General features: G+C 70.9%; 424 protein-coding genes, 8 tRNA genes, 1 other RNA gene and 2 pseudogenes (1 of these 435 cut by a window edge). 153 read left to right on the top strand and 282 right to left on the bottom strand.

Annotated elements, in window-relative coordinates; translation table 11 throughout:
* Positions 1-432 precede the first annotated feature (432 nt).
* Complete coding sequence (gene mfd / locus ACIPVB_RS08435; RefSeq protein ID WP_400368222.1) at positions 433-4020, bottom strand: transcription-repair coupling factor; 3588 nt, start codon at positions 4018-4020, stop codon at positions 433-435.
* 82 nt (positions 4021-4102) lie between these two features.
* On the opposite strand from mfd, the gene ACIPVB_RS08440 reads away from it, so the two are divergent.
* Both ACIPVB_RS08440 and ACIPVB_RS08445 read left to right on the top strand, forming a co-directional pair.
* Positions 4103-4582 carry a hypothetical protein gene (locus tag ACIPVB_RS08440; RefSeq protein ID WP_400368223.1) on the top strand — a complete coding sequence of 160 codons (480 nt, stop codon included), beginning with the start codon at positions 4103-4105 and terminating at the stop codon, positions 4580-4582.
* A 110-nt stretch (positions 4583-4692) separates the two neighbouring features.
* On the top strand, positions 4693-5199 hold the full coding sequence (locus tag ACIPVB_RS08445; RefSeq protein ID WP_400368225.1) for a DUF4064 domain-containing protein: 507 nt from the start codon (positions 4693-4695) through the stop codon (positions 5197-5199).
* Positions 5200-5259: 60 nt separating this feature from the next.
* Here ACIPVB_RS08445 and pth read toward each other — a convergent pair whose 3' ends face one another.
* Together pth and ACIPVB_RS08455 are read right to left on the bottom strand one after the other, a co-directional pair.
* Positions 5260-5844, bottom strand: a complete 585-nt coding sequence (gene pth / locus ACIPVB_RS08450; RefSeq protein ID WP_400368227.1) for an aminoacyl-tRNA hydrolase — start codon at positions 5842-5844, stop codon at positions 5260-5262.
* 136 nt (positions 5845-5980) lie between these two features.
* Entirely contained in the window at positions 5981-6625 is a 645-nt protein-coding gene (locus ACIPVB_RS08455; protein WP_400368228.1) for a 50S ribosomal protein L25/general stress protein Ctc, read from the bottom strand.
* A gap of 294 nt (positions 6626-6919) precedes the next feature.
* On the opposite strand from ACIPVB_RS08455, the gene ACIPVB_RS08460 reads away from it, so the two are divergent.
* Positions 6920-7045 carry a hypothetical protein gene (locus tag ACIPVB_RS08460; RefSeq protein WP_258222603.1) on the top strand — a complete coding sequence of 42 codons (126 nt, stop codon included), beginning with the start codon at positions 6920-6922 and terminating at the stop codon, positions 7043-7045.
* A gap of 103 nt (positions 7046-7148) precedes the next feature.
* Here ACIPVB_RS08460 and ACIPVB_RS08465 read toward each other — a convergent pair whose 3' ends face one another.
* Genes ACIPVB_RS08465 through ACIPVB_RS08475 form a run of 3 tightly spaced genes read right to left on the bottom strand, consistent with a single transcriptional unit; the run spans position 7149 to position 10332 of the window.
* On the bottom strand, positions 7149-8150 hold the full coding sequence (locus ACIPVB_RS08465) for a zinc-binding dehydrogenase (protein WP_400368229.1): 1002 nt from the start codon (positions 8148-8150) through the stop codon (positions 7149-7151).
* Between the two features lie 17 nt (positions 8151-8167).
* Positions 8168-8947 (bottom strand): SDR family oxidoreductase, encoded by a 780-nt coding sequence (locus tag ACIPVB_RS08470; RefSeq protein ID WP_400368230.1) that lies wholly within the window; start codon positions 8945-8947, stop codon positions 8168-8170.
* On the bottom strand, positions 8944-10332 hold the full coding sequence (locus ACIPVB_RS08475; RefSeq protein WP_400368231.1) for a GntP family permease: 1389 nt from the start codon (positions 10330-10332) through the stop codon (positions 8944-8946). The genes ACIPVB_RS08470 and ACIPVB_RS08475 overlap by 4 nt, the downstream gene beginning before the upstream one ends.
* Positions 10333-10476: 144 nt before the next feature.
* On the opposite strand from ACIPVB_RS08475, the gene ACIPVB_RS08480 reads away from it, so the two are divergent.
* The 6 genes from ACIPVB_RS08480 (at position 10477) to ACIPVB_RS08505 (ending at position 16192) form a co-directional block, all read left to right on the top strand.
* Positions 10477-11172: a FadR/GntR family transcriptional regulator gene (locus ACIPVB_RS08480; RefSeq protein WP_400368233.1), complete on the top strand. Its 696-nt coding sequence runs from the start codon at positions 10477-10479 to the stop codon at positions 11170-11172.
* A 26-nt stretch (positions 11173-11198) separates the two neighbouring features.
* Entirely contained in the window at positions 11199-11717 is a 519-nt protein-coding gene (locus tag ACIPVB_RS08485) for a gluconokinase (protein WP_400368234.1), read from the top strand.
* Between the two features lie 89 nt (positions 11718-11806).
* Complete coding sequence (gene gndA / locus ACIPVB_RS08490; RefSeq protein ID WP_400368236.1) at positions 11807-13402, top strand: NADP-dependent phosphogluconate dehydrogenase; 1596 nt, start codon at positions 11807-11809, stop codon at positions 13400-13402.
* A gap of 8 nt (positions 13403-13410) precedes the next feature.
* Entirely contained in the window at positions 13411-13878 is a 468-nt protein-coding gene (locus ACIPVB_RS08495) for a VanZ family protein (RefSeq protein ID WP_400368237.1), read from the top strand.
* Positions 13879-13883: 5 nt separating this feature from the next.
* Positions 13884-14618 (top strand): response regulator transcription factor, encoded by a 735-nt coding sequence (locus ACIPVB_RS08500; RefSeq protein ID WP_295782950.1) that lies wholly within the window; start codon positions 13884-13886, stop codon positions 14616-14618.
* Between the two features lie 134 nt (positions 14619-14752).
* Positions 14753-16192, top strand: a complete 1440-nt coding sequence (locus tag ACIPVB_RS08505; protein ID WP_400368955.1) for a sensor histidine kinase — start codon at positions 14753-14755, stop codon at positions 16190-16192.
* Positions 16193-16211: 19 nt separating this feature from the next.
* Here ACIPVB_RS08505 and ACIPVB_RS08510 read toward each other — a convergent pair whose 3' ends face one another.
* The 8 genes from ACIPVB_RS08510 to ACIPVB_RS08545 form a co-directional block, all read right to left on the bottom strand.
* Positions 16212-17168, bottom strand: coding sequence for a S41 family peptidase (locus ACIPVB_RS08510; RefSeq protein WP_400368239.1), 957 nt, complete (start codon positions 17166-17168; stop codon positions 16212-16214).
* The gene (locus ACIPVB_RS08515; RefSeq protein WP_400368241.1) at positions 17165-17791 is read right to left on the bottom strand and encodes a hypothetical protein; all 627 of its coding nucleotides are present in this window, start codon (positions 17789-17791) and stop codon (positions 17165-17167) included. Before ACIPVB_RS08515 ends, ACIPVB_RS08510 begins: the two co-directional genes overlap by 4 nt.
* 73 nt (positions 17792-17864) lie before the next feature.
* The gene (locus ACIPVB_RS08520) at positions 17865-19418 is read right to left on the bottom strand and encodes an FAD-dependent oxidoreductase (RefSeq protein WP_400368243.1); all 1554 of its coding nucleotides are present in this window, start codon (positions 19416-19418) and stop codon (positions 17865-17867) included.
* Complete coding sequence (locus tag ACIPVB_RS08525) at positions 19415-20290, bottom strand: FAD:protein FMN transferase (protein WP_400368244.1); 876 nt, start codon at positions 20288-20290, stop codon at positions 19415-19417. Before ACIPVB_RS08525 ends, ACIPVB_RS08520 begins: the two co-directional genes overlap by 4 nt.
* 5 nt (positions 20291-20295) lie before the next feature.
* Complete coding sequence (locus ACIPVB_RS08530; RefSeq protein ID WP_400368245.1) at positions 20296-20784, bottom strand: hypothetical protein; 489 nt, start codon at positions 20782-20784, stop codon at positions 20296-20298.
* Between the two features lie 310 nt (positions 20785-21094).
* Positions 21095-22129 carry a ribose-phosphate diphosphokinase gene (locus ACIPVB_RS08535; RefSeq protein WP_400368247.1) on the bottom strand — a complete coding sequence of 345 codons (1035 nt, stop codon included), beginning with the start codon at positions 22127-22129 and terminating at the stop codon, positions 21095-21097.
* Positions 22119-23567 (bottom strand): bifunctional UDP-N-acetylglucosamine diphosphorylase/glucosamine-1-phosphate N-acetyltransferase GlmU, encoded by a 1449-nt coding sequence (gene glmU / locus ACIPVB_RS08540; protein ID WP_400368248.1) that lies wholly within the window; start codon positions 23565-23567, stop codon positions 22119-22121. The genes ACIPVB_RS08535 and glmU overlap by 11 nt, the downstream gene beginning before the upstream one ends.
* A gap of 1 nt (position 23568) precedes the next feature.
* Positions 23569-23640, bottom strand: a tRNA-Gln gene (locus ACIPVB_RS08545).
* 107 nt (positions 23641-23747) lie between these two features.
* Between ACIPVB_RS08545 and ACIPVB_RS08550 the strand changes: the two genes are divergently transcribed.
* Positions 23748-24245 (top strand): MarR family winged helix-turn-helix transcriptional regulator, encoded by a 498-nt coding sequence (locus ACIPVB_RS08550; protein WP_400368249.1) that lies wholly within the window; start codon positions 23748-23750, stop codon positions 24243-24245.
* Positions 24242-24754, top strand: coding sequence for a hypothetical protein (locus ACIPVB_RS08555; RefSeq protein WP_400368251.1), 513 nt, complete (start codon positions 24242-24244; stop codon positions 24752-24754). The genes ACIPVB_RS08550 and ACIPVB_RS08555 overlap by 4 nt, the downstream gene beginning before the upstream one ends.
* A gap of 32 nt (positions 24755-24786) precedes the next feature.
* Here the strand turns inward: ACIPVB_RS08555 and ACIPVB_RS08560 are convergent, their stop codons facing one another.
* From ACIPVB_RS08560 to ACIPVB_RS08590, 7 genes are all read right to left on the bottom strand, one after another.
* Positions 24787-26577, bottom strand: coding sequence for an ABC-F family ATP-binding cassette domain-containing protein (locus tag ACIPVB_RS08560; protein WP_400368252.1), 1791 nt, complete (start codon positions 26575-26577; stop codon positions 24787-24789).
* 520 nt (positions 26578-27097) lie between these two features.
* Positions 27098-28015: an ABC transporter substrate-binding protein gene (locus ACIPVB_RS08565; protein WP_400368253.1), complete on the bottom strand. Its 918-nt coding sequence runs from the start codon at positions 28013-28015 to the stop codon at positions 27098-27100.
* Positions 28016-28053: 38 nt separating this feature from the next.
* Positions 28054-28812 carry an ABC transporter permease gene (locus ACIPVB_RS08570; protein ID WP_400368254.1) on the bottom strand — a complete coding sequence of 253 codons (759 nt, stop codon included), beginning with the start codon at positions 28810-28812 and terminating at the stop codon, positions 28054-28056.
* A complete protein-coding gene (locus tag ACIPVB_RS08575) occupies positions 28809-29489 on the bottom strand; it encodes an ABC transporter permease (RefSeq protein WP_400368255.1) in 681 nt (226 codons plus the stop codon). The genes ACIPVB_RS08570 and ACIPVB_RS08575 overlap by 4 nt, the downstream gene beginning before the upstream one ends.
* The gene (locus ACIPVB_RS08580; RefSeq protein WP_400368256.1) at positions 29486-30310 is read right to left on the bottom strand and encodes an ABC transporter ATP-binding protein; all 825 of its coding nucleotides are present in this window, start codon (positions 30308-30310) and stop codon (positions 29486-29488) included. Before ACIPVB_RS08580 ends, ACIPVB_RS08575 begins: the two co-directional genes overlap by 4 nt.
* A 14-nt stretch (positions 30311-30324) precedes the next feature.
* A complete protein-coding gene (locus ACIPVB_RS08585) occupies positions 30325-30627 on the bottom strand; it encodes a DUF427 domain-containing protein (protein ID WP_400368257.1) in 303 nt (100 codons plus the stop codon).
* Positions 30628-30761: 134 nt separating this feature from the next.
* The gene (locus ACIPVB_RS08590; protein ID WP_400368258.1) at positions 30762-31694 is read right to left on the bottom strand and encodes a 4-(cytidine 5'-diphospho)-2-C-methyl-D-erythritol kinase; all 933 of its coding nucleotides are present in this window, start codon (positions 31692-31694) and stop codon (positions 30762-30764) included.
* 240 nt (positions 31695-31934) lie between these two features.
* Between ACIPVB_RS08590 and ACIPVB_RS08595 the strand changes: the two genes are divergently transcribed.
* Positions 31935-33515, top strand: coding sequence for a stealth family protein (locus ACIPVB_RS08595; protein ID WP_400368260.1), 1581 nt, complete (start codon positions 31935-31937; stop codon positions 33513-33515).
* Here ACIPVB_RS08595 and ACIPVB_RS08600 read toward each other — a convergent pair.
* Positions 33466-34401 carry a phosphodiesterase gene (locus tag ACIPVB_RS08600; RefSeq protein WP_400368261.1) on the bottom strand — a complete coding sequence of 312 codons (936 nt, stop codon included), beginning with the start codon at positions 34399-34401 and terminating at the stop codon, positions 33466-33468. The two genes, ACIPVB_RS08595 and ACIPVB_RS08600, sit on opposite strands and share 50 nt — an antisense overlap.
* 449 nt (positions 34402-34850) lie before the next feature.
* Positions 34851-35693 (bottom strand): 16S rRNA (adenine(1518)-N(6)/adenine(1519)-N(6))-dimethyltransferase RsmA, encoded by an 843-nt coding sequence (rsmA, locus tag ACIPVB_RS08605; protein WP_400368263.1) that lies wholly within the window; start codon positions 35691-35693, stop codon positions 34851-34853.
* A 67-nt stretch (positions 35694-35760) separates the two neighbouring features.
* Here rsmA and ACIPVB_RS08610 point away from each other — a divergent pair, with 67 nt between their 5' ends.
* The gene (locus ACIPVB_RS08610) at positions 35761-37215 is read left to right on the top strand and encodes a sugar porter family MFS transporter (protein WP_400368264.1); all 1455 of its coding nucleotides are present in this window, start codon (positions 35761-35763) and stop codon (positions 37213-37215) included.
* Positions 37216-37641: 426 nt separating this feature from the next.
* On the opposite strand, the gene ACIPVB_RS08615 is transcribed toward ACIPVB_RS08610, so the two are convergent.
* From ACIPVB_RS08615 to ACIPVB_RS08625, 3 genes are all read right to left on the bottom strand, one after another.
* Positions 37642-38532 carry a TatD family hydrolase gene (locus ACIPVB_RS08615; RefSeq protein WP_400368956.1) on the bottom strand — a complete coding sequence of 297 codons (891 nt, stop codon included), beginning with the start codon at positions 38530-38532 and terminating at the stop codon, positions 37642-37644.
* Positions 38533-38651: 119 nt separating this feature from the next.
* Positions 38652-40226 (bottom strand): methionine--tRNA ligase, encoded by a 1575-nt coding sequence (metG, locus tag ACIPVB_RS08620; RefSeq protein ID WP_400368266.1) that lies wholly within the window; start codon positions 40224-40226, stop codon positions 38652-38654.
* Positions 40227-40281: 55 nt separating this feature from the next.
* The gene (locus ACIPVB_RS08625; protein ID WP_400368267.1) at positions 40282-41298 is read right to left on the bottom strand and encodes a LacI family DNA-binding transcriptional regulator; all 1017 of its coding nucleotides are present in this window, start codon (positions 41296-41298) and stop codon (positions 40282-40284) included.
* A gap of 170 nt (positions 41299-41468) precedes the next feature.
* On the opposite strand from ACIPVB_RS08625, the gene ACIPVB_RS08630 reads away from it, so the two are divergent.
* From ACIPVB_RS08630 to ACIPVB_RS08650, 5 genes are all read left to right on the top strand, one after another.
* On the top strand, positions 41469-43493 hold the full coding sequence (locus tag ACIPVB_RS08630; RefSeq protein WP_400368269.1) for a beta-galactosidase: 2025 nt from the start codon (positions 41469-41471) through the stop codon (positions 43491-43493).
* A gap of 151 nt (positions 43494-43644) precedes the next feature.
* The gene (locus ACIPVB_RS08635) at positions 43645-44880 is read left to right on the top strand and encodes an extracellular solute-binding protein (RefSeq protein ID WP_400368270.1); all 1236 of its coding nucleotides are present in this window, start codon (positions 43645-43647) and stop codon (positions 44878-44880) included.
* A gap of 72 nt (positions 44881-44952) precedes the next feature.
* Positions 44953-46587, top strand: a complete 1635-nt coding sequence (locus ACIPVB_RS08640; protein WP_400368271.1) for an ABC transporter permease subunit — start codon at positions 44953-44955, stop codon at positions 46585-46587.
* Entirely contained in the window at positions 46584-47483 is a 900-nt protein-coding gene (locus ACIPVB_RS08645) for a sugar ABC transporter permease (RefSeq protein ID WP_400368272.1), read from the top strand. The genes ACIPVB_RS08640 and ACIPVB_RS08645 overlap by 4 nt, the downstream gene beginning before the upstream one ends.
* A 37-nt stretch (positions 47484-47520) precedes the next feature.
* On the top strand, positions 47521-49731 hold the full coding sequence (locus ACIPVB_RS08650; protein ID WP_400368273.1) for a glycosyl hydrolase 53 family protein: 2211 nt from the start codon (positions 47521-47523) through the stop codon (positions 49729-49731).
* A 38-nt stretch (positions 49732-49769) separates the two neighbouring features.
* On the opposite strand, the gene rsmI is transcribed toward ACIPVB_RS08650, so the two are convergent.
* Positions 49770-50588: a 16S rRNA (cytidine(1402)-2'-O)-methyltransferase gene (rsmI, locus tag ACIPVB_RS08655; protein WP_400368275.1), complete on the bottom strand. Its 819-nt coding sequence runs from the start codon at positions 50586-50588 to the stop codon at positions 49770-49772.
* 23 nt (positions 50589-50611) lie between these two features.
* On the opposite strand from rsmI, the gene ACIPVB_RS08660 reads away from it, so the two are divergent.
* Positions 50612-52183: a dolichyl-phosphate-mannose--protein mannosyltransferase gene (locus tag ACIPVB_RS08660; protein WP_400368276.1), complete on the top strand. Its 1572-nt coding sequence runs from the start codon at positions 50612-50614 to the stop codon at positions 52181-52183.
* Positions 52184-52195: 12 nt separating this feature from the next.
* Here ACIPVB_RS08660 and ACIPVB_RS08665 read toward each other — a convergent pair whose 3' ends face one another.
* A complete protein-coding gene (locus tag ACIPVB_RS08665) occupies positions 52196-54013 on the bottom strand; it encodes a thioredoxin domain-containing protein (RefSeq protein WP_400368277.1) in 1818 nt (605 codons plus the stop codon).
* A 15-nt stretch (positions 54014-54028) separates the two neighbouring features.
* A complete protein-coding gene (locus ACIPVB_RS08670) occupies positions 54029-54865 on the bottom strand; it encodes an aldo/keto reductase (protein WP_400368278.1) in 837 nt (278 codons plus the stop codon).
* A gap of 174 nt (positions 54866-55039) precedes the next feature.
* On the opposite strand from ACIPVB_RS08670, the gene ACIPVB_RS08675 reads away from it, so the two are divergent.
* From ACIPVB_RS08675 to ACIPVB_RS08700, 6 genes are all read left to right on the top strand, one after another.
* Positions 55040-55888, top strand: coding sequence for a nitrilase-related carbon-nitrogen hydrolase (locus tag ACIPVB_RS08675; protein WP_400368280.1), 849 nt, complete (start codon positions 55040-55042; stop codon positions 55886-55888).
* A 1-nt stretch (position 55889) separates the two neighbouring features.
* Entirely contained in the window at positions 55890-57326 is a 1437-nt protein-coding gene (hydA, locus tag ACIPVB_RS08680) for a dihydropyrimidinase (RefSeq protein ID WP_400368281.1), read from the top strand.
* Between the two features lie 11 nt (positions 57327-57337).
* On the top strand, positions 57338-58366 hold the full coding sequence (locus ACIPVB_RS08685) for a TIGR03842 family LLM class F420-dependent oxidoreductase (protein ID WP_400368283.1): 1029 nt from the start codon (positions 57338-57340) through the stop codon (positions 58364-58366).
* A gap of 70 nt (positions 58367-58436) precedes the next feature.
* On the top strand, positions 58437-59690 hold the full coding sequence (locus ACIPVB_RS08690; protein WP_400368284.1) for an LCP family protein: 1254 nt from the start codon (positions 58437-58439) through the stop codon (positions 59688-59690).
* Between the two features lie 114 nt (positions 59691-59804).
* On the top strand, positions 59805-60965 hold the full coding sequence (locus ACIPVB_RS08695; RefSeq protein ID WP_400368285.1) for a glycoside hydrolase family 3 N-terminal domain-containing protein: 1161 nt from the start codon (positions 59805-59807) through the stop codon (positions 60963-60965).
* Between the two features lie 207 nt (positions 60966-61172).
* Positions 61173-65387, top strand: coding sequence for a DUF3418 domain-containing protein (locus tag ACIPVB_RS08700; protein ID WP_400368286.1), 4215 nt, complete (start codon positions 61173-61175; stop codon positions 65385-65387).
* An 87-nt stretch (positions 65388-65474) separates the two neighbouring features.
* Here the strand turns inward: ACIPVB_RS08700 and ACIPVB_RS08705 are convergent, their stop codons facing one another.
* The 8 genes from ACIPVB_RS08705 to ACIPVB_RS08740 all read right to left on the bottom strand — a co-directional run bounded on the left by ACIPVB_RS08705 (position 65475) and on the right by ACIPVB_RS08740 (position 75375).
* The gene (locus ACIPVB_RS08705) at positions 65475-66296 is read right to left on the bottom strand and encodes a hypothetical protein (protein ID WP_400368287.1); all 822 of its coding nucleotides are present in this window, start codon (positions 66294-66296) and stop codon (positions 65475-65477) included.
* Positions 66293-66958, bottom strand: a complete 666-nt coding sequence (locus ACIPVB_RS08710) for a LuxR C-terminal-related transcriptional regulator (RefSeq protein ID WP_400368288.1) — start codon at positions 66956-66958, stop codon at positions 66293-66295. The genes ACIPVB_RS08705 and ACIPVB_RS08710 overlap by 4 nt, the downstream gene beginning before the upstream one ends.
* The gene (locus ACIPVB_RS08715; protein ID WP_400368290.1) at positions 66946-68268 is read right to left on the bottom strand and encodes a histidine kinase; all 1323 of its coding nucleotides are present in this window, start codon (positions 68266-68268) and stop codon (positions 66946-66948) included. Before ACIPVB_RS08715 ends, ACIPVB_RS08710 begins: the two co-directional genes overlap by 13 nt.
* A gap of 226 nt (positions 68269-68494) precedes the next feature.
* Entirely contained in the window at positions 68495-69760 is a 1266-nt protein-coding gene (gene mmsB / locus ACIPVB_RS08720; RefSeq protein WP_400368291.1) for a multiple monosaccharide ABC transporter permease, read from the bottom strand.
* Positions 69747-71273: a multiple monosaccharide ABC transporter ATP-binding protein gene (mmsA, locus tag ACIPVB_RS08725; protein ID WP_400368958.1), complete on the bottom strand. Its 1527-nt coding sequence runs from the start codon at positions 71271-71273 to the stop codon at positions 69747-69749. The genes mmsB and mmsA overlap by 14 nt, the downstream gene beginning before the upstream one ends.
* 159 nt (positions 71274-71432) lie before the next feature.
* Entirely contained in the window at positions 71433-72536 is a 1104-nt protein-coding gene (chvE, locus tag ACIPVB_RS08730; RefSeq protein WP_400368960.1) for a multiple monosaccharide ABC transporter substrate-binding protein, read from the bottom strand.
* A gap of 325 nt (positions 72537-72861) precedes the next feature.
* Positions 72862-73887, bottom strand: coding sequence for a LacI family DNA-binding transcriptional regulator (locus ACIPVB_RS08735; RefSeq protein WP_400368292.1), 1026 nt, complete (start codon positions 73885-73887; stop codon positions 72862-72864).
* A 165-nt stretch (positions 73888-74052) separates the two neighbouring features.
* Positions 74053-75375: a M20/M25/M40 family metallo-hydrolase gene (locus ACIPVB_RS08740; protein ID WP_400368293.1), complete on the bottom strand. Its 1323-nt coding sequence runs from the start codon at positions 75373-75375 to the stop codon at positions 74053-74055.
* A gap of 99 nt (positions 75376-75474) precedes the next feature.
* Here ACIPVB_RS08740 and ACIPVB_RS08745 point away from each other — a divergent pair, with 99 nt between their 5' ends.
* Both ACIPVB_RS08745 and ACIPVB_RS08750 read left to right on the top strand, forming a co-directional pair.
* Positions 75475-76458, top strand: coding sequence for a Gfo/Idh/MocA family protein (locus tag ACIPVB_RS08745; protein WP_400368294.1), 984 nt, complete (start codon positions 75475-75477; stop codon positions 76456-76458).
* A gap of 46 nt (positions 76459-76504) precedes the next feature.
* Positions 76505-77371: an NYN domain-containing protein gene (locus ACIPVB_RS08750; protein WP_400368295.1), complete on the top strand. Its 867-nt coding sequence runs from the start codon at positions 76505-76507 to the stop codon at positions 77369-77371.
* A 155-nt stretch (positions 77372-77526) separates the two neighbouring features.
* On the opposite strand, the gene ACIPVB_RS08755 is transcribed toward ACIPVB_RS08750, so the two are convergent.
* Positions 77527-78153: a hypothetical protein gene (locus tag ACIPVB_RS08755; RefSeq protein ID WP_400368296.1), complete on the bottom strand. Its 627-nt coding sequence runs from the start codon at positions 78151-78153 to the stop codon at positions 77527-77529.
* A 4-nt stretch (positions 78154-78157) separates the two neighbouring features.
* Positions 78158-79699 carry an ATP-dependent DNA ligase gene (locus ACIPVB_RS08760; protein WP_400368961.1) on the bottom strand — a complete coding sequence of 514 codons (1542 nt, stop codon included), beginning with the start codon at positions 79697-79699 and terminating at the stop codon, positions 78158-78160.
* Positions 79700-79868: 169 nt separating this feature from the next.
* Between ACIPVB_RS08760 and ACIPVB_RS08765 the strand changes: the two genes are divergently transcribed.
* A complete protein-coding gene (locus tag ACIPVB_RS08765; protein ID WP_400368297.1) occupies positions 79869-81536 on the top strand; it encodes a RecQ family ATP-dependent DNA helicase in 1668 nt (555 codons plus the stop codon).
* 105 nt (positions 81537-81641) lie between these two features.
* Here the strand turns inward: ACIPVB_RS08765 and ACIPVB_RS08770 are convergent, their stop codons facing one another.
* The gene (locus tag ACIPVB_RS08770) at positions 81642-82049 is read right to left on the bottom strand and encodes a hypothetical protein (protein ID WP_400368298.1); all 408 of its coding nucleotides are present in this window, start codon (positions 82047-82049) and stop codon (positions 81642-81644) included.
* Positions 82050-82105: 56 nt separating this feature from the next.
* Here ACIPVB_RS08770 and ACIPVB_RS08775 point away from each other — a divergent pair, with 56 nt between their 5' ends.
* Positions 82106-82597, top strand: a complete 492-nt coding sequence (locus ACIPVB_RS08775) for a GNAT family N-acetyltransferase (protein ID WP_400368299.1) — start codon at positions 82106-82108, stop codon at positions 82595-82597.
* Between the two features lie 210 nt (positions 82598-82807).
* Here ACIPVB_RS08775 and ACIPVB_RS08780 read toward each other — a convergent pair whose 3' ends face one another.
* The 4 genes from ACIPVB_RS08780 to ACIPVB_RS08795 form a co-directional block, all read right to left on the bottom strand.
* On the bottom strand, positions 82808-83584 hold the full coding sequence (locus ACIPVB_RS08780) for an LLM class flavin-dependent oxidoreductase (protein ID WP_400368300.1): 777 nt from the start codon (positions 83582-83584) through the stop codon (positions 82808-82810).
* Positions 83581-84462: an LLM class flavin-dependent oxidoreductase gene (locus ACIPVB_RS08785; protein WP_400368302.1), complete on the bottom strand. Its 882-nt coding sequence runs from the start codon at positions 84460-84462 to the stop codon at positions 83581-83583. The genes ACIPVB_RS08780 and ACIPVB_RS08785 overlap by 4 nt, the downstream gene beginning before the upstream one ends.
* 338 nt (positions 84463-84800) lie before the next feature.
* On the bottom strand, positions 84801-87320 hold the full coding sequence (locus ACIPVB_RS08790; protein ID WP_400368303.1) for an ATP-dependent Clp protease ATP-binding subunit: 2520 nt from the start codon (positions 87318-87320) through the stop codon (positions 84801-84803).
* A gap of 67 nt (positions 87321-87387) precedes the next feature.
* Positions 87388-88248, bottom strand: coding sequence for a hypothetical protein (locus ACIPVB_RS08795; RefSeq protein ID WP_400368304.1), 861 nt, complete (start codon positions 88246-88248; stop codon positions 87388-87390).
* A 93-nt stretch (positions 88249-88341) separates the two neighbouring features.
* Between ACIPVB_RS08795 and ACIPVB_RS08800 the strand changes: the two genes are divergently transcribed.
* The 4 genes from ACIPVB_RS08800 to ACIPVB_RS08815 all read left to right on the top strand — a co-directional run bounded on the left by ACIPVB_RS08800 (position 88342) and on the right by ACIPVB_RS08815 (position 91092).
* A complete protein-coding gene (locus ACIPVB_RS08800) occupies positions 88342-89139 on the top strand; it encodes an EI24 domain-containing protein (protein WP_400368305.1) in 798 nt (265 codons plus the stop codon).
* Between the two features lie 24 nt (positions 89140-89163).
* A complete protein-coding gene (locus ACIPVB_RS08805; RefSeq protein ID WP_013585971.1) occupies positions 89164-89313 on the top strand; it encodes a hypothetical protein in 150 nt (49 codons plus the stop codon).
* 50 nt (positions 89314-89363) lie between these two features.
* The gene (locus tag ACIPVB_RS08810) at positions 89364-90467 is read left to right on the top strand and encodes a class I SAM-dependent methyltransferase (RefSeq protein ID WP_400368307.1); all 1104 of its coding nucleotides are present in this window, start codon (positions 89364-89366) and stop codon (positions 90465-90467) included.
* Between the two features lie 70 nt (positions 90468-90537).
* Positions 90538-91092, top strand: a complete 555-nt coding sequence (locus tag ACIPVB_RS08815) for a hypothetical protein (protein ID WP_400368309.1) — start codon at positions 90538-90540, stop codon at positions 91090-91092.
* Positions 91093-91098: 6 nt separating this feature from the next.
* Here the strand turns inward: ACIPVB_RS08815 and ACIPVB_RS08820 are convergent, their stop codons facing one another.
* Positions 91099-91563 carry a DUF3817 domain-containing protein gene (locus ACIPVB_RS08820; RefSeq protein ID WP_400368310.1) on the bottom strand — a complete coding sequence of 155 codons (465 nt, stop codon included), beginning with the start codon at positions 91561-91563 and terminating at the stop codon, positions 91099-91101.
* A gap of 214 nt (positions 91564-91777) precedes the next feature.
* On the opposite strand from ACIPVB_RS08820, the gene ACIPVB_RS08825 reads away from it, so the two are divergent.
* From ACIPVB_RS08825 to ACIPVB_RS08835, 3 genes are read left to right on the top strand one after another with little or no spacing between them, the layout of a single operon-like run.
* Positions 91778-92797 (top strand): FUSC family protein, encoded by a 1020-nt coding sequence (locus ACIPVB_RS08825; protein WP_400368311.1) that lies wholly within the window; start codon positions 91778-91780, stop codon positions 92795-92797.
* A 16-nt stretch (positions 92798-92813) separates the two neighbouring features.
* Entirely contained in the window at positions 92814-93650 is an 837-nt protein-coding gene (locus ACIPVB_RS08830; RefSeq protein ID WP_400368963.1) for a PfkB family carbohydrate kinase, read from the top strand.
* Complete coding sequence (locus tag ACIPVB_RS08835; RefSeq protein ID WP_400368313.1) at positions 93647-94573, top strand: nucleoside hydrolase; 927 nt, start codon at positions 93647-93649, stop codon at positions 94571-94573. Before ACIPVB_RS08830 ends, ACIPVB_RS08835 begins: the two co-directional genes overlap by 4 nt.
* 121 nt (positions 94574-94694) lie before the next feature.
* Here ACIPVB_RS08835 and ACIPVB_RS08840 read toward each other — a convergent pair whose 3' ends face one another.
* Positions 94695-95843 (bottom strand): SGNH/GDSL hydrolase family protein, encoded by a 1149-nt coding sequence (locus ACIPVB_RS08840; RefSeq protein WP_400368314.1) that lies wholly within the window; start codon positions 95841-95843, stop codon positions 94695-94697.
* Positions 95840-96418 (bottom strand): TetR/AcrR family transcriptional regulator, encoded by a 579-nt coding sequence (locus tag ACIPVB_RS08845; RefSeq protein ID WP_400368315.1) that lies wholly within the window; start codon positions 96416-96418, stop codon positions 95840-95842. The genes ACIPVB_RS08840 and ACIPVB_RS08845 overlap by 4 nt, the downstream gene beginning before the upstream one ends.
* 121 nt (positions 96419-96539) lie before the next feature.
* On the opposite strand from ACIPVB_RS08845, the gene ACIPVB_RS08850 reads away from it, so the two are divergent.
* Positions 96540-97031, top strand: coding sequence for a DNA modification methylase (locus ACIPVB_RS08850; protein ID WP_400368316.1), 492 nt, complete (start codon positions 96540-96542; stop codon positions 97029-97031).
* Positions 97032-97689: 658 nt separating this feature from the next.
* Here ACIPVB_RS08850 and ACIPVB_RS08855 read toward each other — a convergent pair.
* Positions 97690-97929 (bottom strand): DUF3263 domain-containing protein, encoded by a 240-nt coding sequence (locus ACIPVB_RS08855; RefSeq protein ID WP_400368317.1) that lies wholly within the window; start codon positions 97927-97929, stop codon positions 97690-97692.
* An 89-nt stretch (positions 97930-98018) separates the two neighbouring features.
* Here ACIPVB_RS08855 and ACIPVB_RS08860 point away from each other — a divergent pair, with 89 nt between their 5' ends.
* Positions 98019-98372: a hypothetical protein gene (locus ACIPVB_RS08860; RefSeq protein ID WP_400368318.1), complete on the top strand. Its 354-nt coding sequence runs from the start codon at positions 98019-98021 to the stop codon at positions 98370-98372.
* Between the two features lie 59 nt (positions 98373-98431).
* On the top strand, positions 98432-98713 hold the full coding sequence (locus ACIPVB_RS08865; protein ID WP_400368319.1) for a hypothetical protein: 282 nt from the start codon (positions 98432-98434) through the stop codon (positions 98711-98713).
* A gap of 58 nt (positions 98714-98771) precedes the next feature.
* Here the strand turns inward: ACIPVB_RS08865 and ACIPVB_RS08870 are convergent, their stop codons facing one another.
* Positions 98772-99026: a hypothetical protein gene (locus ACIPVB_RS08870; protein ID WP_400368321.1), complete on the bottom strand. Its 255-nt coding sequence runs from the start codon at positions 99024-99026 to the stop codon at positions 98772-98774.
* A 184-nt stretch (positions 99027-99210) separates the two neighbouring features.
* Here ACIPVB_RS08870 and ACIPVB_RS08875 point away from each other — a divergent pair, with 184 nt between their 5' ends.
* Entirely contained in the window at positions 99211-99405 is a 195-nt protein-coding gene (locus ACIPVB_RS08875; protein ID WP_400368322.1) for a hypothetical protein, read from the top strand.
* Positions 99406-99423: 18 nt separating this feature from the next.
* Positions 99424-100770 carry an O-antigen ligase family protein gene (locus tag ACIPVB_RS08880; protein WP_400368323.1) on the top strand — a complete coding sequence of 449 codons (1347 nt, stop codon included), beginning with the start codon at positions 99424-99426 and terminating at the stop codon, positions 100768-100770.
* On the opposite strand, the gene ACIPVB_RS08885 is transcribed toward ACIPVB_RS08880, so the two are convergent.
* From ACIPVB_RS08885 to ACIPVB_RS09145, 53 genes and pseudogenes are all read right to left on the bottom strand, one after another.
* Positions 100716-102521: a polysaccharide deacetylase family protein gene (locus ACIPVB_RS08885; protein WP_400368324.1), complete on the bottom strand. Its 1806-nt coding sequence runs from the start codon at positions 102519-102521 to the stop codon at positions 100716-100718. The genes ACIPVB_RS08880 and ACIPVB_RS08885 overlap by 55 nt on opposite strands.
* A gap of 62 nt (positions 102522-102583) precedes the next feature.
* Positions 102584-102709, bottom strand: coding sequence for a hypothetical protein (locus ACIPVB_RS08890; RefSeq protein WP_400368325.1), 126 nt, complete (start codon positions 102707-102709; stop codon positions 102584-102586).
* Positions 102710-102715: 6 nt separating this feature from the next.
* On the bottom strand, positions 102716-102988 hold the full coding sequence (locus ACIPVB_RS08895; RefSeq protein WP_400368326.1) for a hypothetical protein: 273 nt from the start codon (positions 102986-102988) through the stop codon (positions 102716-102718).
* A gap of 44 nt (positions 102989-103032) precedes the next feature.
* Complete coding sequence (locus ACIPVB_RS08900; RefSeq protein WP_400368327.1) at positions 103033-103473, bottom strand: hypothetical protein; 441 nt, start codon at positions 103471-103473, stop codon at positions 103033-103035.
* A gap of 4 nt (positions 103474-103477) precedes the next feature.
* Entirely contained in the window at positions 103478-103918 is a 441-nt protein-coding gene (locus tag ACIPVB_RS08905) for a hypothetical protein (RefSeq protein WP_400368329.1), read from the bottom strand.
* Complete coding sequence (locus ACIPVB_RS08910; protein ID WP_400368330.1) at positions 103918-104814, bottom strand: hypothetical protein; 897 nt, start codon at positions 104812-104814, stop codon at positions 103918-103920. Before ACIPVB_RS08910 ends, ACIPVB_RS08905 begins: the two co-directional genes overlap by 1 nt.
* A 94-nt stretch (positions 104815-104908) precedes the next feature.
* Positions 104909-105925: a hypothetical protein gene (locus ACIPVB_RS08915; RefSeq protein ID WP_400368332.1), complete on the bottom strand. Its 1017-nt coding sequence runs from the start codon at positions 105923-105925 to the stop codon at positions 104909-104911.
* A gap of 2 nt (positions 105926-105927) precedes the next feature.
* Positions 105928-107022, bottom strand: a complete 1095-nt coding sequence (locus tag ACIPVB_RS08920) for a hypothetical protein (RefSeq protein ID WP_400368333.1) — start codon at positions 107020-107022, stop codon at positions 105928-105930.
* A 16-nt stretch (positions 107023-107038) separates the two neighbouring features.
* On the bottom strand, positions 107039-107956 hold the full coding sequence (locus ACIPVB_RS08925) for a hypothetical protein (RefSeq protein ID WP_400368335.1): 918 nt from the start codon (positions 107954-107956) through the stop codon (positions 107039-107041).
* Positions 107956-110154: a hypothetical protein gene (locus ACIPVB_RS08930; protein WP_400368336.1), complete on the bottom strand. Its 2199-nt coding sequence runs from the start codon at positions 110152-110154 to the stop codon at positions 107956-107958. The genes ACIPVB_RS08925 and ACIPVB_RS08930 overlap by 1 nt, the downstream gene beginning before the upstream one ends.
* A gap of 331 nt (positions 110155-110485) precedes the next feature.
* Positions 110486-110833 (bottom strand): hypothetical protein, encoded by a 348-nt coding sequence (locus ACIPVB_RS08935; RefSeq protein WP_400368337.1) that lies wholly within the window; start codon positions 110831-110833, stop codon positions 110486-110488.
* Between the two features lie 113 nt (positions 110834-110946).
* A complete protein-coding gene (locus tag ACIPVB_RS08940; protein ID WP_400368338.1) occupies positions 110947-111522 on the bottom strand; it encodes a hypothetical protein in 576 nt (191 codons plus the stop codon).
* A 72-nt stretch (positions 111523-111594) separates the two neighbouring features.
* Positions 111595-112041 carry a hypothetical protein gene (locus tag ACIPVB_RS08945; protein WP_400368340.1) on the bottom strand — a complete coding sequence of 149 codons (447 nt, stop codon included), beginning with the start codon at positions 112039-112041 and terminating at the stop codon, positions 111595-111597.
* An 8-nt stretch (positions 112042-112049) separates the two neighbouring features.
* The gene (locus ACIPVB_RS08950) at positions 112050-112334 is read right to left on the bottom strand and encodes an HK97 gp10 family phage protein (RefSeq protein WP_400368341.1); all 285 of its coding nucleotides are present in this window, start codon (positions 112332-112334) and stop codon (positions 112050-112052) included.
* Between the two features lie 14 nt (positions 112335-112348).
* The gene (locus ACIPVB_RS08955) at positions 112349-112711 is read right to left on the bottom strand and encodes a hypothetical protein (protein ID WP_400368342.1); all 363 of its coding nucleotides are present in this window, start codon (positions 112709-112711) and stop codon (positions 112349-112351) included.
* Complete coding sequence (locus ACIPVB_RS08960; protein ID WP_400368344.1) at positions 112711-113172, bottom strand: hypothetical protein; 462 nt, start codon at positions 113170-113172, stop codon at positions 112711-112713. Before ACIPVB_RS08960 ends, ACIPVB_RS08955 begins: the two co-directional genes overlap by 1 nt.
* Before the next feature lie 17 nt (positions 113173-113189).
* Complete coding sequence (locus ACIPVB_RS08965) at positions 113190-113435, bottom strand: hypothetical protein (protein ID WP_400368345.1); 246 nt, start codon at positions 113433-113435, stop codon at positions 113190-113192.
* Positions 113436-113437: 2 nt separating this feature from the next.
* A pseudogene (locus ACIPVB_RS08970) lies at positions 113438-114394 on the bottom strand (phage major capsid protein); the annotation flags it as partial.
* Positions 114395-114420: 26 nt separating this feature from the next.
* On the bottom strand, positions 114421-115002 hold the full coding sequence (locus tag ACIPVB_RS08975) for a hypothetical protein (protein WP_400368347.1): 582 nt from the start codon (positions 115000-115002) through the stop codon (positions 114421-114423).
* A 79-nt stretch (positions 115003-115081) separates the two neighbouring features.
* Positions 115082-116428 (bottom strand): hypothetical protein, encoded by a 1347-nt coding sequence (locus ACIPVB_RS08980; protein ID WP_400368348.1) that lies wholly within the window; start codon positions 116426-116428, stop codon positions 115082-115084.
* A gap of 12 nt (positions 116429-116440) precedes the next feature.
* Positions 116441-117976: a hypothetical protein gene (locus tag ACIPVB_RS08985; protein WP_400368349.1), complete on the bottom strand. Its 1536-nt coding sequence runs from the start codon at positions 117974-117976 to the stop codon at positions 116441-116443.
* Positions 117918-118373, bottom strand: coding sequence for a hypothetical protein (locus tag ACIPVB_RS08990; RefSeq protein ID WP_400368350.1), 456 nt, complete (start codon positions 118371-118373; stop codon positions 117918-117920). The genes ACIPVB_RS08985 and ACIPVB_RS08990 overlap by 59 nt, the downstream gene beginning before the upstream one ends.
* A gap of 327 nt (positions 118374-118700) precedes the next feature.
* Entirely contained in the window at positions 118701-119333 is a 633-nt protein-coding gene (locus ACIPVB_RS08995) for a hypothetical protein (RefSeq protein ID WP_400368351.1), read from the bottom strand.
* Positions 119330-119632 (bottom strand): hypothetical protein, encoded by a 303-nt coding sequence (locus tag ACIPVB_RS09000; protein ID WP_400368353.1) that lies wholly within the window; start codon positions 119630-119632, stop codon positions 119330-119332. Before ACIPVB_RS09000 ends, ACIPVB_RS08995 begins: the two co-directional genes overlap by 4 nt.
* Before the next feature lie 15 nt (positions 119633-119647).
* Positions 119648-119953 (bottom strand): hypothetical protein, encoded by a 306-nt coding sequence (locus ACIPVB_RS09005; RefSeq protein ID WP_400368355.1) that lies wholly within the window; start codon positions 119951-119953, stop codon positions 119648-119650.
* 379 nt (positions 119954-120332) lie between these two features.
* Positions 120333-120623 carry a hypothetical protein gene (locus tag ACIPVB_RS09010; RefSeq protein ID WP_400368356.1) on the bottom strand — a complete coding sequence of 97 codons (291 nt, stop codon included), beginning with the start codon at positions 120621-120623 and terminating at the stop codon, positions 120333-120335.
* A gap of 335 nt (positions 120624-120958) precedes the next feature.
* Entirely contained in the window at positions 120959-121609 is a 651-nt protein-coding gene (locus ACIPVB_RS09015; RefSeq protein ID WP_400368357.1) for a hypothetical protein, read from the bottom strand.
* Positions 121606-122157 (bottom strand): NUMOD4 motif-containing HNH endonuclease, encoded by a 552-nt coding sequence (locus ACIPVB_RS09020; protein WP_400368358.1) that lies wholly within the window; start codon positions 122155-122157, stop codon positions 121606-121608. Before ACIPVB_RS09020 ends, ACIPVB_RS09015 begins: the two co-directional genes overlap by 4 nt.
* A complete protein-coding gene (locus ACIPVB_RS09025; protein WP_400368360.1) occupies positions 122154-122447 on the bottom strand; it encodes a WhiB family transcriptional regulator in 294 nt (97 codons plus the stop codon). The genes ACIPVB_RS09020 and ACIPVB_RS09025 overlap by 4 nt, the downstream gene beginning before the upstream one ends.
* Before the next feature lie 196 nt (positions 122448-122643).
* Positions 122644-122949, bottom strand: coding sequence for a hypothetical protein (locus ACIPVB_RS09030; RefSeq protein WP_400368362.1), 306 nt, complete (start codon positions 122947-122949; stop codon positions 122644-122646).
* Positions 122946-123233 (bottom strand): hypothetical protein, encoded by a 288-nt coding sequence (locus tag ACIPVB_RS09035; protein WP_400368364.1) that lies wholly within the window; start codon positions 123231-123233, stop codon positions 122946-122948. The genes ACIPVB_RS09030 and ACIPVB_RS09035 overlap by 4 nt, the downstream gene beginning before the upstream one ends.
* Complete coding sequence (locus ACIPVB_RS09040) at positions 123230-123442, bottom strand: hypothetical protein (RefSeq protein WP_400368366.1); 213 nt, start codon at positions 123440-123442, stop codon at positions 123230-123232. The genes ACIPVB_RS09035 and ACIPVB_RS09040 overlap by 4 nt, the downstream gene beginning before the upstream one ends.
* A complete protein-coding gene (locus ACIPVB_RS09045; RefSeq protein WP_400368367.1) occupies positions 123442-123888 on the bottom strand; it encodes a single-stranded DNA-binding protein in 447 nt (148 codons plus the stop codon). The genes ACIPVB_RS09040 and ACIPVB_RS09045 overlap by 1 nt, the downstream gene beginning before the upstream one ends.
* Positions 123888-124214 (bottom strand): hypothetical protein, encoded by a 327-nt coding sequence (locus tag ACIPVB_RS09050; protein WP_400368368.1) that lies wholly within the window; start codon positions 124212-124214, stop codon positions 123888-123890. Before ACIPVB_RS09050 ends, ACIPVB_RS09045 begins: the two co-directional genes overlap by 1 nt.
* 11 nt (positions 124215-124225) lie before the next feature.
* Positions 124226-124762, bottom strand: coding sequence for an NUMOD4 motif-containing HNH endonuclease (locus tag ACIPVB_RS09055; RefSeq protein WP_400368370.1), 537 nt, complete (start codon positions 124760-124762; stop codon positions 124226-124228).
* Positions 124759-126060 carry a replicative DNA helicase gene (locus tag ACIPVB_RS09060; RefSeq protein WP_400368371.1) on the bottom strand — a complete coding sequence of 434 codons (1302 nt, stop codon included), beginning with the start codon at positions 126058-126060 and terminating at the stop codon, positions 124759-124761. Before ACIPVB_RS09060 ends, ACIPVB_RS09055 begins: the two co-directional genes overlap by 4 nt.
* Positions 126057-126263: a hypothetical protein gene (locus ACIPVB_RS09065; RefSeq protein WP_400368372.1), complete on the bottom strand. Its 207-nt coding sequence runs from the start codon at positions 126261-126263 to the stop codon at positions 126057-126059. The genes ACIPVB_RS09060 and ACIPVB_RS09065 overlap by 4 nt, the downstream gene beginning before the upstream one ends.
* Positions 126260-126550, bottom strand: a complete 291-nt coding sequence (locus ACIPVB_RS09070) for a hypothetical protein (RefSeq protein WP_400368374.1) — start codon at positions 126548-126550, stop codon at positions 126260-126262. The genes ACIPVB_RS09065 and ACIPVB_RS09070 overlap by 4 nt, the downstream gene beginning before the upstream one ends.
* Positions 126547-127284, bottom strand: coding sequence for a DNA-methyltransferase (locus ACIPVB_RS09075; RefSeq protein WP_400368376.1), 738 nt, complete (start codon positions 127282-127284; stop codon positions 126547-126549). The genes ACIPVB_RS09070 and ACIPVB_RS09075 overlap by 4 nt, the downstream gene beginning before the upstream one ends.
* A complete protein-coding gene (locus ACIPVB_RS09080) occupies positions 127281-128030 on the bottom strand; it encodes a helix-turn-helix domain-containing protein (protein ID WP_400368378.1) in 750 nt (249 codons plus the stop codon). Before ACIPVB_RS09080 ends, ACIPVB_RS09075 begins: the two co-directional genes overlap by 4 nt.
* A complete protein-coding gene (locus ACIPVB_RS09085) occupies positions 128027-128434 on the bottom strand; it encodes a hypothetical protein (RefSeq protein WP_400368380.1) in 408 nt (135 codons plus the stop codon). Before ACIPVB_RS09085 ends, ACIPVB_RS09080 begins: the two co-directional genes overlap by 4 nt.
* On the bottom strand, positions 128434-128814 hold the full coding sequence (locus ACIPVB_RS09090; RefSeq protein ID WP_400368382.1) for a hypothetical protein: 381 nt from the start codon (positions 128812-128814) through the stop codon (positions 128434-128436). Before ACIPVB_RS09090 ends, ACIPVB_RS09085 begins: the two co-directional genes overlap by 1 nt.
* A gap of 89 nt (positions 128815-128903) precedes the next feature.
* Positions 128904-129347 carry a hypothetical protein gene (locus ACIPVB_RS09095; RefSeq protein WP_400368384.1) on the bottom strand — a complete coding sequence of 148 codons (444 nt, stop codon included), beginning with the start codon at positions 129345-129347 and terminating at the stop codon, positions 128904-128906.
* Positions 129344-129664 (bottom strand): hypothetical protein, encoded by a 321-nt coding sequence (locus tag ACIPVB_RS09100; RefSeq protein ID WP_400368385.1) that lies wholly within the window; start codon positions 129662-129664, stop codon positions 129344-129346. Before ACIPVB_RS09100 ends, ACIPVB_RS09095 begins: the two co-directional genes overlap by 4 nt.
* Complete coding sequence (locus ACIPVB_RS09105) at positions 129661-130029, bottom strand: hypothetical protein (RefSeq protein ID WP_400368387.1); 369 nt, start codon at positions 130027-130029, stop codon at positions 129661-129663. The genes ACIPVB_RS09100 and ACIPVB_RS09105 overlap by 4 nt, the downstream gene beginning before the upstream one ends.
* Positions 130026-130580 (bottom strand): hypothetical protein, encoded by a 555-nt coding sequence (locus ACIPVB_RS09110; protein ID WP_400368388.1) that lies wholly within the window; start codon positions 130578-130580, stop codon positions 130026-130028. The genes ACIPVB_RS09105 and ACIPVB_RS09110 overlap by 4 nt, the downstream gene beginning before the upstream one ends.
* A complete protein-coding gene (locus tag ACIPVB_RS09115) occupies positions 130577-131602 on the bottom strand; it encodes an AAA family ATPase (RefSeq protein ID WP_400368390.1) in 1026 nt (341 codons plus the stop codon). The genes ACIPVB_RS09110 and ACIPVB_RS09115 overlap by 4 nt, the downstream gene beginning before the upstream one ends.
* Before the next feature lies 1 nt (position 131603).
* Positions 131604-131963, bottom strand: a complete 360-nt coding sequence (locus tag ACIPVB_RS09120) for a hypothetical protein (RefSeq protein WP_400368392.1) — start codon at positions 131961-131963, stop codon at positions 131604-131606.
* A 20-nt stretch (positions 131964-131983) separates the two neighbouring features.
* Entirely contained in the window at positions 131984-132505 is a 522-nt protein-coding gene (locus tag ACIPVB_RS09125) for a crossover junction endodeoxyribonuclease RuvC (protein ID WP_400368394.1), read from the bottom strand.
* On the bottom strand, positions 132502-133131 hold the full coding sequence (locus tag ACIPVB_RS09130; protein WP_400368395.1) for a hypothetical protein: 630 nt from the start codon (positions 133129-133131) through the stop codon (positions 132502-132504). Before ACIPVB_RS09130 ends, ACIPVB_RS09125 begins: the two co-directional genes overlap by 4 nt.
* Before the next feature lie 272 nt (positions 133132-133403).
* Positions 133404-133685: a hypothetical protein gene (locus ACIPVB_RS09135; RefSeq protein WP_400368396.1), complete on the bottom strand. Its 282-nt coding sequence runs from the start codon at positions 133683-133685 to the stop codon at positions 133404-133406.
* Entirely contained in the window at positions 133682-133834 is a 153-nt protein-coding gene (locus ACIPVB_RS09140) for a helix-turn-helix transcriptional regulator (RefSeq protein WP_400368397.1), read from the bottom strand. The genes ACIPVB_RS09135 and ACIPVB_RS09140 overlap by 4 nt, the downstream gene beginning before the upstream one ends.
* 86 nt (positions 133835-133920) lie before the next feature.
* Positions 133921-134196, bottom strand: a complete 276-nt coding sequence (locus ACIPVB_RS09145; RefSeq protein ID WP_400368399.1) for a helix-turn-helix domain-containing protein — start codon at positions 134194-134196, stop codon at positions 133921-133923.
* Positions 134197-134338: 142 nt separating this feature from the next.
* Between ACIPVB_RS09145 and ACIPVB_RS09150 the strand changes: the two genes are divergently transcribed.
* Genes ACIPVB_RS09150 through ACIPVB_RS09160 form a run of 3 tightly spaced genes read left to right on the top strand, consistent with a single transcriptional unit; the run spans position 134339 to position 136527 of the window.
* The gene (locus ACIPVB_RS09150; RefSeq protein ID WP_400368401.1) at positions 134339-134980 is read left to right on the top strand and encodes a hypothetical protein; all 642 of its coding nucleotides are present in this window, start codon (positions 134339-134341) and stop codon (positions 134978-134980) included.
* Positions 134964-135431, top strand: a complete 468-nt coding sequence (locus tag ACIPVB_RS09155; RefSeq protein WP_400368402.1) for an ImmA/IrrE family metallo-endopeptidase — start codon at positions 134964-134966, stop codon at positions 135429-135431. The genes ACIPVB_RS09150 and ACIPVB_RS09155 overlap by 17 nt, the downstream gene beginning before the upstream one ends.
* Before the next feature lies 1 nt (position 135432).
* Positions 135433-136527 (top strand): tyrosine-type recombinase/integrase, encoded by a 1095-nt coding sequence (locus ACIPVB_RS09160; RefSeq protein WP_400368403.1) that lies wholly within the window; start codon positions 135433-135435, stop codon positions 136525-136527.
* Between the two features lie 112 nt (positions 136528-136639).
* Here ACIPVB_RS09160 and nrdF read toward each other — a convergent pair whose 3' ends face one another.
* The 4 genes from nrdF to nrdH are packed head-to-tail and all read right to left on the bottom strand — an operon-like array spanning position 136640 to position 140493.
* The gene (nrdF, locus tag ACIPVB_RS09165) at positions 136640-137614 is read right to left on the bottom strand and encodes a class 1b ribonucleoside-diphosphate reductase subunit beta (RefSeq protein ID WP_400368405.1); all 975 of its coding nucleotides are present in this window, start codon (positions 137612-137614) and stop codon (positions 136640-136642) included.
* A gap of 38 nt (positions 137615-137652) precedes the next feature.
* Positions 137653-139809, bottom strand: a complete 2157-nt coding sequence (gene nrdE / locus ACIPVB_RS09170) for a class 1b ribonucleoside-diphosphate reductase subunit alpha (RefSeq protein ID WP_400368407.1) — start codon at positions 139807-139809, stop codon at positions 137653-137655.
* Entirely contained in the window at positions 139791-140231 is a 441-nt protein-coding gene (gene nrdI, locus ACIPVB_RS09175; RefSeq protein WP_400368409.1) for a class Ib ribonucleoside-diphosphate reductase assembly flavoprotein NrdI, read from the bottom strand. Before nrdI ends, nrdE begins: the two co-directional genes overlap by 19 nt.
* A 28-nt stretch (positions 140232-140259) precedes the next feature.
* A complete protein-coding gene (gene nrdH / locus ACIPVB_RS09180; RefSeq protein WP_349851647.1) occupies positions 140260-140493 on the bottom strand; it encodes a glutaredoxin-like protein NrdH in 234 nt (77 codons plus the stop codon).
* A gap of 388 nt (positions 140494-140881) precedes the next feature.
* On the opposite strand from nrdH, the gene ACIPVB_RS09185 reads away from it, so the two are divergent.
* Positions 140882-142087 (top strand): MFS transporter, encoded by a 1206-nt coding sequence (locus ACIPVB_RS09185; protein ID WP_400368411.1) that lies wholly within the window; start codon positions 140882-140884, stop codon positions 142085-142087.
* A gap of 51 nt (positions 142088-142138) precedes the next feature.
* Here ACIPVB_RS09185 and ACIPVB_RS09190 read toward each other — a convergent pair whose 3' ends face one another.
* Positions 142139-142543, bottom strand: coding sequence for a pilus assembly protein CpaE (locus ACIPVB_RS09190; RefSeq protein WP_400368412.1), 405 nt, complete (start codon positions 142541-142543; stop codon positions 142139-142141).
* Between the two features lie 82 nt (positions 142544-142625).
* Between ACIPVB_RS09190 and ACIPVB_RS09195 the strand changes: the two genes are divergently transcribed.
* The 6 genes from ACIPVB_RS09195 (at position 142626) to ACIPVB_RS09220 (ending at position 147773) form a co-directional block, all read left to right on the top strand.
* Positions 142626-143378 carry an alpha/beta fold hydrolase gene (locus ACIPVB_RS09195; protein WP_400368413.1) on the top strand — a complete coding sequence of 251 codons (753 nt, stop codon included), beginning with the start codon at positions 142626-142628 and terminating at the stop codon, positions 143376-143378.
* A 91-nt stretch (positions 143379-143469) separates the two neighbouring features.
* A complete protein-coding gene (locus ACIPVB_RS09200; protein WP_400368414.1) occupies positions 143470-144630 on the top strand; it encodes an acyl-CoA dehydrogenase family protein in 1161 nt (386 codons plus the stop codon).
* The gene (locus ACIPVB_RS09205; RefSeq protein WP_400368415.1) at positions 144630-145904 is read left to right on the top strand and encodes a DUF445 domain-containing protein; all 1275 of its coding nucleotides are present in this window, start codon (positions 144630-144632) and stop codon (positions 145902-145904) included. Before ACIPVB_RS09200 ends, ACIPVB_RS09205 begins: the two co-directional genes overlap by 1 nt.
* Positions 145901-146416 carry a gamma-glutamylcyclotransferase family protein gene (locus ACIPVB_RS09210; RefSeq protein WP_400368416.1) on the top strand — a complete coding sequence of 172 codons (516 nt, stop codon included), beginning with the start codon at positions 145901-145903 and terminating at the stop codon, positions 146414-146416. The genes ACIPVB_RS09205 and ACIPVB_RS09210 overlap by 4 nt, the downstream gene beginning before the upstream one ends.
* Complete coding sequence (locus ACIPVB_RS09215) at positions 146413-147312, top strand: agmatinase family protein (protein ID WP_400368418.1); 900 nt, start codon at positions 146413-146415, stop codon at positions 147310-147312. The genes ACIPVB_RS09210 and ACIPVB_RS09215 overlap by 4 nt, the downstream gene beginning before the upstream one ends.
* Entirely contained in the window at positions 147309-147773 is a 465-nt protein-coding gene (locus ACIPVB_RS09220) for a SixA phosphatase family protein (RefSeq protein WP_400368419.1), read from the top strand. The genes ACIPVB_RS09215 and ACIPVB_RS09220 overlap by 4 nt, the downstream gene beginning before the upstream one ends.
* Positions 147774-147808: 35 nt before the next feature.
* On the opposite strand, the gene hutI is transcribed toward ACIPVB_RS09220, so the two are convergent.
* Genes hutI through hutH form a run of 3 tightly spaced genes read right to left on the bottom strand, consistent with a single transcriptional unit; the run spans position 147809 to position 152545 of the window.
* Positions 147809-149011 (bottom strand): imidazolonepropionase, encoded by a 1203-nt coding sequence (gene hutI / locus ACIPVB_RS09225; protein ID WP_400368420.1) that lies wholly within the window; start codon positions 149009-149011, stop codon positions 147809-147811.
* The gene (locus ACIPVB_RS09230; RefSeq protein ID WP_400368421.1) at positions 149008-150957 is read right to left on the bottom strand and encodes a urocanate hydratase; all 1950 of its coding nucleotides are present in this window, start codon (positions 150955-150957) and stop codon (positions 149008-149010) included. The genes hutI and ACIPVB_RS09230 overlap by 4 nt, the downstream gene beginning before the upstream one ends.
* A gap of 34 nt (positions 150958-150991) precedes the next feature.
* Complete coding sequence (hutH, locus tag ACIPVB_RS09235; protein WP_400368422.1) at positions 150992-152545, bottom strand: histidine ammonia-lyase; 1554 nt, start codon at positions 152543-152545, stop codon at positions 150992-150994.
* A 61-nt stretch (positions 152546-152606) separates the two neighbouring features.
* Here hutH and ACIPVB_RS09240 point away from each other — a divergent pair, with 61 nt between their 5' ends.
* A complete protein-coding gene (locus ACIPVB_RS09240) occupies positions 152607-153377 on the top strand; it encodes an IclR family transcriptional regulator (protein WP_400368424.1) in 771 nt (256 codons plus the stop codon).
* Positions 153378-153468: 91 nt separating this feature from the next.
* Here ACIPVB_RS09240 and ACIPVB_RS09245 read toward each other — a convergent pair whose 3' ends face one another.
* Positions 153469-154473: a LacI family DNA-binding transcriptional regulator gene (locus tag ACIPVB_RS09245; RefSeq protein WP_400368426.1), complete on the bottom strand. Its 1005-nt coding sequence runs from the start codon at positions 154471-154473 to the stop codon at positions 153469-153471.
* 230 nt (positions 154474-154703) lie between these two features.
* On the opposite strand from ACIPVB_RS09245, the gene ACIPVB_RS09250 reads away from it, so the two are divergent.
* From ACIPVB_RS09250 to ACIPVB_RS09265, 4 genes are all read left to right on the top strand, one after another.
* Positions 154704-155954 (top strand): extracellular solute-binding protein, encoded by a 1251-nt coding sequence (locus tag ACIPVB_RS09250; protein WP_400368428.1) that lies wholly within the window; start codon positions 154704-154706, stop codon positions 155952-155954.
* A 2-nt stretch (positions 155955-155956) separates the two neighbouring features.
* A complete protein-coding gene (locus ACIPVB_RS09255) occupies positions 155957-157072 on the top strand; it encodes a carbohydrate ABC transporter permease (protein ID WP_400368429.1) in 1116 nt (371 codons plus the stop codon).
* A 77-nt stretch (positions 157073-157149) separates the two neighbouring features.
* Positions 157150-157983: a carbohydrate ABC transporter permease gene (locus tag ACIPVB_RS09260; RefSeq protein ID WP_400368964.1), complete on the top strand. Its 834-nt coding sequence runs from the start codon at positions 157150-157152 to the stop codon at positions 157981-157983.
* Entirely contained in the window at positions 157980-159932 is a 1953-nt protein-coding gene (locus ACIPVB_RS09265; protein WP_400368430.1) for a glycogen debranching N-terminal domain-containing protein, read from the top strand. The genes ACIPVB_RS09260 and ACIPVB_RS09265 overlap by 4 nt, the downstream gene beginning before the upstream one ends.
* A 172-nt stretch (positions 159933-160104) precedes the next feature.
* On the opposite strand, the gene ACIPVB_RS09270 is transcribed toward ACIPVB_RS09265, so the two are convergent.
* Entirely contained in the window at positions 160105-160581 is a 477-nt protein-coding gene (locus ACIPVB_RS09270) for a YbaK/EbsC family protein (protein WP_400368431.1), read from the bottom strand.
* Positions 160582-160983: 402 nt separating this feature from the next.
* Here ACIPVB_RS09270 and ACIPVB_RS09275 point away from each other — a divergent pair, with 402 nt between their 5' ends.
* On the top strand, positions 160984-162057 hold the full coding sequence (locus tag ACIPVB_RS09275) for a Glu/Leu/Phe/Val dehydrogenase dimerization domain-containing protein (RefSeq protein ID WP_400368432.1): 1074 nt from the start codon (positions 160984-160986) through the stop codon (positions 162055-162057).
* A 75-nt stretch (positions 162058-162132) separates the two neighbouring features.
* Here the strand turns inward: ACIPVB_RS09275 and ACIPVB_RS09280 are convergent, their stop codons facing one another.
* From ACIPVB_RS09280 to ACIPVB_RS09290, 3 genes are all read right to left on the bottom strand, one after another.
* Complete coding sequence (locus ACIPVB_RS09280; protein ID WP_400368433.1) at positions 162133-162471, bottom strand: Lsr2 family protein; 339 nt, start codon at positions 162469-162471, stop codon at positions 162133-162135.
* A 96-nt stretch (positions 162472-162567) separates the two neighbouring features.
* The gene (locus ACIPVB_RS09285; RefSeq protein ID WP_400368434.1) at positions 162568-163281 is read right to left on the bottom strand and encodes an acetolactate decarboxylase; all 714 of its coding nucleotides are present in this window, start codon (positions 163279-163281) and stop codon (positions 162568-162570) included.
* Between the two features lie 55 nt (positions 163282-163336).
* Positions 163337-163699, bottom strand: a complete 363-nt coding sequence (locus tag ACIPVB_RS09290; RefSeq protein ID WP_400368435.1) for an Lsr2 family protein — start codon at positions 163697-163699, stop codon at positions 163337-163339.
* A 156-nt stretch (positions 163700-163855) separates the two neighbouring features.
* Between ACIPVB_RS09290 and ACIPVB_RS09295 the strand changes: the two genes are divergently transcribed.
* Positions 163856-165355, top strand: coding sequence for an amino acid permease (locus ACIPVB_RS09295; RefSeq protein ID WP_400368436.1), 1500 nt, complete (start codon positions 163856-163858; stop codon positions 165353-165355).
* A 370-nt stretch (positions 165356-165725) separates the two neighbouring features.
* Here the strand turns inward: ACIPVB_RS09295 and ACIPVB_RS09300 are convergent.
* From ACIPVB_RS09300 to galU, 4 genes are all read right to left on the bottom strand, one after another.
* A tRNA-Ala gene (locus ACIPVB_RS09300) sits at positions 165726-165801 on the bottom strand.
* A 633-nt stretch (positions 165802-166434) separates the two neighbouring features.
* On the bottom strand, positions 166435-167490 hold the full coding sequence (locus tag ACIPVB_RS09305; protein WP_400368437.1) for a large exoprotein: 1056 nt from the start codon (positions 167488-167490) through the stop codon (positions 166435-166437).
* A gap of 65 nt (positions 167491-167555) precedes the next feature.
* Positions 167556-168179, bottom strand: coding sequence for a GNAT family N-acetyltransferase (locus ACIPVB_RS09310; protein ID WP_400368438.1), 624 nt, complete (start codon positions 168177-168179; stop codon positions 167556-167558).
* A 13-nt stretch (positions 168180-168192) separates the two neighbouring features.
* On the bottom strand, positions 168193-169083 hold the full coding sequence (gene galU / locus ACIPVB_RS09315; protein WP_400368440.1) for a UTP--glucose-1-phosphate uridylyltransferase GalU: 891 nt from the start codon (positions 169081-169083) through the stop codon (positions 168193-168195).
* Positions 169084-169145: 62 nt separating this feature from the next.
* Here galU and ACIPVB_RS09320 point away from each other — a divergent pair, with 62 nt between their 5' ends.
* From ACIPVB_RS09320 to mscL, 3 genes are read left to right on the top strand one after another with little or no spacing between them, the layout of a single operon-like run.
* Complete coding sequence (locus ACIPVB_RS09320; protein ID WP_400368441.1) at positions 169146-169742, top strand: 5-formyltetrahydrofolate cyclo-ligase; 597 nt, start codon at positions 169146-169148, stop codon at positions 169740-169742.
* Between the two features lie 17 nt (positions 169743-169759).
* Positions 169760-170026, top strand: a complete 267-nt coding sequence (locus ACIPVB_RS09325; protein WP_400368443.1) for an FmdB family zinc ribbon protein — start codon at positions 169760-169762, stop codon at positions 170024-170026.
* A 34-nt stretch (positions 170027-170060) separates the two neighbouring features.
* The gene (gene mscL, locus ACIPVB_RS09330) at positions 170061-170483 is read left to right on the top strand and encodes a large conductance mechanosensitive channel protein MscL (protein ID WP_400368444.1); all 423 of its coding nucleotides are present in this window, start codon (positions 170061-170063) and stop codon (positions 170481-170483) included.
* Between the two features lie 65 nt (positions 170484-170548).
* Here mscL and ACIPVB_RS09335 read toward each other — a convergent pair whose 3' ends face one another.
* The gene (locus tag ACIPVB_RS09335; RefSeq protein ID WP_400368446.1) at positions 170549-170860 is read right to left on the bottom strand and encodes a hypothetical protein; all 312 of its coding nucleotides are present in this window, start codon (positions 170858-170860) and stop codon (positions 170549-170551) included.
* A 7-nt stretch (positions 170861-170867) separates the two neighbouring features.
* Positions 170868-174575: an AAA family ATPase gene (locus ACIPVB_RS09340; protein WP_400368448.1), complete on the bottom strand. Its 3708-nt coding sequence runs from the start codon at positions 174573-174575 to the stop codon at positions 170868-170870.
* A gap of 199 nt (positions 174576-174774) precedes the next feature.
* On the opposite strand from ACIPVB_RS09340, the gene ACIPVB_RS09345 reads away from it, so the two are divergent.
* Positions 174775-175308: a methylated-DNA--[protein]-cysteine S-methyltransferase gene (locus tag ACIPVB_RS09345; protein ID WP_400368449.1), complete on the top strand. Its 534-nt coding sequence runs from the start codon at positions 174775-174777 to the stop codon at positions 175306-175308.
* A 64-nt stretch (positions 175309-175372) separates the two neighbouring features.
* Here the strand turns inward: ACIPVB_RS09345 and ACIPVB_RS09350 are convergent, their stop codons facing one another.
* The gene (locus ACIPVB_RS09350) at positions 175373-176989 is read right to left on the bottom strand and encodes a cation acetate symporter (RefSeq protein ID WP_400368450.1); all 1617 of its coding nucleotides are present in this window, start codon (positions 176987-176989) and stop codon (positions 175373-175375) included.
* Positions 176986-177339, bottom strand: a complete 354-nt coding sequence (locus ACIPVB_RS09355; protein ID WP_400368452.1) for a DUF485 domain-containing protein — start codon at positions 177337-177339, stop codon at positions 176986-176988. The genes ACIPVB_RS09350 and ACIPVB_RS09355 overlap by 4 nt, the downstream gene beginning before the upstream one ends.
* 141 nt (positions 177340-177480) lie before the next feature.
* Between ACIPVB_RS09355 and ACIPVB_RS09360 the strand changes: the two genes are divergently transcribed.
* Entirely contained in the window at positions 177481-178332 is an 852-nt protein-coding gene (locus tag ACIPVB_RS09360; RefSeq protein WP_400368453.1) for a response regulator transcription factor, read from the top strand.
* Positions 178333-178445: 113 nt separating this feature from the next.
* Positions 178446-178733: a Fe-S cluster assembly protein HesB gene (locus tag ACIPVB_RS09365; protein ID WP_400368454.1), complete on the top strand. Its 288-nt coding sequence runs from the start codon at positions 178446-178448 to the stop codon at positions 178731-178733.
* 222 nt (positions 178734-178955) lie between these two features.
* On the opposite strand, the gene ACIPVB_RS09370 is transcribed toward ACIPVB_RS09365, so the two are convergent.
* The 14 genes from ACIPVB_RS09370 to ACIPVB_RS09435 form a co-directional block, all read right to left on the bottom strand.
* On the bottom strand, positions 178956-179726 hold the full coding sequence (locus ACIPVB_RS09370) for an enoyl-CoA hydratase/isomerase family protein (RefSeq protein WP_400368966.1): 771 nt from the start codon (positions 179724-179726) through the stop codon (positions 178956-178958).
* 5 nt (positions 179727-179731) lie between these two features.
* Positions 179732-180856 (bottom strand): 1,2-phenylacetyl-CoA epoxidase subunit PaaE, encoded by a 1125-nt coding sequence (gene paaE / locus ACIPVB_RS09375; protein WP_400368456.1) that lies wholly within the window; start codon positions 180854-180856, stop codon positions 179732-179734.
* Complete coding sequence (gene paaD / locus ACIPVB_RS09380; RefSeq protein WP_400368458.1) at positions 180856-181344, bottom strand: 1,2-phenylacetyl-CoA epoxidase subunit PaaD; 489 nt, start codon at positions 181342-181344, stop codon at positions 180856-180858. Before paaD ends, paaE begins: the two co-directional genes overlap by 1 nt.
* Positions 181341-182240, bottom strand: a complete 900-nt coding sequence (gene paaC / locus ACIPVB_RS09385; protein ID WP_400368459.1) for a 1,2-phenylacetyl-CoA epoxidase subunit PaaC — start codon at positions 182238-182240, stop codon at positions 181341-181343. The genes paaD and paaC overlap by 4 nt, the downstream gene beginning before the upstream one ends.
* Positions 182237-182542: a 1,2-phenylacetyl-CoA epoxidase subunit PaaB gene (paaB, locus tag ACIPVB_RS09390; RefSeq protein WP_315994742.1), complete on the bottom strand. Its 306-nt coding sequence runs from the start codon at positions 182540-182542 to the stop codon at positions 182237-182239. The genes paaC and paaB overlap by 4 nt, the downstream gene beginning before the upstream one ends.
* The gene (gene paaA / locus ACIPVB_RS09395; RefSeq protein ID WP_400368460.1) at positions 182542-183513 is read right to left on the bottom strand and encodes a 1,2-phenylacetyl-CoA epoxidase subunit PaaA; all 972 of its coding nucleotides are present in this window, start codon (positions 183511-183513) and stop codon (positions 182542-182544) included. Before paaA ends, paaB begins: the two co-directional genes overlap by 1 nt.
* Positions 183514-183591: 78 nt before the next feature.
* On the bottom strand, positions 183592-184902 hold the full coding sequence (paaK, locus tag ACIPVB_RS09400; RefSeq protein ID WP_400368462.1) for a phenylacetate--CoA ligase PaaK: 1311 nt from the start codon (positions 184900-184902) through the stop codon (positions 183592-183594).
* Complete coding sequence (gene paaI / locus ACIPVB_RS09405; RefSeq protein ID WP_400368464.1) at positions 184899-185360, bottom strand: hydroxyphenylacetyl-CoA thioesterase PaaI; 462 nt, start codon at positions 185358-185360, stop codon at positions 184899-184901. Before paaI ends, paaK begins: the two co-directional genes overlap by 4 nt.
* An 11-nt stretch (positions 185361-185371) precedes the next feature.
* Positions 185372-187432 (bottom strand): phenylacetic acid degradation bifunctional protein PaaZ, encoded by a 2061-nt coding sequence (gene paaZ / locus ACIPVB_RS09410; protein ID WP_400368465.1) that lies wholly within the window; start codon positions 187430-187432, stop codon positions 185372-185374.
* Entirely contained in the window at positions 187429-188304 is an 876-nt protein-coding gene (locus tag ACIPVB_RS09415; protein ID WP_400368467.1) for a 3-hydroxyacyl-CoA dehydrogenase family protein, read from the bottom strand. Before ACIPVB_RS09415 ends, paaZ begins: the two co-directional genes overlap by 4 nt.
* Positions 188301-189041, bottom strand: a complete 741-nt coding sequence (locus ACIPVB_RS09420; protein ID WP_400368468.1) for an enoyl-CoA hydratase/isomerase family protein — start codon at positions 189039-189041, stop codon at positions 188301-188303. The genes ACIPVB_RS09415 and ACIPVB_RS09420 overlap by 4 nt, the downstream gene beginning before the upstream one ends.
* Entirely contained in the window at positions 189034-190224 is a 1191-nt protein-coding gene (locus tag ACIPVB_RS09425; RefSeq protein WP_400368469.1) for a thiolase family protein, read from the bottom strand. The genes ACIPVB_RS09420 and ACIPVB_RS09425 overlap by 8 nt, the downstream gene beginning before the upstream one ends.
* Positions 190225-190501: 277 nt before the next feature.
* Positions 190502-190574: transfer RNA gene (locus ACIPVB_RS09430), tRNA-Arg, on the bottom strand.
* Positions 190575-190589: 15 nt separating this feature from the next.
* Positions 190590-191387 carry an NRDE family protein gene (locus tag ACIPVB_RS09435; protein ID WP_400368470.1) on the bottom strand — a complete coding sequence of 266 codons (798 nt, stop codon included), beginning with the start codon at positions 191385-191387 and terminating at the stop codon, positions 190590-190592.
* Positions 191388-192039: 652 nt separating this feature from the next.
* Here ACIPVB_RS09435 and coaBC point away from each other — a divergent pair.
* A complete protein-coding gene (coaBC, locus tag ACIPVB_RS09440; RefSeq protein WP_400368472.1) occupies positions 192040-193251 on the top strand; it encodes a bifunctional phosphopantothenoylcysteine decarboxylase/phosphopantothenate--cysteine ligase CoaBC in 1212 nt (403 codons plus the stop codon).
* Between the two features lie 32 nt (positions 193252-193283).
* On the opposite strand, the gene ACIPVB_RS09445 is transcribed toward coaBC, so the two are convergent.
* The 9 genes from ACIPVB_RS09445 to ACIPVB_RS09485 form a co-directional block, all read right to left on the bottom strand.
* Positions 193284-193943: a peroxiredoxin-like family protein gene (locus tag ACIPVB_RS09445; RefSeq protein WP_400368473.1), complete on the bottom strand. Its 660-nt coding sequence runs from the start codon at positions 193941-193943 to the stop codon at positions 193284-193286.
* 166 nt (positions 193944-194109) lie between these two features.
* Complete coding sequence (locus ACIPVB_RS09450; protein WP_400368474.1) at positions 194110-195438, bottom strand: DUF2510 domain-containing protein; 1329 nt, start codon at positions 195436-195438, stop codon at positions 194110-194112.
* Between the two features lie 63 nt (positions 195439-195501).
* Positions 195502-198960 (bottom strand): error-prone DNA polymerase, encoded by a 3459-nt coding sequence (locus tag ACIPVB_RS09455; protein WP_400368475.1) that lies wholly within the window; start codon positions 198958-198960, stop codon positions 195502-195504.
* Between the two features lie 54 nt (positions 198961-199014).
* Positions 199015-200559 carry a DNA polymerase Y family protein gene (locus ACIPVB_RS09460; protein WP_400368477.1) on the bottom strand — a complete coding sequence of 515 codons (1545 nt, stop codon included), beginning with the start codon at positions 200557-200559 and terminating at the stop codon, positions 199015-199017.
* Positions 200559-201275 carry a hypothetical protein gene (locus ACIPVB_RS09465; protein ID WP_400368968.1) on the bottom strand — a complete coding sequence of 239 codons (717 nt, stop codon included), beginning with the start codon at positions 201273-201275 and terminating at the stop codon, positions 200559-200561. The genes ACIPVB_RS09460 and ACIPVB_RS09465 overlap by 1 nt, the downstream gene beginning before the upstream one ends.
* Positions 201276-201432: 157 nt before the next feature.
* The gene (locus ACIPVB_RS09470; RefSeq protein WP_400368478.1) at positions 201433-201930 is read right to left on the bottom strand and encodes an HNH endonuclease; all 498 of its coding nucleotides are present in this window, start codon (positions 201928-201930) and stop codon (positions 201433-201435) included.
* Positions 201931-201985: 55 nt separating this feature from the next.
* Positions 201986-202132 (bottom strand): hypothetical protein, encoded by a 147-nt coding sequence (locus ACIPVB_RS09475; protein ID WP_400368479.1) that lies wholly within the window; start codon positions 202130-202132, stop codon positions 201986-201988.
* 134 nt (positions 202133-202266) lie between these two features.
* The gene (locus ACIPVB_RS09480) at positions 202267-203082 is read right to left on the bottom strand and encodes a M23 family metallopeptidase (protein WP_400368480.1); all 816 of its coding nucleotides are present in this window, start codon (positions 203080-203082) and stop codon (positions 202267-202269) included.
* A 324-nt stretch (positions 203083-203406) separates the two neighbouring features.
* The gene (locus ACIPVB_RS09485) at positions 203407-204105 is read right to left on the bottom strand and encodes a metal-dependent transcriptional regulator (protein ID WP_400368481.1); all 699 of its coding nucleotides are present in this window, start codon (positions 204103-204105) and stop codon (positions 203407-203409) included.
* 98 nt (positions 204106-204203) lie between these two features.
* Here ACIPVB_RS09485 and serC point away from each other — a divergent pair, with 98 nt between their 5' ends.
* Entirely contained in the window at positions 204204-205325 is a 1122-nt protein-coding gene (gene serC, locus ACIPVB_RS09490; protein ID WP_400368483.1) for a phosphoserine transaminase, read from the top strand.
* 68 nt (positions 205326-205393) lie between these two features.
* Here serC and ACIPVB_RS09495 read toward each other — a convergent pair whose 3' ends face one another.
* Together ACIPVB_RS09495 and ACIPVB_RS09500 are read right to left on the bottom strand one after the other, a co-directional pair.
* Positions 205394-206062: a DUF3027 domain-containing protein gene (locus ACIPVB_RS09495; protein WP_400368484.1), complete on the bottom strand. Its 669-nt coding sequence runs from the start codon at positions 206060-206062 to the stop codon at positions 205394-205396.
* Positions 206046-206429, bottom strand: coding sequence for a cold-shock protein (locus ACIPVB_RS09500; RefSeq protein WP_295781691.1), 384 nt, complete (start codon positions 206427-206429; stop codon positions 206046-206048). The genes ACIPVB_RS09495 and ACIPVB_RS09500 overlap by 17 nt, the downstream gene beginning before the upstream one ends.
* A 106-nt stretch (positions 206430-206535) precedes the next feature.
* Between ACIPVB_RS09500 and ACIPVB_RS09505 the strand changes: the two genes are divergently transcribed.
* From ACIPVB_RS09505 to ACIPVB_RS09530, 6 genes are all read left to right on the top strand, one after another.
* Positions 206536-206820: a multidrug ABC transporter ATPase gene (locus ACIPVB_RS09505; protein WP_400368485.1), complete on the top strand. Its 285-nt coding sequence runs from the start codon at positions 206536-206538 to the stop codon at positions 206818-206820.
* 1 nt (position 206821) lies between these two features.
* On the top strand, positions 206822-208552 hold the full coding sequence (locus ACIPVB_RS09510) for a helicase-associated domain-containing protein (RefSeq protein WP_400368486.1): 1731 nt from the start codon (positions 206822-206824) through the stop codon (positions 208550-208552).
* Positions 208553-208617: 65 nt separating this feature from the next.
* Entirely contained in the window at positions 208618-210267 is a 1650-nt protein-coding gene (locus ACIPVB_RS09515; RefSeq protein WP_400368487.1) for a DNA repair helicase XPB, read from the top strand.
* A 69-nt stretch (positions 210268-210336) separates the two neighbouring features.
* The gene (locus ACIPVB_RS09520; protein WP_108318117.1) at positions 210337-211029 is read left to right on the top strand and encodes a response regulator transcription factor; all 693 of its coding nucleotides are present in this window, start codon (positions 210337-210339) and stop codon (positions 211027-211029) included.
* A gap of 133 nt (positions 211030-211162) precedes the next feature.
* Positions 211163-212836 carry a sensor histidine kinase gene (locus ACIPVB_RS09525; RefSeq protein ID WP_400368969.1) on the top strand — a complete coding sequence of 558 codons (1674 nt, stop codon included), beginning with the start codon at positions 211163-211165 and terminating at the stop codon, positions 212834-212836.
* Positions 212837-213012: 176 nt separating this feature from the next.
* Positions 213013-213168 (top strand): hypothetical protein, encoded by a 156-nt coding sequence (locus tag ACIPVB_RS09530; RefSeq protein WP_400368489.1) that lies wholly within the window; start codon positions 213013-213015, stop codon positions 213166-213168.
* Between the two features lie 142 nt (positions 213169-213310).
* On the opposite strand, the gene groL is transcribed toward ACIPVB_RS09530, so the two are convergent.
* From groL to ACIPVB_RS09555, 5 genes are all read right to left on the bottom strand, one after another.
* Positions 213311-214930 (bottom strand): chaperonin GroEL, encoded by a 1620-nt coding sequence (groL, locus tag ACIPVB_RS09535; protein ID WP_400368490.1) that lies wholly within the window; start codon positions 214928-214930, stop codon positions 213311-213313.
* A 170-nt stretch (positions 214931-215100) separates the two neighbouring features.
* Positions 215101-215301, bottom strand: coding sequence for a cold-shock protein (locus ACIPVB_RS09540; protein WP_076676782.1), 201 nt, complete (start codon positions 215299-215301; stop codon positions 215101-215103).
* A 131-nt stretch (positions 215302-215432) separates the two neighbouring features.
* On the bottom strand, positions 215433-216035 hold the full coding sequence (locus tag ACIPVB_RS09545; protein ID WP_400368491.1) for a LytR C-terminal domain-containing protein: 603 nt from the start codon (positions 216033-216035) through the stop codon (positions 215433-215435).
* A 35-nt stretch (positions 216036-216070) separates the two neighbouring features.
* Positions 216071-216325 carry a DUF3263 domain-containing protein gene (locus ACIPVB_RS09550; protein ID WP_400368492.1) on the bottom strand — a complete coding sequence of 85 codons (255 nt, stop codon included), beginning with the start codon at positions 216323-216325 and terminating at the stop codon, positions 216071-216073.
* Between the two features lie 9 nt (positions 216326-216334).
* Positions 216335-217324, bottom strand: a complete 990-nt coding sequence (locus ACIPVB_RS09555) for a DUF2332 family protein (protein WP_400368493.1) — start codon at positions 217322-217324, stop codon at positions 216335-216337.
* 71 nt (positions 217325-217395) lie between these two features.
* Between ACIPVB_RS09555 and msrB the strand changes: the two genes are divergently transcribed.
* On the top strand, positions 217396-217803 hold the full coding sequence (msrB, locus tag ACIPVB_RS09560) for a peptide-methionine (R)-S-oxide reductase MsrB (protein ID WP_400368494.1): 408 nt from the start codon (positions 217396-217398) through the stop codon (positions 217801-217803).
* Positions 217804-217817: 14 nt separating this feature from the next.
* Positions 217818-218369: a nitroreductase family protein gene (locus ACIPVB_RS09565; RefSeq protein ID WP_400368971.1), complete on the top strand. Its 552-nt coding sequence runs from the start codon at positions 217818-217820 to the stop codon at positions 218367-218369.
* 135 nt (positions 218370-218504) lie between these two features.
* Here the strand turns inward: ACIPVB_RS09565 and ACIPVB_RS09570 are convergent, their stop codons facing one another.
* Both ACIPVB_RS09570 and ACIPVB_RS09575 read right to left on the bottom strand, forming a co-directional pair.
* Entirely contained in the window at positions 218505-219446 is a 942-nt protein-coding gene (locus tag ACIPVB_RS09570; RefSeq protein WP_400368495.1) for a DMT family transporter, read from the bottom strand.
* An 85-nt stretch (positions 219447-219531) separates the two neighbouring features.
* Entirely contained in the window at positions 219532-220044 is a 513-nt protein-coding gene (locus tag ACIPVB_RS09575; RefSeq protein WP_400368496.1) for a hypothetical protein, read from the bottom strand.
* A 73-nt stretch (positions 220045-220117) separates the two neighbouring features.
* On the opposite strand from ACIPVB_RS09575, the gene ACIPVB_RS09580 reads away from it, so the two are divergent.
* The 3 genes from ACIPVB_RS09580 (at position 220118) to ACIPVB_RS09590 (ending at position 222864) form a co-directional block, all read left to right on the top strand.
* On the top strand, positions 220118-222025 hold the full coding sequence (locus ACIPVB_RS09580) for an alpha-amylase family protein (RefSeq protein ID WP_400368973.1): 1908 nt from the start codon (positions 220118-220120) through the stop codon (positions 222023-222025).
* Between the two features lie 14 nt (positions 222026-222039).
* A complete protein-coding gene (locus ACIPVB_RS09585; RefSeq protein ID WP_400368497.1) occupies positions 222040-222318 on the top strand; it encodes a hypothetical protein in 279 nt (92 codons plus the stop codon).
* Between the two features lie 72 nt (positions 222319-222390).
* On the top strand, positions 222391-222864 hold the full coding sequence (locus tag ACIPVB_RS09590) for a nucleoside deaminase (RefSeq protein ID WP_400368499.1): 474 nt from the start codon (positions 222391-222393) through the stop codon (positions 222862-222864).
* A gap of 36 nt (positions 222865-222900) precedes the next feature.
* Here the strand turns inward: ACIPVB_RS09590 and ACIPVB_RS09595 are convergent.
* The 3 genes from ACIPVB_RS09595 to ACIPVB_RS09605 form a co-directional block, all read right to left on the bottom strand.
* Positions 222901-222973 (bottom strand) — tRNA-Thr (locus tag ACIPVB_RS09595).
* Between the two features lie 57 nt (positions 222974-223030).
* Positions 223031-223408, bottom strand: a complete 378-nt coding sequence (locus ACIPVB_RS09600) for a hypothetical protein (protein ID WP_400368500.1) — start codon at positions 223406-223408, stop codon at positions 223031-223033.
* Between the two features lie 43 nt (positions 223409-223451).
* Positions 223452-224402, bottom strand: coding sequence for a DsbA family protein (locus tag ACIPVB_RS09605; protein WP_400368501.1), 951 nt, complete (start codon positions 224400-224402; stop codon positions 223452-223454).
* Between the two features lie 213 nt (positions 224403-224615).
* On the opposite strand from ACIPVB_RS09605, the gene ACIPVB_RS09610 reads away from it, so the two are divergent.
* Positions 224616-225719: an ABC transporter ATP-binding protein gene (locus tag ACIPVB_RS09610; RefSeq protein ID WP_400368502.1), complete on the top strand. Its 1104-nt coding sequence runs from the start codon at positions 224616-224618 to the stop codon at positions 225717-225719.
* Between the two features lie 82 nt (positions 225720-225801).
* Entirely contained in the window at positions 225802-227124 is a 1323-nt protein-coding gene (locus ACIPVB_RS09615) for a DUF4032 domain-containing protein (protein WP_400368503.1), read from the top strand.
* Between the two features lie 177 nt (positions 227125-227301).
* Here ACIPVB_RS09615 and ACIPVB_RS09620 read toward each other — a convergent pair whose 3' ends face one another.
* From ACIPVB_RS09620 to cysS, 3 genes are read right to left on the bottom strand one after another with little or no spacing between them, the layout of a single operon-like run.
* A complete protein-coding gene (locus tag ACIPVB_RS09620; RefSeq protein ID WP_400368504.1) occupies positions 227302-227943 on the bottom strand; it encodes an NAD(P)-dependent oxidoreductase in 642 nt (213 codons plus the stop codon).
* Positions 227944-227969: 26 nt separating this feature from the next.
* Positions 227970-228965: a 23S rRNA (guanosine(2251)-2'-O)-methyltransferase RlmB gene (rlmB, locus tag ACIPVB_RS09625; RefSeq protein ID WP_400368505.1), complete on the bottom strand. Its 996-nt coding sequence runs from the start codon at positions 228963-228965 to the stop codon at positions 227970-227972.
* Entirely contained in the window at positions 228958-230358 is a 1401-nt protein-coding gene (gene cysS / locus ACIPVB_RS09630; RefSeq protein WP_400368506.1) for a cysteine--tRNA ligase, read from the bottom strand. The genes rlmB and cysS overlap by 8 nt, the downstream gene beginning before the upstream one ends.
* Before the next feature lie 68 nt (positions 230359-230426).
* Here cysS and ACIPVB_RS09635 point away from each other — a divergent pair, with 68 nt between their 5' ends.
* Complete coding sequence (locus ACIPVB_RS09635) at positions 230427-230888, top strand: GNAT family N-acetyltransferase (protein ID WP_400368507.1); 462 nt, start codon at positions 230427-230429, stop codon at positions 230886-230888.
* Here the strand turns inward: ACIPVB_RS09635 and ispD are convergent.
* The gene (gene ispD, locus ACIPVB_RS09640; RefSeq protein ID WP_400368509.1) at positions 230843-232120 is read right to left on the bottom strand and encodes a 2-C-methyl-D-erythritol 4-phosphate cytidylyltransferase; all 1278 of its coding nucleotides are present in this window, start codon (positions 232118-232120) and stop codon (positions 230843-230845) included. The genes ACIPVB_RS09635 and ispD overlap by 46 nt on opposite strands.
* A 67-nt stretch (positions 232121-232187) precedes the next feature.
* The gene (locus tag ACIPVB_RS09645) at positions 232188-232670 is read right to left on the bottom strand and encodes a CarD family transcriptional regulator (RefSeq protein WP_056229249.1); all 483 of its coding nucleotides are present in this window, start codon (positions 232668-232670) and stop codon (positions 232188-232190) included.
* 155 nt (positions 232671-232825) lie between these two features.
* Between ACIPVB_RS09645 and ACIPVB_RS09650 the strand changes: the two genes are divergently transcribed.
* Positions 232826-233419 (top strand): DNA modification methylase, encoded by a 594-nt coding sequence (locus ACIPVB_RS09650; protein WP_400368510.1) that lies wholly within the window; start codon positions 232826-232828, stop codon positions 233417-233419.
* 57 nt (positions 233420-233476) lie between these two features.
* Here ACIPVB_RS09650 and ACIPVB_RS09655 read toward each other — a convergent pair whose 3' ends face one another.
* The gene (locus tag ACIPVB_RS09655; RefSeq protein ID WP_400368511.1) at positions 233477-234160 is read right to left on the bottom strand and encodes a response regulator; all 684 of its coding nucleotides are present in this window, start codon (positions 234158-234160) and stop codon (positions 233477-233479) included.
* Complete coding sequence (locus ACIPVB_RS09660) at positions 234157-235371, bottom strand: sensor histidine kinase (protein ID WP_400368513.1); 1215 nt, start codon at positions 235369-235371, stop codon at positions 234157-234159. The genes ACIPVB_RS09655 and ACIPVB_RS09660 overlap by 4 nt, the downstream gene beginning before the upstream one ends.
* 171 nt (positions 235372-235542) lie before the next feature.
* Here ACIPVB_RS09660 and phoU point away from each other — a divergent pair, with 171 nt between their 5' ends.
* Positions 235543-236226, top strand: a complete 684-nt coding sequence (phoU, locus tag ACIPVB_RS09665; protein WP_400368514.1) for a phosphate signaling complex protein PhoU — start codon at positions 235543-235545, stop codon at positions 236224-236226.
* A gap of 66 nt (positions 236227-236292) precedes the next feature.
* On the opposite strand, the gene ACIPVB_RS09670 is transcribed toward phoU, so the two are convergent.
* Positions 236293-237039 carry a phosphoglyceromutase gene (locus ACIPVB_RS09670; RefSeq protein ID WP_400368515.1) on the bottom strand — a complete coding sequence of 249 codons (747 nt, stop codon included), beginning with the start codon at positions 237037-237039 and terminating at the stop codon, positions 236293-236295.
* Positions 237040-237098: 59 nt separating this feature from the next.
* Here ACIPVB_RS09670 and ACIPVB_RS09675 point away from each other — a divergent pair, with 59 nt between their 5' ends.
* Complete coding sequence (locus tag ACIPVB_RS09675; RefSeq protein ID WP_400368516.1) at positions 237099-237887, top strand: class I SAM-dependent methyltransferase; 789 nt, start codon at positions 237099-237101, stop codon at positions 237885-237887.
* A gap of 12 nt (positions 237888-237899) precedes the next feature.
* Here ACIPVB_RS09675 and ACIPVB_RS09680 read toward each other — a convergent pair whose 3' ends face one another.
* From ACIPVB_RS09680 to ACIPVB_RS09695, 4 genes are all read right to left on the bottom strand, one after another.
* Complete coding sequence (locus ACIPVB_RS09680) at positions 237900-239009, bottom strand: aromatic acid exporter family protein (RefSeq protein WP_400368518.1); 1110 nt, start codon at positions 239007-239009, stop codon at positions 237900-237902.
* Complete coding sequence (locus tag ACIPVB_RS09685; protein WP_400368519.1) at positions 239006-240094, bottom strand: YgfZ/GcvT domain-containing protein; 1089 nt, start codon at positions 240092-240094, stop codon at positions 239006-239008. Before ACIPVB_RS09685 ends, ACIPVB_RS09680 begins: the two co-directional genes overlap by 4 nt.
* 2 nt (positions 240095-240096) lie before the next feature.
* The gene (locus tag ACIPVB_RS09690; protein ID WP_400368521.1) at positions 240097-240696 is read right to left on the bottom strand and encodes an FABP family protein; all 600 of its coding nucleotides are present in this window, start codon (positions 240694-240696) and stop codon (positions 240097-240099) included.
* A 130-nt stretch (positions 240697-240826) separates the two neighbouring features.
* Complete coding sequence (locus ACIPVB_RS09695) at positions 240827-241117, bottom strand: hypothetical protein (protein WP_400368522.1); 291 nt, start codon at positions 241115-241117, stop codon at positions 240827-240829.
* Between the two features lie 118 nt (positions 241118-241235).
* On the opposite strand from ACIPVB_RS09695, the gene ACIPVB_RS09700 reads away from it, so the two are divergent.
* Genes ACIPVB_RS09700 through ACIPVB_RS09715 form a run of 4 tightly spaced genes read left to right on the top strand, consistent with a single transcriptional unit; the run spans position 241236 to position 245609 of the window.
* Positions 241236-241928 (top strand): DNA-binding response regulator, encoded by a 693-nt coding sequence (locus tag ACIPVB_RS09700; protein ID WP_400368524.1) that lies wholly within the window; start codon positions 241236-241238, stop codon positions 241926-241928.
* A 56-nt stretch (positions 241929-241984) separates the two neighbouring features.
* Positions 241985-244153, top strand: coding sequence for an RNA degradosome polyphosphate kinase (locus tag ACIPVB_RS09705; protein ID WP_400368525.1), 2169 nt, complete (start codon positions 241985-241987; stop codon positions 244151-244153).
* Positions 244150-245088: an NUDIX domain-containing protein gene (locus ACIPVB_RS09710; protein ID WP_400368527.1), complete on the top strand. Its 939-nt coding sequence runs from the start codon at positions 244150-244152 to the stop codon at positions 245086-245088. Before ACIPVB_RS09705 ends, ACIPVB_RS09710 begins: the two co-directional genes overlap by 4 nt.
* Positions 245085-245609, top strand: coding sequence for a 4-phosphopantetheinyl transferase (locus tag ACIPVB_RS09715; RefSeq protein ID WP_400368529.1), 525 nt, complete (start codon positions 245085-245087; stop codon positions 245607-245609). Before ACIPVB_RS09710 ends, ACIPVB_RS09715 begins: the two co-directional genes overlap by 4 nt.
* Before the next feature lie 18 nt (positions 245610-245627).
* Here the strand turns inward: ACIPVB_RS09715 and ACIPVB_RS09720 are convergent, their stop codons facing one another.
* Positions 245628-246926 (bottom strand): M1 family metallopeptidase, encoded by a 1299-nt coding sequence (locus ACIPVB_RS09720; RefSeq protein ID WP_400368530.1) that lies wholly within the window; start codon positions 246924-246926, stop codon positions 245628-245630.
* Entirely contained in the window at positions 246923-250867 is a 3945-nt protein-coding gene (locus ACIPVB_RS09725; protein ID WP_400368532.1) for a Pls/PosA family non-ribosomal peptide synthetase, read from the bottom strand. The genes ACIPVB_RS09720 and ACIPVB_RS09725 overlap by 4 nt, the downstream gene beginning before the upstream one ends.
* 166 nt (positions 250868-251033) lie before the next feature.
* Between ACIPVB_RS09725 and pstS (ACIPVB_RS09730) the strand changes: the two genes are divergently transcribed.
* From pstS (ACIPVB_RS09730) to pstB, 4 genes are all read left to right on the top strand, one after another.
* Positions 251034-252146: a phosphate ABC transporter substrate-binding protein PstS gene (gene pstS / locus ACIPVB_RS09730; RefSeq protein WP_400368533.1), complete on the top strand. Its 1113-nt coding sequence runs from the start codon at positions 251034-251036 to the stop codon at positions 252144-252146.
* 76 nt (positions 252147-252222) lie between these two features.
* Positions 252223-253167: a phosphate ABC transporter permease subunit PstC gene (pstC, locus tag ACIPVB_RS09735; RefSeq protein WP_400368535.1), complete on the top strand. Its 945-nt coding sequence runs from the start codon at positions 252223-252225 to the stop codon at positions 253165-253167.
* Position 253168: 1 nt separating this feature from the next.
* On the top strand, positions 253169-254278 hold the full coding sequence (pstA, locus tag ACIPVB_RS09740) for a phosphate ABC transporter permease PstA (RefSeq protein ID WP_400368536.1): 1110 nt from the start codon (positions 253169-253171) through the stop codon (positions 254276-254278).
* A 37-nt stretch (positions 254279-254315) separates the two neighbouring features.
* The gene (pstB, locus tag ACIPVB_RS09745) at positions 254316-255095 is read left to right on the top strand and encodes a phosphate ABC transporter ATP-binding protein PstB (protein WP_400368537.1); all 780 of its coding nucleotides are present in this window, start codon (positions 254316-254318) and stop codon (positions 255093-255095) included.
* A gap of 60 nt (positions 255096-255155) precedes the next feature.
* Here pstB and ACIPVB_RS09750 read toward each other — a convergent pair whose 3' ends face one another.
* The 4 genes from ACIPVB_RS09750 to sigK form a co-directional block, all read right to left on the bottom strand.
* Positions 255156-256040: an aminotransferase class IV gene (locus ACIPVB_RS09750; RefSeq protein ID WP_400368538.1), complete on the bottom strand. Its 885-nt coding sequence runs from the start codon at positions 256038-256040 to the stop codon at positions 255156-255158.
* A gap of 209 nt (positions 256041-256249) precedes the next feature.
* The gene (locus ACIPVB_RS09755; protein ID WP_400368540.1) at positions 256250-256888 is read right to left on the bottom strand and encodes a DNA-directed RNA polymerase subunit beta; all 639 of its coding nucleotides are present in this window, start codon (positions 256886-256888) and stop codon (positions 256250-256252) included.
* A gap of 57 nt (positions 256889-256945) precedes the next feature.
* A complete protein-coding gene (locus ACIPVB_RS09760; RefSeq protein WP_400368541.1) occupies positions 256946-257749 on the bottom strand; it encodes an anti-sigma factor domain-containing protein in 804 nt (267 codons plus the stop codon).
* Positions 257746-258336, bottom strand: a complete 591-nt coding sequence (gene sigK / locus ACIPVB_RS09765; RefSeq protein ID WP_400368543.1) for an ECF RNA polymerase sigma factor SigK — start codon at positions 258334-258336, stop codon at positions 257746-257748. Before sigK ends, ACIPVB_RS09760 begins: the two co-directional genes overlap by 4 nt.
* Positions 258337-258670: 334 nt before the next feature.
* On the opposite strand from sigK, the gene ACIPVB_RS09770 reads away from it, so the two are divergent.
* Complete coding sequence (locus tag ACIPVB_RS09770; RefSeq protein WP_400368544.1) at positions 258671-259339, top strand: fasciclin domain-containing protein; 669 nt, start codon at positions 258671-258673, stop codon at positions 259337-259339.
* A 319-nt stretch (positions 259340-259658) separates the two neighbouring features.
* Positions 259659-259734 (top strand) — tRNA-Lys (locus tag ACIPVB_RS09775).
* Between the two features lie 104 nt (positions 259735-259838).
* Here the strand turns inward: ACIPVB_RS09775 and ACIPVB_RS09780 are convergent.
* Positions 259839-261032, bottom strand: a complete 1194-nt coding sequence (locus tag ACIPVB_RS09780) for a low temperature requirement protein A (RefSeq protein ID WP_400368545.1) — start codon at positions 261030-261032, stop codon at positions 259839-259841.
* A 38-nt stretch (positions 261033-261070) separates the two neighbouring features.
* Entirely contained in the window at positions 261071-262012 is a 942-nt protein-coding gene (locus ACIPVB_RS09785) for a LysR family transcriptional regulator (RefSeq protein WP_400368546.1), read from the bottom strand.
* Positions 262013-262132: 120 nt separating this feature from the next.
* Here ACIPVB_RS09785 and ACIPVB_RS09790 point away from each other — a divergent pair, with 120 nt between their 5' ends.
* The 4 genes from ACIPVB_RS09790 (at position 262133) to ACIPVB_RS09805 (ending at position 265552) form a co-directional block, all read left to right on the top strand.
* On the top strand, positions 262133-263122 hold the full coding sequence (locus ACIPVB_RS09790; protein ID WP_400368548.1) for a putative oxygenase MesX: 990 nt from the start codon (positions 262133-262135) through the stop codon (positions 263120-263122).
* Positions 263123-263142: 20 nt separating this feature from the next.
* Positions 263143-264168 carry a methionine synthase gene (locus ACIPVB_RS09795; RefSeq protein ID WP_400368549.1) on the top strand — a complete coding sequence of 342 codons (1026 nt, stop codon included), beginning with the start codon at positions 263143-263145 and terminating at the stop codon, positions 264166-264168.
* A 57-nt stretch (positions 264169-264225) separates the two neighbouring features.
* Positions 264226-265266, top strand: coding sequence for an aldo/keto reductase (locus ACIPVB_RS09800; RefSeq protein WP_400368551.1), 1041 nt, complete (start codon positions 264226-264228; stop codon positions 265264-265266).
* A gap of 100 nt (positions 265267-265366) precedes the next feature.
* Positions 265367-265552, top strand: coding sequence for a hypothetical protein (locus ACIPVB_RS09805; protein WP_400368552.1), 186 nt, complete (start codon positions 265367-265369; stop codon positions 265550-265552).
* A 44-nt stretch (positions 265553-265596) separates the two neighbouring features.
* Here ACIPVB_RS09805 and ACIPVB_RS09810 read toward each other — a convergent pair whose 3' ends face one another.
* Positions 265597-266076 carry an Lrp/AsnC family transcriptional regulator gene (locus ACIPVB_RS09810; RefSeq protein WP_400368553.1) on the bottom strand — a complete coding sequence of 160 codons (480 nt, stop codon included), beginning with the start codon at positions 266074-266076 and terminating at the stop codon, positions 265597-265599.
* 80 nt (positions 266077-266156) lie between these two features.
* On the opposite strand from ACIPVB_RS09810, the gene ACIPVB_RS09815 reads away from it, so the two are divergent.
* The 3 genes from ACIPVB_RS09815 to ACIPVB_RS09825 all read left to right on the top strand — a co-directional run bounded on the left by ACIPVB_RS09815 (position 266157) and on the right by ACIPVB_RS09825 (position 270058).
* On the top strand, positions 266157-267092 hold the full coding sequence (locus tag ACIPVB_RS09815) for a DMT family transporter (RefSeq protein WP_400368554.1): 936 nt from the start codon (positions 266157-266159) through the stop codon (positions 267090-267092).
* A 79-nt stretch (positions 267093-267171) separates the two neighbouring features.
* Positions 267172-268761, top strand: coding sequence for a molybdopterin-dependent oxidoreductase (locus tag ACIPVB_RS09820; RefSeq protein ID WP_400368555.1), 1590 nt, complete (start codon positions 267172-267174; stop codon positions 268759-268761).
* Positions 268762-269002: 241 nt separating this feature from the next.
* A complete protein-coding gene (locus ACIPVB_RS09825; protein ID WP_400368556.1) occupies positions 269003-270058 on the top strand; it encodes an ATP-binding protein in 1056 nt (351 codons plus the stop codon).
* Positions 270059-270060: 2 nt separating this feature from the next.
* Here ACIPVB_RS09825 and ACIPVB_RS09830 read toward each other — a convergent pair whose 3' ends face one another.
* The 13 genes from ACIPVB_RS09830 to ACIPVB_RS09890 form a co-directional block, all read right to left on the bottom strand.
* Positions 270061-270639, bottom strand: coding sequence for an isochorismatase family protein (locus tag ACIPVB_RS09830; RefSeq protein WP_400368558.1), 579 nt, complete (start codon positions 270637-270639; stop codon positions 270061-270063).
* Positions 270640-270667: 28 nt separating this feature from the next.
* Complete coding sequence (locus ACIPVB_RS09835; protein ID WP_400368559.1) at positions 270668-271063, bottom strand: hypothetical protein; 396 nt, start codon at positions 271061-271063, stop codon at positions 270668-270670.
* A 204-nt stretch (positions 271064-271267) separates the two neighbouring features.
* A tRNA-Thr gene (locus ACIPVB_RS09840) sits at positions 271268-271340 on the bottom strand.
* A 65-nt stretch (positions 271341-271405) separates the two neighbouring features.
* Complete coding sequence (gene deoC / locus ACIPVB_RS09845) at positions 271406-272077, bottom strand: deoxyribose-phosphate aldolase (RefSeq protein ID WP_400368560.1); 672 nt, start codon at positions 272075-272077, stop codon at positions 271406-271408.
* 46 nt (positions 272078-272123) lie between these two features.
* Entirely contained in the window at positions 272124-273665 is a 1542-nt protein-coding gene (locus ACIPVB_RS09850) for an alpha/beta hydrolase (RefSeq protein ID WP_400368561.1), read from the bottom strand.
* Positions 273662-274840, bottom strand: coding sequence for a DNA polymerase III subunit delta' (locus ACIPVB_RS09855; protein WP_400368562.1), 1179 nt, complete (start codon positions 274838-274840; stop codon positions 273662-273664). The genes ACIPVB_RS09850 and ACIPVB_RS09855 overlap by 4 nt, the downstream gene beginning before the upstream one ends.
* An 86-nt stretch (positions 274841-274926) precedes the next feature.
* Positions 274927-275601, bottom strand: coding sequence for a dTMP kinase (tmk, locus tag ACIPVB_RS09860; protein WP_400368564.1), 675 nt, complete (start codon positions 275599-275601; stop codon positions 274927-274929).
* Positions 275598-278510 (bottom strand): type I DNA topoisomerase, encoded by a 2913-nt coding sequence (gene topA / locus ACIPVB_RS09865; protein WP_400368565.1) that lies wholly within the window; start codon positions 278508-278510, stop codon positions 275598-275600. Before topA ends, tmk begins: the two co-directional genes overlap by 4 nt.
* 60 nt (positions 278511-278570) lie before the next feature.
* Positions 278571-278924, bottom strand: a complete 354-nt coding sequence (locus ACIPVB_RS09870; RefSeq protein ID WP_400368566.1) for a helicase — start codon at positions 278922-278924, stop codon at positions 278571-278573.
* Positions 278900-279229, bottom strand: coding sequence for a TadE family type IV pilus minor pilin (locus tag ACIPVB_RS09875; RefSeq protein WP_400368568.1), 330 nt, complete (start codon positions 279227-279229; stop codon positions 278900-278902). Before ACIPVB_RS09875 ends, ACIPVB_RS09870 begins: the two co-directional genes overlap by 25 nt.
* Positions 279226-279447: a DUF4244 domain-containing protein gene (locus ACIPVB_RS09880; protein WP_400368570.1), complete on the bottom strand. Its 222-nt coding sequence runs from the start codon at positions 279445-279447 to the stop codon at positions 279226-279228. Before ACIPVB_RS09880 ends, ACIPVB_RS09875 begins: the two co-directional genes overlap by 4 nt.
* A gap of 47 nt (positions 279448-279494) precedes the next feature.
* On the bottom strand, positions 279495-280379 hold the full coding sequence (locus ACIPVB_RS09885; protein ID WP_400368572.1) for a type II secretion system F family protein: 885 nt from the start codon (positions 280377-280379) through the stop codon (positions 279495-279497).
* Positions 280376-281356 (bottom strand): TadA family conjugal transfer-associated ATPase, encoded by a 981-nt coding sequence (locus tag ACIPVB_RS09890; protein WP_400368573.1) that lies wholly within the window; start codon positions 281354-281356, stop codon positions 280376-280378. Before ACIPVB_RS09890 ends, ACIPVB_RS09885 begins: the two co-directional genes overlap by 4 nt.
* A 411-nt stretch (positions 281357-281767) precedes the next feature.
* On the opposite strand from ACIPVB_RS09890, the gene acs reads away from it, so the two are divergent.
* The 6 genes from acs (at position 281768) to ACIPVB_RS09920 (ending at position 290207) form a co-directional block, all read left to right on the top strand.
* Complete coding sequence (acs, locus tag ACIPVB_RS09895) at positions 281768-283735, top strand: acetate--CoA ligase (RefSeq protein WP_400368574.1); 1968 nt, start codon at positions 281768-281770, stop codon at positions 283733-283735.
* 171 nt (positions 283736-283906) lie between these two features.
* Positions 283907-285340, top strand: coding sequence for a hypothetical protein (locus ACIPVB_RS09900; RefSeq protein ID WP_400368575.1), 1434 nt, complete (start codon positions 283907-283909; stop codon positions 285338-285340).
* A gap of 44 nt (positions 285341-285384) precedes the next feature.
* The gene (locus ACIPVB_RS09905; RefSeq protein ID WP_400368577.1) at positions 285385-286833 is read left to right on the top strand and encodes a lipopolysaccharide biosynthesis protein; all 1449 of its coding nucleotides are present in this window, start codon (positions 285385-285387) and stop codon (positions 286831-286833) included.
* A 23-nt stretch (positions 286834-286856) separates the two neighbouring features.
* The gene (locus ACIPVB_RS09910) at positions 286857-288134 is read left to right on the top strand and encodes a polysaccharide pyruvyl transferase family protein (RefSeq protein ID WP_400368578.1); all 1278 of its coding nucleotides are present in this window, start codon (positions 286857-286859) and stop codon (positions 288132-288134) included.
* On the top strand, positions 288112-289200 hold the full coding sequence (locus ACIPVB_RS09915) for an acyltransferase family protein (protein ID WP_400368579.1): 1089 nt from the start codon (positions 288112-288114) through the stop codon (positions 289198-289200). Before ACIPVB_RS09910 ends, ACIPVB_RS09915 begins: the two co-directional genes overlap by 23 nt.
* Entirely contained in the window at positions 289197-290207 is a 1011-nt protein-coding gene (locus ACIPVB_RS09920) for an acyltransferase family protein (protein ID WP_400368580.1), read from the top strand. Before ACIPVB_RS09915 ends, ACIPVB_RS09920 begins: the two co-directional genes overlap by 4 nt.
* Before the next feature lie 65 nt (positions 290208-290272).
* Here the strand turns inward: ACIPVB_RS09920 and ACIPVB_RS09925 are convergent.
* Together ACIPVB_RS09925 and ACIPVB_RS09930 are read right to left on the bottom strand one after the other, a co-directional pair.
* Positions 290273-292342: pseudogene (locus tag ACIPVB_RS09925) on the bottom strand (glycosyltransferase); the annotation flags it as partial.
* Positions 292339-293304 (bottom strand): glycosyltransferase, encoded by a 966-nt coding sequence (locus tag ACIPVB_RS09930; protein ID WP_400368581.1) that lies wholly within the window; start codon positions 293302-293304, stop codon positions 292339-292341. The gene ACIPVB_RS09930 and the pseudogene ACIPVB_RS09925, both read right to left, overlap by 4 nt.
* Positions 293305-293675: 371 nt before the next feature.
* Here ACIPVB_RS09930 and ACIPVB_RS09935 point away from each other — a divergent pair, with 371 nt between their 5' ends.
* A complete protein-coding gene (locus ACIPVB_RS09935) occupies positions 293676-294905 on the top strand; it encodes an Ig-like domain-containing protein (RefSeq protein ID WP_400368582.1) in 1230 nt (409 codons plus the stop codon).
* Positions 294906-294917: 12 nt separating this feature from the next.
* Here the strand turns inward: ACIPVB_RS09935 and ACIPVB_RS09940 are convergent, their stop codons facing one another.
* The 8 genes from ACIPVB_RS09940 to ACIPVB_RS09975 all read right to left on the bottom strand — a co-directional run bounded on the left by ACIPVB_RS09940 (position 294918) and on the right by ACIPVB_RS09975 (position 305173).
* Entirely contained in the window at positions 294918-296072 is a 1155-nt protein-coding gene (locus ACIPVB_RS09940; RefSeq protein WP_400368583.1) for a glycoside hydrolase family 5 protein, read from the bottom strand.
* Positions 296069-297154: a glycosyltransferase gene (locus tag ACIPVB_RS09945; protein ID WP_400368584.1), complete on the bottom strand. Its 1086-nt coding sequence runs from the start codon at positions 297152-297154 to the stop codon at positions 296069-296071. The genes ACIPVB_RS09940 and ACIPVB_RS09945 overlap by 4 nt, the downstream gene beginning before the upstream one ends.
* Complete coding sequence (locus ACIPVB_RS09950; protein WP_400368586.1) at positions 297135-298556, bottom strand: NosD domain-containing protein; 1422 nt, start codon at positions 298554-298556, stop codon at positions 297135-297137. Before ACIPVB_RS09950 ends, ACIPVB_RS09945 begins: the two co-directional genes overlap by 20 nt.
* Before the next feature lie 38 nt (positions 298557-298594).
* Entirely contained in the window at positions 298595-299566 is a 972-nt protein-coding gene (locus ACIPVB_RS09955) for a glycosyltransferase family 2 protein (RefSeq protein WP_400368587.1), read from the bottom strand.
* The gene (locus ACIPVB_RS09960) at positions 299563-301725 is read right to left on the bottom strand and encodes a glycosyltransferase (RefSeq protein WP_400368589.1); all 2163 of its coding nucleotides are present in this window, start codon (positions 301723-301725) and stop codon (positions 299563-299565) included. The genes ACIPVB_RS09955 and ACIPVB_RS09960 overlap by 4 nt, the downstream gene beginning before the upstream one ends.
* 14 nt (positions 301726-301739) lie before the next feature.
* Positions 301740-303089, bottom strand: coding sequence for a Wzz/FepE/Etk N-terminal domain-containing protein (locus ACIPVB_RS09965; RefSeq protein WP_400368591.1), 1350 nt, complete (start codon positions 303087-303089; stop codon positions 301740-301742).
* Between the two features lie 207 nt (positions 303090-303296).
* On the bottom strand, positions 303297-304160 hold the full coding sequence (locus ACIPVB_RS09970) for an alpha/beta hydrolase (protein WP_400368592.1): 864 nt from the start codon (positions 304158-304160) through the stop codon (positions 303297-303299).
* Positions 304157-305173 (bottom strand): glycosyltransferase, encoded by a 1017-nt coding sequence (locus ACIPVB_RS09975; protein WP_400368593.1) that lies wholly within the window; start codon positions 305171-305173, stop codon positions 304157-304159. The genes ACIPVB_RS09970 and ACIPVB_RS09975 overlap by 4 nt, the downstream gene beginning before the upstream one ends.
* Before the next feature lie 238 nt (positions 305174-305411).
* On the opposite strand from ACIPVB_RS09975, the gene ACIPVB_RS09980 reads away from it, so the two are divergent.
* Positions 305412-306899: a sugar transferase gene (locus ACIPVB_RS09980; RefSeq protein ID WP_400368594.1), complete on the top strand. Its 1488-nt coding sequence runs from the start codon at positions 305412-305414 to the stop codon at positions 306897-306899.
* Between the two features lie 473 nt (positions 306900-307372).
* Here ACIPVB_RS09980 and ACIPVB_RS09985 read toward each other — a convergent pair whose 3' ends face one another.
* A complete protein-coding gene (locus ACIPVB_RS09985; RefSeq protein WP_400368596.1) occupies positions 307373-307840 on the bottom strand; it encodes a RidA family protein in 468 nt (155 codons plus the stop codon).
* Entirely contained in the window at positions 307837-308055 is a 219-nt protein-coding gene (locus ACIPVB_RS09990) for a hypothetical protein (protein ID WP_400368597.1), read from the bottom strand. Before ACIPVB_RS09990 ends, ACIPVB_RS09985 begins: the two co-directional genes overlap by 4 nt.
* A gap of 121 nt (positions 308056-308176) precedes the next feature.
* On the opposite strand from ACIPVB_RS09990, the gene ACIPVB_RS09995 reads away from it, so the two are divergent.
* The 5 genes from ACIPVB_RS09995 to ACIPVB_RS10015 all read left to right on the top strand — a co-directional run bounded on the left by ACIPVB_RS09995 (position 308177) and on the right by ACIPVB_RS10015 (position 314684).
* A complete protein-coding gene (locus tag ACIPVB_RS09995) occupies positions 308177-310876 on the top strand; it encodes a transglycosylase domain-containing protein (RefSeq protein WP_400368598.1) in 2700 nt (899 codons plus the stop codon).
* Positions 310873-311799, top strand: a complete 927-nt coding sequence (locus ACIPVB_RS10000) for a metallophosphoesterase (protein ID WP_400368599.1) — start codon at positions 310873-310875, stop codon at positions 311797-311799. Before ACIPVB_RS09995 ends, ACIPVB_RS10000 begins: the two co-directional genes overlap by 4 nt.
* Before the next feature lie 115 nt (positions 311800-311914).
* Positions 311915-313399: a hypothetical protein gene (locus ACIPVB_RS10005; RefSeq protein ID WP_400368600.1), complete on the top strand. Its 1485-nt coding sequence runs from the start codon at positions 311915-311917 to the stop codon at positions 313397-313399.
* A gap of 171 nt (positions 313400-313570) precedes the next feature.
* Positions 313571-313647 (top strand) — tRNA-Pro (locus ACIPVB_RS10010).
* A gap of 257 nt (positions 313648-313904) precedes the next feature.
* On the top strand, positions 313905-314684 hold the full coding sequence (locus ACIPVB_RS10015) for an HAD-IIB family hydrolase (protein WP_400368601.1): 780 nt from the start codon (positions 313905-313907) through the stop codon (positions 314682-314684).
* 52 nt (positions 314685-314736) lie between these two features.
* Here the strand turns inward: ACIPVB_RS10015 and ACIPVB_RS10020 are convergent, their stop codons facing one another.
* The 8 genes from ACIPVB_RS10020 to ACIPVB_RS10055 all read right to left on the bottom strand — a co-directional run bounded on the left by ACIPVB_RS10020 (position 314737) and on the right by ACIPVB_RS10055 (position 323247).
* Complete coding sequence (locus ACIPVB_RS10020; protein ID WP_400368602.1) at positions 314737-315558, bottom strand: siderophore-interacting protein; 822 nt, start codon at positions 315556-315558, stop codon at positions 314737-314739.
* Positions 315555-316340, bottom strand: a complete 786-nt coding sequence (locus ACIPVB_RS10025; protein WP_400368603.1) for a FadR/GntR family transcriptional regulator — start codon at positions 316338-316340, stop codon at positions 315555-315557. Before ACIPVB_RS10025 ends, ACIPVB_RS10020 begins: the two co-directional genes overlap by 4 nt.
* A gap of 59 nt (positions 316341-316399) precedes the next feature.
* Positions 316400-317428 (bottom strand): UDP-glucose 4-epimerase GalE, encoded by a 1029-nt coding sequence (gene galE / locus ACIPVB_RS10030; protein WP_400368604.1) that lies wholly within the window; start codon positions 317426-317428, stop codon positions 316400-316402.
* 413 nt (positions 317429-317841) lie between these two features.
* The gene (locus ACIPVB_RS10035; protein WP_400368605.1) at positions 317842-318447 is read right to left on the bottom strand and encodes a thymidine kinase; all 606 of its coding nucleotides are present in this window, start codon (positions 318445-318447) and stop codon (positions 317842-317844) included.
* A 7-nt stretch (positions 318448-318454) separates the two neighbouring features.
* Complete coding sequence (locus ACIPVB_RS10040) at positions 318455-319927, bottom strand: malate:quinone oxidoreductase (RefSeq protein WP_400368606.1); 1473 nt, start codon at positions 319925-319927, stop codon at positions 318455-318457.
* Positions 319928-320026: 99 nt separating this feature from the next.
* The gene (locus ACIPVB_RS10045; protein WP_400368607.1) at positions 320027-321097 is read right to left on the bottom strand and encodes an aspartate-semialdehyde dehydrogenase; all 1071 of its coding nucleotides are present in this window, start codon (positions 321095-321097) and stop codon (positions 320027-320029) included.
* A 196-nt stretch (positions 321098-321293) separates the two neighbouring features.
* The gene (locus ACIPVB_RS10050; protein WP_400368608.1) at positions 321294-321851 is read right to left on the bottom strand and encodes a DM13 domain-containing protein; all 558 of its coding nucleotides are present in this window, start codon (positions 321849-321851) and stop codon (positions 321294-321296) included.
* Positions 321852-321960: 109 nt separating this feature from the next.
* The gene (locus ACIPVB_RS10055; protein ID WP_400368610.1) at positions 321961-323247 is read right to left on the bottom strand and encodes an aspartate kinase; all 1287 of its coding nucleotides are present in this window, start codon (positions 323245-323247) and stop codon (positions 321961-321963) included.
* Positions 323248-323428: 181 nt separating this feature from the next.
* On the opposite strand from ACIPVB_RS10055, the gene ACIPVB_RS10060 reads away from it, so the two are divergent.
* Entirely contained in the window at positions 323429-324829 is a 1401-nt protein-coding gene (locus ACIPVB_RS10060; RefSeq protein WP_400368612.1) for a threonine/serine exporter ThrE family protein, read from the top strand.
* A 168-nt stretch (positions 324830-324997) separates the two neighbouring features.
* Here the strand turns inward: ACIPVB_RS10060 and ACIPVB_RS10065 are convergent, their stop codons facing one another.
* From ACIPVB_RS10065 to ACIPVB_RS10160, 20 genes are all read right to left on the bottom strand, one after another.
* The gene (locus tag ACIPVB_RS10065) at positions 324998-325936 is read right to left on the bottom strand and encodes a phosphate ABC transporter ATP-binding protein (protein WP_400368613.1); all 939 of its coding nucleotides are present in this window, start codon (positions 325934-325936) and stop codon (positions 324998-325000) included.
* Between the two features lie 17 nt (positions 325937-325953).
* Positions 325954-326919, bottom strand: a complete 966-nt coding sequence (locus ACIPVB_RS10070; protein ID WP_400368614.1) for a sortase — start codon at positions 326917-326919, stop codon at positions 325954-325956.
* Positions 326916-327749 carry a hypothetical protein gene (locus ACIPVB_RS10075; RefSeq protein WP_400368616.1) on the bottom strand — a complete coding sequence of 278 codons (834 nt, stop codon included), beginning with the start codon at positions 327747-327749 and terminating at the stop codon, positions 326916-326918. Before ACIPVB_RS10075 ends, ACIPVB_RS10070 begins: the two co-directional genes overlap by 4 nt.
* A 20-nt stretch (positions 327750-327769) precedes the next feature.
* A complete protein-coding gene (locus tag ACIPVB_RS10080; protein ID WP_400368617.1) occupies positions 327770-328882 on the bottom strand; it encodes a hypothetical protein in 1113 nt (370 codons plus the stop codon).
* A 122-nt stretch (positions 328883-329004) separates the two neighbouring features.
* Positions 329005-330063 (bottom strand): hypothetical protein, encoded by a 1059-nt coding sequence (locus tag ACIPVB_RS10085; protein WP_400368618.1) that lies wholly within the window; start codon positions 330061-330063, stop codon positions 329005-329007.
* A gap of 29 nt (positions 330064-330092) precedes the next feature.
* A complete protein-coding gene (locus tag ACIPVB_RS10090) occupies positions 330093-331214 on the bottom strand; it encodes a substrate-binding domain-containing protein (protein ID WP_400368619.1) in 1122 nt (373 codons plus the stop codon).
* 72 nt (positions 331215-331286) lie between these two features.
* Positions 331287-333839, bottom strand: coding sequence for a hypothetical protein (locus tag ACIPVB_RS10095; RefSeq protein ID WP_400368621.1), 2553 nt, complete (start codon positions 333837-333839; stop codon positions 331287-331289).
* A gap of 193 nt (positions 333840-334032) precedes the next feature.
* Entirely contained in the window at positions 334033-335652 is a 1620-nt protein-coding gene (gene pstS, locus ACIPVB_RS10100; RefSeq protein WP_400368622.1) for a phosphate ABC transporter substrate-binding protein PstS, read from the bottom strand.
* On the bottom strand, positions 335649-337079 hold the full coding sequence (gene pstA / locus ACIPVB_RS10105; protein WP_400368623.1) for a phosphate ABC transporter permease PstA: 1431 nt from the start codon (positions 337077-337079) through the stop codon (positions 335649-335651). The genes pstS (ACIPVB_RS10100) and pstA (ACIPVB_RS10105) overlap by 4 nt, the downstream gene beginning before the upstream one ends.
* Before the next feature lies 1 nt (position 337080).
* A complete protein-coding gene (gene pstC / locus ACIPVB_RS10110) occupies positions 337081-338130 on the bottom strand; it encodes a phosphate ABC transporter permease subunit PstC (RefSeq protein ID WP_400368625.1) in 1050 nt (349 codons plus the stop codon).
* A 179-nt stretch (positions 338131-338309) separates the two neighbouring features.
* A complete protein-coding gene (locus tag ACIPVB_RS10115) occupies positions 338310-339992 on the bottom strand; it encodes a PASTA domain-containing protein (RefSeq protein WP_400368626.1) in 1683 nt (560 codons plus the stop codon).
* 36 nt (positions 339993-340028) lie between these two features.
* The gene (locus ACIPVB_RS10120) at positions 340029-340562 is read right to left on the bottom strand and encodes a hypothetical protein (RefSeq protein WP_400368628.1); all 534 of its coding nucleotides are present in this window, start codon (positions 340560-340562) and stop codon (positions 340029-340031) included.
* A 593-nt stretch (positions 340563-341155) separates the two neighbouring features.
* Positions 341156-341749, bottom strand: a complete 594-nt coding sequence (recR, locus tag ACIPVB_RS10125; protein ID WP_056229546.1) for a recombination mediator RecR — start codon at positions 341747-341749, stop codon at positions 341156-341158.
* Complete coding sequence (locus ACIPVB_RS10130) at positions 341749-344607, bottom strand: DNA polymerase III subunit gamma and tau (protein ID WP_400368629.1); 2859 nt, start codon at positions 344605-344607, stop codon at positions 341749-341751. Before ACIPVB_RS10130 ends, recR begins: the two co-directional genes overlap by 1 nt.
* Positions 344608-345117: 510 nt before the next feature.
* On the bottom strand, positions 345118-347649 hold the full coding sequence (locus tag ACIPVB_RS10135; RefSeq protein ID WP_400368631.1) for a glycoside hydrolase family 65 protein: 2532 nt from the start codon (positions 347647-347649) through the stop codon (positions 345118-345120).
* A 119-nt stretch (positions 347650-347768) separates the two neighbouring features.
* On the bottom strand, positions 347769-348503 hold the full coding sequence (locus ACIPVB_RS10140) for an HAD family hydrolase (RefSeq protein WP_400368633.1): 735 nt from the start codon (positions 348501-348503) through the stop codon (positions 347769-347771).
* Between the two features lie 83 nt (positions 348504-348586).
* Entirely contained in the window at positions 348587-349744 is a 1158-nt protein-coding gene (locus ACIPVB_RS10145; RefSeq protein WP_400368635.1) for an N-acetylglucosamine-6-phosphate deacetylase, read from the bottom strand.
* Complete coding sequence (nagB, locus tag ACIPVB_RS10150; protein WP_400368636.1) at positions 349744-350529, bottom strand: glucosamine-6-phosphate deaminase; 786 nt, start codon at positions 350527-350529, stop codon at positions 349744-349746. Before nagB ends, ACIPVB_RS10145 begins: the two co-directional genes overlap by 1 nt.
* Positions 350529-352094 carry a PTS transporter subunit EIIC gene (locus ACIPVB_RS10155; protein ID WP_400368638.1) on the bottom strand — a complete coding sequence of 522 codons (1566 nt, stop codon included), beginning with the start codon at positions 352092-352094 and terminating at the stop codon, positions 350529-350531. The genes nagB and ACIPVB_RS10155 overlap by 1 nt, the downstream gene beginning before the upstream one ends.
* 31 nt (positions 352095-352125) lie before the next feature.
* Positions 352126-352575 (bottom strand): PTS glucose transporter subunit IIA, encoded by a 450-nt coding sequence (locus ACIPVB_RS10160; protein WP_400368639.1) that lies wholly within the window; start codon positions 352573-352575, stop codon positions 352126-352128.
* 168 nt (positions 352576-352743) lie between these two features.
* On the opposite strand from ACIPVB_RS10160, the gene ACIPVB_RS10165 reads away from it, so the two are divergent.
* Entirely contained in the window at positions 352744-353490 is a 747-nt protein-coding gene (locus ACIPVB_RS10165) for a GntR family transcriptional regulator (RefSeq protein ID WP_400368640.1), read from the top strand.
* A gap of 27 nt (positions 353491-353517) precedes the next feature.
* On the opposite strand, the gene ACIPVB_RS10170 is transcribed toward ACIPVB_RS10165, so the two are convergent.
* Together ACIPVB_RS10170 and pta are read right to left on the bottom strand one after the other, a co-directional pair.
* Positions 353518-354765 carry an acetate/propionate family kinase gene (locus tag ACIPVB_RS10170; RefSeq protein ID WP_400368641.1) on the bottom strand — a complete coding sequence of 416 codons (1248 nt, stop codon included), beginning with the start codon at positions 354763-354765 and terminating at the stop codon, positions 353518-353520.
* A complete protein-coding gene (gene pta, locus ACIPVB_RS10175) occupies positions 354762-356903 on the bottom strand; it encodes a phosphate acetyltransferase (protein WP_400368642.1) in 2142 nt (713 codons plus the stop codon). Before pta ends, ACIPVB_RS10170 begins: the two co-directional genes overlap by 4 nt.
* 88 nt (positions 356904-356991) lie before the next feature.
* Here pta and ACIPVB_RS10180 point away from each other — a divergent pair, with 88 nt between their 5' ends.
* Positions 356992-357660 carry an NUDIX domain-containing protein gene (locus ACIPVB_RS10180; protein ID WP_400368643.1) on the top strand — a complete coding sequence of 223 codons (669 nt, stop codon included), beginning with the start codon at positions 356992-356994 and terminating at the stop codon, positions 357658-357660.
* A gap of 27 nt (positions 357661-357687) precedes the next feature.
* On the opposite strand, the gene ffs is transcribed toward ACIPVB_RS10180, so the two are convergent.
* The 7 genes from ffs to ACIPVB_RS10215 form a co-directional block, all read right to left on the bottom strand.
* Positions 357688-357784, bottom strand: an RNA gene (gene ffs, locus ACIPVB_RS10185) — signal recognition particle sRNA small type.
* A 470-nt stretch (positions 357785-358254) separates the two neighbouring features.
* Positions 358255-361281, bottom strand: coding sequence for an alpha-mannosidase (locus tag ACIPVB_RS10190; RefSeq protein ID WP_400368644.1), 3027 nt, complete (start codon positions 361279-361281; stop codon positions 358255-358257).
* Positions 361282-361308: 27 nt separating this feature from the next.
* A complete protein-coding gene (locus ACIPVB_RS10195; RefSeq protein WP_400368646.1) occupies positions 361309-362220 on the bottom strand; it encodes a carbohydrate ABC transporter permease in 912 nt (303 codons plus the stop codon).
* A complete protein-coding gene (locus tag ACIPVB_RS10200; protein ID WP_400368975.1) occupies positions 362217-363149 on the bottom strand; it encodes a carbohydrate ABC transporter permease in 933 nt (310 codons plus the stop codon). Before ACIPVB_RS10200 ends, ACIPVB_RS10195 begins: the two co-directional genes overlap by 4 nt.
* Before the next feature lie 2 nt (positions 363150-363151).
* Positions 363152-364510: an extracellular solute-binding protein gene (locus ACIPVB_RS10205; protein WP_400368647.1), complete on the bottom strand. Its 1359-nt coding sequence runs from the start codon at positions 364508-364510 to the stop codon at positions 363152-363154.
* Between the two features lie 137 nt (positions 364511-364647).
* On the bottom strand, positions 364648-365844 hold the full coding sequence (locus tag ACIPVB_RS10210; protein WP_400368648.1) for an ROK family protein: 1197 nt from the start codon (positions 365842-365844) through the stop codon (positions 364648-364650).
* A 64-nt stretch (positions 365845-365908) separates the two neighbouring features.
* Positions 365909-366841 (bottom strand): ROK family protein, encoded by a 933-nt coding sequence (locus ACIPVB_RS10215; protein ID WP_400368650.1) that lies wholly within the window; start codon positions 366839-366841, stop codon positions 365909-365911.
* 167 nt (positions 366842-367008) lie between these two features.
* Here ACIPVB_RS10215 and ACIPVB_RS10220 point away from each other — a divergent pair, with 167 nt between their 5' ends.
* From ACIPVB_RS10220 to ACIPVB_RS10230, 3 genes are read left to right on the top strand one after another with little or no spacing between them, the layout of a single operon-like run.
* Positions 367009-368055, top strand: coding sequence for an AAA family ATPase (locus ACIPVB_RS10220; RefSeq protein ID WP_400368652.1), 1047 nt, complete (start codon positions 367009-367011; stop codon positions 368053-368055).
* A complete protein-coding gene (locus ACIPVB_RS10225; RefSeq protein WP_400368653.1) occupies positions 368052-369308 on the top strand; it encodes a DUF58 domain-containing protein in 1257 nt (418 codons plus the stop codon). The genes ACIPVB_RS10220 and ACIPVB_RS10225 overlap by 4 nt, the downstream gene beginning before the upstream one ends.
* A complete protein-coding gene (locus ACIPVB_RS10230) occupies positions 369295-371592 on the top strand; it encodes a DUF3488 and DUF4129 domain-containing transglutaminase family protein (protein WP_400368654.1) in 2298 nt (765 codons plus the stop codon). Before ACIPVB_RS10225 ends, ACIPVB_RS10230 begins: the two co-directional genes overlap by 14 nt.
* Before the next feature lie 40 nt (positions 371593-371632).
* Here ACIPVB_RS10230 and ACIPVB_RS10235 read toward each other — a convergent pair.
* From ACIPVB_RS10235 to ACIPVB_RS10245, 3 genes are all read right to left on the bottom strand, one after another.
* Positions 371633-371724: transfer RNA gene (locus ACIPVB_RS10235), tRNA-Ser, on the bottom strand.
* Positions 371725-372204: 480 nt separating this feature from the next.
* Positions 372205-372804 carry a GNAT family N-acetyltransferase gene (locus ACIPVB_RS10240; protein WP_400368655.1) on the bottom strand — a complete coding sequence of 200 codons (600 nt, stop codon included), beginning with the start codon at positions 372802-372804 and terminating at the stop codon, positions 372205-372207.
* Positions 372801-373172 carry a MerR family transcriptional regulator gene (locus ACIPVB_RS10245; protein ID WP_400368656.1) on the bottom strand — a complete coding sequence of 124 codons (372 nt, stop codon included), beginning with the start codon at positions 373170-373172 and terminating at the stop codon, positions 372801-372803. Before ACIPVB_RS10245 ends, ACIPVB_RS10240 begins: the two co-directional genes overlap by 4 nt.
* Positions 373173-373287: 115 nt before the next feature.
* Between ACIPVB_RS10245 and ACIPVB_RS10250 the strand changes: the two genes are divergently transcribed.
* On the top strand, positions 373288-374757 hold the full coding sequence (locus ACIPVB_RS10250; RefSeq protein ID WP_400368657.1) for a SulP family inorganic anion transporter: 1470 nt from the start codon (positions 373288-373290) through the stop codon (positions 374755-374757).
* Between the two features lie 142 nt (positions 374758-374899).
* Here ACIPVB_RS10250 and ACIPVB_RS10255 read toward each other — a convergent pair whose 3' ends face one another.
* Together ACIPVB_RS10255 and ACIPVB_RS10260 are read right to left on the bottom strand one after the other, a co-directional pair.
* Positions 374900-375835, bottom strand: a complete 936-nt coding sequence (locus ACIPVB_RS10255) for a helix-turn-helix transcriptional regulator (protein ID WP_400368659.1) — start codon at positions 375833-375835, stop codon at positions 374900-374902.
* 314 nt (positions 375836-376149) lie between these two features.
* The gene (locus ACIPVB_RS10260; protein WP_400368660.1) at positions 376150-376572 is read right to left on the bottom strand and encodes a MarR family transcriptional regulator; all 423 of its coding nucleotides are present in this window, start codon (positions 376570-376572) and stop codon (positions 376150-376152) included.
* Positions 376573-376809: 237 nt separating this feature from the next.
* On the opposite strand from ACIPVB_RS10260, the gene ACIPVB_RS10265 reads away from it, so the two are divergent.
* The 5 genes from ACIPVB_RS10265 (at position 376810) to ACIPVB_RS10285 (ending at position 381404) form a co-directional block, all read left to right on the top strand.
* Positions 376810-376995, top strand: a complete 186-nt coding sequence (locus tag ACIPVB_RS10265; protein WP_400368661.1) for a hypothetical protein — start codon at positions 376810-376812, stop codon at positions 376993-376995.
* Between the two features lie 194 nt (positions 376996-377189).
* A complete protein-coding gene (locus tag ACIPVB_RS10270; RefSeq protein WP_400368663.1) occupies positions 377190-378386 on the top strand; it encodes a glycosyltransferase in 1197 nt (398 codons plus the stop codon).
* 86 nt (positions 378387-378472) lie between these two features.
* Positions 378473-379567, top strand: coding sequence for a type III polyketide synthase (locus ACIPVB_RS10275; protein ID WP_400368665.1), 1095 nt, complete (start codon positions 378473-378475; stop codon positions 379565-379567).
* 41 nt (positions 379568-379608) lie between these two features.
* Positions 379609-380295, top strand: coding sequence for a methyltransferase domain-containing protein (locus ACIPVB_RS10280; RefSeq protein WP_400368977.1), 687 nt, complete (start codon positions 379609-379611; stop codon positions 380293-380295).
* On the top strand, positions 380292-381404 hold the full coding sequence (locus ACIPVB_RS10285; RefSeq protein WP_400368667.1) for an FAD-dependent oxidoreductase: 1113 nt from the start codon (positions 380292-380294) through the stop codon (positions 381402-381404). The genes ACIPVB_RS10280 and ACIPVB_RS10285 overlap by 4 nt, the downstream gene beginning before the upstream one ends.
* Positions 381405-381586: 182 nt before the next feature.
* Here ACIPVB_RS10285 and ACIPVB_RS10290 read toward each other — a convergent pair whose 3' ends face one another.
* A complete protein-coding gene (locus ACIPVB_RS10290) occupies positions 381587-382405 on the bottom strand; it encodes a UbiA family prenyltransferase (RefSeq protein WP_400368668.1) in 819 nt (272 codons plus the stop codon).
* Between the two features lie 155 nt (positions 382406-382560).
* Here ACIPVB_RS10290 and ACIPVB_RS10295 point away from each other — a divergent pair, with 155 nt between their 5' ends.
* The gene (locus tag ACIPVB_RS10295) at positions 382561-383016 is read left to right on the top strand and encodes an Hsp20/alpha crystallin family protein (RefSeq protein ID WP_400368669.1); all 456 of its coding nucleotides are present in this window, start codon (positions 382561-382563) and stop codon (positions 383014-383016) included.
* Between the two features lie 90 nt (positions 383017-383106).
* Here ACIPVB_RS10295 and ACIPVB_RS10300 read toward each other — a convergent pair whose 3' ends face one another.
* Positions 383107-383466, bottom strand: coding sequence for a sugar ABC transporter ATPase (locus tag ACIPVB_RS10300; protein WP_400368670.1), 360 nt, complete (start codon positions 383464-383466; stop codon positions 383107-383109).
* A gap of 220 nt (positions 383467-383686) precedes the next feature.
* Here ACIPVB_RS10300 and ACIPVB_RS10305 point away from each other — a divergent pair, with 220 nt between their 5' ends.
* Positions 383687-384907, top strand: a complete 1221-nt coding sequence (locus ACIPVB_RS10305; RefSeq protein WP_400368671.1) for an NAD(P)/FAD-dependent oxidoreductase — start codon at positions 383687-383689, stop codon at positions 384905-384907.
* Positions 384908-385041: 134 nt separating this feature from the next.
* Complete coding sequence (locus ACIPVB_RS10310; protein ID WP_400368673.1) at positions 385042-385494, top strand: SRPBCC family protein; 453 nt, start codon at positions 385042-385044, stop codon at positions 385492-385494.
* An 86-nt stretch (positions 385495-385580) separates the two neighbouring features.
* Here ACIPVB_RS10310 and ACIPVB_RS10315 read toward each other — a convergent pair whose 3' ends face one another.
* Positions 385581-386573, bottom strand: a complete 993-nt coding sequence (locus ACIPVB_RS10315) for an aldo/keto reductase (protein WP_400368674.1) — start codon at positions 386571-386573, stop codon at positions 385581-385583.
* A 168-nt stretch (positions 386574-386741) separates the two neighbouring features.
* Between ACIPVB_RS10315 and ACIPVB_RS10320 the strand changes: the two genes are divergently transcribed.
* Positions 386742-387200, top strand: a complete 459-nt coding sequence (locus ACIPVB_RS10320; RefSeq protein WP_400368677.1) for a hypothetical protein — start codon at positions 386742-386744, stop codon at positions 387198-387200.
* 107 nt (positions 387201-387307) lie between these two features.
* Positions 387308-387721 carry a GNAT family N-acetyltransferase gene (locus ACIPVB_RS10325; RefSeq protein WP_400368679.1) on the top strand — a complete coding sequence of 138 codons (414 nt, stop codon included), beginning with the start codon at positions 387308-387310 and terminating at the stop codon, positions 387719-387721.
* A gap of 87 nt (positions 387722-387808) precedes the next feature.
* Here the strand turns inward: ACIPVB_RS10325 and ACIPVB_RS10330 are convergent, their stop codons facing one another.
* From ACIPVB_RS10330 to ACIPVB_RS10350, 5 genes are all read right to left on the bottom strand, one after another.
* Positions 387809-389269 (bottom strand): PepSY-associated TM helix domain-containing protein, encoded by a 1461-nt coding sequence (locus ACIPVB_RS10330; RefSeq protein ID WP_400368681.1) that lies wholly within the window; start codon positions 389267-389269, stop codon positions 387809-387811.
* Positions 389266-390489, bottom strand: a complete 1224-nt coding sequence (locus ACIPVB_RS10335) for a Dyp-type peroxidase (RefSeq protein ID WP_400368683.1) — start codon at positions 390487-390489, stop codon at positions 389266-389268. Before ACIPVB_RS10335 ends, ACIPVB_RS10330 begins: the two co-directional genes overlap by 4 nt.
* Positions 390489-391019 (bottom strand): copper chaperone PCu(A)C, encoded by a 531-nt coding sequence (locus ACIPVB_RS10340; RefSeq protein WP_400368684.1) that lies wholly within the window; start codon positions 391017-391019, stop codon positions 390489-390491. The genes ACIPVB_RS10335 and ACIPVB_RS10340 overlap by 1 nt, the downstream gene beginning before the upstream one ends.
* A 10-nt stretch (positions 391020-391029) precedes the next feature.
* Positions 391030-391590 (bottom strand): copper resistance protein CopC, encoded by a 561-nt coding sequence (locus tag ACIPVB_RS10345; protein ID WP_400368685.1) that lies wholly within the window; start codon positions 391588-391590, stop codon positions 391030-391032.
* Between the two features lie 213 nt (positions 391591-391803).
* Positions 391804-392409, bottom strand: a complete 606-nt coding sequence (locus ACIPVB_RS10350; protein ID WP_400368686.1) for a hypothetical protein — start codon at positions 392407-392409, stop codon at positions 391804-391806.
* Between the two features lie 103 nt (positions 392410-392512).
* Here ACIPVB_RS10350 and ACIPVB_RS10355 point away from each other — a divergent pair, with 103 nt between their 5' ends.
* Positions 392513-393517: an epimerase gene (locus tag ACIPVB_RS10355; RefSeq protein WP_400368687.1), complete on the top strand. Its 1005-nt coding sequence runs from the start codon at positions 392513-392515 to the stop codon at positions 393515-393517.
* A 94-nt stretch (positions 393518-393611) separates the two neighbouring features.
* On the top strand, positions 393612-393884 hold the full coding sequence (locus ACIPVB_RS10360) for a hypothetical protein (protein WP_400368688.1): 273 nt from the start codon (positions 393612-393614) through the stop codon (positions 393882-393884).
* Between the two features lie 4 nt (positions 393885-393888).
* On the opposite strand, the gene ACIPVB_RS10365 is transcribed toward ACIPVB_RS10360, so the two are convergent.
* A complete protein-coding gene (locus ACIPVB_RS10365; RefSeq protein WP_400368689.1) occupies positions 393889-394818 on the bottom strand; it encodes a helix-turn-helix domain-containing protein in 930 nt (309 codons plus the stop codon).
* A gap of 87 nt (positions 394819-394905) precedes the next feature.
* On the opposite strand from ACIPVB_RS10365, the gene ACIPVB_RS10370 reads away from it, so the two are divergent.
* The gene (locus tag ACIPVB_RS10370) at positions 394906-395370 is read left to right on the top strand and encodes a GNAT family N-acetyltransferase (protein WP_400368690.1); all 465 of its coding nucleotides are present in this window, start codon (positions 394906-394908) and stop codon (positions 395368-395370) included.
* A 614-nt stretch (positions 395371-395984) separates the two neighbouring features.
* On the opposite strand, the gene ACIPVB_RS10375 is transcribed toward ACIPVB_RS10370, so the two are convergent.
* The 4 genes from ACIPVB_RS10375 to ACIPVB_RS10390 form a co-directional block, all read right to left on the bottom strand.
* On the bottom strand, positions 395985-396878 hold the full coding sequence (locus ACIPVB_RS10375; RefSeq protein ID WP_400368691.1) for an SDR family oxidoreductase: 894 nt from the start codon (positions 396876-396878) through the stop codon (positions 395985-395987).
* Positions 396879-396925: 47 nt separating this feature from the next.
* The gene (locus ACIPVB_RS10380) at positions 396926-398734 is read right to left on the bottom strand and encodes a glycoside hydrolase family 15 protein (protein WP_400368693.1); all 1809 of its coding nucleotides are present in this window, start codon (positions 398732-398734) and stop codon (positions 396926-396928) included.
* Positions 398735-400329: 1595 nt separating this feature from the next.
* The gene (locus tag ACIPVB_RS10385; protein ID WP_400368694.1) at positions 400330-406653 is read right to left on the bottom strand and encodes an RHS repeat-associated core domain-containing protein; all 6324 of its coding nucleotides are present in this window, start codon (positions 406651-406653) and stop codon (positions 400330-400332) included.
* Positions 406653-407270: a hypothetical protein gene (locus ACIPVB_RS10390; RefSeq protein WP_400368696.1), complete on the bottom strand. Its 618-nt coding sequence runs from the start codon at positions 407268-407270 to the stop codon at positions 406653-406655. Before ACIPVB_RS10390 ends, ACIPVB_RS10385 begins: the two co-directional genes overlap by 1 nt.
* A gap of 215 nt (positions 407271-407485) precedes the next feature.
* Here ACIPVB_RS10390 and ACIPVB_RS10395 point away from each other — a divergent pair, with 215 nt between their 5' ends.
* A complete protein-coding gene (locus ACIPVB_RS10395) occupies positions 407486-408046 on the top strand; it encodes a Dps family protein (protein WP_400368698.1) in 561 nt (186 codons plus the stop codon).
* Positions 408047-408378: 332 nt separating this feature from the next.
* On the opposite strand, the gene ACIPVB_RS10400 is transcribed toward ACIPVB_RS10395, so the two are convergent.
* Together ACIPVB_RS10400 and ACIPVB_RS10405 are read right to left on the bottom strand one after the other, a co-directional pair.
* The gene (locus tag ACIPVB_RS10400) at positions 408379-410970 is read right to left on the bottom strand and encodes a DEAD/DEAH box helicase (RefSeq protein WP_400368700.1); all 2592 of its coding nucleotides are present in this window, start codon (positions 410968-410970) and stop codon (positions 408379-408381) included.
* Between the two features lie 87 nt (positions 410971-411057).
* On the bottom strand, positions 411058-411804 hold the full coding sequence (locus ACIPVB_RS10405) for a hypothetical protein (RefSeq protein ID WP_400368702.1): 747 nt from the start codon (positions 411802-411804) through the stop codon (positions 411058-411060).
* Between the two features lie 89 nt (positions 411805-411893).
* Here ACIPVB_RS10405 and ACIPVB_RS10410 point away from each other — a divergent pair, with 89 nt between their 5' ends.
* Positions 411894-412928: an LLM class flavin-dependent oxidoreductase gene (locus ACIPVB_RS10410; RefSeq protein ID WP_400368703.1), complete on the top strand. Its 1035-nt coding sequence runs from the start codon at positions 411894-411896 to the stop codon at positions 412926-412928.
* A 51-nt stretch (positions 412929-412979) separates the two neighbouring features.
* Here the strand turns inward: ACIPVB_RS10410 and ACIPVB_RS10415 are convergent, their stop codons facing one another.
* Positions 412980-413312 carry a hypothetical protein gene (locus tag ACIPVB_RS10415; RefSeq protein ID WP_270354189.1) on the bottom strand — a complete coding sequence of 111 codons (333 nt, stop codon included), beginning with the start codon at positions 413310-413312 and terminating at the stop codon, positions 412980-412982.
* Positions 413313-413411: 99 nt separating this feature from the next.
* Between ACIPVB_RS10415 and ACIPVB_RS10420 the strand changes: the two genes are divergently transcribed.
* Positions 413412-414575 carry a GNAT family N-acetyltransferase gene (locus tag ACIPVB_RS10420; RefSeq protein ID WP_400368705.1) on the top strand — a complete coding sequence of 388 codons (1164 nt, stop codon included), beginning with the start codon at positions 413412-413414 and terminating at the stop codon, positions 414573-414575.
* A 4-nt stretch (positions 414576-414579) separates the two neighbouring features.
* Here ACIPVB_RS10420 and yiaA read toward each other — a convergent pair whose 3' ends face one another.
* Positions 414580-415047, bottom strand: coding sequence for an inner membrane protein YiaA (gene yiaA / locus ACIPVB_RS10425; RefSeq protein WP_108320686.1), 468 nt, complete (start codon positions 415045-415047; stop codon positions 414580-414582).
* A 231-nt stretch (positions 415048-415278) separates the two neighbouring features.
* Here yiaA and ACIPVB_RS10430 point away from each other — a divergent pair, with 231 nt between their 5' ends.
* Entirely contained in the window at positions 415279-416235 is a 957-nt protein-coding gene (locus ACIPVB_RS10430; protein ID WP_400368707.1) for an NAD-dependent epimerase/dehydratase family protein, read from the top strand.
* Here ACIPVB_RS10430 and ACIPVB_RS10435 read toward each other — a convergent pair.
* From ACIPVB_RS10435 to ACIPVB_RS10450, 4 genes are all read right to left on the bottom strand, one after another.
* Positions 416232-416798, bottom strand: a complete 567-nt coding sequence (locus tag ACIPVB_RS10435; RefSeq protein WP_400368708.1) for a ribonuclease H — start codon at positions 416796-416798, stop codon at positions 416232-416234. The two genes, ACIPVB_RS10430 and ACIPVB_RS10435, sit on opposite strands and share 4 nt — an antisense overlap.
* Positions 416799-416884: 86 nt before the next feature.
* The gene (gene gnd, locus ACIPVB_RS10440; protein WP_400368710.1) at positions 416885-417946 is read right to left on the bottom strand and encodes a phosphogluconate dehydrogenase (NAD(+)-dependent, decarboxylating); all 1062 of its coding nucleotides are present in this window, start codon (positions 417944-417946) and stop codon (positions 416885-416887) included.
* Positions 417947-418027: 81 nt separating this feature from the next.
* Positions 418028-418561 carry a bifunctional nuclease family protein gene (locus tag ACIPVB_RS10445; protein ID WP_400368712.1) on the bottom strand — a complete coding sequence of 178 codons (534 nt, stop codon included), beginning with the start codon at positions 418559-418561 and terminating at the stop codon, positions 418028-418030.
* Between the two features lie 171 nt (positions 418562-418732).
* Positions 418733-419095 (bottom strand): hypothetical protein, encoded by a 363-nt coding sequence (locus ACIPVB_RS10450; RefSeq protein ID WP_400368713.1) that lies wholly within the window; start codon positions 419093-419095, stop codon positions 418733-418735.
* A gap of 230 nt (positions 419096-419325) precedes the next feature.
* Between ACIPVB_RS10450 and ACIPVB_RS10455 the strand changes: the two genes are divergently transcribed.
* Both ACIPVB_RS10455 and ACIPVB_RS10460 read left to right on the top strand, forming a co-directional pair.
* Complete coding sequence (locus ACIPVB_RS10455; protein WP_400368715.1) at positions 419326-419607, top strand: metal-sensitive transcriptional regulator; 282 nt, start codon at positions 419326-419328, stop codon at positions 419605-419607.
* A 9-nt stretch (positions 419608-419616) separates the two neighbouring features.
* Positions 419617-419946 carry a heavy-metal-associated domain-containing protein gene (locus ACIPVB_RS10460; RefSeq protein ID WP_400368717.1) on the top strand — a complete coding sequence of 110 codons (330 nt, stop codon included), beginning with the start codon at positions 419617-419619 and terminating at the stop codon, positions 419944-419946.
* Between the two features lie 13 nt (positions 419947-419959).
* Here the strand turns inward: ACIPVB_RS10460 and ACIPVB_RS10465 are convergent, their stop codons facing one another.
* Positions 419960-420232, bottom strand: coding sequence for a hypothetical protein (locus tag ACIPVB_RS10465; protein ID WP_400368719.1), 273 nt, complete (start codon positions 420230-420232; stop codon positions 419960-419962).
* 100 nt (positions 420233-420332) lie between these two features.
* A complete protein-coding gene (locus ACIPVB_RS10470; RefSeq protein ID WP_400368721.1) occupies positions 420333-420878 on the bottom strand; it encodes a PadR family transcriptional regulator in 546 nt (181 codons plus the stop codon).
* A 155-nt stretch (positions 420879-421033) separates the two neighbouring features.
* On the opposite strand from ACIPVB_RS10470, the gene ACIPVB_RS10475 reads away from it, so the two are divergent.
* Genes ACIPVB_RS10475 through cydC form a run of 4 tightly spaced genes read left to right on the top strand, consistent with a single transcriptional unit; the run spans position 421034 to position 426923 of the window.
* On the top strand, positions 421034-422473 hold the full coding sequence (locus tag ACIPVB_RS10475; protein WP_400368723.1) for a cytochrome ubiquinol oxidase subunit I: 1440 nt from the start codon (positions 421034-421036) through the stop codon (positions 422471-422473).
* Between the two features lie 9 nt (positions 422474-422482).
* Positions 422483-423514, top strand: a complete 1032-nt coding sequence (gene cydB / locus ACIPVB_RS10480) for a cytochrome d ubiquinol oxidase subunit II (protein WP_400368725.1) — start codon at positions 422483-422485, stop codon at positions 423512-423514.
* Between the two features lie 5 nt (positions 423515-423519).
* A complete protein-coding gene (cydD, locus tag ACIPVB_RS10485; protein WP_400368727.1) occupies positions 423520-425244 on the top strand; it encodes a thiol reductant ABC exporter subunit CydD in 1725 nt (574 codons plus the stop codon).
* Positions 425241-426923 (top strand): thiol reductant ABC exporter subunit CydC, encoded by a 1683-nt coding sequence (gene cydC, locus ACIPVB_RS10490; protein WP_400368729.1) that lies wholly within the window; start codon positions 425241-425243, stop codon positions 426921-426923. Before cydD ends, cydC begins: the two co-directional genes overlap by 4 nt.
* Before the next feature lie 115 nt (positions 426924-427038).
* Here cydC and ACIPVB_RS10495 read toward each other — a convergent pair whose 3' ends face one another.
* The 4 genes from ACIPVB_RS10495 to ACIPVB_RS10510 form a co-directional block, all read right to left on the bottom strand.
* Positions 427039-428043 carry a sulfate/molybdate ABC transporter ATP-binding protein gene (locus ACIPVB_RS10495; protein ID WP_400368731.1) on the bottom strand — a complete coding sequence of 335 codons (1005 nt, stop codon included), beginning with the start codon at positions 428041-428043 and terminating at the stop codon, positions 427039-427041.
* Between the two features lie 113 nt (positions 428044-428156).
* Positions 428157-428963 (bottom strand): molybdate ABC transporter permease subunit, encoded by an 807-nt coding sequence (gene modB, locus ACIPVB_RS10500; protein ID WP_400368733.1) that lies wholly within the window; start codon positions 428961-428963, stop codon positions 428157-428159.
* 50 nt (positions 428964-429013) lie between these two features.
* Positions 429014-429808: a molybdate ABC transporter substrate-binding protein gene (modA, locus tag ACIPVB_RS10505; RefSeq protein ID WP_400368735.1), complete on the bottom strand. Its 795-nt coding sequence runs from the start codon at positions 429806-429808 to the stop codon at positions 429014-429016.
* Positions 429809-430040: 232 nt separating this feature from the next.
* Entirely contained in the window at positions 430041-430436 is a 396-nt protein-coding gene (locus ACIPVB_RS10510; RefSeq protein ID WP_400368737.1) for a molybdopterin-binding protein, read from the bottom strand.
* Between the two features lie 88 nt (positions 430437-430524).
* Here ACIPVB_RS10510 and moaA point away from each other — a divergent pair, with 88 nt between their 5' ends.
* From moaA to ACIPVB_RS10535, 5 genes are read left to right on the top strand one after another with little or no spacing between them, the layout of a single operon-like run.
* Positions 430525-431694, top strand: a complete 1170-nt coding sequence (gene moaA, locus ACIPVB_RS10515; protein WP_400368739.1) for a GTP 3',8-cyclase MoaA — start codon at positions 430525-430527, stop codon at positions 431692-431694.
* A complete protein-coding gene (locus ACIPVB_RS10520) occupies positions 431691-432467 on the top strand; it encodes a HesA/MoeB/ThiF family protein (protein ID WP_400368741.1) in 777 nt (258 codons plus the stop codon). Before moaA ends, ACIPVB_RS10520 begins: the two co-directional genes overlap by 4 nt.
* Complete coding sequence (gene glp, locus ACIPVB_RS10525; protein WP_400368743.1) at positions 432464-433687, top strand: gephyrin-like molybdotransferase Glp; 1224 nt, start codon at positions 432464-432466, stop codon at positions 433685-433687. Before ACIPVB_RS10520 ends, glp begins: the two co-directional genes overlap by 4 nt.
* Positions 433684-434214, top strand: coding sequence for a cyclic pyranopterin monophosphate synthase MoaC (gene moaC / locus ACIPVB_RS10530; protein WP_400368745.1), 531 nt, complete (start codon positions 433684-433686; stop codon positions 434212-434214). Before glp ends, moaC begins: the two co-directional genes overlap by 4 nt.
* Positions 434211-434447 (top strand): MoaD/ThiS family protein, encoded by a 237-nt coding sequence (locus tag ACIPVB_RS10535; protein ID WP_400368747.1) that lies wholly within the window; start codon positions 434211-434213, stop codon positions 434445-434447. The genes moaC and ACIPVB_RS10535 overlap by 4 nt, the downstream gene beginning before the upstream one ends.
* A 137-nt stretch (positions 434448-434584) precedes the next feature.
* On the opposite strand, the gene ACIPVB_RS10540 is transcribed toward ACIPVB_RS10535, so the two are convergent.
* From ACIPVB_RS10540 to ACIPVB_RS10550, 3 genes are all read right to left on the bottom strand, one after another.
* Complete coding sequence (locus tag ACIPVB_RS10540) at positions 434585-435013, bottom strand: molybdenum cofactor biosynthesis protein MoaE (RefSeq protein WP_400368749.1); 429 nt, start codon at positions 435011-435013, stop codon at positions 434585-434587.
* On the bottom strand, positions 435010-435492 hold the full coding sequence (locus ACIPVB_RS10545) for a molybdenum cofactor biosynthesis protein B (RefSeq protein WP_400368751.1): 483 nt from the start codon (positions 435490-435492) through the stop codon (positions 435010-435012). The genes ACIPVB_RS10540 and ACIPVB_RS10545 overlap by 4 nt, the downstream gene beginning before the upstream one ends.
* A 150-nt stretch (positions 435493-435642) precedes the next feature.
* Positions 435643-437256 carry an SDR family oxidoreductase gene (locus ACIPVB_RS10550; RefSeq protein WP_400368752.1) on the bottom strand — a complete coding sequence of 538 codons (1614 nt, stop codon included), beginning with the start codon at positions 437254-437256 and terminating at the stop codon, positions 435643-435645.
* Positions 437257-437320: 64 nt separating this feature from the next.
* On the opposite strand from ACIPVB_RS10550, the gene ACIPVB_RS10555 reads away from it, so the two are divergent.
* Together ACIPVB_RS10555 and ACIPVB_RS10560 are read left to right on the top strand one after the other, a co-directional pair.
* The gene (locus tag ACIPVB_RS10555; protein WP_400368754.1) at positions 437321-438874 is read left to right on the top strand and encodes a carboxylesterase/lipase family protein; all 1554 of its coding nucleotides are present in this window, start codon (positions 437321-437323) and stop codon (positions 438872-438874) included.
* A 62-nt stretch (positions 438875-438936) separates the two neighbouring features.
* Complete coding sequence (locus ACIPVB_RS10560; protein WP_400368755.1) at positions 438937-440406, top strand: MFS transporter; 1470 nt, start codon at positions 438937-438939, stop codon at positions 440404-440406.
* 44 nt (positions 440407-440450) lie between these two features.
* Here ACIPVB_RS10560 and ACIPVB_RS10565 read toward each other — a convergent pair whose 3' ends face one another.
* From ACIPVB_RS10565 to ACIPVB_RS10575, 3 genes are all read right to left on the bottom strand, one after another.
* On the bottom strand, positions 440451-442340 hold the full coding sequence (locus tag ACIPVB_RS10565; RefSeq protein ID WP_400368757.1) for a helicase HerA-like domain-containing protein: 1890 nt from the start codon (positions 442338-442340) through the stop codon (positions 440451-440453).
* Positions 442341-442350: 10 nt separating this feature from the next.
* On the bottom strand, positions 442351-443049 hold the full coding sequence (locus ACIPVB_RS10570) for a phosphatase PAP2 family protein (RefSeq protein ID WP_400368759.1): 699 nt from the start codon (positions 443047-443049) through the stop codon (positions 442351-442353).
* Between the two features lie 116 nt (positions 443050-443165).
* Positions 443166-444572, bottom strand: a complete 1407-nt coding sequence (locus ACIPVB_RS10575; RefSeq protein ID WP_400368760.1) for a multidrug effflux MFS transporter — start codon at positions 444570-444572, stop codon at positions 443166-443168.
* Positions 444573-444803: 231 nt separating this feature from the next.
* Here ACIPVB_RS10575 and ACIPVB_RS10580 point away from each other — a divergent pair, with 231 nt between their 5' ends.
* Entirely contained in the window at positions 444804-445511 is a 708-nt protein-coding gene (locus ACIPVB_RS10580) for a DUF3105 domain-containing protein (protein WP_400368762.1), read from the top strand.
* 1 nt (position 445512) lies between these two features.
* On the top strand, positions 445513-446184 hold the full coding sequence (locus ACIPVB_RS10585; protein ID WP_400368764.1) for a DUF305 domain-containing protein: 672 nt from the start codon (positions 445513-445515) through the stop codon (positions 446182-446184).
* A 360-nt stretch (positions 446185-446544) separates the two neighbouring features.
* Here the strand turns inward: ACIPVB_RS10585 and ACIPVB_RS10590 are convergent, their stop codons facing one another.
* The 3 genes from ACIPVB_RS10590 to ACIPVB_RS10600 form a co-directional block, all read right to left on the bottom strand.
* Positions 446545-447522, bottom strand: coding sequence for a carbohydrate ABC transporter permease (locus ACIPVB_RS10590; RefSeq protein WP_400368765.1), 978 nt, complete (start codon positions 447520-447522; stop codon positions 446545-446547).
* Positions 447519-448874 (bottom strand): carbohydrate ABC transporter permease, encoded by a 1356-nt coding sequence (locus ACIPVB_RS10595; protein ID WP_400368766.1) that lies wholly within the window; start codon positions 448872-448874, stop codon positions 447519-447521. Before ACIPVB_RS10595 ends, ACIPVB_RS10590 begins: the two co-directional genes overlap by 4 nt.
* Positions 448875-448999: 125 nt before the next feature.
* Entirely contained in the window at positions 449000-450331 is a 1332-nt protein-coding gene (locus ACIPVB_RS10600; RefSeq protein ID WP_400368767.1) for an ABC transporter substrate-binding protein, read from the bottom strand.
* Between the two features lie 238 nt (positions 450332-450569).
* On the opposite strand from ACIPVB_RS10600, the gene ACIPVB_RS10605 reads away from it, so the two are divergent.
* Positions 450570-451579, top strand: partial view of a LacI family DNA-binding transcriptional regulator gene (locus tag ACIPVB_RS10605; protein WP_400368769.1) — the 5' portion only. It continues 4 nt past the right edge of the window; only the first 1010 of its 1014 coding nucleotides appear in the window; the start codon lies at positions 450570-450572; its stop codon lies off the right edge, out of view.

Genomic DNA, 451579 nt, shown 5'->3' on the forward strand with positions numbered 1-451579 from the left:
GACAAGTGCACGCTGTTGAGTTCTCAAGGAACGGACGCACCCACAGGCCACAGTCATCTCGACCAACCCATGAGGCAGTTCACTACCTACAACCACCCGACACAAACCCCCGTACAGCCCCGAAAGGACCAGAAAACGAGAGAGAAGCGCCGAACGGCAGACCCCAACAATAGACCAGAAAGCCGAAACTCTCAAGACCATCAATGGGGGGTGGTTCACCACTTGAGGGGACGCGGGGCCTTTCGGCCGCTCCGCTCTCCCCTGTGGGGCGAACAGGTAATAAGTTACGCGGGATCCCCTGACCCGTCGAATCGACACCACCCCCCGGGCGTGTCGTCCCCGAAAATCCGCGGAAACATCAGGAGAACGGGGAAGGGGGCTCCTCACGACCGTCTGGTCGAAGGAACCCCCTCTTCATGCCGCCTCGGGCGCTCAGGCCGACGCCGTCTGAGCCGTCTGGCCTGCCGGCAGTGGCCACAGCGCATCGAGCAGCTGGCGAACCCACGCGATGAGGGCCGCGTCGTCGGCATCCTGCGGAAGCGGCACGACCATGGCATCCCCTCCCGCGACCAGCTTCGCCTTCGGGTACAGGCGCTGCAGGCGCACGCGCATCGACTCCGCCAAGTCGGCCGGGGCGACCCGCAGGTTCGACCCCATGGCGACCACGTCGGCCAGTCCCGCCTGCGCCGCGCGACGACGCAGGCGCGCGACGGCGATAAGACCCTCGACCTCGGAAGGGGGCTCGCCGTACCGATCGCGCAACTCATCGACGACGAGATCGATCGCGTCGTCCTTCGCCGTCGCCGATGCCGCGGCCGAGAGCTTCTGGTACGCCTCCAGCCGCAGCCGTTCGCTGTCGATGTAGAACTCGGGCAGGCGCGCGTCGACGGGCAGTTCGAGACGGAGCTCGGTGGGGCCGTCGACGTCCTCGCCGCGGAAGGTCGACACGGCCTCGCCGATCATGCGCAGGTAGAGGTCGAAGCCGACGCCGGCGATGTGCCCCGCCTGCTCCGCGCCCAGCAGATTGCCCGCCCCCCGCAATTCGAGGTCTTTCAACGCCACCTGCATACCGCTGCCGAGGTCGTTGTTCACGGCGATCGTCTCGAGGCGGTCGGCTGCCGTCTCGGACAGGGGCTTCATGTCGTCGTACAGGAAGTACGCGTACGCGCGATCACGGCCGCGACCCACGCGACCCCGCAACTGGTGCAGCTGCGAGAGACCGTACTTGTCGGCGCGGTCGATGATGATCGTGTTGGCGTTCGAGATGTCGAGACCGGTCTCGATGATGGTCGTGGACACAAGGACGTCGGCGCGGCGTTCCCAGAAGTCGTCGACGACCTGCTCGAGCGCGTGCTCGCCCATCTGGCCGTGCGCGACGACGACGCGCGCCTCGGGAACCAGTTCGCTCAGGTGCGCCGCGACCCGCTGGATGGACGACACCCGGTTGTGCACGTAGAACACCTGGCCTTCGCGCAGCAGTTCCCGACGGATGGCCGCGGCGATCTGCTTGTCGTTGCGCGGGCCCACGTACGACAGGATCGGATGCCGATCCTCGGGCGGCGTGGCCAGCGTGGACATCTCGCGGATACCCGTGACCGCCATCTCGAGGGTGCGCGGAATGGGTGTGGCGCTCATCGCGAGGATGTCGACGTTCGTCTTGAGCTTCTTCAGGGCGTCCTTGTGCTCGACGCCGAAGCGCTGCTCCTCGTCGATGATCATCAGGCCCAGATCCTTGAAGACCACCTTCTCGGTGAGGATGCGGTGGGTGCCGATCACCATGTCGACGGTGCCGTCGGTGAGGCCGGCGAGGGTCGCCTTCGCCTCTTTGTCGGATTGGAAACGCGAGAGGGGGCGCACCGTCACCGGGAACCCGGCGAAACGCTCGGCGAAGGTCTCGAGATGCTGCTTGACCAGCAGCGTCGTCGGTACCAGCATCGCCACCTGCTTGCCGTCCTGGATGGCCTTGAAGGCGGCGCGGACGGCCACCTCGGTCTTGCCGAACCCGACATCGCCCGAGAGCAGACGGTCCATCGGGATCGGCTTCTCCATGTCGGCTTTGATCTCGTCGATCGTCTGCAGCTGATCCTGCGTCTCGGCGAAGGGGAAGGCCTCTTCGAGCTCGCGCTGCCACGGGGTGTCGGGGCCGAAGGCGTAGCCCTTGGACGCCATGCGCGCCGAGTAGAGCTTCACGAGTTCGACGGCGATGTCGCGGACCGCCTTGCGTGCGCGTCCCTTCGCCGCCGCCCAGTCGCTGCCGCCCATCTTGGACAGCGTGGGCGCTTCTCCCCCGACGTACTTGGAGAGCAGGTCGAGCTGGTCGGTGGGGACGAAGAGCTTGTCGCCGGGGTACCCCCGTTTCGCGGGCGCGTACTCGAGGACCAGGTACTCCTTGGTGGTCTTGACGGCGTTGCGTCCACCGCTGGACACCTCGCGCTGGGTGAGCTCGATGAACCGTCCGATGCCGTGCGTCGCGTGCACGACGACGTCACCCGGCTTGAGCTGCAATGGATCGACCACATTGCGCCGGCGCGACGCCAGCTTCTTGACGCCGCGGTTGTCGCCCGTGACCGACCGGCCGTAGAACTCGGTCTCGGTGAGCACCGCGAATCGCGCCTCGGTCAGCTCGAATCCGCGCTCCAGCGGAGCGCACACGACATGAGCGACTCCCGGCTCGGGAGGCGTGCGCAGATCGTCGACCCGTCGCGCAGCGATGCCGCGCTCGGACAGCACGTCTCGGGCGCGATCCACCATTCCGGGTCCGGATGCCGTGACCACCACCGACCAGCCCTCGGCCAGGAGGGTCCCGACGTGGGCGGTCGCCCCGTCGACGTTGCCCTGGAAGGAGGGGATCGGATCGGCCTTCACCCGATGGGCGGAATCGTCGCCGACGACGAGGCCCTCGTCCTCGGCATCCGCCGCCCCCGAATCGAAGGCGCTGAGCTGCCACCAGACGCCCCCGCGGCCGCCGGCGATCTCGTGCAGGTCGTCGAGCGTGACGAAGTCACCCGAGTCGAGGTCGACGGGCGTGTCGGCTCCCGCCGTCGCCGCCGACCACGCGGCCTCGAGGAACTCTCGATTGGTGTCGCCGAGCGTGGTCGCGCGGGCGCGGGAGCGCTCGGGGTCCACGAGGGCGACGGCGCTGCCGCCGGGCAGGTAGTCGACCAGGGTGACCAGATCGTCGACGAGCACCGGTATGAGGGACTCCATGCCCTCGGCGGGGATGCCCTCGGCCATCTTCTCGAGCAGCTGGCGGAGTCCCGGATAGCCGTCGCGCAGCGCCGCGGCGCGAGCGCGGACCCCGGCGGTCAGCAGCAGCTCGCGGCTCGGGTTGAGCGAGACCGCCGAGACGTCGCCGGGCAGGGACCGCTGGTCGGCGACCGAGAAGGCGCGGATCTGGTCCACCTCGTCGCCGAAGAACTCCACGCGATAAGGGTGGTCGGCCACCGGGGCGAAGACGTCGAGGATGCCGCCGCGCACGGCGAATTCGCCGCGCCGCGAGACCATGTCGACGCGGTGGTAGGCCAACTCGATGAGACGCGTCGTCACGGTCTCGAGCTCGTGCCCCCGCCCGCCGACGACGAGTTCGATCGGCTCGACGTCGCCGAGACCGGGGGCGAGCGGCTGCAACGCGCTGCGCACGGACGCCGTGACGACCAGCGGCGCCTCGCCATCCCACGCGGCGATGCGGCGCAGCACGTCGAGACGACGCCCCACCGTCTCGGGGCTGGGACTGAGACGCTCGTGGGGCAGGGTCTCCCACGCGGGGAAGTGCAGGACGTGCGCGCCGGGCAGGACGGCATCCAAAGCGGGCCCGAGCGACTCGGCTCGACGGCCGGTCGGAGCGATGACGAGCACGGCACCCGGATCGCCGGCCGCACGCCTTCGTTCGATGAGGCCCGCGATGACGGGGGCGTCGAGGCCGTCGACGAGGGAGAGCGAGAGGTCGGCGGATGCCGCGGAGGCGGCCTCACGGTACGACTCAGCCTGCTCGAGGGCGCGCACGATCCCGGGAACTGTCACTCGGGAAAGTCTACGCGGGGGCTCCGACATCGGGTCCGGGCGAGGCGGGGGTTGCGCCCTCGCCGTCTTCTACAGTGGCGTCATGACCACGCCGAGCGCTCCGAACGGACCCGTCTTCGCCGCGCCGCACGTCGCGCCCCCGACCGGGTCGCTGACGGGGCCGCCGACCGCCCGCCGTCGTGGGCGTCCGGTCGGAACCTGGGCGCTGCTCCTGGCGATCGTCGCCACGGTGCTGGCGTCGGCGGTCGGCGGGTTCGCGGCCTACCGGGTCGCGCGGGGAGCAGCCCCGGGTGTGACCGAGACGACGACGTTCGACTGGCGCATCCTCTCGCCGGTGCGCGACCTGGTGCTCGTCGGCGAGGTGTCGTTCTGGTCGGGCACGGTGATCGGCATCGCCGCCCTGGTGCTCGGGATCGTCGCGATCGCCCGCCGCGCGGGTCGCGGTGCCGGGATCGCCGCCGTCGTCGTCTCGGCGCTCGGGCCGGCGGTCTTCGCGCTGCTCATCGTCATCGCCGCCGTCGCGGGCCTGTCCGGGTCGGGCGATCCCGGCTCGCCGATCTGACCGGCGATACCCTGCGCGTCGCGGCGTCGTCCACCCCCGCGACCGGCGGTCCGCGCGCGCGTACGGTGGCCGAAAGGGCGCATCGCGCCCGCCGACCAGAGGAGTACCCCGTGAGCACAGCACCCCCGCCCCCGGAGCCGTACGGCCAGCCCGACCGCTCCGACGCCTCCCCCGCGCCCGCCGGACAGAGCGCCTACGGGGCTCCCGCGCCGCAGTACGCCGCGGCATCCCGCCCCGTCGTGTCCAAGAAGCTCGGCGTCATCGCCTTCGTCGCGTCGCTGATCGCGGTCGTCCTGGGCGCGATCCTCGCCGTGGTCGCGGGCCTGCAGAGCGCCGGGCTCGCGCAGTACGCGGACGGCACCGGACAGATCGACCCCGAGAACATCCCGCCCGGGGCCGCTCAAGCCGCCGCCGCGTTCGCGGGGCTCTCGCTCGCCGCCTTCGTCGTCTACGGCCTCTTCGGCCTGTGGGGCTTCATCCAGGGCATCGTCGCCGCCGTGAAGAACCGCGGCCGCGGATGGGGCATCGCGGCGATCATCGTGGCCGTGCTCGGCGGCATCGTCGTGGTCAGTGCGCTCGGCATCGGAGCATCGATCGGCATCGGCTCCACGCTCTGAGCAGCCGAATGGCCCCGGTCCCCTGGACCGGGGCCATTCGCCTATCCGGGCCCGGAAGAATCAGGCGCGTGGAGCGTGAAAACGCTGCTGCGCGGCCACCAGCCCCTCGTCGACCAGCATCTCGACCGCGTCGGCGGCATCCGAGACCAGGATCGGCAGGGTCGTGCGTTCGGTCGCACCGAACGGGTCGAGCACCCAATCCGCGGGATCCTGACGACCCGCAGGACGGCCGATCCCCACCCGCACACGAGGGAAATCGGGCGTACCGAGGGCTTTCGCGATGTCGCGCACGCCGTTGTGACCGCCGTGTCCGCCACCCACTTTGAGCTTGATGGTGTCGAAGGGGATGTCGAGCTCGTCGTGCACGACGACGACGCGCTCGGGGTCGGTGCCGTAGAAGCGCGCGAGTGCGGAGGCGGGGCCTCCCGAGACGTTCATGAAGCTGTTCGGCTTCGCCAGGACGAGCTTGGCGGCGCCGGGACGCAGCCACGTCTCGACCACGCGGGCGTTCGCCCTGTGCGCCTTGAACGACTCGCGGCGGCGGGCGGCGAGCTCGTCGATCACCATCTGCCCGATGTTGTGCCGCGTCGCCTCGTAGCGGGGCCCGGGATTGCCGAGTCCCACGATCAGCCAGGTGTCCGCCATGGCATCCATCCTTCCGGATCCCGCGGGACCCGCGCCGTCCGGGGCGATGCGTCGTCACCGCGTCCGGGTCGAGAAAAAACGAGGGGGCGCGAAACGCGCCCCCTCGCCTGCCGCGGACCGTGGGGTCCGCGCGCGATCAGTTGTCGTCGCCCTCGGTGCCCTCGGCGGCCTCGGACTCCTCGGACTGCTCCTCGGCGACCTCGGCGTCGGCCTCGGCGATCTCTTCGTCGGCGGCGATCGTGTCGAGCGGGATCGAGACACCGACGATCAGGGTCTCGGGCTCGGTGACGAGGGTCGCGCCCTGGGGCAGCGTCAGGTCGGCCGCGGTGATCTGCGTGCCGTCCTCGGCGCCCTCGACGTCGACCTCGATGTTCTGCGGGATGTGCGTGGCCTCGACCTCGAGCGACACCGAGGCGGTGTCGAGCATGGCGACCGTGCCGGGGAAGGGCTCACCGGTCAGGACGACGGGCACGTCGACGTTGACCTTCTCGCCCTTCTTGACCACGAGCAGGTCGATGTGCTCGATGATCTGGCGCACCGGGTCCTTCTGCACGTCCTTCACCAGGACGAGCTGACCCTTGCCCGCGATGTCGAGGTCGAGCAGCGCGTTGGCACGGCGGATGAGCAGTGCGACCTGGTGGCCGGGCAGGGCGACGTGCTGGGGCTCGGTGCCGTGGCCGTAGATGACGGCCGGGATCTTGCCCGCGGCGCGGAGGCGACGGGCGAAGCCTTTGCCGAAGTTCTCGCGGAGCTCCGCGACGACCTTGTTGTCTTCCGACATGATGTTCTCCTCGCGGGCGCGTGGTCCCGCAGATCGTGAGCGGACGGGGTCCGCACCTGTGTGGTCTGGATTCGACTCGAACGCGAGCGCGTGAGGAAAGCCGGGAGCCTGCATCACCGCGTCGATCACGGACATCCGTGCGTGGCGACACGCACGTGGGGACGTCCCTCGCCGAAGTTCCCCAGAAGTCTACCAGCGCGACGCCGGCACGACGACCCGACGGGTTCGGGGCGGACGGGGTGGCCGACGACGGCCGGTTAGGATCGAGGGGCCACACCGACCCGGAGGATCAACATGGACAGCGGCTTCTTCTCTCACGTCGTGCTCGGGGTCATCGCCACCCTCACCGCCATCGGCGGTGTCGCCGCGATCGGCGCCCTGTTCTCGCTCGGCCGGAACGCCTCGTACAAGAAGCACTGACGCGCAGAGCGCGCGTCCGGGCGGCGCCCGGCCGCACGCGAACGCCCCCGTGCACGACGAAGCGGAGCGACCCCGAGGGCCGCTCCGCTTCGTCGTGTCGGCTTCAGAGCGCGAAGACGACCTTGCCCGACTGCTGCGAGTCGCGCGCGACGGCGAAGGCCTCGGCGGCATCCGACACCGCGAACTCGTGGGTGAGGGCCGCCTCGATCGCGGGGGTGCGGGCGAGCAGCTCGACGGCCTCGTCGATCTCGTCGCGGAAGCGGAACGCACCGAGGTAGCGCACCTCCTTCGCGATGAAGGGGGCGAGGTTCACGGGCCGCGGCTCATCGGGCAGCATGCCGACCTGCACGACCGTGCCGCCGGCGCGAACGGCCCGCAGCGCGGTCGAGATCGACACGGGAACGCCCGAGCACTCCAGGACGACCGCATAGGCGTTCTCCTCGATCGCGTCAGCGGAGACATCGATGGTCGTCGACGCCCCCAGCGCCGCGGCCCGCTCGAGCGGTCCCGCCAGCACGTCGGTCGCCGTGACGCGGGCACCGGCGGCGACCGCCGCGGCCACGGCCATGAGACCGATCGGCCCGGAGCCGGTGACGAGGACGTCGAGCCCCTCGACCGGACCGGCCTTGCCGAGCGCGTGCAGGGCCACCGCGAGCGGTTCGGCCAGGACGGCCCGCCGCACCGGCAGGTCCGCGGGCAGGACCCGCACCATATCGGCCTCGACGACCAGGAATTCGGATGCCGCGCCCTGGGTGTGCGGCCAGGTCGAGGCGCTGCCGAGGTAGGACCCTCCGGGCCACAGGTGCGGGGCGTCCTCGATGCCCTCGCGCGGGGTTCCGAAGCGCGCGGGGTGCACCGTGACGGGGGTGCCCGCCGCGAGGGCGCCCGACGGGTCGAGGTCGACCGTGCCCGACATCTCGTGGCCGGGCACGAGCGGCTCGCGCACGACGAACGCCCCGTTGGCGCCGTCGTAGAAGTAGTGCAGGTCGCTCCCGCAGATGCCGACGTAGGCGACCCGCAGGCGCACCTGCCCCTCCCCCGGTTCGGGAACGGCGATCTCGCGCACCGCGGCGGTGCGCGCCGACTCGATCAGCAGAGACGTCATGGTCTGCTCGTCCACGCTCACACCACCGCCGTCATTCCGCCGTCGACGAAGATGTTCTGTCCCGACACGAAGCTCGAGGCGTCGGATGCCAGGAACAGCAGCGCCCCGCGCAGCTCGTCGACCGCGCCCCAGCGGGCGGCCGGCGTGCGCTGCGTCAACCACCGCGTGAACTCGGGGTCGTCGACGAGGTCGCGGTTCATCTCGGTCGCGAAGTAGCCCGGGCTGAGGGCATTGACCTGGATGCCGTGACGAGCGAGGTCGGCCGCCATCCCGGCGGTCAGCTGGGCGACACCGCCCTTGGTCGCCGAGTACGGTGCGATCGTCTGGCGCGCCAGGCGCGACTGCACCGAAGCGACGTTGACGATCTTGCCCGAGCCGCGCGCCACCATCGCGGGGGTGACGAAACGCGAGACGTAGAAGACGCCCGAAAGGTTGGCCGCCACGATGTCGTCCCAGTCCGAGACCGCGAACTCGTGGATCGGCGCGCGGCGTTGGACGCCGGCGTTGTTCACGAGGATGTCCGGGACTCCGACCTCGTCCATGACGCCGCCGATCGCGGCCTCGACGGCCGCGGCGTCGGTGACGTCGAAGACCACGGCGTGGGCGGGGCGGCCCGACAGTTCCTCGGCCTCGGCGCGGGTCCGCTCCACGGCATCCGCGTCTCGGCCGTGCATGATGAGGCGGGCCCCGCCACGAGCGAGGGCGAGCGCCAACGCGCGGCCGAGGCCCCGCGACGACCCCGTGACCAGCGCGAGCCGGTCCGAGACGTCGAAGAGGCCGGCGTTCGCGCCCGTCACAGCAGGGCCCCGACGCCGAAGACGAGGAGGGCGGCGATGAAGCCGAGCACCGACTCGATCGCCTGCTGCACCGTCCACGTCTTCAGGGTGGTCTTCACGTCCATCCCCATGAGGCGCCCGACCAGCCAGAAGCCGGAGTCGTTGACGTGACCGGCGAAGACCGAACCCGCGGCGGTGGCGAGGGTGATCGCGACGACCTGGAGCGGCGAGAAGTCGCCCGCCATGACGGCCGGAGCCGCGAGGCCCGCGGCGGTGACGAGCGCGACGGTGGCCGAGCCCTGCGCGAGACGCAGGATCACGGCGATCACGTACGCGGCGACGATCACCGGCAGGCCGAGGTCGCTCAGGCTCTCCGAGAGCGCGTCGCCGATGCCGGACGCGCGAAGGACCGCACCGAACATGCCACCGGCACCGGTGATGAGGATGACGGAGCACACCGGGCCGAGCGCGGAGTCGACGACCTTCTCGAGCGCGGTGCCGTTCTCGCCGCGGCGGAACCCGAACACGACGGTGGCCACCAGCACCGTGATCAGCAGTGCGACGGGCGAGTTGCCGAGCAGCACGAGCACCTGCACGACGATGTTGGCGGGATCGACGATCCCCGCCGCGCCGAGGGTGGTCAGGCCGGTGTTGAGGAAGATCAGCAGCATCGGCAGCAGCAGCACCGCGATCACGGTCGCCGGCTTGGGCGGGTTGGTGGGCTGGTCGGCGTCGACGTCACCGAACAGGGCCGGGACCGGCAGGACGATGCGGCGGGCGATGAACTTCCCCCAGAGGTAACCCGAGAGGTACCAGATGGGGAAGGCGATGATGAGGCCGACGATCAGGACGAGGCCGAGGTTCGCGCCGTACAGTCCGCTCGCGGTGACGGGACCGGGGTGCGGGGGCAAGAAGACGTGCATGACCGAGAACGCGGCGGCGGCCGGCAGACCGAAGAGCAGCACGTTGTTGCCCGACACCCGGCGCGCGATGGCGAAGATGATCGGGAGCATCATGACGAGCCCCGCGTCGAAGAACATCGGGAATCCGAGGATGAGCGAGACGATACCGAGGGCGAACGGTGCGCGCTTCTCGCCGAAGACGCGCACGAAGGTCTCGGCGAGCGATTGCGCCCCGCCGGAGTGCTCGATCAACCGTCCGAGCATGGCGCCGAGGGCCACGAGCAGCGCGACCGTCCCGAGGGTGCCTCCGAAACCTCCGGTCAGGGTCGTGACGATGGCCGACACCGGGATGCCGGCGACGAACGCCGTCACGAGCGACACGATGATGAGCGCAAGGAAGGCGTGCACCTTGAGCCAGATGATGAGTACGAGGATGAGCGCGATCGCGCCCGCGGCGATGGCGAGCAGAGGCGCCGTGCCGAGTGTCTGGGTCCAGTCGTCCAAGAGATCTCCGTTGATTCAGCCGGTCGGACGCGTGTTCGGGCATGCTGTGAACGCCGTGCGTCCGCCGAGGCGGTCACGGCATCTTCACACAATGATCATATTTTTGACAAGATAAGGTCGTACCAAACGGCCTGAGGAGGGGTCATGGCCCGAGCGTCCCACGGTCCGCTGGTGGACGCCGTCGGCATGCGCATCGTCGACGGCGACCTCGCAGCCGGCCGGGTGCTGACCATCGCCGACCTCGAAGCGGAATACGAGGTCTCGCGCACGGTGGTCCGCGAGGCCGTGCGCGTCCTCGAGGCCATGGGCATGCTCGAACAGCGTCGACGCGTGGGCATCACCGTGCGTCCCGCTGCGCACTGGAGCGCTCTGGACACCCGACTCATCGGTTGGCAGCTCGCCGGCCGACGACGGGACCAGCTCATCGTGAACACCACCGAGCTCCGCGCCGCGATCGAACCGGTGGCAGCGCGCCTCAGCGCACGTCGCGCCACCGACCTGCAGCGCGGCGAGATCCTGCGTCTCGCCGACGAGCTCGCGCGCCTCGGTGCCGCCGGCCTCGGCAACTCACCGGAGTACCTCGCGGCCGACATCGCGTTCCACGACCTGATCCTCATGTCCAGCGGCAACCTGATGCTCGCCGCCGCGCGCGCGCCGATCGCCGCCGCGATCGAGGGCCGCGCGATGCACGGCCTGACCCCCGGCATCCCGAACCCCGACGCCCTGGACAACCACGTCGAGACCGCCGCCGCCATCGGCCGCGCTGACGCCGACGCGGCGGAGGAGCACACGCGACGGTACGTCGCCGCAGTCCTCTCCGAAGTGCGCCGCACCATCTGACCCCTCCCCCGACGAAGAGAGAAGCTATGTCCACGCCTGTTCCCGTCCTGGTGTTCATGGGCCCCGCCGGCACCGGCAAGTCCACCGTCGCGGGCATGCTCGCGGGTCGCCTGGGCTGGGACTTCCAGGAGGGCGACGACCTGCACCCGACGGAGAACGTCGCCAAGATGGCGTCCGGGCACGCCTTGAACGACGACGACCGGTGGCCCTGGTTGGATCGGGTCGCCGGATGGATCGACGGACAGGTCGCCGCGGGCCGGCCGGGGGTCATCACGTGCTCGGCTCTCAAGCGCAGCTACCGCGACGTGCTGCGTCGCGGGAACGTCACCTTCGTGCTGCTGATGGGCGACCCGAAGCTCGTGCTCGAACGTCTGCTGCGTCGCCAGGGCCACTACATGCCCCCGTCGCTGCTGACGTCCCAGTTCGAGACGCTCGAGATGCCGGATGCCGATGAGCAGGCGATCCGCGTCGACCTCGACCTCACCCCGGGAGAGCAGGTGCAGGAGGTCGTCGACCGGCTCGAGCTGACCCCTTCACCCTCCTGAAACACCCCCGGGCCGAGCCGATACAGTGGCGGAGGCGGCCCGCGTGCGTCCGCACAACCCCTTCCTCGCACCCGAATACGGAGCAACGAATGACGTCGACCCCCTCCCCGACCGGCCCCTCGAACGACCAGGACCAGGCCCCGCACCAGGCCGCGCAGGTGCACGAGGGCGCCCCCGGAATCGAAGAGGTGGACCGCCCCACCGCCGAGGCCGACTCGCGACCCGCCGGCGACGGCGACGGCCGCGCCAACATCGGCGTGGTCGGCCTGGCCGTCATGGGCTCCAACCTCGCTCGCAACCTCGCGAGCCGCGAGGGCAACACCGTCGCGATCTTCAACCGCAGCCAGGACAAGACCGAGCACGTGCTCGAGAACCACCCCGAGGCGAACTTCGTCGCGTCGTTCTCGTACGAGGACTTCGCCGCGTCGCTGTCGAAGCCGCGCACGGCGATCATCATGGTCAAGGCCGGCCGGCCCACCGACTTCGTCATCGACGAGCTCGTCAAGGTCTTCGAACCGGGCGACATCATCGTCGACGGCGGCAACGCGCTGTTCACCGACACCATCCGCCGCGAGAAGGCCGTGCGCGACACGGGCATCAACTTCGTCGGCATGGGCGTCTCGGGCGGAGAAGAGGGCGCCCTGCGCGGCCCCTCGATCATGCCCGGCGGCTCGGACGAGGCCTGGGCCACGCTCGGCCCCATCCTCACGTCCATCGCCGCGGTCGCCGAGGGCGAGCCCTGTGTGACCCACGTCGGTCACGACGGCGCCGGTCACTTCGTCAAGATGGTGCACAACGGCATCGAGTACGCCGACATGCAGCTCATCGCCGAGGCGTACGACCTCATCCGCCGGGCGACCGGCAAGAGCCCGGCCGAGATCGCCGACGTGTTCGCCGAGTGGAACCGCGGAGAGCTCGAGTCCTACCTGATCGAGATCACCGCCGAGGTGCTGCGTCAGAACGATGCCGACACCGGCAAGCCGCTCGTGGACGTCATCCTCGACCAGGCCGGCGCCAAGGGCACCGGCGCGTGGACCGTGCAGACCGCCCTCGACCTGGGCGTTCCCGTGTCGGGCATCGCCGAGGCCACCTTCGCCCGATCGCTGTCGAGCCACCCCGAGCAGCGCGAGGTCTCTCGCGAACTCCCCGGCCCCTCGGGCACCGACGTTCTCTCGGGACAGGATGCGGACGCGTTCATCGAGCAGGTGCGCCTGGCGCTCTACGCCTCGAAGATCGTCGCCTACTCGCAGGGCTTCGACGAGATCCGCGCCGGCGCCGCCCAGTACGACTGGAACATCGACCTGGGAGCGGTGTCGAAGATCTGGCGCGGCGGCTGCATCATCCGCGCGCAGTTCCTCAACCGCATCGCCGACGCCTACGACGCCGAGGCCGAGCTGCCCGTGCTGCTGACCGCCCCGTACTTCGTCGAGGCGCTCGGCCGCGCGCAGGACGCGTGGCGTCACATCGTCTCGCTGTCGGCGGCCAGCGGCATCCCCGCCCCCGCCTTCAGCTCGTCCCTGGCGTACTACGACGGCCTGCGCGCCGATCGTCTGCCCGCCGCCCTCATCCAGGGCCAGCGCGACTTCTTCGGCGCGCACACCTACCGTCGCGTCGACAAAGAGGGCACGTTCCACACCCTCTGGTCGGGCGATCGCACCGAGATCGAAGCCGAAGACACCCACTGAGGATGTCGATGACGAAGCGGCGGCGGGCGGTGCTCGTCGCCGCTTCGTGCGTCTACGCCGTCGCGGTGTGGTGGATGACGCTGCGCCCCTCGATCTACGACGCCGAGGTCGGCGGAATCCTGGGCGACCTGCTGCGGCTGCTCGCGGCGTCGCCCGCGACCGCCTGGGTGAGCTTCGACGTCGTCGAGTCGGCGGCGAACGTGGCGATGTTCGTGCCGCTCGGTCTGCTGGTGGCGGCGTGGGGCGGGCGCTGGTGGCAGGGTCTCGTGCTGGCCGCAGCGCTCAGCACGGCGATCGAGCTCACCCAGCTGTGGTTCCTGCCCACGCGCGTCGCGGACGTGCGCGACGTCGTCGCCAACACCGCCGGAGCCGCGATCGGACTGCTCGTCGCCGCCGGCTGGCGGCGGTGGCGGCGCAGCTCACAGCAATCCCATAACGCCCGCCATAGAAAGCTCATAGATACGGGCGCACAATGAGTTCCATGACCGCGACCGCCGCCGCCCCCGCCTTCACCCGCCCCGACGGGAGCCCGCTGCGCGTGCTCGTCGTCGACGACGAGCAGATGCTCACCGACCTGCTGTCGATGGCCCTGCGCATGGAGGGCTGGGACGTCAAGACGGCCGGATCGGGCTTCGACGCCCTGCAGTCCGCACGCGACTTCGAGCCGGATGCCATGGTGCTGGACATCATGATGCCCGACCTCGACGGCATGGCGGTGCTCCAGCGTCTGCGGCACTCGGGCAACGACGTTCCCGTGCTCTTCCTCACGGCCAAGGACGCCGTGGCAGACCGCGTCGCGGGACTCACCGCCGGCGGCGACGACTACGTCACCAAGCCGTTCAGCCTCGAAGAGGTCGTCGCACGCCTGCGCGGGCTCATGCGTCGGGCCGGAACGGCGCTCACGCGGGATTCCGAGCCGATCCTGCGCGTGGGCGACCTGTCGCTGAACGAGGACAGTCACGAGGTCGTGCGCGGTGGGCGCGAGATCGAGCTGACGGCGACCGAGTTCGAGCTGCTGCGCTTCCTCATGCGCAACCAGCGCCGCGTGGTGTCGAAGGCGCAGATCCTCGACCGCGTGTGGAACTACGACTTCGGCGGGCGTTCCAGTGTCGTCGAGCTGTACATCTCGTACCTGCGCAAGAAGATCGATGCCGGCAACGAGCCCCTCATCCACACGGTGCGCGGTGTGGGCTACATGATCAAAGCCCCCCAGTGAGCCTGCCCCCGCGGCCGGCTCCCCCGGTTCCCCCCGCGGCCGCTCCCCCGGAGCGCGCCGCCGACCCGGCGACCGACCCCGATCGCGCCGCCTCGAAGCGCTTCGGCCGTCCGTGGACGCTGCAGGCGCGGTTGATGACCGCCGTGATCGGGATGGTCGCGTTCATCCTCGTGATGATCGGCATCTCGACCAGCGCCATCCTCAGTCAGGTGCTGTACGTGAACCTCGGGGCGCAGGTCGACGAGGCCGCGGCGTCGATCCAACCGCGCACGGCGTTCCAGAGCACCGCGGAGCAGGTGCTGCAGTCCGGTTTCTTCGACTCGGGCACCCTGCTGGTCATGAACTCCCGCAGCGGCCTCAGCGGAGCCGTCGTCGGCGACACGGGGGCCCGCGCCCTCACTGACGACGACCTGGGAGGCATCGCCGACAGCCTGCAGGCCGCGGACACCAGCGAGCAGACGGTCGAACTGCCGAACCTCGGCGAGTACCGCGTACGCGCCTTCCCCACCCCGGGGAGCAACTCCGTCTTCCTCGTCGGACTCCCCCTGTCGCAGGTGACCGGCACGATCGGCGCCATCCTCACCACCGTCGCCCTCGTCACCGCCGGCGGCCTGCTGCTGCTCGCGGTCGTGATCGCGATCGTCATCCGCCTGGGACTGCGTCCCCTGCGCGCCGTCGCCGAGACCGCCACGCGCGTGGCCTCGCTGCGCATGGATCAAGGGGACGTCTCGATCACCGAGCGCGTCCCGGCGGAGCAGGTCGACGCGCACACCGAGATCGGCCAGGTCGGCACCGCGCTCAACACGCTGCTCGACCGCGTCGACGCGTCGCTCTCGGCCCGCCAACGCAACGAAGAGATGATGCGCCGGTTCGTGGCGGATGCCAGTCACGAACTGCGGACGCCCCTGGCATCCATCCGCGGTTTCAGCGAGCTATCGCTGCGCGCCATGCGGCAGGCGCAGGACGACGAGAGCCGCCAGAGGATCGCCCTGGCCGTCGAGACGACCGAGCAGTCTCTCGAGCGCATCCAGGCGCAGTCGCTGCGGATGACCACGCTCGTCGAGGATCTGCTACTGCTGGCCCGGCTCGACGAGGGGCAGGAGCTCGTCTACGGCTCGGTCGACCTGACCCGGCTCGCGGTCGAGGCCGTGGGAGACGCGCGTCCCGCGGGACCCGATCACTCGTGGACAATCGACGTCCCCGACACCCCCGTCGAGCTCGCGGGCGACGCCTCGCGCCTGCACCAGGTGGTCGCGAACCTGCTCGCCAACGCCCGCACGCACACCCCCGCCGGCAGCGTCGTAGCCGTCTCGGTGGCGCACGAGGGTTCCGAGGCGGTGCTGCGCGTGCACGACGACGGCCCCGGCATCGACCCCTCGGTCGCCTCACAGCTGTTCGAGCGCTTCGCCCGCGCGGACCGCTCACGCGACCGCAAGACCGGCGGTACGGGACTCGGCTTGTCGATCGCCAAGGCAATCGTCGACGCCCACCACGGCACCATCACCGTGCGGAGCACGCCGGGCGACACGACGTTCGAGGTGCGCCTGCCGGCGAAGCCCGCCGACCCGACCTGAGCGCAACGGATGCCGGGGCTCACCCGCAGCGCGAGGTGACCGCCGTCCGCGCCGCCTCGAGGTCGGGCCCCGGTGCCACCTCGACGTCGGGGATCAGCGGGCCGTTCTGGAGCGTTCCGGCGCGGTCGACGTCGTAGGTGGTGGTGAGGATGAGCCACGACCCGTCGCTGAGCTCGCGCACCTCGTTGCCGGTCGTCAGTCCCGCGGTCGGTTTGCCGACGCGGACGGCATCGGCCTGCCCCTGGAAGGCGATGGCCACGATCTCGGCCGCGCTCGCGGTCATCGACGAGGTCATCAGCGCGACGGACGCGTCGATCGTGAAGCCCCCGGGCGTGGTCGTGTCGGGCCCGCCGGGCGTGGACACCACTCCCCCGTCCTCGACCCGCGCCCAGGCGATCTCGCCGTCGCGCTGCAGTCCCACGACGTCGCCGTCGTCGAGCAGCGGGGCCGCGACCGCGAGCATCGGCCAGGCATTGCCCCCGCCGTTGGTGCGCAGGTCGATGATCCATCCACAGGTGGTGGCGGGCACGGCATCCCGCATCGCCGTCAATCCGGCGTCGACGTACGCCGACATCGCCTCGGCGGACTGACCGTTGAACGAGGGCAGCGTGAGTCGCGTCACGCCCGCGGAGGTCGACGCGGTCGGCACCGCGAAAGCCGCCCCGGGCTGATCGGCCGCCTCGTAGGCGGCGACATCGACCGGTGGGGCGAAGCTCGAGTGCTCTCCGCCCGCAGCGACCGCCAGCTGCTGCAGGCCCGCGTAGGTGTCGGCGATCGTTGGGGCCGCGCGCAGGGTCGGCCCCAGGTCGTCGACCGCCCGCCGGAACTCCTCGGAATCCGCGTGGATGCCGTCACGCATCTCGGCGATCGCGGCGTCCACGTACGCGGACACCGCGGTGTCGGTCGTCGGGCCCGCGCACCCGGCGCAGAGCGCGACCGTCGCGGCGAGGACGACCGCGGAGCCGACGGCCCTCACTCCCACAGCGGACGCACCCCCGCGGCGAGGGCGCGCAGATGGCCGCCGTCGAGCGAGAACCGCGACTCGGCGACGCCGAACGTCGTCCACTGCACGACGATGTCGAGCGGACCCTCGGGCGGCAGCGGCCACAGCCACAGCCCGTCGTGCATCGTGTAGTCGTCGCCCCCGCCCGACCCGCCGCCACCCGTCACGCGGACGGTGTGGCGCTGCGGCTCGGACGGCGCGTCATGGCGGTGCGGATGGGGGAACCCGAACGGGTCGTCCAGGAGCAGCCGCTGACCGTCGCCCAGCGACAGCCCCCAGCGCAGGCGTCCCGGGGTGCGGTCGGCCACGCCGAAGTGGCCCGCGAAGTCCATCTGGGCAAGCTGCCACTCCCGCGGATCGCGCCCGCCCCGGCGCAGGTGCCGGTCGAGCAGGAACTCGACGCCGTCCGAGAAGACGCGCACGCCCATGAGGGCGATGACGACGTCGTCCGCGCGCGCGAGCAGCCCGGCCGGGCCCGACAGGACCGGAATCTCGTCGCGCGGGGGTTCGAACGAGGGGATCCGTTCGGACCGCCCGTCGAAGCGGTCGCCGTCATCGTCGTCGACGGGATCGGAGGAGAAGAAGACCGAGCGCATGACCCTACTCTTTCCGCTGTCGGCGCGAGACGCCAGTGCCGCGTCGAGCGGCTGCGCCCGCGCCGGTGGCGCGTCAGTACCCCGCGAACGCGTCCGTGGTCAGCGACTTCGCCTTCGCCAGCGCCGGGGCGAGCGCCGAGATGAGCCGTGGGGGCCCCGAGACGTACGCCGCGCGCTGGGTGATGTCGGGCACCGCGGCGACCAGGGCCTCGGCATCCACCCGGTCCGGCCCCGCCCACGTCCACCGGGCGGGGAGGTCCGTCGGTTCGTCGCGGCTGAACACCACTACCCGGATGCCGCTGGCGGCGATATCGTCGCGGAACGCCAGCTCCGCCGCCTCGGACACGACGTACACCAGCACGACGTCGCGCTGCTGACCCGTCGCCACGAGATGGCGCAGCTGCGACACGAAGGGGGTCACGCCGATCCCCGCCGCGACCAGGAGCACCGGCGCCGTCGGACGCGACGGCAGCACGAAGTCCCCCCACACACCGGTGACGGCGAGGGTCGACCCGCTCTCGACGGCGGCGAGGGCCCGCTTGTACGACGACTGCGAACCGTCCTTGAACGCGATGCGCACCTCGGGAAGATCCTCGGGCGCCGACGCGATCGAGAACTCCCGCCGCGTGCCGCGACCGTCGGGCCGGCGGTGCGGCACGTCGAGCTCGAGGTACTGCCCCGGCGCGAAGCGGAACGGCCGGGCCGCGCGGAACGAGAGCTCGCGCACCGTCGGGGTCAGATCGCGGCGCCCCTCGACCCGCAGACGCACAGCGGCCCGCAGACAGAACAGGAACGCCACGAGGTTGCCCACGAGCAGCGCCCGCTCCTGTCCCAGGGTGATCTCGCCCACCGGCAGCGGCCATCCGGCCAGCACGCCGACGAGGATCGCCACGACGTACTGCTGCCCCCGGCGCGGGGGCAGGGTGAGCGGCTCGGACAGCATGAACGCCCCGAGGAAGAGGAACGGCGACGACAACGCCACCTGCGAGAGCACCGTCGGGACGTCGACGGGGAACCCCGCCGCCTGGAACTGCACGGTCGTGCGGACGAAGGCGACCGTCATCGCCACGGCCCAGAACGTCACCACGATCGGCAGCTTGTCGGTGCGCAGCAGCAGCAGGACGCCCAGCACCAGAACGGGCGCGGCCAACCACGGCGAACCCACCCACCACGCCGACCCGCCCAGATCAGGAGCCCAGATGCTCACGATGGTCAGCACCGTCGCCCCGGTGGCCGCCGGGTTCAGGATGTGCCTCCCCCGCCACGCGAAGACGTACTTCGACGCGGATGCCACGACCCCCGCGACCACCAGTCCCGCAAGGCCCGCGGGGTCGACGCTCGGACGCACGACGAACAGCAGGATCGCCGCGGTGATCAGCGAGGACTCGATCCGCAGCGGCATCCGCAGCAGCTTCTGCGCCACGATGTCGGTGACGACGCACGCGGCACTGAGCACCACGAGGCTCGCGACGAGTTCGAGCGGTTGGGGCACGACGAGCCCCGCGAACGACAGCACGAGCGAGAGGATCGCCAACAGGCCCAGCGACGACATCACCAGGCGGTACATCGAGACCCGGCCGATGACGCCGAGAACACGGGTCGAGCCCGCGGTGAGCGTTGCGCTCATGAGAAGACCTCTCCGTCGAATCCGGGCGACCACTCCACGCGCCCGTCGGTGCTCATGCGGACCCATGCGGCGTTCCAGGATGCCGCGAGCTCGGGCCCGCCGTCGAAAAACAGCGCCGTGGCCAGGGCGTCGGCGCGCATCGCGGTCTTGGCCAGCGCCCACGTCGCCGCGTAGGCCCGCACCGGCGCACCGGTGCGGGCGTCGAGCACGTGATGCAGCCCGTCGCCCCAGGCCCGCCGGTTGATCGCCGAGGCGCACAGGGCCCGGTCGGCGACGGTCGCGACCCCGATGGCGCGCGAGGGGTCGTAGGGGTGCTCGAGGCCGACGCGCACGGGCGTGCCGCGGACGGCGAGGTCACCCGAGGCGTCGACGCTCACGTCGCCGGGCGCGTGATCCGCGACCACGTCGAGCACGAGGTCGACCAGACGCCCCTTGCCGAGTGCTCCCACGTCGATCGTCGCGGGCTCGACGAGGGTCAAGGTGTCTTCCCACCGCAGGATCTCGCGCCACGACGGCGCGGGACGAGGACCACCCCGCGGGGTCAAGGTCACCCGCGCGTCGTATCCCAGGCGCGACAGCGCGTCGCCCACGAGCGGGTTGACGGCGCCCCGCGTCGCGATGTCGAGCTCGTCGTAGATCGAGAGCATGGCATCCGCGTCGTCGGGGAGGACCACGGATGCCGCCCGCCCCGCCGCGAGCGCCGACACCGACGAATCCTCGCGGAAGCGCGACCACTCGCGGTCGAACCGGTCGATGACGGCCGAGACCGCGTCGCGGGCGACCGCCGGCAGGGGTTCCGCGGTCTCGATCGCCCACGACGTGCCGATCGCGTCGAACGTCCAGGACGCGCGCGTGACGGCCGGGGTGGTCATGCTCGTCAGGCCCTGGCCTCGGTCTTGATCGCGTCGACGGCCTTGTTGAAGCCGCCGCTGGTCAGCGAGGACCCGGCGACCTTGCTGACCGAGATCTCGTCGAGCTTCTTGCCGACGACCTCGTCCTGGATGCCGCCGATGAACTCGCTCTGATAGCGCCGGGACTCGGCCGCCTGCGGGTCTCCGGTCACCTCGACCGCGGTGACCGTATCGCCGGCGATCGTGAGGGTCACGTCGACCGTCTCGACGCTCTCGGGCGTGGCGTACTGGCCGGTCGCCTCGTACTGGCCGTCCTTGTACGTGCCCGCCGCGCTCGCGCCCGCGTCGGCGCTGGACGAGGGCTCGGACGTGGCCGCCGGGGCGGCGGCGCTCTCGACGGGCGCGGCCGCGTCGGTGGCCCCACCGGCGCACCCGGCGAGGGTCGCGATACCGGCGACACCCAGCAGGGCGGTGCCGATGCGAACGGGACGGGGTACGGCTGCGGTGCGGATCATGGGGGTCCTCCTTCGGTCGTGCCTCGCGGCGCGGGTGGTGCTCACGGTAGGGACACGACCTGAACGGTGGCCCGGTTCATTCTTCTGTGCAAGCTATGTGCGCGAGCGGCGCTGGCCCGGGTCGGGGCGGGCTGCGGGGCCGGGGCGGGGCGGGACCGCCGCCGCTCCCCCGCGGAGATTCGTCGGCCCCCGTACGCCCGGCGACCAAAAGCCGCGGGGGAACGGATGACGACGCCGGGGGCGTGTGGGCCCGGAACGCACTCAGCCGCCTCCCGCGGCGGGAGACGGCTGAGCGCAGCGGGGCGGGCGCTTACGCGTCGCCGCCGAACATGCTGGTCACGGAGCCGTCCTCGAAGACCTCGTGAATGGCGCGGGCCAGCAGCGGTGCGATCGGCAGCACGGTGAGCCGCTCGAACCGCCGGTCGGCGGGCAGCGGGACGGTGTCGGTGACGACGACCTCGTCGATGGCGGCATCCTGGAGTCGCTGCGTGGCCGGGTCGCTGAAGATCGCGTGCGTGGCCGCGACGATGACCTTGCGAGCGCCGCTGGCCTTGAGCGCCTGAGCGGCCTTCTGGATCGTGCCGCCGGTGTCGATCATGTCGTCGACCAGCAGGCAGGTGCGACCCTTCACATCACCGACGATCTCGTGCACCGACACCTGGTTCGCGACCTTCGGGTCGCGGCGCTTGTGGATGATCGCAAGGGGCGCGCCGAGGCTGTCGGACCACGTGTCGGCCACCCGCACACGACCCATGTCGGGCGACACCACGGTCAGGGTCTCGCGATCCTCGGCGGTCAGCCCCTGCTCGAAGTGCTCGAGCAGGACGGGCTTGGCGAAGAGGTGATCGACCGGACCGTCGAAGAAGCCCTGGATCTGCGCCGCGTGCAGATCGACGCTCATGATGCGGTCGGCTCCGGCGGTCTTGAGCAGGTCGGCGACCAGGCGCGCGCTGATGGGCTCGCGGCCGCGGCCCTTCTTGTCCTGACGCGAGTACGGGTAGTACGGCGCGACCACGGTGATGCGCTTGGCCGAGGCGCGCTTGAGGGCGTCGAGCATGATGAGCAGCTCCATGAGCCACTCGTTCACCGGGGGACCGAACGACTGCACCACGAACACGTCGCAGCCGCGGATCGACACCTCGAAGCGGGTGTAGATCTCACCCGAGGCGAAGGTGCGGTGTTCGGTGGGTGCGAGCTCGGTGCCGAGATGCTGGGCGACCTGCGCGGCGAGTTCGGGGTGCGAACGCCCCGACGCCACGACCAGCCGTTTCTTCGTCTTGGCGACGAGCCCGGGGGCGATGCCGTTGTCGCGGTCGAGGTCTACACGGTTCTTCTTACGAGCCATCGGCCGCTTCCTGTTCAGCCCGAGCCCGCGCGGCCACGTCGGCCGCCGCGGTACCCGGTCGGTTCTTCTCGACCCACCCCTCGATGTTGCGCTGGGGGGACACGCTGAGCGCCAGCGCACCGGCCGGAACGTCCTTGCGGATCACCGCTCCGGCACCCGTTTTGGCGCCGGCTCCAATCGTAACCGGCGCGACGAAGACGTTGTGCGAGCCGCTGTGCACCTCGTCGCCGATGACGGTGCGGTGCTTGGCGAGGTCGTCGTAGTTGGCGGTGATCGCCCCGGCTCCGAGGTTGACCCCGCGACCGATCTCGGTATCGCCGATGTACGACAGGTGGGGAACCTTGCTGCCCTCGCCGATCGAGGAGTTCTTCACCTCGACGAACGTGCCGACCTTGCCGTTCACCCCCACGCGCGCGTTGGCGCGTAGGTAGGCGAAGGGTCCGACCGTGGCCCCGGCCTCGACCACCGCGAGGGTGCCGTCGGTGCGGGTGACGGTAGCGTCCTCGCCGATCTCGCAGTCGAGCAGGCTCGTGTCGGGGCCGATCGTGGCGCCGCTCGCGATGGCGGTCGCCCCGCGGACGTGCGTGTTCGGCAGGATCGTGACGTCGGGCGCCAGGGTCGCGGTGACGTCGATCCACGTCGTCGCCGGGTCTACGACGGTGACGCCCTCGAGCTGCCAGCGCCGCACCGTGCGGGCGTTGAGCGTGCGCCCCGCCTCGGACAACTGCACGCGGTCGTTCACGCCGAGCGCGGCGGACGCGTCGGAGGTGACGGATGCCGCGACCCCGTGCCGCGCGTCGCGGAGGAGCCCGATGACGTCGGTGAGGTACTTCTCGCCCTGGGCGTTCGCCGTGCCGACGCGGGCGAGCTGCTCGCGCAGCGGCACCGACTGGAAGACGTAGACGCCGACGTTGATCTCGGTGACCGCAGCCTCTTCGGCCGTGGCATCCTTCTGCTCCACGATGCGGCGGACGCCGTCGGCGTCGTCGCGCAGGATGCGGCCGTAGCCGAACGGCTCGTCCACACGGGCGCTGAGCAGCGTCACGGCGCTGCCCCCGGCGCGGTGGGTGGCGAGCAGCTCGGTGAGTGTACCGGTCTCGAGCAGCGGGACGTCGGCGCTGAGCACCAGGACGTCGCCGGCGAAGCCCTTGAGCGCGTCGAGTGCGACCTCGACCGCGCGGCCCGTCCCCGGGACCTCGTCCTGGTCGACGATCACGACACCGGGGGCCAGCTCCGACACGGTCTCGGCGACGAGCTGGCGCTCGTGTCGGACGACCACGACGATGCGCGCCGGATCCAGGGATGCCGCGGTGTCGAGCACGTGGCCCACGAGCGGGCGCCCGCCGACGGGGTGCAGCACCTTCGGCGTTCGCGACCGCATGCGGGTGCCCTGACCCGCGGCGAGGACGACGACGGCCAACTCGGTCGGTGATGTCATGCTCCGCCGCCAGGATTCGAACCTAGACCTAACAGCTCCAAAGGCTGTCGTGCTGCCGTTACACCACGGCGGACCGTGCCCGCGGGCACCGGTCAAGTCTGCCAGACGCGGACGCGCGCCGTTCGTCCGATCCGCACCAGGGAGCGATGAGCCCCCGGTGTGTCTCGACATAATGAGGGGGTGAGCCCGGACAGCGACGAGGTCGACCGCATCGTCGAGGCCTGGGTGCGCCAACGCCCTGATCTGGACTTCTCGCCGCTGGAGGTGCTGTCGCGCGTCGCGCGTCTGTCGCGTCACCTCGACATCGCCCGCAAGGAGGCGTTCCGTCGCAGCGACATCGAGTCGTGGGAGTGGGACGTGCTCTCGGCGTTGCGCCGTGCGGGCGAGCCCTACCAGCTGAGCCCCAAACAGCTGCTGCAGCAGACGTTGGTGTCCAGTGGAACCATGACCAACCGCATCGACCGGCTCGTCGCCCGCCGGTTCGTGCGGCGCGAAGCCGACCCGGGCGACGGACGGAGCATCCTCGTGACGCTGACCGACGACGGGCGGATCCGCGTGGATGCCGCCATCACCCGCCTCGTGGACGCCGAGGCCCTGCTGCTGGAGAGTCTGGCCCGCAGCGATCGGGACCGCCTGGCGACCCTGTTGCGCAAGCTGAGCCTCGGGTTCGACCAGTGAGCACCCCCGCCGACCCGACGACGCGCGGGCAGCGCGTGCGCGCCTGGTTCGACGTGCGTTTCCGCTCCCCCGCGGCCATCTACGGGCTGATCGTGTTCGCGGCGTTCGTGACGATCGCCGACGATCACGCCGAATCCGTCGGCGAGGTCATCGCGAGCGCGACCACGTCGCTCGTCGTCTTCTTCATCGCGCACGTCTTCGCCCACACCCTCACCGAGCACGCGGCGCACGGACTGCGACGCGCGACCCGGGAGGGCATGCGCCACGGCGCCGGCATGCTGTACGCCTCGGTGCCGTCGATGCTCGTGCTGTTTTGCGCGGCCCTGACCGGGATGAGCGTCGACGACGCGTCGGACCTGAGCATGTGGTCGACCTTCGTCGTCCTGGGGGTGCTCGGATACTTCGCCTACGCGCGGCGGGGCGCCCGCCTCGCGATGCGTCTGGTGGGCGCGTTCGCGACCGCATGCCTGGGGATCTTCATCGTGCTGCTCGAGTACGCCGTGCACTGACACCGTGCACCGACGCCGTCCACCGCGCGGGGTCAGCCGATCTGCTCGGTCAACTCGAACCATTGCAGTTCGAGCTCGTCGCGTTCGGCCTCCAGTCCCGAGATGCGCTGCATCTCGGCCCCGAGCCCGACGTAGTCGGACTGATCGTGATCGACCAGGGCCGCCTTGGCCCTGTCGATCTGCTGCTGCAGCTTCTCGATGCGCCGCTCGGTCGCCGACGCCTCTTTCTGCGCCGCGCGCAGCTCGGCACCCTGGAGGCCGGGAGCGGCGGGAGCGGATCCCGATGAGGGACGCGAGGGCTCGGCATCCTGGATCGCCCGCAGACGCAGGTACTCGTCGACCCCGCCCGGAAGATGACGCAGCTTCGCGTCGAGGATCGCGTACTGCTGGTCGGTGACGCGCTCGAGGAAGTACCGGTCGTGCGAGACGACGATGAGGGTGCCCGACCAGGAGTCCAGGAGGTCTTCCATCGCGGCGAGCATGTCGGTGTCGAGATCGTTCGTGGGCTCGTCGAGGATCAGCACGTTCGGCTGGTCGAGGATGACCAGCAGCAGCTGCAGCCGTCGCTTCTGCCCGCCCGAGAGGTCCTTCACCGGCGTCGACAGCTGGGCGCTCGAGAAGCCGAGGCGCTCGAGCAGCTGGCCGGGGGTGAGCTCCTGCGCCTTCGACCCGGCGCCGAAGGCGTAGGTGGTGCGCAGGCTCGAGATGACCACGCGCACCGGATCGTTCAGGTGCTGGTCGAGCTCGTCCAGGCGCTGGGTCAGCGTGGCGACCTTGACCGTCTTGCCGCGCTTCACCCGTCCGCTGGTGGGCTCGAGCGACCCGGTGACCAGGTTCAGCAGCGTCGACTTGCCGGCCCCGTTCACGCCCAGGATGCCGGTGCGCTCGCCGGGCGCGATGCGCCACTCGACGTCCTTCAGGACGGTGTGGTCGCCGTAGACCACGCCCGCGTCCAGGAGATCGACCACGTCTTTGCCCAGACGCGCCACCGCGAGCGACTGCAGGGCGACCTTGTCGCGGATCTCGGGGACGTCGGCGATGAGCTCGTTGGCCGCGTCGATGCGGAACTTGGGCTTCGACGTGCGCGCGGGCGCCCCGCGGCGCAGCCACGCCAGCTCCTTGCGGGCCAGGTTCTGACGACGCTGTTCGATGGATGCCGCCTGGCGGTCCCGTTCGACGCGCTGCAGGATGTAGGCGGCGTACCCGCCTTCGAAGGGCTCGACGATGCGGTCGTGCACCTCCCAGGTGGCAGTGCAGATCTCGTCGAGGAACCACCGGTCGTGCGTGACGACGAGCAGTCCCCCGGCGCTCGGCGCCCAGCGCTTCTTGAGGTGCCCCGCCAGCCACGTGATGGCCTCGACGTCGAGGTGGTTGGTCGGCTCGTCCAGGAACAGCACGTCCCAGTCGCCCGAGAGGAGCCTCGCCAGGGCCACGCGCCGCCGCTGCCCGCCCGACAGATCGCCCAGCCGCGCGTCCCACGGCAGGTCGCCGAGGAGCCCCGCGATCACGTCACGCGTCCGGGCGTCGCCGGCCCACTCGTGCTCGGGCCGGTCGCCGACCACCGCATGGCCGATCGTGTCGTCGTCGTCGAGGGTGTCCTGCTGGTCGAGCACCCCCACCGTCACGCCGCCGCGGACCGTGACGCGCCCGCCGTCGGGTTCGCGGATGCCCGCGAGCATGCCGAGCAGGCTCGACTTGCCGTCGCCGTTGCGGCCGACGATGCCGATGCGATCGCCCTCGTTCACGCCGAGCGAGACGGAGTCGAAGACGACCTTGGTCGGGTATTCCAGGTGCAGGGCTTCGCCCCCGAGCAGATGTGCCATATCCGTCCCAGGCTACGCGGTGGCCGGGCCCCCGGCATCCGCTGCGCTCTTCCGCGCCCGCGGCGCGCCCGGCGCCCGGCGCCCGGCGATCCGCGGCCGGCGCCCGGCGTCTTCGCCCGGCGTCTTCGCCCGGCGGCCCGTGGCCGCGCCCGCGGCGCGCCCGCGCCGCGCCCGGCGACCCGCGCCCGGCGCCCCGCGCCCCGCGCCGGCTCCCGGCGACCCGCGCGGGCGCCGCGAGACTGCACCGCCCTGACGAGTCGGTTGCAGGATGTCGCCGACTTGTCAGCAGCGTGCAGTCTCACGGATGCCGGGGGCACGCAGCGGATGCCGGGGGCACGGAGCGGATGCCGGGGGCACGGAGCGGATGCCAGGGGCACGGAGCGGATGCCAGGGGCACGGAACGGATGCCGGGGGCACGGAGCAGACGCCCGGGGGCGCAGAGCGGACGCCGGGGCACGGAGCGGACGCGGGGAACACGGCGGGGCCGCCCGGCGAACCGGACGGCCCCGCGGTGGTGGCCTCAGAAGCCGTTGGCGGCGAGCCACTCCGACGCGATGTCGGCCGAGGACTGCTGGTCGACGGTCGACTTGACGTTCAGCTCGACCAGACCCTCGGGGGTGAGGGCGGCGCTGACCCTGTTCAGCACGTCCGACACCTCGGAGGCGACGTTCGAGTTGACGACGGGGACGACGTTCGAGGCGAGGAACAGGCCCTCGGGGTCGCTCAGCGTGACGAGGTCGTCGGTCTGGATGCGCGGGTCGGCCGTGTAGACGTTCGCGACCTGGATCGTGCCGGCGACGAGGTCGTCGACGGTGGTCTCCCCGGTCGGCGAGAACTGCACGGTCACGCCGTAGGTCGACTGCAGGCCGGTGGGTCCGTAGGGACGCTCGGCGAGCTCGGCGTTGCCACCCAGGGTCAGGCCCGACGTGACCTTGGACAGGTCGGCGATCGAGGTGAGGCCGTTCTCGTCGGCGAAGGCCTGCGTGACGGTGTACGAGTCCTGGTCGGTGGCCTCGGACTGGTCGAGCACCTCGAGGCCCTCGGGGAGGGCGTCCGGGAGCGCGGCGTAGACGTCCTCGGCGGTACGCGCCTCGGTGTCCTCGTCGAAGAACTGCAGCAGGTTGCCGGTGTACTCGGGGAAGACCGAGACCGTGCCGTCCTCGAGCAGCGGGATGTAGGCGTCGCGCTGACCGATCTGGAACTGGCGCGTCACCGTCTTGCCGTCCTTCTCGAGGGCCTGCGCGTAGATCTCGGCGATGATCTCGTTGGAGTAGTAGGCCTGGGAGCCGACGACGATCGCGTCGGACGAGCCGCCGTCCGCGCCGCCGCCGTTGCTGAGCGGGTCGCTCGAGCCGCCGCTGCAGCCGGCGAAGGCGAGCGAGGCGACCGCCAGGCCGGCGAGGAGGCCGAGGCCCTTCGTGGTTCGTGCTGTGAACATGGGTGCTCTCTTTTCTGGTGATTCGGGATTCAGATGGGTCATGGGGTCGCCGGCGGCGCGGCGGGCGCTCCGACGGCGAGGGCTTCGGCACGGCGCTGACGAGCACTGCGACGCTGGGGCTGCGCCGCGCCGGCGGCTCGGATGCCGCGCGGCACGACGAACTGTTGGAGCAGGGCGAACAGTCCGTCGATCACCAGCGCGAGCACGGCGACGAGGATCGCCCCGCCGATCAGGATGTCGAAGCGCCGCAGCGGGATGGCCGCGATGATGTACTGCCCGAGTCCGCCGAGGCCGATGTAGGCCGCGATCGTCACGGTCGCGAGCACCTGCAGGGTCGCCGCACGGATGCCGCCGACCAGCAGAGGCAGCCCGAGCGGCACCTCGATGCGCCACAGGATCTGCGACTCGGTCATGCCCATCGATCGCCCCGCGTCGATCACCCGGCGGTCGATCGCCTCGAAGCCGGTGTAGGCACCGGCCAGGAGCGAGGGGATGGCCAGCACGACGAACGAGATGATCGCCGCCTCGGGCTTGTGCAGCACACCCAGCAACAGCGTCAGCAGGATGAGCAGACCGAATGAGGGGATCGCGCGCGCGGCGCCCGAGATCGCGACGGCGGTCTCGCGGCCCTTGCCGGTGTGACCGATGAACCACCCGAGCGGGACGGCGATGGCTCCGGCGATCAGCACCGCCACGGCGGTGTAGAGCAGCTGGACGCCGATGGCCAGCGGGATCGAGTCGAACTGCCCCGGGTCGCCCGCGAAGATCCAGGCGATCGCGTCGCCGAGCAGGTTCATGCCTTCACCAACGTCCGGTTGGCCTGGCGCGACACCGTCTTGGCGCCGCGGGTCCAGGGCATGAGCAGGCGACCCGCGAGCACCAGGATCAGGTCGATGAGCAGAGCGAGCACGACGACGGCGACCACCCCCGCGAACACCTCGGGGATGATGCGCCTCTGCAGACCGTTGGTGAAGAGGTAGCCGATGTTCTGGATGCCGACCAGGATGCCGACGGTGGCGAGGGCGATCGTGCTGGCCGAGGCCACGCGGAGTCCGGCGAGCACCACGGGCCCGGCGAGAGGGAACTCCACCGCCCAGAACCGGCGGAACGAGCCGTACCCGAGGGCTGTCGACGCCTGCCGCACCCCGGTGTCGACGGAGTCCAGACCGTCGGCGACCGCGCGCACGAGAATCGCGACCGCGTAGATGGCCAGGGCCACGACGAGGTTCGTCTCGCTCACGATGCTGTACCACCCGGTCACGACCGGGACGAGGATGAGCAGGGCCAGCGACGGGATCGTGTACAGCAGTCCGGTGATGGTGATGACGCCGCTGCGCACCAGCCGATACCGCCACGCGACCCACCCGAGCGGGATGCTGATGACGAAGCCCACGATCAGCGCGATGAGGCTCTGGCGCAGGTGCACCAGCGTCAGCTGCCCGATGAGGTCGAGGTTGTTCCCTACCCAGTTCACGGGTGAGCGTCCTCCACGAGGGCACCCTGGGTGCGCCCCTCGGCATCCACCACGACCGTTCCAGTGGCGGTCTGCTTCAGGTGCAGCGCGCGCTTGCCCTTGACCGCGCCGATGAAGCTGGCCACGAAATCGCTCGCGGGATTCTCGACGATCTGGCTGGGGGTGCCGACCTGTGCGATCTTGGCTCCCTTTTCGAGGATGACGACCTGATCGCCCAGGAGGAACGCCTCGTCGATGTCGTGCGTGACGAAGACGATGGTCTTGCCGATCTCGCTCTGCAGACGCAGCAGCTCCTGCTGCAGCTCGTCGCGGACGATCGGGTCGACGGCACCGAACGGCTCGTCCATGAGCAGGATGTTGGGGTCGGCCGCGAGACCGCGGGCCACGCCCACCCTCTGCTGCTGGCCGCCCGAGAGCTGGCTGGGGTAGCGGTCGGCCATCGCGGTGTCGAGGCCGACGGTGTCCATCAGCTCCAGAGCCCGCGAGCGGGCGGCTCGGCGGTTTTGTCCCTGCAGGACGGGCACGGTCGCGATGTTGTCGGCCACGGTGAAGTGCGGGAGCAGGCCCGAATTCTGCATGACGTAGCCGATGCTGCGGCGCAACTGGACGGCGGGCTTGCCGCCGATGTCGTCGCCGTCGATCGTGATAGACCCCGAAGAGGGTTCGACCATGCGGTTGATCATGCGCAGAAGGGTCGTCTTGCCGCAGCCGGAGGAACCGACGAAGACGGTGGTCTTGCGCGACGGGATGACGAGATGGAAGTCGTCGACGGCGCGCGTGCCGTCGGGGAACACCTTGGAGACGGCGGAGAACTCAATCATGCGAAGGTCCGACCTCAGTCGGAGACCACGACCTTGCGGTCGAAGGCCACGTAACCCGCGAAGTCTTTGCCGACCCGCTCGACCGCGCCGTCGCGCAGGTCGGGGTAGGACCATGCGCCGTCGGTCAACTCCGCACCGTCGACGGAGATGTTCCAGTACTGGGCGGCCCCCTTCCAGGGGCAGGTGTACGGCGTGGGGCTCGCGTGCAGAGCGCCCTCGCGCACCGCCTGGGGCGGGAAGTACCAGTTGCCCTCGATCGAGGCGAGGTCGTCGCGGTCGGCTTCGGCGATCACGACGCCGTCGAGCACTGCCTTCATGGGAACCCCCTTCGTGGCACCCCGCGGGCACGGCACCCAGCGGTGAGGAACCACCTTGGACGAGGCTAGCGAGGACTCGACCGCGTCATCCGAAGATTGCTCCCCGTGACGACCTGGACTATGGTGCCGCGCGGTCAGACCACACGCGCGCCCGGGACCGGCCCGTGCACGTGCAGGGCCACCAGGCCCGCCGCGCTGAGCGTGACCTGCAGATCGATGGCCGAGGACTCGTCGCCGGCGAGGAATGCCAGCGTCGGGCCCGAACCCGACACGATGCCGGCCAGGGCACCCGATCCCTCGCCGCGCTCGAGCACGCGCGCGAGGTCGGGACGCAGGTGCAGCGCCGGCGCCTGCAGGTCGTTGCGCAACGTCGCCGCGAGCATGCGCGCGTCGCCCTGACGCAGGGCGTGCAGCACGTCGGGATCGACCGCCGGCATGCGCCTCGCCGGGCCGATGTCGACCGCGTGCCGCTCGCGGTGCGCGTCGAGCTCGCCGTAGACCACCGGGGTGGACATGCCCTCGTCGTTGGGTACGAGGACCCAGTCGAAACGTCCGCGGGCGAGGGCGGGGCTCAGTTCGTCGCCGCGTCCGGTCCCCACCGCCGTCCCTCCCAGCAGGGCGAAGGGGACGTCGGCTCCGAGCCGTGCCGCGAGGCGGGCGAGGTCCGCCGTCGGCATCCCCAGGCCCCACAGCGCGTCGCACGCGACGAGCGCGGCCGCGGCATCCGCGGACCCCCCGCCCATGCCGCCCGCGACGGGCACGGCCTTCCGCACCGACAGGTGGGCACCGCGGTCGATGCCGGCGGTCTGCGCCAACAGGCGGGCCGCGCGCACGGCCAGGTTGCGATCATCGGTGGGGACCCCCTCGACGTCGACGGGACCCTTCGCGCTGACCGAGATCGTGATGTCGTCGGCGGGGGTCGCCGTCATCTCTTCGTACAGCGACACCGCCTGGAAGGCCGTCGCCAGCTCGTGGTAGCCGTCGTCCTGCACGTCGCCGACCTCGAGGAAGACGTTGATCTTCCCGGGGGCGCGGACGCGGACGGATGCCGGTGCGAGCGCGCTCATCTGCGGCCCTCCGCCGTCGTGCGTCCGGGGACCCCGCGGTGTGCGAAACTGGTACGTCGGCCCGCTTCCCGACGCCGCTTCGACAGCGGTTCGGGAAGGACCGGGCCGGAGCGAGCGATGTGAGTCACTCTTCGACAGTAGCGCTCCGCTCCCCGCCGTTCGGCGTCGCCGCCGAAACGTCGTCGTAACCCCGGAACCCTACGGTGACCGGATCCCGTTTCCACCCCCCGAGGAGGCAGTATGCGCCCGATGGTCCCCCTGTCGATCGACACCGACCCCTGGCGCGCGCTGCTCTCCCGCTCCGATATCCGGATGCACGACGGCATCCTGCACGTCATCGACGACTCCTCCACGCCCTCGATGGCGGAGCGCGACGACCTGCTCACGGCCGCGTCCGCGATCGAGGCGGCGGGTGTGCGCGTGCTGCTCGTGCGCGATGCGAACCGTCGTCCCAAGCTGGTCGTCGACACGGCGGATGCCGAGGCCGCGCTGTCGGCGCTGCGCGACCCCGAGCTGGGCCCGGTCTACCTCAAGGCCCGCGGCGAGGACCCCGTGCCGGCGCACAGCGTGCACCCCACCTCCGGTTCGGTACAGGCGTTCGCGGTGTTCCGGCCGCGCACCTCGACCGAAGGCTCCTACCGCTACGGCGCCTCGCTCGCCCCCCGGCTCGAGCTGTGGCGCTTCGGTGAGAAAACGATCGAGGCACCCCGCCCCAGCGCCCTCACCCGTCGCCGGTTCGCCGCGGCCGACCTCGACCTCGTCGAGATCGAACGCTATGGGCGGCGCTGGATGACCGTGGCCGGCATGTTCGACCCGCACCCGAACGAGCTCACCGCCGACGTCGACATGGTCTTCTCGTGGGTCGACGGATCCTCGAGCGAGTTCCAGCGTCAGCGTGCCGCGCGGATGAAGGGCTATGTCGTCGGCGACGGCGACGACAACGCCGCGCGCTACCGCCAGGTCGACGAACTGCGCTACGCACTGCGCAGCGTGCACATGTACGCCCCCTGGGTGCGTCGCATCTTCATCGCCACCGACTCCCCCACCCCGGAGTGGCTGGCCGACCACCCGAAGGTCACCGTCGTGCGCAGCGAGGAGTTCTTCGCGGACCCCTCGGCGCTGCCCACGCACAACTCCCACGCCGTCGAGGCGCAGCTGCATCGCATCCCCGGACTGGCCGAGCACTTCCTGTACAGCAACGACGACATGTTCTTCGGTCGCCCCGTCACCCCCGAACTGTTCTTCAGCGGGGGCGGCGTGAGCCGGTTCGTCGAGAGCGGCGTGCGCATCGGCAGCGGTCCCGCCCACGTGGACCGCTCGGGCCACGACAACGGCCTGCGGGTCAACCGTGCGCTGCTGAAGGAGCGTTTCGGTCGCGTCATCACCCTCGACCTCGAGCACTGCGCCACGCCGCTGCGGCGATCGGTGGCCTTCGAACTCGAGCGCGAGTTCGCCGACGACTACGACCGCACGGCGGCCTCGCGCTTCCGCTCGGCGACCGACATCTCGGTCACCAACAGCCTGTACCACTACTACGCGCTGGCCACCGGACGGGCGATCGTCACGGCGGAACCACGGACGCGGTACGTGCAGACCACGCAGCTCGACTCGCTGCGCACGATGGAACGTCTCGTCTCGCGTCGCGACACCGACATGTTCTGCCTCAACGACGGCAGTGTCCCCGAGATCCCCGAGGAGGTACGCGTCCCGGCCCTCCGGGCCTGCCTCGAGCGCTACTTCCCGATCGCCGCGCCCTGGGAGAAGACCTCGGTCAGCGCAGGATCGGCAGCGGCGTCGTCGGCGGCGACACCGGTCCGCTGAACGCGCGGGATGCCGGGACGATGATGCCGGCATCCCGCAACCGTCGCTGAGACTCCTCGGCGTCGACGTGCTGCAGCGCCTCGCTGACCGCGAGCGGGACGACCGAATGCACGACCGTCTCGTCGTAGACGTGGACGATGTTGAACCCCTGCGCGGCATCCTGGGGACGGGTCCCCCCGACCGGGACCATGAGGTCCTGGGTGTAGCAGGTGGCCGACGCCACCGACACGGGGATGCCGGCGAAGGTCGCGAACGTCGAGTAGTGCAGATGCCCGGCGAGGATGGCGCGGACGTCGCTCGCCCGCAGGACCTCGGCCAGCGAGCGCTGATCGCGCAGCTCGACCGATGCCGCCAGGTCGAGCACGCTCGGCACCGGCGGGTGGTGCATGGCCAGGATCGTCCCGAGGGGTGCGGGTGTCGAGAGCACCTCGGCGAGCCACTCGCGCTGGGCCGGGGTCACCTCGCCGTGGTGGGCGCCCGGGACGGAGGTGTCGAGGGTGACGATGCGTAGACCGTCGATCTCGTCGACGCGGTCGACCGGCGCGGCCGGGTCGCAGAGCTCGCCCGGCAGGAGCTCGGAGCGGAAGGCCGCGCGGTCGTCGTGGTTGCCCATGACCCACACGACCCGCGTGTCCAGCCGCGCCGCGAGCGGCTCGACGATGGCGCGTACGCGGCGGTACGCGTCGATCTCACCGAAGTCGGCCAGGTCGCCGGTGAACACCAGCGCGTGGGGGCGGATGCCGGAGGCCTCGATCGCGGCGGCGGCTCGGGCGAGGTAGGCCTCGGAGTCGACGTCGTCGTACAGCGGGGCACCGCCGGCTCGAAGATGGGTGTCGCTCAGGTGCAGCAGAACCCGCTCGGCACGGGGGTACTCGGCGTAGCGCATCTCGGTCCTTCCGGGTCGTCGGGTACGACCTCGTCACCGGCGTGATGCTCCCGGTTGGCTCGAAATGTTACCGACATGTTTCGGGAACGCGTGATGAACACGGCGGGAATTCACCCCACGCGCGGTTGGGCTCGGCGGCGGCGGCCCGCCCGCGCGGTGCGTGCGGCGCCCGGCGTGCCGCGCCCGGGGTGCCGCGCGGTGCGTGCGGCACGGTGCGTGCGGCGCGGTGCGTGCGGCGCGGTGCGTGCGGCGCGCTGCGTGCGGCGCCCGGCGAGCGAAGCCCGGCGAGCGAAGCCCGGCGAGCGAAGCCCGCGAGCACAACGGCAGGCGTCGCCGCCGGCACACCGCGCGCCCGGAACCGACACACGGCGTGTCGCCGAACCCCCCGCCGTCGTGCACGGGCGGGGTCGGACGGTGCCCGGCCTGCCGGACGCGGCGCGCGAGACGCGTCAGGACGACGCGGCGATGCGGGCGTAATCCTCGACGGTGAGCTGCTCGCCACGCAGGGTCGGGTCGACCCCGGCCGCCTCGAGGCGGGCCGAGGCATCGGCCGCCGTCCCGCCCAGGACCCCGGCCAGCGCCTGGCGGAGCATCTTGCGGCGCTGCTGGAAGGCGGCATCCACGATCTGGAATGTGCGGAGGCGGTGCTCCTCGGTGCCGCGGGGCTCGGCATCCCGGTCGAAGGCGACCAGCACGCTGTCGACGTTCGGCACGGGCCAGAAGACCTGGCGCGAAACGGTCCCGGCCAGGCGCCACGCGCCGTACCACGCCGCCTTGACGCTGGGGGCGCCGTACACCTTGGACCCCGCCGGCGCGGCCAGACGCTCCCCCACCTCCGCCTGGACCATGACGACGCCGCGGCGCAAGTACGGGAAGGTCTCGAGGAAGTGCAGCAGCACCGGCACCGACACGTTGTACGGCAGGTTCGCCACCAGCACCTCGGGCTCGCCCGGCAGTTCGTCGACGCGGAGCGCGTCCGCGTCGATGACGGTCAGGCGGTCGTCCGCCACGCCGTGCGCGGCGGCGGTGGTGGGCAGGCGCTCGGCGAGGCGGTGATCGATCTCGACGGCCGCCACCGACGCCCCCGTCTCGAGGATCGCCAGGGTGAGCGAACCGAGACCGGGACCGATCTCGACGACACGATCGGATGCCGTGACCCGGGCGGCCTGGACGATCTTCCGCACGGTGTTGGCGTCGACGACGAAGTTCTGCCCGAGCTTTTTGGTCGGGGTGACGTCGAGGTCGGCGGCGAGCCGACGGATCTCGGCGGCACCGAGCAGGGAAACGGGCATTGTTCCACTGTAGTCAGCGGCGCCGCCAGTACCCTCCACGCCGTAGGGGCAGGAGTAGCGTGAACAGGTGAGTCAAACGCAGTCCATCCCCGCAAACGCCTTCACCCTGCGAAGCCCCTACGGGCGACGAGCCGTCGGCCTCTCGGTCGCCGCCGCGGTGGGCGGGTTCCTCTTCGGGTTCGACTCCTCGGTCATCAACGGTGCGGTCGACGCGATCGAGGGCAACTTCGAGCTGACCGAGGTGCTGACCGGATTCGTCGTCGCCGTGGCCCTCCTGGGCTGCGCGGTGGGTGCGGTCGTGGCCGGCGCCCTGTCGGACCGTTGGGGACGACTCAAGGTCATGCTGCTGGGCGCCGTGCTGTTCTTCGTGTCGTCCATCGGCGCCGCGCTGACCTTCAGCGTCCCCGACCTGATCCTGTGGCGCGTGATGAGCGGACTGGGCATCGGCATCGCCTCGGTCGTGGCCCCCGCGTACATCGCCGAGGTCGCCCCGCGGCAGATCCGCGGTTCCCTCGCCTCGCTGCAGCAGCTGGCGATCACCCTCGGCATCTTCGGCGCGCTGCTGTCCGACGCCCTGCTGGCCAACTCCGCCGGCGGCGCCGCGAACCAGTTCTGGCTGGGCCTGGAGGCCTGGCGGTGGATGTTCCTCGTCGGTGTGATCCCGGCGGCCGTGTACGGCATCCTGTCGTTCACCGTTCCGGAATCACCGCGCTTCCTGCTGTCGAAGGGTCGCAGCGACGAGGCGCGCAAGATCTTCGCGCGCCTGGTTCCCCCCGCCGACCTCGACCGGACCATGAAGGAACTCACCCGCACGATCGAGGCCGACCGCAAGAACAAGAACGTCTCGCTGCGCGGTCCGGTCCTGGGGCTGCAGGGCATCGTGTGGACCGGCATCCTGCTGTCGATGTTCCAGCAGTTCGTCGGCATCAACGTGATCTTCTACTACTCCACGACGCTGTGGAGGGCAGTCGGATTCGACGAGAGCAACTCGCTGCTGATCTCGGTGATCACGTCGATCACCAACGTCGTGGTCACATTCGTCGCGATCTTCCTGGTCGACCGGGTGGGCCGCAAGCCGATCCTGCTGACGGGCTCGATCCTCATGACCCTGTCGCTCGGCGCCATGGCGCTGTCGTTCGCGTTCGCGACCGGCTCGGGCCAGGACGTGTCGCTGCCGGCGCCCTGGGGCACGGTCGCCCTCGTCGCGGCGAACGTGTTCGTCGTCGGCTTCGGCGCCTCGTGGGGACCGCTGGTCTGGGTCCTGCTGGGCGAGATCTTCCCGAGCCGCATCCGCGGCAAGGCCCTCGGCGTGGCCGCGGGGGCGCAGTGGATCGCCAACTTCGCCATCACGGTGTCGTTCCCGGCGATGTCGAGCTGGTCGCTGCCCCTCACCTACGGCATGTACGCGCTGTTCGCGGCGCTGTCGTTCGTGTACGTGGCGTTGCGCATCCCCGAGACGAAGGGGATGGAGCTCGAGCAGACCGAGACGCTGTTCGTGAAGAAGGCCAAGTCGAGGGCCTGAGCCGCAATGCCGGGCTGAGCCCTGACGCCGGGCTGATCCCGGACGCCGGGCTGATCCCGGATGCCGAGAGGCCGGCGCCCTGCGGGGTGCCGGCCTCTCGCCTGTCGGCGTCGGTGCGGCACGCGCCGTCACGCGTGCGCGCAACCTCGGCGATGTGCACAGATTCCGCGGCATCCGCCCCCCGCGGACGGACGTTGCGCGCATCGCAGAACATTCGCACGGCGCACGGCGCCCGCCGCGACGTGCGCGCACAACCTCGGCGATGCGCACAAACTCCGCAGCATCCGCCCCCGCGGACGGAGGTTGCGCGCATCGCGGAGGATGCGCCCGCGCGACGCCCCTGGCGCGACCCCGCGCCGCACCGCACCGCGGCGACCGCGCGCGGACAGCCCCTACCCGACTCGGACGGCGAGCACCGCGGGCGCGTCAGTCCTCGAAGGCGCCGTAGACGCGCAGGGTGTTGTCGGCGACCTGGGCGGCGAGGTCGTCGGCATCCATCCGCCGTTCCGACGCGAGGAAGCGCAGCGTGACCGGAATCAGATACGGCGCGTTCGGGCGGCCCCGGTACGGCGCGGGGGTCAGGAACGGGGCGTCCGTCTCGACCAGGATGCGATCCAGCGGGGTGACGGCGAGGGCGTCACGGAGGTTCTGCGCGTTCTTGAACGTGACGTTGCCCGCGAACGACAGGTAGTAGCCGCGATCGGCGGCGATGCGCGCCATCTCGGCATCGCCCGAGAAGCAGTGGAACACCGTCCTGTCGGGGGCGCCGACGCGCTCGAGGGTCTCGAGGACGGCGGCGTGGGCGTCGCGATCATGGATCTGCATCGCGATCGCGTGCTTCTTCGCCAGCGCGATGTGCGCCTCGAACGACCGGATCTGGGCCGGGATGCCGTCGGCCCCGGTACGGAAGAAATCCAGACCCGTCTCGCCGATCGCGCGCACACGCGGCTCGGCGGCGAGCTCGTCGATGACGGCGATCGCGGCATCCAACTCCCCCGCCTCTTCGTACACAGGAGCCTCGTTGGGGTGGATCGCGACGGCCGCCAGAACGCGCGGGTGCGTGCGCGCCGCCCACGCGGACCACCGCGAGGAGTCGACGTCGCCGCCGGCCTGCACGACCCCGTGGACGCCGACCGCCCGCGCGCGCTCCAGCTGCTCGTCGAGCGACAACCCGGTCTCGCCGTCCTCGATCTCGAGGTGCGTGTGGTTGTCGTAGACCGGGATGCCGAGCGGCTCGGGCGCGGGGGGATAGCTCCTATCGCGCCGCCCGTCGACGGACCGCTCGCGGACGTACTGGCTCGGGTCGCCGCCGCCGATGGTGCCGCGGGGGCGCTCGACGGGGGTCGATCCCGCGGCGGGCGAGGCAGCGAACCCTTCGACGGGCTCAGGGACCGCGGCACGCTCAGGGACCGCCGCGGGATCCGGGGCCGACGTGCTCACGCCTGCTCGACGCGCGGGAACAGCGGCGACAGGCCGTTGACGGACGAGCCGGGACGCAGCACGCCCCACTCCCCCGCCTCGCGCAGCGGCTGGTCGTGCAGCCGACCGATGCTCTCGGCCGCGCCGAGCGCGATCCACAGCTTCTCGGTCGAGACGGGCATGACCGGCGACAGCAGCACGGCGAGCGCGCGCAGCCCCTCGGCCGCGGTGTAGAGCACCGTGCCGAGGCGTTCGCGCTTCTCGGGGTCCTTCGCGAGGGCCCACGGCTCGTTGTCGGTGATGTAGCCGTTGAGCGCGTCGACGATCGTCCAGATGGCGGCGATCGCCTCGTCGATGCGGAACTTCTCGATGGCCGCGTCGGCGTTCGTCGCGGCATCCGCCACCGTCTGCTGGATCGCCCGGTCGATCTCGGTCGTCTCGCCGGCCGGCGGAACGATCCCTTCGAAGTACCGCTCGATCATGGCGATCGTGCGGGATGCCAGGTTGCCGAAGCCGTTGGCGAGCTCGGCCTGGTAGCGGGCCGAGAGGTCCTCCCACGAGAAGGAGCCGTCCTGCCCGAACGCGATCGCGGAAAGGAAGTAGAAGCGGTACGCGTCGGAGCCGAAGACGTCGGTGATCTCGGTCGGGGCGATGCCGGTGAGCTTCGACTTCGACATCTTCTCGCCGCCGACGAGCAACCAGCCGTGCGCGAACACTCCGCGCGGCACCTCGAGGCCGGCGGCCATGAGCATCGCCGGCCAGATGACGGCGTGGAACCGCAGGATGTCCTTGCCGACCACGTGGTACGCGGGCCAGCGGCGCGCGAACTGCTCGGGATCGTTGCCGTAGCCGACGGCCGTGGCGTAGTTGAGCAGCGCGTCGACCCACACGTAGATGACGTGCGCGTCGTCCCACGGCACCTGGATGCCCCAGTCGAACGTCGACCGCGAGATCGACAGGTCTTTCAGACCGTTCTTGACGAACGAGACGACCTCGTTGCGCGCCGATTCCGGGCGCACGAAGTCGGGAACCGTCTTGTACAGCTCGAGCAGGCGGTCCTGGAACTCGCTGAGCTTGAAGAAGTAGTTCTTCTCCTGCAGAAGTTCGAGGGGCTTGGAGTGGATCGCGCACACCTTGAGACCCTCGAAGGGGCCGGTGCCGTCGACGATCTCGGCCTCGGTCTTGAACTCCTCGCAGCCGACGCAGTACAACGCCTCGAACTCCCCGGCGTAGATGTAGCCCCGGTCGTAGAGCGCCTGCACGAACGTGGCGACCCGCTCCTCGTGGCGGAGCTGGCTCGTGCGGATGAAGTCGTCGTTGGCGACGTCGAGCGTCTTCAGCAGCGGGAACCACGACTCGCCCACGAGCTTGTCGACCCACTCCTGCGGCGTCGCGCCGTTCGCGGCGGCGGCGCGCATCATCTTCTGGCCGTGCTCGTCGGTGCCGGTCAACATCCAGGTGTCGTCACCGGCCTGACGGTGCCAGCGCGCGAGCGTGTCCACGGCCACGGTCGTATAGCCGTGGCCGATGTGGGGGACGTCGCTCGGGTAGTAGATCGGCGTCGTGATGTAGAAAGATCGGCCGGAAGTCACCCCAGGATTCTACGGGGGCGCGTCGGGCCCCGGCGGTCGCGTGACGACCGAGCGCTCACGCGGAGTCGCGCGCGACAAGGGTGGTCGAGAGCACGACCGGGGCGGCGGGTCGCCCGGCGACGGCGTCCAGGAGCAGGGTCACCATGCGGTGGCTCAGCTGTTCCCAGGGCTGGCGCATGGTCGTCAACGGCGGTTCGTGCGTGGCGGCGAGACCGGAGTCGTCGAAGCCCGCGACGGCGACGTCGTCGGGCACGCGCCGCCCCGCGCGGCGCAGCGCCTGCACGGCGCCGGCGGCCATAGAGTCGGATGCGGCGAAGACGGCGTCGATGTCGGGGGCCCGCTCGAGCAGGCGTGCCATGGCCACCGCCCCGGAGTCCATCGAGTAGTCGCCCCTCTCAACGAGAGCGGGATCGAAATCGGCGCCCATCTCGTCGCGGAAGCCGACCAGCCGGAAGCGTCCGCCGGGGGTGTCGTCGGGACCGGCGATCATCGCGATGCGGCGGTGCCCGCGGGAGCGCAGGTACGCCGTCATCTCACGCGCCGAACCGCTCTCGTCGACCGAGACGCTGAGCACCTCCGCGCGATGACCGAGCGGGACGCCGCACGAGACGGTGGGGATGCCGGCCTCGAGCAGCGAGTCCAGCAGCGGGTCGGCCTCGTGCGACGAGATGAGCAGGACGCCGTCGACGTGGCCCGCACGGACGTAATGCTCGACGTTGGCGCGCTCGGCTGGCGTTCCCGCGATCAGCAGGACGAGGGTCATCCCGCGCTCCGAGAGCGCCTCGGCCGCTCCCCGCAACAGGAGCGCGAAGGTGGGGTCGTCGAAGAGCAGGTGCTGCGGCTCGGTCATGAGGAAGGCCAGCGAACCCGATCGTCCCGTCGCGAGGCTCCGCGCGGCGTGGTTGGCGGTGTACCCGGTGCGCTCGATCGCCTCTTCGACCGCGACGCGGGCATCGGGCGACACCCAGTGACCACCGTTGATGACGCGCGACACCGTGCCGCGAGAGACCCCGGCGGCGGCGGCGACATCGCGGATCGTCGGCTTGCGACGAGCGGTCGGGGTCTGTTCCATGCCGGAATGCTATCTGCCCCCGAGCACCGCTCCCGCCTTCGCGGGCGACCCGGGCTGGGACCGGTCACAGTTGGATAACGAACCCCCGCTCGATGTTGCGTCGCGCCGCCGCCGCACCGGAGGCTGTGACCGGTCCCAGTTTGGGACGCACGAAGATCCGATGGAGTGTCATGACCCGCGTTACCCTCTGGCCCGCTCTCGACGGCATCGCCTACGGCGGTGACTACAACCCCGAGCAATGGCCTCGCGAGGTCTGGGACGAGGACGTGCGCCTCATGCGCGAGGCCGGGGTGAATCTCGTCAGCGTCGGCATCTTCTCGTGGGCGCTCATCGAGCGCTCCGAGGGCGAGTTCGACTTCTCCTGGCTCGACGAGCTCCTCGATCTGCTGCACGACAACGGCATCCACGTCGACCTGGGCACACCGACCGCCTCGCCGCCCGCGTGGTTCTTCCACGCCCACCCCGAGGCGCGCGTCGTGACCCGCGACGGTCGCACGATGGGCTTCGGCTCGCGGGGCATGGCATCCCCCTCCTCCCCCGCATTCCGCACCGCCGCCGCCCGGATCGCCGGCGCGCTCGCGGAGCGCTACGCCGCGCATCCCGCGGTCGTGATGTGGCACGTGCACAACGAGTACGGCGTTCCCGTCGGCGAGGACTACTCCCCCGCCTCGGTCGCCGCCTTCCGCGACTGGCTGCGCGAGCGTCACGGCTCGCTCGACGGTCTCAATGCGGCCTGGGGCACGGCCTTCTGGGGCCAGCACTACGACGACTGGGAGCACGTGGGCGCCCCGGCCGACGCCCCGAGCGTCGTCAACCCTGCGCAGCGCCTCGACTTCGCGCGGTTCACCGACCACCAGCTGCGCGCGTGCTTCCGCATCGAACGGGATGCCATCCGTGCCCACGCCACGCAGCCGATCACCACGAACTTCATGGCGAACCAGAGCTGGACCACCGACCTGTGGGCGTGGGGCCAGGAGGTCGACATCGTCTCGGACGACCACTACCTGTGGGCCGCCGACCCCGACGGGCACGTGGGCCTCGCGATCGCCGCCGATCTGTCGCGCTCGGTGGGCGGCGGAGCGCCGTGGATCCTCATGGAGCACTCCACCTCGGCCGTCAACTGGCAGCCGCGCAACGTCGCCAAGCGCCCCGGCGAGATGGCCCGCAACTCGCTCACGCACCTGGCGCGCGGCGCCGACGCGATCCTCTTCTTCCAGTGGCGCGCCTCCCGCTCCGGGGCGGAGAAGTTCCACTCGGCGATGCTCCCCCACGCGGGCACGGACTCCCGGGTCTGGCGCGAGGTCGTCGATCTCGGCACGGCCCTCGGGCGCCTGGGCGAGGTGCGCGGAGCGCGCGTGCAGGCGGAGGCGGCGGTGCTGTGGGACTTCGAGTCGTTCTGGGCGCAAGACCTGGAGTGGCGTCCCTCGGTCGACGTCACGCACCAGGCCCAGGTGCGTGCGTACTACGAGCAGCTGTGGCGCGACGGCATCACCGCCGACTTCGCTCTGCCCGGTCACGACCTGTCGGGCTACCGCCTGGTCGTCGTCCCGGCCCAGTACCTGTTGTCGAATGCGGATGCCGACAACCTCGCCGCATATGTCCGCGGCGGCGGCACGCTGGTCGTGTCGTTCTTCTCGGGCATCGTCGACGAGAACGACGCCGTGCACCCGGGCGGCTACCTCGCTCCCCTGGCCGAGGTGCTCGGGGTGCGCGTCGAGGAGTTCCTGCCGCTGCGCGAGGGCGAGACGACCACGCTCCAGCGGGCCGACGCCGCGCCCCTCACCGCGCGCGCCTGGGCGGAGGACCTCGTCGTCGACGGGGCCGAGGTCGTGGCCCGCTACGTCGACGGTCCGGCCGCCGGGCGCGCCGCCCTCACCCGGCACACGTACGGCGCCGGGACCGGCTGGTACGTGTCGACGAGCCTGGATGCCGAGAGCCTCGCGCACGTGATGGCCGCCGCTTACGCCGACGCGGGGGTCTCGGCATCCGTCGTCCCGGCCGGGTGCGAGGTCGTCGTGCGGCGCTCCGACGAGAACGACTTCACGTTCGTGGTCAATCACCGCGACGACGCCGTCGACCTCGCCCTCGACGGCACCGAGCTGCTCACCGGCGCATCCACGGGCGGTGCGCTGACGGTTCCCGCGGGCGGCATCGCCGTCGTCCGCTCCGCGCGGGAGGAGGCCGGCCGGGCCTGACGCACCGGCCCCACCCCGAACGATGCCCGGCCGCACCGATGCAACCGGGTGAAAGGGCCGCGAGCACCGCGACCCCGCACGACCCGACCGCGACCACCGCGGTCGCCCGACCCGACCGCAATGGCTGCGGTCGCACAGAAAGGGACCCCTCATGCGCATGACAGCACCCCGGCGCGCCCTCCTCGGCTCGGCGGCGATCCTCGCCGTCTCGGCCCTCGCCCTGACCGGCTGCTCCGGCGGCGGATCCGGCGACGACACCGCCCAGGGCGGCGACGGACCCGAGATCGTCGTCTGGACCGACGCCGAGCGAGAGCAGGCCATCGGCGACGCCGCGAAGGCGTTCGAGGAGGAGACGGGCGCGACAGTGCGCCTCGTCCAGAAGAACTTCGAGGACCTGCGCAACGACTTCATCGCCCAGGTCCCCACCGGCGAGGGCCCCGACATCACCGTCGGCGCGCACGACTGGCTCGGCGCGCTCGTCGCCGCGGGTGTCGTCGACACGATCGATCTCGGCGACACCGCGTCGAACTTCGAGCCCGTCGCCCTCGAGGCCATGACCTACGACGGCCAGCTCTACGCCCTCCCGTACTCCCTCGAGACGGTCGCGCTCGTGCAGAACACCGCGCTGGTCGGCACCGAAGCGCCGCCCACGTGGGACGACATGATCCAGCGGGGTCTGGCATCCGGAGCCGAGCGCCCGTTCGTCATCAACACCGCCGGCGAGACCGGCGACGGCTACACGATGTACGGTCTGCAGACCTCGTTCGGCGCCCCCGTGTTCGTGCAGGACGCCAGCGGCTCCTACACATCCGAGGTGGGCATGGGCGGGGCTGCGGGCGAGAGCTTCGCGAAGTGGCTGTCGACCAACGGCCAGGCGGGATATCTCTCGACCACGATCGACTACGACATCAACAACGAGCTCTTCGCGAGCGGCAAGGCGCCGTACACCGTGCAGGGCCCCTGGGCGATCAGCTCGTTCGAGGGCATCGATGTCGCGGTGAACCCGATCCCCAGCGCCGGCGGCGAGACCGCCGCGCCCTTCGTGGGCGTGCAGGGCTTCTACCTCAGCGCGCAGAGCAAGAACGCGCTGCTCGCGACGGAGTTCCTCGTGAACTACCTCGGCACCGAGGACGCGCAGCGCGCGCTCTACGAGGCCGACCCGCGCATCCCCGCGTACACCTCGCTCGGTCAGGAGGTGGCATCCGACCCGATCATCGCCGGATTCCTCGCCTCGGCCCAGAACGGCGTGCCGATGCCGTCGATCCCCGAGATGGGGTCGGTGTGGGACCTCTGGAACGCCGCCGAGGCGCAGATCATCTCCGGCGCCGAGCCCGTCTCGACGTGGAACCAGATGATCACCGACCTGCAGAGCACGCTGGCCGGCTGACGACACGCTCCGTGGGCGGGCGCGATCACCCGCGCCCGCCCGCGGTACCACCCCGACGAATCCGGAGCACCCATGTCGGTCACCCCACCCGTCGCGCCCCCGGGCGCGGCCCCCACCGCCCCCGCGCCCCTCCCGGCGCCCCGGCGCGAGTCCCACGCCCGCAGCTTCCGCGGCATCGGCGTCGGCTTCGTCGTGAAGCTCGTGATCATGGCGGTCGTCAACGCCTTCGGCATCCTGACGATCCTCACCGCCGTCGGCGCCGACTCGTGGCTGCTGGCGTCGATCACCGCCGTGCTGTTGATCGTCGCCGACATCGTCTACTTCACCCGGCGCGCCCTGCCGCTGAAGTACCTGCTGCCGGGGCTGATCTTCCTCTTCGCCTTCCAGGTCTTCATCTTCGGCTACACCGCGTACATCGCCTTCACGAACTACGGCACCGGTCACGCGGGCTCCCAAGCGCAGGCGGTGGATGCCACCCTGATCCAGGGCGAACGCCGGGTCGACGACTCCGCCACCTACCCCATGGCCGTGGTGGAACGTCTCGGCACCTACGGCCTCGCGATCGCCGACGACGGCGTCGTGCGCGTGGGCACGCCCGACGAACCCCTGGCCACCGTCGACGGTGAGATCGGCGCGAGCGGCGCCCCCACCGAGGTTTCGGGCTGGACCGTCGTGCCGCGTGCCGAGGTGCTCACCGACCCCGCGGTGCAGCAGGCTGCTGCGGCTCTCCGGGTCCCCCTGTCCGACGACCCCAACGACGGTGCGCTGCGCACACGCGACGGCTCCACCGCGACGGTCTACACCTCGACCCTTGTGTGGGACGAGCAGGCGCAGACCATCACCGACACCACGACCGGCATGGTCTACACGGCCACCGACGGCGGTACCTTCACCGCGGCCGACGGGCAAAGCCTGCCGACCGGCTGGTACGTGAACGTCGGGTTCGAGAACTTCCTGCGCGTCTTCACCGACGGCGCGCTGGTGCAGCCGCTGCTGTCGGTCACGGGTTGGACGTTCGCGTTCGCGATCCTGTCGGTCGTGGTCAGCTTCGGCCTCGGGCTGCTCTTCGCGATGATCTTCAACGACCCGCGCGTGCGGGCGCGGAAGTTCCTGCGAACCCTGTTCATCCTCCCGTACGCGTTCCCCGCGTTCATGTCGGCGCTGCTGTTCCGCGGCATGTTCAACTCCGAGTTCGGTGTCATCAACGACGTCTTCTTCTTCGGCCTGCCGATCAACTGGCTCGGCGACCCGGTGCTCGCGAAGCTCGCCGTCCTGTGGGTGAACGTGTGGCTGAGCTACCCGTACTGGTTCCTCGTCTGCACGGGCGCCCTGCAGGCGTTGCCGTCCGACACGCTCGAAGCGGCTCAGCTCGACGGCGCCGGGCGCTGGCGCTCGTTCCGCTCGATCGTGCTGCCCCTGCTGCTGGTGTCGACCGCTCCGCTGGCGATCTCGTCGTTCGCGTTCAGCTTCAACAACTTCACCGTCATCTACATGTTCAACAACGGCGGACCCGCGATACCCGGCGCACCCTACGCACTGGGCTCGACCGACATCCTCATCTCCGCCATCTACGACATCTCCGGCGTCTCGGGCGGAGCCGCCGACTACGGCCTCGCGAGCGCCCTGTCGATCGTCGTCTTCGTCGTGGTCGGCGCGATCTCCGCCCTCGCCTTCCGCCAGACCCGCAAGCTCGAGGAGTTCTCATGACCGTGACCGCACGCGGCACCGGGCGCGACGCCGTCCGCCGCGCCCCCGCGAGAAAGCGTCGCTGGCTCGCCGAGGTCGGCTGGAAGTACCCCGTTGCCGCTCTAATCGCGTTCTACGCGCTCTTCCCCCTCGTCTACGTGCTCTCGGCGTCGCTCAACCCGCGCGGCAGCCTCGCCTCGTCGAACGCCCTGTTCTCGGCGGTCGACTTCTCGAACTACGCCGCCCTGTCGGGCACGAGCTACTGGACGTGGGTGGGGAACACCCTCTTCATCGGGGGCGTCGCCTCGGTCGGCGCGGTACTCATGGGCGCGGCCGGCGCCTACGCGTTCTCCCGCTTCCGCTTCTCGGGGCGGCGCGCGAGCCTCACCGGCCTGCTCATCGTGCAGATGTTCCCGCAGGCGCTGGCGTTCGTGGCGATCTTCCTGATGCTCCTGACCATCGGCGAGGTCGTTCCCGCGCTCGGCATCAACTCCAAGCTCGCGCTCATCTGCGTCTACCTCGGCGGCGCGCTCGGCGCGAACACCTTCCTCATGTACGGCTTCTTCAACACGATCCCGATCGAGATCGACGAATCGGCCAAGATCGACGGCGCGACGCACGCGCAGATCTTCTGGCGCCTGATCATGCCGCTCGTGACGCCGATCCTCGCCGTCGTGGCCCTGCTCGCCTTCATCGCTGCCTTCGGCGACTACATCCTCGCGCGCATCATCCTCGTGTCCGAAGACAACTGGACCCTCGCCGTCGGCATGTACCAGTGGGTCTCGAACCAGCTCACCTCCCGGTGGGGCCTGTTCGCCGCGGGCTCGGTGGTCGCGTCGATCCCGGTCCTCGCCCTGTTCCTGTCGCTGCAGCGCTACATCGTCGGCGGCCTCACCCAGGGGTCGGTCAAGGGCTGAGCCCCGACCACCCCGTCATCGATCGATGGAGATCCGGATGCCGATACACCCCCGCCCCACGGCCCTCGCGGCCCTGACCCTCGGTGTCGCCCTCGCGGTGGCGCCCCTCACGGCGGCCCGGGCCGCACCCGCCGACGAGCCGGTCGGGGCCGGGATCACCGTCCCGCGCGTCGAGGGACTGGCATCCGACTTCGCCCTCGGCGTCGACGTGTCATCGGTGCTGTCGCTCGAGGAGTCGGGAGTGGTCTTCCGCGACGACGACGGCGCCCCCGCCGACCTGTTCGAGGTGCTCGCCGACCACGGCGTGACCGACGTGCGCGTCCGCGTCTGGAACGACCCGTTCGACGCCGCGGGCCGCGGGTACGGCGGCGGCAATGTCGGCGTGGACCGGGCCGTCGAGATCGGTGAGCGCGCGACCGCTGCCGGGCTCGGTGTCGCGGTCGACTTCCACTACTCCGACTTCTGGGCCGACCCCGCCAAGCAGAAGGCACCGAAGGCCTGGGCGGGGATGGATGCCGCCGAGACCGCCGCCGCGGTCGGGGACTTCACACGCGACGCACTGACGGAGTTCGTCGCCGCCGGCGTCGACGTGGAGCTCGTCCAGGTGGGCAACGAGACCAACGGCGGAGTGGCCGGGGTGACCGGCTGGCCCGACATGGCGCGGGTGTTCTCGGCCGGAGCCGCCGCCGTCCGCGAGGTCACGCCCGACGCCCTCGTGGCCGTGCACGTGACGAACCCCGAGCGCCCCGGCCACTACGCCGCGTACGCCGCAGAGCTGGCGGCGAACCAGGTCGACTACGACGTGTTCGCCTCGTCGTACTACCCGTTCTGGCACGGCACGACCGAGAACCTCACGGCCGTGCTGCGCCAGGTCGCCGACACCTACGACAAGAAGGTCATGGTCGCCGAGACGTCGTGGGTGCGCACGCTCGACGACGCCGACGGTCACCCCAATGTGATCGACGCGGCCTCCGAGGCAGAGGCCTATCCGGTGAGTGTGCAGGGCCAGGCCACGGCGCTGCGCGATGTCGTCCAGGCCGTCGCCGACGTGGGCGACGCCGGCATCGGCGCGTACTACTGGGAGCCCGCGTGGCTCCCCGTGGGCCCGGCCGACCAGCTGGCGCAGAACCGCGTGCTCTGGGAGCGCGACGGCTCGGGTTGGGCGACGAGCTTCGCGGGCGAGTACGACCCCGAGGATGCCGGAGAGTACTTCGGCGGATCGGCGTGGGACAACCAGTCGCTCTTCGACGTCGACGGCACGCCGCTCGAGTCGCTGCGCACGTTCGCCTATGTCCGGACGGGAGCCGTCGCACCCCGGGAGGTCACCGGCGTCGACACCGTGCGCATCGCGGTGACCGCGGGCGACGAGCTCCTCCTGCCCGAACGGGTGACCGTGCGCTTCAGCGACGGTACGAGCGAGGACAGCCCCGTGACCTGGGACGCCGCCCCCGACCTCTCGCAGCCCGGCGTCTACGAGATCGCCGGCGCGACGGCCGACGGCTACGCGGCGCTCGCGGTGGTCACGGTCTCGGCCGAGAACCTGCTGCGCAACCCCGGCTTCGAGGACCCGGACGTCTCGATGTGGACCGTCGAGGGACCCCTCTCTCTCCGTGCGACGGATGACCCGCGCACGGGCGAGCGCTCGGCCCACTTCTTCGCCGCCGAAGCGACGTCGTTCGCCCTCGAGCAGCGCGTCGACGACCTCCCGGCCGGTCGGTACGTCGCCGCCGGAGCGCTGCAGGGTGGCGCGTTCGGCGACGGGACGGCGAGCATCGAGCTGATCTCGGATGCCGACACCTCGGTCGCGCCCTTCACGGCGGGCGGGTGGCGGGTGTGGTCGGAACCGCGCACCGACGAGATCGAGATCGCCGAGGGCGAGAGCCTCACCGTGCGGGTGACCGCCGATCTCCCGACCGACGCGTGGGGCACGATCGACGATCTCGCGCTGGAGCGGGTCGGCGACGGCGCCCCTGCTCCGGAGGAACCGGCCCCCGGCGAACCGACGCCCGAGCCCACGCCCGGCGAACCGACACCCGCACCAACGCCGAGTGAGCCCGCACCGACTCAGCCCGCACCGGCCGAGCCCGCGCCCGGCTCTCCGACGCCGTCGGCCACGCCGCTGCCGACGCACACCACGCGTGGCGACCTGGCCGCGACGGGCACGAGCGTGCCGTTCGGACTGGCCGCGGCGGGTCTGCTGGCCCTCGCCGCCGGCGCCGGCCTCGCCCTGCGTCACCGACGCCGGTGAGGTGCCCCGCGGGGCGGGCCGTCCGGTCCGTCCCGCGGTCAGCGCTTGACCGCGAGCCCCGCCTGGTACAGCTCTCGCGAGGAATGCCCGGTGAGCGACGCCACCTCGGCCGCCGCCTCTTTGAGTCGCGTGCCGGCGCGCACGAGTTCGAGCACCTGGGTCACGGCATCCGGGAACGCCACCTCGCGCGCCGCGGCGCCGCCGACGACGATCGCGATCTCGCCGCGCACACCCTCGGCCGCCCACGCCGCGAGCTCGGCGAGCGTGCCGCGCTTGACCTCTTCGTACAGCTTCGTCAGCTCGCGGCAGACGGCGGCGGGGCGATCGGCACCGAACACGCTCGCGAGGTCGTCGAGAGTGGATGCCAAACGGGACGGCGACTCGAAGAAGACCAGCGTGCGCTGCTCGGACGCCAGCTGCGCGAAGGCCTTGCGGCGCTCGCCGGGCTTGCGGCGCGGGAACCCCTCGAAGGCGAACCGATCGGTGGGAAGCCCCGCGACGGCGAGGGCCGTGACCACGGCGCTGGGTCCGGGAAGGGCGGTGACCGTCACCCCGGCGGCGGCGGCCGCGGCCACCAGGCCGAAACCGGGGTCGCTGACGGTGGGCATGCCCGCGTCGCTGAGCACGAGCAGGTCGTCGTGGCGCGCCAGCTCGACGAGTTCGGCCGCCCGTTCCTTCTCGTTGTGGTCGTGCAGCGCGATCAGACGGGGGCGGTTCTCGACGCCGAGCCCCGCCAGCAGCCGCTGCGTCGTGCGGGTGTCTTCGGCGGCGACGACCGTGGCGTTCTCGAGCGCCTCGATCAGACGCTTCGAGGCATCGCCCAGGTTGCCGATGGGGGTCGCCGCCAGGATGATCACCGTTCCACCTTAGGCTGGGGGCCGTGAGCGCTGCCGTCCCGTCCCTGCTGAGCGCGGCCGAGCCGACGCGCCTCGACCGCTGGCGCGACGCCCTGCTCGCCGATCCCCGGCGCACGCGTCTGTGGCGGTGGCTCGCCCCCGCGATCGTGACACTGGTGGCGGCGGTGCTGCGCCTGATCGACATCGGCGATCCGCACCAGCTCGTCTTCGACGAGACGTACTACGTCAAGGACTCGTGGAGCCAGTGGGTCCTCGGCTACCCCTCGACGTGGCCCGAAGAGACCGATCCGCGCTTCGCCGCGGGTGAGACCGACATCTTCACCGGCATCGGCAGCTACGTCGTGCATCCGCCGCTCGGGCGCATCCTCATCGGTGCCGGAATGGCGGTGCTCGGCCCCGACTCCGCGACCGGGTGGCGCATCTCGGCCGCCCTGTTCGGCACGGCCACCGTGCTGCTGGTCTATCTATTGGCGTGGAGCCTGTCGCAGTCGATCGTGTTCTCGAGCGTGGCATCCGGTCTCATCGCGATCGACGGCCTCGGCATCGTGCTCAGCCGCATCTCGCTGCTCGACGTCTTCCTCACCTTCTTCATCGTGCTGGCGTTCTGGTTCGCGGTGCTCGACCGACGTCGCACGGGCGATCGACTCGACGCCGCGATGGAGAAGCTGCCCGGACACACGCACACCTGGGGCCCGCTGTTGTGGGATCGCCCGTGGCTGCTCGCGGCGGGGGCCGCGGCCGGGGCCGCGACCGCGGTGAAGTGGTCGGGCCTGTACGTGCTCGCCGCGATCGGCGTCTACGCCGTCGTGACCGATGCCCTCGCTCGGCGCCGACAGGGGATCGTGCAATGGCCGATGGATGCCGTCCGCCAGGGCCTGCTGTCGTTCGTCGTGCTCGTTCCCATCAGCGTCGTCGTCTACCTCGCGACCTGGACCGGGTGGCTGTTCACCGACGGCGGGTACATGCGCGAGACCGACCAGAACGCGACCGGGATCTTCGCGTGGGTGCCCACGGCGCTGCAGAACCTGTGGGCGTACCACCGGGAGATGTACGGCTTCCACGTCGGACTCGTCACCCCGCACAGCTACGCCAGTCCCGCGTGGCAGTGGCCGCTGCTGCTGCGTCCGACCTCGATGTACTGGCACCAGGACGATGCCGGGGTCAACGGCTGCACCCTGCCGGCGGGCTGCACCGAGGCGATCTCGAGCATCGCGAACCCCGTCATCTGGTGGGCCGGGATCGCGGCATCCGTGTATCTGCTCGTGCGGTTCGTGATGATCCGGGACTGGCGCTTCGCGGTGGTGCTCACGGGCCTGGCCGCCACCTACGTACCGTGGCTGCTGTACCCCGAGCGGACGATCTTCCAGTTCTACACGGTGGCGATGCTGCCGTTCCTCGTGCTCGCTCTCGCCTTCGCCCTGCAGGACGTCGCCCGCGGGGTGCGCGGCGCGTCACGGCGGAGCGGTCAGGTCATCGTGCTGATCTTCCTGGTGCTGTGCGTGGGGGTGTCGGCGTTCTGGTACCCCGTCTGGGCGGGCCTGCCGGTGCCGTACGAATTCTGGCGCGTGCACAACTGGCTGCCGAGCTGGATCTGAGGCCGGCGCCCGTCACCCCAGCTGCGACGGATCCGTCGTGGGCAGCGCGCAGGTGAACGCGCGGCAGTCGTAGGCCGTCGCCTCGCCGCCCCGCGCGACCTTGCCCGCGAACAACTCGAACCCCGCCTCTGCAAAAGACCGCGCCTGTCCCGGCGAGACGACGGCGACCACGTCCGCCGCCAAGCGCCGGGCGATGTCGGCGATCTCGGCATCGGCCTCGCCCACGACGACCACCTGTCGCGGAGGCGTGGCCAGCCCCACCGCGACGTCGAGGATCGCCCCGTGGGCGAGAGGGGAGGACAGGGCGACGTCGGCGGCCGCGCGGACGAGACGCGCGGCGGCGTCCCGATACCGCTCCCCCGCACCCAGGCGCCACAGATCGAGAGCCGCGGCGGCGAACGCCGACGGCCCCGAGGGCGATGCCCCATCGCTGGGGGTGCCGTGCGCCTGCATGCCCTGCGCGACCAGCACGGGGTCGCCCCCGCCCGGAGGATGGATGCCGTCACCATCGAGGCACTGATCGACCAGCGCCCGCGCGCGTTCGGCGTAGACGACCTCGCCGGTGGCCCGCGCGAGCGCGAGCAGGCCGCGCGCGAGACCGCCGTAGTCCTCGAGCGTGGCGGGGGCGGAGCTGCGCACCTCGTCGAGCGAGGCGCGTCGCAGCGTCCCGTCGTCGGCGACGTTGCTCTCGAGCACCGCATCGGCCGCCCAGCGCGCCGCCTCGACGAATCGGGGATCGGTACGCGTGCCGGCTGCGGCGAGTGCCGCGATCGCGTGGCCGTTCCACCCGGTGACGACTTTGGCGTCGAGGGCGGGCGGGGTCAGTCCCGACCGGTCGGCGGCGAGGTAGTACCCGCCCTCGGTCCGCTGCCCGTCGATGACGGACTCGGAATCCTGGGCCGCGGCGATGCCGCCGCTCGGCAGCTGCAGCACGTCGACGAGGAAGCGGGCGGCGTCGGTGGCGACGGCTTCGTCACCGGCGGCGAGCGCGACCTCGACGAGACCGGCGTTGTCGGTGAGCATCCGCTCGTAGTGCGGCACACTCCAGTCGCGGCGCGTGGCGTAGCGGAAGAAGCCGCCGTCGACCGTGTCGTGCAGGTCGGAGCGCGCCATGGCCGCGAGCGCACGGGATGCCACGCTCGCGGCCTCCGGAGCCTGCTCCGCGAGCGCGGGGTGCTGCAGGAAACGCAGCACGGGGGTGTTGGGGAACTTGGGCGTCTCGAAGGCCGGCCCCGCGGCGAATCCGCCGTCGTCGCGGTCTTCGCGCTGCGCCACCGCGCGAGCGGCCCCGGCGAGCTGGGCGAGGGTCGGCGGGGCGTCGGCGGGGGCCGTGGCCGCGGCGGCGAGGGCGTCGCGGAGCGAGGAGCCGGTGGCATCCACTTCGCTCCGCCGTTCGGTCCACGCCTCGCGGACCGCGGCGAGCACCTGACGGAACGAGGGCTGGGGCGGGCGGGGCTCGGGCGGGAAGTAGGTACCGGCGTAGAACACGCGCCCCTCGGGGCTCGCGAACACCGTGAGCGGCCAGCCCAGGTGCGGGGTGAAGGCCGAGGCGGCGTCGAGGTAGGCGGCGTCCACCTCGGGATGCTCTTCGCGGTCGACCTTGATCGAGACGAATCCGTCGTTCATGACGCGGGCGGTCTCGGGGTCCTGGAACGACTCCCGCGCCATGACGTGGCACCAGTGACAGGTGCTGTACCCGATCGAGACCAGGACGGGAACGTCTCGCTCGGCCGCGAGCGCGAACGCCTCGGCCCCCCACGGGAACCACGCGACGGGATTGTCGGCGTGGGCCCGCAGGTACGGGCTCGAGGCGTTCGCGAGGCGGTTCATGCGCGGGTGCGGCGCTCAGTTGAGGTCGTCGGGGTGCGTGCCCACGCGACCCGAGCCGTCGCCGGGGTCGATGCCGTCGATCGCGGCCATCTCGTCGGCGGTCAGCTCGAAGTCGAACAGGTCGAAGTTCTCTTCGAGGCGCTCTCGGCGCACCGACTTGGGGAACACGATGAAGCCGTGCTGGATGTGCCAGCGCAGAACGGCCTGCGCGGGGCTCTTGCCGTGCGCCTCGGCGGCGTCCTTGACCGCGGGGATCTCGAACAGGTCGTACTTGCCCTGACCCAGCGGACCCCACGACTCGATGTGCATGTCGTGCTCTTGACCCCAGGCGGCGATCTCGCGCTGGCTGAGGGCGGGGTGCAGTTCGATCTGGTCGACCACGGGGGTGACGCCCGTCTCGGCGACGATGCGGTCGAGGTGCGGGACGAGGAAGTTCGACACGCCGATCGAGCGGGTCTTGCCCGCCTCCCGGATCTCGATCATCTTCTGCCAGGCGTGGACGTAGTTGTCGTTCTGGGGGGTCGGCCAATGGATCAGGTACAGATCGACCGCGTCGAGACCCAGCTTCTGCAGGCTCTCGTCGATCGCGGCGTGCGGCTCTTCGCCGTCGTGGCGGTCGTTCCAGAGCTTGGTGGTGACGAAGAGCTCGTCGCGCGAGATACCGCTGGCGGCGATGGCACGGCCGACGCCCTCTTCGTTCTTGTAGATCGCGGCGGTGTCGATGTGACGGTAGCCGACCTCGAGCGCCTCGGATACGGCGCGCTCGGCGTCGTCGGCGGGCACGAGGAACACGCCGTAGCCGAGCTGGGGGATGGAGTTTCCGTCGTTGAGCTGAATGGAGGGAACGGTCATGGCATCCAGCCTAGGAGGGGGCTCCGACGCCCGGACCGGGGCTTGACGGCGCTCCGGCACGGATCTGCCTCTTCTCACGGGCCGCCGCAGACTTTACGGTGGCGACACCGGGTGAAATGGGCGGGAAACCCCGGGGCGGAAAAGTAGCGGAGACCGACAGAGACGAGGATTCCCATGACGACGGTGCGCGCGGCGATCACCCAGACGACCTGGACGGGCGACAAGGAGTCGATGCTCGACAAGCACGAGCAGTTCGCCCGGGATGCCGCGGCGCAGGGAGCCGACGTGCTCTGCTTCCAGGAGTTGTTCTACGGCCCCTACTTCGGCATCACTCAGGACCAGAAGTACTACCGCTACGCCGAGCCCGTCGACGGACCCATCGTGCAGCGCTTCACCGCTCTGGCGAAAGAACTGGGCCTGGTCACGGTGCTCCCCATCTACGAAGAGGCCCAGACCGGGGTGTACTACAACACCGCGGTGCTCGTGGACGCGGACGGCACCGTGCTCGGCCGCTACCGCAAGAACCACATCCCCCACCTCGAGAAGTTCTGGGAGAAGTTCTACTTCCGCCCCGGCAACCTCGGCTACCCCGTCTTCGATACCGCCGTCGGCAAGGTCGGCATGTACATCTGCTACGACCGTCACTTCCCCGAGGGCTGGCGCGAGCTCGGACTGAACGGTGCGCACATGGTGTTCAACCCCAACGCCACCAAGCCCGGTCTGTCCAACCGCCTCTGGGAGGTCGAGGGTCCCTGCGCGGCGGTGGCCAACGGCTACTTCGTCCTGCAGCCCAACCGCGTCGGCCGCGAGGACAACGAGTACGGCGAGGATGCCGTGACCTTCTACGGCACCAGCCAGGTCATCGACCCGCGCGGCAACCACGTCGGCGCCCTCGGCTCGGCCGACCACGAGGAGGTGCTGATCCGCGACCTCGACATGGACCTCGTGCAGCAGATGCGCGACGACTGGCAGTTCTACCGCGACCGCCGGCCCGACACCTATGGCGAGATCGTCGAGGCCTGACATGGCGACCACGCTGATCTCCGGCGGCACCGTCGTCACGGCGACCGGGCGCTCCGCCGCGGATGTCCTTCTCGACGGAGAGACGATCGCCGCCGTGCTGGCGCCCGGGTCCACGCTGCTCGGCCATGACCTGGCGGCATCCGTCGACACCGTCATCGACGCGCGGGGCAAGTACGTCATCCCGGGCGGCATCGACGCGCACACCCACATGCAACTGCCCTTCGGCGGAACCAGCGCCTCGGACACGTTCGAGACCGGTACCCGCGCCGCCGCGTGGGGCGGGACGACGACCATCGTCGACTTCGCGGTGCAGCGCGCCGGCGAGCGCGTGCAGGACGGCCTCGCCCACTGGCACGAGCTCGCGGCGGGCAACTGCGCGATCGACTACGGGTTCCATCAGATCGTCGGAGGGGTGGATGCCGACTCCCTCGCGGCCCTGCCCGGGCTCATCGACGAGGGCATCTCGAGCTTCAAGATGTTCATGGCCTACCCGGGTGTCTTCTACGCCGACGACGCGCAGATCCTGCGGGCGATGCAGGTCGCCGCCGACACGGGGCTGCTGACGATGATGCACGCCGAGAACGGCCCCGTCATCGACGTGCTCGCCGAACAGCTGATCGAGAGGGGGAAGACCTCTGCGTACTTCCACGGCGTCGCCCGCGCGTGGCAGATGGAGGAGGAGGCCACGCACCGCGCGATCATGCTGTCGCACCTCACCGGCGCTCCCCTCTACGTCGTGCACGTCAGCGCCAAGCAGGCCGTCGCGCAGCTCGCGTGGGCCCGCGACAACGGGCAGAACGTCTTCGGCGAGACGTGCCCGCAGTACCTCTATCTCTCGCTCGAAGACCAGCTCGGCGCGTCGAGCGAGGAGTGGGGCGACTTCGAGGGCGCGAAGTGGGTGTGCTCCACGCCGCTGCGCTCGAAGCACGAGGGTCACCAGCACCACATGTGGCAGGCGCTGCGCACCAACGACATCCAGATGGTCTCCACCGACCACTGCCCGTTCTGCATGAAGGACCAGAAGACGCTCGGACAGGGCGACTTCCGGGCGATCCCGAACGGCATCGGCTCGGTCGAGCACCGCATGGACCTCATGTACCAGGGCGTCGTGACCGGGCAGATCACGCTCGAGCGCTGGGTCGAGCTGACCAGCACCACCCCGGCGCGCATGTTCGGCATGTACGGCAAGAAGGGCGTCATCGCCCCGGGAGCGGATGCCGACATCGTCGTGTACGACCCGGCCGGGCACACGTCGATCGGGGTGGACAAGACCCACCACATGAACATGGACCACTCCGCGTGGGAGGGCTTCGAGATCGACGGGCACGTCGACACCGTCCTCTCGCGCGGAAAGGTCGTCGTGGACGCGGGCTCCTACCTCGGCACTCCCGGTGACGGGAAGTTCGTCCGGCGCGGCCTGAGCCAGTACCTGGTCTGAGAGGGGAACCCATGGATTTCGGCGTCGTCCTGCAGACCAATCCACCCGCCGCCCGCACGGTGCAGCTCGCGCAGCTGGCCGAGGCGCACGGCTTCAGCCACGCGTGGACCTTCGACTCGCACCTGCTCTGGCAGGAGCCCTACGTCATCCACTCGGCGATCCTGGCCGCCACCCGCCGGATCACGGTCGGACCGTTCGTGACGAACCCCGCGACCCGCGACTGGACGGTCACGGCATCCACCTTCGCCACCCTCAACGAGATGTACGGCAATCGCACCATCTGCGGAATCGGGCGCGGCGACTCGGCGGTGCGCGTGACGAATGGACGCCCCACCTCGCTCGCCGCCCTGCGCGAATCGATCCACGTCATCCGCGAGCTCGGCAACTCGCGCCCCGTGGAGTACAACGGCGCGACGCTGCAGTTCCCGTGGAGTCGCGGATCCCGGCTCGACGTCTGGGTCGCGGCGTACGGCCCCCTGGCGCTGAAGCTGGCCGGCGAGGTGGGCGACGGCTTCATCCTGCAGCTGGCCGACGTCGACATCGCGGAGTGGATGATCACGACGGTCCGCCGCGCCGCCGAGAACGTCGGGCGCGACCCCGACGACATCGCGTTCTGCGTCGCCGCCCCCATGTACATCGGCGAGGACACCCCTGCGTCGCGCGCCCACATGATCGAGCAGTGCCGCTGGTTCGGCGGGATGGTGGGCAACCACGTCGCCGACATCGTGTCGAAGTACGGTGCAGGCTCCGACGTCCCCGCCGCGCTCACCGACTACATCTCGGGACGCACCGGGTACGACTACAACTCGCACGGCAGGAGCACCAACGACCACGTCGACTTCGTCCCGGACGACATCGTGGAGCGGTTCTGCGTGCTCGGCACCGCCGAGGAGCACATCGCCAAGCTCGACAAGCTGCGCGCACTGGGTGCGACCCAGTTCGCCGGCTACCTGCAGCACGACAACAAAGACGAGACCATGCGGGTCTACGGCGAGACCGTGATCCCCGCGCTCACTCCCCCGGTCGTCGCGAAACGATGACGGCCGCCCGCCCCGTGTCCCGCTGGCGGGCCCTCGGCCGACTCCCACACGGTCGTGGTTGACTTCACCCATGACGCAGCCCCCCACCCGGCACGCACACCGCCCCCCGGTCTCGGCCTGGCGGCGCGGCGCAAAGCTGCTGGCGATCGTCGTCACCGTGGCGGTCGTCGCCGGGGTCTCGGTGGCCGGGTTCTACGCCTTCTCGCTCACGCAGACCCTGAGAGAAGCGGCCGTCCCCCTCAAGGACGCCCCCGCCGCGCCCCCGGCCCTGAGCACCTACGACGATCCGTTCGCGGTGCTCGTGGTCGGCACCGACGAGTGCGACGACGTCGTCTCGGCCGCGTTCGGCGAACGCTGCTCCGACCCCGAGAACGAGGGCACCCGCAACGACGTCAACATGCTCGTGCACGTGTCGACCAACCCCCGGCGCGTGACGGTGGTGTCCTTCCCCCGCGACCTGCAGGTCGAGATCCCCGAGTGCACCGCGGCCGACGGTACGCCCTTCCCGGGCGCCTTCAAAGCCTCGATCAACACCGCGTACGAGGCCGGCGGGCTCACCTGCGTCGCCGACACCGTGTCCGAGCTGAGCGGGCAGAGCATCCCCTTCGCCGCCAAAGTCAGCTTCGGCAACGTGGTCAACATCACCGACGCGATCGGCGGCGTCGAGGTGTGCATCGGCGGCGACGGTATCGACGACCCCGATGCCGGCATCCAATGGGAACCGGGGACCCGCGTCGTGAAGGGCTTCGACGCCCTCGCATTCCTGCGCACCCGCAAGGGCATCGGCGACGGCAGCGACCTGGGCCGCATCGGCAACCAGCAGCAATACCTCTCGCGACTCATGAACAAGCTGCGCAGCGACGAGGTGCTCGCCAACCCCGGCACGCTGCTCAACCTCGCCAGCACCGCCGTGCGCAACATCGAGCCGAGCGAGAGCCTGGCCGACCCCGTACGCATCGCGCAGCTCGCGTACACGCTCAAGGACGTGCCGTTCGACGACATCACCTTCGTGCAGTTCCCCGTCGTCGACGACCCCTCCGACGCCAACCGCGTCGTTCCGGACGAGGCATCCGCCGAGGTGCTCTGGCAGGCCCTGGCCGCAAACGCGCCCCTCGCCCTCACCGGTGACGCGGGTCGCGGAGTGGTCGCCGACCCCTCGGTCCCCACCCCCGCGCCGACCGAGAGCGCGAGTGACGAGGCGACCCCGGTCCCGGATGCCAGCGCCGCCCCCGATGCGAGCGCGGCGCCCGACGTGGTGGAGCTGCCCGAGAACATCAACGGCAGCAAGGCCGACCAGGCGACCTGCTCCAACGGCCTCGGCTGAGCACGTCGGCAGAAGGAGCCGCCGGTGCGGGACGGGTCTGGGGTGGCCCGCCGCGGACCCCGCGCCCGCGACGGCGGTGACCGGACGTCCAGACTGGTGCGGCACCATCGTGGGGTGAAGACCGCTCCCCGCTTCTCGGCCCTGGCGCTGCTCTGCGCTCTGGCGCTCGCCGGGTGCGCGCCGTCCGGTGCCGTCCCGAGCGCCTCGCCCACTCCCCCTCCCACCCCGACGGCGACCCCCACTCCCACCGCGACACCGGACCCGCTGGCCGCGATGAGCCTCGGCGACAAGGTCGGGCAGCTGTTCATGGTCGGCACCCCCGTCGAGGGCGCGGACCCCACGACCCTCGCCGCGGTGCGCGACGACCACATCGGCGGGGTGTTCCTGCACGGTCGCTCCGACGCCGGAGCGGCGGCGATCGCCGAGCTCGTGCGCGGGTTCACCTCGGCCGCCCCCGCGGACGGCCCCCCGCTGTGGGTCGCGACCGATCAGGAGGGCGGGACGGTCCAGGTGCTCTCCGGTCCCGGCTTCGACGACATCCCCTCCGCCGTCGACCAGGCCGCGCAGGACGACGCCGCCCTGCGTGCGAGCGCGGCGGCCTGGGCGGGACAGCTCGCCGCCGCGGGGGTCACGATGAACCTCGGCCCCGTCGCCGACGTCGTGTCGAGCCCCGAGTCCGCGGCATCCAATCCCCCGATCGGCGCGCTCGCCCGCGAGTACGGCTACGACCAGGCCACGGTCGCGGCGAAGGCGGGCGCGTTCGCCGCGGGCATGCGCGACGGGGGCGTGCTGCCGACGCTCAAGCACTTCCCGGGGCTCGGGAGAGTGGATGACAACACCGACTACTCCACCGGCGTCACCGACCAGGTGGTCACCGCGGACGGGCCCGACGTGGGCGTGTACGCCTCGGTGCTCGCCCAGGGCGACGCGGTCGTGATGATGTCGACGGCCGACTACGCCCTCATCGACCCCGGGGTGCCGGCGGCGTTCTCGCCCGCGGTGGTCGGGGTGCTGCGCGAGGGCCTGGGCTTCGACGGCGTGATCACGGTCGATGACCTGTCGGCAGCCGACCAGGTCGAGGTCTACTCCCCCGCCGACCGCGCGACCCTCGCCATCGACGCCGGGGTGGACCTGCTGCTCGTGTCGGCCGACCCGTCGGTCTATCCCGAGATGCACCAGGCCGTGCTCGCGCGGGCCGAGGCGGACCCCGCCTTCGCGGAGAAGGTGGATGCCGCGGTGCGCCGCGTGCTCGACGCCAAGGCGGCGATGCCCTAGGGGCCGCAGGCCCACCGCCGCGCAGGCGCCCCGGCGTGTGGCGGCGCGCGGCAGGAGTGCCCCGGCACACGCAGGCGTCGATAAACGCTATTCGCGTCGAAACACGGTGCGGCACGGCGTGTTTCGACACCGATAGCGTTTATCGACGGGGGGGGGGTGACCGGCGGGGCGCCGCGCGGCGGTGCCGCCGGGATAAACTGGAAGGCTGTGTCCGTCGAACCCGTCATCGTCTACCCGCCCGAGCTGCCCGTCAGCGCGGCCCGGGACGAGATCGCGCGCGCCATCCGCGACCACCAGGTCGTGATCGTCGCGGGCGCGACCGGCTCGGGCAAGACCACCCAGCTGCCGAAAATCTGCCTCGAGCTCGGGCGCACGTCCATCGCGCATACGCAGCCGCGCCGCATCGCCGCCCGCACCATCGCGGAGCGCATCGCCGAAGAGATGCAGGTGCCCCTCGGCTCGACCGTCGGGTACAAGGTGCGCTTCACCGACAAGGTGTCGGCCGACACGCGCGTGGCGCTGGTGACCGACGGCATCCTGCTCAACGAGATCCACCGCGACCGACTGTTGCGCCGCTACGACACGATCATCGTCGACGAGGCGCACGAGCGCTCGCTGAACATCGACTTCCTGCTCGGCTACCTGCGGCGCATCCTGCCGAAGCGCCCCGACCTCAAGGTGATCGTCACCTCGGCCACGATCGATCCCGAGAGCTTCGCCCGGCACTTCGCCGCCGCCCCGGCCGCGCCGGGCGGAGAGCCGACGCCGGCGCCGGTGATCGAGGTGTCGGGCCGGACGTACCCGGTCGAGATCCGGTACCGGCCGCTGGACGGCGGCGACGACGCGAGCGAGACTCCGGAGATCGCGGACACCGACGACCTCGACGCCCCGGCATCCCGCGGGCGCGGCGCGGCGAGGCCGCAGAAAGCCAGGAGTTCTGCACGGCCCGCCGCCCAGCCCGGCCGCGACGGCGACGACGCCGACGAGGTCGGCGCGGTCGTGCGGGCTCTGCGCGAGCTCGATCGCGAGCCGGCGGGCGACGTGCTCGTGTTCTTCCCCGGCGAGGCCGAGATCCGCGACGCGGCGGATGCCATCCGCGGGGCCTACCAGAAAGACGCCGCCCCCACCGAGGTGCTGCCGCTGTACGGGCGCCTGTCCGCCGCCGAGCAGCATCGCGTGTTCGAGCGCTCCACGGTCGCGGGAGTACGCCGCCGCGTCATCCTCGCCACCAACGTCGCCGAGACGAGCCTCACCGTCCCCGGCATCCGCTACGTCGTCGACACCGGTACCGCGCGCATCTCGCGCTACAGCAACCGCTCGAAGATCCAACGCCTGCCGATCGAGGCGGTCTCGCAGGCGTCGGCGCAGCAGCGCTCGGGTCGCGCCGGGCGCACCTCTCCCGGCGTCGCGATCCGGCTCTACTCCGAGGACGACTTCACCCGTCGCCCCGAGTACACCGAGCCCGAGATCCTGCGCACATCCCTGGCATCCGTCATCCTGCAGATGCTGTCGCTCGGTTTCGGCGACATCCAGGCCTTCCCGTTCCTGACCCCGCCGGACTCGCGCGGTGTGAAGGCCGCGTTCGATCTGCTCGTCGAGCTGGGTGCGGTGAAGCTGCCGGCGCCGGGTTCGCAGCGGCGCGACCCCCGGGACGACGGCGATCCCTCGCGGCGGCGCGGCGGGCGCGGTGACGAGCACGGCCCCCGTCTCACCGAGATCGGTCGCGAGATCGCACGGCTGCCGATCGACCCGCGTTTCGCCCGCATGCTCATCGAGGCGCGCCGCAACGACGTGCAGCCCGAAGTGCTCGCGATCGTGTCCGGCATGTCGATCCAGGACGTGCGCGAACGCCCCGAGGAGCGCCGCGAGGAGGCCGACCGGTTCCACGCTCGTTTCACCGACCCGACCAGCGACTTCTTATCGCTGCTGAACCTGTGGGACTACCTGCAGCAGAAGCAGGCCGAGCTCGGCTCGAGCGCGTTCCGGCGCCTGTGCCGCAGCGAGCACCTGAACTACGTGCGCGTGCGCGAGTGGATGGACGTCCACCGCCAGCTGCGGTCGCTCGGGGCGGATCGCGGCGACAGCGGGCGCGGCGACGGCGGGCGCGGCTCGAAGAACCCCGTCACGCCCATGGCTGGTTCGGACCCCTCCCGTCCGCAGAAGTTGGGGCGCCCACCGAGGGAAGTGGGACGAGGGTCGTCCGACGACGCCCCCGAGGGCCATGCCGCGGGGGATGCCATCCACCGGGCGATCCTGTCCGGACTGCTGTCGCACCTCGGCATCCTGGATCCGCGCACCATGGCGCAGACGAAGGACCGCAAAGCCCCCGGCGATGCCCGCCCGACGAAGGGCGAGTACATCGGCGCGCGCGGCGCGCGGTTCGCGATCTTCCCCGGGTCGGGGCTGAAGAAGAAGCGCCCCTCGGCCGTGATGGCCGCCGAGCTCGTCGAGACCTCGCGCCTGTTCGCCCGCACGGTCGCCGCCGTCGATCCGGCGTGGGCCGAGGACCTCGCCCCCGATCTCGTCAAACGGTCGTTGAGCGAGCCGCACTGGTCGAAGGATGCCGGCTCCGCCGCCGCCTACGAGAAGGTCACCCTGTTCGGGGTCGAGCTCGTCGGCCGCCGCCGCGTGCAGCTCGCTCGGTTCGATCGTCCGCTCGCGCGCGAGATGTTCGTGCGTCACGCGCTCGTCGAGGGCGAGTGGGACCCCTCGGTGCTCGACAAGCGTCTGACGGCGTTCCTGCGCCGCAACCAGGAGCAGCGTCGCCTTCTCGAGAAGATCGAGGAGCGGGAGCGCCGCCGCGACATCCTCGTCGGCGACGAGGCGGTGTTCGCGTTCTACAACGCCCGCATCCCCGCCGACGTCACCGACGTGCGCTCGTTCGAGACCTGGTGGAGGGATGCCGCGAACCGCACGCCCCACCTGCTCGACCTGCGCGAGTCCGACCTCACCGGAGACCGCGCCCAGGGCGACGACCGGGCGTTCCCCGCCCGATGGCGGCAGGGCGACCAGACCCTCAACCTGGCCTACCGCTTCGAACCGGGCGCCCCCGACGACGGCGTGACGGTCGTCGTCCCGCTGCCGCTGCTCGCGCAGTTGCGCCCGGACGGCTTCGACTGGCAGGTTCCGGGTATGCGCGACGAGCTCGTCACCGCGCTGTTGCGCGCCCTTCCCAAGACCATCCGCCGCAACGTGGTACCCGCGGCCGACTGGGCCGAGAAGTTCTCGGCCGAGCTCGCCGAGAAGGGCCCCGAGCACGCGGGCGGCCTCCCCGGGACGACGCTCGTCGACGCCCTCGCCGCGCTCGTGCAGCGTGTGGCGAACCAGCGCGTGAGCGCGGCGGACTTCGAGCTCGAGCGGGTTCCCGGGCACCTCATGCCCTCGTTCCGCGCGGTCGACGCCCGTGGCCGCGCCGTGGGCAGCGACCGCGACCTCGGCGCCCTGCAGCGCCGCCTCGCCGATCGGGCGCGCACAAGCGTCGAGTCGGCCGTCACGCGCGAGCGGCCCGCCTCGCGCTCCGCCGCGTCGGTCGCCCAGGCCTCGCCCGCCTTCGCCTCGCGCACGAAGTTGACGACGTGGGACCTCGACGAGCTCACCGAGGTCGTCGACACCCCCGTCGCCGGTGGTGTGGTGCGCGGCTACCCGGCGCTCGTCGACGAGGGCGACAGCGTCGCCCTGCGGGTCGAGGCCACCCCCGAGGACGCCGCGCGCCACACCCGCGCCGGCATCCGCCGCCTTCTGCTGCTGGCCGTGCCCTCGCCCGCGACGTACGTGCTCGACCACCTCACCGCGAACGAGAAGCTCGCCCTCGCGGCATCCCCCTACCAGAACGCCAAGGCGCTCATCGAGGACGCGCGCGTCGCCCTGGCCGACGATGTCCTGCTGCGCGAGGCACCGAGCGGCGTGGTGCGCAGGAGGGCGGACTTCGAACGGGTCCGCGACGCGTACTCGGCGGCATCCGTGGATCGCACCTTCCAGACCGTCTCTCTCGCCGCGCGGATCCTGCTCGCCCAACGCGAGGTGGACCGCGCCATGAAGGACGCCTCGTCGATCACGCTGCTCGGCGCCCTCAACGACGTGCGGGGCCAGGTGAAGGGGCTGATCTTCCCGGGGTTCGTGTCGCGGTCGGGTCTCGCGCGCCTACAGCATCTGCCGCGCTACCTCGCCGGGGCGCTCGAGCGGGTGAAGACCCTGTCTGACAACCCCGGCCGCGACCGGCAGAGGATGACCGAGTACGAGCGCGCGGCGGCCGGGTTCGTCGACGCCGGGGGTGCCGTGCCCCTGCCGGCCGATGCCGCGGCGAACCTGGTGCAGACGCGGTGGCTGCTCGAGGAGCTGCGCGTGAGCCTGTTCGCCCAGCGCCTGGGCACGGCTGAGCCCGTCTCGCCCCAGCGCATCGCGAAGGCTCTGAAGGGCGTGTGACCCGTCCCGGCGCCGCCCGCGCGCGTCGCCGAGATCTGTCGCTTCCGGGCATGCCCGGGCGACGGATCTCGGCGAGTCGCGCCGGTGTCAGCGGAGAGTGACGCGGCCCATCGTCGCGGTGACATCGACCTGTGCGGCGGCTTCGGCGTTCGTGCGCAACGCATTGTCGACCGTGCCCACGCCCTCGTCGGTCGTGACGGCGTACTCGTCGTCGGGAAGTGCGATGTCGGCCGAGCCCGCCGTCACGTCCACGCGGACGCGCTCGGGTGTCGAGCCGTTCAGCGCCGCGGTGAGGCGGCCCCCGGCGACGTCGAAGGCGGCGGTCGCGGTGTCGTCCAGCCGCAGCGAGGCGGTGCCTCCCGCGAGCGACAGGTCGACGGATCGCGCGGTGCCCGACAGCGTCGCGCTGCCCCCGTTGACCTCGACGTCGAGAGCGTCGAAATCCCCGTCCGCCTCGACCGACCCCCCGCTCACGCGCACATCGGCCGAGACGACCGCGTCGCGCGGCAGGGTCAAGGTCGCCGCGGCCTGGTCGCCGATGAACGTCCCGGACGGCGAGACCACGCGGAGCCGGTCGCCGTCGCGTTCGAAGGTCCACGCGTTCGGACCGCTCGTGGCGGCATCGAGCTCGGGGGCCTCGACATCGCCGGACGTGACGGTGAGCTGCGCGCCGGCGACGACGACGTCGAGGGACGACAGGGCTCCCCGCGCCACCTCGGACGTCGTCTGTCCGCTCGCCACGGCGTCCCACCGCGACGCCGCCATGCCGTGCGCGGCCGACAGCCCCGTGCCGACGAACGTGCCGAATGCGATGCAGGCACCGGCCACGATCGTGACGACCGAGATCACGAAAGCGGCGCCGCGACGACGCGCCGGCGGGGGCGGCGGGGTGGGGGTGTGGATGCTCATGAGATCGCTCCGGTGTGGTCGTGGCCCAGGTGCACGAGAGCGGCGATCACGCGGCGGTTGCCGGTGTCGTCCTGCTCGAGCCCGAGTTTGGTGAAGATGGCGGTGATGTACTTCTCGACGCTGGCCTCGGAGACGAAGAGCGCACCGGCGATGGCCTGGTTGGAGCGCCCCTCGGCGATGAGCGCCAGCACGCTGCGCTCGCGCTCGGTCAGGCTCTGCAGGCGCTCGTCGCGGCGGCGTCGGGTCAGCAGCTGCGAGACGACCTCGGGATCGAGCACGGTCCCCCCGCGCGCGATCGAGGCCACCGCGCCGAGGAAGTCGGCGACGTCTGCCACCCGGTCCTTCAGCAGGTAACCGAGGGCGCCCTGCCCATCGGCGATGAGATCGGCCGCGTAGCGCTCCTCGACGTACTGCGACAGCACGAGGACCGCCAGACCCGGATGCCGCGATCGCAGCGCGATCGCCGCGCGGATGCCCTCGTCGGTCCAGGTCGGCGGCAGACGCACGTCGAGGATGCAGAGGTCCGGCGCCGCGTCCACGACGGCGGCCTCGAGCCCCTCGGCGTCGGCGAGGGCGGCGACCACCTCGTGGCCGTCGTCGGCGAGCAGACGGACGAGCCCCTCGCGCAGCAGCACGGAGTCCTCGCAGATCAGGATGCGCACGGGACGTTCACCTCCACCGTGGTCGGGCCGCCCTGCGGGCTGTCGATCCGGGCGGTGCCGCCGGCCGCGGTGACGCGGTTGACGATCCCGTCCAGCCCCCCGCCGGGCACGACACGCGCACCGCCCAGACCGTCGTCCTCGACGCGCGCCCACAGCGATCCGTCGTCGCGCACCCGCACGTCGACCCGGCAGGCGCCGGCGCGCGAGTGCTTCGCGGCGTTGGTCAGCGTTTCGGCGATCGCGAAGTACACGGCCTCCTCCGCCGCGCGGCCGCAGCGACGCGGCAGACGCACGTCGAGGGTCACCGGGATGTGCGAGCGCGACGCCAGCGCCGAGAGGGCGGCATCCAATCCGCGATCCTCGAGGACCGAGGCATGGATGCCGCGGGCCAGCTGCCGCAGTTCGGTGATCGCGGATTTGGTCGAGGCGTGCGCCTCGGCGATCAGCGCCTTGGCGGCCGCCGGGTCGTCGTCGATCTTGGTCTGGGCGAGCCCCAGCGTCATGCCGATGGACACCAGCCGCGGCTGGACGCCGTCGTGCAGATCGCGTTCGATGCGGGTGCGCTCGACCTCGGCCGCGCGGACGGCGCCGGCGCGGCGGGTGTCGGAGGTGCGGGCCTGCTCGAGCAGCTGCGCCTCGCGCGAGGGCACGAAGATCGCCCGGGCGATCACACCGTGCAGGATCGCCAGACCGATGACGACCGCCAGCGAGAGGACGATCCCGGCCAGACCCACCACCGGCGCCCACGCCCCGGTGACGAACAGCCCGCCGAAGAAGCGCGTGTCGGCGATCCCGAAGAGGGGGCGGAGGCCGATGGCCACGCTCCAGGCGGCGGCGCCGATCATCGCGAGGGTCGCCAGGCCGAGGACGGTCGAGATGGCGAACGAGGCCAGGGCCCGCCACTGCGCGGGGGCGATGGCCTGCAGCCACAGCGAATGCAGCCACCCGACGAATCCGGGTCGCGGGCTGCGCCGCAGGCGGAACGGGGCGAGACCGAGTCCGTAGAGGCCGTCCAGACGCGCCCGCTCGAACCACGCCACCGCGTACAGGACGTAGACGAGGGCGACGATGAAGACGACGCCGAACAGCAGCGCGGCGAGCAGCCCCAGACCCCACCCGAGCATGGTGAAGACGGTGGTGAAGACGGCCGGTCCGATCACCCCGAGGGCGGCGAGCTGCGCGGCCGCGCCGAACACGCGGCCCGGCGAGCTCACGCGGACGGCGGGGGCGGCGGTATCGCGCGCGTCGGGCGCGCTCGCCGTCGGCGAGGGCCCGGGAAGAGGAGGCGGGAGAACGGATGCCGTGGTCATGTCCTCCACGGTAGGACGCGGGCTCCCCCGGCGCCGCCCGGTCAGCCCCCGCTCGCGTTCGGGTTATCCCGAATCCGCGCGAGTCGCCGCGAATCGTCGCCGCACGCGTGGCGGAGGCGACGCATCCTGGCAACTCACGCGGGGAGGGCGGCGAGGGACGGGGAGGGGTGCGGGCGCGCGAACGCCCCGCCGCGCGAGGCGACGGGGCGTTCGAGGACGGTCGGGATCAACCGCGCGTGCGGTTCTTGTTCCAGACGTCGAAGGCCACGGCCAGCAGCAGCACGAGACCCTTGATGAACTGCTGCACGTCTGTGGAGATCCCCATGAGCGACATGCCGTTGTTGAGCACACCCATGACCAGACCACCGGCGATCGCACCGACCACCCGGCCGACACCACCCTGGACGGCCGCACCACCGATGAATGACGCCGCGATGGCATCCAGTTCGAACAGGTTCCCGGCACCGGGGCCGGCGGAGTTCAGGCGCCCCGTGAAGACGATGCCGGCCAGGGCCGCGAGCACGCCCATGTTGACGAACAGCATGAAGTCGACGCGACGGGTGTTGATGCCCGAGAGCTTGGCCGCGGTGCGGTTGCCGCCGATGGCGTAGATGTGGCGGCCGAAGACGCTGCGGCTCATCACGGTGGAGTATCCGATGATCAGCAGCGCCAGCACCACGAGCACGATGGGCGTGCCGCGCGAGCCGGGGGCCACACCGAGCAGATAGGTGAGGTACGCGATGAGCGCACCGCCGCCGATGAGCTTGACCAGGAACGCCGTCTGCGGCTCGTTCTGCAGTTCGAGTGCCGCGCGCTTGGCGCGCTGGCGCACCTGCGACACGACGAAGAGCACGAGCGTCAGCACACCCAGTGCGACGGTGATCCACTCCGCCGGAGACGAGGTCGCGGGGAACAGGTCGGGGAAGAGGTAGCCACCGCCGAGCTGGCGGTACTCGGTCGGGAAGGGCGTGATCTGCGTGTTGCCCAGCGTCATCTGCGTGAGGCCGCGGAACAGCAGCATGCCCGCCAACGTCACGATGAACGCCGGAATGCCGATGTAGGCGACCCAGAAGCCCTGCCACATGCCGACCACCGCGCCCAGGACGAGCGAGAGCAGGATGCCGAGCCACCAGGGCAGGCCCCACTGGACGATCAGCACACCCGACACCGCGCCGACGAAGGCGGCGACGGAGCCGACCGACAGGTCGATGTGGCCGGCGATGATGATCATCACCATGCCGATCGCGAGGATCAGGATGTAGCTGTTCTGAACGATGATGTTCGACACGTTGCCCGCGGTGAGCAGACGCCCGCCGGTGAGGGCCTGGAACAGCAGCACGATCACGATCAGCGCGATGAAGATGCCGATCTCGCGCAGGCGTGACGTGAAGAACTGCACGATGCCGCCGCCGGCACCGCCGGCGCCACCGCCGACGGGTCCCTTCGGCGTGGCCGGCCCCTGCGGGGTCACGGTGTTGTCAAGCGCTGACATGGTCGGCTTCCTTCTCCTTCGTCATGAGCACCATGAGTGCCTCGGGGGTGGCCTCTTCGATGGGCAGCTGGCCGGTGATGTGGCCTTCGCTGAGGGTGTAGATGCGGTCGCAGATGCCGAGGAGCTCGGGCAGCTCGGACGAGATGACCAGCACACCCTTCCCCTGGGCCGCGAGGGCGTTGATGATCGTGTAGATCTCGTACTTGGCGCCGACGTCGATGCCGCGGGTGGGCTCGTCGAGGATCAGCACCTCGGGATCCGAGAAGAGCCACTGCGACAGCACGACCTTCTGCTGGTTGCCGCCCGAGAGCTTGCCCACGACCACGTCGACGCTGGGCGCCTTGATGTTCATGGACTTGCGGTACCGGTTGGCGACGAGGTACTCCTCGTCGCCGTCGACGAATCCGCCCTTGACGAGCTTGCGCATCCCCGCGAGCGAGATATTGCGCTTGATGGTGTCGATGAGGTTCAGTCCGGCGCCCTTGCGGTCCTCGGTCACGTATGCGAGCCCGCTGCGGATGGCGTTGGGCACCGTGGAGGTGTCGGCCTTCTCGCCGTTGATGTAGACGGTGCCCGAGATGCGCGAGCCGAAGCTCTTACCGAACACGCTCATGGCCAGCTCGGTGCGACCCGCGCCCATGAGGCCGGCGATACCGACGACCTCGCCCGCGCGCACGTTCAGGTTCGCGCTGTGGATGACGGTGCGGTTGGCGTCCGTGGGGTGGCTGACGTTCCAGTCCTCGATGCGCAGGACCTCGTCGCCGATCTCGACGTCGCGGTCGGGGTAGCGGTTCTCCAGCTCGCGGCCCACCATGCCGCGGATGATGCGGTCCTCGCTCGTGCCGCCCGTGGCGACGTCGAGCGTCTCGATCGTGCGACCGTCGCGGATGATCGTGACCTCGTCGGCGATCGCGCGGATCTCGTTGAGCTTGTGGCTGATGATGATGCACGTGATGTTCTGACCGCGCAGATGCCGGATCAGATCGAGCAGGTGCTCGGAGTCGTCGTCGTTGAGGGCCGCGGTCGGCTCGTCGAGGATGAGGAGCTTGACGTCCTTGGACAACGCCTTGGCGATCTCGACGAGCTGCTGCTTGCCGACGCCGATCTCGTTGACCGGCACGTCGGGGCTGTCGCCCAGGCCCACGCGGGCCAGGAGCTTGGCCGCCTCGCGGTTCGTGGCATCCCAGTCGATCAGGCCGCGGTGGGTGATCTCGTTGCCGAGGAAGATGTTCTCGGCGATCGACAGATAGGGGCTGAGGGCGAGCTCCTGGTGGATGATGACGATGCCGGCGGCCTCGCTGTCGCGGATGTCCTTGAACTCGACGGTGTTGCCGTCGAAGACGATCTCGCCGCGGTAGTCGCCCGCGGGATACACACCGCTGAGCACCTTCATGAGGGTCGACTTGCCGGCACCGTTCTCGCCGCAGATGGCGTGAACCGTCCCGCGCTCGACGGTCAACGACACGTCGGCGAGCGCGATGACGCCGGGGAACTCCTTGGTGATCGAGCGCATCTCGAGGATGGTGCTCACGAGGTCCTCCTTGCAGAACCGGCTCGTGGCCGGTCGGGATGGTGAGGCGGGCGCCGGGGGCTGACCCGCGGGAGCCTCCGCCGCGACCCGGTTCGGGCCGCGGCGGAGGCGGGGAGGGAGAGTGCGGACCCTCCCGGGGGATCAACCCAGGTCGGCCTCGGTGTAGTAACCGCTGTCGACGAGGATCTCCTTGTAGTTGGCGTCGGTGACGATCGTCGACTCGAGCAGGTACGAGGGGACGACCTTCTCGCCGTTGTCGTACGTTTCGGTGTCGTTGACCTCGGGCTCCTCGCCCTTGCGGATGTCGTCGACCATGGTCACGGCCTGCTTGGCGAGCTCGCGCGTGTCCTTGAAGATCGTCGAGTACTGCTCACCGGCGATGATCGACTTGATCGAGCCGACCTCGGCGTCCTGACCCGTGATGACGGGGAGGTCGCTGGCGGAGTAGCCTCCCGAGGTGAGGGCGGAGATGATGCCGATCGACAGGCCGTCGTAGGGCGAGAGCACCCCGTCGAGCTTGGTCGAGCCGATGACGGTGAGGATGTTCTCCATGCGCTCCTGGGCCGTCTCGGGCAGCCAGCGCAGGATCGCGGCCTGACCGAACTGGGTCTGGCCGGACGGGACGACGAGCACGCCCGAGTCCATGTACGGCTTGAGGGTCTCCATCGCGCCGTCCCAGAAGAACGTGGCGTTGTTGTCGTCGGGGCTGCCGGCGAACAGTTCGACGTTGAACGGGCCCGTGGCGCCGGTCTCGTTGCCCGACTCGTCGAGCACGCCGAGGCCGGTCAGCAGGGAGGTCGCCTGCTGCACGCCGACCTGGAAGTTGTCGAACGTCGTGTAGTAGTCGACATTGGGCGTGCCGTTGATGAGGCGGTCGTACGCGATCACGGGGATCTGCGCGTCGGCGGCCTGCTGGAGCACGTCGGTCAGCGTGGTGCCGTCGATCGAGGCGATGATCAGGGCCTTGGCGCCCGAGGTGATCATGTTCTCGATCTGCGAGACCTGGGTGGGGATGTCGTCGTTGGCGTACTGCAGGTCGACCTGGTAGCCGAGCTCTTCGAGCTGCGACTTGACGTTGTTGCCGTCGGCGATCCACCGCTCGGACTGCTGCGTCGGCATGGCGACGCCGATGATGCCGCCGGCTTCCTCCGAGTCACCGGCTCCACCGCCCGTGCGGTCGCCCGCGCAACCGGCGAGGCCGATGCCGAGCGCGAGGACGCCCGCTCCCGCGACCGCCTTGAGCATGCTGTGCTTCTTCACTCTGGTTCCCTCCGTTGGGTGTGTGCGCGGTCTCTCCCCATGGAGCCCACCGCTGATGGCGCCCGGTGCAGGATCGGCGCACGAGTCGGCGGGGCGAAACGAAGCCGTCCGGGACACGGCGCCTGCCGTGTCGTTCGAAACATCTTCGTCTCGACGGATCCGCTCCGCAGCGAGTCCCGTCGGCCTGTGCGACCGGTCATGTGACCGTTCACATTGTGTGTGTGATGCTACCCCGCCCGCAGGCGGAGCTGTCAAGTCCCCGTGCGTTCCGAAACGCGCCGTTGCGCAAACGTGACGTATCGGCGAGGGTTCACGCGCGCGGCGGCGCGGTCGAGGAACGCACGATCAGACGCAGGTGGTCGGGTTCGGCCGCCACGGCGTCGCCCACGTCGGCGCCCAACGTCGTCAGCAGATCGGTCACGGCGCGCGCGCCGATCCCGGCGAAGTCCTGCCGGACGGTCGTGAGCGGCGGCCAGAGATGCGCCGACTCGGGCACATCGTCGAAGCCGACGACCGAGACGTCCTCGGGCACCGAGCGCCCCCGGGCGCGGACGGCGTGCATGAACCCGAGCGCCATGTGGTCGTTGCCGGCGAACACCGCCGTGGCGTCCTCCGTGCGCAGAAGCTCCAGCCCCGCCTCGAACCCGAAGTGCGCGGTCCAGTCCCCCAGCACCGGCGGTCGCGGTGAGAGATCGTGGGCGTCCATCTCGGCGAGGTAGCCGCGCATGCGATGGTCGGCTTCGACCCAGTCTCGCGGACCCGCGATGTGCAGGATGCGCGTGTGGCCGAGCTCGATCAGATGGCGAACGGCCGCACGGGCGCCCGCGGTCTGATCGTTGCGGGAGGTGGAGGTGCCCGACGACGACACCGTCTGCACGGGGACGGGCAGCTGGAGCTCCTCGAGGATCGGGACGACCCTCGTCTGCGGAGCGACCGCGATCAGTCCCTCGACCGACTGCTGCATCAGGTGGTCGATCGATGCCCGCACGTCGTCGGGAGCGCTGGTGGCCAGGTTGGTCAGCGTCAGGCGATACCCCGCCGTCCGCGCGACGGACTCGATGGCCTGCACCATCGCCGACGTGCCGTGCGTGGTCATCCGCGGGCCGAGCACGCCGATGAGCCGTGACCGGCTCGTCGCCAGGGCGCGCGCGGCCTGGTTCGGCACGAATTTGAGCTCCGCGATCGCCGAGCGGACCTTCTCCGCCGTCTCGGGTCGCAGCTGCGGACTGTTGTTGATCACGCGGGAGACGGTCTGATACGAAACACCCGCCAGCCGCGCGACGTCGCGGATGCTCGGGGCGCGCCCGTTCGCCTCCGGGATGTCGGTGTCGCTCATGGTCCGCCTCATCGCGGGTCGCGCGCTGTTGCGTGACCGGTCACACGAGGATAGCCGACGCACCGCGTCGCGCCCGATTCGTGGCCGCGGGCATCCCGCGACCGCGTGGGCCACCCACCCGCCGTCCCACGGGACGCGGGCCGCACGCGACGGACGGGTCGCGACTCACGCCTCGAGCAGCGCGCGGTAGAAGCGGATGCCGCGGAGCCACACGTCGACGCGGATCCGCTCGTCGGGGGCGTGCAGGGCGTCGCGCTCGGCGCGCGTGAGGTGGAACGGGGCGAAGCGGTAGACGGCATCCGTCAGCGCGGTGTAGAACCGGCTGTCGCTCGCCCCGAGCTGCAGGTACGGCAGCGCGACGACCTCGTCCCCGAGGGTGGACGAGACCGCGCTCGACAACCGTCGCCACGCCGCACCGCGCCACGGCGACACGGGCGAGGGGTCGTCGCCGTGACGCAGCTCGATGTCGATCAGCGGGTCGGCGATCGCCCGACGCAGGTGGATCGCGGCGTCGCTGAGCGTCTCGCCGGTGAGCAGACGCACGTTCACGCTCGCCCGTGCGGTCGTCGCCAGGACGTTGTCGGCGGGCGACCCCTCGAGGCGGGTCACGACCGCCGTCGTGCGCACGAGGGCGTTGGTCTCGGGCCCGAGGGACGCGAACGCGCGCGTCAGCACCGGAGCCGTCAGGTGCGCGTTGCGCAGCACCGCCCGCAGCGGCAGAGCCGTGTGGTCCGCGGCGGTGACCAGCATCGCGCGCACGGGGGCGGTCAGGCGCCGACGGAAGGGGCGACGACGCAAGCGGTCAACGGCGCGAGCCAGCCGCGCGGTGGCCGGCAGGGGCGGCGGAGTCGACGCGTGTCCCCCGGCCTCGCGCGCGACGAGGTCGAACGTGGCCGAACCGCGCTCGGCGACCCCGATCATCGCGGTGGGCGCCGCCACCCCCGGCACGGCGCCGTCGACCACGGCACCGCCCTCGTCGAGCACCAGGGCGGGCCGCACCCCGCGATCGGCGAGCAGCGCCGCCATGGCCCGGGCGCCGGTCCCCCGCGTCTCCTCGTCGTGACCGAAGGCGAGCCACACGTCGGTCGCCGGGATCACGCCCTCGGCGAGGGCCTGCTCGACGGCCTCGAGGATCGCCACCAGCGCCCCCTTGTCGTCGATCGCTCCGCGCGCGTGGATCGTGGCATCCGTCCCCGTCCCCTCGATCTGGGCCGCGAACGGGGGATGCCGCCAGACCTGCCCGTCGACCGGGACGACGTCCTGATGCGCGAGCAGGACGAGAGGCGCCTGGTCGGTGCGTCCCGCCCAGCGATACAGCAGGGAGCGTCCCGCGACGACCTCGCGCTCGAGCCGGGCGTGCACCCGCGGGTAGAGGCGCTCGAGCGCCGCATGGAACCGCGCGAAGTCCGCGTCGTCGACCTCGGCGGGATCGGCCCGCGAGACGGTCGGGATGGACAGCAGCTCGCGGAAGCGCTCGACCGGCGTCATGCGGCGAGCCTATGCCGAAGACCGCGCCGGCCCGCGGATCGACCTCGCATCCGCTCCCGCCGGGCCGCGATGTCCGCGGTCGCCGATACGGTGGATGCCATGACCGGACTGCACTGGGGCATCCTCGCAACGGGCGGCATCGCGCACGCCTTCACCTCCGACCTGCGCACCGCGGGTCTCGACGTCACCGCCGTCGGTTCCCGGCGCATCGACAGCGCACGCGACTTCGCCGCGCGCTACGACATCCCGAACGCGTACGGCTCGTACGAAGAGCTCGTCTCCGACCCGGATGTCGACATCGTCTACATCGCGACCCCCCATCCCTCCCACGTCGACAACGCCCTGCTCGCGCTCGCGCACGGCAAGCACGTGCTCGTCGAGAAGCCGTTCACCCTCAACGCCGTCGAGGCCGGCCGCATCCGCGACGCCGCCGCCGACGCCGGCCTGCTGGCGATGGAGGCGATGTGGACCCGCTACCTGCCGCACATGGTTCGCGTCCGCGAGATCATCGAGGCCGGCACGCTCGGTGAGATCCGCGTGGTCTCGGCCGACCACACGCAGAAGATCTCCACCGACCCCGCGCACCGTCTGAACGACCTCGCACTCGGCGGCGGCGCGCTGCTGGACCTCGGCATCTACCCGATCTCGTTCGCCGTCGACGTGCTCGGTCTGCCCGAACGCATCACCGCGGTGGCGCGCCTGTCGGATGCCGGCAGCGACGCCGAGGTCGCGACCGCGTTCGTCCACGCCGGAGGGGCGGTCTCGACCAGCGTGTCGTCGTCGCGCGGCGCGGGGCTCAACACCGCGCAGATCGTCGGAACCGAGGCGCGCATCGAGATCGACCGCGTCTGGTACACCCCCACCACGTTCCGCGTCGTCTCGCCCTCGGGCGAGGTGCTTGAGCGTTTCGACGGCAGCGTCGACGGCCGCGGCATGCAGTTCCAGGCGCAGGCCGCGGAGCGCTTCGTCGCCGAGGGCGCCGGCGCGAACGGCATCCTGCCCCTCGACGAGTCGGTCGCGATCATGGGCGTCCTCGATGAGGTGCGTCGGCAGATCGGCGTGGTCTATCCCGGCGAGCGCTGAGCGCCCGGGGTACCCGCGGCGCGCCCCGACCGGTCAGACTGGACCCATGCCCGATACCCAGACCGCCCGTGTCGCCGTCTACCTCGACTTCGACAACATCGTCATGTCGTGGTACGACCGCGTGCACGGTCGCAACGCGTACTCGCGGGACCGTCAGAAGATCGCCGAGAACCCGATGGATCCCGAGATCGCCGAACGGCTCACCAAGGCGACGATCGACGTCGGCGCGGTCATCGACTACGCCGCGTCGTTCGGCACCCTCGTGCTGACCCGCGCCTACGCGGACTGGTCCGCGCCGGTCAACGCCGAATACCGCTCGCAGCTCGTCGCGCGCGCCGTCGATCTGGTGCAGCTGTTCCCCGCCGCCGCCTACGCCAAGAACGGCGCCGACATCCGTCTCGCGGTGGATGCCGTGGAGGACATGTTCCGACTGCCCGATCTGACCCACGTGGTCATCGTCGCGGGCGACAGCGACTACGTGCCCCTCGCGCAGCGCTGCAAACGCCTCGGCCGGTATGTCGTGGGCGTGGGCGTGGCCGGGTCGACCGCCAAGTCGCTGGCCGCCGCATGCGACCGTTTCGACGCGTACGACTCCCTGCCCGGCATCCCGAAGCTCTCCGAGACGAAGAAGGACAAGGATGCCGCGCCCTCGCGGCCCCGCGCCCGCAAGCGTTCGAAGGACCCGGCGGTCGACCTGCTCGAGCGCGCGATGCAGCTCGAAGGCGAGCGCGCCGACGGGGAGTGGCTGCACGCGTCGGCGGTGAAGGACCTGATGAAGCGCCTCGACCCGTCGTTCAGCGAGAAGGCCCTGGGCTTCCGCAGCTTCTCGGACTTCTTGAAGGCGCAGGGCGACCACGTCGAGCTGGACGAGGAGTCCAACGTGGTGCAGGTCAAGGCGCTGACGCGGGGCTGAGGGGCACGCCCCGGCTCGAGGTCGGTCGGGCGCCGCTCGGCGCCGGGTCGCGCGCCGGACGTGGGTGAGGCGATGCCGTCCCGCCCGGTGGCGAGTGGAGCGACGCCGTCACGCCCGCGGACGCCGGCCGGGGGACGCCGTCCGCCGCGTCCGGGTCAGCGCCGTTCGGCGCCGGGAGCGACGTGGGTCAGCACGCGCTCCCAGACCGAGGTGAGCGTCACGTGCCCGTTGACGGAGTCGATCTCGTCGGCGGGCACGACCTCGGCCTCGGCGGAGCGCAGACGGTCGACGTACCACGACGCGTCGTCGTCGCCGGCCGGGCCCTCTCCCCCGACGACGACGAGCACGTCGGCGTCGAGATGGTCGAGCAGGGGCGTCCGCAGATCGCGGCTGAGCGGGTCGGACGGGCTGCGCACGCCCACGATCGCGAGCCGGTCGACGACGGGCCCCATCGCCGCCGCGAGGTAGATCGCGATCGGTCCCGCCGCTCGCTCGCCGACGAGGCCCACCGTGGCCCCGGGCGCCTCTCGCTCGAGCAGGTCGCGCAGCGCCTGGACCGTGAGCCCGGCCGGCGTCAATCCGCCGAAGACCGGCGGGTCCTCGAGCTCCGGCGCATCGAGTCCCACAGCGACGATGCGCACGTCGTAGCCCGACGTCACCCGCGCATCGGGGTCGGTGGTGGCGACGTCGCCGGTGCGCAGCACGAAGACCGCGCGCGGGGCGCCGGGGGTTCCGAAGCTGCGGTAACCGAGCTCGCCGTCGAGCCAGGGGGCCAGACTCATCGCGTCATCCTTCCGCCGGCGCGCCGCCCGGAAGCAGAGCGCGCAGGGTGTCGATCGTGTCGGCCTGGGCCGCGGGCTTGTCGGAACGGTAGGCCTTGACGCGGGCGAAGCGGAGCGCCACGCCGCCCGGGTACCGCACCGACCGTTGGACGCCGTCGATGGCGATCTCGACGACGGTGTCGGGGACCACGCGGATGCCGCCGGGCACCGATCCGGTCTCGCGTTCGGCGAAGTGCGCGGTCTGCCAGGCGAGCGTCTGATCGGTGAGGCCCTTGAACGTCTTTCCGACCATGACGAAACCGCCGGGCTCGCCGAATGCGCCGTCGGGATCGCGGGCGCCCAGGTGGAGGTTCGACAACCACCCCGCCCGTCGCCCGGAGCCGCGCTCGACGCCCAGCACGACGAGGTCGAACGTGTGCACCGGCTTGACCTTGAGCCAGCTCTTTCCGCGCCGGCCGGCGGTGTAGGGCGCGTCGAGCCCCTTGACCATCACGCCCTCGTGCCCGGCCGTCAGAGCCGCACGCGCGAAGTCGTCGGCGACGGCGACGTCGTCGGTGATCACGGCGGGCAGACGCCAGGCCGCCGCGACCCTCTCGAGCTCCTCGAGCCGGGTGTGCAGCGGTTCGTCGACCAGGTCGCGACCGTCGAGGTGCAGGATGTCGAAGAACCACGGCCGCAGCGCGATCTCACGGGCCGTCTCGGCCCCGAAGCGCGCCATCGTGTCCTGGAACGGACGTGGCGCCCCGTCCTCGTCGAGCGAGAGCGTCTCGCCGTCGAAGATCACCTCGGTCACCGGCAGCGCGCGGACGATCTCGACGATCTCGGGCACGCGGTGGGTGACATCGGCGAGGGTACGGGTGAAGACCCGCACCTCGTCGCCGCGCCGGTGCACCTGGACGCGTGCGCCGTCGAGCTTGTACTCCACCGAGGCGCGACCGGCCTCACCGAGAGCCTCGGCCACGGTCGCGGCGGTCGACGCGAGCATCGGCTGGACGCCACGACCCACGACCAGTCCCACGGCGGCCAGATCCCCGGCGGTCGCGGTCAGTGCCACGCGGGCCGTTCGGCCCAGGTCGCCCGAGAGCATGGCAGCACGGCGCACCGCGGCGCCGTCGCGATCGGCGGCGCGAGCCACGGCATCCAGCAGCACTCCCTCGAGTGCGCCGGTGCGCAGCTCACCCGTCATGACGCGGATGAGCAGGTTCCACTCACCGACCGTCGCCCGGGCCGCCAGATCGTCGAGCAGAGCCGAGCGCTGGGCGGCCGACCCGCTCCCGCCGATGCCGGTCAGGCGCGCGAACGCGTCGTCGATGTCGCCGACCGTGAGCGCTGCCGTGTCGGCGTGCACGACGCCGCGGCTCGACAGCGTCTTGTATCCCACGCCGAGGCGCCCCTGGCGGGGGGATGCGGTGAGGAATCCGATGGCGGGTTCGATCTCGTCGGGCTCGAGCCCGCGCAGCACCTCGGCGAGGGCGTCGACCTTCGCCAGACGCGAACGCGTCGCGGTCACCGCCGCGAGAGCCGTCTCGATGTCGCCGAAGAGCATGTCGTCATCGTGGCATCCCCCTCCGACATCGCCGGCGCTCTTGCGCGCGGCGGCTCGCGGCGCGTACGCGGTGTCGGGGTGGGGTGACATACGACGCCGGTCCTCGCAACCCCCGCACCCGCGTCCCCGGTCTGAGGTGTGCTGGGGGCTCTTCCAGGAATGAGGCCTCGTGAACGCTCCCGCCACCCTCGAACAGTCCACTCGCACCGCCCGTGAGGTGTTCGGCTGGGATGACATGCTGCCCGGTCAGGCCGAGGCGATCGACGCGGTCATCGGCGGCCGTGACACGCTCGTCGTCTTCCCCACCGGCGCGGGGAAATCGGCGGTGTACCAGATCGCCGGGTGCGAGCTGGGCGGGGTGACCGTGGTCATCTCGCCCCTGCTGGCGCTGCAGCGCGATCAGATCGACTCGATCGACCGCGCCCCCGACGCGCCGGCCGCCGTCGCGTTGAACTCCCGCACGGGAGCGCGCGAGAAGAAGGCCGCCTGGGCCGCGATCGAGAGCGGCGAGTCCGTCTACGCCTTCCTCGCGCCCGAGCAGCTCGCCAACACCGAGGTCTTCGACCGGCTCGCGGCGGCCGACGTGCGTCTGGTGGTCGTCGACGAGGCCCACTGCGTGTCGGCGTGGGGGCACGACTTCCGCCCCGAGTACGCCCGCATCGGCGACGCCGTCGACGCGCTCGGGCGCCCACCCGTGCTGGCGCTGACGGCCACGGCATCCGCTCCCGTCCGCGACGACATCGTCGCGAGCCTCGGAATGCGCGACCCGCACCTGGAGGTACGCGGCATGGACCGCCCCGAGATCCACATGGCGGTGCGCCGCCACGAGGACGACGCCGGCAAGCGTCGCGCCGTCGTGGACGATGTCCAGGATGCCGGTGGCCCCGCCCTGTTGTACGTCGCGACGCGCAAAGAGACCGACGCCTACGCCGACGAACTGACCGCGCGAGGGCTGCGCGCGGCGCCGTATCACGGGGCGATGGCGCAGAAGCGACGCGACGAGGTGCACGCGGCCTGGAGCGCCGGCGAGCTCGACGTGGTCGTGGCGACGTCCGCGTTCGGCATGGGCGTCGACAAAGCCGACGTCCGACTGGTCGTGCACGCCGACGTCACCGAGTCGCTCGACTCCTACGCTCAGGAGATCGGTCGGGCCGCACGTGACGGCCAGCCCGCCCGCGCGATCCTGCACTACCGCGCCGAGGACTTCGCGCTGCGGTCGTTCTTCGCCGGCGGCCACAGCAAGCGCGCCGATGTCGCGGGGGTCTGGGATGCCCTGCGGCGTGCGGAAGAGCCGCTGCGCGCCAAAGACATCGCCGAGTCCTCGGGGCGGTCGACCCGGGCGATCGGGCGGGTGCTCAACCAGTTCGTGGTGTGCGGATTGGCCGCGTCCGGCCCCGACGGCGTGACGGTGCGGCAGGAGGTGTCGGCGGGCGACGCCGTCGCCGCGGTACGCGACCGCGACGAAGCCGAGGAGCGCATCCGCGCCTCGCGCATCGAGATCATGCGCGGCTACGCCGAGACCGTGCACTGCCGACGGCGGGCGCTGCTGGAGTACTTCGGTGTCGACACGCCCGAGCGGTGCGGGTCGTGCGACCGGTGCGACGCGGGCGCTGCCGCCCCGGTGGACGACGCCGGGGCTGCCGGCGTCGAATCCATGGATGCCGCGGACGACGGCATCCGCATCGATGCCGTCGTGCACCACGGCGAGTTCGGGACGGGGACGGTCATGGGCGTGGAGGCGGACCGCATCACGGTCTTCTTCTCGGATCACGGGTACAAGGTGCTCGCCCGCGCCGCCTTCGACACGGGCGTGCTCGGTCTCGGCGAAGCCGCCTGAGTCGGGCAGCGCGGGTTCCGCGCTCTCACGTCTTGCGGGGCGTCCCGCGTCCACCGTCCCGAGCGTCAACGTGCGGGTCGCCCGGCGCTCGCCCGATCCCGCGGCTCAACGCTTGCGCGTCGCCCACCACGCCCACGCGACGAGGGGCACCTGCAGGAAAAGCCGGGCGAACCGGGCGCGATCGGTGGTGAGACCGGGAGCGGAGCGGCCCGTACGCCACTGGTGCACGTTGCCGGGCAAGACGGCGACGAAGAATGCCGCCACCGCCGCGCCGACCCGGCGCCGCTCCCGGGGCAGGGCGACGAGCCCGACGCCGAGGAGGATCTCGACGGCGCCCGAGGCCACGACGATCGCGTCCTTGTCGGTGTGCAGCACCCGTGTCGCCCACTCCGGCACGACGATCCGGTAGCCGCGACGCCCCCAGGTGAGGTGGCCGGTCCCGGCGGCGAGCAGCAGCAGGGCGAGCGCCCCGCGAGAGGCGGAGCGGACGGTGAGACCTCGACGGTGTGGCATCCGGTCAGTCTGCCATCGGCCTGTCGGCTCTCGGCGATGACACCTAGGCTTGCGGGATGGGGACGCAGCATCCGACGATCCGGATCCGAGCCGCGCGCGCCGAGGATGCCGAGGGCATCGCCGTCGTGCACGCCACGTCGTGGCGCGAGACGTATGGCCGCTTCGTCGACGACCCCGAGCACAGTCCGTGGTTCGCTGTCGACCGGCGAATCGACATGTGGCGTCAGAACCTCGCCCAGGGGGCATTCGCGACGATGATCGCGGAGGACGACGACGAGATCGTGGGCTTCGCGGCGGTCCAACCGACCCCCGAGCCCGACGCCGTGCGCGCGGAGGAGCTGACGATGCTGTACGTGCTCGCCGCCCGACACGGCAGTGGCGCCGGACAGGGCCTGCTCGACGCGGTGCTGGGCGCGCGACCGGCCTCGCTGTGGGTCGCGGACGACAACCCCCGCGCCCGCGCGTTCTACGCGCGCAACGGGTTCGTCGCCGACGGGGCGGAGTCGGCGTTCGGGCCCATCCCGCGGACGGTGCGGCTCGTGCGCTGACGGCGTGGCCGCGGTGCGGAGGAGTAGGCGCTGCACGGACGGGGCGGCTGCTGCACGGACGGGGCGGGTGCTGCGCGGACGGGGCGGCTGCTGCGCTTTTCTGCACCGCTCGCGTGCTGACGGCGCGGCTGATCGGTGGACCGCGAATCCCCACCGGGGGTCAGGGCGTCAGGCGAGGGCTGCTCCGCGCCGCGCGCGCGGCCCCGGGCGTCACATCCGATCCGGCGCGACACGGCGGGCGAAGTCGACGTACGCCGTGACGGTGTCGTCGGGCACGATCGCGCGCAGCACCACCTCGTCGGCAGCGGCCGTGTACGCCTCGAGCGCCGGCGCCAGTTCGGCGACGTCGCGGATGGTGGTGTCGGTGGCGTCCACTCCCATCCGTTCGAAGTTCGCGGCGTAGTTCGGGAACGAGGCGTAGCGGGCGGTCTCGGCTTCGAGGCGATCGCGCGCGGCGTCGTCGATCGCCGTGCGGACGTAGACCGCGACGTGGGTCGACGGCACGAGTGCGCGAAGCGCCGCGGACTGCTCGCGCGCCTCGATCGGCGGCACCCAGTTGAGCAGCACGCCCTCGGCGCTCTCGACGGCGGTGCGGCGCATCTTGGGCCCGAGCGCCCCGACCAGGACGCGGGGCAGGCCCGCGCGGTGCAGCGTCTCTGCGGCCGCGCGCACCCGCGCGAGCGCACCCTGCTTCGCCGTTCCGGAGCCGATGCCGATGGTCACCCGGTCGAGGGGAAGACCCAGGGATGCCGCCGCGTCGGCGATCTCGGCAGCCGGACGCCGATCGACGGGCACGACGCCCGTCGCCAGACGCAGGCGGTCGGTGACGCGCGCGGCGGCGGCGAGCGCCGCGAGCGCGTCGCCGTCGGGCGTGTCGTTGACCCAGAGCGTGTGGAAGCCGGCCTGCTCGACGGCGGGAGCGATACGGGCGATCGCGTCGGGGCCGAGGGAGCCGGCCACCCCGAGCGAGACGACCCCGCGCCTCATGACACGCCGTCCGCGTGCGGCACGGCGACGGCGACCTGGCCGACCGCCGAGAAGAACGCGGCGAGATCGACGTCGTCGGTGGGCAGCAGCACGACGTCGTCGACGCCCGCCGCCTGGAACCGGGCGACACCCTCGGCGACCTCGGACACCGACCCGGCGAGCACCCGCTCGGCGGCGTCGGCCCGATCGGACAGCACGGCCGTCGCGCGGTCGCGGGCGTCGGGGCCGAAGGCCGTCAGGACGTACGCCACGACGTCGGCTCTGCCGTCGCGGCCCGCAGCGGTGCGCGCGGCCTGCACGGTCTCGACCGCGGCGGCGATCTCGGCCACGGTGTGACGACTGTCGAGGACCACACCGTCGGCGACCTCGCCCGCGAGGGCGAGGGTCTTGGGCCCTTCTGCGGCGGCGTAGACGAGGGGCGCTGCGGCGGGCGGCCAGTCCAGCGCGACGTCGCGCAGCTTCACGTAGCGTCCCTCGGCGCTCACCGTGTCGCCGGCGAGGAGGGATCGGAGGGCGGGGAGCTGCTCGCGCATGAGCGTCAGCGGAGAGGCGGCCTTGGCGCCGACCTGTCGCATCCAGTCCTGCACCCCGTGCCCGAAACCGGGCAGCAGGCGACCGGGGAAGATGCGCTCGATCGTGGCGACCTCCATCGCCGAGACGGCGACGTTGCGCAGCGGCAGCGGCGCGATGCCCACGCCGATGCGCAGATGGTCGGTGGCGGCGAGAGCCGCCGCGGCGGCCGCCCACGCCGAGGAGCGGAAGCAGTCCTCCCACAGCCACAGTTCGTCGACGCCGGCGTCTTCGGCCGCGCGGGCGGCGTCGCGAATCTGCTCGGGCGGGTGCGGGTACGGGCTGAAGATCGTGCCGATACGACTCATTCCCCTACTCTGCCCCGAACCCCCGACATCGGGGCAGGGCTGGACGCCGGTCTGCTCAGGCCGCCCGTTCCGCCCCCGCGCGAAACTCCGGAGCTTTCGACCGACACGCCGCCCGCACCACCGCGGCTGGCGTCGCTGTAACGATTTCTCCGGAGTTCGGCTCGCGACGCTCGCCCGGCGGCACCCGCGCCGCCACCCGACGCCCGCGCCGCCACCCGGCGCCCGCTCCGCCACCCGGCCGGCAGCCCGCGCCGCCACCAGAGCCGGCCCCCGAGAACCACCCGCCGACGTCGAAGCCCCCGGCACCGAGGCGCCGGGGGCTTGTACGTGGGGGAACGTCAGGCGGCGAGCGCCGCCTTCGCCGAGGTCACCGTGAGGCCGGAGGCGGTGGCATCCACCGTCACCGCTCCCCCGTCGCGCAGATCCCCCGACACGAACAGGTCGGCGATGCGGTCATCGACCTCGCGCTGGATGACGCGGCGGAGGGGCCGCGCCCCGTACTCGGGCTCGTAGCCGTCCTCGGCGAGGCGGTCGACCGCGGCATCCGTCACCTCGAGGGTCACCTCGCGCGAGGCGAGTCGACGTGAGGTGGCCCCCAGCAGCAGGCGCACGATCCGGCGCAGCTGCGCCCTCTCGAGCTTGCGGAACAGGACGATGTCGTCGATGCGGTTGAGGAACTCCGGCCGCATGGCCTCGCGCAGCTTGCCCATCACCCGATCGCGCAGGTCGTCGTCCGCGAATTCGCGACCGGTCGTGGTGAATCCGATGGCGCCGGAACGGGATGCCAGCACCTCGGCGCCCAGGTTGGACGTCATCACGATCACGGTGTTGCGGAAGTCCACCGTGCGTCCCTGCCCGTCGGTGAGCCGGCCGTCGTCGAGCACCTGCAGCAGCAGCGTGAACACGTCGGGGTGGGCCTTCTCGATCTCGTCGAACAGCACGACCGCGTAGGGGTTGCGGCGCACGCGCTCGGTGAGCTGTCCGGCCTCGTCGTAGCCGACGTATCCGGGAGGGGCACCGATCAGGCGCGACACCGTGTGCCGCTCGCCGAACTCGCTCATGTCGAAGCGGATCACCGCGCCGTCGTCGTCGAAGAGCGACCCGGCGAGCGCCTTGGCGAGCTCGGTCTTGCCGACGCCGGTGGGCCCGAGGAACAGGAACGACCCGACGGGGCGGTTCTCGTCGCCCATCCCGGTGCGGTTGCGCCGCACGGCCTTGGCGACCGCGGCGACCGCGTCGTCCTGCCCGATGACGCGTGCGTGCAGCTCCGTCTCGAGGTCGGCGAGGCGACCGCGCTCGGTGGCCGTCAGACGAGAGACGGGGATGCCGGTTGCGCGGCTGATGACCGCGGCGATCTCGGGCTCGTCGACGACGGCGGCCGCGCGAGGCGCGGCGATCGCGTCGGCGAGGCGCGACTGCACGGCGGCGATCTCGTCGCGCAGCCGCGAGGCCTCCTCATAGTGCTCGGCCGAGACGGCGGCGTTCTTATCCGCCTCGAGCACGGCGAGCCGCTCCTGGAGCGCCGAGGTGTCGACGGAGACACCCAGGCGCAGCCGCAGCCGTGCTCCGGCCTGGTCGATCAGGTCGATGGCCTTGTCGGGCAGCACGCGATCCGACAGGTAGCGGTCGCTCAGCTCGACCGCGGCACGGAGGGCCTCGTCGGTGTAGCTGACGGCGTGGTGCTGTTCGTACGCCGCCCGCAGGCCGCGCAGGATCTCCACGGCATCCGGGATCGAGGGTTCTCCGACACGCACCGGCTGCAGGCGCCGCTCGAGGGCGGGGTCCTTCTCGATCGTGCGGTACTCGCGCAGCGTGGTCGCACCGATGAGGTGGACGTCGCCGCGGGCCAGGCGCGGCTTGAGGATGTTGCCCGCGTCCATCGAGCCCTCACCCGTGCCCCCGGCACCCACGAGCGTGTGCACCTCGTCGATGAAGACGACCAGCTTCTCGGATGCCGCGATCTCGTCCATCGTCTGCGTCAGCCGTTCCTCGAAGTCGCCGCGGTAGCGGGCGCCGGCGAGCATGGCGGCCAGATCGAGAGAGACGACGCGCGTGCCGCGCAGCTGCTCGGGCACCTCGTCCGCGACGATGGCGCGCGCGAGTCCCTCGACGACGGCGGTCTTGCCGACGCCGGCCTCGCCGATGAGCACGGGGTTGTTCTTCGTGCGGCGGCTGAGGATCTCGATGGTCTGCTCGATCTCGTCGGCGCGGCCGATCACGGGGTCGAGCTCGCCGGCGGTCGCGCGCGCGGTGAGGTCGGTGCCGAAGCGGTCGAGCTGGGGCGTGGCGCCGACCTGTTCGGCGGCGGTCTCGGTGTCGCCGATGACCGTCTCGCGCACCCCCTGGGTCAGGGCCTCGGCGGTGACGCCGGCCTGCGCGAGGATCTGTCCCGCGGGGGCGTCCTGCGCCAGCACGAGCGCGAAGAACAGGTGGTCGGGGTCGACGTAGGTGGAGCCGGCGGCGCGGGCGACCTGGAAGGCGTGGAACAGCGCGCGCTGCACGGAACCGGCGACGACGGCGCCGTCGACGTGCGCGGGGGCACCGGCGGCCGGGAGGCGGCTCTCGGCGGCGCGGGCGATCGCGGCGGGGTCGGCGCCGAGGCGCGCGACGGCGTCCTTGGCCGGCGAGCGCCCGACGAGCACGTGCAACACGTGCAGGGCGTCGAGTTCGCGCTGTCCGCGGCCGAGTGCGAAGCGACCGGCCTCTTGCAGAGCGTCCTGCGTGCGGGCGCTGAGAAAGCGGCTGAGGTCGATGGAGCGCTCGGCGCGCGCCTGCTCGCCCGCGAGGTAGCGCGCGAGGAACTCGTCGAACGACTGGGCGCCGTCGTCCCCGGCGCCGGGGGTGAAGTCTTCGGGCAATTCCGTCTCCTGTGATAAGTGAGTGCGGTTGACTCAAGTTTGCAACTTGAGCACCGTCGTATCAAGTTCAACGCACACCCTCCGGGGGTATTCCCGGCTCAGCGCGCACCGTCGGGTCGGGCTCATCCCACAGCTCCACCGTCTGCACGAGCCAGAAGACCGAGAACAGCAGCAGCGCGATCGACTCCCCCACCAGCACGACGGGGAAACCCGTGCGCTCCACCCCGGCGACGACGCCGATCACCAACAGCAGCAGAACCGCCACGATCGCCCCCGCGACCAGCGCGTACCCGGCGCGCACGCGCGAACCGCGTCGCCCCGACGCGCGCGGGCGCCACGTGGCGAGCGCCGCGACGGCGGCGATCACGATGAAGAACGCCACCGCCGCCACCTCGTGCGCGACCGCCAGGAAACCCTCGGGTGCCACCGCCGCCCACCCCGCGCCACCCCCGACGACGAGCGCGATGATCGTCGCCGTCGCCACCACCCCACCGCTCAGCGTCCCCTGCACCCGGGCGAGGATCAGCGCGGCGACGACCCCGAGAAGGACGATGGATGCCACGGCCACCCCGTTGTTCACGACGGCGGCCCGCACCTCGGGCGGGACGCAGCGGGCAGACCCCCCGCACCGTGCGTCGGCGATCGTGGTCGGCACGAACGCCACGACGAGGGCCAGCACCGCGCCGATGTCGAGCAGTCCCTGCTCGAGGCTCCGTCCCGACAGGGCCAGCAAGGCCAGGGCGATCGCGCTCAGCGTCCCCACGAACACCGGCCCCGAGGCGGTGTAGTAGGCCGCGCTCACCGACGTCAGCGGCACACCGCCCCCCAGCTCGAGCCCCACCCCGACGGCGAGGAAGACCGTCGCCCCCACGAGCCCGAGCCGGATGTATCGGTACGTGCGCTGTGTCGAGGTGGTGCGGATCCGCATGGGGGCATCCTGCCAGCAGCCCCCGACACGCCCCGTGGTCGCCACGGGCGGGTCCGACATCCCGCCGGCGACCGTCTGCGGGATACTCCCCTCATGCGTGAATTCCTCGCCGGGGCGGGCCTGCTCGCCCGGGGCATCGGTCAATGGCGCCGCACTCCGGGGGCGATGGCGCTGGGGCTGATCCCCGGATCGGTCGTCGGCCTCGTCTTCGCCGCCGCGCTCGTGGTGTGGGCACTGATGCTGCCCGAACTGGTCGTGAGCTGGACGCCCTTCGCCGAGGCGTGGGCGCCGGCGTGGGCCACCACGGTCCGCACCGCGATCGGCCTCGCCTCGTTCGGTGCGGCGCTGCTGATCGCGGTCGTGTCGTTCACCGCGGTCACCCTCGCCGTGGGAGAGCCGTTCTACGACCGCATCTGGCGCGCCACCGAGCGCAGCGCGACCGGTGCGATCCCCGACGCGGACTACGGATTCTGGCGCGCCGCGGGCGACAGCGTGCGCCTGATCCTGCGGGGAATCGTTGCGGCGGCTCTGGCGTGGGTCATCGGACTCATCCCCCTGGTGGGCGGCATCCTGGGGTTCGTCACCGGTGTGCTGCTGACCGGATGGCTCCTGGCCGACGAGCTCACCTCGCGCGCCCTCTCGGCGCGGGGACTGGACCGCCGCGCCCGACGGGAGCTGCTGCGCGCGCATCGCGCCCGGGCGCTCGGGTTCGGCGTCGCGACGCAGCTGTGCTTCCTCGTCCCCCTCGGCGCGGTCGCCGTCATGCCCGCCGCCGTCGCCGGCAGCACGCTGTGGGCACATGCCGCACTGAGCATCTCCCCCGGGTCCGTCTCCGGCCCGGGGGGACGACCCGCCCCGCGCACGGACCGACGCGCCGACCCGGCACGATAGCCTGGAGCGACCGAAGGGATCCTCATGTTCATCGTCTCGCTCATCCTGTTCGTCGGCGGCATGCTGCTGACCGGCCTGTCGTTCTCGCTCGCCGCGCCCGCGCTCTTCTTCGCGCTCGGCATCATCCTCGTCTCGGCGTCTCTGGCTCTGCCCTTCCACTTCGGCACGCGGTGAGCCGACGCCGGGCGCGCCGCGCCCGGCCCTCGCCCGGGTACCGTTGACCGGTGCCCCTCTCGCTCGACGCCCTTCGTCGCCGCCCCGATCTCGAGGGTCCGGATCTGGTCGCCGTCGATGCCGCCGATCGCCTGCTCCTCGACGAGTCCGCCGATGCCCGAGGGGGCATCGGGCCCGATGAACTCGTCGTCATCGGCGATTCCTACGGCGCACTGACCCTGGGATCAGCGGATGCTGGAGCCCGCGGCATCCGCGTGCATCAGGACGAGCTCCTCGGCGAACGGGCGCTCGCGGCCAACGCCGCCGAGGCCGGGCTGGACGCCACGTTCACCTCGCATCCGCTCGACGGCGACCTGCTGCGCGGCGCGCGCCTCGTGCTGCTGCGCCTGCCCCGCTCGCTCCGGGCGCTGGACGACATCGCCGGACTGATCGCGCGGCACGCGCACCCGGACGTCGCCGTCTACGCCGGGGGGCGACTCAAGCACATGCACCCGTCGATGAACGACGTCCTGCGCCGGCGCTTCGACCGCCTCGACGTCTCGCACGCCCGGCAGAAGTCGCGCGTGCTCCTCGCGCGCGGACCCCACGACGGCGCCGATCCCCAGCCCGACGAGGCCGAGATCGACGGCCTGCGCGTCCGCGCATTCGGCGGAGCCTTCGCGGGGGCCTCGATCGACATCGGCACGCGACTGCTGCTCGCGCACCTGCCCGAGCCCCGCGGCGACGAGGCGATCGACCTCGCGTGCGGGACCGGGGTGGTGGCGGCGACGCTGGCGCTGCGGCATCCCGCCCTGCGGGTCGTCGCGTGCGACCAGTCGGCGATCGCCGTCGCCTCGGCCCGCGCCACGGCGGCGGCGAACGAGGTCGCGGACCGGGTCACGGTGCGCCGCGACGACGTGCTCTCGGCACAGGCGGATGCCACGGCCACCTTCATCGCCCTCAATCCGCCGTTCCACGCGGGGGCCGCGGTCACCGACGGCCTGGCTCCGCGCATGTTCGCCGACGCCGCCCGCGTCCTGACGCCGGGAGGACAACTGTGGACGGTGTGGAACTCCGCCCTGCAATACCGCGGCGCCCTGGAACGGCTGGTCGGTCCCACCCGGCAGGTCGCGCGCGATCGCAAGTTCACGGTGACCGTCTCGACCCGACGCTGAGAGGTTGCGCAAGACCCGACCCGGGCCGTCGCGCGCGGCGTAGATTCGCTGTCGTGACGAGGAGGTCCGCATGCGCGAGCGCACGATCACGGCGACGCTGGGCGCGGTCGGCCTCGCGGTCGCGCTGCTGTCGGCCCCCACGGCGGCGAACGCCGCGGTGCGACTGGACCCTCCGTCCGACACCACGTCGGCGGCCCTGCTCGCGGACTGCTCCAGCGTCACCCCGAACGGTCGCGCGTATGCGCGGTTGAACGTCATCGCACTGTGCGGCGCCGACACGATCCCCGCGGACCGTCCGTTGCGCACCGAGAACGTCGGGGGCGAAGAATGCGGCACCGTCACCCTCACCCTGGCCGCCCGCGGCGGCGGGCTGGCGTCGATCGCGTGGCGGACCGCCTCCGACACCGGGCCGATCGTCGGCGTCGCGCTCGACATCTCGTACGTGGGGCGCCTCGGCGGGGCCGTGCAGAGATACGTCCAGGATCGGGCGTCCCTGCACGCCACGGGGCGGACGGTCGCCTACACGGGGTCGGGACCCGTCACGGCGACGGTGTCGGGCACGATCGAGACGTTCACCGCGACGTGCCGGGTCGCCCCGGCGAGCGTGCGCATCCAGGCACGCTAGGGCGGGTCAGCCCTTGCCGCCGGGCGGCCCCACGATCAGCAGCACCACGAAGACCAGCACGACGAGCGCGACCAGAGCCAGCGCCAGGACCGCGGGTCGACGCAGGAAGAAGCGCAGCAGACGGTCGATCACCCGTCGATCGCGAGGGTCGTCGGTCTCGTCGAGCCGCCACGCCCCGCGCAGGCGCCCGGTGCGGTGCAGCCACATCTCGGTGGGGACGGTGGCGTAGGGGATGACGGCGCTGACCACCGCGATCGCGGCGGGGCCGAACCCCCACCGCTGGTTCAGCGCCACGAGCACGGCGGTCGCGCCGTAGGCGAGGAAGACGAAGCCGTGGATGCCCCCGCCGATCGACACCGCGATCGGCAGGTCGGCCGCGGCCCGCAGGATCAGACCCGCGATGAGCAGCGTCCACGAGACGGCCTCGGCGATCGCGAGGGTGCGGAACAGGGTCAAGGGCGTGCGGAACACGGTCCTCCTCGAGACGTGGCGGGCACTCCCAGCCTAGGCACGCGGCCCGCGCGGTGCCGCCCGCGCGTCTCGACGTCGAGCAGTCCCCGGTCGGCGGGACGTCCCCGGCGTTTCCCCACCGCCCGCCCGCACCGGCCGCTGCCCACCGCCGACCCGTCCGCCTCGCACCGCCCGCCCGCTCCGGCCGCCGGGGAGCGACGCGTAGGCTGGGACGGTGGCGGAATCCCGGGGGCGCGTGTGGACCGGAGTCATCCGCGTCGGACCGCACCAGGGCGACCACCGGGTCGCGGTCCGCGCCGTGCTCAGCGTCGGCGTCCCCCTTCTCGTCCTGCTGCTGCTCGGCCGCCTCGACCTGAGCGTCTATGCGAGCTTCGGCGCCTTCGCCGCGCTCTACGGTCGCGCAGACACCCCCCGCACGCGGGTGCGCATGCAGGCGACCGCCGGCGCGGTGCTCGTCGCCGCGATGCTCATCGGCACCGCGATGTCGGCGCTCGCCCTGCCCGCGCTCGCGGCCGTCGCGATCGTCGCGGCGATCGCCGCGGTCGTCACCCTCTTGGCGTATCGCGCGCAGTGGCACCCACCGGGGGCGCTGTTCACGGTGTTCGCCGCGGGTGCCACCGCGAGCTTCCCGGCGACCGCCGGCACCTTCCTCACCGTGCTGATCGTCGGTGGGGCGAGCGTGGCGTGGAGCCTCGTCGTGACCACCGCCTTCACCCTGATCCGCCGCGGCTCGTGGGCGCGGCCCCGGCGGTCGCGTCCGCCGATCGGGTCGGTGGCGTGGGAGATGACGGCGACGGTGGGCACCGCCGCCCTCCTGGCCGGCGTCGTCGGTGTGCTGCTCGTGGGCACGCACTGGTACTGGGCCATGGTCGGTGCCGTGGCGGCCGTCGGCGGGGCGCACGTGACGGCCCGGCTGATCCGCGGAGTCCAGCGACTGGTCGGCACACTGCTCGGGGTGCTGATCGCGGCGGGACTGCTGGCGCTGCACCTGCCCCCGTGGCTCGTCATCGTCGTCGCCGTGATGCTGCAGGCGGGCGCCGAGCTGTTCGTCGGCCGCAACTACGGGATCGCCATGCTGTTCATCACCCCGCTCGCGCTGCTGATGGTGTCCCTCGCCGCTCCGGTCGCACCCGAGATGCTGCTGCGCGATCGCGTGATCGAGACGCTGATCGGCGTCGCCGTCGGCACGGTCGTCGCGATCGTCTCGGCGGGGCTTCGTCGACGCTCCGCCTGATCGAAAGGACCGTGCCATCCGCTCCCCCTGCCTCACCGTCGTCGGCGCGATCAACGTCGACCTCACCGCGCGCGTGGAGCGCGCTCCCGCCGCGGGCGAGACCGTCGCCGACGGCGTCCTCCAGCGCGGACCCGGCGGCAAGGGCGCGAATCAAGCGGTCGCCGCGGCCCGGCTCGGTGCCGACGTCCGGCTGATCGGCGGTGTCGGCGACGACCTCGACGGGCGTGGCATCCGGGAGCATCTCACTGCGATCGGCGTCGACGCCTCGGGGGTGCAGACGACCGACGGCGCCACCGGGACGGCGCTGATCGTGGTGGACGCGACGGGTGAGAACTCGATCGTCGTGTGCCCCGGGGCCAACGCGGCGATCGACGCCGACGCGCTCGGCATCGTTCCCGGCGCGGCCGTGCTCGCACAGTTGGAGGTGACGGATGCCGTCGTCTCGGCCGCCGCGCGGGCGGCGGGCTTCTTCGCGCTCAACGCCGCCCCCGCGCGCCCCCTGCCCGACGACATCCTCGCCGCCTGCGACCTAGTCATCGTCAACGAGACGGAGTACGCGCAGCTGCCCGGAGTGCACGACGCTGCCCTGCTGTGCGTCACGCGGGGCGCCGCGGGGGCTCGACTGTACCGTCGCGGCGAGCTCGCGGCATCCGCCCCCGGCGTGGAGACGACCGTGCGCAACACCGTCGGCGCGGGCGACGCGTTCTGCGCCGCACTCGTCGTGGGACTGCTGCGCGGCGACGCCGAGACCAATGCCCTGGCGCGCGCGTGCGCCGTGGGCGCGGCCGCGGTCGCGGACGACGCGTCGCAGCCGAACCTCAACATCCTCGACGCCTACGCGGTGACCCCGTGAGCCGTCGACCGATCCTCGTCGACTGCGACACCGGCATCGACGACGCCCTCGCCCTGGCGTACCTGCTGGCCGAGCCCGCGGTCGAGATCGTCGGGGTCACGACGGTGTCCGGGAACACGGATGCCGCCCGCGCGGCCGCCAACACCCTCTCGCTGTTCGAACTCGCCGGCGTCGACGGCATCCCCGTCGCCGTCGGAGCGCACGACTTCCGCGATCGTCCGTACGCGGGCGGCGCGGCGCACATCCACGGTGACGACGGGGTGGGCGGTCTCGCCCTGGCCGCCGCCCGCGCCGCGATCGACGCCCGCCCCGCCGTCGAGCTCATCGATCACCTCGCCGCGCGGCATCCCGGTCTCACCGTGCTCACCCTCGGTCCGCTCACCAACCTCGCCGCGTACGCCGAGACGCCGGGGGTGGCCGCGTTCGACCGGCTCGTGGTGATGGGCGGCGCCTTCGCGCACTCGGGCAACGTCACGGCCTGGGCCGAGGCGAACATCCACAACGATCCCGAGGCCGCCGCGGTGGTCTTCGCGCAGACATGGGACACGACCCTCGTCCCCCTCGACGTCACGATGTCGCAGACCCTGGATGCCGCCGACCTCGTGCGTGTGGACGCGATCGCCGGGGCGCTGCCGCGCGCTCTCGCCGCCATGCTGCCGTTCTCCCTCGATTTCTACGCCGGACGCGTCTTCCCCGACCGCCGCTGCGCCCTGCACGATCCCCTCGCGGCGATGGTCGCGGCGGGCGTCCTGCGCGGCGTGAGCGTCGCGTCGGGGCAGGTCGAGGTGCGACGGGAACGGGGTGAGCGCGGGCGCACGGTCTCGTCGCGCGGGTCGTCGACCCAGCGATGGGTGCGCGGCATGGAGGGCTCGGCGGCCGAGGTGCTGTTGGAGAGGCTCGAGGCGCGGGAGTGGCCGGGCTGAGCGCCGGCGCGCGCCCGCCCGACTGAGCACCGGCGCGCGCCCGGCCGACTGAGCCCCGGCGCGCGCCCGTCTTCGTGCGTCCCCGCCGGCCCGCCGCCGAGTCGACCGGGGCGACCCGCGGTCAGCGTCTCAGCGGAGCCCCCGCGGCGAACGCCGCGTTCGCGAACCTCTCGCCCATCAGCAGGTGCGTCGCCGTGTCGGGGTGCAGCCCGTCGGGCAGCGGGTGCGTCCCGGCGTCCTCGGCGTCGTACAGCGACAGCCCGTCGAGGTAGTGCAACGCGGGATCGCCCGACCGGTCGGCGACGACCCGCTCGAGCAGGTCCCGCACGACCTCGAGGGTGAGCGCGCCACGTGCGACGTCGGCGGGCGACCCGGTGGCGACGAAGCGCACGTCCCCCGTCCGCAGCGCCTCGGGGTCGAACGCGCCCGGACCGGGCGTCTTCTCGTGGATGCCGCTGAAGATCGGCGACACCAGCAGCAGAGGCGTGTCGGGGTGACCCTCGCGGATCGTGTCGAGAAACCCGTGCACGGCGGAGACGAACGCCCGGACTCGCAGGAGGTCGGCGTTGACGACGTTGATCCCGAGCTTGACGCTGATGACGTCGGCATCCCGATCCCGGATCACGCGGGCCACGAAGGGATCGACCAGCGCGCTCCCGCCGAAACCGAGATTGTGCAGCTGCACCCCCGCGGCGCGCGCCGCGACGACGGGCCAGATCTCGGTGGGGGCGGCGGCGTTGGAGCCGTGGCTGATCGAACTGCCGTGGTGCACCCACACCGGCCGTGGGTCGGGGATCGCGGTGAGCGGCGCATCGGAGTGCAGCGCGACGAGATCGACCTGCTCGTTGTGCGGCAGCCAGAACTCCACCGTCTTCTCGCGCGGGGGCATCCCCGCCGCGGTCACGACGTCGACGTCGCCGGAACGCGGCGTGGCCGCCCCCGTGGCGAGGTCGAGTTCGAGGGCGTCTCCCTGAACGAGGGAATGCCGCAGCGCGAGGACGTCGTCGACGAGGACGTCGACCATGCCTCGCGCCCGATCGAGCCCGCGATACGACACCCGCGTCGAATGAACGCGGAGCACGACGGTGGTCGCGGCGGTCCGGAACCGCAGATGGATGCCGGACGGCTGTCGCTCGACCATGCGGAACTGTGCGTCGGCTTCGCGCTCGCGGTAGGGCAGGGGCAGGCGGTGCAGACGCACGCCGGTCTCGCTGCGCGCGAGCTCCCCTCCACCGCGGACGAGGTCGGGGGTGAACGGCGTCTCGATCACTGCTCGACCTCCCCACTCCAGCGCGTCAGCACGTCGTCGAGGCGGTCGATCAGCTTCGCCCATGACGCGTCGGCGGGTGGGGCGCTGTGCGCGAAACTGCCGACGTGCTCGAGGTGCAGAAACCCGTTGACGAAGGATCCGATCAGTCGCGTGGCGTGCACGCGATCGCTGTCGTCGATCCCGTATCCGCGCAGGACCGCGGCGAGGGCCCGGCTCGAGCGTGCGGCTTCGTCGCTGCGCACGACGGCGTCACCGGCGCGGCGCTGCAGGCTCTCCCACCGCCCCGGATGGGTGCGGGCGTAGCCTCGGTGCGCATCGCACAGGGCGGCCAGGGCATCGCGGCCGGATCGCCCGGCCACGGCATCGCCCGCCCGATCGGCGAGTTCACCGAGGGCGAGGATCGTCACGCCGTCGCGGAGGGCTGCGAGGTCGCGGACATGGCCGTACAGGCTCGGCGTTCGCACGCCGAGTTCGCGGGCGACAGCGGACAGTGTGACGTCGGCCAAGCCCGTCGTGTCGGCGAGGTCGGCCGCCGCCTGAATGACGGCGTGCGGGGTGAGAGGAGGACGGCGCATACCGGCATCCTACAAGTATTAGCCTTTTACCTTCTGACTATAGAAGGGATTTCGTCTTGCACACGCGCCAGGCCGGATGCAACCTCGTCCGTGACGACGGTGCAGCCCGTACCTTCTCAGCATGACCACCGCGACCTCCGTCCAAGCCACGGGACGACCCGTTCCTCGGAGGGTTGCGATCGCCCTCCTCGCCGGAATCCTCGTCACGGGGCTCCTGTCGGCGTGCGACACCCCCGCCGAACCGGCTGACGAGGGAGGTGCCGGTGTCGCCATCGACGGGCTCGAACCGCTCGAGGTGCGCAATGCCCTCATCGTCACGTCGGACGGGCAGACCGGAGCCTTCGTCGCCGGCATCGTCAACAACAGCGACCAGGACCTCACCCTTCGGGTGACCCTGCGGGGCGAGACCGTGGTCGACGTCGAGGTGGGTGCGAGCTCCACCCTTTCGTACGGAGGCGAGGGTCTGACGCAGCCACCCGTGATCCAAAATCTCGATGCGGCTGCCGGTTCGACCATCGAACTCGGCTTCTCGAGCGAGGACGGGAGCGACGTGCGCGAGCAGGTTCCCGTCTTGGATGAGTCTCTCGACTACCTGCGAGGACTCGCACCCTGAAACGCCCCCGTCGGGCGCTCGACAGGTCGACGGTGCCGACGGAAGGGGCCCCGCATCCCTGCGGGACCCCCGATTCGGCTGATTGCGGTGCGCTCACGACGTGACGCACCCCGTGTGGTCAGGCGCGGATGGCGCGAACGGCGACGTCGCGCGGGGCCGACTCGCCCCGGGTGATGCCGTTCTACCCCCGCGGCGCGCCGCCACTGACCGGCTTGTCAGAAGTCCCAGTCGTCGTCCTCGGTCGCCTCGGCCTTGCCGATGACGTACGACGAGCCCGACCCGCTGAAGAAGTCGTGGTTCTTTTTCACCCCCCGCCCTGGGGCGCTCGGATGCGACATACCCCGGAAGTTGGCGGGAGTCGGAGGGTGATGGGGAACTGGAGAGTGCGTCGAGTGTGGGCAAAATGTGGGCATGCACGCACTTGGTCGACGTGCACGCTTGCGCGTTGCATGCGCGCACGCTAGCGTGTTGCACATGAGCACGCATCACACCAGGCCGGTGGAGGTGAACGCGGCAACGCGGACAGCCAGAAGATGAGCAGGGGACGACGGAGTCCCCGCCAACGGCACGCAGCAACCTCCTACTGACCATCACCCAGGACGGGCCATGACCAGCAGAAGACCAGCCCCCGCCTCATCGAGCGGGGGCTTCCTTCATTTCAGCCCGCGTGCCTCCGCAGAGTCTCGGCCGCGGCGGCCTCGCGACGTCGCCGGAGGCGGCGCACCAGCATGGGCCGCGCCTCGAGCGCCTCGGTCGTTTCGATCGCACGGTGCAGCAGTTGGAAGTACCGGGCCGGAGGGACGCCGAACCGGTCGCGGATCGCTTCGTCCTTACGGCTCGACCAGCGGGGCCACTGCTCCTCGAAGTCGAGCAGCTCGATGAGGGGGATGCTCGTCATGCAACCAGTGTCGCGGTGACCTCCGACATAGCTCCCCCCCCCCCCCCCCGCCCCTATGCGGCCGTCAGCGTCACGGTATGGTCGGCTGCATGTCCACTCCCGGAGTGCCGCCGCAGCAGCCGCAGATCGTCTACCAACAGATCCTCCGACCGCCCTCCAACGGTGCAGCAGTAGCAGCAGTCATCGTCGGCTCGCTCGCGCTGTTCTTCGGCCTCTCCGTACCGATCCCACTCCTCGGACTTTTCTCTGCAGCCTTGGCAACACCACTCGCCATCGGTGCCGTTGCGCTCGGCCACGTCGGCATCAGCAAGTCACGACGATCAGGGGTCGGTCGGACGCCCGCCCTGCTCGGTCTCATCTTCGGATACGCCACCATCGCGATCGTCGCTCTCACCACCATCGTCGTCATCATCTCCACCGTCGTCTCCGCCGGCCAGCGCTGACGCACCGATGTCGGCGCCGTGACGTAACCTGTTCCCTGGCCGGGGAAGGGGACCGGTCTATGGGCTCGACGAAGGTCAGCGACGAGAAGCTGTCGAGAGTGCTTGCCGCGGTGAAGCCGATGACGCTCCCGCTGCAGGCGTATGGGCCGCAGCCGGTGGAGTGGTTCGAGCGTCGCCGCCCCGTGTGGGCGTGGGTGCAGTTCCCGAACCGTGCCGCCGAACGCGTGGAGGCGTGGGCGATGGGCGCGAACGACCGCGTCGTCATGCTCGAGGTCCCGTGCGACGGTGGGCACTGGCAGCCGGTGGTCTGGCGCAACGCCGTGACGGTGCGCACGCTGTGAACGACGAAAAGCCCCCGGCGTCCCGCTCGAATGAGCAGGCGCCGGGGGCGTCGTTGTGTTACTTCTTGCCGCTGCTTCGCGGCTTCCCGGGCTTCCGGTGTGCCAGTTCTTTGCGTTTCGCGATCTCTTCGCTCGACTCCGTGAAGGCGTCAAACACCTCAGACCTGCCGTCGCGCCGACCCTGCTCGTACACCGCTTCCATCACCTGGCTCAGGCGAACGCCGTGGTAGAGGTCCATGTCCTCTGTCACCTCGTCCAAGGCTCGACCTACTCGCACGCCGGCGTACACCGGCACCTTGCCCAGCTTCGGCATGTCGATATCGTGACGCCTTGGCCCTCGATCCGCAGTTGCCACTGGATTCCCCCCATCTGTTCGTTGGTTCACACCATAGATGCGGGGCGCGGCGGGTGAAAGCGATGACTCCCTCCGGAGCTTTGCCGTCAGCCGCAAACTGCGCACGAGTGATGCAGTCAGGCGGTCCCGTAGGATCGCGAGCATGGAAGACCTTCGGAGCGTGCGGCCGATCTGGGCTGTGGCTGGCGTCGTCGTCATGTTCGCCGGCATCATCTGGACGGCACTCGCGCCTTCCGAGGTTTCCGTGACGGCGATCGTCGTTGGAGCCGGGTGGGGGCTGCTCGCTGTGCTGGCGCAGGCCTCCCGTAATAGTGCCGATGGCAACGAGCCGTACTGACCGCTGATGGAACGAAGCATGAAGACGACGGCCCTCTACGTGGCGGCTGCGTTCGCAACCCTCGTGCTCGTGCCCGCGGCGCTGAATCAGCCGCTCCTCGTGCTCGCGATCGTTGGCGTCTTCGGTGCGGTCGTCCTCCGTCGTCGCCCAACCGCCGCGCTCGTGGTCTGGCTTGCCTCGCTGCTCTTCGTGCCCGCCTGGATCGGCGTTGACCTCGGAGGTATCGTCCCGCCCGCTACGCTCGCCGCGGTGATGCTCCTGCCTGCGCTTATCCGCGCCCGGCGATCCGTGAAGGTGCATCCACTCGACGTCGTCATCACGGTGGCTTTCGCTTTGCTCTTCGCGGCAATGCTCTTCGCAGGCGCCCCCGGATCATCGGTCCGCGGCACGCTGATGACCCTGATTCCGGCATACGTCGTTCTCCGGGTGCTGTCCGCCGAGATCGGTATCGAGCGCGCCGGACGCGTGTTCGCAGTCATGGCGACAATCACCGCCGGGTGGTCGATCGCCGAGTTCCTCACCGGCATCCACCCTTTCGAGACCCTCGCGTCCACAGCCAACTGGAACGACATCCAGATCCGCGGTGGTCTCGCGCGCAGCGAAGGCGCACTCGGCCACTCGATCGTCATGGGCGGCGTGCTCGCGTCAGCAGTGCCGTTCGCTCTGACAATGCGTGCACGAGTGGGATGGAAGCTCGCCGCGACCGCCCTACTCCTCGTCGGAACGCTTGTGACGTTCAGCCGCGGCGCGATCATCGCTGCTTTGCTGGGGCTCGTGCTGACGCTCGTTCTTTCGCCCGGACGCAACCTATCTGCGCTCGCACGCGGCACGATCACGATTGGCCTGCTGACGCTCGCGGTCTTCGTCGCGCCGCAGGTGCTCAGCGTGTTCGATGCGTCCGAGGCGGAGACCTCAGCCTCCAGCCTGTACCGCGAGAACGTGCTCGCCGTCTTCGCGAACGACGTGTCCGTGTTCGGTCTTGGCCGCGGCATCGCCCAAGATCAAACGGGACTCGTCTACCAGGGCTTCAACTCCATCGACAACGCCTACGTTCTCTGGCTTCTCCAGTACGGGTGGATACCGACCGTGCTCATCTTCGCGGCGTCGATCATGGTGGCCGTCGGATCCTTCGGGTGGCGCTCCGGCGCCGCAGGTGTCTCGCTGATCGGCCTTCTCGTCCTCGCCTCGACGGTGGCGCTCATCCTGCAGCTCGGACCGATTCTGTTCGCCGTCACAGCGCTTGGAGTGACGGCGTACGCAGGCGGACGGCGGCAACTCAATAACCGGCCCCAAGCTACCGCCGCCGCTCGTCAGATGCCCGCCATCACCTCTCCGACCGGCTTCACCGCAACGCCCGCTGACTGAATCGAGTTCAGCAGCGAGGTCAGATCGGCCTCCGACCAGGACAGACCCGAGGCGGTCCCCGACACGATGTCGTGGAACGTGAGGGTCAGCCACCAGCCGTTCGCCGCAGCCTTCGTCACGAGCGCCTGAACGGCCGACAGCGACTGCGTCGAGTCCACCTGGGTGCTCTTGAGGTACATCGGATCGGGCGGCGGCGCGACGTCACGCTGTGAGCCGGACGTGGTGCGCGCCGACACGTAGTACTGACGCACCTTGTCCGCGCTGAGCCGGTCGACCTGGCCGCCGGGGTAGGCGTACGACTGACCACTCACGCCGTTCTGCACGAGCCAGGCGCGGCATGCTCGAAGCTCGGCGTCGCGTTCCGCATCCGTCATCGCAGGCAAGCCCTTGGCGTGCGCTGCGAGGCTGCTCGCGTGCGATCCGAGTTCGTGCCCGTGGATGCGGTTGAGGTCGAGCCATTCGGCTGCGGATGCGATCCCGGGGCTGCCGAAGTTGCTGATGATCGGATAGAAGGTGCCCCGGTAGCCCTTGGCGGCGAGGAGTCGCTTCACCGTGGTGACGTGGGACCGGTATCCGTCGTCGAATGTGAGTGAGATCACAGCGCTGGGCTTGGGGAACGTGCGGAGACCGCCGAACGAGATGATGACCGCCTGTCCGCTGCCGTCGTCCTGGACGCGCAGTCGGATCTTCGTGATGGCGGTGCCCATGCCGGTGCCGCTGTCGCCGATCTTGTCGGCCGCGGTGAACCGAGCGAGGTAGGGCTTCCCCGGGTAGAGGAACTTCGTCTTGTCGGACCCGGACAGGATTGTGAACGACGAAAAGTTCGCGAAGTTGTCGCTCGTCATGAGGGCGAACACCTGGCTGAGGTTCGTCGGCTTGTCGACCTGGATGAGAGCCTCGAACACCTTGCCGGTCGGGTCGAACGCGGTCGTGGGGACATCGATCGCTCCGAGCGCTGCGCCGCCGGTGCCGCGCGTCACCCCGGTCACTACCTGCGTGCTGAGGCCCCAGGCGTCCTGTGTCGTGTCGTCCAGGTTGAGCGCTCCCCACGAGCCGGTGCTGACTGTGCCGGTGGAGCCGTGCCCCGATCCGAAGGCGTTCAGCACGGTCTTCGCGGGCTGAGGCACGAACCGAGGTGCAGGGATGAGGGCCTGCGTTGCGAGGTCGGCCGGGGCGAAGAACTCTTGCCCTTTGGCCTGCACGCGAGCGTCCACCGCGTTGCGCGCGGGAGTGCCCGCGGTGCCGATCTCGGACCCGGAAACAGACGCAATCGTGGCGTTTAGCGCCACCGCGGTCTTCGACGTCGAGTCCTTGATACGGCCCTCGATGATCGTGTCGTTAGTGTTCCCCACCGCGACAGCCTGAGCCGCAGCGGTGGCCGCGCTCGAGGCCGACGAAGACGCCGCACCCGCCGCGGTCGTCGCCGTCCCCGCAGCCGTAGTAGCCGTCGACGCAGCGGTCTCAGCGGCGGCCGCGGACACCGAAATATCCGTCATCGGGGTCAGCGCCTGCCCCGACTTCACGATCACCTGCGTCACCCCAGCCGGCGGCTTGAACTCGGGGTAGATGCCGTCGCTGTTGGAGACGAGCTTGTTCCCCGTGATGGGGACACCGGCGACGTCCGTGATCGCCAGAGGCGAGGAGAACGACGTGTCCGTCATCGCATACACCTGCGCCTCAGCGTTGCGGAGGCGGGTGCCGGTGTTGCTGTCGACGGCGAGGGTCGCGGGGAAGTATCCGACGACGGCCATGGGCGGGTCCTTTCAGGTGCCGGCGCGACGCCGGGGCGAGAAGTAGAGGGTGAACGCTGCGGTTAGGACCGCCAGAGCAAGCAGCAGGTGAGGGTGACGAGCAGGGCGAGGTCGAGGTCCGCGAGGACGAAGAACGCGTGCAGTTGACGCATGAGCGTCGTGGGCTTCTCGCCCGCCCTGCCCGTCATGGGCCATCAGCTGACGACGCGCTTGTTGGTGGCGCCGTAGACGCCACCACCGGTGAGCCCGGCGCCGACGGCGATCGCGGCGAGGATGGTGATCCACTCGCCGCCGGTGATGACGTTGTCGCCGATCGCGGATGCGAGCGCTGCGCCACCGGCGGTGAGGCCGGCGACGGCGGCGCCGACGAATGCCTTGGCGCTGCTGGTGACGACGACGGCGGGGACGGTCTTGTCGGCCAGGTCCACGGCGACGTCGGTGACGGTGGTGGGGTTGTTGGTGCTCATGCGGGGTGTCCTTTCGAGACGAGGACCCCGACACGGTGCCGGGGTCAGGTGGAGCGGTTACGGCCGGGGGTGGTGTCCTCGTCGATGCCGATGAGGTCCCACTCCTCGGGGGTGAGGTGCGGCATGCGGTGGTCGTGGGGCCATGCGTCGATGAACCGGCGAACGATGCGCTGCAACAGGTAGGACCGGTCGTCGGCCTTGCGCACTTCGGTGCGGAGCTGGCCGAGCTCTTTCGACATCTCCGTGAGCTCGTTCTGCTGCGCCTCGGCCCGGTTCGACAGTCGGTTCACCTCGGCGATGAGTCGCTGCACTTCCGGGTCGGGGTGCGTTCGGGCGAGGACATCTCCAGGCAGCTTCTCCACGGTCTTGCCGTCGCGAGTCTTCTGCTTGCGGTTCTGCGCCCACGCCGCCCAGGCGCCACCGGCGGCCAGCAAGATGAGGAACACGGTCTGGCCGACCTGCCACGCCTGGTCAAACGTCGGCATCCGGTTACTCCTCGCTGGCGTCGGCCGCCGTGATGGTCTTCTTCCGCACCTCGAGGTGGATGTAGACCAGGCGCAACGCGAAGATCCACACGTGCGCGGCGATCGCCCAGAACTGCGGCGATCGGGTGAACTGGGCCTCGAGCAGGATGATCAGCTGCACGGTGGAGGCGTAGAGGAACACGGCGATGATGCCGGCGTAGTTGGCCCACACCTCCCATCGGAAGTTCGGACGGAGCGCGCCGGTGATGCCGACTCCTGCGACGGTGAGCGACGCTATGGCCCACGACAGCGTCGCCCACGGACCCGCGGCGCCCTGGATGCTTGTCGGCGTCCACAGGAGCGCACAGAGCCCCATGAACCCGAAGAACAGGTAGTAGCCGCCGAAGATCCAGTTATGCCACGGGATGCGGCGAGCCCAGGCGCTGATCTGGGCGCGGCGGACCATTACTTCACCGGGTCGTTGCGGAACTCGGCCCGGACGGCCTTCGCCGTGACCTGCGGGTCGAGGGTGGTGCCACCGAGGGCCTTCTCGAGCGCGGTCGAAACGGCGGAGCGCAGGACGCTTTCGTCTACCGTGGCGCCGCTGGCCTTGACCGCCTCGATGACAGCTTCGGTGACCGCGTCGGTCTTGCGCTGCAGCAGCGAGAAGTTCTGGTCGAGCCACTGCAGCGCAGCCTTGAGGCTGGTCTTCCCGCCCATCGCGCCACCCTCACGGGGCAGGTCAGCGACGGTGACCCCGTGGATGGCCTGCAGGAGCTCGGTGAGTCCGATGATGTTGTGGTCGTACCACTGGATGATGCCCTCCAGCGTGACCTCTCCGCCCATCTTCCCGCCCTGCCGTTTCTTGGGCGCGACGATGACGTTGTAGATCTGCTGCTGCTGGGCGTCGGAGAGTGCCATGAGGAATCCTTCCGGAGTGAACGGTGTGCCGGTGCCGGCGGACCCGGGGCGGCTGATGGGCTGGTCGAAGATCGCTTCCGTCCACCCGAGGTAGGGGCGGCCGATCTGGCGTTCGCGTTCGTCGATGGTGCAGGTCCCGACAACCCCGTACCGGGGGTAGTCGGTCGCGGCGACACGGCCACCGCCGAGGCTGATGGTCACGTCACCGGCGGCGGAGGACGCTTTCGGTCCCCACCAGACGGGAACCCCAGCGGGCGGGTTCCGGTCGCCCGGGTGCTTCCCGTCCGACTTGTTCCACCCCTCCGTCGCGGTACCCGCGGCGCGGCCCGTGGACGCGCCGTGGGCCTTGTACGCCTGCCACACGTAGAACAAGCAGTAGCCGCCCTTGATGTCGCGGTAGCTGAGGAGCGTGTTCGCGGCGGCGACTCCGTCAACGGGCATCGTCGTTCTCCTCGTTCTCGATCGTGTCGGGGACGTGGACGCCGCCGATGTCGTACGGGGTGGGGATGGGGGTGCTCATGACGGGTTCCTCCTGTCAGGCGGAGTAGATCTCCGCGGTGACGAACGACTCGGATTTGCGGACGGCACCGAACGTGCCGGGGCCGGCGATGCGCCGTGCACGGAAAAACAGGGACTGCGCGCCCACGAATGTCTGCGCGGACGCTGGTGGCGCCCAGGACCGCCAGTTGCCGAAGAAGAACTCGTCTCCTGCGGGGAGCTTCGTCGCGATCGTGGTGGACCCCACGACCATGTCGAAGTCGAACCGGGTGCCGTCGTCGCCTTCGCTGCCCCAGAACCCCTGCGCGTACATCCGGACCCTGTACGGAACACCCGGGTCGGGAAAGTCCAGGCGCGCTATGTTCCGGGCCGTCTCAGGCCAGTTGACGGCACCGTTCGCGCCGGGAGCGAAAGACTGCCCCATAGTCGAGTCCCACACGAGCGACACGACGCTGAGTAGCCGACCTACTCCGAGCTCCGTCCACATAGGGGTTCCGAGATTATTGAGCGTCCGCATCCAGGAGCGCCCGCCAATCTGCACCTGAGTGCCGAGACGGTTCAGGAACTGCAGAACAAGCTCGTCAAGAGCGTAAGACCCGCCGTCGCTCCCCCAGACGCGCAGGTCGATGATCTGCGTCACCTGCGACTGCCCCGCGGTGGCCTGTACCAGCGCGATGGGATGGTCATCCGCGGTGCCCGGTGTGACCGCCCGGACCGGGAGCGCGGCGGCGCCGGTGGACCCGGGGATGCTGTCCAGCGTGGTGAGGTTGTTCTGCCAGTCTCGGCGTGCAGCGATCAGGTGCCAACGTGACCCGGACGCGGGGGCCGGCAGCACGAGGGAGGCGGCCACCGTCGTCCGGTCGAGAACGCCGGATCCGAAGCCACTCCCGGGGGCGATGCGGATCTCCCGGTCGGCGGTGCCGGCGGTGACCTTCCAGTCGCCCTCTCCGATGACGCCGTACTGTCGTCCGCCGGCGTAGGCCATGAGGCGCGCCCACTGCGGTTCGTCGACGGTGCCTTCGTACCCGACGCTGTCCGTGATGCTGACGGCCATGGCTACCTTCTTCCTGTGTCTCGAGCCCCGCGCGCGAGGCGGGCGATCTGCTGCGCGAGGATCGTGTCGGTGTCGTCTTCGATGTCCCCGATGTGGGGGGTGACGACGAGGCCGTCTTCGGTTGTCTCGGTGACGGACACGCTGATCGGCTGAACCCGGTCGATGGGGCCGACACGCACGCGGACGAGGTCACCCTCGACGTAGGTGGTGCCGTAGCGGAACCGGTCGGTCTCGTTCAGCGTCGTCGTCAGCCCGGACTTCGGGGCGCCCTCGGCGAGGGCTTCGAGTCCGTCGACGGTGATGTCTGCGTCCTCGTCGGTGTTGCGGGCGTCGACGAAGCCCTCGATGATGTCGTTCCAGTCCGCCTCGAGCACGGTGTCGCGCACCTCGACGAATTGCCGCTCGACGCCTTCCCCGCGGCCGCCGACGATGATGCGTGTGGCGGTGGGGCCGGTGAGGTCGTAGGTGAATTCGTCAGGGACGCCGGTGGCGACGGTGAACACTCCTGGGACGGTTCGTGCGGGTCGTGTGTCGACGATCACCTGCCCGTCGAGGTAGTCGAGCGTGACGATGAGGTTGTCGGCTGTGAGAGCCTGCAGCACCTTGTCGGCGAGGGGATGGAATCGAAACTCCGCGCGGGTGGTACTCCCCCGCCCGAGGGATGGGGCGACCACCCAGGGGACGCCGAGGCGGGCGAAGTTCTCGGCCAGGGCGTTCTTGAACACCGCCTCTGATGGGCCCGTGTACGTCCGGTACGCCTGCGTCTGCGCGTCGATCGTGGCGGACGGGACCGGGCGGCCCTGCCACTCCCACAGCTTCCGCAGGTCGCCGACGACGTGCCCGGTGACCTGCCCGTTCGGGCCGGTACCGGGCTTGCGGCGGATCAAGCCCCGGCACCGCTGCTCCCCACGGAACAGGACTGCGGCGCGCGCCCCGTTCGCGAGGACCGCACCGAGGGCGGGGTCGTCATCGTCGAGGACGAACGTCGCCGTCGGGATGACGTTCCCCGCCAGGTCAAGGGTGGCCTCGACCCCGGAGAACTGTCGCTTGTACGTCCCCGCCTTGTCGTAGATCGCGAAGGTGAGAGTGTCGTCCACGGCAGTCCCCTCTCGATCAGAACGCGCGGAAGAACAGGGGCACGAGGTCGAACATGATGCGGCCGGTCCCGGTGGCTTCCACGTGCAGCGGGACCGACTCCCCCGGCGGGACGGGCGCGTAGTCCTGCAGTCCGAGCTGTTCGGTCGCGTCGACACCGTTGAGCAGTGCCGTGGGGTGGCGGGGGTCGGTGTCGATGACGAGCACGTCCGTCAGCTCAAGCGCGAACGGGACGGTGATGATCGCATCACCGACGCCTAGGGTGATCTCGTCCAGCGGCCCGGCGACGGACCACACGCCCCACCCTTCGACGTCGCCGGGGTTGGGGATGCTGGCTGTGCCGAACGCCGATGATGACGAGATCGTGAACGCGGGTGCCCCACCGGCAGGAATGAACGGGCGAGGGTCCGGAGCACCCCAGGGGCCGCGGCGGATCCGCTCGCCCTGCCAGAACGGTTGATCCGCCTCGAGGGTGAGGCCGTAGACCGCCCACCCTTTCAGCATCGGGTCACGTTCGTACTGGTGCGTGTCGTCGAACACGCCCGTCAGCTGCAGGGTGCGTTCCTCATCGCCCGCCTTGACCCTCCACGTGCCCGGGGTCGTGGGGTGGATGGAGTTGCGGAACGCGCGCTGCCGCTCGAGCCATGCGGTGGAACCGTCCGCCCAGAGGTAGACGGGCCAGAACACGTCACGCGACTCGGCGCGCCACCCGCGGGTCCGCTTCCCGGGGATGGCCCGTGCGGTGGAGGAGTGCTTCGTGATGCGCGGGTTGTCGAGCCCCTCCACGCCGTCGCGGGTGAGGACCACTCCCCCGTCCGGGTCGTTGAGGTCCCATACGGTTCCGTCCGGGCCTTCCCAGGTCAGCCGAATACCGGACCAGTCGCTGCGGACTGGGATCGACCCGACCGGCGGCGAGCCGAGCACCACCGGGTACATCAGCTCACCCCCGCGGTCACCAGAGCGCCCGTCCGAGTCACACGACGTCGCTTCTTCGTCTCAATCTCTGCCGCGATCCAACTTGCGGTCTCGGCGGGTGTGATCCCGTTGATGTTGTACGTGTCACCGCCTGAGTACCGTTGCCCGCTGCCTGTTCCGTTCATCGTCGAGAGGGTCCCTCCTGACATTGCGAACGACGCCGCGACGGGGACACGGTTCGTGTGACGGGTCATGCCCGCTTCGAACTGCTCCATCACGGCCGTACCGGACTGGCGAAGACGGTCCCATCCAGCCCCAGAGAACGGACCGTACTTCGCGGGCGAATTCGGGAAGAACCCGCGGACAGTGGACAGCACCCCTCCGATGACGGAACCGACGGGCGTTTCGGCGATCCCACGCAGGAAGCCGTTGATGAGCGACCGACCGGAGCTGTAGAGCAATCCCCCGAGGTCGCCGAGTGCGGCCGAAGCTCGCTGTGGGAGCGACTGGATGAACCCGATTGCCGAATTGACGCCGTTCTGCACCGCGGATGCCGCGGTCACCATGGCCTGACCGACACCGAACCCGAATTCGCGGACGCCCCCGAGGGCACCCGTGATCCCCCTGAGGAGATCACCGAATGCACCAGACGCGTTCAGAGCGTTCTGCGCGGTCTTCTGCAGTGACGTGTCACCGTTCAGGAACGAGAACAGTGCGTTGGTCAGCTGCAGCAGGCCGGTCTGGTTGTTCGTCCAAATCTGAAGCAAAGGGATGATGGCCTGCGCGCCCTGGATGAAGATCGGGAGCGCTTGGGTCCCCAACTCGATGAGCTGCGGCAGATACTCTGCGGTGGCCATCGCCAGAGAGATGAGCGCCGGCGTCGAGTCGGTGAGTGCCTGACCGAGTTCCGGTCCGACCTTCGCGATGGTCGCGTTCAAAGCTGGAACCAGCGACTCGTTCGCAACCTGAGCGAGGGATGTCAGCGCCGGCAGCAACGACAAGCCGAGGCTGGCCTGCGCATTCTGCCACTCCGCGTTCAGTCGCGCCTGCTGACCAGCGAGGGTGTCCGACTCCCGGGCGAACGTGCCCTGCGCGTCCGCCGTCTGCTCCATGAGCAGCGACAGGACCGCTTGAGCCTTCGCCGCCTGCTCCTGCTCCCCCGTGAGGTTGTTCAGCCCGAGGGCCGCGAGACGGGCGGACACGGCGGCCTCATTGATGGAGACGCCGTAACGTTCGATCGGGTCGCGCTCTCCACGCAGAGCGGCGGAGATGGCGTTCACTGCGTCCGTGGTGGGCCCGCCGAACTGCGCAGCGAGATCAGCACCGAGGCCGATCAGAACCCCGGTCTGCCCCGTTACGTCCTCGATCGGGACGCCGAGGTTCTTCAGCTGCGCCCCGATCACGGTCGCGAACTCCTGGTACGCGTTCCGGGACAGGCCGACGTCCTGCGCGGCGCCAGCGGCCCATGTACGGATCGTGGAGGCGTTGTCCTTGAAGACCGCGTCGACGGCCCCAATGGACTGTTCAAGCGACGAGGCGAACCCGATGCTGTCCTGCACGTACCGGCCGGCAGCGCGGAACCCGTCACCAACCGCGTTGCCGATGCTGGAGGCGAGGTTCGACGCGATGTTCCCGAGCGCCGAGCCCACGAACGAACCAGTGAGCACCTCGCGGAAGCCGGATGCGAAACGGCCGGCGGATCGACGCCCTGCCTGATTCAGCTGCTCGCCGGCATCATCGGCCGCCGAAGCGAGACGCCCCTGCGCTGAGCGGAGGCTGTCGGTTGCGTCCTTCGTGTTGCCCTGCGCGGCCCCGAGCTGACGGGTCGCCGTGGCGAGCCGCTCCTCCGCACGGATCACCTGGGACGAATCGTTGGCGTACTTGTCGCGCGCCTCAGCCAGCTGCTTTTCAGCGACACGCACCTTGCCGGCCGCATCCTGCTCCTTCAGGCGAGCCTGCGACAGCGCGCGCGAGGATGTCGCGACTGCACGCTCCAGTTCCTTCGTCGCAGACGACGAGAAACCCCTCGACTCCTGCTCGAAGGCCTTCCGGAAACCGGACCCGGTGGTGCGCCCGGACGTCTGTCCGGTAGAGGTGAACGCCTTCTTAAAACCCGACTCGGAGTCCTTCGCGGCCGCGTCGGTCTCCGCCGTGATTGCCTTGCGGAAGCCTTTGAAAGTGGGGACGATCGCGATCTGCCCGGATCCAAGCTCAGGCATGCAGACACCTCTCAGTCGGGGAAGGCGGACCTCCGTCGAAGCTGCTCGCGCAGCTCAGCACGGCGTTCCGGCGTGACATCAGCGTTCGGTTCCGCCGCGGACCATGGCGTCGGGAGCTCGAACACGGGGTCGTTCGTGCCTCGCAGGAAGTTCAGGACCCGTGAAGCGAGCAGGATGACCGCAGTGTCCGCGTCGGACGTCGGCGCGCTCATCCCGGCTGCTTTCATTCGCAGGTGTGACCTTGGCTCTGCGAGGAGACCTGTGAGGAGGTCCGGTACTTCACGCCACGGGATGCTGTTTCGGCGGCCGATGTCGTCGAGGCCGCATCCGATCAGGACTCGGAAGTCCCAGCGGAGCTCGGCTCGGTGCTCCCCGATGTACTCGAGGAGCCCTGAGATTCCCCCAGCGGCATCCGCACCGCCTTGGTGAACTCGTCGAAGAACAGACGCGAGAAGCGGGTGCGCTCGATGACGCCCATGCGGTCGAACGCAGCCTCGAAGTCTTCCCCGAGCCAGGCGGCGACGATCTTGAACTGTTGCTCCTGGTCGTCGTCCTCGTTCGTCGCGAGGGCGCTGCGGAGAATGTCGGCCGGGATGTCGAGGTCGACAGTGAGGACGTCACCTCGCTTGCTGGTGTATGTGAGGACGTCGTCGTGGACGGCGTAGGTGGGTGCGGCCATGTGGGTGGTCTCCTTGCGGGTGGATGAAGTCGTGGGTGTGCTGCAGGCGCGCGGTACGCCGGAATGAGGTGGGCGGCGGCGTCACCCACGAACACCGCCGCCCACCGGCTTGATCACGCCTCGGGAGGAAGGACCCACTCACCGAAGTGCTTCATGTTGACGGCTTCGTGACGGGCGATGTTGAACAGCAGGGCGTTGCCCATGACACCGCCACGCTCGGAGCGGTCCTCGGTCGAGGAGGCGAGGGTGACGAGGGGTGCGACGCGGCGACGGATGGCACCGTTCTTGAAGATCTCCTCGGAGAACACGACCCATCGCTTCGCGTGGCCGCCGCCGTCGATCTCGACGTACCCGTTCGCGTCGGGCGTGACGCCGGCGATGATCTCGCGCACCTGCTCGGCGAGGATCTCCGCGGCGGTGATCGCGAGCGTCACGTTCGCCAGGCCCGAAGGGATGGAGTAACCCTCTTGCCAGAACGTGATCGGGTCGCCGTCAGCCGCCCATGCGAACTGGGGTCCTCCGTCCTCCTTCAGCAGTCCGATCTTGACGAAGGCGGGGTCGAGGGTGAGGTCGTTGTCTGCGCCCGACGCGGGCGTGGGGATGGTGGTCCCATAGGGGGCGAAGCCGATGGAGCCCGAGACCGGGACGCCGACGGCGAGGATGTCGTTTCCAGCGGAGTCTGCGGCCACTGTCATCTCCTTGCGTGAGTGCCCCGTGTAGAGGCGGGTGGGGTTGGGCGGGCGCCCGGGACGTGGGTGAGGTCAGAGAGGGCGCGCGGCGACACCGAACGTGACGGTGCTGTAGACGCGGGCGAATGTGCTGTCTTCCGGGACCATGTAGGGCCCGTTCGAGTCGTAGACACGTGTCAGGGGGTTGCTGGGGTCGTCGAAGGGGATGAGCTCGGCAAGTGCGAGGACGATCTGTGCGAGCTCTTTCGCGTCGCGCGGGTTGAGCTTCGTGCCCGCGAGGACCGTGAGGCCGATGGATGCGCGCCCGGTCAGGAATGTGTCGCGGGACGTGCCGTCGTCGCGAATGACGAGCTGTTTCGCGGGCGGTGGGGTCTTGACCGATTCGACACGTCCGACGCTTACGTTGGCGCACACCGCTTCGGGGCGGTTGGTGAGCGCTCGTCGGTACCAGTCCGTGAGGAACAGTTCGAGGTCGTCGTAGATCACTGCGGCGCGATTGCCGCCGACGGTGGGGTACATGGTGCCCTTCAGCGACGGCCGGAGCGGCGGGTGTTGGACCGGAGTGCGCGGGCGAGGTTGCCAGTGCGCGACTCGATGAGCATGGTCTTCGGATCGGTCCCGATGACCAGGCCGACGTATCGCCGCTGCAGCTTCGATGCGGTGACGATGCCGTTGCGGTAGTCGCCGGTGTCCTTGGGTGCGTTGGCGCGCGCGGTTGCGGCAATTCGCCGGGCGGCTTCGTCGACCAGGCCTGCTACTCCGGCTGAGCGGGATAGCTGGTCGAAGTACGCGTCGTTGAACTTGACGGCCATCTGGAGGCCTCCTGTCAGCCGAGGTAGCGGGTGAGGGGGATCTCGCGCGACGCTTTCCACCCCGTGAATGGGTTCACGTCCCCCGTCGAGGGGAGCCCGTCGATTGTGTAGACCGGGCCGTTCTCCCCGTCGCGGATGCGGTCGCCCTTTGCGATGTCGTAGGAGTCGTCGCAGTACAGCGACTTTGCTTCCAACGCCTGCGCGCGGGTGGCGTCGCCGAGCATCGACGTCGACGTGGACGCGATGAACGCCTGCTCGATGACGAGTTCCGGCTCCGGGTTTCCCCAGTCCTCCCCGATTGGAAGGCCTGAGTACGGGTCGGTGATGGTGCCGGCGCGGAGCCGGTACACGGTGGATCCGTACGGCATTGAGAGCATCAGTCGTCACCCCGGACGTAGCCGTCCGACTCCGCGATCTGGTCGAAGACCGACATGGTGTTGCCGAAGCGGACCGCGTTGGGGACGGGCGCGCGGACGGAGCGGATGCCACCGCCCAGGCCGCAGACTTCGTCGAGTTGGTCGAGCTCCTCGGGGAGGAACCAGCGGGACAGGGCTGCGCGGGTGTTGTACTTCACCGACGCGGGGCCCACGGACTGCGAGTCGATGGGGCCGGCCGGTTTGCCGAGGCGACGCTCGAGCGCGTCTGCCGCGGCGGACACGAACATGACCCGGTTGGACGGGTTCTGTTCCGTGTCGTCGTGGGTGTCGATGTGCGCCCCGTAGCGGGCGTTGAGCAGCCGATCCAGGACCGGCACCCATGCTTGCGCTCGGAGCGCCTGAGCGGGCGGCAGGGCGGGGAGGAACGGTTGCACGTCCTCGTACTTCAGGTTGAGCGACACCGTCCCTCCCCTTCCTGTTAGTTGGTGGCCGCGGCGATCGCGGCGACCTTGTCGGCTTTCTTCGTCGCCCCGCCGAGGTCGATGCCCCGGTCGGCGGCGTACGCGTCCAGCTCCTTCGCGGTCCAATCCACCGAAGGCGTACCCTCGGGGATCTCCGACGCCACGACGACGTCGGGCACCCATCCGTGGTGCATGTAGAACTTGACCTGCTCGTCGGGCACGTTCACCTTGCGGCGCTTCGTGCCGTGGGTGAGCTGCGCCATGATCAGGCGGCGGGGGTGACCGCGGCGACCGGCTCGGCGGCCGAGCCCTGACCGGTGAGGGTGTTGCCGATGGCGTAGGCGTAGCGGGCCTTGAAGCGCAGGGCGACCATGTCGCGCTCCGCCAGGTTGATGCCACCGACGGTTGCCTGATCCAGGAACTTCACCTGGATGTCCGAGCGCTGACCGATCTTGACGCGGGTTCGGTCGGCGACGAGGGCGGTCGCGAGGGTGTTGTCCCAGGCGCCGTTGTCGACGAACGCGGCGTCGAGGCCGGCGATGCTGTCGGCGAACGTCCCGTCGGCGCCGAGGGAGCGCGAGAGGATCGCGGTGCCGTCGGTGGCGCGGAGGTTCGCGAGGCGGTAGCGGAGACCCGCGGCCGACAGGATCGTGGTGGGGTTGGCGCCCGAGTCGGCGACGGCACCGGCGGCCTGAAAGATCGAGCCGGCGAGGTCGTCCTCACCCGGCGTGGCCGAGATCTGGAAAACGTTGCCGGCGGCGGTCGCCGCGGGCAGCAGGGCCGGATCGGTCCACGTGGTGGGCTTGTTGATGCCGAACAGGATGGCCTGGTCGAGCACCTTGCCAATCGCGCGGCCACCGAGGACGGTGAGCGACTGCAGGCCGTCTTCCGTCATGTCCTCGAGGACGTCCTCGTGGATCGGGATGATCACGGCGATTTCCTCGACCACGAAGCGCTTGTTGCCCCACGCGGCCTCCGACGTCGGCTTGACGCCGTTGCCCGCCGTGGCGGACTCCTGCACCCACCCCGCCTCGGGGAGGGTGGTGAGGACGGGCGCGTTCGTGATCTTCGTGCCGAGGGGCACGGTGCCGAAGGCGCGGATGGCGGCGGAGCCCTGCTGGTCACCGGCCGCCTGGAGGAAGATCGGGGAGTATTCCTCCTCGATCAGGGTCGCCACATCGGCGCGAGAGATGTCTGCCATTTCGTCTCCTTGACGATTCGTGCGCCGAAGCGCGGAAGGTGGTTCGCCTAGTTGCTGCGGCGGTTGGCGCCGAGCTGGCGGAGCGCGGCTGCTGCCTTGCCCGTTCCGGGCTTGCCCGTGGTGTCCTGCTGCTTCTCACCCGGCCGTGGCTGAGGGCGCGTGCGCGGCGTGCGCGACGGCTCCTTCACCAGGTACGGCTTGTCCTGCGCGAGCTTCTCGACGCGCTTCTTCAGCTCGTCGGTGTCGATGTCGTCATCCTTCTTCGGGATGTCCGAACCGAGGACCGTGAGCGCGTCGGCGGGGTCCAGGAAGCCGAGCGTCGCCGCCACCGCCTTCACCTCGGATGAGGCGATGCGCTGGTCATACTTCGCTGCGGTCTCACCCGACGCTGTAGCGCGGGCTTCCTCGATCGCCTTCTCGCTCGGGGTCTTCTTCTCGTCCTCGAGCTGATCCCACTTCTCGGCCTTCGCCTTGAGCTCGTCGTAGCCCTTGTACTTCTCACGCTCACGCGCGAGACGGGACTCGACGATCCGGTCCAAGTCGGCCTGCGACTCCGGTGCCTTCCAGGCGCGCGGGTCGGTGGGCGCCGGATCGGTCGGCTGCGGGTCGGTCGGGTTGGGCATGGACATGGGTGATCCTCCGTGAATCCGTCGATATGACCGCCAGAGGCAGCTGGCGTACCTGACCCCGCCCGAGAGCGGGTGAGTCTCACTGCGCGGCGATCTGCCCCGCAGAAGTTCCGGGCACCGCGGCGGCTGCGGCGGTGCGGATCGCGGCGACCTCGGGCTGCCGGGACCGGACGTAGTCGGCGGCCTCGAGGACGTCCGTCTTCGACCAGCCGGGGACCATCGCGAACAGCAGCTCAAGCGGGGCACCCACGGTCGCGAGCTTCAGCACCGCATCCGAGATCTGGCCCAGCGAACGGGTCGACACGTCGGCCCAGTGGACCTGTGACGACGTCGCCTGCGCGGCCTCGGCGTCGTCGAGGATCGCGGCGGCGGTGCGCATCCACTGCTCATACCCCTCACCGATCGACATCTGACGGTCGGCGACGTTGCGGAAATAACCCGACTCAGCCGCGGCGATGCCCTCAGCGGACATGTTCACGACGGCGCCGAGGAGGTAGTGCGGCGGCACCTGACACACGGCGGAGAGGTGCTTGATGTGCGCATCGACGGCGGCGACGACCTTGTCCAGGTCAGCCGGCGCGAACGTGCCGAACCGTGCCGACTCCCCCGACTCGCCGGATGCGTGGATGAGCCCGTCGACCGACGATTTCAGATGCGGGTTGCCGTTGGCGTCGGTCGCGATCTCACCGCCGGCCATCCACTTCTGCGGGAACGCGCCATACCGCTGCACCATCTGCAGCGTGAACGTCGCATCGACGACCCGCTGGTAGATCGGCACCGCCGCTTCGACGGAAGACTTCGGGTTGCCCTGCAGGTCGAGGGTGTTCGACAGCTGCACGACCGGGCAGAAGTCGAGACCGTGCTCGTCGACAGTGACGTCGACAGGCGCGAGCGCGGAGCCCGTCCACCAGTACGCTGCCTCTCCGTCGATGAACAGCCACTCCGACTCCCAGAACGAAACGCCCTGCCTACCGACGCGGGTCAGCACCCACTCGGGGTACTCGTCCCACGGGCGGGCGAACTTCGCGTACGTCCGCAGCGCCGACAGAGGCCGCATAACGACCCCGTCACCATCCGCGGGGAGAGACATGCCGAACGACTTCCCGAGACCGATGACTTCTCGGTTCACCGCGCCCTGCCGGCCGTCCATGCCGTTGGCCTGCCAGCCCTCAGCCCACACCCGCTCCGACGAGTACCCGTCGACCTGCAGTCCTTGCGCGATCGCGTCGCACACGAACTCCAGCCACGGGGATGACGCCTTCCGGAACAGGTCTCGGTACTCGGCGTCAGCGTCGGACGGCATCCACGTGCGCGTCAGCTTCCCCTCGATGCGCTTCTTCAGCGTCGCCAGGCGACCCCACTCCGCGCGCATGTCCTGGGAGTGCTTCGAGATGAGCTCACCGATGCTGGTCCCGTCGAGCGCCATCAGCTACCTCCATCACGCGTACCCGCGTACTTGTGCCGGCTGCCGCTTCGGCGTTGCTTCGGACTTCAGGACCCCCCACAGTGCCCAGGTGACGGCCTGAGCCATCGAGACGGGCTTCGTCGGGTCGGACTGCTCCCATGTGACACCGGCGCGGCCGATGTTGCGGGTGGTGGCGAACTCGAGAGACGCGCGAACCTCCGCCTGTGGGCGGTGGGGCACCAGCCCGGCGTTCACGTGCTCGATGAACAGGGTGTGCGCGGCGGCGATCTCGTCGAGGTTCATGGCGAGGTACTTCACCCCGGCGTGATCGAGGCTCGAGACGACGGCGGCCGCGTTCTTCGCGTCGATGACGACGAGTGCGTTTCCGTACTGGGCCTTCAACGCTTTCAGGTCTTCAGCGATCCAGCGGGTGCCGCGGTCGGTCTTGTGGTGCTCGACGGCGATGCGCTCGGTGTCGACGCGGACGGCCTTCCCGATCGTGCCGAACGCGCCGGCCTTGCCGAGGCTGAGGGAGAGCACGACACCGTCGCCTGTGACGTGCGCGTCGGTGTCGGTGTGACGGTCCCACACCTCGAGGTCAAGGTCAGACAGTCGCACAACGGCTTCGGCGCGGCGGCGCGGCCAAATCGACAGCCGCTGGCGTCGGTACGAGTCCGCGGACATGCGACCCTCAACACCCGGCTCACCACGCTCGTCGGCGATCTGCTCGTAGGTGAGGCCGGGACGAAACCCGACGCCCGGGTTCGACTGCTCCGCCGCGGCGTCCGAGTAGATGTCGATCTGTGCGGCCGTGTCCGGCTCGTCAGCGCCCTCGGGAGAGAATTCCATCCACCCGGTGCGGGGCGCCGTCCCGGCGCGTCCACGGTCTCGTACGCCCTCCCAGTACTCGGCGTCGTTCAGTTCGTCGGGGACGGTTCCGAAGAACAGCACCTGCGTGTTCTCGACCGACGACATGGTCGGCAGCAGAGCGTCCATCGCAGCGATCGATGCTTCCTGGGCCTCGTCGATGACGAGGTCGTCGATGGTGAAGCCGACGCCGCTGTTGCGGGAGCGGGCGAGGTACAGCAGACGGTTCCCGTTGGCGAGCTCAAAGCCCTCCTCGCCGTGCGCCGTGCGGATACCGCGAGAACCACCCCGCAGCTCACCCATCAGCAACGCCGACGACTCGATGATGAACCGCATCCGGCGGAACATCTCCTGAGCCGTCTTGAACTGGTGCGCCGTGTACACGATCGTGCGCGGCGACCCGTCCCGCTTCGGCCACAGGAACAGCTTCGCGAGACAGAACGCGGTGATGATGTCGCCCTTGCCGTTCTGGCGGGCGACGAGCTCACCCCACTCCGTGCACGTCCACAAGCCCTCCGCGTCGACCGACAAGATCCCGTCGAGCGACAGCTCCTGCCACGGGTCCAGCACACGACCGGCGACCGTCCACAGGTCCAGCGCCTCATCAGCGAGAGTGCCCGCGCGCGGCGGGAGAGTCAGAACCCTAGGCGCCTGCCGCCCGCGCAGTACGGGCAGCTCGAGCTTCGGCGAGCTGGTCAGCAAGCGTGACCCCCTTCGCCTGTCCGTTGCCCTGAATCTCCGCGATCTCGCGCACCGTTTCGCGCTGCTCCCGCATCAGCAGGTACGCGCGGCCCGGATCAGTCCGCCGCAGCGCCGGCAACAGCTCCCGCTGCTGCTCCAGCAACTCCTTCAGCACTTCGAGGCGCGAGACGTGCCCCTCATCGGTCGTCGGCATCGGCGCCGGCGGCGGCAGAGGCAGTTCCGGCGCCGAATCGACCGGTTCAGCGACCGCGCGGGCCCTCCGAGCCCCCACCGACGTCGATCGGGCCGCGTCATGCTCTTTCTGAGCCCGACGGCACGCCGAATCGACGTCCTCACCGTCCCTCAAATGCCGCTTGTAGGCCGTATACGTCCCGCACGGCGCCTTCGCACGCGGCATCCGGCACCTCCAAACGGTGTCAGCCCGCGATTCGGTGTCGCGCAGCATCATGTGCGGGGAGAAACGCGCCAGGCACGTGCGGGACGTGGGCAGCGGGTGGGCCTTCGGGGGGTCCCCCACCCCTTCGCGGGTCAGCCGTGGGTTTGGGTGGCGGGTGCCGTGCGGGTGCCTAGGACGTGAAGGTTGTAGAGAGCTTCCGGGGTGTCTTCGTCGGCTACTGTCTCGTCGTGTGGCTCGGAGATTCCGCACCGGGCGCACGTGCGGGACCAAGTCCACGGGTGTTCGTCGCACTGCATGTTTGTCAGTCTCCTACTCGTCGGCGGTCGCTCAGGTCTTGCGGTAGGCGAGGACGGAGAGGGTGACCTGTCCGAGTGCGAGGAGCGCTGTGGTGGTGACGGTGATGACGCACCCGGTGGTGGTCTTGCTTTTGACGATGGCGTCGGTCTTGCCGATGAGGTTGGCGGTGGTGGTCCCGGTCTGGGGTTTGGTGATGGTGTAGCCCGTGTCGGGGAATGGTGTGGGCCAGGTGACGGTGACGTCGACGGTGGCTGCTGCGCCGAGGAGCGTGATGATGGCTGGGACGGCGATGCTGTCGCGGTACTCGATCTGTGCGACTGCTCCGGCGGGTGCGTCTTTGCCGGGGGCTCCGTCTTTCCCGTTCACGCCTGGTGCGCCGTCTCGACCGTTGGTGCCGTCTCGCCCTGCTGCGCCGTCTCGTCCCGGGGGTCCGGGTGTGCGGGCGATGTTGTCGATCTCGGACTGCAGTCGCTGATGCTCTTCATCGGCGGCTTGTGTGGCGACGTCGAATCGGCGGGCGATGTCTTCGAGCGTGGTGAGGCGGGGGTCGCGGGTGATGACCATCTGGCGGGCGTTGTCGGCGGTGGCCTGTGCCTTGTTGACCTTCTGGGCGATGTCGGTGATCTTGGTGATGCCGGTGTTGATCCAGCCGCGGCGGTTCATGAGCGGGACACCGAGAACACTGCGTCACCCTCGGACACGACGTAGAGGGTGACGTCGCGGCGGTCGTAGGCGCCGACGGACACGTTGCCCCATCCGCCGGGTGGGATCTGGTCGGAGTCGCCGGCTTTCGGGTGCGCTTCGTTGCGGGACACGTAGACGGGGTGTTCGGCGTCGTGGACGGTGATGACGACGCTGGAGAAGGGTGCGACGTCCTCGAGGAGAACGGTTGTGGGTTCACCGGCTGGGAGGGGCATTTCGTAGGCGCCCTTTTCGGTGCGGGTGATGGTGATGTCGGCCACGTGGTTCCTCCCTTGTCAGGTGGCTTCCCAGATCTCGACGGGTGCGTTCTTGCCCTTGCGGGAGTTGCAGGCCAGGTGCATCGGCACGAGCTCCTGACGTACGAGGTCGCCGCCGTTCTCGAGTGCGACCGGGTGGTCTGCGGTGAAGGAGAGGCGGTGCCCGGGTGGGAGGGTCGTGTCGATCGTGTCGCCGCATCCTTCGCCGGTGGGTGAGCCGTATCCGCAGGGGAGGTTGTCGCGGGCGGTACGGCGTTTCAGCGCGTCTTGCTTGCGGCGGTAGGCGCGGTGGCCTTTGCCGTCCCGGATGCGGTGCGATGGCATGCCGTCTCCCGGGTGAGTAGGAGGGCGCCGGGTGTGATGCCGGCGCCCGGGGGTCGGTGCAGCTGTTCCCTCCGCCGTTCAGATGTCGGCGGTCGTGGGGATGCTTGGAGCCGGAATCCGTGGGCTCGTGAACACCGGGTGTGGACCCGCGGTCGGGCGGAGCGTTCGTCGTGCGCGTGCGTATGGGGGTGTGTGCGCTGCGGCTCGACGCCCGACCGGGGTGTCTGTGGAACGACGAAGCCCCCGGGGCCGTGTGGTCCTCGCGGGGGCTTCGTCGTCTGTTGTCGTGTGTGACAACTCTCTGATCTTGAAGTTAGGGGCGGAAAGAACTCGGGTGGGCGTATCCGGGTGAAACACGGCGTGTCGCGCTCTGTGCGGTTCACTCGCGCCCTGTGGTGTCGGGTGGGCGGTTCGGGGCGGGTGGCGGTGTTTCGGTCCTCTCAGCGGCTTCCTGCTCGCGTGCTTTTCGGAGTCGGTACTGGTGGGGTGGCCAGCGTTTGAGTCTGGCCCGCCAGTGCTTGAGGAGGATCTGCTCGTCGACGACGCGGACGCGTTGCCCGTGGCGGGTCTCCCAACCCATCGGCATTCCGTCCTGCCGCATGTAGCGGATCGCGCGGGTGGTGCGGCCGATGCGTTTCGCCGCCTCCCGGTAGGTCAGGAGCTTCGGCACCGGCTCACCCTCCCGCTACCCATCGGACTCCCGTTCACTCGATTCGCGGCCCAGCAGCGTGAGGCACAGCGAGCACGTCACCTCGGCACGGTCGCGGGTTGTGCGCTCGAAGGACGCCGCGCCGTTGCCGTGCAGGCTCGTCGGCGCGTTGCCCTCCCAGTGCACCGGTGCCGACGATCGGGGGTACACGCCGTGGTGGTCAGCACACCGCGCCCCGTACAGGGTCGGTGCCCCACAGAGCACGCAGTGGTTGCACCAATCGAGGCATCCCTCGACGTGGCTCGGCGGGTGCGGGTCCGAGTCCGAATGCGGCGTGTCGATGTAGGTCCGTGACATCACAGGCTCCCGTTCGCGTGGTTGATGTCTTCGGTGAAGGTCTCCCCGCAGGACCTGCACAGACCGACCTGCACGGGTCTCGGTGACCCGTTCGCCCCGTCGATCCAGTCGACGATCACCGCGGCCTCACTGCAGGTTGTGCAGGTGCGGGGGCGGGCGCGGCGGGCGGTGCCGGCGGTTGCGTACCGGCCGCGGAGGCGTCGGATGAGGGCGAACAGGTCGTCCTCGACGGGGGCGACGTCGTGGAGGTCGCTGATCGCTTCGACGTTCTCGGCGAGCCATGCGGTGACGGTGTACGCGGCCCTGCGGGCTGTGCCCGTGTCTTGGGGTACGTCACGGTCCACCGTGGGTGCGGCGGGCAGGTGGGAGTGCACCTGCTCGAGGTACCGCCACATCAGGGCCCACAGTTCGCGGGAGTCGGTGGTCGCTCCCCCGTCGCGGATGGGAACACTGTCGTAGTACCCGCCGCCGGTGACCTGCGGCCGGTCGAACGCCGAACCACCACGGGACACCCCGATGCTGGGAAGCGCGAGGGTGCTGGTCGTCTCGATCAGCAGCGGGAGCTGGTCGGTATGCCAGACATAGGACGTGACCCAGCGTTGGTATTCGTACGCTGCCTGCTCGTCGGCGTCCACCTCGTAGCCGGTCATGCGGCACCTCCCATGATGTCGAAGTAGTCCCTGTCGGCAGCCGCGTTGTCGAACGGGCGGCCCTGGTCGTAGGCGCGCCAACGCTCTCGTGAGCACGCGCGGCATCGACGGCGCTTCTCCTTGCCGACGAATGTGAGGTTCGGTCCGTCGAGACGGTGCGCCCGCCGGCACGTGGGGTGGTGGGCAACGCGATCGGCGGCGTTTTCCTGCACGGTCCCCCACCGCAGGTTCCCGACCCGGTTGTCGTCTCGAACACCGTTGGCGTGGCACGCTTCCATCCCCTCGGGACATGGGCCGGCGAACGCCTCGAGCACCATGCGGTGCACCTTCGTTGTCACGCCTGTGCCCGAGACGTAGAGGCGCACCTGCACGTAGCCGCGAGGATGCCGCGGGAGCGCCAGCAGTTGGCCTTCCTGGTGGTGGCCCCGCGAGTCTCGACGGGCGACCGATCGAACGCGGCCGACGTTCGACACCTCGTACGCCCCCTCGTATCCGACGACCGCCCGCCAGCGCTCGGTCGTCTCGTCGATCGCGTCGTCGGGGATCACGCGGCCGCCGCTCGGCGCAGTTTCGCCAGCTGGCGTTCGGTCTTCCCGCCCCACACCCCGGACGTCTGCCCGGTGCGGAGCGCGAACGCGAGGCACTCGTCCATGACGGGGCAGGCGAGGCAGATCGCTCTGGCCGGTTCGGGCGAGTACCCCTTCTCGGGGAACCACCATTCGGGGTCGATCTCGGCGCAGGCGGCCTCAGCGACCCACGGTTCAGGGGTGATGAGGGATGCGGCGCCCGACCACTGCACGTCGTTCCTGACGTGGGTGACGGGGATCATCTGGTCCATCGGTTCGTGTCTCCTGCTATGTGGTCTGCTCGACGTGCGGCGTGGCAGTCGAGGCAGGTGGTTTGGTCCCAGTCGGTGGGGGTCTTGGTTTTGCGGCCGCAGTAGCCGCGGCCGGGGGCGCCCGCCGCGCAGGTGCGGTCCTTCTCGGGGGTGGATGCCCGCGGGGTGGCGCGGTCCTGCGCGGTCGGGGCGGCGGTCACAGCGGCACCAGGCGGACGAGGTCGCGCATCGCCGCTGACGCCTGGCAGGCGGCGTGCTTCGTCTGGGCTGCCGAGGACGTCACGATCGCTGCGTGCGTGTCGCAGACGAGTCCGCATTGCCGGTTGCAGGCGGTGCAGACGACGGCGTGCGTCGCGAGCTGGCCGCAGGATGTGCCTCGGGTGAGGAAGATGCAGACGGGGTGGTCGTCGGCGTGCTGGGCCAGGTCGTGCAGCACGTCCTCGTCGTGCAGGCCGAAGCGGTCGACCGTGGCCTGCTCGATGGGTGAGAGGGTTGCGCTCATCGGATTGCCCCGCTCGCCCTGAGCGCCGACTCGGCCTGGTCCTGGGTGTCGATGTCGAACCCGTGCTGGACGGCTCTGTGCGCCCGCTGGGCGGCCACCTCCCCGACGGCCCCCTCGGCTTCCGCGGCAGCCGTGTTGAGCTGCCGAGCGAGGGCACGCGCCGTATCGGGTGCCATACGGGTTGTGTGGCCCTCGAGGGTGGGGAAGGTGAGCAGGGCGACCACGCCGTCGTCGGTCCAGTCGGCTTCGGCGATCGGCACCTGCTGCTGTTCATGGAGGATCATGCGTTGTCCCATCCGAGGGCGGCGCGAGCTTCCGCGCGCTTCCGGTTCTTTTCGTCTGCCCGGGCCTGTGCGGCCGGGTCGTTGTAGTTCTTCGCGTCGTGGCGGAGCACGGCGACGGGGAGGGCGAGCGCAGTCAGCTGGTTGCTGAGTCGGATCTGCGCGGTGAGGTCGTCAATCGCTTCGACCTGTGTGCGCCTCGTAGCGGCCATCAGAACGGGGTGTCCGAGTCGGCGGAGCCGGACGTGGTCCAAGGCTGCTCAGCAGGCGCGTGACGCTGCGTAGAGCCACCTCCACCGGCGCGGGTGACCTGCGCGGTCGCGTAACGGAGGCTGGGGCCGATCTCGTCGACCTCGAGCTCGATGCTCGTGCGCTGGTTGCCCTCACGGTCCTGGTACGAGCGCTGCTTCAGCCGGCCCAGGGCGATGACGCGGGAACCCTTGATCAGCGATCCAGCGACGTGCTCGGCGAACTCCTTCCACACCGATGCGCGAAGGAACAGCGCCTCGCCCTCTTTCCACTCGTTCGCCTGACGGTCGAAGACGCGGGGGGTGCTGGCGATCGTAAAGTTCGCGACGGGCAGCCCGTTCTGCGTGTACCGCAGTTCGGGATCGGCGGTGAGGTTACCGACGACGGTGATAACGGTCTCGCCGGCCATCAGCGCACCTCAGCCGTCTCGTGAGTCGACACCGGCGTGATGCTGACTCCCTCGTCGTAAGAGATGGCGACGGGCACCGAGGCCAGGACGCCGTCTTCCTGACCGAGGATTGCGTCCTCGATTCCCGCGGCCTCCACCCACTCAACTGCCCAGCAGGGCCATCCGGTCTCGGTCGCCTGCTCCGCGGTCCAGGACTCCATGAGTCCTTCCTCGAATCCGGCAGGGCGACGACGGCAGATCGCGTCTTCAGGAGCGGTGCAGACGAAGCCGCGGTGCAGTTCGCCGCCCTCGATCTTCAGCTGGACGTGGTGATAGCTCGTGCTCATGACGTGCCTCCTCAGGCGATGTGTTCTTGGGCTTGGCCCAGTTCGGTGTTGCGGGCGCGATAGCGGCGCCCGATGTCTCGCCGGCAGACACGGCACTCTCGATGCCGGCCGCCCTGCCTTTCAGTGATGCGGGTGTTCTCGACCGTGAACTCGTGCCCGTTCTTGCAGTGGGTCTTGGTGCGACCGAGCGAGAAGTGAGTGCCAGCGGCGACTGAATCGCGCACGTTCTCCGAGTGGGATCCCCACCGGAGGTTGTCCGCCGAGTTATTGGTCTTGTCGCCGTCGGCGTGGCATACCTCCGTCTTCCCCGGCTTTGGGCGCCCGTGGAATGCGGCACACACGATGCGGTGGACGCCGATTACCTTCCGCACGCCCTCCTTGCGAAGGCCTACGTTCAAGTACCCATTGCGATGAAGGGCAGGCTGCAGCACATGCAGAGCAGGCGTTCGCCCCTTCGGGTGCGCTCGGACGCTTCTCACCTGACCCGTAGACGATGCTTCGTACTGGCCCTCGTAACCGGGGACGGGCAGCCATTCCTCGACGCTCATCGACTTCTCCCCTCGGGGATGAGGTCTTCGTTTGCCTGGTACTTCGAGAGCACCCGTGAGAACTGTCCTTGCCAGACGAGAGTGAGTTCGCCCGTCTGCCCTTGCCTGTTCTTCGCGACGTTGACTTTGAGCTCGTCACGACCCGGAGCCCGCACTCGGTTGAGTAGCAAGATCACGTCTCCGTCCTGTTCGATGGCGCCGGACTCGCGCAGGTCCGTCAGCTGCGGTTCGGCTTGCTTCCCCTTGCGGTTCGCGCCGCCTCGGTTCAGCTGCGACAGGGCGATGACGGGGACGCGCCACTGTTGGGCGGAGAGCTTCAGCGCCCGGGAGAAGCCGGACACGGCCTGCTGGCGGTTCTCGACCCGCTCGTGCGTGTTCAGCAGCTGCAGGTAGTCGACGATCACGACCGGTTCCCGCTTGAACCGGCGCTTCACCGCACGAGCCTTCGCCTTCAGCTGCGGGATGGTCGACACCTCGGCGGAGTCGACGATCACCAGCGGCAGAGCCTCGAGCTCGGCGCGGTGCTTCGCGAACGCCGCCCACTCCGCGTTGGACAGCTGGTGCTTGTTCAGCGAGCCGATGAAGATCTGCCCCATGCAGGCGATCGCGCGGGCGGCGATCTCCTCACGGTTCATCTCGAGCGACACGAACAGGACGGGCCGGTGCTGGGCGAAGGCGAGGGCGATCTGCACGGCCATGATCGACTTGCCGTCGCCGGGGCGGGCGGCGACGACGTACATGCCGCCGTCTCGGAACCCGAAGATCAGCTGGTTCAGGTCGGTCCACGGGGTCGGGGTGTATGACGGCTTCTCGGTGAGCGCGTCCGCGTAGTGGGTGAACCAATCGCCGATGGACTCGACACCGCGGGAGACGGTTGCGTCGACGTCGTCAAGGGCAGCGCGGGCGAGTTCGACCATGTCGTCGGTGGGGATGGACTGGTCGTTCGCGATGGTGGTGGCTTTCGCCGCCCCGTCGCGGACTCGGCGTCGCTTCGCCTGATCGAGGACGATGCCCGCGTGATACCCGGCCGACGAGGCGGATACGACCGCGGAGGTGAGGCTGTAGATGAGGGTCACGTCGACCCGCCCCACAAGCTCCCCTGCGGCTGCGAGGGCCGCTTCCACGGCGACACTGTCCGTCGGTTGTCCTGCGTCGTGCAGGCGCCGCACAGCGCCGTACACGGCCTGGTGCGCCGGGTCGGAGAAGTCACCGGGCTGCAGGATCTCCGCGACCTCGTCGCACGCGGCGCGGTCGAGCATGACGGCGCCGAGGACAGCGCGCTCCGCTTCGACGCTCACGACTCACACCCGCATGCGCCGTTGACCGCCTTCTCCATGAAGCAGACCTCGCAGACCTGAGCGACCGCGCGCTCCGGCGGGCATGTCGCGTGCACCCACGTCTTGCCGGCCCCGTCGTACTCGTCGGGCACGATCAGATCGCCGGGGCGGATAGAGAACTCGCAGGCGGGGCAGGTGCTCCACATGCGCGCTGCGACGCTCACTGGGTGATCTCCCGTCTCTCGGCGGCGAGACGCAGCTCCGTCACGTTCCCCGCATCCGACGACGACACCGGCAGCGGTACGGCGGCGACGATGTCGGCCGGCATGACCGTTCGCGTCTCATCCCGGTAGTGCTCACGCACCGCGTCGAGAGCGACCTCGAGAGGAACGTCTGCGAGGACAGCGGCCCATGCCTCCGCCTGCTCGACACGCTCCGCAGCGGGACGCGACAGGCGCGGGTCGATGAGCGTCGCCTTCGTCAGCAGCACGTTCGCTTCGCGGGGATTCACAGGTCCAGACCCCCGAAGTCGAACGACTGCTGCGACACCCGTCTGGCTGCTACCTCGGCGTATCGCTCGTCGGCTTCGATTCCAATCGCTTTGTGTCCGAGCTCCTTTGCCGCGAGAAGCGTGCTCCCAGATCCCGCGAACGGATCGAGGACTGTGGATCCTTCCCCCGCGACGACCGATAGAAGGGTCTTCAGCAGCGCATCCGGCTTCTCGGTGGGATGCTCGCCGTCCCGCACGGTGGGGAACCGCAACACATTTGCCACGTCTCGTCGCTGCGGCGCAGATGGTGTCCCCGCGGACATGTGAACGATGAATTCGTGCTGGTTGCGGAAGACAGCCCCCATACCCAGCCGGTTCTTGTCCCAGACGAGCGTGGGGTGCTGACGCAGGTCGGCAGACTCAAGAGCGGCAGCTAGGTGAGACGCCATGCGCCAGTCGATGAAGGACAGCACGTGCCCGCCCTCGTTCAGGAGACGGCGCCACTGCACCCCGCATTCACGCAGCAGATACACGAAGCCGTTCGTGCTCATGGCGTCGCCGCGGATCCAGTCGTCATCCTCGACTCCGCGGTTCATCGACTTGCGGATGCTTCGAGCGTTCTCGCGGCGGCCGCCACTGCTGTACGGCGGATCCGTCAGAACCGTCGTGATGCTTCTGTCAGCGAGAGAAGCCATGACTTCGAGACAGTCGCCTAGGTGGATCTGGACCGTGTCGTCCTCGTAGTAGACGCTCACGCTCCGACCGCCTGACGCTCACGTGCGGCGAGCATCGCGTCAGCCTCACGGCCCGCGTCCACCGCACCCACACGACCGCCGCGCGCCTCTGGCAGCTCGTCGTCCCACCCGGAACGGTTCAGCCACGTAGCCGGGTGCGGGATGAACTGCTTCTCAGGGCGCCCGGGGTTGTCTCGGTACGCGATCGCACCCGCAAGGATGACCTCGCCGGGGACGGTCTTCACGGCCTTGTCCCACGCGCGACGCGCGTCCGGCTTCGCGACCTTCCGAGGCCACACACCCCAGAAGTCGTCGAAGCTGACGGAGGCGATCAGAGCCACTCGGGTATCTGATGATTCACCCTGGTGGTTCTCTAGTGGTTCTTCCTTATATGTACCGGTCACTGTGACCGGTGAGGTCGGCCTGTGTGACCGGTGAGGTTGGTCTGTGTGGCCGGTGAGATCCACAACCGGCCAATCTGACCGGTTGCTGTCGAGGGTCGCGCCGACCTGCAGCACATACCGATCCGAGGTCCGGTAGCCGCCCTCCGTGCGACGCTCCTCACGCGTCAGCAGACCCGCATCCTCGAGGCTGGTGATCGCTCTGCGCACCGTTCTCTCCGACGCCCCCGTCATCCGCGACAACGTCGCCTGCCCCGGGTAGCACGACTGCTTCTCGTCAGCCATGTCCGCCAGCGCCACCAGAACGAACTTCTCCGGCATCTTCAGACCGAGCTCCCACGCCCAGTTCGTCGCCTTGTAGCTCATGCCCCAATCCCTTCCACTTCCACGGCGCGACCGTCCCCGGTCAGCAGCCACCACGTCTTGTCGTTCCTCTGCACCCGCACCTGATCCGGGTCGAACGCGGATCCCCGCCCGAGGCGGGAGATCAGCACGCCCCGGAACAGGGCCAAGTCACGGTGCTTCTCCGCCTCGCCGTGGCATCCGGTTGTCCCGGACCCGCAGAGGGTGAGTGCGTTCGCGGGTGATGCGACTGCGTCCGCCCCGCGCTTGCCCGCACCGCCGGCGCCGCGCGGCTTCCGGTGATGCATTGACCACCCGATTCCGCGGTCCTCGAACCGGAGGTGTCGGCGGCAGAGGAAGCACGCCGACCCGTCTCGGTCGAAGAACACGAGTCGCACCGTCGCCGGGGTGAACTCGCCCGCGGCCATCACGCACCCGCCTTCCGGGGGAAACGTGGTGTCGGAGACTCGAGACCCATCTCCCGACGACGCCGTGACACCGACGACTGTGTGAGTCCGATGTGCTTCGAGATGCGGTTGTCCGACCACCTCAGGGCGTTCAGTTCGCGGATCGTGGCATCGACGTCGGTACCTACCCACTTGGGCTCCGGTCGTGTTCCGAGTGAGGCATCGGCCATCCGTGACAGCAGGAGCGCGACGGTGACACCGCGGGCATCGGCCACCGCGCGGAACGCCTTGAAAGTCTCCGCTCGCAGCGAAGTGCGCACGTCGACGAACACCGGTGTCTCGGCATGCGCCACGGCACCGCCTCGCTGCCCGTAGCAGCTCGAGCAGGTGTCGTTCGTCATCCGCGCGAGCGTTCCCGGGTGATCGTTCTTCTTCGCCCCGTAGGGACGCATTGGACGGTCGCAGCGGGAGCACAGCGTGTAGTCGCCCATCAGGCACCCCCGCCGTAGGTCTCGGCCGTGCGCATTTGCCGCGCATCCACCGCATCCGAACGGGTCTTGTCGATGTCCTTGTCCACCGTGCGGAGGTGTTCCTTCACACCCCGCCACGCGGCTTCGGCTTCGTGCATCCGGTTCCGGTGTTCCTGCGCCTTCGCCGCCGCGATCACGCTGGCAGCGGCGACGGACCGGCCGTCCTCGATCTCCGCCTTCGTCGTATCCCGCAGCGTCGTCTCGTACTTCGCGCGCGCCGTGCCCACGTTCGTCGCCGCGGCCGAGTGCGCCCGGGCGAGGACACCGCGGGTGATGATCAGCCGCTCCATGTGCGTCTCCCGGTCGGCGTCTTTCAGCGCGTCGAACAGGTCGGCGTGCAGCTGGTTGCCGTGGTCGAAGGGGGCGATGCCGAGGCGGGCGAGGAACCGCTCGAGCGGAGTCATCCGTTCCACCTCGCAATCGCAGTCGGGTTGTCTGCACATCGGATAGCGAGCCTTGTCAGCATCTCGACGAAGCCGTCAAAGTTGCCCCATCCGTTCTCGGGATTCAGGTGCCGGTAGACATCCGGTCGGGTAACGGCGCGCAGCAGCCCACGAGAGGCGCGGAGGCCGATCTCGTGAGCGGCCATGCCGTCGAGTTCGACGGAGTGCTTCTCGAACACCCCCGCCAAGCGCCACATCGGGGAGAGGTTGTAGGTGTGCCCGTCGAAGACCTCGACCACTTCGCCGTTGTCTGTCTCGAGGTGGATTCCCCAGCTCATGCGTCCACCGCCTTCGTGGCGAGAACCTGCACACGCTCCGAGGTGCGCAGCTCGTACACCACCGGCGCACCACCCGCCGTCTCCGCCGTCACATACACGCAACCCGGGCGACCGTGAGCACGAACCGCCACCACCGTCGACAGGCCGCCAGAGAGGCGCACAGCGTCGCCTACACGCACATGCCGCGCCTCGACCATCCCCGGGATGAGCCCGCCAAGCACACGCCAGTCCGTGTGAGCCAGCGTCCAGTCGACCGCCGCACGAAACGCATCCGCCTCAGCCGTCTCCACCCGACCCGAGAAGTTCGCCGGCTGATGCAGGTACTCCTGCACCCCCGCCTCGACAGGTGCCGTCAGCGCGGTCATGACTGCACCTCCGGGAAGATGCGACGTGCGTCCCGAATGTCCGGGTCATCCGTCTCGATCTCGACCTGAGTGCAGGCATCACGGAACACCGTGATGGGTTCCTCGTGCCGTGCCGAGTAGACCGTCACCGCGCGCATGCCGCCCGTAGGAAGGTCGACGTCCCACACCTCTGCGGGCCCGGCGTCGTGCCACGGTTTCGGCTCCGGGTGAGCATCGAAGTAGGCGTCGGCGGCGGCACGGTAGTACGGCCACGTGTCGGCGCCACGGCTGAGCAGCTGTGTGCCGTACTGCGGTTCGTCTTCGTTGAAGACAACAACCTCGTATGCATTGGGGGTGGCGAAGCAGACCCAGTTCGGGTGCCCCGGGACGCGCCACCGGCCGAGGCGTTCGTCAGCCTCCGCCAGGAAGAACTCACGCAGAGCCTCTATGTCGGCATGGCCCAGGTAGTCGTACCCGTCCAGGCTGTTGAAGCCGGCGCCGAGGTGAAGACGCACGTCCCCGTCGTCGTCGGTCTTGATCGTGATGCCGTTGGATGCGGCGAAGTCGTTCATGCTGGCACCTCGGCCGTCTTCCACTCGGTGACCGGCTCGCCCACCAGGGCGGGCTCCGCCGGCGCCCATGCATCCGCATCAGGCCCGCCGAGCTCGGCACGCTTCGCCGTCATCGCCTCGACGTACGCCTTGACGCCGTCGATCTTCAGGCCCTTCGCGTGAGCGTCGATCTTGTCCAGCGCCGCAGCATCCGCCGCCTTGCCGATCGCAGCGACCGCCGCGGCCACCTTGTCCGCCGCCGTCTCCCGCGACACCTCACCACCGGACCGGTCAGCGACGACCGTCGCGTGCGCCCGCTCCCCCGCACCCTCACCGATGCCGAGGTCGTTCCACAGCTTCTCGACCGTGAACCCCGGGTACTGCCGCGGGCCCTCGAGCATCACCCGGATGCTCTTCAGCTTCGTGACGAGGAACTGGCCCCGCTCCCGCAGCTCCACCACACCCGCCGCGTCGAACACCAGCGACTTGTGCGCCTGCACCTTCCAGTCCTTCGCACCCGTCGGCTGACCGTTCTCCATCACCGCCACCGGGTCCAGACGAGCCGTCAACACCACGGGCCCCTGGTGGAGGCGGATGGCGTTCATCACGTCGTTCCACTGATCCGCCGCGAGGTTCCACAGATCCATCGAGATCGTGAAGTCACCGTTCGGGTTCCGGCGGCCCTTCGCGCGCTTGTTCGCGATCGCCTGCACGTTGTCCTGAATCAGCGTCCACAGCCGCGACATCGAATCGACGACGATCAGCGTCGGCCGGTCCCCCGCCGGCTCATCCACCGCCGCCTTGATCGCAGCGAGGATCCCCGGGTACGTCCCGTCGTGGACGACGATGTCGAACTCCACACCCGGGATCAGGGAGTACTCGTCCGGGTCGTCCTCACCGATGCCGATGTAGAGCGCACGACCCACCAGCGGCGACGTCGACGCCGACAACGCGGCGAACGTCTTCCCCGCACCTTCCCGACCCGCGAGCAGCAGGATCGGCCACGACGGGCGCCCCGTCGGCTTTCTCACGTTCAGTCCCATCTCAGTTCTCCTCCTCGAACTCGTATGCGCATTGGGGGCACAGCCCCTCCTTGTCGATGACGACGGCGTGCTCGCACCGCGGGCAGTCGGCGATCATCGTGGGATCCTCGGAAAGCAGCGGCCAGAACACCGACCCCGGGCCCTTCCGGATCTCGGCGAGCAATTGCCCCTCGGTGAGGTCGTCCATCGTGTGCTGCGTCTCCAGCACCCACTTCACGGCCGCCCACCACGTCTTCCGGGACCCCTGCTTCAGCTGCGTCCCCAGCGACGACGTGTGCCCCGACGCGGCCCACAGCTCGTCCTCGAACGCGCCCTGCACCATCCCGTGGTCCGCCTTGATCCGGTCGATGTCGACGGTCATGTCACGCCCATCCCGCACGGTCATCTCCTGAACCCCTTCGGGATGTGCGCGGCCGGCAGAGACACCACCGGGGCACCAGCGAGCACAGACGCGCCCACCGCGATCCACACGGCATCCGCCTCGTCATTGCCCGCCACGCCCGCCTCAGGGATGCGACGCTCCGCCGCGAGCAGCACGTCATCCTTCTGCGCGTTGCCCTTCCCAGTGGCGAGCTGCTTCACCTGGTTCGTCGTCACGATCACCGGGTCCACCTCGAGCACCCGAACCAGCGCCTCCACCGTCCGGTGCCACGCGTAATGCAGGCGATCCACCGACCGGCCACGGCCCGCGAACGCGATCCCCTCAATCCCGACCACGTCGAGCGCGGTGATCCTCGCGGCGGAGATGATGTGGCGGGCGTGCTCCTCGATGCGCTCGTAGTAGTCGCCGAGGGTGACGCCCTTCGTCGACGACTTCACCGTCACCGTCTCCCACGCGGTGCCGTCCGTGATCGCGATGCCGCACGACGTCGTCGAGTAGTCGATGCCGATGTAGCGGGTCACAGCAGGCCCGCCTCTCGCAGCTTCGCCTCGGCGAGCGAGACGCGCTGGAACGTCGCTGCGTCACCGCCCGCGTCCGGGTGTGTCTCGCGCTGAGCGCGCCGCAGCGCTCGCAAGGCCGCCCCCTCGACGACTCGCATCTCGTCGAGTCCGAGCCCGATGAACGTTCCCAGGAAGGCGAGTGCGTGACCCGGCGATCCGAACCCCGCCGGCGCCGCGGTCGCCTCGAGCGCGAGGAACCCGCGATACTGCTCACCCCGCTTGGTCACTCCGTACCGGTCGACCTTCCGCAGCGCCTCGAGCGCCAACGCGATCGCACGGAGGTTGTCCTCCCACCGGGTGAACGTGTCGCACGGGTACGACAGGTGCCCGTGACGCGAGTCGATCGAGAAGATCACTCCCGGGTGTGCAGCCTTGGCGTTCGCGTACGGGCGCCCGTCCTGTCGGAACTGCCCCGGCTCGATCGCGATGAGCAGCTCGGCCGAGTCCTGCTGAGACCGCGTTTCGGTGAGGTGCCAGATCTCGCGGTCGAGGACGCGCAGGGTGTCGGTCAGCGAGGCGCTGAACTTCGACGGCTGCCGATCGGTGGTCAGGGTCCCGGGCCACTCCCGGATCGGGGCAACGCGCATGCTGTGAGGCCAGGCGCTCATGCGATCACCGCCACGCCGACCACGGCCAACGCGCTCACGGCCACAGCGAGCACACCCGCACCGGCTACCAGCCAATGCGGAGCCCGATCAGGCCCATATTCCAACTCAGGGTTCACTTCGACTCCAGGGATTTCGGGCAGCACAAGACATCGGCCATGTGCCGCAGACAGATCACGTGGACACCCGGCGCGTCAGAACAGGCGACAGACCCGGGACCACAGGGGGCAGGACCTAAAGGCCCTACGGGAGGATCAGACCGTCAGGCCCGCCTCCGAGGTGTGACACTCACACCAGCACTCGACACACGCCCCGTGCCGTTCACCGCGGCAGTCGAACGTCCGATACGGCGCCGACACGTCGATCACGTACGCCACCATCAGGACGACCCCGATCAGCACCGCGACCGTGAACGCCACCCACGGGGACCACCCGAGCAGCAGGATCAGACCCCACACGACGCCGGCGAAGACTGACAACGTGACGACGGGATGCTCCTCGGCGGCGATGAAGCCGCGCGCGACCGTGGTGCTCATGACTTCGGCACCGGTCGAGTCTGCACGCGGGACTCCGCCACCCACGCGTCGATCTCGGACTCGCGGTACAGAACGGTGCGGAGGGTGGGCTTGTAGAAAGCCGGGCCCTGGCGACGCTTTCGCAGGTCCTCGAGGATGACGGTGGTCATTCCAGGCACGCGCTGGCAGACCTGATCCGGCGAGAGCCATACCGGCTCCGGCTCAGACCTCTTGAGAGGGACGACGTTCCCCATGCTCAAGCCGCCTCTCCGGGCTTCGGATCCTCCGACGTGACGAGCACGAACAGGGAGTCGAACGAAGCGTGAGGGAATGCAGCGGCGAGCTTCGCGAGGAACTCGTTGGAGGCGACCGTCTCCCCCTTCCGCACTCTGCGGAGGGTGGAGTCGTCGACTCCGATGCGACGCGCGAACTCGGTGTCTGTGGGGATGCCGTGCGCGTCTCGAAGCTGGTCCAGACGGACCGGGTCGACTGTCAGGTGGTGGGCTCTTGCGCCCGTGCTAGTGGCTGGCATGCGTGCAACCGTACGGCACGCATGGCGTGCGTGCAACCTTTTTGCGTGCACGCAATAACGGTGCAGGCGCGAGGCGTCGACAAACCCCAGGTGTGCGCGCAGTTTCTTTGCATGCTTGCAATCTCGCGTGTAACGTTCCCTTGTGCAGAAGCAGACATGGGCCGATTACGTCGCGACAAACAGCAACGGCGAACGCAAGAACGTCATCGCCGGGAAGAGTCACGTCGACCCCGCCACGGTCGGCCGTTGGATGAGCGGCGCCAGCACCCCCCAACCCCTCCAGGTCATCGCCTTCGCCCGCGCCTACGGCCTCTCCCCCATACCCGGTCTCATCGCAGCAGGCCACCTCACGCCCGACGACGTCGGCGACGGAGTCGTGATCCAGTCCACGCCAACGCTGGACAACATCGCGACCCACGCCCTCGTCGATGAGCTCGAGCGCCGCCTCGAGGTGATGTCCGACTACGCCGGATGGATCCGGTCGATCGCCAGCGGTAGCCCGTCACCCGCCAACCTCAGCGCCGACGCCCTCCGATACGTCGACCCTGCCCAGCCCCCGTCCAATGTCCGCGGCGAGGACTTCATCGAGGCGCTTGCCACGCATCTCGAACCGAGCCGAAGCATCGACGGGAAGCAGACCTACCGCCCCGTCCAGGACCTCGCCGAAGCACGCCGAGCGCGCGATGTCGGAACCCCTACGCAAGATGGGGAACTCTACGAGGCCGCACGCCCCGCCGACCCGGAACCCACCGACGAGCAACCCTCCTATGACGACCCCAGCTGACCTACGTCTCCTCGACTACGCCGACGCCATCGGCGTCACGATCGAGTACACCCGCCTGCCCGCCGACCGCGACGGCATCTACGACCACGATGCCCGCCGCATCCGCCTCCGACGAGGCATGTCCGCACGACACCATCGATCTGTTCTCGCGCACGAACTCGGTCACGCCGCATTCGGAGACACACCCACGCGCTTCGGGCCCGTGCACGCTAAGCAGGAGCGCCGCGCCGAGGAATGGGCAGCCCTCCGCCTGATCGACCCCGACGACTACCGCCACCTCGAGGCCGTCCACTCCGGCCACCCGGGAGCAATCGCAGTCGACCTCGACGTGATGCGCAGCACCGTCCTCGCGTTCCAGGCTCTGCTCCAGCGCCTCGGCGACACCGTCTACGTTCGCCCCCGCATGGGGTCAGGACAATGGATCGACCGACACCTCATCGAGAGCGCCTGACGTGGCCGGCTCGGTCTCGGCGTACGACACCGCCAGCGGGAAGCGATACCGCGTCCGCTATCGGAAGCCCGACGGCGCCCAGACTGACAAGCGCGGCTTCCTGACGAAGCGGGAAGCGAACCTGTTCCTCGCCTCCGTCACGGTGTCGAAGGCGTCCGGCATGTACCTCGACCCGTCCGAGGGAAGGAAGACCGTCGCGGCTTTCGCTGAGCAGTGGAAGCGAGGGCGGCTGGCGGGCCTGAAACCCTCATCGCAGAACGTGCTCGAGACATCCTGGCGCGTCCACGTCGAACCGCGATGGGGCGCCCGCGGGGCGGCAAGCATCCGGCCTTCGGAGATCGAGGACTGGGTCGGTGAGCTGCACCGCGAGAAGAGCGCACAGACGGTGCGGCGCGCGGTGTTCGTCCTCTCCGCCATCCTCACGATCGCCGAGCGGGACAAGATCATTCACAGCAACCCGGCGAAGGGTCTCCGACTTCCGGAGAAGCAACGGAAGCCACAGAGGTACCTCACGCATCAGCAGGTCGATTTGCTCGCTCGAGGCGCCGGTGAGCACCGCACGATGATGTTGCTCCTGGCCTATACCGGCCTCCGGTGGGGTGAAGCCATCGCCCTGCGCGTCCAACACCTCGACATGCTGCGCCGTCGCATCTCGGTCGAGGAGAACGCCGTGCTCGTGAAGGGCGCGTTCGCGATCGGCACGCCGAAGTCCGGGCTCACCCGGGAGGTGCCACTACCTGCGTTCCTCGCCCCGGCGATCGCGAAGCAGTGCGAGGGCAAGACGCGCTCGACGTTTCTCTTCGGCGCAGGAGCTTCACCGCTCCCCCAGCCCCATCGTGAGAGCGGCTGGTTCACCAAGGCACTCACCGCGGCACAAGCTGCCGACGACACCTTCCCGGACATCACGCCCCACGATCTCCGGCATACCGCCGCCAGCCTCGCCATCAGTGCGGGCGCCAACGTGAAGGCCGTGCAGCGCATGCTCGGGCACGCGTCAGCGGCCATGACGCTTGACGTATACGCCGACCTGTTCGACGACGATCTCGAAGCCGTCGCCGTAGCGATGTCGGAGGCAAGGGCGGCCGCAGTGTCCTGACAGATGTGGGCAAAACGTGGGCAGAAAGACGAAAGGCCCCCGGCAGATCACCCGAGAGGGCGACCGGCCGGGGGCCTTGTCAGTGCGGTAGAACCGCGGAATCACGCGGAATTTAGAAGTCCCAGTCGTCGTCTTCGGTGGCCTCTGCTTTCCCGATCACGTAGCTCGAACCGGACCCTGAGAAGAAGTCGTGGTTCTCATCGGCGTTCGGTGACAGGGCCGACAGGATCGCCGGGTTCACGTTCGTGACCGACGCGGGGAACATCGCCTCGTAGCCGAGGTTCATCAGCGCCTTGTTGGCGTTGTAGTGCAGGAACTTCTTGACGTCCTCGCTCAGGCCGACCGCGTCGTAGAGGCTCTGGGTGTAGCCCACCTCATTGTCGTAGAGCTCGTACATCAGCGAGAACGTGTAGTCCTTGATGTCCTGACGACGGGCCTCGTCGACGGTCTCGAGACCGCGCTGGAACTTGTAGCCGATGTAGTACCCGTGCACGGCCTCGTCGCGGATGATGAGGCGCACGAGGTCGGCCGTGTTGGTGAGCTTGGCGCGGCTCGACCAGTGCATCGGCAGGTAGAAGCCCGAGTAGAACAGGAACGACTCCAGCAGGGTCGAGGCGACCTTGCGCTTGAGCGGGTCGTCGCCACGGTAGTAGTCCATGACGATGCGTGCCTTCTTCTGAAGGAACTCGTTCTCGGTCGACCAGCGGAAGGCCTCGTCGATCTCTTTCGTCGAGCACAGCGTCGAGAAGATCGACGAGTAGCTCTTGGCGTGCACCGACTCCATGAAGGCGATGTTGGTGTACACCGCCTCTTCGTGCGGCGTGATCGCGTCGGGGATGAGCGAGACGGCGCCGACCGTGCCCTGGATGGTGTCGAGGAGGGTGAGCCCGGTGAACACGCGCATCGTGAGCGTCTGCTCCTCGGGGGTGAGCGTGTTCCACGACTGGATGTCGTTGGACAGCGGCACCTTCTCGGGCAGCCAGAAGTTGTTCACCAGACGGTTCCAGACCTCGAGGTCCTTGTCGTCCTGGATGCGGTTCCAGTTGATGGCCTGTACGTGGTTCAGCAACTGCAGCTTCTCAGCCATGTCGTTCCTGTGTCCTTGATCGATGGGTGGTCAGCGGATCAGAGCATGCACGAGACGCACTCGGTCATGTCGGTGCCCTCGAGCGCCAGCTGACGCAGACGGATGTAGTAGATGGTCTTGATGCCCTTGCGCCAGGCGTAGATCTGAGCCTTGTTGATGTCGCGCGTGGTGACGGTGTCCTTGAAGAACAGCGTCAGCGACAGACCCTGGTCGACGTGCTGCGTGGCGGCGGCGTACGTGTCGATGACCTTCTCGTAGCCGATCTCGTACGCGTCCTGGTAGTACTCCAGGTTCTCGTTCGTCATGAACGGAGCCGGGTAGTACACCCGACCGAGCTTGCCCTCTTTGCGGATCTCGATCTTCGACGCGATCGGGTGGATCGAGCTCGTGGAGTTGTTGATGTACGAGATCGAACCGGTCGGGGGCACCGCCTGCAGGTTCTGGTTGTAGATGCCGTGCGCCTGGACGGAGGCCTTGAGCTCGCGCCAATCGTCCTGCGTGGGGATCTGGATGCCGGCGAACAGCTCCTTCGTCTTGGCGGTCTGCGGCTCCCACACCTGGTCGGTGTACTTGTCGAAGAACGCGCCGGAGGCGTAGGTGGAGTTCTCGAAGCCGTCGAACGAGGTGCCGCGCTCGATCGCGAGGCGGTTCGAGGCGCGCAGCGCGTGGAACAGCACCGTGTAGAAGTAGATGTTCGTGAAGTCGATGCCCTCGTCGGAGCCGTAGTGCACGTGCTCGCGGGCGAGGTAGCCGTGCAGGTTCATCTGACCGAGACCGATGGCGTGCGAACGGTCGTTGCCGTCCTCGATCGAGCGGACCGAGGCGATGTGGCTCTGGTCGCTCACCGCGGTGAGGGCGCGGATCGCGGTCTCGACCGTGAGGCCCAGGTCGCGACCGTCCATCGCCAGGGCGATGTTCATCGAGCCGAGGTTGCACGAGATGTCTTTGCCGATGGTGTCGTACGAGAGGTCCTCGTTGTACGTCGTCGGCGTGTTGACCTGCAGGATCTCCGAGCACAGGTTCGACATGTTGATCCGGCCGGCGATCGGGTTGGCCTTGTTCACCGTGTCCTCGAACATGATGTACGGGTAGCCCGACTCGAACTGGATCTCGGCGAGCGTCTGGAAGAACTCGCGCGCATTGATCTTGGTCTTCTTGATGCGCGGGTCGTCGACCATCTCGCGGTACTTCTCGGTCACCGAGATGTCACCGAAGGGCTTCTTGTAGACCTTCTCGACGTCGTAGGGCGAGAAGAGGTACATGTCCTCGCCGTTCTTGGCGAGTTCGAACGTGATGTCGGGGATGACGACACCCAGCGAGAGCGTCTTGATGCGGATCTTCTCGTCGGCGTTCTCGCGCTTGGTGTCGAGGAAGCGCAGGATGTCGGGGTGGTGGGCGTTGAGGTACACCGCACCCGCGCCCTGACGAGCGCCGAGCTGGTTGGCATAGCTGAAGCTGTCTTCGAGAAGCTTCATGACGGGGATGATGCCCGACGACTGGTTCTCGATCTGCTTGATCGGCGCACCGGACTCGCGGATGTTCGACAGCAGCAGAGCCACGCCGCCGCCGCGCTTGGACAGCTGCAGCGCGGAGTTGATGCCGCGGGCGATCGACTCCATGTTGTCTTCGATACGCAGCAGGAAGCACGACACGAGCTCACCGCGCTGCGCCTTGCCGGCGTTGAGGAAGGTGGGGGTCGCGGGCTGGAAGCGCCCCGAGATGATCTCGTCGACGAGCTGCACCGCGAGACGCGGATCGCCGTCGGCGAGGGCCAGGGCCGTCATGACGACGCGGTCTTCGAAGCGCTCGAGGTAGCGCTTTCCGTCGAAGGTCTTCAGCGTGTAGCTCGTGTAGTACTTGAACGCGCCGAGGAACGTCTCGAAGCGGAACTTGGCGCCGTACGCGCGGTCGTTGAGCTCCTGGATGAACTCCATCGAGTACTTCGCGAGCACGGTGGGCTCGTAGTACTCCTTCTCGACGAGGTAGTCCAGACGCTCCTTGAGGGAGTGGAAGAACACCGTGTTCTGGTTGACGTGCTGCAGGAAGTACTCGCGCGCGGCGCGCTTGTCGGCGTCGAACTGGATCTTGCCATCGGCGTCGTACAGGTTCAGCATCGCGTTCAGCGCGTGGTAATCCAGACCCTCGAAGCGGGCCTCCGTCTTGAAGTCCACGTCGGTCAGCTCAACTTCCACCATCGTTCCAATCCTTCGGTGACCCGTTCGACGTCGTCGGGGGTGCCGAAGACTTCGAGTCGATAGAGATGCGGCACCGCGCACTTGCGCGCGACGATGTCGCCGGCGAGGCAGAAGGCGTCGCCGAAATTCGTGTTCCCCGCGGAGATGACCCCGCGGATGTTGCGTCGGTTGCGCTCCTCGTTGAGGAAGCGGATGACCTGCTTGGGGACCGCGCCCTTCTCGACGCCCCGGCCGGCACCCCCGCCATAGGTGGGGGTGACGAGCACGAACGGTTCGTCGACGTGGAGGGGCGCGTCGGTCGGTCGCAGCGGGATGCGCACGGCCCGTTTGCCGAGCTTCTCGATGAAACGCGCGGTGTTCCCGGACACGCTCGAGAAGTAGACCAGCAGCGGAGCCTCGGTCGCCGACCTGACAGCACTCATGGCGGAGGTCTGCGGGCCCGTCGCCGGATCAGGCCAGGCGCGACGCGAGCTCGTCGATCTTGTCGGGGCGGAAGCCCGACCAGTGGTCCTCGTCGGTGATGACGACGGGTGCCTGCAGGTACCCGAGCAACTTGACCTGCTCGAGTGCCGACGGGTCTTCGGACAGGTCGAGCACGTTGTACTCGATGCCCTTCGAGTCGAGTGCGCGGTAGGTCGCGGTGCACTGGACGCAGGACGGCTTGGTGTAGACCGTGATCGCCATGTCGTTCTCTCTCTCCCCTGGAAAATCGTCGTCCGGGCGGGCAGGGCTCGCCGGGACCTCAATACTACATATGGGTGCCGACATCGGAAGGCACCACAAGGGGTAGTAGTTACATCGGTGTGATTTTCCACCGTCTCTTTCCATGTACAACACAGGTTCTCCACGATTTCATCCACAGATCCACCCCCTTCTGGAGCTCTGTTAACAGGCGCGTTTCCGCGGTTCTCGCGAATGTCGACGCCGGCTGTCCACAGATCGGACGCTAGACGGGGGTTCCGACATCGCACAGGCGGTGGAAAGTCGGTTCCGGCGTGTCGCGGCGTGTCGCGGCATCCGTCCCCCTCCCCACTCCTCCGCGGATGCCGCACCTCGGCTGTAACGTTGTGAAGTGGCCGCCTACCGCGAACTCCTCCGCACCCCCGGCGTGGGGCGCATCATCGCCGCGCAGTTGACGGCGCGCTTCCCCAACGGCATGACGAGCCTGGCGATCCTGCTCCACATCGAGCACGTCACGGGGTCGTACGGGGCGGCGGGCCTGGTGCTGGCTGCCACGAGCATCGGCCAGGCCGTCGCGGGGCCCGTGACGAGCCGATGGATGGGCCGCTGGGGCATGCGCCGCGTGCTGACGGTCACCCTGCTCGTGTGCGCCGCGGCGATCGCCGCTCTCGCGCTGATCGAGCTGCCCCTGCCCCTCTACATGGCGCTGGGCCTGATCGCGGGACTGTCGACCCCTCCGGTGCAGTCGGCCGTGCGCACCATCTACCCCAAGATGGTGCCGTCGAAGCAGCTGACGCCGCTGTACTCCCTCGACGCCTCGCTGCAAGAGATCATCTGGGTGCTCGCCCCGGTGCTCATCACGCTCGTCGCGACCCAGATCGGCACGGTGCCCGGTCTTCTGCTCGTCGTCGTCATCCTCATCGTCGGCGGTGCATGGTTCATCCTCAGCCCCGAGGTCGGCCGCGTCCGCATCCCGCGCAGCCGCCGGGGCCTCGGGCGCGTCCTCAGCAAGCCCCCGGTGGTCCTGGCGACCGCGACCGGATTCCTCCTCATCGGGGCGTGCGCGGCGGTCGAGGCCGGGGTGGTGGCCACCTTCGACCACGGCGGCCTCGAGGCCGGACTCGTCCTGGCGGTCTTCGCGGTGGGCAGCCTCGCGGGCGGCCTGTCGTTCGGGCACATCCCGATCGGCCCCTGGGCGATGGCCCGTCGCTTCGCCATCGTCGCCCTCGGCCTCTCGCTCACGATCGTCTCGCTCAACGCCTGGTGGCTCGGGGCGACCTTGCTGGTGGCGGGCGCCGGCATCGCCCCCGCCCTCGCGGTGATGTTCGCCATGACCAGCGCGAGCGTGCGCTTCAGCGAGACCGCCGAGGCCTACGGCTGGATCGGCACCGGTCAGCTCATCGGCGCGGCGGCGGGCTCGGCCGTGGCGGGATTCCTCGTCGACGGCGTCGGGCCGACGGGCGCGTACGTGGCCGCGGCCGGGTTCGCCGTCGCCGGCCTCATCGTGTCGGCGGTGTTCGTGCGCGGCTTCCCCGACCTGCGCCACCGCGATGCGAGCCCCATCCCCGACACCGAGCCCGTCCCCACGGTCACCTGACGACCGACCGCAGCCGCGGGCCCGCCCCCCGAGACGTGGACCGCACGGCCCTCAGTGCGTCCGTCGCAACAGCTCCAGGACCGCGAGGGCGTAGGCGTCGGCGGGAGCGGGGTGGTCGAACACGAGGGTGGATCCGCCCACCGAGATCTCGACCTCGTACGTGTCCGACAGACGCCGCAGCGACCGGAAGGTCGAGCGCAGCATTTCGCGCAACTGCGACTCCGACGGCAGCCACAACGCGTCCTCGGTCGCCACCGAGTCCAGCGCCCACTCGGTCGTGCCGTTGAAGGCGAGGATGCGCCCGGTCGGGTAGTCGCGCGGCTCGATCGTCATGTCGCTGACGGTGAAGACGTCGGCGTCGAACTCCGGCTCGTCGAGCTGGAAGCGATCACCGGAGCGGGGGTGCCACACCAGTCCCGCCTCGCGCAGGGCCAGGGCCATCTCGGTCGAGATCATGGCATCCATTCTGGTGTCGTTCCGTGACGCGGGGGCGGACCGGGCGCGATGCCTCCGGACCCTGGACAGCACAATGGATGCCATGCCCGCACCCGTGATCCTCCCCCGCCTGTCGTGGGGCGCCGCCGACGCGCCCCCCGTCCTGCTCGCGCACGGCCTCGGCTCGGACGGCGCTCTGATGTGGCGCTTGGGCACGGCACTCGGGGAGGCGGGGTGGTGCGCCACCGCGGTCGACCTGCGCGGTCACGGCGACGCTCCGCGGGCGCTCGACTACTCGGTCGCCGCCTACGCCGCCGACCTCGTCGCCACCGTGCCCGACGGCGGCGGCGCGTGGGATGCCGTCGTCGGCCACTCCCTCGGCGGGGCGGCGGCCACCGTGGCAGCCGCGACCCGTCCCGCGTGGACCCGCCGGCTCGTGCTCGTCGACCCGGCGATCGCGCTCTCGCTGCAGGACCGCGAGGTCGTGCGGGTGAGCCAGGAGCAGTCCTTCGCCGACCCGCGGGTCGAGACGGTGCGCGCGACGCATCCCGATTGGCATCCGCTCGACGTCGAGCTCAAGGCGCGGGCGACGCAGCGCGCCAGCCGCTGGGCGATCGAGCAGACCTCGGCGCAGAACGACCCGTGGGACGTCCGCGCCCACGCCGCCGCGCTGACCGTGCCCACGCACGTGCTGGGTGCCGACCCGGCCGTGCACTCGCTCTTCACCGGCGAGCTGGCGGCCGAGGTCCTGCGAAACCCCGCGGTGACGATGAGCGTCATCGCGGGCGCGGGGCACTCCCCCCACCGCGATCGTCCCGAGGCGACCGTCGCGGCCCTGCTCGACGCGCTGCGCTGACGCGGGCGTCCGGCGCGATCGAGCGCGCACCGCTCGACCGCATCCGCCACCCCCACCCGCGATGTCGGTGGACACGTCCACAATGGATGCCATGACCTCGTTCGACCCGGCTCGGTTCCTGCCCGACGACCTGCTCGCGCGCATCCGCGAACGGGCCGCCGTGCACGACCGCGAGAACACCTTCCCGCACGACGACCTCGACGAGCTCCGGGCGGCGGGGTATCTCGGCATCCTGGTCCCCCGCGCGCAGGGCGGTGCGGGGCTCGGCCTGGCCGAGGCGTCGCTGCTGCAGCAGCGTCTGGCGGGAGCCGCTCCCGCGACGGCGCTCGCGGTGAACATGCACCTGGTGTGGACCGGTGTCGCCAAGGTCCTGCGCGACCGCGGCCTCGACGACCTCGCCTTCGTCGAAGAGCGCGCGGCGGCGGGCGAGGTGTTCGCGTTCGGGATCAGCGAGGCGGGCAACGACCTGGTGCTGTTCGGCAGCGACACCGCGGCCGAGCCCGACGCGGACGGCGGGTACCGCTTCACCGGCACCAAGATCTTCACCTCGCTGTCGCCGGTGTGGACGCATCTGGGCGTGCACGGTCTCGACACCACCTCGGCCGACGCCCCGAAGATGGTCTTCGCCTTCCTCGAGCGCGGCGACGCCATCGTGGCGCGCGACGACTGGGACACCCTGGGCATGCGCGGGACGCAGAGCCGCACGACGGAGCTGCGCGGGGCGCACGCGCCGGCCGACCGCGTCATCCGGCGCCTCGCCCCCGGCCCGCAGCCCGACCCGCTGGTGTTCGGCATCTTCGCGGTGTTCGAGATCCTGCTCGCCTCGGTGTACACGGGCATCGCGCGCCGTGCCCTCGAGCTCGCGGTCGCGGCGGCGACGGCGCGGCGCTCGAAGAAGACGGGAACGGTCTATGCCGACGACCCCGACATCCGCTGGCGCGTGGCCGACATGGCGCTCGCCTACGACGCGCTGCCCCCGCAGCTCGCGACCCTCGCGAACGACGTCGATTCGCGGGCCGACCACGGCGGCCGGTGGTTCTCGCTGCTCGCCGGGGTCAAGTACCGCGCCGTGTCGATGGCGAAGGAGGTCGTGGACGACGCCATCCTCGTCGGCGGCGGGTCCGCGTACTTCGCGCACAGCGAGCTGAGCCGCCTGTACCGCGACGTGCTCGCGGGCATGTTCCACCCCTCCGACGCCGAGTCGGCGCACTCCACGACCGCCGCCGCGTGGCTCGGCCCGGTGACCGACTGATGGCGCGCACGCCCACCGCCGCGCTGAGTCCGGCCGATCAAGAACGCCGCCGCGCCCTGCGCGTCATGAAGGGTGTGGCCCTCGGCGCGTTGCTCGGGATGGCGCTGATCTTCGCGGTGTCGTTCCCGTTCCAGCGCGAGGTCGAATGGCTGCAGTACGTCCGCGCGGCCGCAGAGGGCGGCATGGTCGGCGCCCTGGCCGACTGGTTCGCGGTGACGGCGCTGTTCCGGCATCCCCTCGGACTGCCCATCCCGCACACCGCGATCATCCCCCGCCGCAAGGACGAGATCGGCCGGCAGCTCGGCGAGTTCGTCGAGACCAACTTCCTCGAGGGCGACGTCGTGCGCACCAAACTCGAGTCGACGCCGCTGTCGGCCCGCGCGGGAGCCTGGCTCGCCGGCCCCACCCACGCCGAGCGCGTCGCCGCCGAGGGCGCGACCCTGGCCACGAGCATCCTCACGGCGCTCGACGACGACGACGTGCAAGTACTGATCGAAGACCTCGCCCGCGAGCACCTGCTCTCGCCCGACTGGGGACCGTCGATCGGCGGCTGGCTGCAGCGCGTCGTCGGCTCGGGCGCGCACCACGGTGCCGTCGATCTCGCGCTCGACAACATCGCCGTGTGGCTCGGCAACAACCGCGACACGTTCCACGGGCTGGTGTCGCGCCGGCTGCCGTCGTGGGTGCCGAGCATGGCCGCGCGCCTGGTCGACGACACCGTGTACCGCGAGGCGGTGCAGTTCGTCGACGCGGTCCGCGCCGATCCCGCTCACCAGGCCCGCGGCGCGATCGACGGCTACCTCGCGCGCCTCGCCGACAACCTGCAGCACGACCCCGCCACGATGGTCCGCCTCGAAGAGGCCAAGGCCGCGGTCTTCGACAGCCCCCGGGTGCGCCAGCTCGCCGCCGACGCCTGGAACACCGCCAAGGCGGGATTGCTGCGTTCCCTCGGCGATGCGGACAGCGCCCTGCGTCGGCGCGCATCGGCCGCCCTGGCCGAGGTGGGCGAACGGTTGCAGCGCGACGAGACGCTGCAGAAGCGCGTGGACGGCTGGGTGATCGACGCCGCGGTCTTCGTGGTCGGACGCTACCGGCACGACATCGCCTCGATTATCACCGACACCGTCGAGCGGTGGGATGCCGAAGAGACCACCGAGAAGATCGAGCTCATGGTCGGCCGCGACCTGCAGTACATCCGTCTGAACGGCACGGTCGTCGGCGCCCTGGCGGGGCTGGTGATCTTCACGGTCGCCCACCTCACGTGGGGATCATGACCGCCCCGGTCGCCCGGTTCCCCGAACGCACGCGCCGCCCGTCCGGGCGGGGCGGGATCGCCCGCGTCGGCGCGCATCGCGCCGTGTCCGAGACGTTGCGCGACCAGGCCTCGCGTCGCACCGCGCCGGCCGCGCGACGGGTGAGTAGCCTGGGCCGGGTGAGCGACGGTTCGGGGACCGCGGAGTTCCTCTTCTCCTACGGGACGCTCCAGCTGCCCGACGTGCAGCTGGACACGTTCGGCCGCGTCGTCGCGGGCGAGGACGACGTCCTCGCCGGCTACCGCCTCGAGTGGGTCGACGTGGGCGACGAGCGGGTCGCGCAGCTGTCGGGACTCGACGAGCACCCCATCCTGCGTCACACCGGCGACCCGCGGGACCGGGTCTTCGGTCGGGTGCTCGCCCTCGACGCCGAAGAGCTCGACGCCGCCGACGAGTACGAGGTGGCGCTGTACCGCCGCACCTCCGTCGTGCTCGCGAGCGGGCGCTTTGCGTGGGTGTACGTCTCGGCATGAGCGCTCTCTCGATCGATCCCCTCTGGCCCCGTGCCGGAGACTGGCCGGCGCCCGCCGACGGGGTGGATGCCGTCCTCCTCGGCGTCCCCGCCTGGCGCACCTCGCTGTCCGCGACCGGGGCCGGCCAGACCCCGGCGGCGGTGCGCGCGGCCCTGCGCCGCTTCTCGCCCACCCTGCTCGGCCCGCCCCCGATCGATCTGAACGCGTCGCTGCGCATCGCGGACGCCGGCGACGTCGACGAGCCCGACGGCCGTGACGGCGAAGCGCGCGTGCGCGCGGCGGTCCACGCCCTCGACGCGGCACGGCTCGTCGTCGCCCTCGGCGGCGACAACTCCGCCACGTACGCCGTCGCGCAGGGGCGCGGCGCGCGCGGACTCATCACCCTCGACGCCCACTTCGACCTGCGCGACGGCGAGTCCAACGGCTCCCCCGTGCGCCGCCTGATCGCCGACGGTCTCGACCCCCGTCGCATCGTGCAGATCGGCCTCGCCGACTTCGCCAACTCCGCGGCCTATGCCCGGCGGGCGCTCGACGCCGGGATCACGGTCGTCCCCGTCGACGAGGTGCGCCGCCGCGGCATCGACGACGTCGTGGCCGAGGCGCTGCGCATCGCCGGGGGTGGCGACGGTCTCCCGCGCCGCGACCGCATCCACCTCGACATCGACGTCGACGTGTGCGACCGCTCGGTTGCCCCGGGATGCCCCGCCAGCGTGCCCGGCGGCCTCGCCGCCTGGGAGCTGCGGGCACTCGTGCGCGGCCTCGCCCGAGACCCCGGCGTCGTCAGCGCCGACATCGTCGAGGTGGACGCCACGGCCGACACCGACGACGCCCGCACCGTTCGATTGGCCGCGCTGTGCGTCCTCGAGCTCCTGGCCGGATTGGCGGAAAGACCATGATCCAACTCGTCCTCGCACGACACGCGAAGTCGGACTGGGCCGACGAGGGCCTCGACGACCACGACCGGCCGCTCAACGACCGCGGGCGAAGGGATGCCCCCGCCATGGCGCGCACGGTGCGCAAGGCCGGCATTCGTCCCGAGACCCTGCTCTCGAGCACGGCACTGCGCGCGCGACAGACGGCCGAGGCGTTCTCGCGCGTCTTCGACGCGGCCGTGCAGGAGCGGCCCGAGCTCTATCTGGCTTCCGCCGACCGCCTGCTCGACGCCGCGCGCGCCGCGGGCTCGGACGAGGTGATGGTCGTCGCGCACGACCCCGGCATGAGCGCTCTCGTCTCGCGCCTCGCCGGCCGCGACGAGCGCATGCTCACGTGCGCGGTGGCGGTGTTCACCTGGCACGAGGGCACCTGGGACGACGTGGATGCCGTGCCCCCCGACGAGTTCGAGTTGTTCACGCCGTAGGTCGGCGGCATCCGCGCGCCGGCGCCCGACAGGGATCAGACCTCGACGCCGTCCTTCCACACGGACCGCACCAGCGGCACACCGGGCCGATAGGCGAGGTGCACGCGCGACGGCGCGTCCAGCAGCACGAGGTCGGCGCGGGACCCGGGAGCGAGGATCCCCACGTCATCGCGGCGCAGCGCCCGCGCTCCGCCCGCGGTCGCCGCCCAGACCGCCTCGGCGGGCGTCATCCCCATCTCGCGGACGGCGAGGGCGATCATCAGCGGCATCGAGCCGGTGAAGCTGGAACCGGGGTTGCAATCGCTCGCCAGCGCCACGGTGACGCCAGCGTCGAGGAGACGACGTGCGTCCGGATAAGGCTGGCGGGTCGAGAACTCCACGCCGGGCAGCAGTGTCGCAACGGTGCCCGAGCCGGCGAGCGCGGTCACGTCATCGTCCGACAGATACGTGCAGTGATCGACCGCCGCGGCGCCCATCTCGACCGCGAGCGCGGCGCCCGCGCCCGGCCCGAGCTGATTGCCGTGCACCCGGATGCCGAGACCCGCCGCCCGTCCCGCCTCGAGCACGCGCCGACTCTGCGCGGCGGTGAAGGCGCCCTGCTCGCAGAACACGTCGATCCACCGCGCCAGCGGAGCCACCGCCGAGAGCATGTCGCCCACGACGAGGTCGACGTAGGCCTCGGGCCGATCGGCGAACTCGGGGGCGACCACGTGCGCCCCGAGGAAGGTGACCTCGTCCGTCGCCTCGGCCGCCAGACGGGCCAGGCGCGACTCGGTGGCGACGTCCAGACCGTACCCCGTCTTGATCTCCAGCGTCGTCGTCCCCTGCGCGCGGCACTCCGCGACGAGGGTGGCGAGACGCTCGCGCAGCTCGTCGTCGGCGGCGGCGCGGGTCGCGGCGACCGTGGTGCGGATACCGCCGGCCGCGTACGCCTGACCCGCCATGCGGGCCGAGAACTCCTCGGCGCGGTCCCCCGCGAACACGAGGTGGGTGTGACTGTCCACGAACCCGGGGATCACGGCCCGACCGCCCACGTCGACGACCCGCACCTCGGCGCCGGGGCCGGCGGGCGTCGACGAGGCCGCGAGCGCCTCGTCCACGGCATCCGTCGATCCGATCCACGCCACGAGACCGTCGCGGACCAGCACGGCCGCGTCGTTGCGTGTTCCGCAGGGGTCGTCGGGATCGGCGACGTTGGTCGTCAACTCGCCGATCCCCGTCAGCAGCAGCGCCGTCACGGCATCGGAATCGTCAGGCCGCGCGCGGCGGCGACCTCGCGGGCGCGGTCGTAGCCGGCATCCACGTGCCGCATGACGCCCGTGCCGGGGTCGTTCACGAGCACGCGTGCGAGCTTCTCGGCGGCCAGCGGGGTGCCATCGGCCACGCACACCTGACCGGCGTGGATACTGCGGCCGATCCCGACGCCCCCGCCGTGGTGGATCGACACCCAGGACGCTCCGCTCGCGGTGTTGAGCAGGGCGTTCAGCAGCGGCCAGTCGGCGATCGCATCGGAGCCGTCGGCCATCGCCTCGGTCTCGCGGTAGGGCGAGGCGACGGAACCGGAATCGAGGTGGTCGCGACCGATGACGATCGGTCCCGCCAGCTCGCCCGACGCCACCATCTCGTTGAAGCGCAGCCCCGCGAGATGCCGCTCCTGGTAGCCGAGCCAGCAGATGCGGGCGGGGAGGCCCTCGAAGGGGACCGTCGCGCCCGCTTTGTCGAGCCAGCGGTGCAGGGCGGCATCGTGCGGGAACAGCTCGGCCACGGCTCGGTCGGTCTTGGCGATGTCCTCGGGGTCGCCCGACAGGGCCACCCATCGGAACGGCCCCTTGCCCTCGGCGAAGAGCGGGCGGATGTAGGCCGGCACGAACCCGGGGAACGCGAACGCCCGGTCGAAGCCCCCCAGCTCCGCTTCGCGACGGAGGGAGTTGCCGTAGTCGAACACCGCCGCCCCGGCATCCTGGAACCCGACCATCGCGCGCACGTGCGCCGCCATGCTCTCGCGGGCGCGGCGGGTGAAGTCCTCGGGATCGCGCGCGGCCTCGGTCGCCCACTCCTCGACCGAGACACCCACGGGCAGGTACGACAGCGGGTCGTGCGCACTGGTCTGATCGGTGACGATGTCGACCGGGATGCCGCGGGCGAGCAGCTCCGGGAACACCTCGGCCGCGTTGCCGGCGACACCCACCGACAGCGCCTCGCCCACCCGGCGGGCAGCGGTCACCCTCTCGACCGCGGCGTCGAGGTCGTCGGCGACCTCGTCGAGGTAGCCGTGCGCGACGCGACGGTTCAGGCGTGCCCGGTCGACGTCGACGATGAGCACGGCGCCGCCGTTCATCGTGACCGCGAGGGGCTGCGCTCCGCCCATGCCGCCGCACCCGGCGGTGAGGGTCAGCGTCCCCCGCAGATCGTCGGCGGGGTCCTCCGACCCGGTGGTGGAGGCCGTCGAGGCGCGGTTCAGCGTCCGCGCCACCGCCGCGAACGTCTCGTAGGTGCCCTGCAGGATTCCCTGCGTGCCGATGTAGATCCACGACCCGGCGGTCATCTGGCCGTACATGGTCAAACCGAGGTCTTCGAGGCGGCGGAACTCGGGCCAGGTCGCCCAGTCGCCGACGAGGTTCGAGTTGGCGATGAGCACGCGCGGCGCCCACTCGTGGGTGCGGAACACCCCGACCGGCTTGCCCGACTGCACCAGCAGCGTCTCGTCGGGTTCGAGCTCGTCGAGCGTGCGCACGATCGCGTCGTACGCGGCCCACGAGCGGGCGGCCCTGCCCGTGCCGCCGTACACGACGAGGTCGTCGGGCCGCTCGGCGACCTCGGGGTCGAGGTTGTTCATGAGCATGCGCTTGGCGGCCTCGGCACCCCAGCTCTTCGCCGTCCGGATGTCGCCGCGCGCGGCGCGGACGGGACCGCGTGCGACGGATCGGTCCACCGGTGCGGCGGCGGGCGCGGCGGGCGGGACCGGTGCGGATGCCGCGGTGGGTGCGGCCAATGCGGCGGCGGGCGGGACCGGTGCGGCGGCCTGTGCGGATGCCACGGTGGGTGCGGCGGCGGGTGCGGCGGGCGGGACCGGTGCGGACGCCACGGTGGGTGCGGCCGATGCGGCGGCCGGCGGGACCGGTGCGGCGGCCGGTGCGGATGCCGCGGCGGGCGCGGCGGCGGCGGATGCCATCGGGTCGGTCATGCGTGATCTCCTTCGATCGGGACGCGGGCGGGGGTCAGGCGGACGGGACGGGGGCGGGACGCACCTGCGCGAGGGCGACCCGGGCGACCTCGCCCGCGAGGACCGCCTCGGTGACGGCCTCGATCTCGGGCGACACGAAGCGGTCGGGGCCCGGCCCGGCCACCCGCTGACGGATGAGGTCGCGGACGGCGCCGGTGGCCGGGGCGGGTGCGAGCGGGGCGCGCAGGTCGAGGGCGCGGCATCCGGTGAGCACCTCGATGGCGAGCACGCGGGCGAGTCCGTCGATCGCACGGCGGAGCTTGCGGGCGCCCGCCCAGCCCATCGACACGTGGTCCTCCTGCATGGCGCTGGAGGGGATCGAGTCCACCGACGCGGGCATGGCCAGACGCTTGAGCTCCGAGACGATCCCCGCCGCGGCGTACTGCGCGATCATCAGGCCCGAGTCCACGCCCACCTCGTCGGCGAGGAACGGCGGCAGGCCGTTGCTGCGCGCCGCATCCAGCGCGCGATCGGTGCGCCTCTCCGACATGGATGCCACATCCGCCACCGCGATCGCGAGGAAGTCCAGGACGTAGGCCACCGGCGCCCCGTGGAAGTTGCCGTTCGATTCGACACGACCGTCCGCGGTGACGACGGGGTTGTCGACCGCCGAGGCCAGCTCCTGGCGGGCGATGCGCGCGGCGTGGTCGATCGTGTCGCGCGCGGCGCCGTGCACCTGCGGTGCGCAGCGCAACGAGTAGGCGTCCTGCACGCGCGTGCACCCGGGGCCGCGGTGGCTGGCGACGAGGGGCGAATCCGCGAGGAAGGCGCGCAGGTGCGCGGCGGAGACCGCCTGACCGTGCTGGGGGCGCAGCGCCATCAGGTCGGCGGCGAAGACGGCATCCGTCCCCAGCTGCGATTCGATCGACAGCGCGGCCGCCGCATCGGCCGTGGTCAGCAGCATCTCGAGGTCGTGCAGGGCGAGCAGCAGCATGCCCAGCATGCCGTCGGTGCCGTTGATGAGGGCCAGCCCCTCTTTCTCGCGCAGCACGACGGGGGCGATGCCCGCGGCGCCGAGCGCCTCGGCGGCGGGTCGGCGCCCTCCCGTGCCGTCGCGCACCTCTCCCTCGCCCATCACCGCGAGGGCGACATGCGACAGCGGTGCGAGGTCGCCCGAGCAGCCGAGCGAGCCGTACTCGCGCACGATCGGGGTGATCCCCGCGTTGAGCAGGGCCGCGTACGTCTCGACGACGACGGGTCGCACCCCCGTGCGTCCGGTCGCCAGCGTCTGCAGCCGCAGGAGCATCAGCGCGCGCACCACCTCGCGTTCGACCTCGGCACCGGTACCCGCCGCGTGCGAGCGGATCAGGCTGGCCTGCAACGGCGCGCGGCGGTCCTCGGCGATGAAGGTGGTGGCGAGCGCGCCGAAGCCCGTCGAGATGCCGTAGTGCGGTTGGGGATCGTCGGCGAGGGCGTCGATGAGCGCGCGGGTGTCGGCGACGCGCCGCACGGCGCCCGGATCGATCGTCACCGCGGCGTCGTGGCGGGCGACGGCGACGACCTCGCGGGGCGTGAGGGGGGCGGATCCGAGGACGACGCGGGTGTGCATGAGCCGATTCCATCGCGCGCCGAGCCCGTGCGGCACCGGGTTCTGGCATCCTGTGTCTGTCATGCCAGACATTCCGCGCCCGCAGGTCCCCGCCGCCGATCAGACGCTGCGGATCCTCGCCCTGCTCGCGCGGCAACCGGGACCGATGGCGGCGCAGACCATCGCGTCGGCGCTCGCGATCCCGCGATCCAGCACCTACCACCTGCTGGCGACCCTCGAGCAGCACGGCTTCGTCGTGCACCTGCCGGGCGATCGGCGGTGGGGCCTGGGCACCGCCGCCTTCGAGCTCGGCGGCGGCTACGCCCGACAGCAACCGCTGGCCCGGCTGGGTCGACCACTGCTGGCGGCCTTGTCGGACCGCGTCGGCGAGAGCGCCCACCTGGCCGTGCTCGCCGGTCGCGACGTGCTCTACATCGTCGAGGAGCGCGCGCCGCGCCGCCCCGCCCTGGTGACCGACGTGGGCGTGCGGTTGCCCGCGCACCTCACCGCGACGGGCCGGGCGATGCTCGCGGCGCTCCCCCGCGAGCAGGTGCGGGCCCTGTTCCCGGATGCCACCGCCCTCACGCAGCGACACGGCTCGGGCCCCGCGACTCCGCGCGCGCTGCGCGAGGTGCTCCGGCTCGTGCGGGCGGACGGCTTCGCGAGCGAGAACGGCGAGGTGACCCCCGGATTCCGCTCCGTCGCCGCCGCGGTGCTCGATCACACCGGGTGGCCCGCTGCGGCCGTGGCGCTCACCTGGCCGGACGACGTGGAGCGCGACGCCGGACTCCTGGCATCCGCCGCGACCTCGGCCGCCCACGAGCTCGCCCGCCGCCTCGGCCGTCCCGCCTGACGCTCGAGCTCCCTGCGTCAGCGGCGCCATCGGGCCCCGGTGCGCACGCGCACCCGACACGAGGCCGCCGATGAACGCCCCCGCCCGCGGGTCAGCGCACGACGAGGCGCGGCTCGACGAGCACGTGCGCGGCACCGGCGGTCGCGGCGCGCGGGGCGACGACGTTGCCGTCGCCCATGAGCAGGTCCAGGGCCCCGGACGCCACCCGCTCGGGCAGCTGCTCGACGCTCGAGAGCCCGAGGGCCTCGGCCGCGGGGGTGTTGTCGAAGCCGACGATGCGCACGTCGGGGCGCCCGGCGACGGCGGCCGCCAGGTGGGCCCCGATGGCGAGGGAGTCGCTCGCGCACACGATGGCGTCCACGTCCGGGTGCTGGGCGAGTCCGGCGGCGACGGCGTCGCGAGCCAGGGCGACGCTGTCCTCCACCACCCAGCGCGGTCCGCGGGCGCCCCCGACGCTCTCGCGCCATCCGCGTTCGCGCTCGTCGCCCGTCCCCGAGCCGGCGGGCCACCCGAGGAAGGCGACGCGGTGCGCGCCGTCGACGTGCCGCAGGTGAGCGGTGGCCGCGTGCGTCCCGGCCGCACCGTCGACGTCGACCCACAGGTGCGCGGGGGCCTCGACGTCGTCCTCTCCCCAGGGACGCCCGAACGACACGAACGGCAGGCCCCGGGCGTTCAGCCACCCCGTGCGGGGGTCGCCGTAGAAGGTTCCGGTGATGACGACGGCATCCACCTCTCCCCCTTCGAGCAGGTCGGCGAGCCGGACGATCTCTTCCTCGGCGGTGCGCGCGGCGTAGAGCAGGACCCGCATGTCGCGTTCTCCCGCGCTCTCGGTCAGAGCGTGCACGAAGCGGTCCAGCACGACGCCGGCGATCCCGCCGGCGTAGGGATCGAGGTGGATGCCGATGGTGGAGCTGCGGCGCGTGCGCAGGCGGCGGGCGGCGGCGTGCGGGCGGTAGCCGAGTTCGGCGATCGCCGCCTCGACGCGGACGCGGGTGGCCTCGCGGACGATCTCGGGGGTGTTGACGACGTTCGAGACGGTCTGGCGGGAGACCCCTGCCACGCGCGCGACGTCGTCGACGGTGGGCGCCTTCATCATCGCCGTCCTCCCCTCTGCCGTCGTGGGCGGGCTTCGTCGCGGGCGTCCTGAGGAAGACTCCCCCGGACGCCGCCGGTCCGTCGCGGTTCCGTCAGCCTAGGCCGACCGGCAACGGCTTGACACGCAGGCCCGCCGTTCCTTACCTTTGTTCCACCGTCATTTGAACGTTCAAAAAGACGGCCCTCCGCGCACTCGGAGGGGTCGCATGCCTCATCGAAGGAGAGAGACACATGACACGGCACCTGCCCGCATCCCGCACGCGCACGGCCCTCGCCGCCGGCGCCCTGCTCGCCACGGGAGCCCTCACGCTCACCGCCTGCGGATCCGGCTTCAACGACACCCCGGGCGAGGGCCAGGCCTCGGGTGGAGGAAAGCTCACCCTGCTGATCGGCTCCTCGGGCGACGCCGAGACCCAGGCCGTCACCGACGCCGTCGCCGCGTGGAGCGAGCAGTCGGGCGTCGAGGCCGAGGTCCAGACCGCCAACGACCTCCCCCAGCAGCTCTCGCAGGGATTCGCCGCCGGCTCCCCGCCGGACCTGTTCTACCTGGCACCCGAGGCCCTCGCGGGGTACGCGGCGAACGGCTCGATCGCCGCCTACGGCGACGACCTGGCCAACAAGGACGACTTCTACCCCTCGCTCGTCGACAACTTCACCGTCGACGGCACCTTCTACTGCGCACCGAAGGACTTCTCCACCCTCGGGCTCATCATCAACACCGACCTGTGGTCCGCCGCCGGGCTCACGGATGCCGACATCCCCACGACGTGGGATCAGCTGGCATCCGTGGCACAGCGCCTGACCGCCGACGGCCGCGTGGGTCTGGCCTTCGGCGCCGAGTACCAGCGTGTCGGCGCCTTCATGGCGCAGGCCGGAGGGGGACTCGTCACCGACGGACAGGCCACCGCCGACAGCCCCGCCAACGTCGAGGCCTTAAACTACGTCAAGACGCACCTCAACGACGGCACCTTCGCGTTCGCGGCCGATGTGGGCGCGGGCTGGGGTGGCGAGGCCTTCGGCACTCAGAAGGCCGCGATGGTCATCGAGGGCAACTGGATCTCGGGCGCGATGTCGGCCGACTACCCCGACGTCAACTACACCGTGGCCGAGCTGCCCGCAGGCCCCGGTGGCCAGGGCACGCTGCAGTTCACCAACTGCTGGGGCATGGCCGCCGACAGCGCCAACCAGGAGCAGGCGCGCTCGCTCGTGGAGTTCCTGACCAGCACCGATCAGCAGCTGGCGTTCTCCGAGGCCTTCGGCCCGATGCCCTCGATCCAGTCCGCCGCCGACGCGTGGTCCAGCGCCAACCCCGACCAGACCGCTTTCCTCGCCGGAGCCGAGTACGCGCAGTTCCCGCCGAACATGGCCGGGGCCGCCGACGTCATCACCGACTTCAACGCCCAGCTGGAGTCGCTGAAGACCGGTGACCCGCAGGCCCTGCTGTCGACCGCGCAGTCGAACCTCGAGGCCATCGTCGAGTAATCATGAGTGCTCTCACCTCCGCGCCGCGCCGTGCCGGGTCCCCCACCTCGGGGATCCGGCGCGGCGAGGCCGCCGCCGGCTGGCTCTTCACCGCCCCCGTGCTGGTCATCCTGGGCGTGTTCCTGCTCGTCCCCGTGCTGATGGCGTTGTGGGTGAGCTTCTCGGACTGGTCCGGGCGCGGCAGCCCCTTCGCCCCGGGCGTCGGCTTCGTCGGCCTCGACAACTACGCCGCCGTCACCACCGGCGGCGGGCTCGCGGAGCGCGACTTCGGCACGGCGCTGCGCAACAACACCTGGTACGTCCTGCTCGTCGTGCCGCTGCAGACCGCCCTCTCGCTGTTCCTCGCCGTGCTGGTCAATCGCGCGGTGCTGCGGGGGCGGGGCTTGTTCCGCACCGCGTTCTACTTCCCCTCGGTGACCAGCTCGGTCGCTATCACCGTGCTGTGGCTGTTCCTGTTCTCGGCATCCGGCGCCGTCAACGAGGTGCTGTCGTGGCTCGGCATCAACGGACCCAACTGGTTCAGCGACCCGTCGGGCGTGGTGCACAACCTGCTCGGCGCCGTCGGCGTCACCAGCGGCCCGGCCCTTCTGACCGGCAACACCCTGCTCGGGGTGTCGTGGTGGGACTGGCTCGCCGGCCCCTCGGTGGCCATGTCGGCGTTCATCCTCATGGCCGTGTTCACCACCTCTGGCACGTTCATGCTGCTGTTCATCGCGGGCCTGCAGAACATCGGCGGCGACGTCATGGAGGCCGCGATGATGGACGGCGCCAACGGCTGGCAGCGCTTCTGGCGCGTCACCCTGCCGCAGCTCAAGCCCGTGCTGTTCACCGTGCTCACCCTCGGCCTCATCGGCACGTGGCAGGTGTTCGACCAGATCTACACCGGCACGCAGGGCGGCCCGGGAAAGACCACCCTGACCCCCGCCTACCTCAGCTACTCCTCGGCGTTCCTGTCGCAGCAGTGGGGTCAGGGCGCGGCGATCGCCTTCGTGCTGTTCGTCATCATCGTCGCGCTGACGATCCTGCAGCGCTTCGTCCTGCGCGACCGTCCGGTCTCGCGTCGCCGCATCCGCCAATACGAGGTGTCCGGCACCGGCTCGAAGGGAGCGCGACGATGACCGCCACGGCGTCCCCGCAGACCACCGTCCTCGCCGAGCAACGTCTCGACGGTCCCGGTCGTCCCGCGAAGCACCGCATGTCGGGCAAGACCCTGCGATGGCAGATCGGTCTGTACGCGCTGCTCATCGTGCTCGCGCTGATCTACATCTACCCCTTCCTCGTGCAGGTGGCGACGTCGTTCAAGACGGATGCCGCCGCCGCCGCCGATCCGATCTCGCTCACCCCGCAGCCCTTCACGTGGGCCGCCTACGAGCGCCTCTTCCTCAACTCCGACTTCCCCGTGTGGTTCGGCAACTCCGTCGTGGTGACGGTGTTCGTCACCCTCGGGCGGGTTTTCTTCAACTCCCTCGCCGGGTACGCCCTGGCGCGCCTGCAGTTCCGCGGCCGCGGGATCGTCTTCGCTGGCCTCGTCGCCGTCATGGCGGTGCCGGCCGTGGTGCTGTTGATCCCGAAGTTCCTCGTGATCAATCAGCTGGGCATGTACGACTCCTACGCGGGCATGATCCTGCCTCTCCTCGTGGATGCCGCGGGCGTGTTCATCATGAAGAACTTCTTCGAGTCGATCCCACCGTCCGTCGAGGAGCAGGCCCACATCGACGGCGCCGGCACCTTCCGGGTGTTCTGGTCGGTCGTCCTGCCCATGGCGCGTCCCGCCCTGATCACGATCGTGATCCTGTCGTTCCAGGGATCGTGGAACGAGCTGAGCCACTTCGTCATCTCGACCCAATCGCCCGAGCTGACCACCCTGACCAAGGGCGTGGCATCCCTCGCCAGCGGTCAGCTCAGCCAGGGCAACCAATTCCCCCTCAAACTCGCGGCCGCGGCCCTGATGACGATCCCGGTCGCCGTGGTGTTCTTCATCTTCCAGCGCCGCATCATGAACGCCAGCGAAGGAGCCGTCAAAGAATGACCACCGCCCCCACCACCTCGCCGAACGAGACGACCACCGAGACCATGCCCCTGCAACCCCTTCTGAATGACGCCCTCATCGTGCTGCGCGCCCCCACCCAGGTGTGGTCGGACGGCACGGGCGACATGGGCGCCGCCGCGGTCCACGGCGTCTACCACGGCGACGTCCGTCACCTCAGCGCCCTGGTCGCCTCGTGCGACGAGTCCCCGATCGAGTGGATCTCGACCGCCCCCGACGGCGCCTCCCGCGTCGTGTTCGGCGGCCTCCTGCGCGGGGTCGACGACACCACGCCCGACCCGAAGGTGCGGCTGCTGCGCGATCGCCGCGTCGACGACGGCGTCGTGAGCGAGGCGTGGACGGTCGCGTCCCGCGTCGACCGCCCCGTGCGCGCCACCCTGCGGCTGCGCCTCACGCCCGAGTTCGCGCAGCTGCACGAGGTGAAGTCGGGCCACGCCCGTCCGCGGTCGGTCGAGACGAGCGTCGACGGCGACTGCGCCCGGGTGGACGCCGGCCCGCAGGGGCTCGAGCTCGTCGCTCCGGGTGCCCGCGTGGCATCCGGAGCCGATGGGGTCGAGGCGCAGTGGAGCATCGAGGTCCCCGCGTTCGGCGCGGTCGAGATCGGGTGGACCCTGACGCTTCGCGACGACACCCTCGTCGTGGGTTCCGCCACCGTGCCCGCCCGATGGGATGCCGCGGACGTCGCCGCCCACGCCCCCGATCCCCGCCTCGCGCGGTGGCTGCGGACGGCCCTGGACGACCTCGACGCGCTGCGTCTGGTCCTCCCCGAGCACCCGCGTGACGAATTCTTCGCCGCGGGGGCACCGTGGTTCTTCACCCTCTTCGGCCGTGACTCGATCTGGGCCGCCCGCCTGGCCCTCCCCCTCGACCGCGAGATGGCGGCATCCACTCTGCGTGTGCTGGCGCGTCTGCAGGGCACCGATGACGACGCCCAGACCGCGCAGGAGCCCGGCAAGATCCTGCACGAGCTGCGCGCCTCGGCTCTCGAGATCCCGGGCGAGGGCATCGTGCTGCCGCCGAAGTACTACGGCAGCGTCGACTCGACCCCGCTGTGGATCTGCCTGCTCGCCGACGCGTGGCGCGCCGGCATGCCCGCCGACGAGGTGCGCGAGCTCCTGCCCGCCCTGCGTGGGGCCCTCGGCTGGATCCGCGACAGCGGCGACAGCGACGGCGACGGCTTCCTCGACTACATCGACCGTCTCGGAACGGGCCTGTCGAACCAGGGGTGGAAGGACTCGGGCGACTCGATCCAGTGGCGCGACGGCACCCTGGCCGAGGGACCCATCGCGCTGTGCGAGGTGCAGGCGTACGCCTACGAGGCCGCCCTCGCCGGAGCCGACCTGCTCGCGGAGTTCGGAGAGGCGACGGATGCCGACGACATCGCCTTCTGGCGGGAATGGGCCGCCGACCTCAAGAAGCGTTTCGCCGAGACGTACTGGGTCGAGACGCCCGAGGGCCGCTACCCGGCCGTCGCGCTGGATCGCGACAAGCGTCCCGTCGACACGCTGACGAGCAACATCGGACACCTGCTAGGCACCGGCATCCTCTCTCCCGACGACGAGGCGCACGTCGCCGAACTGCTGCGGGGCGAGAGTATGTCGAGCGGCTACGGCATCCGCACGATGTCCACCGGAGCCGCCGGCTACTGGCCGGTGTCGTATCACGGCGGCAGCGTCTGGGTGCACGACACCGCCATCTGCGCGCACGGCATGCTGCGCGCGGGACGGATCGACGACGCCCGCGCGGTCGTGGCCGGACTGCTGGATGCCGCGGAGGGCTTCGCCTATCGCGTTCCCGAGCTGCACGCCGGCGACCCGCGCACCCACTCGTCGGTGCCCACCCCGTATCCGGCCGCGTGCCGACCGCAGGCGTGGTCCGCCGCCGCCGCGGTGGTGTGCCTGACGACGCTCACGTCCGCCCCCGGGGCGTGAGCCCGCCGGGCGGCGCCGCGCTCGTTCGGCGCCGCCCGGCCCTTCCCCGCGTGCGGTGCGCGACCCCGCGCCCCGTTCGGCGCCGCCCGACGAGCGCGGAGTGTGCCTCATCTTCGGCCGGTTGCGCGCAGTCGGCGCCCGGCGTGATGTCCTTCGTCCCCGGCCGGCGCCCTCACGCCACCCGCGCGACCGTCCCGCCCGTCAAGCGCACCAGCTCATCGAACGTGAGCGGGAACAACGTGTGCGGCGTCCCTCCGGCGGCCCAGATCTCGGCGAAGGCCGCGAGATCCTCGTCCACGACGGTCGTCAGCGCCGCGGGGTGACCGGTCGGAGCCACCCCGCCGATGGGCTGACCGGTCGCGGCGAGCACCTGCTCCGGCGTCGCCCGGCGAATAGCCCCGCGCCCGAGCCGCTCGGCGAGGGCCGCGGTGTCCACGCGGTGCGCACCGCTGGTCATGACGAGCAGCGGCTCGCCGTCGCTCCAGAAGACCAGGCTGTTCGCGATCGCCCCGACCTCGACGCCCAGGGCGGCGGCCGCCAGCGCGGCCGTCGACGCGGCATCCGGGAGCATGATGATCTCTCCGTCGATCCGCGCGTCGCGCAGGGCGGCGGCGACGAGGCGACTCCGGGCGGGCAGAGCGTCGTTCATGCCCGCCAGCCTAGATCGGGCCGCGTCCTTCCCGCCCCCGTCGCGGCATACCCGTGCGGCCGACCGATCGACCCGCCACACCCGCTCCCCCGCCGCTGTCCCGCCCGCTCCCCCGCTCCCGCCCCGCCCGCTCCCCCGCGCCCGCCCCGCCCGTTCCCCCGCCGTCCCGCGGACACGACCCGCGACACACCCCGCCACCGCGCGTCGACCCTCGCATCCGCACGACGGCGCCCCCGCGCGCCCCCGGGTCCCGCGGACATCGACGACGTCGTTCCCGCAGCGCCGGCCGCGCACCACGAGCTCGCGGACGCACCCGCGAGACGGCAGAATGAACAGTGGATGCCGCAACGCCGCGGCATCCACGAAGAGCCGCCCACAAGGCGGCCGACGACAAGGATCGCGATGACCAACGCCCTGCCCCTGCCCGATTTCACCCACGAGCGCGTGGAGGTGATGACGGGACGCCGCAGCGGCCTGTTCATCGCCGTCGCCCTGCACTCCTCGGTCCTCGGCTCCGCCCTCGGCGGTGCACGTCTATGGACCTACCCGTCGTGGACCGACGCCCTCGGCGATGCGCTGCGTCTGTCCGCCGCCATGACGCTGAAGAACGCCGCTGCCGGTCTCGACGCCGGAGGCGGCAAGAGCGTCATCGGCCTGCCCCCCGGCACCGTGCTCGACACCGATCGCCGCCGCGCGGCCTTCCTCGACCTCGGCGACGCCGTCGACAGCCTGGGCGGTCTGTACCGCACCGCCGAAGACGTGGGCTCGACCACCGAGGACATGCTCGTCGTGAGCGAGCGCACGGCGCACGTCGTCGGCCTGCCCGACACCGTCGGCGGCTCCGGCGAGCCCGCCGGCCCGACGAGCCTCGGCGTCTACGCCTCGCTCGTCGCGACCCTCGAGCGCGTGGCCGGTTCGAGCGACGTCGCCGGCCGCCGCATCACGATCGCGGGCCTGGGCCAGGTCGGCAGCCGTCTGGCGGAGCGTCTGGCCACCGAGGGCGCGGTGCTCACCGTCACCGACGTCAATCCGGCCAAGCGCGCCCTCGCGGCCGACCTCGGCGCATCGTGGGTCGAGCCGGGCGAGGCCCACCTGATCCCGGCCGACGTGTTCGTTCCCGCGGGGATCGGCGGCGTCCTCACCGACGAGGTCATCGATGCCCTCGACGCCCGCGCTGTGTGCGGACCGGCGAACAACCCGCTCGCCGACCGGTCCGGCGCCGAGCGGCTGGCCCAGCGCGGCATCCTCTACGCCCCCGACTTCGTGGTCAACGCGGGCGGGGTCATCTACCTCGACCTGGTGGCGAAGGAGCGCGGCCCCCTCGAGCAGATCATGGGACGCGTCGCGGGCATCGGCGACACCGTCCGGCGGGTGTTCGACGAAGCCGCCGCGCGCGGCGTCACCCCGCTCGCCGCGGCCGAGGGGTTGGCGGCCGAGCGTCTGTCGGCGGGGGCACCGACGACCGCCCTGGTCTGACCCTCGAGAAGACGTGGAGAGCCGGGTGCCGCGCGAGGCGGCACCCGGCTCTCGACGCGACAGCGGGTCGGCGGCTCAGTGGGCGGCGTCGTATGCGGCCAGAACGTTCTCGGAGATCCGCCCCCGGTCACTGATCGGGAAGCCGTTCTTCTCCGCCCACGAACGCACGTCGACCAGATCGCGGGTGGGGACGGCACGCGGACGCGACGCCCGTCTGGGGGCGACGTGGGAGGGGCCGGCGGCCCGACCGGCCGCGATGAAGGGCCGGAATGCATCGCGCAATTTCTCGGCATTGTCGCGCGAGAGGTCGATCTCGTAGGCGCGCCCCTCGAGAGAGAAGTGCAGGGTCGTTCCCTCGTCGATGACCGAACCGTCGAGATCATCGATCATCTGCGTGATGTGCTTTTTCGCCATGCGCCGACCTTATTCGGGCCATTCCGGCGCTCAGGTCCCGAACGATACGAATTCACCCGGGCTTTCGTCTCTTTAGAGAGGGGGCCGGGATGCCGTTCATTCGGCGAGAGCGGAAGCCTCACCATTCTCGACGACGACGATTCGGTGATCCTCGTCGTGGCTGAGTTCGGTGGCGAGAAAACGTGGATCCGTCGGCAGCTGCAGACGAAAGTCCGCGAACGCCGTCATCCGCAGGGCGCCCGCCCCGAGGTCGGCGTCGATGACGTGACCGCCGCTTTTTCGATCCGCACTGAGAAAATGCAGATGCAGGCCGGCCACGGTGATCCCCTGATAGATCTGCGGCATCCAGAATCCGACGAGAGAGCCGCGGGTGTCGACCGATTCCGTCTCCACCTGCTCGGCCGCCACCTCGGCCAGGGGTCGGAGCGGCGGAGACTGCCGCCGGGTCACGCGCGTGCGCACCCGATCGAGGTGACCGTCCCACCGCACGACATGGAAGAGATTCCGACTGCGCAGAAATCCCTCCACCACGCGGCCGAAAGCCGCAAGGCCGGACCGGTCGGTTGCCACGGGGTCCGAAGAGCCCAGGGTCGCGACGTCGACGAACGGAAGCACCTCGTCGTCCGCCATAGGGCGCGGAGGGGCGTCGGCGGTGCACTCGAACAGGGTGCCGTCCACCAGGACGACCTCACCGCCCAGCCCCTCGCAGCATCCGATTCCCGTATCGCCGAGGGTTCTGACCCGCCGCGCGGGAACACCCTGCGAATAGACGCCGCCGAGGAGGGCGTCCAGGACGGCGAATTGGGTCACGGTATCCGGAGAGAGTCGCGCTTTCACGACCGCCCTCCGGAAATCCGAGGGGCGATCAGGAATTCGCCTCGTTGTATGCGTCGAGGATGGATGACGGAACGCGGCCGCGGTCGCTCACGGTGTGTCCGTTCGCGCGCGCCCATTCCCGAACAGCGCCCAGATCGACGTCGCTCGAGCGGCGATCGCTCCGGCCACGGCGGGCGGTGGCGTTGCCACGGGAGACCGAGCGGGCGGCGTCCACGAAAGGAGCGATAGCCGAGTAGAACTTGTCGGCATTTCGGTCGGAAAGGTCGATCTCGTAGGCGCGGCCTTCGACCGAGAAAGTGATCTGCTTTCCCTGTCCGTCTTCGAGAACAGAACCGTCGAGGTCATCCACGAGGTGGGTGATGTGCTTCATAGCCATAATATGAAGAACCATACACCCGAATGCATCGCATACCCTATGCCTATTCGCTTCTGGTATTGCATTTCTTTCGCCCGTCGTCGAGCGCCCTGACGAGGACGTCCAGAGGCACTATCCTCCCGGAGGTGGTGTCCGCTCCCTGGGCATCGCCTCAGACAGAGGAAGCGTCCCGTGAGCCTATTCCGTACCAAGTCGGTGGAGCAGTCCATCGCCGACACCGACGAGCCGGAGTTCCGGCTCAAGAAGTCCCTCAGCGCCGTCGACCTCACCGTGTTCGGCGTGGGCGTCGTCATCGGCGCCGGGATCTTCACCCTGACCGGCCGCGCGGCGAACGAGGTCGCCGGTCCCGCGGTCGTCATCAGCTTCATCATCGCCGCGATCGCCTGCGGACTCGCGGCCATGTGTTACGCGGAGTTCGCCTCGACCGTCCCCGTCTCGGGGTCGGCGTACACGTTCTCGTACGCGTCGCTGGGCGAGCTGTTCGCGTGGATCATCGGCTGGGACCTCATCCTCGAGATGTTCCTCGGCGCCAGCGTCGTGGCCCAGGGCTGGAGCGCGTACCTCGGTGCGTTCCTGGGACAGCTGGGCATCGTCCTCCCCGAGAATCTGTCGTCGGGCGGCGTCGTCGACGTCCCCGCCATCCTGCTGGTGCTGGTGCTGGGCGGACTGATGACGGTCGGCATCAAGGAGTCCCTGCGCGTCAACCTGGTGCTGGTCGCCGTCAAGCTCTTCATCGTGCTGTTCGTCATCATCGCCGGCATCCTGTTCATCAATCCCGCCAACTACAGCCCCTTCGTTCCCGAGAGCGTGCCGACCGAGTCGGCGTCGGGCCTGACCCAACCCCTCCTGCAGTTCCTCTCCGGGCTGGAACCCGCGACCTTCGGCGTCGGCGGCATCCTCGCCGGTGCTGCGCTGGTGTTCTTCGCCTACATCGGCTTCGACGTCGTCGCCACCACCGCCGAAGAGACCAAGCGGCCGCAGCGCGACCTGCCGATCGGCATCATCGCCTCGCTCGTGATCTGCACGATCCTGTACTGCGCCGTGGCCGTCGTCGTCACGGGTATGGTCCCCTACTCCGAGCTGAACCCGCAGGCGGCCCTGGCCAACGCCTTCGCGTTCCACGGACAGACCTGGATGGCCACGGTCATCGCCGCGGGCGCCGTCGCCGGTCTCACCACCGTCGTGCTGACGCTGCTGATCGGGGCCACCCGCATCATCTTCGCGATGTCGCGCGACCGGCTGCTGCCGGGCGGTCTGGCCAAGGTGCACCCGAAGTTCCGCACCCCGTGGGTCATCTCCATCACGGTCACCGTCATCGTCGCCCTCGTCGCCGGCCTCACCCCGATCGGCGTCCTCGAAGAGATGGTCAACATCGGCACCTTGTCGGCCTTCGTCCTGGTCTCGGTGGGTGTCATCGTGCTGCGCCGCAAGCGCCCCGATCTCGAGCGGGGTTTCCGCGTGCCGTGGAGCCCGGTGCTCCCGATCCTGTCGGCGCTCATCTGCACCTACCTCATGCTCAACCTGTCGGTCGAAACGTGGTTGCGGTTCCTCATCTGGCTCGCCCTGGGCTTCGCGATCTACTTCGCGTACGCGCGCAGCCACGCGCGCCTCGCGACCGGGGCCCCGCTCGACCCGACGACGCCGCGCGTGGTCGCTCCCCCGAAGGAGTAGCCGCGCAGGCACCGATGCCACGCCCCGTCGTTCAGAGCGCTCGGGGCGTGGCATCGACCCCGGCCACGACCTGGGCGGACGGCTTCTGGGTGTCGAGCTCGGCAACCGGCGACGTCGGGCGCCACCGAGTGGGGGTGGCGGGATTCGCGAAGCACCGCTGGGAGCCGGAGGACGGGATGCGCGCAGCACCGCCGGGAGCCGCGGCGCAGGACGGCGACGGCGCCACGGATGCCGCGCTCGGCGGAGGGGATCTGCCGTGCGGACGGGTGCATAACCACGGCAAGAGACAGCGTGGAACGCGGGGGGCAGGACCCTGGAGGCGTTGCCGCAAGGTGCTGCGATCACGTCGCTCGTGTAGCGGCGACCGTTGTGGTGGACCTGAGGGGATTCGAACCCCTGACCTCCTCGATGCGAACGAGGCGCGCTACCAACTGCGCCACAGGCCCGGAAACCTCGACAACACTATCACGCCCCGACCCGAGCACCTGACCACCGCAGCCCCTCCCCTCCTTCCGTATACCGCCGAACGCATGCGCGCGCGGCACCCGTCGCCGCGTCGCCGCGGGCACCCCCCGGGCCACCCCGCGGCAACCGCGCGCACAACGGCGGGGCACCTCCCGACACGCCGACGCACGAGGACGCACCGGCGGCGTGTCGCCCCCTCGGCCCGCCGTTGCGCACACACGGGCCGCCTCGCGGCCCCACCGCCTCGCGCCCGAGCACTCCACCTCGCCACCCCGCGACATTCCGCGGCAACCGCGCGCACAACGGCGGGGCACCTCCCGACACGCCGACGCACGAGGACGCACCGGCGGCGTGTCGCCCCCTCGGCCCGCCGTTGCGCACAGACGGGCCGCCTCGCGGCCCCACCGCCTCGCGGCCGAGCACTCCACCTCGCCACCCCGCGGCATTCCGCGGCAACTGCGCGCACAACGGCGGGGCATCTCCCGACACGCCGACGCACGAGGCCGCACCGGCGGCGTGTCGCCCCCCTCGGCCCGCCGTTGCGCACAGACGGGCCGCACCATCAACGACCGGGGCCGGGCGACGGCCCCGCGCCCGTCAGGCGCGACCCGGGGTCACTCGCCGGATGCGCGGCGCGCGAGCAACCGCTGCACGTGGTCCTGGATCTCGCTGTCGTCGACGTACCCCATCGCCGCGTACGGCGACGGGGCGGCTGCAGCGGGAGCCGGACGCGCCGTCTCGATCGGCGTCGGGGCCTGCTCGGCCGCGATCGACCGCGCGGCCTCTTCTCGGGCCGCGGCGCGCAGGGCGTCGCGGGCGATCTGCTCGTCGACCACGGCCGCGGCACGCGAGCCCACCGACGCCACGAGCGGGCGCGGCAGCTCGCGGGGCGTCCACGTCGGGCGCGGCGTGGGCACCAGCGCGACATCCTGCAGCGCGACGGGGGCGCGCGAGACCGCGACGGCCGCGGGTACCACCGCGGTGCGGGCGGCGACGAGCGCGACGCGTCGCAGAAGGACGAGGGATGCTACGACGACGGCGACGCCCGAGACGAGCAGCACCGGGGCCGCTCCCCCGAGCACCTGGACGGTGCCCACGACGGTGGCGACGACGCCCGAGAGGGCGACGGAGGTGACCACGAGACGGAAACGCCGACGGATGCGCGCTCGACGCGCAGCGGGAGCCGCGACGGCGGCGGCGCGCTCGGCCAGCGCGCGTTCGACGGCGGCGGCGCGGTCGGCACGGCTCTTCTCGAGCGCCGCGGCACGCTCGGCGCGGGCGACGTGGACGGCGGCGGCACGCTCCGCGCGCGCCAGCTCGACGGCGGCCGCGCGCTGCTCCTTCACGACGTCGCGATCGCGGGCGTTCTCGACACGCGCGACCTCGAGACGCGCTTTCGCTGCGGCGAGCTCGGTCTGCGCCCTCTCGGCCTGGATCTGACGCGCCAGCTTCTGCTGCTGATGGGCGGTGCGCGCGGTGAGCTCCAGACGCACCTCTCGGGGCGTCTCGGCGGTCTCCGCGAGCACGCGCAGGGCCTGATTGAGGCGGACGGCGTTGCGCTCGGCGGATGTGAACCGGTGACGGCTCTGCCACGACGGAAGGAGATATACCAACCAGAGCGCGACCGCGACGAAGACGATCACGCCGCCGCTCAGAACCTGCCCACCCATGGCTCAAAGGTAGGTCACCGAGAGATCACACCTCGGCATCCTCCCGCGTGTCGTGCGGCCGAAGATCAGATCCGGTCTGCGGGGGGCACACGCGCCGCATCGGGCGGCACCTGCCCGCGCTCCCACCGGTCGAGCACGCCGTGCGGCACCTCTTCGCGCACGAGCGCGAACGCATAGTGATCGCGCCAATCGCCGTCGATATGGATGTACCGCCGCCGCAGCCCCTCGTACCGGAAGCCGAGCTTCTCCACGACGCGCAGACTCGCGTGGTTCTCGGGACGGATGCAGATCTCGATGCGATGCAGGTTGAGCATGGTGAAGCAGATGTCGGTCGCCATCGCCACCCCGATCGTCGTGATGTTGCGACCGGCGTACTCCTCGGCCACCCAGTACCCGATCGTCGCCGAGGCGAGGGACCCGCGCGAGACACCCCACACGTTCAACTGACCGGCGACCTCGTCCTGCCATTCCATGACGAAGGGCACGCCCTGACCGTCGCGGAACTGCTGGAGCAGACGACGGATGCCGAGGCGCATGTCGAACGACACCGGACCGTCGGGGCTGGTCGCCTCCCAGCGGCGCAACCACGCGCGATTGTCGATCAGCTGCTGCTGGAGGACGCGCGCGTCGCGGTTGCGGATGAGTCGGATCGACACCTCGCCGTGCCGCCGTGGGACGGAGAGATCCATGGCCATCGCGGGGTCAGAGACCCTGCGCGAACTCCTTGAACCACGGACGCAGCGCGGGGCCCAGGTCGTCACGGTCCGCGGCGAGCTGCACGATGGCCTTGATGTAGTCGACGCGGTCGCCGGTGTCGTAGCGGCGCCCACGGAAGACGACACCGTAAACGCCGCCGCCTTCTCCGCCGCCGGTCGCCAGCTCTTCGAGGGCGTCGGTCAGCTGGATCTCGCCGCCTTTGCCGGGCTCGGTGCGCTCGAGGATGTCGAAGACATCGGGACCGAGCACGTAGCGACCGATGATCGCGAGGTTCGACGGCGCGTCCTCGGCGCCGGGCTTCTCGACGAGCTTCGTGACCTTGACCACGTCTTCTTCGTCGGTCGGCTCCACAGCGGCGACGCCGTAGAGGTGGATGTGCGCGGGGTCGACCTCCATGAGGGCGATGACCGTCGCGGAACGCTTGTCGTACTCGTCCATCATCTTGGTGAGCAGCGCGTCGCGCTCGTCGATGAGGTCGTCGCCGAGGAGGACGGCGAACGGGTGGTCGCCGACGTGGCTGCGCGCACGCAGCACCGCGTGACCGAGCCCCTTGGGCTCGCCCTGACGCACCATGTGCACGTCGGCCAGGTCGGACGAGTGCTCGACCTTGGCGAGCTTGTCGTGGTCGCCCTTCTCGCGCAGCTTGGTCTCGAGCTCGGGCATCGAGTCGAAGTGGTTGGCGATGTTGTTCTTGTTGCGGCCGATGATGATCAGCACGTCCTGGATACCGGCCCCCGTCGCCTCTTCGACGACGTACTGGATGGCCGGCTTGTCGACGACCGGCAGCATCTCCTTCGGCATGGCCTTGGTGGCGGGGAGGAAGCGAGTACCGAGTCCTGCGGCCGGGATGACGGCCTTGAAGGGCTTGTGAGGCATGGGGATACCTTAGCGGTGCCGCGTGACGTCGCCGTTACACACGCGCACGTAGACTGACGCGCATGCCGGATCGCATCGAGCAGGCCAAACGCGCACTGCGCGCCGACCTGCGCGAACGACGCCAGACCGTCTCCGCCCACGCCCGTGAGGCGGCCGAGGCCGGCATCACGCGACAGCTCGACGCGCTGGTCGACCGGCTCGGGGCGCGCAGCATCTCGTGCTTCCTCTCGACCCCCACCGAGCCCGGGACGCACGCCTTCGTCGCCGGCGCCGTCGCCCGCGGCATCCGGGTCCTGCTCCCGATCACGCGCGAAGACGGCCTGCTCGACTGGAGCGTCGCGACGCCCGAGACCGAGATCGCCGAGGGCATGTTCGGTCTGCCCGAGCCTGTCGGCGACGTGCTGGGGCCCATCGCCGTCAACGACGTCGATCTGCTCATCATCCCGGCCGCCGCGGTCGATCAGCGGGGCATGCGTCTGGGCTGGGGTCGTGGCTACTTCGACAAGACCCTCGGCTCGATGGAACGCTGTCCCCCGGTGTACGCGGTCATCTTCGACTCCGAGTTCGTCGACGACGTGCCCCGCGACGTGCACGATCAGCCCGTCACGGGCGTGGTCACCCCCACGCGCACGGTCCCGATCGTCGCCCTCACCGCCTGATCACCCGAAGGAACGCCATGCCCACCTACTCCTATGCCTGCAAGCAGTGCGGACACCGCTTCGACACCGTGCAGTCCTTCTCGGATGCCGCGCTGACCGAGTGCCCCGAGTGCGGCGGCGAGGTGCGCAAGCAGTACGGATCGATCGGCGTGACCTTCAACGGTTCGGGCTTCTACCGCACCGACTCGCGCGGATCTTCCGGCGCGGCCGCTGGCGGCTCGTCGTCTTCTTCGACATCATCGAAGTCGGAAACGAAGACGTCCGCCCCGTCCTCGGCCTCCTGAGCCGCGGTCGGCGCGGCAGAAGGGGAGCCAGCGCATGATCAAGGGATTCAAGGAGTTCATCCTCCGCGGCAACGTCATCGACCTCGCGGTCGCCGTCGTCATCGGCGCCGCCTTCACGGCGGTGGTCAACGCGATCGTCAGCGCGCTGATCAACCCGCTGATCGAGATCTTCTACCGGCCGAACGAGAACGGCGAATTCGGCCCGACCATCACGGGCATCTACGGCCAGGCCGTCACCTTCCCGCTCGGCGGGTTGCTCACGGCGATCATCAGCTTCTTCGCCGTCGCACTCGTGGTGTACCTCGTCTTCGTCTACCCGATGAACCGGTGGAAGGCGATCGCTGCGGCCCGCGCCGGCGTCGGCGAGACGAAGACCGAAGAGCCGAAGCTCCCCACCGAGCAAGAACTGCTCGTCCAGATCCGCGACCTGCTCGAGCGGCAGAACGACCGGGCCTGACTCCGCGGCCTCGATGCGGCGCCCGCCTCCGGACCCGTCCGGGGCGGGCGTCGTGGCGTTCGCCCTCAGTAGTGGGGTGGGACGTCGCGCAGCATGCGGTCGTCGTTCGGGCCGGATGCCGGGGGTCCCGCACCCGCGCCCCGCTCGCGGTCGTCGGCGGGCGCCGGCTCGGCGGTGGTCCCGGGTGCGGGGAGGAGGCGGGCACGCCGTGATCCGCGCACGCGCACGACGGACTGACGCGCGGTCGACGCAGGGATCCCGGGAGCGCCGACGACCTCAGCCCCCTCCACGCGCGCGGCGGCGGTCCCCGAGCCCGTCGAAGGGACCGCTCCCCCGTCCGTCACGTCGGGGAGATCGGCATCCGGAATCCGCATCATCCGACGATCAGCCGGGCAGGTCGAGGGTCTCGGTCGTCGACTCCGGCGGCGCGTCGCCGTCGGTGGCGATGCCCAGCAACTCGGCGATCCGCGCGGCCACACCCGCGGGGTCGCTGTACAGGTCGAAAGCGTGCACGCGCACGTAGTGCCACCCGAGACGACGCAGGATCTGCGGGCGCAGACGCAGCGTCTCGCGCAGGGATTCTCCCCCGGACTCGGGGTCGCTCTCGGCGACGACCGCCTTGCCCTCATGACGGGCGACGAGGGGCAGAAGGCCGCGGTAGTCGACGTCCACCTCGACGCCGAGGCGGCGGAGCTCCCGCGCCAGCGCGCGGGTCAGGGGGTCGGCGAGGTCTTCGAGCCGGCTCTCGCGTCCGCGCGCCGCGACATTGCCGAGGATCCCCATCAGGGTGGCGGCGCCGTGCTCCAGACGTCCATCGTCGAACGCGGACGGACGGATGGACGACACGATCACCATCGAGCGGCGCGCGCGGGTCATGCCCACCGTCAGCAGACGCTCGCCGTCGGGAGTGGACAGGTCGCCGAAGTCGCTCAGGACACGCCCGTGGCGGGTGAGACCGAAACCGAGAGAGAACACCACGCGATCGCGGCTCTCGGCCACCGACTCCTCGAGGGTGAGCACGGCGAAGGGCTCCGCGGCATCCCTCGACACGAACTCCGCCACGTCGGAGCGCCCGGCCAGCGCCGCCACGACCGAGGCGCGCACGCGCTCGGCGTGCCGACGGCTGGCGGTGACGACCATGAGCGATTCCGAGGCACGGTTGACCGCGTGCTCCACGACCAGCGTGACCACGCGCGCGACCTCGGCGTCGGGACTCTCGACGGCCCCGCTGATCGGGTCGGGCGCACCGACGCCGCCCTCGACGTAGTCGACGCTGAGGCTGCCACGACCCAGGTACGACCCCGCCCACGGCAGTGACACGATCTCGCCGCCGTAGAAGGCGTCGTTCACGAGCTGTGAGAGGTCTTCTCCCCCGGCACGGTAGCTGCGGGTGAGGGTCTCGACGGGCAGCAGCTCGGCGACGCGCTCGAACACGGACACCCCGTCGAACGGCACCTCGTCGACCTCGTCGGCGGCGGGATCGACCGCTGCGCTGACGCGGAACGGCGTCGGCTTCTGCACGACGGGGTCGCCGAACAGCACGATCTGCCGCGCGCGACGCAGCGCCGGGGTCGCCTCGGCCAGACACAGCGCGGCGGCGTCGGCGATGATGACGACGTCGAACGCGAGGTCGTGCGGGACGTCGGGCACCTCGTACGGAGAGGCGAGCCACACCGGCGCCAGCGTGCGCAGCAGCGTCGGCGCGGCATCCGAGATCTCCTGCGCGGTGTGCAGGCCGTCCTTGAGGACGCGCTTGAGCGCGGCGGCCTGGTCGGCGTGGTCGACGATGCCGATGCGCCACTGCGTCGCGAGCTCCGCGGCCAGCAGCGGGCCCGCCGCCGCCGCGTGCGCCTCGTCCACCAGGCGGAAGTCGCGCTCGAGACGATCGACCACGCTGGTGTTGGCGCCGAGGAGGGCGCGGTCGGTGCGCAGCAGGTGCTCCAGCGCCGACTGCCACCACACGAATTCGAGCTCGGTGCCCACGCGCTCCTCGGGGACGTGGCGCACCGACAACTCGACCAGCAGCTGCTCGAGCCCCAGGCGGGCGAGCTCGGAGCGCAGCTGCGCGCGCTCGACGAGGTTGTCGAAGAAGGTGGATTCCGCGGCCAATCCGGCGAGGGTACGCACGAGGCGCTGCACGGGCAGGGTCGACAGGCGCTCCGAGCCCTGACGGCCCAGGATCTGGTCGAGCTCGCCGAGCAGGGCGTCGGTGCGCTGCCACGCCACATTCACGTCGGCCAGCCCCAGGGGCACCTCGGGGGTGACGCCGGCCTCGACCACGCGCTGCCATTCGGTGCGCTGCTGCTGGATGCGAACGAGCGCCTCGTGCATGTCGGGCACGTGCACCCCGGGGCGCACGTACTCTTTCGACAGACGCTTGAGGCGGCGGCGGTTGGGACCGCTCATGGCCGAGGCGTCGCGGCGCGGGGAGTGCGCGTCGATGAGCTCGCCCAGCGGACGCTCGAACACGCTGGGGCTGAACCGGTCGAGCGACTCGCGGATGCCCTGCAGCAGCCGGAGGTACGAGCCCAGCTCCGACACCGTCTGGAACGGCCGCATGCGCGTCTGCGCGATGAGCTCGTACCCGCGCTCGAGCAGCCGCGGCACGTCCTGTGCGTGGAGTTTGCCGGCCAGGTCGTGCGCGGCTCGCGCGTCCTCGGTGCGGGTGAAGCTGACGCCGTACCAAGGCGAGTCGTCGGGCCCGAACCGGAACTCGCCGAGGCGTGCGGCCATCGCGAGGGCGCGGGCCGCGGCATCCCGGCGTCCCGCGAGCTTCTCGAGGGTGGCGAGGTCGAAACGGGCCTCGGTCGAGGGAGCGGGAGAGACGGATGCCAACGAGGTCAACGCGCGCAGCACGTCGAGCGCCGAGACGCCCAGCGCCAGGTGCGGCTCGGTGACGGCCGAGCGGTAGTCGCGCAGCACCGTGCGCAGGCGCACGAGCGCGTCGTCGATCTCGGCGACCTTGGGCTGCTCGGCCTTCTCGTTGCGTCCGATCGCGCGGATCAGGTCGCGGCGCACGTGATTCGGCGAGACGGCCAGGCCGGTCAGTCCGACCCCCGCGAGTCGGTGGCGGATGCCGTCGAGGGTGGACCGGCGCGCGCTGACGACGAGCACGCGCTTGTCGGCGCGCACCAGCTGGCCGATCGCGTTGATGACGGTCTGCGTGCCGCCGGTGCCGGGCAGCGTGTGCACCGCGAGGGAGTGACCCGCGGTGATGCGCGCGAGGACGCGCTCCTGCTCGGCGTCGGCGTCGAGCAGCAACGTGTCGGCGGCGGGGGTGCGCTCATCGGGACCGACGACCACCGGGTCGACGCGGCGCACGGCGATGCGGGCCCGATCGTCGGGATGGCCGGCGAGCGCGTTCAAGAGCGTGTCGTCGAGGTCCTGCGTGTCGCGGGCCATGCCCGAGCCGACATCGGCGAAGGACGAGATGACCAGGCGCGGATGAACGACGAAGGTCGGCACGTGCGAGGTCAGGCGGCGGATGTGGTCGATGACCGGCTGCGGCTTGAACACGCCCTGGTCGTAGGCGAGTCCGGCGAGAGCCGCACTGTCGATCTGGATGCCGAGGTGCGTGCGGAACGCCCGTGCGAGCTCGGGGTTCATGACGAACGCGCCGTGGAGCTTCAGCTCGAAATCGCCGTGGTGGCGGCGGATGGCGAGGGGACGCAGCAGCACGGGGGCGGACCACTCGACCCCGCCGATCTTCCACGCGGCCAGGCCGACGGCCAGGTGCACCGGCTCGAGGCCGCGGGCGGTGCGCAGCTCGACGTTCTTCGCGGTGATGCGCTCGGCGGCCATGCGGGCCGTCCGCAGCGCGACCTCGTCGCGGAACAGGTTCGAGAGCATGGTGGCGCGGCCGGTGATGAACTGCGGGAGCGATCCCGGGTGCGCCTTGGTGATGTCGATGCCCGCGTCCCGCGCGTCGTCGAAACGCAGCAGCGTCGAGCGCCCGCCGAGGGCGGCGGCCTCCGACCTGATGCGGTCCCGTTCGGGGTCGGCCACATGGCGGACCACGATGCCGGGCTCCGACAATCGCAGCTCGCCCGGATCGACGGACGACGTCGATCCGTCTCCGTCGGCACCGCTCACGGTACCGTCCTCAGCTCGCCACACACCTGTCAGACTAAGCCGGGCGACTCGGGATCGCCTGCAGCGGGCGCGAGTTTCGCGACAATCGGCGACACGCCGGATCACCGGCTGTTCCTCCCCGCACCGGTATCCGCCCGCCCTGTCCCCCATCGGCGGGCGCGGCGGTCGACGGCTGCGGCGGGGTCTCCAGGATGGACGCATGAACAGAGTCACCAGCACCGCGTACGACAGCCCGGTGGGTCCCGTGCTCCTGACCCTCATCGACGAGGCCCTCGTCCGCCTCGACGTCGCGCACGAAGGCCTCGATCTCGCGCGCGCCGACATCGCCGGCCGCCTGGGTGTTGCGCCCGATCCCGATCCGGGGCCCGGCCTCGCGGTCGCGCGTCAGCTCGACGAGTACTTCGACGGCGCGAGGCGGGCGTTCGACCTCGCCCTCGACTGGCGCCTCGTGCGCGGTTTCACGCGCGCGGCACTCGAGGCCTGCCTCGAGATCCCCTACGGCGAGACCGCGTCGTACGGCGAGGTCGCGATGATGGCGGGGGTGCCGCGCGCGGCGCGAGCGGTCGGGACGGCGTGCGCCTCGAGCCCGTTCTCGATCGTGGTGCCCGTGCACCGGGTCGTGCGCGCCGACGGAAGCCTCGGCGAGTACGGCGGACACCCCGAGGTGAAGCGACGCCTCCTCGACATCGAGGGCGCCCTCGGGGGTGCCGCGGGCCTGCGAGCGGTCGGGTGAACGAGCACGCGCCCGGCCCCGCGTGACGCGGTGACCGGGCGCTGCCCTCGACGGTGCGGACGGGTCAGTGATTCGATGCCTTCTCGGCGCCGAACCCGGTGAGCGAACGCACGTCCATCTCGGCGGCCTTGCCGCGATCCTCGGCGGTGCGCGAGGTCACCGACCCCAACCAGCCCAAGAAGAACCCGAGCGGGATCGACACGATCCCCGGGTTGTTCAACGGCCAGATCGCCACCCCGGTGTCGACGAACACGCTCGTGGGCGTGCCCCAGAACACGGGCGAGAGGAAGATCAGCACCAGGGCGGACCCCAGCCCGCCGTACATGCTCCACACCGCGCCGCGCGTGGTGAACCGGCGCCAGAACAGCGAGAACAGGATCGTCGGCAGGTTGGCCGAGGCGGCGACCGCGAAGGCCAGCGCCACGAGGAACGCCACGTTCTGCCCCTGGACGCCGATGCCGCCGAGGATCGCGAGCACGCCGATCACGATCACGGTGCGACGGGCGACCTTGACCTCGCCGTCGGGCGGCACGTCGCCCTTCTTCACGACGTTCGCATAGATGTCGTGCGCGAACGACGCGGCCGCCGTGATGGTCAGCCCCGCCACGACCGCGAGGATCGTCGCGAACGCCACGGCCGAGATGAACCCCAGCAGAAGGGGACCGCCCAGGGCGAACGCGAGCAGGGGCGCCGCGGCGTTGACGCCGCCCGGCGCGGCCAGGATCGCCTCGGGTCCCACGAGTGCACCCGCGCCGTAGCCGAGGACGAGGGTGAGGATGTAGAACAGGCCGATCAGCCAGATCGCCCAGACCACCGAACGACGGGCTTCCTTCGCGGTCGGAACCGTGTAGAAGCGCATCAGCACGTGGGGAAGACCCGCGGTGCCGAGCACCAGCGCGAGGGCCAGCGAGATGAAGTCCCACGGGTTCTTGCCGTACTGCAGACCCGGCGCGAGCACGGCATCCCCCTTCGGAGACGCCGCCACCGCGCTCTCGAGCAGGGTGTTCAGGCTGAAACCGTTGTTCGCCAGGACCCAGACGGTCATCACGACGGCACCGCCGATGAGCAGGAACGCCTTGACGATCTGCACCCAGGTGGTGCCCTTCATGCCGCCGATGAGGACGTAGACGATCATCAGGATGCCGACCACGGCGACGACGATGGACTGCCCCACCCGCTCGGTGATCCCCAGCAGCAGCGACACCAGGCCACCGGCGCCGGCCATCTGCGCGAGCAGGTAGAAGAAGCACACCGCGAGGGTGGTGATCGCCGCGGCCATCCGCACCGGGCGCTCCTTGAGGCGGAACGACAGCACGTCGGCCATCGTGAACTTGCCCGTGTTGCGCATCAGCTCCGCCACGAGCAGCAGCGCGACCAGCCACGCCACCAGGAAGCCGATCGAATACAGGAAGCCGTCGTACCCGTTGATCGCGATGGCGCCGACGATGCCCAGGAACGACGCGGCCGACAGGTAATCGCCGGCGATGGCGAAGCCGTTCTGCGGTCCGGTGAACGAGCGTCCGGCCGCGTAGTAGTCCGCGGCCGTCTTGCTGTTGCGGGAAGCGCGGATGACGATGAACAGCGTGACGGCGACGAAGGCGCCGAAGATCGAGATGTTCAGGACGGGGTTGTTCTCGACCGTCTGCACGGCCGCGTCGATCGAGGCGAGCACGTCGTTCACGAGCGTCCCCCCTCGGTGCGCTCGAGCTCGTCGCGCAGCTGCTCGGCGCCCGGGTCGAGGCGACGGTTGGCGTAGGCGACGTAGCCCATGGTGATGGCGAACGTGGTGACGAACTGCCCCAGGCCGAACAGCAGCCCGACGGTGATCGCGCCCGACACCGGCTGGGCCATGAACCCGGGCGCGAACGACGACAGCAGGACGTAGACGAAGTACCAGACGAGGAACGCCACCGCGAGCGGGAAGACGAAGCTGCGCTGGCGCCGCTTCAACTCCCGGAACGGGGCGGACTCCTCGACCGCGATGTAGTCGACGCCGCTGGTGTGCGCGTCGTCGATCCGACGGTCCGTCATGTGGCCTCCTTGCCTCATGAATACGGCGCAGCACTGCGCCGATCGGGGAGAAAAGTCCGGGTCGGCCGTGGCTTCGCCGGTGGTATGGTCGACGCTACGAAACGCGGCGACGACGCCGTCACCCCCGGAAGTAGGTAGTGCGTGTCCGCACCCTCCCCTCTTCGAGACGATGCGACGCTCGTATCGCACGCCGTGGCCGAGCTCGCCCGACGTACCCACTTCCCCGTCGCCTTCGGCGGTCTCGAACACGACGGCGCCGTGCACGTGACCACGATCGTGGGCGCGCGCACGCGCAGCATCGACGGTCTGGTCGTGCACGCCACCCGCGGTCTGGGTGGCCGCGCGCTGGTGGAACGGCGCCCGCGCATGACCCTGGACTACCGCACCTCGCGGTCGATCACCCACGACTACGACCGCGCGATCCTCGGCGAGGGCATCGCGACCCTTTTCGCCGTGCCCGTCCTCGTCGGCGGGGCGGCCCGCGGCGTGCTGTACTGCGGCTCGTGGGCACAGGCGCAGGTGGGCGAGGTCGAGGCGCGGCCGGCGTTCGATGTCGCCGGCGAACTGGGGACGGAACTGCGCGTGCGCGCCGAGGTCGAGCGTCGTCTGGCCAACGCCCCGGGTCCCGAGGGCAGGATGAGCGTCGGCGCGCGCGAGGAGATCCGCGAGAGCTACGCCCAGCTGCGCGGTATCGCCGCGACCGTGGGCGACGGCGACCTGCGCCGCCGCCTCGAGGACATCGAGGGGCGACTGGCTGCCCTCACCGGTGACGCCCCGACGGCCTCCGCCGACGTCGACATCCACCTTTCGCGGCGCGAGGTCGACGTGCTGGCCTGCGCGGCGGTGGGGTCGACGAACGGCGAGATCGCGGCATCCCTCGGGCTTCGCGAGACCACCGTGAAGTCGTATCTGGCCTCGGCGATGGCCAAGCTCGACGCCTCGACACGGCACGCGGCGGTGACCCGGGCGCGGCGGGCGGGCCTGCTGCCGTAGGCCCTGGACGAGCGGTGGGAAACCCCTGGAAATGGCCGCCTGAGCTTGAGGGCGTCGGGGATTCTCGGCATCGTGGCTGACTCCTGTCGTCGATCAGAGAAGGAGAGTCACCCATGCTGACGCTCACCGAAGAGGCCACGACCGCCGTCAAGACCATCACCGCGCAGATCCCCGACGCCCCGCAGGGCGGGGTCCGCATCGAGGGCGCCGGTTCGCCGGACTCCCAGTTCGCACTGTCGGTCGTCGACGCCCCCGAGCCGGCCGACACCGTGGTGGAGACCGCCGGGGCGCGCGTCTTCCTCGACAGCGCCGCCGCGGCCGTCCTCGACGACCGCGTGCTCGACGCCCAGATCGACCCCCAGCAGGGCTCGGTGCAGTTCGCGGTGACGACCGCCGCGTGAGGCGCTGACCCCCTCGACGATGCCCCGGCCCCCGGCCGGGGCATCGTCGCGCGTGGCCCCCACCCTCCGGCGCGCGCGTCTGGCGCGCGAGACTGCAGCTGCGTGACGAGTCGGTGACATCCTGACGCCGACTTGTCAGCGGCGTGCAGTCTCACGCGCCACGGAAGGGGAGCGGGCGCGGGACGGGGGTGAGTCGGTGCAAGGCGGGTGACGGTGCCGCGCTCAGCGCCCGGTGAAGGTCGGCGCGCGTTTGGCCTGGAACGCCTGGAAGCCCTCGCGATAGTCGTCGGTGGCGGCGAGGGCGGCCTGGGCGCGGTTCTCGAGCGCTATGGCCTCCCACAGACCCAGCCGCTCGTCGCGGATCGCCGACACGATGCGTTTGCTCGCGAGGAACGCCTCGGTCGGCCCGGCCGCGGCGCGGCGGGCGGCGAGATCGACGGCATCCCGGATCTCGGATGCCGGAACCACCCGCGAGAACAGTCCGGCGCGAACGGCCTCGTCACCCGTCATCATGCGACCCGTGTAGATCAGGTCGAGCGCAGCGTGCGTGCCGAGCCGCTCGACGAACAGGGCATGACCGCCCGAATCGAGCGTCGCCCCCAACGACGCGAAGGGCGAACCGATCTTCGCGGTGTCGGCGACGAAGACCACATCGGTCGCGATCAGCAGACCGAGCCCCACCCCCACGCATGCGCCGTGCGCGGCGGCGAAGGTCGGAGCGGGAAAACCGGCCATGCGGCGCAGCAGCGGTGCCAGGGTGTCGTCGAGGTAGCCCGCGACGTCGTCGGTCGCGGGGTCGACGCCCGAGATGTCGCGCCCGGCGCAGAACGACGGCCCCTCCCCGCGCAGCAGCACGGCTCGAGCACCGTCGGCCTCGGCGCGATCGTACGCGGCGGCGAGCGCGCGCAGATCGTCGAGGCCGAGGGCGTTGCGGCGGCCGGGGGCGTTCAGCACGATCTCGGCGACGTCGTCGACGCAGCGGTAGTCGATCATCGCGCTCACCCGTCGTAGTCGACGCGAACCGCGTCGGAGGTCGGGTGCGACTGGCAGGTCAGCACGTAGCCGCGCTCGATCTCGTCGGGTTCGAGGGCGTAGTTCTCGGTCATCGACACCGACCCCTCGGTCACCCGCGCGCGGCAGGTCCCGCACACGCCCCCCGCACACGCGAAGGGGACGTCGGGTCGCACGCGCAGCGCCGCCGCGAGGATCGTCTCGTTCGCGGCGACCGGGGTCTCGACCGACGCCGACTGCCCGTCGAGGGTGAAGTCGATGCGCCTGACCGGCTGGTCGTCGCGCACGCGCACGGGCCGCGCGCCCCCGGTCTGGGCCGGCGCGTCGCCCTCCCCCGCGGTGAACAGCTCGAACCGCACGCGCTCGCGCGGCACGCCGACGTCGCCGAGCACCTCCCGGCACAGCTCCACCAGGGCGAACGGCCCGCACAGGAACCATTCGTCGACGGATGCCGGGACGATCAGGCGCGACAGGATGAGGCGCAGGCGCTCCTGGTCGATGCGCCCCGAGAACACGGGGGCGGCGCGCTGCTCGCGCGAGAGCACGTGGTGCACCGTGAGCCGGGAGGGATAGCGATCCTTGAGGTCGGCGAGCTCGTCGACGAACATCACATCCGTCGAGGAGCGATTGGCGTAGACGATCGTCATGCGCGAGTCGGCGGAGCGCTCGAGCACGTCGTTCGCGAGCGCCATGATCGGGGTGATCCCCGACCCCGCGGCGATCGCCATGACGTGCCCCGTGGCCGTGGACGCCTTCGACACGAACGTGCCCTGCGGGCTCATCACGTCGATCTCGTCGCCGGGACGCAGCCCCTCGTGCGCCCACGTCGAGAAGCGTCCGTCGGGGTCTCGCTTGATGCCGACGCTGATCGAGCCGCGCGCGGGCGGGCGGCACAGCGAGTACGACCGGCGCAGCTCCTCGCCGTCGACGCTCGCGCGCAGGGCCACGTACTGCCCCGCCGCGTAGTCGAACGCCTCGACCAGCTCGTCCGGAACGGCGAAGGTCACCTCGATGGCGGTCGGGGTGAGCGGGCGCACATCGGCGACACGGAGGGTGTGGAAGCGTGCGCGGGTCCGCGAGGGGGCCGGGGGCGTGGCATCCGTCATCGTCATCAGAGGGCCTTGAAGTGGTCGAAGGGTTCGAGGCACGCGCGGCACTCCCAGTGCGACTTGCACGAGGTGGAGCCGAAGCGCGAGACCTCGCGCGTGTTCGAAGAGCCGCAGCGCGGGCAGGCGACGCTGAGGGTGAGGCGGATGGGACCTGCGGGGCGACGGCCGGTGGGCGGGGCGATGCCGTACGCGGAGAGCTTCTGCTTGCCCGCTTCGCTCATCCAGTCGGTGGTCCACGCCGGGGTCAGCGTGGTCTGGACCACCGCGCGGTCGAAACCGGCCGAGGTGAGCGCCAGGACGATGTCGTCGCGGATGGCATCCACCGCCGGGCACCCCGAGTAGGTGGGCGTGATCGTGACGGTGACCGTGTCGCCGTCCAGTCGCACGTCGCGCAGCACGCCGAGATCGTCGATCGTCAGCACGGGGACCTCGGGATCGACGACGGATGCCGCGACCTCCCGCGCCCGTGCGAGGGCGCTGTCGCCGGTCACCACGTCGCTCCGGGGTGCCGGCGCGCCAGCACCTGCATCTCGGCGATCAGCGGACCGAAGGCGGGATGATGGGCGCCGCGACGCCCGCCCGCGGACGAGCCGGCGAGCGCGGGGACGGCGACGTCCTCTTCGGCGAGGACGGCGGCCAGCACGTCCTCGACCGCGCCGCGAAGGGTCGAGGGACGCACGGCGACGCCCTCGAGACGGTCGTGCAGCGCCTCGTCGCGGAGCAGTTCGTCCAGGTACGGCCAGGTGTCGTCGAGGGCGACGAGCAACCGCCGGCGCGATTCCTCGGTGCCACCCGCCAGCCGCAGCGTCCACTGCACCGCGTGATCGCGGTGATAGTCGACCTCTTTCTCGGCCTTGGCGGCGACCGCCGCGAGCACCGGATCCGCGGATGCCGTGAGCGCGCGGTACAGCTCGAGCAGATACGTCGAGGCGAGCAGCTGCCGCGCGATGGTGTGGGCGAAATCGCCGTTGGGCAGCTCGAACAACCACGCGCACCGGAACTCGTTCTCGTCGCGGAAGTACGCCAGGTCGTCCTCGCTGCGGCCGTCGTACGACCCGGCGTACCGCAGCAGGGAGCGGGCGTGGCCGAGCAGGTCGAGGGCGATGTTGCCGAGGGCCACGTCCTCCTCGAGCTCGGGGGCGCGGGCGATCCACCCGCACAGGTTCTGCGACAGGATCAGGGCGTCGTCGCCCAGCCGCATCGCGTACGCGGCGACGTCGGGATCGGTCGCGCGGTCCTCTCCCCCGGCGAGCTCGGCGCTGAGTTCGCGCGCGTCCAGCGAGACGTCGCCGTGCGGGTCGGCGCCGTGCGAGACGTCGCCGTGCGGGTCGGCGCCGTGCGAGACGTCGCCGTGCGGGTCGGCGCCGTGTTCCGTCGAGATGCTCACAGGTGCGGCACCCCCTCGGACGCGGTGTAGTACACCGCATGCCGGTAGTTCTTGCCCGCGGGCGACTCGAAGAACGCGCCCTTGGCTCCCGGATCGCTCGTCGTGACGGCATCCGAAGGCACGACCCACACCGACACGCCCTCGCCGCGACGGGTGTACAGATCGCGCGCGTTGCGGACGGCGAGCTCGGCGTCGGGGGCGTGCAGCGATCCGACGTGGACGTGGCTGAGGCCACGGCCGGCTCGGACGAACACCTCCCACAGGGGCCAGGTCTCGGCGGGGCTGCCACCGGGCGTGGCCATCAGGCCGCCGCCGTCTCGATGCAGGCAGCGGTCTTCTTCGCCGCGTAGGCGGCGGCGGCCTCGCGCACCCAGGCACCCTCTTCGTGCGCGGTGCGCCGGTTCTGCAGGCGCTGCCGGTTGAGGGGTCCGCGGCCGGCGAGCACCTCGTGGAACTCGCTCCAGTCGATCTCGCCCATCACGTACTGCCCGGTCTCGTCGTCGAAGCGCAGCTCGGGGTCGGGCAGCGTCACGCCCAGCACCGCCGCCTGCGGAACGAGCATCGACACGAAGCGCTGGCGCAGCTCGTCGTTGCTGAAGCGTTTGATGTTCCACGCCATCGACTGCGCCGAGTTGGGCGAGTCCTCGTCGGGGGGTCCGAACATCATCAGGCTCGGCCAGTACCAGCGGTTCACGGCATCCTGAGCCATCTCGCGCTGCTCCGCGGTGCCCTGCATGAGGGTGAGGAGGATCTCGAAACCCTGGCGCTGGTGGAAGGACTCCTCCTTGCAGATGCGGACCATCGCGCGGCCATAGGGTCCGTACGAGGCACGGCACAGCGGCACCTGGTTGCAGATCGCGGCGCCGTCCACGAGCCAGCCGATCGCCCCCATGTCGGCCCAGGTCGGGGTGGGGTAGTTGAAGATCGACGAGTAGCGGGCCTTGCCGTCGACGAGCTGCTGGGTCATCTCGTCGCGGGTGATGCCGAGGGTCTGGGCGGCGGAGTAGAGGTAGAGGCCGTGGCCGGCTTCGTCCTGCACCTTGGCGAGCAGGATCGACTTGCGTTTCAGGCTCGGTGCGCGCGTGATCCAGGCCCCCTCGGGCTGCATCCCGATGATCTCGGAGTGCGCGTGCTGGGAGATCTGGCGGATGAGCGTGCGGCGGTAGCCCTCGGGCATCCAATCGCGCGGCTCGACGCGACCGTCGGCCGCGATGAGGGCGTCGAACATCTCCTCGCCGTCGAGGGCGTCCGTCGTGGGGGCGGTCATCGTCATCGTCGACTCCTTTTACAGACCGATCGTTCAGTAAAGTGTAACCCGGGGGTCGTCGCCCCGCAATGGGCCGCCGACGCCTCAACGCAGGTCGTACACGCGCTTGTACTTGCCCTCGCTGCGGGGCAGGATGCCGGGCTCCTCGACGCACACGTCGACCGTCGTCCCGATGAGCACCTTGATGCGCTGCTGCAGCACCACCCCGGCCGCCTCGCACACCTCGCGTTCCAGGGCCGGGTGACGCTCGATGCGGACGGTCATGGCATCCATCCGCCCCTCGCGTCGGAGCTCGAGGACGAAGTGCGGGGTGAGCTTCTCGATGCCCAGCACGATCTCCTCGATCTGCGTGGGGAAGAGGTTCACGCCGCGCAGGATGATCATGTCGTCGTTGCGGCCGGTGATCTTCTCGATGCGCCGCATCGCGGGGAACGCCGTTCCGGGCCGCAGCCGGGTGAGGTCGCGGGTGCGGTAGCGGATGACGGGGAACGCCTCCTTGGTGAGCGACGTGAACACCAGCTCGCCGAGCTCGCCGTCGGCGACCGGCTCTCCCGTCTCGCCGTCGATCGTCTCGGGCAGGAAGTGGTCCTCCCAGATGTGCGGTCCGTCCTTGGTGAGGGCGCTTTCGGATGCCACGCCCGGTCCCATCACCTCGCTCAGGCCGTAGATGTCGACGGCGGTGAGATCGAGGCGGCGCTCGATCTCGCGGCGCATCTCGTTGGTCCAGGGCTCCGCCCCGAGCACGGCGACCTTGAGCGAGGTCGAGCGCGGGTCGACGCCGGCGGCCTCGAGGGCGTCGGCGATCGTGAGGAGGTAGCTGGGCGTGCAGAGGATGGCATCCGGTGCGAAGTCCTGGATGAGCTGCGCCTGGCGCGCGGTCTGCCCACCCGACATCGGGATGACGGTCGCCCCGAGCCTCTCGATGCCCGCGTGGGCGCCGAGACCCCCGGTGAACAGCCCGTAGCCGTAGGCGTTGTGCACGCGGTCGCCCGCGCGGATCCCGGCGGCGCTCAGCGAACGCGCGACGAGGTCGGCCCACCGGTCGAGGTCTCCGGCGGTGTAGCCGACGACGGTGGGGCGGCCGGTCGTCCCGGAGGAGGCGTGGATGCGACGCACGTCGGCCATCGGCACCGCGAACATGCCGAACGGGTACGTCTCGCGCAGGTCGGCCTTGGTCGTGAAGGGCAGCAGGCGGATGTCGTCGAGCGTGCGGATGTCGTCGGGGTGCACGCCGGCCTCGTCGAATTTGCGGCGGTACAGCTCGACGTTGTCGTACGCGTGCCGGACCGTCCACTGCAGTCGCTCGAGCTGCAGGGCGCGCAGGCGATCGAGCGGGATGCCGGTCGGATCGACGGATGCCAGGAAGTCCGGGCGCGATGCGGTGGTCAGGGTCATCGGGACACCTCCGTGGTCTTGAGCGCGGCGCTGCGCTCGGGGTCGTACGTGGGTCGGGCGGCGTCGACGGGCTCAGCCGCCGGCGGCCGCCGATCGGTCGTGATGCTGCGGCCGCGCACCTCGGCGACGAGGTCGCCCGTCTCATCCGTCACGCGGATGTCGTACAGGCCGGTGCGCCCGCTGCGCGCGCGGCGCACCGCCGTCGCCGTGAGGGTCTGCCCCGCGGTCGTGGACTTCAAGAACGTGATGTCGGCACCCCCGGCCACCGTCACCCGCTCGTCCTCGTTGCACGCGATCGCGAACGCCGTGTCGGCGAGGGTGAAGACGAGCCCGCCGTGGGTGATGGCGAAGCCGTTCAGCATGTCGTCGCGCACGGTCATCGTCACGCGCGACTCCCCCGGCGCGTCGTGCTCGACGACCATGCCGAGCATCGCCGACGCCCGATCGCGCTGCATCATCGGCCGCAGACTCACGCGGGCACCGCCACGGGCTGCGAGGCGGGAGCCCACGTCTTGGCCACGAGCGTCAGCACGTCGTACTGCGCGACGATCTCGTCGTCCTGGTTGCGGATGACGGCATCCCATCGCACCTCGCCGTACTCGTCGGTCTCGCGCGGGGTGATCTGCTTCGCCGTCAGCTGGACGCGGATCCGGTCGCCGGGCGACACGGGGGTGACGAAGCGCAGGTTCTCGAGGCCCGAGTTCGCCAGCACCGGTCCCGGCGCGGGGTCGACGAACAGGCCCGCGGCCCACGACACGAGCAGGTAGCCGTGGGCGACCCGTCCGGGGAAGAACGGGTTGGCCGCGGCGGACTCCTCGTCCATGTGCGCGTAGAACGTATCGCCGGTGAACCTCGCGAACACCTCGATGTCGTCGAGGGTGACCTGACGTTCGGCCGACTCGACGGCATCCCCGATCCGGAGGTCTGCGAGGGGTTTGCGGAAGGGATGGATGCCGTCGGTCGCGGTCTGGGCCCCGGCATGCCACACGCCGGTCAGCGCCGTGAGCATGCGCGGCGAGCCCTGGATGGCCGTGCGCTGCATGTAGTGGAGGACCGAGCGGATGCCGCCCAGCTCCTCCCCGCCGCCGGCCCGGCCCGGGCCGCCGTGCACGAGGTGCGGCACGGGGGCGCCGTGTCCGGTGGAGGTGCGGGCGTCGTCGCGGTCGAGGAAGAGCACGCGGCCGTTCATCGCGCCCATGCGGGTGAGCAGTTCGGTGGCGACGTCGGGGTCGTGGGTGGCGACGCTCGTGACGAGCGACCCGCCGCCCCGGCCCACGATGGCCGCCGCGTCCGCGACGTCGGCGTACTCGACGATGCTGGCGACCGGTCCGAACGCCTCGACGTCGTTGACGGCGGGGGTCGTGGCATCCGCGAACGACAGCAGCATCGGCTGCAGGAAGGCGCCGTCGGCGGAGAGCCCCTCGGGGGCCTCGTCCGAACCCACGACGAAGCGTCCTCCCGCCTCGACGAGGGTCCGCACCTGCCGCAGCACCTCGTCGCGCTGGGCGAGCGAGACGACCGGGCCCATCGTCACGCCCTCGGTGCGGGGGTCTCCGACGACGACCCGCTCGGCGATCTTCTGCCGCAGCGCCTCGGCCACGGCATCCGTCATGCCCTTCGGCACGATCGCGCGGCGGATCGCGGTGCACTTCTGCCCCGCCTTGGTCGTGAGCTCGACCAGCAGCTGCCTGACGTACGCGTCGAACTCGGGCGTGCCCGGCCGCGCGTCGGGGCCGAGGACCGAGGCGTTGACCGAGTCGGTCTCGCTGGTGAACCGCACGCCCGGCTTCGCCTGCGCGCGCAGGCGCTCGACGGTGGTGGCGCTGCCGGTGAACCCGACGGTGTCGCCGAGGTCGAGCAGGTCGAACAGCCCCGGGACGCTGCCGCTCACCAGCTGCAGCGACCCCGCGGGCAGCAATCCGGTCTCGACCACGATGCGCACCCACGCCTCGGCGACGTACGCCGTGGGGGTCGCGGGCTTGACGATCGTGGGCAGGCCCGCGAGGAACGCGGGCGCGAACTTCTCGAGCGCTCCCCACATCGGGAAGTTGAAGGCGTTGATCTGCACGGCGATTCCGGGCAGGCGCGTGTACACGTGCCGGCCGAGGAACGAGCCGTCCTTCGACAGCGGCTCGACGGGACCGTCGAGCACCACCTTTCCGGCCGGGAGCTCGCGCCGCGCCTTCGACGAGAACGTGAAGAGCACGCCGATGCCGCCGTCGACGTCGCTCAGCGAATCGCGCCGCGTCGAGCCGGAGCGCTCCGACAGGGCGTACAGCTCTTCGCGGCGTTCGTTGAGCGCGATCGCGAGGTTCTTCAGCACCATCGCCCGCTGCGGAAAAGTGAGGGCGCCGATGCTCCGCTGCCCCTCGCGGCGCGCGTATTCGACGGCGCCCGCGAGGTCCAGGCCTTTCGTGCTGACCCGCACGATCTCGTCGCCGGTGGAGGCGTCGCGCACGATCGCGGCGTCGGGGTCGGCGGCGGGTGTCCACCAGGCGCCGTTCACGTAGCTGGGGAGAAACGCCATCATTCGCTCCATTCGTAGAATCCACGGCCGGTCTTGCGGCCCAGGTGCCCCTCGGCGACGAGCTTCTTCAGCAGCGCCGGCGGGGCGAAACGCGCACCGAACGCGCGCTCGAGTTCTTCGGCGATGCCCAGGCGCACGTCGAGGCCGACGATGTCGGTCGTGCGCAGGGGACCCATCGGATGCCGGTATCCCCGCTCCATGGCGGTGTCGATGTCGTGGGCGGCGGCGACCCCCTCTTCGAGCATGCGGATCGCTTCGAGCCCCAGGGCCACGCCCAGCCGGCTCGAGGCGAAGCCGGGCGCGTCGCGCACGACGATCGCGGCTTTGCCGATCGCCTCGACCCAGCTCCGGGCCGCGTCCACGACCTCGGGGGTCGTCGCCGTCCCGGTCACCACCTCGACCAACGACGACGCGGGCACGGGGTTGAAGAAGTGCAGGCCCAGAAAGCGCTCGGGTCGGGCGAGGGAGGCGGCGAGCGCGTCGATCGAGATGGAGGAGGTGTTGGATGCCACGACCGCGCCGCCGTCGACGACGTCCTCGATCCGCGCGAGGGCGTCGCTCTTGAGGGCCCGATCCTCGGGGACGGCCTCGACCACGAGGCCCGCCCCCGCGAAGGCGGAGACGTCGGTGCCGACGGTGAGGGTGTCGGCATCCGGGATGTCCCGACCGCGCGCGGCGGAGCGCTCGAGGTCGGTCTCGACGCGGCCCCGCGCCTGGGCCGCGGCCTCGTCGTCGCGTTCGACGATGTGCACGCGCGCACCCGCGAGCAAGAACGCGTGGGCGATGCCGGCTCCCATGCGCCCCCCGCCGAGCACGCCGACGGCGGCGGGCAGGACGGCCGCGGGTGCGGTGGTGTTCAGGGGCATGGTCGTCATCTCTTCTTCCTCTCCAGGAACGCGGTCATCCGCGCGCGCTTGTCGGGGCTGTCGAACAGTTCGGCCTGCAGCTCGCCGTCGATCCGGGGGTGGTCGGCGCGGGGTGCGAGCAGGGCGCGCTTGGTGAGGATCGTGGCGCGGACCGAGGTGGCGGCGATCCGGTCGACGATCGCGTGGGCCGCGTCGAGCAGCTCGTCGGGCTCGTGCACGCTCGACAGCAGACCCCAGGCGAGGGCTTCGTCGGCGCCGAGGGTGCGGGTGGTGAGCAGCAGTTCGCTCGCGCGGGCGTGACCGACGATCTCGGGCAGGCGCCACGATGCCCCCGCGGCCGCGATGATGCCCAAGCCCGGCTCGGGGTTGCCGAAACGCGCGTTCGGGGTGCCGAGGCGGATGTCGGCGGCGTAGGCCAGTTCGGCGCCCCCGCCGAGCGCGTAGCCGTCGACCGCCGCGATCACCGGCATCGGCAGATGGCGGATGCGGTCGAACACGGTGGCGTTGATGCCGCGGCGCGCGTCGTCGCCCGTGCGCTCGCGGAGTTGGGCGATGTCGGCGCCGGCGGCGAAGATCCCGTCCGTCCCGGTGACGATCAGCGTCCGGGGAGTCTCCTCGAGCTCGGCGCACAGCGCGTGCAGCTCGTCGACCAGGGCCTGGTCGATCGCGTTGCGCCGGTCGGGGCGGTCGAGGGTCGCGACGACGCGGTCGTCGCGGGCGTCGATGCGCAGGCGCGACTCACCCATCGACGCGCTCCACGATCATCGCCGTCCCCTGCCCGACGCCGACGCACATCGTCGCCAGGCCGTATCGCGCCCCCTCGCGCTCGATCCGCCCCAGCAGGGTGACGAGCAGTCGTGAGCCGCTCGATCCCAGCGGATGCCCCAGCGCGATCGCCCCGCCGTCGGCATTGACGATGTCGGGGTCGAGCCCGAGGCGTCGTATGCACGCGAGAGACTGCGAGGCGAAGGCCTCGTTGAGTTCGACGGCTCCCAGATCGGATGCCGCCAACCCGGCCTTCGCCAGCGCCTTCTCGGTCGCGGGCACGGGACCGAGCCCCATGATCTCGGGCGCGAGGCCGGCCGCGGCGTGCGAGACGATCCGCGCGCGCGGGCGCAGGCCGTACCGTTCGACGGCGGCGGCGCCGGCGACGACGATCGCCGAGGCGCCGTCGTTGAGCGAACTGGAGTTGCCGGCCGTCACGACCTCGCCGCCCGTCACGACGGGTCGCAGAGCCGCGAGCGCGTCGCGCGAGGTGTCGCGGCGCGGCCCCTCGTCGGCGGCGACCGGGCCCCTCGGCGTGTCGACGGCGACGATCTCGTCGGTGAAGCGTCCGGCATCCTGCGCCGCGATGGCCCGCTCGTGGCTGCGCAGGGCGAACGCGTCGGCGTCGGCGCGCGAGACGCCCTCGACGCGGGCGACCTCTTCGGCGGTCTCGGGCATGGTGAACGTCGCCTTGTCGCGCGCAGCGAGACGGGGGTTGGTGAAACGCCAGCCGATCGACGTGTCGAACGCGGCCCCGGGCTTCGCCCACGCGCGCTCGGGCTTGGCCTGCACCCACGGCGCGCGCGTCATCGATTCGACGCCGCCGGCCACGACGATGTCGGCGTCCCCGGCGCGCACCGCCTGCGCGGCGAGCGCGACCGCGCTCATGCCCGAGGCGCAGAGGCGGTTCACGGTGAGTCCCGGGATGCCGTCGGGCAGCCCCGCGAGCAGGACGGCCATGCGAGCGACGTTGCGGTTGTCCTCACCGGCCTGGTTGGCGGCGCCGAGGATCACCTCGTCGATCATCTCGGCCGGGACGCCGGCCCGACGGACCGCTTCGCCGACGACGAGGGCGGCGAGGTCGTCGGGGCGGACGGATGCCAGGGCCCCGCCGTACCGTCCGACCGGGGTGCGCACACCGCCGATGAGAAACGCGTCCGACATCGTCTTCCTTTCCCCCGCCGACTCTGGCGGGGTCGTCATCCTCAGCAGCGAGGTTTTCCGACCGATCGTTCAGTAATGATGCCACGGCGGAGTCGGAGCGCGCAACGACCCGGCGGCGTGGCGTCGCAGGCGGGGCGGCTTCATTGCGGGGCCGACGCCGCGCACCCCGCGCGGGCACCTGCGCTCGACGAGACGCGACGGCGGCGCCCACGCTGCACCTCGGCCGCACGCGCCTCGACCGTCGCCGCGCTCGGCGACGGGTGGATGGGACAGACGGTGCCCCCGACAGGATTCGAACCTGCGACGCCCGCGTTAGGAGTGCGGCGCTCTATCCCCTGAGCTACGGAGGCGGGGTTGTTTCCAGCCTACTGCGCAGCCGGCTCCTCCGACCGTCCGTGCGCCACGCCGGGAGAGAGTTGGACGGGCACGGCGTCGCGGGAGGAACGGATGCCGGAGCGCAGACCCTCGATGAGCCCGTCGTCCCACGTGCCCGGGGTGGTCGGCATGGCCTCGCGCACCTCGACGCCCGCGCGGCCCACCGTCGCCGCGCACACGAGCAGTGACTCGAGCACATGCTCGTCATGCGCGTCGCGCCGCAGCACCGACGTCGTCGGGTCGAGCGTGGAGCGCTCGACCACGCCGAGCCACGGCATCCACCAGTCGGGTCCGTCCACGATGCCGGCGGAACGGAACTCCTCGAGCCACCGCGCGATGCGCGGGGTGCCCGGGTCGTCGACCGCGTGGTGCGCGACCATGTGGATGCCCGGCGCGAGGCGGCCGCGGCGGGCGGTCAGGCCGTCCCATTCGACGAGGTGGGCGCCGTCGGCATCCACCTCGACCAGATTGAAGCCGCGCGTCGTCGGCTGCTCCGGGATGCCGCCCGCCACGGCGTCGAGCGGGATGGCACCGCGGCTGACGACCTCGTCGTCGCCGCGGCCCGACAGATCCTCACGGTTGAGCAGCACCGCCAGCCGCCGCGCGATGGGGTCGACCGCCAACCACGCTCCGCCCGCGCGGTCGTCACGGACCCCCACGATGCCGGGGCGCTCAGGCCACCAGGGTCCGAGCGGGCGCCACGGGCGATCGCGGTCCTCGTCGCGGACGGCGAGCAGACGGACGGGCTGTCCGGCGGCCGCGGGGACGTGGACGACCACGGTGCACATTGCGTCCACGCTACCCGCGTGCCGGGCCGGCGCGGGCCGGCACGGGCCGCTCCACGCGCCCATCCCCGCCTCCGCGTCGCGACGAGACGCGACGAGAACAGGCTGTGCCACGAGAACAGGCCGAATCCCGCCGAATCCCCCTGTTCTCGACGCATCATCCTGTTCTCATGGATGCCGACGGCCCCAGCCGCCGCCAGATCCCCACCCGCCGCCCACGCCCGCGACGCCATCACCACGAGAACAGGCGCCGCCACGAGAACAGGCCGAATCCCGCCGAATCCCCCTTCTCGACGCATCATCCTGTTCTCATGGATGCCGACGGCCCCAGCCGCCGCCAGATCCCCGCCCGCCCCGCCACCCGCCGCCCCGCCCGCGCGCCATCACCACGAGAACAGGCGCCGCCACGAGAACAGGTTGAATCCCGCCGAATCCCCCTGTTCTCGACGCATCATCCTGTTCTCGTGAATGCCGACGGCCCCAGCCGCCGCCAGATCCCCGCCCGCCGTCGCCACCCGCCCACCCCGCCCGCGCCCTCACCCGCCGACCCCACCAGCGCCCCACCCGCCGCCCGCGTCCGCGCCCGCGCGGCACCCGCCGACCCGCCCGCGCCATCCGGCCCCCACTCCCCGAGGCGGCCTGGAAGACTGGGGGCATGTTCGTCGTCGTGGGAGTCACCGGGGGCATCGCCGCCTACAAGAGCGTGAGCCTCGTCCGTCTGCTGGTGAAGGCGGGGCACGACGTGCACGTCATCCCCACTGCCGATGCGCTGCGGTTCGTCGGACTGCCGACATGGGAGGCATTGAGCCGCAATCCGGTCACCACCTCGGTGCACGAGGACGTCGCCCGGGTGCGGCACGTCGCGCTCGGACAGGCGGCCGATCTGGTGATCGTCGCCCCGGCGACGGCCAACACGCTCGCGTCGATGACGGCGGGGCTCGCCTCCGACCTGCTGGGCACGACCCTGCTCGCCACCACCGCGCCGGTGATCGTGGCCCCGGCGATGCACACCGAGATGTGGCGTCATCCCGCGACGGCGCACAACATGGAGGTGCTGCGGGGTCGCGGCATCCATGTGGTCGGCCCCGCCGAAGGCGAACTCACCGGTGGCGACTCGGGAGCGGGACGCATGTCGGAGCCCGAAGAGATCGTGGCCGCAGCTCTCGCCCTGGTCGGGCGTCCTCGCGATCTCGACGGGGTCTCGGTCGTGGTCAGCGCGGGCGGCACGCGGGAGCCGATCGATCCGGTGCGCTTCCTCGGCAATCGCTCCAGCGGTCGACAGGGCGTCGCGATCGCCCGGGCCGCCGCCGATCGCGGGGCGAGGGTGACCCTCGTCGCGGCTCATCTCGACGCCGATGTCCGCCCCGATCCGCGGGTCGAGGTGGTCGCCGTGGGGACCGCTGACGAGCTCGGGAGAGCGATGGATGCCGTCTCGCCCGACGCCGATGTGATCGTCATGGCCGCGGCGGTCGCCGATTACTCCGTGGCGGCGGTGTCGGAGCACAAGCTGCGCAAGCAGGACTCCCCGGGCGGGCTGGTCCTCGAGCTCCGCGAGAACCGTGACGTGGTCGCGGGTCTCGTGGCCGCACGCCGACCGGGTCAGACGATCGTGGCCTTCGCCGCCGAAACGGTCGTCGATGACGAGGAGCTCCTCGAGCGCGCGCGCGCGAAGGCGGCGCGCAAGGGCGTCGACCTGCTCGCCGCGAACGCGGTGGGCTGGACGCGGGGTTTCGAGACGACCGACAACGCCCTCACGATCGTCGGGGTCGACGGACGGGTCGTGGTCACGGCATCCGGGACGAAGGACGACACGGCGCACGCTCTGCTGGACGCGATCGTGGCGACACGCCAGGTGCGACACGGCTGAACCGGTTCGGCCGCGTCGCACCTGCGCCCGGCTCAGTCGAGGGCGTCGACGGCGCGGATGATCTCGTGGGCCTCGGTGCGCGTGGTGTAGTCGACGTGGATGTCGGCGAAACGGATGCGACCGGCGGTGTCGATGACGTACACCGAGGGGAAGGGCACTCGGGCGGTGTCGTCGGCGTTGCTGTCGGCCACGTCGAACCCGAGATCGGTGTGGGCGTCACGGGCTTCGGCGCTGGGTTCGGTGACGATGCCGAAGCGCTCGGCGAGGGCATTGGCGGGGTCGGAGAGGACGGCGAAGTCGAGGTCGGCCGCGTCGGCGATGGCGGTGGACCCCTCGGGGGTCTGCGGCGAGACGGCGATCAGCTGCGCTCCGCGGTCCCGGAGGGCGGGGGCGAGCTCCTGCTGGTAGGTGCGGAGGATGATGTTGCAGTAGGGGCACCATGCGCCGCGGTAGAAGACGACGACGCCGACGGCACCGCCGAGGGCGGTGGACAGCGAGGTCGTCGCGCCGTCGGGAGTCAGCAGCGGCGCGTCCGGAGCGTCGTCGTCGACGCCGAGCGCCCCCGCGGGCAGTCCGTCGTTGCGGAGCGCCTCTCGCTCGTCGGCGAAGACGCCGGCGAGGCGGTCGCCGATCTGCGCCTCGAATCCCGTGTTGAAGTCGTCGATCTGCTGGGCGATGGACGTGGTGGACATGCGTGTACTCCCGGTGGACGCGGCGTCGGGCGCCGGTTCCAGGAGCGTATGAGCGTTCCGCGGGCCCGGCTCCGTTGTCGTCATGCGGGGTGACAGAGCGTCATGCACGGTCACATCCTTGCGTGACGCGGGGCCCGCCGTTCAGTCGGCTGCCCCGTGTCGACGCTCAGTATGCGCTGACGGAGGCGAGCTGCTCGAACAGCGGGAGGAGTTGGACGATGAGCAGGACGATCCAGCCGATCAGTGCGAACAGCGCGACGACGTTGACCACGATCGCCGCCCACATCGGGCCGAGACCGCTGCCCGTGCGGCGGCGAGCGACCACGGCCCGGCCGATCACGTAGACCAGGGCGCTCGACATCACCAGGACGAGCACGCTCCACGCCCAGTGGAAGGGCCGTTCCACACCGCGAGCGCGCAGCTGGCGCCAGTCCAGGAAGGCGAACAGAACGGTCACGGCGGAGTACGCCAGGCTCAGCACCGTCACGACGGTGTTGATCAGGGTCGCGGTGGGCGTAGAGCCCAGCCCGTACACCTCGGCGGAGATCGATTCCTCGACGTATGCGCCCCAATCGAAGAGGAACAGCCCGATCACGCCGAGGAGCGGCAGGAACGCCAGCAGCCAGATCCACACGGTCCGGGCCGAGATGTCGGTGCGCGGGGCGGGGCGGGACGCGCCGGGAGTCCCCGGGTACGCCGTCGAGCCGGGGTAGGCGGGAGCGGCGGAGTACCCGGAGGCGCCGGGGGACGCGGGAGCGGCGGAGTACCCGGGGGCGGCGGGATACCCCGAGGCGCCGGGGGACGCGGGAGCGGCGGAGTACCCGGAGGCGCCGGGGGCGGCGGGATACCCCGATGCGCCGGGGGACGCGGGGGCGGCGGGAGATCCCGTCTCCGTCGCGCGGGGGTGGGCCGAACCCGCAGCTCCGGCCGCGGCGGCGGTTCCGGCCGCGAGTCCCGCCGCGGCGCTCGACGGTTCGCTGCCCGGTCGAGCGCCCGCGGTGGATGCCGCGTCGAGCCCGGCCGGATCGACGGGCAGTCTCGCGGAAGAATCGTGCGCCGCGGGAGAGACCTGCGCCGGAACCTCATCGCGCACCGGGGCGTCGCCGTGCGCCGGATCGTCACCGGAAACCGGAGAAGCACCGCGCACCGGAGCGTCATCGTGCACCGGAGCGTCGTCCTGCGCGGCTGCCGGCTCGTGCGCGAGCGCCGAGCCGTGCACCGGGGCGTCATCCTGCTCCCGAGCGGCGTGCCCCACCCCGGCCTCCGTTTGCGCCCACGCCCCGGCCTCGTGACCGGCGGCATCTTCCACCGGCCGACCCTGCTCGGCGGCGGCCGATCCCGCTTCTTCGGGCGACGCGGGCACGGCGGACGCCACGGGGGTGCCGTCGTGAGAACGCAGTTCGTCGGTCCACGAGGTGCCGTTCCAGCGGCGCAGTCCGCCGCCCCCGGCGGGATCGGGGTACCAGCCGTCGGGAGGGGTGGGTGAGTCGGTCATGTCGTTTCCCTGTCTGATGCGGAACCGGGCGAGATGGCCCGAGTCTAGTGAGCGCGGTAGATGTCACCGGAAGTCCCTCGACGCGTGGGCCACCCCGACCCGCAGGTCGGTGAACCCGTCGGCCACGACGTTCGTCACTCCCTCGACGGAGCGCTCGAGCATCCCCCGCACGATCAGCGCGGGCGACTCGCGGGCCACGCGCCGATAGCGGTTCCACACCCCCACCGAGCAGATGATGTTCATGAGTCCGTGCTCGTCCTCGAGATTGAGGAAAGTGATCCCGGATGCCGTGGCCGGCCGCTGCCGATGGGTGACCAGTCCCGCGACCTCGATGCGCCGGTCGGTCTCGAAGGTGCGCAGCTCCCGCGAGGTGAGCACCCCGCGCGCGTCGAGCGCCGCGCGGAAGTGGACCAGCGGGTGATCGTCGGCGGACAGACCGGTCGCCCACAGGTCGGCGGCGAGCACCTCGTAGCTCGAGGGGTCGGTGAACAGCGGGGGCTGCACCGCGACGAGGGAATCGGGAAGGAACTCCGGGCGGTCCAGCGCCGCCGAGCCCGCCAACCAGATGGCCTCGCGTCGGGTGTGTCCGAGGCTTTCGAACGCCCCCGCCGTCGCGAGGGCCTCGACCTGTGCGGTGACGAGACCGGTACGACGCACGAGATCGCGCAGGTCGCGGTAGGCGCCTCCGCGTTCGCGTTCCGTCACGACGCGTTCGGCCACCTTCGCCCCGATCCCGGTGACCCCCGCCAGTCCCAGGCGCACCGCGAACTCCCCGTCGCGTCGGTGGGAGAGGGTCTCGTCGGGCTCCTGCGGGTCGAACTCCCCCGTGGGCGGTTGATGCGCGTCGGCGCACGCCTCGCGTCCGGTCGGCCGCCGCTTCCGCCCGGAGGCCGCCGCGGCATCCCCCCCTGCTCGTCCCTCGGCCCCCGCCTCGTCGACGGGTTCGAGCGTTGCCTCGACCCCCGAGCGTTGGAGGTCGGGCCGGCGCACCGCCACGCCGTGTCGACGGGCGTCGGCGGTGAGCGTCGCCGGGGAGTAGAACCCCATCGGCTGCGCCCGCAGCAGACCGGCGAGGAACGCCGCAGGGTAGTGCAGTTTGATCCACGAGCTCGCGTAGACGAGCAGTGCGAACGACAGGGAGTGCGACTCGGCGAATCCGAAGTTCGCGAACGCCTGGATCTTGGCGTACAGCTCGTCGGCGACCCGCCCCACCAGGCCGTTCTCGGCCATGCCGGCGTAGAGCGTCTCGCGCAGGGAGTCAATGCGTTCGAGTCCGCGCTTCGACCCCATCGCGCGGCGCAGGAGGTCGGCGTCCTCGGCGGAGCAGTTGCCGATCGCCACGGCCATCTGCATGAGCTGTTCCTGGAACACCGGCACCCCCATCGTGCGCGCGAGCACGGGCTCGAGCTTGGGATGCACGTACGTGATGGGCTCCTGTCCGAGCTTGCGCCGGACGAAGGGGTGCACCGCGCCGCCCTGGATGGGGCCGGGGCGGATGAGGGCGATCTGCACGACGAGGTCGTAGAACTTGCGCGGCTGCAGGCGCGGCAGCAGCCCCATCTGCGCGCGCGACTCCACCTGGAACACCCCGATCGAATCCGCCCGGCAGAGCATGTCGTACACCGCCTTCTCTTCTTTCGGCAGTGTCGACAGCTCCCATCGCTCCCCCGTGGCGTCGCGGATCAGGTCGAAGCAGTACTGCAGTGCGGCGAGCATCCCCAGCCCCAGCAGGTCGAACTTGACCAGCCCCATCCACGCGGCGTCGTCCTTGTCCCATTGGATGACCGTGCGGTCGTCCATGCGGGCATGCTCGATGGGCACCACTTCGCCGACCGGACGATCCGTGAGCACCATTCCCCCCGAGTGGATGCCGAGATGCCGCGGCGCCTTGAGGAGTTCGGACGCGAACTCGATGACCTGATCGGGGATGTCGTGGTCGGCACCGGTCTCGAGGGTCGCCCCCCAGCGCTCGACCTGCTTCGACCAGGCATCCTGCTGCCCCGGCGAGTGCCCGAGGGCACTGGCCATGTCGCGTACGGCGTTCTTCGGCCGGTACTGGATGACGTTCGCCACCTGCGCCGCCCGCTCGCGGCCGTATTCGCCGTAGACCCACTGGATGATCTCTTCGCGGCGGTCGGAGTCGAAGTCGACGTCGATGTCGGGTTCTTCGTCGCGCAGGCTCGACAGGAACCGTTCGAACGGCAGCTTGTAGAAGATCGAGTCGACCGCGGTGATGTCGAGCAGGTAGCAGACCGCGCTGTTGGCCGCGGATCCCCGCCCCTGGCACAGGATGCCGCGGCGCCGGGCTTCGGCGACGATGCCGTAGACGATGAGGAAGTAGCCCGGGAAGTCCTTCATCTCGATCACCTCGAGCTCGCGCTCGATGCGCCGTCGATCGTCGTCGGAGAGGTTCGGGTACTTGCGGGGGACGGCCTCCCACACCAGCTGACGCAGGTACGACATGGGGGTGTGCCCCTCGGGGACCTTCTGTTTCGGCAGGGCGGGCTTCGCGCGGCGCAGGGGGAAGGCGATCTCGTCGGCGAGCTCGACGGTGCGGGCGACGGCCCCCGGATACCGCTGGAAGCGTGCCGCCATCTCGACCCCCGAGCGCAGGTGCGCCCCGGCGTGCGCGGGCAACCAGCCATCGAGTTCGTCGAGTCCGCGATTGGCTCTGACCGCCGCCACCGCGGCGGCGAGCAGCTCTTTCTGCGGCGCGGCGTAGTGCACGTTGTTGGTGGCGAGGGTCGCCAGCCCGCGTTCCGCGGCGAGACCGGCCAGCACGTCGTTGCGGCGGGAATCGAGCGGGTCGCCCTGGTCCATCAGCTCGACGAACACGGCGTCGGCGCCGAACAGGTCGATGAGGGTGTCGAGCTCGCGGGCCGCCCCCGCCGGCCCCTCGAAGGTGAGGGCCTGACGCACGGCACCCTTGCGGCATCCGGTGAGAACGGCCCAGTGCGGATCGCGGGGGCCGCCGGCGCGCTCGGCGAGCTCTTCGAGGTCGTAGACCGGGCGACCTTTCTCACCGCCGGTGAGCTGCGCGTGCGTGATCGCGGCGGCCAGGCGGTGGTATCCCTCTTCGCGACGGGCCAGGACCAGCAGGTGCGAGCCCCGCGGGTCGGCTTCTCCGTTCTGGGGGCCGGGGAGCCCCAGCGACAGTTCCGCGCCGAAGACGGTCTTGACCGCGCGGGCCTCGGCCGCCTCGGCGAAACGCACGATGCCGTAGAAGCCGTCGTGGTCGGTCAGGGCGAGGGCGTGCAGTCCCAGTCGCTCGGCCTCTTCGACGAGCTCTTCGGGTGACGACGCCCCGTCGAGGAACGAATACGACGAGTGCGCGTGCAGCTCGGCGTAGGGCACGGTGTCATCGGGCCGTTCGATGGTGGGCGGTACGTACGCGCCGCGCTTGTGCGACCAGGCCGGGCTGTCGCCCCCGTCGCCGTTGGGCGGAGTGCCGGTCGGGCGGCGGGTGTCGCTGAGCAGTCGCTCGAGCTCCGACCACTTGACCGGGGGGTTGGTCCAGCCCATCAGCGAGCCCCTTCTCGAACGCGCGACGGCGACGACGATACGGATGCCGGTGCCTCAGTCATAGCGTCCCTCGGCTCTCCACTCGCCCTCTTCGACCAGGAGCAACCACGCACCGCCGGCATCGTCGATCACCTGGAAACGGTGCGCCCGGCGCGCGCGGAGGGGATCCCACCCGCGCTCGCTGATCGGCCAGGGGCCCGCCCATTCCCGGATGCGGCGCCGCTGTCCCGCCGTCTCGAGAACCGCGGGCGGCGCGCTCAGCGCATCGCGCTCCCCCACCGTGACCGGGGCACCCGCGACATCGGTGACCCCGACGAGGCGCGGTTCGGGATAGACGGTGGCCGGAAGAGGGTCGGGAAGACTGCCCGGCCACGGCCGGGTGCGTTCTTTGGCCGTCACGGCGCGATCGCCCCAGGGGACCAGCACCTGCCGCTCGGCGAGCCATCGCCCGCCGCCGATGACCGGGGTCACGACGGCGCGATGACCGAGCATGGCTTGCACGCGCGAGAGAGCGTGATGCACGCGCTCATCGGGTCCGGCCCCGAACAGGCCTTTCGCGTGGTGCACCGCGGCATCCACCGCTTCGGGCTCGATGTGCACCCCGGCCACACCGCTACCGAAGATGCCCTGCGCGTCTTCGGCGAGCTGCCACCGCACGCGGTCGACCACTCCCGCCGCGTCGAACGACCCGGGGTGCAGCCACACGCGTTCGCTGCGCTCGCCCCGCTCACCCGTCAGGACCACGCGCAACTCGGTGCAGACCAGCCCGTGCACGCCCAATTGGGCGATGAACTGCTCTGCGGCCACGCGCACGCCGAAGGCGACCTGATCGGCGAGCTCGAGGGGCGGCTCGAACGCGACGTCGCGGTGCAGCTCGGGCGGCGGGGTCCGCGGCTGCACGGGCTGGGAGTCCAGCCCTCCGGCCAGGGCGTGCAGGCGCACCCCCCGCTCCCCGAAGCGCTCGCGGACGCGCTCGACCGGCAACGCGGCGAGGTCTCCCAGCGTATGCACGCCCAGACGGGCGAGCAGACTGCCGAATTCGTCGTCGTCGAGGGTGGCGATCGACAACGGCCCGAGGAACGCCCCCGCCGCGCCGGGAGCCACCACGCGCACCGGGTCGTCGGCCGGAGCCGTGCGCGCCGCCTGTTCGGCGGTGAACACCCCGTCGGCGACACTGGCGCGCACGCCCGCGAAACCGTCGTCGTCGAGCAGGCGGATCAGCATGCGCGCCGCCTCGGCCTCTCCGCCGTAGTAGCGCGCCGGCCCGCGGGAGCGCAGCGTGCACAGCCCGGGCCGGATGATCTGCACCCCGGGCGCTCGTTCCTCGACCCTCGCGACGACGGGGGCGAAGGCCCGGGCGTCGCGCACGGGGTCGGCGGGGACGACCTGCAGCGTCGGGCACAGCGACTGCGCGTCACGGCGCTTCTGCCCGCGGCGCACACCCTGCGCGCGAGCGGCCCACGAGCACGCGACGACGAGGTTGTTCGCGAACACCGCGACCGCGGCATCCGGTCGGGGTGGCGCGACGGCCTCGACCGAGAACGCGGTGATCGGCCAGTCGGGGAACCACAGCACGAGGCTGCGCGTGGGCGTCTGCATCACCCCACCGCCCGCACGGGATAGGCGGTGCGCTCGCGCGGCACGAGACGTTCGGCGGGAGCACCGAGCAGCTCGATCGACCCATCGGCGGCGGGCAGCAGCATGCGCACCCGTCGCGCGTTCGGCGACCGTCTACTGGTGACCGACACGGTCAACTCCCGCCCCGCGAGGTAGCCGTGCCCCTGCCCGAGCCCGGACCACCGGGGGTCGGCGACATCGATGACCGCCTCGGCCTGCGGCCACGCCCCCTGGACGAGGAGGACGGACCCCCGATCACGCAGGCGCGCGGCCAGACGCGTGGTCTCGGCCCCCGCGCGCGCGGCCGGCGATCCTGCGGGCGGACGCACCGCGACGACCGGAAGCACCTCGGCGATCGTCGCCGTCACGGCGAGCCATCGCGGACCGGGGTCGGGGATGAACACGAGACGATCGAGATCGAGTCCGTACTTCTCCGCCGCCTCGGCGCCGAGCTCGGGCATGCCGATGACCCCGCACCACGCGCCGTCCTGCGACGGACGCGCCATGAGCGCGAGAAGCAACGATGCCGAGCGGGCCAGCGCGTAGGCCGAGCCCGATCTCAATCCCCCACCGGGCAGCAGCGACGAGAACGCGGGGTGGGTCGGAAGCACCGGGGCGTCCATGCGCCGCCCCTGCATGAGTTCGAGACGATCGCGCAGCGCATGGATGTCGGGTACGGCCTGTACCTGGTCTCTCACGATCGCCCTCACTCCCACAGGTTAGAACATGTGTTCTATTCCCTCAATCCCTGTGGGTCGAAGATACGATCGACCTCCGACATCGCCGTGGATGCCGTAATTGTGCACGCCGACGGCATCCACCCGCCCCGCAGGACGAGGGATGACGAGAGGCGGATCAGGCCGCGAGCGCCAGGTACGGCTCCCACCGCGGGTCGCTCTTGTCGACCCCGCGCACCGTCCACGACGACCCGTGCGGGGGCGCCGGAACGAGCCGCAGCTCCCACCGCATCTCCTGCGGCGTGCGGTCGCCCTTGATGTTGTTGCACGCCAGGCAGCAGGCCACGAGGTTCTCCCAGGTGTCCTTTCCGCCGCGCGAGCGCGGAAGCACGTGATCGATCGTGGATGCCGCTTTGCCGCAGTATCCGCACCGGTGGGCGTCGCGGCGCAGCACCCCGCGACGCGTCACCGGCACGCGGCGCGCCCCGGGCACCCGCACGTACCGGGTGAGGATGATCACCGCCGGACGATCGTAGGTGCCGGCGGCGGCCCACACGGGGTCCTCCTCGACACGCTCGACGACGGTGGCCTTGTCGTTCATCACGAGCACGAGGGCCCGCTTGAACGACACGACCGCGAGGGGCTCGTAGCCCGCGTTCAGCACCAGAGTGCGCATTCCGTTTCCTCTCGAATGGCCGAGACGGCTTCTCGGATGTTCGACTTCGACGGCGTCAGGCGCGGAAGGGCATGAAAAAAGGCGCTGTCCACTCGGACAGCGCCTCGGAGGTCGCGGCGAAGCCGCGGCATCCGAACTCATGATGCCGGAGAACGAGCAGCCCGAGCGCATCCATGGTGCGGATGCGCGGGCTGGTGTTCATCGGCTTCCCTCCGGTTCTTCGGACGTCGCTGACAGGCTAACCCACTGCGACACGCCCGGGGTCGGGCCGAAGGGAAACGACGGACGGCGTGTCGGAGAACGATCGTCTCCGGCACGCCGTCCGTCGCTGCGGGCTCAGCCCGCGTTCTGCTGGAGCCAGGCGTAGGGGTCCACGACCGAGCCGTTGATGTGCACCTCGAAGTGCAGGTGATTGGCGGTCGAGCTACCGGTCGACCCGACCAGACCGATCAACTGACCGGCGGCGACGGTCTGGCCCGCCTGTACCTGCCGGCTGCCGTAGGTCATGTGACCGTAGGTCGTCGAGACCTTCTGGCCGTTGATGACGTGCTCGATGACGATGCCGACACCGTAGCCGCCGAAGCTCTCCTGAGAGACGCTGACGACACCGGCCGCGGCGGCGAAGATCGGCTGACCGCCGGGCGCGAGCAGGTCGACGCCCTGGTGGTAGCCGGAGTCCCACAGGCCGCGACCGAGCGTGTAGTTCGTCAGGGGCCAACGCACCTCGCCCGAACCGGGCGCGGTCATGTTCAGATCGACCGAGCCGACGGACCCGACCGAGGTCGACGCCTTCGCGGCGTTCGCGGCGAGTTCGCGCGCCCGCTCGGCGGCGGCGGCCGCGGCGGCCTCTTGATCCTTCTTCTTCTGGATCTCTTCGGCCGTGGTGGCCGAGTAGCTGCTGCGATCGAGCGTCTCGGCGGTGGCGTCCGACGCCACGACGAGCGACTGGTTGTCGGGCGCCGACATCTGCTGCAGCGTCATCGTCTCGGCGGCGGGCATCGTGGCCGCGTACGCCGGGATCGCGACGGTGGCGACGAGACCGGCCACCATCGAGAGGATCACGGCACTGCGGACGGGCTTGCCATAGCTGCGGCCGCGCGGTGCCCGGGGGGCGGGGACGGAGCGGGCGACCGTGGAGGTCGCGGTGGGCACGGGGGCGCTCGACGTTCGGGCGACGGCGGCACGCGTGCTCCTGCGGGTGGGACCCGTCACGGGAGCCTCGGGTAGGCCCGCAGCGGGTTCGTTGTGTTCAGCCAAAGTTCCTCCGGCGCCTCCGCGTCTTCGGGGACGCTGGCTCGTCAGCACTCGATTGGGGGCACGATGTGCGGGCTTGGCCCTCTGCGGACGACGAGCCGGAGAGGCAAACCGCGAGGGGTCCGACGGCGGGCTTCTGGCCTGTGGACTTTCCGAGGCTACCCGAAGATAACGAACAAGTCACGTTCCCGGCGGGCGTGTACAGCCGACGCCCGGCCACGATCACTCCTCGGCGACGAGGAAGATGTGCGAGGCGACTTCGACGGGCAGCTCCAGCCCCTCGTCGATCCCGTCCATCTGCACGAGCACGTACCCCTCGTTGAACCGGTAGTCCCCGCGCGCTCCCGGTAGGACGCCCGCCGCCTTGAGCTGTTGCAGCAGCTCGGGGTCCACCTGAGCCGGCTCGGCCAGACGCCGCACCGTGCCCGAGATGGGACCACCCGCGTCGGTGAGCTTGCGGACGAGCCCGACGACGCCGTCGTCGAACGTCGAGCTCGCGGCGTCGCCGAGCTGGTCGAGCCCGGGGATGGGGTTGCCGTAGGGCGATTCGGTGGGGTGCCCGAGCAGCTCGACGAGACGGCGCTCGACCTGCTCGCTCATGACGTGCTCCCACCGGCAGGCCTCGTCGTGCACGTAGGCCCAATCCAGGCCGATGACGTCGCTGAGCAGACGCTCGGCCAGACGGTGCTTGCGCATGACGTCGACGGCCTTCTGGCGACCGTCGTCGGTGAGCTCGAGTCGACGGTCCTCCGAGACGACGACGAGACCGTCGCGCTCCATGCGCCCGACGGTCTGCGAGACGGTCGGGCCCGAGTGCCCCAGGCGCTCCGAGATCCGCGCACGCAGCGGCACGATCTTCTCTTCTTCGAGCTCGAGGATCGTGCGCAGGTACATCTCGGTGGTGTCGATCAGATCGGTCATTCAGCAGTCCTCGATGTCGCGCGGCAAGTGCTCCCAGCCTACCGACCCGCTCCGACACGGGCGCGGGCGGGTCTCGGACCGGACCCTAGAATCGAGCCATGTCGCACGTGGAACTCCCCACCGATCTCCTGCCCGCCGACGGTCGCTTCGGGTGCGGCCCCTCCAAGGTGCGCGGCGCGCAGCTCGAGGCGCTCGTCACCCGCGGCGCCTCGATCCTCGGTACCTCGCACCGCCAGGCGCCCGTGAAGAATCTGGTCGCGAGCACGCGCGAACGTCTCGCCCGGCTGTTCCGGCTGCCCGACGGGTACGAGATCATCCTCGGCAACGGCGGTTCGACCGCCTTCTGGGATGCCGCCGCCTTCGGTCTGATCGAGAACCGCAGCCAGAACCTGGTCTTCGGGGAGTTCGGCGGCAAGTTCGCCTCGGCCGCCGCGGCGCCGTGGCTGCAGGCGCCCGACGTCCGCTCGGCCGCTCCCGGGACCCGTACCGTCGCAGAGCCCGTCGAGGGCGTCGACGTGTACGCGTGGCCGCACAACGAGACCTCGACCGGCGTGTCCGCCCCCGTCCGCCGCGTGCACGCCGATGCCGGGGCGCTGACGGTCATCGACGCGACGAGCGCCGCGGGCGGCATCGACGTCGAGGCCGACCAGGCCGACGTCTACTACTTCGCGCCGCAGAAAAACCTCGGCTCCGACGGAGGCCTCTGGTACGCCGCCGTCTCGCCGGCCGCGATCGAGCGCATCGAGAGGATCGCGGCATCCGACCGCTACATCCCCGAGTTCCTGAGCCTGAAGAATGCTCTGGACAACTCGCGTCTGCAGCAGACGCTCAACACGCCGGCCCTGGCGACGCTGCTGCTGCTCGACGAGCAGCTCGGCTGGATCCTCGACAACGGTGGGCTCTCGTGGGCTGCGGCGCGCACGGCCGAGTCGTCCTCCGCCCTGTACGGATGGGCGGATGCCAGCGCGCACGCCACCCCGTTCGTCTCCGACCCCGCGGACCGCTCCCCCGTCGTCGTCACGATCGACATCGACGACCGTATCGACGCCGGCGCGATCGCGAAGAGCCTCCGTGCGAACGGCATCGTCGACACCGAGCCCTACCGCAAGCTCGGCCGCAACCAGCTGCGCGTGGCGACGTTCGTGTCGATCGAACCGGACGACGTGCGTCGCCTGATCGGCGCGATCGACTACACGATCTCGCACCTGCCGCAGGCCTGAGCCGCACATGACGAAGGCCGCCCCGCGTCTCGCGGGGCGGCCTTCGTCATGTGCGGTGCGCGTCGGCGTCAGTAGCTGCGCTCACCCTCATCGCGGTCCGCGTCGTCGTCGTCCTCGAGGTCGTCGTCGTCGTCCGCGTCGTCGTCGTCCGCGTCGTCGTCGTCCGCCAAGTCGTCGTCGCCGTCCGCAACGTCAACGTCGGCGTCGTCGGCGTCGTCGGTGTCGTCGTCCGCGTCATCCGCCTCGTGCGACGAGGCATGATCGGCGTCGAGCTCGTCGATGTCGACGCCGTCGAGATCGCCCGCGTGGAAGCGCGGCTTCGGCCCGTCGTCGTCCTCGTCATCCGCGTCGTCATCGTCCGCGTCGAGGTCGTCCGCGTCGTCGTCCTCGTCGTCCGCGACCGCAGCGGCGGCCTGGGCGGCCTGGTACTCGGCCAGCCGCGTCGCCCACGGGACCCAGTCCGGAGCCAGCAGCGCACCGTCACCGGGCAGCAGCTCGACCTCGAGCACCGTCGGCTCGGACTCGTCGACGACGGCCACGCTGACGGTCCAGAACCATCCCGGGTACCCCGACAGGCGGGTATGGAAGCGCAGCGAGACCACGCCGTCGTCCTCGACCGAGTATTGGGCGGCCGGGCCGATGGTGTCGGGGGCGGTGATCTCGTGCAGGGCGGACAGCGCGAGGTCGTGCGCTCCGGTCAGCCGCTCGTCGGCGACCTGCTCAGGCTTCGAAGTCATCGGCGACCTTGCGCAGGACCGCGGCGATCTTCTGTGCGTGCGGGCCGTTGGGGTAGCGGCCGCGACGCAGGTCGCCGCCGATCCCGTCGAGCAGCTTCACGAGGTCCTCGACGATGATGGCCATGTCGTCGGCGGGCTTGCGTGACCGCTTCGCGAGGCTCACGGGAGCGTCCAGGACGCGCACCGACAGGGCCTGCGGCCCGCGTTTGCCGTCGGCCACGCCGAACTCCAGTCGTGTCCCGGCCTTGGGCGCGGGGGTTCCGGCGGGCAGAGCCGTGGCGTGCAGGAACACGTCCTGGCCGTCATCGGTGCTGATGAAGCCGAAGCCCTTCTCGTCGTCGTAGAACCTGACCTTGCCGGTGGGCATGGACACCTCGCTGGATAGATGCGCGAACGCGCGGCGGAACGCGGGAACCGAGCGGATCCCGGTCTTCCAGCCTACGGCACCGACGCCAGGCAGTAGGCTGAGCGCGATGAGCACCCGCACCACCGGCGGCAGTACGCCGGGCGACGACGTTCCCGTCCGACGCATCGACCGCATCCTGACGTTCATGTCGCTCGGGCTGGTCGCCCTGTCCATCGTGTGCTTTTTCATTGTCATCCTCGCGCAGCCGGCCGGCGTCAGCGACTTCACGCAGGGTGCGTGGCCCGTGATCGTCGTCATGCCGCTATTCGCCCTCCCCGTCGGCTTCGCCCTCATGATCGCCGTCCTCATCATGAGCTTCACGCGAAGGGCTCGGGCCAACAAGGCCCGCTGACGTGCCCGAGACCTCCGCACAACGCGCACTGGCGGTCTCGTTGAGCGCGCGCTCCGACGACGAGCTGGCGGCCCTGTTCGCCGAGCGGCACGTCTCGCCCTCCAGCACGTGGCGCGACATGTTCGATGCCGCCGAGGCCCTGCTCGAGCCGGCGAGCGTCGCGCGCGGCCTGCCCGCCCTGTCGCGCGTCGAGGCCGACGCGCTGGTCGGCGCCGCGGCGGGGACGCCGGTCCCCGCCTCCGCGCGGGAACGCCTGGTGACCCGCGCCCTCGTCGCCGACGACGGCATCCCCTTCCCGAGCGTCCTCGACGCCGTTCGAGAGGCATCACCCGAAGGGTCGACGGATGCCGAGCCCCTCCACCGCACCCCGCTGACGCCCGAGTCGGTCGCGGCCGCCTCGGAGGCGGCCTTCACCAACGCGGCCTGCGTCGCCGACATCCTCATGCAGACGCTGGAGGCGCCGCTCGGACGCATCGGCACCGGATCGCTGGGCGCCACCGAGCGCCGTCGTCTGGTCGACGCGGGAGCGGTGTCGACGTCCGCCGAAGCCGACCTGCTCGTGGGACTCGCGGCCGACGTGGGCCTGCTGGGGGCGAATGATCGCGCGTGGCTGGTCTCGCCCGAGGGACGCGAGTGGCTGCGCCTGCCGACGCTCGACCGATGGGCGCACACGGCCCTGGCGTTGCGCGACGCCCTCCCCCGCGTCTATCGCGACGACGACGGCGGATGGATCCCCACCGAGCAGTGGGCGCAGGCGACGCCGTTCGACGCCGATTCCGCCGAGCGCGCGACCCTGTGGATCCGCCGGCTCGTGCGCTGGGGGCTCCTGGATGCCGCCGGCCACGTCACACCGTGGGCCGAGCCGTTGTCGCACGGGGGCGACGTCGACACCTCCGCCCTGCGCGACCTTCTGCCGCCCGAGGTCGACCGGGTGTACCTGCAGAACGATCTCACCGCGATCGCGCCGGGCCCGCTCGCGCCGCACCTCGACGTGCGCCTGCGGGCGATGGCGGCGCGCGAGTCCCGCGCCCAGGCGTCGAGCTACCGCTTCAGCGCCGCGACCATCGGGGCGGCGATCACGTCGGGAGAGACAGCGGATTCCCTGCGCGAATTCCTCACCTCGATCTCGTTGACCGGGCTCCCGCAGCCCCTCGCCTACGTCATCGAGCGCACCTCCGCTGAGCACGGGCGGGTGCGCGTCGCTGCCGATCCCGAGACGCAGCTGACGCATGTGCGCACCGACGACGAGACCCTGCTGCGCTCGATGGAGGTCGATCAGTCGTTGCGGTCGATCGCGCTGAACCGCACCGACGACGACGAGCTGATCTCGCACGTCGCGGCCGACGTGGTGTTCTGGGCGCTCACCGACGCGCACTACCCCGCCGTCGCGGTCGATGCCGACGGTAACCCGCGTGCCCTCGAGCGTGCGAAGCTCGCCGCCGGCGCACCCCCGAGCGCGGACCCCCTCGAGATCTACGCCCCCCTGCTTCAGCGTCTTCGAGCCGGTGCCGGGGACTCGGATGCCGCGTGGCTCGAGCGCGAGCTCGATCAGGCCGTTCGCGCTCGGGCCGTGGTCGACGTCACCGTGCGCCTCCCCGACGGTTCCGCGCGCGTGTTCCGCCTCGAGGCGACCGGGCTGGGCGGCGGACGCCTGCGGGGACGCGACCGCGGAGCCGACGTCGAGCGCACCCTGCCCCTGTCGCACATCGACGGTGTGGCTCTCGTCGACTGAGGTTTGCGTCCTCTTCGCGTGCCCTGGGAGCCGAGGGCGGTGCGACCCCGGTAAACTCGTACCTTATGGCTGACGGCCCCCTCATCGTGCAGAGCGACCGCACCGTCCTCCTCGAGGTCGCGCACCCCCAGGCGGAGACGGCGCGGCACGAGCTCGCGGTGTTCGCCGAGCTCGAGCGCGCACCCGAGCACATCCACACGTACCGCATCACGCGGCTGGGCCTGTGGAACGCCCGCGCGGCCGGCCACGGCGCCGACGCCATGCTCGAGACGCTCGACAAGTGGTCGCGCTTCCCCGTGCCGGCATCCGTCAGCACCGACATCCGCGAGAGCGTGAACCGCTACGGCCGCCTCGTGATCGAGCGCGACGACGAGGGCGTCCTGGTGCTGCGATCCACGGATGCCGCCGTGCTCGGCGAGGTGTCCCGCAACAAGCGCATCGCTCCCCTGCTGATCGGCCACCCCACGCCCGACAGCTACGTCATCGACGCCTGGGCGCGCGGCCACATCAAGCAGGAGCTGCTGAAGATCGGCTGGCCCGCCGAAGACCTCGCCGGATACACCCCCGGCACCCCGCATCCGATCGACCTCGCCGAGGACGGATGGAGCCTGCGGCCGTACCAGCGGCAGGCGGTCGACTCGTTCTCCGAGGGCGGCTCCGGCGTGGTGGTCCTGCCGTGCGGCGCGGGCAAGACGCTCGTGGGCGCCGGCGCGATGGCCGACACCCGCACGACGACGCTCATCCTGGTGACCAACACCGTCAGCGCCCGTCAGTGGCGCGACGAGCTGCTGCGCCGCACCACGCTCACTCCCGAAGAGATCGGCGAGTACTCCGGCCAGGTCAAAGAGATCAAGCCGGTCACGATCGCCACGTACCAGATCCTCACCGCCAAGCGCGGGGGCAAGTACGCCCACCTCGCCCTGCTCGACGCGCTCGACTGGGGCCTGGTGCTCTACGACGAGGTGCACCTGCTCCCCGCCCCGGTGTTCAAGCTCACCGCCGACCTGCAGGCGCGTCGACGCCTGGGCCTGACCGCGACGCTCGTGCGCGAGGACGGTCGCGAAGGAGACGTCTTCAGCCTCATCGGTCCCAAGCGCTTCGACGCGCCGTGGAAAGAGATCGAGGCCCAGGGCTTCATCTCCCCCGCCGCGTGCTACGAGGTGCGCATCGACCTGCCCGCCCACGAGCGTCTCGAGTACGCGGCGACGGCGGACGAGGACCGCTACCGCCTGGCGGCGACGGCCCCCGCCAAGATCGACGTCACCCGGCGGCTGGTGCAGCGGCATCCCGGAGAACGCGTCCTGGTCATCGGGCAGTACCTCGACCAGATCGACGAGCTCGCCCAGGCGCTCGGAGCCCCGCAGATCACCGGCGCCACGCCGATCCCCGAGCGCGAGGAGCTGTTCCAGGGCTTCCGCGACGGCAGCATCCCGCTGCTCGTGGTGTCGAAGGTGGCGAACTTCTCGGTCGACCTGCCCGAGGCCTCGGTCGCCATCCAGGTTTCGGGCTCGTTCGGCTCGCGGCAAGAAGAGGCTCAGCGCCTCGGGCGCCTGCTGCGTCCGAAGCAGTCGAACCACACGGCGAGCTTCTACACGCTCATCGCCCGCGACACCGTCGACCAGGATTTCGCGCAGAACCGCCAGCGATTCCTCGCCGAGCAGGGGTACGCCTACACGATCCTGGATGCCGACGGAATCGACGCCGCGGCCGCCTGACACATACCAGGCGGCGGCTTTCCGTTCCATATCCAGCGGTTTGCGGGGTGCGATCACGATAATGAGGGCATGACAGCTCCTCGCATCCTCGTCGTGGACGACGAACCGAACATCCGCGACCTGCTCATCACGAGCCTGCGCTTCGCCGGTTTCCAGGTGCGAGCCGTGGCCAACGGCGCGCAGACCATCTCGGCCGTGCTCGAAGAGGAACCCGACCTCATCGTGCTCGACGTGATGCTGCCCGACATGAACGGCTTCAGCGTCACCAAGCGCCTGCGCGGCGCCGGCTACACCGCTCCCATCCTCTTCCTCACCGCGAAGGACGAGACCGAGGACAAGATCGAGGGCCTCAACGCCGGTGGCGACGACTACGTCACCAAGCCCTTCAGCCTCGACGAGATCGTCGCCCGCATCCAGGCGATCCTGCGTCGCACCATGCAGGCCGACGAGGAGTCGATCATCCGCACGGGCGAGCTGACGATGGATCAGGACACCCATGACGTCAGCGTCGGCGACGTCTCGATCGACCTGAGCCCGACGGAGTTCAAGCTGCTGCGCTACCTGATGCTCAACCCCAACCGCGTGCTGTCGAAGGCGCAGATCCTCGATCACGTGTGGGAGTACGACTTCAACGGCGACGCCGGCATCGTCGAGAGCTACATCTCGTACCTGCGTCGCAAGATCGACCCGCACTCCTCCGAGCCGCTGATCCAGACCAAGCGCGGCTTCGGCTACATGCTGAAGTCGGGCAAGACGGTCTGAGCGGAGGCCTCTCCTGTCGCCCTCCGACGATGCCCTGACCCGCTGGTGGCGCGGGCTCAGCCTGCGTACCAAGGTCACCGGCGTGACCGTCGCACTCCTGGCGATCGGGCTGTTCACGGCGGGCGTGGGCACCATGGTGTTCCTGCGCACGACGCTGGTGAACAACCTCGACGAGCAATTGGCGCAGCAGGCGGCGGGGAGCATCGCCAACAGCATCTTCACCACGACCCCGGTCGACGGCGACATCGTCTTCTCGCAGGTCGATAATGCCCCGCAGATCGGGTCGATGGTCGTCGTCTACGGTCCGGACGGCCAGCGCGAGGCGTTCTACAACGGCACGGCGTCCACGGCTCTGCCGGATCTGCCCTCGACGTTCACGATCGAGCAGACGTACGGCCAGATCGATCGGCGCATCGATCTCGACGATCCCGAATCCGGCCAGAACTTCCTCGCCCGCGTCGGCGTCCTGCAGGTGCCCGGCAACCCGGGTGTCTACACGCAGATGGTGGTGCAGCCCCTCGCCCCCACCGATCGCATCGTCGCCGCCTACATCGGCATCTATGCGTTCGTGGCGCTGCTCATCCTGATCGCGACGGCCTTGCTCACGCGGTGGCTGGTGACGCTGGCGTTCCGCAACCTGCGGCAGGTCGAGACGACCGCGATGGACATCGCCGCGGGCGATTTCAGCCAGCGTCTGACCGACATCGTCCCCGACACCGAGGTGGGCCGGCTCAAGACCGCGATCAACGCGATGCTCGCCCGCATCGACGGCGCCCTCGGCCAACGGGATGCCACGGTGCGGCAGATGCGCCGGTTCATCGGCGACGCGAGCCACGAGCTGCGCACACCGCTGGTGACCATGCGCGGCTACGCCGAGCTCTACCGCATGGGCGCGATCCGCTCCGACGAGGACGTCGCGCAGTCGATGGAACGCATCGAGAAAGAGGCCATCCGCATGGGCGCCCTGGTCGAGGATCTGCTCGCACTCGCGCGCCTCGACGAACGTCGCGACGTCTCGATCACCGAGCTCGACCTCCGGCCGATCGCCCGCGATGCCGCACTCGACCTGCGCGTGACGTCTCCCCAGCGCGAGGTGACCGTCGACGACACCACCTCTCGCAACGAAACCGTCCTGCCGATGATCACGCTCGATCCGCTGCTCGACTCCGGCGGGCAGCCGTCCGCGGCGTCTCGACGCAAGACCGCTCCCACGACCTCCGCGATGGCGATCGCGGGTGCGACGCTCTCCCGCCTGCGCCGCCGCCCCAAGGACGCCGCCGACGCCGCTCCCTCAACGGGTGAGACCCCGGCTGCGGCCCCCGCCGCTGCGCTCAGCGTCGTGCGCCCCGGGACGCGGCTCGCCCCGATCGTGCTCGGCGATGAGAACAGGGTGCGCCAGGTCGTGGCGAACCTGCTCGGCAACGCCCGTCGCTTCACCGCGGACGACTCCCCCATCGGTCTTCGGGTGGGAGTGGATGCCGAGAACGACATGGGCTGGATCGAGATCATCGATCACGGCGAGGGCGTTCCCGAGCAGATCCGCGAGCAGATCTTCCAGCGCTTCTGGCGCGCCGACACCTCGCGCACCCGTGAGACGGGTGGGTCGGGTCTGGGGCTGTCGATCGTGGCATCCATCGTGGATCTGCTGCACGGCACGGTCGAGGTGGTCGATACGCCGGGCGGTGGTGCGACATTCCGGGTGTCGTTGCCCTTGGCCGATCGTCGCGATGTGCAGGAGCATGCGCTCATCGAGACGCAGCCGCTGGAGCGCCTCGCCGAGGACTACCGGCCCGACCCCGCCGCCTGACGGCTCACCGCCGGTCAGGCTGACGCGACTGGCGTCGGAGAGCACAGCGGACGCCTCTCATTCCTGCTCGGGCTCCGTGATGTCGAACCCCAGCTCGGCGATGATGCCTGTGCATCGGGCGAAGGCTGCGCGGTTCGTACGCCGCGTGGGCCAGACGGATGCCGACCAGCCGACCCGTGGCATCCACCGTCACCGCCACCTCGCGTCGCGGCGCCGTCGCCGTCGCCCGCACCGCGTCGATGTCGGCCCGCACCTGCTGCGTCTGCGCCGCACGCACCTGCGCCTCGACGAGATGCTCGATGAGGGCGATCGCCGCCCTCCGCCTCGCGTGAAGAGAAGAGATCACTCATTCGATCGGGCGTAGTCGGGGCTCCGGCGCGCAGCGCCTGGACAAGAGGGCTCTCATCCCGTCCCGGCCCTGAACGAAGAGCGCCCCCTCCCGAAGGAGGGGGCGCTCTCAGTCGTCAGCGTGGATCAGAAGTCCATGCCACCGGTCGGGTCGCCCGCGGGCGCGGCGACCTTCTCGGGCTTGTCGGCGACGACGGCCTCGGTCGTGAGGAACAGACCGGCGATGGATGCCGCGTTCTGCAGCGCCGAACGGGTCACCTTCGCGGGGTCGATGATGCCCTGTGCGAACAGGTCACCGTACTCGCCGGTGGCCGCGTTCAGGCCGTGACCGACGGGGAGCTCCGACACCTTGTTCGCGACGACACCGGGCTCGAGACCGGCGTTGAGCGCGATCTGCTTGAGCGGGGCCTCGATGGCGACGCGGACGATGTTCGCACCCGTGGCCTCGTCCCCGACGAGCTCGAGGTTCGCGAGAGCGGTCTTGCCGGCCTGGATGAGCGCGACGCCACCACCGGCGACGACACCCTCTTCGACAGCGGCCTTGGCGTTGCGCACGGCGTCCTCGATGCGGTGCTTGCGCTCCTTGAGCTCGACCTCGGTCGCAGCGCCGGCCTTGATGACGGCGACGCCACCGGCGAGCTTGGCGAGACGCTCCTGGAGCTTCTCGCGGTCGTAGTCGCTGTCGGTGTTCTCGATCTCGCGGCGGATCTGGGTCACGCGACCCTCGATGAGCTCGGACTCACCGGCACCCTCGACGATCGTGGTCTCGTCCTTGGTGATGATGACCTTGCGGGCGCGGCCGAGCAGGTCGACGGTCGCGTTCTCGAGCTTGAGGCCCACCTCTTCGGTGATGACCTGGCCGCCGGTGAGGATGGCGATGTCCTGCAGCTGCGCCTTGCGGCGGTCGCCGAAGCCGGGAGCCTTGACGGCGACCGACTTGAAGATGCCGCGGATCTTGTTGAGCACGAGCGTCGCGAGAGCCTCGCCCTCGACGTCCTCGGCGATGATGAGGAGCTCCTTGCCCTCCTGGATCACCTTGTCGACGATGGGCAGAAGGTCCTTGATGTTCGAGATCTTCTGGTTCGCGATCAGGATGTAGGGGTCTTCGAAGACCGCTTCCTGACGCTCGGGGTCGGTGACGAAGTAGGGGTTGATGTAACCCTTGTCGAAGCGCATGCCCTCGGTGAGCTCGAGCTCGGTGCCGAAGGTGTTGCTCTCTTCGACGGTGACGACGCCCTCCTTGCCGACCTTGTCGATGGCCTCGGCGATGAGCTCGCCGATGGCGGGGTCGGCGGCGGAGATCGACGCGGTCGCGGCGATCTGCTCCTTCGACTCGACCTCCTTGGCGGAGGCGAGGAGCTCGTCGGTGACGGCCTTGACGGCCTTCTCGATGCCCTTCTTGAGCGAGATGGGGTCGGCGCCGGCGGCGACGTTGCGCAGGCCCTCGCGAACGAGTGCCTGAGCGAGGACGGTGGCCGTGGTGGTGCCGTCACCCGCGACGTCGTCGGTCTTCTTGGCGACCTCCTTGACCAGCTCGGCGCCGATCTTCTCGTAGGGGTCGTCGAGCTCGATCTCCTTGGCGATCGAGACGCCGTCGTTCGTGATCGTGGGGGCGCCCCACTTCTTCTCGAGCACGACGTTGCGACCGCGGGGGCCCAGGGTCACCTTGACGGCGTCGGCCAGCGTGTTGAGGCCACGCTCGAGACCACGGCGGGCCTCTTCGTCGAAAGCGATGATCTTTGCCATAAGTGTGTCGTCCCTCCCGGACGGGTGACTTCCAGATTTTGGCACTCGACGAAAGCGAGTGCTAACTCATTCTGGCACTCGCCCCTGGGGAGTGCAAGCCGCTTCACCCGTGTCGGAACGACGAACGCCGTGGCATCCGTCTCCGGATGCCACGGCGTTCGATGCAGCGCTCAGGCCAGTCGCACGGACTCCGCCTGCGGACCCTTCTGTCCGGTGCCGACGGTGAACTCGACGGCCTGCCCCTCTTCGAGGACGCGGAAGCCCGACATCTCGATGCTCGAGTAGTGGACGAAGACGTCCTGCCCATCGGACACGGTGATGAAGCCGTATCCCTTCTCGGCGTTGAACCACTTGACGGTGCCCTGGGTCATGCGAATCTCCTGTTGCTGAACGACGTGGTCATCGTAAGCACGGGGGATGCCGCGCCACGGGGCCCGCGAAGCAAAGTTGACGTAGGTGCACCGAAGTGTTTACGCCGCGGAAACACGCGGCTCGCGCACGCTCAGGGAGCGGGGGTTTGCGCCGCCGCACCCGCCACACGATCGAGGCCGAGGACCACGATCAGACGCTTGACATCGCTCTCGTCGTCGGGAGTGCCCGGGTCGTCGGCGGGCTGCAGGAAGTCGCTCTGGGCGACCTCGGCCCCGCCGATCGTCTGCGCGAGGCCCTCGGCCGCGGGCAGGTCGGTCTCTCGCAGGTAGTAGATCGTCGTGGTGGCGAAGTCGGTGCTGTCCGAATTGCCCGTCTCGACCGAGGCCCCCGGCCACCCCGCGGCGACGATCCGGTCACGGGTCGTGCCGGCCAGGCCGTCATCCGTCGTGCCGTTCAGGACGACCACCGCGTACGACGTGTCGACGACGGCCGGGGTCGTCGGCTCGGCCGAGGCGGAGGGCGGGGGCGCGGCGTCGTCGCCGAGCGAGATGCGTCCCGACACCACCAGCACGGCGAAGATGCCGACGATGATGAGCACGAGCGTGGCCAGCGCCGCCCAGAGGAAGACGATCCAGCCCCGCAACCGCGGCTTCTCGGCGCGGTGCGCGCCGACACGCCCGGAGGCGTCGGGCAGGTCGTCGAAGCGATCCCGAGGGAAGGTCGATCTGGCCATTCGACGATGGTATCGGTGGACGACCGAGGTCCCCGTCAGCGGCCGACCGACCGGCCCACGCGGGAGCGGTGCAGCTCGGCGGCGTCGTCGCGACGACGGCGCAGTCGCCGCACGAGCATCGGGTCGTGGGCGAGGGCCTCGGGGGTGTCGATCAGACGGCCGAGCAGCTGGTAGTACCGGGCGGGCGTGATGTCGAACTCCGCGCGGATCGCCTCTTCTTTCGCCCCCGCGTGGCGCCGCCATTCCCCCTCGAAGGCGAGGAAGGCGAGATCGCGGTCCGACAGAGTCACCCCGCAACGCTACTGCGCGGCCCTCCCCGATCCCGGATGCCACGCCACCCACGCTCCGAGCGGATCCACCTCGGCGAGCACGTCACCGTCGAGGGCGAGGCTGAACCCTCCCCGAACGGCGTCCACCCGTCGGGTCCACCCGTCGTGCAGGGCGGGGGCGTCGAGGGTGATCCAGCGACCGGCCGCACGCGCCGCGTCGATGACGGCGCCTCGCCGTGCGCGCGGAACGTGGGCGAGCACGCCGGGCGTGGTGACCACGAGCGTGGCGTCGCGCGGTGCTCGATCGGCGAGGTCCGGCAACGCCTGCGCCCCGTCGCCGGACACGAGGAGCGGAGGATCGGCAGCGGCGATGTCGAGGGCACCGACGATGCGTTCGCGACGACCTTCCTCGCCCGGCCAGACGAGCCCCGACAGCCACGCGCGGTCGTCGGGGTCGCGCGCGTCCAGCGGGTTGAGGTCGATCCCCGCCCGCCAGACGACCTCGGGCATCCGCAGCGCGGGAGAGCCGCTGAGCTCGGCGTCGAGGAGCACCGTGCTCGGCCCGGCGGGCGGATCCAGGGCGACGGTTTCGTCGCACCGGCGGTAGCGGTACGAGTAGCGGTCGGGGTACAGGCACAGCCCCGCGCTCGCCCCGACCTCGAGCAGCGCGATCGGCCCGTCGATGAGCGACAGCGCCGGCAGGAGGGTCGCGCAGCGCAGTGGTTCGTTGGTCTGGACGCTCCGTCGCCCGCATTCGCTCGCGATCGGCTCCGCGTGGGCGAGGACCCATTCGGCCCACTGGTCGACGTCGTCGAGGGGCGCGCCCAGCACGCGCATGACGGCGAAGACGAGCGGCGGCTGGCGGCGCGTCTCGGGGATGGCGGCGAGGGCTGCGGCGAGGTGCCGGTCGCCCGCGATGCGTGCGGCCCATCCCTCGTAGACGGCCGATCTGCCGGGGGCCTCGTCCCGGGCGAAGCGCTCGTAGCGCTCGACGACGGCGTCCACGGCATCCTGATCCACCTGAGAATTGTCCCGCCACGACCTGGGGCGCGCCGCGCACGAGACAATGGAGGGGACGAAGGAGAGAACACATGACCTACGCCGTCGACAAGTCCGACGACCAGTGGCGCGCCGAGCTCAGCCCCGAGCAGTACGCCGTGCTGCGACAGGCCGGCACCGAACGCGCCTGGACCGGTGAGCTGCTCGACGAGAGCCGCGCCGGGCTGTACACCTGCGCCGCGTGCGGGGCGGAGCTGTTCCAGAGCGGCACCAAGTTCGACTCGCACTGCGGGTGGCCGAGCTTCTACGAGTCCGTCCGCCCCGAAGCGGTCGAGCTGCTCGATGACAGCAGCCACGGCATGCAACGCACCGAGGTCCGCTGCGCGAATTGCGGCTCGCACCTCGGGCACGTCTTCCCCGACGGGTTCGGCACGCCCACCGGCGACCGCTACTGCATGAACTCGCTGTCGCTGAACTTCACCCCCGAAGAGCAGGCGTGAGCGCACTCGAGGCGATGCGCGACCGCCGGTCGTGGTCCAAGGTCACCGACCTGGCCCCCACCGGCCCCGAGCTCGAGGTGTTCGTGGCCGCCGCGGGGCGCGTGGCCGACCACAAGACGCTGCGTCCCTGGCGGATCATCGAGATCCGCGGCGCCGACCGCGACGTCCTCGCGCGCGCGCTCAACAAAGCCGACGGCAAGAAGGGGTACTCCTCCAAGCCGCGTCGCGCACCGCTGATCATCGCCGTGGTCGCCGACCTGCGCTCGAAGAAGATCCCCGCGTGGGAGCAGGAGGCCGTGGCATCCGGCGTCGCCCACATGCTGAGCCTCGCGCTCGATGAGGCGGGCTTCGGCGTCTTCTGGCGCACTGATGACAACACTCGCAGCAAAGTGCTCGCCAAGGCGCACGGCCTCGCCAAGGGCGAGGTTCTGCTCGGTTGGCTCTACGTGGGCGGCAAGCCCCCGCGCACGCGCCCCGTCCGTCGCAAGACGGTGGATGCCGCGAAGCACATCTCGCGCATGCCCGGCGGCAAGAAGCGCCGCGCGGTCGATGAGGCGCGCCTCTGACACCGCCACTCCCGCGCGATCGACGCCGTCGGCTCCGGCCGGCGGCGTCGTCGTCTTCGCCCGCGGCATCGCCGTCCCTGACGCCGTTTCCCGGGGTGCCCGGGTTCGCAGCGCCCGTTCCGTGGGGCGTCGCCGTCAGCGGTGACGGCGCCGCCAGGGCACCGCGGCAACCGCCACGCCGGCGATGGCGACCCCGGCGGCCAGCAGGGCGACCGGGGTCGATGGCGCGGCGGGGGCCGGCCACAGCGCGTCGAGCAGCACCGAGGTCGTCAGAAGGCCCACGACGGAACCGAGACCCAGAAGCAGCACCCCTGTGCGCCTCACGACGACCGCGGACAAGAAGATGTACACCACCCCGACCGCACCGCCGACGTACAGCCAGGGGGCACCGGGCAACGTCCGCGGCACGTCGACCACGGCGACGTGGATCGTCGCCGCGATGAGCAGCACGACGGTCCCGCCCACGAAATTGACCAGCGTCGCGGTGAGCGGGCTCTCGACCCGCACCCGCAGGCGCCCGTTCGTCCCCTGCTGCCACGCGACGCCCGCGCCCGCGACGGCCGGGACGATGAGCATCCACAGGGGGACCCCGCCGAGCGCATCACCCGAGAGGCAGACCACCACCCCCGCGATCGCCAGCAGCGCCCCCACGACCCGGCGCACCGTGACGGGCACCACCCCCGCGGGGCCGTAGCCGACCCGGTCGAGGACGAGTCCCCCGGTCGTCTGCCCCGCGACGAAACCCACGGTGAACAGGGCGACGCCGATCGTGGCGACGGTCAGGCCCTGACTCGCGACGGTGAACGCTCCGGCCAGCCCGCCCAGCAGCGTCCACAGCGGAAGAGTGCGAGAGCGGATGCCGCTCACCAGCCGCCCGAAACCGCGTCGACCCTGCGGCAGAACCGCCGACAGGACGATCAGGATCGCAAGCCCCGAGCTGAACGAGATCGCCGCCGCGACGATCCCGTCGCCGATCTCGGCGCCGAGCGTGCCGTTGATGCGGGCCTGCAGAGCGGTCAGCGCTCCGATGAGCACCGCCCCTGCGACGGCGACGCCGACCGTTCCGCGCTCCGCCACCGTTCTCCCCTCGCACCCCCGCGCTGGGGGCCATCGACGATCGTACGGCGGGTTCGTGCTCGGCGATCGCGGGGCCGCCCCGCGGTCATGAGATCGCGAGCAGGCGCCGCTCCCGGCGATCGCGGACGAACGCCCCGACGAAGATCCCGGCGAGGGCCACGATCGCCAGGACGCTCACTGCCCCGAGCACGATCCCAGCGGGGGCGGCGTCCCCACCGTCGATGAAGAAGGTGTCGGCCAGACCCATGCCCGGGCCGAACGACGCCACGAAGTACCCCGGAGCGCCCATCGCGAGCAGGGCGAGGAACCCCGCCGCCGTGGGCCATGCGCCGGCGCCGGTGAGGGTGAAGAGCAGGAGGAACACCAGGGCGAAGAGGGGTCCCATCGCGATCACCGACACGACGAACGCGTTCGGCGGGCCCTGATTCGCCTGTCCCACCTGTCGCCAGATCTCGTCGGCGCCGAGCCCGGGGACCGCCGCCTCCGGATTCCAGACGAGGATCTGCACCAGCGCGACGGCCGCGTAGGCCAGCACCGCGACGACCCCCGCGATCGCGATGGTGGGGGTGGACCAGCTTCGGGTCGAGACGGCATCCATCACCCCATCGTGGCGCGTCGAGCCCGTGATCCCCCGGATCGAGATCGGGTCGTTGTCGACCGCACCCCCGCGGATGCGCCAGGCTTTCCCCGTGACCCAGCTGCGCCCCGGCCCCCACGACGTCTCGTCGATCCTGGCCGACCTCACCGCCGACCACGTCGATCGCGAGTTCCTCGGCAACGTCGAACGGCACCTCCCTCGCCTGCACGATCTCTTCGTGCGGCTGTACGGCGACCGCCCCGACGGTTTCGAGAGCCTGTCCTCGGTCGTCGACCTCGCGCGGCGGTCCTGGGCCGCGCGCCCCGCCGACCTCAAGGCCCTCGACCGCGGGCGGGCGAGCGCGCCGGACTGGTTCGGCGACGAGCGCATGGTCGGAGGCGTCTGCTACGTCGATCGTTACGCGGGCGGGCTCAACGGCATCCGTGACCAGATCCCCTATTTCCGCGAGCTGGGCCTGACGTACCTGCACCTCATGCCGCTGTTCGAAAGCCCCGCGGGCAACAGCGACGGCGGCTACGCGGTATCGAGCTACCGCCGTGTCGATGCGAAGCTCGGCACGATGCAGGACCTCGCCGAACTCGCGGCGGATCTGCGACGGGCCGGTATTTCGCTCGTCGTCGACTTCATCTTCAACCACACCAGCAACGAGCACCGGTGGGCGAAGAAGGCCATCGCCGGCGACGCGGGTTACGAGGACTTCTACCTGATCTTCCCCGACCGCGAGATGCCCGACGCCTACGAGCAGACCACCCGCGAGATCTTCCCCGACGACCACCCCGGCTCGTTCGTGCAGCTCGACGACGGGCGTTGGATCTGGGCGACGTTCTACCACTTCCAATGGGACCTCAACTACGCCAACCCGGCCGTGTTCGAGGCCATGACGGGAGAGATGCTCTTTCTGGCGAACCAGGGCGTCGAGATCCTGCGGATGGATGCCGTGGCCTTCATCTGGAAGAAGCTCGGCACCGCCTGCGAGTCGCTGCCCGAGGCGCACCTGCTGCTCCAGGCGTTCAACGCGGTCCTGCGCATGGCCGCCCCGGGGCTGCTGTTCAAGTCCGAGGCGATCGTGCACCCCGACGAGGTGGTGTCCTACATCTCGCCCGAGGAATGCCAGATCTCCTACAACCCTCTGCAGATGGCCCTCACGTGGGAGGCGCTGGCCACCCGCGACGGGCGTCTGCTGCAGCAGGCCCTCGAACGCCGTCACGCGCTGCCCCCGGGCACCGCGTGGGTCAATTACGTGCGCAGTCACGACGACATCGGGTGGACGTTCGCCGACGAGGATGCCGCCGAGCTCGGCATCGACGGGTACCCGCACCGCCGGTTCCTCAACGACTTCTACGTCGGACGCGCCCCGGGGTCGTTCGCGCGGGGCGTGCCGTTCCAGGAGAACCCCCGCACCGGAGACGCCCGCGTCACCGGTACCACCGCCTCCCTCGCCGGTGTCGAGGCGGGCGACGCCGGCGGCGAGGACCGTGTGATCCTTGCACATGCGCTCGCGCTGTCGACCGGCGGCATCCCCCTGCTCTACCTGGGTGACGAGGTCGCCCAGCTCAACGACTACGGCTACGCCGACCGAGCCGACGAGGCGGGCGACAGCCGCTGGGTGCATCGCCCCTTCCGTCCCGCGCGGGCGTACGCCGATCGGACGGATGCCGCGACCCCCGCCGGGCGCGTCTTCTCGCGCCTGACGCGGCTCATCGACGTCCGACGCGCGACCCCCGAATTCGCCGGCAACGAGCTGATCGCCTTCGACGCACGGGTGGCTTCGGTCGTGGCGTTCCTGCGTCCGGGAGTTCACGGGTTCGCCGTGCTCGTCGTCGCCAACGTCGCCGACACCGCCGTCGAGATCGACGCCCTGACCCTGTCGGGACTCGCTCCCGAGGCGCTCGATCTCGTCACCTCGCACCCGGTCTGGCTGGGAGCCGGTCTGACCGTCGCCGCGCACGGGGTGCGCTGGCTGCGCGTCCGTCTGCGCTGAACGGCGCCGGTGCCGTGACCACCGATCCCCCACCCACCGACCACACCCGGCACGTCGTCGCCCTGCTGGCGGGGCTGGCGGCGCTGGCGAGCGTCGCGTGGGCGCCGGCGGGGCTGGTGGGAGATCTCGTGACGCTCGTCGTCGGTGTCGCCGCGCTCCTGTTCGCCTGGGAGGCGAGCGCGCGGCTGGGCCCTCTGCGCGCGGCGGCCATCGCCGGCGCCCTGCTGGCGGGACTGGTCACCGTCGCCGCCGCGGGGGTCTTCCTGGTCGCGCTCGCTCGTGCGTCGTCGTGAGCGCGCGGTAGCACGGATCCCCCGCCAGGCCCAGCCCGGCGTCCCCCTCGAGTCGACCCCTAGCGTCGAGGCATGAACGATCGCGACCTCTCCGCCCTCACCGTCTCACGCGCGATGGACAACGTCCGCGACGGGGGCAAGCCCTTCGCCTGCCTGATCGTCAAGGACGGTGAGATCGTCGTCGAGGCCGTGAATCACGTGGCGCAGGAGGGCGACCCGACCGCGCACGCCGAGATCCTCGCGATCCGCGCCGCGGCCGAGAAGGGCATCGGCGACCTCGCCGGCTACGACATGTTCGTCACGGCCTATCCGTGCCCCATGTGCCTGGGTGCGGTGTACTACGCCCAGCCCGATCGTCTCGTGTTCGCCGTCACCCGCGAAGAAGAGGGCGCGCACTACGAGGACGGCAACCGTCTGATGAGCCTCGCGACCTTCTACGACGAGTACACCAAGCCGGTCGAGGAGCGCGCCCTGGCCGCGCAACAGATCCGAGTGGATGCCGCGACCGCGCCGTTCGAGGAATGGACCGCGCGGCACGGCGACTGACGGGGTCGCGCGGGCCCTCACGCGTGAGGGGGTGGGTGCCGGCTACAGGACTTGAACCTGCAACCCCCGTATTACAAGTACGGTGCGCTACCAATTGCGCCAAGCCGGCGTGGGACGCGCGGCGTCCCGGTCATCGAGTCTAGAACGGTCGGCGCCGCCGCATCGCTCACTGCGTGTGCGTGCCGCTTTCGCGATCCCACTCGAGCGACTTGAACTGCAGGAACGAGCACAGGTTGCCGGCGACGACCAGTTCGGCCGCCAGGCTCGCCATCTCGTGGGGCGAGAGGGTCAGATCGTCGGGGCGTGCGGTGAGCGTCGCCTCCCACAGCAGCTCGTCGTAACCGCGGGGCTGCATGTAGATCGACGCCTTGGCGTTCATCAGGTTCATCACGACGAGGCCGGTGTCCTGGCTGTCGGCGTCCTCCTGCTCGACGACCTTCAGCTGGCCCGCGAAGAGGTGTCCCTGATCGCGGAACTCCTGCACCCACGCGTCCAACTGATCACGGGACCGCCGCGGCGGGGAGTCCTCGAGCTCGTCGTTCATGTCACCAGAATCTCATAAGAAGGGGCGATGGAAGCCTCTGCGATCACCCGACGGGCGTCGGGGTCGGCGTGGGGGTGGCCGTGGAGTAGTACGCGTTGCTGTCGACGGTCAGGACGAACTGCGCGAACTCCTTCGCGTCGTTCATGTTGCCGACGTACTCGGTGCCGTTGACGAGAACCGTCGGCGTGGCGGTCAGCGCCTGCCCTTTCGTGTCGGGCAGCCCCTTGATCGCGCGATCGGTCGCGGCCTTGGCCCACGCCGTATAGGTCTCGTCCTCGATGCAGGCGCGCACCGTCGCGATGTCGCTGATCCCGGCGCCCTGGGCCATGTCGGCGAGCTGCTGGTCGCTGTAGCCGTCCGAGTCGACGGCGGGCTGATTGGTGAGCAGCTCGTGGTTGTACGCGAAGAAGCGGTCCGAATCGTGGGTGGCCACGCAGGCGGCGGCGCCCGCGGCGCGCAGGCTGTACTTGGTGCCGTTCGACTTCGAGGTGAGCATGGCGACCGGGTAGTACGTCAGCGAGGCGGCGCCGTCGGTGACCCACTTCGAGAGCTGGGTCGCATTGGCGGCCTGGAATTCGCGGGCCTCCGTCGACATGTAGTCGACGTACACGCGGATGTCGACCGGCGCGGCCGATCCGGTCGGCTCGGGAGTCGGAGCGGGCGTCGGGACGGCGGCTCCCGCCGCCATCGTCGCGGAGCTGCCGTCGACCGTCTGATCGGCCAGGGGGTCGGCGATCTGCGAGGCGCTGGTGACGACGAAACCGTCGTCGCTCGCGGCATCCGGAAGCGCCTGGGAGCGCACTTCACGCGAGTTCAGGGCGACCGAGACCCCCACGGCTCCGACGCCGATCACCGCGACGGCGCCGATCGCCAGCAGGGAGCGGCGGGCGATGCGCCAGCGCGTCTGCTTGGCCTTGACCTGCTGCGCCTTCTCGCGCACCGCCTCGCGACGATCGCGTTCGGCGGGCACGTGAGGGGACTCGTCGTGGGACATGAAACCTTCCGGGCATAAACGTCTGCCGCATGAAATCGGGGGGATCGCGCGGGTGGGGCGAACGATCAACGATGCTAACGAGGCTGGCTGAGAAATGACCAGACACGTGCGATACTGACCCTGCGTCCAACGTCGGGCGCACGGGGTCGCCCCCGTTCATTCCATTCACTACGGATCGTCCGGCACGTACCTGCCGGTGAAGGAGAAGAAGAAATGGCGTCCGTCACCTTCGACAACGCAACCCGTCTGTACCCGGGCGGAACCCGCCCCGCGGTCGACAAGCTCAACCTCGACGTCGCGGACGGGGAGTTCCTCGTCCTCGTCGGCCCCTCCGGCTGCGGAAAGTCGACCTCGCTGCGCATGCTCGCCGGCCTCGAAGAGGTCAACTCGGGCCGCATCCTCATCGGCGACCGCGACGTCACCGACGTCCCCCCGAAGGACCGCGACATCGCGATGGTCTTCCAGAACTACGCGCTGTACCCGCACATGACCGTCGCCGAGAACATGGGCTTCGCGCTCAAGATCGCGGGCGTCGGCAAAGAAGAGCGCGCCGCGCGCGTCCTCGAGGCGGCCAAGCTCCTCGACCTCGAGCAGTACCTGACCCGCAAGCCCAAGGCGCTCTCGGGCGGTCAGCGTCAGCGCGTGGCGATGGGTCGCGCCATCGTCCGCCAGCCCCAGGTGTTCCTCATGGACGAGCCGCTGTCGAACCTCGACGCGAAGCTGCGCGTCCAGACCCGCACGCAGATCGCCTCGCTCCAGCGCCGCCTCGGCGTCACCACGGTCTACGTCACGCACGACCAGACCGAGGCCCTCACCATGGGCGACCGCATCGCCGTCCTCAAGGACGGTCTGCTTCAGCAGGTGGGCACCCCGCGCGACCTGTACGAGACCCCGAAGAACGTGTTCGTGGCCGGCTTCATCGGCTCGCCCGCGATGAACCTGTTCACGGCCGACCTGGCCGAGGGCGGCGTGCGCTTCGGCGACATGGTCGTCCCCGTCGAGGCCGACACCATCGGCAAGGCCCACGGCTCCGAGGTCACGATCGGCGTCCGCCCCGAGGACATCCAGGTCGCCCCGGCCGACGGCCGCGGCCTCTCGGTCGTCGTCGACCTCGTCGAGGAGCTCGGCGCCGACGGTTACCTCTACGGTCACACCGACATCAACGGCAAGCGCACCGACCTGGTCGCGCGCGTCGACGGTCGTCGTCACCCCAACGCGGGCGAGACGGTCGTGCTGGCCCCGGTCCCCGGACACGTCCACGTGTTCGACCTCGAGTCGGGCGAGCGCCTGACCGACCGGGCCATCGCCTCGGCCTGACCCACGCACCGACGCGGCGCGTCCCCGGCATCCCGACCTCGTCGGGCCGGGGGCGCGCCGCACCGTTTTCCCGGAGGCTCCCGTGTCCGAATCGCTCAGCATCACCGCCAGCACCGTCGACCCGGGGTTGCTGCAACTGCCCTGGTCGACCGGTTTGGCCGACTGGCCCAGTAGCCACATCGTCGCCCTGCCCAAAGGCATCTCGCGCCACCTCGTCCGCTTCGCCAACCTCTCCGGTCGCGTGGTGGCGATCAAAGAGACGACCGAAGAGATGGCCCGCCGCGAGTACGACATGCTCGGCAATCTCGACCGTCTCGCGGCGCCGTGCGTCGATCGGGTCGCCGTCATCGCGGGACGCACCGACGCCTCCGGGCGCCCCCTGCCCGCGGCCCTCGTGACGGCTCACCTGCGCTTCTCGCTCCCCTACCGCGCCTTGTTCACCCAGGTGCTGCGCCCGCACACGGCCACACGACTCGTCGATGCGCTGGCCGTCCTGCTGGTGCGCCTGCACAACGTCGGCTTCTACTGGGGGGACGTCTCGCTGTCGAACACCCTCTTCCGCCGAGACGCCGGCGAGTTCGCCGCCTATCTCGTCGACGCCGAGACGGGGGAACTGCACGGCAACCGGCTGAGCCCGGGCCAGCGCGCCCACGATCTCGACATCGCCCGCACCAACATCGCCGGCGAGATCATGGACCTCGAGGCCGGTGGGCGCCTCGAGGGCGGGGTGGATGCCATCGCCATCGCCGACGGCCTGGTCTCGTCGTACCACTCGCTGTGGGGCGCCCTCACCGACAAGGAGTCCTTCGCGGTCGACGAGTCGTGGCGCATCACCGAACGCGTGCACCGTCTCAATGCCCTGGGCTTCGACATCGGCGAGATGTCGATCCGTACGGCCAGCGACGGCACGCAGGTGTCGATCCAGCCGAAAGTCGTGGATGCCGGCCACCACCAGCGGCGCCTGCTGCGCCTGACGGGACTCGACGTCGAAGAGAACCAGGCGCGCCGCCTGCTCAACGACCTGGACGAGTTCCGTGCGCGCGTCTCGCGCCTGGGCGCCGATGAAGAGATGGTCGCTCACGAGTGGCTGACGCGCGTGTTCGAGCCCATCGTCATGGCGATCCCGTGGGATCTGCGCGCCAAACTCGAGCCCGCCGAGGTGTTCCACCAGGTGCTGGAGCACCGCTGGTACATGTCGCAGGCGCGTGGTCGCTCGGTGCCCCTGGCCGAGGTGGTCAGCTCCTACATCGACGACGTGCTGCGTCACCGCCGCGACGAGGCGACCGTGATGGGGCCGCCCACCGACACCCTGTCGATCGGCACGGTGTCCGACGCCGACGCGCCCGCCACCGGCGAGGTGCCCACGACCGACACCGACCTGGTGAACTGGCGCGACCTGGTCTGACCGGCCGGACGGCTCCGCCGCTGCGGCGAGACCCCGTGATCCGGTCGGCACAGACGTGTCGGCGGGCGCTGCGCCGAGCAGGGGCGCAGCGACGCCAGCGCCGAGCACCCGGAACGACAGAGGCCGCGGCATCCGGAATCACATCCGGATGCCGCGACCTCGATGGTGCGCGACGGGTCAGTACCCGACGGTGAAACGCTCGCGCGAGTGCTTCGGGTTCTCGATCTCGTCGACGACGGCGACCGCGAAATCGGCGCCGCCGATGAAGGAGTCGCCCCGGTCGTCGACGACGAGGACGTCGCCGCCGTCGCGGTAGGAACCGGTGCGCTCCCCCGGCGCCCAGGCGCCGAAGCCGCCGGCCGGGTGCACGTAGAACCAGTCGCGACCGGTGTCGTCGGCCTGCAGGTCTTCGAGGATGCCGATCGCCTCGCGCGCCTCGGGCTTGTATTCCTCGGCGAAGCCCTCGGTGTCGATCAGGCGGGGACCGCCCTCGGCGACGAGCGAGCCGCCCGCGCCGCCGACGACGCCCAGCCGCACATTCTCGGGAAGAGCCGTGGTCAGCTCGGCGATCGCGGGGCGGAGCTTGCCCTCCATGTCGCCGCGCGGGGCGACGGCGGACACGACGACGTCGACGCCCTCGAGACCGGCGACGAGGCCGGGGACGTCGAGGACGGTGCCCTCGATGTACGTCGCGCCCTCGACGCGCTCGACGGGGACCGACCGGGCGACCGAGACCACGGTGTGGCCGCGGAGCACGGCCTCGGTGACGATGTGACGACCGGCGTAGCCGGTTCCTCCGATGACGGCGATGCGGGGCATGACGATCCTTCCGTGAGGGGCGGTGGTCAGACGCCCGCGCGCAGCGTCGACACCTGGTACAGGGCGACGGATGCCGCGATGCCGGCGTTCAGCGACTCGGTCGCGGTCGAGATCGGGATCGACACGACCTGGTCGCAGGTCTCGGTCACCAGGCGCGACAGGCCTTTGCCCTCGGAGCCGACGACGATCACGACCGGGCGGTCGGCGAGCTCGAGGGCGGGCAGCGACACGTCGCCGTCGCCGTCGAGGCCGAGCACGAACACGCCCTGCTTCTTGAACTCCTTGAGCGTCGCGGTGAGGTTGGCCGCGAGGGCGACGGGGATGCGGGCCGCGGCTCCGGCACTGGTCTTCCAGGCGGCGGAGTTGACGCTCGCCGAGCGGCGCTGCGGGATGATCAGGCCCTGACCGCCGAAGGCGCCGGTGGAGCGGATGATCGCACCGAGGTTGCGGGGGTCGGTCACGCCGTCGAGCGCCACCAGCAGCGGCACCTCGCCGCGGTCGATGATCTGCTCGAGCAGGTCCTGCGGGTGCGCGTAGGAGTACGGCGGCACCTTCAGCGCGACACCCTGGTGCACGCCGTCGAAGCCGGCCATGCGGTCCAGCTCGGGACGCGTGACCTCGAGCACCGGGATGCCGCGGTTCGTCGCGATCGACAGCATCTCTTTGACGCGGTCGTCCATCTCGACGCGCTGGGCGATGTACATCGCGGTCGCGGGGATCTTGGCGCGCAGCGCCTCGAGGACGGAGTTGCGTCCGGTGACGGTCTCGGTGTCGTCGGCGGCCTTGGGGCTCTTGCGGTGGGGGTTGCCGACCGCGCGGACACCGGGCCGGCCCTTGCCGCCGGCGGCGGCGTAACGCTCCTCGGCGGCCTTGCGCTTGCCGGCGGGGTGCCAGGCGCGATCCTCGGCCTTGGGGGTGGGGCCGCGCCCCTCGAGAGCCTTGCGGGAGTGCCCGCCCGTGCCCTTGAGGGGGCCCTTCTTCTTTCCGGGGTTGCGTGCTCCCGGGCGTCCAGGCTTAGCCATCGATACTCCAATGCGTTCCGGCCGGAGTGTCCTCCAGCGTGATTCCTGCGGCGGCGATCGCGTCTCGAATGCGATCCGCGGCCGCCCAATCCTTGTCCGCGCGCGCGTGTGCGCGTTGCGTGATCATCGTCTGGACGAGGGCGTCCAGAGCGGCGGTCTCGGCTCCTCCACCGGTGTCACCCCACTGCGACGAGTGCGGGTTGATCCCCAGGAGGAGCGTCATCTGCACGACGTCCGCGACGTCCTGCTTCGCCTCATCGTACTTGCCGGCGTCCAGCAGTGCATTTCCGGACCGGATGCTGGTGTGGATCGCGGCCAGTGCCCGGGGAAGCGCCAGGTCGTCGTCCATGGCCTCCACGAACTCGGTCGGCAGACCCTCTTTCACCTCGGGCCACCCCGGTTGCGCCACCCGACGCGCACGGTCGAGGAAGGTGCGGATGCGTCCGAGAGCGGTCTCGGCCTCCACCCACGACGCCTCCGTGAGATCGAGGTTCGAGCGGTAGTGCGCCGCGGCGAGGGCGTATCGCACCACGAGGGGATCGTGGGCGCCGAGGACGTCGGCGGCGAGGGTGAAGTTTCCGAGCGATTTCGACATCTTCTGTCCGTCGACGGTCACCAGGCCGTTGTGCACCCAGTAGCGGGCGAACGCGTCGCCGGCGGCGTGGGATTGCGCGATCTCGTTCTCGTGGTGCGGGAAGCGCAGGTCGAGTCCCCCGCCGTGGATGTCGAACTCCGGCCCCAGGTAGCGTCGCGACATCGCCGAGCACTCGATGTGCCAGCCCGGCCGACCTTCACCCCACGGCGACGCCCAGGTCGCCGAGGCAGGCTCACCCGGCTTCGCCCCCTTCCAGAGGGCGAAGTCGCGCGGATCGCGCTTGCCACGGGGATCAGCGTCGGCGGCCGGCTCCATGGCATCCAGACTCTGTCGGGTCAGTTCGCCGTAGGCGGGCCACGACCGCACGTCGAAGTACACGTCACCCGCCGCCGCATAGGCGTGGCCGCGATCGATCAGCTCGGCGATCAACTCCTGCATCTGCGTGACGGATGCGGTCGCCCGCGGCTCGTAGGTGGGAGGCAGGATGCCGACCGCCTCGTACGCCCGCGAGAACTCGAGCTCCATGCGGTAGGCGAGCGCCCACCACGGCTCGTCGTCGGTGGCGTTGGCGAGGACCTTGTCGTCGATGTCGGTGACGTTGCGCACGAACGTGACGCGTCCGAAGCGGTGCGCGAGCCACCGCCGCAGCAGGTCGAAGGCCAGGGCCGCGCGGACGTGCCCGATGTGCGGACCCGACTGCACGGTGGGACCGCAGACGTAGACCGTGACGTTCGAGGGATCGAGAGGGACGAACTCGCGCAGCGCCTGCGCTTTCGTGTCATACAGCCGAACGGTCACCCCCTCAGCCTATCGGCCGCCCCTCGACGCGACCCCTGCCCGAAACATCCCGGCGTTAGCGTGACGGCATGCCTCTCACCATCCTCGTCGACGACCTGACGGGCGAGGCCACGCGGGCACTGATCGCCTCGCACCTGGCCGGCATGCTCGCCCACACCCCCGCTGAGAGCGTGCACGCGCTCGATGCGGACCGCCTGGCCGCGGACGGAGTGACCGTCTGGTCGGCATGGGTCGACGATGAACTCGCCGGGATCGGAGCCTGCAAAGACCTCGACGCGCACCGCGCCGAGCTGAAATCCATGCGGGTCGTCGAGGCGCACCTCGGCCAGGGAGTGGGGCGGGCCATCCTGCGGCACATCATGGAGGACGCCAGGGAACGCGGCATCCGCAGTCTCTGGCTCGAGACGGGCAGCACCGACGACTTCCTGCCCGCTCGATCCCTCTACGCGAGCGAGGGCTTCGTGGAGTGCGCGTCGTTTCCGCCCTACCGCCCCGATCCGTTGTCGACGTTCATGACGCGAGAGCTCTGAACGGGAACGATCAACGCCGTCGCGAACGCCGCGACGCCCTCGCTGCGGCCCGTGAAGCCGAGACCGTCGGTCGTCGTCGCGCTCACCGACACCGGTGCACCGCCCAGAGCCGCCGAGAGTGTCTGCTCGGCCTCGACCCGACGGGCGGCGAAGCGAGGACGGTTCGCCTGCACCTGCACCGAGACGTTGCCGACGCGCCACCCGGCCGCGGCGAGCAGATCGAGGGTGTGCGAGAGGAAGGCCCCCGCGTGCGCTCCCGCGAACTCGGGGCGGTCGGTTCCGAAGTGCGTACCGATGTCTCCGAGACCCGCGGCCGCCAGCAGCGCATCCACGATCGCGTGCGCCACGGCGTCGCCGTCGGAATGGCCCGAGAGGGCGGTCTCGCCCGGCCACTCCAACCCGGCCAGCCACAGGGTGCCCGCGCCCCCGAAGCCGTGGACGTCCGTTCCGAGGCCGACCCGCGGCAGGGTCGCGGCCTCTTCGCTCGCCGCGGGCGCGCCGCTCGTCGCGGGCTCGCCGCTCGCCGCGGGACGCGGTGCCTCGCGCACGAGCGCGCGGGCCCGCTCCAGGTCGGGTGCCGTGGTGATCTTGAAGGCGATCGCGTCGCCCTCCACCGTGATCACGTCATGACCCGCGGCGGCCACGAGCGCCGCATCGTCGGTGTGATCGGCGTCCGCGGCGGCGAGGGCGGCTTCGAGCACGTCCCGGCGGAACCCCTGGGGGGTCTGCGCGGCCGCGAGTTCGGACCGGTCGACGGCGGCGACGACGCGACCGTCGGCATCGATGCGCTTGATCGTGTCGACCACCGCGACGGCGGGGATCACCGCCGCCGCGCCCGCCTCGATCGCGGCGATCACACGGTCGAACACCGCGGGCGGGGTGAGCGCGCGGGCGGCGTCGTGGACGAGGACCGTCTCGATATCGCCCCACAGCGCGGCCAGGCCGGCGGCGACCGACTCCTGCCGGGTGGTTCCGCCCGCGACGACCGTGACGAGGTGGGCGCGGTCTCCGGCGGCTTCGTGCGCCTCGGTCGTCGCCTCACCGCGCAGGGTCGACGGGACCACCACCACGACCTGGGCGGGCGGCGCGGCGAAGACGCCGCGCAAGGCGTGGTGCAGGATCGTGCGCTCGTCGAGTCCGACGAACGCCTTCGGCACGCCCCCGTTCAATCGCGTGCCGGATCCGGCGGCGACGACGATGACGGCGGAACGCGGCACGGGGGTGAGAGTCACCCGTTCACGCTAGCGCGCGGAGGAACACGAAGACGCGCACCCGCGGGGGTGCGCGTCTTCGGAGGAGTCAGGACGCGAGGACCTCGTCGAGCACGACGCTCGCGCGGTCTTCGTCGGTCTTCTCGGCCAGAGCGAGCTCGGACACGAGGATCTGCCGCGCCTTGGCGAGCATGCGCTTCTCTCCGGCGGACAGGCCGCGGTCCTGATCACGGCGCCAGAGGTCGCGCACGACCTCGCTCACCTTGATGACGTCGCCGGACGCGAGCTTCTCGAGATTCGCCTTGTAGCGGCGCGACCAGTTGGTCGGCTCCTCGGTGAAGGGCGCGCGCAGCACCTCGAAGACGCGATCGAGACCCTCTTTGCCGATCACGTCGCGAACGCCGACGAGGTCGACGTTGTCGGCCGGAACCTCGATCACGAGATCCCCCTGCGTGACGTTGAGCTTCAGGTATTTCTTCGTCTCGCCCTTGATGACGCGTTCTTTGACCTCGATGATCGTGGCCGCGCCATGGTGCGGGTAAACGACGGTCTCGCCAACCTCAAAAAGCATGGAGTTATGTCCTTTCGGCAACATCCAGGATACCACAGGCCCGCATGCGCTATTGTTCCGCCCGCCTTTCGGCTCCGCCGGTACGCACGGGCGACGCGCGCGCGAACGGGCCGCGCGCAACAGGGGCGCCACCGCGAACCCGTAGGATGGTGAGGATGCCGTCTGTCGATCTTGGAGGATCCGTGAAAACGCGCCTGATCGCGTCCGTCGCCCTGGGTGCCGCTGTTCTACTGGGAACGACCGGCTGCAACCTCATCGCTCCGCAGGCGACGACCATCGAGTACTCCGCCTCCGACGGCGTGAACGTGCCCGACACCGCCGGCCCCCTCGCGGTGCGCAACGCCCTCATCGTCGCCAACGGCGACGGGACGACCGGCAACTTCGTCGCCGCGATCGTCAACAGCACCACGCAGGCGCAGACGCTGCGCATCGAGGTCGGCGAGGGTTCGTCGGCCGTGCGCGCCTCGGTCGAGGTCGACGCGAGCAGCACGCTGAGCCTGGGCGACCTTTCCGACGACGTCGAGCCGCTGCGTCTCGACGACATCGACGCGGTCCCGGGAACCACCGTTCCGGTGTACTTCCAGTCCGGCGACGGCGAAGGCGCCCTCATCCAGGTGCCGGTGCTCGACGGGGGCCTCGAGTACCTCGCCCCGCTCGCGCCGACGGCCGAGCCCTCGATCACCATCAAGCCGACGCCCTCGGGGACGTCCGCGGTGACGCCGACCCCCACGGCATCCCCCACGTCCTGATCGACGAACGAAGGCGCCGACGCTCCTGCGTCGGCGCCTTCGTCGTTCCGGTGCGGCTCACGCCTCGAAGCGGTATCCCAATCCCCGCACGGTGACGAGCATGCTCGGCTCGCTCGGGTTCTGTTCGATCCGTGAGCGGATGCGCTTGATGTGGACGTCGAGCGTCTTGGTGTCGCCGAAGTAATCGGTCCCCCACACCCGGTCGATGAGTTGACCGCGGGTCAGCACCCGACCCGCATTGCGCATCAGCACCTCGAGGAGCTCGAACTCCTTGAGCGGGATGTTGATCTCGCTGCCGTCGACCGCGACGGTGTGGCGGTCGATGTCCAAGACGACCCGACCCCCCGACAGCACCCGGTCGTCGAGGTCGTCCTCCTCGGGCGTCCGACGACGCAGAACGGCGCGCATCCGGGCGAGGAGTTCGCGCGTGGAGTAGGGCTTGGTGACGTAGTCGTCCGCCCCGAGCTCCAGGCCCACCACGATGTCGACCTCGGAATCCTTGGCCGTCAGCATGATGATCGGCACCTGCGACGTGAGCCGCATTTGCCGGCACACCTCCGTTCCCGGCATCCCCGGCAGCATGAGATCGAGGAGGACGATGTCCGCCCCGCGCTCGCGGAACGCCGTCAGCGCGAGCGCGCCGTCCTCGGCGATCTCGACCTCGTAGCCCTCGCGGCGCAGCAGGTAGGCGAGCGGGTCTGCGAGATCGGGCTCGTCCTCGACGATCAGAACGCGGGTCATGCGGTATCTCCCTTCACGGGTACGGGGGTCGCGGCGGCGGCCTTGCGGCCCTTGCGACGAGGTTTGGGACGGATGCCGTCCAGGTCGGGCGCCGGGGTGAGCGGAAGACGGATGGTGAAGGTCGAACCGCGGTCGGGCTTGGACCACAGCCGCACCTCGCCGCCGTGCCGCTGAACGGCGTGCTTGACGATCGACAGGCCCAGGCCGGTGCCCCCGGTGCGACGGGAGCGCGCCTGGTCGGCGCGGTAGAAGCGCTCGAACACCCGGTGCTGATCGCTCTCGGGGATGCCGATCCCGCGGTCGGTCACGGCGATCTCGACGACGTCCTCGTCGAGCTTGACCCCGATCCCCACCTTCGACCCTTCGGGCGAATAGGCGATCGCGTTGGCGATCAGGTTGCCGACCGCCTCGGTGAGGATCTGCGGCTCGCCGCGCACCCACAGACCCTTCGTGCCGCCGCGGACGACGGTCACCTGGGCGGAATCGGCCTGAATGACGTGCGCTTCGACGGCGGCGGTGACGACCTCGTCGATCGAGACGTCGCGGACGTCGCGCAGCTCGTCCGCGGCCTGCAGGCGGGACAGGCTCAGGATGCGGGTGACCAACGCGCTCAGGCGCGCGACCTCGGCCTGCATCCGCGCGGCGAAATGGCGAACCTGAGCCGGATCGTCGGCCGCGGACTCGATGGCTTCGGCGAGCAGGCTCACGGCTCCCACCGGCGTCTTGAGTTCGTGACTGGTGTTGGCGACGAAGTCGCGGCGCATCTCCTCGACGCGTTCGCGTTCGGTGATGTCGCGCAGCACCAGAAGGGTGAGCCGTCCCGAGATCGGCGTCGCACGCACGGCGACCAGGCGCGCCTCGGCGGGGGCCGCCCCCCGCCGCAGACGCAGGTTCTCGGCGATCCCCGCCCCGGTGTCGCGGGCGACGCGGGCGACACGTTTGAGCTCGTCGCTCGCGATCACCTCTCCCGCGTGCACACCGAACACCTCGGCGGCGGGCGAGAGCGCGAGCACGGTCGACGACATATCGCACACGAAGGCGGGGTCGTCCATCGCCTCCAGCATCGCGTCCACACCCTCGGGGACGTCGACCGAGGTCTCCGCCAGCGAACGGTCGCGCAGTCGCAGGGCGCCGGCCACGAGGGCGACGACCGCGGCTCCGATGAGGACACCCGCCAGGAGCGCGAGCAGCGCGAGCTGCGTCTGTTCCATGGCTCCAGCGTAGAGGCGCAGATCGGACGTCACCCGCCGTTCACCCCCTCACGAGCTCGGGCAGACGTTACTATTCACTGTCACAGCACCACTCGTTAACCTTCGCTGGGAAGAATCCCGGAGGTTGCGGGACACATTCGTGCCGTGCCGCCGACGAGGAAGGTACCCGCCATGCGCGAAGTATTCCACCAGTCCCTCGAGGACGTCCAAGCCCGTCTGGTCGAGATCGCCGACCTCGTGGCCGTGGCCATCGACCGCGCCACGCGCGCCTTCGGCACGAGCGACGTCTCCCTGGCCGAAGAGGTCATCGAGGCCGACGCCATCATCGACGAGAAGGCCGTCGAGCTCGACGAGCTGGCGATCGAGATCCTCGCGCGCCAGCAGCCCGTCGCGCGCGACCTGCGCATCGTCGTCACCGCTCTGCGCGTGAGCGCTTCGCTGGAGCGCATGGGCGACATGGCCGAGCACATCGCACAGCTCGCCCGCTCGCGCTTCCCCGAGCGCGCCATCCCCAAGGGACTCAAGACCACGTTCACCCGCATGGGTGAGCTCGACGTCGAGGTCGCCCGCAAGCTGGCCGAGCTGCTGCGCACGCAGGACCTGCGCATCGCCGAGGCGATCCGCGACGCCGACGACGACATCGACGAGCTGCACGTCAGCGTGTTCGAGAAGGTGCTCGGCGACTCGTGGAAGGGCGAGGCCACCGCGACGGTCGACGCCACCCTCGCCAGCCGGTACCACGAGCGCTTCGCCGACCACGCGGTCTCCGTCGCCAAGAAGGTCGTCTACCTCGCCACCGGCGACTGGGCCGGGGCCGACGACGAGGCCGCGCAGGAGCCCAGCCCGGTCATCTGACCACGGCCTGATCGAGAAGAGGGGGTGGATGCCACGGCATCCACCCCCTCTTCTCGCGTATCGGCGTCAGTGCTTGTTGCCCTGCGCGGCGACAGCGGCGGCCCCGGCGGCGGCGGCCTCGGGGTCGAGGTACTCTCCCGGGCCGAGCGGCGTGAGGTCGTCGTCGAGACGGTAGACCAGCGGGATGCCCGTGGGGATGTTCAGCTCGGCGATGTCGGCGTCGCTGATGCCCTCGAGATGCTTGACCAGGCCGCGCAGTGAGTTGCCGTGCGCCGTGACGAGCACGGTCTTGCCCGCCTGCAGGTCGGGGACGATGTCGCTGTGCCAGTAGGGCAGCATGCGGTCGATGACGATCTTCAGCGACTCGGTGTCGGGCACCTCGCCGTCGATGCCGACATAACGCGGGTCGCCGATCTGGCTGTACTGGTCGTCGGCGGCGAGCGGCGGCGGCGGCACGTCGAACGAGCGGCGCCAGAGCATGAACTGCTCGTTGCCGAACTCCTCGAGCGTCTGCGCCTTGTCTTTACCCTGCAGCGCGCCGTAGTGGCGCTCGTTGAGGCGCCACGAGCGCTTGACCGGGATCCACAGGCGGTCCGCGGCGTCGAGGGCGATGTTCGCCGTCTGGATGGCACGGCTGAGCACCGAGGTGTGCAGCACGTCGGGCAGGACGCCGGACTCCGCCAGCAACTCGCCTCCGCGCTTCGCCTCGGCCTTGCCCTGGTCGGTGAGTCGCACGTCGACCCAGCCGGTGAACTGGTTGGTCTTGTTCCACTCGCTCTGCCCGTGGCGGAGGAGGATCAGCGTGTGAGGCATGTCTCCATGCTAGCGACGCCGAGCGCCCCGCCCCGAGCGCATCCTGGCATCATGTGGGAGTGAGCCCCTCGCCCGTCGGTCGTCCCACGCGCGGCACGACCGGGGTCAACCGCCTGCGCCGCATCGACCGCTGGATCGCGCGCCATCCGGTCCTGCGACGCACCGACGACCCCCTGGTGGTCGACCTCGGCTTCGGCGCGAGTGCCGTCACCCCCCTGGAGCTGCTCGCTCGTCTGCGGTCGCAGAGACCGAATGCCACCGTCCTCGGCCTCGAGATCGACCCCGACCGGGTCGCGCGGGCGCGGGCGCAGGCCGAGGGGGTCGAGGGGGTGTCGTTCGCGCGCGGCGGCTTCGAGGTGCCGCTGGCGCAGGGGCGCCGCCCCGCCGTCATCCGAGCGATGAACGTGCTGCGACAGTACGACGAGGCCGACGTCACCGACGCCTGGGGCCGCATGTGCGCGCGGCTGCAGCCCGACGGCATCCTGGTCGAGGGCACCTGCGACGAGATCGGTCGCGTGGCGACATGGGTGGAGGTCGGGGCGGATGCCGTCCCCCGCACGCTCACGGTGTCGTTGCGGCTACGCGGACTCGACTCCCCCGCCGTCGCCGCGGAACGGCTGCCCAAAGCGCTCATCCACCGCAACGTCGCCGGCGAGGGCGTGCACGATCTGGTCGCGTCCCTGGAGCGGGAGTGGGCGCGGGCCGCGGTGGTCGCCCCCTTCGGTCCGGTGCACCGGTGGCGCACGGCCATGCGCGGCCTGGAGGCGGCCGGCTGGCCGCTCGTACGGCGCGAACGGTGGCGCCTGGGCGAAGTGGGTGTCGCGTGGGAGGCCGTCGCGCCGCGCTGAGGGGCCGGGGCGTCAGATCCGGGGCAGGAGTCCCCGCGCCTCGGCCGGGGGCGTTCCCGCCGCCACCAGCAGGTCCACGGCGAGGGGACGGAGCGCGGCGACGAGCTGGATCTCCCCGACTCCCCCGTCGGGGAGCAGGACGGTCGGATCGAGGCGCCGGGTGATCGCCGCGATCGTCTCCCGGGCGGCCGGCTCGAGCGAGATGTCGTCGAGGCCGTCGCGCACCAGCGCCGCCCCCCGGGCCAACTCGGCGAGCAGATCGGCGGGGATCGGACGAGCCTGCCCATCCGCGCACAGGGAGGCGGCGCGCCGGGCGACCACGCGCAGGTTGCGGGTGGCCAGGTCCAGCGATTCGCGCACGCGGGCGTGGCGCTGCAGCTCCGCCCGCTGACGACGCAGGAACGGCGAGATGCGCGCGACCTCGCGACCCGACTCGAGTGAGCCGCTCCACGCGTCGACGTAGGTCTGCAGCGATCGCGCACGTTCGAGCCCGCGGTCCGCGCGCACCCGATCACCCTTGCGCAGCGCCCGGACGATCGTGGCGACCGCGACGTCGAAGGCGTCGAACAGCTCGTCGGCGTCGCGCAGCTCGGTGCGCCGAAGCGTGCGCGGGATGAGGGCGGTGACGATCAGCGCGGCGACACCGCCGACCGCTCCGTCGACCAGTCGCAGGAAGGGTGCTCCCGACACCAGCACCAGGGCGATCAGCGACTGGACGACGGCGGCCAGGGCGAAACCGGGCTGGGGCGACAGGAACCGCGCGACGACCAGCGTCACCGTCATGGCCACCGCGATCTGCCACCACCCGGCTCCGGCGATCAGCAGCACGACCTCGGCGATCAGGATGCCGACCAGCATCCCCATCACCGTCTCGGCGACGCGCCACGGCCGGGCATCGCGCACGAGACCCAGACTCGACACCGTCACCGTCGCGGCGAGCAGCGGAACGGGGTGCCCGAGCACGAAGTGGGCGAAGGCGAACGCCGCCGTCGCCGCGACGACGATCTGGGCGATGGCCGGCACCGACTCGCGGACGCGGTGGACACGGCGGGACAGGGTGGTGCGCCATCGCGATCGGGGCACGACGACCCCGACCGAGGTCGACGACGCCTCGTCGCTCATTCCGCGGCGCGGCGGCGACCGAGTCGCGGCAGGCGCGGCACCGACGCCGTGGCCCCGGCGTCGGCGGGGACGATCGTCTCGGCCGAGGCTGCCAACGGACCGTCCGCGGTGTCGACCGTCAGCGCGACACCCTCGGGAGCGGAGCGCTTGATGAGGGCGAGGGCGATCGGTCCCTCTTCGTGATGCACCGCCACCGAGGTGATGGCGCCGATCGCGTCGTCTCCGGCGCGCACGACGTCGCCGCGGGCGGGCAGCACGTTGTCGCTGCCGTCGAGTTGCAGCGCGACGACGCGACGCGGCGGGTGGCCCAGGTTGTGCACCTTGGCGACGGTCTCCTGCCCGCGGTAACACCCCTTCGACAGGTGCACCGCGGTGCGCAGCCAATCCATCTCGTGCGGCAGCAGACGCTCGTCCGCGTCGACCGAGACCCGGGGGCGCCACGCCGCGACGCGGAGCGCCTCGACCGCGTCCCGGCCGGCGAGGGGCTGCTCGCCCCGCGCGGCCGCCGCCAGCAGACGCTCGAACTCCGCGGCATCCACGATCGCCTCGGCCCAGTCGCGGTCGCGACCCGGGTGCGGATCCACGCGGGCGTAGGCCCACCCTCCCGGCGCGACCTCGGGCCACGGATCGACCCAGACGGGAGCCACGGCGGCGAGCCCGGTCACGGCGGCGCGGGTACCGCCGACGACGAACAGCTCGTCGGAACGGTCGCGCACCTCGACGCGCAGCCGGAACCGCATCCGCGTCAGCCACGAGACGAGGGCATCGGCGTCGGCGGCATCCACGATCAACCACGCGACCTCGCCGTCGTCGACGACGGATGCCGCGTGCTCGACGCGACCCTGCGGATCGAGGATGAGCAGTTCGGTGGACACCCCGGGCGCCAGGTGCGTGAGAGCCTGCGACGACAGGGAATCGAGCCAGCTGCGGCGGTCCTCGCCGGCGACCGAGATCGCGCGACGATCACCCAGCGGGGCGAGGGCGGTTCCGGATGCCAATCGGCGCTGCTCGGCGAGGGGCGAGCCCAGGTGACGGAGCCCCCGCTCGTCGGTCACGGCCCCGGGGATGTCGGTGAACGCGGTCATCGTCACTCCGCTCGGGCGAGACGCGCCGAGGCGTGCGAACCCAGCTCGCGGCCGAGGGCGGCGATGTCCCACGCCCACAGCAGATGGTTGTCGACGAGCCCGTACAGACGGGTCGCCGCGGTGTAGGGCTTGGCTCCGGCGGTGCGGACGACGGCATCCGTCGCCAGATCGATGCGCGGGCCCTTGACCTGCCCGACGTAGAGCTCGAGGACGCCGTCGGCGTGGGCCAGGCTCACCTCGATGTCGAAGCCGCCGTCGGCGTTGCGAAGGGCCTCGACGTCGTCGGCGGTGCGGATCACCGGTTCGGCGACGGCGGGAAGGAGCGCCGGTCCGGCATCCGCGTCGGTGACGGGACGCGCCAGACGCCAGTAGCCGATCTCGGACACGAGAGGGCGTCGCTCGGCGCCGTCGACCGACCAGGCGTCGGCGGAGTAGTTGAGAAAGCCCCCGCCGTCGTGGCTGAAGCTGACCCGGTGCGCGAACTCACCCGAGAACGATCGCCCGCCGGCGTCGTAGTCGATGACCCCGGTGCCCTCCCAGACGCCGACGAGCCACGAGAGGGGGACGAGGTCGGCCGGGAGGTCGGTCGGAATCTCGATCACGGGGCGTTCAGCGCTGGCCGCGGTAGAGGTTCCAGATGACCGTTCCGGACACGAAGGCGATGGCCAGCGAAGCGAGGCCGAGAAGTCCCACGAAGAACAGTTCGAGCGCGAGGAGGTCCATGCCCCCACCCTATCCCGAGACGAGCGCCGCCAGCCCGAAACCCATGGTGATGACGCCGAGGACCACGAGCGCGCCCAGCGTACTCACCGCCATGCGCTGGATGAACGCCTGGGAACGGCCGTACCAGAGCTGGACCGCGAACGACACGATCACGCAGCCGCCCAGGGCGACACTGACCCATTGCGCCCGCCACCCCGCGGGGACGAACAGGCCGATGAGCACGCCCGCGACGACCGCGAGCACCCACACGGCGACGATGCCGCCGAACGTGCGGCGGGGTGCGAGGTCCGGGGTCGACATGCCCCCCATCTTCGCCCACGGGCCCCGCTCGCGCACGCGCATCGCCGGGAATCGGATCGGCGCGGCGCCTCACCCTAAGATGATCGGGTGCGCGGCCCGCCCGCGCTGGGAGGTCGATGTGGCTCAGCTTCTTGTTCTCAGCTCCGCCCCTGGCGGGGGCGCGGCGCTGCCCGCGCTCGAATTGCTCAGCCACCGGGTGCGTCAGATCCCGGCCGAAGCGGCCCAGCTGATCAACGCGCCCAGCGCCGACGTCATCTTCGTCGACGCGCGCTTCGACCTGGTGGGCGCCAAGTCGCTGTGCAAGATCATGACGACCACGGGGATCGAGGCGCCGCTCGTGCTGATCGTGACCGAGGGGGGCCTGACCGCGGTGTCCACGGACTGGGGCATCGACGACGTCGTGCTGGTCGGCGCCGGCCCCGCCGAGATCGACGCCCGCATCCGCCTCGCGATGGGGCGCCGCGCCGCGGACCAGGTGTCGACCCGCGTCCAGACCTCGGGCATCACGATCGACGAGTCCTCGTACTCCGCCAAGGTCCACGGCAAGCCCCTCGATCTGACGTACAAGGAATTCCAGCTCCTGCACTTCTTCGCCACGCACCCCTCCCGCGTGTTCACGCGCGAGCAGCTGCTGAGCGAGGTGTGGGGCTATGACTACTTCGGCGGCACCCGTACGGTCGACGTCCACGTGCGTCGACTGCGCGCCAAGCTCGGCGACCTCGAACAGCTCATCGGCACCGTCCGCAACGTCGGCTACCGCTTCAACGTCTATGAGGACGAGACGCCGAGCGCGGCATCCGCCCCCGCCTGACGACCCGCGCACCGCCCGTTCACGCGTGTGTCACCGACCCCTGCCATGATGTGGGGATGATGGAACACGACGCGCTGGATGCCGGACTCGGCGACGCCGACGACGACGACTTCGACGAAGCCGTCGAGGCCGAGGACGACCAGCTGCCCGACCACCGCTACCTCGACCGCGAGCTGAGCTGGCTCGCCTTCAACCAGCGGGTGCTGGAGCTGGCCGAGGATCCCGCCGTCCCCGTTCTGGAGCGCGCGAACTTCCTCGCGATCTTCGCCAGCAACCTCGACGAGTTCTTCATGGTCCGTGTCGCCGGCCTCAAGCGCCGCATCGTCACCGGACTCGCCGTGCCCACCAACGTGGGTCGGGCTCCGCTGGACGTGCTCGCCGACATCTCGGCCGAGGCGCACCGCCTGCAGCTGCGCCACGCCGCCGCCTGGACCGAGAAGGTGCGTCCCGCCCTCGCCGAGTCCGGCATCGAGGTCGTGACCTGGGGCTCGCTCGACGCCCCGACCGCGGAGCGGCTGACCGAGTACTTCCAGCGCAACGTCTTCCCGGTGCTCATGCCGCTCGCCGTCGACCCCGCGCACCCGTTCCCCTACATCTCGGGGCTCTCGCTCAACCTGGCGATCCGCATCCGCAACGCGCGCACCGGACGACAGGAGTTCGCGCGCCTCAAGGTGCCGCCGATGCTGCCGCGATTCGTCGAGGTGACCGGGGACGGTCCCGGCGTGCGGTATCTCCCGCTCGAAGAACTCATCTCGAACCACCTCGGCGATCTCTTCCCCGGGATGGAGGTGCTGGACCATCACGCGTTCCGCCTCACCCGCAACGAGGACATGACGATCGAAGAGGACGAGACCGAGAACCTCATCCAGGCGCTCGAGGCCGAGCTGCTGCGCCGACGCTTCGGTCCCCCGATCCGCCTCGAGATCACCGAGGACATGGATGACGTGACCCGAGCGCTGCTGCTGAGCGAGCTCGACATCACCGAGCAAGAGGTGTACCGCCTGCCCGGTGCGCTCGACCTGCGCGGTCTGTTCGACCTCTCGCGCATCGACCGACCCGATCTGCACTACCCCCCGCACGTGCCCAAGACGGCGCTGGCCTTCCAGCCGGCGGAGCAGAACGGCCGAGCCGACCTGTTCGGCGCGATCCGCAAGGCCGACGTGCTCGTGCACCACCCCTACGAATCGTTCGCGACGAGCGTGCAGGCCTTCCTCGAGCAGGCCGCGCGCGATCCGCACGTGCTCGCGATCAAGCAGACCCTGTACCGCACCTCGGGTGACAGCCCCATCGTGCAGGCCCTCATCGACGCGGCCGAGGCCGGCAAGCAGGTGCTCGCCCTGGTCGAGGTCAAGGCGCGCTTCGACGAGGCCAACAACATCGTCTGGGCGCGCAAGCTCGAGAAGGCCGGCGTGCACGTCGTGTACGGGCTCGTGGGCCTGAAGACCCACTGCAAGCTCGCCCTCGTCATCCGCGAAGAAGAGGGGCGCCTGCGCCACTACAGCCACGTCGGAACGGGCAACTACAACCCCAAGACGAGTCGGATCTACGAGGACTTCGGCTTGTTCACCGTCGACGACCAGGTGGGTCGCGACCTCACGCGTCTGTTCAACGAGCTCAGCGGCTACGCGATTGAGAAGAAGTTCAAGCGTCTCCTCGTCGCTCCCCTGCACCTGCGCAAGGGGCTGCTGCGCCACATCGAGAGGGAGCGTCAGAACGCCCTCGCGGGCAAGCCGTCGGGGGTGCGGATCAAGGTCAACTCGATGGTCGACGAGCAGATCATCGACGCCCTGTACCGGGCCAGTCAGGCCGGGGTGCCGGTCGAGGTGTGGGTGCGCGGCATCTGCTCGATCAAGCCGGGCGTGCCCGGGATGAGCGAGAACATCACGGTGCGTTCGATCCTGGGTCGCTACCTCGAGCACTCCCGCATCTTCTCCTTCGCCAACGACGGCGACCCGCAGGTGTTCATCGGCAGCGCCGACATGATGCACCGCAACCTCGACCGTCGTGTCGAGGCGCTCGTGCGCGTCGTCGACGAGAACCAGGTGCGCGGGCTCACGTCGCTGTTCGACCTCGCCATGGACGACGGCACGAGCTCGTGGCACCTCGGCTCCGAGGGCGAGTGGGTCCGCCACAGCGTCGACGCCGACGGTGCCGCCCTGATCGATCTGCAGGATCACACCATGGCGCTGGTGCAGCGCAAGCGTCGCGCACGGACGGCGCGGTGACCGAGACCGCGATCTATGCCGCCGGCGGCGTCGTATGGCGACACGTCGAGGGCAAACTGCGCGTCCTGCTCATCCATCGCACGAAGTACCGCGATCTCACGCTGCCCAAGGGCAAGGTCGACCCGGGCGAGACGCTGGCCGAGACGGCCGTCCGCGAGATTCGCGAAGAGACCGGCATCCGTGTCGCGCTCGGCGTGCCCGTCGGGGTGTCGCGCTACCGGATGCCGAACGGGCGCACCAAGATCGTGCACTACTGGGCCGCCGAGGCCACCGATGCCGCCGTGCGCACGTCGACGTTCGTCCCGAACAAAGAGGTGGCCGCGATCGAGTGGGTGAGCATGAAGAAGGCGCGCAAGCGGCTCAGCTACCCGGTCGACATCGAGATCCTCGACGAGTTCTGCCGCATCGTCGACGAGGGGGCACTGCCGACCTTCCCCATCGTGGTGCTGCGCCACGCCAAAGCGCGCCCGCGAGAGGAGTGGGAGGGCAGCGACACCGCCCGACCCCTCACCCCGCGCGGCCGGCGCCAGTCGCAGGCGATCGTCGGACCGCTCCTCGCGTTCGGCGTGCGCCGCGTGATCTCCAGTCCCGCCGAGCGGTGCGTGCGGACGGCGACGCCGATCGCGCAGGCCATCGGCCAACGGGTGCAGTTCTGCGCGTCGATCAGTCAGGACGCCTGGGAGGACGGCCGCGCCGACGCGCGGTCGATCGTCGGTCAGCGGGTGCGTTCGCGAAAGCCCGTCGTCCTGGCCAGCCACGGTCCGGTTCTTCCCGACATCCTGCACGAACTCGCCCTGGCGACGGGCACCATGAGCGGTTCCTACCTGGGCAGCGCCTCGGCGCTGGATCCCGCCGCGTTCTCGGTCGTGCATGTCCCCGTCGAGCACCCCGGTGCCGGCATCGTCGCGATCGAGACGCACGAGCCGCAGGTGTGACCGCGCTGCCCGACGGTGTCCGCGTCCTGTGGCGGGCGGTGCCCGCGGGTGCGTCGCCGCGATCCGTGTCGCGGGCGCTGCTCGCCTCGGTCCTACCCGGCGCGCGCTTCGTCTCGCGGTGCCCCGCCTGCGGTGGCGCCCACGGGCGCGTGCGTGTCGAAGGGGCGGCTGCCGCCGTCTCGGTCTCGTACGTCCCCGGCTGGGCGGTCGTGGCGGTCAGTCACGTGCATGCGCGCATCGGAGTGGATGCCGTGCCCTCGGGTGCGGACGGGCTCGAACGGGTGCTGGTGCGGGACGGACCTCGGATGCCCGGCGACGCCGCGCGCACCTGGGCGCGGATCGAGGCGATGCTCAAGGCGGACGGCCGCGGCCTCGCCGTGGATCCCGCGCGCGTGCGGATCTCGCTCGATGCACCGGGATGGCGGGCGCAGATCCGGGGCGAGGACGCCGCCTTCTGGCGCGGGTGGGATGTCGAGGGGCCGGCCGAAACCGTCGTGGCGATCGCCGTCGCAGGACGCTGAGCAACCCCGGCCCGTCCCTCAGGTGAGGGTCGGAAGCGCGACGTGGTCGATCCACCGCGACAGCAGGCTCGCGGCATCCGCCCCCCCGGCACGCTCGACGGCGCCGCGGAAGTCGTCTGTCGTGACCAGTCCGTGTCGATGCGCCGAGGTCCACTCGCGCAGCATGTCGAAGAACGCCGCATCACTCAGCTGCCGACGCAGAGCGTGCAGGGCGAGCGCCCCGCGCTTGTAGACCCGATCGTCGAACATGTCGTCGGGACCGGGATCCGCCAGCAGCAGATCCTGCGGCTTCGCCGCGAGTCGGGCGTGATGCAGGGCGACGCAGGCCTCGACGTCGTCTCCCCCGGACTCCTCGGACCACAGCCACTCGGCGTAGCAGGCGAACCCCTCGTTCAGCCAGATGTCGCTCCACCGGGCGATACCGACGCTGTTGCCGAACCACTGGTGGGCGAGCTCGTGGGCGACCAGGCGTTGAGCGGCCGGCACCAGGTGGTTCATCCCGAACACCGCCAGCCCCTGCGCCTCGAGCGGGATCTCCAGCTCGTCGGCGGTGACGACCAGGCTGCACGCCTCCTGCGGATAGGGGCCGAAGAGGCGGTCGAACATCCGCAGCATCGCGGGCACGGTCGCGAACGCCCGATCGGCTGCCGCGGCGAGCGCCGGCGGGGCGGTGACGCTGGCGACGGGCACGACGCCCACGCCGCTGCCCGCGAGGGGGGCGGTGCGGTAGCGACCGACGTGCACGGCGGCGAGGTAGGTCGCCGTGGGGACGTCGGAGGTGAAGACGGTGGTCACGCGTCCCCCGCGACGCGTGGTCGCTCCGGCCACACCGGTCGCGGCCACGGCGTAGCCGTCGTCGACGGTGACCTCCATGCGCATGCGCGCGCGGTCGTCGGGGCGGTCGTTGCAGGGGAACCACGTCGGCGCACCGATCGGTTGACCGGCGACGAGTGCGCCGTCGGTGAGCTCCTCCCACCCCACGGTGCCCCATCGGGACCGGCGGGGAGCGGGAGCGCCGGCGTAGACCACCTCGACCTCGAACCGTTGCCCGGCGGCGATCCGTGCCGTGGGGGTCACGCGGAGGACGCGCGGTCCCGCCGCGAACCGGGTGACGCTGCCGTCCACCCGTACCCGCGTGGTACGCAGGCCCACGAGGTCGAGGGCGAACGAGGTCAGGTCGACGTGCGCGACGGCGACGATCGACGCCGTGCCCTCGAGACGGTTGGTACGCACCCGGTAGCTCAGCGACAGGTCGTAGGACTCGACGCCGTACGAGGTGTCACCGCTCTGCGGGGCGTAGGGGTCGGCGGCGCTCACGTCGTCGACTGGTAGGCGCGGACCTTGACGACGCGCCACGGGCCGATGGGATTGCCGCTCCACCGCGACCCGACCGGCACGGTCTCTCCGCGCATGACGAGGGAGGCGGGCCCCACGGTGGCGTGGGCTCCGAGAGTGGATGCCGGCAGCACCACGCTGTGGGGACCGAGCGTCGCGCCCGGTTCGAGCTCGACCGTGTCCATGCTCATGATTCGATCATGGAAGAGGTGCGTCTGCACGACGCAACCCCGGTTGACCGTCGACGCGTCGCCCAGCGTGACCAGATCGGGTTCGGGGAGCCAGTAGCTGTCGCACCACACGCCCCGGCCGATCCTCGCCCCGAGACTGCGCAGCCACACCGCGAGGGCAGGCGTGCCGGCGGCGGCGCGGGCGAACCACGGTGCCGCCACCATCTCGGTGAAGGTGTCCGAGACCTCGGTGCGCCACACGAAGCTCGACCAGAGCGGTTGCTCTCCCGCACGGATCACCCCCACGATCGCCCACTTCGCCGCGGTCGACACCCCCGCGGCGAGCGCGCCGGCGGCCAGCAGCACGATCCCCGACAGCAGCAGCGCCCACACCGGCCCGGGTCCCTCCCACAGGGCGGCCAGCGTCAGGAGCACGCCCAGCCCGATGGCGCACGTGACCACGACCGGGACGAACCGACCGAGCTCCCACAGCGTCCGCGCGACGCGCAGGGCCGCGGTCGGCCGATAGGTGCGCGACTCGTCGCCGCCGGCGGACTGCCGTCGCAATCGGACGGCGGGAGACCCGAGCCACGACGACCCGGCCTTGGCCTTGGCGGGCGCCGCCGACAGCACCGCGACCAGCCCGTCGCGCGGCACGCGGTGTCCGGGGGCCGCCATCCCGGAGTTGCCGAGGAAGGCGCGTTTGCCGATGCGCACGGGTCCCAGCCGCAGCCACCCGGCCCGCAGCTCGTACGAGGCGACCATCGTGTCGTCGGCGAGGAAGGCCCCGTCCTCGATGCGCGTCATCGTGGGGATCAGCAGGACCGTCGACGCTTCGACGTCGCGCCCGACGCGAGCCCCCAGCATCCGCAACCAGACGGGGGTGAACAGCGAGGAGTACAGCGGGAAGAGGATGGTGCGCGCGGCGTCCAGCAGTCGTTCGATCGTCCATGCCTGCCACGCCACACGGCTGCGCACGGGGTGCGTGCCCTCGACGAGCCCGATCGAGAACACCCGCACGAGCAGGACGACGGATGCCGCGAACACCAGCCCGGTGACCGCGACGGCCGGCACGAGCCACGCGAACGCCGCCCCCGTCGCCGCGGCGAGGGTGTCGCTGCCGCGCATCCCGTGCGCGAGCACGAGACCGCCGACCGCGAAGGACGCCACGGGAAGCAGCGCCAGGACGACGGCCGACGCCGCATACGCCCACAACCACCGGGTGGGTGCCGCGGGACGCTGCGCCGGCCAATCTTTCGCGGTGCCGCCGACCCGAACGGCCGGGGAGCCCGCCCAGGCCTGATCGGCTTTGACCCGTCCGAACACCGCCGACCCGGGGGCGATCTCTGCGCGCCGGCCGATCCGGGTGCCGGGGGCCAGCGTCGAGCGCGCGCCGATGGTGGCCTCCGCGCCGATGCGCACCTCGCCGATGCGCACGAGGTCACCGTCGATCCAGTACCCGGTCAGGTCGACCTCGGGCTCGATCGAGGCCCCGTCGCCGATGACGAGGAGCCCCGTCACCGGAGGAAGCGCGTGCAGGTCGACGTTGCGGCCGATCCGCGCGCCGAGCGCCCGCGCGTAGTACGACACCCAGGGCGCTCCGGCCAGGCCCACGGCATCCACCTGGGCGGCGATCTGCTCCGCGAGCCACAGCCGGATGTGCACCCAGCCGCCGCGCGGATGATCCCCCGCCCGCACGCCCGCGAGCAACAGGCGAGCGGATGCCACGGCGATCGCCATGCGTCCGAACGGCGTCGCGAAGACGAGCAGACCGATCACGAGCGCGGGCCACGGCACATCCGGCAGGATGTCGAACCCCGGGGTGAGCTGGAGGAGGGCCGACGCCGTCAGCACGTACAGCAGCCAACGGATCCCGGAGAGGATGAACAGAGGGGCGCCGAGCAGCGTCTGCGCCCACTGCGTGGACCGCGGGGTCGGAGCCGGCCGATGGAAGCCGGATGGAGCCTCCTCGTGCAGCTGCGGGCCGAGGGCCTTGGCCATCGCACCGAGCCGCGGCACGTCGTAGATGTCGGCGACCGAGAACTCGGGCACGCGCGCGCGAATGCGCGAGACCAGCTGCGCCGCAGCCAACGATCCGCCGCCGAGGTCGAAGAAGTCGGCCTTGCGCTCGGTGACCGGCAGGCCCAGGACGGCCTGCCACTGCTCGGCGAGCCAGGCCTCGTCATCCGTGAAGTCCGTCGCGGCGGGCGCGTCGACCCCCGGAAGGGGCCACGGCAGCGCCGCGCGGTCGACCTTTCCCGAGGTGCGCACCGGAAGGGCGTCGACCACACCCAGCAACGGGATCGTCGCCGCCGGCAGTCGCTCGGCGAGCGCCGCACGCGCCGCCGCGCGGTCGAGGTCGGCGCCCTCCTCCATCACGAGGTAACCGACCAGCACGGGTACACCCGCCTCGGTCGTGCGCACCGCGACCGTCGCGGCGCTCACCCGGTCGAGGTCCTGCAGGGCCGATTCGACCTCGCCCAGCTCGATACGCCGCCCGCCGACCTTGACCTGATCGTCCGCGCGCCCCTGGAAGACGAGTCCCTCCGCCTCGAAGCGCACCAGATCGCCCGAGCGGTAGGCGCGTTCCCATCCCAGCGTCGGCATCGGCGCGTACTTCTCGGCATCCTTCGCGGGATCGAGGTAGCGCGCCAGCCCGACGCCGCCGATGATGAGCTCACCCACCTCGCCCTCGGCGACGGGCCGCCCCTCGGCATCCACGACCGCCAGGGCCCACCCGTCCAGGGGCAGCCCGATGCGCACCGGCAGAGAGCCGTCGAGGGCCGCGGCGCAGGCGACCACCGTCGCCTCGGTGGGTCCGTAGGTGTTCCACACCTCGCGGCCCTCCGCGACCAGGCGCGCGGCGAGCTCGGGCGGACAGGCCTCGCCGCCGAAGATGAGCAGGCGCACGTTCTCGATCGAATCCGCGGGCCACATCGCGGCGAGCGTCGGAACCGTCGACACGACGGTGATGCCCTGCCGCAGCAGCCACGGCGCCAGGTCCTCGCCCGAGCGCACCAGCGAGCGCGGCGCGGGGACCAGGCACGCGCCGTGTCCCCACGCGAGCCACATCTCCTCGCACGAGGCGTCGAACGCGACCGAGAGTCCGGCCAGGACGCGGTCGCCGGGGCCCAGCGGCTCGCGCGCGAGGAAGAGGCGCCCCTCCGCCTCGACGAACGCCGCCGCCGAGCGATGCGACACCGCGACACCCTTGGGAACGCCGGTCGAACCGGAGGTGAAGATGACCCAGGCGTCGTCGTCGACGCTCGGCGGAGCGACCACCGGCAGGGCGTGGGTACCGGGATGCGGAGCGTCGCCGTCGTACAGGCGCACCAGCGCGGCGCCCGGATCCGTCGAGACGAACTCGCCGTCGCCGCCGACGATGCCCCGTACCCCCGCCTCGCCGAAGACCAGTCGCGCGCGCTCATCGGGGTCGTCCGCGTCCACCGGCACGTAGGCCGCGCCCGCGGCCATCACGGCGAGGATCGAGACGTACAGCTCCTTGGATCCCGAGGGCATGCGCACGCCCACGCGATCACCCCTGCGCACCCCGGCCTCGTGCAGCGCGGCGGCGGTGCGCCACACGCGGGCGAGGAGCTCGCGGTAGCTGAGCGCCCCCGAACCGTCGTCGATCGCGGATGCCTCCGGATGCCGCGCGGCGACGTCGGAGAGGATGTCGAGCAACGTGCGCTCGAGGGGCGCGGCGGCGATCCGATCGAGCGGAGCCTGCGCGGCGGAAGCGGGAGTCGTCACGCTTCCGCACCATACAGCGGGCCGGTGAACGCCCCGCGACGGCCGGGGCCGTTCACCTTCCGTTCACCGAGGGAGCGCACTTTGGTAAGCATCGGAGTTTAGCGTTCCGGGCGAGCCCCGCACTGGGCTCGCAACACAGCTCCCGATACCCCGAAGGACTCACATCGTGAAGATCACTCGCTTCGCCCAGCTCGGCGCCCTCACCGCGGTCGCCGCCCTCGCCCTCGCAGGCTGCGCCGCGAACGAATCCGCCCCCGCCGGCGGGAGCAGCGGCGACGCCGCCTCGGACCTCTCGGGCGAGCTGGCCAGCGGCGGCGCCTCGTCGCAGGAGGTCGCGGTCCAGGCCTGGACCGCCGGCTTCCAGACCGCCAACCCGGGCGTCACCATCACGTACGACGCCGCCGGTTCCGGCGCCGGACGCGAGTCCTTCCAGGCGGGCGCCTTCCCGTTCATCGGCTCCGACCGCGCGTTCAACGACGAAGAGATCGCCGCCGGTGGCTTCGGTGCCTGCGCCGACGGCTCGAACATCATCGAGCTCCCCACCTACATCTCGCCCATCGCCGTCATCTTCAACCTCGAGGGTGTCGACTCGCTGAACCTCGACGCCGCGACCGTGGCGGGCCTGTTCGCCGGCACGATCACCAACTGGAACGACCCGGCCATCGCCGCCCTCAACCCGGGTGTGACACTGCCCGACCTGGCCGTGACCCCGGTCCACCGTCAGGACGACTCCGGAACCACCGAGAACTTCACCGACTACCTCTTCCAGGCCGCCCCCAGCGTCTGGACCTCGGAGCCCGACGGCGAGTGGCCCCTCAGCTCCGGCGAGGCCGCCAACGGCACGTCCGGCGTCGTCTCGGCCGTCTCGGGCGCCAACGGCACCATCGGCTACGCCGATGCGTCGCGCGCCGCGCAGGAGGGCCTGTCGACCGTGTCGATCAAGGTCGGCGAAGAGTTCGTCTCGTACTCCCCCGAGGCTGCCGCCGCCATCGTCGACGAGTCGCCGTTCGTCGAGGGTCGCACCGAGGGCGACCTCGCCATCGAGCTGGAGCGCACCTCGCAGGAGGCCGGCGTCTACCCGATCGTCCTCATCAGCTACATGATCGCGTGCGAGCAGTACAGCGACGAGAACACCGCCGCGATCACCAAGTCGTTCCTCTCGTACGTCGCGAGCGAGGACGGCCAGACCGCCGCTGCCGACGCCGCCGGTAGCGCGCCCATCAGCGACTCGCTCCGCGAGCGCGTCAACGCCGCGATCGATCTGATCGTCACGCAGTAACACCTGGAGACCCGGTCCGATACCCGCGCGGCATCGGACCGGGTCACCGTTCGTTCACGACTCGAGACAGGAAGCCATGACCACCACCACGGCTCCGGCACCCGAAAAGCCGAAGCAACGCCCCGGAGATCGTGTCTTCTCCGGCACCGCCCTGTTCGCAGGCTCCATGATTCTCGTCACCCTCGCCGCGGTGACCATCTTCCTCGTCGTCCAGTCCATCCCCGGTTTCACCGCAACGGGCGAGAACGCCTCGATCCTCACCGGCGACTTCTGGTCGTACGTGGGGCCGCTCGCCTTCGGAACGATCTGGGCATCGATCCTCGCCCTGATCATGGCGGTCCCCCTGTCGGTGTGCGTGGCCCTGTTCATCTCGCACTACGCACCGCGTCGACTCGCTCAGGGACTCGGCTACCTCGTCGACCTCCTAGCGGCGGTCCCCTCGGTCGTCTTCGGCCTGTGGGGCATCCTTGTGCTGGCCCCGGCCATCCAGCCCGTCTATGCCTGGTTGAACACCAATGCCGGCTGGTTCCCCCTCTTCTCGGGAACCGTGTCGGCCACCGGTCGCACCATCCTCACCGCGGCCGTCGTCCTGGCGGTCATGATCACGCCGATCATCACCGCGATCTGCCGCGAGATCTTCCTCCAGACTCCCGTCCTCCATGAAGAGGCGGCCCTCGCGCTCGGCGCCACCCGCTGGGAGATGATCCGCATGGCCGTCTTCCCGTTCGGGCGCAGCGGCATCGTCTCCGCCTCGATGCTCGGTCTCGGCCGCGCACTGGGCGAGACCATGGCCGTCGCGCTCGTCCTCTCGGCATCCGGAGTGATCACGCTCCAGCTGTTCACGTCCGAGAACCCCAGCACGATCCCGGCCAACATCGCGCTCACCTTCCCCGAGGCCTACGGCTTCAACGTGAACGTGCTGATCGCCACCGGTCTCGTGCTCTTCATCGTCACCTTCGCGGTCAATGCGCTGGCTCGCTACATCGTCAGCCGCCGCAAGGAATTCTCGGGAGCGAACTGACATGACCGCCACGTCGACTGCACCGCGGCCCACGCGCAACACGGGGCCCACTCCGTCCGGGAGCCGGCTCACCAACGGACGGCTTCCCGCCTGGGTCCCCTGGGTGACCGTGGCCGGCAGTGCCGGCCTGTCCGCCGCCATCTTCGGCATCGCCTCCCTCGCACCGGGCGGTTCCTTCAACGTCGCCGGCTGGGCCGTCGTGGCCGCCGTCATCTACCTCGCGCTCATCACCGTCACCTCGACGATCATCGAGGGACGCCGCAAGGGTGTCGACCGACTGGTCACCGGCGTCGTCGTCATCGCCTTCCTGATCGCGATGGTGCCCCTGGTATCGGTCGCCGTGACGGTGATCACCAACGGCATCGGCGGCATCAGCGCGGAGTTCTTCAGCTCCTCCATGCGCAACGTCGTCGGTGAGGGCGGTGGCGCTCTGCACGCCATTGTCGGAACGCTGTTGATCACCCTGGCGGCGGCCGTGATCTCGATCCCGATCGGTATCTTCACCGCGATCTACCTGATCGAGTACGGCGCGGGCAAGCGCCTCGCTCAGGCCATCACGTTCCTGGTCGACGTCATGACGGGCATCCCCTCGATCGTCGCGGGTCTGTTCGCCTACGCCCTGTTCGCCCTGTTCCTCGGCCCCGGAGTGCGCATGGGGATCATGGGTGCGGTCGCTCTCGCGGTGCTGATGATCCCGGTGGTGGTGCGCTCCACCGAAGAGATGTTGCGACTGGTGCCGAACGAGCTGCGCGAGGCCTCCTACGCGCTCGGCGTCCCCAAGTGGCTGACGATCAGCAAGGTCGTCCTGCCGACCGCGGTCGCGGGTATCACCACGGGCATCATGCTCTCCATCTCGCGCGTCATCGGCGAGACCGCCCCCCTGCTGCTCACCGCGGGTGTGGCCACGTCCGTCAACTACGACCTCTTCAACGGTCGCATGGCGACGCTGCCGGTGTTCGCGTACTCGCAGTACATGAACCAGGGCATCCCCGCGTCGGCGTTCATCGATCGGGCGTGGGGCGCAGCGCTCGTGCTGATCGTGATCGTCATGGTCCTGAATCTCGTCGCGCGCGTCGTCGCGAAGATCTTCTCCCCCAAGCTGGGCCGCTGAGCGGCTGTCAGACCCGAACAGAAACATTCGAGGAATCGTGTCCAAGAGCATCGAAGTCAACGATCTGAACGTCTACTACGGCGACTTCCTCGCCGTCGAGGGTGTGTCTCTCGACATCGAGCCCCGCACCGTCACGGCCTTCATCGGCCCGTCCGGCTGCGGCAAGTCGACCTTCCTGCGCACGCTGAACCGCATGCACGAGGTCATCCCGGGCGCCCGCGTCGAGGGATCGGTCCTCCTCGACGGCGAGAACCTCTACGGCTCGGGAGTGGACCCCGTGCTGGTTCGTCGTCAGGTCGGGATGGTGTTCCAGCGCCCGAACCCGTTCCCGACCATGTCCATCCGCGAGAACGTCCTGGCGGGTGTCAAGCTGAACAACCGCCGCATCTCGAAGTCCGACTCGGACGAGCTGGTCGAGAAGTCGCTGAAGGGCGCCAACCTCTGGAACGAGGTCAAGGACCGCCTCGACCGGCCGGGGTCGGGCCTCTCCGGCGGGCAGCAGCAGCGCCTGTGCATCGCTCGGGCGATCGCCGTGTCCCCCGAGGTCATCCTGATGGACGAGCCCTGCTCCGCTCTGGACCCCATCTCGACGTACGCCATCGAAGAGCTCATCGGCGAACTGAAGAACGAGTACACGGTCGTCATCGTCACGCACAACATGCAGCAGGCCTCACGCGTGAGCGACAAGACGGCGTTCTTCAACATCGCCGGTACGGGCAAGCCCGGCAAGCTCATCGAGTACAACGACACGTCGGCGATCTTCACGACGCCCTCGGTCCAGGCCACCGAAGACTACGTCTCGGGCCGCTTCGGATAAGCAGTCACCCGCGAAGGCCCCGCTGCGGCGGGGCCTTCGTCGTTTCCGCGGGGGCGCGACTCAGTCGCGAGGCGACAGCAGGTACGCGTTCATCTCGTCGGTGAGTGCACGGTCCACGGTCTTCGGGGCGCCGTCCACCGCGGTCACGGGAGCGGCGAGCCGCACGCTCGACAGCAACCACGCGGCATCCGCTTCGACAAGGGTCGCGCGCGGCACCGTCTCGTAGGCGGTGTCGAAACCCCGCCCTTCGAGGTAGGAGAACACGCTCAGCTGCGTCGTTCCGTGCAGGATCCCCGCGCTCGGCTCCGGTGTGACGAAACGTCGCCCGGTGCGCAGCAGCACCGTGGCCGTGGGAGCCTCGAGCACGAAGCCGTCGCTCGTGACGAACACCGCGTCGTCGGCGCCGCGGCGGTGGGCCTCGCGGATCGCCGCCATGTTGACGGCGTACGAGAGGGTCTTGGCGCCGAGCTGCAGCCACGGCGCGCGCGCGGGGACGTCCAGGGCGTGCCCGCGGTCGAGGGTGACGACGTCGATGCCCTCGTGGCGCGAGCGGGTGTTGTCGGGGGCGGATGCCAGGGTGATCCACGCCGTCGGTACCGGCTGCCCCTCGACTCCCCTGCTCAGCAGCAGCTTCATCACGTTCTCGCCCGCTCCCGCGTCGGCCGCGACGCGCGCGATCGCCGCGCGCCACTGTCCGAGGTGGGGAGTCGGCAGGTCGCACAGACGCGCGGAGTGCACGAGCCGGTCGAGGTGCGCACCCACCTCTTGGGGGTGACCGTCGATGACACCGAGGGATTCGAAGATCCCGTCGCCGCGCTGTGCGCTCAGGTCGCCGACCCGCAGGGCGGGCTGCTCGGGGTCGAAGGGGCGGAAGGTGTCGGCGAAGTCCCCCCGCCGATCATCGGATGCCACGGGGTCGATCAACAGAGCGCTGCGCCAAGCCATGCAGCGAGCCTATGTCGTCGCGTCGACACGCCCGGGTGTTGTCAACCGGACGGTCCGAGGGAATGTCGGGGCGGGCGGCTTGTTACACTCTCATAGCCGGGCCGCAGTAACCCCGGGCTCCATCTTCTGCCGCTATGAGCGGCCTTGCGCCGAGAGGCGTTCTGCGGTCCGGCACTTATCTTCTCCGGGCGCGTGCGCCCGTCCAGCGCTCAGGTCAGAGCGTCGCGGCGCCACAGGGCAGCGGATGCCGACAGGTCCTCCGCGTACGTGGCCAGACGCAATGCCCGGGTCGTCAGGGCACTCGCGCGCTCCGATTCGGTGTTCTCGTAGTCGTCTGCGAGGTGGGTCGAGCCCGCCGCCTGGACGCGGCAGAAGGCGGCGGCACGGTCGAGCGCGACCGCGAAGTCGCCCTCGAACAGTCCGCGCAAAATGGTGTCGATCAGGCGGACGAGCTCCTCGGGACCGGCCGGAGCCGGCGCTCCCGCAACGAGCGCATCGACCGTCGCCATCTCGACGCGACCGCGTTCGTACAGCAGCGCGGCCGTGGCCGCGTCGTCGTGGATCATCAGCTGCAGCAGGTACAGCCGCCAGAGGGCACCCGGCAGGGAACGAGCCGGCGAGCGCGACCACAGCTCGGCGATGTCGTCGATACCGTGATCGTCGGTGAAGGCGACGAGGCGTTCGACCACGTCGACGCTCGGATCGGCTCGCACGCGTGACAGGAGAGCCTGGGCGGTGCTGTGCGCCACGCGGGAGACCTCCGCAGGGTCCTCGGCAGAGAACAGGCGGTCGAACAGCTCTGCGGGACGACGCACCGGTTTGTGGAACTCGCGAGACGATTCGCTCATCATTCCAGGCTAGGGCGTCGGCCCCGCCGGCCGGGCCGGGTTGCGGGACTCGCGAGGTCAGGCCGTGGCGACCGCGAGCACCGGGGCGGTACTGGGCGTTCCGTCCGGTGAACCGCCCGCGGGCTCGATGGTCACCGCGATCACATCACCGGTGTGGATCTCGCCCTCGAGCACGGCGGTGGCATTGCCGTCGGCATCCGGAGTGAACACTCCCGCCGCGATGGGCGTCTGGTCCCGCACGAACCACAGCTCGTAGGTCTTGCCGTCTTCGAGCGTCGGCATCCCGTCGGCGACGAGCACACTGCGACCCGACGACGGCGACCAGTGGGCGGTCGCGACCGTGCCGTCGGGCAGCGTCGTCGAGGCGGACTGCGCGTCGGGGGCTTTTTCGATCTCTTGCAGGGCGACGACGGCGGCCGGCGGGGTGAACAGCTGGCCGACCGTGACGGCACCGAATCCGAGCACGAGAACGGCGGCGAAGGACGCCGCCAGGGCGAACCATCGACGCGCACCCCAGCCGCGGGACCGCGCGTGCGCCATGGACACGGCCTCGTGTTCCGGCTCGACGGGTGCGGGGCCGGCGGCGGCGAAGTCCTCGGCGTCCGTGGCGGGCGCGGTGAGGCCCGCGGACTCCTGCGGGAGGTCGGAGATGCGGGCGAACAGCGACGCGCGCACCGAAGGGGGCGGCTCGACGGGTTCGACCGATGCGCTGATGGCGGCGACCACGTCCGCCGCGTCGCGCACGTGAGAGTCCCAGTGCGGATTACCCGCCAATGCCTCCTGGTACGCGCGTTCATCAGCCTCTGACAACGCATGCAATGCGTGCCCGACGGCGAGGTCGGCGAAATCCCTCTCGTTCACTTGTCCACCCCCATTTCCACTCTCAGACGCGACAGGCCGTCACGCATTCTGGTCTTGACCGTACCGAGCGGCGCCCCGACAAGGGAAGCGATCTCGCTTTGGCTGTATCCACCGAAGTAGGCCAGCGTGAGAGCTTCTTTCTGCGCGTCGGGGAGCGTCGCCAATGCATCGACGACGCGCCGCCCTTCCATCTTCAGTTCGACTTTCTCGGATACGTCGTCGTAGGCGACGTCCATATCCCGGAAGCCCACGCGCACGTCACGATCGACGCTCGACTGCGATGACCGCACGCGGTCCACCGCTCGTCGGTGCGCGATCGTGAGAACCCACGATCTTCCCTGGCCTCTATTCGGAGTGAAACGCGCGGCGGATTGCCAGATCTCGAGGAAGACCTCTTGCAGGACCTCCTCGCTCTGCGAGCGATCCACGAGGACACGCAGGATGAGACCGAAGGCCCGCGCGGACAGGGTGTCGTAGAGCTCCGCGAAAGCAGACCGGTCTCCGGCCGCGACCCGCTGCAGGAGAGCACCGACGTGATCGATGTTCTCCGCTCCGTCAGCGGGGACGTCGAAACCATCGATCACCATGTCCCCATCATTCCCTACCGCCTCCGCGCGTCCCGTGTGGGTGCGCGCGCGTCGCGCGTGAGGTAGACGAAACCGTTATACGGGCGCTCAGGAGGGCGTCACCGCGGCAGCTCCCCATCAGGATAGAAAGATTCTGAAGAATATTTACAGGCCTCTGACCGGGTCTTTTCCGAACACGAAGGCGTTCCTTCGCGCCCTCGCCGCAACATTCCGCAATCCGATCATCAGGGGGTCCCGAAGACCCTGTGTAAGCCGCTCCACGGCGAACCGCCCCTCGCACCGGGGTGTCCCTGACGGGTCGCAGACGCGATCCGAACGATTTCGGAGGAATGTCATGCTCACCAACAAGAAGCCTGTCTTCGCCGGTCTCGCCCTCGTTCTGGGCTCGGCCTTCGCTCTCACCGCATGTTCGGGTGGCACCACCGCGGGCGGCACCGCCGACGAGGCCACCACGGCCCCCTCGATGGAAGCCTCGCCCTCGATGTCGGCTTCGGCGTCGATGGACCCCGCCGCCAACCTCGTCGGCCCCGGCTGCGCCGGCTACGCCGAGCAGGTTCCGGACGGCGCCGGCTCCGTCGCCGGCATGGCTGCCGACCCGGTCGCCGTCGCCGCGTCGAACAACCCGCTCCTCACCACGCTCACCGCGGCCGTCAGCGGCCAGCTGAACCCCAACGTGAACCTGGTCGACACGCTGAACGGCAGCGAGTTCACCGTCTTCGCTCCGGTCGACGAGGCCTTCGCCAAGATCGATGCCGCCACGATCGAGACGCTGAAGACCGACACCGATCTGCTCACCAAGATCCTCACGTACCACGTGGTCCCCGGCCAGATCGCGCCCGACGAGATCGACGGCACGCAGACCACCGTCGAGGGCCAGGACGTGACCGTCGCCGGCTCCGGTGACTCGATCACCGTCAACGACGCCAACGTCATCTGCGGTGGCGTCCAGACCGCCAACGCCACGGTGTACCTCATCGACTCGGTGCTGATGCCCCCGATGTAATTCCTCGATGGCGCGAGTGATCGCGCTCTCGATCGGTCGATGATCGACCGACCTTGACGGCGAGCGCCGGACCCCAGGCGAGGGGGTCCGGCGCTCGCTCCTTTGTGCGCGGTCAGTCGCCGTCGACGTCGCGCGCGATCTCGTCCTGGACGAGCCGCGCGGCCGTCGGACCGGCGGCGCTCCAGCGCGCGCCGGCGCCGTTGCAGATCCCCCGGGGCTGATCACCGGCGTGCTCGGCGGCGCCGACCTGTTCGGGAACGTGGCGCGAACGCGTCGCCGAGCACGACCGGCCCGCCGGGGCCGGTAGGGTGGATGCCGAGGGCCTCTAGCTCAGTCGGTAGAGCATCGGACTTTTAATCCGCGGGTCGTGGGTTCGAGCCCCACGGGGCCCACCACCTTCGATCGCCGTGACCCCCCGACCGGGGGGTCGCGGCGTTCTCGTGCTCGCGGCCGACCGGCGGGGCGCGCAGCGTCGATGTCGGCTGGCGGATGCGCGCGGTCATCCCCCCGCACGGCGCCCGCGACGCACACGCTCGACGGTCTCCCCCGCCGCCACACCGACGAGCAGGATCGCCGTCGCGATCGAGAGCCCGAGGGCATCGAGGAACGGAAGGACGGATGCCGCGCCGGCGAGCACGGCCAGTGCGACGAGACCGAGCACCTGGGCGCGCGACCATCGGCCCTCGAGTGTCCGCCGGAAGAGCGCGGTACCGGCGAGGAAGAGCAGGGGCGCGCCGACGATGATGATCGTCGCGGCGACACTGCGCTCATCGGGATGCGAGAGAACCTCCTTGTCACCCACGCTCATCAGCACGATTCCGGCGATGATCGGGACGTGCACCCAGGTGTAGGCGGTCCGCGCGAGCCGGGCCGGTTCGTCCGATGCCTCGATCGCCTCGGCGCCGACCCGCTCGCCGTGATCGAAATAGATCCACCACGCGGCCGCCGCGACGACGAACGCGGTCACCAGCGACGCGATCGACGAGGCGGACGACTCCTTCTCGACGACGGCGAAGCCGGTGACGAGCAATCCCTCGCCCAGGGCGATGAGCACGAACAGCGACGTCCGCTCGGCGATGTGGGGGCCGGACAGGTCCCAGGACTCCAGCACCACCCTCCCCCGGCCCGGGACCGGGTATCCCAGGATCGTGCCGAGCAGTTCGAGACCGAGCGCCGCGGTCCACAGCGGCAGCTGCCATCCGGGCGGCAGGACGGCGCCGACGATCCACAGGGCGCCGCCGGCGACGGTCCACGCGAGCACGAGGGCGAAGTCACGCGCCACCCGCCGGTCGTGACGAGCCGTCGCCCACACGATGAATCCCGTCCGCCCGACCTGCAGCACGACGTACGCCACCGCGAACGCCCACGCGCGATCGCCGAACGCCTCAACGATCGAGACGCTCATCACGAGCGCGACGAACCCCAGAACGATCACCGCCCCACGGACGGGGAGCTTCACGGGGTCGAGCCAGTTGGTCACCCAGGTGGTCGACACCCACGCCCACCACAACGCGCACACCAGGATGAGCCCCTCGAAGCCGCCGAGCAGCGTCTGGTTCTCGAAGAGGTACGCGGACACCTGGGTCAGCGCCAGAACGAACACCAGGTCGAAGAACAGTTCGACGTAGGTCACCCGGTCCGCGCGTGAGGAGTCCGTCGGCCGCAAGACGTCGTGGGCCATCCCGAATGTCATGCCCCATCCTGACACCGACGCGGCCGAAAGCCCGGAATTCAGCCGAGCAGCGCGACCCCGAACCCGGCCACGACCTCGCGCACCTCCGCCAGATAGCGCTGCGCCTGCTCGGTGAGCGGGATGGCGGTGCGGCCGATCCAGCCGATCTCGATCCGCTCGTCGACGTCGAGCGGTACCGCGACGATCTCGGGATCGAGGTCGTCGCTGATGATGCCGGTCGAGATCGTGTATCCGTCGAGACCGATCATGAGGTTGAAGATCGTCGCGCGGTCGGACACGCGGATCTCCTGCCGACTCGACAGCGTCGAGAGGATCTCCTCGGCGAAGTAGAACGAGTTGTTCGCCCCCTGGTCGAAGGTGAGCCGGGGCAGGTCGACGAGGTCGTCGAGCGTGGCACGGGACCGGGATGCCAGAGGGTTCCGCCGTGAGACGAAGATGTGCGGCTCCGCGACGAACAGGGGATGGAACGCCAACCCCGAATCCCGCAGCAGTTTGTCGAGCACATTGCGGTTGAAATCGTTGCGGAACAGGATGCCGAGCTCGCTGCGGAGCGTGCGGACGTCCTCGATGATGTCGAACGTCCGGGTTTCGCGCAGCGAGAACTCGTACTCCGCGGCATCCGTCGCCCGCACCATGCGCACGAAAGCGTCGACGACGAACGAATAGTGCTGCGCCGAGACGCCGAGCAGGCGCCGCGAGGGAGGACGCCCCAGATAGCGCTGTTCGAGCAGGTCGGCCTGCTCGACGACCTGGCGGGCGTAGCCGAGGAACTCGACGCCGTCGTTCGTGAGCGTGACGCCGCGCGCGGAACGGGTGAGCAGGTCGCGGCCCACCCGGGTCTCGAGGTCCTTCATCGCCGCCGACATCGTCGGCTGGGCGACGTAGAGCAGATCGGCCGCGGCGGAGATGGAGCCTTCGGCGGCGACCTCGATGAAGTACTGCAGCTGCTGCAGGGTGAATCCGCTCGACCGCTTGGACATAGCCCCAAGCTATACCACCGCATAGAGGACGGGAATTACCCGATGACCGGCTCCTGGCGGGACCATGGGTGTACCGATCACCGCGCGGCCGATCCGGCCCCCGCCCGAGGAGTGGCATCCATGGCGAACGACATCACGTTCCGCATCAGCACGACCCGTTTCGACGAGGAGTACGCCCCCGCCGAGGGGTCGCGCGTCACGACGAACTTCGCCAACCTGGCCCGGGGCGCGGGCCGCCGGCAGAACCTGCGCAACGCGCTGGGCATGATCGACCGTCGGTTCAACGCGCTCGCCACCACCGACAACCCGCGCGGCGACCGCTACCGCGTCGAGCTCGACATCGTCTCGGTGCAGCTGCGGTTCGAGGACGGCGCCGACGAAGAGATCCCCGTCATCGAGGTGCTCGAGGTGCACGTCGTCGACACGGCCACGGGCGAGCGGCACCAGGGCATCGTCGGCAACAACTTCTCGTCGTACCTGCGGGACTACGACTTCAGCGTCGTGCTGCCCGCCGCAAACGCCGACGGCGGCCCCTTCACGGTGCCCGCCGACTTCGGCGACCTGCACGGCAAGCTCTTCTCGCACTTCGTCGACTCGTCCGCCTACCGCGAGCGCTACGCCCTGCCGCCGGTGATCTGCATCAGCGTGTCGACCAGCCGCACCTACCGCCGGACCGGCACGATCCACCCCGTCCTGGGGGCGGAGTACGAGCAGGACGCCTTCTCTTTGACCGACGAGTACTTCGGCAAGATGGGCCTGCGGGTGCGCTACTTCATGCCGCGCGGAAGCGTCGCGCCGCTGGCGTTCTACTTCCGCGGCGACCTCCTGGCCGACTACACCGACCTGCAGCTGATCGGCACGATCAGCACGATGGAGACGTTCCAGAAGATCTACCGTCCCGAGATCTACAACGCCCGCACGCCCGCGGGCGCCGTCTACCGCCCGAGCCTCGAGCAGGCGGACTTCGCACCCACCGACGTCACCTACGACCGCGCCGAGCGCAGCCAGCTCGCGGTCGTCCAGGGGCGTTACGCCGAGGAGCACTTCGTGAAGCCCCACCGTCGCGTGCTCGATTCGTGGGCCGCCGACTACGCCGTTCCCACCCGATGACCCGCGAAGGATCCGCCGCCGTGCCCACTCCGTTGCCCACCGCCATCGTCGGGAGTCTGCCGAAGCCGTCCTGGCTCGCCCAGCCCGAGGTGCTGTGGTCGCCGTGGGAGCTCGAGGGCGACACCCTGATCGAAGGCCAGCACGACGCGCTGCGCGCCGCGGTGCAGGAGCAGGAGCTGCGCGGCATCGACATCGTCAGCGACGGCGAGCAGACCCGCCAGCACTTCGTCACGACCTTCATCGAACACCTCGAGGGCGTCGACTTCGACAATCGCGAGACCGTCCGCATCCGCGACCGCTACGACGCCAGCGTCCCCACCGTCGTGGGCGCCGTGAGCCGCCGCAAGCCGGTCTTCGTCCAGGATGCCGCGTTCCTGCGCGCGCAGACCGACCGACCGATCAAGTGGGCCCTTCCCGGACCCATGACGATGATCGACACCCTCGCCGACCGGCACTACCGCAGTCGCGAGAAGCTCGCGTGGGAGTTCGCGACGATCCTCAACCAGGAGGCGCGCGAGCTGGCGGCCGCGGGAGTCGACGTCATCCAGTTCGACGAGCCCGCCTTCAACGTGTTCTTCGACGAGCTCAAGGACTGGGGTGTCGCGGCGCTCGAGCGCGCCGCCGAGGGGCTCCAGGCCGAGACCGCGGTGCACATCTGCTATGGCTACGGCATCAAGGCCAACAACGACTGGAAGGCCACCCTCGGCGCCGAGTGGCGTCAGTACGAGGAGTCCCTCCCCCTGCTGCAACGCTCGAACATCGACATCGTCTCGCTCGAGAGCCACCGCTCGCACGTGCCGATCGAGGTCATCGAACTGATCCGCGGCAAGAAGGTCATGCTCGGCGCGGTCGACGTCGCCGGCGCCGAGGTCGAGACCCCCGAAGAGGTCGCCGAGACGCTCCGCCGCGCCCTGCAGTACGTGGATGCCGACAAGCTCATCCCGAGCTCCAACTGCGGCATGGCGCCGTTGCCCCGCGGCGTGGCCTACGACAAGCTCAGCGCCCTGTCGGCGGGCGCCCGGATCGTCCGCGACGAACTGTCGTGAGGCGCGACTCCGCCACGCCCGCTGGGCGCCGCCCGGCGCGCGTGGCAGAGTCGACCCATGCCCATCGCAGCCGATGACCCCCGCCTGACCGCGCCCTTCGAGGCCTCACCGACCCGCTACGACGACGTGCCCTTCTTGCGCGCCGGCGCGAGCGGCATCCCCCTCCCCCGTGTCTCCCTCGGCCTCTGGCAGAACTTCGGTACCGCCCGCCCGCTGGACACCCAGCGCGAGATCCTGCGGCACGCTTTCGACCGCGGAATCGTGCACATCGACCTGGCCAATAACTACGGCCCGCCCTACGGCGCCGCCGAGACGACCTTCGGGACCGTCCTCGACAGCGACCTGCGGCGCTACCGCGACGAGCTGTTCCTCTCGACCAAGGCCGGCTATGACATGTGGCCCGGCCCCTACGGCGACGGCGGTTCGCGCAAGTACCTCATCCGTTCGCTCGAGCAGAGCCTGACGCGGATGCGCACCGACTACGTCGACGTGTTCTACTCGCACCGCGTCGACGGCGAGACCCCGATCGAAGAGACGGTCCACGCCCTGGCCGACATCGTGCGCAGCGGCAAAGCGCTGTACGCGGGCATCTCCAACTACCCCGCCGACCTCACCCGTCGCGCCCACGATCTGCTGGCCGCGGAGGGCGTGCGCCTGTTCGTCCACCAGCCGCGGTACTCGCTGTTCGACCGGACACCCGAGGAGGAGCTGTTCCCGACGCTGCGCGAGCTGGCGGTGGGCAGCGCCGTCTTCTCGCCTCTCGCGCAGGGTCTGCTGACCGCGAAGTACCTCGACGGCACCGTACCGGCCGATTCGCGCGCCGCCGACAGCCGGTTCCTGGACTCCTCCGCCCTGACCGACGACTACCTCGAGCGCATCCGCGGCATCGCCGGTGTCGCGAAGGACGCCGGACTGTCGATCCCGCAGCTCGCGGTCGCCTGGGTCTTGCGCGACCCGGTGGTCACCACGGCCATCATCGGGGCCTCGCGGACGAGTCAGATCGACGACGCCGTGGCCGCGAGCACGACCGCGCTCGGGGACGACGTGCTCGCCGCCCTCGAGCCGTTCGCGGCCCGCATCGGCGAACGCATCGCCTGATCCGCTCCGCAGCACACCCGCGGTGCGGACGCAAGCGTCGTCGCATCCGCCGCATCGTCGCGTTTGCTGGAAGCTCGCACACGCGATCGAAGGAGGCGTCATGGGTGTCGGACGATGGATCGGAACGGGCGCGGTCGGACTCGCGGGAGCCGTCCTCGCGCGGACGGCGATCGGGCGCGCGGCCGCGGCCGGAACGGTCGCCTACCGGGTCTGGAAGGACCCGAAGGTGCAGAAGATCCGCCGCAAGGTGCAGGCGAAGCTGCTCAAGCAGCGTCAGGCGCGCTGACGGATCGGCGCCGGGCCGGGTGCCCCCCGCGTCCGGCGCCGGTCTCAGCGGGGAAAGGCACTCTCCAGCGGCAGCGGGGAGACCGGTTTGGTCACCGCGAAGGCGAAGGTCGTGTCGATCGACGACAGCGACGGGATCGCCCGCAGGTGGTCGCGCAGGAGCGTCTCGTACTCCTCGAAGCTCGGGGTGACGATGCGGACGAGGTAGTCCCAGTCGCCCGCGAGCAGGTGCGCCTCGACGATGTGCGGGATCGCGCGCAGGCGTTTCTCCACGGCATCCACCGTCGCTCCCTCGTGCGAGGCCAGGCGCAGGCGGACGAACGCCGTGATGGCCAGGTCGACGGCCTTGGGCGAGACGACCGCGCGGTACCCCTCGATGATCCCGTCCTGCTCGAGCTGGCGCACTCGACGCAGGCACGGCGAGGGCGACAGACCCACGCGGTCGGCGAGCTCCTGGTTGCTGAGCCGCCCGTTCTGCTGCAGTTCGCGAAGGATGAGGAGGTCGATGCGATCGAGGGCGCCCATGCAGCAGATTCTGCCAAGAGATGATCTGCGCACGCAATATTCGCAATCGACTGCGCACGAGGGCTTCCTAAGCTCGCCGCGTGACCGTCTTCTCGCCACCGCGCACCGACGCGCCCTCGCGGAACACGCTCATCGGCGTCGCCTCGCTCGTCGCCGTCGTCTGCCTGTGGTCGTCGTTCGCCCTGTCGACCCGCGCTCTCGAGAGCACCGGCATGACGATGGTGGACGCCGCGATCGTGCGCTTCGGCGTTCCCGCCCTCGTCCTCACCCCCTGGGTGCCGCGCACCCTGCGCCGTCTCCGCCGTGAGCCTGCGGGCGTCCTCGCCCTGGTCCTGCTGGCCGGCCTGCCGCACTTCCTGCTCTTCGCGTGGGGCGCGCACCTGACCTCCGCGGCCCTCACCGGCCTGCTCGTGCCGGGGACCGTGCCCCTCTTCGTGACGCTCCTTCTCGTCCTGCGTCATCGCCGGGCGATCGCGCCGAAGCGCCTGGGCGCCCTCGCCCTCATCGTCGCGGGGGTCGGCGCGAGCGCCGTCCTGACCGGGGGACCCGGCGGCCCGGGTGGGATCGCCGTCCTGCTGGCCGCCGGCTTCGTCTGGGCCGCATACACGCTGGGCCTGGCCCGGACGCGGCTCGACCCGGTCGGCGTGATCGCGGTCGTCTCGCTCACCTCGCTCATCGCGGCGCTCGCCCTGGCCGCCACGGGGGCGATGCCCTCGCACCTGTTCACCGGGGGGATCGACCTCGGCGCATGGACCTCGTACGCGCTCGTGCAGGGCGTGGGGACGGGACTGCTCTCCACCGCCTGCTACGTCGTCGCCGTGAAGCACCTCGGCAGCAGCATCCCCGCCGCCGCCGGGGCGTTGAGCCCCGTGCTGACGGCGCTGGTCGCTGTCCCCCTGCTCGCCGAGCCCGTCACGCCGGGACTCGCGGTCGCCCTCGCCCTCATCGTCTCGGGTGTGGCCGTCTTCGCCACCGCCCCCGCGAGTGCGGGGCCCTCGCCGGAGCCGCCGGGGTAGCGGCATCCGATCGCCCTTCCGCTCCGAAGAGAAGGAGAGACGGGGGCACGCACGCGTGCTCCCAGGAGCGAGGGATGCCATGACGACCGACACCCGGGCACGGGCCACCGAGACGACGCCGACACGTCGGCCCCACGCGTGGCCCTGGGCCGCACTGGCCGGGATCGTCGCCGCCGCGGCCCTGCTGGCCGTCGCGGAGCTCCTCGCCGCACTGTTCGCCCGCTCGGCGAGTCCCGTGCTCGCCGTGGGCTCGTTCATCGTCGACATCGTTCCCCGCCCGCTGAAGGAGCTCGCGATCACCCTGTTCGGCGAGTCCGACAAGATCGCCCTGCTGGTCGGCGTGGGCCTCGGCGCCGCCGTCGCCGCCGCCGTGGCCGGGATCCTCGAGTACCGCTTCCGCTTCGTCGGCACCGCGCTGCTGGGCATCGGCGGCGTCCTCGCGACCGCCGCGATCATCACGCGCGCCGGCGCCGGCGCGCTCGCGTGGCTTCCCCCGGTGGTCGGCACCGTGGCCGGCATCGTCGTCCTGCTGCTGAGCATCGCCCGTCTGCGGCGCTGGATCGGCGCGGCCGCGGACGGCGACGGCGCATCCGCCGGCACCGACCGTCGCCGCTTCCTGCTCTTCACCGGGCTCACCGCCCTCGGCGCCGTGGTCGTCGGGGTGGGCGGTCGCGTGCTCAACGCGACCACCGCATCGGTCGCGGCTGCTCGCGACGCGCTGCGGCTTCCCTCGGCCCGCCGTACCGTCACCGTTCCCGACGGCGCGAACTGGGAGATCGACGGACTGTCCCCGATCATCACGCCCAACAGCGACTTCTATCGCGTCGACACCGCCCTCACCGTGCCGAACGTCGACCCCACCACCTGGCGCCTGCAGATCGACGGAATGGTCGACACCCCCATCGAGCTGAGCTTCGACGACCTGGTCAACCGCGGTCTCGACGAGTACGGCGTGACCCTCACCTGCGTCTCGAACGAGGTCGGCGGCGACCTGGTCGGCAACGCCATCTGGACGGGCGTTCCCATCCGCGACATCCTGCGCGAGGCGGGCGTGCAGGCCGACGCCGACATGGTCCTGTCCGAGAGCGTGGACGGGTACACGGCATCCACTCCCCTGTCGGCCCTCGTCGACGACGATCTCGACGCGATCTTCGCCGTCGCCATGAACGGCGAACCGCTGCCCTTCGAGCACGGGTTCCCCGTGCGTATGGTCGTGCCCGGCCTGTACGGCTACGTCTCGGCCACCAAGTGGGTCACCAAGCTCACCGTCACCCGTTTCGACCAGGACGAGGCGTACTGGACCCCCCGCGGGTACGCGGCCCAGGCGCCCATCAAGCTGTCGTCGCGGGTGGACACTCCCAAGATCGGCACCCCCGTCGCCGCCGGCGCGGTCACCGTCGCGGGAATGGCGTGGGCCCAGCCCGTCGGCGTGCAGAAGGTCGAAGTGCGCATCGACGAGGGCGACTGGCAGGAGGCGCAGCTGTCGAACCCCATCAACGACCAGTCGTGGGTGCAGTGGCGCCTGGACTGGACCGCCGAGCCCGGCAGCCACTACATCGCGGTCCGCGCCACCGACAAGCAGGGCAACCTGCAGATCGAGGAGCAGGCACCCATCGCCCCCGACGGCTCCAGCGGCTGGCAGCGCACCCTGGTCACCGTCTCGAGCTGACGACCCGGCCGACCGACGCGCGTCCTCCTCCGGGGGACGCGCGTCGTCGTGTCCGGGGCGACGAATCACCCGACCTCGGCTCCGAGGATGTCAATCACTCGACCCGCGGGGCCCCGGGGCGGCATGATCGAAGTATGTCTGCCGTATGCACCACCCGCCCGAACGGTGGTCTCGAATGACCACGGTGCCCGATGAGCCGACGACTGCCCCCGCCGCGCCCGGCGCCGACGCTGCACACCCCATGACCAGCATCCGGCGCTCCGTTCCCCGCGAGTGGGACGAGCAGGTGGACCTGTTCGCGATCGTGAAACTCGACAGCGGCGGTTTCGTCCGCGGCTGGAACCTGGGCGCCGAACGGATCAAGGGCTACACCGAGAGCGAGATCCTCGGCTCCCATTTCTCACGGTTCTACCGTGCGGAAGCGCAGCGGCGCGGCCTCCCGGATCAGCTGCTGGCGGCCGCCCAACGTGACGGTCACGTCGAAGACACCGGATGGCGGGTGCGCAGCGACGGCAGCGAGTTCTGGGCGCGGGTGACGATCTCGGCCATCCGCAACGACGTGGGCCAGGTGCAGGGCTTCGTCAAGATCGTGCGCGACCTCACGAGCGAGAAGCAGGCCGCAGACGAACGCGCCGCGCTGCAGCGCACCTTCGCGCACGACCTGCTCTCGCCCGTCACTGCTCTGCGCGGCTACCTCGACCTGCTCGGCGAGGAGCTGCCGCCCGATCACCGCCTGCTGCACCTGGCGGAAGAGGCGAGCGACCACATCGTGGCCATGGCCCAGGCGCTGATGTCCGACGTGGACACCACCGCCGAGCGCGGACGCCGACGCGCGACCCTCGACCTCATCGCACGCGGCGCCGTCGCCGTCGTCCTGCCGGGCGATCTCGGCCGCATCCGTTACGGGCAGATGGATGCCATCCCCGTCCTGGGCGACGTTCTGGGCCTGCGTCGAGCGATCGCGAACGTGCTCGAGAACGCCGCGAAGTACTCCGACGACGTCATCGAGATCGAGGCTTTCGAGACCGACGAGGGCGCCGCCCTGCGGGTGCGAGACCACGGTCGCGGCATCCACCCCGACGACCTCGCCGCGATCACGCAGGAAGGACAGCGCGGACGACTGGCGCAGGACGGCGACGGGGGCCGCGGGATCGGCCTCGCCAGCGTCCAGCAGGTCGTGTCCGCCCACGGCGGCTCGTTGCGCATCCACAGCGCCGTGGGCGAGGGGACGACCGTCGTCGTCACCATCCCCCGCACCGACGATGCCGAGGAGCCATCCGCCGACGGGACCGCCTGACGTCAGGCGCCGGACGTCGCCAGCATGGCTCCGGCGCCCTCGATCTCGCGAAGAGCGGCGGCACTGGAATCGGGGTGGACGCCCGCGATGAGATCGGTGAGGACGCGAACGCGTCGCCCGGCCGACAGCGCGTCGAGGGCCGAGGCGCGAACGCAGTAATCGGTCGCGATGCCGACGAGGTCGATGTCGCGGATGCCGTGCCCGTCGAGGATCGACGCGGCGGTGGCGCCGTCGTCGGAGATCCCCTCGAAAAGCGAGTACGCCGGGCGACCCTGACCCTTCTTGAGGTGGTGGGTGACGCGCGAGGTGTCGAACACCTCGTCGTAGTCGGCCCCGTAGGTGCCGCCCACGCAGTGCACGGGCCAGGTGTCCACGAAATCGGGCGTCGCCGAGAAATGGCCGCCGTTGTCGTCGTCGCCGTGGTGCCAGTCGCGCGAGGCGATCACCACGGTGTACTCGTGGGCGTGCAGCTCGAGGTACCGAGAGATCCGCGCGGCGACCACATCGCCGCCCTCGACGCCGAGGGCCCCGCGCTCGGTGAAATCGTTCTGGACGTCGACGATGAACAGCGCGCGGGTCATGCGTCGAGCCTAGACGCCCGGTGGCGCGTCATCCCCGTGCGAACAGCAGCACGATCGACACGACGAAAGCCACCACGCCGAGCCCCAGGACGCCCGCCGCGAGAAGAGAGACGAAGCGCACGACGGGGGACGAGCGCGTCAGGCGCATACGGTTCGCGGTGCCCCGACGGTAGAAGACGTCGGCCATGTCGGCGCGTCCGATCTTCTCGTCGTCGTGCGCGGACAGCGGCGCCTCGTTGACCCCGCCGTCGGCATCGAACCAACGGACAACGCGTCCGCCCTCGACGTGTTCGACCACCGCGCGCACCGGAAGCCACGTGCCGTCGGCGAGGAGCAGGATGACGGCGGTCAGGGTCAGCAGCGAACCGGCGCCGAGCCCGACCCACGTGAAGATCTCGATGAGGGCATCGAGAGCGTTCGACACGGGGGCTCCAGCGGGTAGCGGGCGAAACAGAGGCCGTCGCGCGAGGGCGGGCCGGGGCAAGATCAGCTTACCGGGGTCCACGAGGTGTCCCCGGAACGCCCCGCCCGACCTCGCGATGCACGGGCGGCCCGCCGCGCGTCGCGATGGATCGACGGGGGAAGGAAGAAAGGCCCCCACCCGGTGGAAGCGGGTGAGGGCCTTCGGAGCCGCCTAAGGGAATCGAACCCTTGACCTATTCATTACGAGTGAATCGCTCTGCCGTCTGAGCTAAGGCGGCGTGTGCGCGCTGTCGCGTGCACGATCATCGATCTTACATGCTCCAGCGCACTTCGCCGAACGCGATCAGTAGTCGCCGCGCGCAGCGCGGTCGGCGAGGATGTCGCGGCTCGACGACAGGCCGAGGCGGGTGGCGCCGGCGGCGATCATCTGCTCGGCCGCCTCGCGAGTGCGGACCCCGCCGGAGGCCTTGACCTCGGCGCGGTCGCCGACGGTGCGCTTCATCAGTTCCACCGCGTGGACGGACGCCCCACCGGCCGGGTGGAAGCCGGTCGACGTCTTGACGAAATCGGCGCCGGCGGCGACGGCCGCCTGGCACACGGCGACGATGGCCTCGTCGCTGAGCGCCGCCGATTCGATGATGACCTTCAGCACGGTCGGGGCCGGAGCCGCGGTGCGCACGGCGCGGATCTCGGCCTCGACGAGGTCGTAGTCGCCCGCGATGGCCGCCCCGATGTCGATGACCATGTCGATCTCGTCGGCACCCTGGGTCACCGACAGCGCCGCCTCGGCGGCCTTGACCTCGGCGTGGTGCTTGCCGCTGGGGAATCCGCAGACGACGGCGAGCTTGAGGCCCGCGGGCACGTCGACCGGCAGGAAGGACGGCGAGATGCAGACACTGTACGTGCCCAGCTCAGCGCCCTCGGCGATGAGGCGCTCGACGTCGGCCCGGGTGGCCTCGGGCTTGAGCAGCGTGTGGTCGATGTAGGTCGCCAGGTCGGCGATGGGCGCGGTCATAGGGGTCTCCTCGGGTCTGACGTCTCCAGCCTAAGCGCGAGCGGCGTCACTCGCAGCGCAGTCCCTCGGCGGGCACCGTGCCGTCGACGAGGTAGTCGTCGACGGCGGCGTTCACGCAGTCGTCGCCCTTGTTGTAGGCCAGGTGCCCCTCGCCCACGTACGTCACGAGCACACCCTGCGACAGTTGACCGGCGAGGGCCTGCGCCTCGGAGTACGGCGTGGCGGGGTCGCCCGTCGTGCCGAGGACGACGATCGGCGGCGAACCGGGCGCGGTGATCGGCGCGCGCGTGCCGGTCGGCGGTGCGGGCCAGGCCGCGCAGGCGTCAGGGCCGAGCCAGTAGGGGGCGACGACGGGCGCCTTCTGCGCGAGCTCCCGCTCGACGGCGGGGTCGTCCTCGTTGCCCTCGTCCGGGTAGTCGACGCAGTTGTACGCGCGCAGGGCCTGCAGCGTGTTGTCGGGGTACTGCCCGTCGATGCGTCCGTTGTAGAAGTCCGCCAGCTGGAACGCGACGGCGGCGTCGCCGTTGAGCACGTCGGCGAGGGCGACCCGCAGGAACGGCCAGCTCTGATCGCTGTACAGCGCCGCGACGATCGCCGTGACGAGGGAATCCGCGCCGAGCAGACGCCCGTCGGGCCCGGCGATCGGCCGCGCGTCCGCCCGGGAGAGGAGCGACGACAGGTCGGCCATCGCGTCGTCGACGGAGCCGCTGAACGGGCACTCCGACGTCGAGAGGCAGTCGGCCATGAACGCGCGCAGGGCGTTCTCGAACCCGACGGCCTGGGCGATGCCGCTCGCGGTGCCGGACAGACTGGGATCGATCCCCCCGTCGAGCACCATGCGACCGACGCGTTCGGGGAACAACCCCGCGTACGTCGCGCCGAGGAACGAGCCGTACGAGAAGCCCAGGTAGGAGAGTTTCTCGTCCCCGAGCACCGCGCGCAGGAGGTCCATGTCACGCGCCGCGTTCTCGGTCGAGATGTACGGGAGGACTCCGTCGCTGTTCGCCGCGCAGGCGGCGGCGAAGTCGGCCTGGCGCTGCTCGAGCGCGGCATCGCGTTCGTCGCTGCCGCGCGCGCCGGGAGGGACGTCGTAGAGGAAGGCGTCCATGCCCGCGGCGTCGTAGCAGGTCACCGGTGCGGATTGCCCGACCCCGCGGGGGTCGAAGCCGATCACGTCGTACGAGCGCGTCAGAGTCTCATCCGCGACGAGCGAGAGGGAGTCGCGGACCGTGGCGACCCCGCTGACCCCGGGTCCGCCCGGGTTGGTCAGGAGCGACCCCAGGGGTTGGCCCGACGTGGCCCGGTGGCGGATGACGGCCAATTGCAGCTCGCCCGCCGACGGATCGGCGTAGTCGCGGGGGGCGGTGACGGTGGTGCAGTCGAAGCCGGGGCCCCCGCATTCGCTCCACGCGAGGGTCTGTCCGTAGTACGGGAGCAGATCCGGATCGATGCCCTCGGTCTGCGGCGCGGGCGAGCGGGTCGTGTCGGGCGCCAGGGGCGGGATCTGCGCGTACAGGCACCCGGACAGCACGAGCCCCAGGCCCGCGAGGGAGGCGAGGGCGGCGGTCAGACGGCGGCGCGCGTTCACGGGGTGGACCCGTTGGCGACGGTGATCATGAGACTCTCCAGTGCCAGCAGCGGGGCGGCGTTCTGCTCGAGGTTCTTGCGGGTGACAGAGATGCGATCGAGCACCCCGAGGGTGCGCGACGGAGTCCACTCCCCCGCGAGGACGCGCAGCGCATCGAGACGCTCGACGTTGACCAGATCGGCTTCGCGTCCGAACTGCAGCATGACGACGTCGCGGAACAGCGACTGCAGGTCGGTGAGCACGCGGTCGATCCCGTCGCGCAGGCTCCGGGTGGCGCGGCGCTTCTGATCGTCCTCGAGGGCGTTGACCTGTCCACGGACCGACGGTGGCACGGCGGCCCCCTCGGCCACGCCGAGCACGCGCAGCAGCGCGCGTCGTTCCTCGTCGTCGCGGGTGGCGGTGAGGGCCTTGGCGTCTTCTGTCGCGAGACGCACGATGCGTCCGGCCACGTCGACCGCGTCGCCGATGCCGCGCACCGCCAGAACAGCCGCGAGCGTCTCGGCCCGCCGGGCGCGGGCGTCGTCGTCGGTCGCGAGGCGCTGCGCCATACCGATGTGCCGCTGCGCGTGGCGGGCGGACTCCTCGGCGACGTCGGAGGTGACACCGGTGCGCTCGACGATGAGCGCCGCGACGTCGGCGACCGAGGGCTCACGCAGCCGCAGGACGCGCACGCGTGAGCGGATCGTGGGGAGCAGGTCGGCGTCGCTCGGGGCGCACAGCACCCACACCGTCTTCTCGGGCGGCTCTTCGAGCGCCTTGAGCAGGACGTTCGAGGTGCGTTCGGCCATGCGGTCGGCGTCCTCGACGACGATCACGCGGTGACGCCCGAGCGAGGGCGCGAACGCCGCCCGCTCGACGAGCCGACGCGCCTCGTCGATGCGGATGACGACCTGCTCGGTGCGCAGGGCCGTGAGATCGGGATGCGTCCGCGCCAGGACCTGCCGCTGCGCCCGCTCGTCTGCCGGATCGGCGATGAGTGCGGCCGCGAAGGCGTACGCGAGGGTGGAGCGGCCGGACCCGGGCGGGCCCGTGATGAGCCACGCGTGCGCGAGCGCCGCTGGGTCGGATGCCGCTGCACGCAGGGTCGCGACCGCGTCGTCCTGCCCCCACACCGCATCCCACGGGAAAGACGCCGCGCCGGCGGGGCGGGCGGTCGGAGCAGCGGCGGTGGACATGGCATCCAGCCTAATCGCGGGGTCGGACACGGCCGGGGGCGGGCGCTGTGGATGCCCTGGAGGCAGGGCACGGCACCTGTCTCACGTCAGCCCCGTCGCTCCGCGACCGCGTCCCGCACCCGACGGGCGAGGAGCTCGGGCGGTTGCGTCGCATCGAGCACGAGGAAGCGTTCGGGCTCTGCAGCGGCGAGGTCGAGGAAACCGGCGCGTACCCGGGCGTGGAACTCGCCCCTCTCCGCCTCGAGACGGTCGAAGGGCTTGTCGTCGGCATCCAAGCGCCGTCGCGCCGCAGCGGGGTCGAGGTCGAGCAGCACCGTCAGATCGGGCAGCAGCCCGTCGGTCGCCCACAGGGACAGGGCACGGATGTCGTTCGCGTCGAGCACGCGGCCCGCTCCCTGATACGCCACCGAGGAGTCGAGGTAGCGATCCTGGATGACCACGTCTCCTCGGGCGATCGCCGGGCGGACCACCGTGTCGATGTGGTGGGCGCGGTCGGCCGCATACAGCAGTGCCTCGGCGCGCGGATCGATGTGCCCGCGATGGTGAAGCACGATGTCGCGGATGCGCAGGCCCACGTCGGTGCCGCCGGGCTCGCGCGTGCGGACGACGGATCCGCCGCTCTCGCCGATCCACTGCTCGAGCAGGGTCGCCTGCGTCGTCTTGCCCGCCCCGTCGCCGCCCTCGAAGGTGACGAAGAACCCGGGCCCCCCGACCGCCGCCGCGCGCGGGGCGCGCAGCGGTCGGGTGCCGTGGTCCGTCACGACGACGTCGCCGGCGCCTTGCGCGTGGTCGGGGTCTTGGCCGCCGTGGCCTTCGCCGCGGTGGTCTTGGCCGCGGTCGTCCTCGCCGCCGTGGCCTTCGCCGCGGGCGTCTTGGCCGCCGTGGTCTTCGCCGCCGTGGTCTTGGCCGCGGTGCCCTTCGCGGCGGTCGTCTTCGCCGCCGTGGTCTTCGCCGCCGTGGTCTTCGCCGCCGTGGTCTTCGCCGCGGGCGCCTTGCGCGCGGTCGCCGTCTTCTTGGGGGCAGGACCCTTCGCGCGCTTGTCGGCGATCAGCTCGACCGCCCGCTCGAAGGTGATCTCGAGGGCGTTCTCGCCGCGCGGGACCGTCGCGTTGGTCTCTCCGTCTGTGACGTAGGGACCGAATCGGCCGTCCTTGAGCCGGAGCGGCTTGCCGCTGACCGGGTCGGCGTCGAACTCCTTCAACGCGCTCGACGCACGACGGGCACCGTACTTGGGTTCGGCGTACTTGGCGATCGCCTCGTCGAGCGTGATGTCGAAGATCTGCTGCTCGTTGTCGAGCGAGCGGGAGTCGGTGCCCTTCTTCAGGTAGGGACCGAAGCGCCCGTTCTGCGCGGTGATCTCGGCCCCCGTCTCGGGATCGGCCCCGACCACGCGCGGCAGCGAGAGCAGTTGCAGAGCGGTGTCGAGCTCGATGGTGTCGACGGACATCGAGCGGAACAACGAGGCCGTGCGGGGCTTGGGCGCGACCTCCTTCTTGGCGGTGCGCTTCTTGGGCTGCTCGACGACCTCGCCGGTGGCCTGATCGACCTCGTCGGGCTCTTCGGCATCCACCTCTTGCACGTACGGTCCGAACCGGCCGTCCTTGACGACGACGAGCTTGCCATTGTCGGGGTTCTCACCCAGCACGCGATCGCCGGCCACGGGGGCGTCGATGAGTTCCTGCGCCTTCTGCGGGGTGAGCTCGTCGGGTGCGAGATCCTCGGGGATGTTCACGATGCGCGGCTTGGCGTCGGCCTCGGCTGCGGGGTCGGTGACCTCGAGGTACGGCCCGTACTTGCCGAAGCGGAGGGTCGCGGTGTCGGTGATGCGCGTCGAATTGAGCTCGCGTGCGTCGATCTCGCCGAGGTTGTCGACGATGTGACGCAGTCCCACCTGCTTCTCGGAGCCGAAGTAGAACGACTTCAACCATTCCGTGCGGCGCTGCTCGCCACGGGCGATCGCGTCGAGGTCGTCCTCGAGGGCGGCGGTGAAGTCGTAGTCGACGAGGTCGGCGAAGTGCTCCTCGAGCAGGCGCACCACGCTGAAGGCGAGCCAGCTCGGCACCAGGGCCTGCCCGCGCTTGGTCACGTATCCGCGATCGAGGATCACGCCGATGATGCTGGCGAAGGTCGAGGGGCGGCCGATGCCCTTCTCTTCGAGCGCCTTGACCAGGCTCGCCTCGGTGTAGCGGGGCTTGGGCGAGGTGCTGTGCCCCTTGGGTTCGACGTCGCTGATCGCGAGCTCGTCGCCCACCGTGACGGCGGGCAGCGACTGGTCGGTCTCGGCGTCGCGGTCGTTGCGCTTCTCGTCGGCGCCCTCTTCGTACGCTTCGAGGTAGCCCTTGAAGGTGTAGACCGTTCCGGATGCCGTGAACTCCGCCACCTGGTCGGCCGCGGCGACCGTGAGGGTCACGGTCGTGGTCTCGTACTTGGCATCCGCCATCTGGCTGGCGACTGTGCGCTTCCAGATGAGGTCGTACAGCTTCTGCTCGTCGCGGTCGAGCGAGGACGCCAGCGACGACGGCGTGCGGAAGGTCTCGCCCGATGGGCGGATGGCCTCGTGCGCCTCCTGCGCGTTCTTGGACTTGCTCTTGTAGACGCGGGGGTTGGCCGGCACGGCCTTGTCGCCGTACAGCGCCACGGCCTGCGCGCGGGCGGCCGAGATGGCCTGCCCCGACAGCGCGACCGAGTCGGTGCGCATATAGGTGATGAAGCCCTTCTCGTAGAGCCGCTGCGCGACGCCCATGGCGTGCTTGGCGCTCATCGAGAGTTTGCGTCCCGCCTCCTGCTGCATCGTCGAGGTGGTGAAGGGGGCACGCGGGCTGCGCGTGCCGGGCTTGGCCTCGACCTTGGCCACGGTGGCGCGGCCGGCGGCGGTGATGGCGTCGGCGAGCGCGCGCGCGGCGGCCTCGTCGAGCACGACGACGGCCTTCTTGAGCTGTCCGTTGTCGTCGTAGTCCCCACCGCGGGCGATGGGCGCGCCGTCCAGACGGTTCAGGCGGGTCGTGAACGATGACCCGGACTGCGAGGCGAGCGCCTCGACGTCCCAGTAGGAGGCGGAGACGAACGCCATGCGCTCGCGCTCGCGCTCGACGACCATGCGGGTCGCCGCCGACTGCACGCGGCCGGCGCTGAGGGCGGTGCCCTCGCGGCCCGAGCCGACCTTGCGCCACAGCACGGGCGAGACGTCCCACCCGTAGAGGCGGTCCAGGACGCGACGGGTCTCTTGCGCGTCGACGAGCGAGACGTCGAGCTCACGCGTGTGCTCGGCGGCTTCTTTGATGGCGTCCTTCGTGATCTCGTGGAAGATCATGCGACGCACGGGGACTTTGGGCTTGAGGACTTCGAGCAGGTGCCACGCGATGGCTTCGCCTTCGCGGTCGCCATCGGTGGCGAGCAGGACCTCGTCGGCCGTCTTGAGCGCGCGCTTGAGTTCGGCGACCGTTTTGGTCTTGCGGTCGTTGACCACGTAGAAGGGGTCGAAGTCGTTCTCGACGTCGATGGAGTACTTGCCGTACGCCGCCTTCTTGTCGGCCGGGATCTCTTTCTTCGACGCGAGGTCGCGGATGTGACCGACCGAGCTCAGTACCTCGTAGTCGTCGCCGAGGTATCCCTGGATCGACTTCATCTTCGTCGGGGACTCGACGATGACGAGTTTCTTGCCGTTTGCCACTGGGGTCCTTTCGTCGATGCACACCATACACACGCCTCCCTGTCCGGGTTCCGGGAGGTCTCACGGGGTCGAAGCATCGGGGGGTCCGGCCCGCGAGTGCGCATCGAATGAAATCCCACCGTACGCCCCGGTGACCGTGATGGTGGCGACGAGGCCGTCGACATCGCACGCGGCGAGGTGCGCTCCGCCCGCTTCGGCGACGCGAAGGGCCTGCTCGCAGGGAATTCCCGAGACCGCACCGCTCGCGGTGTCGGCGGCCGCGAGGGCCGCAGCGTCGGCTGTCCCGCCGGTGCGTTGCGCCACGACCGCGGCCGCACCGACCATCGCGAGCGAGGCGCTCACCCCGACGATGACGGCGACGACGCCGACGGTCGCCGCGGCGCCGGCCATCAGCGCCCCCCGTCCAGGGCGCACGCCCTCACGGTCACCGGCGGCAACGGCAGGGCGACCCGCGCGGACGTCGTGGCGGTGACGCACACGACTCCGTCGTGACGATCGACCCCGGCGGTCCCGCCCGCCTCGGCGACGACGGCCAGGGCGTCGGGATCGCCCCGACCGAGCAGACGGGCCGATTCGGTCGCGGCATGCTGCAGGCGGACGCCCATCGCCGCGGTTCCGAGGACGCCGAGGCCGAGGGCGAGCACGACGAGGACGGCCGGCAGGGCGATGGCGAACTCGGCCGAGACCGCCCCGTGTTCGTCGAGCGCGTACGACGTCATTGCACCGTGAGGGCGCGACGGACGAGATCGGTGAGGATGCCGCGCACCTCATCGCTGCGCATGATCATGACGAGCAGGCCGGCGAACGCCACCGCCGCCATGGTCGCCACGGCGTATTCGGCGGTGGCGGCACCGCGCTCATCGAGGAAGAGCGCCTGCGCCCGATGCGAGGTGAGGGGAGGCAGTGCGTCGGTTGCGGCGGGCGGGAACGGGTTCATGAGGACTCCTCGGCTGGTGGGGCGGGTGGGATGGGAGAACAGCGACGTCACGGCAGGGCGCTCGCACGCAGGAGGCCGAGCATGATCGGCACCACCGCGAGCAACAGGAAGGCGGGGAGGGTGCAGATCCCGAGCGGCAGCAGCAGTCGTGTCGACAAGCGCGCCGCGGCGGTGCGCCCGACGGTGCGCGCGCGGTGCCGCGCGATCCATGCGTCACCCCGGAGCAGCTCGGCGGCCGGGACCCCCGTGCGGACGGCGAGGGCGACCGTGCCGTCGACGTCGGAGTCGTCTTGCGCCCGGTCGGCCGTCGCGTCGGAGACGAGATGCCGCGCCCGATCCGTCGAGGCCCCGGACGACAGCGCCACCGCCCACAGCTCTGCGCGCAGTCCCGGGGTCGGGAGGGACCGCCGCGCCGTCCGGGACAGACGGGAGGTCCACGCCCGCGCCGTGATCGACAGCAGCACTCCCCCGCACACGCACGCCGCACCCGCGGGCTCCGACAGCGTGCGCGCGGGATCGACCCCCATGGCCATGCCCATCGGCAGGCCCACGAGCGGCATCCATCCCAGCAGGCGCGCGGTCGCGACCGGCTCGGCGAGAGCGACATCGACGTCGGCGGCGACCTCTGCGGCATCGCGCAGACTCGCCGCCACGGTGCGCAGCGTGTCCGCCAGCGGTGCGCCGGTTTCGGCGGCCACCGTCCAGACGGCGGCGACGTCCCGCCACGACTCCCCCGCCGCCCGGAGGGTCTCCCCGACGTCGGCGCCCCGCCTCGCGGCCGCCGCGGCCGTATGCAGGACCGGGTCGCCGGTCTCGGCGAGGTGCGCCCACGCGGTCGCCGCCGACGCTCCGGCCGACAGCAGGACGGCCAGGCGGAGGATGGTCTCGAGAGGGTCCGCCGTGGGCGCCGGCGCCCCGCGCCGTCGTCTCACGACCAGTCCCGGGGTTCGATGAGCAGCCGGCCGTCCTGAGCGACCGGCCGCCCCCACCCGGTGACGCGTCGCCGACCGTCGACGCGTCCGACGTGGACGATGGCATCGATCGCCGCCGCGGCCTGCTGAGCGGTGGTGGCCGGATCCATGCCGGCGAGGGCACCCAGGGCCTGGAGCCGAGGGGCGACGTCGCGCAGACTGCGCGCGTGCAGGGTGCCCGCGCCGCCGTCGTGACCGGTGTTCAACGCCATGAGCAGTTCGCGCACCTCTTCGCCCCGGCACTCGCCCACGACGAGGCGGTCCGGTCGCATGCGCAGCGCCTCGCGCAGCAGACGGGCCAGCGGGATGCCGCCGGCGCCTTCGAGGTTGGGCTGACGCGCCTCGAGTGCGACGTGGTGCGGATGGCGCGGACGGAGCTCGCACACCTCTTCTATGGTGATGATCCGTTCGTCCTCGGGGACAGCCGTCAGCAGGGCCGACAGCAGGGTCGTCTTGCCCGTGCCCGTGGCTCCCGAGACCAGGACGTTCTCGCGCCGCTCGACGAGGAGCTCGAGTCGCTGCCGGGCCCCGGCCGAGAGCATGCCCGAGCGCTGCAATGCTGCGAGGTCGAGGGGTTCGCGCCGTGGGATGCGGATCGAGATGCTCGTGCCGCGCGCCGCGACGGGGGCGAGGACGGCGTGCACCCGGATCCCGTGGTCGAGGCGCACGTCGACGCAGGGCGCCGCGTCATCCAGGTGACGACCGCCGAGAGCGATGAGACGCACGGCGAGGCGACGGACCTCGTCCTCGTCGGCGCGCCAGGACGGGATGCGATCAATCCCCTCTCCCCGATCGAGGAAGAGACCGTCCTCGCCGCTGATGAGGAGGTCGGTCACGCGCGGATCGTCGAGGAAGGGGCGCAGGAAGATCAGCGCCGGGTCGTCGTCGCCGCGCGCGGCGCCACCACCCGGGGGCCGCAGGGAGGAAGGGGAGGACATGCCCCGACGTTAGGAGCGCGCCCGCACGCATCGCCGGGCCGTCGGCCCGTTCGGGGGATGGATGCCGAGGTCGCCACCGTGGGGAGGACGGGAACCGCTGAGCGGTCCGGAAAAAAGAAGGGGCGGCATCCCTACAGTGGGGGGCGAGGGATGCCGCCACGCGCCGGGGAAAAATTGGGGGGCTCCCCCCGGCGCGAATGCCGAAATCGATGTTCGGGCAGCACCTAGATTACGCGGGACAGCCGAGCAGGCCTAACTCATCGGTCAGATTCTTTGCGATATATCACCTGTTTCACACGCGGACGGATGCCAACTATCGGAGGTGGCCCCTGCGCAGGGTGCTCGCTAGCGTGACCGGAGGGAGACGCCGTGCACCGTCGCGGGCGTCCCGGAATGCGAAGGAGCGCCCGGATGAGCAGCCAGATCGACCACCTCCTCAACGAGACCCGGCGGTTCGCCCCGTCAGCCGCTTTCGCGGGCGACGCCGTCGCCGACCGCAGCCTGTACGAGCGGGCGGCCGCCGACCGCGAGGGCTTCTGGGCCGACCAGGCGCGGGAACTGCACTGGCACACCCCGTTCACCCAGGTGCTGGACTGGTCGAACCCGCCGTTCGCCGAATGGTTCGCCGACGGCGAACTCAACGTCGCCTACAACTGTCTCGACCGCCACGTCGACGCGGGCAACGGAGAGCGCATCGCCCTGCGCTGGGAGGGCGAGCCGGGCGACCGGCGCGACATCACCTACGCCCAGCTCACCGACGAGGTCAAGCGCCTCGCCAACGTCCTGACCGACCTGGGGGTCGAAAAGGGCGACCGTGTCGCCCTGTACCTGCCCATGATCCCCGAGGCCATCGCCTCGATGCTCGCGGTGGCGCGCATCGGCGCGGTGCACTCGGTCGTCTTCGGCGGGTTCTCGGCCGACAGCCTGCGCGCGCGCATCGACGACGCCGGCGCCAAGGTCGTCATCACCGCCGATGGCGGGTGGCGCAAGGGCAAGGTGTCGCCGCTGAAGCCCGCGGTGGACCAGGCCCTCGCGGACCGCAACGGGTCCGGCATCCAAGAGACCGTGGAGCACGTGCTGGTCGTCAAGCGCGGGGAGAACGACGTCGAGTGGACCGCCGGCCGCGACCTGTGGTGGCACGACGTGGTTCCGCAGGCGTCGTCCGCGCATGAGGCGCAGGCGTTCCCGGCCGAGACGCCGCTGTTCATCCTCTACACCTCCGGCACCACCGGCAAGCCCAAGGGCATCCTGCACACCTCCGGCGGGTACCTGACGCAGGCCGCGTTCACGAACCGGGTCGTGCACGACGTGCACCCCGAGACCGACGTCTACTGGTGCACCGCCGACATCGGATGGATCACCGGCCACTCGTATGTCGCGTACGGCCCCCTCGCCAACGGCGCGACGCAGTTGCTGTACGAGGGCACTCCCGACACCCCGCACCCGGGACGCTGGTGGGAGCTCATTCAGAACCACGGCGTGACCGTCTTCTACACCGCGCCCACCGCGATCCGCTCGTTCATGAAGATCGGCCGCGACGTGCCGCAGAGCTTCGACCTGTCGTCGCTGCGGCTGCTGGGTTCGGTCGGCGAGCCGATCAACCCCGAGGCGTGGGTCTGGTACCGCGAGATCATCGGTGCCGATCGGACGCCGATCGTGGACACGTGGTGGCAGACCGAGACCGGGGCGATCATGATCTCGGCCCTGCCCGGCGTGACCGAGACCAAGCCCGGTTCGGCCCAGGTGCCCGTGCCCGGGATCTCGATCGCCGTGGTCGACGACAGCGGTGAGCCGGTCGCCAACGGGTCCGGCGGTCTGCTGGTCGTGACCGAGCCGTGGCCGAGCATGCTGCGCGGCATCTGGGGCGACCCCGATCGCTACCGCGAGACCTACTGGGAGAAGTTCGCCGACAAGGGCTACTACTTCGCCGGGGACGGCGCCCGCCTCGACGACGACGGCGACGTGTGGCTGCTCGGTCGCGTCGACGACGTGATGAACGTCTCGGGGCACCGCCTGTCGACCGCCGAGATCGAATCGGCCCTGGTCGGGCACGAAGGAGTCGCCGAGGCGGCGGTCGTCGGCGCGTCGGACGAGACCACCGGTCAAGCCGTCGTCGCCTTTGTCATCATCAAGAGCCGCTACCTGAAACAGCACCCCGTCGAGGGACTCGGAGAAGAGCTGCGCAGGTGGGTGGGCGAGCAGATCGGCCCGATTGCCCGACCTCGCGACGTGTACATCGTCGGCGAGCTGCCCAAGACGCGCTCGGGCAAGATCATGCGGCGCCTGCTGCGCGACGTCGCCGAGGGCCGCGAGGTGGGCGACACCACCACCCTCGCCGACACGGCCGTGATGAGCGTCATCAGCGCCCAGGTGAAGTGATCGGCGCGGTGGATGCCGCAGCCCCGGCATCCACCCCGTCATCGCCGTCGCACCGGGGACGACCTATCCTCCCCGAACCCGCCTCCGCGGCGTCACGGACAGGAAACGTGACGGACACCGTCGCTCGCTAGCGTGTGCTCAGCACATCCACGGGGCGGGGGCGGGCATCGGATGAGCAGGACGACACGGCACCTCATCGCGAGGGCGCGACCGACGGGTCTCTGGCGCCCCTGGGGGCTCGGCGCGCTCGCGACGGTCTTCATCATGGGCGGTACCGCGGCGGCCATCCGGGCGATCGACGAGCCGAGCCTCGCGATCGCCGCGCTCATCCCCGCGGCGACCGTGTTCGCGATCGCCCTGTTCATCGTGCCGGTGCAGTGGCTGCCCTCCCTGGCCATGGCGGTCCTGGCCCTGTTCCCCACGCGCCTCATCCCCGCCGAGGGACCTTTCAACGCCGTCCCCCCGCTGGCGATCGTCATGGGCGTGTGGGTCGTCCGGCGCCTGCTCTCACCGGGCGGACGGGGGACTCTGCCGGCCGAGAAGCCGTCGGCGCTCGCGGCGCGCTACGCCCTCTACGCCACCGGCCTGCTCTTCGCGGTGTGGCTGGTGTGCTCCATCGCGCTGAACGGGTGGGACGAGACGTCGATCGGCTGGTCGGTGGCGTTCGTCACGAGCGTGCTGCTGCCGCTGCTCGTCGTCGACGCGCGCCGCGAAGCCCGACTCCTGCGCGAGACGCTGCTGGTGGTCGGCGCCCTGTCGGGCCTGTACATCCTGGTCGAGTCGGTCCTGCGCTTCTCGCCTCTGTACGGCACCGCGTCGGGCGACCTGATCTTCTCGGTCTACCGCGCGCGAGGGGCCTTCTCGCACCCCCTCTTCGCGGCCGCCTTCCTCACGGTCCCGGCCCTGCTCGGCATCGGCACGTGGCTCACCGAAGGACGCCGTTGGCCGCTCGTGGCCGGTCTGATCGCCGCCGCCGGTGTCATGGGGACGGTGTCGCGCGGACCGCTCGCCGCCGTCGCCGTCGCGGTGGGATTCGGCATCCTGATCAGTCCTCTCTTCATCGGGTGGGCCCACGCGAAGCGGTGGATGCAGCTCGTGGTCGTGGCGGCGGTCGGCGGGGTGGCCGCCCTCAATTTCGGACCGCTCGTGGAACGGGCGGACTCCATCGAATCGCGCATCTCGGCGGACGTACGCGACCGCGCGATCGATGTCGCCTTCCGCGCCTCGGACCTGTCGGGATGGATCGGCACCGGACCGGGGACCTCGGGCGAGACGAGCCGCCTGTTCGACACGATCATCATCGAGAACAGCATGCTGCAGCTGCTGATCAGCGTCGGCATCCCGGGGCTGCTCTTCTTCCTCGCCTTCGCGGCGGCGCTGGCCTGGCGTGCCGCGGTCACCGGCAACCTCGCGGCCCTGCTCGCGCTCGTCGCGTACCTCGTCGCCATCACCGGCTTCAACACGCTCGACGCGGTGCGCAGCATGCACGTCATCATCGGCGTGCTGGCCCTGCTCGCACTGCACGGCGGCGGGCGCGAGGCGACGCCGTTCGCCCCGTCCGCCGCTCCCGCGGCTCGTCCTGTCGGGGATCGGATCCCGGCGTGACGGCGCCGCCGCGAAGCCTCGGGCGCACCGCATCGCGCGGTGCCGTGACCACGCTGGGCGCGCAGGGCGTGCGCATCGTCGTGCAGGTTACCGGCATCGTGCTGCTGGCTCGGCTGCTCTCCCCCAGCGACTACGGCGTCACGGCCATGGTGCTGGCGATCGTGGGCGTCGGCGAGATCGTGCGCGATTTCGGACTGTCCAGCGCCGCGATCCAGGCCAAGACCCTGTCGCACGGACAGCGCTCGACGCTGTTCTGGATCAACCTCGGCATCGGAGCGGCCCTCAGCGTCGCGTGCGCGGCCCTGGCCGTGCCGATCGCCGCGCTGTACGCCGATCCCCGCCTCGTCGCCGTGGCGATCGCCCTGGCCCCCACGTTCCTGCTGAACGGGTTCTCGACGCAGTTCCGCGCGCATCTGAACCGCGACTTCCGCTTCGTCTCGCTGTCGTCGGTCGAGATCGGCGCGCAGATCGCCGGGCTCGGCGTCGCCCTCGTCCTGGCCGTCTGGGGCTGGGGGTACTGGGCCCTCGTCGTGCAGCAGGTCCTGCCGGTTCTGCTCATGGCGATGGCGCTGCCCCTCGTGGCGGGGTGGTGGCCGGGATTGCCGGGTCGCGGCGAGTCCGTCCGCGGCCTGGTCTCTTTCGGCGGGCACCTCGTGGCATCCCAGGTCCTGGTGTACGCCAGTCGAAACATCGACTCGGTCATGATCGGCCGCCTCTTCGGGCCGGCCTCGCTCGGCTTCTACAACCGCGCGTTCCAGCTGATGGTCCTGCCGTTGAACCAGATCAACGCCCCCGCCTCCCGCGTCGCGCTGCCGACGCTGTCGCGCCTGCAGGACGAGCCCGAGCGATACGCCCGCTTTCTCGCCGTCGGGCAGATCGTGCTGCTCAACATCGTCGCCGGAGTGCTGGCGTTCAGTGTCGCCCAGGCGCCCGCCCTCGTCGCCGTCGCGTTGGGCCCGCGGTGGGAGCCGACCGTGCACCTGTTCCAGATCCTCGCGATCGCCGGGTTCTTCCAGGCGGCCGCGTACGCCACCTACTGGGTGTCGCTGTCGCTCGGGCTGACCAAGCGCTTCTTCTGGTACACCGTCGCGACACGGCCCGTGGTGATCGGCCTGATCGTCACGGGGGCGCTGTGGGGCGTCGAGGGCGTCGCCTGGGCGTACGCGCTCGGCAACGTGCTGGTGTGGCCCATCGGCATCGTGTGGATGACGCGCGGCACCTTCTTGCGGGGTGCTCCGCTGTTCTGGGCGGGCGCGCGCACGGTGGCCGTCTACGGCATCGCCGCCCTGCTCTCGGCCGGCGCGACCGCACTGTGGCCCGGCCTCGACGACGTCGCGCGCCTGGGTGTCGGGGCCGTCGTCCTGCTCGCCGCCCTCGCCCTCACGGCCCTGGTGCTGCCCGCCTACCGCCGCGACATCCGCACGATCCTCGCGCTGCGCCAGCACCTGCGCCGGGCGCGCGGCCCCCGCACCACCGGAGAGGACACCCCGTGAAGCTGCGTTCGATTCCGAGGCGCGTGCGGCGCCTCCGCCGTCAGGTCCTGGACCGCAGCGGCCTGCCGATCCGGCGCTTCACCGCGCTGCTGCGTTCCTCGGCAGGACGACCCGGGCACGACGGTCACGTCCTGATCGCCCCACCGGGCGCGGGCAACATCGGCGATCAGGCGATGGTGGAGGCCTTCGTCGCCGCCGCCGACCGACCGGTGACCATCGTCACCCGCCATGACGACGACCTGGTGCTGCCCGCCGACCTCGCCGGGCGCGCGCGCATCGTCGCCCTTCCCCACCTGCTCTACGGCGACGACCACGGCCACCGCGGCGACGTGCGCGCACTGGGCGCGCTGCTCGGCGGAGCGGCGACCGTGTCGATCATCGGCGCCGACATCATGGACGGGGTGTACTCGCTGCGTCCCTCGGTGCGCCGATCGACGATCGCCGCGGTGGCGGCGGAGCGGGGATTCGACACCTCCATCATCGGTTTCAGCTGGAACGGTGCCGCCCCGGCTCCGGCCCGCGCGGCGCTGGGCCGCGCGGGGACCGCCGGCGCCCGCCTGCTGCTGCGCGACCCCGCCTCGGCGGCGCGGGTGCGCGCGCTCGGCATCCCGGGGGTCGTCGAGACCGCCGACATCGTCTTCACCGACGACCGGCGCGCCGACCGCGCGCCCGTCGTGCTCGCGGGTCTCGAGCCGCCCTACGCGCTCGTGAACGCGAGCGGGTTGATCGCCCGCACGGTGGATCAGGCCCGGGAGTACCGCCCGGTCCTGGCCGAACTGCGGGCGCGCGGCATCCGTGTCGTCCTGCTTCCGCACGTGCTGCGGTCGACCGCCGACGACCTCGCCGCGTGCCGGGCCGTCCACGACGCGCTGCGACACGACGGCGAGGGCGAGGGCGTGACGCTGGTCGAGACGACGCTCGCGCCGTCCGAGATCCGCCGTCTCGCCGCGTCCGCGTCGGTCGTGGTGACCGGCCGGATGCACCTGGCGGTGATGTCGCTGGCACAGGGGGTGCCGGCGGTCACGCTCGCCTCGCAGGGCAAGGTCGAGGGGCTCATGCGGCTCTTCGACTGGCCCGAGCTGTGCGTCTCACCGCGCACGGGCATGGGCCACGACATCCGCGATGTCGTGGTCTCGGCGCTCGACGCCCCCGACGCGACCGATCGGGTCCGTCGCGGGGCCGACCGGGCGCGCGCACTCGCGCGCGCCAACACCGTACGCATCGGCGCGGGGGGCCGTGAGGATGCCGAGCGTGCGGACCGATTCTGGGGGGAACGGAATGGAAAGCACTCGACGAGCTAGCCTCTGGCTGCGCGACGACGTCGGCCGGCGGGACTGGATGGACGTCGTGAAAGGCGTGGCGATCATCATGATCGTCGCCTACCACGTATCGCTCTTTCTCAACTCGCTCGGAATGGATGCCGCCGGGGTCGGCCGCGCGCGGATCGTGCTCGATCTGTTCCCGATGCCGGCGTTCTTCCTCATCTCGGGGCTGTTCCAGACCCGCGTGCAGAGCTGGTCGTTCTCCGATCTCTGGCGACGACGACTGCGCCAGTACCTCTACCTCTACGTGGTGTGGTCGCTGCTGCGGTTCGTGTTCTACCTCGTGGTACCGAACGTGCGCGCGGACGGGGCGGGCACCGCGGCATCCGATCCCCTGGCGCTTCTGGGGATCCTGGTGTGGCCCATCAGCTCGTACTGGTTCATCTACGCCCTGTTCGTCTTCACCCTCGTGCTGTGGGCGAGCAGGGTGCTGCCGCCGTGGATGCTGCCGGCGGCTGCGCTGGTCGCCTCGGCGCTCATGTCGGCGGGGCTCATCGACACCGAGAACGTCGGGTGGAACCGCATGATCGAGTACTTCGTGTTCTTCGTCGTGGGGGCGACCTTCCAGCGCCGCATCCACACGGCCGTCGAACGAACGACCGCGCCGGTGATCGTGGGGAGCATCGTCGCCTTCGCCGCATTCGCGGTGTTCGCGACGGTCGTCCCGCGGGTCGCCGGGATCCCCGGTGTGGCCCTCGTCGGGCAGGTCCTGGTGGTCGCCGCCGGCTTCACTCTCGCCACACGGGTCGCCCGCGTGCGTCCGCTCGCGTGGATCTCGTACATCGGGGTGCGCTCGCTCAACGTCTATCTCGTGCACATCTTCGTCATCGCCCTGCTCGCGATCGTCCTCTCGCCCATAGCGGGATGGCTCGACACGCTGCCGGGTCGGGGGCTGCTGGTGATCGGGGCCATGACGGCGGTCGTGACGGCCCTGTCCATCGTGCTCACCCGGTATCTGACCCGGCTGTCGTGGCTGTTCGTCTATCCCTTCGGACGCTCCGCGGGGGCCAGAGCCACGCGCCCGAGCGCCCGGGAGACACCGTGAGCGCCCCCCGGCTGCGGTGGCCCGACACCGCCCGTGGCGGGGCGATGATCCTCGTCGTCCTCGCCCACACCCTGCAGCTCATGGGCGCGTACGGGTGGGACCTCGGCTGGCTCGACACCGCCAACACCTTCTTGACCGCGATCCGGATGCCGCTGTTCTTCGTCATCTCGGGCATGCTCGCCGCCGGTGTGGTCCGGCGCCCGTGGGGCGAGGTCTGGGCGCGCCGCCTGTGGCTGCTGGTCTACGTCTACGTGGTGTGGTCGGCCATCCGTGCGGTGTGGTTCAGCGTGGTGCCCTGGCCGCTGGGCGACGTGCCGCCGTGGCTGGCGTTCGTGCTGCTGCCGGTGTGGCCGACCACCGGGCTGTGGTTCCTGTTCGCCCTCATCCTCTACGTGGTGATCGCCCGCGCCACGCGGGCATGGCCCGCGTGGGCGGTCCTCGTCCCGGCCGCCGCGGTCTCGGTGGCGGCCGCGTACGACATCGTCCCCACGGGCGGCAATCCCATCTGGCGCTCGATCGCGCTCTACCTCTTCTTCTTCGTCCTCGGCGTCCGCGCGACGACGCGGTGGAAAGACCTGGCCGCTCGGACACGGGTGTGGTGGGCGGTTCCGGCGGTCGTCGTCGTGCCCGTCGCGTTCGCCGTGTTCACCGTCGTTCCCTCGGCCGCCGCCGGTGTCGCCCGGGTCGTGCTCTCGGTGGTGTGCGTGGCGGCATGTGTGGTCGTGGCGTCGGCGCTGGCGAGGTCGCGGGTGCTGTCAGCCCCGTTCGTCGCCGTCGGGCGTCGCACCCTCCCGGTCTATGTGCTTCACACGCTGCTCTTGGCCGCCGTCGTGCCCGTGATCCCCGCGGGCACCGTCCCCGCGGCGCTGGTCGCGGCAGGGCTGTGCGTCGGGGCCGTCGCGGTGTGCCTGGCGATCGCCGCGCTGCTGGGCTCGGTCCCGGGGATCTTCTCGCCGCCGAAGCGGTCGCCCAGGGGCGCCAACCAGATGGACTCCACCCGCGGGTAGACGGCCTCGGCCGCGAAGGCGGTCAGGAACGACCCGTGGCCCAGGCTCGCGCGCCGCTCGCGGTCGGTCTGATCGCCCATCGCGGTGGTCAGGGCCGCCACGAGCGCGTCCACGTCGCCCGGGGGCACCAGATGACCTCGGCCGCCGTCGAGGACGTCCGGGATGCCGCCGACCTCGGTCGACACGACGCAGACCCGACGGGCCAGGGCCTCGAGGATGAACATGGGCATGGCCTCGTCGCGAGAGGGCAGCACCGCGACCGCGGCGCGCTCGAGCAGTCCGAGCAGCTCGTCATGCGGCACGCCGCCGAGGAAGACCGCCCGGGGCAGGGTGCGGTCGACGACATCGGCCTCACGGACGGGCCCGGCCACGACGAGCGACCAGTCGGGGAACCGCTCGTGCACGCGGCGCCACGCCGCGTCGAGGACGTCGACGCCCTTGCGACGCGACACCACCCCGCCGAACACGACCACGCGCTCGGCGGTCGTCGCCCGCCCCGCCGGCACGGCGTTCGGCACGATGGTGACACGCTCGTCCCCCACGTAGTGCGCGGCGATCGCCCGCGCGGATTCCGAGAGGGCGATCACGTGCGCGCACGCCGACAGCACGTCGCGCACGCGGCCGGGATGCCGCGCCTCGTAGGCGTCGAATTCGCTGCCGTGCAGGTGCGCGATCACGGGGACGCCCAGCCGGGCCGCCAGACGCGCGAGGTGGCCCTCGCGCAGGAACGACCCCCGCTCGGACAGATGCGCGACGAAGACCGCGGGCTCTCGCGACCGCGCGATCCGCCGGACGCGGCGGCGCGCGGCGAGCAGGAGCCGGAGGGCGGTGAGGTGGTCGCCCGGGTTGCCGCGCGAGGCGACCACGTCGATTCGGCAGTTCGCGAACGGCCATCGGGCGTAGGCGTTGACGACCTGCGTCATGCCTCCGGGGTGGTCCCCATCACGGCCGAGGTGGTACACCGTCGGTGGGTCGACGGTGGGCCGCACCGCGGGCGAGGTCCCCTCTCGACGCAGCAGCGCGGCGAGTTCGGCGCGCACGACGTCCAGGCGCGCGCGGGCGGCGTGCAGAGCCGTCAGCGCCTCGCCGCGGCGCGCTGCCTGCGCGGTCAGACGGTCGCGGAGGGTGGCGGCATCCATCCCGGTGGTGTTGACGGCGATATCGTGCAGACCGATCGTGTCGAAGTGACGCGAGATCTTGTCGGCGTCGTCCAGCTGCAGACCGATCGGCATCGCACCCTCGGTGTACGCGGCGATGATGACGTGCAGCCGGTCGCTCGCGGCGACGGCGGTGCGGCGATAGACGGCGCGCAGCCGCTTCTCCTGCTCGGCGTGGTCGGCGGGGTCGGGCCAGCCGATCACCTCGGCGTCGAGGTCCCGCGCGAGGCGGTGGGAGCGCTCGTCGTCCACGCTGACCTGCGTGACCACCACGAGTCGCAGCCCCAGGGCGGACGCCGCGTCGCGGACGGCCGCGATCCACGCGGCGCGCGGGTACGGCCGTGGTGCGACCTCGGTGTCGTCGCGCAGCGAGACGACGAACAGGTCGCGGACGCCGGGTCCCTCTGCGCGGGCGGCCTCGACACCCCGCTCGTCGAGTCCTTCGCAGAACCCGAGGTCGGGCATGGCGGGGCCGAACCCGAGGTATGCCGCCGTGCGGTCGTCGCGCCACCGCGTGTACGAGCTCAGGACGTTGGACGGCCACATCAGGGCGCGGGGCAGCGGCGCGAAATTGCGCGCCCCGGCGCCGACACGGGCGACCCGGCCCCCGCGAGAGCGCACGAGGACGGCCGCGGGGAGCATCGCCAGGTGCTCCTTCATGCCGATCAGGGTCAATTGCAACTCGCCGGGCTTGTAGATGCTGTCGGCCTCGCCGCGCGCCGCGTACCCCACGAGCGCCCGGTACCACGACACGAACGAGCGGTAGACGACGTCTCCGGGCTGCAACCCGAGTCCCTCGTCGTAGCCCGCGGGCGACTGACCGACGTAGACGTGCAGGCGACCGCTCTCGCGAGCCCAGTCCAGCAGCGGACGTCGCAGCAGCACGTCGCCGACGTTCTCGTACTGCCCCCGTCCGACGGCGAAGATCTCGCGGCGCGCGCGGGCGTCGGCCGGCGTGCGGGGCCGGGGGGCGTTCATGCGGCGAGCTCCCTCGAGCGGGTCAGATCGTCGACCGTGGCCAGCGCGGCCGCGCGCTCGCAGATCTCGCGCGTGACGGCGGGGCCGGGGACGGCCGTGGCGATCCCGAGGGAGTTCACCAGCGCCGCGATCTGGTCCTGATGGTCGTCGACGTGCTCGCCGCGGTCGGCGTGGCGGATGGCCAGTACCGGGTGCACGCCGAGAGCGAGCATCTCGAGGAGCGAGCCGACGCCGGCATGGGACACGACCACGTCCGCCGACACGGCGGCACGCGTGAAGTCCTCGGGCGCGAGGTAGTCGTGCACCGTTCCGGGCAGGTCGTCGCGCGAGGTCGCGCCCAGTTGCCAGACGGTGTTCTCGTCGGCGAGACCCGTCGACAGCACCGCGTCGATCACCGAGTCGAACCGGTAGCCCTGGATGGTGCCAAGGGTAACGAAGAGTCGGCGCGGTCGAGCCGGACGCAGGCGCGCCGTGGCGCGGTAGGTGCTGAGGACACCGTCGCACAGCTTCCAGCGGCCGTTCGCCCATCCGGGAGCCTGGGTGCGCAGGTGCACGTTCGGCACATTCTGCAGGAGTCGCCCCGTCATCGACGGGCCGTCCACGCGGGCCACGCTCTCGATGTAGGTGGCGGGGATGCCGATGCTCGCGGCCAGGGGCAGGGCCGCCGTCGCGATCGCAGCCCCCGTGCTGATCGCCGCGTCGAAGTGCTCGGAGCGGAAGATGCGCAGGAGGGGAGCCGCGGCCGCGAGGGTTCCCTTCAGATCGCGCGGGCCCACATACGGCAGCATCACGCACCGTCGCCCCTCGAGCATCTGCCGGCTCTGCGGCGTGTCGAAGGTGATCCAGAGCGAATCAGGATGCCGTCCGAACAGCGATTCCAATCTGATCAATTCGGCGAAATGGCCGCCCGTCGAGCAGATGAATGCGGTCTTTCCGCCGGCTCCCCACACGGTCGTAGACATGACGCAACCGATTCCCCCCTGTGTTCGGGCTCGCAGGCCCGTCGGACGGTCGTCTCGTGCATTCCCCCGAAACGGGACGACCGGGATTCTTCTCCGGAGCGATCGTGCGTTTTCCGTCCGTCGCCCCGGGCGTGGCGAAACTGTACCGCGCGAATCGGGGCGGATTCGGGCTCGTCGTCTATTCGGCGAGCGATCGTCACAGCCCGTTCACATTCCCCGTCCCCCGCGCTCGCACAATGGGAACGAGAATGCGCTCGAGCGATTTCGCACGGACGCCGGGGCTGAGGGGAATCCACGAAATGGCGCCAGAACGCAAACGATCCGTCAGTCGCCGTACCGTCTTGGCCGGCGGTGCCTGGGGAGCCGGCGCCGTGGCGTTCGGTCTGTGGGCCGCCCGCTCGGCGACCGCCGCGACATCGGGGCCGACGCCCACCCTGCCCGGCGAGTATGCGCGTACCGCGAACGAGCTGACCCCGGGCGGCGCCCTGTTCGACAACATCTGCGTAACCATCAGCAAGGACCCGGCGCGCCTCTACGTGCCGCAGAGCATCAAGCCCCAGGACGGACGCCCCGTGCCGATCGTGTGGTACTACCACGGCTCGGGTGGCGATCACAACGCGCTCGACGGCAGCTTCCGCTCCTCGGCGATGTGGGCCGTCGAGCGCGGCGCGATCGCCATCTGCCAGAAGGCGGGCGGAACGCTCTACTCCGCTCCCCGCGCCGTCGAGCTCCAGAACGCGGGGCTGACGTGGCTGACCCGGCAGTTCCTCATCTCGTCGGTCGTGCTGCGCGCCACCTCGGGCGGCGGCGTGCTGGCCGCCGAGACCTACGGTCGTCGGCTGCTGCCGAACATCACGGGGCTGTACGACGTCAACGCCGCGTACGATCTGCGCGCCCTCTACGAGGACGGGGGCCGCGGCCGCCTCTCGGTGCAGGCGGTCTTCGGCGATGATCTCTCGGCGATCGACGCCGCCAACCCAAGGCGTTTCGCCCCGGACGCCTGGCGCGGCACGAAGGTCCGCGTCGTCGTCTCGACGCCCGACGGCAGCGACACCACCGTCCCTCCGCGCCGCCACGGACTCGCCCTCGTCGACCGTGTCGCCGCGGTCGCGTCCGAGGCCTCGGTCCGCACCCACACGCTCGGCCACAGCACCCCCGGATTCGCGACCGGGGACTTCACCGCGTCGATGACGCGCTGGGGTTCGCTCGCCCCCACCCCGACGGCCACACCCACGCCGACCCCGACCGCGACGCCGACGGCGACCGCGACCCCGACCCCGAGTCCCACCCCGACATCCACCCCGCGCCCCGACACCACCGCCCCCGCCGTCGCGATCCTCTCGCCCGCGTCGGGCACCGCCGTCTCGGGCGTCGTCACGATCCGCGTCTCGGCCACCGATCAGGGGGGCGTCACCGGCGTGACGATCTGGGCGGGCACCAACCGCCTGGCGGTCGCCACGCGGGTCACGGCGTCCGAGTGGCGCGCGGCCTACGACACCCGCAACGTCCGCAACGCCACGTACCCGATCACGGCGAAGGCGACCGACGCGGCGGGCAACACCGCGACCTCCGCCGCCGTCAGCCTCACGATCGCCAACTGAGCGCGACGACGCTCACCTCTGCGAGAGGTGCGCCTCGATGACCCGCGCCTGCGACAGCGCCGTGTCGATCCCGGTCGGCGACGGCATCCCGGGCTCGCTCGACACGTACGCCAGCAGCGTGCCGACCGTGCGGGCGCTGGTGGCGCCGAAGTAGGTGACGTCGAGGGCGTAGTCGTCCGCCAGGTCGTAGAAACGCTCGAACAGGGCGTTCCACCGCTCGGCGTCCGCGGCGTTCGCGGCTCCGCCTTCGCCTCCCGAGGGCCACCCCACCTCGCCGACCGCGCAGCGCACCCCCCAGTGCGCGCACCAGTCGCCGAACGTGCGCAGGCGGTCGAGGACGCGCTCGGGGTCCTCGATGTCGGCGTAGGCCGGTCCCGACGCGTCGGCGTAGAAGTGCTCCGAGTAGATCACCCGCCCGGTCGGGTCGACGATCCACGGCCCGTCGGGGGCGATGGCCGACAGTCGGCCCCGCTGGTCGCTGAGGATGCCTTCGACCCACACCGGCTGGGTCGCCCCGGTGGAGCGGATGGCATCGACCCCCACCTGCGCGAAGTGCTTGTAGACGTCCACCCCGACCGACCAGCGCGGCTCGTTGAACACGTCGTAGGCGGCCACCCCGGGTTCGTCGTGCAGGCGCCCCGCGAGCGCCGTCCAGACGGTCGTGACGTGGTCCTCGGTGATGCCGGCGCCGCATCGCACGCTGCCCGGGATCTCGGGTCCGGCGCCCCACGGATACGTGCAGCCGTTGTGCAGGTCGACCACCGTGCGGATGCCGTGGGCCCAAGCCGTGCGCACCTCGGCCGCGATCGCGTCCAGGTAGGCCTCATCGACGGGCTGGGCGAGACCGTCGAGGGCGGATCCCCCGGCCGGGATGACCTGCAGGCGCTGCCACGGCACGGCCAGGCGCACGATGTCGATGCCGCGCGCGGCGAGGAAGGCGTAGCTCGCCTCGGGCTCGTTCGCCGATCCGGCCTCGGCCCCCGCACCGCCCAGCACATGACCGTAGAGATTGACCCCGCGCAGGTACGCGGCGCCGTCGAGGTAGGCATCGAAAGCGTCGGCGGGCACCGGGACGACGTCGGGACGCGGTCCGGGGGTGCAGCCGGCCAGCATCCCGACGGCGGCGAGGGCGGCCGCGACGAGTGCGCGCGCCGCGCGCCGGGTCATGCCGGGACGGTCCGTTCCGCGTCGGTGCGCGCCGTGGCCAGGGCGACCGCCCTCAGCAGCAGACGCGCGCTGGATGCCGGCGCGAAGCGCGCGAGCCAGTCGTCCACCCCGGCCACCTCGATGCGAGAGGCCGAGACGATCGCATCGGCCAGCGCGGCCGCGTCGCCCGCGACGGCGAGTTCTCCGGTGACGCCGGGAACCACGGCATCCGCCACGCCGAGCGCGGTGGACACGGCCACCGCGGGGACACCCCGCGCGGCGGCGCGGACGAGCTCGGCGCCGAAGCCCGTGCTCCCGGCACCGAGGACCACGACGGCTCCGGGTCCCGCCATCCCGTCGTCGTCGCGGATGCGGATGCCGTGGGACGCGGCCGCACGCCGCACCGCCTCGGTCTGTGCGCCGCCGGGGCGCACGGCGAGCTCGACCGCGATCCCGCGTCGGTCGAGCTCGCGGGCCGCCGCGACGACGCGCAGCGGATCGTTCGCGGCGGTGAGCTCCCCGGCGACGACGACCGTCAGCCGCGGCGCGGCGCCGGGCCCGCGCGCAGCGCGCTCGGCGCCGCCGGGCCCGCGCGCAGCGCGCTCGGCGCCGTCGGGGACGAGTCCGGGCACGGGTTCGGGCACGACCAGGCTGCGGCTGGCCGGCACCGCGCACCCGGCGTTGATCTCGGCGGCCAGGGCGTGCGACGACGAGACCACCACATCCGCGTGACGGTAGCGACGCGCCGCCCGGATCGCGCCGATCCGCGCGGCGGGAGCGCCGCGTCGGCGGGCCGCGAGCGACTCGTGCTCGCTCACCACCACCGCGGGGCGCCGGGTGGTCAACTCGCGCGCCGCCAACGCGGCGAGGGCGGCGGCCGTGCCGACTCCCACCAGCGCGCGGGGGGCCAGGGCATCCAGCCGCGCGGCGAGGGCCGCGATGCGCGCACCGCCGCGGCCGGGCAGCGTGCGCAGGGCGATCGTGACGGCGGCGACCCCGGCCGCGGCCAGGGCGTCGGCCCAGGTCGCGGCCGTCTCCGTCGCCGGGTCGTCGGCGGATGCGACGACGAAGACGAGGTCGGTGTCAGGGCGAGCAGAAGACATTCGTGTTCCCACTTCCTGCGGCGTCGATGTCGTTGTCGCAGGCGACGGTGACACCCCGCGTCTTGTCGTGGACCCACACGCCGTAGCCGGACGTCCCGGCTCGACCGGTGTTGGCCCGGAAGTCGTTGTCGTAGCCCCAGTCGCCCCAGCTCATCGAGGCGTAGGCGTTGCCGACCGCGGTGTCTCCGGTATTGCCGCTCACCGACCAGCCGTTACCGGTCACGAGCACCCAGCCGAGCGAGCGCGACCCCGAGAGCGCCCCCTCGAAGGTGTTGTCGGCGATGACGCCGTCGCTCGTGCCCTCTTTCGCGTCGATGCCCTCGGCACCGGTCTGGATGAAGCGGTTGGCGATGATCGTGTTGCGGTCGGAGGCGTCGGCGTAACCCTGGGTCACCTCGGCCCAGCGCCGCTGCGAGGTGCCGATGTACACGCCCTCGCCGTAAGCGACGTCGAGGACCCCGGTGCGACCGAGGATGGAGTGGGCGACGACGCTGTCCGTGGTCAACGCGTAGAGGTGGATGCCCTCGTAGCCGGTGTCGCGCACGATCAGGTCGCTGAGCACGAGGCGCGAGCTGTACTTCACCATGACCCCCTGCAGGGAGCGGGCCACGGTGAAGCCGGTGAGCACGACGTTCGAGGACTGCTCGACGCGCAGGGCCGTGCCCTTGTCGATCGCCCCGGTGGTCAGCGTCGCCTTCGACGACCCGCAGATCCAGATGGGGCGGTCGGGGGTGCCCGAGGCGTTGAGCAGGAACTGGCCGGTGTAGGTGCCGTCGGCCAGACGGATGACGCTGCCCGGTTCGGCGGCGGCGAGCGCCGCGGTGAGCTCGCCGGCGTTCGCCACCGACGCGGTGGCCGTCGGGCACTCCGCCGCCCGCGGGATGTCGGCGGTGTCGAGGGGATCGACGGGCTCGGCGGTGACGACGAACGAGTCCAGGTGGGTCATGCGTCCGCCCGAGGCGGAGTTCTTCGACCCCGATCCGACGATGGTGATGGTGTGCGGCCCGTCCGACACGGGGGCGCTGTAGCCGACGACGGCGGTCGCGGTGGACTTGCCGTAGTTGTCGACGCGCGCGACCTCGACGCCGTCGATCAGGACGCGGACGATGCCGGCGTTCGCGGACTTCCACGTGTACCAGGTGATCCACCCGCCGGTGAAGGTCAGGCTCGCGGATGCCGTCGACACGGTGCTGTAGCGGATGGCTCCTCCGCTCGAACCCGACGATCCCAGCGACGTCCACGTCCCGGAGTAGGAGACGGCGGGCGAGGACTCCTCGTACGTGCCGGGACCGGCCGGGGAGGCGGCGGCGATGGCGGAGGAGGGAATGGAGGTGAGCAGCGCGGCGACGAGGGCGAAGACGACGAGGATCGGTGCGAGGAAGCGACGGGGGGACAGTGACACGGTGGGCTCCTGATCTGGCTGGGGGAACATCGAGGTTTCTAGCCGTCCGCGATGTTCAGGAGTGCCCGGTGTGCGCGAGTGGAGCTTTTCGCGGTCAGGGTGAGAAGGGCCCGGCGAACATCACGGCGTCGGATGAAGACTGCCATCTCGGCCGCACCCAGCATTCGACGGTTGCGCGATATCAGTACTTTCCGCTCAGATAACAGGTATTCCGCCCTCAATGCGTCCTTGATCCCCGACAGCGCGATGTACCGCGCCCGGAAGTAGACGAGGTCGTCGGCGTCCTGCAGTCCGAGACGCCGGGCGGTCGAGGTGACCGTCTCGTCGATGACCGCCAGCGAGTCCGCGCGTTGCCGCACCGAGGTGATGATCGAGCCGTCGCGCAGCACGTAGTCGTAGATCGGGATGCCGGTGAACGCCACCGCCGTGGCGTGACCCAGCACATCCGCGACGAGAGCGAGATCGGACTGCACCCGGGCGGGGGCGAAGGCCGCCCGCAGGAGCGTCTCTCGGCGGAACAGCTTGTTCCACAGGTGGCCGGTGATCTCGCCGCGCAGCAGCATCCGGAACGCCGCGCGCCCGTTCACCGGCGGCGAGACCGGGGGGACGAGCGGGCGTCGATCGCCGCCGCGGGTGACGAGCGTCGCCGCGGCCACGACGACGTCGGCCTCGCGCGCGGTCGCCATGCCCACGAGCGTGCGCAGGGCGTCAGGGCTCCAGGTGTCGTCCGCGTCGACGAACCACACGTACTCCCCCGTGGCCGCCTCGACGCCGGCGCGGCGGGCGCGCGCGACGCCCACGTTCTCGGGAAGTTCGACGAGCCGGAACCGATCGTCGTGCGCGATCAGGTCGCGCGCGACCCGCGCGGTGTCGTCTGCGGAGCCGTCGTCCACGATCACGACCTCGACGGCCGGATAGTCCAGGGCGGTCAGGTTCCGCACCGCCTGCGGCAGGAACGGTGCGGCCCGGTGGACGGGGAGGACGACCGAGACCGTCGGCGCGGCGCTCATCGGCGCACCCGATCGGCGACGACCGCGGTCAGCGCGCGCAACGACACCCGGGCCGCGATGACGGCCCCGACGATCTCGTCGCGTCGGGCGAGGGCGTCTCGGATGCGGTCCCGGGCCGCGGCGACGTCGTGCAGGTCGCGCGCGACGCTCGTGCCGATGATGCCCGCGCCCTCGAGGGTGCGCGACGTCTTGTCCATCGGCCCGGTGCTCAGGGCGATGGGGACGGCACCCTCCGTCGCGGCGATGACCACGGCATGGAGGCGATCGCTGAGGACTGCGGCGCTGCGGCGGTAGGTGTCGCGGAGGCGCTGCTCCTGGCGCGCGTGCGAGCCGTCGAGCCAGGTCACCGCCTCGCAGCCGAGCCGCTCGGCGAGATCACGGGCGAGGTCGCCGTCACGTTCGATCTGGGCCACGACCACCGGCTGCAGCGCGAGGTCGGCCGCGAGCGTCCGCACCGCATCGACCCACCGGTCGTCGGGACGCTCGCGCGCGGCGTGCGAGAGCCCCTGCCGCACCGAGATCGCCAGCAGCGGGCGCGGCGATCCGGCGTCTCGCAGGGTCGCGGCATCCGCCCCCAGGGCGAAGGCCCAGTCGGGGGTGACCTCGCCGACCCCCATCATGCGCCGACTCGCGGCATCCCTCCAGGTGACCACCCGGCACAACCGCAGGACCGCGCCGATCACCCGCCGCCACGCGCGCGATTCGCGGACGCCGACGCCGGTGAGGATCGCCGTCCCCCCGCGCAGACGGTGCACCAGCAGCAGGGGCGCCACTCGCAGGTAGCGCAGGGCGAACGCGCGGCGCACCTCGGTCTCTCCGGTGTCGAAGGCGTAGACCCCGCGGCCCGACAGCAGGCGGCGCGACACCGCACGTCGCCACTGCCGCGCGTCGCGCACGATCCGGTCGTCCGGCTGGAGCCCGAGCCCGCTGAGGTAGTCGTCGCTCTTGTCGCCCACCCACACCGTGAGAGGGCCCAGGGTGCGCAGGTGGTCGAGGTATCCGCGCCGCAGAACCGTGTCGCCGACGTTGTCGAACTGCCCGACCGCGGACGCCAGCACGGGCACCGTCGCGGGCGATCCGCCGCCACGCGCCCGCTCGATCGCCGCCAGCAGGACGCCCCCGCTGCGCGCGCTCGAGAAGCGCGCCGCCCACGCGGCCGTGCGCTCGGCGTCGAGTCCGCGCACCCGCCTGATCGCATCGGCGATGTCGACCGGGTCGCCCGAGAAGGCCAGCTCGCCGGTGACGGTGGGAACCAGCGCGTCGGCCGCACCGTACGAGTTCGACACCGCGACGCTGGGGATGCCGCCCATCGCGGACTCCACCAGCACGTTGCCGAACCCCTCGCGGTACGAGGGGAGCACCGTGATGGCGTTCTCGGGGGCGGATGCCACCCAGTCGGCCGTCCAGCCGGGAAGGTCCAGCGGGACGCCGCGAGCGGCCGCGAACTCCGTCAGCTCGTCGACGAGGGGTCCCTTTCCGAAACACACCACCCGGACGTCCAGCCCCTCGGCCCGCAGCAGCGCGGCGGCCTCGACCGCACGGGTGGCCCGCTTCTGGGGAACGAGCCGCATGGGCAGGAGAAGGTGCAGGGTCCGCTCGAGCGAGATCGTGTCGGAGCGGTGCGACGCCGCGGTGCGCACCTCGGCCCGCCGTCCGGCCGGGTTGGGGACGACCACCACCTGCTCGGGCCGCACGCCGTAGGCGCCGACGAGTTCACCCGCCACGGGGTGGGAGATGGCGACCACCGTGTCGGCGCGACGGTACACCCGCCGCGCGATCTCGCGTTTGATCAGATCGGCGCGGGACTGCGGTTCGGCCTCGCGCGTGGTGATGTTGCGCTCGCTCACCAGCACCGCCGGTCGGGGCCGCATGCCCCGGGTCGCGGCGAGCGCGACGAGGTTCGGGAAGTTCTGCAGCGCCACGACCGCGTCCACGGGATCGGCCCGCAACGCCGCGCGGACCTGTCGGACGGTGGCGAGGGACCCCCCGCCCGCCACGCGGGACACGGCGAATGGCGCGGCGTAGGGGACCTCGGCCCGCGGGTCGGTGAGGATGGCGCGCACCTCGTGGCCCTCGTCGGCGAGCCAGTGCGCCCAGGCGCCGGCGACGAACTCGGCTCCACCGCCGGTGAGGGCCGTGGTCAGGATCGCGATGCGCATGAGCGGCGGTGACCTCAGGCCCGCACGGGGCGCAGGTCGCGGAACGACGACGTCGCCGCGTCGGCGTCCACGCCAGCCGTCTTTGCATCCACCACGACGACCCCGACCGGGTCGATGCCGACCGCGCGCAGTCCCTCGGTCGCGGCCGCGAGCTGGGGCGCCGTCGCCCGACCCGCGGTGACGGCGAGGAGGGTCGACCCGGCGGCCGAGGCCGCGAAGATCGTGTCGCTGAGCGGCAGGGCGGGGGCGGCGTCGAGAATGACCATGTCGTAGGTCTCGGACAGCGTCTTCACGACGGCGGCGAACCCCGGGCCCGACATCAATTCGGCCGGGTTCCGCAGGGTCCGCCCGACCGGGAGCACGGCGATCCCGGCGGCCTCGCGCACGGCCTCGACGACCGTCGCCTCGCCGCTCAGGACGCCCGCCAGTCCCGGACCCTCCAGCGACAGCGACGACGAGATCGCGCCCGAGCGCAGGTTGGCGTCGACGAGCACCACACCGACGCCGAACTCCCGCATCGCCAGCGCCAGGTTGGTCGACAGCGCCGATCCCCGGTCGCGCGGGGTCGCCGGGACGACGGCCACCACGTCGAGACGGGTGTGCGGCATGTGTCCCAGGACCGCCGCGACCGTGCGGTACGCCTCCGCCACGCGGGACTGCGGCGCATCGACGACCTCGGTGAGGCTGCCGGCGCGCCCGGGGATGCTGCCCAGCACGCGCGGCACCCCCGCACCGACCGATGCCGCTCCGTGCACGCGGCGGTCGCCGATCGCGGCGAGCGCGATCCACACCAGCGCGATCGCGAATCCGACGGCGAAGCCGAGGGCGAGGTTGGTGAGCACGTTGGGCGAGGACGCCTCGTCGGGCACCTCGGGGTCCTGCAGCGTCTCGAGCCGCACCGGCGAGGCGGCCGCACCGGCGGGCGTCTCGATGGACTGCACGGTCTGCGTGAAGGCGTCGACGAACGCCGTGGCGAGGGTCGCCGCCCCCTGGGCCGTCGGAGCCTCGGCCGTGAGCTGCAGGATGGGGGTGTTCAGCGGCGCCTCCACCGTGAGCTCACGCGCGAGCTGCTCGACCGTCGTGTCCAGTCCCTGCGAGGCGATCACCTCGTTGAGCACGCGGGGCGAGCGACCGATCTCCGTGTAGGCGTAGGCCTTCTGCACCGCGAAGCTGTTGGCCTGGACCAGATCGCTCGAGCCCGCCTGCGCCGGGGCGTTGAAGGCGACCACCAGCTGCGCCGTCGAGCTGTACACCGGCGGCAGGATCAAGCCGACGGCGAAGCCGGCCGCCACGCCCAGAGCGGAGAACGCCAGGAGCGTCCACCACCATTTCTTGATCGCTCGAAGCAGGGCGGTGGCGCTCATGTGTATCCGATCGTTCGTGACGCGTCACTCTCGGATGAACCACTCGGCATCCCCACAGGCTCCGAACGCTTATCCCCCCGGCGACGTTCTTGGTTGATCGCAGGCTATGGATTCTTTATTGCCGACGTGTTGCATCGTGACGGCGAATTGTGTCCGGTTTCGCTAACGGAATGCGTCCGATCGGTGCCGTGAGTCCCTTATCGGGCGTTATCGGGCGTTATCGCGAAGAAAAGTGACGATGACACGACGGGTGTCGTTGTTCAGTAATTGCAGCCCGTGCTTGGCCCCGTCGACGACCACGAGGTCGTGGGTGATTCCGGCGTCGGTGAGCGCACCGTCCAGCAGCTCCGCCTGCGCCAGCGGGATCAGTTCGTCGCTGCCGTGGACGATCAAGGTGGGCGGCAGCAGCTGCGCCGCCTGCACGGGCGAGGCCGCCGCGGCATCGGGGCACTGCGCGAGATCGTCGCAGCCGAGGTACGCCTGCACCACGCTCTCGAGATCGGGCCGAGGGTCGCCGAGCTCCGCGGCATCCGCGGTGAGAGAAGACGCGGGAGACAGGGCGACCACCGCGTCCACCGGCGTCGACGCCGTCGCCAACGTCTCCGCCGTGCTGAGCGCGATGATCGCGCCCGCCGAACTGCCCAGCAGCGACACCGAGCCGTCGAGCGAGAACCGCTCGGTCTGCGCCCCCTCGCGGAGCCAGCGGATGGATGCCGCCACGTCGTCGATCTGCGCGGGATAGGTCGCGGGAACGAGCCGGTAGTCCACGGCGAAGGCCGCGAAGCCCTGCTCGCCCAGGGCACGGCAGATGCTGCCCATCGTGCCCCGGTCGCCTTCGGCGAACGCTCCGCCGTGCACCAGCACGACGGCGGGGTGCGGTCCCTCGCCGGTGGGCACGCACGCGTCCGCCTCCAGCGCGGAGCCGTCCGCGCCGGGATACTCGATGCCCCTCTCGATCGTGACGGCCGGATCCTCGGCCGGCGCGGCCCCGGAGGGGCTGCACGCGGCGAGCACGACGACCAGGGCGGCGACGCCGGCGAAGGCCCCGGAGCGGGCGGTGATACGGCTCATCGTGATCCTCCTCGGACACGGTCGAGGGCGGCTCGGTAGACGTCGCGGTGGCGCCGGCCGACCTCGTCCCAGTCGCGACCGCCCAGTTCCGGACGGTCGTCGGGATCGATCCCCTCGGCGGCAGCCATCGCCGCGGACAGGTCGGCGTCGTCGAGCGACCCGTCGAAGGGCAGCACCCATCCGGAGCCGACCTCACGGCCGAGCTCGTCGTTCGCGGGGCTCCTGGGCACCAGCACGGGCCGATCCAGCGACAGCGCCACCAGGGCCGCACCGGAGTTGTGCATCTCGGCGTAGGGCAGCACCACGAGGGAGGCCGCCGTGACCTCGGCGACGAGCTCGTCGTCGTCGACGAACGCGAGCCGCGCCGAGACGTCGGGGCGCCCGGTGATGCGCGCCGTGATGCGCTCGGCCAGCTCGGGCGTCGGTGAGCCGACGATACGCAGGTGGCACCCCGGGCGCTCCCGCGCGAGGAACACGTCGATGAGGCGCTCGACGTTCTTGCGGGGGCGGATGATGCCGAAGTACACGATCCGGCCGGGCACGCGCTCGGCGCGGGGGTGCGCCGCGAAACGGTCGCGGTAGTGACCGTGGGCGATCACGGTCTCCAGCCCCGGCGCCGGGGCGGCCGTGGTGCCGTTGAGATGGATGAAGGCGGTGGTCGACCGATCGACCGCGCGCACCAGCCGCGCCTCGGCCGCCGTCCCCGACTCGTGCGGGGTGATGTTGTGCGTCGTCCGCACGATCGGGATGCGCGCCCGGCGCGCGCGCCAGAGCAGGGCACGCATCGCGAGGCGCTTGGCGAGGCGGGTGCGACGCCGGCGTGCCCTCACGAGGAACTCGGGCCAGTGCAGATGCAGCACGTCGTAGCGACCGGTGAGCGCGAACCGCCAGGAGAAATAGCGCACCTCGACGTCGGCGGGGGCGCCTTCCGTCATCTGATCGACGTACCGGGTCGTCCCGTCCGGCGGCGCAAGCGAATGCAGCACCGTGATCGGCGCATTCTCGACCGACATCGCCCACCTCCCCCCGGAATGTTTCGACGTGAACCGCGAGCGGCTCTTTGGCCAGACCATACCCGGCCCGCTCGGACGAGAATGACGCATTCCCCCTGCATTTCCGGCATCCCCCCGCATCGACAGCAATTCGTAACCGGGGCGTAACGCTGCCAGCACGCGCGGGGGTCATCGTGGTGTCGAGAAGACGGAATGCAGCCGGTCGGGGATCCGGGCATTCGTCGGCCGGGGGTACGAAATGACCATCACGCGACGCCACGAAGACACGGTCGAGATCGTGGATGCCGATTCGACGCAGCCCGCACGCGAACGCGAACGCTGGGCGCGGGCGTACGGACGCGTGCTCGTCGTCGTCGACAACGCGGTGATCTTCGCCGCGCTGAGTGCGGCCGCGGTCATCGGCACGCAGCCCACGATCCTGCCGGCGATGGACGGTCGCGTGCAGGTCCCGGTGCTGGCGCCCCTGGCGGTCCTCGCCGCGGCGATGCTGCTGACCCTGTCGATGACGGGCAGCCGAGCGCCGCGTGTCTACGGCGTGGGCAGCCGCGAGTATCGCGCGGTGCTGATGTCGGTCGTCTTCACCTTCGCCGGCGTCGCCCTCGTGGCCTACGTCGTATCGCTGCACGGCCTGCACGCGATCCTCGCCGTCGGGGGTGCGCTCACCGCCGTGGGCCTGCTCACCGCCCGCTTCGCGGCGCGGCGGTGGCTGCTGCACCAACGGCGGCGGGGCCGCATGTCGCACCGCGTGCTCGTGGTCGGCTCCCCCGCGGTGGCCGGCCCGCTGTCGGACGATCTGCGGCGTGCGCCGGGGGCGGGCCTCCAGGTCGTCGGGGCGTACGACCCCAGCGGCACCGCCGCCCCCGCCGACGGTGCCGCCGCGCGCGCGATGGCCGCCGAGGTGGTCGCGGCCCTGCGGATGCTCGGCGCCGACACCGTCCTCATCTCGAGCGCGAACGAACTCACCCCGGCGACCGTCCGCGAGGTGAGCTGGCACCTCGAGCCGGGCCGCCAGCACCTCGTGGTCGCGCCCAGCCTCACCGACATCGGCGGCCCCCGCATCCACGCGCGTCCCGTCAACGGACTGCCGCTGCTGCACGTCGAGACCCCTCGCTACGCGGGCGGCCGTCTGCACGTCAAACGACTGTTCGACATCGTCGCCTCGGCGTCGCTCATCGTGGCGCTCTCGCCGGTGCTGCTGGTGATCGCGGCCCTCGTGCGCTCGTCGAGCCCCGGGGGCGTGCTGTTCCGCCAGGAGCGCATCGGCCTGCAGGGCGAGACGTTCGCGATGCTGAAGTTCCGGTCCATGTACGCCGACGCCGAGCAACGGCTCGCCGATCTGCACGCCCACGAACGGGGCGAGGGCAACAGCGTCATGTTCAAGATGAAGGACGACCCGCGCGTCACCGCCGTGGGCGGCATCCTGCGCCGTTTCAGCCTGGACGAGTTGCCGCAGCTGTTCAACGTGCTGCGCGGGTCGATGTCGCTCGTCGGGCCGCGACCGCCACTGCGCCGCGAGGTGGAGCTGTACGGCCGCAGCGTGCACCGCCGGTTCCTGGTCAAGCCGGGGATCACGGGGCTGTGGCAGGTCAGCGGTCGCAGCGACCTCGGCTGGGACGAGACGGTGCGCCTGGACCTGTTCTACGTCGAGAACTGGACGCTCACCGGCGACCTGGCCATCCTGCTGCGCACCGTCAAGGCGGTGCTGCGCAGCGAGGGCGCCTACTGACGCGCAGACGGGACCGCCCCGGGGGACGGTCCCGTCTTCGTCGCTCAGGCGTGGCGGCGACGCCGGAGGATCAGCAGAATCGCGCCGAACAGCGACGCGGCGCCGGCGGCGACCCCGACCGGCAGCAGGGCATCCGTGTCGACACCGGTCACGGCGAGCGTCCCGCTCCTCGTGGAAACGGATGCCGGGACCGCCACCGACGCGGTCGGCGTGGGCGCCGCGGTGGTCGGTGCCGTGGTCGGCGCCGTCGCGCTGGGCGTCGGGAATCCCGTCGGGTCGGAGGTCTCGGGCGGTGTCGGGGAGGGGCTCGACGAAGCCGAACGCCCCCGCACCCCGGCGCCGCCCACCGCTCCCCCGCACGTTTTCGCCGCCCACCCCCGCCCACGCGACAGATTCCCGCGGGGGAACAGCGACGCCGCCGCCCCGCTCACGGAGAGCGGAGACGGCGGCGCCGGAAACGGGGTGCGAGAGGATCAGGCGACGGTGAAGACGACCTCGACCTCGACGGGGCTGTCCAGCGGCAGCACGGGCACGCCCACGGCGGAACGGGCGTGAGCGCCGGCCTCACCGAACACCTCGCCCAGGAACTCGCTCGCTCCGTTGATGACCCCCGGCTGGCCGGTGAATTCCGGGACGGATGCCACGAACCCGGTGAGCTTGAGCACACCGGTGAGGTTGTCGACGCCGCCGACGAGCGCAGCCGCCGCCGCGATGGCGTTGAGCGCGCACTGGCGGGCGTGGGTCTTGGCATCCGCGGGGGTGACGAGACCCTCGGACTCGCCGACCTTTCCCGTGGCGGGCAGGCTCCCCGACACCATGGGCAGCTGGCCCGAGGTGTAGACGAGGTCGCCGTGACGCTTCGCGGGGATGTACGAGGCGACCGGCGGGACGACCGCGGGCACCTCGACGCCGAGCGCGCTCAGACGCTCCGAGACGGTCACTGCGGACCCTCGAACTGGCGAGCGGCCGCCTCGGCCGCGCCGAGACCGGCGTTGGCGCTGCCGCCCCCGACCGGGCGCTTGAAGTAGGCGACCAGTCCGCCCTCGGGGCCGGTCACCACCTGCACGAGTTCCCAGCCCTGCTTGCCCCAGTTGTTGAGGATCGCGGCGGTGTTGTGGATCAGCAGCGGCGTGGTGAGGTACTCCCACGTGGTCATGTCGGGCTCCCGGCGGTGACTCGGATGCGCGCAACGCGAGGTGCGCGCGGGGACGGATACGTACGCGCGCGAGCGCACGCCTTCGAGGCATCGCCCAGCAACGTCGCTTAGCATCAAGCCTATGCCCGAGAACAAACGAACGGCTAGCGGCGCCCTGGGCGGCATCGTCGGCCTCGTCGGCCTGAGCGCGGTCGCCGGACTCCTGGTCACCGCCGCCGTGACGCCGGCCATCGCCGTCTCCGGTGCCGCTGCCTCCAGCGCCATCACGATCTTCGACAAGATGCCGAGCTACCTGCAGCCCGACGAGCTCATGCAGCCGACGACGCTCATGGCGGGCGACCGGGTGCTGGCGAAGTTCTACGACCAGAACCGCTCACCGGTGACGTTCGACCAGGTCAACCCGGTCATGTACGACGCCATCCTGTCGTCGGAAGACCCGCGCTACTACCAGCACGGCGGCGTCGACCTCATCGGGACGACCCGCGCGCTGCTGAGCAACGCGCAGGGCGGCGAGACACAGGGCGGCTCCTCGATCAGCCAGCAGTACGTCAAGAACGTCCTCGTCCAGCGCTGCGAGCGCGACGCCCGCGCCGTCGAGGCCACCGACACCCAACCGGCGATGACGCGCGACGAGGCGCTGCAGCAGTGCGCGCTCGAGGCCGTGCAGTCCGAGGGCACCGCGGGCTACCAGCGCAAGCTGCAGGAGATGCGCTACGCCATCCAGCTCGAGAAGGAGTTCACGAAGGACCAGATCCTTCTGGGCTACCTCAACATCGCCAACTTCGGCGGCACGACGTACGGCATCGACGCCGCCGCGCGCTACTACTTCAACACCCCCGCCGCGAATCTCACGGTCGGTCAGTCGGCCGTGCTCGCCGGCATGGTGCAGAACCCCAACCGTTTCCGCATCGACCGCGAGGGCGGGTCGATCTTCGATGACGACGGCACCGCGTACAACAAGGCGCCCGACGGCCTGATCGACGACGTCGACCAGGGCACCGTCCAGGCGCTGTACACGCTGCGCGACAACGGCGAGATCACGCAGGAGCAGCTGGTCGCCGCCGCCGACGGCTACAGCGAGACCAAGGGTCGCCAGCTCTACGTCCTCAGCCGCATGGAGGCGGACGGCAAGATCACGCACGAGCAGTACGTGGCGGCGGCCCTCGAGCCCATCACCCCGCAGATCACGCCGACCGACCAGGGCTGCGTGTCGTCGGCCGCGCCGTACTTCTGCCAGTACGTGGTGTCGACGATCCTCAACGACCCCGCCTTCGGCGCCGAGACGGACGACCGCGTGCGGGCCCTCCGTCAAGACGGTCTGACCATCCAGACCACGCTGGACTGGCGGGTGCAGGATGCCGCGCAGGCATCGATGAACGAGAACGCGCCGCAGAGCTACAACAACATGAAGTTCGGCTCGACGATCGTGAGCACCGAGTCCAAGACCGGTCGCATCCTCGCCATCGCGCAGAACACGAAATTCACGCAGGACCCGGGGCAGGCCGAGGCCGACGCCTCGTTCAACTCCGTGGTCTTCGCCGGCGACAGCACGAACGGCGGCTCGATCGGTTTCAACGCCGGGTCGACGTTCAAGCTGTTCACCCTCGTGGACTGGCTCGAACAGGGCAAGTCCCTCAACGAGACGCTGAACGGCCGCCTGGGTCCGGTCCCGAACATGACCAACTCGTGCACCGGCAATTACGTCAACACGAACCGGACGGTCATCAACAACTTCGCGAACAACTCCGGCTACGTCGGCACGCCGATGCAGTTCACGCGCGATTCGCTCAACACCGGCTACCTCCAGATGGCGGCCGAACTCGACCTGTGCGACATCGCCAAGACGGCCAAGAAGCTCGGCGTCACCAAGGGTGACGGTTCCGAGATCGAGATGCGTTTCGCCAACAACGTCATCGGCAGCGACAACGTCTCGCCCATCGCCATGGCCGGCGCCTACGCGACGGTGGCCAACGGCGGCACTCTGTGCCAGCCGAAGGTGATCGACAAGGTCACCGCGAGCGACGGGTCCGAGCGCGCCATCCCGGAGCGCACCTGCTCGACCGCACTGACCCCCGAGATCTCGGCGACGGCGGCCTACGCCCTGCAGGGCGTCATGGCCAGCGGCGGAACGGGCCGTTCGGGCAACCCGTTCGACGGCACTCCCGTGATCGGCAAGACCGGTACGCACGAGGGCTTCCAGACGTGGATGATCGAATCGTCCACCAACACCACCACCGCGGCGTGGGTCGGCAACTTCGAGGGAACCGTCGATCTCTTCGGCAAGTACTGGGGCGGGCGCCAGCTGTCCGACATCCGATACGTCCTCGCCGCCGACACCCAGCGGGCCTCGGACGAGTTCTACGGCGGGGACCGTTTCCCCGACCCCTCGTCGAACCTGCTGCGGACCCAGCAGCGCGAACTGCCCAACGTCGTCGGTCAGAGCATCGACGCCGCCCGCTCGACGCTGCAGAACGCGGGTTTCCGCGTCAGCATCGGAGAGCAGATCGACTCGACGTCGGGTCCCGACACGGTCGCCGCGCAGAGCCCCGGCGGCGGGTCCGCCCCCGCCGGTTCGCTCGTCACGCTGAGCCCCGGCAACGGGCAGGGCGCAACGGTGCCCGAGGTGGCCGGCCAGACGGTGAACGCCGCCCGCGCCGCGCTGAACGCCGCCGGGTACACGAACCTGTCGCTCGGCCCGTGCGTGGTCGAACCGAACGCTCCGGCCGAGGGGCAGGTGACGGCGACGGATCCGGCCGGCGGCACGGCCGCGAACAAGAACAGCCCGATCGTCCTGTCGATCGTCGCCAAGGCGTGCGGATGACGCGTCATCCCCTCGCGACGGCCGCCCTCGCACCCCTCGGGGTCGCGGGGGCGGCCGCTGTCGGGGCGGCCGTCTGGGGCGTCGGCATCGAGCGCTACCTGTTCACCGTGCGCTACCACGCCCTGCGCGTGCTGCCCAAGGGCGCGGATCCGCTGCGCGTCCTGCATGTCTCGGACGCCCACATGGCGCCGTGGCAGCACCGCAAGCAGGAGTGGATCGCGCGCCTCGCCGAGCTCTCGCCCGACCTCGTGATCAACACCGGCGACAACCTCGGTCACCGCGACGGGCTCACCGGCATCCGTTCGGCCTTCTCGCCCCTGCGCGGCGTGCCGGGACTCGTCGTCCACGGCTCGAACGACTACCAGGAGCCGTCCCCGCGCAACCCGCTGCGCTACTTCCTGGGCCCCTCCGGCCATCTGCCCGAGCACAAGCATCTCGACGTCGACGCTCTCGACCGCTTCTTCGCCGACGATCTCGGCTGGAGCATCCTGGACGACACCGCGGTCTCGCTCGAGGTCAAGGGGCTTCGGCTCACCGCCTTCGGCGTCAACGACGCCCATCGCGACTGGGATCATCCCGAGCTCCTCCCCCCTCTTCTCGAGAAGATGGATGCCGCCGACCTCACCCTCGGCGTCATGCACGCGCCGTATCGGCGCACCCTCGACACGTTCACCGACCTCGGTGCCGACGTGCTCATCGCGGGCCACACGCACGGCGGCCAGGTCCGTGTGCCGTTCAGCCGCACCGCGCTCGTGTCGAACTGCGACCTGCCGCTCGACCAGGCCCGCGGGCTCAGCGAATGGACGCACGACGGCCGGACCGTCCCGCTCAACGTCAGCGCCGGGCTCGGGCACTCGATCTACGCGCCCGTGCGCTTCGCGTGCCGCCCCGAAGCGACGATGCTCACGCTGCTCCCGCGCTGACTCGTCCTCCCCACCGCGCGAAGGCGTCGATCCGTCCACGGACCGGCGCCTTCGGCCGTTTCACGGGCGGCGCGCGGGAGCACGATCGAGTCTCCTCGACAGAAGGGACTCCCGCATGAACCACCCTCCCCCGCCCCGGCGACGCATCCTCTCGGTCATCGCCGCGTTTGCGGTCCTGCTCGGCGGCGTCGGCCTCGCCCCGGCCGCGCACGCGGCCGACCGCGGCGTCGGATTCGGCACGTGGGCTCCGCTCTCGCGCACCGGCTGGCACGGCTCGATGAAGGTCGGCGAGGTGCACACGTACTGCATCCATCCGGGGCTTCCGGTCGCGGTCGGGACGACGACCGATCACGGCACGACCTCCAGCGTGAACGGGCTGACCGCCCAACAGCTCGTCGCGATCAACCACCTCGTCACCACGTACGGACAGACGGACGATCCGGTGCAGGCGGCCGGCGTCGGGTGGGCCGTCAAGGCGATCGTCGACCTCGACACCACCCTGCACTCGTGGGGGTACTCCGGAGACGACCTCGCCGGAGCGATCGATCACATCATGCGGCGCGCCAGTCCCGAGAACAGCGCCGCGGTGCAGGAGCGCGCCCTCCGCTACCTCGCCGAGGCCCAGGCCGTCCCCGTGCCCCGCTCCGGTGGCGCGATGACGCTGAGCACCCGGGCGGACGACCCGACCCGCGGAGCGCTCTCGGTCGACGTCGACGCCGCGGCCACGGGGACGCTCCGCCTCGACGGCGCGGTCTTCGCCGACAGCGGCAGCGCCGAGCGGCCGGACGTCCACGGCGGCGGTGTCTTCGAGATCATCGCCGCGCCGCCCGTGGCGGACGAGGGACGGCCCTACACGGTGCGCGCCACCGGCGACTTCACCGTCCGATCCGCCGCGATCCGCTCCTACTCCACGCCCGGGCAGCAGGAGTCCGCGGGTCCGGCCGAACCGACGCGCTTCACGCTCTCGGCCGTCGACGAATCTCCGCGTCCCGTGCGTTTCTCGCCGCGCATCGCGACGACGGCCGAGATCGACGCCGGCACCTTCGTCGACGAGGTGACGTTCTCGGCCGCAGACGGGATCTGGCCCCGGCGCGAGGACGGGTCGTTCGTCGTGATCCGGGCGACGGCGAACGTCTACCGGACGGGCTCGTTCCCCGCCGAATCGTCCGAGATCCCGTCGCACCTCACTCCCGTGGCGACCCTCGAGCTGCTCACCGATCCCGCCTCCGGGGCCGGGACGTACACCGTGTCGTCGCCCCCTCTCCCCGGCCCCGGCGTCTACACGGCGGTGTGGAGCGTGAGCCGGGTCGAGCAGGACGCGGCCGCCGCCGCGCACCTGCCGCCGGAGTATCTGTGGCGGGAGCGCTTCGCTTCTCCGTCGCAGACCCAGCAGCTCGCCCCGCCGCCTCCCCCCGACATGCCGCCGCCGGCGCCCGCACCCACCCCGTCCGTATCGCCGCCCGCGGCTCCCGCCCGATTGGCCGCGACCGGGCAGGATCGCGCGTCGGCGGCGAGCCTCGGAGGGGCGGCGGGGGCGATCCTGGCGATCGGCGTCGCAGCGATCATCATCTCGCGCAGACGCTCCACGCCCCGGCACTGACCGGACTCCGGCGTCGCGATCGGTTCCGGTCTCGACGCCGGAGAAGCGGCGTGCACGCGATTCGAACGCCGGTTGGGTGCGGCGACATCCACCCGCAACGGGCCAGACGCGCCCGGATGTCGCCACGGTTCGAAGCACCCCTCCGGGCAGGGTAGACTTTTCAAGTTGCAACGGGGTGTGGCGCAGCTTGGTAGCGCGCGTCGTTCGGGACGACGAGGCCGCAGGTTCAAATCCTGTCACCCCGACCACTGCGGCAAATCAGAAGGCCCCTCACCTCGGTGAGGGGCCTTCTCGCGTGCTGTCGCGAACGCCCCGTGACCAATCGTCGGCACGAACGAGCGAGGGTGCCGGTCGTGTCACCGGCGGCACACGTCGCAAGGCCGCCCGACCGGCCGGCACTCACCCCCGTCGGTCGCCTCGGAACGCCACCCGTAGAATCGAGGAGGCCCCGAGCCGCACAGCCCGCGCATCGCGCGTGCGCCGATCCCCTCAGCCCAGGAGCACCGTGTCCGACGCCACGCCCCGCCTCGTCGCCTTCGACCTCGACGACACCCTCGCCCCCTCCAAGTCGCCGATCGACCCCCGCATCGGCGATCTGCTGCTCGCCCTCGCCGAGCGCGTCGAGGTGGCCATCATCTCCGGCGGCCAGCTGCAGCAGTTCCGCAGCCAGGTCGTCGAGCGTCTCCCCCAGGCCTCTCCCGCCCTGCTGTCGCGCTTCCACCTCATGCCCACGTGCGGCACGCAGTACTACCTGCTGTCGACCGACGGCGTCGAGACGGTCTACGCCCACTCCCTGACCGACGACGAGAAGGACCGCGCCCTCACCGCCGTGCGCGAAGAAGCGGAGCGTCTGGGCCTGTGGGAGGCGGAGCCCTGGGGCGACATCCTCGAAGACCGGGGTTCGCAGATCACCTTCTCTGCGCTCGGCCAGTCCGCCCCGCTCGACGCGAAGATGGCGTGGGACCCGACCGGCGAGAAGAAGAACAGCCTGCGCGAAGCCGTGGCGACGCGCATCCCCGACCTCGAGGTGCGCTCCGGCGGATCCACCTCGGTCGACATCACCCACCGCGGCATCGACAAGGCCTACGGCATGAACAAGCTCGCCGAGGCCACCGGCATCCCCCTCGACGACATGCTCTTCGTCGGCGACCGCCTCGACCCCGACGGAAACGACTACCCCGTGCTCGCCATGGGCGTCGACTGCCAGGCCGTACACGGCTGGGAGGACACCGCGGCGTTCCTCGAGAAGCTCATCCCGACGCTGCCCGAGCGCACTGAGGACTGAGCCGCAGGCGAGGTCGTCCACGCAGTGAGCGACCTCGCGCTGCCCCGAGTCGTCAGAGGATCTTGCCGATCGGCTCGCGCTTCTCGGCCTGGAAGCGGTCCTCGGTGCGTCCGTAGGCCCAGTACCCCGACAGCGACACCTGCTCGCGCGCGAGTCCCCATCGCGCGAAGATGACATCGCGCATGGCCTTCATGGCCTCGCGCTCCCCGTGCGCGAAGACCTGCCCGCGTCCATCGAGCGGATGCCACCGCGCCACCGCGTCGACGAGCACCGGCGTCGCACCGGCCTCGGCTCCTCCGCGATACACCCAGGTGAGCGTGACCCCGGCGGGCGCCGCCAGTGGAACGTGCTCCTCGGGACCCTGGACCTCGATGAACGCTGCGCCGACGGCATCCCGAGGCAGTTCCTCCAGCGCCGCAGCGATGGCCGGGATCGCCGACTCATCGCCCACGAAGAGGTGCCAGTCGGCGGTCGGATCGGGGGCGTATCCGCCGCCGGGAGACGCGACGACCAACCGATCCCCCGGCTGCGCGCGAGCGGCCCACGGACCGGCCAGGCCCTCGTCGCCGTGCACCACGAAGTCGATCGTGATCTCGTCGCCGTCGACCGCGCGCACCGTGTAGGTGCGGGTCACCGGCAGATCCTCGGATGCCAGGACCTCGCGCAGCGCCACCAGATCGTAGGGCGGTTCGAGCCCGAGCTCGGGCTTGGTGAAGATGATCTTGACGTACTTGTCGGTGTACGGGCTCTCGCGGAACGCGTGCAGGCCCTCGCCCGCGGCGCGCACACGGACCAGATGCGGGCTGAGTCGCTCTGTCGCGACGACGTGCAGGACGTGCTGAGGGCGCGGGGGACGCACGGGTCGATCGGTCACGAGAGGTCCTTTCGAGGGGTGGTCGCGCCCACGTCGGCGCGCGCGGCGTCGACGAACGAGGCGTCGTCGGCATCGGACGGGCTCAACGCCTCGGCGACGTCGGTGAAATAGTCGGTGATGTGCGCGCGGACGCACGCGCGAGCCGCGTCGGCCTCGCCCCGGGCGACCGCATCGACGATGCGGCGGTGCTCCCTGCGCAGCCGGTCGGCCATCGTGGGCCACGACGCCAGCCGAGCCGCGCCGGCCTGCGTGTACTCCTCGATCGAACTGCGCAGCCCCGCCATCATCGCCGACACGACGGCATTGCCCGACGCCTCGGCCAGAGCCTGGTGGAACCGTGCGTCGAGGGCCAGGAACTCCTCGGGTGCGAGAGGATCGGCATCCATCGCGTCCAGGATGCCGGACACCTCGGTCAGATCCGCGTCGGTGCGGGCGAGCCTCTCGGCGACATCGCACTCGAGCACCACACGGGTGCGCACGACGTCGGTGAGGGGGAAACCGTGAGCCGCGACCTGTAGGCGGAGGAAGGCCGCCAGGCCCCCGCGCGGCGTGGTGACGATCATCGCTCCCGCCGTCGGCCCGGAGCCGGTCGCCGTGCGCACGACGCCGAGTACCTCGAGCACGCGGACGGCTTCGCGCACGCTCGAGCGTCCCACCCCGAGCTGGGACGCGAGTTCGCGCTCCGGGGTCAGCCGGTCGCCGGGTGCCAGGCGGCCCTCGCGCAGGTCGGCCTCGATGCGCTCGAGCACCACCTGCCACGCGCGCGGTTCGCCGTTCGGCATGGTCCCTCCGTCCGTCGACCCCCGGTGTGGCCTGACCACATCACCCTAGATGCGGGCGGTCACGCGTCGGAGGAGGTTGCGTATCCGGCCGGATTGGTGGTCTGCCAGTTCCAGTAGTCGCGGCAGGCGTCGTCGATCGAGAAGCGCGTGCGCCACCCCAGCACCTCACCCGCCTTGCTCGGATCGCAGTAGGTGGCGGCGACATCACCGGGGCGGCGCGGCAGCATCTTCTTCGGCAGATCGTGGCCCACCGCCTTCTCGAACGAGGCGACGAGTTCGAGCACGCTCACCGGGCGCCCGGTGCCGAGGTTGAACACCTGGTGGCCCGGCCGCGCCTTCTCGAGCGCGGCGACGTGCCCCTCGGCCAGGTCGACCACGTGGATGTAATCGCGCAGACCCGTGCCGTCGGGGGTGTCGTAATCGGAGCCGAACACGCCGATCTCGTCGAGCGAGCCGATCGCGACGCGCGACACGAAGGGCATGAGATTGTTCGGGATGCCGGCGGGGTCTTCGCCGATGAGGCCCGACGGGTGCGCCCCGACCGGGTTGAAGTAGCGCAGCACCGTGACGTTGAGATCGGGATTCACCCGCGCCACGTCGGCCAGGACCACCTCGTTCATGCGCTTGGACTTGCTGTAGGCGTTCGAGAGCTCGACGCTCGTCGTCGACTCTTCGGTGAAGGGCAGGTCGGCGGGGTCGGAGTACACCGTGCCGGTGCTGGAGAACACGAACGAACGGATGCCGTGCGCGATGCCGACCCGCAACAGCGCGAACGTGGTGTCGAGGTTGTTGGAGTAGTACTCCAGGGGCTTCTGCGTGCTCTCGCCCACGGCCTTGAACGCGGCGAGATGGATGATCGCATCGACCGGACCGTACTGCGCGAACGCGGACTCGACGACGGCCGCGTCGGCGGCGTCGCCCACGACCAGCGGAGCGGCCTTGCCGGTGATCTGCTCGACCCGCTCGGCGGCGACGGCGTGCGTGCCGGAGAGGTCGTCGAGCAGCACCACGTCGTGGCCCGCCTCGAGCAGGGCCACGGCCGTGTGGGTTCCGATGTAACCGGCACCGCCGGCCAGGAGTACGCGCATGCCTCCAGGCTATCGTCCACCGCCGACATCGCCGGAGCGCGCGTCGCGCCGGCGCCGGCGTGGTCGCGGTGTCGCCCGCCCGCCCGGCCGCCGTCGGTCCCCGCCGTTTCGCCACGAGACGGCATCCCGCTGACAACTCGGCGACATCCTGCAGCCGAGTCGTCAGCCACGTGCAGTCTCGGCGCCCGGCGGGTCGGGCACGGCCGCGGCGCTTCCCAGCGAGGGCGCAGCGCACGGCGCCGCGGCCACGCGCGACGGCGCCACGAGACGGCATCCCGCTGACAACTCGGCGACATCCTGCAGCCGAGTCGTCAGCCACGTGCAGTCTCGGCGCCAACGGGGGCGCCGAGCGGGGGCCCAACGGGGGCGCCTACGGCGGCGGGGCCGGGTGCGCGCGGGGCGGGCGGGCCGCGTCAGCGGCCGTCGAGCCGCCCGCCGGACTCCCGCAGGTAGCACGCGGCGCACATCGACTCGTACGTGACCTCGCCCGCGATCTGCCCCTCGTCGATCGCGACCTGATCGCCGTCGAAGACGAAACGTCCGCCGACGAGCCGCGCGTTGAAGATCGCCTTGCGCCCGCACCGACAGATGGTCTTGAGCTCCTCGAGGCTGTGCGCGATCTCCATCAGACGCGCCGACCCGGGGAACGCCTCGGTGCGGAAATCGGTGCGGATGCCGTAGGCCAGCACCGGGATGCCGTCGAGCACCGCGATGCGCAGCAGGTCGTCGACCTGGGCGGGGGTGAAGAACTGCGCCTCGTCGACGAGCAGGCACGCCACCGGCGCGCGACCCGCCGCGGCGTGGAACGCCTCGCGCAGATCGTCGTCGGGGGCCACCAGGAAGTCGACCGGCCGCGTCACCCCGAGGCGGCTGTCGATCTGGTCGGCGCCCTTGGTGTCGATCTCGGGCTTGGCCAGCAGCACGCTCTGGCCGCGCTCCTCGTAGTTGTACGCCGCCTGCAGCAGCGCGGTGGACTTGCCGGAGTTCATCGCGCCGTAGCGGAAGTACAGCTTCGCCACGCGCGACTCAGGGGTTGATGGCGAGAGCGCGAGCCGTGGCATCCAGCTCTGCGCGCGCCTTCTCGGGGTGCGTGTTGAGCGTCTCGCCGTAGCTGGGGATGAGCTCGCGCAGACGGGGCTCCCACGCGGGCATGCGCTCGGGGAAGCAGGTCTTGATCAGCCCGAGCATGATCGACACGGCCGTGGACGCCCCGGGGGACGCACCGAGCAGACCCGCGATGGAGTGGTCGGCCGAGGTGACGACCTCGGTGCCGAACTGCAGGACGCCGCCCTTGGCCTTGTCGCGCTTCATGACCTGGGCGCGCTGACCGGCGTCCAGCAGCTCCCAGTCCTCGTCCCGGGCTGTGGGCATGAACTCGCGCAGACTGTCGACCTTCTTCGCATGGGTCTTGAGCAGCTCGCTGACGAGGTACTTGATCAGGCCCGGATTGTCGACCGCCACCTTCAGCATGGGGAAGATGTTGTGCGGACGCACCTGGGTGACGATGTCGAGCATCGACCCGTTCTTGAGGAACTTCGGGCTGAAGGTCGCGAACGGACCGAACAGCAACGCCGACTCCCCGTCGACGACGCGGGTGTCCAGGTGCGGCACCGACATGGGCGGGGCACCGACCGAGGCCTGCGAATACACCTTGGCCCGGTGCTTCGAGACGATGTCGGGGTGGGAGGTCTTGAGCCACTGACCACCGATGGGGAAGACGCCGTACCCCTTGATCTCGGGGATGCCGGAGCGCTGCAGGAGCTTGAGCGCCCACCCGCCCGCGCCGACGAAGACGAACTTGGCGTCGATCGAGCCGGGTGTCCCGCCGATGACGTGGCGGTACGACACCCGCCAGGTGCCGTCCTTCTGCTTCTTCAGTTTCTTGACGTCGTGGTTGGTCGCGACCTCGACGCCCTTCTCGCGCAGATCGGCGAAGAGCTGGCGCGTGAGCGAGCCGAAGTCGACGTCGGTACCGGCGGGCACGCGGGTGGCGGCGAAGGGCTCGCCCTTGCGGCGCTTCTGCATGAGCAGCGGCGCCCACTGGTTGATGACCCGGGAGTCCTCGCTGTACTCGATGCCGGCGAACAGGGGCTGCTGCTTGAGCACCTCGTAGCGACGGCGCAGGTACGCGACGTCCTTCTCTCCGCGGACGAACGTCATGTGCGGGGTGGCGTTGATGAACGTCGACGGCTCGTCCAACACGCCCTCGGCCACGAGCGAGGCCCACAGCTGTCGGCTCTGCTGGAACTGCTCGTTGATGGCGACGGCCTTGGACGGGTCGAGGGCGCCGTCCTTGCTGTCGGGCATGTAGTTGAGCTCGCACAGGGCCGCGTGGCCCGTGCCGGCGTTGTTCCATGCGTTGGAGCTCTCCTGCGCGACATCGCTGAGGCGCTCCAGGACCGCGATCTTCAGATCGGGCTGGAGGTCTTTCAGCAGCGTGCCGAGAGTGGCGGACATGATGCCGCCACCGATGAGGAGAACATCGACGTTTTCAGTCACCCGTCGATTCTAGGTGCGGGCCGTGAGGTGTCTCGACATCGAGAGATCGGTCCGTTCGATGTCGAGACACCTGGCAGAGGACGCCCGGATGCCGTGGCCTCAGGCGGTCGCGAGACGCCGCTGCGCCACCAGCTCGGCGATCTGCACGGCGTTGAGCGCGGCACCCTTTCGCAGGTTGTCGTTGCTGATGAACAGCACGAGGCCCTTGCCCTCGGGGGCGGACTGGTCGGCGCGGATGCGGCCGACGTAGCTGGGGTCGGACCCGGCGGCCTGAAGAGGCGTCGGCACCTCTTGGAGGCGGACGCCCGGGGCGTCGGCGAGCAGCTCGCGCGCACGCTCGGGGGTGATGTCGCGGGCGAACTCGGCGTTGATGCTCAGGGAGTGGCCGGTGAAGACGGGGACGCGCACGCACGTTCCCGCGACGCGCAGCTCGGGCAGTTCGAGGATCTTTCGGCTCTCGTTGCGCAGCTTCTTCTCTTCGTCGGTCTCGTTGAGGCCGTCCTCGACGAGGTTGCCGGCGAACGGGATGACGTCGAACGCGATCGGGGCGACGTACTTCTCGGGCGCGGGGAAGTCGAGAGCCGACCCGTCACGCACGAGCCGCTCGACGTCGCCCTGCGCGAGGACGCCCTCGACCTGGCCGAGGAGTTCTCGCGCCCCGGCGAGACCCGAGCCCGAGACGGCCTGATAGGTGCTGACGATCAGTCGTTCGAGGCCGGCCTCGGCGTCGAGCACCTTCAGCACCGGCATGGCCGCCATGGTCGTGCAGTTGGGATTGGCGACGATGCCCTTGACGGCCTCATCGATCGCGTGGGGGTTTACCTCGCTCACCACGAGGGGGACCTCGGCATCCATCCGCCAGGCGCTGGAGTTGTCGATGACGAGGGCGCCGGCTTCGGCGAAGCGGGGAGCGTGCGCCCGCGAGCCCGTGGCCCCGGCGGAGAAGAGTGCGACCTCGACACCCGCGGGGTCGGCGGTGGCGACGTCCTCGACGACGATGGGCCGCCCGGCGAACTCCACGGTCGAGCCGGCGGAGCGCGCCGTGGCGAACAGGCGCAGCTCGCGGATCGGGAACGCCCGCTCGGCGAGGATTTCGAGCATGACGGTGCCGACCTGGCCGGTGGCGCCGACGACGGCGAGGGAGGTTCCGGAATCGGAGATGCGGGTCATGCGAGGTCCTCGGGTGTTCGGGTGGCGGATGCCGCGAACGCGGCGTTCGGGTCAGGGTAGCGCGAGTGCCGGGGACGACGCCGACGCGGGCGGCCCGACGCAGGAACTTTGCCGGTGCAGCTCCGGCACGACGCCGGTTCGCACGGCGCCGGGCGCCCCGGACCGGAAAAGTCCTGTCGCCCCTCGCCGGCCCTCGTCAGCTCAGCGCCGCCGCACCGAACGACACCGCGAAGCGTTCGCACCACAGATCGACCGTGCGGAACACCGAGAGGTCGACGTCGGCGGGGATGTCGTAGAGCTGATCGCCGAGATTGCCCCGCAGCGGACCCAGGTCGACGTGGGCGTGATCCGCCGCCGTGTACCACCCGTCCCGTCCCTCGACGACCGGGCCCGCGCTGAGCCAGACGTGCACGTCGGGCCCATTCGACGTCGACAGCCCGACCAGGGCCAGCTGACGGGTGCCGTCGGGGTTCTCGATGACGCGGACCGCGCCCGATGTCTCGTGCTCGTGACTGATCAGGGAGCCGCTAAGAAGATCGACCGGGCCGGCGGGCGGGGCGGGCGTCGCCGCGTCGGTCGCCATCGCCGCCATCTCGACCGGCGCGGTCGTCGCGGTGGGTGCGCTCGTCGCGGTGGTCGACCCCTGCGGCGCCGGGATCGCGTCGGCGACGCGGACGTCCACGAACAGCAGCCACGGTTGGAACAGCAGCCCCGCGACGATGAGGACGATCGCCGCCGCGCCGGCCCCCAGCATCCACCCGATTCTGGTCCGCCTCGACCTCTGCTGCCGCGTCATCGTGACCTCCGCTCGTTGAGCGAAGGGTAGGCCGCGCGGCTGGAGACCGCCTGCGAAAACGGCGGTGTCAGCGACCGGTGCCGGCGTGGACCGTGGCCTCGGCGTCGCCGTCGAGACCGTAGGCGGTGTGCACGAGACGAGCGGCCTCGGCCAGGTCGACCCCGCGCACGACGACCGAGATGCGGATCTCGGACGTCGAGATCATCTCGATGTTCACGCCCGCCAGGCTCAGCGCCTCGAACAGGGTCGCTGAGACGCCCGAGTGCGTGCGCATGCCGGCACCGACCACCGACAGCTTGCCGATCTGGTCGTCGTGGACGAGGCTCTCGAAACCGACCTCGGACTGCTCCCCCGACAGCGCGCGCAGCGCCGTCGTGGCATCGGTCTTGGGCAACGTGAACGAGATGTCGGTCCGGCTGGTCGCGGCCGCCGAGACGTTCTGGACGATCATGTCGACGTTGGCGCCGGACTTGGCGACGATCTTGAAGATGTCGGCGGCCTTGCCGGGGACGTCGGGCACGCCGATGACGGTGATCTTGGCCTGGCTGAGGTCGGTGGCGACGCCGGCGACGATGGGCTCTTCCATGGTGGCTCCCTCGGGGACGAGCGGGGACTTCTTCGAGGCGTCGAGCACCCAGGTGCCCTCGCCCGAGCTGAACGTGGACCGGGCGTGGATCAGCACGCCGTGGCGCCGCGCGTACTCGACCGCGCGGATGTAGAGCACCTTCGCGCCGTTGGCGGCGAGTTCGAGCATCTCTTCGCTCGAGACGCGCTCGAGCTTGCGCGCCATCGGCACCACGCGCGGATCGGCGGTGAAGATGCCGTCCACGTCGCTGTAGATCTCGCAGACGTCGGCGTCCAACGCCGCGGCGAGCGCGACGGCGGTGGTGTCGGACCCCCCGCGACCGAGCGTGGTGATGTCGCGGGTGTCGCGATTGAAGCCCTGGAAACCGGCGACGATGACGATCGCGCCCTCGTCGAGGGCTTCGCGCAGACGCACCGGCGTGACGTCGACGATACGCGCGGCGCCGTGGGTGGCATCCGTGATCATGCCCGCCTGGCTCCCCGTGAACGAGCGCGCCTCGAAGCCCATCGAATGTATCGCCATGGCCAGCAGCGCCATCGAGATGCGCTCGCCGCTGGACAGCAGCATGTCGAGCTCGCGCGGGGCGGGGATGGGCGCGACCTGGTTCGCGAGGTCGAGCAGCTCGTCGGTGGTGTCGCCCATCGCGCTCACCGCGACGACGACCTCGTGGCCGGCGCGACGGGTGTCGACGATGCGCTTGGCGACCCGCTTGATGCTCTCGGCGTCGGCGACGGACGAGCCGCCGTACTTCTGGACGATCAGAGCCATGAAAGGAACTCCCGGAGGGGTCATGCGTCGGGATGCCGCGACGCCGGCGCTCGTGCCGCGCCCGTGCATCATCCTAGGGGCGCGTCCATCACCGCTTGGTCATGCGGACCCACCGGGCGGACGCGCAGCCCCCGTCGATAGGATCGAGGCGTTCCACCCCCCACCCCCCTGGAGCGATCGGATGCCGCTCACACCCGGCCACTGGCTCTCGTCCCTGCGCCGTCTGGTGCACACCGACGACGCCGCGACCTCGACGGACACGACCCTGCTGCCCGTGATCGACGAGGCGCTCGCAACCCGCATCCTGGACCTGGCCATCCGCATCGGCGAGACGATGCTCGTCGTCGGCGCCCCCGCGAACGAGGTGACGCTGACGATCGTGCGCGTGTGCGGTGCCTACGGCCTCGACCCGGTGCACGTGGACGTCACGTACAACTCGATCACGATCGCCCACAGCCGCCCCGGCGCCAGCCACCCGACGACGCTCCTGCGGGTCGTGCGCGGATCGGTGCCCGACCACGCCAAGCTGCAGCGCCTGCAGGCGCTCGTGACCGAGATCGCCGACGGTCTCGGTCTCGACGAGGCGATCACCCGGTGCCGAGCGATCCGCCGCCTGCCCTTCCGCTATCGACCCGCGATCGTGATCGTCTCGCAGGCGTCGCTCGCCGCCGGCGTCGCCATCATGTTCGGCGCCAACTGGCTGGCGCTCGTGCTGTCGTTCATCGCAGCGGCCCTCGCGGCGAGCACCCAGTACGTCCTGGCCCGCGCGCGGGTGCCCTACTTCTTCGCGCAGATCGCCGGCGGCTTCGTGCTCACCGTCGTCGCGGCACTGTCGCCCCTGCTGCGCTACACCGGGATCGACGCGGCCGCCGCGATCAGACCGTCGGTGATCGTGGCATCCGGGATCGTGCTCATGCTCGCGGGACTCACCGTCGTCGGAGCCGCCCAGGATGCCATCGACGGTTTCGCGCTGACGGCGACGGGGCGCATCCTGGAGCTCACGACGCAGACCCTGGGCGTGGTGCTGGGGATCCTGGCGGGTCTGGAGACGGTCCGTGTCCTGGGCCTCGGCATGTCGCCGCCGACCACCGCCCTCCCCCTCGGTCCGGTCGTCCTGCAGTTCGTGGGCGCGGCGGTCATCGCGATCGCCGTGGCGGTGTTCAACGGCGCCGGCGCCCGGATCGTGATGGTGAGCGCGGCGCTCAGCCTGGTCGCGTGGGCGGGCTACCTCGCCGCGACCGGTGTCGGATTCGAGGTCGCGGCGGCGAGCGGCGTGGGCGCGTTCGTCGGCAGCTTCGTCGGCATCGTCGTCGCATACCGCCTGCACGTGCCGTCCGTTGCCATCACCACTGCGGCGATCCTGCCGCTCGTGCCCGGGGCGGCGGTGTTCCGCGGACTGCTGGGCATCGTCGAGTCGGGCGAGGATCCGGCCGTGCTCATGACCGGCGTCACGACCCTCGCGGGCGCGGCGACCATCGGCATCGCCCTCGCCGTCGGGGCCTCGCTGGGCATCTACCTCGGCCAGCCGGTGCGCGCGACGCTGTCGAGCGTGACCCGCGTGCGGGCGCGGGCGCGGGGCTGACCGCGACGGGACGACGCTCGGCCGTGCGCGCGGGGCCGCTGACCGCGACAGGACGATGCGGGCCGTCGTGGTGCAGGGCTGCTGACAGCGACGGGGCGATGCGGGCCGCCGCTCCCGCCCCGCGCGGGCGGCGGTCCGTGGCATCCGTGGTCCAGAGGCGACGCCCGCTCAGCCGAAGCGACCGTTGACGTAGTCGTACGTGCGCGGGTCGATCGGCGAGTCGAACATCGCCGCGGTGTCGCCGTGCTCGACGATGTGCCCCGGCTGGCCCTGCGAAGCGAGGAAGAACGCGCACTGCTGCGAGACGCGCTGCGCCTGCTGCATGTTGTGGGTCACGATGACGATGGTCACCTCTTTCTGCAGTTCCCCCATCGTCTCCTCGATCACTCGCGTGGACGTCGGATCCAGAGCCGAGCACGGCTCGTCCATGAGCAGCACCTTCGGCTTGACCGCGAGCGACCGCGCGATGCACAAGCGCTGCTGCTGACCACCCGACAGACCGCCGCCGGGCTGGCGCAGACGATCCTTGACCTCCTTCCACAGCCCCGCCGACGCGAGCGAGCGCTCGACCAGGTGATCCTTCTCGTCGCGCGAGGCGCGCACGCCCGTCAGCCGGAGCCCGGCGATGACGTTGTCGTAGATCGACATCGCGGGAAAGGGGTTGGGCTTCTGGAAGACCATCCCGATGTCGCGCCTCGCGTCGGTGAGCTTGCGGGCGGTGTCGTAGATGTCGACGCCGTCGAGCAGCACCTCGCCCGCGAGCGACGCGGACGGGACGAGCTCGTGCATGCGGTTCAGGATGCGCAAGAAGGTGGACTTGCCGCACCCCGACGGCCCGATCAGTGCCGTCACCTGTCCGGCGGGCATGGTCAGCGACACCCGGTCGAGGACCTGGTGATCACCGAACCAGGCGGTGATCCCGCGGGCATCGAGGGTCGCGAGGTCGGGCGGTAGGTCGGGGAACGGGTCGCGCGGGAGCGCCGGCACTGTCAGATCACCCTCGAGGGGAGCCGGGAAGACGGGGGTCGCGGGTGCGGGCTCGCGTCGGGCGCGGCGGCCCTGGGCGTCGCCGGCGGCGGGGAGAACGGTGGTGGTGTCGTCGGACATGTCGCGATCCTCGAGGGTCAGAGAAGGTTGGGGAGCAGTCGCGTGAGCTGGTCCGCGACGAAGAAGCCGGCGAGGGCGGCGACGGGAAGGAAGACGATCCACGTCTTCTGTGCACCGAACCGGCGGAAGGACCACACGGCCGCGATCTCGACGGCGATGAGGAACTGCACGGCGAAGACCAGCGCCCACACCGTGCGCACGTCCGTCGCCATGGCCCGGTGCGCCGGATCGAGAGTCGTGGTGGTCGTCAGACGTGCACCGGCGGCTTGCGTCTCGGAGACCAGGCGGGCGTCCACGTAGGCGATGCCGGTCGGGATGTACGGCACCCCGCGGGCGGTCTGGAGGATGAGCCGGCTCTCGCCGCGCACCAGATTCGGCGGCGTCGGATCGCCGGCGTAGCGCAGGCCCATCACCTCGAACAGCTGCAACCCCTGGCCCGTGCGCACCGTGATCTCATCACCCGGCTCGAGCGCCGAGATCGCCGAGAACGGCCCTCCGAACGCCCCCGCCCGCCCCATCAGCACACTCACGCCGGCCTGCCCGGGCAGGACGCTGTCTCGGCGGTGCCCGACGCCGAGGGCCGTCTGCGCCGAGGACGTGCCCTCGACCACGACCTCGTGGAACCGCAGACGCGGGATGTCCATGATCGCGACCGGTGCCCCGTCGGCCAGGAGAACGTCCTCGAACGTGCCCTCGCCGACCGGGGCGGTGCCGGCGGCGAGCTGCGCCCGCAGATCGTCCTCGAGACGCTGCTGCGACGCGAGGTGCTGCAGGTGGCTGAAGACGGTGACGTTCCCCACGAACATCATCACCAGCAGCAGCAGCGTCGCGACGATGCTGCGCGCGAGGGCCTCACCCGAACTCAGGACGACCGGCCCGCGCGGCGCCACCGGGGGCCGGCGCGGCGGGCGCGGCACGCGCGGCGGACGGCCGCGTCTCACCGGGGGCTCGACGGGGAGGACCGATTCATCGATGACGCTCACGCGGGCACCCCGATCGCGAGGTCGTCGGCCTCGGCATCCCGACGCGATCGCCACAGCTGCACCACGGCGAAGGCGATACCGGCCAGCAGCAGCCCGGCGACCACCAGCCAGGGGAAGACGAAGACCGTGACGTCGCGCGTCAGCGGGCTGAGCTGCGTGCCCTCGACCTCGGCGGGCGGGCGGAAGGTCGCGTGAGCGGTCAGCACGGTCCACTGCCCGACGCCACCCAGCTCCGCGGAGACGACGCGGCTCTCGCCCGCTCTCAGCTGCGACACCGCCACCGCGTCGATCTGCGCGACGCGGTTGCCCAGCGGGCCCTCCATCCAGAAGTCCGCCGTCGCATCGAACGTCGAGGTTGAGACGTTCCGCACCGTGAACGACAGCGCAGCGGACCCGCCGAAGGGGTTGGGCGAGATGCGGACGTTGCTGAGCAGACCGCCCACGTGCACGACACCGCCCAGATCGACGGCACCCGGAGCGGGCGACGGCGACGGTGAGACGATCGACACCGTCTCGGAGCCGGAACCCGCGGGAGCGGTGCCCGCACCGGACCCCGCCCGCACGCCCGTCCCCCCGGCGGCGCCCTTCGCCGGCGCTCCGGCGCCGCTCGCACCCGCCGAGGCGGCACGGCACGGCGAGGACTGCGAGCTGGGCGGACCGATCACCGTCGCCGACATGTCCACGGCCCCGGTCGCCGCCGCGGACGGCGCCGCCGTGGGGCACGTCACCCCCGACGCGGCGCGCGCGGGCGAGGCGCCGGCGCTCGGCAGGGTCGCGGGAGCCAGCACCGCCGCGGCGGTGATCAGCGCGACGGCGGACAGTCGTGGCATCCATGCCCGCAGAACCCGCCTCACGGCGTACCGCCCGGGGCACCGGTCGCCACGGTCTCGCGCGCGGACTCGGCCTTGCGGCGGGCTTCGGCCTCGGTGTACTCGACCCAGGCCCGGGCGCGGCGCGCGTCGATGCGACGGCGCAGACGCAGCCACCCCCACATCAGCGCGCCGAGGAGCACGACGAGCAGCAGCGCCCACGGGACGACGAACAGGACGGTGTCGCGCGACACGCTGCGCAGCGGTCCCGGGTTGAGTGCCTGGTCGTCGACCGAGGGGTACAGCGTCACCGACGGCGCGAGGTAGATCCACTGCCCCACGCCCGAGAGGGTCGTGGTGACCGTGCGCGTGCTGCCGGGCAGCATCTCGTCGACGTCGGATTCCACGACACCCGAGACGCCGACACCGAATACCCCGCGCACCTCGGCCTTGAGGCGTCCGGACAGGGCGACGTTGCCCGCGTTTCGCACCGTGAAGGTCACAGTCGTCTCGCCGTTGAGGGGATTCAGGCTCGGCGCATACGACGCGGACATTCCGTCGATCGACATGATCGGCTGCAGGTCGCCGGGAACACGCACGTACAGACGCGTTCCCACCCGGCGATCGACCAGCACCTGGCCGTCGTCCGCGAGGGCGGACACGACCAGACCGGCGGCGTGGTCTCCCGGTCCCGCGTCGGCGGGCACGACGAGGTGGAACGGCACCTCCGTCGATGCGCCCGGTTCAAGGGCGACCGAGACGCTCGGCTGCCCGCCGAAGTCGACCCAGGCGCCGGCGTCCGTGGGAGTGACACCGGTCTCGAGCAGACCGTAGCCGCCCTCGTCGGTGTTGAACGCATCGGTGGCGAACACGGTGTAGGTCTGCGCGGTCGAACCGGCGTTGGTGACCACGTAGGTGTCGTCGATGCTCTGGCCGGGGCTCATCTGGTAGCTGAAGCGCGACCGGGGCGAGGTGCCGTCGGCCGACAGCGGCGCCGCGGAGACGCCGATCGTGTCGGCGGCGGGGGCGTCCTCGGCGTGGGCGGGACGGGCCGCGGAGAGGGCGGCGGAGATCGCGGCGACGCCCACCAGGGCGAGCGCGACCGAGCGGAGCCCCCACGCCTTCGGGCGGCGGGGGGCAGGGGAGGAAAGCACGATATATCTCCGCAGAGGATGCTTGCCGCGATCGATCCGCGGCATGAACGAGGGCTGAACGCCGAACGGGCTGTCCGACGCGGACGAGGGGCGGCGCCGACGGCGCCGCCCCTCGCGTGCGATCACTTCGAGACGAGCGTGAGCGTCATCTTCGAGGTGTAGGTGCCGGCCGGAGCGTCCGACGGCGCCACGAGGGTCAGATCCGCACCGAGCTTGGTCACCCCGACACCCGAACCCGCCGCCGCACTGGCGAAGGTCGAGGGGTAGACCGCCGCACCGGCGGTCTGCGCCGTCGCCGGGACGACACCGGTTGACGTGGTCCCGGTCGGGTTGACCTTGGGACCGACGCCGAGGTTGGCGGAGCTGAAGGTGGCGGCGTCGCTGGTGAACGCGGCGACCGTCTGCGTCAGCGTCCAGCCCTTTTTGCTGACGACGCGGTCGTCGGTCACGGTGACCTCGGGCAGGCTCGCGGTCGAGGTCGACTTGTTGTTGATCAGCTGGGCCTGACCGAACGTGGCCGTGGCGCCCGCGGGCACCGAGAGCGACAGCGAACCGTCCTGAGGAGCGACGGTGGTCGCCTGCAGCGAGATGTCGCCCGCGGTGCCACCGGCCGGAGGCGTGGTGCCGCCACCGGCGGGGACCGTCGCGGTGTAGCTCCACGAACCGCCCGGCTTGACCGTGATGTACGCGAAGGACGCGTCCTCGACGATGACACCGTTGCTGGAGGTGAAGGCCAGACCGGCCGAGAAGTCGCCGCCGTTGGCCTTGACCGAGGCGTAGTTGGCGCCGGCCAGGTTGTTCAGCAGCAGGGCCGGGGTGAGGACCGTCTTCTTGGCAGGGTCGTTGAAGGCGTTCATCTGGCTGCCGAGCCACTTCGAGGTGTCGCGCTCGCCCCCGCGGGGCGAGACGAAGACGAAGACACCGGTGGCCTTGTCGGGGCCGGTGAACATCTGGTCGTAGTTCGAGAAGCCCTCGGCGACCGGGTACCCGGCGACGAGCTGGTCGAACGCGATGGCCTCGCCGTCGGCGACCAGGTTCTCGGTCGTGGCGTCGAAGATGTAGAACGGCTCGGTCGAGCCGGCGGGGGTGTTGGCGGCCTGGGCGGCCGTGACGCCCGTGCCGACGAGCACGAGGGCAAGAGCGGCCGCGGCGGCGGCCTTGAGGGCGGAAGTGCGGAACATCGGAGTGTCTACCTTTTCGATTTTCTCGATCAGCCCTGGGCGTAGGCCGCGATGGGGGTGGTCGAGGAAGGGGCGAGGAAACCGAACTTGCGCTTGACCGATCCGGGCGCCAGGGGCGAGTTGCCGAAGTTGGTCAGGCTGGTGAGCGACGAGGAGTTGACGAGGTTCGCGAGAACCGGGTCGTACGCGGCGGCACCGGTGTAGGTGAACGTCGACTGCACGCGGGCACGCTCGACGATCAGGTAGGTGTCACGACCGAAGGTCGTGTTGGAGTAGTAGCTCGCGTTGGCGACGAGCGAGGGGGCCGTGCCCGTGAAGGGCGCGGCACCGGCGACGGGCGAACCCAGCTGCACGGTCGGGGCGGCGCCGACGGTGTTGACACCGGCGACGTTGTTGGCCTGGGCGATCCAGCTGCCGGCCGAGAACGGGATGATCTCGCCGTCTCCGAGCACGGTGGCGTCATTCTCGGGAACGGTGGTGTTGGTGGCGTCCGCGACGCCCGAGGGCGTGGTCACCTGGATGGCGTTCAAGAAGAACGAGCGGGTGCCCGACGACGTCTGGGGCAGGCGCGGCTTGACCGTCACGCCGTCGATCGCGGTGATGGTGCCCTCGTAGATGCCCTTGAGCTGCGATGCGGTGAGCGTCGCCCACGCGGCGGTCCCGCCCTTGTAGGCGTAGGCGACCGCGTCACGGGCGAAGGGGACGTACAGCAGGCGCCCGTCGGCGTTCGCGGAGGAGCCCGGGCCGCCGGAAGTGCGGGCGATGTCGACCTGGCCGGTGATGCTGCGAGCCGGGGTGACGTTGCCGCTGACCGACCAGTTGCCCCCGTCGATCGAGCGGCGCAGGGCGTCGCGACCGGCGCTGGAGCCGTTGGGGCGGGCGAAGAAGGGACCGTTCGACTTGGCCTGGATGGCTGCCGAACCGAACGCGTCGAAGTTGCCGATGGACTTGCCGTCGGCGAGGACGCGGACGTAGGAGCCGGACGCGCTGGAGCCGTTGGTGAGGGCGTTCATGGCGTCCTGGAGAGTGTCGGAGCCGACAGCCACGTAGCTGTTCGACACCGGTTCGGCCGACGCGGTCGAGGCGATGCTGACGCCCGACAGCAGGAGGCCGACGGCCGCACCGAGGGCGGCGATCTTCTTGATCTTCACGGGTAACCAATCTGGAAGAGGTGGATGAGTGTGATTTCGGGTGATGCGCGGAAGGAGAGGAGCGAGTCCGCGTCAATCGAGGCGACGCGGAAGTCTGGGGATGAGGAAGACGACGCCGGCGGCGAGCGCCCCGGCCAGCAGGCTGGCGGGCAGGACGGCGGGCAGGCCGCCCACGCCGGGGTCGGCGGGGGTCTGCGCCCCGGCGAGGGCGCCCGCCACCGCACCCGAGGCGACCGGATCGGTGGCGCTGGGCGCGGCCCCCGCCCCCGCGACGGCCGCGGAGCCGGGCGCAGACGCGGCACCGGCCGCGGCGGGCAGGGCGCCCGAGGCGAGGGGACCCGAGGCGGTCGGCGCCGTGGTCGGCGCGGGTGCACTCGAGCGGGTCAGACCGCCCTGGATCACGTTGGCGGCCACCACCGCCTGTTGGCGCCAGGCGTCGGGGATCGGGGCGTACCCCACGGGCAGCTGGCCGACACCGGACCCCGGCTGCTGACCGTAGCCGGACGCGTAGCGGATGAACGTGGCGTAGCTCGAGCGCGCCTTGGCATCCGTCATGTAGGGGTTCGCCGCCGCGTAGACCGCAAGCGTCAACGGATAGGCCGCCGTGGCGCTGCGGGCGGAATCGGAGCCGAAGTCGAAGCTCACGGTCTGCGTCTGCGGCGTGGGCGACACCATGGCCGAGGCGGCGGCGAGCATCGAATCCGTCGACACCGCGGTGAACTCCCCGGCCGGGTTCTTCAGATGCGCCGAGATGATCTGATACTTCTCGGATGCCGCGCTGTCGGTGAGCCCGATCACCGCTTGGGAGCCCTGCAGGCTCCGCGGTTCCTTGATGTACCGCGGCGGGTTGCCGAGCTGATCCCACGATCCCGAGATCTGCGCGTCGCCGCGGAGCGTGAGGTAGCCCGAGGTGTCGAGGTCGTTCGTGTAGGGACGCCAGCCGATGACGTTGAGCTCGCCCGCGCCGCCCTTGACGGCCTCGCGCTTGGTGGGGTCGGCCTTGGGGAAGGTGTCGATGGGCAGCTGCAGCGCCCCGTTCGGGTTCACCTCGGCGTTGGTGGAGCTGTACTTGTTGACCCGGGTGCCCCACGGGTCGGGTTCGCCGTTCAGGAAAGCCCGCGCCTCGGGGTCGGCGAGGACGTAGTTCCAGACGGTCGAAGCGACGTCGGAGCGGCCCTGCGTCACGAGCATGTCGGACACGCCGACGCCGGCGATGGACTGGTGACGCCACTCAGGGTCGTTGATCGCGAGGAAGTCCTCGTCGAAGAGCAGGTTGCGCGGGTTCGTGCCGAGATGGCCGCGATCGGTCTCGGTCGGTAGGGAGTCGACGTAGGAGGAGGTGAGGAGCTTCGCGATGAGGCGGGGGGTGAGGTTCATGGAGGTGAACGGCAGGCCCGCGCGTGCCTTCTCGTCGTCCGTCGCCGCGGAACCGGGAAAGCGATCGATGGCGAACGCGACGGTCACGGCCGACAGGCCCACGGGGGCGTAGATCAGGTCGTCGGCACCCTCGCCCGCGTAGGGGCGCGAGGTCAGGGCGAGCGGCGCCGACGTGGTCGCGAGGTTGGCGGCGACCGTCGCATCGGCCTCGTTGCTCGTGATCATGTTGTAGATGTCGCCGCCGTTGGCGCACAGGGCCGGCTGCCACGACGAGAGGGCCGACGAGAGCAGTTCGCTGCCCACGACCTGACGTTCCGCGGCGCCGATGCCGCAGGTGGTGCCGAGGGGGCGGAAGTCGAGCTTCACGGCGAGGTGATGCTTCCAGCTGTCCCAGAACAGGCCGGACTGATTGATGGACGAGGAGCCGTTGTCGGCCGTACCGCGCGGGATGATCACCAGCCAGCAGGACTGACCGCGCGGTGTGCCGTCCGCCGCGCCGACGGGCCGGCCGCAGCCGAGTCCACGGGACTGCACCGCCGTCTGCACCTCGAACTTCGCGGTGCCCGTGCCGTCGGACCCGGAGCCCGCCCACGACACCTCGTTCGAGGTGTACTGCGAGAAGAACGGGTTCTGGTTGACGGGGACGCGGGGTCCGTCGACGAACCTGCCGTTCACGATGCGGTCGACCCGCTCGTTCTCGCCGTCGCGCACGGTGGAGGATTTGAAGGGGATGGCCGTCTCACTCGGCTCGGTGACCCCCGTCCCCATGACCGTGTACTCCTGGTCCTGCGGGGGGATCTCGTATCCCCACTCGCGCGAACTGACGCGCCCTCCGCCGAACGTGCCGCTCGCGCCGTACTGGCAGGTCGTGCGGTCGGGGCGGCCGGTGTCCATCGGGTCGTCGCCCCAGCACTGCATGATCTGCAGGAAGTTCTCGCCGCCCGTCTGCTGGCTCGGCGGCGTCGACCGTGCCGCGTTCTTCCACGAGACGGTGATGCCCTGGGCGCCGAGACCACGGGTCTGCGAGACCGTGACCTCGAGCTGGGGGAAGGGGGCGTTCGCGGCGTCGGGGTCGTAGGACGCCGCCGTGACGGTGGTCGCCCCCAGATCGGCGCCGTCGTCGGCGGACGCGGCGGGGGCCGGGAGCGCGCCCCCGGACATCGCGGTGAAGACGATGCCGGCGACGGCCGCGCCGGCCAGGACCGAGAGCAGGCCACGGCGGGGGTGAAGAGGTGCTCGAAGACGCACGGTGTCCCCTGTTCTGAGTCGACAGGGCCTGTCGACGGGTCGAAATTATGGGCGGGTCATGACGGATGGATGAACGAGCCGTCAACGACGTCTCGCGCGGGTGTTGCGGAGGGATTTTCTTGAAGAAACGCTGTTCAAGGGCATTTTCTGGCGCGCCGACGACGCCTGCCGGAACAGGCGTGGTCGGACGGGCTCAGCGTCCGGCGGACCGGTGGGGGCGTCGCATGAGCAGCGGCGGCACCACGATCGCACCGGCCAGCAGAACGGCGGCGACGGCCATGAGCACCGCGGGGGCTCCCGGCACCGGGTCGGGGATCGAGAACGGCGCGGATGCCGCGGCCCGGCCGCCACCGGCAGCCGCTCCCGACAGCAGGTTGCCGTTCGCGTCGTACTCCGCCTCCGCGGACGCGGCCGCCGGGTCGGCGGCGGTGGCCGCGGCCGCGCCGGCGGCGGCCGCCGTCGAGGTGGATGCCGCCGCACCGGCCGCGGAGCCGCCGTCACCCGATCCGGTCACGTCGGTGTCGGTCCCGGCGGCACCGGCCGTTCCGCTGACGCACTGGTTCGGGCCCTGCTTGTCGCAGTCGGCCGGCTGGGGAGCCGTCTGCGCCAGACGGTTGTCGTCGAGCGAATCGCCGGGCTGGAAGGTGGGGTTGTTGCACGAGTTGATGTCGACGGTCTCGCTCTTCGCCCCCGGGATGCGCGTGATCTGCTCGGCTCCCGCCTGGACCAGGTTCATCGGCAGCGGGGAGTACCCGAGCTGCTCCGCCTGTTGCTGACCCTCGCACAGGACGTACTTGGCGAAGGCGCCGAGCGTGCGACCCTTGTCGGCGTTGAACGTCCCACCCTCTTGCGTGGGCACGATCATGTAGGAGTAGCTCGACAGCGGATACGTACGGGGGTCGGCGTTGTTGTAGACGCCGTCGAGGATCTGGGTGAGGTAGTCCGCCGACGATGCGTTGGTGTTGATCTGCGCCTTGAGCATCGCGACGGCGACTGAGGACGCCGTCGGCTCGATGTAGTACCCCGCGGCGTTGAGCACCTTCGCGACCGGGAAGCCGGACTTCAGTGCGTACGAGTACTCGACGTACGTGATCGCACCCTCGCCGTAGTTCTGCCCGACGTAGGCGGCGACGCCGAGCGATCCGCTCTGCAGCGTCGCACCGACGTCGTCGGGGAACTGCGAGGTCATGCCGGTCGTCCAGATGTCGGGATGCTGCTTGCTCATCCACATCGTGAACTGGGCCGTCGACCCCGAGCCGTCCGAGCGGGCGACGCGCTGGATCTGCTTGTCGGGCATGGCCAGGCCGGGGTTGTCTGCCTGAATCGCCGGGTCGTTCCAGTTGGTGATCTGACCCGCGAAGATCCTGGCGACCGTGGCGCCCGCCAGACGGAGGTTCGTGACCCGCTTGCCGCCGATCTTCAGGTTGTACATGAACGAGGTGCCACCCGCGACGATCGGCATGTAGGCGTAGCCACCGGCCGGGGGCTTCTCGGGCTGCGCGCCCTTCTCGGTGGGCTGCAGCTGGAAGGGGATCTCGCTGATGGCGAAGTCGACCGTACGGTTGATGAAGTCGTTGCGCCCGGCCGTCGAACCCAGACCCCGGTAGTCCACGGTCATGCCGTAATTCGACTGCACGTTTCGGCGCCACTGGTCCAGGGCGTTCTGCGACCACGTCGAGCCGGAGCCCGAGATGTTGGCGTAGGGCGCCTCGGCGGCCACGGCGGCGGGCGGTGCGCCGGCGGCACCGACGGCGCCGGCGACCAGCAGTGCCGCAAGGGCGGTCGCGACGAGGCGGATACGGCGGGGGATCACGGGTTCTCCTGGGCGGGGCTCGGGTGGGAGGGGGGAACGCGGCGGGGGGAGGCGTCGACGTCTGTTTCGGGAGGGGATGCCGGTGCCGGCGCGCCGGCGTCGTCGGCGTGCCGCGACGACGCCGCGGGTGATTCAGCCGCGACGTCGGTGGCCGGGACGCCGTGGATCGTCGCCGCAGTGCGGTCCGCACGACGTTCGATGCGCGCCAGGTCGTCGAGCGAGGCGGCGGCCCGGGCGCGGCGACGCCGCGGGCTCAACTGGCCGGGGCCCTTGCCGCCGATGGCGCGCGCGACGATGAAGAGCACGAGCACGAGCACGATCAAGGTCGCGGCGGCGCCGAAGCCGCGGGCGATCATCGTGGGCTCGGGCGATTTGACCATGTCGAACACCTGTAGAGGCAGCGAGATCATCGCTCCCTGAAACGGATTGGTGTTCATCACGGCGGTCACGCCCGAGGTCAGCAGGACCGGGGAGGTCTCGCCCACGCCGCGCGCCGTCCCGAGGATGACCGCGGTGGCCAACCCCGAGCGAGAGGTCGGCAGCACGACCGTCCACACCGTCCGCCACCGCGAGGCACCGAGCGCATACGAGGCCTCGCGCAGGTTCCCCGGCACGAGCCTCAGCACGACGTCCGATGCCCGGATGATGATCGGCAGCATCATCACGGTGATGGCGAGGGATGCCGCGAAGCCCGACCGCTCCTGGGTCACCAGGGTGATGACGGCGGCGTAGATGAACAGGCCCGCCACGATCGACGGCAGCGCCGTCATGGCATCCGAGATCGTGCGCACGAACCGGGCGAATCGACCGCCGATCTCGTTCATGAACACCGCGGTGGCGATGCCGAGGGGCACCGCGATCGCGAGGGCGATCGAGATCTGGATGAGCGTGCCGACGATGGCGTGGGCGATGCCACCGGTCGTGAGGGGGTCGAGGGGACCGGCGAACTTCATCGTCTCGACGAAGAAGTTCAGATGGGTGACGGCGTCGAACCCGCGGACGAGGGTGAACGCGACGACGAACACCAGGGCGGCTAGCAGCAGAGCACCCGCGCTGTACAGCAGCACCGTCATGACGCGGTCGGCGACCTCGCGACGATCGGCGCGCAGGATGATGAGCAGGGCGTAGATCGCGATGAAGGCGAGGTAGGCGACGACGGCCCACCCGATGCCCCCGGTCATCGGCGTCAGCCAGCCGAAGAGCAGCGTCGCCACGGCCAGGGCGGCGCACAGGGCGCCGGCCAGGTCGAACCGTTCTTCAGCGGGCGTCCCGCGGACGCGGCGTCGGGGTCCGATCGGCTCCGTCCCCGGATCGGGCAGAACGGTACGGCCCCGACGGGGCGGCGGGACTGACGCGGTGGCGATGACGCGGGTGACGTCGTCGCGTTCGCCCGTCCGGGTGGGGGCGAGGGTGGCATCCAGGGTCATGTCATCCCTCGCTCTGCGCGCCGGAGCGCGATCGGGCCACGACGGACGAGGCGGTGAAGTTGATGATGAGGGTGATGACGAACAGGGTGAGACCCGCTGCCATGAGCGCCGAGAGGCCGAACTGGCTGGATTCGCCGTAACGCAGGGCGATGAGGGCCGAGATCGAGTTCGATCCCTTGCTCAGGACCTCCCAGTTGATGGTGAAGATGGGCGAGATGATCATGTACACCGCGATCGTCTCGCCGAGCGCACGGCCGAGGCCGAGCATGGTCCCGCCGATGATCCCGCCGCGGCCGAAGGGCAGCACGACCGTGCGGATCATCCCCCACCGGGTCGATCCGAGAGCGAGCGCGCCCTCGCGCTCCCCGATCGGTGCCTGCGAGAAGGCCTCGCGCATCACCGATGTCTGCGTCGGCGCCACCATCAGGGCCACGACGATCCCGGCGATGAAGGCCGACGAGGTGAACTCCCCCGCGGCGGTCGTCCGCGTGCCGTCCGGATCGGTGACGGCGAAGATCGGGATCCACCAGAAGTAGTACGAGATCCACTGGGCGACCGGGATGACCGCCGCCTGGAGGAAGAACACGCCCCACAGGCCGTACACCACGCTGGGCACGGCAGCCATCAGGTCCACCAGCGTGATGAGGGCGGAACGCAGCCGCGGAGCGGCGACCTCGGAGATGAGCAGGGCCGTTCCCCACGCGAGCGGAACCGAGAAGGCCATCGCCACCAGGGCGATCGACACGGTACCGAACAGGACGGCGACGATGCCGAACGAACCCGCCTCGGGGTTCCACTCCTGCGTCCAGAAGAACGACGGCCCCGCGACGGCGAGGGCCTCGCTGCTGCGCAGCCCCAGGAACAACCCGACGGCGAGCATGATCGCCACGGTGATACCGCCCGCGGCGTAACAGGTGACGCGGAAGATCGCATCGCCCCCGGAGGGGCGGGAACGCAGCTCGCGCGGAGCGGGGGTGGAGTGCGCAGCAGTCGTCGCCGGCTCCGCCGCGCGCAGCAGTTCGGTGAGCTCGTCAGGACCTGCGGTGGTCATGCGGCTCCCGTCGGTGGGCGCGCGCGAGCGCACGTGGGGATCGTCTCATCTGGCTTCCTGAGAACAGCGACCGGCGGCGGGTTCCTGCCGGATCCTCGACAGCGTGGAGTCCGAAGGTGAACGACGGGCCACGGATCGGCGAAGGACGCTTGGCCGAGATGCGAGCGGGACGAGGTTCCTCACGGGGACGTCCGGGGCGTCGGGATCGGCGTCGCGGTCGAGGGGGACGGGGACGGGCTCGACGTCGACGACGGCTCGGACGCCGCGTCGGCGACGACGAGCGTGACGCGCGCTCCCCGCTGCACCCGGGTCGCGGCGCCGGGTTCGGCATCCATCACCGTTCCGGGCACCACGGCCCGCGTCGGGACCCGTCGCAGCGCGATCTCGAGACCCGCGGATGCCACGGCGTACTGCGCCTCGTCGGCAGGGCGACCGCGGACGTCGGGGACCGCGGTCCAGCCGCTCGCGACCGTCAGTGCGACGACCGTTCCGGGCAGCACCTGTTCGCCCGGGGCGGGGGTGAGGGAGAGGACCGTCCCCGCCGGGCGGGGGTCGTCGGAGGAGAGCGGAGGGGCCGCGGCGTCCAGCCCGATGGCGGAGAGGATCGCGCGCGCCTCGTCGAGGCTCAGGCCCGTCACCTCGGGGACGGCGATGCGGATCGGCGGCGCCTCGGCGACGGGGGCGACCGTGGCGACCGGCGGGGCCGACCCGACGGGCGCGGTCGCCGCGGCGCTCGCCGTGGGCACGACCTCACCGCCTCGCGCCTCGACGGGGCCGCCGCGCGGCACGAGCGCGAACACGAGCGCCCCGACCAGCACGCCGGCCCCCGCGAGCAGGGCCCAGAGCACCGGCGATGCCCCGGCCCTCGTCGCGCGGACCGGCTCGTGCGCGACCGGGGCGGCGAGCACCCGGGTGGCCGGGGGCGGTGCCGGCGAAGAGGGTGCGATCGGTCGGACCGGTGGTGCCGGTGACCGCGGCACGCCGGCCGTCGCCGCGACAAGCGCCTCGCGCATCTCGGCGGCGGACGCGAAACGGTCGTCGGGGTGCTTCAGCAGGGCGCGCACGACCACGCGGTCGAGGGCGGCGGATACACCCGGCACGCGCACCGACACCGTCGGGGGCACCGAAGCGAGGTGCGCGCGAACGGTGTCCTCGGTGCGCGGGCGCACGAACGGCGGCTCCCCCACGAGCGCCGTGTGCAGCAGGCCGCCCACCTGGTAGAGGTCCCCCGCGACGCCGACGGGATCGCCGCGCAACTGCTCGGGCGAGGCGTAGGACGGGTTGCCGACGATCTGCTGCTCCCCCCTCCCCCGCTCCCCCTCGTCGCCGAGGAGCACGTCGCCCGCGCGGGTCGTACGACCAGGGACATCGGCGAGTCCGAAGTCGATCACGCTCGCGCCCGAGATCCCTCCCGCGGTGTCGCGGTGCACCAGGACGTTCGACGCGGACACGTCGCGGTGCACGAGTCCTGCACGGTGGACGGCATCCAGGGCATCGAGGACCAGCTCGGTCACGCGCGCCGCGCGGGCCGGTGTCAGCGGTCCCCCGGTCCGGACGATCTCGGCGAGGGACGTTCCGGGCGCGAAGGTCCACGCCGTCCAGATCACGTCGTCCGGGTCGTCGCCGACCGCGATCACGCGGGGGATGCCAGGGTGCTCGACGCGTCGCGCCCTCTCCGCCTCGCGCAGGAACGCCGCCCGCGCCCCGGCGGCGGCCGCCAGATGCGGGTGCAGCATCTTCAGGGCGACGAGTCCGCCCGCCTCGACGTCGAGCGCCTCGTAGACCGAGGCGGTGCCGCCCGAACCGAGCAGGCCGCGCACCCGGAAGCGTCGACCGACCAGGTCGGTGCTCTTGCTCGTCACGGCGGGGTCCCCGGGTGCGATCCGACCGCCGAGGTGTCACCCACGAAGGTCCATCGGTTCGCGCGTCTGCCGGTATCGTCGGCCGGACCGCGTGCCGATGTTCACCACTCGGGTGATGGCCGCGCGGCCCAGGTGCATACGGGCGGCCCGCGCGGCGGCGGCGGCTTCACTCGGCGACTCGTACCAGCGCGAGCACATGAGAACGGGGACGCCGTCGAGGCGCAGCGCCCACCCGTGCCGCGTCGACAGATCGCCACGCAGGGTGGTGGTCGACAGGTCCGCCGCACGCTCGCGCAGGTGCTCGGCGTCGGCCCAGGCATGGTCGGGCGACGCGTGCAGCGCGGTCCCGCGCGCCAGTTCCCGGTTGTTGGTCGCGAGCAGGCGCCAGACCCCGTAGACGCCCGCGCCGGGCGCACCGTCGGCGGAGCGGATCGGCGGGGGCGCGGCAGTGGGGAGGATGCGGGCGCGGAACGCCAGCCACGACGTCAGCATCGGGTCGGTCGCCGACCGGAAGGTGTCGAAGACCACGCGCGCGGGCGCGGTCGGTCGTACGGAGAGCGGATTGCTCACGGATGGCCCCTGTCTGACGGACCTGCGCGCCGGGTCTTCGGGTCACCCGGCGCTGTTCCGCAGAGATGAAAGTGGCGGTCCCGTGTGGACACGGCGGGAGCAACGGGTGAACGGGCGGTTCACCACCCCTCAACGCTTCTCCGCGAGGATCTCGCGATCTGCTCACCCGATGCTTCGCCCGGAAGTGCGCGGCGCACGCCGGGCGCGTCCGGCTCCCATGTGACCGCGCGGGGCGAATCTCGTGTGACCGCGCGGGGCGAATCTCGGAGAACGGCGTGGAGCTCGGAACATCCGCGCCGAATCGTTCACGCATCGCGACATCTTCCGAGGTCGAGGCATCGTGCGCGCGAAGCGGGCGCCCGGGCGAGCTTGCGGGAGGCGGAGCGGGGCCGGGTGCGCCGGGGCGCCGGGGCGGAGGGCGGGGGTGCGGAACCGTGCCGCTCTTTTCGCGCTGAGACGGGGCGGAGGGCGGGATCCCGAGCGGAGGAACGGGATGCCCAGCGGGGGGATGCCGGCATCCCGTTGCTCGGATCGGGGCATCGTTCGGCGCCGGGCCGCGCCGGAGCACACTGGAGGCGGGGTCCGGCGGGGCGTCAGAGCGTACGGCGTCCCTCAAAGGCGCGGCCCAGCGTCACTTCGTCGGCGTATTCGAGGTCGCCGCCCACGGGCAGGCCGGAGGCCAGCCGGGTGACGCGGATCTCGAGGGTGTGCAGGAGCCGGCTGAGGTAGGTGGCCGTCGCCTCTCCCTCGAGGTTCGGATTGGTCGCGAGGATGACTTCTTGCACCGTTCCGTCGGCGAGACGCTGCATCAACTGCGTGACGCGGAGATCGTCGGGGCCGATTCCAGCGATGGGGCTGATCGCTCCGCCGAGGACGTGATAGAGCCCGCGGAATTCTCGTGTGCGCTCGATGGCGGCGACATCCTTGGCGTCCTCGACGACGCAGATGAGGGTGGCGTTGCGGCGCGGGTCGCGGCAGATCGAGCAGCGGTCCTGCTCGGAGACGTTGCCGCAGATCTCGCAGAACTTGACCTTGTCGCGGATCTCGCCGAGCAGGGTCGACAGCCGGGAGACGTCGAAGCTGGGCGACTGCAGGATATGGAAGGCGATGCGCTGCGCCGATTTCGGCCCGATACCGGGAAGGCGACCGAACTCGTCGATCAGGTCTTGCACGATGCCGTCGTACATCAGCTGAACCTCGTCGGGGGCTCGTAGGGCTCGTCGCGCACGTAGGTCGCCCCGAGCATCTGGCGGACCACGGCTTCGCCGTAGCGCTGGACGCCACCGCTGAGCGGAGGCATGCGCGGAACCACGACCGGGGGAAGGGGCGCCTCGTCCCGGTCCGCGGGGGGGATGACGTCGTCGTCGTCGACCTCGTCGGGAGCCGGGACCGAGGGGGTCACCTCGCGCGCGGGCAGCACGACGCCTTCGGGGGCGAGGGGGGCGACGGGAGCGGCGGTCGCCTCGGCGGGTTCGTCGTCGACGGCGAGGGCCGTCGCGGCGGGCGCGCCGGCACCGTCGGAGGAGGGGATCGGCGCGACCGCCCACTCGGTCACGGACGAGGCGTAGGGCGCCGAGGCGGCGGCGCGTGGGCCGGGTGCCGGACCGCGGGCTGCTGCCGGACCGCGGGTTGCTCCCGGACCGCCCTGCCCCGGACCGGCCGGACCGCGCGGCGTGCCACCGGGCCCGGCATCGCCGTCGAGCCGGGCGAGGTATTTCACGCGGATGCCGAGCACGGCCTGGATGGCCTGCCGGAGGTCTTCGCTCGGACCGCCCTCGGGTGTGCGGGTCTTGAACGCCGTGAGATCGGACGTCGTCCGGAAGGCGAGGGTGAGCACGTCGTCGTCGAACGCCGCAACGGTCGAGGTCGACACCGTGAGCCACGAGGAACGGCTCGCGACCTCGAGCTGGCCGAGGACCTCGGGCCAGGCATCGCGCACGTGGGCGAGCTCGATGGGTCCTTTGGGGGTGACCGGCGGGGTGGGGGCGACGGGCTCGAGGGGCGAGGCGTCGGCGTCGGGGGCCGTCCCAGACGAAGCCGTGTCGGACGAAGCCGTCTCGGCGGGGGCCGTCTCGGCGGGGGCCGTCTCGGCGGGGGCCGTCTCGGCGGGGGCCGTCTCGGCGGGGGCCGTCTCGGCCGCGGTCGCCGGTACCGGGGACGTCTCGGTTCCGGCTGCGGACTCGTCGGCGGTGGGCGGAGTCGTCGAAGGGACGGACGGTGTCTGTACGGGCGCCGCAGGCTCGTCCGCCACCGCATCGCGCGAGGGGGAGCCGGGAGTGGGCGCAGTGTCGAACGGGTGGGCGTCCTCGTCGAAGGGCGGCGGCGCGTCGTCGTCGGTGAAGGGCGGCGGAGCGTCGTCGTCGGTCGAGACCGGCCGCGCCGGCTCGGATGTACGCGGGGGCGCCGAAGCGGCGCGGTCCGACGACGAAGAACCCGCCGATCCGGGCGCCGCGATGCGCGGCGGAGCGCCTGCCGACGACGCCGCCGCCCGCGGCTGAGCAGCATCGAGCGAGGCCACGCTCGGCGCCGCCACACCGGGCGGGGCCACCCCCGGCGACGCGACCGGCGAGGCCACCCCCGGCGACGCCACGCTCGGCGACGCCACACCCGGCGACGCGACCGGCGCTGCCACACCGGGCGACGCCACGCTCGGCGACGCAACACTCGGCGACGTGACACCCGGCGACGACCCCGCAGCCGGGGCGGCGACGCGCGGAGCGGCGGGGGACGCCACGCGCGGTGGCGCACCGGCCGGTGCCGCGCCCGGCGATGCCACGGCCGGCGATGCCGCGCGCGCCGGAGCATCGCCCGGCGCGGCGATGTCGGCGGCGGGAGAGGCGGGTCGTCCGATCGCGGGGGCCACGGCGGCCGACCCCGCGCGCGCCACGTCGAGGTCGTGCACGACCGCCGGGGACGCGCCCTGCGCCGACCCGGCGTGGGTCAGCACGCGGGCGACGAGCAGCTCGAGCTGCAGGCGCGGCGAGGTCGCCCCGGTCATCTCGTCGAGCGCCGCGACGACGAGGTCGGCCGTGCGCGACAGACGCGTGACGCCGAAGGCCGTCGCCTGGCGTGCCATGCGTTCGAGCTCGTCGTCGGGCACGCCCCGCAGGACGGCGGAGGCGCCCGCACCGGTGGCGGCGACGACGATGAGGTCGCGCAGACGCTCGAGCAGATCGTCGACGAAGCGCCGGGGGTCCTGCCCCGTCTGCACGACCCGGTCTACCGCAGCGAAGGCTCCCCCGCCGTCACCCGCGGCGAACGCGTCGACGACCTCGTCGAGCAGTTCGGAGTGGGTGTAGCCCAACAGCGCGACGGCGCGCTCGTACCGCACGAGGACGTGTCCCGCGGCATCCGCATCGGAACCGGCGATGAGCTGGTCCAGCAGCGACAGCGTGTCGCGCGGCGACCCCCCACCGGCACGCACGACCAGCGGCAGCACCCCGGCCTCGACACCGACCCCCTCGGTCTCGCAGAGCTCTTGGACGTACTCGAGCATCGCGGCCGGCGGTACCAGACGGAACGGATAGTGGTGGGTTCGCGACCGGATGGTGCCCAGCACCTTCTCGGGCTCGGTGGTCGCGAAGATGAACTTGACGTGCGCGGGCGGTTCTTCGACGAGCTTGAGCAAGGCGTTGAAGCCCTGCTGCGTGACCATGTGGGCCTCGTCGAGGATGAAGATCTTGAAGCGGTCGCGCGCCGGGGCGAAGATCGCGCGCTCGCGCAGATCACGGGCGTCGTCGACACCGTTGTGGCTGGCGGCGTCGATCTCGACGACGTCGAGCGACCCACCGCCCCCGCGCCCGAGCTCGACGCAGCTGTCGCAGACACCGCAGGGGGTGTCGGTCGGACCGGCCGCACAGTTGAGGCAGCGCGCCAGGATGCGCGCCGAGGTGGTCTTGCCGCAGCCGCGCGGACCCGAGAACAGATACGCGTGACCGACGCGGTCGCTGCGCAGAGCGGTCATGAGCGGCTCGGTCACCTGCGACTGCCCGATCATCTCGCCGAACGCCTCGGGGCGGTATCGGCGGTACAGGGCTGTCGTCACTCCTCCAGCCTACGGCGTCCCTCCGACATCGCCTCCGCCGAGGTCGGTCGCGCCCCGCGGGACACCGGATGCCGGGTCCCGGGCAGTCACCGGAACAGGACGATCCACCAGAACAGGACGATCCGCCGCATATCCCCCTGTCTTCGCCGCGTCCCCTGTTCTCGTGACCGGACGGGACGTCGGACCCCGCCCCGTCCGCGTCCCCTGTTCTCGTGACCGGACGGGACATCGGACCCCACCCCGTCCGCGTCCCCTGTTCTCGTGACCGGACGGGACATCGGACCCCACCCCGTCCGCGTCCCCTGTTCTCGTGACCGGACGGGACGTCGGACCCCACCCCGTCCCCAGAACAGGACGATTCACCAGAACAGAACGATCCGCCGCACGTCGGCCTGTTCTCGACACGTCGCCCTGTTCTCGTGACCACATCCACGCGCGCCCGCGCCACCGCGGAACGCGGAACGCGGCGACAACCCGTGAAGGGATGCCGCCGCGCTCCGAGAAGGAGGATCAGTCGTCGAAGCCCACCGGGATCGGCGCATCGTCGTCGTTGACGACCGGGATGGTCGCCGTGACGATCGGCACCGAGGCCGACAGCAGCGTGCCGTCCTCGCGCACCGACCCCTCGAGCTGACGGATCGAGGGGCGGCCCGGCCGCACGGGACCCTGGCCGTGCAGGGCGACGCGCACGGTCTCGCCGGGGGCGACGGTGTAGTCCACGTCGCGCACCGCGAACTCGACCGGCTTGCCCGTCGATCCGGCCGAGAGGGTGAGCGCCCCCGCGGTGAGGGTGACGTGCAGGCGCGTGCCGTGCCAGTGCAGCACGTACGACAGCTCGGGCCAGTCCGCCGGCAGACGCGGGTCGAAGGTCAGGCGGCCGAAGTGGTCGCGCATCCCGCCGAAGCCGCTCACGAGTGCCGTCCACACCCCGCCCGCCGAGGCGACGTGCACGCCGTCGGAGGCGTTGTGGTGCAGGTCGCCGAGATCGACGAACGCGGCCTGGCGGAAGTACTCCAGCGCGAGGTCCTGGTAGCCCACCTCGGCGGCGAGGATCGACTGCACGACCGCCGACAGCGTCGAGTCGCCCGTGGTGAGCGGGTCGTAGTACTCGAAGTCGGCGAGCTTCTCGGCATCCGTGAAGTGATTGCCCTGCAGGAACAGCGCGAGCACGACGTCGGCCTGCTTGAGCACCTGGTACCGGTAGATCACCAGCGGGTGGAAGTGCAGCAGCAGGGGACGCTGGTCGGGCGGGGTGTTCTCGAGGTCCCAGATCTCGCGCTCGAGGAACACCGCGTCCTGGGGATGGATGCCGAGAGCCTCGCTGAACGGGATGTGCATCGCCTCTGCGGCGCGCTCCCACCGCTCGGGCTCCGAGGGGTCGAGGTTCATGCGGTCGGCCATGTGGGCGTACGCGTCGGGGTCGTTCTCGGCCAGGTCGCGGACGGTCCGGGCGGCGAAGCGCAGGTTGAAGCGCGCCATGACGTTGGTGAAGAGGTTGTCGTTGACGACGGTGGTGTACTCGTCGGGCCCGGTGACGCCGTGGATGTGGAACGAGTCGTGCTCGCCGTCCGAGGCGTCGTCGCTGGAGCGCCAGAACCCGAGCGTCGACCACAGCCGCGCGGTGTCGACGGCGATGTCCACGCCCTCTCGCGCGAGGAACTCCTCGTCGCCGGTGGCGCGGACGTACTTGGCCAGCGCGTACGCGACGTCGGCGTTGATGTGGTACTGCGCGGTGCCGGCGGCGTAGTACGCCGAGGCCTCTTCGCCGTTGATCGTGCGCCACGGGAAGAGCGCCCCCGCCTCGTTGAGCTGGTGCGCGCGCTTGCGCGCGGCCGGCAGCATGAGCGAGCGCATGCGCAGCGCGTTGCGCGCCCACAGCGGCGAGGTGTACGCCAGGAACGGCAGCACGTACACCTCGGTGTCCCAGAAGTAGTGGCCGCTGTAGCCCGAACCGGTGACGCCCTTGGCCGGCACACCCTGACCGTCGGCACGGGCCGCGGCCTGCGCGAGCTGGAACAGGCACCAGCGCGTTGCCTGCTGCAGGTCGCCGTGTCCGCCGATGCGCACGTCGGAACGGTCCCAGAAGTCGGCGTACCAGGCGATCTGCTTGTCGACGAGACCGTCGACCCCGGTCTCGACGGCACGGTCGAGGGTGCGGCGGCAGCGATCGAGCAGTTCTCCGGCGGGCACGCCGCGCGAGGTGTGGTAGCTGACGAGCTTGGTGATGGTGGTCGGGACGCCGGCGCGCGCCTGCACCCGGAAGACGTTCTTGGCGATGTCCGGCTCGACGAGCTGACGGGCGGTGTACTCGTTCTGCGTGTCGACCAGGTGGTCGGCGATGACGGCGAGCGTCATGTGCGACTCGCTCACCTCGTAGCTGAGCGCCGAGCGGTTGGCGTCCTGCCAGTACTCGCGCGGTTGCAGCACGCGGTCCGACAGCTTCTCGGTCTTGCGGGGGTCGAAGCCGTCCTTGGCGGATGCCATGGGCGATCCGCCGTAGATGCCCTCGCCGTCCTGACGGTTCAGCAGCTGGCTGCTGACCACGACCGGGGCGTCGGCGTCGAGGACCGTGACGGTCAGACGCAGCACGGCCAGGTGCTTCTCGTCGAAGGACACGAAGCGCTCGTCCTCGATGCGCACGCGCTTGCCCGAGGGCGTCACCCACAGCAGGTTGCGGCGCAGGATGCCCTGGCGCATGTCGAGCACCCGCTCGTACTCGCGCACGTCGGCGACGTCGAGCGACAGCGGCTCGTCGTCGACGTAGACGCGCATGACCTTGGCATCCGGTGCGTTGATGATCGTCTGCCCGACCTCGGCGAAGCCGTAGGCCTGCTCGGCGTGGCGGATGGGGAAGGTCTCGTGGAACCCGTTGATGAAGGTGCCCTGCTCCTGGGCGAAGCGGCCTTCGATCGAGTTGCCGCGCAGTCCGAGATAGCCGTTGCCGACGGCGAAGAGGGTCTCGGTGACCCCCACGTCGTCGATCGAGAACTCGGTTTCGACGAGTCGCCACTCGTCGATGGGGAAACGATCGCGATCGATCATCGGGAGGTGCCTTCCGGTGGCGGGTTCGGGCGCCGCGCGACGGAGGGGGGCCGTGCGCGCGGGTGGTGCGGGGTCTCGGCGCCGGCGGCGTCGAGGGGCGGTCGCGGGAGGGCGACGGCTCAGTCTACGAACGCGGCGAGGTCGTCGACGACCACGGTGGCGCCGGCGGCGGCGAGGTCGTCCGCTCCGACCCCGCGGTCGACGCCGACGACCACGCCGTAGCCGGCGGCCGCGGCCGAGCGCACGCCGCTGAGGGCGTCCTCGACGGCCACGCTGCGGGCCGGATCGACGCCCAGCATGCGCGCGGCCTCGGCGAACACGTCGGGGGCGGGTTTGGAGGCGAGGTGGTCGCGCTCGGCCACCACCCCGTCCATCACGACGGGGAAGCGGTCGCGGATCCCGGCCGCCTCGAGCACCTCGACGGCGTTCTTCGAGCTGGAGACCACGGCGATGGGGGTGCCCGCCGCCTGCAGGCGGTCGAGCAGCGCGACGGATCCCGGGTACGGCCGGATGCCCTCGCTGCGCAGGATGCGCGAGAACACCTCGTTCTTGCGGTTGCCGACGCCGCAGACGGTGTCTTCCGACGGGTCGTCCGAGGGGTCGCCCCAGGGGACCTCGACGTCGCGGCTGCGCAGCAGGCTCGCGACCCCGTCGTAGCGCTTCTTGCCGTCCACGTATTCGAAGTAGTCCCGGTCGGTGTACGCCGGCTCGATGCTCCACGCCGCGAAGAGCTCGTCGAACATGGTCTTCCAGGCCCGCATGTGCACCTCGGCGGTGGGGGTGAGCACACCGTCGAGGTCGAACAGGACCCCCTCGAACGCGGTGAGGTCGGGCAGGTCGGGACTCTCGGTCACGGCGGGCTCCAGATCGGGGTGCGGTGGCGCGGGCGCCCGGTGCGCCGCCCTTCCAGCGTAGCGGCGGGGCCGGTCCGCGGGTCTCAGCGCGCGGTCGGCGTCAGCGCGCGTCCACCGATCCACACTCGCGACGGATGCCACGCGGCATCCCACTGCACGAGGTCGGCCGTGGCCCCCTCGGCGATGTGCCCGACGTCGGTGCGACCGAGGGAGCGCGCGGCGTTCTCGGTGCAGGCCGCCAGCACCGCCGCGGGATCCAGCCCCGCGGCGATCATGCGACGTACGCCCTCGTCGAGCACGATGCCGGCGCCCGCGATCGTGCCGTCGCGGCGGCGACCGAGGCCGTGGGGATCGTTCGCGACGGGCTGCCCGCCGAAGTCGAGCCATTCGCCGGCGTCGGTCCCCGCCGTCACGATCGCGTCGGTCACGCCGACCGTGCGGCGCCCCGCGCTCGCCAGCACGAGCGAGACGACGCTCGGATCGAGGTGCCGGCCGTCGATGATCGTGCCGACGAAGAACCGGTCGTCGGTGAGGACGGCTCCCGGCACCCCGGGTTCGCGGGGCGAGAGGGGGCGTTGCGCGTTGAAGACGTGCGTCGTCATCGTCGCTCCGGCGTCGCCCGCGGCGTGCACCTGCGCGGCGGTGGCGTCACTGTGGCCGACGGCCACCACGTAGCCCTCACCGGTCAGCCGCCGGGTCGCCTCGATCGCGCCCGGAAGCTCGGGAGCCAAAGTGATCGTGCGCAGCGCCTCGCGCGCGGCGGGCCGCGCCAAGAGGGTGTCCAGATGCGCAGGCTCCGGCGCCAGCATGTGCTCGGCGCGGTGCGCGCCCTTTCGCGCGGGGGCGAGGAACGGCCCCTCGAGGTGCGCGCCGAGGACCCGCGCGACCGACTCGCCCGCGAAGGCGTCGCGTGCACGGCCGATCCGCTCGAGGGCCGCGACCGTGTCGGGCAGCGGCGCGGTGATGACGGTCGGTTCGACACCCGTCACCCCCCGCTCGGCGAGGCCGCCGAGCAGCGTGCGCCACCCCTCGGCGTCGGCCGCGGCGACGTCGACGCCGAAGGAGCCGTTCACCTGCAGGTCGAGCATCCCCGCCGACAGCACTCCGTCCACGACGTCGTGGTCGACGTCCTCTTCACCCGTCGCCGGGCGGATGCGCACGATGCGTCCCCCGTCGACCTCGAGCACGACCGGCCCGACGAACGCCCCGGCGATGAGGGCGCGCGCGGCGCGCAGGCGCATCACAGCCCCTGCCCCGCCGGCTTGCCGGCGTACGTGGTGCGGTAGTACTCGCCGAAGGCGAGCTGGCTCGCGGCATCCTCGTCGACGACGACGGTGGCGTGCGGGTGCAGCTGCAGCGCCGATGCGGGCCAGCGAGAGGACAGCGGACCCTCGACGGCCTCGCGCACGGCCTGCGCCTTGCCCCGCCCGAAGCCGAGCATGATCGCGTGCCGGCTGTCGAGGATGGTCGCGAGCCCCTGGGTGAGGCAGTGCGTCGGCACGAGGTCGAGGTCGCCGTCGAAGAACCGCGCGTTGTCCTGCCGTGTGCGGGGGGTCAGCGTCTTCACACGGGTGCGGCTGGCCAGACTCGACATCGGCATGTTGAAGGCGAGGTGACCGTCGGAACCGATCCCCAGGATCTGCAGGTCGATCCCCCCCGCCGCGCGGATCCGCTCCTCGTAGGCGGGCCCCGCCTCGAGCGGATCCATGTCGAGATCGCCGGGACCGATGATCGCCTCGGGGGCGAAATCGACGTGACGTTCCAGTTCGGTGCGGATGAACTCGCGGTAGCGCTCGGGATGACCGGCCGCAAGCCCCACGTACTCGTCGAGCAGGAAGGCCCGGGCCCGCGCGAAGCTGAGTCCGCCGCCGCGGTGCCGCCGCGCGAGCTCGCGGTAGACGGGCAACGGCGTCGATCCGGTGGCCAGCCCGAGCACGGCGTCGGGCGTGCGGTCCAGCAGCGCGCAGTACGCGTCGGCGACGAGGATCGCGGCATCCTCGGGGCGGGGGACGATGACGACCTCCATCACAGCACCTCGATGATGTCGTTCTTGAGCATCTCGGCGCGGGGGCCGAACACCGCCTGCACGTTGTCGCCGACCTCGAGCACCCCGGCGGCGCCCAGCTGCTTGAGGCGCGCGTGGTCGACCAGGGTACGGTCGGCGACCTCCATGCGCAGACGCGTGATGCACGCGTCGACGTGCGTGAGGTTGTCACGGCCTCCGAAGGCCGCGATCAACTGCTCGGCGAGGGACTCCTCCGCCGCCGGGGCGACGACGACGGGGGCGGATGCCGTGACCGGCTGCGACGCTCCGGCCACCGGTGCCGAGGTCTCGGCATCCACCGCGGGTGCCTCCGCCGCGGGGGCCGAGAGGTCCTCGCGCCCCGGGGTGCGCAGGTTCCACCTCTTGATGACGAGGCGGAACAGCAGGTAGTACACGGCGAAGTAGACCACGCCCATGACCACCAGCATCCACACGTTGTTCGCCGCCGGCGCGGTGCCGTACAGCAGCAGATCGAACAGTCCCGCCGAGAACGAGAAGCCGAGGTGGATGTCGAGCAGGTAGGCCACGGCGAGCGAGATGCCGGTGAGCACGGCGTGCACGACGTAGAGCGGGAACGCGGCGAACATGAAGGCGAACTCGAGCGGTTCGGTGACGCCGGTGAGGAAGGCGGTCAGGCCCGCCGCACCGAGGATGCCGATCGCGGCCTTGCGCTGTGCGGGGTTGGCGAGGTGGATCATCGCCAGGGCGGCGGCCGGCAGACCGAACATCAGCACCGGGTAGAAGCCCGAGGTGAGCGCACCCGCCGTGGGATCGCCCGCGGCGAAACGCGTGAGCTCTCCGGTGACGACGCTGCCGTCGCCCTCGGTGTAGGAGCCCTGCAGGAACCACACGTAGGAGTTGAGGATGTGGTGCAGTCCCACCGGGATGAGCATGCGGTTGGTGAAGCCGTACACGAAGGCGCCCAGAGCGCCGGTGCCGCCGATGAAGGCGCCGAGACCGGTGAGGCCGGTGTTGAAGATCGGGTAGAAGTAGCTCAGCCCGAAGCCGACGACCAGGCTCGCCAGCGACACGACGATCGGGACGAACCGGCGTCCGCCGAAGAAGCCCAGATACGAGGGCAGTTGGATGGTGTGGTACCGGTCGAACAGCCATGCCGTGAGCAGTCCGATGACGATGCCGCCGAAGACGCTGTAGTCGATCTGCACCTGATCGCCCGCCGCCGTCGTCTGCCCCGCGAGGACGACCGGCGACATGGCCGTGAACACGTTCGCGAGCACGAGATAGCCGACGACCGCCGAGAGCGCGGTCGAGCCGTCGGCCTTCTTCGCGAAGCCGATCGCCACGCCGACGGCGAACAACAGGGCGAGGTTGTCGAACAGCGCACCGCCGGCGGCGCTCATCGCCTGGAAGAACGGGCCGATCACCGGCAGGTCGATCTGCCCGAGCAGGTCGGGCTGGCCGAGGCGCAGCAGGATGCCGGCCGCGGGCAGGACGGCGATCGGCAGCATGAGGCTCTTGCCCAGGCGCTGCATCTGGGCGAAGCCCGGGATGCCGCGCCGACGGGCGGCGGGGGCGGTGGTGGTCATGGCGGGTTCTCTCTCGACGGTGAAGGAGGGGTCAGACGGACAGCAGAGGGGCACCGGGGGCGATGGCGTCGCCCTCGGCGGCGAGCACCGTGACGTCGGCGGCGGGGCGTTCGAGTACGACGACCGGCACGACGGTGGCGAGCCCGGCGGCACGCACGGCGGGGACGTCGTAGGCGATGATCGGGGCGCCCGCGGTGACGCGGTCGCCCTTCGCGGCGAACGCGGTGAAGCCCGCACCCTTCAGCTGCACCGTGTCCAGGCCCAGGTGCACGAGCACGGCCAGACCGTCGTCGCCGACGACGACGAAGGCGTGGGGGAAGACCTGCAGCAGCGTGCCGTCGATCGGCGCGACCGCGTCGACGACCTCGGCGGGCGGGTCGATGGCGACACCGGGCCCCATGGCGCCCTGCGCGAAGAGCGCGTCGGGGACGGCGGCGAGGCTCAGGACGGTTCCCACGAGCGGGGAATGGACAGCGGGCACGGGTACTCCTCGATGAGACGGCGGTTCGACGGTCCGCACCACCGTCCCCGTTTAGGCTGGAGAGGAACGCCGTTCCTCTGCACGATCCGCCCACTGGCTCGGACTGGTACGTACCAGTGAAAGTACGGGGTCGGGGTGGCCGTGTCAACACCGAAAGCCGATGCCGTCATGCCCCGCCTCCGAGACGCCGACGCACCGACCGCCGTCACCCCCGGCCCGATCCCCAAGCACGCCCAGCTGCGCGCGATCCTTCTGACCGACATCGGCAGTACGTGGCCCGCGCACGCCGCCATCCCCTCCGAGCGCGACCTCGCGAGCCGGCACGGCGTCAGCCGGGCCACCGTGCGCGAAGCCCTGCGCCAGCTCATCGAGGAGCAGAAGCTCTACACCGTGCAGGGCAAGGGCACCTTCGTCGCCGGCGAACGCGTGCAGTCGCAGCTGCACCTGGCCTCGTTCACCGAGGACATGCGACGCCGCGGAATGGTCGCCACCACCCTGGTCCGCCGCATCGAGCACGCGGTCCCCCCGCTCGAGGTGCGCGCGGCGCTCGGACTCGACGAGGGCGAGCACGCGTGGTCGATCGACCGCCTGCGCCTGGCCAACGGCATCCCCATGGCCCTCGAGACGGGGTGGTACTCCCCCCGCGCCGCGCACGACCTCGGCGACCGCGACCTCACCGCCTCGCTGTACGCGGTGCTCGCCGAACGCTACGGCGTACGCATCGACGCGGCCGAGCAGACCGTCTGGGCCGACACCGTCGACGGCGGCGTCGCCGACGCCCTCGACGTGCCCGCCGGAACAGCCGCCCTGGTGTTCCGCCGCACCTCGCGCGCGGCGGGCATGCCCGTGGAGTACGTCACCTCCTGGTACCGCGGCGACCGGTACCAGGTGCACATGGCCCTCGCCGGAGCCTGAACGGCGCGGCGCGCCGCTCCCCCGCGCTCAGGCGACCGACAGCGTCTGCCGCGCGATCTCGAGCTCTTCGTCGGTGGGCACCACGAGCACCTCGACACGCGAGGAGTCGGTGGAGATGCGACGGATGCCGCGCCCCCGGGCCGCATTGCGTTCGGCGTCGATCTCGACACCCGCGAAACCGAGCGTCGCCATCGCCTCGGCACGGACCGCCGCGGCGTTCTCGCCCACCCCCGCGGTGAACGAGATGACGTCGACGCCGTCGAGCTGGGCGAGGTAGGCGCCGGCATACGCGCGCAGGCGGTGGATGTACACGTCGAACGCGAGCCGCGCCGCCGGGTCGCCGGCCTCCCGCCGCTGCGTGATGTCGCGCATGTCGGAGACGCCCGCGATGCCCAGAAGTCCCGACCGCTTGTTCAGCAGCGTGTCCAGATCGGCGATCGACAGATCGGCACGGCGAGCCAGCTGCAGGAGCACCGCGGGATCGAGGTCGCCCGAGCGGGTGCCCATGACCAGGCCCTCGAGCGGGGTGAGGCCCATCGACGTGTCCACGGAGCGACCGCCCTCGATCGCGGTGACCGAGGCCCCGTTGCCGAGGTGGAAGACGATCTGCTTCAGCGCGGCGAGGGGCCGACCGACGAACGCCGCGGCGGCCTCGCTGACGAACTTGTGACTCGTGCCGTGGAAGCCGTACCGGCGGATGCGGTGCGCCTCGGCCAGCTCGCGGTCGATGGCGTACGTATACGCCTCGGGCGCGAGCGACTGGTGGAAGGCGGTATCGAACACCGCCACGTGCGGCACGGCGGGGAACGCCTTCTTGGCCGCGACGATGCCCGCGAGGTTGGCGGGGTTGTGCAGGGGGGCGAGCACCGAGAGCTCGTCGATGTTGATCTCGACGAGGGGGGTGACCACGGTGGGCGCGAAGAACCGCGCCCCGCCGTGCACCACGCGATGGCCGACGGCGACCGGCGCGTACCGCTCGAGCGAGGGCCCGTGGGCGGCGAAGGCCTCGAGCATGACGGCGAAGCCGGCGGTGTGGTCGGGGATCTCGCGTTCGATGGTGCTCGTGGCATCCGTCACCGTGGGCGCGGGACCGTCGGCGGCGGCGAGGGCGGCGGCCTTCACCGTGTGCGTCGCCACGCCCCCGGAGCCCGCGCCGGTCGCCGGCTCGCCGATGCGCTCGACCAGGCCGACGGCGAGCACGCTCTCGGTCGCCATGTCGAGCAGCTGGTACTTGAACGACGACGATCCGCTGTTGACCACGAGGACGACGCTCATCGGGTGCCTCCCTGGGCCTGGATCGCGGTGATGGCGATCGTGTTGACGATGTCGTCGACGAGTGCTCCGCGCGACAGGTCGTTGATCGGCTTGTTGAGCCCCTGCAGCACCGGGCCGATGGCCACGGCGCCCGCCGAGCGCTGCACCGCCTTGTAGGTGTTGTTGCCCGTGTTCAGGTCGGGGAAGACGAACACCGTCGCGCGGCCCGCGACCTCGGACCCGGGCATCTTGGCACGGGCCACCGCGGCGTCGGCGGCGGCGTCGTACTGGATGGGACCCTCGACCAGCAGCTCGGGGGCACGTTCGCGCACGAGAGCGGTGGCGGTGCGCACCTTCTCGACATCGGCCCCGGTGCCGGACTCCCCCGTGGAGTACGACAGCATCGCCACGCGCGGAGAGATGCCGAACTGCTCGGCCGTCGCCGCCGACGACACGGCGATGTCGGCGAGCTGCTCGCTGGTGGGATCGGGGATGACGGCGCAGTCGCCGTAGACCAGGACGCGGTCGGCGAGGGCCATGAGGAACACGCTCGACACGACCGAGACGCCGGGGGCGGTCTTGATGATCTCGAACGCGGGACGGATGGTGTGCGCCGTCGTGTGCGCGGCCCCGGACACCATGCCGTCGGCCAGGCCCAGGTGCACCATCAGCGTGCCGAAGTACGACACGTCGGTGACGGTGTCGGCGGCCTGGGCGTAGGTGACGCCCTTGTGGGCGCGCAGCCGCGCGTACTCGGTGGCGAACTTGTCGACGTGCACGGCGTCGAAGGGACTGAGCACCTCGGCGTCGCGGATGTCGATGCCGAGCTCGATCGCGCGCCCGCGCACCTCGATCGGTTCGCCGAGGATGGTCAGGTCGGCGATCCCTCGCGCCAGCACCGTCGCCGCGGCCCGCAGCACGCGGTCGTCGTTGCCCTCGGGCAGCACGATGCGGCGGCGGTCGGTGCGCGCGCGGTCGACCAGGCCGTACTCGAACATCAGCGGCGTCACGACGCTGGGGCGTGCCACACCCAGCTCGCGCGTGAGCAGCTCGGTGTCGACGTGGCGCTCGAACAGCGCCAGGGCGGTGTCGTAACGGTGCTGCGAGTCGGCCGCGAGGCGCCCGCGCGTGTTCATGATGCGCACGGCGGTGTCGTACGTGCCGAGGTCGGTGGCGATGATCGGCAGCGCCGACCCCAGGCCGTCGATCAGGCGCACGATGGCGTCGGGCAGCTCGAACCCTCCGTTGAGCACGATGCCCGCGAGCGAGGGGAAGGTGCCCGACGCGTTCGCCAGCAGCGCCGCCAGCAGCACTTCGGTGCGGTCGGCGGGGATGACGACGACCGCGGACTCCTGCAGCCGCGGCAGCACGTTCACCATCGACATGCCGGCGACGACCACGCCGAGGACCTCGCGCGTGAGCAGCGCCGGGTCGCCCTTGATCAACTCTCCCTCGACCGAGCGCAGGACACCGCGCACCGAGGGGGCGATGAGGAAGCGGTCCTCGGGCAGGGCCCACACCGGCACGGTCCGGCCGTCGGCGCCCGCGGGCGCGCTCGCATCGACCACCTGGCGCACGGATGCCACGACCTCGTCCAGGTGATCGGCGTCCGCACGGTTCGCGATGACGGCGAAGAGGGCCGCGCGCTCGTGCTGCAGCTCGGAGATCGCGAGCGAGGCGATCTGTCCGACCTCGTGCGGAGTGCGGGCGACCGACAGACCCAGTGTCTCGCCGTGGCCCTGCTGCGCCCGACCGCCCAGCACGAGCAGCACGGGGGCGCCCAGGTTGGCGGCGATGCGGGCGTTGTAGGCGAGTTCGGCGGGACTGCCGACATCGGTGTAGTCGCTGCCGATGACGACGACGGCGTCGCACTGCGCCTCGACGGCCTTGTAGCGCTCGACGATGCGGGCCAGCGCCGCGTCGGCGTCGTCGCGCACGTCGTCGTAGGTGACGCCCACGCAGTCGTCGTACGCCAGATCGACGCTGTCGTGGTCGAGCAGCATCTCGAGCACGTAGTCGCGCTCGGCGGTGGAGCGCGCGATGGGGCGGAACACCCCCGCGCGCGGGGTGACGCGGCTCAGGGCGTCGAGGACTCCCAGAGCCACGGAGGATTTACCCGAATGACCTTCGGCCGACGTGATGTAGATGCTCTGCGTCACGCGATCAGCCTATTGCGGGGCTCCGACATCGCCTCGGGGTTGCTTCGGCGTCGAGTCATCGGGACGCCACCCGTCTAGGCTCACGAGCGTGACCTCACCCGCGCCCGGAACCACCGTGCCCGACCACCGCGGCCGCACCGGCCTGCACCTCACCGGGCTCGACCTCGACCGCAACCCGCGCGTGCGGGTCGAGGACGTCGAGCTGCTCGCCGCCGGATGGCACGTGCTGCGCGCGACGACCTTGCGCTACCGCGGCGACGACGGAGAATGGGTCACGCAGAAGCGCGAGACCTACGATCGCGGCAACGGAGCGACGATCCTGCTGTACGACCCGGCTCGGCGCACGGTGCTGTTGACGCGGCAGTTCCGCTACCCCGTCTACGTCAACGACCATCCCGACGGCATGCTCGTCGAGACGGCCGCGGGGCTGCTCGACGACGACGACCCGGTCACCGCGATCCGTCGCGAGGCCGAGGAGGAGACCGGCGTCCGCGTCGACGACGTGGAGCACGTCTTCGACGTCTACATGAGTCCGGGATCGGTCACCGAGCGCCTGCACTTCTTCGCCGCCGCCTACGACGGGTCGACCCGCGAGGGCGACCGTGGCGGCCTGGCCGAAGAGGGAGAGGAGATCGAGATCCTCGAGTACGGCATCGACGACGCCCTCGCCGGGATCCGCGACGGATCGATCCAGGATGCCAAGACCATCATGCTGCTGCAGTGGGCGGTGCTGGACGGCCCCTTCGCCCGCGGCTGAGCCCGCGGCATCCCGCTTCGGGGCAAAAGAAAAGACCCTCCGCGCACCCGGTAGAGCCTGGTTACCCTTGCTACGTTTCCGTCCTGGGGGAGTTGGCCGGGATACCGCCACGCGGAGAGCCGAGTACAGCTTACCCGACGTCATGGCGAGCTCGTGGCGCGTCACAGTTCCACAGCCGAACAGCCGCGACCGATGTCGAGGGCCCCGCAGCTCGCGCAACGGGGCCCCGCAATTCGTTTGGGCAGATCAGCGAGTCGATCGCGAAGGAGATGCGCTGGGAGGCTTGGGGAAATGGTTCGCCGGACGCACCGAAGGCTCGACGCGGCCTTCCGCGAGACTGCCAGTGCCGTCTTCGTCAGCACGGCACTCGCCGCATTGGCCGGTCTCGTCGTCGCCCTGTTGACGCTGGCCTTCCCCGCAGTTCGCGACGAGGTCGGACGCTTCCTCAGCGACCCGGGGCTCTACACACGAGAGAGGTTCGCGGCCTTCGTCGCCGTTTTCAAGCCTTGGCCGCTCGGAAAGCGCGTAATGCCTCAAGCGGATGACGGTGCGGCCGGGGGCATCACGCTCCCCGGCCGCACCGCGTCTCTCCGATCAGCGCGACAGCCGCAGCGTCACCAGCTGGAACGGGCGCAGCTCCAGGTCGACGGCGCCGCCCGCGACGGCGGCGACCGCGACGGCATCCACCTTGCGCTCCAACAGGTCGGTCTCGGTGACGTCGGCGACGTCGAAACCGGCCTCCAGGCGCGCGTGCGTGCGCTGACCCAGCGCCTCGTAGAGACGCACGACGACGTCTCCCGAGCCGTCCTGCGCGAGCTTGACGGCCTCGACCACCACACCGGGCTGGTCGATCGACACCAGCGGCGCGACCGACTCCTCCGCGGCATCCGTCACCGTGCGCTCGGGCAGGTTGGTGCGGTACCCCTCGGCGACCGCGTCGACCACGTCGGCGCCGACGACGATGCCCACCTCGAGGTGGTGCTCACCCTGGTCCTGGCCCGGGTCGGGGAACATCGCGGAGCGGATGATCGACAGCCGCACGAGAGAGAACGTGCCACCAGCCTCGCTCGCATGGCGGGTGATGTCGTGGCCGTAGGTGGAGTCGTTCGTCACCGCGACCCCGAAGCCCGGCTCCGCGACCCGCACCCAGCGGTGCGCGGCCGTCTCGAAGCGGGCCGCGTCCCACGACGTGTTCGTGTGGGTGGGACGTGTGATGTGCCCGAACTGGATCTCGGATGCCGCCCGGTCGGTGTGCACGTCGACGGGGACGCCGAGCTTGAGCAGCTTCTGCTGCTCGTGCCAGTCGACGTCGAGGGACAGCCGCACGGTCCGCGCTCCCGCAGCGAGCGCGAAGCGCGTCACCATCGTGGAATCGCCGAACGAACGCTCCACCACCACCTCGTCGCCGTCGGCGCGTACCGCATCCGCCTGATCGAGGGGGGTGACGTGGCGACGGTACGTCTCGTCGATGTCCCACGCGTCCCACTGGGTGGGGGTGTCGCGGAAGACCTCGAACAGTCCCGCCACCTGGCCCGCAGGCACGACCTCACGACCGGATGCCACCTCGACGAGCGAGATGAGCAGGCCCCGCCCGTCGATCACCGCGTGGACGACGCCGTTGTCGAGAACGAAACCCGCCCCCTCGGCACGCGGAGTGACGTCGCGCGCCGAGGGGGCCGCCGCGATCCCGAGCGCCGGAGCTCCGGCGCGGGCGTGGGGGGCGGCGTTGGCGACCACGGCGCGATCTCCGGAGCCCACCAGCTGGCGCAGGCTCCCGGCGATGATCTGCTCGAGCTCCGCCGCAATGGCCGCGTAGTTGCGCTCGGCGTCGCGGTGCACCCAGGCGATCGAGGTGCCGGGCAGGATGTCGTGGAACTGCTGCAGCAGCACCAGTCGCCACAGCCGCCGGAAGGCCTCGGCCGGGTACTCGGCGCCGGTGCGCACGGTCGCGGTCGCCGCCCACAGCTCGGCCTCGCGCAGCAGGTGCTCGCTGCGGCGGTTGCCCTGCTTGGTGCGCAGCTGGCTGGTGTAGGTGCCGCGGTGGAACTCGAGGTACAGCTCCCCCGCCCACACGGCCGGATCGGCGTACTCGGCCTCGGCCGTCTCGAAGAACTCGCGCGGGGTCGAATGCTTCACGACCGGCGTGCCCTCGAGCGAGTGGGTGCGGGCGATCGTCGCGGTCATCTCGCGGGTGGGTCCGCCACCGCCGTCGCCGAAGCCGTACGGCAGGAGCGACGTGCGCGCACGGCCCTTGTCGGCGAAGTTGCGCTCGGCGTGGGCGAGGTCGGCCGCGGTGACCTCGGAGTTGTACTTGTCGACCGGGGGAAAGTGGGTGAAGATGCGCGAGCCGTCGATGCCCTCCCAGCGGAAGGTGTGGTGGGGGATGCGATTGGTCTCGTTCCACGAGATCTTCTGCGTGAGGAACCAGCGCGCCCCCGCGGCCTTCATGATCTGCGGCAGGGCACCGCTGTAGCCGAACGAGTCGGGCAGCCACACCTCTTCGGTGTCGATGCCGAACTCCTCGAGGAAGAACGACTTGCCCTCGACGAACTGTCGGGCCATCGCCTCGCCGCCCACCATGTTGGTGTCGGACTCGACCCACATGCCCCCCACGGGCACGAAGCGGCCCTCCGCGACGCGCATCTTCAGGCGCTCCCACAGGGCCGGATAGTGCTCCTTCATCCACGCGAACTGCTGCGCCGACGAGCTCGCGAACACGAACCCCGGGTCCTCGTCCATGAGCGAGAGCACGTTGCTGAACGTGCGCGAGACCTTGCGCGCGGTCTCGCGCACCGGCCACAGCCACGCCGAGTCGATGTGGGCGTGCCCGACCGCGTGCAGGACGTGGGCGCTGGATGCCGCGGGCGCGGCCATCAACGGCGCCAGCACGTCGCGAGCGGCCTGCGCCGTGCCCGCGACGTCGTCGGGGTCGACCGCGTCGATGGCGGCATCCATCCCCTCCAGCAGCGTCGCGCGACGCGCGGAGGTGGCGTCGAGCTCGGCGATCAGACCGTGCAGCAGGCGGTAGTCCTGCAGGAGCTCCCAGACCGCGACGTCGCGGAGCCCGATCGACATCTCGCGCATCACGTAGAGAGGCGCATCGCCCGCCGTCGCGGGATCGCCGACCGGGGTCGGTTCGAAGGTGAAGAGGCTCCCCACGTCGGGGTTCGATGCGGCCTCGACGAGGACGTCCACGCGTCCGTCGGCGTCGATCGCCGCGGCCGTGGCGTTGTTGAACGGTGAGATGCCCTTGATCGGCGCACCGTCGCGGTTCCAGATCAACGCCTCGCACTGGAAGCCGCTCTGGCCGGCCGTGAAGCCGAGGTCCACGACGAACTCGGCGACCGTGCCCTCGGGAAGGGCCCCCGAGCCGTCGCGCCACGCGGCCGGGACCTCACCCGACACGGCGAACCAGGTGGTGCCCCACGCCCGGCCCCACGGCGTTCCCACCGCGAAGGGGCGGTAGTCGGCATCCACCGCTTCGGCGAAGGTCACCGGTTCGCCCGGCGCCTCCCAGGCGGAGATGTCGAGGGGCTGTCGGGCGCGGTAGACGGCGGGGGCGAGACGCTCGCGGACGAAACGCTCGATGCGCATCTCGATGAGCGCGGTGCGGTCGTGCATGAAGGATTCCTTGTCTGGGGGGACGGGTCAGCCCTTGACCGCGCCGGCGAGAGCCGACGGGCCGCCCAATCCGCGCTGCACGAGGACGTACAGGCCGAGGACCGGAAGGGAGTAGACGATCGAGTAGGCCGCGAGCTGGCCGTAGGCCACGGCGCCGAACGAGCCGAAGAAGTTGAAGATGCTGACGGCGGCCGGCTGGTAGTCGGGGCTGAGCAGCAGCACGAAGGGGACGAAGAAGTTCCCCCACGCCTGGATGAAGGTGAAGATGAAGACCACCGCGATGCCGGGACGCATGAGCGGCAGCACGATCTGCACGAGGGTGCGCATCGATCCCGCGCCGTCCATCCAGGCCGCGTGCTCCAGCTCGACCGGGACGCCGTCCATGAAGTTCTTCATCATCCAGATCGCGATGGGCAGGGCGCTCGCGGTGAGGAAGAGGATCGTGCCGCCGATCGAGTCGATGAGGTTGAGCTGCACGAACAGGCTGTAGACGGGCACCATGATCGCCGTGATCGGCAGGCACGTGCCGAACAGCACCGCGTAGAGGAAGGGCTTGCCGACGCGCATCTTGTAGCGGGACAGCGGATAGGCCGCCAGCGAGGCGAGCACCACCGTCGCGATGGCGGTGCCGCCGGCCAGCAGCACGCTGTTCCACAGGGGCAGGAACAGCAGATCGGGCTTCATCACGGCCGCGAAGTTGTCGAGCGTGACGACCTCGGGCATCTTGATCGCCAGCGTCGGCTGCGCATCGAGCGACGCCGTCACCAGCCAGACCAGGGGGAACACGAACAGGATGCCGACGACGATCAGCAGCGTGTTCGAGACCACCCGCAGCACGCGGGTGCGGGGCGACGACAGCGAGGCCCGGGTGCGCCTCGGCGGGCGCGCGGCGGAGCGTGTGCGACCCGTGACCTCGGGGAGCGTGGTGGTGGCGCTCATGACGAGACCTCCTCGCGCAGCGCGCGGACGTAGAAGAACGAGAAGATCGCGCCGATGAGCAGCATGATCGTGGCGATGGCGGTGCCGTACCCCAGCTCGCCGAACTTCAGCCCCTGCTGGTACGCCAGGATCGGCAGGGTCGTGCTCTTGGTGCCGGGACCACCGCCGGTCATGACGAAGATGAGTGTGAAGACCGACAGGGTCTGCAGCGTCACGATCATCGAGTTCGTGCCGATCGTGGAGCGGATCATGGGGATCGTCACCAGCGCGAGCCGCTTGAGGCCGCTGGCCCCGTCCACCTCGGCCGCTTCGGTGATCTCGGGCGGCACGTCGGACAGGGCGGCCGAGTAGACCATCATCGAGAACGCCGTCCCGCGCCAGATGTTGGCGAAGATGACCATGAGCACCGGCATCGTGAACAGCCAGCTGACCGGTTCGATCCCGAAAACGGCCAGCACGGCGTTGAGCGTGCCGTTGTCGCGGAAGAAGGCGTAGGCGGCGAAGGCCGCGACGATCTCGGGGAGCACCCAGGCCGTGACGACGATCGTGCCGACGACGGCGGTGACGACACGGTTGCCCGAGCGCATCATCAGCGCCAGGGCGAGACCGAGCACGTTCTGGCCGATCACGGCGGAGAAGAACACGAACACGATGGTGTTGATCACCGAGACGGGGAAGTCGGCGGACGCGAACAGCTGCGTGTAGTTGTCGAAGCCGATGAACTCGCTCGCGACGGCCGTCGATCCCGACAGCGTCGCGTTGGTGAGCGAGCCCCAGAGCGACACCAGGATGGGACCGAGCAGGAACACCGCCAGGAGCAGGGCTGCCGGCAGGAGGGGGAGCGCCCGGACCGACGACCGGAGGCCGCGCGCCCTCGCGCGCGACCCCCGGCCGGTTCCGGTCGCCCCGGTCTGAGCCAGGGCGGTCATCATCAGCCCTGCTGCGTGTTGTCTTCGCCCACGATGCCGATGACGGCCTGGTCGTAGGCGGCGGCTGCGTCGTCGACGCTGGACTGGCCGGTCATGACGGCCTCCATGGCGACCTGGATCTGGTTGGAGATCTTGTCGTAGTCCTCGGTGGCCGGGCGGAAGTGGGTGGTGTCGACGAAGCTCGAGAAGGTCTCGAAGCTCGGGTTGGCGTCGAGGTATTCGCTGGATTCGGCGACGTCGGCGCGCACCGCGATCTGGCTGTTGTCGATGCCGTAGGCGGTGGCGTTCTGCTTGTTCACCGCGGTGGAGAGGAAGTCCCACGCGGCATCCGCGTTCGCGGTGTTCTTGCCGATGGCCAGCGTCCAGCCGCCGGACATGCTGGTGGTGCCGGGGGCCTGGCCGTTCTGCGTGGGCATCGCCGCGATGCCGAGGGCGTCGCTCCACTCGGGCCAGACGGCGGTGCCGCCCTCGACCCACGCGGCCGACTGCCACGAGCCGTCGAGCGCGATGGCGAGCGTGCTGGAGGGCAGCCAGTCCGCGGTCACGCTGGTGAAGATGTTGGGGTCGAGCGCCTGCTGCAACGACGGGCCGAGACCGCCCTGGTAGACGTCGCTGATGAACTGCAGCGAGTCCTTGAAGCCCTGGCTGCCGACGACCCACTTCTTGCTGTCGGTGTCGTACAGGGTGTCCTCGGTGCCGTACATCAGCATCTCGAGCCCCTGCATGGATGCCGCTTCGCCGGCCGTCTTGCCCGAGTAGACGTTGAGGGGGATCACGTCAGGGTTCGAGGCCTTGACCTTCTCGGCGGCCGACAGCACGTCGTCCCAGGTCTCGGGCTGCCACGGCACCGGGATGCCGGCGGCCTGGAAGAGAGCCTTGTTGTACCAGAGTCCGCGCGTGTCGGTACCGAGCGAGACGCCGTAGGTCATGCCGTCGGCACCGAGGCCGGCCTGCTTCGCACCGTCGGCGAACTGCGACCAGTCCTCCCATTCGGCCAGGTAGTCGTCGAGGGGCAGCAGGTAGCCGGCGGCGGCGTCGGACTGGATCTTGAACGTGTCTTCGTACTGGACGTCGGGAGCGGTGCTGGCCGACTTGTTCATCAGCGCGAGCTTCGTGTAGTAGTCGGCGCCCTCGGCCTGGATCGGGACGAGCTCGACGGTCATGCCCTCGTTCGCGGCCTCGTACTGCTCCTTCGCGTTCTCCATCAGCGTCTGCATCTGGTCGAACGTCGCCGTGGTCTGGTACGCGACACGGATCGTGTTCGAGTCCGCCGCGTCGCCGCTGCCACCGGAGCAACCGGCCAGTGCCACGGTCAGGGCGGTGGCGGTCAGAAGACCGGTCGCCATCGTCAGTTTCTTCATTGAAGCTCCCTTGCTCGGGTGGAGACACCGCGTCGCCAGAACCTTTTATAAATCAAATGGACTAATCCGGCAAGTCTTCGTTTCGTGTCCGTGATAACGATCGGGACACGCGCGGCTGTGCACGGGGGCCGATCGCCTCAGAGGGCGATCATCATGCGCGCCGGACGCGCGGCGAACGCGCCGTCCAGCATCAGGCACGCGGCTCCCACCGCGGCGACGTCGAGCCCGACCACGGAGCGGCGCACCACGATCGGCAGCGTCGCCGTCGACGCCGCGTCGGCCGCGACCTGCTCGGCGACGACATCGGCGAGGACGCCCGCGAGCCGCTCCCACACCGGTCCGCCGAGCACCACCTCGTCGACGTCGAGGAGATTGTTCGTCACCACCAGGGCGCGCGCGATCCGCTCCCCCGTCCGGCGCAGGACCGCGGCGGCCGGGTGCCGCGGGTCGCGCGCGTCGCGAACCAGGCGGTCGAGATCGGCGCGCGCGTCGCCGCCGACGTAGCCGGCCTCGGCGATGAGCACGCGCGGCTCGATCGAGACGCCCAGGCACCCCCGCGACCCGCACAGGCACAGCGGTCCGTCCGGGTCCACGACCACGTGGGCGATGCCGCCGGCGTTGCCCGTTCGCCCGCGCACCGGGGCACCCGCCACCGCCAGCCCCATGCCGACGCCGGCGCCGTAGTACAGGAACATCGCATCGCTCAGCGCGTCGGAGCGGTCGAACCACATCTCGCCCACCATGGCCGCCGTGACGTCCTTCTCGACGATGACCGGGAGCCCCGCGGCCGCGCCCAGGTCCTCGCGGACGTTGATGTTGTGCCACTGCGGCAGCAGCGGCGGATCGAGCAGGCGACCCCCGCGCGCGTCGAACGGGCCGGGAGCGGCGACACCGACACCGAGCACGAGGTCGCGATCCACTCCGGCGCGCGCGACGATGGCGTCGACGGCGACGCTCACCGCCTCCACCAGACGATCCGAGGCGACCTCGCGCAGCCCGGAGATCTCGTCGTGGGCGATGACCTCGCCCGCCATGTCGACGACGACGACCGTGTCGACGACCGGGTCGAGGTGCACCCCCACGGCGAACCGAGACCGCGGCTCGAGCTTCAGCAGCGTCCGGGGTTTGCCCGGACCCGAGATGACCTTCCCAGCTTCGATGATCAGCCCCTCGTCGGCGAGGCGCCGGGTGACGTTGCTCAGCGTCTGGGCGCTGAGGCCCGTCCGCGCCGCCAGCTCGACCCGACTCAGTCCCTCGGGGGCGCGGCGGATCAGGTCGAGCACGAGCGTCTGGTTGTACTCGCCGACGGCCGGCAGATTGGACCCCGTCCGCATGTTCCCCGCCCTTGCTCGCCGGTCCGCGGCGCGGGCCCCTCGGTCTCTCAGGGTAGACCCGGCCTCAGGTCTGCAGAACGAGAGCCGCCGCACCCAGCAGCGGACCGTCGCCGTCCAGGCCCGATCCGACGATGCGGCAGCGACGCGCGTACGCGTGCAGCGACGCCGCCTGCGCGGCCGCGCGCACCCGATCGATGTAGTCGGGGGCGACCTGCGAGAAGCCCCCGGCGATCGCGACGGCCTCGAGGTCGCAGAGGGTGGCGGCCGCCGCGATCGCCTGGCCGACCGCGGTCGCCGACCGGATCACGGCCGCGATCGCGATCTCCTCGCCCGCCGCGTGGGCGGCGGCGAGGTCGAGACCGGTCTCGCCCTGCCACCCCCGGGACCGCGCCCAGGCGACCGTCCCGGGACCGGCGGCGACCGCCTCGAGGGTGGATGCCACGACCTCGCCGGCCTCGACGGTACGGACGAAGGTCTGCCCCAGGTGCCCGGCGTTGCCACTGGCCCCCGGTACGGGCCGCCCGCCCAGGATCAGACCGCCGCCGACCCCGGTGGACACCACGATGGCCATCGCGTCCTCGCACCCGACCAGGGCTCCGCGCCAATGCTCGGCCAGCGCGATGCACGTGCCGTCCAGCGCGAGGCGGATCGGACCGTCGACCAGCCCACCCAGCACCTCGTCGATGGGCAGCCCCGCCGCGAGCGGGAGGTTGAGCGGAGAGACCGATCGCGAGGGCAGGTCGACCGGACCCGCGCTGCCGACCCCGATGCCCCCGATCCGGGCGCCGGGGACCGCGGCGAGCGCCTCGGCGGCGGCCTCGCGGATGTGGCGTGCGATCTCGTCGCGATCGGCGGTGCGCCCGGTCGGGCGGCGGGTCACGCTCGCGCGCTCGACCTCGCCCGAGAGCGAGACGACGGCGGCATCGACCTTCGTGCCCCCGACGTCGACGGCGAGCACGTGCGTCGAAGCGGATAGGGACGGGGTGGTGTGCGACATGCGCGGGCTCCTCGGCTGGACCAACGCTCCCCGATCCTAGGGGCCCGGGGATCAGCCGAGTGACGTCTGTGCGCTCCGCCGATTCCGGCCCCGTGCGACGGGACGCAGGTTACGATCAGGTCACGGCGGCGAGGACGCGCCTCCGCCCCCGCGACACGAGGGATGCCATGGACGAGACGGTCACGCCCGAGGCCACATCACGGCTGCGCCGTGCCGACACCGCCCCTGCCCGCCCCGGGGCCGAGGCGCCGCTCGACGCGGACGCCTTCGCCCGTCTGACCGGCGAGATCGTGGCATCCGTGTCGCAGGTCATCGACGGCAAGCCCGAAGCCGTGCAGAGCGCCCTCATCGCGCTGCTGGCCGAGGGGCACCTGCTGATCGAGGATGTTCCCGGCGTGGGCAAGACCATGCTCGCGCGGGCCCTGGCGGCGACGATCGACGCGGACGTGCGCCGCATCCAGTTCACCCCCGACCTGCTGCCCGGCGACATCACCGGCGTCTCGGTGTTCAACCCGGTGCAGCGGCAGTTCGAGTTCACCCCCGGCGCGGTCTTCGCGCACATCGTCATCGCCGACGAGATCAACCGTTCCTCCCCCAAGACGCAGTCCTCGCTGCTCGAGGCGATGGAGGAGCGCCAGGTCACGGTCGACGGGCGGACCCACGTCCTGCCCTCGCCGTTCCTCGTGGTCGCGACGCAGAACCCGTTCGAGATGGAGGGCACCTACGCCCTGCCCGAGGCGCAGCGCGACCGCTTCCTGCTGCGCATCTCGATGGGGTATCCGGATGCCGCGGCCGAGGCGCTCATGCTGCGTCAGCGCGACACGGTCAATCCGCTCGACGGGCTCTCCCCCGTCGTCACCGCGCGACAGGTGACCGCGATGATCGCGTGGGCGCGCGGGGTGCACGTGGCCCCCGCGCTCGAGGAGTACGTGGTCGCGCTCGCCCAAGCCACCCGCAGCCACCCCGACATCCGGCTGGGCGCGAGCCCGCGCGCGACCCTGCAACTCGTCCGCGCCGCGAAGGTCCGTGCCGCCCTGGACGGACGGGCGTACGTCATCCCCGACGACATCACCGCCCTGCTGTCGCCCGTCTTCGCGCACCGCCTCATCCCCAACCGGTCGGCGACCGGCGGCCGGGCGGGCGCTGCCGTCGTGGTCGACGCCCTGGAGCGCATCGCCGCCGGCGTCCGGGTCCCCCTCGCCTCGAGAGCGTGAGCCGCCGCGTGCGTCGGTGGTGGCCCTTCACCGTGCGGGGCACCGGTGCGCTGCTGCTCGCGATCGCGGCGTTCGTGATCGCGCAGCGCGCCGGCATCCCCGAACTGCTGTATTTCGCCACGCTGATGGCGGCCCTGCTGGTCGCCTCGGGCCTCGCCCTGCTGCTCACGCGCGGAGCGGGAACCGTCACGCGCACCATCACTCCCGAGGTGCCCGAGGTGGGGGGCGCAGCGACGGTCATCGTGCGCGCGGGACTGCGCAGCACCCTCCCCAGCGGACCCGGCCGGTGGAGCGATGCCCTGCCGGCGGGGGTGTCCGGACTCGCGGAGGGCTCCTCGCCCGCGACGGGGTCGCGGCTGTCGGGCGGAGCGGGCGGCCTGCACGCGCGCTACGACATCGTGGGGATGCGACGCGGCGTCCATGCGCTGGGCCCGTTCGAGATCGTCACGACCGACCCCTTCGGCCTGCTGCGCAGGCGGCTCGCCCTCGGGCGCACCACCCCGGTCACGATCGCGCCGGCGATGGTCGAGCTCGGCGCCCTGCCCGCAGCGTCGGGCGAGGCCGGCGGGGCGCGGCAGACGACGACCCTGCAGCTGGGCCAGGGAGCGGACAACCTGGTCGCACGCCCCTACGCCCCCGGCGACTCGATGCGCCGCATCCACTGGCGGGCCACCGCCCACCGCGACACGCTCATGGTGCGCCAGGAGGAGCAGGAGTCCAGTCCCGCCGCGACCGTCGTCCTCGACCGGGCGGCCTCGCGCTGGGGCCCGCTCGCCCTGCACGCGCCGGGTTCCGACGAGGCCTTCGAGACCGCGGTGACGGCGTGCGTGTCTGTGGTCGCTCGGCTCGTGCACGAGGGGTACACCGTGGACGTCGTGGACAGTGACGGGACCCTGCTGACCGACCCGGTCGACGGCGGCGACGACGTCGAGGCGCGCGTCGTGGCGGCCGGATTCGCCTCGCTGCGTGCGCGCGCCGACGACGCAGCCCCTCGCGTGGTCCCCGCCGCCGCGGCGGCGTCAGCGGGCCCGGTGATCGTGATCACGGGGGCGCTCGACGCCGACGACCGGGCGACGCTCGGCTCCGTCGCGCATCACTCCGCCCTGCCGGTTCTGCTCGTCGTGGCCGAGCGGGGCGAGCTCGGGCGTCTGCACGCGGGCGGGTGGCGCGCCGCGGTGCTGCCTCCGGGCGGTGACGTGGCCCCGGCCTGGGATGCCGCACTCGAACAGGGGTACGCCGGTGTCGGGAGCTGACGTCACGGTGCTGCGCACCCCCCGCCGCCGCCGCGACGCCTCGCTGCTGACGCTCGGGCTGTTCGCAGCCATCGCCGCCGCCCTGCTGCCGATCTTCTCGGTCATCGCCGCCGGGCCGTGGGTCGCGGGTGCCGTGCTCACCACCGCGGGCGTCCTGGCCGCGGGGTTGCTCGTGCGCCTCGCCCGCCTACCCGCCATCGTGGCGAGCATTGCCGAGATCGTGGTGGGTGCGGCTCTGCTCACCGCGATCTTCGGTCGGACCACCTCGGTGCTGCTGGTCATCCCCACCCCGGGCACCTTCGCCACGGTTCCCCGCCTGCTGGACGCGGCGGCCGAAGAGATCCGCGTGGGCGTCGCCCCCGTCGAACCCGAGACCGGGCTGGCCTTCCTGCTGGTCTCCGCGATCGCCGGGCTCGCGATCGTGCTCGACCACGTCGTCCTGACGGCGCGGATGCCGCTGCTGGCGGGCGTCGGACTGGTCGCCGTCTCGCTGATCCCCACGATCGCGATCCCCTCCGAGGTCGACGTCGCGGCCTTCGTGCTGCTGGCCGCGGCCCTGCTCTTCCTGCTGCGCGTCGACACCCGTGCGCGCACCTCCGCCCCCGAGCGAGTGCGCTCACCGCGCCCGTTCGGAGTGTCGGCGACGGCGCTGGGCGTCGCCGCGGTCGCGGTGATCGTCGCGATCGTCGCGACGCCGCTGCTACCCCAACCGGGTCTGCGCTTCGCCACGGGCGGCACCGGCGGGGTGGGCACCACGATCAACCCCAATCTCGAGCTCGGCAACGACCTGCGCCAGCCCCGTGAGGTCGACGTGCTGACCGTGCGCACCACGGCCCCCACCGCGCCCTATCTGCGCGCGGTGACGCTGTCGACGTTCGACGGATCCGTGTGGCAGCCCGACAGCTCCGACACCGTCCCCGTCCCGGCCGACGGCCCCGTCTTCGATCCGCCCGGCGTCGACGGCGACATCACGCTGGCCGACTGGGCGACCACCGTCACCGTCGACCAGCTCGACAGCCCGTGGCTGCCCGTGCCCTACCCCGCCTCGACCGTCACGGGCCTGACCGGCGACTGGCTCGGGATGCCGCAGAACCGCACCGTCGTCACGCGTGCGGGCTCGACGCGCGACCAGGTGTACGAGGTGCAGGCGAACGTCCCGCGCCCGACGCTGGAGCAGATCCGCGCGCGGCCCACCGGCGGCCCCGGCGTGGACCAGAGCCTCACCGCCCTCCCCGCCGACGTCCCCGCCGCCATCGGCGACACCGCCCGCGAGATCACCGCCGGCGCCCAGACGCCGTACGACCAGTTGCTGGCGCTGCAGACGTGGTTCCGATCCAGCTCGTTCCGCTACTCGCTCGACGCCCCGGTCGACGCCGGTTTCGACGGAGCCGGTCTCGATGCCGTCGCCGACTTCCTGCAGGTCAAGGCGGGCTACTGCGTGCACTACGCCTCGGCCTTCGCCGTGATGGCGCGCACGCTCGGAATCCCCTCGCGCATCGTCATCGGGTATCTGCCGGGGACCGCGTCGAGCATCCCCCAGCAGGGCGGCACCGAGTACACGGTGTCGTCGAGCCAGCTGCACGCCTGGCCCGAGACGTACTTCGAAGGGATCGGCTGGGTGCCGTTCGAGCCGACGAACAGCCTCGGCGTGCCCACCAACTTCGCCTCCGGCTCGACCGGAGGGGGCGGCGACGCTCCGACGGCCCCGGGCCAGGATGCCGCGGCCCCGGACGCTGCACCCTCGGTGGCGCCGTCGCAGGCCGAGCGGGGCGACATCGACGCGCAGGGCGGTGGTGGCGTCGCGGGTGCCCAGGACGGCTCGAGGTGGCTCGCACCCGTCATCGTGCTGCTCGCGCTCCTGGTCGTCGGCGCCGTCCCCGCCGTCGTCCGCCTCGTGCGGCGTCGCCGGCGCCTCGCGGCCGCGCGCGCGGGAGACCCGGTCGCCGCCTGGACGGCCCTGCAGGAGGACGCCGTGGATCTCGGCATCCCGGCCCCCGGTGCCGAGTCACCGCGCGCGTTCGCCGCGCGACTGGTGGCCGAGCACGGAGCCGGCGCCGACGACGTCGACCTGCTGCGCGAGGCCGTGGAGCGATCGAGCTACGCCGGTGACGCAGTCGACCCGGCGCGCGGTCCGGCTCTGGCCGCCGCTGTCGAGCGGGTGCGCGCCACGCTCGCGGCGCGGATGAGCGGCGGGCGGCGCGTCCTCGCCCGGGTGCTCCCCCGCGCGCTGGTCGTGCGGCCCGGCACGGCGACAAGCGCCCCCGAACGCGAGACGGTGCCCTGACGGACGAAGAGCGCCACCCGTTCGGGTGACGCTCTTCGTGTGGCGGAAGTGACAGGATTTGAACCTGCGAGGCGAGTTACCCCGCCTACATGGATTCCAGCCATGCTCCTTAGGCCGCTCGGACACACTTCCAAGGGACGATCTTACACGGCCCCCGGGCTCGTCCGAATCGCCCCCGGCAAGCGGGCTGTGACAGCGCAGTTCCGGTCAGGCGGTGCAGCCTCGAGACTGCAGGCGGCCGACATCTCGGTTGCACGATGTCGCCGAGTTGTCAGCCAGGCGCAGTCTCGCGGGTTCCCCGGGCGGCCGGGCCGCGGGGACGCGGGGCCGCGGGATCGCGGGGACGCGCGGTCGCGCGAACAGCACAGGGACGCACCGAGACTGCACGTGGCTGACATCTCGGTTGCAGGATGTCGCCGAGTTGTCAGCCGGATGCAGTCTCGGCGTCACGTGGCGGCGGCGGCGGGCGGCGGCGCACGGCGGGCGGCGGGCGGCGGCGTCACCCGGCGGCGGCGGCGCACGGCGGGCGGCGGCGCACGGCGGCGGCGGCGGCGGCGCGCGGCGGGCGGCGGCGTCACCCGGCGGCGGCGGCGCACGGCGGCGGCGGCGGCGTCACCCGGCGGCGACGGGCGGCTGCGACGGGCGCAGACGCGCCTCGAGCCCCGCGCGCACGGCGGGCCACTCCTCGCGCAGGATCGAGAAGTACAGCGTGTCGCCCACCGAGCCGTCGGGCGCGATGCGGTGCTGGCGCAGGCGCCCCTCGGCGCTCGCCCCCAGACGGGCGATCGCCCGCGCGCTGCGCTCGTTGCGCGCATCGCAGCGCAGCGCCACGCGATTCACGTCCCACACGTCGAACGCATGCGCGAGCAGCAGCAGCTTCGCCGCGGGGTTGGTGCGCCCGCCGTGGAACGCGCGTGCGTACCAGGTGGTGCCGATCTCGACGCGACCCTGCGCGGGCGCGTACTCGTAGAAGGTCGTCGCTCCGCGCACCGCACCGGTGTCGGCATCCCGCACCGTGAAGGCGTACAGACCCGGCGTCGCCCGCTGCTGCTCGACCCGCGCGGCATACGCCTCGATCGAGTCGGCCCACGGGGAGGTCATCAGACTCCACAGCTGCGGGTCGGTGAGCGGCCAGGCCTCGGCGGCGTCAGCGGGCAGGGCGGGATCGAGACGGATGCCGTGGCCCTCCAGCGTGAGGTCGTGCGCCGTCATCGGGCCTCGAGCTGCGCGACGAACTCGTCGGCCGCGGCGACCTTGCGCCGGAGGTCCTCGCGGCGCTCCTGCGCCTCGGTGCGGATGTCGGCCAGGCGCGCGCGCAGCGCGGCGTCGGAGGGTTCGGCCTCGAGTCCGTCGACCACGGCGAGCAGTTCGCCCATCTGCTCGAGCGAGTACCCGAGCGGTTTCATGCGACGGATCAGCAGGAGCCGGGACTCGTCGTCAGGGGTGTAAAGGCGGAAGCCGCCCTCACTGCGGGCCGAGGGGCGCAGCAGACCGATCTCGTCGTAATGGCGCAGGGTGCGGATGGACAGGCCGGTCCGCTCGGCGAGCTCGCCGATCTGCATCGGACGCTCCTCGGTCATGGCATCCCCGATCCCGCAACCCTCACGTTACGGTAGAGTCTCTCTCGTCGCGATCGCGACCCCCCTATTCTTCCCCGCGTCGCCGCGGGTCTGCTCCCCTTCTCCAAGGAACTCCATGACAGACGTCCTCGCGCGCCCGCGCCCCGAACCCACCGTCCTGCTCACACGCGAGGCGCTGGCCGGCCTCGTCGTCGCGATCGCCCTGATCCCCGAGGCCATCGCCTTCTCGATCATCGCGGGCGTCGATCCGCGTCTGGGCTTGTTCTCGTCGTTCGTGATGGCCGTCGCCATCGCGTTCCTGGGCGGGCGGCCCGCCATGATCACGGCGGCGACCGGGGCGATCGCCCTCGTCATCGCGCCCGTCGCCCGCGAGCACGGGGTCGATTACCTGATCGCAACGGTGATCCTCGGCGGCATCCTGCAGGTCGTCCTCGGCCTGCTCGGGGTCGCCAAGCTCATGCGCTACATCCCCCGCAGCGTGATGGTCGGCTTCGTCAACGCCCTCGCGATCCTCATCTTCATCGCGCAGGTGCCCCAGCTGATCGGCGTGCCGTGGGCCGTCTACCCGATCGCCGCTGCGGGCCTGGCCATCATGTACCTGCTGCCGCGCGCGACGAAGGCGATCCCCGCCCCGCTGGTCGCGATCGTCCTGCTCACGGGCGCGGCCGTCGTCTTCAACATCTCGGTGCCGACCGTCGGCGATCAGGGCGCGCTCCCCGAGAGCCTTCCCTCGCTGCTCCTGCCGAACGTGCCGTTGACGGGCGAGACGCTGTCCATCATCCTGCCGTTCGCCGTCGCCATGGCGATCGTCGGCCTGCTCGAGTCGCTGATGACCGCGGCCCTAGTGGACGACATCACCGACACCCCGTCATCAAAAACCCGCGAATCGCTCGGTCAGGGCGCAGCGAACGTGCTCTCCGGACTGTTCGGCGGCATGGGCGGCTGCGCGATGATCGGTCAGACCATGATCAACGTCAAGGCGTCGGGCGCGCGCACCCGCATCTCGACTTTCCTCGCCGGTGTCTTCCTGCTCGTCCTGGTGCTGGCGTTCGGCGACGTCGTCGCGATCATCCCGATGGCGGTGCTGGTGGCGGTGATGATCGTCGTGTCGGTCGCGACGTTCGACTGGCACAGCATCCGCCCCTCGACGCTGCGACGGATGCCGCTGAGCGAGACGATCGTCATGGTGCTCACCGTCGCGGTGACGGTGTGGACGCACAACCTGGCCATCGGCGTGGGTGTCGGCGTCGTCGCCGCGGCCGTCCTCTTCGCCCGCCGCGTCGCGAGCCTGACCGACGTCACCCGCACGGTCGAGGGCGACCTCGCCCGCTACGTCGTGGAGGGCGAGCTCTTCTTCGCCTCGAGCAACGACCTGACGACGAAGTTCGCCTACCACCGCGATCCCGCCCGCGTCGTGATCGACCTGTCGCGTTCGCATGTGTGGGACGCGTCGACCGTCGCGGCCCTGGATGCCGTGCGCACCAAATACGCCCACCTCGGCACCACCGTGGAGCTGGAGGGACTCAACCCGCGGGCGGCGCAGTTCCACGATCGTCTCAGCGGCGGTCTCGGCGCCGGGCACTGACGGTCGGCGCCGCCGGTGCCCCGCTCAGGTGGCGGCCGACACCCCGCTCACGCGGGCCCGCGCGCGGCCGACGATCCGGGACGACGTCGGGCGGGGCCGGACGGTCCACGGCCGACCCGGCCCGGGAGGCGACCCCGGCGGGTCAGGAGCGCAGGGTGGTCGACGGCGTCTCGCCGAACTCGCCGCGGTACATCGCCGCGAAACGGCCGAGGTTCGAGAACCCCCAGCGAGCCGCGATCGCCGCGACCGTGTCGGTCGAGGGGTCGCCGTTGCGCAGTTCGACGCGCGCCGCGTCCAGCCGCACGCGCCGCAGATACTGCATGGGCGTGCGCCCCGTCGCCGCGCGGAAGGCGTACTGCAGTCCGCGGGGCGAGAGCCGCGCGGCCTGAGCGATGTCGGCCAGCACCACGGGCTCGGCCGCGTGGGCCTCGACGAACGCCTTGGCGCGGCGCACCGGGGCGGGCAGGGCGCGCGAGGCACGTCCCGCGGCGAGCGCGTCGGTGAAGGTCGTCGAGAAGCTCAGCAGAGAGGCTTCGAGAAGGAGGGTGCGCGCCTGCTGCTCGATGAGGGGTGTCCTTTCGGACGAGCGCAGCAGAACGTCGCGGGTGTACTCCCACGTGCGCGACCAGTAGCGCAGCCGCTGCTCGTTGACGGGCCCGTGCCCGGTAGCGCGTACGCGCAGAGAATCGTCGCCCGAGAGCCGACGGGCGGCCTCGTCGAACTCCGCGCGCGCGAACGACACGGCCGAACCCGCGATCCGACCGGTGAAGGCGATCTCGAGCGGGCGGTCGACGACCATGAAGGGCGTCGCGGTGTCGATGCGCTCCTGGCGGTAGGTCCCCGTCACCCGCGGGCCGGCGACGCGGCCGACCACGACCTGGTCGCGGGGGTCGGACTCCACGAGCATGGTGGAGCCGATCGTGTAGTCGCAGATGGCGAAACCGGCCTCGGATGCGGCGTGCCACGCGAGGGCGGGCTGGATGGCCTCGGCGCGCGAGATGCGCGCTCCGGGCACGATGGTCTGCCACAGACGCTCGACGGTCTCGGCGTCGCGTGTCTCGATGTTCGTATGCTCCACGCGAGTTTCCTAAATCGTCCGAGAATGTGCGGCAAGACCATTGCCTGCGAGGGCCCCTGCAGATATGAGAACGCTCTCACGCAGCAATTCAGTCGAATTCCGACGACTCCGAACGCCCCCCACCCGCATTCACCGTATCGGGCGCGGCATCGCGATCGCGCATTCCGTCGGTTGAGGACGCCGTGCGCGAATAGAAGGCCGCGATGCGCAGTCGATCTGCGATCGACGGGCCCTGTCGCGCGGCGACGCCCGCGGCGGTCGACGTGTGGGTCGGCGCCCACGCCCGCGGCGGTCGACGCGCGCGTCGGCGCCCGTCAGCGAGATGCGGCGGCCGTCAGCGCGTCGATGACGCCCGCGACGCGGTTCGCCTCGGCCGGGTCCAGAGCGGCGATCGCGACCTCGATGTCGTCGTCGAAGGAGCGCAGGCGGCACCACGGCTCCGCGGCCAAATCGACCACCACGGTGAGGTGGTTGACGCGCCGGTCCTCGTCATCGAGATCACGGCGGACCGCTTCGCGCTGCACGAGCCGGTCGATGAGGGTCGTCACCCCCGCCGAGGTGATGCCGAGGTGATCGCGCACATGCGAGGGTCGTGCGCCGGGGTTCTGGGCGATGAACAGCAGTGCGCGGGCGTCGAGCTCGTTCAGCGACAACTCTCGTCGCGCGTCGATGACGGCGGTGCGGCGCGCTTCGCCGTACGCCAGGAGCGCGCGCAGCAGGGCCGAGTCCGCGGGCATCGGCCTGATCATGTCGGGGGACGTCTGCACGACCCATGATCGTACCCACTGCGCACGGCCGCCCGTGCCGCGCCGCGCGACGACCCGTTCGACCCGCGTCATCACGGGGCCCTGCGCACTCTCCCCCCGTTGTCAAGCGGGTCCGGCCGATCGCGATCGGGGGTTATCACTGGACCACGACGACCCGCCGACATGCGGGCGCACATCCCGTCGGGAGACGGGAGCGAGGAGAAGACCATGATCTACGGACAGCAGGGCGGACAGCAGACGGGCTCGGTGTGGAGCATCGCGATGTCGACGGCCATGGGCAACGGCATCATGCCGCGCTCGGACGACGGACACCCCCCGCGCACGACATCGCGCCGGTTCTGGTCGCGAGGCCGCGACGCGGGCGGGAAGACGGCGGTCGCGCCCCGCTCCTGACACCCGCGCCCCCACCCCGACGCGTCGGCCCCTTCCCCCAGGATCCGGCGCGTCGGCTCGTTCCGGGCGAACGGATCGGTGGCCGGGCGTTCACACGATGGTCCCCACGGCGTAACCCGCCGCCCGGGGTTCTCCCTCCAGCATGGGACGACCGCACCCGCGGTCCTCCGTCCCCGGCTGCGAAGGCGATCCCGATGACCCGACCCGTCCGTGTGCTGTCGCTCTACGAAGGCTTCTTCGCCGGTGGCGCGCGGATCCTGCATTCCGATGTCGTGGCGGGACTGTCCCACCGCGGGGCGCAGGAGCACGCGGTGCTCTCGCTCACCTCCGCCGCTCGACGCGACGCGTCACTGCAGTTCGCCCACGACGACACACGGTTCCGGCGTCTGCGCGACGCGGGGGTCGCCATCGACACCTTCGACCGCGTCGCGGGAGACCGCCCCGCCGCCCCCGAGGACTTCACCGCCGCCGAGCTCGAGCGCGCCGCGCACCTCATCTCCGCGGCCGACGTGGTGCTGTCGCTCAAGGAGCAGCCCCTCAGCCTCATCGTCGCCCTCCAGCGCGCGGGGATGCTCCCCGACCGCCCCCTCGCGGCGTGCCTGCACCGCTCCGATCCGACGCACTCCGGTCCCGCGCTCGGCTGGCTGGTGGATGCCGCGGCCTCTGGCGCCGTGACCGCCACCATCGCCTGCGCGGAATCGACGTCGTCCGCCTACGCGCGCGCCGGTGTCGTCGCCCGCGACGCGTGGGTGATCGACAACGGCATCGACACCCGCCGGTTCCGCCCGGGCACGCGGGCCGAGCGTCGCCGGACCCGCGCGGGTCTCGGCATCCCGGAGTCCGCCCCGGTGGTTCTGCTCGCGGCCCGTTTCGACGCCATGAAGGACCCGGGACTGTTCCTGCGCGCGGTCGCCCGGCACGCCCGCCGCACACCCGGGACGCACTACGTGATGTGCGGTTCGGGAATGACGCACGACAATGCCGCCTTCCGCGCTCTGGTCGACGACAGCGGCGTCGACGACGCCGTGCCGGTGCACGCCCTGGGCCTGCGCGAGGACATGCCGGAGCTGTACCGGATCGCCGACGTCGTCGCGCTCACCAGCGCCTTCGGCGAGGCCTCGCCGCTCTGCCTCGTCGAGGGGGCGGCATCCGGGGCCGTTCCCGTCACCACCGACGTCGGCGACGCCGCCCGCATGGTCTCGGGCTTCGGCCTGGTGACCGCGCGCGACGAGGACGCCATCGCCGGGGCGTGGGACGACGCGCTGATGCGGCGGTCCGCGATGCGTGCCGCCGCCCTCGGCGCCCGTGGCCGGCTCGACCGGCGTCGCATGGTCGAGGACTACCGCGCGGCGATCTCGGGACTGCTGCTCTCGGACGCCCTCGCCGCCTGAGCGCGGGGGCGGGTCGCACCCTAGACACGGCACGACGCCGGCACCATCCCCGCGCCCGGGCCGGCAAAGCGTGTCTACAGTGAGGCATGACCGCCCGCATCGTGTCGATCGGCACGGCTCTGCCCGACACCCGCGTCACCCAATCGACACTGCGCGACCTGTTCGCCGCGCAGCCGGGGTTCGATCGCAAGAGCCAGCGCCTGGTGGGGGCGGCGTTCGACGCCGCCGCCATCGACGCCCGGCACGTCGTCCTGCCCCAGCTGGCGGGTGCCACCGGAGACGGCCTGGCCGTCCGCGACGGGGACACGCTGCTGATGCCGCCGACCGGAGCCCGCAACGACGAGTACCGACGCGCGGCACCGCCCCTGTTCGCCGCGGCCGCCCGGGCGGCGCTCGAGGGTTCCGCGTACGCCGCCTCGGCCGTCACCCACGTCGTCACCGTGTCGTGCACGGGCATGTTCGCGCCCGGACCCGACTACCACCTCGTCCGCGACCTCGGCCTCTCCCCCACGGTCGAGCGCTACCACCTCGGCTTCATCGGCTGCGCCGCGGCCATCCCCGCACTGCGCCTGGCCGCGCGGATCGTCGGCGACACCCCGGACGCCGTGGTCCTCGTGGTCTGCTGCGAGCTGTGCTCGCTGCACTGGCAGACCTCGTCGCACCCCGATCAGATCGTCGCGGCCTCGGTGTTCGCCGACGGAGCGGGGGCCGCGGTCGTGGCATCCTCGGCATCGTCGCAGGCGGGCTTCGACCTCGCGGGCTTCGCCACCCACGTGACCGACGACGGAGAGAAGGACATGGCCTGGACCGTCGGCGACTCGGGCTTTCAGATGACCCTGACGCCCGAGGTGCCGCGGATCATCGGCCGCGAGATCTCCGCGATCGCCGCCGACGTCCTGGGCGATCTCGCCGACGTCGACGCGTGGGCCGTGCACCCGGGCGGGCGCAGCATCCTGGACCGCGTCGAGAACGCCCTGCACCTGGATGCCGCGGCCCTCGGCCCCTCGCGCGCGGTCCTGCGTCAGCACGGCAACATGTCCAGCGCCACCCTGCTGTTCATCCTGCGCGATCTGCTCGACGCCCCAGCCCTCGCCGACGGCGCCCGCGTCGCCGCCCTCGCCTTCGGTCCCGGGCTGACCGTGGAGGCGGCGACCCTCACCCGGCGCCGCGCGGACGCGTGAGCACCGGACTGGCCCGGCGCGACACGGCGCTCACCGAACTGATGGACGACCCCGACTGCGATCCCCGGGCGCTCGCGGCCACCTACCGCCGCTTCGACCTGGTGAACCGCCTCGTCTCGGCGTGGGGGCACCTCTACCGCACGCGCGTGCGGCCCGAGCTGCGGGCCCTGGGCCGCCCGGCTCGCGTGCTCGACCTGGGCTGTGGCGGCGGAGACGTCGTCGTGCGTCTCGCCGCCCTCGCGCGGCGCGACGGCCTCGAGGTGGAGTGGGTGGGCGCCGACCCCGACGCCCGCGCCCTCGACGCCGCCCGCCGGCGATCGCGCCCGGGCGTGCGGTTCACCGCGCAGGGGTCGGCCGACCTGCTGGCCGCCGGCGACGCGTTCGACCTGGTCCTGTCCAACCACGTCCTGCACCATCTCGACGCCGGCGCGCTGCGCTGCTTCGCCGAGGACTCGCGCGCGCTCTCGCGCGGCGCGGTGCTCCACGCCGACATCGCCCGTGGCCGCCTCGCCTACGGCCTGTACGCGGTGGGCATCGCTCCGCTCGCGGCCGGCACGTTCCTGCGCGTGGACGGCCTACGCTCAATCCGGCGCAGCTACCGCGCGCCCGAGCTCGCCGCGGCACTCGGACCGCCGTGGCGGGTGCAGACCCCCGCGCCCTTCCGGGTGCTCGCCGTCGCCCGGGGACGTGCGCCGGGCGGCAGCGCCGACTCCCGGGGCGCGCGATGACGGAGGTGCTCGTCGTCGGGGCGGGGCCGGTCGGCCTCGCCCTCGCGGCCGACCTGCGCGCACGCGGTGTGGACGTCGAGATCGTCGACCGCCGCGACGCCGTGGGCGGCGGGACGCGGGCCATCGGCATCCACTCCCCCGCGCTGACCCTGCTCGAGGCCTCCGGCGCCACCGACGGCATCCGCTCGCGCGCCGTGCGCATCGGACGCGGTGAGGCGCGCGCAGACGGCCGCGTGGTCGCCGCGATCCGCTTCGACCGCCTGCGCGCGCGACACCCGTACGTGGCGGCCCTTCCGCAGTCCGACACCCTCGAGGTGCTCACCGCCCTCGCCCCACCCGTGCGCCGCGGCGTCGACGTCGTCGCCCTGCACGAGGACCGGGCGGGGGTGCGGGCCGTCACCGCCGCGGGCGGGGAATGGCGCGCGGGCGCGGTGGTGGTGGCATCCGGGTGGTCCGGACGCGGTCTCGTCTACCGCCCCGGCGCGATACGCACGCGCCACTATCGCGATCGCTATGCGATGGCCGACGTCGAGGCGGCGGGCGGCCCGGTCGCCCGGGTGCACCTGGAACGCGGCGGAGTGGTGGAGTCGTTCCCCCTTCCGGACGGGCGCCGGCGGCTCGTCGCCTGGGCCGGCGCCGCCGAGATCGCGGATGCCGATGTGTTCCTCCGTGACGCGGTCGCGTCGCGCGCGGGGATCGAGGTCGAGGTCGCGGGGGCGTCGACCTTCGGGGTGCGGCGCGCGGTGGCCCCCGCTCTGCGGCGCGGCCGGATCGTCGTGGTCGGCGACGCGGCGCACGAGGTGAGTCCGATCGGCGGGCAGGGGATGAACCTGGGCCTTCTCGATGCGTTGACCCTCGCGCCCCTGCTCGCACCGTGGGTGCGGACGGGCGACGACGCCGGCCTCGCAACCTGGGAGCGCGACCGCCTCGCCTCGGCGCGGCATGCGGCGCGCCTGGCGCTGCTGAACACGTTGCTCGGACGGGCCGCGGCGCCGAGCGCGCATCACGCGCGGACGACGGCCCTGCGCGCGCTGCTGCGCGGTCCCGGGGGCGCGGCGTTCACGCGGGCCTACGCGATGCGGTTCGACCGCGCCGCGCGCGGCACCTGACAGCCCTCGGCTTCGGCGCCGCACCGCGCGGGAAGCCGCGCGCACCGCGCCCCGCACCGCCGCGCACATCGCACCGTGCACCCGATCGCGCGCACCGCGCCCCGCACCGCCGCGCACATCGCACCGTGCACCCGATCGCGCACACCGCACCCCGCACCGCGCGGGCAGCCGCGCACACCGGGTCAGGCGACGACGAGTTGCACCGCCAGCACCAGCGCCGCCAGCATCGTCAGCTGGAACACCGCCCGCCCCGGGGGGCGCACCAGCACCCGCACGATCACGGCGACGGCGACCGCGACGACCACCGCGAAGAACCCGACGCCGCGCCCGGTCCCCACGAGCACGGCGAGCGCGCCCGCGACGATTCCCGCGGCCGCGATCAGCACCGAGGCGCGCGCCCCCAGGCGGTGCGGCAACCCCCGCACCCCGGTCCGCCGGTCGTCGTCCAGGTCGCGCACGACGTTGGTCAGGTGCACGGCCGCACCGAGAGCGGCCCCGGCGAGGGTCGCCCACGCGGGCGCGAGCGTCGGCGTCCCGTCCGACAGCGTCGCGAACGACGGGAACAACCCGAAGCTCAGCAGGAACGGCGCGATCGAGAACGGCGTCGACTTCAGCCCCGCGTTGTAGGCCCACGCCGAGGCCAGGGCGAGGGCGTGCGCGGCCAGCAGGCCGGGTCCGAGCGGCAGCGACAGCGCGACGGCGACGACGACGGCGCCGATCGCGACGGTCAGGGCGCGCTCGGCGGTCAGCGTGCCGCCCGCGATGGGCTTGTCGGTGCGCCCGACGGCGGCGTCGCGTGCCCCGTCGATCGCGTCGTTGGACAGCCCCACCGAGACCTGTCCGGTGAATACCGCCCCCACCAGCACGAGCAGCCGCAACGGTTCCAGTCCCGCCGCGAGACCGAGCGCCAGCGACAGCAGGGTGACCACGAGGGTCGGTCCGGGGTGGGTCGCTCCCCACAGCGCTCGGATCACCGACGTCTCTTTCCCGGCATCCGTCACGCTGACGACGTTATCGCGGCCCGTCGGACGCGGCACCGACGGGGTCTTGGCACTCGACCGCCGCGAGTGCTAATCTTCCTCGCAGTTGAGTCGCACCGACTCAACTTCAGACCCCGGATGCCGCATCCGGGCCGATTCGCAAAGGAGAAACGACCATGGCCACCTACGACCCCTTCCGCGACCTCGACCGCCTCGCGTCCACGCTCCTGGACGCCCGTCGCGGCGGCGGCCCCCGCCGAATGCCGATGGACCTCTACCGCGACGGCGACCACTACGTCCTCGCCGCCGATCTGCCCGGTGCCGACCCCGGCTCGGTCGACATCGACGTCGACGGGCAGCTGCTGACGATCCGCGCCGAACGGACGCTCGGCTCGGGCGAGGGCGTCAAGTGGATCACGCGCGAACGCGAGACGGCTTCCTTCGTCCGCCAGCTCAACCTCGGCCAGGGCATCGACACCGAGCGCATCAGCGCCGCCTACCGCAACGGCGTCCTGTCGGTGACCATCCCGGTCAGCGAGAAGGCCAAGCCGCGCCGCATCTCGGTGTCCACCGACGACGGCGACGGCGTGATCGAGGCGCACGAGAGCACGCCCCAGCCCATCGAGCAGTAGGCACGGCAGTCGTCCGCGACCGCGGACGCACGCCCACCGCACACGCCGATGCCCCGGTCCCCTCGAGGGGGCCGGGGCATCGCGCGTTCGTCAGAGGTCTTCGGGGGCGAGGTCGCCCTGACCCTCTTCTCCCAGTTCGACCACTCCCGGGTCCTCGCCCTGCGAGTCGGTGCCGGTGGCCTCGGCGTGCAGATCCTCGAACGGGATCTCGCTGCCGGCGTCGTCGATCTCGGCCGGATCGGCACCCGTCGCCGTGGCGGGGTTGATGTCGTCGGGGTCTGCGCCCTCGTCGAGCGCGGTCGTGGCATCCCACTCCGCCTGCGCGGGGTCGAGCGCTGGATCGGGCTCGATCGAGGTGTCGCCGTCGCGCAACGGCTGCACGCCCGCGATGCCGGTGTCGGCGGCGGGGGTGGTCGCGTCGGGGGTCGGGTCGATCGAAGCGTCGCTCATGGGGGTCCTTCCGTCGGACGCGGGATGCCGCCGGGTGCGGCGGTCCTCCCATCCAACGTCCCCTCACGCCCGCGACCCCGACCCTTGACAGGCCCCCGCCGCCTCCCTCTCTGACGAGCGCGCGCCCGGCCCCCCGGAAGTCCGGCCCGCGGGCGTCGGTGTCAAGGCGCTGGTGCAACCGGTCACCCCGACGCACCGTGAGACGGACGAGAGGACGCCCATGCACGACTCCGCCCCGCCCGGGCCCCCGGGCACCGCCCCCCGCATCGTGATCATCGGCGGCGGCAACGCCGGGCTCTCGACAGCCGGCCGACTGCAGCGCGCCCGCGCGGGAGAGGTCACCGTCATCGAACCCCGCGAACGGCACGTCTACGCACCGCTGCAGTCGCACATCGCGGGCGGGGCGGCACGCGCCTCCTCCGCCGTGCGCGCCCAGGCCGACGTCATCCCGCCGGGTGTGCGCTGGCTGCGAGACGAGGTCTTCACGGTGGATGCCGCCGCTCGTCGCGTGCACCTCGTGTCGGGCGGGCGCATCGATTACGACCAGCTCGTCGTCTGCGCGGGACTGCGCATGGCCTGGGAGCAGGTGCCCGGACTCACCGGGGCGATGGACGCCCCCGAGGGCGTGTCGAACTACGACTTCTCCCTCGCCGCCAAGGCCTCGCCGGTGCTGCGCGACCTGCGCACGGGAACGGTCGTGTTCACGCAGCCGCCCGAGCCGGCCTCGTGCGGCGCCGCGGCCCAGAAGCCCATGTACCTCGCATGCGACTGGTGGCGGGCGATCGGGGTGCGCGACGACATCCGCGTGGTGTTCGTCTGCCCCGATCCGCTGCCCTTCGGCATCCCCGCCATCGACCGCGAACTCCAGCGGAAGCTCGACGAGTACGGCATCGAGGTGAGATACAGCCGGGTACTGCGGTCGGTGGATGCCGCGACCCGCACCCTCGAGATCGGACACGGCCAGACGCGCGAGACGCTGGCCTACGACGTGCTGCACGCGGTGCCGCCGCAGCGGGCGCCCGAGTGGATCGCCGGCAGTGGGCTGGCGGCATCCGACGATCCGCACGGATTGGTCGACGTGGACCCCGAGACCCTCCGGCACGTGCGGTATCCCGAGGTGTGGGCGGTCGGCGATGCGGCGCGGGTCGCCACGCGCCCGTCGGGCGGAGCCATCCGCCAGCAGGCGAAGACGCTCGTGAAGAACCTGACCGCCGTGCTGGCGGGACGCGAGCCGACCTCGCACTACGACGGGTACAGCGTCGTGCCGTTCACCGTCTCGCGCGGAACGGTGGTGTTCGCCGAGTTCGACCGACGGGGGCGCCTGCGGCCCACGGTCCCGTTCTGGCGATCGCTCTACCGCGAGCGCCGATCGACGTGGATCGCGGACCGGCGCGTGCTGCCCTGGGTGTACTGGCACCTGATCCTGCGCGGGCTCGCCTGAGACGCGCCCGGCGCGGGACGCACGGGCACCCCGCCCATAGGGCACGGAAGCCGATCCCTCAACCCCGGGGGCAGGCCCGCGGCATCCCGCCAAGACTGAAGACAGCCCCGGAAGACATACGAGAAGAGGACACCATGGCACAGGTCATCGAAACCATCGACGTCGACGTTCCCGTCCGCGTCGCGTACAACCAGTGGACGCAGTTCGAGGAGTTCCCGCACTTCATGAGCTTCGTCGAGTCCATCACGCAGAAGAGCGACACGCTCACGCACTGGAAGGTCAAGATCGCCGGCGCGGAGCGCGAGTTCGACGCCGAGATCACCGAGCAGCACCCCGACGAGCGCGTCGCGTGGAACAGCGTCGGCGGCGACGAGAACCACGCCGGCGTCGTCACCTTCCACCGCCTGTCGGACGCCGAGACCCGCGTCACGGTCCAGATCGACTGGGAGCCCACGGGTCTGCTCGAGAAGGCCGGTGCCGTCCTCGGCGCCGACGACCACTCGGTGAAGAAGGACCTCGAGAACTTCAAGAAGTACATCGAGTCGCGTGGTGCCGAGTCGGGCGCCTGGCGCGGCGACGTCAGCTGACGTCTTCTCATCGACGAAGCCGGGTCCCGTCGGGGCCCGGCTTCGTCGTTCGCGTGGGAGATGCCGCGGCCCCCCTCAGGCCGGGTTCACCACTGCGGGTGGATCTCGGCCCGCAGCCGGCGGTCGTAGACCTCGCGCACGAGGGCGTCGAAGGCGGCGAGATCGAACCCGCCGTCGAGCAGGGCGGCCGCGTCGGCGTTGGCCGCGGCCTGCGGCACGGAGCGGGCGCCGGGGATGACGCTCGTCACCCCTTCGCGCGAGGCGATCCAGGCGAGGGTGGCCGCGGGCAGCGACACGCCCTCGGGAAGGGCCGCCTTGAGCTCGTCGGCCGCGGCGACGCCCTCGTCGAAGGGCACGCCCGAGAAGGTCTCGCCCTTGTCGAACGCCTCGCCGTTGCGGTTGTACGAGCGGTGGTCGTTCTCGGCGAACGTGGTGGAGCGCGAGTACTTGCCCGAGAGCAGGCCGCTGGCCAGCGGCACCCGCGCGAACACCGCGACGTTCTTCTGCGCGGCGAGGGGCAGGACCTCGTCGAGGGGCTTGAGGCGGAAGGGGTTGAAGATGATCTGCAGGTTGGTCAGGTTCGGCCGGCGCAACGCCGACATCGCCTGGTCCATCGTCTCGACCGAGGCGCCGTAGGCGGCGATGACCCCCTCGGACACCAGCTGATCGAGGGCGTCCCAGGTGGCGTCATCGTCGATGACGGCGGACGGCGGGCAGTGCAACTGCACCAGGTCGAGCGTCTCGGTGCCGAGCAGACGGCGTGAGCGGTCGAGCCAGGCGCGGAAGTTCTCGATGACGTAGTTCTCGGGCACCTGACCTTCGCGGCGCCCCATCTTGGTCGCCACGGTGATGTCGTCGCCCGAGCGACTGCGGAGGAACGACCCGATGATCTGCTCGGAGCGGCCGTCGCCGTAGACGTCGGCGGTGTCGAAGAGGGTGACGCCGGCGTCGGCCGAGGCCGCGAGCACCGCGCGCGCGTCGTCCTCGCCGACCTCACCCCAATCGGCGCCGAGTTGCCAGGTGCCGAGGCCGATCGCCGAGACCTCGCGGCCGGTACGGGAGAGGGGACGCTGCTGCATTGCGGTTCCTTTCGAAGCTCCGTCGAGCCTATCCATCCCCTCCGACGCCGGGGGCCGCGCGTGGTCGATGCAGCCGGGGGGCGGAGGCGACGATCCGCCGCGGCGCAACCCCGCCCCCCGCGGGAGCGAACGCGCCTAGCGTGGCGGCACACCCACGGAAGGAACACCATGGACACCCCCGCCGACCGCCTGCCCGGATCCGACGAAGAGAATCTCATTGCCGAGTCGGACGGCCTGGCCGCCGACGTGCCCGCCGGTGCCGCGGGAGCGGACTCCGGCGCCGTGGGCACGGCCCGCATCGACCCCGACGACGAAGCGCGCCTGCAGAACATCTCGAGCCAGAACGACCTGCCCGGCGTCGGCACGCGCGCGGCGGACGGCCTCACCGAGCGAGGCACCGGCGAGGTCGGATCGACGTCCCGTCACACCGAGGACACCGATCGCGACGACCACGACGAGGTCGCGGACGACGAGGCCCGCACGCCGGCCCCTTCTCGGCGGGACGACGACGGCGAGTCGCGCGTGGACGCCGACGACCCGATCGCCGCGTTCCAGCCGGGCGTCGACCGCGAGTCCGCGGCATCGAGCAAGATCGCCCAGCGCCTGCCCGACCCCGACCGGGCCTGACCGGCCCCGCACCGGGAGAGCGGGCCGTCGACGCCACCACGCACGCCCAGCCGGTGGCCGATCCTCTCGACTGGCACGACGACGACGGTGCTGCAACGCTGAGGGGTATGGACGACTTGCGCCTCGAGCCCCTCGCCCCCTCGCTCGACGACTATCTCGAGTTGCGTCGCGCCTCCGGACTCACCCCCAAGCGACCGGACCAGGGCGCGCCGGCGCTCGAGAACAGCTGGGCGTGGCGACGGATCGTGGATGCCGACGGGCGGTCCGTCGCGATGGGCCGCGTGATCGGCGACGGCGGGTGGTACTTCCTCGTCGCCGACATCGCGACACTCCCCTCGCACCAGCGGCGAGGACTCGGGCGACGGGTCCTCGAGGACCTTCTCGCGGAGATCCGCGCGAAGGCCCCCGAGGGCGCCTACGTGACGCTGCTCGCCGACCCCCCGGGTCAGGCCCTGTATAGCAGCCTCGGGTTCACCGAGCCGACGACCGGGTCCGTCACCATGCACCGGCTCATGGACTGACGCGCCTCGCGCCCGCACGAGACGGCATCCTCCCGCCACGGGGCGGACGGGTCCGCAGGATGCCGTCCCCCCTCGGCCCTCTCCCCGTCAGCGCGTCGCGATGTCGCGACGTCCCGACGCGGCGGTGCGCCGCGCCCGCCACCCCAGGAGCACGTCGATCACCACGAACCCGGCGAGGGTGTAGCCCACCAGCGGCAGGAACAGCCCGAGCGCGACAGCGACGGCGAGCACCGCCGCGATGCCCCACCACGGCGCGCGACCGAGGACACCGCGGGCGGGTGCGGCCGCGAGGCCGCGGGTCGGGCGACGCTTCCACCACATGGCGTATCCCAGCACGACGAGGGCCGCGATGCCGAGGGCCAGCGCGAGCAGCACGAGCTGGTTGACGAGGCCGAACATCGTGCCCATGTGCAGGTCGACCCCCCATCGCGACAGCTTCGCCAGCAGCGGGAAGTCCGCGAAGTCGATCCGATCGGTCACCTGCAAGCGGGATCCGTCGATCGCGACCGCATCGACCTCGGTCGGGAAGCTGCGGTGGATCTCCTGCACCACCCACGCCTTCCCGGCGGCAGCCGGAGGTTTGATCTCGACGTCGCCGCTGTCGACGTTGATGCGCTGAGCGATCGCCAGGACCGCGTCGAAGGTCGCGGGGTTGGCCTCCCCCGTCGGCGACGCGGCCGCGCCGCCGTGACCCGCGTGCCCGGCGTGCTCACCGCCCCCGGCCGCCGTGCCGTCGAGCGAGGTCGTCAGGGCGGGAGTCCCCTCGCCGACCGCCGCGCGCAGGTCGGATACGTGCGCTCCCGCGAACGTGGACCACGTGATGCCCGTCGCCGAGAGGAAGACCGCGCCGAGCACGACCCAGATCCCGACCGCCGAGTGCCACCCCGACAGTCGTCGCAGACCGGTGTGGCGGCGGTTGGGGCGCAGCAGGTCGCGGCGCCCACGGCGACTGCGCGCGAACCGACCGACCCACAGCCCGAGCCCCGCGAGGGCGACGATCCCGAGCCAGGATGCCGCGAGCTCGCTGTACCAGCGGCCGGCGTCGCCCAGGTGCAGCGACCGATGCAGGTCGCTGATCCAGTGCCGCAGCGGCAGCGCCCCACTCGTCCCGTAGGCGGGGAGATCGCCGCGGATCTCGGTGGTGGCCGGGTCGACGAAGATCGCCCGCGTCGTGCTCTCGGGCAGCGTCTCGTCGGCGAACATCACGCGCGTGGTCGCTCCCGCCTCCGGCGCAGGCCGGACCGCGACGGGCGTCGACCCGTCGCCCAGGTACGCCTCGGCGGCCTCGATCTGGTCCGCGAGCGGTTGAGCCGGAGCGTCGGATGCCGCCCTCAACTCGTGCGCGTAGATCACCTTCTCGAGCGTCGGGGTGACGGCGTACAGCGCGCCGCTGACGGCGGCGACGAGGATGAACGGCCCCACGAGGATGCCGGCGAAGAAGTGCAGGCGCCGCAGCATCGCCGTGAACCACCCGCGATGCGGCTGCGCCGGCGGCACGGGCGGAGCAGTGGCGGTCGACGAACCCCCGGGTTCGACGGTCGTGGTCATGACAGGATCCCCTCTCCGATGTAGCCGCCCTCTCGGCATCCGGGCGGGACGGCGAAGACGGCCGACCCGATGGGGGTCGTCCACTCGTTCAAGAGGTCGAGCTCGTCGAGCCGCGTCTGGAGGGGCACGAACTGCCTTTCGATATCGGCCTGGAACGACACGAACAGCAGTCCGGCGTCGCTGACCGCGCCGGCCGGCGGCGTCTGGTCGTAGTTGTAGCCGCGACGGAAGATGCGCTGCGCGGTGTCGTCGGAGCGGGAGCGCCGCAGGTGCGAGAACTCCGCGATGACGGGAAAGCCGATGGCATCCTTCGCGGCGAAGTCGGGCTCGTCGAATTCGTCCGAGCCCGTCAGCGGGGCACCGGAGGACTGGAACCGCCCCAGCGCCTGGTCGCGGCCGGGACGATCGAGGCGATCCCATTTGTCGAGGTCCATCGCGATGCGGCGGACCACCATGCCGGTGCCGCCGGTCATCCACCCCTCGCGCGCCCACACCACGTCGTCGAAATCGGCCGTCCCGGGGAGGGGGTTGGCGGTCCCGTCGACCTGCCCGAAGAGGTTGCGCATGGTGGTGCCGGGACGTTCGGTGCCGTGCGCCCGACGGAACCCCTGCTGCACCCATCGGGTGCGCGCGAAGGCCCGGGCGTCCTTGAGCAGCATCCGGGTCGCGTGGGCGACGGTGACGGGGTCGTCCGCCGCGATCTGCAGCAGCAGGTCGCCCTCACCGTACTCGGGTCGGAGCCGATCGATCGCGAAGGGGGGCAGCGGACCCAACCACGACGGACGGGGTGCTCCCGCGCGCTCGACGAACCCCGGACCGAAGCCGAAGGTCACCGTCAGGCGGGCGGGCGCGACGGCCAGTTCCGGCTCGGTGTCGGCGAGCGCCCCCCGTCCGGTCGTGAGGCGGGCGGCGTCGTCGGTGAGCGTGCGCATCAGACGCCGCAGGCCGTCACGGTCGACCTCGGTGTGCAGGTCGAGAGCCACCAGCGACACGTGCGCCTGGGCGTCGGTGTCGATCCCGGCCTGATGCTCGCCGTGGAAGGGGACGCTCACCTCTCCGTTCAACGGTGTCGAGGCACCCGGGTCCTGCGCCCGCGCCGCGATCGCGGCATCGATCCCGACCGCGGCCACCGCGCCGACCCCGGCGACGGCTCCCCCGAGCAGAAAGGAGCGCCGGGTGGCGCCGTGGGCGGACGTCGCGGAGGCGCGTCGGCGGGGCATCACTGACCCATGTCCATGTCGCCCATGTCACCCTCGTAGGTCTCGTTCGCACCCGAGAACTCCTTGATGGGAGCCACGATCCGTGCCGTCGAGTCGTCGGCGAAGGTGAGGGTGATGGTCGTCTCGTCCCCCGCGCGCAGGGGCGTGGTGACGTCCATGAACATCAGGTGGTTTCCCCCGGGGGCGAGCTCGAGCGAGCCGCCCGCCGGAATGACGAAGCCGCCCTCGATCTCGCGCATGACCATCTGCCCGGATTCGTTCTGCATGGTCTCGTGCAGCTGCATCGACGACGTGGCGTCGTCCGTCGCCGAGACGACGGTGAGGTCGGTGTCGCCGGTGTTCGCGAGCGTTCCGAAGCCGGCGCTCATCCCCTCGTCGGCGGCTTTGACCCAGACGTCGGACGACGAGAACGCGTCGGCCTGCGCAGAGGCGGGGGCGGGGGCGGGCGTGCCGGCGCACGCGGTCAGGGCGAGCGCCGAGACGGCGATGAGTGCGCCGAGACGCAGGGGGCGCGGAGTGCGGAGGGTCATGACAAACCTTTCAGGAGTCCGCGCGCCGCGAGGGGCGGCGGCGGGAGAAGAAGAAGAACGTGAGGAAGAGGGCGAGCGCGATGCCCGCCCCGATGGCGGCCACCGTGACCACGCGCGGGATCTGCGTCGTCTGCTCCCGCGCAACGGCCGAGGAGTCCGCGGCGGGGTCCGACGAGGCAGCGGCCCGCTCGAGCGGAGCCGCGTCGCCCACGGTGAACGGGATGAGACCCGAGATGGGGTGTCCGTCGCTCGAGACGACGCGCCACCTCACCTCGTACCCGGCGTCGGGCATGGCCCCCTGCAGCAGCACGGTGACGACCCCGGAGCTGATCTCGGGATCCGCCGCGACCCAGTCGGTCCCGTCGGCGTCGGCGACGACGACCTCCGCGCCCATGTCGAGCACGTCGGCTGAGAACCGCAGGGCGATCTCATCGGGGGCGGAGGGCAGTCGCTCACCCGCGGCGGGTGAACTGGAGAGCAATTCGTCGTGGGCGGATGCCGGGACGGTCGACGCCAGGACGGCGAAGACCGCCACGACGACGCCGGCCACGACGGCACGGAGGCGGAGCATGAGGCGATCACTTCCCGAGCGCGATGGCGCTCGTCGATCGACGCGCCGGATGAGGGCGCGCCGACACCCGTGTCCGTCCGAGGGGCGACGATCGTCGCGGCGGACGGGCGGGAGGACAACGAGGAACGTCCGAGAGGACGACGACGATCGGCCGTCGACGGATGACGGCGAGATCGACCGATCCACTGTCGACGGGGTCGAGCGGACCGGGACTCAGGCGATCGCGACGGGGGGACCGCGACGGCGCGCGCTGACGACGAGCAGGACCGACACGGGTCGCGTCTCGGCGACGACGTCGGGGAGCATGCGGCGCGAAGATGCCGGGCGTGCGGCCACGGCGACGACGGCGACGCGAGCGCGCACCCAGGCGATGGTGCGGTGGGCCAACTCGCGCACCGCGGCGAGGACGCGCTCGCCCCGGTGGAGGGCGGCGGTCGTGAGCAGCACCGCGATCGCGTGTCCGACCCACATCGCCAGGTCGGGCGCGAGGACGGCGATCTCGGCGGCTCCCGTGGAGACGGGAGCGGATACGCCGTGGACGTGGCCGCCCGCGCCACCGAGCTCGTAGCTGCCGAGGACGAACAGGGTGTGGAACAGCGCCTGGCTCAGCGCGACCGCGGCCGCCAGGCGGACGACGGAGAGTCGTCGGCCGGTCAGGACGGTGCACGCGACGAAAGACACCGCCAGCGGGACCAGGATGCCGATCGGCCCCGGCAGGGCCCCTCCGGCGCTCACGTGCGAGAGCAGGGCGACGAAGGTCGAGACGACCGCGGCGACGGTCCCGCGCAGAACGCGGGTCGCCCGTGCCTGTCGTCGCATGGCATCCATTGTGTCAGTCCGTCCGGGTCGCCGTGATCGACACCGGTCGCCGTCGAAGCAACGGGTCGCCCTAGGCTGAGCGCACCGACCCCTGGAGGATGCCGTGACCCGACCCCGAGTCGTCATCGCGGGCGCGAGCGGCTTCGTCGGCCGCGCCCTCGCCCGCGCGTTCGAGGACGACGGCTACGACGTGTTCACCGTGGGACGTTCCGGCTCCGCCGTCTGGGGCGACACCGCGGCGATCGCGCGCGTGATCGACGGTGCCGAGGTCCTCGTCAACCTCGCCGGCAGGATCGTGTCGTGTCGGTACGTCGACGCCGACCGTGACGAGATCCTGCGCTCCCGCGTCGACACCACGCGCGCGCTGCATGCGGCCGTCCGGAGCGCGACGCATCCGCCGCGCGTCTGGATGAACGCCTCCACGGCGACGATCTACCGGCACGAGACCGAGCGGGGCAACGACGAGTTCGACGGCGTCCTCGGCGAGGGCTTCTCGGTCGATGTCGCGACGAGCTGGGAGCGCGCCTTCTTCGCGGGCGACCTGCCCGCGACCCGGCGGATCGCCCTGCGTATGGCCATCGTGCTGGGCGACGGCCCGGCGACCCGCATGCTGCTGGCTCTCGGCCGGCTGGGGGTGGGAGGGCCGCAGATCGACAGCTGGTGGTTCCCCCACCGTCGGTATCGCGGCATCGGCGCCCGCCCGACGGGACCCGTGTGGTCGTCATGGCACCGGACGCGGGGGCGTCAGCGGTTCAGCTGGATCCACATCGACGACGTCGTGGCATCCGTCCGTTTCCTGCGGGACCGCGACGATCTCGCGGGTGCGATCAACCTGTCGGCACCAGGGGTGAGCGACAATCGCACCCTCATGCGCGAGGTGCGGCGGGTGTCCCGGATGCCGTTCGGCCTGCCCGCGTACCGATGGATGCTCGACCCGGCGATGGCCGTCCTGCGCACCGAGCCCGAGCTCGTACTGAAGAGTCGATGGGCCGTCCCGCGCGTGCTCACCGAGGCCGGCTTCGTCTTCCGTTTCCCCGAGCTCGGGCCCGCTCTCGATGCCGTCGCCGCGGTGCGGCCCCCGCGCGCCCGCGATCTCTTCTCCGCCTGAGCGGAGCCCCCCGCGCGTCGTGGCTGTCAAGTCCGCTGCGGGCGCGGCATCCGGGGGTCTAACGTCGGGAACACCACGATCTCAGGAGGCGGTAATGGCCGAGCGCGACCACGATGAGCACATCGAAGGACACGGCACCGGACCCGACGAGGGTCAGTACACCGACGTGCAGCTTCCGGACGGGTCGGCCGACCGCGGCAGCGCCGACCTGCCCGGAGAGTACGTCGACCGGCAGAACGCCGACGGCAGCGAGGACCGCCCCCGCAGCGACGAGGCGGGGGCGTACACCGACGTCGAGCTGCCGAGCGGCGACGAGTCGCGCGAGGACCTCGAGAACCCCGGCGAGTACACCGACCGCGATCGCTGAGTCGTCAACGCTCGAGCGTCCGCTGCGGCGTCGTGCCGTACGTCTCGGCGTACAGCACCTCGAATCGCGCGACGTCGCCGAAGCCCCAGCGCGTCGCGACACGCTCGATCGTCACGGCCGTCGGATCCGCCCCGACGAGGTCGGCGTGTGCGGCGCTCAGGCGTGCGAGCGCCAGGTACTGCTCCGGCGACCCGGCGATCTGGCCGTTCGCCGAGAACGCCCGTCGGAGCCCGGGCGTGGACGTGCCGACCGCGCGCGCGGCGTCGTCGATCGTGACCGGCAGCGACGCGTGATCGTCGATCCATCCGGTGGCGGCGGTGTAGATCGCCGCCTGCTCGGTGGCGGACGCACGCCGTTCCCGCGGATCTCCAATGAGCGCGAAGGCTTCGAGCGTGGCGACGGCGAGGGCCCGGTGCACGTGCGCACGGGCGAGGGGCTCGGCCAAGAGGGGAATCTGGGTCAGGCTCCACCGGTGCGTGGCGAGCCAGTGCTCGCGAAGCCGCCGCGACACGGTGCCCGCACCGGCGAAGCGCACGTCGAGCTCGGCGTCCCCGTAGACGGTGCGCGCCGTCTCACGAAGACGGTCGGCGTCGAAGGCCACCACGTCCAGACGGCAGTGATCGGCCCGGGCGCGCAGATCGTCACCGGGCTGCAGGATGCCGGGCTCGACGCTGAACTCCCCGCTCGCCTCCCCCACCTTCCAGGCGTAGCCCGGGGTGGAATGGCACACGAAGAAGCGATCGGACTCGTACGCGAGCTGGACGCGCGCGTGCCACTCGAGGCGCCGCAGCGAGAACGCGTCGTCGCCGACGAGATGCTCCGCGTAGGCGGCGTGATCGGCCTGCAGGTCGACGTGTCCGTACTGCGAACGCAGCCACGCGTCGGTGGCGGCGATGTCGTCCGTGCGGATCGAGGTGTCGAAGTAGTCGTTCATGAGGCGAGGCACCGTACGCCGGAAAGACGCGACACCGAGGCCCATGATAGTTAACCCCCGCCCCGAGAACACTCGAAGGAGACAGCGATGGCCGATTCGTCAGACATCCGCCCCATCACGCCCGACGACGCGGGCGAGGTGCTCACCGTGCAGCGTGCCGCCTTCGCCGGCGAAGCGCTCATCTACGGCGATCCGGACATGCCGCCGCTCACGCAGACCCTCGACGAGCTCGCCGCCGAACTGGTCGAGAACCTCGGCTGCGTCGCGCTCAGCGGCGACAGGATCGTCGGCGCCGTGCGTGCCCGGCTCGACGGGGACCTGCTGCTGATCGGCCGCCTCGCCATCGCGCCGGATCAGCAGGGCGAGGGCTGGGGTACCCACCTGCTCGCCGCGGTGGAGCATCGCGGACGGGAGGCGGGCGCGACGCAGGCCGAGCTGTTCACCGGGGCGTTGAGCGAGGCCAATCAGCGGCTGTACGAGCGCGAGGGCTACCACCGCAGCGAGACCACCGACGACGGCGAGATCTTCTACCGCAAGACCCTCACCGCCTGACGCCCCTCCCCCGTCCCTGCCCCGCCCCTCCCACGCCCCTCCCCCGTCCCTCCCCCGCCCCTGCCCCGTCCCGAAAACCCGTCGAGTGTCCAAGACACGCCGACACGCCCCGAAAAACCCGTTGAGTGTCCAAGACACGCCGACGTACCCCGCCCTCGTACGGCGTGTCTTGGACACTCAACAGGCGCGGACGCAGGGCGCGGGGGCGCGCGGGGCCGGGGCGAGGCGGGGGCGCGCGGGGCCGGGGCGAGGCGGGGGCGGGCGCGGGGGCCGGGGCGGGGCGGGCCGGGGCGGGGTCGGGAAGCCGCAGGCGCGGGGGTGCCCGAAGGGCGGGGGTGCCCGAAGGGCGGGTGCCCGAAGGGCGGGGGTGCCCGAAGGGCGGGTGCCCGAAGGGCGGGTGCCCGAAGGGCGGGGGATGCCCGAAGGGCGGGGGATGCCCGAAGGGCGGGTGCCCGAAGGGCGGGGATGCCCGAAGGGCGGGGATGCCCGAAGGGCGGGGATGCCCGAAGGGCGGGGATGCCCGAAGGGCGGGGATGCCCGAAGGGCGGGGGTGCCTGAAGGGCGGGGGATGCCGAGGGGCGCAACGGGACGGCGACCCCTCGGCATCACGCCGCTTACGGCGTGGGCATACCGCCGTTGACGTTCAGCGTCTCGCCGATGACGTAGCTGGACTCCGCCGAGGCCAGGTAGACGTACGCGGGCGCGAGCTCGGCCGGCTGTCCCATGCGCCCGAGCGGGGTCTCTTCGCCGAACTCGTCGACCTTCTCGTCGGGCTGACCGTCGGTCACCTGCAGCGGCGTCCAGATGGGGCCGGGGGCGACCGCGTTCACGCGGATGCCCTTGGGCGCCAGCTGCTGGCCGAGCGCCTTGGTGAAGGTGTTGATGGTCGCCTTCGTCGAGGCGTAGTCGACCAGGATCGGCGCCGGCGAGTAGGCCTGGATCGAGGTGGTGTTGATGATCGTCGAGCCGGGCTTGAGGTGCGGCACGGCCTCTTTGCAGATCCAGAACATCGCGTAGACGTTGGTCTTGAAGGTGTCGTCGAACTGCTCGTCCGACAGTGTCGTGACGTCCTCGTTGAAGAGCTGCTTGCCGCCGTTGTTCACGACGATGTCGAGTCCGCCGAGGCCCTCGACCGCTTCCTTCACGAGGGTGCGGGCGTAGTCGCGCTCGCGCAGGTCGCCGGGGATCTGGACGACGGTGGCCCCGGCGTCGCGCAGGATGCCGGCGATGCGATCGGCATCCACCTTCTCCTCCGGCAGGTACGACATCGCGACCGAGGCTCCCTCCCGGGCGAAGGCGATCGCGGTGGCCGCGCCGATGCCGCTGTCGGCGCCGGTGATGAGCGCGTTGCGCCCCTTCAGGCGGTCGCTGCCGACGTAGGTGTCCTCGCCCAGCGCGGCCTTCGGGGTGAGTTCGGCGTCGAGGCCGGGCTCCTTCGCATCCTGAGACTGCGGATCGATGTCGGCATACAGCTTCGAGGGGTCGGTGAACGTGTATTGCGTGGTCATGGCGAGTCCTTTCATCGGGGATGCCGAGGCACGGGGCCGCGGCGGGGTCAGCGGTTGCGGAGCTCGGCGTCGTCGACGAGGTCGCGGATCACGAGCGCGGCGTTGATCAGGGCCAAGTGGCTGAGCGCCTGCGGGAGGTTCCCCCAGAACGCACCGTCGGCCTCGGCGATCATCTCGGAGTAGATGCCGACGTCGTTGCCCTGGGCGACGAGGGCGTCCATCGCCTCGATCGCCTCGGCGTGACGACCGACGCACGCCAGCGCGGTGGCCCGCCAGAAGGCGCAGGCGACGAAGGTCTGCTCCTCCTGGTCCATGCCGGTGTAGCGGTAGACCAGGTGGGTGTCTGTGGTGAGGCGCTCGGTGACGGCATCCAGGGTCTTCGACATCCGCTCGCCGCGGTCGAAGCCGGTGGGCGCGTGCAGCAGCACCGAGGCGTCGAGGTCGTCGGTTCCGGGGGCGAGCGTGTACGCCTGCAGCGTCTCCGACCAGCAGTGCTCCCCCACCCAGCGGTGGATGCGGTCGCGTTCCGCGCGCCAGCGGTCGCCGTTGTCGGGGATGTGCCCGCCGGAGGCGAGCCACTGCGCGTCGTCCAGCGCCTTCCAGCAGCCCATCTTCGACGAGGTGTAGTGACGGAGTTCGGGAAGCTCCCACATACCGGAGTCCTCACAGCGCCACAGGTCGCAGGTGCGATCGGCCACGTCGGCGAGCAGCCGTCCGGTCTGGATGTCGAGACGATTGCCAGCCTGGACGTAGGTGCGGCACAGCGCGATGAGGTCGCCGTACACGCCGAGCTGCAGCTGGCCCTGCGCGGGGTTGCCGGTGACGACGGGCTTGTTGCCGTTCCACCCGGGCACGTCGTGCTTCTCGAGGCCGATCTCGGCGTCGCCGTCGAGGGTGTACATGACCTGCACCTCGGGTCCGTTCTTGCGGATCGTGTGCAGCAGCCACGAGATCGCCGCGTGCGTCTCTTCGCGCAGGCCGAACCCGACCCACGCGTGGGCGGTGTAGGCGAGGTCGCGCACCCAGGCGTAGCGGTAGTCCCAGTTCTTGCCGCCGCGCGGGTTCTCGGGAAGAGAGGTGGTCGCCGCGGCCGCGATGGCGCCCGTCGGGCTGAACAGCAGGAGCTTCAGGGCGAGGGCGCTGCGCTGGACGTCGTCGGCCCAGGGCCCCTCGTACGAGAACTCGTCGGACCACATGGTCCAGCCGCCGATGGTGCGGTCGATGCCGCGGTCGACGTTCTTCGCGTCGGGGATGCGCAGGGGCTCGCCCTCGGTGGCGGCGATGACGAGCAGGTGCCGCGAGCCCTCGGCAGTGGTGAAGCCGCCGTCGATGCTGGCGTTCTCGCTGTCCGGGTCGCCGTGCAGCCCGTGCTCGTGCCCGGTGACGGCGAGCGACACGTGGCCGATGCGCATGATCGAGAATCCGTCGATGCGCTCGGTCCAGGGTGCCGCCGACCGCAGCATCGTGCCGGGTTGCACGCACCACGCGAATTCCACCTCGCCCTTCACCCCGTCGATCCGCCGCGCCAGCTCCGCCCACGGCAGGCGACCGGCGATGCCGGTGACCATCGCATCGGTGACCTTGGCCACCCCGCCGTCGGTGGTGAACGTGGTCTCGAGCACATTGGTTCGCGGGATGTAGCGGCGCGTGACGGTGTACTCCCCCACGGGTGCGAGCTCGATGCATCCGCCCGCGGACTCGTCGACGATCCGCGCGAACACGGGTCGCGAGTGAATGTTCGGCAGCGGCAGCCAGTCGACGGACCCGTCGAGCCCGATCAGCGCGACCGTACGTCCGTCGCCGATGGCGGCGTAGTCGCGGAGGGGCCGGGAGGGCGGTGGCGGAGTCGGGGGCACACGCTCACGCTAGGAACGGCCTCGAACGGCGGGGGCGGGGTTGCCCGATGGATGCCGAGCGGCTACGGCCGCGGGCTGCTGACGCATTCGATCGTCCTGTTCGCGTCCTCGACGCCCGGCCAGGCGACAGCGGTATCGACATCTCGGACGAGATGTGGAGCGGGAGGGAACGGGCCGATGTTCACCTCGCGGAGACACCCGGAACGACGACAAGATAACTCTCCAAAACACGGGAATGGCCGTAATTGTCATCGATGTCACGAAGATCAGCCCGGGCCCTCCAGCTGCCCCACCGAAAATCCAGATGCTCGGCAGGAAGACGACGGACGGTCCAGCGGATGCCGCGAGAAGAAGGCGGATGCCTTTCCGGCGATCAGGGAGCAAGCGCTTCGCTGCGAACGTCGAGACCGTGGCCGCCGTCAAACCCGCGAGGACGGACACAGCCAGAATCCGCCACACGATTCCCGTCTGATACGCCCAATCTACGTATGGTGCGTAGTACGCCCGACGAAGACCGGCACACCCAGACTCGAGAGCAGGATCGTGACACCGGACAGGCGGAGGGCTGCCTTTTTTACGGGAAATTTCATTTGCGGACGGCTACTCTTTCTCGAACACGAGCGGAGCGATTCCATTGCCCACGTCAGACAAGCCATTTAGGTAGTACAACGAGCGCAGTTCTCGCGAAGAATAATTCTGCTCTGAATAGAATGTCATCCCCGAAACACAACCCAACGTTTGACCCAAACGTCCACTTGCCTTGAAATGTGCGAACTTGCCCCCAGTCGACATCTTATGCGAGTCGATCCGGAGACTGCACTGGGCCTGTGCATCCCAGACTGCTCGGCCATCCAGTGAGCTCGACGGTGGAATCCGCATAAACCCGCGAACTGAGAAAGTGACCTGATGAAGCTTGGTAACGCCAGGAGCCCTGAAGGTTTTGCGACGTAACCGCACTCTCAGTCCAGGGATTCGAAAACGTCCAGAGCAGGAGGCTACCGACCGCGAACACCGCCTTAGCAGCCAGCGACGCGGCCGTGGGAGCGACCCACCTCTGTAACTTGCGAGGATGCTCTTCCACTCGATCTCCTCACTCCACGCGTCTCTCTCAGCATTCCGGAGCGCTTCATCGACCTCAGCAAGGCGTATCTACGAGAACGTTACTCGTTGATATCCATTTGCCGTCGGGAGTCGGCCCACTGGAGTCAAATGCAAATCGCGGCCAGATCCCATGCAAATTCTCCCGCGATTCACCGATGTATACCGCCACAGAATCCCCTCTTCGCGGCACATACTCAATCTCCCCGTCGAATTGGACGAGCCCCGGCGGCTCAGCGGTGCCAAATCTCTCAGCGCGAGCCAATGAGAATATTCCTTCGCCACTGATGTCGATTTCATTGTCGCTGCTTCCTGCGGTTACCTCGAGGTACCCAAAGGTTTCGGTCTGCCGGCCGCACCACAGAAAATCGAGCTGACCCCCGGACGACCTCATGAACATGGGAAAGTCATTTGTCGCACTCCATAAACATCCCGATAGCGACAGACAAATGAGACTTGCGATCGCCAGCAGCGCTCGACCTCGCTTTCCACATTTCCTATTGGCAGACTTTGTCATAAGAACCTTCAGCTAGTCCTGCATCAATCTCGAAGTAGTTGATGCAGCCGGTATTGCCCGTCACAATCTGCGATAACCCGGCGTTCACAATATAAGCTTGCAGAAATCCCGCCGCCCCCCAGCCAGCCCACTGTTCAGAGTGCCTCACCTCGTGGTCCATTAGTTCGCGGTCGCGGAGAACCTTCTCCACAGGAGTCTTCGTCACGAACACGTCCCCGAAGGTGGTTCCTCCACCGCCAGGGTTTTGGTCCGCCTCACAAATAATCAAACCGTTAGGAGCGACTACGCATTTTCGGGCCCCCAAGCCGTACGCGATCGCTATTCCAACCGATGTCATTGGAGCGTTCAGCACACGGCGCAAACCGGGTGCCCGCTGCATGAGATCCGTCATACCCACCGACACCGCAACGGTGGGATTTTGGGAAAGTACGCTGGCCATGGCGACGGCCGCTGTGAATCGTGGTGCCTTGCCTCCAGTCGATCCCTCACCAGGATGAGACTCCCCCATCCCCGCCTTGCCTTGAGTGCGGCAACCCCAGTCCATCGGTCCGCAGCCGCGAACGGTCTTGAGGTGGCGGAGCGGCTGGAGCCCGCCTGATCTGGATCGCGGCTGGCTCACAGTTTTCTCGGGAACGGGCCCCCCGGACTGCCCGTCCGTCGTGCCGAGGGTCTGCGCCGAAGGTCGCCCAACCGTCGACCGATGGGCGTTCACACGGTTGAGGATGCGGGTGTGCTCGCGCTGCGCCTCGGTTCGAATGATGGCCGGCGAACGCCCCGATCCCCCGCCCCCGTCGAAGCGGGTGTGCATGAACCCGAACGCATCCGCATACGTCACCGGCGAGTTCTTCACGTACGCGTACCGATTCAGCGATTGCGGGTCACCCAGCTCGCCACGCCATGAATCCGCCTCCAGCCACGACCCCAACGTCGGGTCATAGGAACGCGCGAAGTACTCGTCCAGGCTGAGGCTGGGATCACCGGGCTGACCGTCGTAGCCGACGGTGGCATCCCATCCGGACGTCGCGAAGGTCGCACCCCCGAAGTCGCCGTACGACACCAGGTCGTCGAGTACTCCCTCGCTCGACGCCGTCGCCGTAACGTTCCGGGCGTCGCCGAGAAGCCACGACACCCCCGACGCACCCGACTGCACCAGCGCGTCGCCCGTGGCATCCCGGAGCAGGCTCGACGCCCCGTGACGAGAACTCGCCCCCGCGACCGGCAGCAGCCCGTCCCACGCTCGCGTCGCCTCGTCGGCGCCGAACGCCTCGGTGTCCTCCGAACCGACTCGGCGATCGAGACCGTCGTACACGTATGAGGTGGCTCGGTCCTGCGTCGAGGTCCCGGTCAACCGGCCGGCGGCGTCGTGCGCGAACGTCGTCCGCTGCCCGTCCACGACCGCCGACGACCTCGAGCCCGCCGCGTCGTACGTGTAACTCGCGGCCTCCGACGTGGAGGTCACCCGACCCGCGGCATCCAACGTCGCTGTGACGGCGCGGCCACCGGTCGCCCAGCTGGTTCGGTTGCCGGCGGCGTCGTACCCGTAGCGCGACGTCTCACCGTCCGCCGTAGCCGACCCGATGAGGCGCGCCAGGTCGTCGTAGTCGAACGACTGAGCCGTGGCATCCGTCGTTCCGTCGGGCGCGGTGATCGTGCGCGCCCGCGACGCGACCGACCCGTCACCGTTCCACGAGTAGTCGTACGTGAGCGAAGCGCCGGCTGGCGCTGCCGTCTCGGGAGACGGCAGGGTGCGCCGGTCGAGGTATGCCGCGGTCTTGACGCACTTCTTCACGGCACCCGCCGCGGGGACCGTCCGCTTGTCGAGGTAGTCCGCGACGCCGCGGCATCCATCGACGTGCGTGCCGAGGGAGGGCACAGTGCTCGTCGCAGCAGTCGCCGCAGCATCACCCGCAGCGGGCGGCGTCGCGTGCGACACCCGCATGACCTGACCGACCGCGTCGAAGGCGACCGTCGTCGACACCCCGTTCGGACGCTCGATGCCCGTGCGCCGCCCGACCGCGTCGTAGGCGTACGCGACGTTGCCGAACGGCGTCGACTGCGTCGTCGCGCGGCCGGCGGCGTCATACGTGAACCGGGTGACCGTGCCGTCGGGCAGCGTCGTGGCGGCCGTGAGACCCGTGGCGGTGTACTCGTGCGTGAGCTTCTGGCCGTTCGAGTCGAGCTGCTCGCGCACGCGGCCGACCTCGTCGTAGATCCACCCGGTGACGCCGGTGGGGTCGGTCATCGCGATCGGGCGCTGCTCGGGGTCGTACTCGAACGTGACATTACCGTCGGAGCGGGTGAGAGTGGCGATATCCCCCCGCGCGTCGTACCGGTACGCGGCGATGAGCCCGACCGCGTTCGACTCCCGCTGCAGCCGCCCGGCGGCGTCGTACAGCGTCTCGGTCCGTTCACCCGCGGGGCCGGTCTCGACGATCGGTCGACCCGCCGCGTCGTATGACCAGCCAGTGGTCGCCCCGGTCGGACCGGTGATGCCGGTCAGCAGCCCCGTCGGGCTGTAGGCGTAGGTCGTCGTGACGTTGGTGTCGCTGTCGGTGGGAGCTGCGGCATCCGCCCCCTCGATCACGGTCGTCAGGTTGCCGAGCGCGTCATACCCGTACGTCGTCGTGACGCCGTTCGCGTTCGTCGCACTCGTGCGGCGGCCCGCGCGATCATAGCCGAACCGCTGCTCGGCCCCAAGCGCGTCGACGATACGCACGACGCGACCCACCGCGTCATACTCCACCCGCGTCTCGGCCCCCAAGGGGTCGGTCTCGACGACGACCCGTCCCACCGCGTCGTACGTGGTGTGTGCCACGGCGCCGAGCGGGTCGATGACGCTCGTCGTGCGACCGGCAGCGTCGTACGTGAATGTCGTCCGCCCGCCGTCGGCATCGATGACGGCCGTAATCTGACCGGCGGCGTCGTATTCGTAGCGTTCGACGGCGCCCGTGGCATCCGTCATCGCTACGACCTGGCCCGCCACGTCCACCTCGAAGAGGGTCGAATTGCCGAGACGGTCGATCGTGCCGACGAGGTTGCCGTCGATGTCGTAGACGAACTCGGTCATGTATCCCGCGGGGTCGGTGACCGTAGTCACCCGATCCAGCGCGTCGTACGCGTACGCGGTCACTCCTCCGGCAGCGTCGGTCTCCGTCGCTACACGCCCGACCTCGTCGTACGTCACAGTCGTCGAGACGCCGGTAGGGTCGGTTGTCCGCACGGTTCGACCGAGCTCGTCGAGCTCGAGCGAGGTGACGGCCCCGGCGGCGTCCGTGACGGCGGTCGGGATGCCCGTGGGATCGACCTGCTGCTCCCAGTGGCCCCCGTTCGGATCGACGACGCCGGTCTCGCGGTACGCGGCATCCAGCAGGAGCTGAGTCGTCGCGCCCTCGGGGTCGGTCGTCGAGACGAGATTGTCTTCGCGGTCGTACGCGTACCGCGTCTCCGCTCCGTCCGCCGCGACGTTCGTGACCAGACGCAGCAGGGCGTCCCATTCGTAGCGGGTCATCGCGCCGGTGGCATCCGTCGCCGAGATCAGGTTGTCGGTGCGGTCGTACGCGAACGTCGTCCGAGCGCCGGTCGGGTCGACCGTCGCCACGATGTGGTCCGCGGCGTCCCATTCCCACGTCGTCACCTGGCCCAGGGGGTCGGTTGACGAAACCAACCGGTTGCTCACGTCGTAGGCGTACGCGGTGCGGTGGCCGAGCGGGTCGATGAGCGAGGCGAGGTTGCCACGGGCGTCGTACTCGTAACGGGTCGTCGCTCCCGAAGGCGCGATCGACGCCGAAACATCGCCCCCGGGCGTGTACTCGTACCGCATCGTCGTCCCGTCGGGGCGATCCTCGGCCACCACCAGTCCCCGGTCGTCGTAGGTGTAGGCCCAGGTTCGTCCAATGGCATCGGTGCGGGATGCCACCCGACCCGAGGGCGTGGAGGTGTACAGCGTCTCGTGGCCCGCGGCATCCGTCTCGCTCACCAGATTGCCCACCACGTCGTAGACGTAGCGGGTGATTCGTCCCGCCTCGTCGGTGTGAGAGGTGACGTCGCCCCGGGAATCGAACTCCCAGCGCTCGGTCTGCCCGCTGGGGTTCTCGACGCTCGTGATCCGCGAGCGGTCATCGAAGCCGAAGACCGTCCGCTTTCCTTCGTTGTCGCTGTAGATGGTGCGACCGGGTTCGTAACGGAACGACCGTTCCGTACCTTCGGCGTCACGTTGCGACGTGATACGCCCCTGGTCGTCGTAGACGTTGACGAGATAGGTCGATCCGGCGGGGTCGACAGCGGTGAGCATGCGGTGCGCCGCGTCGTAGGAGAAGGACCGGGTGCCTCCGGCCGCATCGGTGATCGACGTGAGGTTCCCCGCGCCGTCGTAAGCGAGTCGCCACGTGCGTCCGTCGGGCAGCCGGAACGCCGTAATCCGACCCAGGCCATCGTTATCGATCGCGACCGTCTGCCCGGCCGCGTCGGTGACCGCCGTCAGCGGGACGAACTGGTGCGCGTCCGGATCGGCCGGACCGTAGGCGAACGTGGTGGTGGCGCCCGTGGCATCCGTGTGGCTGACGATCTCGCCGACGCCCTCGACGTCACCCGCGTCGAAGACCCACGACGCTCCCTCTCGGTCCGAGAGACGCAGGCGGCCTCCCCCGGCCTCGACGAGGGTGAGGTCGGGGTCGTCAGCCGAGACGAAACCTCCCGCGCCGTCTGCGGTGAAGACGAACGACGCACCGTCGCCGCGCACCGTCAGCACGGAGCCGTCCGAGAACCGCTGCGCCCGTGCGCCGAGGCTGAACGACCAGCCGGCCCCCACACGTGAGAGGCGCCCGTCCTGGGCGTTGTAGACGAGTGTCGCGGCGATCGTCTGCGCGCCGAGCCCGCTCAGCGAGAAGAGGGGGAACGACTCGACGAGGTTGCCGGTCGAGAACGACACCGGATCGGCACCGTAGATCTGGTGATTCTGGTACCCGAGTTGACGCCAGCGGGCCAACTCCGCCTGCGAGGGGGGTGACGGCCACCCTCCCGTCACTGGGTCGGTGCAGTCGAAGCCCGCGGATTCCAGGTAGCCACCGAGAGAACGGAACGCGCCGTCGACAATGCTCCCGAATCCGTAGTCGATCACGGGGCGATCGAAATTGTGGTCGAGGAAGAGCGCCTCGACGTGCGCGTACGCGCCGGGCAGGTCCGCGTACTCCGCGAAGGGGAAATTGCGCGTGGATGCCGCACGCTTCGCCGGGCGACCGGTGTAAGCCGGCATCTGGTCGACGAATGACTGTGCGAGGGTGTTGTCGCCTCCGCGACCCCGCGAGAACGCCATCGAGCCACCCTCGTTCTGCGTGCCCCATGCGAAGCCGCGCAGGGTGTTGAAGCCGAAACCGACGGTGGCGTCGGGGTTCGCTGCGCGGGCGATGCGCGCCCGCGTATCGCGCGAGACGAAGCGGACCCCGGCGGGTCGCGTGACGGTGACGTCCGCACGGCAGCGGTCCGCGAGCATCCCTCGCAGTCGGTCGACAAGATCCCAGTTGTAGGGAAACTCCGAGGCTGGCGCCGGTGTCTGCACCGACCCCTCGTCGTTGTCGGGGTCGAGCACGATCCGCGGACCGCGCGGCGGCTGGAAGGGCGTGCCGATCACGACGAACTGCGACAGGTGGTCGGATTCGCCGCGCACCTCACCCGACTCCTGATCGAAATAGGAAGGCAGGAGAGACCAGGGCTGTCCCGGATCGTGACGGGTGTAGATCCGCAGCGTCGCGGGATCCACGCCTCGCGCGGCGATGCGTTCGGCGTCGACCTGCATCGAGAGCGACAGTCCCGGAATGACGTCGTAGACCGGCGGCTTGCCCTCGTCGTCGGCCGGCGAGATGTCGATGAGCTCCGCCGGGAACGAGGTGAGGCGGTCGCCCGCGGCATCCGTCGCGACGATCTCGACGACATCCGTGACGACCTCGCCCGCCGTCTCGGCCGCAGCGGTCCTGGCTGCCGTGTCCGCTCGGACGGGCTCGCGTGCCTCAAGGGCGACCTCTCGCGGAACCTCGTGGCCCGAGAAATCGGCGCGTAGGCCGAGGGTGTCCGCCTCGAGCGTGGTCGCCACTCCGGGGACGAGGTCCGCCTCGCCCGCCGGAGCGGTCGCTTCTGATGCGGGGGTCGTCGGGGCGGACGGGACCGGAACGGCCGCCTGACGGACGCGGTCCAGCACTTCGGCACGCTGCGACGCGGCCACCTCTGCGGCGGTGGCAGGCGGGTCGGCGACAACCGCACCTCCGACCACGACAGTGGTGATGATGATGATGCTCGCGATCGCGCGCCGCATCACTGCGCCGATCCCGAGTCGGCGCGGCGGCGGCGCGCGCGCACCGCGATGCCAATCGCGAGGGCCGTGGCCCCGAGAAGGGCCGCCCACAGCGCCACGGTGCCGCCCGTCACGGCGAGGTCGTTCACGCTCTTCACGCACGCGGCCAGTTCCGCGGCATCGGAGATCCCGTTCGCGTCGTAGTCCTCCGTCCCGTCGGCGCAGGTGCGGGTTCCGCAGATGACGAACTCGGCCCAGTCGCCGATCCGATCCCCGTCGGCGTCCTCCCTCGCGTTCGAACACGTATCGGACTGGCACACCAGCCGTTCCGCGTAATCGGGGATGCCGTCGCCGTCGCGGTCGGCGGTGGGTACGGCGCACGTAGAGTCGCCGCACGCGGGCACCTCGGTGGCATCCGGGATGCCGTCGCCGTCGCGATCTTCGACGCCGGTCGCGCAGGTCGCCGAGCCGCACACCGCCCGTTCCACGGTGTCCGTGATGTCGTCGCGATCGACGTCGCTCGCCGACGTCCTCTGCGCGAGGGAGAGGGTGTCGGCCACCGCCGCCGGGGCGAGAGCGGCCACGGCCAGGCCGAGACCGAGCACGACGGATAGCGACCAGCGCAAGAAAGTGGGCATGAAGACGGCCTCTCGAAAACGGCGGGGGGCCGTTCCCGACCCTGCCGTCGGTTCGCCGCGCCGATGCGGGAGACCACACGATCACGCGGCGGGACGAGCGCGCTTTCGCCCGGTCTTTCGCCCCGCTAACCCGCCGCCGCCACCCCCGCAACCCCCGGTGGCAGCCGACCCGGCGGCCCTAACGTCGCTGGTGACCGTGAGTGAAAGGAACGCGCATGTCCACCACCACCAAGGACGCCCCCACCAAGAACCGTCGTCGCCCCGCGCGCGGAGGCAGCGGTCCCGAGACCACCGACGAGCAGAACGCCGAGAAGGGCTTCCAAGCCTCTGAGGAGCTCACCGACGCCCTGCAGGCCGTGCTGGTCGACCTGATCGAACTGTCGATCCAGGGCAAGCAGGCGCACTGGAACGTCGTCGGCAAGAACTTCCGCGACACGCACCTGCAGCTGGACGAGATCATCGACGCCGCTCGCGAATTCGGCGACGAGGTCGCCGAGCGCATGCGCTCGCTGCACGCCCTGCCCGACGGCCGCAGCGACACCGTCGCCGAGACCACGACCCTGCCGGAGTTCCCCCAGGGCGAGGTCGACACCGCCGAGGTCATCGACCTGATCACCGAGCGCCTCGACGCTGTCGTGGGCACCGTCCGCGACGTGCACGACGACGTCGACGACGAGGATCCCACGAGCGCCGACATCCTGCACGGCGTGCTGGAGCGTCTCGAGCAGCTGTCGTGGATGGTCAGCGCCGAGAACCGCGTCGCCCGCAAGTCCTGAGCGCGATCGCACACACCGGATGCCGGGGCCTCAGGGCCTCGGCATCCGTCGTTCCCCGGGGACGATGGCGACCTTCCCGGCCTCATGAAACGCGTGGTTTGATTCGGCCAGCCGGCGGTCCATCCGCCGCTCCACCCCGAGATGATGCGCAACCCGCAGAGAACCACCACGGTGGACGTCGAGAGCACCGCTCCGAGGCCAATCAACACCTGATCGGTGTCGAGGTTCACGAGGTGGCGCCGTGCGTCGCAGTCATGAGTGCACCGTGACCGGAACAGCCGTATGTGAACATGGGAATCCGCCGGAGTTCACCCCATCCCTGGGAGAACCCGTCAGAGCCGTAGCACCTCGGTGACCCGCACGATCGCGGTGCCCTCTTCTTCCGAGACGGCGAGGTCGACCTCGGCGCGGATGCGCCAGTCGTGGTCTCCCGCCGGGTCGTCGATGGTCTGCTCGACGCGCCAGATGCCGTCCGATGCCGACGACTCGTCGATCTCGACGAGAGCCGAGGAGCGCGCTGCTCCCCCGGTCCCGATGGAGTCGTGCTCGTCGAAGTAGCGGTCGAGAACGCCGGGCCAATCGACCTCCGCATCGAGTTCGATCAGCTCGTCGTCGCGCTGCAACGCCGCGAGCTGCACGCGGCGGAACATCTCGTTGCGCACGAGCACGACGAACGCGCGCCGGTTCGTCAGGATCGACGGCGGGGCCGGCGGCACGACGGGGGCGTCCGGGTCGTCCGCCGGATTGATCAGCTGTTCCCACTCGTCGACCAGGCTCGAGTCCACCTGCCGTACGAGCTCGCCGAGCCACGCGATCAGGTCGAGCAGGTCGGGCGTCTGCGCGTCCACCGGCACCGTCTGGCGGATCGCCCGGTAGGCGTCGCTGAGGTAGCGCAGCACCAGACCCTCGCTGCGGGCGAGCTGGTACAGCGAGACGTACTCGCCGAACGAGCAGGCCCGCTCGAACATGTCGCGCACGACCGACTTGGGCGACAGCTCGAAGTCGCGGATCCACGGCTGACTCGACGCGAACACCTCGTATGCCTGAGCGAGCAGCTCGTCCAGGGGCTTCGGCCAGGTGATCTCTTCGAGCAGCTCCATGCGCTCGTCGTACTCGATGCCCTCGCGCTTCATCGCGGCCACGGCCTCGCCGCGCGCGCGGAACTGCTGCTGCGACAGGATCGGGCGCGGATCGTCGAGGGTCGCCTCGATGACGCTGACGACGTCGAGCGCGTAGTGCCCGGTACCGACCGACGACGCGGGGGCCGCGGCATCCGGAGCCCTTCCGAGCTCCACCTCGGGGTCGAGCATCTCGATCGCGGCGAGCGCGAAGGGCGACAGCGGCTGGTTCAGCGCGAAGTTGGGCTGCAGATCGACGGTGAGCCTGATGCGCGAACCGCCAGGAACTGTCGCTCCTGAGCCACCGGAAGCGACGAGATCCGTCGACTCGCTCGCGGGGACGACCTCCACCACGCCGGCCTGCACCAGGGTGCGGAAGATCGCGAGGGCCCGGCGGGCGAGTTCGTACCGGCGGGCGCGGGGCTCGTGGTTGTCGAACACCAGCGAGCGGACGTTGCCGAACACGTCTCCGCCGCGCGCGATGACGTTGATGAGCATCGCGGCGGTGAGCTTCATCTGCGGCTGCAGCGGCTCGGGCTCGGCGGCGACGAGGCGGTCGTAGCTCTGCTCGGTCCAGTTGACGAAGCCCTGCGGCGCCTTCTTGCGGACGATCTTCTTCTGCTTCTTGAGGTCGTCGCCGGCCTTGAGGATTTGCGCGGCGTTCTCGATCTCGTGATCCGGCGCCATGACGACGACGGTCCCGGCGGTGTCGTAGCCGGCGCGGCCCGCGCGACCGGCGATCTGATGGAACTCGCGCGCCGAGAGCTGCCGCATGCGCGTGCCGTCGTACTTCGTCAGCGCGGTCATGAGCACCGTGCGGATCGGCACGTTGATGCCGACACCGAGGGTGTCCGTTCCGCAGATGACGCGCAGCAGCCCCCGCTGCGCGAGCGTTTCGACTAGGCGGCGGTACCGCGGCAGCATCCCCGCGTGGTGGACACCGATGCCGGCGCGCACGTAGCGCGACAGCGTCTTTCCGAACCCCGTGGTGAAGCGGAAACCCCCGATCGCCTCGGCGATCTCGTCGCGCTGCTCACGGCCGATGATTCGGATCGACGACAACGCCTGCGCGCGTTCCATGGCCGCTGCCTGCGAGAAGTGCACGACGTAGATCGGCGCCTGCCGGGTGTCGAGCAGCTCCTGCACCGTCTCGTGCACGGGCGTGCGCGCATACTCGAAGTGCAGGGGCACAGGACGCTCGACGCCCGTCACGCGGGCGGTCGCGCGCCCGGTGCGCCGCGAGAGGTCGTCGGCGATGTCGGTGACGTCGCCCAGGGTGGCCGACATGAGGATGAACTGCGCGCGGGCCAGCAGCAGCAGCGGCACCTGCCACGCCCACCCGCGGTCGGCCTCGCCGTAATAGTGGAACTCGTCCATGACGACCTGGTCCACGTCGGCGTCGACCCCCTGCCGCAGCGCGAGGTTGGCCAGGATCTCCGCCGTGCAGCAGATGATCGGCGCGTCCGCGTTGACCGACGAGTCGCCTGTGACCATCCCGACGTTCTCGGCGCCGAAGATGTCGACCAGCGCGAAGAATTTCTCGCTCACGAGCGCCTTGATCGGCGCCGTGTAGTAGCTGCGGCCTCCTCGCGACAGGGATGCCGCGTGCGCGGCGACCGCGACGAGCGACTTGCCCGTCCCGGTGGGCGTGGAGAGGATGACGTTCGCGCCCGAGACGATCTCGATGATCGCTTCGTCCTGGGCGGGGTAGAGCGTGAGCCCACGGGACGCCGCCCATTCGACGAAGCCCAGGTAGGCGGCATCCGGGTCGGCGCCGACGGGCACGTGGTCGAGGAGGGAGGTCACTCCCCCAGCCTCTCATCCGCGGGCTGCTCCGACGGCAGTGCCCGGGTCCTCGACGACGCCGTGCGCCGCGGGAGAGGCCGCGCAGTCTCATCCGCGGTCGCTGAACACTCCCACGTTGTCGCCGTCGTAGACGAATTGCACACTCGTGCCGATCGGGAAACGCTCGACGAAGGCCGACGGCATCCCCTCGGCGACGACGAACTCGACCGTCGCCGGGAACACGCCCGCCCCGCATCCGCCGTAGACGAAGTTCCCACCGATCCCGCGGCCGTCCTCGCGGCTCACCTCGTCTGTGTCGAGCAGGTAAAGGCAGGGATTGCGATTGTCGGTCGCGTCGGTGCGCACGAGCCCGACGAAGGCCGTCACGCCGTAGTAGTCCTGGAAGGCCCGCTCCGCACCGGTGCGCTGGCCGAAGACGGCGGGGGTCTCGGCGTCGGGATCGGGCACGAGGGTGTCGACCTGCGGCGCACCGGCCACGCCCGTGACGGGGACGAACGACACCCCCAGCGCGGTCGCCGCGCTGGCCACGGCCGTCACGGCCGCCAGCGAGAGAGCCCACGCCCACAACGCGCGACGCGAACGCACGAGCGGGCGCCGAGGCCGGGGGTCCTCGTCCTCGCCGGCGGGGTCGTCCGCGGCCGCGGTATCCGGGTCGACGGATGCCGCAGGCTGCGGGCCGGGCGGAGCGGGATCGGGAGCGAGTGCCGCAGTACGCACCTGCTCCTCGAGGTGACGCAGCCGTTCGAGCGCGATCGGGTCGTCGGCCAGGTCCGCGTCGGGACCGTAGGCCCGCGCGCGCAGACGCTCCAGCTCATCTCGCACGCCGTCGTCCATTCACAAAATGGTTCCACACCCGCGCCCCACAGGGGTCGTTCTCGGTACATGCGCGGGAATAGATCGAATCGCATCGCGTTGCAGGTGTCATGCGCTCCTTCGGCACACTCTCCTTCGGCCACTACGGCCCCCTCGGCGGCGGGCACCACCTGTCGGCCGGCGACTCGATGCTCCAGGCGATCGACCTCGCCCAGGGCATGGACGACCTCGGGGTCAACGGCATCTCGTTCCGCGTGCATCATTTCGCGCGTCAGCAGGCAGCTCCCATGCCGCTGCTGGCGGCGATCGCCGCCCGCACCTCGCGCATCGAGGTGGGCACGGGGGTCATCGACATGCGGTACGAGAACCCGCTCATGCTCGCCGAGGAGGCGGCATCCGTCGATCTGATCAGCGGGAACCGACTCGCCCTCGGCGTCAGCCGCGGCTCACCCGAGACGGTCGTCCGCGGATACGAGGCGTTCGGCTACACGGGCTCTCAAGACCCGCGCGGCGGCGACATCGCCCGCGAGCACTTCGACCTCTTCCTGCGCGCGATCGACGGCGAGGGCCTGGCCGAACGCGACCCGATGAGCCCCTTCGACGGCGGTACCGGGCTGCAGCGCATCGAGCCGCACTCCCCGGGGCTGCGCACGCGCATCTGGTGGGGCGCCGGCACGACCGCGACCGCCGAGTGGGCCGGCCGACTCGGCGTCAATCTGATGTCGTCGACGCTGCTGACCGAGGCCGACGGCACGCCCTTCGACCTCCTGCAGGCTCAGCAGCTCGACGCTTTCCGCGCCGCGTGGCGCGAGGCGGGACACGCCGGCGAGCCGCGCACCTCGGTGAGCCGCAGCATCTTCCCGATCGTGACGGCGGAGGACGAGATGTACTTCGCCGGCTCGGCCGGCAGCGACCAGATCGGCGTCATCGACGGTATGCGCTCCACCTTCGGAAAGACGTACGCCGCGACCCCCGACGTCCTCGTCGAGCAGCTGCAGAACGACGCCGCGGTGATGAGTGCGGACACCCTCATGCTGACGATCCCGTCGCAGATGGGCGTGGAGTTCAACCTGCGCCTGGTCGAGAATTTCGCGAGGCACGTCGCTCCCGCCCTCGGCTGGCGATCGACGCTCGCGACGGTCTGAGCGAACCCCCGAACGGAAGCGTCTGTGTACTGCGGCCTGACGCGGCCCTCCTCAGACCCGGGAGCGGGCGACCGTCTGCGAAACGAGGTACTCGCCCCACGCGACGGCGTAGGCACCGAGTGACGCCCACACCCACGCGGAGGAGAGGATGCCGGCGAGCCCCATCAGCGCCGCGACCGTCAACACCACCACGACGGCGAGCACCGGAACGGCCGCGCGCGCGCCGACCACCGCACCGCCCCCGCGCCAGATGACCAGCAGCGCACCCGCCGTCGCCACCAACAGGATGACCGGGGTGAACCAGGGGCCGAGGGCGCCCATCGTGACGGCGGCACCGATCCCCGCGATCGACAACGACGCGGTGCGGATCGCACGGGTGGACACGGAGGTCGAGGCAGTCGAGATGGTGGGCTCCTCAGAAGAACGGATCGTTCACTCCAGCCTAGACAGCGCGTCCGTGCCGGGACTGTCTACGGTGGGCGGATGGGAATCACCCTCGCGCGCATGGATCCGGCCGGCATCGACGGTGCCGCACTCGCATCGTTCCTGACGACGCAGGTCTTCCCCTTCCACGTCCGCCCGCGATGGGCGGCGGCTCAGGTCCGCGCGTCCATCGACGACGGCGCGTGGCACGGCGACGCGGTCGCGACGTTCTGGATCGACGACGACCGGGACGGCCGCGTCGGCGTGCTCCGTCTCGATGATCTCGACGATGCCACGGCGATGATCGATCTGCGCCTCGCCGACGACGCCCGGGGTCGGGGGCACGGTTCCGCCGCGCTTCGGATCGCCACCGACCTCGTCTTCTCGCGGTATCCCGCGGTCATCCGGTTCGAGGGCCAGACCCGCGAGGACAACGTCGCGATGCGGCGGGTCTTCGAGCGGTGCGGGTGGGTGCACGAGGCCTTCTACCGCGACGGCTGGCCGGTCGAGGGCGCGGAGCCGGTGGCATCCGTCGCCTACAGCGTGCTTCGCCGCGACTGGGCGACCGGCATGTCGACGCCCGTGCCGCGCAATCCCGAGGTGACCCTCACCGGAGAGCTGCGGTGCGCCAACGCCGCCGAGGCGGAGCGCGTAAACGCCCACCTCGACGAGCACCTCGCCCTGACCCGCGCCGAGCCGGGATGCCTCTCGTTCGACGTGGCCCCCGCCGAGAGCGAAGGAATTTGGCGCGTGTCCGAGCGCTTCGTCGACGAAGCGGCGTTCGACGCGCATCAGCGGCGCGTCGCGACGAGCACGTGGGGACGAGAGACCGCGGGGATCGAGCGCTCCTACGTCATCCGCGGCAGGGCTCGGGATGCCGAGAGCCTCGCCGCCGCGGCCTGGTCCGCCGAGGAGCGTCTGCTGAACCCTGCCGTGCGCGCCGATCCGCGGCAGGTCACCGCCCTGCTCGATCCCTCGTTCGTGGAGATCGGTCAGTCCGGTCGCCGGTGGACACGGGACGCGATCGTCGCCGCCCTGCGGGAAGACGCGGGGGCGGACGACGCTCCCGAGATCCGCGAGAAGGAGAGTCGCCTCGTCGGCCCCGACAACGTGCTGCTCACCTACCTGCTGCGGTTCGAGGACCGCGTCAGCCGCCGATCGTCCCTCTGGCGGTTCGACCCCGCACCGCGGTGCCTGTTCCACCAGGGGACGCCGGTCGCCTGAGGCGTCAGCCGATGGTCGGGTATCCGGGGTGCTCGACGGGTGCGGGATCGGGGTGCACCGAGCGGAAGGCGGCGAGGTCGCGGACGTTCTTCTGCACCGCGACGACGGCGAAGAGGCTCATGGCGAAACCGATGCCGTAGAACCCTTTCTCGGAGAGCAGCAGGTCGGCGTTCCACAGTCCGACCGACATGAGGGCGAGGGCCACGAGCAGCATTCCCCACGCGACGCCGAGATAGGCGCCCGTGACCGGGACGTCCTCCGCGCGGTCGCGGACGGCCTTCTGCACCGAGATTGCCGCGAAGAGCCCGAGGAGGAAGACCGCGAGGTAGAAGCCCTTCTCCGAGAGCGCCATCTGCGCGTTGTACAGCCCGATGAAGTACACCGAGGCACCCAGGCCGAGGGCCACCCACGAAGCCCCCACGAACGCTGCGGTCGGTCGGCCCAGCTGGTGATGAGTACGTACGTCGGTCATGTTCCACTCCTTCGTCGAGTCCCCCCACGGAGACATATGCCGTGGCCGAGAAGCTAGCGGAAGGCGTATGCCGGATCGGCGATGAACGCCGGATTCAGGGGCCCGGGCGGCCGCCCTCGCGACGAGATCACCCTCCCGGTCACCCGCTCCCCCGTTCATCACGGCCCCGGCCCCGTCCGCCGTCCGCGAAATCACTCGCTCGGACCGGCCGCCGATGGTGGACTGAGCCCCATGCGACAGGTGCTCGTCCTCGGGGGAACCGCGTGGCTCGGTCGCGCCGTCGCGGCGCACGCCGTCGCGCAGGGCGCCGAGGTGACGTGCCTGGCCCGCGGCGAATCCGGCGACGCGCCGCGTGGCGCCCGGCTGATCCGCGCCGACCGGCAGGACCCGACGGCGTACGACGCCGTGCGGCGCGACTGGGACGAGGTCGTCGAACTCTCGTGGGACCCCGGGTTCGTGGCATCCGCCCTCGACTCCCTCGCCGACCACGCCGCGCATTGGACCCTGGTGTCGAGCGTCTCGGTCTACGCCCGTTCCGACGCCCCCTTCGCCGACGAGACGGCGGAGCTGGTCGAGCCGGCCGATCTCGAGCAGTACGCGGATGCCAAGGTGCACGCCGAACGGCTCACCTCGACGGCCGTGGGCGAGCGCGCCCTGCTGGCCCGGGCGGGGCTGATCGTCGGTCCCGGCGACCCGACCGACCGATACGGCTACTGGCCCGCCCGCTTCGCCCGCGGCGGGCGGGTCCTCGTCCCCGACGCGACCGACCGCTGGGTTCAGGCGATCGACGTCGACGATCTCGCGGCGTGGATCGTGTCGGCGGGACCCGCCGGGATCACCGGACCGGTGAATGCGGTCGGCGAAGCCCTCCCCCTCGCCGCGGTGCTCGCGTCCGCGCGAGACGCCGCCGCGGCGGACGGCGAGACCGTCGTCGTCGAGGACGACGTTCTGACCGCTCGCGGCGTCGCCTTCTGGGCGGGGCCCCGCTCACTGCCGCTCTGGCTGCCCCGCGACGCCGACGGCTTCGCCCGCCGAGGCGACTCGATGTTCGTGGCATCCGGCGGTAGACGCCGGTCGCTCTCCGAGACGATGCGCAGAACCCTTCGGGACGAGCGCGAGCGCGGGATCGACCGCCCGCGACGGGCGGGCCTGACGCCCGCCGAAGAGACCGAGGTGCTCGCCGGCTAGCGGCCGTTGCGGTCGGCGGCCGAGCGCGGGGGCGCCGAGGCGACCTCGAGCTTGTCGAGTCCGCGCAGCGACGTCCAGATGAGTTCCTCGCCCTTCGCCGCGTGCTGCGAGGCCCGCACGGCGCGCTCGTCGGCCCACGAGTTGAGCACGTGGCCGGAGTGCCCGCGCACGTGTTCGAGGACGACGTCGGGCAGGCCCGCGGCCCGCCGCGCGTCGCGCGCGGCGATGAGCGCCTCGAGGATGCCCTGGTTGGCGACGGGCTTCTTGGCGCTCGTCACCCAGCCTCGGCGACGATGGCCGTCCATCCACGACGAATAGGTGTCGATGGCGTACTTCGAGTCGGCCTGCACGACGAGCTCGCGCACGTCGGCGTGGTCGGTGATCGCGTACAGCAGGCCCAGCAGCTCGCCGATGTTGTTGGTGCCCGAGGGGATGGAGCCCGCGGCCCAGTGCCCGTCTTCGCCGACCCACGCCCAGCCGGCGGGGCCGGGGTTGCCCTTGCAGGCACCGTCGGTGGCGACGACGTAGCGGTCGGACGGGGAGGACGGATCGGCACTGCTCATCCCTCTAGTGTCCCCCGCGACGCGCGGCTCGACGAACGACGCCCCCGACGTCTCGGATGCTCGACGGCGGGGGCGCCGGGCACTGATCAGTCGCGTCCGCTCTCGGCCTTCTTCTGCCCGGCCTCGAGCACGTCACCGGCGGGGAGCTCCTGGTGTCCGCCGAACTGCAGGCGCATCGCCGACAGCACCTGATTGGCGAAATGGTCCTCGCCGCGCGAGGCGAAGCGCTCGAACAGAGAGGCCGCCAGCACGGGCACGGGGACGCCCGTGTCGACGGCCGCCTTCACCGTCCAGCGCCCCTCGCCCGAGTCCGACACCCGCCCGGCGAGGCCGTCGAGCGTCGGGTTCTGCGCGAGGGCGGCGGCGGTCAGGTCGAGCAGCCACGACGAGATGACCGACCCGCGCCTCCACAGTTCGGTGACCCGGGCGGTGTCGATGTCGAACTGGTAGTACTCCGGTTCCTCGAGCGGGGCGACCTCGGCGGAATGCTCGCCCTGGCGAAGCCCCGCATCGGCGTTGTTCAGGACGTTCAGCCCCTCGGCGAGGGCGGCCATGATGCCGTACTCGATGCCGTTGTGCACCATCTTCACGAAGTGCCCGGCACCCGACGGCCCGCAGTGCAGGTACCCGCGCTCCTCGGTGGTGTACTCCCCCGTGCGGCCGGGAGTGCGCTCGACCTCTCCCGGTCCCGGGGCGATGGTGCGCAGCACCGGCTCGAGGTGGGCGACGGCTTCGTCGTGACCGCCGACCATGAGGCAGTATCCGCGCTCGAGGCCGAACACGCCGCCGCTGGTGCCGACGTCGACGTAGTGGATGCCGCTGCCGTCGAGCGTGCGGGCCCGGCGCACGTCGTCGCGGTAGTTCGAGTTGCCGCCGTCGATGATGATGTCGCCCGGCTCGAGCACCTCGGCCACCTGGTCGACGACTTTGCCGGTCAGGCCCGCCGGGATCATGAGCCACACGGCACGCGGCTTCTGCAGCTTCGAGGCGAGGTCGGCGATGCTGGTTGCCCCGGTCGCGCCCTCTGCGACGAGGGCGGCGACGGCATCCTGATTGACGTCGAAGACGACGCAGTCGTGACCGTCCTTCATCAGCCGGCGCACGATGTTGGCGCCCATCCGTCCGAGTCCGACCATGGCGAGTTGCATCAGTTCCCCGTTCGTCGTGGGTGGATACCGCCGCGCGCGGCCCCCACGCGAGTCTAGAAGCGCGCGAGGAGGTCCGGTCCGTCAGCCCTGGAAGTCGTCGGGGTCGACGTCGTCGAGGAATCGCCGGAACTCGGCGACCCGCTCCTCTTCGGCCCGCGGATCGCCGGACGCGGGCCCCGCGGGACCGGAGTCGGCCAGCTCGACCGCGTCGTCGGGGACCCCGGCCTCGTCGAACACGGCATCGGCGACCCACACCGGGGCGTCCACCCGCGCGCCGAGGGCGATCGCGTCCGACGGGCGGGCATCGAAAGTGCGCGGGCCCGCGGGGGTGTCGAGCACGACCCGCGCGTGGAAGGTGCCCTCGTCGAGGTGGGTGATCTCGACACGCGACACGGACGCCGACAGCTCGCCGAGCATCGCGGTCATCAGATCATGGGCCAGCGGGCGGGGACTGCCCGTCCCCTCGATGGCGACGAGGATCGACATTGCCTCCTGAGCCCCGATCCACACCGGCAGGACGCGCTCGCCGTCGGCGGCGGTGTCGGACGGGGTGAGCAGGATGACGTGCTGCTGGGCGGGATCCAGGGCGACGCCGACCACTCGTACCCGGATCATCCCCCCATCGTACGGGCGGACTTCCCGACGCGGACGGCGACGACGAGGTCGGCCACAGAACGGGACGCCGAGGCGACACCGTCACCGCGGGACGGTGCACGACCGCCTCAGCGCAGGACGCCGAGGCGCCGTCCGCTCGACACGGCGGCGGTGCGCGAGGTCACCCCGCGTTCACCACCCGAACGCGTTGAACCACTCGCGACGCCGATCGGCCTCGGTGCGCGACTCGTCGCCCCGCCACGAGTCGTGCGCCGACAGCGTCGCGTCGTCGGTCAGCGCCACGAACGCCCAGCACACCGGGCACACGGCGCGGCCGTACGGAAACCCGTCCGGCAGCGTCGGAGCCGGTTGCGCCGGTGCCCCCGCCCCGGCGCACGCGGGCGGGTCGGCCTGCAGATCACTCCACAGCAGCCGTCCGCCGGTGCGGTGGTGCAGGCCGCGGTGGCCGTCCTCACGCGTGCAGATCTCGCCGTTTCGTCGGCTGAGACACAGCCTCCGGGCGGCGCCCGGGAGCTGCGCCAGTGTTCGCGTCATCCTTCGATTCTCGCCGCTGCGAGCGCAACGGGGGCAGGTGCGGGATGCGGACGGGGCGGTGCGGTCCGGTGGGGAAAGGTTCCGTGGTCATCGTCGACCACCACCAGTACGACGAAAGAGCATGTCGACCTCCTGATGCCTCGAGAATCCGTCATCGGGCGCGTCCCGCCGAGGGGGTTGACACCTCCGGCGACCGTGCTAGAGATACCCCATGGGGGTATAGTCGGCGCATGCACGGATACGAGGCCCACAAAGAGGATCTCCTGAAGCGGTTGCGTCGCGCCGAGGGGCAGGTCCGTGGCATCGCCCGCATGATCGACGACGACCAGTACTGCATCGACATCCTCACGCAGGTGTCCGCGGTGACGAAGGCCCTCGAGAACGTCGCGCTCTCGCTGCTCGACGACCACCTCTCTCATTGCGTCGCCGAGGCGGCCGCGCGGGGCGGACCCGTCGCCGAAGAGAAGCTCAAAGAAGCCAACCAGGCCATCGCCCGCCTGGTCCGATCCTGAGGAGACCCCATGACCGAACAGCGCATCGACCTCGGCCTCACGGCATCCACCGCTCCGAGCGGAGGATGCGGTGACTCCTGCGGGTGCGGGCACGCGGGCGTACCGACGAGCGCGACGGCCGCCCCCGCGTCGCAGGAACTGCGCGTCGAGGGGATGACCTGTGCACACTGCGTGCGCGCCGTCACCGACGAGCTGAACGCCGTCGAAGGCGTGGAGGTCGTCGACGTCGACCTGCGCGCGGGCGGGGTCACGACGGTGCGCATCTCGACGAACGGCGCCGTGAGCACCGAAGACCTCGCGGCCGCCGTGGACGAGGCCGGATACACGCTCTCGCGATGAGCGACCGGGGCGGTCAGGGTGTCTGCCGCACCAGGACGTCCACCGCGGCGTGGAAGGTGACGTGCTGCGACACCTCGACCGCACGGTCGTAGCGCTGTCCCCCCAGGGCGACGAAGACGGCTCCGACCACCTCGACGTACCCGACGATCACACCGGCGCGTGCCACCTCGTACAGATCGAGGTCGATGCGCGTCCAGGGGATCTCGGAGAGGACCGGCGGGATGACGGCGGGCGCCGTCGGGGCCTTCTGCGATCCCCGGCGGCTGAGAGGTGCTTCCATGACCATGTGGGACTCCTTGGGTCGAACCGGGGTCCTTTCACAGTGGAGCGCCTCCCGATGATCCGCGCCGGGGTTGACGGGGCGGGAGTTCGGCGGTAGCCGCGTCTCACACGGTCGAGCGTGCCGGCCGACCGCGACGCGGCCGATCCTCGGACAGCGCGAACGGCTCGGCATCCGCGGTGATCCGTTCGACCTCGTCGAGCCAGCGCAAGTCGGCTTCGAGTCGTGCGCGCCGCGCCGCGAGCACGATGGCCGCGGACACGGCATCCCCCTCGTCCCTCGTGGCGGCGTCGAGGGCCTCGCGCACGGCCGCCCGCTGCGCGGCCAGGATGCCGTGGATGTCGGCATCCGGGAAGGTCACGGCGAGCGCGATCTTGAGCGCGACCTCGTCACGCCCCTCGGCGAGCGAGGCGTGCGCGATCCAGGTGGCCGCCTCGGCCCGACCGGCGGCTGTGGGCCGCCACAGCAGATGGCCCTCGTCGTCCACGCCGGCCCCCTCGACGAGGCCGTCGCGCTCGAGGCGCTCCAGGGTCGTGTACACCTGGCCGACGTTGAGTCGGGCACCCGTGCGGCGCTCGTATTCCGCGCGCAGCTGCGAGCCGTAGCAGGCGCCGTGATCCAGGATCGCGAGCAGACTCTGACGCACCGACATTCGGCCTCCGGACCGGTGGGGGAAATGACTTCCTCGGTAAGCCCCAGGGTAGACGGCGGAGGTGGTTCGACGCCGAATGATCACGCGGCGGCGGTTCGCCACCCCGGCGTAGCATGTGGTCTGACCACACAATCCGCGTCGATCGGAGGCTTTCGATGGAGTGGCTCGACCCCCTCGCCCTCGCCCGCTGGCAGTTCGGGTTGACGACGCTTTACCACTTCCTCTTCGTGCCGCTCACCCTCGGCATGTCGCTGATCGTCGCCATCTTCCAGACCACCTGGTACCGAACCGGCGACGTGCGCTGGCTGCACCTGACCCGCTTCTTCGGCAAGATCTTCCTGATCAACTTCGCCATGGGCGTGGTGACCGGCATCGTGCAGGAGTTCCAGTTCGGCATGAACTGGTCGGCCTACTCGCGCTTCGTCGGCGACGTCTTCGGCGCCCCGCTCGCCTTCGAGGGACTGCTCGCGTTCTTCCTCGAGGCGACCTTCATCGGCCTGTGGATCTTCGGCTGGGACAAACTGCCCCGACTGGCGCACCTGGCGAGCATCTGGATGGCATCGATCGGCGCGACCCTGTCGGCCTACTTCATCATCGCGGCCAACGCCTTCATGCAGAACCCCGTCGGCTACCAGATGTCGGCCGACGGCGACCGCGCCGAGCTGATCGACTTCTGGGCCATGTTGACCAACCCCGTGGCCCTCGCGGCGTTCCCGCACACGATCTTCGCGGGCTGGATGTTCGCCGCGATGGTCGTCGTCGCCGTCTCGGCTTGGCACATGGCACGGGGACGCAACACCGACATGATGCGCAAGACCCTGCGCTTCGGCCTCTGGTCGACCGTGGTCTCGTTCGTTCTCGTCGCCATCGTCGGCGACCAGCTGAGCCTGGTGATGGTGGCGACGCAACCGATGAAGATGGCCGCCGCCGAAGCGACGTTCAACACCGTCTGCGGTCAGGACGCCTCGTTCTCGCTCTTCACCCTCGGCACCCCCGACGGCACCAGCGAGCTGTTCAGCATCCGCGTGCCGTTCCTGCTCAGCATCTTGTCGACCCATTCCCTCGACGGCTGCGTCGAGGGAATCAACGACCTCAACACCCTCTACAGCCAGCAGCTGTTCCCGCAGTTCGCCGACCAGGTCGACGGCAACTTCGCCCCCGTCCTCTGGGTGACCTACTGGGCCTTCCGCTGGATGATCGCCCTCGGCGGCCTCGCCGCGCTGGTCAGCGTCGTGGGACTCTGGGTCACGCGCAAGAAGGCCACCCGCCCCGTCGCGCCCTGGATGTGGCGCGTGGCGATCTGGGCCGCCCCCCTGCCGATGCTCGCGAGCCTGGTCGGGTGGGTCTTCACCGAGATGGGCCGCCAGCCCTGGATCGTCTTCGGACTCATGCTCACCGAGGACGGCGTCTCGCCCAGCGTCCCCGGGTGGAGCGTGCTCATCTCGCTCATCGCCTTCACCCTCGTCTACCTCAGTCTGGCGATCGTGGAGTTCGGCCTGATCGTGAAGTTCGCGCAGAAGGGCCCGGACCCCCTGCCGGACCCGGATGCCGCGCACGACGATTCCATCGAGAACACCCCCACGACGGTCTACTAGGAGCTCATCATGGATCTCGCACACCTGTGGTTCTGGATCGTCGCGTTCCTCTTCGTCGGCTACTTCGTGCTCGACGGGTTCGACTTCGGCGTCGGCATGTCGCTGCCGTTCCTCGGCAAGGACGACATCGCCCGCCGACAGATCATCAACACCATCGGCCCTGTCTGGGACCTCAACGAGACGTGGGTCATCGTCGCGGGGGCGGCGCTGTTCGCGTCGTTCCCCGAGTGGTATGCGACGCTGTTCAGCGGGTTCTACCTGCCGCTGCTGGCGATCCTGCTCGCGCTCATCGCGCGCGGAGTGTCCTTCGAGTACCGGCACCAGCGCGACTCCCTGCGCTGGAAGCGCACCTTCGACCGCATGATCGTCGCCGGCTCCGCCGTCCCCGCGTTCCTGTGGGGCGTGGCGTTCGCCAACATCGTGCAGGGCGTGCCCCTGGATGCCGACCACGAATACGCCGGAACCGTGCTGACGCTGCTGAACCCGTACGGCATCCTCGGGGGCCTGACGACGCTCGCCCTGTTCTTCACGCACGGTGTGTACTTCGTCGCCCTCAAGACCGACGGCCAGGTACGCGCGGACGCCCGCCGCCTGGCCGCGCGCTCCGGCGCCGTGACCATCGCCCTGGCGGCGCTGTTCCTGGCATGGACGATCTCGAACGCCACGACCGCGCAGGCTCCCCTGCTGCTCGGAGTGGTCGCGCTCGCCGGCATCGCCGCGCTGACCCTCATCGGGTCGTGGGTCGCGAACCTCCGTGATCGCGAAGGCACCGCCTTCACGCTCGGCGCCGTGACGATCGTCGCCGCCGTCGCCGCCCTGTTCTTCGCCCTGTTCCCGAACGTCATGCCCTCGACACTCGCCGAGGGCTCGACCCTCACGATCGACAACGCCTCGAGCACCGACTACACGCTCACCATCATGAGCTGGGCGGCGCTGATCTTCCTGCCGCTGATCCTCGCCTACCAGGGCTGGACCTACTGGGTGTTCCGCAAGCGCGTGACCCGCGCCCGGATCGAGAAGGCCGCGCTCGTCGCGCACTGACCCCCATGAAACCCGTCGACCCCCGGCTCCTGCGCTACGCCACCGCCTCGCGGAGCTTCTTCGCCGTCACCGCGGCGATCGTGCTCGCGCAGGCGGGCGTGATCGTCGGGTTCGCGTGGGCGCTGACGAGCGCGCTCGTCGGCGCGATCGAGGGGCGCCCGCTCGCGGAGCTCTGGGGGCACGTCGGGGTGGCGGCATCCCTCGCCCTGCTGCGGGGACTGCTGATAGCCGGCTCCGAGAGGGCGTCGGCCCGCGGGGCGGCAGCGGCGTCGCGGCAGCTGCGAGAGGCGTTGATCGCCGCCGTCGTCCGCCTCGGGCCGCGATGGCTCGGAGAGCGCAACGCCGCCGCCCTCGCGGTCACGGCGGGGCACGGCCTCGAATCACTCGACGCGTACTTCGGTCGGTATCTGCCGCAGCTGGTGGCAAGCGCGATCACGATGCCGATCCTCATCGGCGCGATGAGCCTCGCCGATCCGCTGTCGGGCCTGACGGTGATCCTGACGATCCCGCTGATCCCGGTGTTCATGGTGCTGATCGGCCTCGCCACTCGTGGCGTGCAGCAGAAGCAGTACGCCACGCTGGGTCGTCTCGCCGCCCGCTTCGCCGACACCGTCGACGGGCTGGGGACGCTCACGGCGTTCGGGCGTCAGCACCGCGCCGCCGACTCCATCGAGACGGTCACCCGCGATTACAAGCGCGAGACGATGACGGTGCTGCGCGTGTCGTTCCTCTCGGGCTTCGCGCTGGAGTTCCTGGCATCCATCTCGGTGGCCATCATCGCCGTGACGATCGGATTCCGACTGCTCGCGGGCGATCTGTCGCTGATGGTGGGGCTGTTCGTGCTGCTGCTCGCCCCCGAGGCGTACCTGCCGCTGCGGCAGGTGGGCGTGCAGTTCCACGCCGCATCCGAGGGGGTCGCTGCGACCGCGCAGATCTTCGACGCACTGGACGCGGCCGCAGAGAACACGGGGACGGATGCCGCCACCCCGGCGCGGGGAACGACGCTGGCGCTCGAGAGGGTCGCCGTCGAAGGCCGGGGTCCTGCGCTGCCGACGGTGTCGCTGTCGGTGGGGCCGGGCGAGATCGTGCTGGTGACCGGTCCGAGCGGTGCGGGCAAGTCCTCGCTGATCGCCGCCGTCCTCGGGTTCGCGGAGCACCGGGGCACGGTGCTGCTGGACGGCGTCGCGGTCGCGCACGCGCGCGAGGCGGTGGCGTGGGCCGGGCAGCGTCCGGGGCTGGTCACGGGCACGGTGGCCGAGAACGTCGCCCTGGGCGTCGAGCCCGACCCCGCGCGCGCGGCCGCGGCGTTGGCCGACGCCGGTGCGGCGTCCCTCGATCCCGCGACACCGCTCGGCGCGTCGGGCGCGGGGCTCTCAGGCGGTGAGGCGCAGCGTGTCGCCGTGGCCCGCGCCCTCTACCGCGCGCGGACGACCGGCGCGGGGATCCTCGTGCTCGATGAGCCCTCGAGCGCCCTGGATGCCGGGACCGAAGCGCGCCTGTGGTCGACGCTGCGCCGCGAGGCCGACGCGGGACGCGCGGTGCTGCTGGTGTCGCACCGTCGCTCGGCTCGCGCGATCGCCGACCGGGTGGTCGCGCTCGCGCCCGAGGTCCCTGCGCCCGGCGACGGACCCGGGCCCCGCTCCCTTTCCGGGGTCCCTGCGCCCGTCGACGGCCCCGGAACCACCCACGCGACCGTGGGTCGCCCCCTCGCCCGCGGGGTGCGCTCGTGAACGCCCGGGTGAACGGCATCCTGCGCTCCGCCCTTCCGACGCGGCGGAGCTTCGCACCGGCCCTGCTCGCCGGGTTCGGCACGGCGGCGAGCGCGGTGGCCCTGCTCGCGGCGAGCGCGTGGCTCATCGCCCGCGCGGCCGAGCAGCCGCTCGTGATGTACCTGTCGATGGCCGTGGTCGGCGTGCGCGCGTTCGCCCTGTCGCGCGGGGTGTTCCGCTACCTCGAGCGCCTCAGCGGTCACGACGCCGCCTTGCATCAGCTCGCCGGGGTGCGCGCGGATCTCGTCCGCGACCTCGTCCCGCTCGCCCCCGACGGTCTCGCGCGCTCGCGCCGCGGCGGTCTGCTCTCGAGCGTCGTCGACGACGTCGAGGAGCTGCAGAACCTTCCGCTGCGCGTCGTGCTGCCGCTGGTGACGGCGGTGACCACCGCGGTCGCGGCCGTCGTCTTCACGGCGTTCGTGTCGTGGCCCGCCGCCCTCGTGCTGCTCGCGTGCCTGGTCGCGGCTTTCGCCGCGGCCGTGGCTCTGGGATGGGCGGCCGGGTCGCGCGCGGAGCGCTCGATCGCGCCGCTGCGCGCCGGGGTCGCCGACGCCGTGCACGACCTGCTGACCAACCTCGACGTCCTCACCGCCTACGGCGCTCTGGATGCCGCGCGCGAGCGCGTCCGCCGGGCCGATGCGCAGCTCCGACGCGCCCTCGTCCGCCGCGGCGGGGCGCAGGGCCTGACCTCGGGCGCCGTCTCGGCACTGGCGGGAGCGGCCTCGCTGGGAGCCCTCGTCGTCGCCGTCCCCGCCCTGACCGGCGGCACCCTGTCGGGACCGGGACTGGCCGTGGTCGTCATGCTGCCGATGGCGGTGTTCGAGGTGTTCGGACCGGTCCCCCTCGCCCTCGCCTCGTGGCGACAGGTGCGCGCTGCGGCGGAACGGATCGCGGATGCCGTACCCACGACCGTCCCCGACGGCCTCCCCCGCGACGAGCCCGCGCCGACGGGCCGTGCGCCGGCGCTCGGTACGGGTATCGAGCTGCGCGACCTCGACGCGCGGTGGCCGGCCCGTGCCGACACCGACGCCGATGCGGGGCGCCTGCGCGGGGTGTCGCTGCGCGTCGGTCCCGGTGAGCGACTGCTGGTCAGCGGGCCCAGTGGCGCGGGCAAGACGACCCTCGCGCACGTGCTCGCCCGCTTCCTCGAGTACGAGGGGTCGTTCCGCGTGGGCGGCGTCGAGGCCCGAGAGCTCTCGGGCGACGACCTTCGGCAGACCATCGGGATCGTCGAGCAGTCGCCGTACCTGTTCGACGAGTCGATCCGGCAGAACCTGCTCTTCGCACGCGACACCGCGACCGACATCGACCTGTGGGACGTGCTAGCGCGCGTCGGGCTCGACGACTGGACGCGCGAGCGCGGCGGTCTCGACGCCCGCGTCGGCGATCGCGGCGGTCTCGTCTCGGGTGGACAAGCGCAACGCCTCGCCCTCGCGCGGGCGTTGCTGCGCGGGTTCCCGGTGCTCGTGCTCGACGAGCCGACCGCGGGCGTGGACCCCGCGGCATCCGATGCCCTGCTCCGCGACCTGCTCGGCGCCGTGGGGCGCGACCGGGCGGTGGTGCTCGTGTCGCACGTCGACGTGCCCGCGGGGCTGGTGGACCGCGAGGTGCGGATGGAGGGCGGGCGCGTCGTCGCGTGACCGGGTGCCGGTGAGAGGCGCGGCGGGGGTGTGACCCGGGTGCCGGCCGGGGCGGGCAGCGCGTGTGCGGGGCGCGGCGGGGTTGCCGGAGTGCCGGGGGCGGGGAGGGGCGGGGTCAGGATGCCGCGACGAAGCGCACGCGATCCGGCGACACCGACAGGTGCACCACGTCGCCGGCGCGCAGCGGCGCGGCCTCGCCCGGCGACACCTCGGCGACGGCCACGTCCGTGACCACCCGCACCCCGGCCGGTGTGGGTTCCAGGTACGACACCGTCGCACGCACCCCCTGTCCGAGGCGCACGTCCACCGCGCGGAACACCGCGGACAGCGCCCGGCCGTCCTCCGCGGCGAGCGCGCGGGACGCGGCGTCCGCGGACTCCAGGCGCAGACGCCCGCACACCCACCCGCCGTCGCTCGCCTCGCCCACGATCCGCTCCAGCCCGGCGATCTTCGCCGCGACCTCCGTCACCGGGGACGACAGCACGTCGCGGACCGGACCGGCCTGCGTCACGCGCCCGCGCTCGAGGATCAGCAGGCGGTCCGCCAGGGCCGCGGCATCCACGGCATCGTGGGTCACCGCGACCGTGGTCACCCCGGCGAGGCGTTCGCGCAGCATCGATCGGATCTCGGACGCCGTCACGGCGTCGAGGGCGACGAGGGGCTCGTCCAGCAGCACCACCCGCGGCTGCGCGGCGAGGGCGCGCGCCACGGCGACGCGCTGCTGCTCCCCGCCCGACAGTTGCGCGGGGCGGCGGTCCCCCGTTCCGGGAAGTCCCACTCGCGCCAGCCACTCGTCGGCCGCGGAACGGGCGACGGATGCCGGGACCCCGGCCGCGCGCGGACCGAAGGCGGCGTTCTCGCGGGCGCTCAGGTGCGGGAAGAGCCGCGCCTGCTGCCCCAAGAGCACGACGCCGCGCTGCATGGGCGCCGTCCGCACGCGCGGCGCGCGGTCGAGGACGCGACCGTCGAGCGAGATCACTCCGTCATCGAGCGGCGTCAGCCCCGCGAGCGCGTCGAGCAGCGTCGACTTGCCGGCTCCGCTGCGGCCCATCACGGCGACGGTCTCGCCCGGGGCGACGTCGAGGTCGATGTCCACGACGAACTCGCGTCGACGGACCACGACACGAGCCCGCAACTCGGCGGCACCGGGCGTCGCCACCCGGTCGGGAGAGGAGACGTGCGGTCGCGAATCGTTCCCGCCCCGTGGCGCCGGGGTCCCGGCATCCGCGGCCGTCATCGACCCACCCCCGGACGCCATCCCCGCACCAGCAGCAGCACCGCGATCGCCGTCACGAGCAGCAGCAGCGACAGCGCCACGGCCGTGCCCTGCGACACCCCGGCGCCGTTGAAGGCCGTGTAGATCGCGAGCGGCATGGTCTGCGTGACGCCGGGCCGGTTGCCCGCGAACAGGGCGGTCGCGCCGAACTCGCCGATCGCGCGCGCGAAGCACAGCACCACCCCGGCGACGATCCCCGGAGCAGCGAGCGGCAACGTCACCCGCCGCAGGATGGTCGCGCGAGAGGCACCGAGCGACGCGGCGGTGCGTTCGAAGCCGACACCCGTGCTGCGCAGCGCCCCCTCCACAGCCAGCACCAGGAACGGCAGCGCCACGAAGACCTGCGCCAGCACCACCGCCGTCGTCGTGAAGGGCAGCCCGAGCGGCCCGAGCGGTCCCGTGCGCCCGAACAGGTACAGCAGCGCCACGCCCCCGACCATCGGCGGCAGCACGAGCGGGACCGTCACCAGCGCCCGCAGGACCGCCGCGGTCCGGTCGCCGCTGCGCGCGATCAGAAGGGCGAGAGGGATGCCGACCACCCCGCAGACCACGGTGGCCACCGCCCCGGTGCCCAGCGACAGTCCCAGCGCTGACAGCGCCGCCGCGGAGGTGACGTCCTCGAACAGCGTCGCCCACTGCACGCGCGCGATGAGGGCGGTGAGCGGAACGAGCAGGAACAGCAGCCCGAGGCCGGCCGGGACGGCGAGCCAGCGCGGGAGGAAGCCGCCGCCGGCCGTGGAGCGCGGCGAACGCGCGCGGGTCACGGGGCGCGGGGAATCGGCGCCGGTCACCGGCCGCGGGGAATCGGCGCCGGTCACGGGGCGCGGAACCCGGCGTCGGCGAGGATCCGCTGCCCGGCGTCGGAGAGGACGAACTCCACGAACGCGGTCGCCGCCCGAGGATTCGGCGCGTCGGCGAGCGGGGCGATCGGGTAGGAATTGACGACGTCATCCGCTCCCGTCGGCACGATCGCCTCGACGTCGCCGCGGCCGGCGACGTCGGTGGCGTACACCAGCCCCGCGTCGGCCTCGCCCGCGGCGACCTTGGTCAGCACCGCGGTGACGTTCTGCTCGGAGCTCGCGGGTGCGACCGCAACCCCGGCGGCGGCCAACAGCGTCTGCGACGCCGATCCGCAGGGCACCTCCGGCGCGCACAGCACCGTCGTGACCCGGGCGAGGTCGGCGAGGGTCTCGACCCCTGCGGGGTTGCCCGTCGGCACGGCGATCACGAGCGTGTTGCCCGCGAAGATCTGCGGCTCGGGTGCCCGGTCGGCCACTTCGGCCATGTTCTTCTCGTCGGCCGAGGCGAAGACGTCGGCGGGCGCCCCCTCGGCGATCTGCGTGGCGAGCGTGCTCGAGCCGTCGTAGACGGGGCTCACCGCGACACCGGGATTGGCGGTTTCGAACGCCCGGGCGATCTCGTCGAACGAGCGCTGCAGTGACGCCGCCGCATACACCTCGACCGTGCCACCGAGCGCGTCGGCGGGTGTCGTGGCCGAGGGATCCGCTGCCGCGGTGTTCCCGGGCACGGGTGCGGCGGGCTGCGCGGCGCAGCCGGCGAGCGCGGCGGCGGCGAGGAGCAGCGCGAGAGTGCGGAGGGAGCGACGCATGAGGGGTCCTTTCGGCGGCACCCCGGTGGTCCGCGGCACTCATTATTCCGCATTCGCGATCGCTGAGGCCATATTTTTCCGCAAAAGCGACGACCGCCGCCCGCGACCTCACCCGCCGACCGCCGCCCCACCCCGCCTCGCCCCACCCTGCCTCGCCCCGCCCGCCCCGCCCGCCCCGTCCCGGCGGCTCGGGCGCAGCGGCATCCGGCGGAACCCGCCGTCGGACGCGGCCTCAGCCGCGGGGGGTCTCCACGGTCACCACGGTCGCCTTCACCGAGGCGACGGCCAGCGAGCCGGGCTCGAGGCCGAGGTCTCCGGCCGCCTCCGCCGACATCAGCGACACGACGCGGTGCGGCCCGCACTGCAGGTCGACCTGGGCCATCACCCCGTCGACGCGCACGCGCGTGACGATCCCGACGAAGCGGTTGCGCGCGCTCGATGCGACTCCCGTGGGGTCGGCTGGCTCGTCGGCGAGCGCCACGGCCCGCTCGGCCAGGGCCGCACCGGGGATCTCGACCGGTGTCGCCCCCGTCGTGGACAGCAGCCCCTGCTCGATCCAGCGCCGGACGGTGTCGTCGCTGACGCCGAGAAGACCCGCGGCCTGTGCGATCCGGAAGGTGTTCGCCATGCCTCGACGCTACCCGTCCGCTGGTTCTCAGGCCGAGCGCACAGCGGCGGGCCGCCCCGCCCCACCGCGACGGAACTAGGCTCGACTCATGACCACCGAGCACGCGAGCGCGACGCGAGGGCCGGTGGCCGTGTCGCTCGGCGCGACCGTGACGGCATCCGGCGCGACCGCCCTTCCCTCGACCGGGGCCCCGGCATCCCGCACCACGACGCTCCCTGCCACCGGCGCCCCGCGCGAGGGTGGTCTGCTCGACCGCTTCGGACGCGTCGCGACCGACCTGCGGGTCTCGGTCATCGACAAGTGCAACCTGCGCTGCACGTACTGCATGCCGGCCGACGGGATGCCGTGGCTCCCGCAGACGCAATTGATGTCCACCGAAGAGATCCGTCGCGTCGTCCGCGTCGCCGTGCAGTCGCTCGGCGCCGAAGAGCTGCGCATCACGGGCGGTGAGCCGCTCGTGCGCAAGGACCTCGAACACATCATCGCCGGCATCCGCGCCGACAACCCCGACCTGCCGATCTCGATGACCACGAACGCGGTCGGACTCGACAGACGCGCCCAGGCCCTCAAGGACGCGGGGCTGACGCGCCTGAACGTCTCACTCGACACCCTGCACCCCGAGACCTTCGCCGAGTTGACCCGCCGCCCGCACCTCGACAAGGTGCTCGCGGGCCTCGAGGCCGCGCGCGCGGCCGGTCTCGGGCCGATCAAGATCAACGCGGTGCTGCTGGCCGGGATCAACGACACCGAGATCGTGCCGCTCGTCGACTGGGCCGTGTCGAACGGCTTCGAGATGCGCTTCATCGAGGACATGCCCCTGGACGGCGACCGCTCGTGGAGCGCCACCGACGTCATCCCCGCTCGCGACATCCGCTCGGCCATCGAAGAGGCCTTCACGCTCACCGCCGATCCGCGCGGCCGGGGCGCGGCCCCCGCCGAACGCTGGGAGGTGCGCCGCCCCGGCGAGACCGCCGTCGCCGGGCACGTGGGCATCATCTCCTCGGTCACCGAACCCTTCTGCGCCGCCTGCACGCGTACGCGCGTGACCGCCGACGGCAAGGTCCGCTCCTGCCTGTTCTCGCACGAAGAGACCGACCTGCTCACGGCGCTCCGCGACGGCGCCGACGACGAGGGCCTCGCGCAGATCTGGCGGGATGCCATGTGGGCCAAACCCCGCGCCCACGGCTCCGACCGCGTCGGGCTGGCGCGCGCCGACTTCGTCCAGCCGCAGCGCACGATGAGCGCGATCGGCGGATGAGGCCGCTCGTCGAGCCGGTGGCATCCCTCGCCCCCGAAGAACTCATTCGAACGGCCCGGCACGCCGTGCTCGCCGCGATCGGCGAGGAGGGGCAGCGCCGCCTCGCCGCCGCCCGCATCGCGGTGGTGGGCGCGGGGGGCCTCGGCTCCCCCGTGCTGCTGGCCCTCGCGGCGGCAGGGGTGGGCGAACTCGTGATCATCGACGACGACACCGTGGAGCGCACCAATCTGCAGCGCCAGCTCGCGCACCGCATCGCCGACATCGGCATCGCCAAGACGGCATCCGCCGCGCGCGCGGTGCGGGATCTGTCGCCCCTCACGGTCGTCCATGAACGAACCGTACGGCTGACCCCCGACAACGCCGTGGAGCTGTTCGCGGGGTCGCACCTCGTGATCGACGGCAGCGACACCTTCGCCACGCGCGAGGCCGTCGCCGCCGCCACGCAGAGCCTCGGCATCCCCCTCGTCTGGGGAGCCGTGCAGGAGTGGGCCGCGCAGGTCACGGTGTTCTGGTCGGCACCGCCCGAGGGGATCGCGCCGGTCGTGCTCGGCGACCTGTTCCCGACCGGTTCCGCCGGAGAGCCGCCCACCTGCGCCCAGGTCGGCGTGCTCGGTTCGCTGTGCGTGCAGGTCGGCGGGCTGCTCGCCACCGAGGCCATCAAGCTCGTCACGGGCGCAGGCGAACCGCTGCTGGGTCGCCTGGTCGTCGTCGACGCGCTGCGCGCCCGTCAGGACGTCATCCCCCTGATCCCCTCCGGAAGGACCCCCGCGTGAGCGCGTTGCTGAGCGTCGAGGACCACCGTGCGCGCGTGCTCGCCGCCGTCTTCCTGCTGCCCGCCGAGACCGTCGGGCTGTCCGACGCCGCGGGACGCACCCTGGCCGAACCGGTGCTCGCCGCGCATGACCTGCCGGGCGACGACAACTCCTCGATGGACGGTTTCGCCGTGCGCTTCGCCGACGTCGCATCGGCGGATGCCACGACCCCGGTCTCGCTGTGCGTCGTCGCCGATCTGCCCGCCGGCACCGCCGACGACCCGGCGCTCTCGGCCGGCGAAGCCGCACGCATCATGACGGGAGCGCCCGTCCCCACCGATGCCGACGCGATCGTGCCCTTCGAGGACACCGCCGGCGGTCTGGCCGACTCGCTCGGCACCGTCGAGGTGCACCGGGCCCCGGCGGCTGCGGGGGCGTTCGTCCGCCGTCGCGGCGGCGACACCCGAGCGGGTGATGCGGTGCTGTCCGCCGGCGAACGCCTCGGCCCCTTCGCCCTCGCCGCGGCCGCGGCCGCCGGGGTCGACGTCGTCCGGGTCGCGCGGCGCCCGCGCGTGGCCGTGGTGAGCACGGGCAGCGAGCTCGTCGCCCCGGGCCGGGTGCCCGGCCGCGGTCAGACGCCCGACTCCAACGCGACGCTGCTGGCGAGCCTCGTCGCGGGCGCCGACGCCGAAGTCGACCTCGTGGACCGCGTGGACGACGACCCCGCCGGCATCGAGGCGGTGCTCGGTCGTGCCGCGCGCGCGGACGTCGTCGTCTTCACGGGCGGGGTGAGTGCGGGGGCGTACGAACCCGTGCGTCTGGCTCTCTCCGACCGGATCGCGTTCGACAAGGTCGCGATGCAACCGGGCAAGCCGCAGGCCTTCGGCGTCCTCGCCGACGGGCGCCTGGTGTTCGGGCTCCCCGGCAACCCCGTGAGCGTCGCGGTGTCGTTCGAGGTGTTCGTCCGACCGGCGCTGCTGGCGCTGCAGGGCCGCGCGGTGATCGATCGGCGGATCGCCCGGCTCACGGCATCCGAGACCTGGACGACCCCGCCCGGGCGCCGCCAGTACCTCCCCGCCGCGATCGACCTCGTCGCGGGCACCGTACGCCCCGCCACCGCGGGAGGCTCGGGCTCGCACCTGGCCGCCTCGCTCGCCCGCGCCGAGGCGTTCGCGGTCATCCCCGCCGAGGTGTCCACCGTGTCGGTGGGCGACCCGCTCGATGTCATGCTGATTCCATGACCTTCACCCATCTGGATGCCGCGGGCCACGCCCGCATGGTCGACGTCACCCGGAAGCACCCCACCGTCCGTACCGCGACGGCGCGCGGTTTCGTGCGCTGCGCGCCCGAGGTCGTCGCCGCGTTGCGCGACGGCACCGCCCCCAAGGGCGACGTGCTGGCCGTGGCGCGGATCTCCGGCATCCAGGCCGCCAAATCGACCCCCGCTCTGCTCCCCCTGGCGCACGTCATCGGCGTGCACCGCGCCTCGGTGGATCTCGAGATCACCGACGCGGGCGTCGAGATCGAAGCGACCGTCGGCACCGCCGATCGCACGGGGGTCGAGATGGAGGCCCTGACGAGCGTGTCGGTGGCGGCGCTGGCGATCGTCGACATGGTGAAGGGCATGGACAAGGCCACCTTCATCGAGAACGTGCGCATCGTCTCGAAGACCGGTGGCAAGTCAGGCGACTGGGTGCGCGCGGGAGAGCCGCGTGCCGTCGAGACACCCGAACGCTCGGCCACGACCCTTGAGGGAGGGGACCGATGAGCGTGCGCGTGCGCTATTTCGCCGCGGCGGCCGAGGCCGCGGGGATGGATGCCGAGGACCGCACCGAACCGTCCCTGGCGGCCTTGCGCGGTGCCCTGGTCGCGGACCACCCCGAGCTCGGCGCCATCCTGGATCGCTGCGCCGTCCTCGTGGACGGCGCTCGTCACGACGACGACGCTCCGCTGGCCGGTGTCACGCACGTCGACGTGCTGCCCCCCTTCGCCGGAGGCTGAGCCGGGTACGCGGCGGCGCTGGACGCAGCGCGCCCCGCGCGACCGCATCGGTTTCGGAGATCCGCAGCAGAATAGGATGCCACGCACCGAACCATCCGATTCTGATGCGCTGGTCCGAATCCGCTGCGGCTGAGCCTCTAGCCGCCCAGGCCCTTCCACTCCGTCGTGCCGTCGGCCTCGACCTGACGCTTCCACACGGGCAGGTCGGTCTTGATCGTCTCGATGACCGTTCGGCACACCTCGAACGCCGCCGCACGGTGACCGGATGCCACGGCGATGACCACCGCGGCCTCTCCCACGCCCAGACGTCCGACCCGGTGGCTGACCGCCACGATGGCGTCGGTGCCGGCTGCCGCGTCCGTCGCGATGCGGTGGAGGGTCTGCTCGGCGTCGGGGTGGGCGCTGTACTCCAGGGCCACGACGGCATCGGAGGCGTCCGGATCGGTGTCGCGGACGCGGCCGACGAAGGTGGTGACGGCGCCCGAGGACGACTCCTCGACCGCGTCGAGGTGGCGCTCGAGGTCGAGGGGCTGATCGGACAGGCGGGCGATGCGGACGGCACTCATGCGTGGTCTCCTCCGGCGAGCTGGTCGAGGATGTGCGGGGCGAGTTCGGCGATGACGGCGATTCCGGATGCCACGGCCCGCGTCGATCCGGGCAGGTTCACCACGAGGGTGCCGGGGTCGACGATACCCGCGAGCCCGCGTGAGATGACCGCCATGGGGGTGTCGGCGAGGCCTCGCCGACGCAGTTCCTCGGCGATCCCGGGCAGTTCGCGGTCGAGCACGCGGGCGGTGCCTTCGGGCGTGCGGTCGGTCGGGGCGATACCCGTGCCGCCGGTGGTCACGATCAGGCCCCGGCCCTCTGCGGCGAGCGCGCGCAGCGCCTGCTCGACGCTGTCGGCACCGTCGGGGACGACCACCGGGTCGGCGCACGAGAACCCGGCCTCGCGCAGCAGCGAAACCGCGAGCGGTCCGCCTCGGTCTTCGCGCAGACCCGCGGCGGAGCGGTCGGAAACGGTCAGGACGCGGGCGCGAGGGAGCACGCGGATCAGCCTAGGCCGCCCCGGCCGTCTCGGGACGGGACGCGCCCCGCAACTCCATGACCCCGGAGGACGGCCCGCCCCGCAGCAACGCGGCCCGGACACGTGCGTCCGTGGAGGACGCGACGGCCCCGGCTCGCCCGAGACGGCGCCTCACGCCGATGGCGCCGCGGTCGTCTCGACCTCGGCGATCGCGGGGGCGATGCGCCCCGCCCGGGATCGGGGCTCGAGGTCTTCGCGCTGCACGTGTTCGGCGGCGGCGGTGATGCGCCGGGCCATACCGCTGAAGATGAGGCCGTGGAACGGCAGCACCGCCAGCCAATAGAGACGTCCCGCCAGACCCGTCGGGAAGAACAGCGCGCGCTGGTCGAAGCGCGCCTCCGCGCCCTCGGGGGTCGCCCGCAGCTCGAGCCACGCCCCGCCCGGCACCTTCATCTCGGCGCGCAGGCGCAGCAGATGGCCGGGCTCGATCGCCTCGACGCGCCAGAAATCGAGGGCGTCGCCGACCGTCACGACAGAGCGACTGCGTCGCCCCCGCGCCAGACCGACGCCGCCGACGAGGCGGTCCATCCACCCGCGGATGGCCCACAGCACGGGGGACGAGTACCACCCGTTCTCTCCGCCGATGCCCTCGATGACCGACCACAGCTGCGCGGCGCTGGCCTTGGTGGTCATGGTGCGGATGTCGGTGTACACCAGGCGCCCCGACCACTCGGGGTCGCTCGGCAGGGGGTCGCTCGGCGCGCCCGAGACCTCGGCATCCTGCCAGCTGGTCTCGATGTCGTCGTCGTTCAGACGCCCGAGGGCGCGGCGCACGGCCTCGCGGTACGGCATGAGTCCGCCTTCGGGGCGCGGCACGAGGTCGTCGATCGCGCGGTCTTTGACGACGCAGTCGTTCTGCAGTGACTCCACGAGCGGACGCGCGATGGCCTTCGGAATGGGTGTGACGAGGTTGACCCAGTGCGACGCGAGACGCGGTGTGAGCACCGGCAGCGAGGCGATCGCCCGCTGCGGAAGACCCGCCTCCATCGCGTAGCCGTTCATCATCTGGCCGTAGCGCAGCACGTCGGGGCCTCCGATGTCGACCGCGCGGTTGACATTGGGGGCGACCCGCGCCGCGCCCAGCAGGTAGTGCAGCACGTCGCGCACGGCGATGGGCTGGATGTGATTGCGCACCCACTTGGGTGCGGGCATGTACGGCAGCACGTCGGTGAGGTGGCGCACCATCTCGAACGACGCCGATCCCGAACCGATCACCACGCCCGCCTGCAGCACCAGGGTCGGCACCCCGCTGCGCAGCAGGATGTCGCCGACCTCGACGCGCGAGCGCAGGTGCGCCGACAGGGTCGCGTCGTCGGGGTGCAGGCCCCCGAGATACACGATGCGCGAGACGGATGCCGCCGAGGCGGCGTCGGCGACGGCCTGGGCCGCCACGCGGTCGGTCGCCTCGAAATCGCGGGCGCTGCCCATCGAGTGGATGAGGTAGTACAGCACGTCGACGCCCTCGACGGCCGCGCGCACGGCGGCGCGGTCGGTGGCGTCTCCCGCCGCGATCTCGACGTCGTCGCCCCAGGGGAAGGCCCCGACTCGGCGCGGATCGCGCGCGAGCACGCGCACACGATACCCCGCCGACAGGAGCCGGGGAACGAGTCGCCCGCCCAGATAGCCGGTGGCACCGAGGACGAGGGCGAGGGGAGCCGACCCGTCGGGTCGGGGCTGCGCGACCAGTGCGGGTTCGCGGCCGGTGGGGGCGGAGAGCTCGGTCATGACGACACGGTACGCCCGGGGTCCGACATCGCCCAGGGCTTGACGGCGACGCTAGGGTGAGCGCGTGCAGAACGCCTCGTCCGGCCCCCTCGCCCACGCCCCCGCCGGGCTCTTCCGCGGCCGTGTCGTGAACGCGTCACGTCGCTGGCTCGGCATCCATTACGCCGTCGCCCCCACCGCCGGGCGGCGATGGCGGGACCCCGAGCCCGCCGCGCGCGCGGACACCGTCGTCGACGCCGACGCCTTCGCTCCGGCGTGCCCGCAGCCGGCCAACGCCGCCCTCCCGCTCGGCGCCGGGGTCGTGCAGGACGAGGACTGCCTGGCGCTGAACATCTGGGCTCCGGATGCCGAGTCCCCGGCGCCGCGCCCGGTCATGGTGTGGCTGCACGGGGGTGCCTACGTCTTCGGCGCGGCGAGCCAGGGCACATACGACGGGACGCACCTCTCCGCGAACGGCGATGTCGTCGTCGTGACCGTCAATTACCGTCTCGGTCCCTTCGGGTTCGTCGATCTCTCCTCGGTGTTCCCCGACGCGGGCTTCGCGGCCAACCTCGCCCTCAGAGACGTCCTGCTCGCGCTGCGGTGGGTCGCCGACAACATCTCGGCGTTCGGCGGAGACCCCGACCGGGTGACCGTGTTCGGGGAGTCGGCGGGCGGCGGACTGGTGACGACGCTGCTGGCGACGCCCTCGGCATCCGGTCTCTTCCACCGCGCGATCGCGGAGTCCTCCCCCGCCTCCAGTGTCTACGGTCGCGAGCGGGCCGCCCAGGTGGCCGCGCGTTTCGTCGAACTGACGGGCGTCGACGCGCAGGACCCCGCGGCCGCGACGACCCTGGCCACGATGGACGCCGACCGTCTCGTCGCCGCGGCGCAGCGCCTCTTCGCCGACGTGCCCACGAGTGCGCCGGGGACCCTCGCGTTCGCACCCCTCGTGGACGGCGACCTCGTGCCCGAGGCGCCGGTGAGTGTGCTGCGCGACGGCAGGGGCCTGCCCGTTCCGCTGCTGATCGGCACGAACAAGGACGAGGCGTCGCTCTTCGCCTACATGAAGTCCCCGCTCATCCCGATCACCGGGGACCGCATCGAGAAGATGTTCGCCGACATGGCGGCCGAGAATCCCGAGGTGGTGCTCCCCGACCGGGAACAGGTGCTCGAGGCCTATGAGCACGTCCGCCAGCGCGCACTCGGCCTGGGCGTGGCGGGCGACATCGGATTCCGGCTGCCGACGCTGTGGGTCGCCGAGGGACACGCGAGGATCGCCCCGGTCCACCTCTACCGCTTCGACCACAGCACGCCCTTCCTCCGGCTGATCCGCCTGGGTGCGACGCACGGCAGCGAGCTCGTCTACGTGTGGGGCACGCTCGACGGGGGGCCGAGAGATCTCACGTTCCGTCTGGGTGGTCGACGCGCCGCTGTCGCCCTGTCGCAACGCATGCAGCAGCGGTGGACCTCGTTCGCACACGGCCGGGAACCCTCGGCATCCGCGGCGGTCGACTGGCCCGCCTACGACATCGAGACCCGCGCGACGCTCGTGATCGATCGGACCGACCGGGTGGTCCCCGACCTCGACCGCGAGCTGCGCGAGGCATGGGGCGACGAGATCCTCTCCTTCCGCTAGCACAGGGCCCCGCGCGCCACCCCGACTGGAAACGGGGCGCCGATCGGAGTAACGCTAGAGGAATGAACGAGAAATCCTCCTCGGCATCCGCATCCCCCCGGCTCGCGGTCGACGACATCGTGGTCGTCGACACCAAGCGCGTCCGCACCGCCATCGGCGGCACGGTCGTCGGCAACTTCATGGAGTGGTTCGACTTCGGCATCTACGGGTACCTCGCCGTCACCCTCACCGTCGTCTTCGCCTCCGACGTGCCCGCCCCCTGGGGTCTGCTGGTCACGCTCCTCGGCTTCGCGATCTCCTTCCTCGTGCGCCCGTTCGGCGGTTTCGTGCTGGGCCCGCTCGGCGACCGCATCGGTCGGCAGAAGGTGCTGTTCCTCACCATGGCGATGATGGCCGCGGCCACCGCGCTCATCGGCATCCTGCCCACCTCCGCCCAGATCGGGCTGTGGGCGATCATCCCGCTGTACCTGTTGAAGATGGTGCAGGGGTTCTCCACGGGCGGTGAGTACGCCGGCGCCACCACCTACGTCTCGGAGTTCTCGCCCGACAAGCGCCGCGGGTTCTGGTCGTCCTGGCTCGACGTCGGTTCGTACGTCGGCTTCGCCGCCGGCGCTTCGGCCGTGGCGATCACGACCGCCGTGACCACCTCGATCTCGGGCGAGAACGCCATGATCGAGTACGGCTGGCGCATCCCGTTCCTGCTCGCGGTGCCGCTGGGCATCGTGGCGATCTACTTCCGCCTGCGCATTCCCGAGACCCCGGCGTTCGAGCAGAACGGGAGCACCGAGATCGACGCCGACGACCCCATGGCCCGCCAGGGGCTGGTGGGCATCGTCCGTCACCACTGGAAGGCCCTGCTGATCGGTATCGCCCTGGTCGCGGCGACCAACACCGCCGGGTACGCGCTGACCAGCTACATGCCGACCTACCTTGAGAAGGAGGTCGGCGTATCCAACATCGCCGCCGCGGTGGCCACCGTCCCCGTCCTCGTGGTGATGTCCGCGGCCCTTCCCCTGATCGGCCGCCTGAGCGATCGCATCGGCCGCAAGCCCGTCTACGCGATCGCCGCGGGATCGGCGCTGGTCCTTCTCGTCCCGGCGTTCCTCATCATGCAGATCGGCGAGCTGTGGGCGGTCATGATCGCCCTGTTCATGGCGGCGGTGCCCGTGGCGTTCTATGTGGCGATCTCGGCATCCGCCCTGCCTGCGCTCTTCCCCACGGCGTCGCGGTTCGGCGCGATGGCGGTGGCGTACAACGTCGCCGTGTCCCTGTTCGGCGGCACCACTCCGCTGTTCAGTCAGGCGCTGATCGACTTCACGGGGAACACGCTGATGCCGGCCTTCTACATCATGTTCTTCGCCGCGCTGGGGCTCGTCGCCCTGCTGTCGATGCGCGAGACCGCCCGCCGCCCCCTGCTCGGATCGATGCCCGCCGTCGAGACGCCGGCCGAGGCCGAGGCGCTCGTCGAACGGCAGGACGAGGACCCGCTCATCGACACCTCGACCATGCCGCTCGAGATCCGCCGCGGCTGAGGAAAAGGGGGATGGATGCCGGTGCCTCCGGCATCCATCCCCGGTCACCGCCTCCGGCCGGTGCCGAAGATCCCGCGGATGACCCCCGTCACGATCGACGTCGTCGCACCGCGCCCGAGCAGCCCGTCCAATCCCGACGCGGGCGCACTCGCGCGGGTGCGCGGCGTCGCGGTCGATCTCAGGATGCGCTCGTACTCGCGCTCGGCCTTCTTCTGTGCCGCGGCGTGGGCCCTGTCGATCGCGGCCTTCTGCTTGGCGAACTCGGCCTCGTCGGCGGCGGCCTTCTTCGCCCGCTCCTCGGCCTCACGCGCTTCGGTCGCCGCCCGCATGCGGGCCCCCAGGATCTCGCGAGCGGACTCGCGGTCGATCGGCGTCCCGTACACGGCGAAGAGGGGGGATGCCGAGACCGCCGCCGCCATCGCCTCCGGCGCGATCGGCGACATGGAGGCGCGCGGGGCGAACATCCGGGTCCAGGCCACCGGTGTGGGCGCTCCCCGCTCGCTCATGACGGTGACCACGGCCTCGCCCGTACCCAGCTCCTGCAGCACCCGCTCGAGGTCGTACCCGGACGCGGGGTAGGTGCGCACCGAGGCGCGCAGCGCTTTCGCGTCGTCGGGGGTGAAGGCGCGGAGCGCGTGCTGCACGCGCGAGCCGAGCTGGGCGAGCACGTCGCCGGGGACGTCCTTGGGCGTCTGCGTGACGAAGAACACCCCCACGCCCTTCGAACGGATGAGACGCACGGTCTGCGTGATCGCCTCGAGGAACGCCTTCGACGCGTCGCGGAAGAGCAGGTGCGCCTCGTCGAAGAAGAACACCAGCTTGGGCTTATCGAGGTCGCCGACCTCCGGCAGCACCTCGTACAGCTCCGCGAGCAGGTACATCAGGAAGGTCGAGTACAGCTCGGGGCGGGCGGCGACGTTCGGCACCTCGAGCAGGCTCACGATGCCCGCGCCCGTGGCATCCGTTCGCAGGAAGACCGAGACGTCGAGTTCGGGCTCGCCGAAGAACGTGTCGGCACCCGCGGCCGAGAACGCCACGAGCTCGCGCAGGATGACGCCCGCCGTCGCCGCCGAGAGCCCCCCGATACCCTTCAGCTCGGCCTTTCCCTCATCGCCGGTGAGGAAGGTCAGCACCGCCCGGAGGTCCGAGAGGTCGACCAGCGCCAGTCCCTTCTGGTCCGCGTAGTGGAAGACGAGGCCGAGGCTGGACTCCTGCGTCGCGTTCAGCCCCAGAACGCGGCTGAGCAGCAGCGGGCCGAAGCCCGAGACCGTCGCGCGCACCGGGACGCCCGAGTCCACGTCGTCGCCGAGGGCGTAGAACGCGGTGGGGAACGGGCGCGGCGACCAGTCCTGGCCCAGCGCCGCAGTGCGAGCGGTGAGCTTCTCGCTCGCAACCCCCGCACCCGCGAGTCCCGACAGGTCGCCCTTGATGTCGGCGGCGAACACGGGCACGCCGTTCTCGGACAGCTGCTCGGCCAGCAGCTGCAGCGTGCGCGTCTTGCCGGTGCCGGTCGCTCCGGCGACGAGGCCGTGACGGTTGGTCATCGCCAGGGGGATGCGGATGGGAACGGATGCCACGGGCCCGCCGTTGACGAGCACGCCGAGGTCCAGCGCGGCTCCGTCGGAGGCGTAGCCGGCCGCGACCGCGGCGACCTGCGCCGGGGTGAGCGGGCCCCCATCCGCGGGCAGGTCCTCGGCGCCGGGCGGGACCGCGCCGTCCCCCGCGCCCGTCGGCGCCGCGTCCGAAGGCGCCGCTGCAGCCCCTCCCCCGGCGGCTGCGCGCGCCCGCTCCGCGGCGGCCTCGGCGGCGGCCAGGTCGGCGCGGGCCCGCGCGAGACGCAGTTCCGCTTCGGCGGCCTCCGCCTCGGCTCTGAGCCGTGCGACCTCGGCGTCGGCCTCGGAGGGAACGGCGGGCACGTCACCGGGCGCGGTCATGGGCGTCAGCCTACGACGGCGACGCCTCCGCGGCATCCGTCATCCGCGCGCGTCGGATCGTCAGCCGGTCCTCGTCGCGCGCGCGCAAGCGAGAGAACACCGCCGCCAGCACGAGGGCCGCCCCCGCGCCCACGAGAGCGCCGCCGACCGTGTCGGAGAGCCAGTGCGCGTGCAGGTACGTCCGACTGAAGGCCATGAGGATCACCCAGGCCGCGCCCACCACCCGCACCCACGCGCGCGGGAACAGAACGCCCGCCACCACGGCGATCGTCGCCGCGTTCGCGGTGTGCCCCGAGGGGAACGACCCGAAGTCGCTGAGGACGAGGATGTCCTCCGGCCGCGCGCGCCCGAAGGTCTGCTTCAGCACCTGCACGAGCAGAGCGCTGCCCACCGACGCAGAGAGGAAGTACAGCGCCGACCACCGCCGCCGCGACACGAACAGCGCGACAGCGCCGAGCACCGGAACGATCAGCACCGCCGTCAGGTGGCCGCCGACCTGATCCATCACCAGCGCGAAGACGTACAGCGGCTCCGAGGGGGCGGCGGCGAACAGCTGGTTCCACCACACGTCGATGGCGAAAGGACTGGGGCCGCGCGCGTAGACCCAGGCACCCAGGGCCGAGGCCAGGGCGATCAGGACGATTCCGACGGTGGCGCGGAAGCGCTGAGGACGTGTGTCGAGCACGTCCTCGACCGCGGTGGCATCCATCGCCTCATGATGCCGCTTGCGCCCGTCCGACGGAACCGCCCGCATCGCATCACGTCCGCCGCGCCCGCTCTGCTACTGTTCGCGACCGCGAGGGCTTGGGCGACGGATGCCGGAGGTCAGGGAGCCAGACGCTCCACCGTCCGGGGGCGCACGAGCACCCACAGCGACACCACGCCGATCGCCGCGCAGCCGACCATCACCGATGCCATGGTCGTCGCCGTGATCCCCGACCCGGTCGCCAGCAGTCCCACCAGGGGCGAGATGACGCCCGCGACGCCGAAGTTGGCGGCACCGATGATGGACTGCGCCGTGCCGGCCGCCTTGCCATGCCGATCCAGCGCGAGCACCTGCGCGCACGGGAAGGTGAAGCCGCACGCGGTCATGAAGAAGAACAGCGGTACGACCGTCCCCCACAGCCCCAGACCGAGCTGGTCGGTGACCACGATCGTCCCGCCCGCGAGGACCAGCACCGCGGTCGAGACCGCGAGCACCCACTGCGGTCCGAACCGCGCGGCCAGACGCGAGGCGACCTGCACGCCGACGACGACCCCGATGGAGTTCGCGGCGAACAGCACGCCGTACTGCTGGGCATTGAAGCCGTAGGTGACCTGGAACAGGAAAGAGGAGGCCGACAGGTACGAGAACAACCCGCTGAAGGTCATCGCTCCGATGACGAGCACGCCGATGAAGACGCGGTCGCGGAAGACGCTGCCGTACCGCTGCCACACCGTGGTCGCTCCCGGACCGCCGCGACGTGCGGGCGGCAGGGTTTCGGGGATGAACGCGATCGCCGCGACGAGCATGACGGCGCCGTACACCGCCAGGACGACGAAGATACCGCGCCAGTCCATCACCAGCAGGAGCGCCGATCCGGCAAGGGGAGCCAGGACGGGGGCGACGCCCGAGACCATCGCCATCCGCGAGAGCATGACCACCAGACGACGCCCGCCGAACAGGTCGCGGATGATCGCCGCGGCCACCACGCCACCGGCAGCGGCTCCCGCACCCATGAGCACGCGCGCGATCGAGAGGGTGCCCAGCGTGGGGGCGAGAGCGGCGAAGACGCTCGCGACGACGTGCAGCGCCGTGACCGCCAGCAGCGGGATGCGCCGGCCGACCTTGTCGCTGAGGGGCCCGACGATGAGCTGGCCCAGGGCGAAGCCGATCATGGTGCCGGTCAACGTCAGCTGGATCGCCGCCGCCGTCGTCTGGAAGTCGGCCTCGAGCACCGGGAACGCCGGCAGGTAGAGGTCGATCGTGAACGGGCCGAGGGCCGTCAGGGCGCCGAGCACGATGATGTACAGCACGCGGCGCGAGGCGGGGATGGCATCGCCCGGGTGCAGCACGATGGGCGCCGTCGCGGGGTTGGCGCCGAGCGAGCGGATCGCCCCGGTCGCGGGGTTCGCCTCGGCGGAGCGCACCGACCCGGTCGGGGTCTTCTCGTGGGCGCGATCGGAGGGGGCGGAGCGGTCGTCGGCGCGGGGCGACGAGGGGATCACGGGGTGGGAGGCAGTATCGAGCACGCGTCTGGTTTCGTTTCGCAACACGGACAGCCCGACGATGCGGGCTGAAGAAAGTGGGGGGACCATCGAACCTCGAATCGATTCGACATCGTCATACTACCGTGACACCCCCGCGCGCCACCATCCCCGCTCGCGGGTTCCTCCCAGGCCACCGGCTCATTCACCCGCATAGGCTGGGATCGTCGGCGGATGCCGATGTGTCCCGCCCCGAAGAGAGACTGAACACAGCGCATGACCTCCCCCTCCGATAAGCGAGCGAGCGGCAACCCCGCCAAGCAGGCCCAGATCGAGCTGACCCAGAAGCAGCAGCGCGAGCAGAAGCGTCAAGAGAAGCTGGCGCAGTACCAGAAAGAGATGGCCCGCCGTAAGCGCGGAAAGGCCGTCTGGTGGGTCGTCGGCTCCGTCGCGACTCTCGCCGTGGTCGGCCTCGTCGTGGCATCCTTCGTCTTCGCCCCCGCTCCCCCCACCAGCTACGAGGCGGGCAACAGCACCGGCCGCGAGATCACCGAAGTCCAGACGTTCCAGAACCGCTCCGACCACGTGCAGGGCCCGGTCGAGTACGAGCAGAACCCTCCCGCGGGCGGCCCCCACAACCCGATCTGGCTCAACTGCGGCGTGTACACCGAGCCGCAGCAGAACGAGAACGCCGTGCACTCCCTCGAGCACGGGGCGATCTGGATCACTTACGACCCGGAGCGGGTCGACGAGGCGGGCATCGACGCGCTCAAGGAATTCATGCCGTCCAGCTACGCCATCCTCTCGCCCTACCCGGGAATGGACACCCCCGTCGCGGTCAGCGCGTGGGACCACCAGCTCAAGCTCGACGACCCCACCGACCCCCGGATCGGCGAGTTCTTCACCGAGTTCTGGCGCAGCCAGAACGCCCCCGAGCCGAATGCCGCCTGCTCCGGAGCGATCGACGGCCCGGGCAAGGCCTGAGGTGAGCGACGACACACCGGTCGCGCGCCCCGCGGTCCGCTGGATCGTCGTCGCGCTCCTCACCGTCGCCGTCGTGGCCGTCGCCTTCGCGATCGGACGCTTCACCGCGTTCGGCGCGACGGCCGCGCCGGCGCACCCCTCCGACACTTCCGCCGACGCCGGTTTCGCGCGCGACATGCAGGTGCACCACACGCAGGCCGTGCTCATGGCGATGGAGATCTACCGCAAGACTGACGACGACGAGCTGCGTACCCTCTCGTACGACATCGCCACGGCGCAGGCCGGGCAGCGCGGCGAGATGTACGGGTGGCTGGTCGAGTGGGGCCTGCCGCAGGGGTCGAGCCAGCCGCTGATGACGTGGATGGAAGCCTCCGGCGCCCACAGCCACGGCGATACCGCGACGCAGACGGAGCGACAGCTGCTCGATGAGATGGGTATGGCCACCGACGCGCAGCTTGACGAATTGCGCGCCCTGCAGGGACGCCCGGCCGACTGCCTGTTCCTCGATCTCATGATCCGCCACCACGAGGGCGCGATCCCGATGGCCCAGGCCGTCATCGAACTCGGCGACGACGTCCGGGTGAAAGAGGTCGCCGCGTCGATCGTGACGGGCCAGTCGTCCGAGCTGGACGCCATGCGCGACATCCGGTCCCGCCTCGCGTGCCCCGCCTGACCCGCCGGCCCTCTCTCCCGGCATCCTCCCCCTCCCCCTCTCGATAAACGCTCGTCCTTCCGAGACACGCCACGCCTCCGCGTGTCTCGGAAGGATCGGCGTTTATCGCGGAGAAGGCTGCGACCCGCCCCGCCGGTCCCGCCCCGCCCCCCGGCCCGGTCCCGCCCCGCCCCGCCGGTCCCGACCCGCCCCGCCGGTCCCGCCTGCACCCCGATAAACGCCGTTTCTCTCCAGACACGCGGCACCACCGCGTGTCTCGGAAGGAACGGCGTTTATGGCGGATGGGGCGCAACGCTCCACACACACGGAAGGGGCGCGACACCCCGGTGGATGCCGCGCCCCTCGAGCGTCCGGACGGATTCAGCCCTTCGTGGCCCCGGCCAGCAGGCCGCGGACGAAGAACCGCTGCAGCAGGAAGAACACGATCAGCGGAACCAGGATCGAGATGAACGTTCCCGCCGACTGCAGGAACCACTGGTCGCCCCAGGTCCCCGACAGCGAGTTCAGCGATTGCGTCAACGGCAGCGATGAGGACGGCGCGAAGATCGTCGCCACGAGCAGGTCGTTCCATACCCAGATGAACTCCAGCACCGCGAACGACGCGAGCGCGGGCGCCGCCAGCGGCAGGATCAGGCGGAAGAAGATCTGCCCGTGACCGGCTCCGTCGACGCGTGCCGCCTCGATGACCTCGGCGGGGATCTCGGCGATGAAGTTGTGCAGCAGGAAGATCGCCAGCGGCATCGCGAAGATCACGTGCGCGATCCACACGGTCGCGAAGCTGTGCTCCACGCCGCGTAGGTCGAAGCCCGGGAAGATCGTGACGTCGTTGATCGTCAGTCCCCGCGAGAACAGGCTCAGCAGGGGCACGAGTGCCATCTGCAGCGGCACGATCTGCAGCGCGAAGATGAAGATGAAGAAGAAGTTGCGGCCCTTGAAGTCGATCCAGGCGAAGGCGTACGCGATGAGCGAGGCGACCGCGAGGGCGAACAGCACCACGGGGATGGTGATCGCCAGCGAGTTCAGGAACGACTGCGCGAGCGTCAGGGCGGTGCCGCCCGACGTCAGCGCGAGACGGTAGTTCTCGAGGGTGAACGACGGGTCGGTGAACACCGTCCACCAACCGGTGGACTGCGTGTCCGAGCCGGGTCGGAACGATGTGATGAACAGACCGAACGTCGGGATCGTCCAGAAGAACGCGATGACGATCGCGGCGATGGTCGCGCCCTTCGAGGTCAAGCGCTTGCGCGCCATCGCCTCGTGCCTGCGGGTGTCGCGAGCGACCTGACGGGCGGAGCGGCTGTCGGTGGTGGGTTCGAGCACCACGGTCGAGGTGGTCATCGTACTTCCCTCTGCTTCCGGATCTGGCGCACGTTGAAGATGATCAGCGGCAGCACGAAGAGGAACAGCACCACGGCCAGAGCGGCGGAGTGGCCGTAGCTCTGGAACCGCTGCTGCTGGTTGACCATCTCGAAGGCGAGGACGGTCGAGTCGTTGCGGCCGCCGGTCATGACGGCGACGATGTCGTAGATCTTCAGTGCGCCGATCGCGATCGTGGTGAGCACCACGATGAGCGACGAACGGATGCCGGGGACGGTCACGTTGATGAACCGCTCCCACGCGCTCGCGCCGTCGAGCTCGGCGGCTTCGTTCTGCTCCGGCGGTACGGCCTTGATGGCGGCCGACAGGATGACCATCGCCAGGCCCGTCTGGCTCCAAATGAAGACGACGACGAGCAGCAGGGTGTTCACCAGCGGCGCGGCCGACAGCCACGAGATCGGCTGACCTCCGAACGCGGTGACGATGGCGTTCAGGATGCCGAGCTGGTCGCCCTGACGGAAGTCGTAGACGAACTTCCAGATGATGCCGGCGCCGACGAACGAGATGGCGAACGGCATGAAGATGAGCACCTTGAGGTACTTCTCGCCGGCTGCGCGGTCGATGAAGACCGCGTAGGCCAGTCCGATCGCCGTGGCGATGGTGGGGGCCAGCAGCACCCAGATCAGGGTGTTGATGACCGACCAGAAGCCCTCGGGATTGGTGAAGGTCCAGATGTAGTTCTCGAAACCGACGAAGTTCTCACCGGTCTTGTCGAAGAACGACTGGAAGAACGTCGTGATAGCGGGGTAGACCAGCCCGATCAGCAGCAGGATCGCCGCCGGGGCGGCGAACAGCACGAGCTGGAACAGGTACCCGGCGCCCTGGCGTGAGCGGTAGTCCGCGTAGAAGAGGATCGCGCCGAGCAGGACGGCGATGCCCAAAACGTAGATGACCGCGTTCTGGTAGGGCCGCAGGAGCATGAACGCCAGGACGGGGATCGCGAAGCACGCGGCGAGGCGGAGCCAGAAGTAGCCCTTGCCCGAGCGGGGCGCGTACTCGATGAGCAGCAGCAGCAGACCGACGACGGCGCCGAAGACGACCAGGACGAGCGGGATCTGCACGACCGGGCTCAGGCCGCCCAGCCAGATGAAGAAGCTGTTGAGCGAGAAGCCGAGGGTGGTCGGCCTGGTCTCGGCGGGGGCGCGCGTGATCATGAAGAGGAAGAGCGCCACCACGAGGATGAGGCCCACGACGACCACCAGCATCGTGGTGCGCCGTGTGGCCGCAGTTCCGCGCCGCGCACGGTCCTCCCGGCCACGGGACGGCGGCGGCGACGCCGTCGGCGTCGTCTCCGCGTTCTTGATATCGGTCATGACGTCCCTCCCGAACACGCCTTCGTGCTCATCGATGAGTGCCCGCGTGGTGCGTGGGGCGGAATAGAAGTATGGACCTGATGGGCCGCCCGCGTCGCGGGCGGCCCATCAGTCGTGCGACCGGGTCAGTTGTCGTAACCGGCCTGGATGTCGCTGAGCACCTGGTCGGTCGGCGTGCCGTCGATCCAGCTGACCATGCCCTTCCAGAACGAACCTGCACCGACGGTGGCCGGCATGAGGTCGGACGCGTCGAAACGGAGCGTGGTGTTCGGGTCCTGCAGCGTCTTCATCGCCTCGGTGAGGAACTCGCTGGAGGCCAGCGACGGGTCGGCGCCCTTGTTGGCCGAGATGACGCCACCGAGCTTGACACGCGCGTCGGCGAACTCGGGCGTGGACATGAACTCCACGACCTTCTGCACGTTCTCGTCCTCGGAGAAGGCGGCGACGAACTCGCCACCACCCTCGACGGCCAGTTCACCCTCGGTGACACCCGGGGTCAGGAACGCGTAGACGTCGCCGTCGGGCGCGATCGTGGGGGTCTCACCCGCGGCGTTGGTCACCGTGAGGAAGTTGGCGGACAGGAACGACGCCTGGTGCGTCATGGGGCAGCTGCCGTCGGCGACCTTGGCGGCCACATCGGCGAACGCGGTGGAGTTGATGCTGCGCACGTCGCCGAAGCCCGCGTTGACGTAGTCCGGGTTCAGCAGGATCTCGCCCACGGCGTCGAAGGCCTGCTTGATCTCGGGGTCGGTGAACTTGACCTCGTTGGCGACCCACTGGTCGTAGGTGTCGGGGCCCGACAGTCGCAGCACCATGTCCTCGACCCAGTCGGTTCCGGGCCAGCCCGAGGCGGCGTCGGAGGCGAAGCCCGCGCACCACGGTGCGGCGCCCGTCTTCTGCTGGATCGTCGCGGTCAGCGTCATGAGCTCGTCGAGGGTCTTGGGGACCTCGACACCCCACTCCGCGAACTTGGACGGCGAGTACCAGACGTAGCCCTTGAGGTTGGCGAGCATCGGGGCGGCGTAGAACGTGCCCTCCTCGGTGCCGTAGGACTTCCAGTCCTCGCCCCAGTACTCGTCGACGTTCGCCGAGACGGCGTCGGACGCGGCCTGCACCTCTCCGGTGCCGATCAGCGTCTTGAGCAGACCGGGCTGCGGGACGATGGCGATGTCGGGGGCGTCTCCGCCGGACACCTTCGTGACGATGTTGCCCTCGAAGCTCTTGTCACCCGTGTACACGACCTCGATGCCGGTGTCCTGGGTGAACTGCTCGAAGCTCTGGTTCAGCGCGTCGGCCTCGGTTCCGGTGATACCGCCGGAAATGCGGACCGTCGTCGTGCCGCCGCCCGAGCCGCTCGCTCCGCCGCTGTCGCCTTCGGCGCAGCCCGCGAGGGCGATCGCACCGACCGCCAGCAGTCCGACGGGCGCCAGCAGGCGAGTCCGCTGTGACATACCCATGTGGTCTCTCCTCTTTGAGTTCTATGGTGCATCGGATCCGTTCGGGAACCGATTCCAGGTAACCGTAGAGGCATTTGAGAGCGCACGCAACCGGTGTCAAGTCACGGAGCGATAACGGGCGGAAAAACGAGGGAATCCCACAGATCATCAGGCCGGGACCGGTTCCAGAACTGTGCATTGTCGGATACTCTTTTGCGACGTCGACACGGACGTCGACGCTGGATGAGGAAGATCACGCATGAGCGGAATCGCCGATGTGGCACGCCTGGCCGGCGTGTCCAAGTCGACGGCGAGCCGCGCTCTCACGGGCGGCGGCTACGTCTCGGACGGCACGCGACGACGTGTCGCCGATGCCGCCGCATCCCTGGGCTACGTGCCCTCCACCAGTGCCGTGAGCCTGGCGACAGGACGCACCCGCACGATCGCGCTGATCGTCCCCAAGGTCAACCGCTGGTACTTCGGCTCGATCGTCGAAGGCGTCGAACGCACCCTCATCCCCCTCGGCTACGACGTCACCCTGTACGTCGCCGAGCCCGGGTCGAACGACCGCGAGAGCCTCTACTCGACCTACCTGGCCCGTAAGCGCTTCGACGGCATCATCGCCGTCGCCCTCGAACCCGACGACGCCGATCTGGAGCGTCTGGCCAACATCGGCAAACCCGTGGTCAGCATCGGCAACGCCCTGACCGGCGTGCCCACGCTCGGGCTCGACAACATCGCCATCACGCGCATCATCACCCAGCACCTCATCGCCCTGGGGCACACCGACATCGCCTTCGTGGGCAGCACGCCGCGCACGGATGCTCCCGCGAAGGACGTCGACGAACGATCGATCGGGTATCGCAACGCGATGAACGAGCACGGGCTGGCCGTGCGCATCCGCAGTGTCCCCTCCACGCTGACGATCACCGACGCCTACGCCGCGGCCGCGTCGTTCCTGGCCGACGCGGCGTCGCGACCCACCGGCGTGGTCGCAGCGTGCGACGAGGTCGCGATCGGCGTGATCATCGCCGCGCGTCGCATGGGGATCTCGGTTCCCACCGAGCTCAGCGTGGTCGGCATCGACGGCCACGACTACGCCGAGATGTTCTCGCTCACCACGATCGAGCAGTTCCCCGAGGCCCAGGGCGTCGAGGCGACGCGCATCCTCGTGTCGATGATCGAGGGCAGCGGCGAGCCGTCGCGGCGTACCGAGGCCGAAACACGTCTGGTCGTCCGCACCTCGACCGCTCCCCCGCGCTCGTCGTC

This window comes from Microbacterium sp. NPDC090007, assembly GCF_044748345.1.
Lineage (GTDB): Bacteria > Actinomycetota > Actinomycetes > Actinomycetales > Microbacteriaceae > Microbacterium.

Excerpts from the sequence above, each read along its gene's own strand:
- ACIPVB_RS08440 (WP_400368223.1), top strand. The coding sequence starts at position 4,103 with ATGACCACGCCGAGCGCTCCGAACGGACCCGTCTTCGCCGCGCCGCAC.
- pth (WP_400368227.1), bottom strand. The coding sequence starts at position 5,844 with ATGGCGGACACCTGGCTGATCGTGGGACTCGGCAATCCCGGGCCCCGC.
- ACIPVB_RS08455 (WP_400368228.1), bottom strand. The coding sequence starts at position 6,625 with ATGTCGGAAGACAACAAGGTCGTCGCGGAGCTCCGCGAGAACTTCGGC.
- ACIPVB_RS08460 (WP_258222603.1), top strand. The coding sequence starts at position 6,920 with ATGGACAGCGGCTTCTTCTCTCACGTCGTGCTCGGGGTCATCGCCACC.
- ACIPVB_RS08465 (WP_400368229.1), bottom strand. The coding sequence starts at position 8,150 with ATGACGTCTCTGCTGATCGAGTCGGCGCGCACCGCCGCGGTGCGCGAG.
- ACIPVB_RS08480 (WP_400368233.1), top strand. The coding sequence starts at position 10,477 with ATGGCCCGAGCGTCCCACGGTCCGCTGGTGGACGCCGTCGGCATGCGC.
- ACIPVB_RS08485 (WP_400368234.1), top strand. The coding sequence starts at position 11,199 with ATGTCCACGCCTGTTCCCGTCCTGGTGTTCATGGGCCCCGCCGGCACC.
- gndA (WP_400368236.1), top strand. The coding sequence starts at position 11,807 with ATGACGTCGACCCCCTCCCCGACCGGCCCCTCGAACGACCAGGACCAG.
- ACIPVB_RS08495 (WP_400368237.1), top strand. The coding sequence starts at position 13,411 with ATGACGAAGCGGCGGCGGGCGGTGCTCGTCGCCGCTTCGTGCGTCTAC.
- ACIPVB_RS08500 (WP_295782950.1), top strand. The coding sequence starts at position 13,884 with ATGACCGCGACCGCCGCCGCCCCCGCCTTCACCCGCCCCGACGGGAGC.
- ACIPVB_RS08505 (WP_400368955.1), top strand. The coding sequence starts at position 14,753 with ATGACCGCCGTGATCGGGATGGTCGCGTTCATCCTCGTGATGATCGGC.
- ACIPVB_RS08515 (WP_400368241.1), bottom strand. The coding sequence starts at position 17,791 with ATGCGCTCGGTCTTCTTCTCCTCCGATCCCGTCGACGACGATGACGGC.
- ACIPVB_RS08520 (WP_400368243.1), bottom strand. The coding sequence starts at position 19,418 with ATGAGCGCAACGCTCACCGCGGGCTCGACCCGTGTTCTCGGCGTCATC.
- ACIPVB_RS08525 (WP_400368244.1), bottom strand. The coding sequence starts at position 20,290 with ATGACCACCCCGGCCGTCACGCGCGCGTCCTGGACGTTCGACGCGATC.
- ACIPVB_RS08530 (WP_400368245.1), bottom strand. The coding sequence starts at position 20,784 with ATGATCCGCACCGCAGCCGTACCCCGTCCCGTTCGCATCGGCACCGCC.
- ACIPVB_RS08535 (WP_400368247.1), bottom strand. The coding sequence starts at position 22,129 with ATGGCTCGTAAGAAGAACCGTGTAGACCTCGACCGCGACAACGGCATC.
- glmU (WP_400368248.1), bottom strand. The coding sequence starts at position 23,567 with ATGACATCACCGACCGAGTTGGCCGTCGTCGTCCTCGCCGCGGGTCAG.
- ACIPVB_RS08560 (WP_400368252.1), bottom strand. The coding sequence starts at position 26,577 with ATGGCACATCTGCTCGGGGGCGAAGCCCTGCACCTGGAATACCCGACC.
- ACIPVB_RS08565 (WP_400368253.1), bottom strand. The coding sequence starts at position 28,015 with ATGTTCACAGCACGAACCACGAAGGGCCTCGGCCTCCTCGCCGGCCTG.
- ACIPVB_RS08570 (WP_400368254.1), bottom strand. The coding sequence starts at position 28,812 with ATGAACCTGCTCGGCGACGCGATCGCCTGGATCTTCGCGGGCGACCCG.
- ACIPVB_RS08580 (WP_400368256.1), bottom strand. The coding sequence starts at position 30,310 with ATGATTGAGTTCTCCGCCGTCTCCAAGGTGTTCCCCGACGGCACGCGC.
- ACIPVB_RS08585 (WP_400368257.1), bottom strand. The coding sequence starts at position 30,627 with ATGAAGGCAGTGCTCGACGGCGTCGTGATCGCCGAAGCCGACCGCGAC.
- ACIPVB_RS08590 (WP_400368258.1), bottom strand. The coding sequence starts at position 31,694 with ATGAGCGCGCTCGCACCGGCATCCGTCCGCGTCCGCGCCCCCGGGAAG.
- ACIPVB_RS08595 (WP_400368260.1), top strand. The coding sequence starts at position 31,935 with ATGCGCCCGATGGTCCCCCTGTCGATCGACACCGACCCCTGGCGCGCG.
- ACIPVB_RS08600 (WP_400368261.1), bottom strand. The coding sequence starts at position 34,401 with ATGCGCTACGCCGAGTACCCCCGTGCCGAGCGGGTTCTGCTGCACCTG.
- rsmA (WP_400368263.1), bottom strand. The coding sequence starts at position 35,693 with ATGCCCGTTTCCCTGCTCGGTGCCGCCGAGATCCGTCGGCTCGCCGCC.
- ACIPVB_RS08625 (WP_400368267.1), bottom strand. The coding sequence starts at position 41,298 with ATGGAACAGACCCCGACCGCTCGTCGCAAGCCGACGATCCGCGATGTC.
- ACIPVB_RS08630 (WP_400368269.1), top strand. The coding sequence starts at position 41,469 with ATGACCCGCGTTACCCTCTGGCCCGCTCTCGACGGCATCGCCTACGGC.
- ACIPVB_RS08635 (WP_400368270.1), top strand. The coding sequence starts at position 43,645 with ATGCGCATGACAGCACCCCGGCGCGCCCTCCTCGGCTCGGCGGCGATC.
- ACIPVB_RS08640 (WP_400368271.1), top strand. The coding sequence starts at position 44,953 with ATGTCGGTCACCCCACCCGTCGCGCCCCCGGGCGCGGCCCCCACCGCC.
- ACIPVB_RS08645 (WP_400368272.1), top strand. The coding sequence starts at position 46,584 with ATGACCGTGACCGCACGCGGCACCGGGCGCGACGCCGTCCGCCGCGCC.
- ACIPVB_RS08650 (WP_400368273.1), top strand. The coding sequence starts at position 47,521 with ATGCCGATACACCCCCGCCCCACGGCCCTCGCGGCCCTGACCCTCGGT.
- ACIPVB_RS08665 (WP_400368277.1), bottom strand. The coding sequence starts at position 54,013 with ATGAACCGCCTCGCGAACGCCTCGAGCCCGTACCTGCGGGCCCACGCC.
- ACIPVB_RS08670 (WP_400368278.1), bottom strand. The coding sequence starts at position 54,865 with ATGACCGTTCCCTCCATTCAGCTCAACGACGGAAACTCCATCCCCCAG.
- ACIPVB_RS08675 (WP_400368280.1), top strand. The coding sequence starts at position 55,040 with ATGACGACGGTGCGCGCGGCGATCACCCAGACGACCTGGACGGGCGAC.
- hydA (WP_400368281.1), top strand. The coding sequence starts at position 55,890 with ATGGCGACCACGCTGATCTCCGGCGGCACCGTCGTCACGGCGACCGGG.
- ACIPVB_RS08685 (WP_400368283.1), top strand. The coding sequence starts at position 57,338 with ATGGATTTCGGCGTCGTCCTGCAGACCAATCCACCCGCCGCCCGCACG.
- ACIPVB_RS08690 (WP_400368284.1), top strand. The coding sequence starts at position 58,437 with ATGACGCAGCCCCCCACCCGGCACGCACACCGCCCCCCGGTCTCGGCC.
- ACIPVB_RS08705 (WP_400368287.1), bottom strand. The coding sequence starts at position 66,296 with ATGAGCATCCACACCCCCACCCCGCCGCCCCCGCCGGCGCGTCGTCGC.
- ACIPVB_RS08715 (WP_400368290.1), bottom strand. The coding sequence starts at position 68,268 with ATGACCACGGCATCCGTTCTCCCGCCTCCTCTTCCCGGGCCCTCGCCG.
- mmsB (WP_400368291.1), bottom strand. The coding sequence starts at position 69,760 with ATGTCAGCGCTTGACAACACCGTGACCCCGCAGGGGCCGGCCACGCCG.
- mmsA (WP_400368958.1), bottom strand. The coding sequence starts at position 71,273 with ATGCGCTCGATCACCAAGGAGTTCCCCGGCGTCATCGCGCTCGCCGAC.
- chvE (WP_400368960.1), bottom strand. The coding sequence starts at position 72,536 with ATGCTCAAGGCGGTCGCGGGAGCGGGCGTCCTCGCGCTCGGCATCGGC.
- ACIPVB_RS08735 (WP_400368292.1), bottom strand. The coding sequence starts at position 73,887 with ATGAGCGACACCGACATCCCGGAGGCGAACGGGCGCGCCCCGAGCATC.
- ACIPVB_RS08740 (WP_400368293.1), bottom strand. The coding sequence starts at position 75,375 with ATGACGCCGGTCGAGCGCTTCCGCGAGCTGCTGTCCATCCCGACCGTC.
- ACIPVB_RS08745 (WP_400368294.1), top strand. The coding sequence starts at position 75,475 with ATGACCGGACTGCACTGGGGCATCCTCGCAACGGGCGGCATCGCGCAC.
- ACIPVB_RS08750 (WP_400368295.1), top strand. The coding sequence starts at position 76,505 with ATGCCCGATACCCAGACCGCCCGTGTCGCCGTCTACCTCGACTTCGAC.
- ACIPVB_RS08755 (WP_400368296.1), bottom strand. The coding sequence starts at position 78,153 with ATGAGTCTGGCCCCCTGGCTCGACGGCGAGCTCGGTTACCGCAGCTTC.
- ACIPVB_RS08760 (WP_400368961.1), bottom strand. The coding sequence starts at position 79,699 with ATGCTCTTCGGCGACATCGAGACGGCTCTCGCGGCGGTGACCGCGACG.
- ACIPVB_RS08770 (WP_400368298.1), bottom strand. The coding sequence starts at position 82,049 with ATGCCACACCGTCGAGGTCTCACCGTCCGCTCCGCCTCTCGCGGGGCG.
- ACIPVB_RS08775 (WP_400368299.1), top strand. The coding sequence starts at position 82,106 with ATGGGGACGCAGCATCCGACGATCCGGATCCGAGCCGCGCGCGCCGAG.
- ACIPVB_RS08780 (WP_400368300.1), bottom strand. The coding sequence starts at position 83,584 with ATGAGGCGCGGGGTCGTCTCGCTCGGGGTGGCCGGCTCCCTCGGCCCC.
- ACIPVB_RS08785 (WP_400368302.1), bottom strand. The coding sequence starts at position 84,462 with ATGAGTCGTATCGGCACGATCTTCAGCCCGTACCCGCACCCGCCCGAG.
- ACIPVB_RS08795 (WP_400368304.1), bottom strand. The coding sequence starts at position 88,248 with ATGCGGATCCGCACCACCTCGACACAGCGCACGTACCGATACATCCGG.
- ACIPVB_RS08800 (WP_400368305.1), top strand. The coding sequence starts at position 88,342 with ATGCGTGAATTCCTCGCCGGGGCGGGCCTGCTCGCCCGGGGCATCGGT.
- ACIPVB_RS08805 (WP_013585971.1), top strand. The coding sequence starts at position 89,164 with ATGTTCATCGTCTCGCTCATCCTGTTCGTCGGCGGCATGCTGCTGACC.
- ACIPVB_RS08815 (WP_400368309.1), top strand. The coding sequence starts at position 90,538 with ATGCGCGAGCGCACGATCACGGCGACGCTGGGCGCGGTCGGCCTCGCG.
- ACIPVB_RS08845 (WP_400368315.1), bottom strand. The coding sequence starts at position 96,418 with ATGCGCCGTCCTCCTCTCACCCCGCACGCCGTCATTCAGGCGGCGGCC.
- ACIPVB_RS08850 (WP_400368316.1), top strand. The coding sequence starts at position 96,540 with ATGACCACCGCGACCTCCGTCCAAGCCACGGGACGACCCGTTCCTCGG.
- ACIPVB_RS08855 (WP_400368317.1), bottom strand. The coding sequence starts at position 97,929 with ATGACGAGCATCCCCCTCATCGAGCTGCTCGACTTCGAGGAGCAGTGG.
- ACIPVB_RS08860 (WP_400368318.1), top strand. The coding sequence starts at position 98,019 with ATGTCCACTCCCGGAGTGCCGCCGCAGCAGCCGCAGATCGTCTACCAA.
- ACIPVB_RS08865 (WP_400368319.1), top strand. The coding sequence starts at position 98,432 with ATGGGCTCGACGAAGGTCAGCGACGAGAAGCTGTCGAGAGTGCTTGCC.
- ACIPVB_RS08870 (WP_400368321.1), bottom strand. The coding sequence starts at position 99,026 with ATGCCGAAGCTGGGCAAGGTGCCGGTGTACGCCGGCGTGCGAGTAGGT.
- ACIPVB_RS08875 (WP_400368322.1), top strand. The coding sequence starts at position 99,211 with ATGGAAGACCTTCGGAGCGTGCGGCCGATCTGGGCTGTGGCTGGCGTC.
- ACIPVB_RS08880 (WP_400368323.1), top strand. The coding sequence starts at position 99,424 with ATGAAGACGACGGCCCTCTACGTGGCGGCTGCGTTCGCAACCCTCGTG.
- ACIPVB_RS08885 (WP_400368324.1), bottom strand. The coding sequence starts at position 102,521 with ATGGCCGTCGTCGGATACTTCCCCGCGACCCTCGCCGTCGACAGCAAC.
- ACIPVB_RS08890 (WP_400368325.1), bottom strand. The coding sequence starts at position 102,709 with ATGACGGGCAGGGCGGGCGAGAAGCCCACGACGCTCATGCGTCAACTG.
- ACIPVB_RS08895 (WP_400368326.1), bottom strand. The coding sequence starts at position 102,988 with ATGAGCACCAACAACCCCACCACCGTCACCGACGTCGCCGTGGACCTG.
- ACIPVB_RS08900 (WP_400368327.1), bottom strand. The coding sequence starts at position 103,473 with ATGCCGACGTTTGACCAGGCGTGGCAGGTCGGCCAGACCGTGTTCCTC.
- ACIPVB_RS08905 (WP_400368329.1), bottom strand. The coding sequence starts at position 103,918 with ATGGTCCGCCGCGCCCAGATCAGCGCCTGGGCTCGCCGCATCCCGTGG.
- ACIPVB_RS08910 (WP_400368330.1), bottom strand. The coding sequence starts at position 104,814 with ATGCCCGTTGACGGAGTCGCCGCCGCGAACACGCTCCTCAGCTACCGC.
- ACIPVB_RS08915 (WP_400368332.1), bottom strand. The coding sequence starts at position 105,925 with ATGGCCGTCAGCATCACGGACAGCGTCGGGTACGAAGGCACCGTCGAC.
- ACIPVB_RS08925 (WP_400368335.1), bottom strand. The coding sequence starts at position 107,956 with ATGTACCCGGTGGTGCTCGGCTCGCCGCCGGTCGGGTCGATCCCAGTC.
- ACIPVB_RS08930 (WP_400368336.1), bottom strand. The coding sequence starts at position 110,154 with ATGCCTGAGCTTGGATCCGGGCAGATCGCGATCGTCCCCACTTTCAAA.
- ACIPVB_RS08935 (WP_400368337.1), bottom strand. The coding sequence starts at position 110,833 with ATGGCCGCACCCACCTACGCCGTCCACGACGACGTCCTCACATACACC.
- ACIPVB_RS08945 (WP_400368340.1), bottom strand. The coding sequence starts at position 112,041 with ATGTACCCCACCGTCGGCGGCAATCGCGCCGCAGTGATCTACGACGAC.
- ACIPVB_RS08950 (WP_400368341.1), bottom strand. The coding sequence starts at position 112,334 with ATGGCCGTCAAGTTCAACGACGCGTACTTCGACCAGCTATCCCGCTCA.
- ACIPVB_RS08955 (WP_400368342.1), bottom strand. The coding sequence starts at position 112,711 with ATGCTCTCAATGCCGTACGGATCCACCGTGTACCGGCTCCGCGCCGGC.
- ACIPVB_RS08965 (WP_400368345.1), bottom strand. The coding sequence starts at position 113,435 with ATGGCGCAGCTCACCCACGGCACGAAGCGCCGCAAGGTGAACGTGCCC.
- ACIPVB_RS08975 (WP_400368347.1), bottom strand. The coding sequence starts at position 115,002 with ATGTCCATGCCCAACCCGACCGACCCGCAGCCGACCGATCCGGCGCCC.
- ACIPVB_RS08980 (WP_400368348.1), bottom strand. The coding sequence starts at position 116,428 with ATGGCGCTCGACGGGACCAGCATCGGTGAGCTCATCTCGAAGCACTCC.
- ACIPVB_RS08990 (WP_400368350.1), bottom strand. The coding sequence starts at position 118,373 with ATGCCGCGTGCGAAGGCGCCGTGCGGGACGTATACGGCCTACAAGCGG.
- ACIPVB_RS08995 (WP_400368351.1), bottom strand. The coding sequence starts at position 119,333 with ATGAACCGCCGCGGCTGGATCAACACCGGCATCACCAAGATCACCGAC.
- ACIPVB_RS09005 (WP_400368355.1), bottom strand. The coding sequence starts at position 119,953 with ATGCCATCGCACCGCATCCGGGACGGCAAAGGCCACCGCGCCTACCGC.
- ACIPVB_RS09015 (WP_400368357.1), bottom strand. The coding sequence starts at position 121,609 with ATGACCGGCTACGAGGTGGACGCCGACGAGCAGGCAGCGTACGAATAC.
- ACIPVB_RS09025 (WP_400368360.1), bottom strand. The coding sequence starts at position 122,447 with ATGGACCAGATGATCCCCGTCACCCACGTCAGGAACGACGTGCAGTGG.
- ACIPVB_RS09030 (WP_400368362.1), bottom strand. The coding sequence starts at position 122,949 with ATGAGCGCAACCCTCTCACCCATCGAGCAGGCCACGGTCGACCGCTTC.
- ACIPVB_RS09035 (WP_400368364.1), bottom strand. The coding sequence starts at position 123,233 with ATGATCCTCCATGAACAGCAGCAGGTGCCGATCGCCGAAGCCGACTGG.
- ACIPVB_RS09040 (WP_400368366.1), bottom strand. The coding sequence starts at position 123,442 with ATGGCCGCTACGAGGCGCACACAGGTCGAAGCGATTGACGACCTCACC.
- ACIPVB_RS09045 (WP_400368367.1), bottom strand. The coding sequence starts at position 123,888 with ATGGCCGGCGAGACCGTTATCACCGTCGTCGGTAACCTCACCGCCGAT.
- ACIPVB_RS09050 (WP_400368368.1), bottom strand. The coding sequence starts at position 124,214 with ATGAGCACGAGCTATCACCACGTCCAGCTGAAGATCGAGGGCGGCGAA.
- ACIPVB_RS09055 (WP_400368370.1), bottom strand. The coding sequence starts at position 124,762 with ATGAGCGTCGAGGAATGGCTGCCCGTCCCCGGTTACGAGGGCCAGTAC.
- ACIPVB_RS09080 (WP_400368378.1), bottom strand. The coding sequence starts at position 128,030 with ATGAGCTACAAGGCGACGAACTGGGCGTGGGAGCTCGGTCTGAAGATG.
- ACIPVB_RS09085 (WP_400368380.1), bottom strand. The coding sequence starts at position 128,434 with ATGGCCGCGGGCGAGTTCACCCCGGCGACGGTGCGACTCGTGTTCTTC.
- ACIPVB_RS09090 (WP_400368382.1), bottom strand. The coding sequence starts at position 128,814 with ATGACGAACGACACCTGCTCGAGCTGCTACGGGCAGCGAGGCGGTGCC.
- ACIPVB_RS09095 (WP_400368384.1), bottom strand. The coding sequence starts at position 129,347 with ATGACTCCGCTCGAGCGGTTCCTCGCCCGCCTCGGCATCGCCCCCTTC.
- ACIPVB_RS09100 (WP_400368385.1), bottom strand. The coding sequence starts at position 129,664 with ATGAGCTGGGGAATCCACCTCGAGACAGACAACGGCGAAGTGGTCGAG.
- ACIPVB_RS09105 (WP_400368387.1), bottom strand. The coding sequence starts at position 130,029 with ATGACCGCGCTGACGGCACCTGTCGAGGCGGGGGTGCAGGAGTACCTG.
- ACIPVB_RS09110 (WP_400368388.1), bottom strand. The coding sequence starts at position 130,580 with ATGAACGACTTCGCCGCATCCAACGGCATCACGATCAAGACCGACGAC.
- ACIPVB_RS09115 (WP_400368390.1), bottom strand. The coding sequence starts at position 131,602 with ATGGGACTGAACGTGAGAAAGCCGACGGGGCGCCCGTCGTGGCCGATC.
- ACIPVB_RS09120 (WP_400368392.1), bottom strand. The coding sequence starts at position 131,963 with ATGACCGTCGACATCGACCGGATCAAGGCGGACCACGGGATGGTGCAG.
- ACIPVB_RS09130 (WP_400368395.1), bottom strand. The coding sequence starts at position 133,131 with ATGCGCGTTGCCCCGATCCGGGAGTGGCCCGGGACCCTGACCACCGAT.
- ACIPVB_RS09135 (WP_400368396.1), bottom strand. The coding sequence starts at position 133,685 with ATGAGCACCACGGTCGCGCGCGGCTTCATCGCCGCCGAGGAGCATCCC.
- ACIPVB_RS09140 (WP_400368397.1), bottom strand. The coding sequence starts at position 133,834 with ATGACCACCGTCATCCTCGAGGACCTGCGAAAGCGTCGCCAGGGCCCG.
- ACIPVB_RS09145 (WP_400368399.1), bottom strand. The coding sequence starts at position 134,196 with ATGCCAGCCACTAGCACGGGCGCAAGAGCCCACCACCTGACAGTCGAC.
- ACIPVB_RS09155 (WP_400368402.1), top strand. The coding sequence starts at position 134,964 with ATGACGACCCCAGCTGACCTACGTCTCCTCGACTACGCCGACGCCATC.
- nrdF (WP_400368405.1), bottom strand. The coding sequence starts at position 137,614 with ATGGCTGAGAAGCTGCAGTTGCTGAACCACGTACAGGCCATCAACTGG.
- nrdE (WP_400368407.1), bottom strand. The coding sequence starts at position 139,809 with ATGGTGGAAGTTGAGCTGACCGACGTGGACTTCAAGACGGAGGCCCGC.
- nrdI (WP_400368409.1), bottom strand. The coding sequence starts at position 140,231 with ATGAGTGCTGTCAGGTCGGCGACCGAGGCTCCGCTGCTGGTCTACTTC.
- nrdH (WP_349851647.1), bottom strand. The coding sequence starts at position 140,493 with ATGGCGATCACGGTCTACACCAAGCCGTCCTGCGTCCAGTGCACCGCG.
- ACIPVB_RS09190 (WP_400368412.1), bottom strand. The coding sequence starts at position 142,543 with ATGATCTCGACCGAGATGGCCCTGGCCCTGCGCGAGGCGGGACTGGTG.
- ACIPVB_RS09195 (WP_400368413.1), top strand. The coding sequence starts at position 142,626 with ATGCCCGCACCCGTGATCCTCCCCCGCCTGTCGTGGGGCGCCGCCGAC.
- ACIPVB_RS09200 (WP_400368414.1), top strand. The coding sequence starts at position 143,470 with ATGACCTCGTTCGACCCGGCTCGGTTCCTGCCCGACGACCTGCTCGCG.
- ACIPVB_RS09205 (WP_400368415.1), top strand. The coding sequence starts at position 144,630 with ATGGCGCGCACGCCCACCGCCGCGCTGAGTCCGGCCGATCAAGAACGC.
- ACIPVB_RS09210 (WP_400368416.1), top strand. The coding sequence starts at position 145,901 with ATGACCGCCCCGGTCGCCCGGTTCCCCGAACGCACGCGCCGCCCGTCC.
- ACIPVB_RS09215 (WP_400368418.1), top strand. The coding sequence starts at position 146,413 with ATGAGCGCTCTCTCGATCGATCCCCTCTGGCCCCGTGCCGGAGACTGG.
- ACIPVB_RS09220 (WP_400368419.1), top strand. The coding sequence starts at position 147,309 with ATGATCCAACTCGTCCTCGCACGACACGCGAAGTCGGACTGGGCCGAC.
- ACIPVB_RS09230 (WP_400368421.1), bottom strand. The coding sequence starts at position 150,957 with ATGACCGACCCGATGGCATCCGCCGCCGCCGCGCCCGCCGCGGCATCC.
- hutH (WP_400368422.1), bottom strand. The coding sequence starts at position 152,545 with ATGCACACCCGCGTCGTCCTCGGATCCGCCCCCCTCACGCCCCGCGAG.
- ACIPVB_RS09240 (WP_400368424.1), top strand. The coding sequence starts at position 152,607 with ATGCCAGACATTCCGCGCCCGCAGGTCCCCGCCGCCGATCAGACGCTG.
- ACIPVB_RS09245 (WP_400368426.1), bottom strand. The coding sequence starts at position 154,473 with ATGATGAAGGCGCCCACCGTCGACGACGTCGCGCGCGTGGCAGGGGTC.
- ACIPVB_RS09250 (WP_400368428.1), top strand. The coding sequence starts at position 154,704 with ATGACACGGCACCTGCCCGCATCCCGCACGCGCACGGCCCTCGCCGCC.
- ACIPVB_RS09255 (WP_400368429.1), top strand. The coding sequence starts at position 155,957 with ATGAGTGCTCTCACCTCCGCGCCGCGCCGTGCCGGGTCCCCCACCTCG.
- ACIPVB_RS09260 (WP_400368964.1), top strand. The coding sequence starts at position 157,150 with ATGTCGGGCAAGACCCTGCGATGGCAGATCGGTCTGTACGCGCTGCTC.
- ACIPVB_RS09265 (WP_400368430.1), top strand. The coding sequence starts at position 157,980 with ATGACCACCGCCCCCACCACCTCGCCGAACGAGACGACCACCGAGACC.
- ACIPVB_RS09270 (WP_400368431.1), bottom strand. The coding sequence starts at position 160,581 with ATGAACGACGCTCTGCCCGCCCGGAGTCGCCTCGTCGCCGCCGCCCTG.
- ACIPVB_RS09275 (WP_400368432.1), top strand. The coding sequence starts at position 160,984 with ATGACCAACGCCCTGCCCCTGCCCGATTTCACCCACGAGCGCGTGGAG.
- ACIPVB_RS09280 (WP_400368433.1), bottom strand. The coding sequence starts at position 162,471 with ATGGCGAAAAAGCACATCACGCAGATGATCGATGATCTCGACGGTTCG.
- ACIPVB_RS09290 (WP_400368435.1), bottom strand. The coding sequence starts at position 163,699 with ATGGTTCTTCATATTATGGCTATGAAGCACATCACCCACCTCGTGGAT.
- ACIPVB_RS09305 (WP_400368437.1), bottom strand. The coding sequence starts at position 167,490 with ATGGGTGGGCAGGTTCTGAGCGGCGGCGTGATCGTCTTCGTCGCGGTC.
- ACIPVB_RS09310 (WP_400368438.1), bottom strand. The coding sequence starts at position 168,179 with ATGGATCTCTCCGTCCCACGGCGGCACGGCGAGGTGTCGATCCGACTC.
- galU (WP_400368440.1), bottom strand. The coding sequence starts at position 169,083 with ATGCCTCACAAGCCCTTCAAGGCCGTCATCCCGGCCGCAGGACTCGGT.
- ACIPVB_RS09320 (WP_400368441.1), top strand. The coding sequence starts at position 169,146 with ATGCCGGATCGCATCGAGCAGGCCAAACGCGCACTGCGCGCCGACCTG.
- ACIPVB_RS09325 (WP_400368443.1), top strand. The coding sequence starts at position 169,760 with ATGCCCACCTACTCCTATGCCTGCAAGCAGTGCGGACACCGCTTCGAC.
- mscL (WP_400368444.1), top strand. The coding sequence starts at position 170,061 with ATGATCAAGGGATTCAAGGAGTTCATCCTCCGCGGCAACGTCATCGAC.
- ACIPVB_RS09335 (WP_400368446.1), bottom strand. The coding sequence starts at position 170,860 with ATGATGCGGATTCCGGATGCCGATCTCCCCGACGTGACGGACGGGGGA.
- ACIPVB_RS09345 (WP_400368449.1), top strand. The coding sequence starts at position 174,775 with ATGAACAGAGTCACCAGCACCGCGTACGACAGCCCGGTGGGTCCCGTG.
- ACIPVB_RS09355 (WP_400368452.1), bottom strand. The coding sequence starts at position 177,339 with ATGACGGACCGTCGGATCGACGACGCGCACACCAGCGGCGTCGACTAC.
- ACIPVB_RS09365 (WP_400368454.1), top strand. The coding sequence starts at position 178,446 with ATGCTGACGCTCACCGAAGAGGCCACGACCGCCGTCAAGACCATCACC.
- ACIPVB_RS09370 (WP_400368966.1), bottom strand. The coding sequence starts at position 179,726 with ATGATCGACTACCGCTGCGTCGACGACGTCGCCGAGATCGTGCTGAAC.
- paaE (WP_400368456.1), bottom strand. The coding sequence starts at position 180,856 with ATGACGATGACGGATGCCACGCCCCCGGCCCCCTCGCGGACCCGCGCA.
- paaB (WP_315994742.1), bottom strand. The coding sequence starts at position 182,542 with ATGGCCACGCCCGGTGGCAGCCCCGCCGAGACCTGGCCCCTGTGGGAG.
- paaA (WP_400368460.1), bottom strand. The coding sequence starts at position 183,513 with ATGACGATGACCGCCCCCACGACGGACGCCCTCGACGGCGAGGAGATG.
- paaK (WP_400368462.1), bottom strand. The coding sequence starts at position 184,902 with ATGACCCTGACCACCGCATCGCGCCCGGACTTCCTGGCATCCGTCGAT.
- paaI (WP_400368464.1), bottom strand. The coding sequence starts at position 185,360 with ATGATGCAGCGCGATCGGGCGTCGGCGATGCTCGGCATGGTCGTCGAG.
- paaZ (WP_400368465.1), bottom strand. The coding sequence starts at position 187,432 with ATGATGGCGTTTCTCCCCAGCTACGTGAACGGCGCCTGGTGGACACCC.
- ACIPVB_RS09415 (WP_400368467.1), bottom strand. The coding sequence starts at position 188,304 with ATGACGACCATGCCCCTGAACACCACCGCACCCGCGGCCGTCCTGCCC.
- ACIPVB_RS09420 (WP_400368468.1), bottom strand. The coding sequence starts at position 189,041 with ATGGGTGAGTCGCGCCTGCGCATCGACGCCCGCGACGACCGCGTCGTC.
- ACIPVB_RS09425 (WP_400368469.1), bottom strand. The coding sequence starts at position 190,224 with ATGTCGGACGCGTTTCTCATCGGCGGTGTGCGCACCCCGGTCGGACGG.
- ACIPVB_RS09435 (WP_400368470.1), bottom strand. The coding sequence starts at position 191,387 with ATGTGCACCGTGGTCGTCCACGTCCCCGCGGCCGCCGGACAGCCCGTC.
- coaBC (WP_400368472.1), top strand. The coding sequence starts at position 192,040 with ATGTTCGTCGTCGTGGGAGTCACCGGGGGCATCGCCGCCTACAAGAGC.
- ACIPVB_RS09445 (WP_400368473.1), bottom strand. The coding sequence starts at position 193,943 with ATGTCCACCACGTCCATCGCCCAGCAGATCGACGACTTCAACACGGGA.
- ACIPVB_RS09450 (WP_400368474.1), bottom strand. The coding sequence starts at position 195,438 with ATGACCGACTCACCCACCCCTCCCGACGGCTGGTACCCCGATCCCGCC.
- ACIPVB_RS09455 (WP_400368475.1), bottom strand. The coding sequence starts at position 198,960 with ATGGGCTGGACCAACCCCCCGGTCAAGTGGTCGGAGCTCGAGCGACTG.
- ACIPVB_RS09460 (WP_400368477.1), bottom strand. The coding sequence starts at position 200,559 with ATGCAGACGCCCACGCGCAGCCTCGTGCTGTGGTTCCCCGACTGGCCG.
- ACIPVB_RS09470 (WP_400368478.1), bottom strand. The coding sequence starts at position 201,930 with ATGCGCACTCTGGTGCTGAACGCGGGCTACGAGCCCCTCGCGGTCGTG.
- ACIPVB_RS09475 (WP_400368479.1), bottom strand. The coding sequence starts at position 202,132 with ATGAACACCAGCCCGCGCATCCGCACCATGGATGCGCTCGGGCTGCTC.
- ACIPVB_RS09485 (WP_400368481.1), bottom strand. The coding sequence starts at position 204,105 with ATGACCGATCTGATCGACACCACCGAGATGTACCTGCGCACGATCCTC.
- serC (WP_400368483.1), top strand. The coding sequence starts at position 204,204 with ATGTCGCACGTGGAACTCCCCACCGATCTCCTGCCCGCCGACGGTCGC.
- ACIPVB_RS09495 (WP_400368484.1), bottom strand. The coding sequence starts at position 206,062 with ATGACTTCGAAGCCTGAGCAGGTCGCCGACGAGCGGCTGACCGGAGCG.
- ACIPVB_RS09500 (WP_295781691.1), bottom strand. The coding sequence starts at position 206,429 with ATGCCCACCGGCAAGGTCAGGTTCTACGACGACGAGAAGGGCTTCGGC.
- ACIPVB_RS09505 (WP_400368485.1), top strand. The coding sequence starts at position 206,536 with ATGAGCACCCGCACCACCGGCGGCAGTACGCCGGGCGACGACGTTCCC.
- ACIPVB_RS09515 (WP_400368487.1), top strand. The coding sequence starts at position 208,618 with ATGGCTGACGGCCCCCTCATCGTGCAGAGCGACCGCACCGTCCTCCTC.
- ACIPVB_RS09520 (WP_108318117.1), top strand. The coding sequence starts at position 210,337 with ATGACAGCTCCTCGCATCCTCGTCGTGGACGACGAACCGAACATCCGC.
- ACIPVB_RS09525 (WP_400368969.1), top strand. The coding sequence starts at position 211,163 with ATGGTGTTCCTGCGCACGACGCTGGTGAACAACCTCGACGAGCAATTG.
- groL (WP_400368490.1), bottom strand. The coding sequence starts at position 214,930 with ATGGCAAAGATCATCGCTTTCGACGAAGAGGCCCGCCGTGGTCTCGAG.
- ACIPVB_RS09540 (WP_076676782.1), bottom strand. The coding sequence starts at position 215,301 with ATGACCCAGGGCACCGTCAAGTGGTTCAACGCCGAGAAGGGATACGGC.
- ACIPVB_RS09545 (WP_400368491.1), bottom strand. The coding sequence starts at position 216,035 with ATGGCCAGATCGACCTTCCCTCGGGATCGCTTCGACGACCTGCCCGAC.
- msrB (WP_400368494.1), top strand. The coding sequence starts at position 217,396 with ATGACCTACGCCGTCGACAAGTCCGACGACCAGTGGCGCGCCGAGCTC.
- ACIPVB_RS09565 (WP_400368971.1), top strand. The coding sequence starts at position 217,818 with ATGCGCGACCGCCGGTCGTGGTCCAAGGTCACCGACCTGGCCCCCACC.
- ACIPVB_RS09575 (WP_400368496.1), bottom strand. The coding sequence starts at position 220,044 with ATGGATGCCGTCTCGACCCGAAGCTGGTCCACCCCCACCATCGCGATC.
- ACIPVB_RS09580 (WP_400368973.1), top strand. The coding sequence starts at position 220,118 with ATGCGCCAGGCTTTCCCCGTGACCCAGCTGCGCCCCGGCCCCCACGAC.
- ACIPVB_RS09590 (WP_400368499.1), top strand. The coding sequence starts at position 222,391 with ATGAACGATCGCGACCTCTCCGCCCTCACCGTCTCACGCGCGATGGAC.
- ACIPVB_RS09600 (WP_400368500.1), bottom strand. The coding sequence starts at position 223,408 with ATGAACGACGAGCTCGAGGACTCCCCGCCGCGGCGGTCCCGTGATCAG.
- ACIPVB_RS09605 (WP_400368501.1), bottom strand. The coding sequence starts at position 224,402 with ATGTCCCACGACGAGTCCCCTCACGTGCCCGCCGAACGCGATCGTCGC.
- ACIPVB_RS09610 (WP_400368502.1), top strand. The coding sequence starts at position 224,616 with ATGGCGTCCGTCACCTTCGACAACGCAACCCGTCTGTACCCGGGCGGA.
- ACIPVB_RS09620 (WP_400368504.1), bottom strand. The coding sequence starts at position 227,943 with ATGCCCCGCATCGCCGTCATCGGAGGAACCGGCTACGCCGGTCGTCAC.
- rlmB (WP_400368505.1), bottom strand. The coding sequence starts at position 228,965 with ATGGCTAAGCCTGGACGCCCGGGAGCACGCAACCCCGGAAAGAAGAAG.
- ACIPVB_RS09635 (WP_400368507.1), top strand. The coding sequence starts at position 230,427 with ATGCCTCTCACCATCCTCGTCGACGACCTGACGGGCGAGGCCACGCGG.
- ACIPVB_RS09645 (WP_056229249.1), bottom strand. The coding sequence starts at position 232,670 with ATGCTTTTTGAGGTTGGCGAGACCGTCGTTTACCCGCACCATGGCGCG.
- ACIPVB_RS09650 (WP_400368510.1), top strand. The coding sequence starts at position 232,826 with ATGCCGTCTGTCGATCTTGGAGGATCCGTGAAAACGCGCCTGATCGCG.
- ACIPVB_RS09655 (WP_400368511.1), bottom strand. The coding sequence starts at position 234,160 with ATGACCCGCGTTCTGATCGTCGAGGACGAGCCCGATCTCGCAGACCCG.
- ACIPVB_RS09660 (WP_400368513.1), bottom strand. The coding sequence starts at position 235,371 with ATGGAACAGACGCAGCTCGCGCTGCTCGCGCTCCTGGCGGGTGTCCTC.
- phoU (WP_400368514.1), top strand. The coding sequence starts at position 235,543 with ATGCGCGAAGTATTCCACCAGTCCCTCGAGGACGTCCAAGCCCGTCTG.
- ACIPVB_RS09670 (WP_400368515.1), bottom strand. The coding sequence starts at position 237,039 with ATGCCTCACACGCTGATCCTCCTCCGCCACGGGCAGAGCGAGTGGAAC.
- ACIPVB_RS09680 (WP_400368518.1), bottom strand. The coding sequence starts at position 239,009 with ATGAGCGACGAGGCGTCGTCGACCTCGGTCGGGGTCGTCGTGCCCCGA.
- ACIPVB_RS09685 (WP_400368519.1), bottom strand. The coding sequence starts at position 240,094 with ATGACCGCGTTCACCGACATCCCCGGGGCCGTGACCGACGAGCGGGGG.
- ACIPVB_RS09695 (WP_400368522.1), bottom strand. The coding sequence starts at position 241,117 with ATGTCGACCCCGGACCTCGCACCCCGCCGCACGTTCGGCGGCATCGTC.
- ACIPVB_RS09705 (WP_400368525.1), top strand. The coding sequence starts at position 241,985 with ATGATGGAACACGACGCGCTGGATGCCGGACTCGGCGACGCCGACGAC.
- pstC (WP_400368535.1), top strand. The coding sequence starts at position 252,223 with ATGACCACCACCACGGCTCCGGCACCCGAAAAGCCGAAGCAACGCCCC.
- pstA (WP_400368536.1), top strand. The coding sequence starts at position 253,169 with ATGACCGCCACGTCGACTGCACCGCGGCCCACGCGCAACACGGGGCCC.
- ACIPVB_RS09750 (WP_400368538.1), bottom strand. The coding sequence starts at position 256,040 with ATGGCTTGGCGCAGCGCTCTGTTGATCGACCCCGTGGCATCCGATGAT.
- ACIPVB_RS09755 (WP_400368540.1), bottom strand. The coding sequence starts at position 256,888 with ATGAGCGAATCGTCTCGCGAGTTCCACAAACCGGTGCGTCGTCCCGCA.
- sigK (WP_400368543.1), bottom strand. The coding sequence starts at position 258,336 with ATGGTGATCGATGGTTTCGACGTCCCCGCTGACGGAGCGGAGAACATC.
- ACIPVB_RS09770 (WP_400368544.1), top strand. The coding sequence starts at position 258,671 with ATGCTCACCAACAAGAAGCCTGTCTTCGCCGGTCTCGCCCTCGTTCTG.
- ACIPVB_RS09780 (WP_400368545.1), bottom strand. The coding sequence starts at position 261,032 with ATGACATTCGGGATGGCCCACGACGTCTTGCGGCCGACGGACTCCTCA.
- ACIPVB_RS09785 (WP_400368546.1), bottom strand. The coding sequence starts at position 262,012 with ATGTCCAAGCGGTCGAGCGGATTCACCCTGCAGCAGCTGCAGTACTTC.
- ACIPVB_RS09790 (WP_400368548.1), top strand. The coding sequence starts at position 262,133 with ATGGCGAACGACATCACGTTCCGCATCAGCACGACCCGTTTCGACGAG.
- ACIPVB_RS09800 (WP_400368551.1), top strand. The coding sequence starts at position 264,226 with ATGCCCATCGCAGCCGATGACCCCCGCCTGACCGCGCCCTTCGAGGCC.
- ACIPVB_RS09805 (WP_400368552.1), top strand. The coding sequence starts at position 265,367 with ATGGGTGTCGGACGATGGATCGGAACGGGCGCGGTCGGACTCGCGGGA.
- ACIPVB_RS09810 (WP_400368553.1), bottom strand. The coding sequence starts at position 266,076 with ATGGGCGCCCTCGATCGCATCGACCTCCTCATCCTTCGCGAACTGCAG.
- ACIPVB_RS09820 (WP_400368555.1), top strand. The coding sequence starts at position 267,172 with ATGACGACCGACACCCGGGCACGGGCCACCGAGACGACGCCGACACGT.
- ACIPVB_RS09825 (WP_400368556.1), top strand. The coding sequence starts at position 269,003 with ATGACCAGCATCCGGCGCTCCGTTCCCCGCGAGTGGGACGAGCAGGTG.
- ACIPVB_RS09830 (WP_400368558.1), bottom strand. The coding sequence starts at position 270,639 with ATGACCCGCGCGCTGTTCATCGTCGACGTCCAGAACGATTTCACCGAG.
- deoC (WP_400368560.1), bottom strand. The coding sequence starts at position 272,077 with ATGACCGCGCCCATCGCCGACCTGGCGACCTACATCGACCACACGCTG.
- ACIPVB_RS09855 (WP_400368562.1), bottom strand. The coding sequence starts at position 274,840 with ATGTCCACCGCCGCTGCTCCGACCGCCCGCCCCGCCGGCGCGGCGTCT.
- ACIPVB_RS09875 (WP_400368568.1), bottom strand. The coding sequence starts at position 279,229 with ATGACGTCGTACGCGCTCGACGAACACGGGGCGGTCTCGGCCGAGTTC.
- ACIPVB_RS09880 (WP_400368570.1), bottom strand. The coding sequence starts at position 279,447 with ATGAACCCGTTCCCGCCCGCCGCAACCGACGCACTGCCTCCCCTCACC.
- ACIPVB_RS09890 (WP_400368573.1), bottom strand. The coding sequence starts at position 281,356 with ATGTCCTCCCCTTCCTCCCTGCGGCCCCCGGGTGGTGGCGCCGCGCGC.
- acs (WP_400368574.1), top strand. The coding sequence starts at position 281,768 with ATGAGCAGCCAGATCGACCACCTCCTCAACGAGACCCGGCGGTTCGCC.
- ACIPVB_RS09900 (WP_400368575.1), top strand. The coding sequence starts at position 283,907 with ATGAGCAGGACGACACGGCACCTCATCGCGAGGGCGCGACCGACGGGT.
- ACIPVB_RS09915 (WP_400368579.1), top strand. The coding sequence starts at position 288,112 with ATGGAAAGCACTCGACGAGCTAGCCTCTGGCTGCGCGACGACGTCGGC.
- ACIPVB_RS09930 (WP_400368581.1), bottom strand. The coding sequence starts at position 293,304 with ATGTCTACGACCGTGTGGGGAGCCGGCGGAAAGACCGCATTCATCTGC.
- ACIPVB_RS09940 (WP_400368583.1), bottom strand. The coding sequence starts at position 296,072 with ATGACCCGGCGCGCGGCGCGCGCACTCGTCGCGGCCGCCCTCGCCGCC.
- ACIPVB_RS09945 (WP_400368584.1), bottom strand. The coding sequence starts at position 297,154 with ATGTCTTCTGCTCGCCCTGACACCGACCTCGTCTTCGTCGTCGCATCC.
- ACIPVB_RS09955 (WP_400368587.1), bottom strand. The coding sequence starts at position 299,566 with ATGAGCGCCGCGCCGACGGTCTCGGTCGTCCTCCCCGTCCACCGGGCC.
- ACIPVB_RS09960 (WP_400368589.1), bottom strand. The coding sequence starts at position 301,725 with ATGCGCATCGCGATCCTGACCACGGCCCTCACCGGCGGTGGAGCCGAG.
- ACIPVB_RS09965 (WP_400368591.1), bottom strand. The coding sequence starts at position 303,089 with ATGAGCGCCACCGCCCTGCTTCGAGCGATCAAGAAATGGTGGTGGACG.
- ACIPVB_RS09970 (WP_400368592.1), bottom strand. The coding sequence starts at position 304,160 with ATGAGCCGTATCACCGCCCGCTCCGGGGCCTTCGCCGGCGTCGCCGCC.
- ACIPVB_RS09975 (WP_400368593.1), bottom strand. The coding sequence starts at position 305,173 with ATGTCGGTCGAGAATGCGCCGATCACGGTGCTGCATTCGCTTGCGCCG.
- ACIPVB_RS09980 (WP_400368594.1), top strand. The coding sequence starts at position 305,412 with ATGACCATCACGCGACGCCACGAAGACACGGTCGAGATCGTGGATGCC.
- ACIPVB_RS09990 (WP_400368597.1), bottom strand. The coding sequence starts at position 308,055 with ATGACCACGTGGGAGTACCTCACCACGCCGCTGCTGATCCACAACACC.
- ACIPVB_RS09995 (WP_400368598.1), top strand. The coding sequence starts at position 308,177 with ATGCCCGAGAACAAACGAACGGCTAGCGGCGCCCTGGGCGGCATCGTC.
- ACIPVB_RS10000 (WP_400368599.1), top strand. The coding sequence starts at position 310,873 with ATGACGCGTCATCCCCTCGCGACGGCCGCCCTCGCACCCCTCGGGGTC.
- ACIPVB_RS10005 (WP_400368600.1), top strand. The coding sequence starts at position 311,915 with ATGAACCACCCTCCCCCGCCCCGGCGACGCATCCTCTCGGTCATCGCC.
- ACIPVB_RS10025 (WP_400368603.1), bottom strand. The coding sequence starts at position 316,340 with ATGCCGAACGGCGAACCGCGCGCGTGGCAGGTGGTGCTCGAGCGCATC.
- galE (WP_400368604.1), bottom strand. The coding sequence starts at position 317,428 with ATGCGCGTACTCCTGGCCGGCGGTGCCGGTTACATCGGAACCCACACG.
- ACIPVB_RS10045 (WP_400368607.1), bottom strand. The coding sequence starts at position 321,097 with ATGACCCGCATCTCCGATTCCGGAACCTCCCTCGCCGTCGTCGGCGCC.
- ACIPVB_RS10050 (WP_400368608.1), bottom strand. The coding sequence starts at position 321,851 with ATGCTGGGGGCCGGCGCGGCGGCGATCGTCCTCATCGTCGCGGGGCTG.
- ACIPVB_RS10055 (WP_400368610.1), bottom strand. The coding sequence starts at position 323,247 with ATGGCTCTGATCGTCCAGAAGTACGGCGGCTCGTCCGTCGCCGACGCC.
- ACIPVB_RS10060 (WP_400368612.1), top strand. The coding sequence starts at position 323,429 with ATGCCGCTCACACCCGGCCACTGGCTCTCGTCCCTGCGCCGTCTGGTG.
- ACIPVB_RS10065 (WP_400368613.1), bottom strand. The coding sequence starts at position 325,936 with ATGTCCGACGACACCACCACCGTTCTCCCCGCCGCCGGCGACGCCCAG.
- ACIPVB_RS10075 (WP_400368616.1), bottom strand. The coding sequence starts at position 327,749 with ATGCCACGACTGTCCGCCGTCGCGCTGATCACCGCCGCGGCGGTGCTG.
- ACIPVB_RS10085 (WP_400368618.1), bottom strand. The coding sequence starts at position 330,063 with ATGTTCCGCACTTCCGCCCTCAAGGCCGCCGCCGCGGCCGCTCTTGCC.
- pstA (WP_400368623.1), bottom strand. The coding sequence starts at position 337,079 with ATGACCCTGGATGCCACCCTCGCCCCCACCCGGACGGGCGAACGCGAC.
- pstC (WP_400368625.1), bottom strand. The coding sequence starts at position 338,130 with ATGACCACCGCAGGTCCTGACGAGCTCACCGAACTGCTGCGCGCGGCG.
- recR (WP_056229546.1), bottom strand. The coding sequence starts at position 341,749 with ATGTACGACGGCATCGTGCAAGACCTGATCGACGAGTTCGGTCGCCTT.
- ACIPVB_RS10135 (WP_400368631.1), bottom strand. The coding sequence starts at position 347,649 with ATGATCGATCGCGATCGTTTCCCCATCGACGAGTGGCGACTCGTCGAA.
- ACIPVB_RS10145 (WP_400368635.1), bottom strand. The coding sequence starts at position 349,744 with ATGCGCCTGCGCGCCGCGCGCGCCCTCATCGCCGGGGCGTTCGTCGGG.
- nagB (WP_400368636.1), bottom strand. The coding sequence starts at position 350,529 with ATGGAGGTCGTCATCGTCCCCCGCCCCGAGGATGCCGCGATCCTCGTC.
- ACIPVB_RS10155 (WP_400368638.1), bottom strand. The coding sequence starts at position 352,094 with ATGACCACCACCGCCCCCGCCGCCCGTCGGCGCGGCATCCCGGGCTTC.
- ACIPVB_RS10165 (WP_400368640.1), top strand. The coding sequence starts at position 352,744 with ATGCCCCGCCTCCGAGACGCCGACGCACCGACCGCCGTCACCCCCGGC.
- ACIPVB_RS10170 (WP_400368641.1), bottom strand. The coding sequence starts at position 354,765 with ATGAGCGTCGTCCTCGTGGTCAACAGCGGATCGTCGTCGTTCAAGTAC.
- ACIPVB_RS10190 (WP_400368644.1), bottom strand. The coding sequence starts at position 361,281 with ATGCACGACCGCACCGCGCTCATCGAGATGCGCATCGAGCGTTTCGTC.
- ACIPVB_RS10195 (WP_400368646.1), bottom strand. The coding sequence starts at position 362,220 with ATGAGCGCCACCACCACGCTCCCCGAGGTCACGGGTCGCACACGCTCC.
- ACIPVB_RS10200 (WP_400368975.1), bottom strand. The coding sequence starts at position 363,149 with ATGACCGCCCTGGCTCAGACCGGGGCGACCGGAACCGGCCGGGGGTCG.
- ACIPVB_RS10205 (WP_400368647.1), bottom strand. The coding sequence starts at position 364,510 with ATGAAGAAACTGACGATGGCGACCGGTCTTCTGACCGCCACCGCCCTG.
- ACIPVB_RS10210 (WP_400368648.1), bottom strand. The coding sequence starts at position 365,844 with ATGCGGACGGGGTCCAATCTGCCGGCCGTCGGCGAGTACAACCAGACG.
- ACIPVB_RS10215 (WP_400368650.1), bottom strand. The coding sequence starts at position 366,841 with ATGTCGCACACCACCCCGTCCCTATCCGCTTCGACGCACGTGCTCGCC.
- ACIPVB_RS10220 (WP_400368652.1), top strand. The coding sequence starts at position 367,009 with ATGGACGAGACGGTCACGCCCGAGGCCACATCACGGCTGCGCCGTGCC.
- ACIPVB_RS10240 (WP_400368655.1), bottom strand. The coding sequence starts at position 372,804 with ATGACGGCGCACGACCTCACGCTGGAGGGCCACGGCATCCGTCTCGAT.
- ACIPVB_RS10245 (WP_400368656.1), bottom strand. The coding sequence starts at position 373,172 with ATGACCGAGGAGCGTCCGATGCAGATCGGCGAGCTCGCCGAGCGGACC.
- ACIPVB_RS10250 (WP_400368657.1), top strand. The coding sequence starts at position 373,288 with ATGACAGACGTCCTCGCGCGCCCGCGCCCCGAACCCACCGTCCTGCTC.
- ACIPVB_RS10260 (WP_400368660.1), bottom strand. The coding sequence starts at position 376,572 with ATGCCCGCGGACTCGGCCCTGCTGCGCGCGCTCCTGGCGTACGGCGAA.
- ACIPVB_RS10265 (WP_400368661.1), top strand. The coding sequence starts at position 376,810 with ATGATCTACGGACAGCAGGGCGGACAGCAGACGGGCTCGGTGTGGAGC.
- ACIPVB_RS10270 (WP_400368663.1), top strand. The coding sequence starts at position 377,190 with ATGACCCGACCCGTCCGTGTGCTGTCGCTCTACGAAGGCTTCTTCGCC.
- ACIPVB_RS10275 (WP_400368665.1), top strand. The coding sequence starts at position 378,473 with ATGACCGCCCGCATCGTGTCGATCGGCACGGCTCTGCCCGACACCCGC.
- ACIPVB_RS10280 (WP_400368977.1), top strand. The coding sequence starts at position 379,609 with ATGGACGACCCCGACTGCGATCCCCGGGCGCTCGCGGCCACCTACCGC.
- ACIPVB_RS10285 (WP_400368667.1), top strand. The coding sequence starts at position 380,292 with ATGACGGAGGTGCTCGTCGTCGGGGCGGGGCCGGTCGGCCTCGCCCTC.
- ACIPVB_RS10295 (WP_400368669.1), top strand. The coding sequence starts at position 382,561 with ATGGCCACCTACGACCCCTTCCGCGACCTCGACCGCCTCGCGTCCACG.
- ACIPVB_RS10300 (WP_400368670.1), bottom strand. The coding sequence starts at position 383,466 with ATGAGCGACGCTTCGATCGACCCGACCCCCGACGCGACCACCCCCGCC.
- ACIPVB_RS10305 (WP_400368671.1), top strand. The coding sequence starts at position 383,687 with ATGCACGACTCCGCCCCGCCCGGGCCCCCGGGCACCGCCCCCCGCATC.
- ACIPVB_RS10310 (WP_400368673.1), top strand. The coding sequence starts at position 385,042 with ATGGCACAGGTCATCGAAACCATCGACGTCGACGTTCCCGTCCGCGTC.
- ACIPVB_RS10315 (WP_400368674.1), bottom strand. The coding sequence starts at position 386,573 with ATGCAGCAGCGTCCCCTCTCCCGTACCGGCCGCGAGGTCTCGGCGATC.
- ACIPVB_RS10320 (WP_400368677.1), top strand. The coding sequence starts at position 386,742 with ATGGACACCCCCGCCGACCGCCTGCCCGGATCCGACGAAGAGAATCTC.
- ACIPVB_RS10325 (WP_400368679.1), top strand. The coding sequence starts at position 387,308 with ATGGACGACTTGCGCCTCGAGCCCCTCGCCCCCTCGCTCGACGACTAT.
- ACIPVB_RS10330 (WP_400368681.1), bottom strand. The coding sequence starts at position 389,269 with ATGACCACGACCGTCGAACCCGGGGGTTCGTCGACCGCCACTGCTCCG.
- ACIPVB_RS10335 (WP_400368683.1), bottom strand. The coding sequence starts at position 390,489 with ATGCCCCGCCGACGCGCCTCCGCGACGTCCGCCCACGGCGCCACCCGG.
- ACIPVB_RS10340 (WP_400368684.1), bottom strand. The coding sequence starts at position 391,019 with ATGACCCTCCGCACTCCGCGCCCCCTGCGTCTCGGCGCACTCATCGCC.
- ACIPVB_RS10345 (WP_400368685.1), bottom strand. The coding sequence starts at position 391,590 with ATGCTCCGCCTCCGTGCCGTCGTGGCCGGCGTCGTCGTGGCGGTCTTC.
- ACIPVB_RS10350 (WP_400368686.1), bottom strand. The coding sequence starts at position 392,409 with ATGCGACGACAGGCACGGGCGACCCGCGTTCTGCGCGGGACCGTCGCC.
- ACIPVB_RS10360 (WP_400368688.1), top strand. The coding sequence starts at position 393,612 with ATGGCCGAGCGCGACCACGATGAGCACATCGAAGGACACGGCACCGGA.
- ACIPVB_RS10365 (WP_400368689.1), bottom strand. The coding sequence starts at position 394,818 with ATGAACGACTACTTCGACACCTCGATCCGCACGGACGACATCGCCGCC.
- ACIPVB_RS10370 (WP_400368690.1), top strand. The coding sequence starts at position 394,906 with ATGGCCGATTCGTCAGACATCCGCCCCATCACGCCCGACGACGCGGGC.
- ACIPVB_RS10375 (WP_400368691.1), bottom strand. The coding sequence starts at position 396,878 with ATGACCACGCAATACACGTTCACCGACCCCTCGAAGCTGTATGCCGAC.
- ACIPVB_RS10385 (WP_400368694.1), bottom strand. The coding sequence starts at position 406,653 with ATGCGGCGCGCGATCGCGAGCATCATCATCATCACCACTGTCGTGGTC.
- ACIPVB_RS10390 (WP_400368696.1), bottom strand. The coding sequence starts at position 407,270 with ATGCCCACTTTCTTGCGCTGGTCGCTATCCGTCGTGCTCGGTCTCGGC.
- ACIPVB_RS10395 (WP_400368698.1), top strand. The coding sequence starts at position 407,486 with ATGTCCACCACCACCAAGGACGCCCCCACCAAGAACCGTCGTCGCCCC.
- ACIPVB_RS10405 (WP_400368702.1), bottom strand. The coding sequence starts at position 411,804 with ATGGACGACGGCGTGCGAGATGAGCTGGAGCGTCTGCGCGCGCGGGCC.
- ACIPVB_RS10410 (WP_400368703.1), top strand. The coding sequence starts at position 411,894 with ATGCGCTCCTTCGGCACACTCTCCTTCGGCCACTACGGCCCCCTCGGC.
- ACIPVB_RS10420 (WP_400368705.1), top strand. The coding sequence starts at position 413,412 with ATGGGAATCACCCTCGCGCGCATGGATCCGGCCGGCATCGACGGTGCC.
- yiaA (WP_108320686.1), bottom strand. The coding sequence starts at position 415,047 with ATGACCGACGTACGTACTCATCACCAGCTGGGCCGACCGACCGCAGCG.
- ACIPVB_RS10430 (WP_400368707.1), top strand. The coding sequence starts at position 415,279 with ATGCGACAGGTGCTCGTCCTCGGGGGAACCGCGTGGCTCGGTCGCGCC.
- ACIPVB_RS10435 (WP_400368708.1), bottom strand. The coding sequence starts at position 416,798 with ATGAGCAGTGCCGATCCGTCCTCCCCGTCCGACCGCTACGTCGTCGCC.
- gnd (WP_400368710.1), bottom strand. The coding sequence starts at position 417,946 with ATGCAACTCGCCATGGTCGGACTCGGACGGATGGGCGCCAACATCGTG.
- ACIPVB_RS10445 (WP_400368712.1), bottom strand. The coding sequence starts at position 418,561 with ATGATCCGGGTACGAGTGGTCGGCGTCGCCCTGGATCCCGCCCAGCAG.
- ACIPVB_RS10450 (WP_400368713.1), bottom strand. The coding sequence starts at position 419,095 with ATGACGCGAACACTGGCGCAGCTCCCGGGCGCCGCCCGGAGGCTGTGT.
- ACIPVB_RS10455 (WP_400368715.1), top strand. The coding sequence starts at position 419,326 with ATGCACGGATACGAGGCCCACAAAGAGGATCTCCTGAAGCGGTTGCGT.
- ACIPVB_RS10460 (WP_400368717.1), top strand. The coding sequence starts at position 419,617 with ATGACCGAACAGCGCATCGACCTCGGCCTCACGGCATCCACCGCTCCG.
- ACIPVB_RS10465 (WP_400368719.1), bottom strand. The coding sequence starts at position 420,232 with ATGGTCATGGAAGCACCTCTCAGCCGCCGGGGATCGCAGAAGGCCCCG.
- ACIPVB_RS10470 (WP_400368721.1), bottom strand. The coding sequence starts at position 420,878 with ATGTCGGTGCGTCAGAGTCTGCTCGCGATCCTGGATCACGGCGCCTGC.
- ACIPVB_RS10475 (WP_400368723.1), top strand. The coding sequence starts at position 421,034 with ATGGAGTGGCTCGACCCCCTCGCCCTCGCCCGCTGGCAGTTCGGGTTG.
- cydB (WP_400368725.1), top strand. The coding sequence starts at position 422,483 with ATGGATCTCGCACACCTGTGGTTCTGGATCGTCGCGTTCCTCTTCGTC.
- cydD (WP_400368727.1), top strand. The coding sequence starts at position 423,520 with ATGAAACCCGTCGACCCCCGGCTCCTGCGCTACGCCACCGCCTCGCGG.
- modA (WP_400368735.1), bottom strand. The coding sequence starts at position 429,808 with ATGCGTCGCTCCCTCCGCACTCTCGCGCTGCTCCTCGCCGCCGCCGCG.
- ACIPVB_RS10510 (WP_400368737.1), bottom strand. The coding sequence starts at position 430,436 with ATGGCGAACACCTTCCGGATCGCACAGGCCGCGGGTCTTCTCGGCGTC.
- moaA (WP_400368739.1), top strand. The coding sequence starts at position 430,525 with ATGACCACCGAGCACGCGAGCGCGACGCGAGGGCCGGTGGCCGTGTCG.
- ACIPVB_RS10520 (WP_400368741.1), top strand. The coding sequence starts at position 431,691 with ATGAGGCCGCTCGTCGAGCCGGTGGCATCCCTCGCCCCCGAAGAACTC.
- moaC (WP_400368745.1), top strand. The coding sequence starts at position 433,684 with ATGACCTTCACCCATCTGGATGCCGCGGGCCACGCCCGCATGGTCGAC.
- ACIPVB_RS10535 (WP_400368747.1), top strand. The coding sequence starts at position 434,211 with ATGAGCGTGCGCGTGCGCTATTTCGCCGCGGCGGCCGAGGCCGCGGGG.
- ACIPVB_RS10540 (WP_400368749.1), bottom strand. The coding sequence starts at position 435,013 with ATGAGTGCCGTCCGCATCGCCCGCCTGTCCGATCAGCCCCTCGACCTC.
- ACIPVB_RS10550 (WP_400368752.1), bottom strand. The coding sequence starts at position 437,256 with ATGACCGAGCTCTCCGCCCCCACCGGCCGCGAACCCGCACTGGTCGCG.
- ACIPVB_RS10560 (WP_400368755.1), top strand. The coding sequence starts at position 438,937 with ATGAACGAGAAATCCTCCTCGGCATCCGCATCCCCCCGGCTCGCGGTC.
- ACIPVB_RS10565 (WP_400368757.1), bottom strand. The coding sequence starts at position 442,340 with ATGACCGCGCCCGGTGACGTGCCCGCCGTTCCCTCCGAGGCCGACGCC.
- ACIPVB_RS10570 (WP_400368759.1), bottom strand. The coding sequence starts at position 443,049 with ATGGATGCCACCGCGGTCGAGGACGTGCTCGACACACGTCCTCAGCGC.
- ACIPVB_RS10580 (WP_400368762.1), top strand. The coding sequence starts at position 444,804 with ATGACCTCCCCCTCCGATAAGCGAGCGAGCGGCAACCCCGCCAAGCAG.
- ACIPVB_RS10590 (WP_400368765.1), bottom strand. The coding sequence starts at position 447,522 with ATGACCACCTCGACCGTGGTGCTCGAACCCACCACCGACAGCCGCTCC.
- ACIPVB_RS10595 (WP_400368766.1), bottom strand. The coding sequence starts at position 448,874 with ATGACCGATATCAAGAACGCGGAGACGACGCCGACGGCGTCGCCGCCG.
- ACIPVB_RS10600 (WP_400368767.1), bottom strand. The coding sequence starts at position 450,331 with ATGGGTATGTCACAGCGGACTCGCCTGCTGGCGCCCGTCGGACTGCTG.